The following is a 461,373-nucleotide window of genomic DNA, read 5'->3' as shown; positions in this document are numbered from 1 at the left end:
CCGCACGGGATGGTTTTTGACCCGGAACGGATTGCGTTTCATTTAGAAGAACGAAATGAAAAAGCGAGATATCGTCGCGGGGGAGGTCGTACGAAGGGGCCTGCTGCTCGCACGCGTGAAGACGATCAGCGATTTTCTGAGTCCTTGCGCTTTTTGATGGAAAGAGGAGATCAACAATGAATCAGACAACTAGAAAAAATGGATATGTACGCGGAGCCCTTACGTTTGCTGTTCTTGCTACGATCATGTTTACCCTCTATGTAGCGGGGAAAGTGGCAGGTATGGATCAAGCTGCCATCGCATTTGCGGAGTCGATTCGCTCGGATGCAGGGACTGCTTTTTTCCGTTTTGTAACCAATCTGGGTGGAGGCATGTTCCTTGTACCAGTAGCGGTGATTATGATCGTTGTCCTATACATAAAGAAATATCGTGTGGAGGCAATGTTTGTTCTCATTTCCCTTGGCGCCAGCGAAGTAGCGAATGAGCTATTAAAGAGGTTCTTTGCTCGACCTAGACCGAGTGGCGTCAATCTGATTGAGCTGCCGGAGTCTTTTTCGTTTCCGAGTGGTCATGCGATGATTGGACCAGCTTTCTATTGCATGGTCGCGTTTTGGATTGCCCAATGGTTTGCGGAGAAAAGATGGTCGTCGCTCGTGCAGCCTGCGGTTTTTATTTTCGTGGCATTGCTCGCGTTCAGCCGTGTGTACTTGGGGGTTCATTATTTGAGTGATGTGCTTACCGGCTTTTTCCTGTCGATGTGCTGGTACTTTCTCCTTCGTCTTGGCTATGAAGAATGGATGGGGAGACGAAGCACGGTCGTCGACCCCATACCGCATTCCAGGTAATCAGCAGCTAGGTGGAATACCCTAATTCACTCATTAAACTCAGCCATTTTTCTACGCTGGGTTTATTTTTTTTGTCCTTCGGCAAGACGATGTACGCCGAGCGTTTGGGAGGCTTATTGCCTGTTATGATCAGTTCCTTCAAGGTACCTGCCGCAAGCTCGGCTTTGACGGTAGAGCGCGTCAACAAGCTCACGCCGAGACCTTCTTTGATCAGATCGATGGCGAGCTCCGCTTTGTCTACTGTCAGCTTGGGTACGTAATTACGCGGCAGTGTCTGTCTAATCCACTCGTTAAAAGGAGGGCCCCAATTCATATACAGCAGCGGCAGATTGCGCAGCTCGCGCGAATCGACGTGTGTAGATGCGGCAATGGGGCTCTCTGGACAGCAAACCAAGACAATTTCATCATCCCACGTTGGAATAACGTCAAAGTTGGGCAAGGATGGGGGAACGTACACGATTCCGATTTGGATCACGTTGTCCAGCAAATACTGGATGACATCGGACGAATGCCCTGTTTTTGTGCTGATGGCAATTTGTGGATACCGATAGTGGTACTCTTTCAAGATCGGCTCGAGGGTGGATGTCCAGATCGCGTTTAGGCTGCCGATCGATAAATAGTCTTCATAAGGCTGGAGGGAAGCGACTTCATTTAGCGCTTCATGGGACAGTTTGAGGATTCTCTCTGCATACGGTAAAAGGGTTAAGCCCGCTTGGGTTATCTCAACACTTCTTTTATCACGAATGAAAAGAGGTTTGCCAACTTTTTCTTCCAGTTGCTTGATTCGCATTGTCACCGTAGACTGGACTAAGTGGAGCATTTCCGCAGCCTTGGTGAAATTTTTCGTTTGGGCCAATGTGTAGAAAGCGCGTAATTGTTCGAAGTCCATACAGTTGGAATCCCTCTTATCTAAATATTTGATTACCATATACAAAAATGTTCGTTTCCCAAATTATACCCTGTTCGCTAAGCTGGGGATATCCTTATTTCATATGGGCTATCGGGAGAGCGAGGGGTATTGGGATGAAGTGGGAATGGTGGCGAGAAACGCCCTTTTCAGTAAAGTTGCTGTTAAGCACATCTTTTATGATGAATATGGGTTTTTATGCATTAATCCCATATCTCACTTTGTATTTGACGGGCAGCATCGGCTGGACACTGGCGATGGCAGGGATCGTCCTGAGTGTCAGACAGTTCTCCCAGCAAGGTCTTGCCTTTTTAGGCGGCGTGATCGCGGATGCCTTCGGATACAAAGGGGCCATGTTCCTCGGATTGGGCGTACGTGCCGTTGGCTTTGCGATGTTCGCTTTTTGTACCGAGACGTGGCACTTTTTTGTTGCCGCGATTCTTTCCGGATTGGGTGGGGCGCTGTTTGAGCCTGCTTGTTCTGCTGCCTATGCGATTATTACACCGGAGGCTATCCGAAAAGAAGTATTCTCCCTTCGCAATGTGCTTGGTAATATTGCGGTTGTCGGTTCCCAAATCGTGGGGACAGCACTCTCGGCTATTGATTTTACGTACATTTCGTTGTTTGCAGGGGCCGTCTTCGGAGTGAATGCAATCGTGATCTTCTTTTTATTCCCACCGATTCGCGCCACGAATACACGGCATAGTATATGGGAAAGTATGTCCACGGTAGTAAAGGACAAGCTGTTTGTACGATATACCTTTATTTTGATGGGGTATTATTACTTGAATATGCAGGTGTTTTTAACGATTCCGCTGTTCGTTGAAAATGTTACACATAGCAAGGTGAATGTAGGGATCGTGCTTTCTGCGCTCTCGCTGTTTGTGATCTTATTCCAAATGAAAGTGACACAATTGCTGGAGGGTTATCAGCAAAGGCTTACCTTGATTGGCATCGGGACGTTGTTTATGAGTGTGGGACTATTTTTGTTCACGTTTGCCGATTCATTGTGGCTCATTCTCTTGGATGTGTTCCTTTTTGCACTGGGCACCATGATTGCTGTTCCGAATCTGGTGGATGTCGTTCCTCGTTTTGCTCCCAAGGACTTGGTAGGCGCCTATTACGGCTTCAACGGGTATTCGATTGCTATCGGGGGTTCATTCGGACAGGTAGCGGGAGGATGGGTGTACGATGTCGGGCTGCGCTTGCAAACGCCGTGGTTGCCGTGGACCATTTGCTTGGTCATCGGGTTTTGGGTGGCCTGGATACTGCATCGCATGGAACAACAAACCGGACAAATCGGGAATGATCTGAAGAAAATAGCTCGATCGTAAATATTTTTGGGCGAAATGAAACATTTTCCATCGTTCATACGTATATAACGATAAAGATGATTGGCGCAAGAAAGTGAGGGAATTTTATGGAAGATATGAAAAAGCTGAAGCGCATGTTGCTGGTAACGAGTTCCCTTGGATTTGCAGTCTTTGCCATGGTAGTCGTTACGGAAATTGTCCGAATCTCATTGTAGCATTGCCAAGCCTATCGCATCGCATATAAAACATGAAAAGCTTGCAGTCCCTTCTTGAAAGAGGGGGCTGCAAGCTTTTCTTTTTGAGCTTATTTTTCAAGTTTCTTTTTGAAATGGAATTGATACACGCATATCGCACCAATCATGAATGGAACTCCGCAGTACAAGGCGATGCGCTGTTCTGGATCGAATGCCAGACTCACGAGAACGAGCAAGTTCAAGATCAAGGAAATCAAAGGCAGGATGGGGTACAAAGGTGTACGGAACTTCAGATCCTCCAGCTTGCCGCCATTTTTCAGGTAATGGCGACGGAAAGCGAGCTGCGAAGCCGAGATGGAGATCCAACCCACCTGTGCGCCGAGACCAGCGATAGACAGCAATACCATGAACACTGTATCTTCTGCAAAAATACCGGACAGAAGAGACAAGAGAGCAATTGCAAACGTAATCAACAAAGCGTTCATCGGAATCCCTTTTCCATTTACAGCCCCAAGCTTTTTCGAAGCCATTCCTTCTTTGGATAGGGAGTAAAGCATACGAGTTGCTGCGTACAAACCGGAGTTGCCAACAGACAGAAGTGCAGTCAGGACAACGAAGTTCATAATGTCAGCCGCATAAGGAATTCCAATGCTGTCAAATACCATGACGAAAGGACTTTCAATCACACCCGCCTGTTGGTGTGGGATCATTGCTGCCACAATGGCAATTGCCAGAATGAAGAAAACGAGTGTGCGCCAAACTGTGTTTCGAATGGCTTTCGGGATAGTCTTCTCTGGATTCTCACTTTCTCCTGCGGCAATCCCGATCAGCTCGGTACCTTGAAAGGAGAAGTTCACGGTTATCATCGTCATCAACAAGCCTGTAATCCCCAAGGGGAGAAGCGGGCTTTCAGTAAAGTTGGAGAACATGGGAGCAGGTTGACCGTTTTTCAGATCGATCAAGCCAAACATCGCAACTCCACCCAAAATGATAAACAGAATGATAGCGCTTACCTTAATGCTAGAAAACCAGAACTCGGATTCACCAAACGCTCGAGCCGACAAGGCATTTAACAAAAAGAGCACTGCACCGAAGATCGCGCACCACATCCATACGGGTGAGTCAGGGAACCATCGTTGCATCAGCAATCCTGATGACAACAGCTCTAAAGCAACGGTCACGGCCCAACCAAGCCAATACAACCAGCCTACACCAAACCCAAGTGCGGGGCTAACAAAGCGGGTCATATATGTTTGGAACGAACCGGCCACTGGCATGGCAACTGTCAGCTCGCCCAGACATAGCATAGTCAGGTACATGATAAAGCCGCCGACTAAATAGGAAATAATGGCACCAACTGGTCCTGCCTGACTAATTGTATAACCTGATCCGAGAAATAACCCGGTTCCGATTACGCCGCCAAGAGAAATCATAAAGAGGTGTCTGCTGTTCATCGTTCGTTTCAATTGATTGTGCTGTTCCATGTTGCTTTGGGACATATAACCCTCTCCTTCACGCGAGTATGTTAAATGGATGTATGCGTTTTCAGGCGCGATAGCGATATATGCTCTGCAAGAATGATACCAAATGAAATAATTTATGAAAATAATATTTTTCAGGTATATACTGGAAAAAAGCGCAAAATGATTCGGCAGTAGATGCAAAATAATTAAAAAAACGCCAAATCTCTTGGCGTTTATTAAAATTGATAAGGTAATAACTGGACTAGCAATTTATAAAAGGTAACGATGAACCGTCAAAGCTGGCGAGAAGAAAAGCGCAGGGCTCGTAGACCTTGACAACGCCTACCCAGTCGGAATTTCAAAAAGGGGACCACGCTTGTCGAACACTTCTTCTCCACTATGTTGACTCAAACCAGAACGCTTTTAATTTGTATACCCTATCCTTTAATCCCCAGCTTACGCAAACGATATTGCAAGCTTTGACGACTGATTTGCAATTCCTTGGCTGCTCGTGAAATATTTCCGTTATAGCGTTCCACAACATGGTGAATATATGCTGTTTCAAATTCTTGCATGGTTTCCTTCAGCGGCTTTCCTTCGTCCACAAAAGGCAACGTGTGAGGGGAGGGTTGTTCGACTGTCACGGAACCAGCTGGCATACGACGCAAAAAGTGCAAGGGCAAGTGTTCATAGCGGATGGTTGATTCGTCAATCATCAGATTCATGGCCCCCTCAATCAAGTGCTGAAGTTCACGCACATTGCCAGGCCAGTCATGCTGGATAAAAAATTGCAGAACCTCGTCACTGATGCCTCTTACTTCCATTTGGAACAGGTCGTTGTACTTTTCGATAAAATGGCTGACCAGCATCGGAATATCTTCCTTCCGTTCCCGAAGCGGGGGAAGAAATAACGTGACGACTCCGAGACGATAGTACAGGTCTTTTCGCAAATGCGAATTGGCAATTGCCTCAACAGGATCTTCATTGATAGCCGCAATGATTCGTACATCGATCGACCGATCCTTTGTGTCACCAATACGTCTAATCGACTTCTCTTGCAGAGCACGCAACAATTTTGCCTGTAGTGGCATACTAAGCGAGTTGATTTCGTCGAGAAAAAGTGTTCCGCCTTCCGCTTGCTCAAACAATCCAGGTCGCTCTACTGCGCCGGTAAATGCTCCGCGAGCAGTTCCAAACAAAAGCCCTTCAATTAGGCTATCTGGAAGCGCAGCGCAGTTTTGTGAAATAAGGGGACCAGATGCACGCAGACTGGCATTATGAATGCTTTGCACGAACAGCTCTTTCCCGGCACCAGTTTCACCGACTACCAATACGGATGAGGAGGTGCGTGCTGCGCGTTTGGCATTCTCTATGACATCGAGAATAGGACCACTTCTTCCGATAATGTGCTCGAATGTGTAGCGTGACCCGTTTTTTTGCAGCAGGTTTTCTCTGATCAATCGTTCCATTTTGGTGACATCATTCGCGATTTCCATTGCACCGATGATCTTGCCATTTTCAATGATGGGGTACGTATTGTTGATGGTTGAAATTTCTTTTTGCTTGTCATTGAAATACGTTTGGCGTGTATTGCGAATGCTATTTCCGGTACGCAAGCATGTGAGCAAGGTACTTTCCTGTCCAGACGGGAACTGAAAAACCTCTGCCAAAGGTTTGTGCAAAACGTCTTGTCTGGTCATCGATTCCAGCTCGGTCATTTTGGAATTGTAGACAATCGTTGTCCCGTCTGAATCGATGACATGTACACCTTCATTCATTCTGTCCAAAATATGTTCATAAATGCGCAAGAAAGTGTCAGCTGAAGAATTATGCGTAGAAGACGACACGGTGGTCACCAGCCTTTCCTTATGAGGGTATCATAGCATAAAGGGAATGAGTGCAAAAACATTATGCACTGCAAAAGAATATGAATGCGAGATGCAAAATTATTTTGCTTATCTGATCGGATTGGATCGGCTTTGTGGGGTTTTCCTGTTTGGCATCGTTCTTGCTAGATAATTTTAGCAAGTGATCTTGAAGGAGGCTAACGACATGAGTAAAACAAACGTGGTTATTGAACAAACAGAAAAATTTGGTGCGCACAACTATCATCCGCTACCGATCGTTATTTCCAAAGCAGAAGGCGTATGGGTACACGATCCGGAAGGCAATAAATATCTGGATATGCTGAGTGCATATTCTGCGCTGAACCAAGGGCATCGTCATCCACGTATCATCCAAGCTCTGAAAGATCAAGCCGATAAAGTAACGCTCACTTCCCGAGCTTTTTACAATGACCAACTGGGTGAATTCTACGAAAAACTCTCTGCGGTGACAGGAAAAGAAATGATCCTGCCAATGAACACAGGTGCAGAAGCAGTTGAGACGGCACTCAAAGCGGTTCGTCGCTGGGCTTATGACGTGAAAAAAGTACCAGAGAACCAAGCAGAGATCATCGTATGTGAAGGCAACTTCCATGGTCGTACTGTCACTGTAACTTCCTTCTCTTCAGCAGAAGAGTACAGACGTGGCTTTGGACCATTCACACCTGGTTTCAAAATCATTCCTTATGGCGATATCGAAGCGCTTAAGCAAGCGATTACACCGAATACAGCAGCATTCATGCTGGAGCCGATCCAAGGCGAAGCAGGGATCATCATTCCGCAAGAGGGCTTCTTGAAGCAGGCACAAGAGGTATGTAAAGCAAACAATGTACTCTTGGTCAGCGATGAGATCCAAACGGGCTTCGGTCGCACAGGTAAAATGTTTGCCAGCGATTGGGAAGATGTAGTACCAGACATGTACATCATGGGGAAAGCTCTTGGTGGTGGCGTGTTCCCGATTTCCGCAGTAGCAGCGGATAAAGAAATCTTGAGTGTATTTGAGCCAGGCTCCCACGGTTCTACCTTTGGCGGAAATCCACTTGGATGTGCGGTTGCCATTGCAGCTATGGATGTATTGGCTGACGAAGGTCTTGTACAGCGCTCCCTGGAAATGGGCGCATACTTCATGGACAAATTGAAAGAAATCAACAACCCGATCATCAAGGAAATTCGCGGTCGCGGTCTGTTCATTGGCTTGGAGCTGACAACAGCGGCTCGTCCATATTGCGAAAAACTAAAAGAACTGGGACTCCTGTGCAAAGAGACACATGAGACGACCATTCGCTTTGCACCACCACTCGTCATCAGCAAAGAAGACCTGGATTGGGCAATTGATCGCATTAAGCAAGTTCTGCACGTGACAGAAGCTGCAAACGCATAAAAGCAACTAAGAAAGCCATCCTGTACAGGGTGGCTTTTTTTCATGAGGGGGTTATTATGACAGAATAGTCCTATCATTCGTTCGACAAATTTCGACTGACTGTGGATAAAAGGAAAAAAACATCCACAAAGGAAATGCTTGGATGCTTATAAGTTACACACAATTTGCCCACATGTTACCAACAAGATGTCCACATTGGTTGTGGATATCCGAACGATTGTTCGATACAAATGCTTCTGTTACAATGGGCTCATATTAGTGATGGAGGTGAGCAAAGGTGAAATACTTAAGTGACCAAATGTTGATAGAAGTATATCATCGAGCTGTCGACCTTCAACTAGATGCAGCTTTTATCGAATTGCTTCGCGAAGAACTACAGCATCGGAATATCCGTATCACGCAGTTCAGCGCCTAAGAGCAAAATCATCACACATACGTAACATATGGCAAAAGCCATCCTCTTTTTTCGAAGGAGGATGGCTCTTGTTATCTTACGCTTGCTCGGTAATAAACTCCAAAGCAGTAATTCCTTTGATCGGTGCTTCATTTGCCAGCAACACTTCCGGCAAATAAAAGTACACAGGACCATCCTCTTTAATAGGCTTGCCGTCTTTGGAGAATTGCAGGATGGCTCTTCTTGCCTCTGCAAGGGGAAGAACGATCGCTTCCTGATCCTCGCGGTGAAGACGAACATGAGTCACCTCTGGTAGGGGCTCAGCGTTTGTAATGAAGGGATCGAGACGGATTCCGTACTCGCCTTCGAGCACTTTACGTTCTTCGGCTAAGCTTTTTCGTTCCGAAGGAAGCGTAGCCCCCTCGCGCAATTCCTTATCCCACTGCGTCCCTGTGCCATGCAAATACTTTGCTTGCGTAGCTAGGGAGCTATCATCTTCACCCGAGTATGTTTTCAGATCGAATTTGCGTTCATCAAAAACCCAAACGGTTGGATCCAATGTAATAGGGAAAGCAATGGCCCCTTTGAACACGATAACATCAGACATACGTCATTCCTCCGTGGTCATTCATAATCAATCTCTATATTACTATAGACTCGCAAATGACAGCAATTATCCAAAAAGCGAAAATTTCATAAAATAGTCTAAAAATTATTGACATGCATTTTATAGATTATATAATCATATTAGAAAGTTATTATGTGAGAGTGAACTTTATCTGCGATATTTGAACTCCTACTAAAAGAGGGAGGGTCAGATAAAAGGCATTGTGTACAAGCCTTTCGATTTTTGGAAGGGCTTTCACGAAAAAGGGAAGCTCACTTCGTCTTTCTCCCGCTGAACCATCAACGGCGATGAGCGCTAGAGAAGGAAGACCAAATCATTCATCCCGAGGATGGTTGCAAAGCCGCAGGAACATTCAGGGAATTCAAACGACTTAGGGGGCGAAACTATGGCGAAAGGCACGAATGTGCAAGCAGATCTGATGAAGCAAAAAGGTATCTTAAAATGGATTGAAACGGTAGGGAATAAACTCCCGCATCCATTTGTACTGTTCATTATTTTGTGTGGCGTATTGATGGTAGTCTCTGCAATCCTCGCAGCCATGGATTTTTCGGTTATACATCCTGCAAAAGGCGAAGAGGTTGCCGTTAAGAGTTTGCTTAGCGTCGAAGGTATTCACTGGATTTTAACAAGTATGCTGAAAAACTTTATTGAATTTCCAGCGCTTGGTCTCGTTCTGGCGATGACGCTTGGAATTGGACTGGCAGAAAAAATCGGTCTTTTGACGACAGTTCTACGCAAAATGATGGCAGGCATTCCGGCATCGGTTGTCAGCTATGCGATTGTCTTTGTCGGTATTTTGGGAAATCTTGCTTCTGATGCAGCCATGGTTATTATTCCTCCGCTTGGAGGTCTCGTGTTCTTGGCAATGGGGCGTCACCCGATTGCAGGCTTTGCAGCTGGTATGGCTGGTGTATCCTCCGGTTTTACAGCGAACTTTTTTATTGCGGGTACAGATGCTCTCTTGGCAGGGATCAGTACCGAAGTAGCGAAAACGATTGATCCGAATGCAATGGTTACACCAGTAGATAACTGGTTCTTCATGTCCGCTTCCGTTGTGATCCTCGCCTTCTTTGGAGGATGGATTACCGATAAAATTATCGAACCACGTCTTGGCACGTATCACGGCGATCGAAACGTACAATTCGAAGAAGTAACTCCACAAGAAAACAAAGCACTGCGCAAAGCTGGTATCGCAGCGTTGATTTTCGTGGTCATTGTCGGATTGCTGGTCGTTCCAGAAGGTTCACTGTTGCGTGATCCAAAGACAGGTGACTTCTTGACATCACCGTTTTTGAAAGGGATCATTCCCATCATCCTGTTGTTCTTCGTGACCGTATCGTTTGTGTATGGTAGAGCAATGGGACTGATTAAAACATCCAGGGACATTCCGCACTACATGTCCGAAGCCATCAAGGATATGTCCGGCTTTATTGTGTTAGCGTTTACAGCAGCGCAGTTCATCGCGTTCTTTAACTGGAGCAACATTGGTATCTTAATGGCTGTCAATGGCGCAGAACTCATGACAAACATGGGCTTGACAGGCTTGCCGATCATTATTGCCTTTACACTCTTCACAGGTGTCTGTAGCTTGTTTATCACGAGTGGTTCAGCGCTGTGGGCGATCCTTGCACCTGTATTCATGCCAATGCTGATGCTGTTGGATTACAATCCGGCGTTTATCCAAGTCGCTTATCGGATTGCGGACTCTGCAACCAATACGATCTCACCTGTGAATCCGTACATCCCGCTCTTCCTGGCTTTCTATCAGAAGTATAATAAGAATGCAGGAATGGGAACGATTTTCTCTACCATGACTCCATTTGCAATCGTTTTCCTGGTCGTTTGGATCTTGCAATTGACAGCATGGTACTTCCTGGACCTCCCATTTGGTCCTGGCGTATACGCTCGTTAATCTATTCATAGTAAGAAGAGAGTCGCTCATCAGGGCGGCTCTTTTTTGTACACCAGAAGCTTGGACAATTGGAAAAAGACGGTTTATTCTGTATGTATGTGAAGGGATTAAGGGGAGGGAACGAACGTGTACGATTTTGATCAGCGCATCGAACGCAGAGGGACAGATAGTGTCAAATGGGAGATTCAGAATCCAAAAGTGAACGGAGAAGGGATGCTTCCGCTATGGGTGGCGGATATGGATTTTGCTTGTGCTCCTGAAATCACAGAGGCACTGATCAAACGGGCGAGCCATCCGATATACGGATACACGTTGAAGTCAAATGCCCTTTATCAGAGCTTGAAAGAGTGGATACACAAGCGATTTGGTGTAGAGGTAGAAGTGAGCTGGATGACAGGGATACCTGGGGTCGTTCCCGGCATTCACGTAGCGGTAGAGGCCTATACAGCACCAGGAGATGGTGTCTTGATCCAGACGCCTGTGTACCATCCTTTTTACCATGCAGTCGAAAATCGCGGACGTCATGTCGTCACCAGCCCACTCTTGGAGCGTGACGGCCGTTATGAAATGAATTGGGATGATCTCGCACAAAAGCTGAGCGACCCGCGGGTGAAGCTCATGCTGCTCTGCACGCCGCATAATCCGATCGGGCGAGTTTGGACCAGAGAAGAGCTGGAGCGCTTGGGAAGATTGTGTGTAGAAAATGGCGTGATTGTGGTTGCCGACGAGATTCATTCGGATTTGGTCTATGAGCCAAATGTTCATACGCCTTACTATTCGCTGGCACCGGAGCTGGCCAACCAGAGCGTCACCTTTCTATCAGCCGCCAAAACATTTAATTTGGCTGGTTTGTACACCTCTTATTTGATGACAGAAAATCAGCAGTTATTGCGAGAGTTCCAGGTCACAGCATCCAAAATGGGCTATGAGAATCTGAATCTGTTTGGGATGGAAGCAACAATTGCTGCCTACCAACATGGAGAAGCATGGCTGGAAGAACTGTTGATCTACTTGCGTAGGAATGCAGCCTATGTGCATGAGTTTTTATCGACTCGTATTCCTGGGGTATCCATGGCAATTCCGGAAGCGACATACTTGGGGTGGATGGATTTTAGACAGCTAGGACGTAGTCAGGCGGAGTTGAACAAGCTCATTCGCGAGGATGCAAAGCTCGGTTTGCACGACGGTACGACTTTTGGGAGAGAGGGTGCAGGGTTTATGCGAATCAATTTTGCCTGCCCCAGATCCATTCTAGTCGAAGCGATGGAACGATTGGAGCACGCCGTGCAGAAGTAGGGATAATTTGACATGGGGCAAGTAGAAATCTACAATCGAATCTATATACATCGACGTAATAGACTGAGGGGTTTTTCGATGGATTTGAAACAAGCGTCCGAACAATTGGAGCGAATACGCAACCAATCACTTGAGTATACACACAAGGGAAGTGTAGCGTCTTACATCCCTGAATTGGCAAAAGTCGATTCACATCAATTGGGAGTGGCTGTATGCTTGCCCGATGGGACGATCCTTTCTGCTGGGGATACAGATGTGCCTTTCTCGATGCAAAGTATCTCCAAGATTTTCTCTCTGATCGTCGCCTTATGCCAGAACGGGAAGGAATACGTGTTTCGGCATGTGGGGAAGGAACCAACGGGAGACCCGTTTAATTCGATTATTAAGCTGGAGACGACCGAATCCCATAAACCACTGAACCCGATGATCAATGCAGGCGCCATTGCAGTTGCGGGAATGATTCGCGGTGCCAACGTGGACGAACGGCTAGATGCTGTCCTGGCTCTAATGCGGAAAATGACGGGGAATCCTCATCTTTCTATCAATCAGGCTGTCTATTGTTCTGAAAAGAAAACGGCTGATCGCAATCGTGCCCTCGCTTGGTTTCTAAAGGACAGCGGCATTCTGGAAACGGATGTAGAAGAGACGCTTGATTTGTATTTTCGCCATTGCTCGATAGAAGTGACAGCAAAGGAAGTAGCTACACTAGGGATGGTGCTTGCAGCAGACGGAATTCTCGTGAATACGGGTGAGCGAGTGATTCCAGAAGAGGTAGCGCGAATCTGCAAGACCTTCATGGTGACTTGTGGGATGTATAATGCCTCTGGAGAGTTTGCGATTGACGTAGGAATCCCCGCGAAAAGTGGGGTTGCCGGCGGTATTATGGCAACAGTGCCACAGCGAATGGGCATTGGTGTGTTCGGTCCATCTTTGGATGATAAAGGAAATTCGGTAGCAGGTGTCAAGCTGTTGGAGCTGCTCTCAAAAGAGTGGAAGCTTGGTATCTTTTAGCTTCTTGCAGTTGATCTGTCTTCTCCCCTTTTCAAATGGCCCAGAATCGCGTACTATGTATGATAAGGATGGAGGCAAACGGAGGGATAGGTTTTGACAGAAATTAAGGTTCCCGATCTGGAACAAAAAGCGCTAGCGTTGCTTCAAGCAGACGCCGACAAAATTTACAAGCTGATCGACGTACAGATGGAAAACCTGACCATGCCGCAGTGCCCACTGTATGAAGAAGTGCTGGATACCCAAATGTTCGGGCTTTCTCGTGAAGTAGAGTACGCGGTCCGCTTGGGACTGATTAGTGAAGACATTGGTCGAGAAATTATGGGTTCATTGGAACGTAAATTAGCCCATCTTCATGAACTGTTTAATCAAAAGTAAGGCGAGGAGAGCGGCGATCATCCTCGCTTTTCATTTTGTTGAAAGAAAAAACACTTGCCTATTTCTTGTATTTATATTAAATTAAATTCTATAATTTTTTATTAATTTTGAAATGCGATGACGGAGACTAGTATGCGGAATCACCGCTTGTCAGGGAGAAGCTGCCTTAGACTGTAAGCAGCTTTGAAGCGCGCCCCGTAGAATTCCCTCCTGAGCAGCCCTCTTAATGGCTTTTTGCCTAGTAGGAGGAATCGGGTCATTCCCGTTATCAATGATGGAGAGAAGTGTGAAGGGGATTTTTGTATCCCGTGCACTTAATCAGGGTGGTACCGCGAATAACTCGTCCCTTTTTTGGACGGGTTTTTTTATTTTCGGGAGACGCTCAATAACCGAATCATAGAAACAAGCAAGGAAAGAGACTAGTAAACGGACCTGCTGCATGACAGGGAAGGCTGCCATAGATTGAGAGCAGCCTGATGTAAGCCCCGTTGAATTCACTCTTGAGCTGACCTCTGAACGCAGGCGCCGCCAGTAGGAGAGTCCGGGTCATACCCGTTATCAATGACGAAGCGAGGCATCGCCTGTAAGGGATGTCTAAGTAGGGTGGTACCGCGAGAAGTAAGTAACTCGTCCCTTTATGGGGCGGGTTTTTTTGTATCCATTTTTGAGCATGAAAAGAATAACTTTGGAGGGTGAAAACTATGAAACAAGCCGAACAATGGACGAGCAGGCTCGGCTTCATCTTGGCAGCAGCAGGCTCGGCGATCGGACTGGGGGCCATTTGGAAATTTCCTTATATGGTCGGAACGAGCGGTGGTGGAGCGTTCTTTCTGCTATTCATCATCTTTACGCTAGCAATTGGTCTTCCGTTGTTGCTGGGAGAATTCACAATCGGACGCAGTACACAAAAAGAGGCGATCAGTGCGTATCAAACAATTGCGCCCGGGTCACTCTGGCATTGGATTGGTCGCCTTGGGGTGATCACTTGCTTCTTGCTCTTGTCCTTTTACAGTGTGGTGGGAGGCTGGATTCTTAGTTATCTGCTTCGCGGCTTTACAGGTCAATTGCAAGGGCCAGCTTATGATAAAGTATTTGGTGACGTAATCGGTGATCCTGTTAGTGCAGTAGTTGCCCAGTTGGTTTTCATGCTCATTACCGCATGGGTAGTAGCGAGAGGCGTACAGAGTGGAATTGAGTCCGCTAACAAGTACATGATGCCTGGTTTGTTCCTTTTATTCATGGTATTGATGGTTCGTTCCTTGACGCTGGATGGGGCGATGGAGGGTGTTTCCTTCTTTCTGCGTCCTGATTTTTCCAAGCTGACTGCTGAATCGATCCTGTATGCGTTGGGCCAATCCTTTTTCGCGTTGAGCGTCGGGGTGTCCGTCATGGTTACGTACAGCTCGTACCTTGCCAAAAACGAAAGTCTGGTTCGTTCTGCCGGATCGATTGTCAGTTTGAATCTGCTCGTATCGCTGTTTGCCGGTTTGGCGATTTTCCCTGCAGTCTTCTCCCTTGGAGTAGAGCCAACAGCAGGGCCGGGATTACTGTTTATCGTACTGCCTTCTGTGTTTGAACAAATTGCCTTCGGTAGTATTTTTCTGTTAATCTTTTTGGCTCTATTCCTTTTCGCAACATTGACTTCGGCTTTTTCGATGATGGAAATTATCGTTGCATCTCTTGCAAAGGGGGACGAAACAAAGCGCAAGCGTCTCGCTTGGGTGATTGGTCTGTTGATTTTTATCGTCGGTGTTCCGTCGGCTTTGTCATTCGGCGTATGGAGCGAGGTTACGCTGTTCGGCAAGTCTATCTTTGATGCGATGGACTTTTTGGTCAGCAATATCTTGATGCCGCTTGGAGCGCTGCTCATTTCGATCTTCGTTCCTTTGAAAATGAAGCGTGAGACATTGATAAATGAACTGGGAGCACATACTTCTCTGGGCAAACGCCTGTTTATCATTTGGCTCCTCCTGATTAAATATGTAGCACCTATCGCGATTCTCGCAGTTTTCCTGCAAATGCTGGGTATATGGTAAGAAAAGAAAGGCTTCGCCACATAAAATGGCGGAGCCTTTCTTTTGTGAAAGAGACTTACGCGAAGAAAAAGACCGTACCCAAAATAATATACACCGTCAACAGAAGTACGCCTTCAAACCAGTTTGTAGCGCCATCCCGCGTGATGGAAATCGTAATAAAGGTAGCAACGCCGATCGCAGCCAATTCAAAGGTAGTGAACACGATGTTCATAGGGTTGCCCAGCAAGAGACTGATGATGACGAGAGTAGGGGCTACGAACAAGGCAATCTGCAAGCTAGAGCCGATCGCAATCTCGACTGCTGCACCGATGCGTCCTTTTAGTGCCAAAAGCAAGGCAGCGCTGTGCTCTGCGGCATTCCCGATGATCGCAATTACAAAAGCACCGACGAATAACTCCGACCACCCTAACGTTTCGGATACATGGTGTACTCCCTCTACCAGCCATTCCGAGACAACGGCCACGAAAAAGGTGGAGACAGCAAGCATCAGGAGAGAGACACCCTTCGACCATACCGCATCACTTTCTTGCGGCTCGATATCCGATAAAAAATCGCTGTGGGTAATCATCGAAAAGATGAGCCACAAAACGTAGGCAATGATGAGCAGGCTGGCGATGACGATGCTGATGATCTCCACCTTGATCATAGGCAGCTCAAACATAAAGACTGCCGGTATGAACAAAGCAACGATCGCGAGTGTCATCAGGGAAGCATTGTGACTTGCCAGCCTGCTATTGAAGGTTTGTTCCTTGTACTTGAGACCGCCTAGTAACGTGCTCAAGCCAAGAACCAACAGCATATTTCCGATGATCGCACCCGTAATAGAGGCTTTGACCATATCGAACAAGCCTTCTTTCACCAGAAAAAAAGCAATAATGAGTTCGGCGGCATTTCCGAAGGTAGCATTAAGAAAGCCGCCGATTCGGTCCCCAGCATAATGGGCGACACTCTCTGTCGATTTTCCGAGCCAAGCCGCCAAAAAAATGATGGCAAGTGAAGACGTGACGAATTGGAGCATTTCATTACCAGAAAAATAGTGGGCGTAAAGAGCTAATAGCATGCTCCCGCCTACTAATGAGAAAAAGAGTTTCAAGTTCATATCATCACCTCAGCAATTTTTACTCATCCCTAGTACCTCATAGGTATAGAGTTCCTGTTCTGGACAAAACTAACCATGAACAAGAAAAGTGAGGTGTTTTTTATGACCCAGCCTTTGTTGTGCCCGACATGTAAATCGAATCGGATGAGGTTCACTGTCATCGAGCAGACTCCTCGCTATATAAGACTGGACCCGCAGTCAGGCGAAGTCGTAGCAGAACTCAATCAAGAACAGCTCGATATGTTTCACCAGCCGTACAAAGGTGAGAGCTACATGATACAATGTGGCGTTTGCGGGACCACAGAACCGGAAGAGCGATTCGTCAAAATGGCCCAGCATATGCAATCACAACGTTCAAAATGAGACGAGAATAGGAAAACAGGCACGCAGTTCACTGTCGTGCCTGTTTTTTTATGGAAAGCTAGCGGCAAAAAATGTGTCTGCCGATCTTTTTGATTTGAGGGCGGCTCCAAATCCAACCGGATGTAGCAGTATCCGGGTTGAAATAATAAATGGCTCCGTCTGATGGGTCCCACCCTTTGAGCGCGTCATTCACTGCTTTTTTTGCCTGTTCGTTCGGTGTCAGCCAAATCTGACCATCCGCCACAGCTGTAAAGGCACGAGGTTCGAAGATAACGCCTGCTGGTGTATTGGGAAAGGCCGGGTTTTTCGTCCGGTTTAGAATAACAGCCGCTACTGCCACTTGGCCAATGTAAGGCTCTCCACGCGCCTCTCCGTAAACGGCATTCGCCATTAAGCGCAGGTCGTTCTCCGATACCCCGGCTGCGTGATAGGTAGGCTTAGAAGGCTTCGATGGTGCAGGTGCAGCGGTTTGTGGCACCCCGAGATCAGTAGCCGTGGGCTTATAATTTTTCGTTGCGTTGTACAGCTTTACTTTTGTCTGCGCCCCGAGGACACCGTCAACGGTTAAGCCAAACTCATACTGAAAGTTACGCAACGCCCAATAAGAACGCCATCCGAATACGCCGTCTACTTTTCCTGTATAAAATCCAAGGTGCTTCAAGCGATACTGCATTTCACGCACGTCTGAGCCTTCTGCCCCTACTTTGACGATCTGCTTACTGAATGCATCCGAGCGCAAGGGAGATACCATAACCGCAGTCGTAACCAGAAGTGCGAATACTACTACAGCTAGCAGCCATTTGACAGGCTGTTTCATTTCTTACCCTCCTTCGGGTATGGATTTGAATATCAGTTGATTATTGTTAGGTTCTCCAACTTCCGTCATTTTGGCCATAGTAAAATATTGGAGAATGCGTAGACTACGAGTAATGTATGTGCACTTTGTCCTGGAAGGGGAAGATTTGATGCAGGTCGCGCAATATTTGACGGAACAATTGATTAGATGGGGAGTAAAACGAATATACGGGGTGGCAGGTGACGGAATCTTTGCCTGGCTGGATCAGATCGCGAAGCAATCCGACATTCCATACATTGCCTGCAAGCATGAATCTGCTGCGGCCATGATGGCAAGTGCGGAAGCAAAACTGACGGGAAATCCGGCTGTTTGTACTGCAACGATGGGGCCGGGTTTCGTCAATCTGCTGAATGGACTGGCAGATGCGCATACGGATCGCGCACCTGTCATTGCGATTACAGGTCAAGTGGAGACATACAAGCTGGGTGGCGCGTACAAGCAATTTCTCTCACAAGAGGACATGATACGTCCCATCAGTTTTTATTCGACGACGATTACGCATCCAGATGCAATCCAAAGTGCTTTGCACAAAGCATTTGTCATGGCTATGCAGCAAAAAGGAGTGACACATCTCGCCATTTGCAAGGACGTCTTTACCCAAACGACTTCAGATGCTGTCCTTGCAGCACTCCCACGCATTCCACATGCCATTTATCCTGACCGGATGGAGATCGAGCTGGCTTGCGAGCAGGTTGCGAAGTCGCAAAAGCCTCTCATACTGCTTGGAATCGGTGCTCGCAAGTCGGCGGATTCGTGTGTAAAGCTAGCGGAACAGCTAGGGGCAGGTGTGTTGCTGTCGCTCGGAGCAAAAGGGGCGGTAGATGAATCCCATCCACTTGTGATCGGCGGATGGGGAGAGGGGGGCAGCGAAACAGCTTTGCATGCCTTAGCGGAAGCAGATTTGTTGCTGATTTTCGGAGCGAGCTGGTTCCCTCGCGCTTTTTTGCCAAAGAAGCTGTCCGTCATTCAAGTAGATCATCAGCCTGGATCGATACATGCACATCCCTACCTCCAGTCTGTCACAGCTGAATTGGACGATGTCCTGCCTATCTGGATGAGACGCTTGCAATCGCGCAAACCGGACGATGCGTGGCAGGAACAGATCAAGCGTTGGCATGGAGAGTTTGGCAAGGAGACAGAGCAAGCAGTCATTCAACAAGCGAGTGAACAAGTAAAGCCACAAACCTTGATGCATACGCTTGGGGGAGTAGTAAATGAAGATGCGATTATCGTCTTGGATACGGGTGAGCACACGATCTGGTTTAATCGTGCGTTCCGTGGGAAAAAACAGACCCCACTCTTTTCCGGGAAGTGGCGAACGATGGGATTCGGGTTGCCTGCGGCTGTGGCTGCAAAGCTAACCTATCCTGAAAAGCAGGTCGTCTGCGTCACTGGGGACGGGGGATTGCAAATGAATCTGGCAGAACTTCTGACAGCGGCCCAACTCCAGTTGCCAATTGTGATTCTCGTGGTGAACAATGGGACATTGGGATTAGAAGAGGTCAAAATGAGTCAGGCGGGCTTCATCCCTTTTGGAGTAAAGTTACGGAATCCAGATTTTCAACAATTGGCGCATGCTTGCGGAATCAGTGGCAAGGTCGTCAAAGAGGTACAAGCTCTGGAGCCGGTATTGCGGGAGGCGCTTGCCGCAAATCAGTTGACACTCGTTGACATTCATTGCACGTCTCCGACACTAACGGAGAGAAAAAAACAAATTTCCTTCCAAGCCCAAGCATGATTTGTTTATAATGAAAGAAAAGGTAAAGGAAACCAGTGGGAGAAGTACGAAACGGGCGAAGAGGAGGGCGTCCTGATGGCTGACAGGCTTGGCGAAATCAGAGTAGCAGATCAGGTGATCGCGATCATTGCTGGTGTTGCTGTAGAAGAAGTGTTGGAAGTCACAGTCCGTTCTGGCGGAATCTATCAAGATTTGGCGAAAAAACTGAATGGCGGCTCGAAAGGCATTACCGTATCCGTAATAGACGACAGAGTCACCATTGACATGCGTGTGTCCGTCCGTTATGGGGTTCAGATCCATCACGTCTGTCACGTCCTGCAGGAAAAAGTAAAAGAAGCGGTGGAAACAATGACAGGTCTTTATGTGGAAGCCGTGAATGTACGGGTGGAAACAATCGAACTCCTTCGAAATGAGTAAGAAAAAGGGATACTGGACGCATCCGGTATCCCTTATGTATGTTCTTACATGGCATATGGCTGTTTTTGCAATTGCTCTTCTACCTTCTGTCGACTGACTTCCCGCGAAATACTGAGCAAAAAGCCAGTGGCGAGCAGACATACGAGCAAGGAGGAGCCACCATAACTGATAAACGGCAATGGTACGCCTGTCAATGGAATCAGACCCGTTACTCCACCAATGTTTAAGAGGGCCTGTATGGCGAACATACTGACAACACCGATTCCGGCAAGACTGGCAAAGGTGTCTTTTACGCGCAAACAAATATGGATGCCGCGCAGCAAGAAAAGCAAGTAGATCAAAAGGAACAGAGAGGCGCCGATAAAACCAAGCTCTTCTGTCAGGATCGCGAAAATAAAATCAGTATGCATCTCTGGCAAATACAAATACTTTTGAATGCTTTTTCCAAAGCCTGTCCCAGTCAGACCGCCATGTGCAATTGCAATCCAGGATTGAATAATGTGGTAGCCAGTGCCATCTGTATCACTCCACGGGTTGAGAAAGGAGTAGATCCGGTTCAAGGCATGTGGCTTCGCTGTGATGTATGCCAATAATGCAACAGTCACAACAGGGGCACCAAGTCCGAAGAGGTGACGGATTTTGGCACCGCCACAGATCATGACGATCAAAGCGCAACCGAGCAAGATGGCGGCAGAACCGAGGTCGGGTTGGACGACGATCAGCATAAAAAATATTCCTGTTACCATCAGTGGTGGCATCAAACCAGATTTGAGCTTCAGTATTCCGTTTCCTTTTTTGGAGATGATGGCTGCCAAGTACAGGATGAGGCCAAGCTTGGCAAACTCTGCAGGCTGAATGGTAACTGAACCGAACTTAAACCAAGATTGAGCTCCGTTATTTTCATAGCCGATCCCCGGTATGAGCACCAGGAGCAAGGAAAAGAAGCTGACCAGCGCAATCAATAAGAAATTCCTTTTATAAAAGGAGAAGGGAATGTTCATGGCGACCAGCATTCCAAAGACACCCACCAGTAAGAAAATGGATTGTCGCTTTACGAAATAGAGCTCATCGCCGCCACAATATTTACAGCCCCCGCTTGTAAAGCTGGTCAAAGCGAAAATAGAGCTGGAGCTGAGCACCATGGTTATGCCAAACCCAACAAGTAGGGCGGTCAAAAACAGGAGCAAGAAGTCAGGAACGCCCCTCGTCTTCATAAAAATACCCCCCCTCTACGTGAAACAGAGAGGGGATTCCTCTCTGTACACCGTGCCATTTCATTTTTTAGTGTGAGGACAGCTTCTCGCCCAGCATTTGCAGCTTCAATTTCGCTGTTTTCACAACGGAGTCCGGCATTGGGTAATCGTAATCCAGACCGTGTGGGAAAAGATGTTTGCCCATGTAAGGATCTTCGAGCTTCAGGACAGCGTGCGTATCCTCAAGTTTGCCTTCTGTTACGTTCGCTTCGATACGCAGGTAGAAGACATTGCCTTTATCTTGGATTTTATAATCGTATGTAGCATGCTTGTAATCCCAAGCGCCGCGATCAAAGCCGAGTTCGCTCATGTAGTGCTCCAGATCGGCGAAAAAGACTTCTTTTGTGCCAATCCCCGTGTCCTTAATGACCATTCTTTTTCCTCCTAAAAATGGGTGAGATATTCACTTATTAATCATAGTCTGTTTTTGGAAGAAGCGCAATATATCATACTCTTTCTTGCGAATGAAACGATAGATGAGCGGACAAACTACAATCGTTGATTACCAAAAGGAGGAGAATGAAATGGCAAAGCTGGAAAATCGCACACTGCGCGAAATTATGACAAAAGATGTCGCTACTGTGACGCTTAAGGATAATGTGTATGAAGTGGCTTGCAAAATGCGCGATTGGAATGTAGGGGTCATTCCGGTTGTGGATGAAAAAAATGATGTAATCGGCGTGATTACGGATCGTGATATTGTGATTCGCGGTTTGGCTGAAAAGCATGAAGGATCGACTGCAACCGAGGTTGTTATGACCCGGGACATTATTCTCGGTCAGCCGGGAATGACGGTTGATGAAGCTGCAAAGGTTATGGCCCAGCATCAAATTCGTCGCCTGCCCGTTGTCGATAATGGCAAGCTGGTCGGTATTGTGGCATTGGGAGATATGGCTGTTCGTCAAGTTCACCACGATGAGGCGAGTGACGCTCTCCAACAAATTTCTGAACCTGCGACACATTAATAAGGTAGAAACGAGCTGTCGGAAAGAATCCGGCAGCTTTTTTCTTTCGTTCTGTACATTCACGCTGCGTCAAGGTTTATGATAAGGAAAGATTGATACAGGGAGAGAGTTCCATGCAAATCAAAGACATGGCCCATCGCTTGCAAATAACGCCGCGTGCGATTCGATATTATGAAGAAAAAGGGCTAATCAAACCTTCGAAAGCAGATGCGTCCGGGTATCGCCAGTTCACAGAGGAAGATGTCTGGAGACTGCAAACCATCATTACACTGCGCGAGGTCGGGATGGCGGTAGAAGACATTCGGGAGCTCCTGATTCAAATGAAGGATCAGGAAGGCAGTCTTCTCCATTATTTAGAGCTGCAGCGTTCGTTTATGTATACAAGGTGGGTAGAAATGAGCAAGGTCATCCAAACGACAGAAGCGATGATTGAGCGAATCAGGGACAGAGAAACGATTGATCCCGGAGAGCTGTTTACACTGGCAGAGGCGAACAAGCGATTGAAGCAGACACGTGATAACTGGGTGGATCGATGGAATTTTAATGAATGGGCGGATCGCTACGACGAATGGGTACATGGCGGGAATGGTCATGAATCGTACGAAAACGTACTGGAGGAGGTCGTCGAGACAGTTGCGGTCAAACCGGGAGAGTGCGGTCTGGATGCCGGAACAGGTACTGGAAACCTCGCAGGTCGTCTCGTGAAAAAAGGAGCCAGGATGAGCGGGTTCGACCAATCTCCGCAAATGCTGAAGCAATGCAGAGCGAAACACCCAGAGGTCGAGACGAAGCTGGGAACCTTTTTCGCATTTCCGTTTTTAGAAAATCGGTTTGACTTTGTGGCTACGAGCTACGCTTTGCATCATTTGACGGATGATCAGAAGCAGCTTGCCTTGGCGGAATGTCGCCGCGTACTGAAGCCAGGGGGGAGATTGGTCATTGCCGATTTGATGTTTGTGGACGAGAGGCATAGACAAGACCATCTCAATGCCTTGGAGGAGGCAGGTCAAACGAGAGTGATAGCAGATATACAGGATCGCTGTTATGCAGATCGCTCCCGATTACTGCAGGAGCTTGTTTATCTTGGTTTTACGAATGATGTAAGACAGCTAGGTACTTACACGCATTTGATCTTGTCTACTAGTAAATAGTACATTCTTGGAGAGGTTTTTCAAAAAATCGTCTTTTGAACACGCCTTTCACTTTTGGGCTCTTCCAACTACTGGCACGTGTCTAGCCTTTTGCATAGGCTGTAGCGAGAAGGAAAGGAGGACTCCACCATGGGTCTGTTCGACGGTTTTTTTGATCGCGAAAACGAGGAATTTATATGGATTATTATTGTCGTGGTCGTCCTGTTGTTCTTGTTTAGTGCCGATCGTGACTAAAGTCTGGACGTATAGACAAAACGACCTTGCGCGAAGGTCGTTTTTTTCGAAACCCAAAATGGACTACTTTATCCAAAACATACTCGCGCGGTGGCAGTTCCCGGGGAGCTGCGTAGGGGGTCAAGGAGAAGCCAACACTATCGAGTTGATCGGGGAGGGCATGGCTGACCATAAACTGCAGGGAGATTTCTCGGTCAGAGCCGCGCGCTCCGCTTTTGCGCACATGGTGCTCCTGTGAGCTTGCGATTTCGAGCATGAGATGCGGGCGTATCCTGCCCATGTTTTCGTCATCGGTCATTCCCGATTTTATCTCGACATGAACAATGCTCAAATTCTTGTGTTGCATGGCATGTGTCAATGTGTAGGTAAAACCATCAAGCACAGTTGTTTTCATAATAGGCAGCACACCGATCAATTCGCCGTACTCATCAGGGAATACAGGTCTTGTTTCAGAATTTAATGTGTGCAGAAACCAGCCAAGTTCAGCTTCATCCATACCGTATTTCTCAGCCCAATCCTGCCTGATTCCCTGGGGTGGGGTTAATCTTTTCCCGTTTACAAGCAAACGTTTGTACTTTTTTCTCTCCTATTGACCTGCGTTGACAAATCCACTACGCTGGAAAACAATGCAACGTAAAAGAGGAGAAGGAAGTCTATGAAACGATTAACCATGTATCTGCTCGCAGTGGTTCTTTTGCTATCGGCATGTGGATCGTCCGGCCAGCCAGAATCTAACGGCGAGATGGGTGCTGTGATCAAACGAGTGGTTGATGGCGATACATTCGAGCTGGACAGCGGGGAAAAAGTCCGTATGATTGGCGTAGACACCCCAGAGACAGTGAAACCCAACCATCCAGTCGAACCGTATGGGAAAGAAGCGAGCAATTACTCCAAGGAGCTTTTGACTGGCAAAAAGGTCAAGCTGAAGTTTGATGTCGAGCCTTATGACAAATACAAGCGTTTGCTTGCCTACGTATATTTGGAAGACGGTACCTTTGTCAATGAAAAGCTCGTTCGTGACGGCTACGCCCGGATCATGACGATCCCACCGAATGTAGCCCAAGCTGAACTGTTCCTGGCAGCGGAGCGGGAGGCGCGGGAGCAGAATCGCGGACTGTGGGCTTTAGAAGGGCAGCAGGAAGAGGCTCCTAAGGAAAAAGCCAAGCCAAAAAAACAGTCCAAGAACGATACCACCACAGACACCGCACCACCAGAAGGCAAGACCATCAAGGGCAATATCAACAGCAAAGGCGAGAAAATCTATCACGTTCCTGGCTCGGCTAGCTACGAGCAAACAAAAGCCGAGATGTGGTTTGCGACGGAGGAAGAAGCGCAGCAAGCAGGTTTTCGGGCGCCAAAACGATAAGACATGCAAGAAACTTGAGCCGCATAAATGGGAAAGGTAAGCCTCGTCCGCCTTGGCAGACGGGGCTTTTTCCTTGTCGAAAAGAATTTCAAAAATGTTACAGAACGATATTGTATGATAATAGAGGTCAAAAGACCTATGGAAAATGCCGTTACATAAGAGAAAGGGATTATAAAATACTTACATTTTTCACAGAAAGAAGAGATAATTCGTAGAATTACGATGGAGGAAACAACTATTATGAAGTTGACGGTGTACGCTTTCCGAAATGGCCGAAGAGCTGCAGCATTCCATCCATAAATTTCGAAGATAAGTGGTAGATCAGACGGGGGTGTCATGTGTTTAATCATATCAGAGATGTAAAGTATGCATTATCTGCATTGGAAGAGTCATCTGTTATTTCGATAACTGATGAAAAAGGAATCATCACCTACGTCAATCACAACTTCTGTCAAATATCCAAGTTTACTAGAGAGGAATTAATCGGAAAAAACCATAACATCGTCGATTCTGGCTTCCATCCGCGAACCTATTTTAAAGCGTTATGGGATACCATTAGCCAAGGAAAAGTATGGAAAGGCGAGATGAAAAATCGGGCAAAGGACGGTACGGAATATTGGCTTAGCATGACGTTAGTGCCGTTCATGAACGACAGTGGATTCCTGTATCAGTACGTGGCAATCGGGACGGACATCACGAAACGAAAGCAGATGGAAGAGTCGCTTTCAAAGACGATGAAGGACTTGCACGATATCAAAAATGCCCTTGATGAATCTTCGATTGTAGCGATTACAGACGACAAAGGCGTCATTACCTATGTAAATGACAAGTTTTGTGAAATCTCCAGATACGAAATGGATGAATTAGTTGGCAATACACATCGGGTCATTAACTCTCGCTATCATTCCAAGTCGTTTTTTAAATTGATGTGGGAAACGATCAAGCAAGGACGAGTCTGGAAGGGCGAAGTGAAGAATCGCGCCAAAAACGGCAATGAATATTGGATGAATACGACCATCGTGCCATTTCTAGACGACCGGGGAGTTCCGTATCAATATGTTTCGATCCGGACGGATATTACCGACCGCATTGAAGCAGAGGCAGCTTTGGCAGAAGCATTGCAGAATGATTTTCGCAGGACGGTCCAAAACTTGCAAAACTGCGTGTTCAAGATCGTGACAGATCCGAAAGGGAAAATCACCTATACCTTGTGTGAAGGGAAAATTGCCGAAGAGCTTGGGCTGACGTCTGAGAGAATGCTGAGAAAAACGTCGTATGAAATCTTTCCTTATGAGGTAGCGGAGCAATTGGAACGCTATTTTCGCAGAGCATTTGCTGGCGAGCCTGTTACCTTCGAACTGAAATTATCCGGAAATGATTATTATATTACGTTGTCACCTATCGAGGAAAACGGCGAGATCGTGGAAATGGTAGGCTCCATGATTGACATCACCGAGAGGAAAAAGGCGGAAGAAACGATTCGGTACATGGCCCATTACGATTCCTTAACCAACCTGCCAAATCGAACGCTTTTTCATGAAAAACTGACAAAGGCCATGTTCAAAGCAAAACAAAAAGGCGAGAAAATCGGCGTCATGTTCATCGATTTGGATCGATTTAAAAACATAAATGATACGCTTGGTCACTCCATCGGGGATGTCCTTTTACAAGCAGTAGCAAATCGTCTCATCGGTTGTTTGCGAAAAGGGGATTCTGTTTCTCGATTAGGCGGAGATGAGTTCGCCATCTTTCTCACGGGTGTCACACACAAGGAGGTTGGTGAAATTGCGCAGCGAATCATTACGAGCATGTCCGAATCGATTACGTTAGACCATATCGAAATCTTCATCACACCAAGTATCGGCATCAGCATGTATCCGGATGATGGAGACGATATTGAGGCGCTGTTAAAGCATGCGGACGCTGCCATGTATTTGGCCAAAGAGCAAGGGAAAAATAATTATCAATTTTTTTCGGAGGAGTTGCATCAGGTTTTAGCCAAAAAGCTGCAGCTTGAAAGAGAGCTGCGAAAAGCTTTGGATGAGAAACAATTTACGCTGCATTATCAACCGAAGATTCGTTTGCAGACGGGCCAGATTATCGGTATGGAGGCGTTGATTCGTTGGGAACATCCAGACCTTGGTCTCATCCCACCTATTCAATTTATCCCGATCGCAGAAGAAACAGGCTTAATCGTACCGCTTGGAGAATGGGTAATGCGAACGGCATGCCAACAGACAAAAGTGTGGCAGGAAGCAGGCTTTACACAGCTGGCTGTTGCGGTGAATATATCTTTGCGCCAATTTATGCAAAACAATCTCATTGAGATGATTACCTCGATCCTGGAAGAAACGGGCTTATCTCCGCAATACTTGGAGCTGGAGATCACGGAAAGCATGGCGCTCGATGTAGACTATACGATTCGGATTTTGAATCGCTTGAAAGGTCTCGGGATTAGCATCAGTATCGATGATTTCGGGACGGGCTACAGTTCTTTGAGCTATCTCAGTCAATTTCCGATTGATCGGCTCAAAATCGACCAATCCTTTGTCCGGAATTTGAATCCGCGGAATCAAGCGATTATTAAAACGATCATCCATATGGCACACAACATGAAAATTGCTGTTATTGCAGAGGGTGTAGAAACACAAGAACATGTTGATTTTCTAAAGGAACAAATGTGTAATGAAGTCCAAGGATACTACTACAGTAAACCGCTGCCCGGAAAAGAAATCGATTCCTTCTTGCAGGTAAATCGCTATAGTGAATCAGGTAGCATGGTTTAAGTGAGACCATCCAGATTAACAAAAGGAAAGCGGTGAAGGAGTTTGGATCACCAGATACATGGGACGTACGACAGTTTCCTAGTGATACTATCTTATTTAATCGCGGTTGCAGCTTCTTTTTCTGCTCTCAGCCTGGCAGCCAGAGTGAGTACAAGTAAGGGGAAGCATCAGCTACTCTGGTTGATTTTTGGTGCCACAACGATGGGGCTTGGAATATGGTCCATGCATTTTGTCGGAATGCTGGCACTAACCCTCCCCATTAAGGTTCTGTATGACATGGAGTATGTCATCCTATCCGTTATTCTTGCCATTTTTGTCTCAAGCATCGCTTTGTTTACCGTCACGAAAAGCAACCTACATGCAAGACAGTTAGGTATCGCGGGAATTTTGATGGCTGCTGGCATATCTGGGATGCACTACGTTGGAATGGCCGCGATGATTATCGAAATTACATATGATATGTGGATCGTCATTTTATCCATTATCATTGCAGCGACTGCTTCGGCAGCGGCACTTTGGCTTTTGTTTTACTTTCGCCGTGATCAGTCGAAATATGCGTATTTATACAAATTGGGCAGTTCACTCATTATGGGAGCTGCAATCGCAGGTATGCATTACACCGGGATGGTCGCAGCGCATTTCTACGTAACGGAACTGCCGACAACAGAGGTGGAAACGCAGATTGAGCCGGAGACCTTGGCCTATATCATTGTCTTGGCTACCTTTTTACTGATCGGCATTACATTGTTCGGCTTGTTTATTAACAAACGACTCTCGCAAAAAGATACGGTCATTCAGGAAAATGAAAGCTGGTATCGTTCCCTTTATAAAAATAATGAATACGGCATTATTTCCTTAGATACAGGTGGATGTATTATTAAAATGAACCCGGCTGTCACAAAGATTGGTGGACTGCGGGAGGAAGAATTCATTAATCAACATGTATCAAAAATTGGCTTGCATATTGTTGAGGAGAAAAGGGACATCACCAAGGATTCTTTTGACCAGTCTTTTCAGCCCATTCGCAATCATTTTGAGACCACCATACTACATCCGAACGGGAATCGCGTAGAACTGAGTGTACTCAATGTCCCGGTTGAGATTGAGGGAGAAGTTGTTGGGAATCACATCATTGTAAAGGATATTACCGAAGAGAATCGCGTGAAAGAAAAAATCAGGTATTTGGCTTATCACGATGAGCTGACCGACTTACCGAACCGAAGAAAGTTTAATCAAGTCCTTCATCAATCCATTGAAAAAAGCAGCGAAGATTCATCGAGCTTTGCTGTCATGGTTATCGACATTGATCGGTTCAAAATGATCAATGATTCCTTGGGACACTCTTACGGCGATATCTTTTTGCAGGGGGTCAGCGACAGAATCGTAAAGAGTGCGGAAGGGTACCAGGCAACAATTGCACGGATGGGTGGCGATGAATTTACGATCCTCTGCGAAACAGGAGCGGACCGCAGGGAAGCGGCGAGTTTAGCGGACAAGATCATTGAAGCGCTGAAACAGCCATTCTCGCTAAAAGACAGTGAATTTTACATATCAGCAAGTATTGGAACGGCGATATTCCCAGACCATGGAACAGATGCTGTTGCGCTGCTCAAAAAAGCGGATACGGCCATGTACGAGGTGAAAAAACAGGGGAAAAATGGTCATCTGTTCTACACGCCCGATTTTGACGTCCAATTGCTGGAAAATATTGAAATAGAACGTGATCTCAGAAAAGCTATTGAACGAAATGAGCTGGTAGTGTACTACCAACCTCAATTTCATTCGGAAAGCAATCGCATGATTGGAGTGGAGGCACTCGTCAGGTGGAATCATCCGACCAAAGGGATGCTTTCACCAGGAGTGTTTATCCCGATTGCTGAAGAGACAGGGTTGATCTATGAGATCGGTACATGGGTGCTTCGCGAAGCATGCAGGCAAATGAAGCAGTGGCATGATAAAGGGGGGCCGTTGATACCTGTCTCCGTCAACTTGTCCTCTCATCAATTCCATCAACGGAACCTCGTCCAGTACATCAAAAATATCCTTGAGGAAACCAAGCTTGCCCCGCACTTTTTGGAACTGGAAATCACAGAGAGCATGATGATGGACCCGGCAGTATCGATCAGTATCCTGCATGAGTTAAACAAAATCGGAACGAGAATCAGCTTGGATGATTTTGGAACCGGTTACAGCTCTTTGAGCTATTTGAAAAAGTTCCCGATCCACAAATTAAAGATTGACCGCTCCTTCATAACCGACCTGTCTCGAAATGATAACGATAAAGCCATTGTGGCCACTATTATTTCGATGGCAAAGCATCTGAAATTGGATGTAATTGCAGAAGGCATTGAAACGAAGGATCAGTTGGACATTTTGACAGAAAATCATTGCAAGGAAATTCAAGGGTACTATTATAGTCGCCCATTATCTGCGAATGAGGTGGAGCAAGTGTTTTTTGTTCCCACCAGAAATCATCTCAGTCAAGAAGAGTAAGGAAGACTCCCTGTCATTTACAGATGGGGAGCTTTTTTGTATGTACACAGCAGGAAAAGTAAAATTGGGTATTGCATACCCTACAGGGGTATCGTAAAATGTAATCAAGCAAAGCTTCCCAAACACAAAGGAGGATGTAAAATGAATGTCACTTTGAACGTACAAGGAATGTCCTGCAATCACTGCGTCATCTCTATCGAAGGTGCTCTTCAAAAACTAGACGGGGTTAGCAAAGCAACGGTCAGCCTTGCTGACAATCAAGTAAGCGTGACTTTTGATGAATCCGTTGTTTCGCTGGAAAATGTAAAAGAGACCATTGAAGATCAAGGGTACGATGTCGTTTAAGCAAAGGGAGCGGGAAAGGCTGTAATTGTAGAATGGCAGCCTTTCTTACGCTTTCGGTTGACCGAATATACAAATTCAAATCGTGCAGGAGGAATGCCTTTTGAAGCGTGTACAGTTTGCTGTGAGTCCAGAGATTCGTGTCGGCGGATCTGTGTTTACGCCAACAGATATGGTGGCGATCGGTCAGATCGTTGGCGAGGATGCACAAATTGAACTTTCGACCTTTCAGCAGCTTCTTGTCGAGATGAACGAAGAGAAGGCTGAGGATGCCAAAAAAGCGCTGCGTGAAAAAGGCTTATGTGTGTACGAAACGGGCTCTGTTGTGAAAAATTTGTCTGTCTGTTCTTTTTGCAAGGGAGCAGAGATTGAAGGGCTAGAGGCAGCGAGAAATTTGAATGATACGATTGCAGGAATGACCGTTCCTTTTACGATGCGAGTCGGTTATACGGGATGCCCAAATGCCTGTGGAGAGCCGTTGGTAAAAGATATCGGGATCGTCAAGCGAAAAGAAACCTTTGAAATCTACGTCGGAGGCCAATCGAAAACAATGGAGGCCAAAACAGCCGAGCTCCTGGTCGAGCAGGTGAAGGAAGAACAATTATCCTCCATCGTCCAAAGCATCATTACGTTGTATCAGACGCAAGGGAAAAAGAGAGAGAAGTTTTTCAAGTTTGTCGAGCGATATGGATTGGAAAATGTCCGAAAAGAATTGGGGCTGTCTTCCTGAGCGATATGTGAATATGGAACTTGCTACATTTTGAAAATTCGGATTATAATCGAAGCGTATGTTTGCTAGGGGAGGAATCTCATTGTCAAGTGCAGAATTGAACGTTGTTCAGTCTTGTCATACATCTGATCGAAACAGTCATCATTCAGAAAAGACCAAGCAAAACTTACAGGCGCGCCTCAATCGGATTGAGGGACAGATTCGCGGGATTAAAGGCATGGTGGAGAAGGATGTGTATTGTGATGATGTCTTGAATCAAATTGCTGCGGTACAATCTGCCCTAAATTCAGTGGGACGCATCCTTTTGGAAGGGCATATGAAATCCTGTGTGATTGAACGCATCCAAGAAGGGGACAGCGCAGTCATTGACGAGCTGTTAACCACGATGAATAAGCTGATGAAATAAAAAGCTTCAGAAATGAAGCTTTTTTATTATTGCGGAATATAGCTATGTTGCTATTAGTTGTGTGCGGCATGGAAGTGGTCGAGTGTGGTCGTGAGGGATTTGAATCAGCCCTCTCACCCTTACACACGCGCACACGTAGCCGTGGCCTGATTTTAGATGGGGAAGTGCAGAATGAAGGAATCCAACGAGGGTGTCCTTTTCTAGTTCGCTTTGTCCTATTTTGTTGGCGTAGGACATACCTTACAATGAGGGGAATATACTCGGGGGTGGTATCTTGGGCGCGGTGTATCAGGTCCTAATCTACGTCAGTTTCGCTTACGTTTGCTTTACATGGTTTATATGGCGGCGACGAAAGCAGGGAATCGATCATATGCAAGGCATGATGAGCACGATGTCTGTTAGTATGATGATTGGCTTGATCGGAGGATTGATCCTGGGCGATATTTACAGGGGTGACCTTTATGTATCTACTATGTGGGGAATGCTGGCAGGTGGTTTGTCTGGTTTTCTGATAGGCGTTCCTTTGTCGATCCTGAGTATTGTGGAAGGAATCTTATCGGGCGTCATGGGCGGGATGATGGGTGCCATGCTGGGTGAGATGGTTCCGGCGGAAAAAGTAGAGCCTCTCCTGTTTGTTTTCGTCATGCTCTATACCGTATGTATGCTGCTCGTAGCCAAGCTGATTGATTCCAATAAAAAAGAATCGAAGTGGTCCTCCTTTTTTCATCATCCTGCCACTCCAGCTGTGTTGCTGCTTGCCGTCTTCTTCTGGTTTCAATCACTACCGTTTCCATCCCCGGCTCTTTATGCAGGCGATCGCCCGACAGAAATCAACCTCACAGCCCTCGAGTTTTCGTATAAACCGAACCAATTTTCCGTGAAAAAAAATACGGAGATCAAGGTCGTCTTTCAAAATGACGGCAATGTAGAGCACGATATCGAGGTTGTGTCTCATGGAAAAATCGTTACGATTTCAGAATCAAGCACGGAACATCATCATGGAGCAATGGCTGAGGGTGTGGTTCATTTGCACGCCAAACCGGGAGAGTCTGTTGAAACAGTGTGGAAGGCATTGGAGGAAGGAACTTATGAATTTTATTGTACGATCCCTGGACACAAAGAAAGCGGCATGATAGGGCGCTTGCAAGTGACGGGATGAAGCAAAGGGAGAGGCGAATGCCTTTCTTTTTCTCTTTCTTCATAGTTTCCTCACAACCTTTCTGTAAAATAAATGAACAGGAAGACCCAGTCGGAGGAGAAGCATGGATTGGTATTCGTACTTATATCAATACGGAGCATGGATCAGCAAGCCTTTTTCTGATTTGTATTACGGAATGGGTGAACAAGCACCGTTGATTGGAGCGTTGTTGCTCGGGATCGTCGGGGCGTTTGCACCGTGTCAGTTATCAGGGAATGTGGCTGCTTTTACTGTACTAGGGAAGAATGTCGTCGTCAAAGGTGGCTTTCGAGGTCATGTGTGGATGTTCATCCTTGGCAAAGCAGTTGTGTATTCTGCTTTGGGAGCAATCGTATTTGCGTTCGGCGAACAACTCTCAACACAAGCGATTCCTTTGTTTCAGTGGGCGAGAAAATTATTGGCACCGATGTTTATTTTGATTGGATTGTTCTTAATCGGATGGATTCGACTGCCATTTCTACATACGCAATCCTTTGAGGAAAAAATCAAGCGTTTTTCGGAGCGATTTGAGGGAAAGACACAATCCTTTTGGCTTGGCGTTGCCTTTTCCCTCGGGTTTTGTCCGACCATGTTTTGGCTCTATTTTGGACTGACGATGCCTTTGATGTTCACGAGCTCGTTCGGGCCGATCATTCCGACAGTATTTGCACTTGGGACGGGGCTGCCGCTGCTCATCGTTTTACTGCTGCTTGCCGTTGCAAGTGATAGCCCTTCTCTCATGAAGAACACAAGGAAATGGGGGGCAGTAACGCAAAAATGGGCTGGAATTGTGTTTGTCCTACTCGGTATTTCGGACTTCATGGCATTTTGGTAAGGGAAATGGACTGGACAGGTGTAATCGTAGGTATTAGCCGCTTTCCTTATAGGAGGAGAGCGGTTTTTCTTTTTGGGGTAGCAATCACGCCTACTGGGTGGGCTGCATAGTGTAGTCATGAAGGAACAGACAATGCAAGTTGGAGGAGGATATTGGCATTGCATTCGCAAACACGCGACTACTTTCCGTACGTTGGTCCCTACGATCCTTGTCCGCCTATTCGGGTAAAGACGTACCAGGTGCCCCCTCAGCTGTTCATGACGTTTCAGCCGGAGAACTTGCCACAATATAGCCCGATGGAAGCGTTGAAATTAGGTACGCTATGGCCGGCACTTTTTAGCCCTTATGATCCCAGACAGAGTCATTTGGGGAGGGGGCACTCATGACAGCTGAAAATAAATTTGGCGATGAACAATATTACGCATTGCTTGAACAGCTGCAAGCGATTGACTTTGTGCTGGTAGAGCTAAATCTTTACTTAGATACGCATCCAACGGATCAGAATGCGCTCCAGCAGTTTAACGATTTAACGGAACAACGCTGGGTTTTGGCAAACGAGTATGAGAAGTTGTATGGGCCCTTGCAAAATCTTGGCCGCAGCTATTCAGGCTATCCGTGGCAGTGGAATGATGATCCATGGCCTTGGCAAGTTTAGAAGAGAGGGATAACGAAACCGATGTGGATCTATGAAAAAAAACTGCAGTATCCGGTTCGTGTCAGTAAGTGCGATGTAAGAATGGCGAAGTACTTGATTGAGCAATACGGAGGGGCGGATGGAGAGCTGGCAGCCGCTCTGCGCTATATGAACCAGCGGTATACGATCCCGAATAAAGTGGTTGGATTATTAACCGATATCGCTACCGAAGAGTTTGCGCATCTCGAAATGATTGCCACGATGGTGTATAAGCTGACGAAAGACGCGACTGTCGAAGAGTTGAAGGAAGCGGGACTGGGTGACCATTACGCCAATCATGATCGAGCGCTCTTTTACAACAATGCCAGTGGTGTACCGTGGACGGCTGCCTATATCGCTGCCAAGGGCGATCCAATCGCCGACCTTTACGAGGATATCGCAGCGGAAGAAAAAGCCCGCGCGACGTATCAATGGCTGATCGACATGACCGATGATGTTGATTTGCAGGACAGCTTGAAGTTTTTGCGGGAGCGGGAAGTCGTTCACTCTATGCGTTTTCGCGAGGCTGTAGAGATTTTGAAGGAAGAGCGGGATGCGAAGAAGATATTTTGAGGAAAAAAGAAAAATATTTCGGGAGTTAAAAATCCACGCTCTTTAAACGGAGCGTGGAAAAATATAACGAATTAATTTGAGGGCAACTTGTTAGTCATCTTGCCTAATATTTGATTGACATGAATCGGACCGATAATTCTACTATCTAGACTATTCAATCGATTATCACCTATAACGAATATTGTATCTTCGGGGATAGTTATAGGTCCAAAATCCTCAGTCAGATTGAGATTTTCTTTTTTGGCTACATTTTTTGCTGATGCTAAGTATGGTTCGTCGACAGCTTTGTTATTGATGTAGAGAATATCATCTTTATATTCAAGCGTTTCTCCCGGCAGCGCAATAACCCTTTTAACGTATTGTCGATCTTTCTCGGCTTGGAAAATAACGATATCCCCACGTTGAATTGGATGGGAGTCATAGTAGGTTTTATCAGCAAGAAAACGATCGTTGTTGTTCAAGGTAGGGGCCATACTATCACCTTCAGAAATAAAGACACTCGTGGATTGGTCAGGCTGGTCAGAAGAAAGACTTGCGAAAATTAAAGATAGCATAAGGAAGAGCGTTTTCATTCAGATCACCTTATAGTTTAGTTTTTTCTAATTTTATCCAGTCTACTTCGAAATGAAAAGCCTACAAATTATTAAATTTGGCCTGAATAGGAATGAGTAAAATACAGTATTACCGGATTAAAGCTTCTATTTTCTATAAGCTGCTTTCATGTTGCGTTTAGAAGTCTACGATGAATAAAGGACAGCCATATGGCTGTCCTTTATCGAAATGGTATTTATCCGGCTAAATCATCCTAATAGAAAAGCCTTCAGGAAAGAAGGCTTTTCCCTACTCATCTATAAGATTATACGGAATGACGATGATGGTTTTCTGTCCCCATTTATGTTCAATTTCTGATGTCATTATCTTCTTAAACTTCGAATCAATAAATTCCAGAGGTAATTCAAATGATGCTTTTACAAAATGTCCCGGCACTAATTTCAACGACGAATTGATAACAGAATGGCTAGTTTCGGGATAGAAGGGAAATGTAAAGAGCCTAACTATTTTACCATTTAAAATCACCACAAGATTGAATATATTATGCTAGAAAAGCCCTCCGGAAAGAAGGCTTTTCCCTCACACATCCATAATAATCGGCAGGATCATGGGTCTGCGCTTTGTTTTGGCATATACGAATTTCCCAATGGATTCCCGCATTCCTTGCTTCAGGCGGTTCCACTGGCTTACATTCGCTTCCTGCAGATTGTTGATCACCTCAGATGCAATGCGAGTCATTTCTTCCAACAGGCCCTCTGATTCCGGGGCATGAATGAATCCGCGAGAAATTAGGTCGGGACCCGACAAAATTTTGCCGTCGGTTTTACTGCGCGTCACAACGATCACGAGAATGCCATCTTCCGAAAGATGTTTGCGATCCCGTAATATTCCATTTCCTACATCACCGATGCCTAAACCATCGACCAAGGTATTTCCGGCAGGGATTTTTCTTTCCTGGACCGCCACACCATCCTGAATATCCACGACATCCCCGTTATTTACAATGAAAACGGACTCGAAATCAACGCCGACGGATTCAGCCAACAGACGATGCTGATGGAGCATCCGATACTCACCGTGAATGGGGATAAAGTATTTTGGCTTCATGAGAGTGAGCATGAGCTTCAACTCTTCTTGGAAGCCATGACCGGACACATGCATGCCTGTCCCAGAGCCGTAAATAACGTTGGCACCCATAATAAACAAGTTATCGACTATACGTGCTACATTCCGCTCGTTCCCTGGAATGGGGGAAGAAGAGAGGATGACAGTATCACCGCGTTCTACTTTAATGTGTCGATGCCCGGAGGTCGACAATCGAGATAAAGCGGCCATGGGTTCGCCTTGGCTTCCCGTGCATAGGACGGCGACACGGGCGGGATCGAGCTCGCTCACTTCCTCGACTTCCACCAGCATGTCTTCTGGTATACGTAAATAGCCTTGTTCCGATGCGATTTTGACCACATTGACCATACTTCGGCCCAGCAAAGCTAGCTTTCGATTCGTCGCTTCTACGGCATCAATGACTTGTTGAAGGCGGTATACATTGGATGCGAACGTCGAGACAAATATTTTCTGCTGTGCCTTACTAAATGCTTCTAACAGGCGATCTCCCACGTGTTTTTCTGATGGAGTAAAGCCAGGGCGCTCCGCATTGGTACTCTCCGACAACAAGGCCAATACACCTTTCTGCCCGATTTCAGCCATTCTGTGCAAATCAGGGGATTGCTTATGCACCGGGGTTAAATCAAATTTAAAATCGCCCGTATGCACAATAGAGCCTGCTTTAGTCTCAAACACGACACCCAAGCAATCAGGAATGCTATGGTTTGTTTGAAAAAAGCTGATCGTGAGCGAGCCTAATGAAATGGTTGAGTGACGATCGATAGAGATGAGGGTGGACTGATGAAGCAAGTTATGCTCCTTCAGCTTCAATTCAATAAGTCCTAACGTTAAACGGGTACCGTAAACAGGGACATTTAATTGTCTTAAAAAATAGGGAATGCCTCCGATGTGATCCTCATGCCCATGCGTGACAATCAAGGCGCGTACTTTTTCTTGATTTTCCAGCAGATAACTAATGTCCGGTATGATCAGATCAATTCCTAAATAACTCTCATCAGGGAACTTCGAACCACAATCGATGAGGACAATTTCATCCCCGCATTGAATCCCGTACATGTTTTTGCCGATTTCATATACTCCTCCTAAAGCAAAAATAGAAAGAGTTTCGTTCCATGCATTCATACGCAGTCATTGACCTCCTCAAAAGATCTTGTGGTTACTTTTGCCTATTGGAAAGCTGAGTATGTATGGATAGCAGGGAGATCATGATGTAAAAATGGATGAATGAACCAATCAGGAGTCGGGCACACTGGGGTAAGACTCATTTTGGAAGGGAGCAGCTCCGGTGAAAACCAAACGATTTCTTTTCCGTTTGTTTCTATTGATTGCCATTGCGGCTGGTGTGGAATGGTTTGTGTATGCGAACCAACAAGAGCAAACCGAAGTGGTAGCAGACGAGTCGCACGCTCATCATGCAGCGCCGACACTCGCTGTGACGCATACCCTTGAGAAAGATGATTTGCAGCTCAAATTGGCCGTTACGAACTTCTCTTTTTCCCTCGAAAACATGGGGAAAGAAAACAAGCACGGGGAAGGGCATGTTCATCTGTACCTCGACGGCAAAAAGATCGCCAAAGTATTTGAACCTAGCTATGTATTGAAGGATATCCCGGCTGGGAAGCATGAGGTCAAGGTAGAATTGGCCCATAATAACCACGAGTCGTATGGTGTTGCAGAGAGCTTTTCCATTGAGGTAAAGCCCTGATAAGCAAGGCTAACTGTTGGGAAAAGGAAAAAAGCCGACTTCGATACGCCTTGTGGCATTCGAACTGTCGGCTTTTTTCGTGGATAGATTAGCGCATATGCACACTGACTTTTGCTTGCTGGTCTGGAAGGGCAATCACCAAAGTCGGATAGCTGATGACCTGGGTTTTCATCGAACCTTTTGCTGGTGCTTGTACACGAACGTGTACGGCAAAGGCATGAGGGCCTGTCCGCTTGACTTGATCCGCTACTAAACGATATCCTCCTGTAGGGCGCTGTCCCGCACCCACGACAACATAGGATTTTCCATTGGCACGGACGATTGTGTGTCCGCCATTTTTTCGAACTTTTTTCAAAGCTTCCTGCACGGCAGGCGGATATGGAGCAGCAACGGCCTCGTAAGTCGCATCTGCTTGTACAGCCTCTTTCGCCACAGGCTCAGATACGGTAGGATGTTGAGGTGACAAGACTTGTGTACCCGTTACTGCCAAGGTTGCTGTTAAGAGCAAACTAGGAAATACATGCAACATCAAGATCCCTCCAATTGGTAAAAGTAATGAATCGAACATCATATAGACTGAGGTGACAGGCGTGCGTGTGAAGGATTCGCTGGAATACCTGTCCGAATCAACGCGACAAGCGATTCTACATGAACAAACCAAACGATATCAGATTGCCGAAGAGCAAGAGTTAACAGCGAGATTATTGGACCCCGTTTTTATTGGGCAAGTGTGGAAACAGGCAGATGAGTTGGAACGAACCGTTATCCGGCTTTTCGTAACCAAAGCGACGAGAGGTTTTTTTAGCAAACGAACTTGGGAACGCGAAACGTCAAAAGAGCACAGACATCTGTCAGTCGGCTTGACGAAATTACGACGGCTTGGACTGATCTTGACTGTACGGAAAATGTGGAGTGAGATTGGCTATTTGATGCCACAAGAGGTTCGAGAGCAGTTGACGAATCAAATGCTGCCGGAAGGCTCTCAGGCTTTTGTTTCGTTTTCAAAAACGCTCCCTTATTATATATCAGCAGGCAGAGGGATACAGCTGGATCTTTTTGGGCTTCTGTTGTTTATTCGAGACAATCAAATTCCTATTACGCAAAAAGGAAGCATTCATCGCAGGATGTCGCAAAAAATGCTGCCGCTGCTTTCACTGACAGACGAGCATGTAAAAGGAATCGTGATTCCGCCACTGGATCAGGAACAAAGAGAGGGCTTATCCTTGACCGTTGTCCTTGATATTGCCCTCAGATTGAGCTTGGTGCATAGGGAAGAGCGAGAACTCGTACTCGATCTTGATCGAACGAAGCAATGGCTGCATCAACGGCCCCTCGTACGTTGGGAAGAAATGTACCAACTCGTCATGGAACAATTTTTGCCGCATGGCGACTGGTGGGAATTTTTCATTCAATTGATGAGACAGGTTCCTGTCGAGCAGTGGTGTTCCCTCCATGAGCAATTGCGGATGCTAAAAGAAGCAGGATTCCCTTTGCCCGACAATGCAGAGGAGTTAATTGTGGAGCAATGGATGCATTTGTTGTTAGGCTTGGGCTGGATTCAGCTCGGGATGGACGAAGAACGAGGGGTTTTTTGGCGTTGGAGCAGTTTGCCGCGATTATCGTCGGAGGAAGGCTGGTTTGTGGACCCCGCAGGTGCCATAACAATCCCACCTCTTGTTCCGTTGTTGGATGTATGGGAAATCAGCCGATTTTGCCAGCTCCAATTTGATGGGCAATTGATTCGGGGTGAATTGCAAGCAAGGCTGTTGCAATCGTATTTGGCACAAGGAGGGACGGAGGAGCAAGTCATCGAAAAGCTCCGTGCCTCCTGTGTTCATCCGTTGCCCGAGAGCTTGATTGAGGTTGTGAGCCAATGGGCGAGAACAGCAAGGCAGATTCAAATGGAGCCGTACCTCCTCGTACGGACAGCACATGCTGGATTTCTGGAGGAATGGCGCGACATTCCTGACTTTCGCCCATTTCTTACCCAAGTGATATCGCCGACTTCGTTTTTGATTCCGTTCTCGCAGGAAAAAGAACTGATCCGATTACTGCGACACTTTGGCTATGAGCCGCAAGTGCTGTCGCATGTTTCCAGCGGAAGCAAAGAGTTCCAGTCACGACAAAACAGTCAAGCGGGGAATAAAGGTTTGCTTCTCATCGAACGGCCTTGGGACGGTTATGCTATTGAAAACACGTTCCCTGAGCAAAATGAGCAAATAGCCGCGCTACCCAAAATGTGGACGAAGCATTTTCAATCCTATCATCCACAATCCATGCGGGATTTGTTTAAGCGCGCAATAGAACTGAAGCTGGAAGTCGAGATCCAGCAAAGCGGAAAAGAAAAGCTGCGAGGGCTACCGACAGAAGTCCGCCTGGAAATGGGGTACTGGATGGTTACGATTGCCGGACAGGGCGGCAAGCAGAGTTACCGTCTTGAGAACATCGAGCGAGTGCGCATTGTAGTGCCCGAATATCTGTACTAAGGGTGTGCATCGTGATACAATCAGGAATGACGTAAAGTTTTCAAGCTTTACGGCGAAAGGAGGTCTCGCTTTATGAAAACATTGGAAGCTGTGGATATGACGCAGTTGATCATGGAGTCTCATGAGCTGTCCACGATGATTAACCAATCGCGCGAGGTCTCGGAGTATCTGGAGGCCAAACGCCAAATGGAAGCAGATGAGGAAGTGCAACGTCTGCTCGTCGTGTTCGAGGCTAAGAAGGAACAGTACGAAGATGTGCAACGGTTCGGGAAGTATCACCCGGATTACAATCATATATCCAAAGAAGTACGGGAACTGAAGCGCAACATTGAACTGAGGGATTCCGTACAGGCATTCAAGCGAGCAGAGGATGCTCTGGATGAGCTCTTGTATCAGGTGAGTAGAACCATTGCTCATTCCGTATCGGAAACGATCAAAGTACCGAGCAACAATCCATTTTTAGAGGCGCAGGGCAGTGGGTGCGGGACAGGCGGAAGCTGCGGCTGCAGTGTGAAAAAGCCATCGTAATTTACGCTGTTCCCGATTCGTTTTGGCGCAGCAGAAAACAGTCTTCACAAAGATTGCCGCAGCAAAATTGCTTTTCGTCAGGTACGCGAAAACGGAAGCGGTACACATGCTGTACGTTATCTGAACGCACGTAAATGCATTCTGGCTTTAATTTGGTATCAGTGGTCAGGCGCTCTCCTGTTTCCATGAGCTGCTTTGTTAAGAGAGGAGCAGGGAGCGTACTGCTTACATAGAAAAAGCGCTGGCCTGCATATGTTTGCCAACTGCTATGGGTCACGATTTTTTCGCGGTGAAGCGCTTCCTCGAATTGATAATAAAACGTAGCCAGCATAGACCACGATTCCTTTCTGTAATAAGCTTTCACCAGCAAGTATACCACGATTGGGAAGGAGACCGACGGCAAAACATGAGAGAGCGACGCCTTGGGGTCGCCGTGTGGGTGAAAAACACGCGTGCCGCCAAAAATTTACGCAAATTTGGCACCATTCATTACATCTCCAAGCGCTTAAATTACGTTTCGATGTATGTAGATGCCAATTTGTTGGACGAAACGATTCGCATAATGGAAAAGCTGCACTTTGTAACGAAAATTGAACGTTCCCATCGCCATGAGATCCCGGTAGAGTACAACAATGCCAGACCGGATAAGGCAAAGGAATACGATTATAAACAAGAAAAGAACCAGGTAATGGCACTAGCAGAGACCTTACAGACAGAAGAAAGCAGTCAAGCAACCGTTGGTTCGACATAGTTGTTCATAAGCTGCCATTTTTCGGCAGCTTTTTTGCTTTTGTTAAACTGGCGTACATGGTATGCTAAAGTGGAAGAAAACGAGAAGCCACGCGTATGAATGCGTTTTCAAGGGATAGATTAGCGAAAGAAAGGTGAGCATACATGATTCATCTGGATATTAACTGCGATATGGCAGAGGGCTTCAGCAGAGGCCGACAATCAGAGGATTTGGGGATTATGAAATGGATCACCTCCGTTAATATTGCTTGCGGATTGCATGCAGGGGATCCACATATTATTTGCAGAACAATCGAAGCTGCACTCAAGCATGATGTGAAAATCGGGGCACATCCCGGTTATGCAGATATTCAAGGCTTCGGACGTCGTTCGATGAACTTGTCTGTCAATGAAGTGTATGAGCTGGTGCTGTATCAAGTTGCAGCCTTGGCTGGGACTACAAAAGCACTCGGCGGGGAGCTTCACCATGTGAAATTGCATGGCGCGCTGTATAACGAAGCGGCTGAACGCCCTGAGCTAGCCGAAGCGGTTGTCCAAGCCATTGCGGATATTGATGAAGAACTGATTCTCTATGCGTTGTCTGGCAGCAAGCTTGTAGAGGCAGGCTTGGAACACGGTCTTCAGGTGGCAGAGGAAGTATTTGCAGAACGGGCTTATTTGCCGAATGGTCGATTGGCACCGCGCGAGTTGGAAGGAAGCGTGCTGATCAGCAAGGAAGAACGCATGGAGCAGACACGTCAGCTCGTTTTAAAACAAAGAGTACAGACAGTTAATGGCGAGCACATTGACTTGGCAGCCGATACCCTTTGTGTCCATCACGAGAGCCATGACGTACTGCAATTCCTTGGTGAGGTACATAAATGGGCGAAGCAAAACGATGTGAAAATTGAACCAATCACAGCTCGATAGGCAAAAAGCCATCCAGCAATGCCATCCCATTATCGGGAAATGGACGTTGCTGAATGGCTTTTTTCATTTTTCCGTTCTTTGATTGTGCCGTTATCGATCAGGAAAATGACATCCGCGAGCTTCTCGGCTTCTTCACGATCATGGGTGACCAGCAGAAACGGGATGTTCCACATAGCGTGAAGGCGAAGCAACTCATCCTGGCATTGTTTACGCGTATCCGCATCCAGCGCCGATAAAGGCTCATCAAGGAGCAGAATGTCTGGTTCAGTAGCAAGCGCGCGTACGAGTGCCACCCGTTGTTTTTGTCCCCCGGATAACTGATGAGGATATTTTTGCAGCAGATGATCGATTCCCACTGTGGACAGCAATGGAGCCAAATTCAGCTCATGCCCCTTTTTCAAACCGTATCGAACATTTTGCTCGACGGTCATGTGAGGGAACAGCGCATAATCTTGAAATAAATACCCGATGTTGCGTTTTTGTACGGGAAGCGGCTTCTGTCCTTCACGATAAAAGACGTTTTCATTTAGTTGGATCACGCCCGTATCAGGATGAACCAGACCTGCAATACTGTTCAATATCGTTGTTTTGCCAGAGCCGGATGGACCGAACAGCACGACAATTTCCTTTTGCACCGAAAAGGACACATCCAGAATAAAATCAGGCAAACGCTTCTGTATGTGGACAAAGAGCATGTACCATTCACCTGCCTTACTTTTGATTGGCGTACCTGCGCACATTGCGACGACTCCACCAATTCAGCCAGAGAGTCGTACCCATCCCCAAGGAAACAATAATGATGACCCAAAACAATGCCTTATCCATTTGACCAGCCTCAACAGCAAAATAAATGGCGACGGGAATCGTATCGGTTTTCCCAGGGATGTAGCCTGCGAGCATCAGCGTAGCGCCAAACTCCCCTAAACCACGGGCAAAAGAAAGAACAAACCCAGCCAACAGACCAGGCCAAGCCAAGGGAAAGGTAACGGTCCAGAATAATCGCCATTCCGAAGCGCCCATCGTGCGTGCCGCATTTTCCAAACGACGATCCACTCCTGTGAAGGCAGCGACTGCACTCTGATACATCAACGGAAAGGAAACGACAATCGAGGCAATAACGGCTCCTGTCAGCGTAAAGACGACGGTAATATTGAACCATTCATGCAATAGCTGGCCGAGAAAACCGTTTTTTCCGAAAAGCATCAACAAGCCAAAGCCGACAACAGTGGGAGGTAGAACAAGGGGAAGCAAAAAGAAGGACTCCAGGACATTCTTCCCCCAAAAATCCTTTTGTGTCATCCATCTTGCAAAAACCATCCCAAGGACAAATACAAAGGAGGTGGAGAGCGCAGCTACTTTAAGGGAGAGCATCAAAGGAGTGAGATTGGTTTCGATCACGCTTGCCACCTCCAATTCGATTCGATTGGTTTATTGAAACCCGTACTTCTGTAAGATCGCTTTTCCTTTGTCGCTTGTCAAGTAGGCAAGAAAAGCTTTTGCTGCATCCGGGTTCTTCGATGCGCTGACGACCGCACCTGGATAAACGATCGGCTTGTGCCATTCAGGCTTGGCAGTCGCTAGTACCTTTACATTTTTCGAAGCTGCTGCGTCACTGGAATAGACGATCCCGACTTCCGCGTTACCAGATTCTACGAAGGTCAAAACTTGGCGAACATCACTGCCAAATACCATTTGTGCGGATAGAGAATCCCACATTTTCAGCGTGTCCAATGTTTCTTTCGCATATCGTCCAGCAGGGACTGTCTCAGGCTCACCGACGGCAATATGCTTGATCGCTGCGTTGGTCAGCTCTTCAAAAGAAGAGATAGTCACAGCACTTGTGTTACCGGCAATGAGAACAAGCGAGTTTTTCGTGAAGTCTTGGCGTGTGTCTTTGATAATCAGTTGCTGTTCCTCTAGACCGTCCATGTCTTTTTTACTAGCGGACAAAAATACGTCTGATGGAGCGCCCTGTGTAATTTGTGTGGCGAGTTTGCCCGAGCCTCCGAAGTTAAAGGTGAGAGTCGTTCCCGGGTGTTCCGTTTCATATTGGGTTTTCAGCTCATTCAAGGCATCCGTCAAGCTAGCAGCAGCAGAAATCATCAGTTCGACCTTTACTGCATCGGTTTTGGCCGGCTCACTTGCTTGTGGTGCTGTTTGTGTTGTCGAGCAAGCTGTCAGCATCAAGCAAAATGCCGCGAAAATAGCAAACCAGTGCTTCTTCATAAAAAAGACCTCCATAATTATATTTAGTTATAATTAATTATAACTGGACATAACTAGATTATATGGATTCGTAATGAATAATCAATTGCGATTTTACGATACTTGTTTGAAAATAGAGCAAAGGAGATAACGGAGGCGGGTCATGAGTCAACAAAATTCTTATACCACCGAAGAAATAGCAAAAATTCTACGTATTTCAAAGCTGACGGTTTACGACCTGATTAAAAAAGGAGAGCTGCCTGCTTATCGTGTCGGTCGGCAAATGCGCGTAGACGAAAGCGATCTGGAAGCGTACAAGGCGAAGGCAAAGGGAGAGTACAGACAAGCCTCAGCTGTTAGCATCCGCGAGACAGGACAAGCTCAGCAATTGTCACGGCATGAGCAGGCTGGTACAGGCCGCAATATCATTATCAGCGGGCAGGATGTTAGCTTGGATCTACTGGCAGGGCATTTGGAGAAAAAGGATGAGGCATACCGACCGCTCCGCTCATACGTAGGCTCTCTGAACAGCCTCGTGGCGATGTATACAGGTAAGGCTGATATCGTCAGCACGCACTTGTACGATGGGGATACCAATGAATACAATGTCCCGTATATTCGTCGCATTTTGTGTGGGCATCGTTATGTTGTCATCAATATGTTGTCACGTTGGGCCGGATTCTACGTGCAGGCTGGCAATCCGAAACAGATCAAAGCATGGAGTGATTTTACGAAGCCGGGCATTCGCATGGTCAATCGGGAAAAAGGGTCCGGTGCACGCACGTTGATTGAAGAGCAGTTTCGACTTGCAAAAATAGCGGGGAATGACGTGAGTGGCTTTGAACGGGAAGAGTCGAATCATCTGGCAGTCGCAGGGGTAGTAGCGCGGCGCGAAGCAGACGTAGGGGTGGGAATTGAAAAGGCAGCTTCACTCGTCGGCGTGGAGTTTGTCCCAACCGTGCGTGAGCGCTATGACCTCGTTTTGTTGAAAAACAAGAACAACGAACCGCTCATTCAGGCCGTTCTTGATGTTCTCGGGTCGCGTCCGTTTCAAAAGGAATTGGAAGCAGTCGGGGGCTATGATCTTAGCCAGACCGGAAAAATTATGTACGAAACCTGGTAAAAGCTAAAGAAAGCTGCCAATCATTACGATACAATGAGTGGCGGCTTTTTTATTTTACCCAGGGGAGACCATCGTCAAATCAGGCGTTTTCTCTACAGAATCTCCTGAATTTCTACTCAGTTTGACATATATTTGCTACAATGAAACAAAAACATATAGCGCCTGCCGCCGGGCGGTTTATCATATGGGGGCTGTCATGAAATCACTACATAAAACGAGCTTGCTAGTATGTGTGACGATCCTCGTTTTTTTTGGCTCAGTTGGAGTCGTCGCGTATTGGCCAGCTATTTCTCAAATCATTGCCATGAATCAATCACCGGAGGAGGAGCAAACGTTCGTCGATCCATTTTCTTATGATCCGCCTCTGCCGTCTTATGTAAAGGATCTGAACCCTGTATATAAGATTCAAGCTGAATTACATACGTCCGAAGCAAAAATAACCGGAAACATGATCTTGGAATTCGACAACCCGAAAACGCCAGATGTACGGCTGTATATTTACGACTACCTTTGGAACAAAATGACGGTGAAGTCGATTCGCTACAAGGACAAGCCGCTTTCTTTTGAACGTGGTCAATCGCTGGTGAAGCTGGCAAATCCTCTTGGCAAGGAGCTTCGTGGCGCCTTGACCATTGAATTCGAGAACCCGGTTCCGCGCAGGGGCACACGTTTTGGGGTCAAAGACGATATATGGACGTTGACGACATGGTACCCGATGCTCGGTGCCCAAAATCAAAAAGGTGTTTGGTATAACCCACCGCAACGCGTTGATTTTGGTGATCCATTCGTTTACCACTATGGAGATTACGATGTGTCATTTACCTCGCCACAAGGCTACAAATGGGTCAGTTCTTGGGGCAGAGGACAAACGAAGTCCATCGGTGGCAGTAAGCAGCAAGTCCATTATCAAGCAAAAAATCTGTTGAACTTTGGACTGGTCGGAAGTCCGCTTTATCACATCGAAACCATTCAATTTGCTCCGAATTTAACGGTTGATATTGCTTCCGTTGATAAAGGTAACATCGAAAGAATCAAAACCATTGCCCAATCGGTATTTCCTACTTTTATCGATATGTACGGTCCGTTGCCGTATCCGCACGTGGCGATTGCGGAAACAAGTACAGGAACGACGTACGCCATGGAATACGCGAATCTCGCCGTATTCAAAAGAGACATGCATTACAACAATCTGATCGATCATTGGCTGCCGCATGAGGTAGGGCATCTTTGGTGGTACAACAGTGTGGCTACATTGGAGTCCTCGCATGGGTGGCTTGATGAGGGGCTGGTGGAGCTCGGCGTGTCTCATTACTTGCAGAAGCGTTATGGTGCCCAATCAGCTACGACGCTGCTGGATGAGTACAACCGTGATGTCAAACGTTTGCAAGAGCGTTATCCAAATGGAAAGCTGGACAAGCCATTGCAGAAGTTTGCCACTGAAGAGGAGTTTAAGCTGACCTGGTATTCGCGGGGCGCACTCCTGTTCGACAACCTGCGTCGCAAAATCGGTGACGACGCCTATAAGCGATTCTTGCAGCGCGTCCAGCAAAATTATCATGGCAGTGTCATTGGTGCAGAGCATCTCGATCAGGCGCTTGGGCAAACTTTGCAAGGGGAAGCGAAATATTTCACCCTGTATACCACTAGTGCAAATAAGAGTGGCTTTGGTGCAGTGCAATTGGAGCCCTATATCACCACGATCATCAATAACATGAGCTTTTATCCATCGATTCCGGCTCGGGTCACCCAAAATACGGTGTATATTCCGCTGCGTGAGCTCGGTGAGAAAATAGGATTGGCGATTAGCTGGGACGACAAGAAACAAATGATCCGCGTAAAAGGAAATGGACGTGAAGTATTTATAAAGGAACGGGAGCGCTTTGCTGATGTAGATGGGAAGCGAATAGATTTAGGCAGCCCGTTAATCGAGATCAAAGAACGTACGATGGTTCCACTGTCCTTTTTTGAAAAAGCATTGGGATATGAGACAGCGTACAATCAACAACAAAAAACGGTGAAGATCAATACGCACCGAACGATTGGAAAGGCGGCAGAAACAAAATGAAAAACCTGGTGTTGGTCGGATTTATGGGAACGGGAAAAACCACGGTTGGCGCCGCACTCGCTGCCTCTTTGGGAATGAAGCATACAGACTTGGATGATGCGATTGTGGAAAGCGAAGGTCGCAGCATTCCAGAAATCTTCACCGATCAAGGCGAAGCGTATTTCCGTGACGTTGAGACGAAACGTCTTGCGCAATTACTGGCAGCAGGATCTCAGGTAGTAACAACTGGGGGAGGAGCTGTATTGCGGAAGCAAAACGTAGAGATGATGATGGAGCAAGGCATCGTAATCGCGCTGCATGCCACGGAAGAGGAGCTTATCAAGCGTTTGGAAAAGGATACAGGCCGACCCTTGTTGGCAGGTGGTGTAGAGACAAGGGTAAAAACCTTAATGGCGGAGCGCGCAGGTGTATACGATTTCGCACCGATTCAGGTGGATACGACAGGAAAGAGTCTTTCCGATATTGTGATGGAAATTACGAGCCAAGTGGTTGAAAGAACGCAGGACGGGAAACAATAGAGGGGACAGCGCTTGCGCCGTGGTGTCCAATCCACGAGTAAGAAGGAGGTCGAGTGCGATGTCCTTTCAGGAATATTTAAAGTACCTGACGAAACTGTTTGTTCAGTACGTGGATACCCCAAAAGATGAACGCCGTTTGCGTAAGACTCCACGCGAGTCCTGGTCGTCACGCTGGTTTGGTGCTATTCCCATGTCCATTCGACTGTTGTGGCGCAAATAAAATTCGTAAACTTATCATGATCGAAGACGGAGGGTGCATATGGCGAGAGTAGCGGTAGAAAATTCCCTGTCTGAAGTGTGCAAGATGCTGCGTCAAAATGGTTACGATGTTGTTGATCTAGGCAACTGGCAGCAGGTTGTAGATGCGATTGTCATTACAGGCCAGGATATCAACGTGCTGGGTAATCAAAACAAAACGATTACAGGAGCTCCCGTCATTAATGCAGAGGGAATGACGGTCAATGAAATTTTTCATGCCGTTCATGAACGTCTCTCTCCTACAGAACATCGGTGAATCAAAAACGTAAAAAGCAAGCTCTCCAACCGGTTATTCGGCAGGAGAGCTTGTTTCGTTTACGAAAAATCGTCCGACGCGATGGGCATACGAATACGGGACAAAGCGCAGGCCCTCATCCCATACGCCCACATAAGCATTTTGGTCATTCCATAAATGCAGGGACCCCACGACAAAGGGTGCCAAAACCTGTGACTGATGAATCGGGACGGCTAATGTAACCGGAGAGGTATAATTTTGCTGCCACAATTGGTTCCAGGACACGTCTGTATCCGTTGTACTCATTTGGCTGACCCACCCGATATGATCAAAAGGATCAGCCTCGGCAGCACTTAAAATTCTCATTTGAGTCAGGCGTTGTCCATTTTGTATGAGCTGCTCGCCTGCAAAAGCATCGACAGCGGGCTCACTAATTTGAAAGGAAGTGGGATACATTTCTCCCGTTTTTGCATTGACCATTTGTGTATCTGACTTCTGGGTGATCAGCCAGTAGGAAGCGAACCCGTCATAAACTGGCTCTGCCGCGATTTCTTTCGGAGCAAAAGCGTCATCGAACAAGATGTACTCCCCAACACCGTACTCCAGCAGAACAAATTTCTCATGGGAAGTGGAATCAGGTGATTCGCCTATCACCAAATACCCTACTTGCTTGTCCGCTTTTTTTATACTTACCAGCCATTGATGCTGTCCTGCACCAAGTGTTTGCACGTCCGTCTTTGCGTCTTGCCATTGCTTGAATTGAGGGTCTCGGCTTGCGATTGCATCCATCCATTCTCGAATTTGTGCTTGGAATTGCTTGTCCCAGCTTGCTTCGTCTTGCGCAAAAGCTGGTAAAGAAAGCAGCATCAGAGACAAAAGAGCAGCGATAAAAGGAAGAAATCGTCTGGTCACAACTATGCACCACCTTTTGTAAAGGCTTAACCTATTCCTATTGTAACCAGCTATGACAAAAAGATTTGTTGCAACGTGTCTTTTCTGTTTCACATTTTCTCGTTGATCTTTTACATGATTCGCCCTGATGCGGGGAGATGTCGCATGCTTTTTGCTTTCGATGACCGCATGAGCGGAGGAACGGAAGATAAATAGAACAAGCCACCGTTGATGAACGACACCTCGATCCGCGGCTCGTATTGCCATGCCAGCTCGTCTTTTCGGCGTTGTCTTTCCTCATCTGGCGTGCTCTTTTTCCATTCTGCCTGATGAATCTCTTCGCGTGGAGTGGTTTGGATTCCATTTGCACGTAAAAAGTCGAGGATTCGTCCGCCAGAAGCCCGGTATTCGTCAAAAGCTAATGGCTGTTCGACAGAAGATGGCCCAGCTGGATCAGGTTCGGGATGCGGGGCTTCTTGTTCGAGTGACGACTCTGGTTGCTCTGCTTCTTCTTCGGTTTCGTCTGCGTTTCTCTGCTCATCTTGTGGTTCACGGCGTGCCAATTCTTCATAGTATGCTTCCAAGATGGCCATTTCTTCGCTCAAACGTGTACGCGCGTCCTCTGCCCATTGCTGATCTTCTTGTTCCAATGTATGTTCCACTTCTTGCTGTGCCATTTGGAGGGCTTCCTGTATGGTTACCTTTCGATCCAACGTGTAATAGTAGTCGGGGATCGCAGGGGTCAAGGAAAGTGAAAATAAAAACGAAGTGAAATCCTTCACCAGACGTGGCTGATGCAAATTGATCCCCAAATACAATAAAATGTCACGTCGCTTGTCACAAAGCAGGGAAACCTTCAAGTTTATCCCGAGCCAAGGCACGAGAGGGGTTGACCGACGCTTACCGGCATTGCCTAAAAGGCCGCCTTGTTGCTCGTACATACAGACAAAGCTGCCATGCTTTTTGGCTGAAGCGAAAATTTGTTGCATGCGGGCAGCCCCTAGATGCAGATGCTCGGATCGCAAACCCTCAGGCATGCAATCCGGATGAAAAGTAAAGGTGAGCACCAATGGCTGATAAGCCAAATTCATCTTATCCACCCAGCTCCAGTAAAAAGGGCGATTGCCGATATCTTTGTCCACCTCGACAGGGAGTTTGACTGTGAAATAATCCGGGTGAGATTCGACGATATGGGCAGAAAAAGTCGCCAAATACCGCTCGACAAATTGTCTGACCTGTTGTTGCTGCATCAGGAGACCTCATTTCTTTTTCGTATCCAACAAGAGTTATTGGTCAGCCGCCTCAGAAAGCGGGACGGCATCTTTTGTTACTTTGCTTGCCCGAATCGCGTGTCCAATGTTATCGAGCTTCAGCGCCATTTCTTTGGAGGAGCGGGAATCCATAATAATTTGAACCAAATTGTCTTCCAAGGAGTGACTTAAATTCAAGCGTTCCACGATATCATCGAGTTCGCCAATGACCATTTCAAACAGGTCGATTTTTTCATACAGCAGCTTGAGAATATGCTCCTCGATCGTTCCTGTTGTCGATAAATTGTAAATGTGCACATCTCTTTTTTGGCCCAGGCGATGGACGCGACCGATTCGTTGCTCCACTCGCATGGGATTCCAAGGCATGTCGTAATTGATCACTTGATTGCAGAACTGCAAATTGATGCCTTCCCCGCCTGCTTCCGTCGCGATCAGGACTTGTGCACGATTTTGGAAAAGATCAGTCATCCAGTCCTTTTTACTGCGTTTAAAGCCGCCGCGGAAAGGGACAGAAGTAATGCCGTGGTCGTGCAAATACTTTTGCAAATAGTTTTGTGTTGCCCGATACTCTGTAAAAATGATCACTTTGTCGTTGATTTGTTGAATGAGCTCAACCGTTTTGGCAGCTTTGGAATGCGTCTCTATTTGTTTGATCAACTCGACTAGCTCAAGAATTTGTGAGCGCAAGGGAGAGTCTTCGCCGGTACGCTGGTGCATGTTATACAGCGTCATGAACGCAGCTTCCTTACTTGAGCAGACCTCTCGCTGCAAGGTAATCAGAGCGAGAGAGTTGAAGCCGCCAACCCCAAATCCTGTTTGGTATTGCTCGCGGACAAAGCGGGTTACACCTTCGTACAAAGTCATTTCCTCAGGGGAAAGGTCAATCGGAATCGACTGAACGCGACGGCTGGTGAATTGGATACCGCCATCACTTCGTTTGTTGCGAATCATGACCTTTTCAATTTCTTCCCGCAATTTCTCGCTGTTTTTGGATTGGCGTTTGCCCTCTACGTAATTGGTAGAGAAGGTGGAAGTATGGCCAAGGTGGCCTGGCTTTAACAAATTGATGAGGTTGTACAGCTCGTCCATCTCATTTTGAATGGGAGTTGCGGTAAGGAGCAGGCAGTATTTTTTGCGGATCTCTTTGACGAACTGATAGTTGCGTGTCCGTTTATTTTTGAGTTTATGGGCCTCGTCGATAATGAGCATGTCGTAATCGATGTCGAGTACGTGACGCCTGTGAGGATCACGTTTTGCTGTATCAATCGATGCGACAACGACCTCATGCTGCCGCCACATATATTCTTTTTTTTGCGCGACTGCGGCAATGCCGAATTTTTGATGAAGCTCTTTTGTCCATTGAATCACGAGAGAGGCTGGAACCAGAACGAGAATTTTTTTAGCCAAGCCGCGAACCATGTACTCCTTCATGATCAAGCCTGCTTCAATCGTCTTCCCCAGACCGACCTCATCTGCGAGGATGGCACGACCGCGCATCTCTAACAGGACACGTTTCGCCGTCTCCAACTGATGAGGAAATGGCGATAAGAGTGGAAGGTATTTCAGACATTGCAACTGGTCAAATTCGCGAACAGCCATGGCTTCTTCCGCTTCCAATGTGAGCTTGAACAGCTCCCACTTATCCCAAGGGCCATCTTCTTGCATGCGTTCTGTAAGCGGATTGATCCAGCTCGTATCAAATGAAATAGGAACATTCGGCATATAAGATACTCCTTTACATAGCTCTGCCATAACTTTCATGGTTAATGCCAAAAAACTGAACATTTATCTATTGTCAATGTGTTTCGTTAAGTTTTTCTGAATCTGACTGTTAATTTGTATATTTTCAACTTCGGACTCTCATGGTAGGATAAAGAGGTAGTTCATCTATTAGTATGGAAATGATAGCAAAAACTTATGTATGACTATGAAACCACCGCGAATGAAGGTAGTAGGGAGAGACTGCGAGAAGCACAGCAGCGCCGAAGGAGCAAGCCGGTAACGGTGAATCTCTCAGGCAAAAGTACCTCTACTGGACGCAACTCTGGAGAGAGCTCACACGAGCCACCAAAGGGGAAACTTGCAAGTGAGGAATGTTTACACCTCACGTAATTGGCAAGGTAACTCTCAGGTACCAAGGACAGAGGGGGAGAAATGGGCACCATTATTTTGGTGTACCCGTTTTTCCGCCTCTGTTTTGTTTTGGATCTTATTGTTCACAGGAGGTGCCACATGTCCAATTTGAAACGTACGCCACTATTTGATTCTTATGCAAAGTATGGCGCGAAAACCATCGACTTCGGTGGTTGGGATCTGCCGGTGCAGTTTACAAGCATTGGTCAAGAGCATGAAGCTGTTCGGACAAAAGCTGGTCTATTTGATGTTTCCCATATGGGAGAAGTGGACGTAAAAGGGGAAAACGCTCTTTCTTACCTCCAGCGTGTGACAACCAATGACGTGTCCAAGCTGGCAATCGGGCAAGCGCAGTACAGCGTGCTTTGCTACCCGGATGGTGGTACAGTAGATGATCTGCTTGTGTACAAGTATGCAGATGATCATTACTTGCTCGTCATCAACGCGGGGAATATCGACAAAGACTATGCGTGGCTAGAAGAACATCTGATTCCAGGCGTAACGATTGAGAATATTTCGCCACAGACAGCACAAATCGCGATTCAAGGTCCTTTGGCAGAATCCATTCTGCAAAAGCTGACGACAACAGACTTGTCCGGGATCGGCTTTTTCCGTTTTGAGCGTGATGTGCAAGTGAGCGGTATTCCGGCATTGGTCTCCCGCACTGGCTATACTGGTGAAGATGGCTTCGAGATTTATCTGGATGCCGATCGTGCAGCAGAGCTGTGGGACATCTTGCTTGATGCCGGAAAAGAAGAAGGTCTTTTGCCGTGCGGTCTCGGTGCGCGCGATACGCTTCGTTTTGAAGCCAAGCTGCCACTGTACGGCCAAGAGCTCAGCAAAGACATCACTCCGATCGAAGCGGGAATTGGCTTTGCTGTCAAGGTAGACAAAGAAGTGCCGTTCATCGGTCAGGAAGTGCTGAAGGCACAAAAAGAAAACGGTGCCCCACGCAAGCTGGTAGGGATCGAAATGATCGACCGTGGGATTCCGCGCACGCATTACCCAGTCTATGTGGGGGATGAGCTCATTGGCGAAGTGACGACGGGAACACAGTCTCCAACCTTGAAGAAAAACGTCGGTCTCGCTCTCGTAAAAACCGAGCATGCTGCGTTAGGTACAGAAGTAGAAGTAGAGATTCGCGGAAAACGTCTGAAAGCAGAAGTCGTTGCCGCTCCATTTTATAAACGCCCAAAAAATTAAACGCTACACCACATACATCCTTTTAGAGGAGGACAACGTCCGTGAAATACCGCTACCTGCCCCAAACTGATCAGGACAAGCGCGAAATGCTGGAAACCCTCGGCATTTCGAGTGTAGAAGAATTGTTTGCTGACATTCCGGAAGAAGTGCGCTTTCAGGGTGCTTTGAATATTCCAGAAGCACTTTCCGAGCCGGATTTGGTGAAGTATTTTACACGCCTCGCAAATAAAAACGTGAACTTCAGCACGCATGTTAACTTTCTAGGTGCGGGTGTTTATCAGCATTACACGCCGAGCACAGTCAATCACATGCTGCTCCGCGGTGAATTTTTTACCGCTTATACGCCTTACCAGCCAGAGATCAGCCAAGGTGAGCTGCAAGCTATTTTTGAATTCCAGACCATGGTATGTGAACTGACTGGCATGGAGGTAGCCAACTCCTCGATGTATGACGGCGCGACTTCTTTGGCAGAGGCAGCGATGATGGCTGCGGGCCACACTGGCAAAAAGCGCATAATCGTTTCCCGCGCAGTACATCCGGAAGCGCGTGGAGTATTGAAAACATATGCATATGGACAAAACGTCGAGCTGGTTGAAGTAGGTATCAACAGCGATGGCGTTACGGATACAGCGGCTCTGGAAGCTCTCGTAGATGAAAATACAGCTGCGGTCATCGTGCAGTATCCGAACTTCTTCGGAAATGTAGAGGACTTGGGAGCGATTGAACCAATTGCGCACGGAAAAGGTGCACTGTTGATCACATCCTCCAACCCGCTTGCTCTCGGCGTACTGGAAGCACCGGGCAAATTGGGTGCAGATATCGTAGTAGGCGACATGCAGCCATTCGGTATCCCGGCATCCTTTGGCGGACCGCACTGCGGATACTTCGCGACGACAACCAAGCTGATGCGCAAAATGCCAGGTCGTATCGTCGGTCAAACGAAGGACGAGAATGGCAAACGCGGCTTCGTACTGACGCTGCAAGCGCGTGAACAGCATATTCGTCGTGAAAAAGCGACCTCCAATATTTGCTCAAACCAGGCACTGCTCGCTTTGGCTGCTTCGATCACCATGACAGCACTCGGCAAGCAAGGGGTACAAGAAATGGCGATGATGAACCTGCAAAAAGCGCATTACGCCAAGAATGCCCTGCAAGCAAAAGGCTTGGAAATCGTATTCACCTCGCCGTTCTTCAACGAGTTTGTCGTGAAGCTGAACAAACCAGTTGCAGAAGTGAACAAAGGCCTGCTGGCTGTTGGAATCATCGGGGGCTATGATCTCGGTCTCGACTATCCGGAGTTTGCGAATCATACCTTGCTTGCAGTAACCGAGCTGCGTACCAAAGAAGAAATCGACACATTGGCGGCTGAATTGGAGGCGATCGCACGTGCGTAACGACCAGGAAAAAGCACTGATCTTTGAAATGAGCAAACCAGGCCGTGTGGGCTACAATTTGCCGGCATTGGATGTTCCAGAAGTAGAAGTAGCAAGCCTTTTGCCGAAGCACCTCATTCGCGAAACACCGGCTGAACTGCCAGAGGTATCTGAGCTGCAATTGGTTCGTCACTATACAGAATTGTCTCGTCGCAACCACGGGGTAGACAATGGCTTCTATCCGCTCGGTTCTTGCACGATGAAATACAACCCGAAAATCAACGAAGACGTTGCCCGTTACGCAGGCTTCGCGCAGACGCATCCGTACCAACCGGAAGAAACCGTCCAGGGCGCATTGGAGCTGTTGTACAACCTGCAAGAAGAACTGGCTGAAATCACAGGGATGGACGCAGTTACGCTGCAACCAGCCGCTGGTGCTGCGGGTGAGTGGACAGGTTTGATGATGATTCGTGCCTACCACGAGAGCCGTGGAGAAGCCCATCGTACCAAAGTAATCGTGCCGAACTCCGCGCACGGTACGAACCCGGCATCTGCCGCTGTAGCTGGCTTGGATACCGTAACGATTGCTTCTGACGAGCGCGGACTGGTAGACATTCAAGCGCTGCGTGATGCAGTAGGTCCTGACACGGCTGCCTTGATGCTGACGAACCCGAATACACTCGGATTGTTTGAAGAAGATATCGTGGAAATGGCGAAAATCGTCCATGAAGCGGGCGGGCTGTTGTATTACGACGGTGCGAATGCGAATGCGATCCTGGGAATTGCTCGTCCGGGAGACATGGGCTTCGACGTTGTGCATTTGAACTTGCACAAAACGTTTACAGGACCACACGGCGGTGGTGGTCCAGGTGCAGGTCCGGTCGGCGTGAAAAAAATTCTCGAGCCATTCCTGCCTACACCAATCGTAGCGAAAAAGGAAGACGGCAGCTTCTACTGGGACAGCAATCGTCCGGCTTCCATCGGTCGCGTCAAAGGCTACAACGGAAACTTCGGCATTCTCGTTCGTGCGCACAGCTACATCCGTACGATGGGGCCAGAAGGCTTGCTGCAAGTTTCCCAAAATGCGGTGCTCTCTGCCAACTACATGATGCGTCGTCTGGCAACGGCTTATCATCTGCCATTTGATCGCGTCTGCAAGCATGAGTTCGTCCTGTCTGGTGTAATCCAGAAGAAGCTGGGCGTACGCACGCTCGATATTGCAAAACGCTTGCTCGACTTCGGCTATCACCCGCCAACGATCTACTTCCCGTTGATCGTGGACGAGTGCCTCATGATCGAACCGACCGAAACCGAGACAAAAGAAACGCTCGATGAGTTCATCGACGTTATGCTGCAAATTGCCCGCGAGTGCGAGGAAACGCCAGAAATCGTTCAGGAAGCTCCTCATACCACTGTGGTCAAACGTTTGGATGAAGCGACAGCGGCAAGAAAGCCAATTCTGCGTTATCAACCGCAAGCATAATTCTAGATTCCAGGAAAAGTCGCCTGTCGTTACGGGCGGCTTTTCTTTCCGCTCAAATTAGCCCATCAGAGGCTTGCCGTCCTTCATGCCAGAAGCGTACAATGAAGGCGTTGTGAATGAGGAGGTACATAAATGGAACAGTGGCGCTATATCGTGACGGAAGCAATGTCACCCCCGATGAATATGGCAGTAGATGAAGCAATTTTGCAATTACATAGTGAGGGCAAGGTTCCCCCGACCGTTCGTTTTTACACGTGGGACCCGGCGACACTGTCGATTGGTTATTTCCAGAAGGCCATCAAGGAAATCAACCTGGAGGAAGTTCAAAAGAGAGGACTGGGCTTTGTTCGCAGAGCGACGGGAGGGCGTGCTGTTCTCCACGATCAGGAGCTGACATACAGTGTCATCGTATCCGAAGACCATCCGAAAATGCCTTCGAGTGTGACGGAAGCCTACAAAATCATCAGCTTGGGACTTCTGCACGGCTTCCAAAACCTTGGACTCTCGGCGGAAATGGTCTCTTTGGCGAATGAAGAAGAGAAGGAAAAGTATACATCTCCAGGGTCATCCGCCTGCTTCGATTCGCCCTCTTGGTATGAGCTCGTAGTAGAGGGGAAAAAAGTAGCGGGAAGCGCTCAGACTCGCCAAAAGGGTGTTATTCTTCAGCACGGCTCTATTCTGCTTGATATGGACGTAGATTTGCTGTTCTCGCTCTTGCATTTCCCATCGGAGCGGGTAAAACAACGGATGATCGATAGCTTCCGTCAAAAAGCAGTGACGATCAACCAAGTAAGCCCTCGGCCAATCAGTCTCCAAGAATCCATCGAGGCGTTCTCGAAAGGCTTTGCATCCGGATTGGAAGTGGAGCTGATCCCTTCAACGCTTACAGATGAAGAACTCGCTTTGGCAGAAGAACTCGTGAGTACGCGCTATGCTACAGACGAATGGAATTTGCGTCGTTAAACAATAAAGAAAAGCTCTCTCGGATGTATACGCATACCGGGAGAGCTTCTTTTCATTACACGAGAACACTCGTGTTGATATGCTGTTCAAACAAGTCTTGTAGCGTAAGCACGACAGGTCCTGGCTGTCCGTTGCCGACAGCGACGCCATCTACCGAGATGAGCGGCATGATTTCCGCGGTCGTGCTGGTGAGGAATATTTCATCGGCTTGCTTCAAGAAAGCCATGTCGAATGCTTCTTCATGTACAGTGATGCCATTGTTCCGAGCCAAATCAATGACCACTTGGCGAGTAATTCCGTGCAGGATCAGATTGTCAGCCTGATGCGTATACAGCTCGCCATTTTTCACGACGAACAAATTGGAGGAGCTGCACTCTGTGATGATGCCGTTGCGGTGCAAAATCGATTCTTGGGCACCTGCATCCTTTGCGTATTGTTTGACAAGAACAGCCCCTAGCAGATTGAGCGTTTTGATATCACAACGCAGCCAGCGGATATCTTCGACGAGCTGAGCGGTCCAGCCTTTTTTCATATCGGCGACAGGACGATCCTTGCGACGGACAAAGCCCATGATCACAGGCTTGATCCCGGACGGAATATCGTGTACACGGGGAGAGGCGCCACGAGATACTTGCAGGTAAAGGCTGGCGTCATCATTCTCCGTGATATTGTTCTTGGCGATCAGCTGATTCGCTAAGTCTGTCAGCTCTTCTGCGCTCCATGGAAGCTCCATTTTTATTTCTTTGGCACTTCGGAACAAACGGGTAAGATGTCCATCCCATTGATACATACGGCCCTTATAAATACGTACTACCTCATATATGCCATCCCCAAAGTTGTAACCGCGGTCTTCTGGATGAACTGCGACTTGCCCGTCTTCTACCCATTTGCCATCTACATACAGCATGATACTTCCCCCTCAATGGATTCCAATCCGTTTCTTTCAAACGGTTTTTTGTTGATTCCACATTAGCAAAAGGGAAGGACATAGGTCAATTTGAAAGTCGCCTTTTCTTTATCAATAATTTTACGGTGAAAAGCACCTTTCTATTAAGAATTCATATGGAGGGAAGTCACTCGAAAAATCGACGTTTTGGGAGAAGGGAAACGAAAGTTGTCCAGAGATGGCGCAGGATGAGGTTATTTGACTAACTATTCTGACTAGACTCTTTTTGTCATAACCGCCCATAATAAATAGCAAACAGCGAAGGAAAGGGAGAGTGCCATGCGATCTGTCCGTCACTATGCGCTATGTGCCTTGCTTGTCTGTGGAACGATATTGCCGATACCTTTCCTTTCACATCGTGCTCATGCAGAGGAAACGCAAGACTGGATCGATCCTGAACGCTTGTACGGCCATGTCGAGCAATTGGCGAGAACAGCCCGTCCACCTGCTACTGAAACGGAATTTGCAGCAGCTGTCTATGTGGAAAATACACTGCGATCTTACGGGTACAAGACCAAGCTCGATCCTTTTTCTTATTATACGTACCGAAAGCCTACTTCTCTATCACTGACGATGGAAGAATGGCCTGGTCAAAAATGGACAGTAAGTAGTTTTGCTTTTGGGATCAATGGAACCGCGACAGCAGAAGTGGTGGATGCAGGCTTGGGAAGAGCGGTTGATTTTGCGAATGATGCATCTCGGGGGAAGATTGCCTTGGTCAAGCGAGGTGAGATTCCGTTCGGAGAAAAAGTACGCCAAGCAGCGGCTGCCGGAGCCGTTGCTCTTATCATCTGGAATGATCGGGAGGAAGGTTGGAATGCTTCACTGGGCGAACCTCTGGATATGGCGGTTCCTGTGATCGCTTTGTCCAAGGCGGATGGCACGAAGCTCCAAAAACGCATCATGGACAAGCGGCCTGTGAAGGGAACCGTAAAGGTAGAAGGAGCCGTAACCACTAAGCAAACCTCGTATAATATCGTGGCAAGCCGAAAGCCCAATCAAAACGATACCGGGCAGGTCGTCATGGTATCCGCTCACCATGATTCCGCTGGGTTATCTGTTGGGGCAAATCACAATGGCTCCGGTGTAGCGGCCTTACTTGAAATAGCGCGTGATATGGCTGACAAGTCGATTGATACGGAAGTGAGGTTCGTAAGCTTCGGTGCGGTTACTTCGGGAAGCAGAGGACCGATTGCTTATGTGAATGCCTTATCAGCTACAGAGCGACAAGCCATGATTGCAGCCTTCTATGTCGATGGGGTGGGGAGTCAAAAGGCAGAGCTTGTTGCAACCAATTCGCTGGGCAATGAAAATCTGCCAATCCAACTGCTGAGAGCAGCGGGGGTGTCTCCTTCCGACAAGGATAGGACGCGCGAACGAAACGGTGCAGCAGGTTATTTGGCCGCCGCAGGCATTCCTACGGCACTTGTGACGAGTGCAGGGACTGGACAAGCAACAGATGATTCCCTGTCCCAAATTGATCGGAAACAAATCGCAACGGCGACAAAGGCGGTTCTTTCAGCAATCCACAAAATTACGGAACAAACAACGCCAGCTTATCCGCTGGGTTCTCCAATTGGGGGACAGCTAAGAGCGGAAAGTGAGGCTTTGCAGTAAACGTCTCCTTCGGGGGACGTTTTTTATTTGTGGTAATGCAAAAAAAGTGGTCAAGATTCTGTCTTGACCACAGGAGCTACGAGTAGACAATCAGGTCAATTCTGATGTTTCCAAACGTACCAGCCAATTAAGAACATGCCGCAATAGGTCGCTGCACTGGCGATTACAGACATACTCCAAGGAACAACGAGTGTGAGGAGAGAGAATACAAAAACGGTAAGCAGCATGACGATGATCAATGGCAGCATTTGCAGGTGTTGACGTGTTGCAATTGGATGTGTCAACGAGTAGAGTAGGGCTGCCAGAATGACTCCGCCATGCAAGAGTGAAAGGATAGCGAGTAGCCAATCGCCACCCGTCATCAGTTGAACCAAAATTTGTTTGAAAGGCAGTACAGAGGAGTGGGCATCATGCCAGTGGGCAAGAAGAATAGCTTGACCTAACACCGTGAACAAAAGGAAGATTCCAGCTCCGATGATAGCCCCTATCTGAACTGTTCGCTCATGGGCCGCACGTACTGCCAAAGGTAGAGTCGTGGCCAAGCTAATAAGAAAATGCAAGGCAAGGAAAAATACGGCGTGAATCAGCCAGTTCACATTCATTTGATAACCCAAGCTCGGTAATGGCACATGGGATTGTGCGCTGAAAATCAATCCGAATAATAAGAAACCGATGGATAGAGATATGGCTGTTGCAGTGACAATCCACCTCCAACGATTTATGATAAAGAAGATGGCTGCAATGGTTAGAAGGATGAACCATAGAGGAGAGAGCTCCTCCAGTAGGAAATCTGCCTGTTGCCCAAGCATGACCCCTGTATAGCCCAACAGCAGAATGTGGGTGATAACAGATAGGCTAGAAGCGAACGCTTCGCCACACAATACGTAGTACAGCTCGTACAGGGAGCGAATTTGCTTCCGATGGCAAAAGGTCAACAGCTGGACGCCGAACCATCCGAGACCAAGAGCCGCAAGTGCAATGCCTATTGTCCCCCAGGAACCGAAATAAGTAAAAAAGCGTAACCACTCATATCCACCCAAGTAGAATCCACCTAACGCAGACCCTGCAAAAAGCACGGCGATATGCCAAGCGACTTTGTCCATAGGCATCATCCTCACTTGCAACTTGGTACAAGTGTATGAGACAAACACGTCAGTTCAGAACAGATGATATTAAATAAACATAAATGTTTACAAAATATACTTAATGGAATATAATGATGAACATACCAGTATTTAGATTATCGATGGGGTGAAACCATGAAAATTGTAGGAATAGCCGGAAGCATGAATGCCAACTCTACGACAAAACAAGCGATTCATATTGTACTTGAAGCCGCGAAGGCTGCAGGTGCCGATGTTGAAATGATTCATCTCGCGGACTGGAAGCTGCCGCTGTATGATGATCGTGATGATACCAGTACGTATCCTGAAATTGTCCATCGGTTTGTCAAAGCGATTTCTGAAGCAGATGGCCTTGTAATCGGTTCGCCTGAATACCATGGCACAATGACCGGTGCTTTGAAAAATGCCATTGACTTCTTAGAAGCGCGCATTTTGCGTGACAAGCAGGTTGCCATTATTGGCGTCGCTGGGGGAAGCATGGGTGCTACGAACACGGTCAACACGTTGCAGTTAATCATGCGCAACCTGCACGCATGGCCGTTGCCATCTAGCCCTTCCATCCCAAGTGCATACAATGCCTTTACACCTGAAGGCAAGCTGAAGGATGAGCGCTTGCATGCGCGCATGGAGCAATTGGGTCAACAACTCGTACAATATGTCCAAATGATGAACCCAACACCAGAAAAACAGCTACGATAGGTACTTTTCTCTTGCAAATGGTTCTCATTACACGGTATCATATTTCTACGTGCCTTTTTTGGCTAGATGAAATAACGGTTTGGAAATGAGGGGTTCACAATGCCGCCGACGCCGAGTATGGAAGACTATTTGGAACGCATTTACAACTTAATTGAAGAAAAGGGCTATGCTCGTGTCTCCGATATTGCTGAAGCGTTGGAAGTACATCCCTCTTCGGTCACGAAAATGGTTCAGAAGCTGGACAAAGACAAGTATCTCGTTTATGAAAAATACCGTGGACTTGTGTTGACGCCAAAAGGGAAGAAAATCGGAAAACGCTTAGTGGACCGTCACAGTCTTCTGGAAGAATTTATGCGGATCATTGGCTTGGATGAAGAGCATATTTATCAGGATGTGGAAGGAATCGAGCACCACCTGAGCTGGGAATCGATTACATGCCTGGAGTATCTGGTTCAGTACTTCGAGGCAGATCCAAAGCGTATAGAAGAGCTTCGTAACATTCGTTTGTTAGATGAGCAAAAAGAGGAATAGTCTATATCGTTATCGTATTATAGCGCAAGCCGACCAGGCTTGCGTTTTTCTTTGTGGTAACGGAAGAGCCGTCGTCTTATACATGGAGAATGGGGAGGAATTTTAGGGAGGGAAACAAGGTGAAAGCGGATGCAGTCTTTGAAGGTGGCGGCGTAAAAGGAATCGCTTTTATCGGTGCCTTGCGAGTCATGGAGGAGAATGGATACACATGGGAAAGACTCGCGGGTACCTCGGCTGGCTCCATTGTTGCAGCTTTGCTCGGCGCAGGCTATTCTAGCCATGAGTTGAAACCGATCTTTGAAGAGCTGGATTACCTTCACTTTCTCAAGCACTCGGGGTTGGGCAGGCTCCCTCTCATCGGGCCAATCTATGAACTAGTCGTGCGGGAAGGGATTTATCGAGCAGATCGAATCGAATTGTTCATAGAGGAGTTGTTACAGCGAAAAGGAGTGCGAACATTCGGAGATCTTCCTCCTGGTAAGCTGAAAGTTGTCGCATCTGATGTCACTGACGGAAAAATGCTTATACTTCCCGACGATTTGCCACGATATGGTGTAGAACCCGATCATTTTCCTGTGGCACGAGCGGTTCGCATGTCTTCGTCTATCCCGTTCTTTTTTCAGCCTGCAAAGCTGCAAAGTGCTGGACATGTCCACTATATTGTCGATGGCGCATTATTGAGTAACTATCCCGTGTGGTTATTTGATGTACCCGGGACTCCGCGGTGGCCGACGATTGGTTTTCGTCTGAGTGATGATCAGGACAAGAGAGAAGCGACTAGCATCAAAGGTCTTTTTTCCTTCTCTCGGGGATTGCTGGCGACCATGCTCGATGCTCATGACCGCCTGTATGTGGAAAAGGCAAAAGCCGTTCGGACGATTTTCATCCATACATTAGGGGTGAGAACCACCCAATTTCAGCTGTCTAAAGAAATGAGGCAACAATTGTTTGAGTCAGGGGAGGCAGCGGCTCACAAATTTTTGGCGCAATGGGATTTTGAAGATTACGTCAAAGTGTTTCGCAATAGCTCTCCGAAAATGCTGGTCTAATAAAAAAACAGGTCGCCGATTCAGGCAACCTGTTCTTGTTTTTAGTGGGAGATATTATTTTGCGATTTTTCGTCTTGTTTCTCTTTTTGCTTCCCTTTGCTGCCTTCGATCACACGAAATGGATGATCTTTTCTCGGGGTAGTCGACTGCTTCTTCACAGCTTGCCGAGCAATGGAGGGCTTTGGCTTCACCTTGACCTTTGGCTGTCTAGGTTTGCCAGAGCCTGCGCCTTGTGAAAAGAAGGAGCCGGTTTGTAAATAGTTGCGCACGACCAAGAAAAGTACAACGGATAATCCCAAGATGACAATCGTGCTGACAGGATCATTGATGAGTGTTATCAAAAATCCGTAAATCGCCAGTACGATCACTATCAGAATCACTGGTGGAATGCGGCGTAACATAGGGCTTCACCTCTATGGGAATAAAAATGCCTCACGTTATCCGGTCGTAACCATTCTTTCCTGCACGTGCTTCTGATCAAGCTCCCGCATCTTTTGGAATGAAGCGATGGCTACCTCGACTTGGCTGTCATCTGGTTCACGAGTCGTGATCTTTTGCAACCACAATCCTGGATAACCAAGGTAACGTAGGACTGGTACATCACGGAGCTTGTTTGTCCACTGCAAAACCTCGTAAGAGACGCCGATTACCAGTGGCAAAAGAACAATGCGTTGTACGACCCTCTCCGTCAGGGAGTCATAACTGAACAGTGAGTAAATCACTACACCGACGAACACTGAGAAAATGAGAAAACTACTGCCGCAACGATAATGCAGAGCGGAAAATTTTTGTACATTGGCTACTGTTAATTCTACCCCGGATTCGAATGCGTTAATCACTTTATGCTCGGCTCCATGGTATTGAAAAAGCCTTTTAATCAACGGAGCTTGTGCAATTGCTGTAATGTAGCCGAGGAGGAGCAAGATTTTAAATCCGCCTTCAGCCAACGTTTGAGGAACGCCATCCGGTACCCATTTTCCGAGTAAAAAGTCGGCCAGGAAAACGGGAACGAGTGTAAATACGAATTTGCCGAACAGGAAAGAAAGTACCCCGACGACAGCAACACCTAAAATCATGGTGAGCTTCGATGGGCTTTCAGAAACTTCTTCTCCAGACTCCATACTGTATTGTTCAGAGGCGAAGTTGAGATGTTTGGCCCCATTGGCGCTGGCTTCGACCAAACCAACAATCCCACGCACAAACGGAATCTTTTTCAGCGTAGTAATCCATTTATATTCCGATCGTGGGGATTCAAAATACTCAATTTCATGATTTTTTTTGCGAACAGCCGTAACAGTCATGGTTTTGCCACCGAACATAACTCCTTCGATGACGGCCTGACCGCCGTAGCTAGGTACGTTTTGTTGCGCCAATACAATCACCATCCTTACCACTATATTAACGGAAATGGCGACTTGAAGCTACAAGGAGTTCGCACTTTTCCAACAAATGTAAAGTAAAAGTGAAAAGCTTAGAGGAAGAGCATACTAGAGAACAGAGGTGATGGAAATGGAAAGAAGCAAAACAGGACGAAAGCACAAGCAAGAACGCGTATCCCATACGGAAGAAGGCAGGCAAGGGAGTAAAAGAATCTCCACTTCGAAGATTTTGGAGGTCGCATTCTGGGGAACGATCATTTGGGGGCTCGTTCGTTTGATGGCTCACTTTTTGAACATGACCCCGTACGGAGTCGGATCGTTTGCACGTCCTTTTATCAGCATCGAGGATGAAAATACGTTTACGAGCGTGTGCCTTGGTGCTATCGTGCTGTTCGTTGAAACAGCCGTTGCCTCATTTGTGTTCAGCTTGCTTTTTAGCCGGATCCGTGCGTGGTGGCTGGGACTCGTCTACGGGGCAGTCATGTTAGTGATAGCGGGCTTTTTCTTTCATATCGCAAATTGGGAGGTCGCCACTTTAAGTACGGAAGCCGCTTGGTATTTGACGTTTGGCTTGTTCATTGGAATGACAATCATACTCGAGCAGTCAGACGAGAATCATGCATGGAATGAGTCCACAAGGTAGGAGGATTTCTCCATTCCTTGTCAAAATGGATGTAACAATGTTCGTAATGTTGCATAGATGAATGCCTACTATGGAACCAGGGGCGCTTGTGGTAAAATGTTTCATTAGTAAGAAAACTACTATCGATGCCTCTTCAAAGCGGAGCGACCGCGTTTTTGCGGTTAGTTTCATGCGCTCCAGAATTCATAAGCATGTCGCTTATAAATTCTTACACGGAAAAAAACTTTTATAGGGAGAGGGATGGTCGATGACTTCCGTCTTGGTACTGAACGGGCCCAACCTGAATTTATTGGGGACAAGGGAGCCGGATGTTTACGGAAGGGAAACGCTGGAGGATGTGGTGACAATCCTGAAGGGTGTCATGGATGAGTTGGGTGGAAAGCTTGAGCATCTCCAATCGAATCACGAAGGTGTCCTCATCGACGCGATTCATCAGGCGAGAGGTGTCCATGACGGCATCTTGATCAATCCAGGGGCATTCACCCATTACAGCTATGCGATCCGAGACGCATTGGCCAGTGTAGCTCTGCCAACGATTGAAGTACATATCTCCAATATTCATGCACGGGAACCATTTCGCCATCACTCGGTCATCGCTCCTATCGCGATTGGACAAGTTGTCGGATTGGGAATCGATGGATATGAATGGGCACTAAGAGCGCTCGTCCGTAAAATCGGAAAAAAATAATAGCTTTCGAAAAGGGGAAAAGGCTGTCATGAAACAACGTCTGCATAAATTGCGCGAGGCACTGACACAAGTTGGAGCAGAGGCGTTTATTACCGAAAAAACAGAGAATCGCTTCTACCTGAGTGGTTTCACAGGTTCAACGGGATGGGTAATTGTCACCGAAACAGAGGCGTTTCTCGTCACAGACTTTCGCTATGTGGAACAAGGGCAAGAACAGGCACCAGATTTTACGGTGGTAAACAACGAGAGAAAAGCTGTCGAAGCGATTGCAAAGCTCCTGCAAGAAAAAGGGATCAAGCGCTTGGCATTTGAGAGCAGCGTGTCCTTTAGCACCTATCAGGATTGGAACAAAGGATTTGACGGAGTGGAGCTGGTACCAACAAGCGGTCTGCTTGAAAAAATCCGCATGTTTAAAGACGAATCTGAGATGGTCATTATTCGTGAAGCGGTTCGGATCGCAGAAGCGGCTTTTACGCATATTCAAGGTTACATCAAGCCAGGTGTGCGTGAATCCGATGTTGCTTTGGAATTGGAATACTTCATGCGCAAACAAGGAGCGACAGGCTCTGCTTTTGATATGATCGTAGCGTCAGGTGTGCGCGGCGCTCTGCCACACGGACGAGCTTCCGAGAAAGTGATTCAGGCAGGGGAAATGGTTACGCTCGACTTTGGTGCTGCTTATCAGGGCTACCATTCCGACATCACACGCACGTTGTCTGTGGGAGAGCCAGACCCGAAAATGCGTGAAATCTACGAAATCGTTCTGCGTGCGCAGTTGGCAGGTTTAGAAGCACTGAAGCCAGGTGTATCCGCAAAAGACGCTGACGCAGCAACGCGAGATATCATCACAGCAGCAGGCTATGGTGACGCATATGGACACAGTGCAGGTCATGGCCTCGGACTGGAAGTTCACGAGCTGCCGGGGCTGTCGACTGTCAGCACCTTCGTATTGGAGCCAGGTATGCTCGTGACAATGGAGCCAGGCATTTATGTAACAGGACTTGGTGGCGTTCGGATCGAAGACGATGTGTGGATTACAGCTGATGGTCATGAGAACCTGAACAGGTCCACGAAAGAGTTGCTCATTTTGCCTGTGTAATTTATACTTATTCTGTTATTGATTGATTTGGGAGGACTACCATGATCTCTGTAAACGATTTTCGTACCGGTTTGACAATCGAAGTGGATGGCAATATTTATACCGTGCTAGAATTCCAACACGTAAAACCAGGTAAAGGTGCGGCTTTCGTTCGCTCCAAACTGCGCAACCTGCGCAACGGCAACACGACGGAAATGACTTTCCGTGGCGGTGAAAAAGTTAACCCTGCCCGCATCGAATCCAGCACCATGCAATATCTGTATGCGAGCGGAGACGAGTACACTTTCATGAATACCGAGACATACGAGCAAATGACGTTCACTCGCAACCAAATCGAGCGTGAACTGCGTTTCCTCAAGGAAAACATGAACGTGCAAATCATGCAGTACAACGGAGAAACAATCGGTATTCAATTGCCGAATACGGTTGAACTCGTTGTAACCGAATGTGAGCCAGGTGTAAAAGGTGACACTGCTTCCAACGTAACAAAGAAAGCAACCTTGGAAACTGGTTTCGTAGTAAACGTTCCTCTCTTCGTAGAAGAAGGAGAGCGTCTGATCATTGATACTCGTACGGAAGCATACGTTTCCCGCGCGTAAAAGTACGGATTGCAAGAAAAAGCTGTGCCCATATGGGTGCAGCTTTTTTTATTTGCTTCTCCTTTATTGATGCAGTATTGTAAAAATTATGCAGTTCCACTAAAGTAAATGGAACGGAGAAATAGTAGGGTGGAGGGGTACTGCATTGAGAACGGAACAAGAAATGATGGGCATGCTGATCGATTTCGCCAGGAGGGATGATCGAATCCGCTTGGTAACCTTGGAAGGGTCACGCACGAACAAAAATATACTCGCTGATCCATTCCAAGATTATGATATTTCGTATTTTGTGACAGAAATGGATTCTTTCAAGGAAAATGATCAATGGCTCGATGTTTTTGGGAATCGAATCATGATGCAAAAACCGGAAGATATGGAGCTTTTTCCGTCCGAGTTAGGGAATTGGTTTTCCTATCTCATGCTATTTGAGGATGGAAATAAAGTAGATCTGACGTTGATTCCGATAGACGAGACAGAGCAGTATTTTGCCGATAGCGACGGCCTGGTTGAGGTTTTACTGGATAAGGACGAGCTTGTCAAACACGAGGTGATCGCTTCCGATCATCAATATTGGATCAAAAAGCCAACTGCTAGAGAGTTTGATGACTGCTGCAATGAATTTTGGATGGTTTCTACTTACGTTGTCAAAGGTCTGGCGAGAAAAGAAATCCTGTTTGCGATTGACCATCTCAACGAAATCGCCCGACCGAATCTATTGCGAATGATGGCTTGGCAAATCGGATGTGAGAAAGGGTTTACCTTTAGTGTCGGGAAAAATTACAAATTTATCGAACACCATCTTCCAAAAGAAGATTGGGAAGCGCTACTGTCCACTTATCGCGAAAGTGGCTACGCAGACATGTGGGAAGCGTTATTCACTTGCTATGAGCTATTTCGAAAGTACGCCAAAGCGGTGGCAGAAAGCCTCGGATATCCGTATCCAGATTACGATGAAGCCATTACCGGGTATGCGGAAAATATCTACCATTCATGGAAATGATGGACGCCATTCGACCGCCTTATCAAGGGCGGTTTTCTTATGCTGTCGATTACTCGACTAACAAAGCTGGCGAGAAGAAAAAGCACAGGGCTCGCAGGCCTTGACAACGCCTACCCAGTCGGAACTTCAAAAAGGGCCACGCTTGTCGAACACTTCTTCCTTGAGAAACTTCCGCCCGTAGGGTGGCTTTGGCTCGACGGTCCCCTTTTTTAAGTGGAGACGGACAGTGAATCCCCCTTGCGGGCGTGTCAGAGTCGAAGAGACCTGTGCTTTTTCTTCTCCTCCACTATGTTAACTCAAACTTTTTTAAAAAATGTAATCATTTTTGGAAAGAAAATACAAAACAATCCGTTAATCCATATGAACCTGCCAAAACGAACGCTGCGCAGCGAACTTTTTTGAAATGGGAGGATTTCCTTTGCAGGATGATTGGTTGCTCATACAACAGGTACAAACAGGGCATCGGGATGCCTACGCGCACCTGGTCGACAAGTACAAAGATCGATTATACAGCTATCTTTATCGAATGACGGGGCAGCAACAGGATGCCCAAGACCTGACACAAGAGGCATTCATTAAAGCGTACTGTCAATTGGATAAGTATAAGCCGACCGATGCTTTTTTGGCCTGGCTGTATCGGATTGCGTCCAACTTGTGTATAGACGCGTGGCGCAAGAATAAGCACTACGCCAAAACACCTTTGGAAGAGACAAGGCTGATAGAATCCGATACACCCGAAAAAGCTTATTTGGAAAAAGAAAAGCAAGATACCTTGCAGCAGCAAATCATGGCGTTGGGTGAAGAATACCGCGTTGTGTTTTTGCTGAAATACTTGGAACAGATGAGCTACAAAGAGATTAGCGAAATTTTGCATGTTCCGGTCACAACTGTACAAATGCGTATCCATCACGCCAAGAAAAAGCTCCGGGCTAGTATCGCGCAAGAAATGTCAGGAGGTGCTGCTATCTATGAATTGCTCCAAAACTGAAGAGTTGCGCAAGTATTTGGCTGATGAGCTATCAGCAGGTGAATCTAGACTGCTGGAACGACATGTCGAAGACTGCCTGCTCTGTCAGCGGCAGATGATGGAGGAAGAGGATAGCGGCGAGGAGTTTCCGAGCCTGCACGTTCCAAGCGCGTTGCCCACAGATTTTACTGCCCAGGTGATGACGGCATTAGAGCAAGTGAAATTGCCGAAGCCAAAACCAAACTGGAAAAAAAGGAGTGTAAACATTTTGAAGAAAACTGCATTAGCCGTAGCGAGTGTCACGGCAATCATTACGTTTGGGTCCATGGTATCTCCAACTTTTGCGAGCTACGTAAACAGTGTCATACAATCCATACAAGGCATCGACCAAGGAATGAAGCAGGCAGCAGAGAAGGGTTATGTCCAGGAAATCAATAAAAAGGTGACGGATCAAGGGATTACACTGGTTGTCAAAGAAGTGGTTGCAGACCCAGCGCGGATGGCGATTATCGCCAATATCGTGGATCAAAATGGCAAGCGTATCCCGTTTGATCCGGAAAAAGACGCATTTTCGCTTACTTACAAAACCAAGTCAGGTGAAGACCTAAATCCTGGGGGTGGGGGCTATTCCTACGGTCAAGAAGGAGAATATCTTGTCGTCAGCCATGATATTTTCCGATTCTTGAAAGATAGCAAGTCATTACCAGATGAGATGATCGTCGGTGTCGAAGCAAGCATGTTGAATGGGAAAGAAGGTAGCTGGAAGGTAGAGTTTCCGGTTGATATGAAAAAGGCAAGGGCAGTGGCGAACTATACAGAGATCGGACAAAAATACACGACAAATGGTATTGAGATCGTTCTGCAAAACATGATGACGGTACCGAGCACGAGTATGATGGAAATGGAAATTAACTGGACAAAAGAAAGAGAAGAACAAATCCAAAAATGGAAAGAGCAAAACGGCTGGATTGTAAAAGAGCCAAAAACAGGTGTATTCACAGAAGCGGAGAGAATGGAGAGGTATTTTATCGACATGGGAGTCGCGTTCCAAATATTCGATGAAAAAGGGAACGTGGTAGCAGGATGGGACGATGCGTTGCATGAAGAACTTAACCAAATTCGAAAGAACAACGTAAAGCACTCGTACCGCGGAAAAGTGCATGATGACGGTAAAGGAGTTACGAAATGGAATGGGATAACTCCACTAATAAAGGATCAATCGTACAAATTAAAAATGCACTCCCTGTACCTGTATGAGCCATCGAAATTTAAGGCAACCATCCCGGTGGATACCTTGTTAAAGGATAAAGTGACCGTGACGGACAGTGACAGCACCTATACCTTGACAGGCTTTACCTTAAAAACAACGGAGGAAGAAGAAATAATCGGGAATGAGACCTATTTTGGAAAGGGTGCACTGATCTCGTTCTCGGCCATTCTTCCAGAAGGGATTGTTGACACGAGCGAATGGTCAGCACAGGATGAGTCTAAACAAAAATACAATGTCTCCCGCAACGGAACTTATAAGCGAGGTAAGGATGGGCGCGTGCACGTAGAAGGAACATTCTTCATCCGCGACCTTGAAAAACAGCCGAAAGAATTAAAGCTGTCACACGCTATCCAACAGCGCCAATACCAAGACCTCAACTGGGAAGTTCCATTTGAGACGTCCAATAACGCCAAACGCTAAAACAGCAAAGACAAATCCCCCTCCTGCATGTAACAGAGGGGGATTTCGTTTTTTATTTGCTACCAAACCATTCCCACAGCTTCAACACAAACGCTGTAATGCCAGCAGCCATCAAAGGACCAACGGGAATCCCGCGAAAAAACACAATCCCAATAATCGAGCCAATGACGAGTCCGACAATCATATGTGGCTCAGAGCGCAGCAAATCGAGTCCTTTTCCATTCATCCAGGTGGCAATGGCGCCACCAGCCAGTGCGGTTAAGCCGACGACCGTAGTGAAAAGAGGCGTGACGTCTTTCCATGATATTTTCTCGCTGGCGAATGGAACCAGTACGGAAATGGTCAAAAAGAGCAGGCCGAGCTCCAAACCGCGACGTTCTACCGTTGGGAAAAAACGCTCCAGTGCCGTTAACTTTAACACCAACAATATGCTCGCGGCAGTGGCAATAATAGGCGAGCGCCCAATAAGACCGATAACGATCAGGATGACGAGCATCACTTCTCCAGACATCATTGGCATCATAACCCCTGTCCCTGTTCTCTTTTTACATTATGAGACAAGGTGTGGGAGTATGCGTTTCTCCTTGATATAAGGAACGATTTGATACTGATCCACTTGAGCGCAGTAACGTATATCGCTTGCGAGATGATGCTGGATCAGCCTTTTTCCTGTTGTTGTGTGGGGTAGCAGTTCGTTCAGCTTTCCTGCGTAGTAAAGGTAGCTCGCTTTTAGAACTTCACCCAGATCACAAATTTGGATGGTCGGTAACGATTGTTGTGCCTGCGCGATCATCAAGCCGGCAGCCAGACCGTCCTCCAGAGCGAATTCCGACCGGGTACCTGCACAGTACAGTGTAATATCGAGATGAAACGAAAGAGCGTGCCGCACGCATGCAGTGGCATTCAAGAAGCAGCCAATCAAGAGAGCAGAGGCACGTTCTGCTTTTTGGATCGCGCGAGTCCCGTTCGTCGTGGTGAGAATAAGCTGGCTCCCCGTTTTCCCCAGAGAAGCGATTTCGGTTGGCGAGTTGTTGCAGTCGAATTCGGGGATTTTCTTACAGTGGCGCTCACCCGCCAAAATACAGTCGTTGGCGCGCAGGGAGTTCGCTTGCCCAATGGTTTCGACCGGGATGACGCTACGAAAACCATTGCCTAATGCGGTGACAATCGTACTGGAGGCACGAAGCACATCAATGACGATGACAACATGATTGTTGATCTGTTCAAAACGAATTTCTTCCACGGTCGGCACCACTTCTATTCGCACGGAAAACACCTCCCACTATCTATGATCAGGGCTGTATCGCCGCGCAATCCTCGCCGTAGCGTCTCTACAGAGAATACATCCGTATAGGCTATATTTCCGAGATTAACGTCGCTGCCAATGGCTTTGATGAAGCAAACCTGTTGATCTTTTTGTGGGGCTTCCCAGATCAGTCGGGAGGCTTTTTCCTTGGCGGCATTGACGATGTCTCGGACAAAGGAATCGTCAATCTTGCCGTCACCGTCGCATACGCCGACAGTACCACTCTCTCTCGCTTCCACAATAACGTGACTGGCACCATTGTGCAGGTCAAAGCTAAGCGTCTCCAGCAATTCCTCTCGACATGCGCGATAGTCGGCCGCTTTTTTCCCGACCTCAGTGTAGACCACCAGATCATTGTCTAACGCGTAATTAATGGCTTCCTGACGCTGTGCGAAGGATAAAGGGAACGTTCCATCGGATATTTCTACCGCAGTAAAACCGAGCGAGCGAATCAGCTTCATATAATCTGCAATCGTATTGTGACGAATAGCGATTTCAAAAAAAGTTCCTCCTGGCATGATGTGTACGCCATGTTGTTTTGCGAGGGTCAGTTTTTGGTTGAGTATTTCGAGGGGATACAGAGCGATGGTGCCAAAACCGAGTTTGTATAGATCGATATAGGGAGCAGCCAACGCTAACAAGTCGGAATAAGCGGTAAGTCCAAGGCCTTTGTCAATGACCATGGTTAAGCCCTTCACACGGGGCTTCTCTCGTATTTGCCCGGACGGGTTTGCCCAGCTGTCAGGCAAAAACGATTGATCACACTCTATCATCGGCAAGTTCCTCATTTCTTCTAGGCGTATGGTTCAGTGTATGCCCAGTGGAGGAGAGGAGTGAGGGCAAAAGCCTATAGAGGTGATGGAAAAAGTGCTGAAATGATGTGGTACAGGCATAGAGTGAAAGGAGGGGAGGACGAGACGGTATGTTGGAAAAAGCAATTATGGGTATGGCGGCACTTAGGGTCTTCTCAGGCAGTATCGAGATCATTGCAGCTTTGCTCATTTTGAAAGTGAACCAGGTCGAAAAAGCTCTGCTCATTAATTCAGGTCTTGCAATCGTCGGGCCAATCATCTTGATCACCACTACGACAATCGGTTTATTAGGCATGTCGGATCGGGTTAGCTTTGCCAAAATTGCTTGGATTTTGGTGGGGATCTCCTGCATCTTGATTGGCGTCCGCAAATGATTATCCATTTCCTTCCATTTGTAAATGTCATCACGATGGGGAACGATATGTGGGAGAGATTGGATGGGAGGGAATGTGGATGCCAGAATCATTGGCGAATCGAATCGCATACTTGCAAGGGTTGGCAGATGGGTTGGAAGTGGGTGAGAAGAGCTCCGAAGGAAAAATGTTGGTAGAGATGATTGAGATTCTAAATGAGGTGCAGGGTCAGCTAAGAGAGCTTCATGCGCGAGTGGAAGAGGCAGAGGATTATGTAGAGGCCTTGGATGAAGACTTAGAGGACATTGAGCTCTACCTTTTTGAAGATGATGATGACTTGTACGAAACGGTTGTCGATTGTGAGGACGAGGACGATGAAGACGAGTACGCGACTTTCTACGATTTGGATGATGATGAAGACGCACAAATGTTTGAAGGACAAGTAGATCCCCATCTCGATACGACCTACGAGTTCGCATGCCCTAGCTGCCAAAAAGAAATCTATCTGTATGAGGGCAAAGATGAGGAAGGTTTTAGACACTATGTAATAGAGCCGGTGGATCACAAGAAAACGGATAATCGATGATCCCAACAGGAAAAGCTTGCACTCGCGTTCTAGCACGAGAGCAAGCTATTTTTTTTGCATAAATCTCGTCCATCTCTGCATAGGATGGAGGTAAGTCAAAGTGGACAAAGACAGAATGCTGCAAAAGGAGGGTACCTGATGAATGAGATCTTGGCGATTTTGCCAGCAACTTTACGCACGATTTTGACGGCCCTTCCTATCGCGGTAAGAGAGAATTTGGAAGAGATTCGGCTTCGGCAAAACCAGCCGCTAGAAGTCCGGTTTGGCCAACAATCTAGCTATGTGACACTGTCGGGGCAAATCACCTCGATACCCGCGCAAGGATGGCTGTTTTCAGCAGAAGAGGCTGCAAGGCTCTTAAATCAGGTTAGCCAGCATTCTCTCTATGCCTTGGAAGAAGAGTTGAAAAGGGGTTACATCACGGTGGTTGGCGGTCATCGCATTGGCATTGCTGGGAAAGTGGTGCTGGACAAAGGAGAAGTGAAGGGAATCAGAGATGTGACCAGCTTCAACATCCGGATTGCCCGCGAGAAAAAAGGCGCGGCCAGGAAGGTCATGCCGTATTTGTTTGAGGATGGCAAATTGCTGAACACGCTGCTCATCTCCCCACCCCAGTGCGGGAAGACAACCTTGCTACGTGATATGGCACGAACCATCAGCTACGGGAGCGAGTGGTCTTCAAGTCGCAAGGTAGGAATTGTGGACGAGCGTTCTGAGCTGGCGGGATGCTTGCAAGGAGTTCCTCAACGCGACGTCGGTCCACGAACGGATGTGCTTGATGCTTGCCCAAAAGCTGCAGGGATGATGATGCTGATTCGTTCCATGTCTCCTGATGTTCTGATTGTGGACGAGGTGGGGAGAGCGGAGGATGGCGACGCAGTCTGGGAAGCGATTCATGCAGGCGTAGCCGTCATTTGCTCGGCTCATGGAGCGAGCGTCAAGGAAGTAGCCGAACGCCCCATGCTGGGCAAGCTGATTCGCTATGGAGCCTTTTCCCGCTATATCGTACTCAGCCGTGCAAAAGGTGTCGGAACAATCCAGGCCATCTATGATCAAAGCATGAACCTGGTGGAAAGGGAGAAGGTTGCATGGTCAAGCTGATGGGAGCCGTACTCATCCTGTTTTCGGCGTCGATGGTTGGTTGGCAGATCGGCAAATATTACGCGAATCGTCCCGTTCAGCTTCGGGCTCTGCTCGTTGCTCTGCAAATGCTCGAAACGGAAATCGTGTTCGGGATGACCCCATTACAGCGGGCGTTTGTGAAGGTCGGTCATCGCGTCTCCGAAGAGGTAGGGAAAGTATTTCTTCTGGCCGCTGAATTCCTGCAGACAGAAAAGGCGCATTCGGCTGAGGAAGCCTTGCAACAAGCAATGAATAGACTCTGGACTCAAACCGCCTTGCGCAGACAAGAACGAGAGGTGCTTGAGAGTCTAGGTCAGGTACTCGGATCATCCGATCGGGAAGACCAGCAAAAGCATTTGCGCCTAGCTGTCACCCACCTGCGAGGGCTGGAAGAGGAGGCTCGGGCAGAACAGGAAAAGTACGAAAAAATGTACAAGAGTTTGGGCTTTTTAGGTGGACTCTTGGTCGTCATCCTGATGTTCTAAAGGCGAGGTGTTCACAGTGGATTTTGATTTGACACCTGTTTTCCAGATAGGAGCAGTAGGGTTCATTACAGCCATCCTGCATACGGTCCTGAAGCAGGCGGGCAAGGAAGATATAGCGCATTGGGCAACTCTGGTCGGATTCATCATTGTCCTGTACATGGTGTCCCATTACATCGGTGACTTGTTCTCCGAGGTAAAACGCGTCTTCCTGTTCAACTGAGGAGGGGCTCCAGATGGAGATTGTACAAATTGTCGGACTAGGACTGGTGGCTACGATTCTCGCGCTAGTCATTAAGGAACAGAAGCCGATGTTCGCCTTTTTGCTGGCGATCGCGAGCGGAGTCATCATCTTTTACTTTCTCGTCGGAAAAATAGCAGATGTCATTCGGATTTTGGAAAGATTGGCGGTTCAAGCAGATCTGAACCTTGTGTTTCTGGAAACGATTCTAAAAATCATCGGAATTGCCTACATCGCTGAATTCGGTGCACAGATGACCCGAGATGCTGGACAAGGTGCGATTGCTTCGAAAATCGAGCTCGCTGGAAAAGTCCTCATACTGGTTATGGCTGTACCGATCATCCAAATCATTATCGAAACAGTGATCGACTTGTTGCCGGCATAAGGGAGGTGGGATGTCCATGGCACACACTTGCAAGCTGATTCTGTTCTGGTTCCTGCTCCTTGTCTTGTTTCCGGTATCTGTGTCTGCTGCTGTGACACCCGCTGTTGCACCTGCAGCCGGACCGATCAATCAAATCGTGCAACAACAGGTCGATCACTTGCAGCTAGACCGAGTCGATCAGTATTGGCAACAGTTGCAGCGAGACTATAAAGGGTACTTGCCCGATTTGAAATCGGAAGGCTTTATCCAAATCCTCATGCAGGAAGGTGACTTCAGTATTTCAGGAGTCCTGCAAGGAATAGGAAAATTCATCTTTCATGAGATTTTGATGAATGGCAAGCTGCTCAGCTCCATCATTATCATTACGGTCTTTGCGATGATTCTCGAAACGATGCAGAACGCTTTTGAACGCAATGCGGTATCGACAGTGGCTTACTCGATTACTTATCTCGTCTTGATGGTACTTGCGATCAACAGCTTTCACGTCGCCATTACCTATGCCAAAGACGCAATCGCGAACATGTCTGATTTCATGCTGGCCATGATCCCGCTCGTTATCGCGCTGCTTGCTTCGGTAGGAAATCTGGCATCGGCCACAATGTTTCACCCGCTGATTATTTTCATGATCAACACCAGCGGCATGATAATCTCTTACGTCGTGTTCCCGCTTCTGTTTCTCTCAGCGATGCTCTCTATCGTCAGCCTGTTTTCAGAGAGGTACAAAGTCACTCAGTTAGCGACCTTGCTACGCAATATTGCAATGGGTGTCCTTGGGTCATTTCTGACGATCTTTCTCGCCATCATCTCCATACAAGGAGCGACTTCAGCCGTTGCGGACGGGGTCACTCTCCGAACAGCGAAATACATCACGGGCAATTTCATCCCGATAGTTGGTCGTGTGTTCTCCGATGCGGCAGATACCGTACTCAATGCCTCGCTACTGGTCAAAAATGCCGTTGGCTTGGCGGGAGTTTTGATCCTGATCATGCTATGCGCGTTTCCGGCTTTGAAGATACTGGTACTGGCACTCATCTATAATCTGTCATCTGCCGTACTCCAACCGCTTGGAAACAGCCCAATCATCAGTGCGTTAGGTACGATTGGGAAAAGTCTTATGTTCGTCTTCGCTGCCTTGGCGACGGTTGGCTTGATGTTCTTTCTGGCGATTACGATCATTATTGCAGCGGGCAACATCTCCATGATGGTTCGGTAGGTGATGAGATGACGTGGTTAACACTGTGGTTGAAAAAAATTATCCTGCTCGTCCTTTTGGCTGCCTTCCTCGATCTGATCCTGCCCAATACGACACTGCAACGCTACGTAAAAATGGTGATGGGCTTGATTCTTTTGCTGACGATTATTTCTCCTGTGTTTAGTCTGTTCAGCCTCTCGCAGGAAGATTTGGCCTTTCGTCTGGATCGCTACCAACAAGAGCTGAACAAGCCTGCTTCGGCAGAGTGGAAACGCATCACTGACAAGCTGCTCGGTCAACAAAACCAACAGATGACCGCTTACGTCCAGTCACAGGTAGCGTCCTCAGTAAAAGCCAGTGTCAAAGAGCAGTACGGCGTAACTGTCGAAGATGTCACGATTACCGTCAATCAGCAAAATCCGGAAAAGCCAACCCTTGAGCGAATCGAGATGGTAGTCGGTGACACGAACAAGGAAGAGCAAAAAGGGCAGAGCACGATTGAACCGATTAAACCTATCCAGCCTGTTGAGATTACGATTGGCGAACCAATTGAAATACAACCTGATCCCAAATCAGATATGGCAGCAACAGCTCATCATGACAATCCACTTTACGCGCAAATCACAAACGATGTCGCCAAAGAGTGGGGGCTTTCGAAGAGTCAGGTTGTCATCACGGACGAATCGAAAGAAAGAGAAAAACAGTAGCGGATACCGTTAGTGAAGTGAGGTGAAAACAATGAACCAATTATGGGAAAAGCTGAAAACGCTGTTCATGAAGCAACAAGGCGAGACGATGCAGGAAGAAAAGAAAATCGCAGTGGGGAGCAAGGGCAAAAACCAAAAACTAAAGCCGCTGCATTATTTCATCGTCATATTGGGAATTGGCGTAGCCATTATGATTTTGACGGATTTCCTCAGAGTGGAAAAAGATCAGCCACTCAGATTTGGAGATATAGGGAGTGAGGCGCCAGGTCCCCCTGGAGGCGATGCAACTTCCCAGGTGCTGGGGGGATCACCGACTACCGATGTCATTGCCGAATACGAAAACATTTACGAGACGCAGCTACGCGATATTCTCGCTTCTGTTGTCGGCGTAGGCGAAGTGGAGGTCATGGTCAATCTGGAATCAACACCAGAGCTCGTTGTGGAAAAAAACCGCAACATTCGTTCCTCAACCAATCAGGAAATGGACAAAGAAAAGGCAACCCGCAATCAAAATGACCAGTCACGAGATGAGCAGGTCGTCATCGTACAAGGTGGGAAGCAAGATGCACCCGTCATCGTGAAGACACTGAAGCCGCAAGTCCGCGGGGTCCTGGTAGTCGCTAAAGGGGCCGATAACATCCAGGTTAAAGCGTGGATCACTGAAGCCGTTCAAAAGGTTTTGGATGTTCCCGCTTATAAAATATCCATATTGCCCAAAAAAGGGTAGGAGGTAATGGCGAATGATTCTGCGAAAGCAAACGGTATGGTTGTTGACAATGCTTGCTGTCATGGTTGTGCTCTCCGGATATTACTTGGTGAAGGGGCCGCAAGAACAGGTCCCAACATCAGGACAAGAGCAAGCCGTCCAGAAACAAGAACAAATTTCCGGTGTGGTTGTTGAATCCAAGCAAGTAGATCACGCACCACAAGCAACTCCTGTCGATCAAGCTCCAAAGGAAACTCCGGTAGACGGTAAAAGTGGTACGCAGGAAGCCAAAACTCCTGCTGCGCCGGAAGCGAAACCAGCAGCAACGAACACGGTTGTCCCAGTTGCAGAAACGGCGAGTGAAATCTTCCAAGGATACAAAATGAAACGCGAAGCCATGCTGCAGCAACAAAAAGACGAACAGCTTGCGATCGTAAACAGCACGGATTCCTCTCCACAGGCAGTAGCAGAAGCGATGGCCAAGTTTGAAGAATTGTCCAATATGGAAAGTGCTACGATGACTGCAGAAGAAATGCTCAAGGCGAGTGGCTACCAGGATGCGGTAGTTACCGTCAAAAATGACAAGGCGACAGTCATTGTACAAAAAGATAAATTAAGCGCAAATGAAGTAGTAGAGATCATCGCAAGTGTGAAGCAACACTTGAATCTCCCAGCCACTAACATTATCGTTGAATACAAGTCTTCCTAAGAAACTAGGTTGTGCCCCCCGTTATAAGGGACAAGGGAAACGGGCATGATGGTAAGGATTTTCTCGCTTCTGTTGGAAAAGAAGCGGGGAAATCCTTTCTTGACGTGGTATAGGCAACAGGCTACCATGGATTTATGGTTTGCCAAAAGGATACATAATGGACTCCACGAACCTCTATTGAAAGAAAAGAAGGAGTGCTTGTTCGTAATGAAAATGCATGAAATCCGCGAAATCATTAAGTTAATTGATCAATCATCCATTCAAGAATTTAACTTGGAAACAGAAGGTGCCAAGGTGTCTCTGAAAAAATCCAATGGTACGGAAACGATTGTCGTCACGCAACCAGCGGTTCAAGCTCCTGTTGCAGCACCAGTAGCACATATCCCGGCTCAGCCAGTTGCCGCAGCAGCGCCAGTCGCAGCAGAAGCTCCGAAAGCAGCTGTACAAGCATCGGATGAAGCAAATCTCCACAAGATTGTATCTCCAATGGTAGGGACTTTCTATAGCGCACCAGAACCAGGCAAGCCGCCTTACGTACAAGCTGGTGACAAAGTAACTGCGAGCAAAGTCGTTTGCATCGTGGAAGCCATGAAACTCTTTAACGAAATCGAAGCAGAAGTAAGCGGCGAGATCGTGAAAGTGCTCGTAGAAGACGGCCAATTGGTTGAGTATGGCCAAGCATTGTTTTTGGTGAAGCCAGAATAAGGTGGGGGAGAGCGGAATGTTTCAAAAAGTATTGATTGCCAATCGCGGGGAGATTGCCGTGCGTATTATCCGGGCATGCCGCGAGTTGGGCATTCGTACGGTCGCCGTCTACTCCGAAGCGGATCGTGAAGCGCTTCATGTGAAGCTGGCCGACGAAGCCTACTGTATTGGTCCAAAGGCATCCAAGGAAAGCTATTTGAATATAGCAAACATCATGAGTGTAGCGACCAAGGTAGGGGCAGACGCCATCCATCCTGGTTATGGCTTCTTGGCGGAAAACGCCGACTTTGCCGAGATTTGTACCGCCTGCAACATTGCCTTTATCGGTCCAGACCCAGAAGCAATTGTGAAGATGGGGGACAAGTCCACAGCGAAGGATACGATGAAAACGGCAGGTGTACCTACTGTACCAGGTACGGAAGGCTTGATCGAAGATGTGGCTGACGCTGTAGTCACCGCAAACGAGATTGGCTATCCTGTCATGGTCAAAGCGACAGCGGGTGGCGGCGGACGCGGAATGCGCGTAGCCGTAGACGACGCAGATTTGGAAAAAGCAATCCGTCAGGCGCAAAACGAGGCAAAAACGGCTTTTGGCAATCCAGGGGTTTACTTGGAGAAGTTCGTGGAAGGCCCACGCCATGTGGAAATTCAAATCATGGCAGACAAGCATGGCAATGCCGTATACCTGGGTGAGCGCGACTGCTCCATCCAACGTCGTCACCAAAAGCTGATCGAGGAAGCGCCATCTCCAGCATTGAGTGAAGAGCTGCGCCGACAAATGGGTGAAGCTGCGGTTGCGGCGGCAAAGGCCGTTTCCTATCACGGTGCGGGCACTGTCGAGTTTTTGCTGGACAAACACGGACAATTCTACTTCATGGAAATGAATACACGTATTCAGGTAGAGCACCCTGTAACCGAGCTGGTGACTGGCTTTGACCTGATCAAGGAGCAGCTGACCGTAGCGGCAGGTCAACCATTGTCCTTTACGCAAGAGGATATCCAACTGGACGGCTGGGCTATTGAATGCCGCATTAATGCTGAGAATCCTGCGAAAAACTTTATGCCTTCGCCAGGTCGTATCACGGAATATTTGGCGCCAGGCGGCTTTGGTGTGCGCGTAGACAGTGCAGCGTATGCGGGATATTCCATTCCGCCCTACTACGACTCTATGATCGCCAAGCTGATTGTGTGGGGCAAGGATCGTAACGAAGCGATTGACCGTATGAAGCGTGCCTTGAGCGAATTCGTCATAGAGGGTATTACGACAACGATTCCATTCCATTTGAAGGTATTGGAGCACGAAGTATTTGTCAGCGGGAATTTCGATACGAAATTCTTGGAAACCTACGACTTGAACCTGGATGAAGAGTAAGTAGGGCTGATTTGTAAAAATACGGTGTGCTTGGTATAATGAATTACAAATTAAAGGGAGGTGCGAAGCATGGAAGAGTTTACTCCAGATTTAGATAGAACAGAGCTTGGTAAGGTCCAGATCGCTCCCGAAGTGTTGGAAGTGATCGCCGGCATGGCTGCGTCCGAAGTAGAAGGTGTGGCGCAAATGAGCGGCGGTTTCGTAGGAGAAATAGCTGAACGTTTAGGCCGTAAAAATATAGCACGTGGTGTGCGTGTAGAGGTTGGCTCCCGCGAAGCAGCGGTGGATGTTTCGATCATTGTTAAATACGGACATCGCATCCCGGAAGTCGCTCGAAATATTCAAGATAGTGTACGCAATGCGATTGAGAGCATGACAGGTCTTTCAGTAGTTGAAGTAAACGTACATATCGTTGATGTTGAGTTGAAAGCAGAAGAAAAAGCGCCGGCACCAGTACCGGTCGAAGAACACCAGCGCGTGCGCTAACAAGCAGCGGATGGATGCCCCCTACGAACAGGGGGCATTTTCCTCATTTGAAAACCTGATTTTGTTTAGGCTTTCCGCGTAAATTCATGGAGTTTTCTGGAGCGTGCCGTGTTTGTCTCCTTTTTCAAACATGGCTGAAAGGAGAGGTGCTTGTGAACTTGTTTGACCGCTTTATCTTGACGATTTACAGCTTTGCGCTCATTGTTTTGTCCTGCATCGCGATAGCAGCGACCAGCGGATTGATCCCGCAAGACTTTTTCCGTCCATACGTGGATCAGGTGCTGGCGGGTACGAACATCACCTATCTCATTGTCGCGATCATTTTCCTCGTAGTTAGCCTTCGCTTCTTTTTCAGTTCTTTCCGCTCTAACAAGCCTAAAGTAGAACGGGGAATCCGTCAGCGCAGTGATTTGGGTGAGGTCAACATTACGATTCAGACGATCCAGACCATTGCTGAGCGTGCAGCGCGCCGTGTTAAAGGAGTGCGCGATATGAAAACGACAGTCAAAGCACTCGAGAGCGGCAATATTATCACCCTGCGTGTTTCAGTAGATGGAGAGACGCCATTGCCTGAACTGACACAGAAGCTACAGGCTGACGTGAAGGAGCAAGTCGAAGGGATTGCTGGTGTTGTCATTTCTGAGGTAGCCATTGTCGTGACGGAAGTAGCTCAGCAGGAAAACTACGCGGCTCGTAAACGGGTGGAATAGAAGGTGAAGTAAATGGTGCGGGAGTTAATGTGGGAACACAAGGGGAAGCTAATGGGGGTTTTGGCCGGACTTTTTTTAGGCATCATCTACCTTCTCGTGGGATTTTGGGATACACTGGTTTTTGTTGTGTTTGTCGGGACCGGGTATTATATTGGTCGCAAGCTCGATCATAAAGAAGACTTGCGTGAAATTCTCGACAAGATTTTGCCAGGCAAGTTTCGGTGATAGAAGGAAAGTCCGAGCTCATTTTAATTAGTAGGTGAATGAATGGTATGAAACGAAGAACAGCACGAGAAAAAGTAGTCCAATGTCTTTTCCAAATCGATATGGCAGAGGTTCCGCTAACGGATGCGGTTGCCCTCGTCATGGAAGAATCCGAGGAAAATGCACAGTATTTGCGTTATCTCCTCGATGGTGTATTGAAGAACTTGACTGAGATTGATTCAGAAATCAAGAAGTATCTGCGTGGATGGCAATTGGAACGCATCGCCAATGTAGATCGAGCTATTCTTCGTCTGGCGTTTTACGAGATCATGTTCGAGCAAGACACTCCTGACAAAGTCGTGATGAACGAAGCGATTGAAATCGCGAAGCTCTTTAGCGACGAGCAGTCCCACCGATACATTAACGGTGTGTTGTCGAGCTTCTTGCAATCACGTGAAACCAAGCAGGCGTAACAGGTAGGAGATACAAGCATGAGTAAGGTAATGTTGGGAATCGACACGAGCAATTACCGGACATCACTGTGCTTGGCTGAGGAAGACGGCCGAATTGTCGCAGAAGCAAAACGCCTTCTGAAAGTAAAGGAGGGCAAGCGCGGACTGCAACAATCCGAAGCCGTCTTTCAGCATGTGATGAACCTGCCGGAATTAAGTGAAGAGATGAAGTGGAAGGATTACGAGATTGCAGCGATTTGCGTGAGCGAGAAGCCGCGTCCGCAAGACGGATCTTATATGCCTGTATTTAAGGTAGGCGAGGGCTTGGCGAAATCGTTGGCGACTTATTTGCGGGTTCCCCTGCACTTGACGACTCATCAAGAGGGACATATCGCGGCGGGGGAATATACCGCTGAGGTGCGTCCGACAGAGGATCGCTTTTTGGCTGTGCATTTGTCTGGCGGCACCAGCGAGTTGTTGTTGTGCGAGCGTCATACAGCCGGTTATGCCATTGAGAAAATCGGTGGGACGATCGATCTGCACGCAGGTCAACTGGTCGATCGGATTGGTGTGGCACTCGGACTGTCCTTTCCTGCCGGTCCCGCGTTGGAACAGTTAGCCAAGGACTCAACAGGCGGGTTTCGGATTTCTTCAGCGGTTGACGGGCTTTCCTTTAGTTTTTCTGGTCCAGAAGCATCGCTTTTGCGGGAAGTGGAGAAGGGTAGTACGAGCCCTGCTGAGATTGCGCGGGCGACAGAGCAATGCATTGCCAATACACTAGAGAAGTCATTGCGCCATGCAGTAGAGCAAGGCTACCCGAAGGACATCTTGATTGTTGGAGGAGTAGCTGCTAATTATTACATACGCGAGCGGCTGATCAAACGCCTGGAACACCCTGCTGTGAAGGCGAAGCTGTACTTCTGTGACCCCGTTTACTCCGGTGATAATGCCTATGGAGTCGCTATGTTGGGGTGGATGAAGCAAAAGACGAACATTAAATAAATGCGAACTTTTTATAATTCGGCTTTACAGCTGAGGGGGAAATCGGTACACTTAACGTATCGACGTTGATAAAGGAGGCATTTTCTCCATGGCTGCAACCATTCTTCAGGGAAAAGAAGTAGCACAGAGTATTCGGGCCGAATTGGCGAACGAAGTAGCTGAATTGAAAAAGCAAGGGATCGTACCGGGGTTGACTGTTGTCATTGTGGGGGACGACCCAGCTTCTCACTCCTATGTACGTGGGAAAGCAAAAGGCTGCGAGGAAGTCGGTATTTCATCCGAGATTATTAGGAAGGACGCTGACATCACAGAGGAAGAGTTGTTGGTTATCATTCAACAGTTGAACGAAAATCCGAACGTTAATGGGATTTTGGTTCAGCTTCCTCTTCCTGCTCATATTTCAGAGCATGCGGTAATTGAAGCCATAGCACCTGAAAAAGATGTGGACGGTTTCCATCCGATTAGTGTAGGAAACATGGTATTGGGAAATGATACGATGCTTCCTTGCACGCCGCACGGGGTTATTGAATTGATCAAGCGCACAGGCACCCCAATGGCAGGCAAACATGCCGTGGTGATCGGACGAAGCAACATCGTTGGTAAGCCGGTCTCATTGCTACTGCAACAGGAAAATGCTACGGTAACCATGTGTCATTCTCGCACGCAAAATCTCGAGGAATACACCCAAAAGGCAGACATCCTCGTCGTTGCAACCGGTAGGGCTCATATGATCGGCAAGGAGCATGTCAAACCGGGCGCTGTCGTCATTGACGTTGGTGTGAATCGCATCGAAACGGGTAAGCTGGTTGGAGATGTCAAGTTCGACGAAGTCAAAGAAGTGGCTAGCTTTTTAACACCTGTTCCAGGCGGTGTTGGCCCGATGACGATTACGATGCTGCTGAAAAATACCGTTGCGGCAGCAAAAAAGCAAGCAAAACAATAGAAGGAAAATCGGCAACTTATTATAGAATGGATAAGGCATAAGCTTTATCCATTCTTTTGCATAGTCCTTGTTACATGCACGGCTAAGCCAAGTTTTTGTAAAGGAGGGGCCGCATGGCATTACAAGATATCTTATCTGTCAGTGATCTCAATCGTTATATTAAGCTGGTGCTGGAAAAGGAACCCCACCTGCAAGATATATGGGTGAGAGGGGAAATCTCCAATTTTACCCACCATTCCAGCGGTCATATGTATTTCACGCTAAAGGACAAGCAGTCACGTATCAAAGTCGTCATGTTTGCGAGCCATAACCGCTTCCTGCGTTTCTTGCCAAAAGATGGGGCAAAAGCAATTGTACGCGGGTCTATTTCTGCATACGAACGGGATGGCGCATATCAGTTGTACGCAAAAGAAATGCAGCCAGATGGTCTCGGCTCGCTTTATTTAGCATTTGAGCAGCTGAAAGAAAAATTGGCTCAAGAAGGGTTGTTCGCAGCAGAGAGGAAGCGAATGCTCCCGCGTTTTCCCAAACGTGTCGGTGTCGTTACTTCTCCGACAGGAGCGGCCATTCGAGATATTTGCACGACGATTCGCAGGCGATATCCGCAGGCAGAGATTGTACTTTCACCAGCAGTTGTCCAAGGTGCGGATGCACCTGCATCGATTGTCTCCGCAATTCGGATCATGAACGATCAGCCTGACATTGATGTTCTCATCGTTGGGCGCGGTGGTGGTTCCATTGAGGAGCTGTGGGCGTTTAATGATGAAAACGTAGCGAGGGCAATTGCTGCATCACTCATCCCTGTCATCTCCGCTGTAGGACACGAGACGGATGTGACGATCGCCGATTTCGTAGCAGATGTCCGGGCAGCTACGCCGACAGCAGCTGCTGAATTGGCTGTACCGCATTATTTGGAATGGGTCGAGAGAGTGCGGCAGCTCGAAATACGGATGCATCGAGCAGTGCGTGGTACCATGACAGAGCAGAGAAACCGTTTGACACGCTTGAGCAATTCGTATGCGATGCGCCAGCCGGAGCGGAGGCTCGAGGAAGCCGCAGAACGATTGGATCGGGCACATTTGCGGATGCGACAATCGATGAAGCATTTGCTGGAAAGAAGACGCGAACGCTATGCGAGATTAGACGAACAGATCAAGCGCTATCGCCTCGCTGATCAAATCGGGGATAAAAGAAAAAATCTGTCTAAACTCCGCGCCACCTTGGACGAACGGATGCTGGGGCGTCTCAACCAAAAAAGAATGGCATTCGCAGCTCGTGTAGCTACGTTGGAAGCACTGAGTCCGCTGAAGGTCATGCAGCGTGGATTCTCACTCGTATACACCAATGACAGACTCGTGAAATCGGTGGAACAGTTTGCCCCTGGTGACGAGATCATGGTACGATTAAGTGATGGCAGTGCGACTGCGCGTGTGGAAAAAGTGAACCGGGAGGAGGAGAAGCAGAGTGGCTCGCAAGAAAACAGAACAAGAGACTGATATGCAGTTCGAGGACGCGATGAAGCGTCTGGAAGAAGTCGTCAATCGACTCGAGGAAGGAGATATTCCCCTCGAAGAAGCGATTACGCTTTATCAGGAAGGAGTAACTCTTTCCAGAATTTGTGGCCAAAAGCTGGATGCAATCGAAGCGAAGATTACCCAGTTGGTGGAAGAAGACGGACAGGTAAAGCAGAAGGCTTTTCGCGTGGAAGGAGAATCATGATCGGCGTGCATACATTCGAGAGTTATTTGGTGGAGAAGACCGCCTTTATAGAACAAAGACTCCTGCCTGCCCTTGAGCAGCAAGGAGTTCCGGAAAACTTGTACGAATCCATGAAGTATTCGCTCATGGCAGGCGGAAAAAGGTTGCGTCCCATGCTGGTGTTGGCGGTCCTCGAAGCACTGGACAAGCCGATTGAACGGGGTGTGGCATTTGCGGCTGCCTTGGAAATGATACATACGTACTCCTTGATTCACGATGACCTCCCTGCGATGGACGACGATGATCTTCGTCGCGGAAAACCGACCAACCACAAAGTATTCGGTGAAGCAACAGCCATTCTCGCAGGAGATGCCTTGCTGACGAGAGCGTTCGCATACATTGCAGAAGCTTACATGGATCGCGCGGATGTTTCAGCGGCTACTACCGTGAAACTGATTGCGGAGCTGGGAAAACGCGCAGGAGCAACTGGCATGGTTGGCGGACAGATGGCTGATATCGAAGGGGAGAGCAAGCGCCTAAACCTCGATCAGCTCGAATTTATTCATCGTCACAAAACGGGTGATCTCTTGATCGCAGCCTTGCGCGGGGGAGGCTACCTCGCTGAAGCATCCGAAGGTCAAATGGAAGCATTGACACGCTATGGTGTTTGCATTGGTCTTGCTTTTCAAATTCAGGATGACATCTTGAATGTGGAAGGGGATGCCCAAGAGCTGGGGAAAGCAGTTGGCAGCGATGCGGATCGGGAAAAAGCGACGTACCCATCGCTTCTTGGTCTAGCCGAATCGAAGGCGCGTCTTGATGAATTGATTGCGGAGGCAAAAGCAGCGCTTGCAGATGCGGGAATCGAGAATTCAGCACTCAGCCCTTTGGCCGACTACGTGCGTGATCGCAATAAATAAGGGAAAGCTGGCAACCCATACGGGAAATGCCAGCTTTTTTGTGTAACTACCTATTACAAGCTTTTGTCGTCAATGCTATTTAAAAATTGTTCAATCTCGCCAATCACCGATGGTATACAGTCGTCCTCAAATGGAGAATACAGCTTCGCCACTTGTACCAGCTCGAGAAACGATTTACTGCCTCCCTCTTGGCAAAGCGTCAAATAATCCTCCCAAGCTTGCTTCGGCTCAGATTGAGATCGTTTCCAAAATTGGAACGCGCAAATCTGTGCAAGTGTGTAGTCGATGTAATAGAAGGGACTTTGGAAAATATGCGTTTGCTGCTGCCAGAACCCGCCCTCCTCAAGATACTCATTCTGTGCATAATTGCGATGCGGGAGGTACTTGCGCTCAATTTCACGCCAAGCGTGTTTACGCTCTGCCGGGGTCATATCTGGGTTCTCGTAGACAACATGCTGGAACTCATCCACAGAGACGCCGTACGGAATGAACTGGAGACCGCTGCTCAGATGAGAGAATTTGTATTTGTCGGTATCTTCCTTGAAAAAATGCTCCATCCATGGCCATGTCAAAAATTCCATGCTCATCGAATGTATTTCACATGCCTCATAGGTTGGAAAATGATATTCAGGAACCTCAAAATCCCGGCTTACATACACTTGAAACGCATGCCCTGCCTCGTGCGTAAGTACGTCAATATCATCAGAGGTACCGTTAAAATTGGCGAAAATAAAGGGGAGTCTGTAGTGGCTGATGTATTCACAGTAGCCGCCTGTAGCCTTTCCTTTTTTGCTCAATAGATCTAAACAGTCATTGTCTAGCATGAAGTTATAAAATTCGTCGGTTTCAGGTGACAACTCGGCATACATCTTTTTCCCGTTTTCCACAATCCATTCCGGAGAGCCTTTCGGGCTTGGATTCCCTGTAGCGAAATCAAAGGAAAGATCGTAATACTCTAGTGTATCGACACCAATGCGTTGGCGCTGACGTTCAACGAGCTTTGACGCTACTGGAACGATGTGCTCAAGCACTTGCCGGCGGAAACTGGCTACCATTTCTGCGTTGTAATCGGTACGATTCATACGTGCGTAGGCTAGCTCCACGAAGCTATTGAAGCCGAGTTTTTTGGCGATGCGTGTGCGTACCTTGACGAGAGTATCGTAAATGCGATCAAATTCGTCCGTATGTTGCCGCATATAATCATACTTCGCTTCATTAGCGCGTTTTCGTATGTCTCTATCTTTTGCAATTGTAAAAGGAACCATCTCCGAAAGGTTTCGCTCTTCTCCTTCAAACATGATTTTGGCAGAAGCTTTCAGTGCGACATATTGACTGGCCAAACGGTTTTCTTCCTGCAAATCAGTGATAACTTCCGGAGAAAATGTACGGAGTGTGCTCTCTGCGATGCGAAACAGCTGTGCTCCCCATTTTTCTTCCAATTCAGCGCGGAAGGGTGAATCGACGATCGCCTGATAATAGCGGGAAACGATGCCAGTATACAAAGGAGTTGCATCATCCCAATAGTCCTGCTCCGCTTTGTAGAAGGGATCTTCTGTATTGATTGTGTGGCGAATTTGTGCGACATTCCGCGCAGATTCCACTTCTTGTCGCAGTTTGTTCAATTGAGCCATGATCGTATCTTGCTCGGAGAAGCTTGAAGCATGTTGAAACGCTTCCAATAATTGCGCGAATTGTCCTTCAACTTTGTCCATATCCATGCGCTCATACTGAATTTGTGAGAACTTCACGGACGTCCACCTCTTTTGTTCGGATTATGTATTCCAAACCATCTTACCAGAAAATGCAAGATATCGCCTTCATATTCGTATATGTTGATCAAAAGTGGTGTTTTTATTAAGAAACCGTTATAATGAATCAAGCTGAAAATAAGCGGAATCGGCTATAGCAATAAGAAAAGCCGGGTTTTCTAGTGGCTTGATTGATATGCAGCATGCACAATCGCCGGAGAACGAACAGTGGAAAGTGAGGAATACCAATGCTGCTTACTACTATAAATGATCCTCAAGACTTGAAAAAGTGCACGCAACCGCAGTTGCATACATTGGCATCCGAGATCCGTCAGTTTCTAATCGAAACGCTCTCGAAAACAGGCGGACATCTCGCGCCGAATCTGGGTGTCGTCGAGCTGACGCTAGCGCTGCACTATGTTTTTGACAGTCCCAAGGACAAGCTGATCTGGGATGTCGGACATCAAGCATATGTACATAAAATGCTGACAGGACGCCGGGAGATGTTTCCGACCTTGCGTCAGTACAAAGGGTTGTGCGGGTTTCCCAAAATGGTGGAAAGCCCGCATGACGTATGGGAAACCGGGCATAGCAGCACGTCGCTGTCTGCCGCAATGGGGATGGCAACTGCGCGGGATTTGAAAAAAGAAAAGAACCATGTCGTTGCTGTGATCGGAGACGGTGCGCTGACAGGCGGTATGGCTCTGGAGGCCTTGAACCACATCGGTCATGAGCGCAAGAATGTCATCGTTGTGTTAAATGATAACGAAATGTCCATCGCGCCAAACGTTGGTGCCTTGCACAACTACTTGGGGAAAATTCGCTCGACGGAGAACTATCAATGGGCGAAGGATGAAGTCGAAGGATTGTTGAAATCCATTCCTGCTGTAGGGGGCAAATTAGCTCACATGGCTGAACGCTTCAAGGACAGCATGAAGTACTTGCTCGTATCTGGCGTTCTCTTCGAAGAGCTAGGCTTTACGTATATTGGTCCAATTGACGGACATAACATGGAGCTTTTGCTCGATACACTGAAAACAGCCAAGCATACAAAAGGCCCTGTTTTAATCCATGCCATCACGAAAAAAGGACTAGGCTATGCGCCAGCTGAAGCTGACTCGGTCAAGTGGCATGGTATCGGTACGTATAAAATCGAGTCAGGGGATACACCAAAATCTGCACCAACGTATACGTCTGTTTTCGCGGATACGATGATGAAGCTCGCAGATGAAGACAAATCGATCGTGGCTGTTACCCCAGCGATGCCAGCGGGTTCAGGTTTGATCCCATTTGGACAGAAGTACCCTGATAGATTGTTTGACGTTGGGATTGCAGAGCAGCACGCATGTACATTTGCGGCAGGATTAGCGACACAAGGCTTGAAGCCGGTCTTTGCGATTTATTCGACTTTTTTGCAAAGAGCCTATGACCAGTTGATCCACGATGTCGCGCGCCAAAAGCTCCATGTGATTTTCGCCGTTGACCGTGCTGGACTCGTCGGAGCAGACGGGGAGACACACCAAGGGATGTACGATGTGGCATTCATGCGCATCATTCCGAACATGGTCATTATGGCACCGAAGGATGAAAATGAGCTGCGTCACATGATGAAGACAGCAGTGGAATATAAGGGCGGTCCGATCTCTTATCGTTATCCGCGATTGCCAATTCGTGGCGTCAAAATGGATGACGATCTGCAAGTGTTGCCAATTGGAAAAGCGGAGATTGTACGCGAAGGCAAACACGTGGCGATTCTCTCGTTTGGTCACGTATTCGAAATTGCTGAGGCGGCTGCCAATCAGCTTCAAGAAGAAGGAATCAAGCCGATGCTTGTCAATGCACGTTTTTGCAAGCCTTTGGACGAAGAGCTTTTGTTCCGTCTGGCAAAGGAAGGCTACGATATCATTACGGTTGAAGAAGGCTGTGAAATGGGCGGATTCGGCAGCGCTGTCATTGAATGCTACAATCGTGCAGGCTATCACGAAATGAATGTACAGGTTGTTGCGGTACCTGATTATTTTGTTGAGCATGGAAGTGTGAAAGAACAGCGGCAAGAGGTCGGTCTCACAGCTGATAATATCGCTGCTCGTGTCCGATCCTTGATGCCAATTTCGAAGGGCGTAGTGGAAGCATGAGTGTAAGGAAAGAACGGATCGATGTTCTCTTGGTCGAAAGAGGCCATTATGAGACCAGAGAAAAAGCAAAAGCAGCCGTAATGGCAGGCCTTGTGCAAGTAGCTGGCGAGCGCTGTGACAAGCCGGGAACCAAATTTGCCGAGGATGTTGCGATTACGGTGAAGGGAGAGGTACACCCGTATGTGAGTCGGGGGGGCCTCAAGCTGGAAAAGGCATTGCGGGTCTTTGCGATCGACATGAAGGATCGTGTTATGATGGACATCGGAGCTTCGACTGGCGGTTTTACAGACTGTGCACTGCAAAACGGTGCGCGACTTGTATACGCCATTGATGTCGGGTATGGACAGCTCGCATGGAGCTTGCGACAGGATGAGCGAGTGGTTGTCATGGAACGGACGAATTTCCGTCATATGGACCCGGAAGCTTTTGAGCATGAACGCCCAAACGCAGCATCGATTGACGTATCGTTTATTTCTCTGCGATTGATATTGCCTGTGTTGTATCGTTTTTTGCTCGATGGCGGTGACGTCCTTGCCCTGGTCAAGCCTCAATTTGAAGCAGGCAAGGATAGAGTCGGAAAGAATGGAATCGTCCGTGATCCAGAAGTACACGAGAGCGTTCTGACTGACATTGGCCAATTTGCCAGTGGATTGGGTTTCGCACTGAAAGGCTTGGATTACTCTCCGATTACAGGAGGGGAAGGAAACATTGAATTTGTTATGCATGTCCAGAAAAGTGAGGGCGGCATGGATTCGGAAGCTTGGTTGCAATGCGTGACAGAGGTAGTTGCGTCTGCGCATGCGAATTTGAAATAGGATGAAAAACCAAAGCCTCGGGAGTTTTGTCACAAACGAGGCTTTTTATTTATGCATGTGAAGTTGTATACTTGAATATGAGGTTGTTCAAGAAGGATTTCCAACCAACCAGTTTTGGGGTGGACCACGTGAAGAAAATTGGAATCATAGCGAACAAAGGAAAACCCGAAGCACGTATCGTTGCACGGGAACTGCTGTATTTACTTGAGGACAGAGGGGCGCACGTATTCCTGGATGAACATGTCGCACCAGATGTAGGGCATCCAGAACTGGGCGCATCTGTAGAAGAGATGGGGAAGCAGGCGGATTTGGTTTGTGTATTGGGAGGCGATGGCACGCTACTCAGAATTGCTCGCCAGCTTGCCGGTCACTCTATCCCGATCTTTGGAATTAATTTAGGTACGTTGGGCTTTTTGTCGGAAGCGGAACCGGAGCATCTGCCTCAGGCTGTAGACAATCTCCTTTCTGGAAAGTACGACATTGAAAAGAGAGCCATGCTGGAAGCCTGTTTGGTGCGAAAAGGAATCACACTGGGGACATACACGGCAATGAATGATATAGGGATTGCAAAAGGGTCATTTTGCCGGATCATTCAATGTGCGGTCTTTCTGGATGATGAGTACGTCGCGACGTTCAGCGGAGATGGTGTCATTGTCTCTACGGCGACAGGTTCAACGGCATACTCACTCTCTGCAGGCGGTCCAATAGTGGCGCCCAATGTGGACATGCTATTACTGACACCGGTGGCTCCTCATTCCTTGACGGCCCGACCAATGGTACTGTCAGGCAATCAAACGATCCGGGTCGAAGTGGATGCCATTCATCAAGAGATGGGACTGTCCATTGACGGGCAGTTTGGGTATCGACTCGAGGGCGGCGATCAGATTTACATTAAAAAGTCACCGTGTGTTACCCCGCTGATCAAGTGGAAAAAAGGTGGCTTTTTCGAAGCAATACGAACGAAATTACAAGGGGAATGGGAGTAATCCATATGAACAAAGGGCAACGACATATTCGTATTCGGGAGATCATCAGCAATCAAGAGGTGGAAACACAGGATGATCTGGTGGACCGCTTGCGGACTGCTGGCTTTAACGTGACGCAAGCGACTGTATCCCGAGACATCAAGGAACTACACTTGGTAAAAGTGCCACTCCCTGATGGACGATATAAGTATTCAATGCCTGCTGAACAAAAATTCAATCCACTGCAAAAGCTGAAACGCATGCTTGTGGATTCCTTTATTAGCATTGACCAAGCCGATCATTTTATTGTACTGAAGACACTTTCGGGACATGCGAATGCGGTAGCTGAACTGATTGACAACCTTCCATGGGAAGAAATCATGGGGACTATCAGTGGCGACAACACCATCCTGATTATTTGCCGTTCCAAAGAAAATACCAATGAAGTGACGAAACGCTTAATGGAAATGTTGTAGAAGGTGGTCGCTTGCGATGCTAGTTGAACTCTCGATCCGAAATTTTGCCATCATCAAATCAGTGACAGTCTCTTTCCAAAGAGGGTTAAACATCCTGACAGGGGAGACTGGTGCCGGTAAATCCATCATTATCGATGCGCTAGGACTGTTGTTGGGAGGCCGGGCTTCGGCTGATTTTGTCCGTTACGGTCAGCCTCGTGCAGAGGTGGAAGGGCTGTTTGAATTGCCGCCTGGTCACCCTGGACTTGCCGTTTGTAACAATGTCGGTGTCCAGATTGAGCAAGACGGTATGCTTGTGGTACGCCGAGATATATCGAATCAAGGGAAGAGTATCATTCGAATCAATGGACAGCTCGTGACCCTTGCTATGCTGCGTGAGTTGGGGCCATGGCTGGTTACGGTGCATGGACAACACGATACGCATATGTTGATGCAGTCAGACAAGCATATCAATTGGCTCGACGCATATGGGGAAAGTGCGTTGGGAGCTGCAAAGCAAGAGTACGGCACCCTGTATGCTGCTTACCGCAAAACAAAGCAAGATCTGGAGCGTATGGCGCGCAATGATCGGGAGCTGGTTCAGCGTATCGATCTATTGCAATATCAGCTCGATGAAATTGAGGCGGCAACCCTCACGCCTGGCGAAGACGAGAAGCTCATGCAGCAGCGGAAAAAGTGGATGAACATTGAAAAAGTTTATTCAACGATTCAAGATGCATACCGCGCATTGCATGGTGACCAAAAGGGCATGGATTGGTTAGGACATGCGATGGGCGAGCTTGAGCGTGGTGTGAACTACGAAGAACAGCTCGTTCCGATTTTGGAAATGGTCCAATCGGCATACTATCAGATAGAAGATGTGGTGCATAACCTTCGTCAATTGTCGTACCAAATGGATTTTGAACCGGAGCAATTGGCGGAAGTAGAACGCCGTCTTGATCAAATCCAGTCGTTAAAACGCAAGTATGGCAAAAGTGTAGACGATATTTTGGAGTATGCTGCCACGATTCAGGATGAATTGGATGACATGCATCACTACGAAGATCGCCTCCAGCAGGTGGAAAAGCAATTGCAGGAGCTTGCAGCCGATTTGGCAGTGGAGGCACTGGAATTGTCGGTTATTCGTTCCGAATGTGCAGGAAAACTCGCACAAGAGATCGAGCAGCAGCTAAAAGAACTGCACATGGAGCGTGCTCGTTTTGCCATCGACGTCAGACAGACGCCGGATGATGACGGGGTAGAAATCGACGGTATCAAGCGCTTCGTTGATGCGAACGGAATGGATCAGATCGAGTTTTTAATCTCACCTAACCCGGGTGAGCCATTGCGTCCTTTGGCGAAAATTGCTTCCGGCGGAGAGCTGTCTCGCGTCATGTTGGCCATTAAAACGATTTTGGCGGGCACTGATCAAGTGGAGACCCTTATTTTTGATGAAGTCGATACGGGTGTAAGCGGAAGAGCAGCTCAAGCGATAGCAGAAAAGCTCGCCCGGGTCGCTGGGCAGCGCCAGGTCTTGTGCATTACGCACTTGCCACAGGTTGCATCCATGGCAGACGCGCATTTTCTGATTAAAAAGGAAATGAGCGAGAATGAAACAGAGACGCTGGTGCATCGTTTGTCTGATGATGAACGGGTAACGGAGCTGGCTCGCATGCTAAGCGGGGCTGAGGTAACAGCAAAAACAGAAGAACATGCGCGCGAGATGATTCTTCTCGGCCGTGAACGAAAGACTGTCAGCTAATTTAGCTGGCAGTCTTTTTTTATTGTAGGTAGTACAACGACGGTCTCGCCAAGGGCTTGTGAAGCCTGGTTTTCTAATGTTTTGAGTGGGTTATTTTCCTGACATAATCCGCTTGGCTGGTGGCAACATTAAAGGTACACAAGGTGGAGGTGTCCCTCATGACCGCTTGCGGTCAATCAAAACGGACTTGACCGTTTTGTTTTGTAGGTGTAGGTAGGGAACGGTAGGAGTGATTACTGGTGATCCGACAAAACAAAAGAAAATGGATGGGAAGTCTCCTTCTCCTCATCACGGCGCTTGTCGTGAGTTCCACCCCGTTCCGCGATCTGTCCTCCTTTCCCCGTGAATTGCGTTTGATGGAAGGGTCCCTCGAGCAACTACGGGTCTCTGTGCCGGTAATGGGCACGCTAATCAATAGCAATCCTGATATTTTGCATGTTAACGGGACAGAGGCGCGTGAGGTATCCGTTGATTTGAGCAGGCCTATGTCCGTTGAACCGCGTAGGGCTGGGGAAGCCCAATTGCAGGTGAAGTGGCATAACATTCCGCTGACTGCTGTAAAAGTAAATGTATTGCCAGATCTGCGGTTGTACCCTGGTGGACAGTCAATCGGGGTGAAGCTGCAAACAGCGGGTGTTTTGGTTGTCGGTCATCATTTAGTTGACGATGGTAAAAACAAGTTTTCTCCAGGTGAACAGGCAGGTATACACGTCGGTGACATGATTATCAAAATGAACGACATGTACATCAATGACATGAACGACGTAAAGAAATTGATTAACGAAACGGGGAAAAAGAATCATTCCGTTCAATTGCTTGTCGTTCGTGGCAAGGAAAAGCTTTCGCTCACTTTGCACCCGGCAAAAGACAAAAAAGACAGTGAATACCGTATGGGTCTCTATATTCGGGATTCAGCGGCAGGAGTAGGGACACTGACCTTTTATGATCCAAATTCCAAAGCGTACGGGGCATTAGGGCACGTCATTTCCGACGTTGATACTGGTCAAGCCATTGTCGTAGGAGATGGCCAGATCGTGCAAGCAAGTGTCACATCGATTGAAAAAGGACAAAGTGGCAACCCAGGGGAGAAATTTGCGCGTTTCTACAATGAAAGTGAAGTCCTCGGAAATATAACCAAAAACACCCCTTTTGGCATTTTCGGCAAAATGAAGGACGAGCCCAAACGCAGCTATTATCAAGAGCCGTTACCAATCGCTCTTGCTGAACAGGTAGAGGAAGGGCCAGCCAAAATTCTTACTGTCGTGGAAGGTCAGAAGGTAGAAGAGTTCGATATTGAGATCGCAAACGTAGTCAAGCAGCATTTTCCTGCAACCAAAGGGATGATTATTAAAGTCACGGACAAACGCCTTTTGGAAAAGACAGGTGGCATTGTACAAGGGATGAGCGGCAGTCCCATCATTCAAAAAGGCAAGATCGTCGGTGCCGTCACGCATGTATTTGTCAATGATCCTACTTCGGGATACGGCTGCTACATTGAATGGATGCTTCAGGATGCTGGCGTGAATGTGCGAGATACTGCCGAATCCCGAACGAATACAACCAAAGCTGCCTGAATGAAGTGCCGTCACGCGAACGAAGCGAGGCGGCTTTTTCGGATTTTGCAGTCCTTTGACGAATCGATTGGAAATGAGTGGATTCTTTGTCGAAATATCAGTTAAATCATTCAATCTTTCGTCATTGGCAGGAATGGAATTTGCTTTGTCGAATAATTTTTGTAGAGAAAAAGATGGTATGGACTAATCATTTTAGATTTGTTAACCTCTAGAACGCCACCTTCTTTCCAAAAGACCGTCCATTGTTAGGAGGAACGACCTTGAGCAAGATTGAAGTGTTATTGGCAGATGATAACCGAGAATTTGTGAATCTGTTAGAAGAGTACATCAGTAGCCAGTATGACATGAATGTTGTGGGTGTTGCTTACAACGGCAATGAGGTAGTTCGACTGCTGCAGGAACGTGTACCCGATGTATTAATTTTGGATATCATCATGCCACATCTGGATGGCTTGGCTGTTTTGGAGCAAATTCAGGCCATGCGCTTAAGTCCTCAACCTAAAATTATTATGTTGACTGCTTTCGGGCAGGAAGAAATTACGAAGAAAGCAGTAGAGCTGGGAGCAGCTTACTACATTTTGAAACCGTTTGATATGGAGGTGCTGGCTCAGCGCATCCGTCAAATCATTACAACCAAACCTGCCTCTTCTTTTGTTTCTTCTGCGAAACCGCAAGCTACTCTGCAAATCCGCGGTCGGAATTTGGACGCGAGCATCACCAGCATCATTCATGAGATTGGAGTTCCTGCTCATATCAAAGGTTATTTGTATTTGCGGGAAGCGATTACAATGGTATACAACGATGTCGAGCTGCTCGGTTCGATTACCAAAGTCCTGTACCCGGACATTGCAAAGAAATTCAATACAACCGCAAGTCGCGTAGAACGTGCGATCCGTCATGCGATTGAAGTAGCGTGGTCCCGTGGTAATCTGGACTCCATCTCCAGCTTGTTTGGTTATACGATTTCCAACACCAAGGCAAAGCCGACCAACAGTGAGTTCATTGCCATGGTGGCGGACAAGCTGCGGATTGAGGCGAAGATTAGCTAGGATGTAGATACTCATGTAGATGATTTTTAACCAATACCAAAGGACATTAGCACTTGCTTGCTAGTGTCTTTTTGTTTTGGAAGGACTTTGTAAACAAATAACTTGTAATTCTCTATTTTTCCTTTTCTAAAAATTGTAAAATGCAAAGTGAAGGGAAAGATTGTGTATCATCAAATTTATTGGAGGTAGTTTTGAAAATCCAATTACTTCAAAAAGAAATTCGGTTACAGAACAGAAAGTATATTGTTCTAACTCCTACATTTCATACAAAGGATATATTTGCATGTGAATTTGATAAGGACATATTTATGATTTTTGGCGATCAACAATCGTTGCAGCATTTAGCTTGTGTTCTACTTATATGTGCCGATCACAGAGATAAACTCATTTATTTAACAAATATGGAAAAAGACATACCTATACACTTACATAGATTTTCACATATGAAAAAGAATAATGAACTTGTTTTTCTTCATCATTCATTACAGCTTAATACGCATCAGTGGAAAGATCTAAGACAGAAAGTTCATCAGCAAAAGGGAAGAGTTAGAAGTTTTGAAGTGAATCCAAGAAAATTTTCTGATTTAAGTTATGATGATTATACAAGATTCTATTATGAGAAAAATAATGACAAGATATTCGTTAAGCGGGACTATGACACTCTTTTTATAATCGGGAGCAAGATAGTATTTGAATACGCTTCTGGTTTATTTGAGCCCCTTTCAAGAACAGGAGCAGGTTCGTTTCTTAGGACTTATGGTCACGAACACTTTCATTTATATCCATTTACGCGAAACACGCAAGGTCTTTACGTTGATTACTATGACAAAGCATTGTGGAACAAACATGTAAAAGATAGTGAATAATATGGAGACTGAATCATGAAGATAACAATTGCCAACTCATGGTTAGGACATGATGTCACCTATTTCTTCCAGGATAATATTAAAGAAAATAATGATGGTATTTCGAATAGGGAACTTTTATGCCCGGATGGAGCATTTGCTGCTGTTTGTAGAAGGCAAGTCGTTGTAGCAATAGACAATGACCAAATAGTTGGAGCTTAACGATTTTATCCGAAAAGCTCTACACAAACTATTTTGCTTTATCAATTCGCAATTCGTTCAAGTTACCGAGGGCAGAATCTAATGGGTAAAATGCTTCAGATTTTCGAGGATTATCCTATTGAGGTGTCGTGTCCGATTCCTTCTACAATGAATGGGTATTATGAGAAAAGCGGTTTGGAGATTGAAAGAAAAAACGAAAGGCTTGTTTTTAAGCTCTATTTTGCCTAAACTACAAAAAATTATAAAACAAGATATTGAGATAGCTTACAACTGAATAAAAGGAGAAGTGAGGAGGAGGAAAATTAACCGATCACAAGAAAGCGAGGATCGCAATCCAGAGAGGACCTAGTCAGGGGAGGTTGCCACCGAGGAGCGATATAAGTAACGGAAAAAGTGCCATAATCTCTTGCTCGATTGAAACACAAATAGGTAAAATAGAAAAGCATACGATACAAATACATACTACTAAGAGCGAGGCAGGTGCTGTAAAAGTGCGCAATTTGGATAAAATTCTCGAATTTAACCGTGAATTTGTGGAGAATCATGAATATGAAAAGTACCAAACCACCAAGTTTCCTGATAAACGACTGGTCGTGCTCTCTTGCATGGATACGCGATTGGTTGAACTGTTGCCGAAAGCCATGAACATCCACAATGGGGATATCAAGCACGTAAAAAGCGCCGGGGCAATCGTGTCCCATCCTTTTGGAAGTATCATGCGAAGCATTCTCGTGGCGATCTACGAATTGAATGCAGAAGAAGTGATGGTTGTCGGTCATTATGACTGCGGGATGAGTGCAATCGACAGCAAGCGCACCATGGAGAAGATGCTGGAGCGAGGAGTCTCGGCTCAAACGTTCTCCACGCTTCAACATGCAGGGATTAACTTGCACAAATGGTTGCACGGATTCGATCGTGTAGAAGATAGTGTGAAAAATAGCGTGGATACGATTAAAAATCACCCGCTCCTCCCACCGAATGTGGACGTCCATGGTTTACTCATTGACCCGGTAACCGGAAGATTGGACGTTGTCGTCAATGGGTATGAGCGAACGAAAGACAGTGAATGATCCAAACCTTGCCCCCATTTCAAGGAAATCATTTCTCGACAAAGTCACGAAATGGGTAGGGGGTTTGATTGGTCTCGGTGTAGCGACTGGCGTGTACGGTCATGTATGGGAACGAAAAGCCCTTGATGTCGTGCGATTGTCCATCAAGATACCGGGATTGCCAGAAAGCTTCAAGGGGACAAAGCTCATTCATTTCAGTGATGTCCATCTTGGTCATTATTTTGAACCGAAAGAGCTAGAGTCGGTTATTGCCGTGATCCAGAGCGAAAAACCGGATTTGATCTGCTTCACAGGGGATATCGTTGATGAAGTGACGCGACCTCTATTCGCCGCGGTTCCCCTTTTCAATCAGCTCCTAGCCCCATTAGGCAAATTCGCTGTTTTGGGCAACCACGATTATCGAGCTGGTGAACAGCAGAAAGTTCGGGATGGATTAGCCGCGTCTGGATTCGAAGTGTTGGATAATCGGCATGTTGTCGTGCACAAAGATGGCCAGCAGCTATACATGGCGGGAGTGGATGACCTTTTCTATGGTGTACCTGATCTTTCAAAAGCGTTAGAAAATATCCCGCCAGAGGGCAGCGTTATCTTGTTGGCCCATGAGCCTGATTTTGCTGATAGGGCGTCAGAGCATCCCGTGCATCTCCAACTGTCCGGCCACAGCCATGGCGGACAAGTGCGCTTGCCCTTCATTGGTCATCTCTTGGTGCCGCAATACGGGCGTAAATATGTACAAGGATTGTATCAGGTAGGTGGCATGGCTGTGTACACCAACAGAGGGTTGGGTACGACGATCTTGCCTGTTCGTTTATTTTGCCGCCCGGAGCTTACGGTACTAACCCTACATTGAACTTTTGTTAATAATGATCCTTGATCCATTGGACGAATTGCTGGAAAGCATCGTCCTCTTTTTTTGGATGCAGGTAGGCGATGAGTGTGGGTCGCACCAATTCACCGTTTGCGATATCGTACGCGACCAATCTTCCGGTCGCTAGCTCTTGTTGTATGGTTCTTTCCGGAAGGATCGTGATCCCTAGCTGGCGTTCGACCATTTTTTTAACAGCATTGAAGCTGTCCAATTCCATAATAATATTCGGAAAAACTCCTTGCTGCGCCAGATAGCGGTCAATGCGTTGGCGATAAGGAGCGGTATGATTCCCGAACACTATCATTTCCTCGGTCCCCCATGCTTGATAACCTGGAAACCCGCTAGCCCAAGGATGGCTCGGGGCCATAACGAGCAGGAGTCGATCACTGGGAAGGAATTCTTGATGGATGTGCGGGTGATACATTTCACTCCCGAGAAAGGCAATATCGGCGGTTCCCGTTAGCAGAGCGCTGAGAGACTCCTCGTACAACGTAGAGCGGACGTAGCAAGTAAATCCCGGATGGGCGATACGATATTCTCCGATAAGCCGTGGCAGCTCATAGGCGACAAAGGCTTTTCCTGCGACGATGTTCATCGATTGGCGCTGTTCTTTCTCTTGGATAAAGGAGCGCATTTGCTCCACGATGTTTGTAGCAACTGGTAGCAACCGACGTCCTTCGGCTGTAAGACTGACGCCTGAGGCAGTGCGAACAAAAAGCGCACTCCCAACCTGGCGCTCAAGCTGCTTCAATCGGTGTGTCAATGTTGATTGCGCCAAAAATAATGCCTGTGCAGCACGGTTAATTGATCCATGACGAGCAATCGTCAAAAATACCTCAAGACTTTCTCGGTCCACTGTTAGTTGCCCCCTATTCAAATTCTCGATAACTAGTTATCTGTATTCTATAACAAGGATGACAAACATTGGAATATGATTAGGGCAGGAGGTGTTCCCGATGAATCATGAGGAGATCAAACAAGCCGTGCAAGCGCAATTTGGCAAAAATGCAGAGCAATACGTGCAAAGCAAAACACATGCAAAAGGCAGCGACCTGGACCTGATGGTGGAGTGGTTGCAGCCATCAGAGAAGTGGCGGGCACTGGATATTGCCACAGGAGGTGGGCACGTAGCAAGGACATTGGCTCCACATGTGAGCTTTGTCGTCGCTACGGATTTGACTCGCCCGATGCTCATGGCGGCGTCTACTGCCAATGATGCAGTGCTTGTCCGGAATGTGATGTATGTACAGGCAGATGCAGAATCACTCCCGTTTTTGGATGAATCCTTTGAGATCGTCACATGCAGAATCGCGGCTCATCATTTTCCGGATCCGGCGGCTTTTGTTCGTGAGGTGAGTCGCGTACTGTCCCCTGGTGGGTTGTTTCTCTTCATCGACAACGTTTCGCCTGAGGAGTCGTCACTCTCGGCATTCATAAATGAAGTAGAGAAAACACGCGATCCCAGTCATGTTCGCTGTCTTTCCATAAGTGAATGGGGCGCTTTGTTTGAAGCGAATGGCTTGACTCCGCAAAAGCAGCAGGCACGCAAAAAAAGATTTGAATTTTTACCATGGGTTCAGCGCACTTCCGAATCAGCTGAGCAGGAGGAGAGCGTGGAAAAACTGCTGCTGAACGCTACAGATGAGCAAAAAGAATATCTAGGACTTACCACAAAGGAAGGCAGAGTAATGACCCATCAGATTGATGAATGGATGGTTCTGTGCAAAAAAAGAGGAGGTAATGAAGACGATGACCACAAAGCATAAATGGATTGGGCTCGATCATATACAATTAGCAGCACCAGCAGGAACGGAGGACGTAGCACGCAAGTTTTTCGGTGAGCTGTTGGGAATGCCGGAGGTTCCAAAGCCAGCGAAGCTTCTCGTTCGAGGTGGTGTATGGTTTCAATGTGGCGCTCAAATGATTCATATTGGCGTAGAGGAAGGATTCATTCCCGCGAAAAAAGCACATCCGGCGTTCCTTGTGCAAAACATTGGTTCGCTGATGGAGCATCTGCAATCAAATGGGGTATCGTTTCGGATTGACGAAGAAATACCTCACCTTATCCGCTTTTTTACAGAGGACCCATTTGGAAACCGACTGGAGTTCATGGAGGCGAAACAGGAATGACAATTGATTTTCACGCTGAGAAAAACCAGTTGAGCTATACAGGGAGAACCGCTGATGATTCGTGGAGTCAAACGATCCTGTCACTCGTCAATCCCGTGGGAAAAAACGTCGTGGACATCGGTTGTGGCGGTGGAATTTACAGTAGGGCTTGGTCAGGGCTAGGGGCTGCTACTGTCACGGGAGTTGACTTTTCCCACGTGATGGTTGAGGCTGCAAGAGAGCAATGTGCTGACGATCCGAAGATTTCGTTTGCACAGGGGGATGCCCGCGCAACCGGCTTGCCGAGTCAGTGTGCGGATATTGTATTTGCTCGCGCATTGATCCACCATTTCCCGGAGCAAGACTTGCAGAAGTTTTTTAAAGAAGTCATCAGGTTATTGGCACCAGGGGGAATTTGCTTAATCCAAGACCGGACGATGGACGATGTCAATATGCCAGCCTCGCCGACTCATTTTCGCGGCTATTTTTTTACCCGATACCCGCGTTTGCTAACGATCGAACAAAAACGCAGGCCGGATGATACAACGGTGCAGAACACCATGAAGCTCGCAGGGCTTGAGCAGGTGAACAAGACAATGCTATGGGAGACAAGACGAGAATACGATAGTTGGTCTGATTTGGAAGCAGACTTGCTTTCAAGAAAAGGCCGCTCCATTCTGCATGAATTGACCGATGCCGAATTGAAAGACCTCGTTCACACCATCCATAATCACGTAGCCGGGCAAGAAAAATGGATAGAGCAAGATTGCTGGAGTATATGGATAGGCGGCGCAACATGTGGCACAATAAAAGGGAAATAATTGTGAAACTTTTTGTTCACAAATTTGGATATGCTTGTCTCATAATACATGAAGCTATATAATGGAATTGCCATTGTATTCCGGTTTGCGTCATCTTGGTGAAGGAGTTGTCGTTTATGAAAATCGTTTTATTTGACATCCTGATGTTTATCTTCACATTCTTTATTGCTTGGGGCTGTTTGAGCTCCATCAGAGCGAAAAACAAATTTGCAACAGCATTTGGCTTTGTATCTTTGATGGTTTTCCTGTTCGCAGATGGTTTGATCATTTACTACATGCTCAAGGGTGCGTAGATTAAACTGAAAACGCTTCGCTTAAAAGAGGTTGTGCATTTGATGCACAGCCTCTTTTTTGCATGTAAGGAGGAAATATTTAGCATACTAAGGGCGGAGGTGGAAAAGTGGGCAAACGAAAAGGTTCTGCAGCACATTCATACACGGCTGTCGTAGCAGCTGATCTGAAGACGAAGCAGTTATGCAAACGTCTCCACTCCCGTCATATCGCCATCATTGATCATCCGGATGTTGATGAGATAGCAGCACAGTCCTTACTGGAAAGAGGGGTAAAAGTCGTCCTCAACCTTTCGCCATTCATGACAGGGCAATACCCGGCTGAAGGGGCTCGCCAACTTTTAACAAACGGTGTCACACTCTATGAGGTGCTGGATGTAGATGTGTCGGATTCGTTCATGGAATGGACCGAGGGCAAGTATGCAACGATACGCGAAGAAAATCTGTACATCCTATTGGAAGAGAAGTGGGTCCATGTATGTAGGCTGCAGCAGGTGACGGTTCCATCTATTTTAAACCGATGGCATGAAGCTCATGATAAGTTGGATGACACACTCTCTTCGTTTATCGACAATACACTTTTGTACGCCAGTAAGGAAAAAGACCTTTTTTTAAAACCACTTTGCCATGTGCGATTACATACAAAAATGGAACAGCGACACGTCATTGTCGTCGTTCGCGGAAAACATTATAAAGAGGACTTGCTGACGCTGTCTTCCTACATTCGGGAATATCGTCCTGTTTTGATCGGTGTCGATGGCGGTGCAGATGCCCTCATGGAAGCAGGGTATCGTCCAGACCTGATTGTGGGAGATATGGACAGTGTCTCGGACAGAGCGCTCCAAAGCGGCGCGGAGATCGTCGTACATGCTTTTGTAAATGGGACAGCACCTGGAACGACTCGTGTAAAAGCGCTCGGTTTGCCTTATCATGTCTTGCCGGCGCCTGGTACAAGCGAGGATGTGGCGATGCTGTTAGCGTACGAAAAGGAGGCTCAACTGATCGTCACGATCGGTGCCCATACAAATATGATTGATTTTCTGGAAAAAGGCCGCAAAGGTATGGCGAGCACGTTATTGGTCCGCACGAAGATCGGGACAAAGCTGATTGATGCCAAAGGAGTCAGTCATCTCTATCGGCCGAGCGAGTCATGGAAGCTGTGGGCTTGGTGTATAGTCGCTATGCTTCTGCCTGTTTCAGCCGCACTCGTCATTAATCCGATCGCCCGTCATGCTGTACAGATGATTTGGACCCAGTGGCGGACGTGGACTTTATAGACCAAGCACTTTCATGGAGGTAGACATGATACCCTTCCGCTATCATTTGATTTCACTGGCTGCCATATTTGTCGCGCTTGGAGTAGGTATCTTGTTAGGAGGGACGGCAGGTCATACATGGATAACGCAAGGAACAAAAGGCATTCTTTCCAATATGGAAGCCAAGTACGACCGCGCTCTCAAAAGCAACCATGAATTAAGGCAGCAAATGAATCGATTGCTTAAGGAAGTTGAGGTCAGCAACCAAGAAGTTGTCCAACTTATGAGCATACGCTATGTGGATGAACTTGCAGGAAGCAAAGTGTATGTTTGGCAGGAGGATGGCAGCGTTGCTGAACAGATTAAGCAACTGATGCATTCAGTAGGTATGGAAGTGGTTTCTTACCGCGATGGAAACAGTTGGGAAGATGGGGTGCTTTTGGTGGTAGCTAGGCATGCCCCGCTTTGGCTACGGGAAAAACAGGCGAATTCTTGGATTCAGGTCGTAGAAGTGCCTGACTCTCCTACAAAGCAGTGGGCTCTTTTGGAGCAAGTGCAAAATAGATTGGTTGAGAGGAAGGGCTCGCGTGAAAAAAGTTAGCGTCGTCATTCCAGCGTTCAACGAACAGGCTTCTATCGGTGATACTCTCCGTGCCATCCGTGAACGCTTTTTTTGTGATGAACTGATCGTCGTTGATGATGGCAGTAAAGATGAGACGGCACACATCGCAAGCAAGTGGGCGGATAGGGTGATTCGAGCACCGCACAATCAAGGGAAAGGTGCAGCTGTTCAACTGGGCTGGAAGTGCGCCAGTGGAGAAGTGGTCATGCTTCTCGACGGCGATTTGCGAGACAGCGCAGCAGAAGCCGCACATTTGCTTACGCCAGTTCTGCAAGATGTCTGTGATATGGCGGTAGCTATTCTGCCACCTCCGCAAGTAAAAGCAGGTCTCGGATTGGCAAAAGGCTTGGCCCATCATGGTATCCGGATGTTGACAGGCTTTGAAGCAAGAGCCCCTTTATCGGGACAACGGGCAATACGTCGCGAGCTTCTTGACCGATTGGGGAGCCAGGATAAAGGATTTGGCTTAGAGGTAGGGCTCACTGTCGATGCATTGCGGGCAGGGTATCGTGTAGCAGAGGTCCCTGTCTTTTTTTCGCATCGTGAAACGAAAAATGATTGGGCAGGCTTCTGTCATCGCGGGAAAGAGTTTGTCGCGATTAGCCGAACGCTATGCTGGAAATGGTGGGAGGGGCAAGAGTGGAAACGAAAATCATGATGCTCTTGATGCTCGTCGCGGTCGTTTTTCCGCTGGTGCTTGACCGCCGGCTGCATAAAATCGGCACACAAAAGCTCAAAGCCCTGGGAATGAATCGATTCAATTACGATGGAGAGTCAGTACTGACAGCAGGGGGGCTCATCCTCGTATGTTCGAGCGCTATTACCGGGATAATTCTGATCGGAATCCTTATGCTTAGAGGGGTCAATAGCGAGCTTGTCCGGCACGGTTTTTTATTTGTAACAGGTATGATCACAATGGCCTTTTGGGGATGGCGAGATGATTGTACATCAGATCGAGAGGCAAAAGGCTTTCGTGGACATTTCGGCGTGCTATGGCGAGAGAGGCGAATGACCAGCGGCATGTGGAAGCTGATTGGCGGGACAAGCACGGCTTTTTGTCTTTCCCTCTCTCTTTCGAACTCGTTGTGGGCAGGCATTGTTTCCTTTGGTTTACTTGCACTCTCCCCCAATATCGTTAACTTGTTTGATTTGCGGCCTGGACGGGCGATCAAAGTGTTTTGGTGCCTAACAGTACTGGCAGGAGCTTTTGGCTTATGGACAAGTGGGGCCAGTGCGGCGATGGCAAACTGGATTTTTTGGCTCCCTGTTTTCGTTGCAAGCATGCTCATGTTTTCTCATGACGCTGGCGGCAAAATCATGCTGGGAGATACAGGGTCGAATGCCTTGGGTTTTGCAGCAGGCTTTTCCTTTGTCATCGGGACACCGATTTATGTACAGGCGAGTATGCTCGTGCTTTTCCTGTGTCTTCAGGTTGCGGCAGAATTTTGTTCGTTTTCCCGCGTCATCGAACAGGTCGGTTGGCTCCGACGACTCGATCAATGGGGGAGAGTTACAGAAGCTGAACATAAAAAAAACCAGACTGGCTCGTCCGGTTTGGTCTAGTCCTCGTCATCTGGTTCAGGAATCATGAAACGGGGCTGTACGCGATTTTTTTTACGCTCGTGATGGAGAATAAATCCGGCAATAAACCATACAGGGATGGCGAAAGCCAGTATACCTAAAATGAGTTTTCCCCATAAAAATCCAACTTCCGGAGAGGCAGAATAGAAGAATGCGTCTCGGATTAATTTGATTCCGTACATGGCGATTGCCGCCGGGATTACCATAATTAAGAGTGCAATGATTTTCTGAAAAACCAAGGGTGGTTCACCCCTTTCTCTAACGCTGAACTACCACAACAACTGCAGTTCGGTCTTTTCATCATATCGGATGCGAACAGCCTTGTCCACCGTACCTGTAGCACACGAACGAGCGCACGTTAGGGAAGAACGCCTGTCCATCAACGGTTTGTTGGAGTACAATGGTAACGAGTAAGATCGTAGTTGTTCAAAAAGTGAGGGGTCTCTCGCATGCACAAGCTGCTCATCGTTGGTGCGGGACGTGGTGGAACAGCACTCCTGCGGATGCTAAACCAGATGGACCGATTACAAGTCGTTGCTGTCGTCGATCAACGGCCGGACGCGCCAGGCATACTGCTGGCCCAATCATTGGGGATTCCCGTCGATCATGATTATCGGCCTTATTTGGATGAGGATCTGGATGTCATTTTAGAAGCTACAGGGGACCTGGGAGAGTATGAGCATCTCAGGCAATTAAAGAAAGATAAGACAGTGCTTATCCCGGGAACGTTTACGAGAATCGTCATGAAATTGATTCGGGAACGCGATAAGCTGATTGCAGTCTTAATGCAAAATCAGCGGGAGCGGGAAACGATGCTGAACTCCACGCATGACGCGATTATCGGGGTCAATCGCCAAGGAATTATTACGTTGTTCAACAAAGCCGCAGAGCGATTGATGGGCATCGAGGCGAGTGAAGTGCTGGATACAAAAGTTTCGGAGCGTATACCGAACACGCGGTTACATATTGTATTAAAGACAGGCTCTCCCGAATTGAATCAGGAGCAAGTCTTGCCGAATCAGACGCGGATTATTACAAACCGTGTACCCGTTCGGAATGATCGAGGAGAAGTTGTCGGAGCTGTTGCCATTTTCCGCGATATTACAGAAATCATGGCGTTGGCAGAAGAAGTGACGAACTTGAAAGATTTGCAGAGCATGCTGCAAGCGATTATTCAATCGTCGGACGAAGCGATATCAGTCGTTGACCAATACGGGAATGGACTTTTGATCAATCCGGCCTACACGAGGCTTACGGGTTTTTCGCAAGACGACATTATCGGGAAACCAGCGACGGTAGACATTTCCGAAGGCGATAGCATGCATATGCAGGTCTTGAAAACGAAGAAGGCAGTGAGAGGCGTCCCTATGAAATTGGGACCAAAGCGCAAGGACGTCGTTGTCAATGTTGCACCTGTTGTGGTCGATGGGGAACTGAAAGGCAGCGTTGGCGTTATTCACGATGTCTCCGAATTCAAGCGCCTGTCAGAAGAGCTGGAGAGAGCTCGTCGTATCATCCGCAATTTGGAGGCTAAATATAGCTTTGCAGATATCATCGGATATAGCGAGCCTATGCAGCAAGCGATCGAGCAAGCCAAAAAAGCGGCGTCAACACCAGCAACTGTCCTTCTTCGTGGGGAATCGGGAACGGGGAAAGAACTGTTTGCCCACGCCATACATAATGCAAGTGAACGAAAATACAACCAATTCATCCGGGTCAATTGTGCAGCGATCTCAGAGAGCCTGCTGGAGAGTGAGCTTTTCGGTTATGAGGAAGGCGCGTTTACAGGTGCGCGTCGAGGAGGAAAGCGGGGGCTGTTTGAGGAAGCGAGCGGTGGAACAATCTTTTTGGACGAGATCGGCGAGCTGTCCATGAGCATGCAGGTCATGCTTTTGCGCGTCCTCCAGGAGCGAGAGGTTGTGCGAGTCGGTGGAACGAAGCCGATTAACATCGATGTTCGTGTCATTGCAGCTACCCATGTGAATCTGGAGGCTGCGATCGGAGCGGGACGTTTCCGTGAAGACCTGTACTATCGTCTCCACGTCGTACCGATTCATATCCCTCCACTCAGACAGCGCTTGGAAGATATTCAGCCGATTGCAATGCACTTGCTGCGAAAAGCCAATCTGGAGTACGGAAGGAATGTAGAAGAGCTGCATGAAGAAACATTGCAGATGCTTCTGTCCTATCACTGGCCAGGCAACGTACGCGAGCTAGAGAATGTACTGGGCAGAGCGATGATTCATATGCGGATCAACGAGCGAATCATTATGCCGGAGCATTTACCCCCACTGGAAAGAAGAATCGTTTCAACCAAAAAGGAAGAGGCCCAGCATGAGGGTTCCACTGGTACCACGTTAAAAGAAGCTGTGGAAAAGGCAGAACGTCAGCACATATTGCGGGAACTGGCAGCAGCGAAAGGCAATCGCACCCTTGCAGCCAAACGCCTCGGAATCGCGATTCGCAGTTTGTACTACAAGATGGAAAAATTGGGCATCATGGATGTGCAGGAAGAGTAACGATGCGACTGTGCAAAATATTGCACGCAATTCTTTGCGCGTATATGCAAAAAAATGCAGACTTGACGTGAGGATGCTCATTCCACGTTCTTGTAAATAAAGCGCTTTCATAAGTTTGATTTTATTGGCATGACTTTTGCATATACCTCTTGACGGGAAATTCTCCAAATGGAGCCCACTGTTACGCCTGCTTACTTAAGCGGAAAACGAAAGATACTAGGGAGGTTTCTTCAGTGAACATCTTTGACTACATGCAAAAGTACGATTACGAGCAATTGGTATTTTGCCAAGACGAAAATTCCGGTTTGAAAGCAATCATTTGCATTCATGATACGACATTAGGACCAGCACTCGGCGGTACGCGCATGTGGCCGTATAAAACAGAAGAAGAGGCGATTGTGGACGTACTGCGTCTCGGTCGTGGGATGACTTACAAAAACGCAGCAGCAGGACTGAACATCGGTGGTGGTAAAGCAGTCATCATCGGTGATCCGCGCGAGCATAAGAGCGAAGAGCTGTTCCGTGCTTTCGGCCGCTATATCCAAGGGCTGAATGGCCGCTACATCACAGCTGAGGATGTAGGAACAACAGTAGCAGACATGGATATGATCCACTTGGAAACAGATTTCGTCACAGGTGTTTCTCCGGCATTCGGTTCCAGTGGTAACCCATCCCCTGTAACAGCTTACGGTGTTTACCGTGGAATGAAAGCTGCCGCTAAATTGGCGTTTGGTTCCGACTCTCTCTCCGGACGAGTAATTGCTGTACAAGGTGTAGGAAACGTAGCTTACAATCTGTGCCGCCATCTGCATGAAGAAGGCGCGCATTTGATCGTAACGGACATCAATCAAGAAAACGTAGATCGCGCAGTGAACGATTTCGGTGCGAAAGCCGTAGGCGTTAACGAGATCTTTGGCGTAGAGTGCGATATCTTCTCTCCTTGCGCATTGGGTGCGATCATCAACGATGACACCATTCCACTCTTCAAAGCAAAAGTGATTGCAGGGGCAGCTAACAACCAGCTAAAAGAAGAAAGACACGGCGACCAAATTCACGAAATGGGTCTGATCTACGCACCAGACTACGTGATCAATGCTGGTGGTGTAATCAATGTGGCAGATGAGCTGCAAGGCTATAACCGCGAGCGTGCACTGAAAAAAGTAGAAACGATCTATGACAGCATCCTGAAAATTTACGAAATCGCTGAACGTGATGGCATGGCTTCCTACAAAGCTGCTGACCGCATGGCGGAAGAGCGCATTGCAAGTGTGGCAAGATCACGTAATACTTTCCTGCAAAACGGCAAGACTGTTTACAAGCGCTAATCACGTTTCTTCTATAAAAGTCTTACTCCTGTCCGCTCTTCTATGGAGGGCGGCCAGGAATACATAAACGGTTTTCTTTGAATATTCATATTCTCGTAAATACGCAGGGTAGCTTTCCGAATGAAAGGAGAGATCGTGGTGTCTCAAGAGTTTGATTTAGTCGTCCTCGGGGGAGGTACCGGCGGTTATGTAGCGGCAATCCGCGCTTCCCAATTGGGAATGAAGGTAGCAATCGTGGAGAAAGAAAAGCTCGGTGGTACTTGCTTGCACCGTGGTTGCATCCCATCCAAAGCGCTATTGCGCAGTGCAGAAGTATTCTCCACCCTGAAGGAAGCTGACAAATACGGAGTCTCGGCCGGTACTGTAGGCTATGACTTCACGAAAATACAAGAACGAAAGCAAGGCATTATCGACCAACTTCACAAAGGGATTCAGTACTTGATGAAAAAAGGCAGCATTACTGTCTTTGAAGGCTTTGGAAGAGTCATGGGGCCTTCCATTTTTTCTCCGCAGGCAGGTGCTGTGCGCATTGAAAAGGAAAACGGGGACCAAGAAATGATCGTTCCACGATTCCTTTTGTTGGCAACAGGTTCTCGTCCGCGCACACTTCCCGGTTTGGTCATCGACGGATCTTATGTGGTCACAAGCGATGAAGCGTTGCAGTGGGAGCGATTGCCTGCTTCTGTTGTCATCGTTGGTGGCGGTGTCATCGGGATTGAGTGGGCTTCCATGCTCAATGATTTCGGTGTAGAAGTAACTGTTGTGGAGTACGCCGACCGTATTTTGCCGTTTGAGGATGAAGAAGTGAGCAAGGAATTGGCTCGTCTGTTGAAAAAGCGGAAAGTCAACATCGTGACGGGAGCAAAGGTGCTGCCTGAATCGTTGGAAAAAGGGGAAGGCAAAGTCTCTATTCAGGCGGAAGTCAAGGATGGAGTCCAAACCTTTGAAGCCGAAAAGGTACTCGTATCAGTAGGACGCCAAGCGAATGTAGAAAACATCGGTTTGGAAGCAACAGAAATCAAAGTCGAGCGTGGCGTAGTTGTGGTTAATGAATTTTTCCAGACTGCAGAGTCTCATATTTATGCGATTGGTGACGTTATTGGCGGTCTGCAATTGGCTCATGTCGCTTCGCATGAAGGAATACTCGCCGTAGAGCACATGGCTGGTCAAAACCCGCACCCGATGGATTACACCAAGGTTCCGAAATGTACGTATAGCCGACCTGAAGTCGCAAATGTCGGACTCACTGAAAAAGAAGCAAAAGAACAAGGCTACGATGTGAAAATCGGCAAGTTCAGCTTTAAGCCACTGGGCAAAGCCCTGATCCACGGTGAGAATGACGGCTTTGTGAAGTTGGTCGTTGATGCCAAGACCAATGATTTGTTAGGGGTTCACATGATCGGTACACATGTGACAGATATGATTTCCGAAGCGGGCTTGGCCCGTGTACTGGATGCGACTCCGTGGGAGATCGGTCAGACGATTCACCCGCATCCATCCTTATCCGAAGCAATCATGGAGGCAGCGCAGGCTGTCGACGGAAAAGCGATTCACAATTAGCGAGGAGGGAATGTAACGATGACAACCAAGCGACATGAGCAAGTGGGATTGACCGATGCGCAAGTCCTTGACATGTATTATTACATGCTGTTGGCCAGAAAAATTGACGAGCGCCAATGGCTGTTGAATCGTGCGGGCAAAGTACCGTTCGTGATTTCCTGCCAGGGTCAGGAAGCAGCTCAGGTGGGAGCAGCTTTTGCGATGGAAAAAGACAGAGATTTCTTGTGCCCGTACTATCGCGATCTTGGTTTGGTTCTGGTTTTTGGCCAAACAGCCCGTGATTGCATGCTGTCCGCTTTTGCGAAGGCGGAAGATCCGAATAGCGGTGGAAGACAGATGCCAGGTCACTTCGGTGGCAAAAAGTACAATATTTTGACGGGCTCAAGCCCAGTGACTACGCAAGTGCCACACGCAGTCGGTATGGCTTTGGCAGGAAGAATGAAGCAAAAAGATTTTGTTGTGTATGCATCGTTCGGGGAAGGCTCCAGCAACCAGGGTGACTTCCACGAAGGTGCGAACTTTGCGGGTGTCCACAAGCTCCCGGTTATCTTTTTCTGCGAAAACAACAAATATGCGATCTCTGTACCACTGAAAAAGCAGTTGGCTTGTGAAAGTGTAGCAGACCGTGCGATCGGTTACGGCTTCCCGGGAGTCAGTGTGGACGGAAACGATCCGATTGAAGTATACCGCGTCATGAAAGAAGCGGTTGAACGTGCTCGCAGTGGTCAAGGACCAACGCTGATCGAAGCTGTTATGTATCGCCTTGTTCCGCACTCCAGTGACGATGACGATCGTGTGTATCGTACGAGAGAAGAAGTAGAAGAAGCGAAGAAAAAGGACCCGTTGATTGTTTTCGCTGCCTATTTGAGAGAGATCGGACTCTTGGACGAACACAAGGAAGCGGATATGCTCGCCCGCGTGCAGCTGGAAGTGGATGAAGCCACTGAATATGCAGAAAACGCGCCATATCCAACACCAGAATCGACAATGACATTCGTATACGGGGAATAAGGGGGGATCTTTTATGGCAGTCATTTCTTTTATTGATGCAATTACAATGGCGATGCGTGAAGAAATGCGTCGCGATTCCAATGTGTTTATCCTCGGGGAAGACGTTGGCGTACGCGGTGGGGTTTTCCGGGCGACAAACGGATTGATTGAGGAGTTTGGCGAGGAGCGCGTGATCGATACCCCGCTGGCTGAATCCGCTATTGTCGGTGTAGGGATTGGTGCGGCAGCTTACGGGATGCGTCCAATCGCGGAGATCCAGTTTGCGGACTTCATCATGCCGGCTGTGAACCAAATTGTCAGTGAGGCGGCGAAAATGCGCTATCGATCGAACAACGACTGGCATTGTCCGATCACGATTCGTGCCCCATTTGGCGGCGGGGTTCACGGTGCACTGTACCACTCGCAATCTGTGGAAGCGATGTTCACGAACACCCCTGGTTTAAAAGTAGTGGCACCTTCGACACCTTATGATGCAAAAGGTCTTCTGAAAGCAGCCATTCGCGATGAAGATCCGGTGCTCTTTTTCGAGCACAAGCGCTGTTATCGTTTGATCAAGGGCGAAGTGCCTGAGGACGACTATGTGCTGCCGATTGGCAAAGCGGACGTCAAGCGAGAGGGTACAGACATCACGGTCATCTCCTACGGCTTGACTCTGCACTTCTGCCTGCAAGCAGCGGAAAAGCTGGCACAAGAAGGCATCAGTGCGCATGTTCTCGATTTGCGTACACTGTATCCGTTGGACAAAGAAGCGATCGCAGAAGCGGCTTCGAAGACAGGCAAAGTATTGATCGTACACGAGGACAACAAAGAAGGCGGCGTTGGCGGTGAGGTAGCTGCCATTGTAGCGGAGCATTGCCTGTTCGATTTGGATGCACCGATTAAACGTCTTTGTGGTCCAGATGTACCGGCTATGCCATACAGCCCGCCGATGGAAAAATACTTTATGCTGAACCCAGAAAAAGTATTGGAAGCAATGCGCGAGCTGGCCAACTTTTAAGGCGAGGAGGACCAAGGATCATGGCAACGAAAGTACTAATGCCCCAGCTCGGAGAGAGCGTGACCGAGGGCACTATTAGCAAATGGTTGGTCAATGTAGGCGACACGGTCAAGAAATACGACTCGCTGGCTGAAGTGACGACGGATAAAGTAAACGCAGAGGTTCCTTCTACTGTTTCAGGACGCGTTACTGAGATCGTCGTGCCAGAAGGTGAGACAGTCGCAGTCGGCACATTGATCCTATATATAGAAGAAAGTGGTGCGGAAGGTGGAGCTGCAGCGCCTGCTAGCACGCCGGAAACTACGGCTCCACAAGCGCCTGCGCCTGCAACCGAGCAGCCAAAGGCAGCTGCGCCGGCTGTATCCATTCAGCAAGCACCAGTCGTCGATGGACCAAAACAACGTTATTCACCTGCTGTTGTCATGCTTTCACAGCAGCATGGCATTGACTTGTCCCGCGTTGTAGGGACTGGAGCAGGCGGTCGTATTACCCGCAAAGATGTCCAAGCGATTATCGATGCGGGCGGCCAAAAGCCAGCTGAGACCGTGAAAGAAACGGTCGCACAGGCTCCCGTGGCAGCAGTCGAACAATCTACTGTGGTTTCAACACCTGCACCTGCAGCATCAGTTTCGGCTCCTGCTGTTTCCGTAGATATTCCGGTTGCAAGTGGTGATCAAGTTGTACCTGTAACGGCTATTCGTCGTACGATTGCAAACCGGATGGTACAGAGCAAGCATGAAGCTCCACATGCTTGGACGATGGTCGAAGTAGACGTGACCAATCTGGTTAACTTCCGCAATCAGGCAAAAGGCGAATTTGCGAAAAAAGAAGGGCTCAACCTCACGTTCCTGCCGTTCTTTATCAAAGCGGTTGTGGAAGCGCTGAAAGAGTACCCGATGATCAATTCCACGTGGGCACATGACAAAATCATTGTGAAAAAGGACATCAACATCTCCATCGCAGTAGCGACGGAAGATGCTCTCTATGTTCCTGTCATTAAGCATGCTGACCAAAAATCAATTCTTGGCATTGCGAAGGCAGTTGATGATCTGGCAGCACGCACCCGTGCAGGAAAATTGACGATGGATGACATGACAGGCGGGACCTTTACGGTTAACAACACAGGCTCCTTTGGCTCTGTTTTGTCCCAGCCGATTATCAATGCTCCGCAAGCTGCGATTCTTAGTGTCGAGTCCATTGTAAAACGCCCTGTTGTCATTAACGACATGATCGCAGTGCGGTCGATGGTCAATTTGTGCATGTCCTTGGATCACCGCGTGCTGGATGGTCTGATTTGTGGGCGATTCCTGCAAAGTGTGAAGCAAAAACTTGAGAATGTAGGACCGGATACCAAGCTGTACTAAGGTGTCAAGAAACCAGGTCAAGTAAAGACCTGGTTTTTTTGATCAAAGAATCGTAAAAAAATTTTCCAAATCGATCATTACGTATGTAACTTTTTTAGAGACATCCTCGTCTTAGCAAGTGGAGCCAGTGTGTCTCTTAAACTAGAAGAGATTCCCACCAGATAGCATTTGTGGTAGACTGGTAGCGTCCCGCTAGAGAATTTCCAGATTAAGGGTAAACATGGGAGGAAAAACATGGAGAAAAGTAAAAAAGCACTACCAATAGTGCTGGCATCAGCGCTGGCCGCTACACCATTTGTGTCAGTACCGCAGCAAGCACATGCTATTGAAAAATTGTCTGTAACGGCTGACAACGATGGTGCAGGTAAAGAAAGTGACTACACCATTGAATTCAAGCTAGAAGAAGACCTGGATAGTGGAGAAACCATTACTATTGAATTCGATTCTGATTTTGATATCGAAGATGACATTGATTCGGACGATATTGATGCTAGCTTCGATGTGAAGAAAGTAAGTGTTGATGGAGAAGAAATTACAATCAAGACAGATGAAGATTTAGAAAAAGGCGATAAAATTAAGATTAAAATTACGAGCGGTATCACGAATCCCGATGACAAAGGTTCATACAGCGTCAGTGTAGAAGCGGGCGACGAGGATTCGGAATCGGATGATGTAGATATCAAAAAAAGCAGCTCGAGCAGCAGTAGCAAGTCTAGCAATGATTATGCCGTATCGTTGAGCAGCAAAGCAGCAGGAGAAAAAGTCAGCCTCAAGCTTGGCAAAATTTCTCTCAAAGGTAGTGATGAGCTGGAGACAAGCTCCACGATAACTGTCACTTTCCCAGAGAAAAATATGCTGCCATCAAGCATTGATGAAGAGGATGTAAAAGTAAACGGATATACAGCGAAATCTGTCAGTGTTAGTGGCAGTACGGTTGATGTCAAAATTCCGAGTGGTGCAGACGCAGATGATTACATCACCTTGGAATTTGACAAGGATGCTGGAATCGAGAACCCTGATTCCGGAGGCAAGCATGTTTTCAAAGTGAAATATGATGGAACTACATACGAATCAGAAGATGTTGAAATTACGAAGAACGGTTCAAGCTCTAGCAGCGCTTCCGACAGCTTTACAGTGAACCTGTCCGATCCGGGCGCAGGAGCTCGCACCAGCTACACCTTTGATGCTGACTTCGGCAGCAAAGAATTGAAAGCAGATGGGGAATTGATTCTCGAATTCCCATCATCTGACATGGTGCCGGGCATTTTGACTGCATCAGACTTTTTACTCAATGGGAAACCAGCGAAAAAAGCAACTGCAGTTGGAAATAGAATCGCGTTAGTAGCGCCAACCGGCTTCAATGCCAATAGCAGAGTGAAGGTTGAAGTTACTTACGGAGCGTGGATTTCCAATCCGAGAACGGCTGGCAGCTATACGTTGAAGGCTACTGTTTCCGGAAGAACCTTGGAATCAAAATCCTTCAGCATCGGTGGCTCTTCTGTGAACCCGACGCCGACCAACCCAACCAACCCGACCAATCCAGTACCTGTACCAAACACAGGTACCAACAACAGCACGGCAACAATCGCATTGACACAAAATGCACTTGGCAAGCAGACGGGTGTAAACGTGGCAATCAAAGGATTGGGTGTTGGTCTGCAAAAGCAGCGCGATTTCATCGAGATCGTATTCCCGGTAGGCTACAAGGTACCGGCTTACATCGCGCCAGCTAACATCTCTGTGAATGGTGTAGGTGCGAATTTTGTTGCCGTTCGTGGACAAAACGTTCTGATTTATCCGTCTCAGGATATTCCTGCGGCAACAAATGCTAATGTCGTGATCAATCCAGCGGCGAACATCGTAAACCCTGCTGTGAAAAACACATATAGCATCAGCGTGTTTACTTCCGAAGAAAGAGGATTGCTGTTTGCGCGTGCTGTTGGTGTAGGGATGCCTTCCCCGGCTCAACCAAAGCCTGCAACGCCAACACCACAACAGCCGCAACAACCATCAACAGCTATTCCTGCAAACTCGGCTTCCTTTAAAGTAAATACAGCAAACTTCACCCTGCATGGCAAATCGTATCCTCTCTCTGTAGCTCCTTATATTGCAGATGGTAATACGACCATGGTTCCAGCCCAATTCTTTAAAGAAGCACTGGCACTGACTACGCAATGGAACAATACAAGTGTTGCTGTTATCAGTGGAACCAAAGTCGTGAAGTTTACAGTTGGGTCGAAAACAGCAAAAGTAGGTAAAACAGAAATTCAACTGCCAACACCTGTTGTTCTCAAAAACGGCATGCCAATGATTCCAATCCGTACCGTTACGGATAATCTTGGTTACAAAGTTGGCTGGGATGCGAAAACTTCCAGCGTATACGTATACAAATAAAAACGAGCTGGGACAAACGAAAAACCCCTTTCCGCTTTTCGGTCGGAAAGGGGTTTTTAATTGTTTATCAGCACTCGTTTATTGAAAGTAAAAAAACGTGGGAACGATGAGTGAGAGTATTAGAATGCCGATCAGGATTTTTGCAAAGAGCGATTGGTGTCTCATTCTAATCAAACCTCCTTTCAAGGTAGAGGAAATTATCAGGTGATTCTGTAAGTGGCTGTGCTAGAATGAAGAAAAGGATATCATTGGCTTTCTTTTTTTCGCCCATGCTGAAATTGTACCGAAATGTAGCCAATGAGACAACCACTTACAAAAGGATGATGATTCGTGAGCGCACCGAAAAAAATTGCCCATATCGGCATTGCGGTAAAAAGCTTGGAAAAGACGCTTCCCTTTTATACCGTGCAATTGGGATTGGAGTTGGTTGGAACCGAAATCGTGGAGAGCGAACAAGTACAAGTGGCATTTTTAAAGATCGGGGAAAGTCATATTGAATTACTAGAACCGCTGAGTGATGAGAGTCCGATAGCAAAATTTATGGAAAAACGCGGAGAAGGCATTCACCACATTGCTTTTGATGTAGATGACGTTGCGGGTCGTCTAGTCACATTAAAAGAGCAAGGTGTACCGCTCATTCACGAGGTCCCCAAAGCGGGTGCGCACGATGCGTTGATTGGATTTTTGCATCCAAAGGCAGCGAATGGCGTTTTGTATGAGCTGTGCCAATATCCGAAAGAATCATAGGCGTTTACGTAGTAGAAAAAATTTTTTTGCGGTATACTGGAACTTGTGAATATGTACCAAAATCGGGCAGTACGATCAGGAGGTAACGAGTGTGAGTACGATCAACCAAGAGCGTTTGTTAAATGAATTTTTGGAGCTCGTCCAAATTGACAGTGAAACGAAGAACGAAGCAGCGATCAACAAAGTTCTCAAAGAAAAACTGATTGCGATGGGTTTTACCGTACAAGAGGATGACGCAGCAGCGAAAACCGGACATGGTGCCAACAATCTGATCGCAACCTTGGAGGGAACTGGAAAAGGTCCAGCAATCCTGTTTAGCAGCCATATGGATACGGTTGTACCAGGAAACGGAATCAAGCCACAAATTCGCGATGGCTACATTTATTCCGATGGAACGACGATCCTCGGTGCGGATGATAAAGCAGGAATCGCGGCGATCTTTGAAGGCATCCGTAGCATGAAAGAGCAAAACTTGCCACATCCAACGATCCAAGTCGTATTGACTGTTGGAGAAGAGTCAGGACTTGTAGGCTCCCGCGCAATGGATTCCAGCCTGCTGAAAGCAGAAATGGGCTTCATCCTCGATTCGGAAGGCCCGGTTGGAAAAATTACAGTAGCTGGTGCTGGACAATACCGCATCGTAACCAAAATTCATGGCAAAGCAGCGCATGCAGGTGTGAATCCAGAGGATGGCATCAGTGCTATAACGGTTGCTAGTAAAGCAATTTCCCGCATGCCACTGGGCCGTATCGATGCGGACACAACTGCAAACATCGGTCGTTTTGAAGGCGGAAAAGCGTACAATATCGTAACGGATTATGTGGAAATTTGGTCCGAGGCTCGCAGCTTGGTTATGGACAAGCTGGAAGCTCAAGTAAAGAAAATGACGACAGCATTTGAAGAAGTGGCAGCCGAGATGGGTGCGACTTGCGAAAATGACGTTATTTTTATGTACCACGGCTACAAATTCAACGAAGAAACGCCTGTTGTACAAAAAGCGATTGCGGCGGTTAAACGTGTAAACCGCAATCCTGAGCTGGTTGCAAGCGGCGGCGGAAGCGATGGTAACGTATTTAACGGCTACAACGTGCCAAGCGTAAACTTTGCCATCGGCTATGAAGAAATCCATACAAAAAACGAGCGCATGCCAATCGCTGAACTGAACAAAGCGGCTGAGCTGGTGCTTGCTGTTATTGCAGAAGTACAAGAGTAACCAAAAGAAGGTCGGAATTTCCTTGCGAGGGGTTCCGGCCTTTTTGTTCGTTTGCTTACTCATTTGCATGATTGAGACAACCACTGTTCATCATAGACTGAATAGAAAGCTCGGGGACGAGGCAGGCACGAAAGGGGGAGGCTGAGTGCTCCGTTTGGCGGTGGGGACGGTTCAAAAAGTGGTGGAAAAGCAATCAGGCATGCAGATACTCGAAGTCCGGACAGAATCGGTTGCAGGATACAAAATGGAGAGAGTGCTGTCTTTTTTGCAGGAGGATTATCAACGTGGCGACGTACTTCTGATCAATACAACCGCTGTTCGCCTTGAATTGGGGACAGGCGGGTATCACTTTGTCGTCGGAAAAGTTACCCAACCAGAGGAATCAGATGTCCTTCCGAATGAGTGGGGGCATGTCATGAAAATGCGCTATTCACCTTGGCAACTCGCGGTTGATTCGGTAGAAGAACAGGCCAGTCCGTACCACCCTTTGTTTGTGCAAGAAGACTTGTCCTTGGAAGGTACCCCTGTTTTGATCGGAGAGCTGCACAGTCTGCTACCTGTTGCTGTCCTTGCTTTACATAAAAAAAATCCAGATGCCCGTATCGTATATGTCATGCCAGATGGCGCATCCTTGCCGATTGCCTTGAGCCAGCACGTCCATCAATTAAAAGCAATCGGGAGCTTGGCTGCGACAGTGACGACAGGTCATGCGTGGGGCGGAGATCGCGAGTCGTTGACGATTCATAGTGGCTTGTTGGCAGCACGCCATGTAGAGCATGCCGATATTATTGTTTGTATGCTGGGACCTGGGGTAGCAGGTACGGGGACACCTTATGGCTTCTCCGGAATTCAGCTGGCTGAGGTCATTCATGCCGTATCCACTCTCGGAGGAACACCTTTTTTTATTCCCAGAATCAGCTTTGGGGACCCACGTACGAGGCATTATGGTGTCAGTCACCACACAGTATCGCTATTGAACAGATTTGTTTTCTGTCCCACCCTTGTTGCAATCCCGATTTTCAGGGATGAAAGAGATGAAGTTCTTTCACGGCAATTGAAGGCGATAGAAATCGCGGGGAAGCATATTTTCATAAAGGGAAGAGTCCCAGACCTGTCAGAACTGGCATCACTGGAAAAGGGGTATAGCTTGTCCTTTTCTACAATGGGGCGAAATTGGCAAGAAGATCCCGCTCCTTTTCAGACGGCATGGTTGGCTGCCGAATTTGTAGGCAACACTCTGGACTACATCGCCCAAACGGTTAACGACGCCCTGCATTCGCCCGCTTCATCAAGTACGCTTGAAGCATTAGGTCTTTTTTTGACCAGGAACGAAGTGCAGCCTTGATCTCCCAAGCTTTCCCGACCATGCGCAATTGCTTTTCGCTAACATAGGTTTTCATTCATGATCTCCTCCGATACAATAAGGTGGACAAGCTCTATGCTCCCAACTTATGGAGGGAATTGACGATTTAGAACGACTTTATGGAAAAAGGATGATGACGACAGTGAGTAAATATGATCACTTATATGAAAAAACCATTTCCAGTCAACCGATTTATGATGGAAGAATCATTAAGGTCAAGGTGGATGAGGTGCTTCTGCCCAATGGCAACACAGCCAAGCGAGAAATCGTGAATCATCAAGGCGCGGTTGCCGTATTGCCAATCACAGATGATAACAAAATGGTTGTGGTGCGACAGTTCCGCAAGCCATTGGAGCGTACGATCGTGGAAATCCCGGCAGGAAAGCTGGAGCCAGGTGAAGAGCCGCTTGCATGTGCAATGCGCGAGCTGGAGGAAGAGACTGGCTACGTTGCGAGTCAGTATACACCGCTCAGCTCTTTTTACACATCGCCAGGCTTCGCGGATGAAATTTTACATGTTTTTGTGGCTACTGGTTTGAAAAAAGGAGAAAGCAAGCCGGACGAGGATGAGTTCGTTGATGTGCTGGAAGTGACACTGGAAGAAGCGCATGCCCTGCATCAAAGTGGAGAAATTCGAGATGCCAAGACAGTCGTGGCATTGTTTGCGTGGGAAAACAAAATGCTGTGCGAACGTGGCTAGAACCATGCCTTCTTCCTATTTTTGCGACATGCATATTCACATCGGTGGTACGTGGACGGGTAAACCTGTGAAAATAACCGCTTCTCGCCAAATGACACTCACCAAAATTTTGGAGGAAGCCTCAGAGAAAAAAGGGATGGATGTCATCGGGATCATCGATGCACATTCGCCCGAGGTTCAGGATGAGCTGGTAGATCTCTTGGAAAAGGGAGTAGCCGCTGAACAGGAGGATGGAGGTATTTCCTACAAAGATACTTTGCTAATCTTGGGGTGCGAAGTAGAAATCAAAGAGCCAGGACGTGGTGCAGCTCATTTTCTCGTTTATCTGCCCAAGCTGCAAGAAATGAAGCAATTTACCGCGTGGTTGTCTGAACGCTGCAAAAATGTGCATTTAAGTTCTCAGCGTATCTACGTATCGCTTATGGAATTACAAGCCTGTGTCCATCAATTGCAGGGCCTTTTGATCCCGGCACATATTTTCACGCCGCATAAAGGGTTGTATGGAAGCTGTACGGATTCGATGGCTGAAGTGCTTAATCCTACGCTTATCTATGCGGTTGAGCTGGGGTTGAGTGCGAATACCATTATGGCGGACCGCATATCCGAGCTACATGACAAAACCTTTCTCACAAACTCAGATGCTCATTCTCTGGCGAAGATAGGCAGGGAATATCAAGCGATGTATATGCAAGAGCGTTCCTTCGCAGAGTGGGTGAAAGCAATTAAGCGCATCGGTGGAAGAGGGGTTCATATGAACTACGGTCTGCATCCCGAGCTTGGCAAGTATCATCAGACGGCGTGCCAAGGGTGCCAGTCATTGCTCGCGGCGGATGCTTCAGGAAAATGTCCGGAATGCGGCTTCCAACGAATTGTGCGAGGGGTTGCGGCCCGCATTGATCAGTTGGCGGATGTAGAGGCTGGCCAGCATCCGGCATTCCGTCCTCCTTATATCGAGCAAATCCCGTTGGAATTCATTCCGGGAATTGGTCCGAAATTGTTGGACAAGCTGTATCGGTCGTTTGGTACACAGATGAACGTATTGCATCGGGTGAACGAAGAAGAGCTCACCCATGTTGTCGGAGAGAAAATCGCTTCGCTTATCGTACAAGCACGAGAGGGGAAGCTCTCTGTCCAAAAGGGCGGCGCCGGTACATACGGAAAGATCGTCCCGAAGTAGGTTGTCATAGGGAAGAACTCGTCCGCATAAGCTGTACAGTAATCAGCGAAGCGGGAGGCGACGAAACGTGCGTTCACGAGTCGGACAAACTATCCAATCCTATGCGAGAGAACATCAGTCACTCTACTGGTTCACGATCGTCCTGTTTACGATGGGCATTATTTTCGGAGCCGTCCTCGTCAATTCACTGCCATTATCACAGAAGCAGGAGCTGTACGGTTTTCTGCAATATTTTTTCAACAGTCTTGGTAGCGATGGAATCCCTGAGACCAGTGCCCATTTTCAGCAAGCGTTTGGTCATTATGCCAAGACCATTGCGATCATGTGGGTACTCGGGTTATCCATCATTGGGCTGCCCATGATATTGTTGATGCTCTTCTTAAAAGGAGTCGTGGTTGGTTTCACCGTCGGTTTTTTGGTGAGTCAACTCCAATGGCAAGGCGTAACATTCGCCATGGTGGGGGTTCTCCCGCAAAATTTATTAGTCGTCCCGGCCCTTTTTATTGTAGGTGTCAGCGGAATATCCTTTTCCCTTCGACTCATCCGGACGAGAGTGCTGAGCAAAAGAGATGTCATCATGCCGCATTTTATGGGCTATACCGTCCTTGTTCTTAGCATGCTCGTGGTATTGACGATTGCAGCCTTGTTTGAAACCTTCATTTCCCCTAGGCTGATGCAGTTCGTGCTTAATTAAGAATAATTCTCAGGTAATAACTTATGCATTTGACTTATTCGATGCCCCTCTACTATAATAGGAACAGGTTTCATGCGAGCGGGGAGGGGCATTAATGTTGGAAGAAAAATTAGAGAAAATTAAGCAGCAGTTGCATTCACAGAACTACAAGCTGACACCACAGCGTGAAGCCACTGTTCGCGTGTTGTTGGAGAATGAAGAAGATCACTTGAGCGCTGAAGATGTTTACTTGTTGGTGAAGGATAAAGCACCGGAAATCGGGCTTGCTACCGTATACAGGACATTAGAGCTGTTGAGCGAACTGAAGATCCTTCATAAAATGAATTTTGGCGATGGCGTAGCTCGTTACGATCTTCGTGATGATAATGCTGCCTATCACCATCATCACCTCATTTGCCTCAATTGTGGTACGGTGGATGAAATTTTTGAAGATCTTCTTGTCACAGCAGAAGAGAAAGTCAAGAATGTTTACAACTTTTATATTACCGACCACCGATTGACCTTCTACGGGATCTGCAATCGTTGTGTAGATAAAGTGAACGTGGAGGACTTCAAATAAAGTCGACTTCTCTGGTAACGGAGAAGTTTTTCTTTTTTCCTTGGGAGCTTTTGTAATGGCAGACCGAATCCTGTGGAATCCTAAGAGAGGATCAATTCGAATGGAGCAAGGGACAAGTGCATATAAATGAAAGAAAGTCTGTAAGGAGGCTTACGGATGAAGGTCTCTTATCGCCGCGTGATGGAGGGGCTTCGTTTCTTGCTTCTTTTCATTACCTGCACCTTGCTCTCCTACGGCATTATAACCTTGCTGGCGGACAAATTTCTCCCGGCAAACCCTTATCATGAACCGCATGGGAATGCGGTGAAGGTAGTAAAAGTCATCAATACCTCTCAGGCACAGGATTTTGACGGTTATGTCGCCCGACTGCAGCTCTTTTATTTAACGGGAGAGTAATGCAAGTTTGAGTTTTTTATCTGGAGAAGCAGGAGTTTCTTTTTCTTTGTGGAAAGCAATACAAGATACTTATCAGCTGAAGGGGACAGCTTCATGGACAGTCTGATTGATCAGTTTATTCATTTCCTGACTGTGGAGAAAGGGTTATCGAGAAATACCCTGGAATCCTATCAACGGGATATGGTGGCCTTTACCTCGTATTTACAGGAGCAAGGTGTCACTCGAATAGAGGATTCTACTCGTACACACATCATTGGTTACTTGCTAGTTTTACGGGAAAAAGGACGTGCTACAGCAACGCTTTCTCGCAATATGGCATCGATACGAGCGTTTTATCAGTTTCTCATTCGGGATAAATACATAGACAAAGATCCATCCATTCACCTAGAAACACCGAAGATCGAGAAACGCTTGCCGAAAGTGCTCTCTGTTGAGGAAGTGGAACGTCTTTTGGAAAGTCCTCCTGTCAATCATCCTGCCGGGCTGCGGGACAAGGCGATGCTGGAGCTTTTATATGCGACAGGCATACGTGTCTCGGAGTTAGTCAATCTGGATAGTGCTGATGTGAATCTGGATATGGGCTTTGTCAAATGCTTGGGAAAAGGATCAAAAGAGCGAATCATTCCGTTAGGCTCGGTTGCCATTCAAATGGTTCGCCACTATTTGCAGGCAGGGCGCCCCAAGCTGGTAAAAGGAACTGGCGATACAGCATTATTTCTGAATCACTTGGGCAAACAAATTACACGGCAAGGTTTTTGGAAAATTATTAAACGATATGCCCAAAAATCAAACATCCGTGCTGAGATTACACCCCATACGCTTCGCCACTCTTTTGCCACTCACTTACTGGAAAATGGAGCCGATTTGCGCTCTGTTCAAGAGATGCTTGGGCATGCTGATATTTCAACCACCCAGATTTACACACATGTGACCAGAACGCGGATTAAGGACATTTATGCCAAGACGCATCCGCGAGCATGAGTATGAAAAAACGATCGACTCCGCCTGATTGTCGGGCGGAGAAAAATTTTCTGAATCAGGTCAGACGTCTGACGACTTGATGATAGAAATGAATGACTGGTAAACAGGAGGCGTTAACATGCAGTATTCACGAGTTTTTTTGATCGTCATGGACAGCGTAGGGATTGGCGAACAACCTGATGCGCCTAAGTTCAATGATGCAGGAGCGAACACTTTAGGCCATATTGCGGAACGAGTTGCAGGATTTTCATTGCCCAACTTGCAAAAATTGGGACTGGGTAATATAGCACCACTCCAAAACGTTGCGCCAGTAGCAACTCCTATGGCCCATTATGGAAAAATGCAGGAAATCTCCATGGGGAAAGATACGACGACTGGCCATTGGGAAATCATGGGATTGCATGTGTCTACTCCGTTTAACACGTATCCAGATGGATTTCCACAAGAGCTGATCTCGGAATTTGAGCAACGTATTGGTCGCAAGGTGCTCGGGAACAAGGTTGCTTCGGGGACAGACATTCTCGAGGAGCTTGGCGAAGAGCATATGAATACGGGTGCAGTGATTGTCTACACATCTGCGGACAGTGTATTTCAGGTGGCAGCCCACGAAGAGATAGTTCCGCTTGAAGAGCTGTACCATATTTGCGAGGTTGCTCGTGAGTTGACGCTTCGTGATGAATTCGCTGTTACTCGTGTTATTGCTCGTCCATTTGTTGGACAGCCGGGCAATTTTAGCCGTACAGCAAATCGTCACGATTATTCCGTGAAGCCATTTGCTCCGACAGTCATGAATCGTTTGCAAGATGCTGGCCTTGCTTCTATTGCAATTGGCAAAATCGGCGACATCTACGCAGATGAGGGCGTTACTCAATCTATTCGTACCAAAGATAACATGGACGGTGTAGATCAAATTCTGGGCACGATGAAACAATCGTTTACGGGTCTTTCTTTTGTTAACCTTGTGGACTTCGATGCGAAGTTCGGTCATCGCCGTGATCCAGAAGGGTATGGTCAGGCTTTGATGGAGTTCGATGCTCGTATTCCAGAGCTTTTGGAAGCGCTACAAGAAAATGATTTGCTGGTAATCACAGCAGACCATGGGAACGATCCTGTACATCATGGCAGCGACCATACGAGAGAATATGTTCCGTTGCTTGTCTATCACAAGGGTATTCAAGCTGGACAACATTTGGGTATCCGTGAGACATTTGCGGACTTGGGTGCGACCATCGCAGACAATTTTGGGGTACCTGCTCCAGCGATTGGCAAGAGCTTCCTCAATCATTTATAAAGGTTAAGTAAAAATAAATATTTATATAATAGAAGAAACACAAAAAAGGAGAGAGTTGAATTGGCAAATTTCCATGACGCAGTAGCATATATCGAACCGAAATTGACAGAAAAACCTACCATTGGTCTCGTACTCGGATCAGGGCTGGGTGTTTTGGCAGATGAAATCGAAAATCCGGTGATCATACCTTATCATGAAATTCCTGGCTTCACTGTGTCCACCGTCGTCGGCCACAAAGGCCAACTCGTGATTGGCAAGCTGCAAGGCAAGCAAGTCGTTGCGATGCAAGGTCGTTTCCACTTTTATGAGGGACATGGTTTGGATGCCGTTGTTTTCCCAATCCGTGTCATGAAGCTCCTCGGCGTAGAAACCATTATTGTAACCAATGCGGCTGGCGGAATTAACGAAGGCTACAACCCAGGCGACCTCATGCTGATTTCTGATCACATCAACATGACGTTCCGCAATCCATTGATCGGTGCAAACGATGAACAATTGGGAGCACGTTTCCCGGATATGTCTGAGGCTTACTCCAAACAGCTCCGCAAGCTGGCCCATGAAGTTGCGTCCGAGCAAGGAATCCAGCTTCGTGAAGGTGTATACGCAGGTCTGTTAGGTCCTACCTACGAAACTCCTGCAGAAATCCGTATGCTTCGTCTGCTGGGTGGGGATGCTGTAGGGATGTCAACTGTACCAGAAGTAATCGTGGCACGACACATGGGTGTGAAGGTGCTTGGTATTTCGTGCATTAGCAACATGGCAGCAGGCATTTTGGAACAGCCTCTGTCCCATGATGAAGTTATGGAAACAACAGAAAAGGTAAAATCGCAATTCCTGGCTCTGGTTAACGGTATCGTAGCCAAAATGTAAGTAACGGATTCGGAGGGATTAACAATGCGTATGGTCGATATGATCGCCAAAAAACGTGATGGCGGAGAACTGACAACAGAAGAGATTCAATTTCTGGTGACAGGCTATACAGATGGAAGTATTCCTGACTACCAAATGTCCGCATGGGCAATGGCAGTCTTTTTCCGTGGCATGACTGCGAGAGAGACGGGAGATCTTACCTTGGCAATGGCAGGGTCAGGCGAACAGCTTGACCTGTCTTCCCTGCAAGGAATTAAGGTAGACAAGCACAGTACAGGCGGAGTAGGAGACAAGACTACTCTTGTTGTTGCGCCATTGGTAGCAGCAGCAGGTATTCCGGTGGCAAAAATGTCTGGGAGAGGCCTTGGATACTCAGGAGGCACTATTGACAAGCTGGAGTCCTTCGCAGGTTTTGAAGTAGAACGTACACGCGAGCAATTTTTGCAGCAGGTGCGTGATATTGGCGTGTCCGTAATCGGACAGTCTGGTAACCTGACACCTGCAGACAAGAAGCTGTATGCACTTCGTGACGTGACAGCTACTGTAGAGGCTGTCCCGTTGATTGCAAGCTCCATTATGTCCAAGAAGATTGCCGCTGGAGCGGATGCCATCCTGCTTGACGTAAAAGTAGGGAAGGGCGCTTTCATGAAAAGCATTGAAGAGGCCGAAACATTAGCAAATGCGATGGTTGCAATCGGTAGCCAAGTAGGACGTAAAACGGTGGCGGTCATCAGTGATATGAACCAGCCGCTTGGCTTTGCTGTGGGCAATGCACTGGAAGTGAAAGAAGCGGTAGAGACACTTGCAGGTAAAGGTCCTCGCGATTTGACCGAGCTGGTATTGGCTATTGGCTCCCGCATGCTTGTTATGGGTGGGCTTGTTACTGATGTGGAAGAAGGACGTAAGAAGCTCGAAGATCTGATGGCTTCCGGAAAAGCAGTGGATAAACTGGCGGAAATGGTAGAGGCTCAAGGCGGAAACAAGCAGGACGTCTATGATTTGTCTCGTCTGCCCCAAGCAAAGATCATTCATACCGTTACGGCCGAGCAGGACGGCTATGTAAGCGCGATTGATGCGGAAGCGATCGGTCATGCCTCTGTTGTCTTGGGTGCTGGCAGATTGACAAAAGAAATGCCAATTGACTTGGCAGTAGGTCTTGTTCTGCACAAAAAACGCGGGGATCAGGTGAAGGCTGGAGAAGTTTTGGTCACCATCCATGCCAACGAGGACCATCTTCTGCAAAATGCGTTGAAAGAAATGGAAGGCGCCTTCCAAATTTCGACGGCAATCGACGGAGATCAACCGTTGATTTATAAAATTATCGAAGCATAGAATGTCCGGATATTAGTTGATTAATCAAATAAAACAAGGCGTGCACAGCACATGAGCACGCCTTGTTTTATGAGTAAAAATACAGTTTTTCGAAAAAATATTGTTGATTAAATCTAGTTTTTCATATTCAATAGTAAGATAAAAGTCGTTTTTTATTATATAAAATATATTTTACTGTTCGGATTGACTTTATAAAGTTTTATAATTCTACTTGTCAAATTTCGTTGACACCGCTATCATTTCAGATTACTTTTATTGTATTAGACTGTTTGTAAAAGATTATTGCGAAATTCGTAAAAAAATGATGGAGGTTCCCAGAAAATCGTATTTATGAAAAAGCTGGACCATGTCGACAGACAGATTCTGCAAATCCTCCATGAAGATGGGCGTATCCCCTATACAGAAATCGCCCATCAACTAGGCGTGAGCGAAGGAACGATTCGATCGCGCATCACTCGGCTTTTACAAGATGGAGTTTTCCAATTCGTGATTCAACCCGATCCAGAGAAATTAGGATTACATGTGCAGGTTATCATCGGGTTAACCACAAAGCTAGGTTTGCAGAAAGAAGTGGCAGAAAAATTAAGCAAATTTTCTGCAGTACGCTTTGTAGGCGCTTATAGCGGTAAGCACGACTTGATTATCCAAGCGTGTTTCCATAGTAATGATGAGCTGATCACCTTTGTTAACGAACGACTCTCTCAAATTGAAGGAATTGCAGCTGCAGACGTTTCACTGGAACTGAAGCAGTACAAAGACACCTTCTCTTTCGTTCAAGACGACGAGGTGACCCTGCAATGAAAGGGGTTGATGCCTTCCAGCCGAAGTCAAGCAGCTTCGTGTAGTTTTCATTTTTTTTCGTCCTTTATTTTCAGAAAAAAGACAAAAAAGAAAAACGTACTGGGGGTTATTGCGTTGAAAAAGAATGTGTTTGCACTTGTGAGCTCGATTGCTGTATTAGGAACCGCCCTGGCAGGGTGTGGTGGAGGTCAACCAGCTGCCGCTCCACCGGCAGGAGGAACTGCAACTCCAGCACCTTCACAGCCTGCAACACCAGCTGCTGAGAAGAAGCCACAAGTTTTAAAGATGAACCTGCACTCAGAGCCGCCTACAACTGATCCAGGGCTCGCAGAGGACACGACTTCAGGCGCGATTATCTTGGCAACCTTTGATGGCTTGACGCGCATTGGTACCGACGATAAGCCGCATGAAGCTGCCGCTGAGAGCTACACTGTCTCTGATGATAAGCTCACTTACACATTTAAAATCAGAGAAGCGAAATGGAGCAATGGTGACCCTGTAACAGCACATGACTTTGAGTATGCTTGGAAGCGTGCTCTCGATCCCAAAACAGCTTCCAACTACGCATATCAACTGTACTATGTGAAGAATGGCGAAAAAGCAAATAAGGGCGAAGCAAAGCTTGATGAAGTAGGTGTGAAGGCACTTGACGATAAGACGCTGGAAGTTAAGTTGGAGAATCCGACTCCATACTTCCTGGAATTGCTCGCATTCCGTACCTACTTCCCAGTTAACAAAAAAGTAATTGATGCAAATCCGAAGTGGGCAGGCGAAGCAAGTTCGCACGTCGGTAACGGACCTTTCAAAATCGAATCTTGGGAGCACAAGAGCAAGATGGTGCTCGTGAAGAACGAAAATTACTGGGATAAAGACAATGTAAAGCTCGACAAAATCGAATTCTCCATGGTAGAAGACGAAAATACAGAGCTCTCCATGTTCGAAAATGGCGAAATCGACTGGGCTGGCGCACCTATGAGTGCTTTGCCAACAGATGCGATTCCAGCATTGAAAGAGCAAGGCAAGATTCAAACCAATCCAATCGCTGGTACGTACTGGTACAAGTTCAATACCGAAAAGCCGCCATTTAATAACATTAAAGTGAGAAAAGCATTTGCCTACTCGATCGATCGCCAAGGCTTGATCGACAACATTCTCCAAACGGGTCAAATCCCGGCAACAGGCGCTGTTCCTCCATCCATGGTGCTGAATCCAAATGGCTATTTCAAAGACAAGGATATAGAAAATGCGAAAAAGCTTTTGGAAGAGGGACTGAAAGAGATTGGCATGAGCAAGCTGCCACCGATTACCTTGTCCTACAATACATCTGAGGCTCACAAGAAGATTGCTGAGGCCATCCAAGACCAATGGAAGAAAAATCTCGGCGTAGATGTGAAACTCGAGAACAAAGAATGGAAAGTATACCTCGAAGATATGCATGAGGGTAACTTCCAGATTGGACGGATGGGCTGGCTGGGTGACTTCAATGACCCAATCAACTTCCTGGAGCTCTACAAGGATAAAATGGGTGGAAACAACGATACGCGTTGGGAAAATGCAAAATATAAAGAGTTGTTGAACCAATCCGCTCAGGAATCAGACCTCGAGAAACGTAAGAAAATTTTGGCAGATGCAGAACAAATCCTGATGGATGAAATGCCAATCATGCCAATTTACTTCTACACGCAATCTTGGGTACAGAAGCCAGAAGTGAAAGGCGTTCACCAAACTGGCCTGGGTGACGTGGATTGGAAAGGCGCATACATCGAGTAATTTCATAACGAAGGAAACGGGATTTGCGGCAGAGGGTATATGGTTGCGCATATACCCTCTGCTATGCAAGCCCTTCCCATAAATACCAGCTGGCATCATTTCCAGCAAAGAGAAAATAGAGAGAGAAGCTTTATTGCAAGAGATCTAAGGGTTATTTACACAGCCGATTTTTACACTGTGTCGGCAGCGTTCCGCAGTGTAAACATGGGACGTGAAAGCAATCAAAAATCTACCAAGGGGGTAAGTTAGTTGATCCGTTATCTCGGTAAGCGCATCATTTTTATGCTCATCTCGCTCTTCTTAATTGTAACGGCCACCTTCTTCATCATGAAAGCAGTACCAGGTGGTCCATTTACATCCGAGAAGCAGGTCCCGCCGGAAATTAAGGCAGCACTAGAGGCAAAGTACAAGCTGAACCTGCCGTTGCACGAACAATACTTTGAATATTTGAAAGGTGTAGTAACGTGGGAACTCGGTCCATCGTTCACGGAGAAATCTTCAACTGTTAACGACATGATTAATCGTGGTTTCCCAGTTTCTGCTCACTTGGGAGCACAAGCTTTATTGCTCGCTATCTTTGGTGGAATTACGTTAGGGGTTATCGCAGCACTAAACCATAATAAATGGCAAGACTATTCTGCAATGGTCATCGCCGTTTTGGGATTATCGGTACCAAGCTTTATTTTGGCGTCCTTTTACCAATACATTTTCGCTATTAATTTGGGCTGGTTTCCAATCGCGAAATGGGAAGGATTCGAATACACCATCCTTCCATCATTGGCACTCGCCGCATCACCGATGGCATTTATCGCGCGTTTGACGCGTTCCAATATGATTGAAGTTATGGGTCAAGATTACATCAAAACAGCAAAAGCAAAAGGGTTGCACACTTTTACCATTACTGTAAAACACGCTATCCGTAATGCGCTCTTGCCAGTTGTTACCTACCTGGGTCCACTGATTGCCGGTATTTTGACAGGTGCATTCGTTATTGAACGTATTTTCGGTGTTCCTGGTCTTGGTCGCGAATTCGTTTTGTCCATTACAAACCGCGACTATACGGTAATCATGGGTACGACCGTGTTCTACTCCATTATCCTGGTTGTGATGATTCTGATTGTTGACATCGCATACACCTTGGTAGACCCACGGATCAAACTTTCGGACGCAGGAAAGGAGTAATGACACGTGCAAAACTTGACTAAAGAACATTTCGAGCCAATTTCCGTTGACCTACGTCAAGCTGAAGCAATTAAGCGCCCAAGTCTCTCTTTTTGGTCTGACGTTTGGCGTCGTTTGAAAATGAATAAAATCGCAATGATTTCGATGATTTTCATTGCTGCCTTGATTGTATGTGCCATTGTGGTCCCATGGCTAACTCCACAAGATTATTTTACGACGGATCTGGCTGGCAAGAACAAAAAGCCGTCTGCTGAACACTGGTTTGGCACAGATGATCTAGGTCGTGACGTATTTGAGCGTATTTGGTACGGTGCACGTATCTCTCTGCAAGTAGGTCTTGCAGCAGCGTTCATTGACCTGATCATTGGTGTGATCTGGGGCGGTATCGCAGGTTTCTATGGCGGTAGAGTAGATGAAATGATGATGCGTTTCGCAGATATCTTGTTTGCGATTCCTTACCTGCTGGTTGTTATTTTGTTGATGGTTGTTTTAGAGCCTGGTGTTGGAACGATTATTCTTGCCTTGACGATAACGGGATGGATCGGTATGGCCCGGATTGTGCGTGGTCAGATTCTTCAATTGAAAAACCAAGAGTTTGTACTGGCAGCGCGCTCCCTTGGTGCTGACGCCAACCGTCTGATCTTCAAACACTTGATTCCTAATGCTTTGGGTCCAATCATCGTAACGTTGAGCTTGACTGTACCTTCCGCGATTTTCGCAGAATCTTTCTTGACCTTTATCGGGTTAGGGGTTTCGGCACCGATTGCATCGTGGGGAACGATGTCTAACGAGGGATTGCCGGCCATGAAGTACTATCCATGGCGTTTGACATTCCCGGCAATCTTTATTTCCGTGACCATCTTGGCATTTAACTTGTTCGGTGACGGTCTGCGCGATGCAGTAGACCCACGCCTGCGTAAATAGGAGGGATCGTCGTTATGGAACGCATTCTTGATGTAAAAGACCTGCATGTATCCTTCCATACGTATGCAGGTGAAGTAAAAGCAGTCCGCGGTGTGAATTTTCACGTCAACCGCGGAGAGGCTGTAGCGATTGTAGGGGAGTCCGGTTGCGGTAAATCCGTAACCGCTCAAACCCTCATGAAGCTGATTCCTATGCCTCCGGGTGAAATCAAGAAAGGGCAAATCCTCTTCAATGGCGAGGATATCGTCAAGAAGTCGAAAAAAGAGATGGAATCAATCCGCGGTAAAGATATCGGGATGATCTTCCAAGATCCAATGACTTCCTTGAACCCAACAATGACCATCGGTAGCCAAATTACCGAGGGCTTGATCAAACACCAAAACATGTCGAAAGCCGCAGCGCGTGATCGTGCTATTGAGCTGTTGACCATGGTTGGTATTCCGCAACCTGAGAAACGTGTGGAGCAATATCCACACGAGTTCTCTGGCGGTATGCGTCAACGTGCAATGATCGCCATCTCTCTCGCCTGTTCGCCGAAGCTGTTGATCGCGGATGAACCGACGACAGCTTTGGACGTAACGATTCAGGCGCAAATTTTGGACCTGATGAAAGAGTTGCAAAAGAAAACAGGCACTTCCATTATCTTGATCACGCATGACCTTGGTGTTGTTGCTGAGATGTGTGACCGCGTAATCGTTATGTACGCAGGAAAAGTGATCGAGACAGGAACGGTTGACGATATTTTCTACAATCCGCAACACCCTTACACCAAAGGCTTGCTTCGCTCGGTACCACGTCTTGACTTGAACCGTGACGAGCCACTGACACCGATTTTTGGTACACCGCCAGACCTTCTTCGTCCGCCAGTTGGCTGTGGATTCACTGCGCGTTGCGAATCTGCGATGCGTGTGTGCCAAGAGATCGATCCTGAGCTGAACGACATCAGCACGACTCAGCGAGCAGCTTGTTGGCTTCAGCATCCGCTTGCTCAGAACCGTGCGTAGAAGGAGGGATATCAGTGGATAAACGTGAAAATTTGATTGAAGTACGTAATCTGAAAAAGTTCTTTTCGATTGGCGATAATACTCTGAAAGCTGTGAATGATATCTCGTTTGAGATCAAACGCGGAGAAACATTGGGCGTAGTAGGAGAGTCAGGCTGTGGAAAGTCCACTGCCGGTCGTACCATCTTGAGACTGTATGATGCGACTGAAGGGGACGTCCTGTTTGAAGGAAAGAGCATTATGAATTTGAACCAACAGGAAATGAAGGCGATGCGCCGCAACATGCAAATGATTTTCCAAGACCCTTACGCATCCTTGAATCCGCGTATGACAGTCGGGGATATTATTGGCGAGGCGCTGGATATTCATGGCCTGGCTACTGGTCAAAAGCGCAAAGAGCGCATCCAGGAGCTTCTTTCCTTGGTGAGCTTGAATCCTGAGCATATGAACCGTTTCCCACACGAGTTTTCAGGCGGTCAGCGCCAACGTATCGGAATTGCCCGTGCATTGGCTGTAGAGCCAAAATTCATCGTGTGTGACGAGCCGATCTCTGCTTTGGACGTATCCGTACAAGCACAGGTTGTAAACTTGCTCGAACAGCTGCAAGAAAAAATGGGCTTGACCTACATGTTCATTGCCCATGACTTGTCCATGGTAAAATACATTTCCGACCGTGTAGCGGTTATGTACCTGGGTAAAATGGTTGAGCTGGCAGAAAGTGATGCTTTGTATGAAAAGCCGCTCCATCCGTATACGCAAGCGCTGTTGTCTGCGATTCCGATTCCAGACCCAGAAGTTGAGCGTAATCGTGAGCGCATTGTATTGCAAGGCGATGTACCTAGCCCAATGAACCCACCAAGCGGTTGCCATTTCCGTACCCGTTGCCCGAAAGCAATGCCGGAGTGCGCTGCATCCGTACCTGTATGGAAAGAAGTAGAGCCAGGACATTTCGCAGCTTGTCATTTGTATAACTAAATCAACTACAAATAACGAGTTCCGAGGCTACTCGTGCAGCCCGGAACTCGTTTCCCGTCATAAGGGAGGTTTTACCTCTGAAAAAAATGGGTATATGTACCCAGAGGCACATTTTTCAGGGGTATTTTTTCGGAGTTCTTGCACTGGAAAATTGTAGCAGTGATAAAGGGGGCAAGCAGCATGAGTAAATTTTTGTCGCCACGATGGAAAAAGAAGGAGGGAATTTCGAATCTGATAAAAAAAGTAAACCTGACTAGCCAAGTAGCAACGGAAAAGCTAAAAGGATCTCTTGCTACAAAAATGATTGTGTTTGGTCTAATTCTTGTACTTATTATTATCGGTTCTTTGCAATACATAGCCCTTTCCTTCTCGAAATCAACGCTGTTTAGCATTACCTCTAACCAGGCGAAAATGCTGGCTGACCAGCATGCGAATAGCATGGAAGATGACATAAAAGCGATTGTAAACTCCACCAAATCGGCGGCAACCAAGCGTGTGATGATGACAGAGCTGCAGCCGCTTATCATGGAGCAGTTTACTCTATTGCGCCAGGCGCATAAAGAAGTATCCAGAATCTATTTGATTGACACGGCTACCGGGAAATCGCTGTATTCCTTGACCGGGACAAATGAGATTGACTTCAAGCAAAAGCAATACTTCCAAAGAGCACTAACCACGAAATCCTTGGTCATTTCTGATGAAGAAATCGTTGAAGGCAGCAACAAGAGTTTTCTTTATATTGCGACACCCGTAGGCGAAAAAGCCGATGATACGAGCCGATTGTTCGTTGTTGGCTTTACGATTGACCAAATGATTCAAAAGATTCCTGAGATCTCTTTCATGGAGAATGGCTACGCATTTGTTGTTCGACAAGATGGTTTGGTTGTGGCCCATCAAAATCCGAATAACAACAACAAGCTCGTGCTGGCAGGTGACAAAGATTATGAAGAGATGCTATCCCTGATGCAGCATGAGACAAGTAACAGCTTACTGTACTCGGATCATGGAATTGATTCGTTTGCAGCGTTCGCACCGATCCCGATGTTGAAATGGAATGTGGTTTTGTCCACGGGAACCGACGAGGTGTATGGTGAAGTGGACGGAATGTGGCTGTATTTCGTGCTCTTCAGCTTGCCGATCATCGGACTCTCGGTTTGGGCGATCTGGTGGTTTGCGAAGCGGATTCGACTGTCCCTGTTCGCGATAGCCCGGGATATGGATCAAATCGGCGCCGGACATTTTAATATCAACGTAAAGGTAAACGGCAATGACGAGCTGGCTATGGTTGGCCGCAAAATGAATGAGATGGCTGCTGAACTCCGCAAGCTGATTGCCCTTGTACAGGGACAAGCTACACAGCTGAACGTAGCGACAGATGAGCTGACGCTGTTTGCGCAAGAGAACAAAGGAGCCATTAACGTCATTACGGATAATATCTCAACCATCGCCCAACGCGTTTCTACGCAGACGAATGAAGTGCAGGCGACGGCCAATACCGTCTCGGAAATATCGGAAGGCGTTGAACAGGTGGCTGTAGCTGCCGAATCTACATCGGTAGCCACAACTCGTACGTTTGAGAGAGCGCAAGGCGGAATGGAGTTAGTGGAGAACGTAATCAATACGGTAAGACGCGCGACTAATGAGGTAGAACGTACTGCTGGGCAAATGCACAGTCTTCGTGAGCGGGCTCGTGAAATTACAAGTATCGTCGAAATGATTACGAGTATTGCATCGCAAACGAATTTGTTGGCGTTGAATGCAGCCATTGAGGCAGCCCGTGCTGGAGATGCTGGACGAGGCTTCTCGGTTGTAGCCAGTGAGGTTCGCAAGCTCGCAGAGGAAAGCAGCTCCTTCTCTGAGCGTATCGCTGCCATTGCCCATTCGATCAATGATGAGGCAATGGATATGAGCAAGCATATGGACGAGATCGTTACAATGGTGAGTGGAGGCTTGCAATCTGTAGAGTCTGTAGGTTCTGCTTTCCAAAATATCGTGGCAGAGATTCAATCGGCTGCAGAGCAAAGCGAATCGATGACGGCGACCTCGGAAGAGATGGCGGCGGGTAATCAGGTTGTGACGAACTCCATGCAGCGACTTGCCACTATGTCGGATGAAATTAGTGAATCCATCTCAGGTGTGGTAGAGACAGTGGATGAACAATTGAATTCGATTGCACGCATTAATGAAAACGTGGAGCAATTGAAAAAAATGGCGGATGAGCTAACGCAAAATGTGAGCCGCTTCGTCATTTAAGAAAGTGTCCCTTCTGCTAGTAGCGGAAGGGATTTTTTCGTGATACCGGATGTGCTTTCGAGAAGATAATCTTGCTGTTTTGTGTGAATATTTTCCTTTCGTGATGGTGAGAATAAAACCATGAATGGAGGGAAGAGACTGCTATGAAACGGAATGGATACCTCGCTCTATGCTTCGTTATGTGCTTTACCATCTTTTCTCCGATGGCGATTGCCAAAGAAAAGGCTGGACAGCAAAAGGGTGACAATCATTTTGCCCCACAAGCGTCATCCGCAGTGATGATCGAAGCGGATACGGGATCAGTCTTGTATGAAAAGAACGCCAATGAAAAAATGCCACCCGCCAGTATCACCAAAGTAATGACCATGCTTTTGATCATGGAAGCGGTGGAGCGGGGAGAGCTTAAGCTTACCGATAAGGTTCGAACGAGTGAAAGAGCAGCATCGATGGGCGGGTCGCAAATTTTTTTACAGCCCGGTGAAGAGATGACGGTAGAGGACATGTTGAAAGGGATTGCGATTGCTTCTGGGAATGATGCCTCAGTAGCGATGGCTGAGCACTTGGCTGGGACAGAAGAGAGTTTTGTTGCGCGAATGAATGAACGCGCACAACAGCTCGGCATGAAAAATACGCATTTTGTCAACTCGAATGGACTTCCTGCCGAGAATCACTACTCTTCCGCAGCCGACATTGCGATCATGTCACGTGAGCTCTTAAAGCATGAAGGCATCACCAAGTTTACCGGTACGTATCAAGACTATTTGCGAAAAGATACAGAGAGCCCCTTCTGGCTTGTGAATACGAACAAGCTGGTGCGTTTTTATGAAGGGGTGGACGGTTTGAAGACAGGGTACACAGGGGAAGCGAAATACTGTTTAACAGCGACTGCCAAACGCAACAACATGCGTGTCATTGCAGTCGTCATGGGTGAGCCTGATGTAAAAACGCGCAATAATGAAGTATCGACTATGTTCAATTACGCATTTACACACTTTCAGGTGATGCCGATGTACAAAAAGGGAGAACCTGTACGCACACTCGTTGTGGATAAAGGTCAGAAACCGCAAATCAACGCGGTGACACCACATGCAGTTAGTTTGTTGATGAAAAAAGGAGAATCGGCCGATACCTTCCAGAAGGAAATTGTCATCAATGAGGCGGTTCAAGCACCTATAGCAAAGGACCAAATAATCGGCCACATTTTCATCCGCACGAAAGATGGCAAAGAAGTAAATCGAATCGATCTGTTCCCGGAAGATCAGGTAGATAAAGCCAACATGTGGGAGATTCTCAAGCGAACCACCAAGAGCGTTTTGATTAGCTACTGACAGACAGCATGAGCGCGAAAAGAATCGAGTTGCCCCGATTGGAATGGCGCGGCTGCTCGATTTTTTTGTTCTTTTGTCGGCTGGCAGGAATTGGTTTCGCCGAGGAAGAAAGAGAGTTTCTATCAAGGGAGAAGGAGTGTGTCAGCTATGAGTTTACGAGTTGCGATGGAGACACGGCAGGACGTGCTGGTGATCCGTTTGCAGGGGGAGCTGGATCATCATACGGCAGAGGAGTTGCGTAAGAAGGCGGATGACCTTCTGCGTAGCTCTACTATACGCCATATTGTGCTGAGTCTGGCTGATTTGACGTTTATGGACAGCTCTGGTATCGGGGTTATTTTGGGAAGATACAAGCAGATTTCTGCCCGATCTGGAGAAATGTACGTCTGCTCGATCAATCCTACGATCTATCGAATATTTGAGATGTCCGGGTTATTCAAGGTGATCAAGTTTCGCGAAAACGAAGCGGATGCTTTGCATGTTCTGGGGGTGGCGTAATGATGGTACAGCGTAACTTTATGTCAGTGTCGTTTGCAGCATTGAGCCAAAATGAGGCATTCGCACGTGTAGCAGTTGCAGCCTTCATTTCCCAACTCGATATTACGATGGACGAGCTGGAAGAAATTAAAACCGTTATTTCCGAGGCGGTTACGAATGCCATTATTCATGGTTATGACGAAAATCCAGAGGGTGTGGTACAGATCTCTGTGCGTATTGAAGAGGACAGCATTGATCTGATTGTAGAAGACAATGGACGAGGAATTGAGGATGTGGAGCAGGCTATGCAGCCACTCTATACGACGAAACCAGAGCTTGAGCGTTCTGGAATGGGCTTTACGATTATGGAGAATTTCATGGATTCTTTGGAAGTGGCAACAGTTGTGGGTAAAGGGACAACTGTGCGCCTCACCAAACGCCTGGCGTTTGCCAAAGCCTTGCAAAATTAGGGGTAGTGCCTATGGGTGCCGATATCAAAAACGCGAGTCAACCATTTCTGACCAATGACCAAGTAAAAGAGTTAATCGCCAAAAGTCAGGCTGGAGACACTGAGGCAAGAGAGCTTCTCGTCAACAGCAATATTCGGCTGGTCTGGTCCGTCGTCCAGCGCTTTATCAACCGTGGATATGAAGCGGATGATTTGTTTCAGATCGGTTGTATTGGTCTTTTGAAGGCCGTTGACAAGTTTGATCTCTCCTATGATGTTCGATTCTCAACCTATGCTGTGCCGATGATTATTGGAGAAATTCAACGCTTTTTACGCGATGACGGTACAGTCAAGGTAAGTCGATCACTCAAAGAAACAGCCAATAAGGTACGACGAACAAAGGATGAGCTGTACAAGCAATTCGGTCGCGCACCCACGATTGCTGAGGTAGCGGACGCGGTGGGGATTACACCAGAAGAAGTTGTGTTTGCGCAAGAAGCAAATCGGGCACCTTCTTCCATCCATGAAACGGTTTTTGAAAACGACGGAGACCCCATTACGTTGATCGATCAGATTGCGGATGAAGGGGTCAACAAATGGTTTGAAAAAATTGCACTCAAGGATGCGATCAGTCGATTGAGCGAGCGGGAACAACTTATTGTCTACTTGCGCTACTACAAGGATCAGACGCAGTCGGAAGTAGCGGAGAGACTGGGAATCTCGCAAGTGCAGGTATCGCGGCTCGAGAAGCGCATTTTGCAAACGATCAAAGACCAAATTGAGCATTAACAGATGCAAACACTCCGGTCACTACGTGGCTGGGGTGTTTTGTTTTGTGAAAAACGACTCGACGTTTTTCATTAAACAGAATGTGACCGCTTGCGGTCAGCAAATAAACGTTCATTTCCGTTTATTTGCATGGCTTTTGTGGCTCGGCACATACTAGCGAATAATCAGGTATGTGATGGAAGGGGAAGGTACCATGAAAGACGCGTTGTTTCTGCGCCTGAGAAAGCGATTGGCCGTACAGCCACAAGCCATGATTACGCTTGGGGACATTTGCCAGCTTTACTGGGATGGAGAGCGCGAGGAAGCGTTAAAGCGGATGCCCATTTACCAGACAAAGCCAACGGATGGCAATTTGATCATTATCGATATTATGCAGGTGATTAAAAGGCTGCGTTCTGTCTATCCTGATGTGGAACTGGACGTCCAGGGTTCTCCCCAAATCATTGTGGAAGTGCTCAATCCACGAAAGAAATCGAACCCGATTTTGGTGGCGATGGTATGGATTTTGCTGTTCATTGGCTCAGGATTGGCGATCATGAATTTCCATACCGATGTCAGTATGATGCAGGTTCACGAACGAATCTACTATTTGATTACCGGTGAAAAAAGCCATCAGCCTTTGTGGATGCAAATTCCTTACTCCATCGGAATCGGCTTGGGGATGATTCTGTTTTTCAATCATATCTTCCAGAAAAAAATCAACGAAGAGCCTAGTCCCCTAGAAGTGGAATTGTTTATGTATCAGCAAAGCCTTGATCAATACTACATACAAAATGAAAACAAGGAAAACCAACGGACGAAGAAATGAGCGTCATCAAGTACTTGTTGCTTATTTTGATCGGGCTGGGTGGAGGACTTGCAGTAGGGAGCGGGCTGGTCGCGTTTATTACCGTTCTGGACATCATTCCAAGGTTGACACAATTAACGAATGCTCATCGGTATATTCGCTTGCTGGAATGGGCTCTGGTGGCAGGAGCACTTTTTTTTACGTTTATTGATTTTTTTCACTGGGGTGCTCATTTGCCGGTAATCGTTTCTTCGATTTACGGGATGTTTGCAGGGATATTTGTGGGGACACTCGCCGCAGGCTTGACGGAGGTATTGAATGTCTTCCCGATATTAGCGAAGCGAATCCACATGGATGGCAGTCTTCTCTTTTTGCTGATGGCAGTGGTTTTGGGAAAAGTGACGGGTTCCTTACTGCAATGGCTGCTCCATCTGTGAAATGGTAAATACCACTATTCATAGGCATCTTTAGAAAAAGGAAGGATATAGGAAGAAAGCTTACAAAGGGAGTGAAAGGGCATGGCAACCAAAACAAAATCCAAAAATCCCCAATCGATGCAGATGACCAAACAACTGTATCAACAGCAGGCTTCCAAGTTCCAGCCCAAACGAAATGTTCTGCTTAACTCGTTTCGTGCTTTCTGGGTAGGAGGGACCATCTGTTTGTTGGGTCAGGCCATTCAAAATATGTATATTACCTTTTTCGGATTTACGGAGAAAACGGCAAGCAATCCAACGGTTGCGACGCTCATCTTTCTATCCGTTCTGCTGACAGGGTTAGGTGTGTATGACAATATCGGGCAGTATGCTGGAGCAGGATCAGCCGTGCCTGTTACAGGCTTTGCCAACTCGATAGCTTCTGCTGCCATCGAACATCGGAGCGAAGGGTTTGTGCTCGGCGTTGGGGGAAATATGTTTAAGCTCGCTGGTTCGGTCATTGTATTTGGGGTTGTAGCTGCTTTCATTGCGGGAATATTAAAGAGCCTGATCAACATGTTTTTCTAAGGGAGGGCTGTCGGTGTCAAACAATCAACCAGTGAAACGAGTCAATCGGCAAACCTGGCACTTCGATCAAAATGTTCGTCTGCAAAGCTCGGCAGTTGCTGTGGGACCAAAAGAAGGAGAAGGACCGCTGGCGCACTTGTTTGATAAGATCCACGACGATATGTATGCAGGCCAACAGACGTGGGAAGACGCCGAACGCCAGTTGATGGAGGATGCAGTCAACACCTTGCTGCAAAAGGCGGGTATCACGGGCAAGGATGTGGATATCATTCTGGCCGGTGACCTGTTGAATCAGAACATCACCACCAACTTTGCAGCAGAAAAGGTGGCAATTCCGCTTTTGGGCATGTACGGAGCTTGTTCTACCTCGATGCTGACACTGGCAAATGCGGCGGCTTTGGTAAACGCAGGCTATGCAAACAAGGCGATTGCCGCTTGCAGTAGCCACAATGCTACAGCGGAAAGGCAGTATCGTTATCCAACGGAATATGGTGGCCAAAAGCCCCCAAGTGCCCAGTGGACAGTGACAGGAGCCGGTGCAGGATTGGTCGGGATTGGGGGAAATGGCCCACGCATTACGTATGCGACGATGGGAAAAGTAGTGGACATGGGGATTAAAGACCCGTTTGACATGGGAACGGCCATGGCGCCAGCAGCTGTTTCGACGATCCAGACGCATTTTCAAGATACGGGGCGCTCTCCACAGTCCTATGATTTGATCGTGACTGGCGATCTGGCAGCCGTTGGGTATCCGATTGTAAAGGAGCTCATGTTGACAGAAGGATACGACATGGATCAAGTCTACAACGATTGTGGGCTGATGATTTACTCCCCCGATCAAGATGTATTTGCAGGCGGGAGCGGTTGTGCCAGCAGTGCTGTGGTCACGTATAGCTACATTCTGGATCAACTCAACCGTGGGTTGCTGAAAAACGTGTTGGTCTGCGCCACGGGAGCACTCTTAAGCCCGGTAAGCTATCAACAGGGCAATTCGATTCCGTGCATCGCCCATGCGGTTGCACTTGAAGGAGGAAAATGATGGAGTACCTAATTGCATTTGTCGTAGGGGGATTGGTTTGTGTAGTAGGTCAGCTCCTTCTGGATGTTGGCAAGCTAACGCCTGCTCATGTCATGAGTACGCTGGTCGTGGCAGGAGTATTTCTCGATTTTATCGGTGTGTATGACAAGTTTATTGATTTCGCAGGAGCAGGTGCGACTGTACCGATTACGAGCTTCGGTCATTCTTTGTACCATGGAGCCATCAGCGAGGTTGAGCAGCATGGGTTGATCGGTGTGGTAACGGGGATTTTTGAGGTCACGAGTGCGGGTATATCTGCTGCGATTGCATTCGGATTTTTTGCCTCTCTCGTCTTTAAACCGAAAGGGTAAGTTCAGGCAGTAAAAGGCTAAAAGGCGGTGACCCAGCATGGACACAGTACGCCGGAAAGTCATAGTGGTGACAGACGGAGATCATATTGCCCAAAAAGTTATCGAGAATGTCGCCAAGCAATTTGGTGGTCGATGTATATCGCTGTCTGCCGGGAATCCGACTCCATTACGAGGCAATCAGATGGTCGAACTGATTAAAATGACACCATATGATCCGGTTATCGTCATGTTCGATGACAATGGAGATTACGGCAAGGGGAGAGGGGAACGAGCACTCGAATACGTGGTGAAGCATCCTGATATCGAAGTAATCGGTGCGATTGCAGTCGCCTCGAATACACACTGGGTCAAGGGTGCGAAGGTCGCTTATTCCGTAAACAACCAAGGACAAATTGTAGACGAAGCGGTGGACAAGGACGGGTACGCAGACGAGCAGCTTCAGCATCATATTTATGGTGATACCGTAGACATCTTGAATTCCCTGCATGTACCGAATGTCATCGGCATTGGAGATATAGGCAAAATGGAAGGCAGGGATAGTTTGCAAAACGGTTGTCCCATTACAACGAGAGCGGTGCAATGGATAATGGAAAGGAGCGGCGCTCATGGCACAGGTCACGGAAAAACGGCATCCCATCTCGACTTATCTTGAAGAGAATCAGAGGTATTTGAACGACCGACTTGGTGTTGGTAAGAGCTTTGATATTGGGGTCCATGATTTTTATGTGGGTCATACACGAATGTTGCTGTATTACATAAACGGCTTCGCGGAAAGCTTGCTCATCTCGCAGATCATGCGTGAGTTGAATGATGTACGTGACCGGGAGCTGGGGGACGATGCTTTCGACCAGCTGTTCCACAAGTTCATCCCGTTCTTCCAGCTCAGCAAGGTGGAAACGACAGACGAATTCATGGACAAATTGCTTGTCGGTCAAGTAGGACTAATTATTGACCGATCTTGCCACGCGATCATTCTCGATGCAAAAATACTGCCAAATCGTTCACCACAGGAGCCAGATACGGAGCGAATCGTTCGGGGAGCGCATGATGGATTTACAGAAGTGCTTATAACCAATACAAGTCTAACCCGGCGAAGGATTCGTGACGAACGGCTCCGTTTTGAAATCATGCAAATTGGAGAACGTACCAAAACAGACGTAGCTGTGGCTTACTTGCAGGATGTAGCGAATGAAGAGTTGGTCAACACCTTGAAGGAACGTCTGCAAAACATCCAGATAGACGGGATACCGATGGCGGAAAAAACGGTCGAAGAATTTATCATTGGGCAGACGTTGAATCCATTCCCGCTCGTCCGCTATACGGAGCGTCCTGACGTGGCAGCGGTTCACCTGTTGGAAGGGCATGTATTGATTTATGTAGACACATCCCCGAGCGTCATGATCACACCCGCGACCTATTTTCATCACGTACAGCATGCGGAGGAGTATCGACAAACACCGGTAATCGGTGCTTATCTGCGCTGGGTTCGTTTTTTGGGGATCTTTGCTTCGGTTTTTGTTTTACCGATCTGGTTGCTTTTGGTCATGCACCCTTCCATGATACCGGAGCCACTTCATTTCTTAGGGATCAAAAAGATGGGCAGCATTCCTATTTTGGCACAATTCTTGATCGCTGAGGTCGGCCTGGACTTGATGCGGATGGCCGCCATTCATACGCCTGCGCCACTCTCGATTGCCGTAGGTTTATTGGCTGCGATTCTGGTCGGGGACGTGGCGATCAAGGTAGGACTCCTTGCACCCGAGGTTATCTTGTATTTGGCAGTGGCGGCAATCGGGATGTATGCGACTCCCAGTTATGAGTTGAGCTTGGCCAATCGACTTATTCGCTTGTTTCTGATTCTCATGGTGGGCTTTTTCTCTATACCGGGACTGATGATCGGACTTACGCTCATCCTGATTTTCTTGGCTTCCACCCGTTCGCTCAATACGCCTTACTTATGGCCGTTCATTCCTTTCAATTACAAAGGGATGAAGGATATTGTGGTACGACTGGCTGTGCCAAGCAAAAACAACAGGCCGAGTATCGTTCGCTCGCAAAATTCCTCTCGGCAATAATATTCTGAAAACGGATGACATGACCCATTGTCAAACGCACAACCTTGTAGTAAATTGTAGGGAAGCCTTACGAACAAAAGTTTCTGTATGGCAACTGACGCTCCTCGTCGGTTGCCTTTCTCTATAAAAAGTTGTCTTTATACATCATCGGTGCGAATGAATTGGGGAGGAAACGAAACATGTACTTACACGGGACAAGTCGAGTGAATGAACAAGGAAACCTGGTAATTGGAGGCTGTGATACGACACAGCTAGCTGCTACTTACGGAACACCTCTATATGTGTATGACGAACAACAAATTCGCACCAAATGTCGGGAATTTGTCAATGCGTTTCACAATACGGGTTTTTCCTTCCAGGTTGCTTACGCGAGCAAAGCGTTTTGCACGATGGCAATGTGTAAGCTGGTTGAGGAGGAAGGCTTGTCACTCGATGTAGTATCTGGCGGCGAATTGTATACGGCCCTACAAGCTGGATTCCCCGTAGAACGCATCCATTTTCATGGCAACAACAAATCTCATGATGAGTTAATCATGGCGCTTGATGCCAAAATTGGCTGTTTCGTTGTGGACAACTTTTATGAGTTGCATATCCTTGCGCAATTGGCCGAAGAGAGGAACGAAAAAGTCTCTGTTCTCTTGCGTGTCACACCGGGTGTAGAAGCTCATACGCATGAATACATTTCGACAGGGCAGATCGACTCCAAGTTTGGCTTTGACGTGCAAAACGGTCAGGCTCTTGAGGCGATTCAATTCTCTCACGAAAACAATTATCTCCATTTATTGGGGGTTCATAGCCATATTGGTTCGCAAATATTTGAAACAGAAGGCTTCCTCGTCGCTGTCAAACGATTGACAGAACTGTTGGGCGAAGCAAAAGGAAAGCTTGGATTCCTGCCAGAGGTATTGAATGTAGGTGGGGGCTTCGGTATTCGGTATGTAGAAGGAGATACACCGCAGCCAGCGGAAACGTATATCAAAGCCATTACAGATATCGTTCGCCAAGAGCTCACAGCGCTGGAGATTCCTCTACCTGAGATTTGGATCGAGCCAGGTCGGAGTATTGTAGGGGATGCAGGGACTACCTTGTACCGAATTGGATCGCAAAAGAACATTCCAAATGTCCGGAAATATATTGCGGTCGATGGTGGAATGACAGATAATCTGCGGCCAGCTTTGTACGATGCAGAATATGAAGCAGCGATTGCGAACAAAATGAATGCACCTGCCACAGAGGTTGTCTCCATTGCAGGAAAGTGCTGCGAGTCAGGTGATATGCTCATCTGGGATGTGAAGCTGCCTGAAGCGCAAGCGGGCGATATTCTCGCGGTTCCAAGTACAGGTGCATATGGTTATTCGATGGCAAACAACTACAACCGGATCGCTCGTCCGGCAGTTGTATTTGTAAAGGACGGAGAAGCAGAAGTAGTCGTAAGACGCGAAACGTACGCAGAAGTAGTCGGTCATGATGTTTTGCCAAAACGCGCACAGCTTATGCGCTAAATTTCATAAAAAATGCACAAGCCTTCCCGATTGTTTGGGAAGGTTTTGTATTTCCTTCATCTCTCATTCATGATTACTTAATGTTTTCTCGGCATAATGAAAGGGTGAGGGGGAGCGATTCATCATGTTGTCGTCTCTTATGAAGCGATTTCGACGAATACCCTATATTTCATTGGACAAACGCCAATGGATGAAGGCGATGATTCGGCAAGAAGTGGAGAGAGAGAAGAAAGTCGTCATGTTTTATATAGATATCGTCAAGCTGACAGAGGTAGAGAATCGCTATGGCGATACGAGTGCCAAGAGAGTTCTTCATATATTCGAAAGCATTTTGCCAGCTGTAGCTCGTCAAGCATTTGAAATCAAAGGGAGAATCATTGCGATTCAAAAGCTGTGGGGAGATGATTTTGCGATCTACACCTCCTTTTCGAAAATGATGAGTGAGGAAGACTGTCAAATGCTATCGATTCATTTTCAGGAGTTGGCTGAACGACAGTTAAATCGACAAGTGAGCTTCGTCAATCGCGAGGAGCTTCGTGTCCATATCGGCTATTCGGAAATCATCGGAGAAGATATCGTGAAAGAGCTGTATACCTCTGTCAAACATGCTGTACATATGGCCAAGTATGGGATTACCTCCGAAAAATATGCGAACATCAGACAATTTCACAAGCTGCTTGCAGAAGAAAACGTTCAGATGCACTTCATGCCGATCATTCATTTGCCAAATGGCGAAGCTTTGGGATGGGAGGCACTGGCGCGAGGACCGGTTAACAGTCTCTTTGCAACTCCCGCTGCCTTGTTCAATTATGCACAAGAGACGGATACTGTGTTTCGCTTGGAGCATATATGTCGCAAGCGGGCATTGGAGCATATACGCTACCTGAAGCCGCATGAAAAAATGTTCATCAATTTGGACCCACGGGCGATTGATGATCCGTTTCTGTTGCGTGGCAAAGTGCAGATGCTTTTGGCAGAGTATGAGCTGACGCCACAAAACATTGTTTTTGAAATTACAGAGCGCCACGCGATTACGAATTACGCTGCCTTCCGAAAAATCATCGAGGAATACCGCAAACAAGGCTATATGATTGCCGTAGATGATGCAGGAGCAGGGTACTCCAGCTTGGAATCGATTACAGAAATCTACCCTGACTTTATTAAGCTCGACATGTCATTGATCCGCAATATTGATGTCGATCCGATTAAGCAGGCGTTGCTGGAGACGTTTGTATCCTTTGCTGACAAAGTGAACTGCAAAATCATAGCAGAAGGGATCGAGACGGAGCGTGAGCTGGAAACGCTCATGGATGTCGGTGTCATCTATGGACAGGGCTACTATTTAGGCAAGCCGGACAAAGGGATGGCGCAGCTATGTGGAACGGCTATGAACTTTCTGCGCTTTACGATGGAAAGGCGGATTGAGCAAGAAGCAGAACCAATGCTGCCCACTCCAGCTATGACGGAAATCTTGGCGAAGACAATCAGCGTTGAAAAGCACGTGAAAGTAAGACGCATCCATGAGATTTTCGAACAAAATCAGCGGATTGAAAGCGTGGTTGTGCTGGAGAACGGCATGCCGGTTGGACTTGTCATGCGCTTTTCTCTGTATCAAATTCTCGGCGGTCAATACGGAATCGCGCTGTATTATGAAAGGCCCGTTTCTCAAATCATGAATACCAACCCGCTCAAAGCTACCAAAGACGACAAGCTGGATGAGGTAGCCAAGCGGGCGATGGCCAGAGATGCTTATCATTTATATGATGTGGTCATTATTATTGATGAGCATGGCGAGTACATCGGTATCGTTACCGTGCAGAAGCTGTTGGACAAAATGGCTTCCATCAAACTCGAGATGGCGAGCTCTGCCAATCCGCTGACAGGATTGCCTGGGAATGTGCAGATTGAAAGGGAATTGAATCAACGGCTGAAACAGAATGATCATCATGTAGTCATCTACTGTGATCTCGACCGTTTCAAATGGTTTAACGACCGCTACGGGTTTGAAGTGGGCGATCAGATTATTGTTCGAACCGCGAACTTGTTGCGGGAAGCCTCGAAATGGTACGGAAGCGGGTCTGACTTCATCGGTCATATTGGCGGAGATGATTTTATCCTGATTACGACAGCGCATTGTGCGAATGATGTTGTTTTGTTTATCATGGATGCTTTTACGCCGTACTTTTCGGACATTTATGAAAAGCGCAGAATGGGAGACGGTCAGGAGCTCTCAATGTCAATGGCAGGTGTCGTCCTTTACGCTGGGAAGTACACCAGTGCGGAACAAGTTGCAGAGAAGGCAGCGTATGTAAAAATGGTGGCAAAGGCAAGGGCAGGGACTGTTTTTATTACCGATTGTGAGTTGCCTGGAGAAGAGCAGATCCGCATCGAGGGATAATTGGACGTCAATCGTTCTCCATGGTAGAATGGGTACGTTAACTTTACAAGGTATGGAGGCTCAACATATGAAAAAAGCGCTCATCACCATGGAAAATGGTAACCAAATCGAGCTGGAGCTGTTCGATCAAGAAGCTCCGGGCACAGTAGCAAACTTTGAGAAATTGGCTAACGAAGGCTTCTACAACGGTCTGTCCTTCCACCGTGTTATCCCTGGCTTCGTAGCACAAGGCGGATGCCCTTACGGAACAGGTACAGGCGGTCCTGGTTACACCATCAAATGTGAAACAAAAGGAAACCCACACAAGCATCTGCGCGGTTACCTTTCCATGGCACACGCAGGAAAAGACACAGGCGGAAGCCAATTCTTCATCTTGTATGATGCTTTCCCTCACCTCGATGGCGTACATACAGTATTTGGTCGCGTCACTTCCGGTATGGAACACGTTGATGCAATCAAACAAGGCGATAAAATGGGTACAGTAAACGTAGGCGAATAGAAGTTTCATGAACACCGATGAGGGATACCTTGTCGGTGTTTTTTCGTCAGGATGCATGCTGGTTCCAGCTGGAATGGGGTTGTAAGCCTATCTATCTGCTGGTATGCTAGAAGATAGACGATTTTTATCAGGGGTTGTTCAAAAAGATGACTTTTTGAACGCGCATGATTGGAGGAAGCAATGGATCTTTTTCATTTTGATTGGAAAACGGTACCGTTTCGCTTGATTGCGTTCGTTATCGCTTTCACTTTGCATGAATGGGCGCATGCCTTTGTCGCCTGGAAGCTGGGTGACAATACGGCGAAATCGGAGGGCCGCTTAACATTAAATCCAATCCCGCATATTGATCCGTTTGGTTTGATTCTCATTCTGTTTGGTCCTTTTGGGTGGGCGAGACCAGTGCCGATCAACCCTCTGCATTTCCGTGGGAACAAGCGATTAGGGATTGTTTACGTTTCATTTGCAGGTCCATTAATTAACCTGATACTCGCGGTATTGTTTTACTTGGTGTATTTCGTAGTAATTAATTCCGGAGTACTAGTAGGAATGCATGAAAAATTGGCTTACGCAATTGATTGGACACTAAGATTTTCTGTTTTGATCAATACAGCTCTATTCATTTTCAACCTTTTGCCGATTCCGCCATTGGACGGTTACAAAATACTGCGATTTTTGTCTCCACGGAGTTGGGATGGGAAGTTTTACAATTATGAAGTCTACGGGCCGTGGATTCTCCTATTATTAATCTTTATCCCGGGGGTCAGCTCAATCGTTTTTGGTATTCCCCATGGGATCGCCCTAGAATTGGTTCAACAAATTGGAAATAGTATCTTAAGCGTGTTCATCTAACGGAAACGAGGGACGACTTTTGGCTTACAGCATCAAACTTGATTCCTTTGAGGGACCACTCGATCTGTTGCTCCATCTGATCGACAAGGCTGAGGTGGACATCTACGACATACCGGTAGCGGAAATTACGGAGCAATACCTCGCGACGATTGACAAGATGCAAGAGCTCCAACTGGATGTGGCCAGTGAGTTCGTAGTCATGGCGGCTACGCTCCTCTCTATTAAAAGCAAGATGCTGTTACCCAAAAAGGAGGAGCATGTCTTTCAGCAGTTCCTCGATATGGATGTAGACGAGATCGACCCGCGTGAAGAACTGGTTGCGCGTCTGTTGGAGTACAAACGCTATAAAATGCTTGCTGAGAACTTGCGAGAAATGGAGATCGGTCGTAATCAAGTCTTTACGCGTCCCGCAGAGAATTTGTCTCCTTATGTGCGTGAAGAGGATCATACCGTAACGAATGTGACCCTATACGATTTGATCAACGCGCTGGAAAAGCTGGTAAAGAAAACGAAAGAAAAAGAACCGATGACCAAGGTGTCGCGCGACGAAATCTCCATCAAGGATCGGATGACGGAGATACGCCAAGCGGTACGTGGCAGTGGGATGGTTCGGTTTTCGGAGTTGTTTACTAAAGGGGCGACGCGTACAGAGATTGTGACGACCTTTCTCGCTTTGCTTGAGCTCATGAAGGCTAAGCATATTACCTGTGTACAAAATCAATTGTTTCAAGACATCATCATATGTGAAAACGGAACGGAAGGAGCCCATACCGATGGACTATGACAAGCTGAAAGGCGTAATCGAGGGCTTGCTGTTCATCTCGGGTGATGAAGGAATCGATGCCAAAGAAATCAGTGAAATCACTGAGGTGTCGGAAGAAGAGGTCATCGACTTGATCGAAGACATGAAAGCTGACTTCCGCCGGGCAGGACGCGGTATTCAAATCGTGGAAGTGGCAAAAGCGTATCAACTGACCACTCTGCCCGAGCATGTGCCCTATTTCGAACGGCTAGCAACATCACCAGGCCAGTCAACGCTATCGCAAGCGGCATTGGAGACACTCGCTATTGTTGCGTACAAGCAGCCCCTGACCCGTTCGGAGATTGAAGAAATCCGTGGCGTTAAATGCGAAAAAGCACTGAACACCCTCTTATCCAAACAACTCATTCGCGAAGCGGGGAGAGCAGAGGGGATCGGACGCCCTATTTTGTACGCGACCACCAAAGAATTTTTGGAGCATTTTGGTTTACGGGAACTGGGGGATTTGCCAGAACCACCTGTCAATCTTGATATCGAAGAAGCGCGTCTGGAAGCATCAGCGCTATTCGGAAAAGCAGAAGAACCAACAAACGACTAGTTACAGCCCGGACAGTTTTTCGTACTATCATACGACTCGTCCCCATATACTATGGTACAAACCTGTGTATCGTGGTATAACGATGGCTTATCTCTCGCCTAATAGGCAAGGTTGAGCCCAAGTTTTCTAATGGGGAGGACGTTTATGAACATACGAAAATATCTGTCCGGCGTACTCGTCGTTTTTCTTTTTATACAGCTGGCTCTTGCGCCGGCAGCGATGGTCAAAGCTGCTGCAGCTCCACCCAGCTTGTCAGCCGAAGGTGCAGCGCTGATCGATGTAGAGAGTGGACGAATTCTTTATTCCAAAAACGGTACGAAAAAAATGAGGATTGCGAGTCTGACCAAAACGATGACAGCAATCGTAGCGATTGAGATGGGCAAACTGGATGCACAGGTAACAGTACCCCCACAAGCAGTAGGCGTAGAAGGCTCATCCATCTACTTGAAAAATGGAGAGAAGCTTACACTTGAAGAGCTGCTGTACGGTTTGATGCTGCGATCTGGCAATGACGCAGCCGTCACCATTGCAACGCACATCGGAGGATCAGTGCCTGGATTCACGTATTTAATGAATGAAAAGGCAGCGATGATTGGAATGGAACACACAAATTTTACCAATCCGCATGGTTTAGATGACAGTAACCAGCATTACTCCACCCCGGAAGATATGGCAAAGCTGTCCGCCTACGCCTTACATAATCCGGTATTTCGTCAAATCGTCTCAACGAAAGTCAAGGATATTTCATGGGAAGGCGAACAGTGGGACCGGCGGCTACTGAACAAAAACAAGATGCTTCACCTTTACAACGGTGCTGATGGTGTGAAAACGGGATACACCAAACTGGCGAAGCGCTGCCTGGCTTCCTCTGCCACACGGGATGGGAGGCAGCTGGCGACGATTACTCTGAATGCTTCTGATGACTGGAACGACTCCGCCAAGCTGATGGACTGGGGCTTTGCGAATTATCCGCTGCAAGAGCTGGTCAAGAAAGGGCAGGAGGTAAAGCCTGACACGCCAGTCACACTGGAAGCAGGGACTCATCTTGTCACAACAAACGCATTTCAGTATCCACTGCAAACGGCAGAGGCAGAGGGGATTCACAAGCGTGTCGTTATGGGAGAATCAACGGTAACATCGCAGATGAATGGTCAACTGGCAGGGTTTCTTCAACTCTATTTAAAAGAGAAGATGATTGGGCAGGTTCCGTTGCTAGTCAGTGTGGATGCGCCGACTTTAGCAGCTCCGCAAGGTCCACGATCCATGTGGCAGCAGTTTTGGGTAATAGTGTCAGGGGGGCTGTGGAGTGCTTAATGTCATCTGGCTCGGGCTTATAGTCATTAGCATTGTCGTTGCGGCCATGACGGGGCGGATGGAAGCGATCAACGCAGCAGCGTTTGAGGGAGCCAAGACGGGCGTAACCGTTAGTCTCGGACTCCTCAGTGTTCTCGCCTTTTGGATGGGAATGATGCGAATTGCAGAAAAGTCAGGACTCCTTGAACTATTGGCGCGGGTATTGTCACCGATCATTCAAGTCCTTTTTCCCGATGTACCAAAAGGGCACCCTGCAATGGGATATATCCTCTCAAATATGAGCGCAAACCTACTCGGGCTTGGTAATGCAGCAACGCCAATGGGGCTGAAAGCTATGGAAGAACTCCAAAAGTTGAATCCAGACAAGCAAAACGCATCGGCTGCCATGTGTACGCTACTGGCGATCAATACGGCGAGCATTACGATTATTCCTACGACGATGATCGCGATTCGCATGCAGTATGGCTCCGTAAATCCCGTAGAAATCGTAGGCACTACGCTGTTATCTTCCTTTGCTGCCACCATTGTCGCCCTGTTGATTGATCGCATGTATCGTTATCGGCATATACGAAGACACAGATAGGGGGAGTCCTTATGTACCAATGGGTATCCCTGCTCTCTCTTTGGGCCATTCCCGTTACGATTGCCTTTGTCTTGTTGTATGGGTGGCGGAAACAAGTCCCCGTCTACGAGACGTTTGTAGATGGAGCAAAAGGCGGCTTAACCACTACGATTCGCATACTCCCGCACCTGATCGCCATGATGGTCGCGGTAAGTATGTTTCGGGAGTCGGGAGCATTGGATCTATTGCTTCGCGCGCTCAAACCACTTCTTGACCTGCTGCATTTTCCGGAAGAACTGGTCCCGTTGGCGTTGCTTCGTCCGTTGACGGGAACAGGCTCACTAGCGATTGCAACAGATCTGATTGCACAGTACGGTCCTGATTCTTTTTTGGGCAGACTGGCAGCTACTATGCAAGGGAGTACCGATACGACACTGTATGTCCTAACCGTTTATTTTGGCGCAGTTGGCATTCGCAATTCTGCTTATGCGCTAAAGGTAGGTTTGTGGTCGGACCTGGCAGGTGTCATATTCTCGCTCCTCATTGTCTCCTACATTTTTGCTTAAAAGAGTTCAAATAGTGTGGGCACGTAAAACTTCCTCCTGGATTGGGGAAGTTTTTCCCTTTTTCTTGTCCACACTAGTAAGAATGGGTATGATGTTGTAGAGGTGAACCAACGATGGAACGTTTACAGAAAGTATTGGCGCATGCTGGAGTCGCCTCTCGTCGCCATTGTGAAGAATTGATTGCGCAAGGCAAGGTGCAGGTAAATGGCCAAGTAGTACGAGAGCAGGGAATAAAAGTCGATCCGCTCAAGGACAAAATTGTGGTGAATGGACAGCAGGTTAAGCTGGAGCAACATGTCTATCTCTTGCTGTACAAGCCTACTGGTGTCATTACGAGCGTCACAGACCCGCGCGGCAGACGGGTAGTGATCGATCTGTTGAAGGGGATAAAAGAACGGGTATATCCAGTAGGCCGCTTGGATTACGATACTTCCGGCTTGCTGCTCTTGACGAACGATGGGGAGCTTGCCAACAGGCTGGCACATCCAAGCTATGAAATTGATAAAGTGTATCGGGCATGGGTAAGGGGAATCCCCAGTCAGGAAAAAGTACGCAAGCTAGCAACCGGCATTCGTTTGGAAGACGGCATGACTTCTCCCGGTGAGTCCAAATTGTTGAAGACAGAGTCTAGCAGCCAGAGGGCACTAGTAGAACTGACCATTCATGAAGGACGAAATCGCCAAGTGCGCAGAATGTGTGAGGCGATTGGCCATCCAGTATTGACATTGGAGCGAATTCGTTTAGGATTTCTCACATTAGATGGGCTAAAGCCGGGCGAATTTCGCAAGCTCACTCATGAGGAAGTGGAGAGCTTGAAGCGGGGATTGGTGCAAAAGAAGCGCAGCCCGCGGTCGAGACATTGATTCGTTCAAAATCTGTTCATAAGTTGTGCGCTGTCGGAAAAACTAGGAACGCTATAATAGAATGGGAAAAGGGTGCAATTTATTAGCAGTAGATGGGAGTAAGGCGTCATGAACAAAAGCAATCGTACATATGTCAGGATCGCGGTATTGGGTGTTTTGCTTGTAGCGCTGGTCTTTGCACTTTATTCCAGCTTTGTGAAGGACCCCGGTGCTGTGAAAGTAGGAAGCGATGCTCCTAATTTTAGTTTGGAGCAATTGAATGGACCAGAGCTGACTCTGGAAAGTTTGAAAGGAAAGGGCGTTGTCCTCAATTTCTGGGGCACGTGGTGTGAACCCTGTAAGGAAGAAATGCCGGCATTGCAAGAGCAATACACGAAATTTAAAGACAAGGGATTGGTTGTAGTCGGCGTCAATATCGGAGAATCGCCAGTTGCCGTAGAACCATTCGTGAAGCAGTTCGGGATTGACTTCCCTATTTTGCTCGATCGCCAATCGCAAATTACAAAGCTGTACCGAATCGGTCCGATTCCGACGACCTTTTTCATCGACCCAGATGGAGAAGTGAAGGACATTTTTATCGGGCAGTTAGATGAAGCGATGATTGAGTCGAAAATAACAAAAATCTTGCCGTAAGTGAGGAGCAATGATGGATCAGCGAAAATGCGAATGCGGTCATACCAACCCGGTTGGGACGCTGCTCTGTGAGTCTTGCGGGAAGCCTTTGAATGTGGAAGTCCACGAGCAGACATCGTTTCCTGACATGCGTTATGAAGGAATGGCAAGACGTTCTCAAACAAATAAGACGAAAGTAATCGATCGAGTCTGGAACTTTTTTTCTTCGGTCAAAATTGCAATCGGTATCATTATTGTCATTTTAGTGGCGTCCGCAGTCGGAACCATCTTTCCGCAACAAATGTACATACCGGTACCCGTACCGACTGAAGCGGATGTTGCCCGTTTTTATACGGAAACGTATGGAACGCTGGGAACGATTTTCTACGGCCTTGGATTTCACAATATGTACTCGTCCTGGTGGTTTGTGACGCTTCTGGTTATGCTCGGTACTTCTTTGGTTATCTGTAGTTTGGACCGCGTAGTACCGTTGTATAAAGCGTTAAACAAGCCTAGATTGAACCAGCACAAGTCCTTTTTGAAAGGGCAAAAGCTGTTTGCAGAGGGTGAACTTGCTCCAGAAGCCAATCAGGAAGCGATACTGGACGCCTCCGCTCTGGCTTTGAAAGAAAAAGGATACCGCATTTTCCGCACGGAACGGGCGATTATGGCTGAAAAAGGCCGTTTTAGCCGTTGGGGTCCTTACATTAATCACATCGGACTGATCTTGTTTTTGGTCGGTACCCTGATGCGAAGCCTGCCCGGCTTTTACTTGGACGAGTACGTCTGGGTGCGTGAGGGACAAACAATGGCGATTCCGAATACCCCTTACTACATAAAAAATGAGAACTACACGACAGAGTATTGGTCGGAAGAAGAAATGCCGGAGCAACTGGAGCTAAAGGGCGGAGCCATCGTGAAGAGCTACCAGACAGAGGCCATTTTGTATGAAAATAAAAGCGCTGACGTTCCAGGGAAAAAGCCGGATTTGGTAGAAGTGCAGAGGGGGCCGATCGTCGTGAATCATCCGATGGAGCAGGACAGTCTCTACATTTATCAAAGCGGCGTGCAAGAGATGCAGCTTGGAGCGCTCAACTTTACAGTGGTCGATTTGAAAAACAATAAAAAAGAGATCGGCCTTATCAAAATTGATCTGTACAATCCACAGCCCGAGCAAACCATTGCGAATGGGTTTACGGTAAGGATTTTGGATTACTTCCCAGATTTTATAATGGGAAAAGACGGGAAGCCGGCCACGAAAACCAATTTGCCTAAAAATCCGATGGTGGCATTGGAACTCATTGGAGAAAATGGCACGTATAACGAAAAATTGGTGTATCTGGAAGGAACCATACTTACACAGAAAAATGATCCGCGTTACGCACTCGACATCAAAATGCCTGATTTAATCGATATTGCAGGGCTGAATGTACGGGTGGACAAAGCATTGCCACTAATTTATTTCGGTTCATTCATTTTCCTTGCGGGTGTTGCAATCGGTGTGTTCTGGCAGCATCGTCGGGTTTGGGTACAGACGCAAGAGGGAAGTATCTTGGTAGCAGCTCACACGAATAAAAACTGGTTCGGTCTGCGCAGAGAAGTAGATGGGCTGGTTAAACAAGCGGAGCTCCCTGTCACGATAGAAGATAAAACGAAGGCCAAGGCCTAAAGCTTCAAAGGGGGTACTAACAACGTGCAGCTCATTCAACTGAGTGACTGGTTACTGGATATCGCGTTCCTGCTCTACGTCATCTCGTCTATCGTCTTCGCTGTAGCCGTGACGGGTAAAAACTGGGCAGGGCGTGATCCCAAACAACATGAAGAGCGCTATGGACGGATTGCGTATTGGTTAGCCGTTATCGGTTTTGTGGCGCAAACAGGGTATGTGATTGCTCGCTGGATAGCCGGCGGCCATAGCCCGACGAGTAACATGTTTGAGTTTATGGCATTCTTGGATTACTGTATTATCTTGGCCTACTTAATTATTTACCGGATCTACAAGCTGACCTCGATTGGAGCGTTCGTCCTTCCGCTTGGGGTTATCATGCTCGCGTATTCGTACGTGTTCCCGAAGGAAATCACCCCATTAATTCCGTCTTTGCAGAGCTACTGGCTGCATATTCACGTGACGACTGCTGCACTGGGTGAAGGGATTTTGGCGGTTGGTTTTGCAGCGGGTCTGATGTATTTGATCCGTACCGTTCCACAGCATATTTCCACGAAAAGTACGAAATGGCTGGAGATCGTGCTGGCTGTGGTCCTGATGCTCGTTGGATTCATTTTGATGGATTCTACGTTTGCTCGTATGGATCAAAAGACGGTATTCGAGATGAAGAAAGAAGAAATGAATGCAGCAGGACAGATGGTAAAACCGAAAGTAGAGTATATCCTGCCTGCAATTGTTGCACCTGCTGATTCAACCATCATCAAGGAAGGGCCGATGTCACCACTCTTTGAGGCACCTACCTGGATGGAAGGAAAAGACGCTGCACGTAAATTGAACACGATGCTGTGGTCAGTTATTGCAGGTGTGGTTATTTACGGCGGTATGCGCTTGATTTTCCGCAAACGGTTAGGGGCTGCTATCAAGCCTTCCGTCGAGAGTGTCGATCCTGATCTACTGGATGAGATTAGCTATCGAGCGATCAGTATCGGATATCCGGTGTTTACCCTTGGGGCCCTTATCTTTGCGATGATTTGGGCAGAAGAGGCATGGGGACGATTCTGGGGCTGGGACCCGAAGGAAGTATGGGCGTTAATTGTTTGGCTCTTCTACAGTGCCTACTTGCACTTGCGTCTATCCAGAGGATGGATCGGTGCAAAATCAGCATGGATGTCCGTCATCGGGTTTGTCATTATTTTGATTACACTGGTCGTGGTCAACTTGGTCATTGCTGGTTTGCACTCTTACGCTGGGGTGTAGAATTTCCTCGAAAAGCTGGTTTTACCACCAGCTTTTTGGACTATCTTCTAACGGTTTTACGATATTATGAGAGCAAGAGGTGTTCCAGATGGAAAAAATGGCACGTATTCTCGTAGTGGACGATGAAGAGCGCATTCGCAGACTTCTGAAAATGTATTTGGAAAGAGAAAACTTCCTCATTGATGAAGCAGATAATGGAGAGCAAGCAGTCGAAATGGCTGTGGGAAGTGACTATGATATCATTTTGCTCGACTTGATGCTGCCAGGAATGGACGGGATTGAGGTATGCCAGCGTGTTCGTGAATTCAAGGCAACCCCTATTATTATGCTGACCGCAAAAGGGGAAGAAACAAACCGCGTTCACGGGTTTGAGGCAGGGGTGGACGATTATGTCGTGAAACCGTTCAGCCCACGTGAGGTCATGTACCGGGTAAAAGCGATTCTTCGTCGCTCTTCCGCAACAGCTTATTTGAAGACAGAGACATTCAACAGTCATTCTGTTCTTGTTTTCCCGGAATTGACCATTGACCACGATGCACACAAAGTCATTGCAAGCGGCCAGGAAGTGAGCCTGACTCCAAAAGAGTATGAGCTGTTGCACTATCTGGCATTGTCACCGGATAAAGTGTTTACGCGTGAAGAACTGTTAAAAGATGTGTGGCACTACGAGTTCTTTGGCGATTTGCGCACGGTGGACACACATATCAAGCGTCTTCGCGAAAAATTGAACCGTGTTTCTCCGCAAGCTGCCAATATGATCGCCACGGTTTGGGGCGTCGGATACAAGCTAGAGGTGCCTAAGTAAAGTGGACGTTATTTTTCGCAGTGTAGTCGGAAAGCTATGGATGACCATTATTGCCTTATTTGCTCTGGTCTTGACGATCTTTAGTTTGTTGCTCGTTCAATCCTTTGACAGCTTTTATAGCAATCGACAGTCCAAGAATTTGCACGATCTGGCAGACGGTATCGCAATCGGTTTGGCGCAGAGTCCGGATATGACAGCAGCTATGGAGATGGCTTCCAGGTTTGGCTTGGTCCATCATACGGGTATGGTCATTCTAGATGAAAAAGGCAAGCAAGTCGGTATGAGCGAGGGGGCTGGGCTCCCTCGTATTCCAGTAGCGCAATTGCTCCAAAATCCAGCATTGGGTTTGCCAGAGGCGCTGGCAGGTAAGCATCCTGCTCCCAAAACGATTTATATTGATGTGGAGAATTCCGCTGATCACACGAACAACAAGCATGAGCTGCTTGCGGTCACCGTGCCTTTAGAAATGGCAGCAGGGAAAACGGGAGCAGTGGTCATGTATCAGGCGATTGAAGATTTTGATGATACGGTTAGTGAAGTCAGATTTTTAATCTTTGTGGTTGGTGTCATCGGATTTGTCTCTACCACTGTATTTGCCTTTTTCCTCTCATCACGTCTTACGATTCCATTACGTCAGATGAAAGAAACGGCCCATCGCATTGCGGAAGGGGACTTTCATGCTGAAATCCCGATTAAGACCCAAGACGAGACTGGTGAGCTGGCGGCTTCTTTTAACACGATGGCAAGCAAGCTCAATCAGTTAGTTGATGCACTGTCCAAAGAGAAAGAGCAGCTGGCGAGCGTTCTTAGAAGCATGGTAGATGGTGTTGTGATGATAGATGCGAACGGCAAGCTGGCCGTAACGAATCCGCCAGCAGAACGATTTTTGCGAGATTGGAATTTCGAGCATTTGGATGAGCCTGTGCCGCTGTTCTCGTTCTATCAGCAGGTTTTGCAAACCGGACAGGAAGTGACAGAGGATATCCCTGTTCAAGGACGGATATGGTCCGTTGTCATGGTACCTTTGAATGATCGGGATCAAATCCGTGGAGCTGTCGCAGTTCTTCGGGACATCACGCAGGAGCGCAAGCTGGATAAGATGCGTAATGATTTCGTAGCTAACGTATCCCATGAGCTGCGAACACCTTTATCCATGTTGCAAGGGTACAGTGAAGCGATTGTGGACGATATCGTATCTACACCGGAAGAGCATAAAGAATTGGCACAGATCATCTATGACGAGTCAGCGCGTATGACCAAGCTGGTGAATGAATTACTCAGCTTGGCGCGGATGGAAGCGGGGCATGTTGAATTGTTCCAGGAGACGATGGAACTGCGTCCGTATTTGGAGCGCATTCAGCGTAAATTCACGAATTTGGCGAGAGAACGCGAAATCCATCTCTTCCTCGAAATATCCACGACGCACACGCATGTGCTCATTGATCCTGATCGGATGGAGCAAGTGCTAACGAACTTGATCGACAATGCGCTGCGACATACGCCAAGTGGGGGAAGCGTCACCATTCGGGCTCGCGGGGATAAAACGTTGCTGGTTGAGATAAGTGATACAGGAAGTGGCATTCCGCAAGAAGATTTGCCGTTTGTTTTTGAACGATTCTATAAAGCTGACAAGGCTCGTACACGTGGACGACTAGGTGGAACTGGTCTTGGACTAGCCATCGCGAAAAACCTTGTCGAGGCACACGGGGGCACCATCAGTGTGCAAAGTAAACTGGGTGAGGGAACGACTTTTACAATCGCCTTGATGCTACATAAAAACAAATAGGAGTGTAGAGAGAAATGATCAAAACGATCTTATTTGATGTTGACGGGGTTATGTTGAGTGAAGAGCGTTACTTTGATGCTTCTGCATTGACAGTGTGGGAATTTTTGTACAGCCCGCAGTATGTGGGTCTTGCAGGCGAGGAATTCACACCTGCTCCAGAAGAAGCGCAAATCAGACGAGTGCGCGAGCAAGTTTTCGCTCGTGATGAAGTGCTGAACTTCATCAAGTCACGTGGAATCAACTCTAACTGGGACATGGTTTTCCTCGCGTTTTCCTATCAGTTGATTCGGTTGATTGAAGCGGTTAAAACGCAAGTTCCAGAAGCAACTAGCCTTCTTGTCGAACAAATTGATCGACCGCAACTGGCAAAAGTGAAAGAGTGGGCTGCCACTTATGCTCCTGATTTCCAAGTAGACTACGCAGCGTTCACCGCTGATTTTGCCAAAGGTTCCGCACAAAAAGCAGAAATGCTGCTCTACTTGAATCAAATTGCAAAAGAGCGTTGCGGCATTTCAACAGAAATGTTCTCACGCAATAGTGATCTATGGCAGTTGATTCAAAAGACGTTTCAAGAATGGTATCTCGGTGATGAGCGCGTGGCGGCATCGATTGGCCGCGAAACCATGCAGCCGGGCAAGAAGGGCTTCTTGACTGACGAGATTCCGATTGTACCACCAGCAGAAATGGTCGAGTTGTTCCGTACGTTAAAAGAAAAAGGATATACATTGGGGATTGGAACAGGGCGCCCGACCATCGAAACGCATGTTCCCCTCAGTGAGATGAACATACTGGAATGGTTCGACCCAAACCGTGTCGTAACTGCCTCTCACGTACTCGATGCGGAAGAAGCATTTCCTAGCTTTGCGCCGATGTCCAAGCCACACCCTTATTCCTATGTAAAAGGGTTGCTTGGACTCGATGCCCCGATAAGCGATGCTGTCCATTTTTCGTTGCCAATCGAAAATGGAGAGGAAGTGCTGATTGTCGGCGATTCACTCGCAGACTTTCTAGCGGCTCGCTCGATCGGTTGCAAGTTTGCAGCGACATTGACTGGTCTGTCTGGTCAAGACGCGCGCAGCAAGTTTGAAGAGGAAAAAGCAGATTTTATTCTCGATGATGTTCGCGATATCCTTTCCATTCTGTAAATAAAGAAACTCCGCCGTATGTAGAAACGGCGGAGTTTTTTTATTCCCAACAAATCGATTTCAAGCATTTGAAGCGAAAGGCATGAATCAAAAAGGATTCAATCATGTTAGCCCTAACGATAACTTCGAAAGAACCATCCTCTCGTGAAAAAAACAGGACATCCGTGTAGTCTTTGTTCCCCTCAAAATAACGCCGTACCTCTTTGACACGTGCTCGCATGGACTCAGATTTAACGACAATGTGGTAGGTAGCATCTTGCTGCGAAATTTGTTCCTTGATCTCGATTTCCTCTTCATTAAAGGTGTAATGGAACAATAGGGATTCCTCCTCACCAAATAAAATAGCGCAGGTAAACGTAGACATGAGCAATCAAGATAGACATGATCATTAGCGGGAAGGCGACCTTCATAAAGCTGAAAAAGCCGATATGATGTCCTTCTTTTGCAGCCAAGCCAGCAACAATCACGTTGGCACTAGCCCCAATCAAGGTACCGTTCCCTCCTAAACACGCTCCAAGTGCAAGGCTCCACCAAAGAGGCTCCAGGTTGGTAATCCCGAGGGCTCCCATTTCCTTGATCATCGGAATCATGGTAGCAACAAACGGAATGTTGTCAACAAAGGCAGAGGCGATCGCACTCAACCAGAGGATCAACAGGGAGGTCTTCAGTGAATCTCCACCCGTTAGTTTCATCGCTTCATCGGCGAGTTTTGCGATCACACCTGTCTCAACTAAACCGGAGACGAGGACAAACAGACCGATGAAGAAAAAGATCGTATTCCATTCCACTTTGCTGATTGCATCTTCCAGATAGTGCTCTCCTGTGAGCAGAAGTAACAGAAATGCACCTGTCAGAGCGATCGTGGCTGATTCTAAATGAAGGGCTCCATGCAGCATGAAGCCGAGAATCGTCAGCGCCATGACGGTTAAGGATTTTTTCAGTAAACGGGTGTCAGTAATTTCATCGCGTTCATTTAACTGCATGATTTTTGCACTCAACTCAGGCGAAGTAACTAGCTGCTTCCGATAGATCAGGACCAAGCAAACAACGGTTACAGCCATAATCACGATGATAACGGGGCTCAAATTCACGAGAAACTTCATAAAGTCGAGCTCGGGAACAGAGCTGCCGATCATGATATTCGGCGGGTCACCGATCAACGTAGCGGTCCCGCCGGTGTTCGAGGCGATGATCTCACTAATCAAAAACGGTATCGGATTAAGCTCAAGCTGGCGTGCGATGCTAAACGTCACGGGAACGATGAGAAGAACGGTGGTGACGTTGTCCAGAAAGGCGGAAGCAACGGCCGTGATCAAGCTCAGGTAGACGAGAATGCGGATCGGTTTTCCTTTTGCCAGTTTTGCCGCGCGGATGGCCATATACTTGAATACGCCGGTTTGTGCTGTAATGGCAACCAAAATCATCATCCCGATGAGTAGGCCGAGCGTGTTAAAGTCGATATGGTGAATCGCTTGTTCCTGTGTAACGATCCCGAACAAGACCATGAGAATTCCGCCAGACATGGCGACGATGGTTCGATGTAACTTTTCGCTAATAATAAATGCATAGGTAACTAAAAAGATACCAATAGCGAATAATGCCTGGTTCGTCATAAGAAGCTCCTTCCTTGGTGTGTAGAATTATCTTGTCCCATTATAGCTCTAACCAAAATAAGGGTAAAGAAAAAGACCCGGCATTTAGCCAGGTCTGTTCTCTCGGTTTGGATAGAGGCCTACAGCTCGATTTGTGTAACGCTTTTTACTTCCGCCAGTTCACCCATCGTGTCGAGAAGCTCTGGCGTCAATGGTTTGTCAACAGACAGCATCATGATCGCGTCTCCACCAATATCACGGCGTCCTACCTGCATCGTTGCGATGTTCACGCTGTTTTCACCCAAGATAGAGCCGACACGACCAATCACACCTGGACGGTCATTATGGTGGATGTAGAGGAGGTAGCCCTCAGGCGCTACGTCAATCGCAAAGTCGTCAATTTTTACAATACGCGCACCGTAACCATTGAGTCGCGTTCCAGCCACTGTGCGTGTCTCTTGCGTCGTTTTTAAGCTAACGGTCAGTAAGTTCGTAAAGCCTTTGTTTTGGGCTGCCTTTTGCTCCGTTACGGTGATGTCACGCACTTTTGCCAGAATCGGGGCGTTCACATAGTTGACTTCCTCGCCTAGACGGAAGGACAGTACACCTTTGAGGACTGTGCGAGTCAGCGGGGACGTGTCTACATCCGTCAACTCACCGCTATATTTGATCGAAATCTCCGAAATAGAACCTACTGTCACTTGGGCAAGGAAATGGCCAAGCTTTTCACCCAACGTAAAGTACGGTTGGACTTTTTCCATAACGTGCGCAGGGATCGAAGGCAAATTCACGGCGTTTTTAAATGGCTGGTCACGAAGAACCTTCAGGATTTCTTCCGATACGTCTACGGCCACGTTTTCTTGTGCTTCAATCGTCGAAGCTCCTAGATGTGGAGTCGTTACCACTTGTGGCAGACCGACGAGAGGGTTGTCTACAGGTGGTTCTTCTTCGTAAACGTCCAGAGCTGCCCCCGCGACTTTTCCTGTGGTAATCGCTTCGTAGAGAGCCTTCTCGTCAATGATTCCCCCGCGAGCGCAGTTGATCAAGCGAACGCCATCTTTCATTTTCGCGAATTCACGCGTGCTGATGATATGGCGGGTTTCTTTTGTCAGCGGAGTATGGACGGTAATGAAATCTGCTTTGCGGCAAATTTCATCCACAGTTGCGTTGGTTACACCCATCTTTTGTGCACGTTCCTCGGTCATGAAAGGATCAAAGCCCATGACGGTCATGCCAAATGCTTTCGCACGCTTCGCAACCTCTGAACCGATACGGCCCATACCGATGACTCCCAGTACTTTGTTGTTCAACTCAACCCCTTGGAAGCTTTTGCGATCCCACGTACCGTCTACCAGCTTCTTGTGAGCTTGAGGGATGTTGCGAGCGACAGCCATCAGCATGGCAAACGAATGCTCTGCAGTAGAGATGGTGTTGCCGTCTGGAGCGTTGATGACTGGAATACCTGCTTGGGTGGCAGCGTTGATATCAATGTTATCGACCCCAACACCGGCACGACCGACTGCCTTCAGCTTTTTGCCGGCAGCGAGTACTTCAGCTGTTACTTGAGTTTGGCTGCGTACGAGGAGTGCATCGTAGTCGCCAATCACATCGATCAGTTCGGCAGGAGAGAGGTTTGTTTGACGAACAACTTCTACATCAGAAGCGTCCAAGAGCTGTTGAATTCCAAATTCGCTAAGTGGGTCTGTAATGAGTACTTTATACATGTGCAATGAGCACCTCCTGAGCAGCTTTTACACCAGCACCCAGCTCAACCGGGGCACCGATTTGGTGAAGCGACAATTCGATGGCAGAAATGACTTGCAGGACATCCAATGGCTCGCAATAACCCATGTGCCCGATGCGGAAGATCTTTCCTTTCAAGTGCTGCTGGCCGCCAGCAATCGTGATGTTGAATTGCTGAGTCAACATTTTGCGGAGAGCTTCTGCATGAAAGACACCCTCAGGATCGCAAGAAGTAACGGTCGTCGATGCGTACTGATCTTCCGCCATCAGTTTGATGTTTAATGCTTTCATCGCTGCGCGAGTCATGTCTCTCATCAGCTCATGGCGCTTTACGATAGCTGGCAGGCCTTCTTCCTCCATCATATCCAATACCTCGGCGAGACCGAAAATGAGGGATACAGCAGGTGTATACGGTGTTGTTTGCTCTGCCAAGCTCTTGCGGTATGCTTTCAGGTCCAGATAGAAGGCGAGCGATTTGTTTTGCTCAATTACTTGCCATGCGCGTTCACTCGCAGCGAGGAAGGCAAGACCTGTTGGCAGCATGAAAGCTTTTTGCGAGCCAGTTACCACAATATCGACACCCCAAGCGTCCATCTCGCATGGAACCGCACCGAGGTTGCTTACCGCATCCACAATGAAGAGGGCGTCCGAATGAGTGCGGATTGCCTTCGCCAAGTCAGCAATCGGATTTTCTACGCCAGTGGATGTTTCACAGTAGGTAGCGAATACGGCTTTTACTTGCGGCTTTTTTTGCAGGAATGTTTCAACCAATTCAGGTGTTACTGCTTTTCCCCAAGGTACTTCCAACCGATGGGCGATTACACCGTAACGCTCGCAAATTTTTGCAAAGCGCTCACCAAATGCACCGCTGACGAGGATGGCAGCTTCATCGCCTGGTTGGAGCGTGTTTACGACGCCCATCTCCAGAGCACTCGTTCCGCTACCGGCCAAGATGTATACGTCCTGCTTGGTGCCAAAGTAAGGCTTCAGTCTTTCAGCAGTACGAGCGAAAAGAGCGGAAAATTTACCGCTGCGGTGTCCAATCATCGGTTGGCTCATCGCCGTTTGGACACGTGGTGGAATGGGGGTAGGGCCAGGGATTCTCAAAATCATTTTGTCTGCAAACATGGTTCTCTCCTCCTAAATATGTGCATATCAAAAAAACCTCCCGTTCTCACACTGCTCCTATTACAGAACAGTGAGGGACGAGAGGCTTTGCTTCGCGGTGCCACCCTCATTCGCTCCTTTTTTCTCAAAAAAGAGCCTTGGTAGGTACATGACCTAAAAGAGATAACGGATCTACCGTTTGCGTCTACTGGGATGGTGAGTCCATTTTCAACGCAGCAGCTCAGAAGTGCTTAACCGTGGGAGAAACCGCCGATTCGCAGCAACCATCGGCTCTCTGGGGATTTCTCAATCACAGCGTTTCTTCGTCATCGCTGTTGTTTTATAAGGTGTTTCGTAAGATTTGTACTTACGATATCACGTCAAAATAACACCGTCAAGAAGAAAAACGAGAAAAAATGAACATTAATTATTTTATATCGGTTATCGTTCGTGAATAATACTCAATTTGATGCTTGAAACGACATGAAAATGACCAAAACACGAACATTAAGATATTGACATCACAAAAAATGGAAAAAACGCATTTTAATGTTCGGTTTTTGCTGTTGCTTTTATCTTACCGAAAAATCACAAAAGAAGGAACGGGAAGTTGTCGATCATTCGTTCAGTGGAGGAGAGGAGGGAAAAATGAAAAACCTCTTACATACCGAAGTACGTAAGAGGTCTCTTCCATTAGTAGATGGAATACTATTCCACTTTAATAGAGTCGGTCGGGCATCCTTCAGCAGCATCACGAACATCGTCATGCAGGATATCCGGGATTTCAACACTGTTAGAGTTGTCATCCAACTTGTTGAACGCAAGGCCCTCATCGTCGTAATCAAAGACGTCAGGAGCCGTGGCGCCACAAGCACCGCAAGCAATACAAGTATCTTTATCTACCCATGTAGTCATCGTGGTTTCACCTCCCATACCGAAGTGGTACGTCCACTATCATAGATCATTGTATGCTCTTGGTGACAAGATTTCAAGATTGAATCAGTCTAAAAATGTACGACTACTTATAAAGAGGGATTTCAGGCGCCTTCAGCACAGAGTAGAGCTGAGTATTCAAACGTTTAAAATCTCCCGCAGATACTGCATCCGTCGCGTTCAAAATCTTTACGGCAGCGGCTAAATCCTTGATTCCTAGCGCTTGAACTTCATTAGAAGCGATGAGCAGATCAAGTCTTGCAGTCAGGTCCTCAGGATTATAGCTGCTCCATTGATTGCTTGCTGACATGGCGACAGCTGCGAGATAGGTGCGGTAATGGAACGGATACTGCTTCCACTGCGCGGTGTTAACGGCTTCAGGTACTTGCTTCGGCATGGCTTGTTTCACCACATAAGCCGATTCCCAAGATGCGATGGAGTGATACACCATTTCCTGTGCGGTTAGCCAATTATTTTGGAAAAGCGTCAGGCTAGCTCCAATGGAAGCAGGCGTAGCATTATTTTGATCGGAACGAATCTGCTCCATACTATCCAAATACGCCCGTACACTGTTCGTAAAAGTGGTGTGAGCTTGTCTCAGCATGGGGGATGTCGGCAAGGGAACGTTCTTCTCCAGCTCTTTCCTTGTCTGGTCAGCTAATTTGCTGAGCTGTTTCAAGCCATCCGTCCGTTCAGTTTCGTTCATTTGATTCCATTTATCCATCGTATCAAAATGTGCTTGCTTCAGATCAAGCATCGGTGCATAAACGGCATAGTAAAATCGGATAAAGTCCTGTTCGTTGTAAAGCTTTTGCTCACGCAGCAGTTTTTCTTTTTCGGCTTCCTTTTTCTCAGCTTCGAGTACGGCGGCTTGTTCCGATTCCAATTGTGTCTTCATATAATGGGCCCCGAAAAAAAATCCACCAACTGTGCATGCAAGTGTTATGATGATCATGTACGCCATCATAAATTCAGTTCTTTTCAATCGTTTTGTCATACTATCCTCCAAATCCATGATGCAGTTTACTTCGCTTACCTTCGCTTTGAAAAATATAGAATGATGTAAGGAGTACCAATGAACAGTCGGAACAGTGCGGCAGAGGAGCAGGACCTTTTATGTGCGGTCGCCTTGAATGCCATGTTACCTCTGGCCAATGAACGAACGCTGCAATCAGCCTACTACATACTGCGTGGCAGAAAAGCCAATCAGACACTGCAAGATGTGCATTTGTATACCCTTTATCCGTATTATCGGATGTTTTCTCGTTTTCCAAGAGAGGATTGGGAGAAAATAGTTTCAACTTTATTTCAGTCGGGCTGGATTTTACCTGTTGATGCAATTGGAACGAACTCGAAGCCGACATTTACCTTTTCTGATACAGGATTGCAGCATGCCAAACATACGTACCAAAAATATCGGTTTGATGTATGGTTCGCACCTTTTACACAGTCCGATTTGGCGGAGCGAATCGAGCCATTTTGGAGCAGGCTTCATCTTATGGTGCAGACGATCTCACAAATGCATCATGGTGATCTGGGCTTCATTCCGGTCGTTACGGACAAGACGACACAGCGCTGGGTTAAAAACCAATTGGCTGATGGGGCAATGCGAAATGCTTGGAAACAGAAACTGTCTGACGAGCTCTATCGACTGTGGGAGCCCTTGGATGAGGGTGTGCAGGAGCTTTTGTTTTGTCAACTGTCAGGAGCAGGACAAGTGGGCAAGACCATGAGGCAAATAGCAGATATTCGCCAAACGAGTCGTAGCTATCTCATGCTGCAATTTCGTTACGGACTTGCCGCGTCGATTCAGACGCTGCTTGCAGAGAGCAATCATTTTCCTCTTTTATCAAAGCTTGTCACAGAATCGCACAAGCTTGATCCACGTTTGACTGAAAGTGCTGCTCGAACGTACGCACTGCTTCAGACTGGCTGTGACAAAAAAGACATAGCGAAGAAACGACAAATGAAAGAGAGTACAATAGAAGATCATTTGGTAGAGATTGCCCTGCGCTGTCCGGAATGGGATTTGACAACGTATTTGCCGAATGAGTTGGCAAAAGAGATCGTGGAGACGAGTGAGCGCCTCGATACAAGCAGACTCCGGCTCATCAAGGATCAATTGGAAGCGACAGTAACGTATTTGCAAATCCGATTGGCACTGGCACGAGCGACAAGGGGGGCAAAATGAATAAACAGCTCATGTACGACAGATTAAAGCTGCATTTTGGATACGACTCGTTCCGCCCCGGTCAGGAGTCCATTATTGAGCGTCTACTGCATGGAAGAAGCGTTCTCGGGTTATTAGCAACAGGTGGCGGGAAATCAGTGACGTATCAGCTGCCAGCAATGCTTTTGCCGGGTCTGACCGTCGTGGTTTCCCCGTTGATCTCCTTGATGGTCGATCAAGTTCAGCAGCTTCGCGCGCGAAAAAAAATTCCGGCTACCTATTTGAACAGCATGCAGGATCCGACAGAGTCCCGCGAAGTCTTAAAAGGGCTCTCAGAAGGCGCGTACAAGTTGTTGTATATTTCTCCAGAAAAACTTCAACAGTCCTATGTCCAACAAGTGTTAAAGCGGGCGAGGGTGTCTCTGATGGCCATTGATGAAGCGCATTGCATCTCGCAATGGGGGCATGACTTTCGTACAGATTACTTGCGATTGCCGGAAGTCGTGAAACAATTGGGAGCACCTCCTGTTCTGGCTGTAACGGCAACTGCGACAGCGACTGTTCGTGAGGAAATTTGCAGCTTGTTTTCCATTGAAAAGGAAGACGTCGTGTTGCAGTCCCTTAATCGGGCGAATATCGCCTATGATCTGGTTGAAGTTTCAGAGGAAAGAGACAGGCGTTCGTATGTATTTGATCAGATAGATCGATTGCAAGGCCCTGGGATCGTTTACTGCAGCACGCGACAAGCGGTAGATGTGTTGGCAGCCTCTTATCAACTCGATGGGAAAAAACGCGTTCACGGTTACCACGGGGGCATGAACAGCATGGAACGAATGCTGATCCAGTCCCAATTTCTCGCGGGAGAGCTGGATGTTATTATTGCAACCAATGCATTTGGTATGGGAATCGACAAGCCAGATATTCGCTACGTCATCCATTATCAAATGCCAGCCAGTTTGGAGGCATACGCACAAGAAATCGGGCGGATCGGCCGAGACGGCAAGCCAGGGTATGCGTTGCTTTTATTTTCGTGGGACGATTTGCAGATTCATCAGCACATGCTGGAGAAGGAGTACCCGACACAAGCGCAAGTTCAAAAATACGAGCAGTTATGCAACGCCGGAGTACCCTTGACGAATGAGGCCTTGGCGATGATGGATATATCCGAAGAAATGGGGGCGCTTCTTGCCTTTTATAAGGAAAGAGTACTGGCATCATACGAAGCCGCTGCTGCGGGAGAGACGTATCCGAAGGCTCAAATCATTTGGCAGGAAACGGAAAAAAGAAAAGGCTTTAAGCAAAAAAAGCTGGCAGAAATGGTGTCTTACGTAAGAGGAGAAAACTGTTTGCGTTCGAGCATCAATACGTATTTTAAAGAAAATGATCATCAATTTGATCTGTACTGCTGTAAGAAATGCGGTCTAACGAAGGATGCGTATTTCCAAACGAATGACAATGCAAGCGTAAAGAATGAACAAATCAAATGGAATTTGCGGCAGGCGTTAGACACTCTTTTGCCGAACAAATAAAGGAGAGAAACATCGAGTGAGGGAAGATCGGCTAGAGGTGGATGAAGCCACTCTTCGGCTGAATCTATGGTTGACACAAGGAATCGTGATGGGAGTGGCTGCTTCCGGTAGCTTATTGGTGCTGGGCTGGGATGCTACTCTGACCTTGTTTACTTTGCCAGGCTGGAATGCCGTGCTGTGGGCCGTGTTTGTAGCCGTAGGTATTATCATTGCGAGTATTTTCATGGATCGTTACTTGCCTAAGCGATGGCAAGATGATGGCAGTATCAATGAAAAAGTTTTTGGCGCCATGTTACCATCTACCACGATTCTCGTCTGTATGGTAGTAGGAGTGGGAGAGGAATGGCTATTCCGTGGGGTCATTCAATCGCTTACCGGGAATTTTTGGAGCAGTCTTATTTTTACACTGATCCACGTGCGTTATTTGAAAAAACCGCTCATGATCATAAGTGTATTTGGTACAAGCTGGATATTGGGACTCTTGTTTTCCCACTATCAGTCCCTTTGGCCCTCGATTGTGGCTCATATCCTTATTGACGTCATGTTAGCTTTTTATTTACAAAAAACGATCAAGAAAAAGGGGGAGGAAGAGTGAATCTCGAGCATAATCCATTACCACCCCGACGCTCCCGTCATACTCGCCCTAAAGCGTCGTTCTCGTTTAAAAAGTGGATTCAACCGGGATTGTACTTGTTTGGATTCGTCTTTTTCGGGTTGATTGGTCTCGAGTTGTACAGGGCCAATGTCCCACATGAGTCCGCGGCTTCTGGTAGTGTTGAAGTGAAAGATGTAAGCAAAGCGAGTGCCACTTCGCAAGGAAGCAAGGCAGGTGAAAAGGAGCCTGTATCCGTCATTCTTCCTGATACGGCTGATCCCAACGCAAGCGTGACCAATTCACCTGCCAAAGCGAAAACGCCCGAATCAAAACCAGTTGAGGCTGCAGTGAAGACGACCTCAAGCGTACAGACACCTGCTGCAAGCCCAGTCCCAGCCCAAACTTCGACTGCTACGCCAGTAAACAAGGCAAATCAGATCGCGAGTACTTCTACTAGCAAAGTAGCTACACCGGGAAAAAAAGCTTCAACACCGTCTACAACAAAGTCGAAGGTCGTCAAGCATGTGGTGAAGAAGGGTGAAACGTTGTTTATGCTGTCACGAAAGTACTATGGAAATAATTCGAATGTAGGACGAATCGCAAAATACAACGGGCTTCAATCAGAAGCAGGGCTCGTCGAAGGAAAAATTGTTTTGGTTCCCCTCGTTCAGTAATGAGATTATGCTCCACTGGCAATGCTATCGGGAAAAGGATAAGCAGGTGGATGCAAGTGGAGTATGATACGGTCATTGTCGGCGGCGGGATTGCAGGGCTTCAAACCGCAATTCAACTTGCAAGATGCCTTCGACGCGTTGCAGTCATTGACATGCCGGGTGGTCGATCAACAATCGCCAAAGCCTACCGAAACATTCTCGGATTTTCGGAGGGGGTTAGTGGCGATTTTTTGCGTCAAGTGGGGAGGGAGCAAGCACAAAAATACGGTGCAATCTTTATTACAGATGAGGTAACAAAGCTTGCTACTGACGCAAGCGGCTTATTTTCGATAGGTACGAAAAATGGCATACATACGCTTACTTCGCGAACGTTGGTTTTGGCAACTGGCATTCGTGATCCGTTTCCAACGATCCCCGGCTTCTCTGATTGTATAGGGATATCGATTTTCTTGTGTCCCGACTGTGACGGCTATGAAACAGTTGAGAAAGACACGGCCATCATAGGAGCAGGCCTACACGCTGTTTCGATGGCAGAGGAACTTATTTATTATACAAACAGGTTAACAGTCATTAACCATGCAAAAGTGCACGTGGATACGCAGGCTCTCTTTGGACTGAGCCATCGAGGGATTATGTATCGAGAGGAAAAAGTATGTGCTCTTCATCATACGGCGGGGCAATTGCAAGAAATCGTACTCACTTCAGGTGAACGCTTGTCTGTAGAGAGAGCATTTCTTGCCTTTCCTGGTGCTCATGCTTTGACAGAGCTTTTACGTGGTTTTTCCGTGCAAATTCATGAAAAGGGCCACATCCATACGAATCCACGAACCAAAGAAACCGATCATCCCAACATATGGGCTGTTGGAGATATCAATGAGCATTCTCAACAAGTATCGATTGCCATGGGCGATGGAACACAGGCGGCCATTTGGATTCAAAAACGGCTGCGTGAATATGAGACGTAGAAAAACGCCGATTCTGGGCGTTTTTTCATGTACAAACCTTTATGAATGAGAAGGAACCCGAACTAGCAGAGCCAAATATAAATACATAAGAAGAACATGAAGGGGAACTTTTCCTGGGAAAGCGCAGGAAATGACAGGTAACAACAAAGTTTCTTTTTCTGTGAGTAGATTCGACATCGATAGGCGAATGCAGTGTAGGTGTCATGGTAGCTTTGTTCCAGTAACTAAATGTGATATGATAGGACTACCCCGTATTTTCCAGTCCATCAAAAAATGGATGAATGCCAACAGGTATTCGCCGGAGAATGTGGAGAACTCTTACAGGCTTACCATCATATTTTGTAGTACGACTGGATGGCGAGGAGGGACAGTCATGCGTGTTGAACGCCTTGGTCAAGATAAAATACGAATCTTTTTAACTTTTGACGACCTCTCAGAGCGCGGGATAGAAAAAGAAGACATGTGGCGTGACATTCCTAAAGTTCATGAACTGTTCAACGACATGATGGAACAGGCTTATCACGAATTAGGGTTTGAGGTATCAGGGCCTGTTGCAGTTGAAGTGTTCGCCTTGCCAGCTCAGGGAATGGTCGTAATCGTAACGCGAGGCAAGACGGGCTCAAAGGACGGAAAAGAAGAAGAATTCGAAGACGAGGATGTATACGAGCTAGAGGTCACATTGGAAGAAAGCGATTTGATCATGTATGCCTTCCGGGACTTTGAGCATATGGTCGAAGCCGCCCATCGCATTAACGCCCTTTTGACCAATGGCGGAGCTGCCTACTTCTACCAGGGGAAATATCATCTGGTACTGGAGGAAGTCGACTTGGATCAAGAGCGTTATCACAAGCTAATTGCGATCCTCTCTGAGTACGGAGAAGCGACGCCGATAACGATTTATGTGTTGGAAGAATACGGGAAAGTGATCGTTGCCGACGATGCTGTAAAAGAAATATGCAGGCATTTCACGTAATCAAAAAAGAAATGTCTGGGAATATAAAACAGCACCTAGTCAACCAACTAGGTGCTGTTGCTGTCTGTACAGATTATGCTAGGCCGTCAAAAAAATCAGCCTCTTTACCTTGAATGGTATAGTTCGGAAGACTGTGCCAAGCCAAGATGTAATGATTGTTTGGCGGAACAGAATGGTGCTCGCCTTTTGTTACACCTGGGAAAACGCGTTCTACCGATAGGTGCTGTGTTCTGTGCGCCCGCAAGGCATCTGCTACTTTTGGCATATATTCAGGGGCGTAAATGATCGTCGTAATGCTCTCGATTGGATCCGTGAAGGGAGGCTTAATCGTACCAAATCCTTCCTCGGATGAGCGAGTCGCATAATAAAGCTTTCGCACACTCGTATCTGGGCCTAAAGAAATGACAGCCTGGGTAGTAGCATGACTAATCGCCAAATGGTCAGGATGTCCGGAGATGCCATGTGGTGCAAACGTGACGACGATTTCCGGTTGGATCTGGTGAATAGCCTGGTGGATACGAGTAACGAGCTCATCTACGGGCACTGTGTTTAGGAACTTATCCTGATATTCCCAGACGTCTACCTGATCGAACCCGAGTATGGCACAAGCGTCGCGAAGCTCTTGCTCACGAAAGCGGGGGAGTTCTTCCGGTGTGCATAACGGTGGTTCACCAGCTTTCCCTGCTTGCCCTTTTGTTGCACACAATAGATGAGTGCTGGCCATTTTGGTTTCACTATATTTGGAAATGGAAATCCCACAAGCAAACGTTTCGTCATCGGGATGGGCAAAAACAAACAAAATAGACTTTTTTTTCATAAAAACACCTCCGTGAATAAACTTCCACTATTACTTTTTCCATTATGGCATAAATCCACTAATCCTGTAATGAAAGAAACAAGTTTGGGGACAATACAAGCATGACTGACGTGAGTTTGAAGCTGTTTGTACAAAATGCAGTCTGTAAAAGCGATTTCAAAATGGATGGGAAATAATTGAATGATTATGCAAAACAAGGCACGAAAACGTTTTCGAAATGGAAAAAAAACATTTTTAAGCTTCTCATAAATGATACAAGCGTGTATACTAAAGGCGGCATTGACCGAAAACATTTTTGAGGTGGTAAGTAATGGGTAATCAAGACGTGGTAACCGAAAGCACCGAAGGGAAAGAAAAGCAAGAATCATTGAACTTGCTCCATTCAACTCAAACGGTGATCAAGGAAGCACTGGAGAAACTAGGTTACCAAGAATCGATGTTTGAACTCTTGAAGGAACCGCTACACGTTTTGACTGTACGTATTCCGGTTCGCATGGATAATGGCGAAGTAAAGGTGTTTACGGGCTATCGTGCACAGCACAACGATGCAGTAGGTCCGACCAAGGGGGGCATTCGTTTCCACCCGGAAGTTACTGAGGATGAAGTTAAAGCACTTTCTATCTGGATGAGCCTCAAAGCAGGTATCGTCGATCTGCCATATGGCGGTGGTAAAGGCGGTATCATTTGCGACCCGCGTGAAATGTCCTTCCGCGAACTGGAAAGACTGAGCCGCGGTTACGTTCGCGCAATCAGCCAGCTTGTGGGCCCTACTAAAGACATTCCAGCACCGGACGTCTTTACGAACTCACAGATCATGGCGTGGATGATGGACGAATATAGCCGTATCCGTGAATTTGACTCCCCTGGTTTCATTACGGGTAAACCAATTGCGCTGGGTGGTTCCCATGGCCGCGAAACAGCTACTGCGAAAGGTGTAACGATTTGCATCCGTGAAGCAGCGAAACGTCGCAACATTGACGTAAAAGGTGCTCGCGTAGTAGTACAAGGCTTTGGTAACGCTGGTAGCTACTTGGCTAAATTCATGCATGATGCAGGCGCTAAAGTCGTAGGTATCTCTGATGCATACGGTGCGCTGCATGATCCGAACGGTTTGGATATCGACTACTTGCTGGATCGTCGTGATTCCTTTGGTACAGTTACTAAACTGTTCAACAACACGATTACCAACAAAGAGCTTCTTGAACTGGAATGCGACATTTTGGTTCCGGCAGCGATCGAAAACCAAATCACAGCTGCAAACGCTCACAACATCAAGGCACAAATCGTAGTAGAAGCGGCAAACGGCCCAACTACACTGGAAGCGACCAAGATTTTGACTGAGCGTGGAATTCTTCTGGTTCCAGACGTACTGGCAAGTGCCGGTGGTGTGACTGTTTCCTACTTCGAGTGGGTACAAAACAACCAAGGCTACTACTGGTCTGAGGAAGAAGTAGAAGAGAAGTTGGAAAAAGTAATGGTTCGTTCGTTTGAAAGTGTATACAACATGTCTCAAACACGTCGCGTTGATATGCGTCTGTCTGCTTACATGGTTGGTGCCCGCAAGATGGCTGAGGCGTCTCGCTTCCGCGGTTGGGTATAATTTTTCAAACAACCCTCCATATATTGAGAAAACATGGCTTCGCCGTTATGGCGGGGCCTTTTTTATTGAGGGCGTGTGATGTGGCTGTAGTGGAGAGAAGAATATTTCCAGTCTAGGCTCCAGGCTCCGTCCTGCTGGGGGTTAAGACTGCCCGCTCCGAAGTGATTCGCGGGGAAACGCAAAAGTGGTAGCTGCTTCGTAGCGCGGGCACGTTGCGTTTCTTTTGCCCGCGAATCCCTTCTCCGCTTGGTAGGACTCCACAAGTCGCTACGCCTGGAAATATTCTTCTCTGGCGTAACTGATCACATTCTTCAATCTTTTTAAGGCAACTAAAAACCAGTGGAAAGCTCGTAGAGGAAACAGGAGAAAACAGCGAAGATCTTAGGGACACCGACCGAGACGGAATGCAAAAAGCGAAACACGCCCTTAAGCGGCCACCTCTGAAAACACATCCTGAGAGGACCACTTTGGCCGCGGTTTCGCTTTTTGCATGGAGGCGGGCAGTCTAACCCACAGGGGGTGGCCCTAGAAGCTGAGCGTTTTCTCCTGTTTCCTCCACGCCACAACAGCACCGTTCAAGTTATGTTTTAAAGGACAAAAAACCTCCTGAAGAGCCAGGAGGTCACTGTCATATACTTTACTGGTCGAACAACAGCTGCAGTTCTTTGAAAGTCCGTGTTTTTTGCAGCGTTACAATTAACTTGAGACGTGCCTTTTGCCCATTCAAACCATTGGAGAAGATGATCCCCATCTCTTTGAGTTTGCGGCCTCCGCCTTCATAGTCATAGATGTCCTGCACCTGGCCATTATAGCAACGCGAGACGAGCACAATTGGCACGCCTTTGTCCAGTAATTGCTGGAGGGTAGGAATGATGGCGGGAGGGAGATTCCCTAATCCGAACGCCTCTACAACAAGTCCGTCAATGGATTGCTCCAACAAAAATTGAAGCCAGGAAGGCTCCATGCCAGCAACTGCTTTGATCAGCGGCACATTCGCATCTGCATGGGTAATGGCATAATGCTCTCGATCCAGTGGAGCATGGTGGTATTGTACGCTTTTTTTCGCAATGGTTCCAATCGGTCCATATTGTGGCGACTGAAAGGTAGCGACATTGCTCGTGTGTGTTTTGGTTACGTGACGTGCTGCGTGAATTTCGTCATTAAAAACAACGATTACGCCTTTGTTCAAACTGTCAGAGTCTGCGGCTGCTCGAACGGAAGAAATGAGATTAACGGGACCGTCAGCACCGAGCTCATTACTGCTGCGCATGGCTCCAGTCACGACAATCGGGACGTTAACCGACAATGTCAGATCCAGGAAGTATGCGGTCTCTTCCAACGTATCAGTCCCATGGGTAATGACAATGCCATCATAGTGATCATGTTGAAAGGCTTCCTCAATATCGAGCCGCAGCTGATTCATGATGGCAGGAGTCATATGAGGGCTAGGAAGGTTGAGTACATTTTTCATGGTGACATCCGCGTGTTTTTCTAAAAAAGGAAGGATTTTGTTGACTGCTTGATCATCCAATGGCTTTACGCCTTCTGAGTCATCGACAGACATGGCAATCGTACCGCCTGTGTTCACTACCAAAATTTTTTTTGACATGATCTCTCTCCTGTAGCGGGTTTTCATCAACCAGTATTCATGGTACGATGAACAATAGTCTTGTGTAAAGGAGTAATAAAAGATGATTGCTTTGATCGGCGCGGCAGTTGCCCCCGGTATCGCCATCTTAAGTTACTTTTACCTGCGTGACAGTCTCGAACCGGAGCCGATTTCAATGGTGATCCGGTCGTTTATCTTTGGTATGCTGCTGGTTGTACCGATTATGGTGCTCCAGTACATCATGCAGAATGAATGGAACTGGCGGGATGGCATAGTCGCGGAAATTTTCCAATCCGCAGTCGTGGAAGAATTTTTTAAATGGATGGTCATCTATTTTACGGTTTATAAACATTTGGAATTTGATGAGCCATACGATGGAATTGTTTATGCGGTTGCGGTGTCACTTGGTTTTGCTACGTTGGAGAATTTGTTCTACCTCGTTATCAATGGAACGAACATCGCCATCTGGCGTGCCTTTCTGCCGGTATCCAGCCATGCGTTGTTTGCGGTGTGGATGGGCTATTATCTCGGACGGGCCAAGTTTTCCAAGGACGCCAAACATGAGCGGCTTTTTTTATGGATGTCGATTACCTTGCCGATCTGCTTGCATGCCCTGTACAACGTGATCTTTTTGGCAGTGCAAAATTGGTTGGTAGTGATTGTCCCATTCATGCTCGTTTTATGGTGGCAGGGCTTAAAAAAGGTACAAAGAGCACACGATTTCGGTTCTAAAAATCTCTCTTCACGTCCACAATAGACGGTAAGGAGGAGACGTGCGTGCTAAAAACCGAACGAGCAAAAGTGACAATTCAATGCAATGTATGTGGAGAAAAGTTTACACTGCGTGGTCATCGAGAACCTGGAGGGCAAATAGAAACAGGGTTCAAACAGTGCCTATGTGACAACGACAAGCATTTTCGGATTGACGAGTCCTGATCTTTTCCATTCCCAATTGAAAAAAGCGCGACAAAACTATGTGGGCCGATGCAAATAGCATCGGTCTTTTTCTATATCCAGATTTGCATGCATAATCCAATCTTCCTCCACCAACACTATGCAAAGATTTCAATACATGCCAAGGAGGATTCAGCCGTGCGTACAATCTGGATCGCAGGTGTGTTGGTGATGTTGGTAGCAGCGGGCTTGAGTGGATACAAGGTTGTCTGGAAGGAAAAGAATGTAGCTGCCGTACAAAAAGAGCAGATGGCTGCACCTGCTGCAAAGAAACAAACGGCCAAAACCAAAGCCAGCTTTCATCCTTCTCGGGTCTCTGACAATGATTTGAAAATCATGGCGAATGCTGTTTACGGGGAGTCAAGAGGAGAGCCGTTTGAAGGGCAAGTAGCTGTCGCAGCCGTTATTTTGAACCGCGTCAAGAGCCCTTCGTTTCCTGATACGCCCTCGGCTGTGATATTCGAACCCCGCGCTTTTACAGCAGTTGCTGATGGTCAAATATGGCTTACACCGAATGAAAGTGCGACAAAAGCAGTGAAGAATGCACTAAACGGCTGGGACCCGACGGGAGGCTGCACGTACTATTTTAACCCGGATACAGCAACATCCGGTTGGATATGGACCAGGCCGCAAGTCAAAAAGATCGGGAAACACATCTTCTGCAGATGATGGATGCGTAATCAAAGGAGGAGTGGCAAGGGATGGTATATGGAGCAACAGCACGCGTGTTATTTCCCGTTGCCCTGGTTGCCTTAATAGGCGCTGGTGTGTGGGGATATCAGGAGCACAATGAGAAGAACTCGGTCCTGATCAAAGCGGAGAACTCATACCAACGAGCTTTTCACGATCTCACTTATCATGTGGACAAGCTGCACGATGAGCTTGGCAAATCACTGGTGGTCAACTCTCGCAAACAAATGACCCCAATCTTGACGAATGTTTGGCGGCTTGCCTATGCAGCACAAGCGGATGTCGGACAACTCCCATTGACATTGATGGCGTTTAGTAAAACCGAAGAAATGCTATCAAGAGTCGCAGATTTTTCCTATCGTGTCGCTGTTCGTGATCTGGACAAGCAGCCATTGAGTCAAAGTGAATACAAGACATTGAAGAGCCTGCATACCCAAGCAAAGGATATCCAGGATGAGCTGCGCAAGGTGCAAACCCTCGCGATGGACAAACAATTGAGGTGGATGGATGTCGAGACGGCATTAGCGAATAATGATAACCATGAGGACAATACCATCATCGACGGATTCCAAACCATTGAGAAAAAAGTGCAGGAATATCCTGATTTAGACTGGGGCGTCGGGATACAGAGTCTCGATAAGAAAAAGCAGCAGCGAATCAAAGGGATCGATGGCAAGCCCGCCACCAAAGAGGAAGCAGAGAAGAACGCACTGGCGTTTCTCGGGTTGAAGCCAGGAGATGCGAAAGTAGAAATAAACGAGAACGGCAAGGGCCAGGAATACTCGGCGTATAGCGTACGTGTCACGCCAAACGGGCACAAGACATCCATTAACCTCGATGTCACCAAACGCGGTGGAAAAGTTGTGTGGATGATGAACGAGCGTGACGTCGGCGAGGAAAAGCTGGACATGAAGCAGGCGGAAGAAAAAGGTCGCGTGTTCTTGCACAACCATGGATTTGACAATATGCAGGTTTCTGAGATTGACAGCTACGATCGCAACGCACTCTTTACGTTTGTTCCTGTTCAGGATGGCGTCAGAATTTATCCGGACGGGGTGGTCGTCGAGATTGCGTTGGACAATGGAGAGGTTACTGCCTATAACTCGACGGAGTATCTGTTTAATCACAAAAAAAGAATTCTCTCACAGCCCCGTCTCTCCAAAGAAGAAGCAAGGAAAAAAGTCAATCCAAGCGTAAAAGTGACGGATCAGCGACTTGCCCTTATCGAAGGGAAAAACGATGGGAAAGAAGTATTGACGTGGGAGATGACAGGCAGCTTTGAAGGAAATTCGTACATGGTCTATATCAACGCAATGAATGGAGAAGAAGAAGAAGTTGTGAAAATGGAAACGGGATCAGGACAGAACGAAGGACAATAGTGTTTAAAAAAACATGGGGAAAGCTAGTTTTTTAGCGGCTTTCCCTATTTGCTGATTCGAAACAAAAGGGTATATAATGGAAAGGGTGATAGGGAAGGGGAGGAACATTTACTTTATGATGCTTCCACGAATTGGACAAACAATAAGACTAAACTTCACGAGTTCCTCAGAAGAAACGGAACTGCAAACTTTCAAAAGCCGTGTGGCTGATTTGAAGGATGATGTAGCTTCCATTGAGCTGCCAACCTGCGAAAACACTGGACGGACTGGGATATTTCAACCAGGGACGGAATGCTTGGTTTGGTATGTTGGCGAGGATGGTTCACGCTATGAATTCCGCACTGCGATTGTCGGCAGGCAAAGCAATCACATTCCTGTACTGCTTTTGCAACTGCCGGTCAAAGAGGAGATTGTGCGCACACAGCGACGAAACTACTTGAGAATTGACACCACGGTAGACATCGCAGTCAAACTGGATGATCCGATTCGACGCTATCATTTTCTGGCACGAACGCTGGATATCAGCGGTGGTGGTCTGTCTTTTAGCTGTGAGGAAAGCTATCATTTGAAGGAAAAAGACAACTTGCACGTTTGGATTTCCCTTCCAAGTAAAAGTGGACAGGTTCAACACGCTTTTGTTGTGATGGAAATCGTCAGACAAAAACCGGCAGAAGAAAAAGGTTTGCACCAATGGATTTCGGGTAAGTTCACCCAAATCAGTGAGCAAGATCGGGCAAAAGTGGTTAGAGCGTGTTACGAGAGACAGCTAGAGCTTCGCAAAAAAGGCGTTGTGGATTGACGCTTCATCAGAGGAAGTGACCCTATTGACCAGTCAGTACAACGATCGTTTTCGCAGCATTTCCAAACGCGTAGAAAAAGGCATCATGATTGGAATTGTCGTATGTGCGATTGTACTGACTATAGGCGAAGTCCTCATTCAGTACGTACCCGCAAGACTCGTATTAATCGAAACAGAGCGCTTGGAAGGCGTGTCCAGAGAGCCCTAAGGGTTTGCGCATGCTTCCATACTATGGTACTATTATAGATAACATAGAAAACGGTCTTGGATCGTTTTTTAGACCGCTAGTGGTCACAGCCAAATTCGAAAAACGCCATATCGTTTTTCATCACACAAAGAATGGGAAAGGGCTTCGACAGAAGCTTTTCTTGTTTTATTCCCATCCGAACTAACGTACATAGCAGGTGAGAAGTAATGAACATTGCCATTGATGGACCAGCGGGAGCAGGCAAAAGTACTGTCGCCCAAAAAGTAGCGGGACAACTGGAATACGTGTACATTGACACGGGTGCCATGTATCGTGCCCTCGCTTGGGCAGTCCACCATCATCAGCTCCCTATCAACGATGAGTCTGCAGTTTCCGAACTTTTGCAAAAAAACAAGATTCACCTGATTCGGGAAAACGGACAGCAACATGTATACTGGAATGAAATCGATGTCACAAGCTGGATACGTTCCACAGAAGTGAGCCAGTACGCCTCCATTGTTGCGAGCTACGGTTCCGTACGTGAACAAATGCTTGTGCTCCAGCGACGATTGGCTACTCAAGGCAATGTCGTCATGGACGGGAGAGATATCGGTACGCATGTTTTGCCAGATGCAGATGTGAAGATATTTCTGACGGCCTCCATCCAAGAGCGTGCAGAACGCCGCTGGAAGGAACTACTCGCAAAAGGTACCCAGACCGACTTGGCTGAGCTGGAAAAAGAAATCGAAGAGCGAGATCGACGGGACATGCAGAGAGAAGTAGCACCGTTGCGCCAGGCGGAAGATGCCGTTTTGGTAGACACAACAGGAATGACCATTGATCAGGTGGTCGATCGCATCTTGCAAATCTGCGAGCGAACGGGAGAGTCAACCCATTGAGTTACTATCGTTTATTCAGAGGTTTTTTCCGCATCATTTTTTCGCTTGTCTTTCGTTGGCAAGTGATCGGGCGTGAACATATACCTAAGGAAGGCCCAGTGATCCTTTGTGCCAACCATATTTCTTTGTGGGATCCACCCCTTCTCGGGAGTGGTATCGAGCGTCAGGTTCATTTCATGGCCAAAGAAGAGCTTTTCAAAATTCCGGTCTTATCCTTTTTGATTACCAAATTTGGTGCATTTCCGGTCAAACGGGGTGCAGGAGATCGTGCGGCCATTCGCACGACTCTCAAATTGCTGGAAGATGGAAAAATCTTTGGAATCTTTCCAGAGGGAACCCGTAGCAAAACAGGGGAACCAGGGGAAGCAATGCCGGGTGTGGCGATGTTTGCTCTCAAGTCAGAAGCCGCGGTCATTCCGGTAGCCATTATCGGGCCATATCGACCGTTTCGTTCCATTATGATCGTTTACGGTAAACCGATCGATCTGACTCAACTGCGCGAGGCCAAAGCAAGCGCTGATACGTTGAAGGAAGCGAGCGATCTGATTATGGAGCACATCAAGCAATTACGGAACCAGCATCTCTCTTAGCAAACGGTATAGAATTGCGAAAGGGACGAATACTAAATTTGCTGGAACTTACTGGCTTCATCAGTACTAACTGCCAGCCTTCAGGCGACAGTTAAAAATATACATGCTCCCGCTTCGTGTAGTAAGGTTGTACACAACCTGTACATAGACGTTTGGGACTGGATGGTATTAAGGAGGTCTTTTGAATGATGGAAGAAACGAACGTAAGCTTGACGGATGCAACAACCATTTCCGTAGGAGATGTCGTAAAAGCGACCGTAACAAAAGTTGAGGACAAACAAGCGCTTGTAGATCTAGGCTACAAGTACGATGGTCTGATTCCTATCAGCGAACTGTCTCCACTGCATGTTGAAAAGGTATCTGATGTAGTAGCGGTTGGTGATACTTTCGAAGTGAAAGTCATCAAGCTAAACGACGAGAAAGAAGAACTCGTTGTTTCCAAGAAAGCCGTAGCGATGGAATCCTCTTGGTCTGATCTTGAGCAAAAAATGCAAGCGGGTGAAATCATCGAAGCGACCGTGAAAGAAGTAGTGAAGGGCGGACTGGTTGTTGATGTAGGCGTTCGCGGCTTCATTCCGGCTTCCATGGTAGAGCGTCATTTCGTTGAAGATTTCTCCGATTACAAAGGCAAGACGTTGGCTTTGAAAGTAGTAGAAATGGATAAGGAAAAGAATAAAGTCATCCTTTCCCACAAAGCGGTTTTGGAAGACGAAGCAAAAGTGCAAAAGCAATCCATTATGGATAAGATCCAAGTGGGTCAAGTATTGGAAGGAACGGTTCAGCGCATGACCGATTTCGGCGTATTCGTGGATATCGGTGGTGTTGATGGATTGGTTCACGTATCTGAACTTGCTTGGAACCGTGTAGATAAGCCGTCCGATGTCGTGAAAGAAGGCGACAAAGTACAAGTGAAGGTCCTCAAAATTGACCGTGAAAACGAACGCATTGGCCTTAGCATCAAGGAAACGCAAGCAGGACCTTGGGCGAACGTTGCAGAAGATTTCAAAGCGGGCTCTATTTTGAATGGAACGGTAAAACGTTTGGTGTCCTTCGGTGCATTTATTGAGCTGGCTCCTGGAATCGAAGGCCTCGTACACATCTCCCAAATTGCAAACCGCCGGGTGAATACACCGAGTGAGGTGTTGAAAGAGGGCCAAGAAGTACAGGTGAAAGTTTTGGATGTTGTTCCGCAAGAACAGCGCATTAGCCTCAGCATCCGTGCAGTAGAAGAAGATCGTGTGGAGCAGGCAGAACGTGCGAGCAAGCGTGAACAGCAACAATTCACACAAGAAAACAACCAACCAATGGGCGTGACATTGGGCGAGTTGTTCGGTGATCTGAAAGACAAGTTCAAGTAAGAGAAAAGTAGGATTCATGGGGATACGCTCTGGCGTATCCCTTTTTTCTGGGAGTGAAAGTCTAGGAGGGGTACAATGGATCGTCGTTCGATTAGAAAACTGGACCATATTCGAAATGCCCTTGTCACTGGGGAAGACGGTGCGAATAGCTTTGATGATGTCAGCTTTGTTCCGAACAGCTTGCCGAATGCAGCGTTTGCTGAAACCTCACTGGACACCGAGATCGCATCCTTGCGACTCTCCTCACCGATCATGATTAATGCGATGACAGGTGGGGCTGGTGGGACTACGCAGATCAATCAAAAACTGGCGATCATTGCGAGGGAACGCAATCTGGCTATGGCTGTCGGCTCCCAAATGGCAGCTCTGCGTGATCCAGATGTTACGGATAGTTATCGGATTGTCAGAAGGGAACATCCACAGGGGATTTTATTTGCAAATGTGGGGGCGGAGGCGACAGTGGAGCAGGCAATAGCAGCAGTGGAGATGATAGAAGCGAACGGACTGCAAATCCATCTGAATGTCATGCAAGAGCTGTTGATGCCTGAGGGGGATCGGGATTTTCGCGGCTATCTCGACAGGATTCAAGCGATCAGGGAGAGCCTGGATGTGCCGGTTATTGTCAAAGAAGTCGGTTTTGGCATGGCGAAGGAATCAATCGAGAAGCTCATAGAAATCGGGATCAGAACAATCGATGTGGGTGGAAGAGGCGGAACAAATTTTGCTCAAGTCGAAAATATGCGAAGTGAACATCCTCACGTCATGTTCGAGGATTGGGGATTCACGACGGTGGAAAGCTTGCTGGAAGCGAATGCTGTCGGTCATCCGGGAATGTCGTATATAGCAACAGGCGGTGTTCGTCATGGACTAGATGTAGTCAAAGCCGCTTCTTTAGGCGCCTCCGCTGTCGGGATGGCAGGGGCAATGCTGCGTCTGGTTCAACGCGAATCTCTGGAAGAATGCTTGTCTACCGTCGACAGATGGCATCATCAGATACGTGTGGCGATGACGGTGCTAGGAATGAAAGGGTTGGATGACGCCGTTTGTACTCCTGTTATGATCACGGGAAAAACAGCAGAGAGAGCCAGGCTTCGTCACATGCAATTGGAGAGACTGGCGCAACGTTAGGTAGTGGACGAGCATTCGATTCATGAAATTTCCTTGGTTGAGGCATACTTTTGGGGGAGACAACCATCATTTTGAGGAGATGAACATGAACGAGGGAACCGTTGCGATCCTTATCCAGTGGTCTTTGCTTTGTCTTGTCTGGATGGGAAGCTTTGACTTGCAGCTGCGAAACATGAAGATGGAACGCAGACGAGTGCTCGCAGTGATCAGCGCATTTTTAATTTGTACGTTTGTTAGCTGGGAAATCTATTTTGCCCCGATTCAAGTTAGTCTAAGTGGAACGATATTGCCACTGATCGCAAGCATCATCCTTTACACTAAGCTCACGTCCAAAATACGCAGATTGTACTTGCTGAGTGCGCTGGCAACGGCCCTTTTGCTATTTTGGCTGCGCTGGCTGTTTTTTACCGATCCGATCTTGCTGTTTTGGGATGAGAGGATCATCGTACCCGCTGTTGGAGTCAGTACGATTTTTTTGATGAGCAGAACCTATCTGGGACAGCTGTTTCAGCTCACGCTCTCCATGCCGCTCGCAGATGCGATTCATTCGCTGTATTTTTGGAAAATGTCAGGTTCCTGTCACTGGGGATCGGAGTATGCACAAGATCTGCTGTGGAGTAGCCTATCACTATGGGCTCTCGTCAGCTTAGTCTGGTCTGCGATTCGTCGTATCCTTGGCAGAACAGAAACAGAGTCTTCCCATTCCGATACGGGCAGGTGACGCTAGGGTGTTGAAGGAATTGCTAGCTTATGAATATGTTTTTCCTTTAGTTCTGGGCTTCCTGTTCGGCATTATGTGCCGGATTCATCTTTTGCGAACAGATTATCGACAATATCCAACCTATCCTCACGGAAAAATTATTCACGTTTCACTTGGGGTTATCGCATCCGCGCTCGGAGCGTTAGCGATTCCTGCGCTGCTCAAGGAGAATTACACGGCAGTGACATTTTTGACGGTGGCGGCTCAACAATTTCGCGATGTCAGGAACATGGAACGCACTACGCTCACGGAGATTGATAAGCAAGAGCTGGTGCCCCGTGGTGGCCCTTATATCGAAGGAATCGCAATGGTGTTTGAGGGACGCAATTACATGGTCATGTTTACCTCTTTGGTGACAACGACGGCTACCATCCTTTTTCATTGGTGGGGGGGTGTCATTGCGGGTGTCATCGCCCTGATGATCTCTCGCAAGCTGCGCTCTGGAAAAACACTGTCGCTGATTGCAGAGATCGAGCCGGGCGAAGTGAGAGTGGATGGAAAAGACTTGTATGTCAACGATATTTACATCATGAACGTCGGGTTGGCAGATGCCCAAGAGATCATACGTGAGCAAGGTGTAGGCTTTATTTTGACGCCGAGGGATGCCAATGCCAAAGTCACAATTGCCCACCCAGGACAGCGGCAAGCGATTTTGCACGATGTCGCGACGCAGCTTGGCGTTTATACAGATACGGGAGAGCCATCACTAACACCGCTGGTAAAACGTGATATACAGTCAGGGAGACTGGGTGTATTTTTATTGCCGCAAGAAAAAAATTTGGAACGCGCAACGTCCGTCATTCGTGCAGTCCCGATTCTCGAAAGCGTCTTCCGAATGCCAACGAAGACTAGAATCGTGAAAAAGGAGCTGTAGGCCATGACAGGATCCATCTTGGCGGTGATTACGACGAACAAAGACAGGATTGCGGGTGGTGTCCCGATTTTTATCGAGTCTACTACGGAGAAGATGCAACAAACAGCTTTCACGCTGGAAAAGATACTGGACGCGATGGTGCATGAAGTGAGCGACGATACCCTTATCATTGTTCGGCATAAGTAGTGTATGGTATGATTAGCTAGTCAAAACGTAAATGAGAGAGAGTGTTGTTGATTATGGGATTACCAGTGGTAGCCATTGTGGGGAGACCCAACGTGGGGAAGTCCACGATTTTTAACAGATTGATTGGCGAACGAGTCGCGATCGTGGAGGATATGCCGGGAGTAACCCGTGACCGCCTGTACGGGAAAGGTGAATGGTTAACGCATACTTTCCATGTGATTGATACCGGTGGAATTGAGTTTGGCGAGACCGACGAGATTCTTACACAGATGCGTTACCAGGCAGAGCTCGCGATTGACGAAGCAGATGTCATCATTATGATTGCAGATAGCCGCACAGGTGTGACAGATGCGGACGTTGAACTGTCACGGATGCTGAATCGGACAGGAAAACCTGTCGTACTCGCGGTGAACAAAGCGGATAATCCGGAAATGCGTGCGGATATTTACGATTTTTATTCCTTGGGTCTGGGCGAGCCATTCCCTGTTTCTGGTAGCCATGGCCTTGGCCTGGGCGATATGCTGGAGGAAGTGGTTCAGCATTTCCCAGCAGAGGATGACGAAGAGAAAAGAGACGATGTTATTCGTGTATCCATCATCGGTCGTCCAAACGTCGGGAAGTCTTCCTTGACGAATGCGATTCTCGGTGAAGAGCGAGTCATTGTCAGTGATGTTGCCGGAACGACCCGTGATGCGATCGACACGCCATTTGAGCGTGATGGCCAAAGCTACGTTCTCGTAGATACGGCAGGTATGCGCAAGCGTGGAAAAGTGTATGAAACAACGGAAAAATACAGTGTGATGCGTGCGATGCGTTCCATTGAAGATTCCGATGTCGTTCTTGTTGTCATTAACGGGGAAGAGGGCATTATCGAGCAGGATAAGAAGATCGCGGGTTATGCACATGAGGCTGGCCGTGGGGTCATTATTATCGTGAACAAATGGGATGCTATTGAAAAAGACGACAAAACGATGCAACGCTTCACAGAATTGATCCGCGAAGAATTTAAATACCTGGATTACGCTCCGATCATGTATGTGTCTGCAAAATCGAAGCAACGTGTCCATACAATTCTACCGAAGGTCAATGAAGTAGCTCAAGCACATGCGATGCGCATTCCTACCGCGGTTCTCAATGATTTGGTAACAGATGCGACGATCCGTACACCTCCACCATCTGATCGCGGCAAACGCTTGAAGATCAACTACGCGACACAGGCAACAGTGAAACCACCGACGTTCATTCTGTTTGTGAACGATCCGGAACTTATGCACTTCTCCTATGAACGTTACATAGAGAACAAGATCCGTGAAGCCTTTGTATTTGAAGGCACACCAGTTAGAATCTGGACACGGAAAAAAACGTAGGGAGAGAAAAACGCCATGGTGTTATTATCCTGGGTGCTTAGCTATTTAATCGGTTCTATTAGCTTTAGCTATCTTATCGCCAAAAAAGTCGCAGGAATTGACATACGTTCTCATGGCAGCGGAAATGCCGGTGCAACCAATACCCTAAGGGTGTTAGGAAAAGGCCCCGGCATTGCCGTTCTCCTTCTTGATGCATTAAAAGGAATAGCTGCGATGGGACTGACTCACCTGATGACAGGGGACCCGGCAGCGTATGCAGTGGCAGGCTTGTTTGTTATCGCCGGTCACAATTGGCCGATCTTTTTTGGATTCCGGGGGGGAAAAGGCATTGCGACCACGCTGGGTGTCGTGTTAGGGTTTTCTCCCTTGGCATTTTTGATCGCTGCCGTGTTGGCTGTCATCGTCATTGCGATCACTCGATTTGTTTCATTAGGATCATTGGTTATCGTAACGGTTATTCCATTTACCCTTTACTTGTTGGACAAACCTGTTTCCTTTATTTGGGCGAGCTTGGCGATCGCAATCTTTGCTTACATTCGTCATTATAATAATATCCGCAATCTTCTTTCAGGAAACGAACGGAAACTAGGAGATAAGTCCAACCGGAAGCTGGGATAATGTACGAACGGACATGAGAAAAGTGGAGGGGGACGTATTGATTCAAAATGTTACGGTGATTGGGGCCGGAAGCTGGGGAACGGCACTTGCTACAGTTTTGGCGGACAACGGGCATCAGGTTACGCTTTGGGTTCGGGATACCAAGCTGGCAGAAGAAATAAACAGCAAGCATGTGAATGAAAAATACCTGCCGGGTGAAAAGCTTTCAGCTAACATTGTGGCGACGGCCAACATTCAAGAGGCTGTAGTAGGCAAGCGCATTGTTCTGCTGGTCGTTCCTTCCCATGCCATGCGCCAAATTTGTCAGCAACTGGCTCCATACCTAGAACCGGATGTCCTTTTGATTCATGCGACAAAAGGCTTTGAACTGGAAAGTCTGAAGCGAATGTCAGAAGTCATTGCAGAAGAGGTGCCAGGTGAGATTGCGTCCAGATTGGCTGTGTTGTCAGGACCAAGCCATGCCGAGGAAGTAGTCAAACGGCAACCAACGACAATTGTGATGGCGTCTGAATCGGAAGAAAGCATGCTGCGCTCGCAGGATTTGCTGATGAATACGAATTTTCGTGTGTATACCAACCCGGATTTGATTGGCGCTGAGATCGCCGGAGCGTTGAAGAACATCATTGCACTTGGTGCAGGCATGTCTGATGGCTTAGGGTATGGAGACAACGCCAAAGCAGCCTTGTTGACCCGTGGTTTGGCGGAAATTAGCCGTCTGGGCATCAAACTTGGTGCTAAGCCGCTTACGTTCTCAGGCTTGGCTGGTGTTGGCGATTTGATTGCCACATGTACGAGTAAACACAGCCGAAACTGGCGTGCAGGCTATATGCTCGGACAAGGAAAAAAACTCGATGACGTACTCGCACAGATGGGTATGGTCGTTGAAGGTGTTCGCACGACAAATGCAGCCTTTTCCTTATCGCAACGCGAGCAAGTTGAAATGCCAATCACTTCTGTCCTGTATGGTATGCTGTTTGAAGGAAAAGAAGCGCGTCAAGGCGTGGAAGAACTGATGGGGCGCGGAAAAACCTTTGAGATGGCGTACCTCAATCCCGATGCGGAATAAGTCATGAATGAAGTATCACCGATTTAGGCTTCTGCACATACGATAGGGTGAAAGCCCATGTGCAGGAGGAGATTTCATATGAATAATATGTCGAAACGACTTTTTGATCGCTTGCAAGGGAAAGCAACGGAAAATGTCGATGAAGAAAAGCTTCGCTCATTAGCCGGTCAGGTCAAGCGCAGTGATTTTGAAGACGAAACCAAGCTGCGTCAAATCATTCGCACGCTCGCTACCCTTAGTGGCAAGCAATTAACTCCTGAAAAGGAGGATAAGGTCATTGAAATGTTTCGCAATCAGGAAATCAATCTGGGTGACATGTCCTCTTTGACCAAGCTGCTCAAATAAGAGAAATGGGCGATTATGCCCGTTACCTGCAACCAAAACCGTCATACAGTAAGACTAGGAACAATCATGGCTCTACAGGGACATGGCTGACCTACAGATTGCAAGAAAAAAAGAGGGATCTTATCCCTCTTTTTTTCTTTCCTTGGAGTTGCTGCTTACCTGTGTAATTAGGTTCTGGACCAAAGGGGATTGCAGGAGACCTAGTAATTGCCCGATATCTATATTGGCTAAAAGGTTGCCTAAGCCTGATTCCTGCGGTGTTTCTGCTGCCTTTTGCGGCTCTGGAGCAGCTTTGCGTTTGCCTGCAGGCTTTTCGGCAACGACTTCAGGCTCAGGCGTGCGTTTTCCGAGGTTCTCAATCATCTCCATCGCCCCGTACAACGAATCCATCGTGTCTTCTACCTGCCGAATCGTGCTGCCGATCCCTTTGATGTTATGGCGCATTTTCGAAACAGAGGTGCGCAAATCAACCGCGGGCAGGATTCTTTTTGGTGTGATGGAAAGGGAGACATTTTCGACTTGGTCGCTTAATTTTTTGCTGGGTATAGGCGCGTATGGATTCCGCCATTTTCGATTATTTACTTTATTACTCAACGTTTCATCCCTCCAATGGGCGAATTCATCACGATAGTCTATGCGAATGTCTAGTATTAGGTTCGCAAGCGTCAGACGAAGAGGGGGATTTATGGTATAATAAAGCAAAAAATGCAAAGGATGCTGCAGTCCCGATGTATATTGATCCTATGACAAAGATGAACATTTCCTTAATCGCCATTGGGCTCATGTTCGTCTGCAATTTAGTTATGATCTTTGCCAGAAAAATAACCAATGGGTTTTTGCGGTTCCTTGTGAAGGCCTTCGCATTCTTACTATTACTCGTCGTGCTTGTCATGATATTGATTGTGATTTTTGTCTAGGGAGGATTATCGATGTCGACGATCACACTACTTACTCGTGCAGGCAGTCATGAAGTCTCGATCGAGTTGAATCAATCGATTGTTGCTCTTGCGAAAAAGAACAACGTCGTGTGGGGCCATGCTTGCCAAAGAGGGGTATGTGCACAATGCCGTACACTTGTTGTAGAAGGGGCAGAGTTCTTAAACGAAGTGACACCAGAAGAAAAATTGCGATTGCGCAAAGCAGAAAGAGCAGAAGGCTACAGATTAGGCTGCCAGACGAAGATTGTTTCATCAGGAACAGTCAAGGTAGCTCATCGGCCGTATTAGTAAAGGAAGTGACGGAATGGGGAAAGTAACCTTTCTCCCGAGCAAGAAGAGTGTGAAGGCGCGTACTGGGCAAACCTTGGTCGGTATCGCTTCGTCAGCTCGCGTCGTAATCCCGCAGAGATGCGGAGGGCACGCATCTTGTCTGATGTGTCGCGTGGTCGTTGAGAATGGCCTCTTGTGCCCGCCAACGGTGCTAGAAAAGCGCAAGCTGCCAGAAAAGGATCTCGCGAATGGGATTCGTTTGGCCTGTCAGGCTAAAACGACGGAAAAGGATTGTACGGTCAGGATTCCAGAAAGCAAGCTGAAATCAGTGGTAGCGGCTGCACTCGAGCGTCAACGTAAAGAAAATGAAGATGGAATGTAAGAGGTGTGTACATAAGATGTGGCAATCGTGGCGAAAATCGTTCAGGCTTGTGATCAGTTTGACGATTCTGTCTTCCCTTTTATCCGGATGCTTATATCCGGATGAGCGCAGAGCAGAGAACCAAATTCCCAGTACCTTTTTTGTAGAAGCAACACAAAAAGCGATTGAGCAATTCCAAAAAGACACAGCAGTGTTGCCAATCGTAACGAAATCCCTCGATACTCCTATTTTTGAAAAATACGAGATTGATTTCCGCAAGATGATCCCCAAATACATGCCGGATGTACCTGGAAACGCATTTGAAAAAGGCGGCGTATACAAGTACGTACTGATTGACGTGGATACAAAGCCGACAGTGAAGCTCATTCATTTGACCGCTGTCAGTACAGTAGCGGATGTACAGAGCGAAGTAGACCGTTACAAGGGACATTTCGAAAAGCTGCCTGTACTGGCTGACTTGGGGAATGGATACTATTCCATCGATCATGACCGGCTCGGGTTAAAAGCGTGGCAGGTGCCGTCTACGATGGGCACTTACTTATTGCCACTGGTCATGAACGCTGAAGGACAAGTCGGGATTGATTATGCTGCGGATATCGCGCAATTGCTTCGGGATACAAAAGTAACCGTGCCGGAAAAAACAGACCCGAGGTACGTGCTTGCACGCAATTCCATGTTCGTACCCGCGAAATCGTTTCCATATGAAATGGTCGATGGTGAACCAAAGCTTCTCAAACTAAATTAACTTCGCGAAAAACGACTCTGCTCAGGGTCGTTTTTTTTGTTCTAGTTAACGCAAAAATACATATATTTGTACTGTCCACAAAACTAGTACGAGATTCCCTACGAAAATACTGGCGGTCAGGGATAATTCGGAAAATCGGTCATAGTGTAAAAATAGACAAATAGAAGGAGGTCATCGATGGTGGAACGAGTCGACATCTTTAAAGACATTGCCGAACGGACGGGCGGAGACATCTACCTCGGAGTGGTAGGCCCTGTTCGTACGGGAAAGTCTACCTTTATCAAGCGGTTTATGGAGCAAGTTGTAATCCCGAATATCAACTCTGAAGCGGAGCGGATACGAGCGACAGACGAGTTGCCGCAGAGCGCTTCAGGACGAACAATCATGACAACCGAACCCAAATTTGTTCCGAATCAAGCCGTTAACGTACATGTGACAGAAGGACTCAGCATCAATGTCCGCCTCGTTGACTGCGTTGGTTATACGGTGCAAGGGGCAAAAGGCTTTGAAGACGACAATGGCCCACGAATGGTAAATACACCTTGGTATGAAGAGCCTGTACCATTTGAGGAAGCGGCCGAAGTCGGGACACGCAAGGTTATCCAGGAGCACTCAACCATCGGGATCGTTGTGACAACGGATGGCAGCATCGCGGAAATACCGCGTGTAGGATACATCGATGCAGAGGAGCGGGTTGTAAACGAACTGAAGGAAGTCGGAAAACCGTTCGTGATTGTTGTGAACTCGACGCGTCCGCGCTCCGACGAAGCACAAAACCTTCGCGTACAGCTCCAGGAAAAATACGATGTACCAGTCGTGGCCTTGTCGGTTGATCATATGACAGAGCAGGAAATCTTGCTTCTCATGAGAGAAGTCCTGTTTGAATTCCCAGTTCATGAAGTAAATGTCAATCTGCCGAGCTGGGTAATGGTGCTGGAGAACGGGCACTGGCTGCGTCAGAACTACGAGGAAGCTGTACGTGAGACCGTGCAGGACATCCGCCGGTTACGCGATGTGGACCGTGTCGTCGGCTTCTTCAATGATTATGACTTCGTAGAGAAAGCCTCCCTTGCTGGTATGCACATGGGGCAAGGGATCGCAGAGATTGACCTCTACGCGCCAGATGAGCTGTATGACCGCATCTTGATGGAAATTGTCGGTGTAGAGATAAATGGCAAGGATCACTTGCTGAAAATCATGCAGGAATTCGCACATGCCAAGCGCGAGTTTGATCAGGTAGCGGAAGCGTTGCACATGGTCCGAAGTACGGGCTACGGTATAGCAGCCCCGTCGTTGCATGAAATGACCTTGGACGAACCTGAATTGATCCGCCAGGGACCGCGCTTTGGAGTTAGACTCAAAGCAACAGCACCGTCTATTCACATGATTCGGGTGGATGTCGAGTCTGAATTCGCTCCGATTATCGGAACCGAGAAGCAGAGTGAGGAGCTTGTCCGCTATCTCATGCAGGATTTTGACAAAGATCCGCTATCCATCTGGAACTCCGATATTTTTGGACGCTCGCTCCATTCCATCGTAAGAGAAGGTATTCAGGCAAAAATTACCATGATGCCAGACAACGCCAGATACAAATTGCAGGAGACATTGGGTCGAATCATCAACGAGGGATCGGGTGGCCTGATTGCGATCATACTCTAATAAATAGTTCTAAAGTCCTATAAACAATAAATATAGGGAAGGCATCTGACATGACGAGATGCCTTTTTTTCTTGTATTTCGTTCAATTTCGACAGGAGGGGCTTGAATTTAAGAAATCGGTGTATTACTATAAGCTTGTCAGATCGGTAAAAACAACCATTCGTGTATAAAACGCTTCGTTTCGGTTAAGAAAAATAATAGCTAGGACTTGGTGTTCTTTGAGGGGAGGTGAATAAAATGAACAAAACAGAACTGATTGCAAAAGTGGCTGAAACCACAGAGCTCACCAAGAAAGATGCAACAAAAGCAGTTGATGCAGTTCTTGACGCAATTGCAGATGCATTGAAAACTGGTGATAAAGTCCAACTGATCGGCTTTGGTAACTTCGAAGTTCGTGAACGTGCGGCTCGTAAAGGCCGTAACCCACAAACTGGTGAAGAGATCGAAATCGCTTCCAGCAAAGTACCTGCGTTTAAACCAGGTAAACAACTCAAAGACTCCATCAAGTAGTTGTTTCTTTTGAGAACGAAGCACTTACATAAAAAATCCACATTGATAAAATGTGGGTTTTTTTCTGTATACATACAGTTTGCCTATGAAAATACTGGTATATCTTTTTGTCTTTTTTTAAACGATATGGTAAGATTGGCTTTGATCGCGAGCAGGCACTAAGTCTGACGCTGATATGGAGCAAACAGTCCTTAGTGATGAGAAACAAGGCGTATGCCGTTACATAGGAGGTACAATGATGAACGTCGACTTAGATAAAATACAGCAAGCTGTTCGCATGATCTTAGAAGCAGTGGGGGACGATCCTGATCGTGAAGGAGTGCTGGATACCCCTAAGCGAGTTGCGAAAATGTACGCCGAAGTATTTGAGGGCATGCATATAGACGAAGAGCAGTATTTCGAGACTGTCTTTAGCGAAGATCATGAGGAAATGGTTTTGGTGAAGGACATTCCCTTTTACTCCATGTGTGAGCATCACTTGGTTCCCTTCTTCGGAAAAGCGCATGTCGCTTACGTACCACGCGGGGGGCGTGTAGTAGGACTGAGCAAGCTGGCACGTGCGGTTGATACCGTGGCAAAACGTCCGCAGCTCCAGGAACGAATCACAGCAACAGTAGCTGATGCAATTATGCGCAAGCTCGATCCACATGGTGTGGTCGTGGTTGTAGAAGCAGAGCATATGTGCATGACGATGCGTGGTGTGAAAAAGCCAGGCTCGAAAACGATCACTTCTGCTGTTCGCGGGATGTTTGAGAAAGATGCGGCTGCCCGTGCAGAAGTATTTAGCTTGATTCGCTCATAAGAATGCAAAAATAAGGAAATTATATTGACTCTATAGGTAAAATATTGTATAGTACGGATGTACAGTCGGGATGTGGCGCAGCCCGGTAGCGCGCACCCTTGGGGTGGGTGAGGTCCAGGGTTCGAATCCCTGCATTCCGACCATCTGCATATAACGATCAGAAGCCTTGAGCAAAGGCTTCTTTTTTATGTAAAATGGCTACTCTCCCAAGTAGTGCCATTTTGCTATTGGCTTCCTGATCTTTCTTTTTTATAATGATAGGTAGACAAGCTAGGGAAGGGTTGTTCAATGCTATGAAGGTGCCTGTATCACTTCAACCATATTTGCAAACATTGCCGCAAACCTATGACGCCTCTTCGCTTTCGAATGGAGACGAGGGGCTCTTCTCGGACATCCTGCAGTCCCAGTTAGCAACAACCGGCCAGCGGGTTATTAGTTCGCAGGAGATTTTGGCCAAGTTAGATGGTTCTAGAAACTGGAAGATTCCTACCCATATTCAAAATGAACAGTCCCTGTCTTTTGCAAAAGGACCATCTGTTCCTACCCCGGAAATCTTGGACAAGATTGATCAGACAGCGAAATCGATCGGAGTGGACGCTGATCTGGTGAGAGAGGTCGTCAGGGCCGAATCCAATTTCAATCCGAACGTAGAATCTCACGCAGGGGCGAAGGGCTTGATGCAGCTGATGGACAATACGGCAAAAGCCATGCAAGTCCGCAATGTATACGACCCTGATGAAAACCTTGCAGGTGGAACAAAATATTTGAAGTCGCTGTTGGATCGGTATGATGGGGATGTGAAAGTAGCACTTGCTGCTTATAATGCTGGTCCAGGCCGGATGAGTCGTCTGGGAATCAGCACTGATGACGAGCTAGAAGCGAAGTTTGACCAATTGCCGCAAGAGACACAGCGCTATGTAGACAAGATCATGAGCCGACTGGAGTCAGAAGGGGCATCATACTAGACGTACGCGCATACCGTATTGGTCAGGAGGAAACATATTGGCACAACCATCGGGATTTAATCAGGATTATTTCGTAGTCAAAGCGAAGGAAAATGGCGTTCATGTGATCGGTTTAACAAGAGGCTCTGATACGCGTTTTCATCATACAGAGAAGCTCGATAAAGGCGAAGTCATGATTTTTCAATTTACGGAGCACACCTCTGCGATTAAGGTGCGAGGAAAAGCAGTGATTTACTCGCAGCATGGCGTCGTAGATACGACCGAATAAAAGAGCAAGTCGTTTTGCTAAGAAGCAGGCATAGCCTGCTTTTTTTGTTTGTACAATGGAGGAGAGGAGGGATGTCTATGCCGCGCCAATTGCTGATGGCGATTGCTGTTTCCACTTTCTTGGCTCTCATGCTGTCACTCGTTCCTACGAATCAGTGGCTGCAATCGGATATACCGACATTTCAGTCAGCACGTGCCATTCACTTAAGCGAGCAAAATGCCCTTGATTTATTTACAAGGATGTCGACACATTATAATATTAAGCGTATAAAATGGGAAAACCCATCGATCTATGTCGATTTTGTGGTGAAACCTGCCGAAAAAGTAGAGTTAAACACCGTCTATCAAGATTTTTACCGTTTGACATACGACTTGCGTACCTATGCAGACAATGTCGGGCCCGTGTACTATCGCTTGTTGGAGGAGACGGATCCACCAAAAGAATCGAGATTATTGATTGCCATACAATCGACAACTGGAAATCTCGCAGGACATGACAAACCTTTGACCGACCCTTCGGATATCCAGACCTTTGTAAGCAGTACATTTCCTATTCGAATCGAGTCGTATTTTTATGAGCGAATTAGTCCCTGATGGAAGAAGTATGGTATGATAGTAGAGACGGCCTTTTGACCGGACGGCAGAGGAAGACCGAAGAGTAAGGAACAGTACGGAACAGGCAGACATCTTTAGGTTGTGCAGCTTGTGGAGGAGGACGCATGAGCAAAGAACTTTCCCCGAATGTAGAAGAGGTTCGGTCCATTATCGAACAAATCTACAAGAGAATCACCCATTCCTATGTAGAACAATATGTTGACGTTCCTTCCATGGCGGAAAATCGTCTAGAGCTGTTGTACCTTTTTTTGCTGGAACAAGGTATGCCGAAGGAAAAGGCTTCGGTGCTATGTACAGCAACAGGGCTTGTCCAATTGGGACTGGACACGCATGAGCTCGTAAAAAATGAGTACGACTCCTCACAGAGCGCGGAGCGAAACCGACAGCTGACCGTACTTGCGGGTGATTATTACAGCAGTCGCTATTATCACCTTCTGGCTTCAGCAGGTGAAATCCAAGCGATTCAAGTGTTGTCGGCAGCCATTCAGCGAGTGAACGAAGCGAAAATGAGACTCTACATCGCTGGGCGAGATAGCAAGATTTTATCAGATGAAGAGTACTGGGAACTGCGAAATACGATTGATACGGGCTTATACGTGGCTGTTGTAGAGGAGTATGCCGATTCAGCTGATCGCCGTCGTTTCTGGAGCGATCTGATGAAGGAAACAGCCAAGGTAGAGAGTGTGATCGGAGAGTGGGAGCAGCTCAAATGGCAAGAACAAGTCCCTTTTGGTTTTGCCCGTTTTTTGCTGCAAAAACCCGGGGCTACACTCGCGCAAGTTTTGTCTGGCGTTGAGGGGAAAGCCATCGAATTAATCGGTTTGTGTGAGCAAATGGTGCGTACGCTGCATCCTGCAGAGACGCGGAACATTCTTGCATCCATTACGGCACGGTACTCCCATCGGATCAGTCGCTTGAAGAAGGTAATTGAGGAGATGTAGCCAAGTGAACCAGACACAGATGAATGAGAAAGCAGAGTACGTTCACTCCGTTTTCGAGAGCATTGCAAACGATTACGATAAAATGAATAATGTAATCAGCTTTGGCAGTCATATTGCTTGGCGTAATTACACGATGAAGCAGATGAATATCCAGCCAGGGCATACGGCGTTGGATGTTGCTTGTGGTACCGCAGACTGGACCATTGCATTGGCCAAGGCTGTTGGAAAAGAAGGCAGTGTTGTTGGCCTTGATTTCAGTCAGAATATGCTGGATGTAGGGGCATATAAAGTGGCGAACGCAGGTGTTGGCAACAACGTAAAGCTAGTGAACGCAGATGCAATGAATCTGCCCTACGAGGATCATACATTTGACTTCGTGACAATCGGGTTTGCCCTGCGGAATGTACCGGATGTTCAGCAGGTCTTGAATGAAATGGCGCGTGTTGTGAAGCCAGGCGGTAAAGTCGTTTCTCTGGAAGTGTCCAAGCCCCCATTCATTCCTTACCGAAAGCTATTTTACTTATATTTCTACAAAATCTTGCCATTTATTGCGAAGCTGACAGTCAACAAGTACGAAGAATATGCATGGCTGCCACAATCCCTGACCAATTTCCCGGACAGTCGCGAACTGGCAAGCATGTTTCAGAAAGCAGGCTTGGACCCGGTTCAGGTCAAATTGTTTATGGGCGGCGTATCAGCCTTGCATATTGGCACAAAGCCATAATATGGGGAGTAAACCGGTATTTCTTCACTAGATAGGAAGTGTCATAGATGGGTCTACGTAAATTGAAAATCATCTTGGAAATGATTAAATTCGAGCACTCCCTTTTTGCCTTGCCTTTTGCTTTTATGGGAGCTGTTTTGGGAAGCATTGTGGTAGAGAATGCATGGCCTACCTGGTCGGAAATTTTTTGGGTGACAGTAGCGATGGTGGGCGCTCGCAGTGCAGCGATGTCCTTAAACCGTGTCATCGACCGGGTGATTGATGCGAAAAATCCTCGGACGGTCACACGAGCGATTCCTGCTGGCCTTATTTCGATTGTGGAAGTCATTTTGTTTATCGTGGTGTCCTTTGCAGTGTTGTTCATTGCTGCATTCCAGTTAAATGATTTGGCTGTGAAATTGTTGCCGCTCGCTGTGTTTGTCCTTGTGCTTTATTCTTATACGAAACGCTTTACTTGGCTTTGCCACTTTGTACTCGGGGTTGCCATCGGGTTTGGTCCGTTGGGTGGCTGGGTAGCGACAACGGGTCAAGTAGATGGCATTGGCCTTCTATTGTTTGCATCCGTTATGTTCTGGACAGCAGGATTTGATATCATTTATGCGTGCCAGGACGCCGATTTTGACCGAAAAGAAGGACTTTATTCCATGCCGAGCCGCTTTGGAATTGCCAATGCGCTGCTGATTGCCCGCGTATGCCATGTTCTTACTTTCGTTGGTCTGATGTCGTTGTATGTAGTTGCGGACTTGTCTATCTGGTTCCTGGTAGGTGTGCTCATTTCTGGTGCGATTTTGATCTATGAACACACGCTGGTGAAGCCAACGGACCTGTCCAAGCTGGATATGGCATTTTTCAATATGAACGGCATCTTGAGTGTCGTGATGTTTACCTTTACGATGATTGATTTGGTGATTGCATGAACAAGCAAAAGTGGGCTGTCGGGATAACGGGTGCAAGTGGTGCTATCTATGGTGTTCGAGTCGTCCAGGAGCTTTTGCGTGCTGGACATATCGTTCACTTGATGATTACAGAAGCAGGCTGGCAAGTATTTCGTGATGAACTGGATTGGCACACAGATGACAGAGAAGCTCTGTTGCAGGAGAAGCTGCAACAAGACTTTTCGGGTGAGCTACATTATTGGGGACTGCGAGATTTTAATTGTCCCGCAGCCAGTGGTTCCTATCGCTGTGACGGTATGATCGTAGTACCTTGCTCGATGGGGACTGTTTCTGGCATCGCACATGGCGCGTCAGGTAATTTACTGGAGCGCGTTGCTGATGTCATGATCAAGGAAGGGCGGCGGTTGGTCATCGTTCCGAGAGAGACGCCACTCAATGCGATTCAGCTCGAGAATATGCTCAAATTAAGCCGTCTGGGTGTCAAGATTTTGCCTGCCATGCCAGGCTACTATCAGAAACCGCAAACCATGGATGATCTGATCAATTTTGTGGTAGGGAAAACTTTGGATGCAATTGATGTACCACATTCGCTGTTCCGGCGTTGGGGGGAATAAACGCATGCAAAAGTCTTTGCGTGTTGGACAAATTTTGTATACCAATGTATTGCCGGTTTACTTCTATTTTGATCAGGCAAAATTCGAAGACCGAATCGAATTCATCCGCCAAGTTCCTGCCCAGTTGAACACCGCAATGGCGAATGGTGAGATTGACATGGGACCGATTTCTTCGTTTAGCTATGCAGAGCATGCCTCCGAATACGTGGCATTGGCAGATCTGTCTGTCAGTGCCATGGGGAGAGTAGGCTCCCTTTTCTTGTTCAGCAAAAAGCCGATTGAACAATTAAACGGTGCCAAAATAGCCTTGACCAACACATCGGCTACCACAGTGAATCTATTAAAGATCATTCTCCATAAGTTTTACGATTATGAGATTTCCTACGTTACACAGGAACCCATTTTGCAAGAAATGCTGGAGGATGCTGATGCAGCGCTCTTGATCGGGGATGACGCCATTTCCGCTGAGCGTACGGCCAAAGACCTGCATGTCTATGACTTAGGAGAGCTGTGGCATCAATTTACGGGTTATTCCATGACCTTTGCCATTTGGGCTCTTCGTCGAGCGGTTATTGCCGATCATCATGAGTTGATCGCGGAAGTCCATGCCTCTTTTTTAGAGAGCAAAAGGAAGACAAGAGCGAATACTGCCCCATTGATTGACTACGTTCACACACATTTCGGTGGAGAGAAAGAGCAATGGATCCACTATTTCCAAGGATTACAGCACGATTTCGGTGACGTTCAGCGGATTGGACTGGAGTACTATTACCGATGCGCAGCGGAGCTGGGACTTCTATCGGCACCTGCAACCGTCGATCTGTGGCAGGCTGGCGGCCGACAGACCAATACTACGTTGACGAGATAGGTGGAACGGATGAATCTAGTCGATATTTACTTCAAGATGAAAAAAGATGTCCAATACATAGAAGATGAACTGGAAAAAGCAATTGATACGCCAGTTCGAGAGCTGTATCTATCTTCGACTCACTTGCTCAAGGCAGGAGGAAAGCGGATTCGTCCCGTTTTTGTTTTGCTTGGCGGGAAGTGGGGTAATTACGACGTCAAAAAACTGAAGCATGTAGCGGTTCCTCTCGAACTGATCCACATGGCTTCCCTGGTGCATGATGATGTGATTGATGATGCGGATAAGCGTCGCGGGAAAGATACAGTTCGGATGAAGTGGGATAACAAAGTGGCCATGTACGCCGGCGACTATATTTTTGCGCGTGCATTGGCCATCGCCTCTCAGCTCCCGATCCCGCAATTGCACCAAATTCTCTCGAATGCAATCGTCGAGGTTTGCAAGGGAGAGATTGAGCAAGTAAAGGATTTGAATAACTGGGACCAAAACTTCCGTACGTATTTGCGCAGAATCAAACGAAAGACTGCGCTTTTAATTGCGATTAGCTGTCAATTAGGAGCAGTGGCAAGCGGAGCGACAGATGACATGATTCGTAAAATGTACTGGTACGGCTACAATGTCGGGATGGCTTTTCAAATTACCGACGACATTTTGGACTTTACAGGGACTGAGAAGCAGTTAGGGAAGCCTGCTGGAAGCGACTTGGTGCATGGAAACATCACGTTGCCTGCGCTTTATTCGGCTCATCATGGAAAAGCACGTGCGCAATTCCAGGAATGGATCGCGCAAAATACGTTTTGGGATCATACGGATGAAGCGGTTCGTATGGTGCGAGAAGATGAGGGCATTGCCTTTTCGCAGCGCCTCGCTGAACGCTATATCGCCCGTGCGCATGCCATTCTTGCAGATTTGCCGAACAACCAAGCTAAGACATCCTTGACAGGTATCGCCAATTATATTATCGATCGCAAATTTTAATGATATTTTGACGGTCTGCCTGTTGCTTGACCACTCTAGTTTTGATAAAATTTTCGTTGGTGTCCTATACACCAATACATAGCTCTAATGGAGGCATACTTACAATGGAAAAAACATTCCTTATGGTAAAACCAGATGGCGTACAACGCAACCTGATCGGGGAAATCGTATCCCGTTTTGAGAAAAAAGGCTACCAACTCGTAGGTGCTAAGCTGATGACAGTAAGCCGCGAACTGGCTGAGGAACACTATGCAGAGCACAAAGAGCGTCCATTCTTCGGTGAACTGGTAGACTTCATCACTTCCGGACCAGTATTCGCTATGGTATGGCAAGGTAACAACGTAATCACAACTGCTCGCGCTATGATGGGCAAAACAAACCCGGTAGACGCTGCTTCCGGTACGATCCGTGGCGATTTCGCTACTTCCGTTGGCATGAACATCATCCACGGTTCTGACTCTCCTGAGAGCGCTGAGCGTGAAATCGGCCTGTGGTTCTCCGCTGAAGAAGTTCTCTCCTTCGAGAAAACCATCCAACGCTGGATCTAAGACTGATCGAGAAGACCCCATTTATTGGGGTTTTCTTTTTTTTGTCAAAATCTTTGTCAAAACAGATAGGATAATGACGAAATATAGCGAATGAAGTTAGGGAGTTTGCAAAGGGGGTACGATTCAGCATGGAAGATAAGGACTTTCTCCAATTTATTGCTAGTGTGAAGAAAATGACTGGAATTGATCTTGCCCTCTACAAGGAAGCACAGATGAAGCGCCGTCTAACCTCGTTGAGACAAAAGCGGGGGTACAACACATTTGCCCAGTATTTCGATGCCATCGCGAAAGACAAGGAGCTTTTCTATGAGTTCCTCGACAGGATGACCATCAACGTATCGGAATTTTTCCGCAATCCAGGCCGGTGGGAAGTTCTCGAGAATAAAATTTTGCCACGGTTGGCAAAGCAATCGCCGCGGGTGAAATGCTGGAGTGCGGCATGCTCGACAGGGGAGGAGCCGTACACACTCTCACTGATTTTGCTACGCAAGAAGATGGATGCAACTGTGCTCGCTTCCGATATTGACGAAGGAGCATTGGCAAAAGCGAAGCAAGGGGTATACACGGACCGCTCCCTGCAAGATTGTCCGAAAGACCTCGTGGCAAAGTATTTTGAAAAGGATACGCTCAGCTATCGCATCACGGACGAAGTGAAGAGAAAAGTGACGTTCAAAAAACATAATTTGCTGGCGGACTCATTCGATTCCCAATTTGATTTGATTATTTGCCGGAATGTCATGATTTACTTTACCGAGGAAGCAAAGCATGAGCTGTATCATAAGTTTAGTCGGGCACTGAAACCTGGCGGGGTACTCTTTGTAGGCAGCACTGAGCAAATTTTTCAGCCGCAACAATACCAACTGGAGACAGAGGATACGTTCTTCTATCGAAAAATGGGTTGATTCAAGTTGGCCTTGGTATATCTCTGCTGTTTTTTCCCAAGACTAGGAATACCTACTTTGCAAGAGGAGGCAGCAGATGGATAAACACAAGGTCATCGAAGCATACCGTCGAGGGCTGATCACGCTGCAGGAATGTGGTCAGATTTTAGGGGCGGAGAGGACACAACTAGATGATTTGATACGCGTGGATCACACTCGCAAACCGCTGAGCCCCAATCCTTTTTTTAATGTGTAGGTATGTCAATCCTGATTCATTCGCGTTAGCGTAAAGAGAGCGCTTCTCCTTATACGGAGGGGCGTTTTCCTGTAAGAAGAAAAGGTTTTTCGCAGATGTTTGCCACTTTTGTATTTCCACGGCGTACTAGGTATGATATTATAGCGCTTAAAAGTGATAAAGGACAGCACCCCGAAAAAAGTGCCTTTAGGGGATACAGGCTGCCTGGAGGATGGAGGAAGGATAGAGATGCGTTACTTGACAGCAGGGGAATCCCACGGGCCGCAATTAACAGCTATCATCGAGGGCGTACCGAGCAACTTGCCGATTTCCATTGAGGAAATTAATGAGCAGTTGGCACGTCGTCAGAAAGGCCATGGCCGCGGCAGAAGAATGCAGATTGAAAAGGATCAGGTGAAAATTCTTTCTGGTGTCCGTCATGGATATACAACCGGAGCTCCTATCACACTGGTCGTTGAAAATAAGGATTGGACGCATTGGCAAGGAATCATGAGTGCTGAGCCTGTAGAGGAAGGCGCTGAAGAAAAGCGTCGTGTTTCCCGTCCACGCCCTGGACATGCTGATTTAAACGGGGCGATTAAGTATCATCAACGCGATATGCGCAATATTCTGGAACGTTCCAGCGCCCGTGAGACTACTGTCCGCGTAGCTGTTGGTGCAGTAGCCCGCCAATTGCTGGCTCAATTTGGTATCCGTATTGGAGGACAGGTACTCCAGATCAATGAGATCGTGGCGAAGCGACAAGAAGTTAGTCTGGACGAGCTGATTGCTCGCACCGAAGAGTCGCCAGTACGCTGCTTGGATAAAGAAGCAGAGCCACTGATGATGGCAGCGATTGACAAAGCAAAAGAAGACGGGGATTCCCTCGGTGGTACGGTAGAAGTGATCGTAGAAGGCGTTCCGATTGGTTTGGGCAGTCATGTGCAATGGGACCGCAAGCTGGATGGACGTCTTGCACAAGCAATTATGAGTATTCAGGCTTTCAAAGGTGTCGAAATCGGTATCGGATTCGAGGCAGCCGGTCTGAAAGGCTCGCAAGTTCATGACGAGATTATTTGGAACGAAGAAACCGGCTACAGCCGTAAAACGAATCGTGCAGGTGGACTCGAAGGCGGAATGACGACAGGAATGCCTGTAGTTGTTCGTGGAGTCATGAAGCCGATCCCTACCTTGTACAAACCGTTGATGAGTGTGGATATTGACTCGAGAGAACCATTCTCAGCGAGCATTGAACGTTCCGACAGTTGTGCTGTTCCAGCGGCAAGTGTGGTTGCGGAGGCAGTGGTAGCATGGGAGATCGCGAGTGCCATGTGCGAAAAATTCCCGTCTGATTCTCTTGACGACATGGAAGAAAACGTACGTCAATACCGTGCGTACACGGAGAAATTCTAATGGGTGTAGAGAAGCTGACTGTTGAGCTGGGGGAGCGTTCCTACCAGATTGTGATAGGCGACGGTCTTTTGCACCAGGCAGCAGCGTTGCTAGTAGAGGCAGGAATTGCTTCTACTAGCAAGCTGATGATTGTTACAGATGAGAATGTAGCCGTTCATTACGTAGAGCCTTTGCTCGATGTTTTGCGGCAGCATGGGTACCAGGTCCACTCAGCTGTCATCGCTGCTGGAGAACAATCGAAGAGCCTGGCTGTCTACGAACGTTTGATGACAGAGGCAATTGATGCAGGGCTGGACAGGAAGTCCGCTGTATTGGCTCTCGGTGGTGGAGTCGTCGGAGACTTGGCTGGATTTGTGGCTGCTACGTACATGCGCGGCATTGATTTCGTTCAATTGCCGACTACCTTGCTCGCACATGATAGTTCGGTTGGTGGAAAAGTAGCGATCAATCATCCGCTCGGAAAAAATCTCATTGGTGCTTTCCATCAGCCCAAAGTTGTCATTTACGACACGAAAGCATTGCATAGCTTACCGAAGCGTGAAGTCGCAGCAGGTTTTGCAGAGGTTGTGAAGCACGGACTCATCGCCGATGCTGCCTTTGTAGATTGGCTGGAAGACAACGCTGATTTGCTATGGCAACTCGATTCAGAATTATTAGGGAAAGCCATTGAAAAAGGTTGTGCAGTCAAAGCGGCTATCGTTTCTCAAGACGAGACAGAGCAAGGGCAGCGTGCATTGCTTAATTTGGGTCATACGTTTGGTCATGCGTTTGAAGCGCTGTCTGCTTACTCCACCCTGAATCATGGGGAAGCCATCTCAATTGGGATGTGTTTGGCAGCCAAGGTAGCAGAACGGATTGGTTTTGCCGAGACAGGTGTATACAATCGCACGAAACGGATGCTGGAATTGTTCCATCTGCCAACGGCGTGGCCGGGCAATCTCTCGCCAGAAGCTGTGCTAGAAGCCATGAAACGAGACAAAAAGACGGTAGGCGGAAAGCTGGCCTTGGTGTTGCCTAGGGCAATCGGGCAGGTTGAAGTCGTCAAAAATATAGAAGAAGAACTCATACTGGGAGTCATGAGAGAAGAAGTGGAGGGATAAGGATGGGAATGAGAGGAATCAGAGGCGCTGTTACGGTGGAAGCCGATACGCGCGAAGAGATTGTCTCCTCTACAAAATGGTTGTTGGAGGAAATGGTAAGCCGCAATGAAGTAAACCCCGAAGACATTGGCAGCATTATTATCACGACGACAGAGGACCTCTGTGCGACCTTCCCTGCTCAAGCGGCCCGCCTGCTTGAAGGAGAAGCTTGGCAATATGTGCCACTCATGTGTGCAAGAGAAATCCCGGTGCCGGGTGGCTTGCCGCTGTGTATTCGTGTCATGATGCATGTGAATACAGACAAGACAGCAAAAGACATTCATCACGTCTTTTTGCGTGAAGCAGTCAAGCTGCGCCCGGATTTGACAAATCGCGGTTGACAATTAGGGCGCTCTCTTTTACCATAAGTGAAACGAGAGCGTCTCGTTTTTCCGGTAATAAGCAAAAGCCGGCTGAGAGCAGAGAATGAGTTGAGCAGAGTTGAGATGAGTTAGGCTGAGGAGAGAAGAGAAGGCTGGGTACATATTGACACCCTATCCAGGTCTCTTTGTCTGGATTTTTTTGTATACAAAAATTTCTCCCCCCTACCTCTCGCTCTAGGATGCGGGTGTAGAAAAGGTGAATGCTTATTCCCTTTTCTCTCCCACTAATTGAGGAGATGAGAGCCCATGTATTTCCCTTCCCTAGCCGAGGTTCAGACCCTCTCGGCGTCGTATTCCCTTATCCCTGTAAGCATGAAACTGTTAGCGGATCAGGAGACACCGATTCGCTTGTATCAGAAGATTCGCAAGAGTGATTCCTTTTTGCTGGAGAGCGTAGAAGGTGGTGCGCGTTGGGCACGTTTTTCGTTCATTGGCATGAATCCTTTTCAGATCGTGGAAGCAAAAGGTGAAGAAATCACCGTTTCCTATCGAACTGGTGAAAAGCTTGTCCAGACTGGTAATCCCGTGTCCTTTTTGCGTGAAGAAACCGATCGCTACAAAAGCCCGAAATTACCGGGGCTGCCTCGTCTCAGTGGTGGTGCGGTGGGCTTTTTCGGCTACAATACGCTGCGCTATTTCGAAAATTTGCCGGCACATCGCAAGGAAGCTGTACGAGTGCCAGATATGCGTTTTCTGTTTGTCGATGAGATGATCGCCTTTGATCATTTGAAGCAGGAAATTCAATTGATTGTGAATCTCCATGTCGAGCCGGGTGACACCGCAGACACTATTGGCGAAAAATACAAGCAAGTCTGCGAACGAATCGAGGAGCTGGCTAGCAAAGTTTCGACTCCGCTTGAAATGGATCAACGCATTCAGGTTGCGGCGGATACACCAGCGCCATTGACCGTACAGCCAAATATGACGCGTGAGCAATACGAGCAACTAGTCGTGCAGGCGAAAGAATACATCGCAGCCGGCGACATTTTTCAAGTCGTGTTGTCCCAACGTTTTTCTGTAAAGACAGATGTCGATCCTTTTGCGGTGTATCGATTGCTGCGAACGCTCAATCCTTCACCGTACATGTACTATCTCGAATACGAGGGCGAGACAGTCGTCGGGACTTCACCAGAGCTGCTCGTGCGTGTAGAAGATGAAAAGGTAGAGATGCGGCCGATTGCAGGAACGCGAAAAAGAGGGGCGACCCCACAAGAAGATGCTGCGTTGGCGGCTGATCTTTTGGCAGATAAAAAGGAGAGAGCCGAGCACTACATGCTGCTGGATCTAGGGCGCAACGATGTAGGAAAGGTCTCTGCTTACGGAAGCGTGGAAGTGGAAGAAGCATTGGTTATTGAAAACTACTCCCATGTGATGCATATGGTTTCGCATGTGACCGGCAAGCTTCGTGAGGGACTGCACGCATTCGATGCATTGCTGAGTGCTTTTCCGGCTGGGACAGTATCTGGTTCTCCCAAGCTGCGGGCGATGGAAATTATTGCAGAGCTCGAACCTGACGCACGCCATCTGTATGCGGGAGCAATTGGCTACATTTCGTTTGATGGTTCACTCGATAGCTGTATCACGATTCGAACGTTGTTCTTTCAGGATGGTTACGCACATGTACAGGCAGGTGCAGGCATCGTAGCCGACTCGGTGCCTGCGAGTGAATATCAAGAGACGGTGAACAAAGCAGCAGCGATGCTCTCTGCGTTAGAAAAAGCGGAACAGATGTTTGTCAGAAAGGTGGAGTTGTCATGCTAACATACGCGCTGGAACAAATTCTGCTTGGGAAGCACTTAACACGGACGGTTGCAGAAGAGGCCATGGGCGAGATTATGGACGGAAAGGCAACTCCAGCTCAAATTGGTGCATTTTTAGCGAGTCTTCGCTTGAAAGGCGAGCAAGTGGAAGAGATTATTGGTTTTGCTAAAGCCATGAGAGCACGGGCGATGAGTTTTCCGATCGATCTGCCAGGTCTGGTAGACACTTGCGGAACAGGCGGAGACGGAAGTCATACCTTTAACATTTCGACGGCGAGTGCAATTGTCGCAGCAGCTGACGGTGTACGCATCGCCAAGCATGGGAATCGTGCGGTTTCCAGCAAAAGCGGCAGTGCTGATGTGTTGGAAGCGTTGGGAGTGCCCGTCAATTTATCTCCAAAGGACGCCGCAGACTGCCTGCGTGCAACCAATCTCTGCTTCCTCTTCGCTCCCCTGTACCACCAAGCGATGAAGCATGCGGCTGGTCCGCGAAAAGAATTGGCGATTCGTACGGTGTTTAACTTGCTGGGACCATTGACGAATCCAGCAGGTGCCAGCCATCAGCTGATGGGCGTTTATGATGCCAAGCTGCTTCCAAATGTAGCCGCAGTCTTACACGAGCTCGATGTGAACAGAGCTCTAGTTGTTGCAGGCTCGGATGGTCTGGATGAATTGACCGTTACGGGAACGAGTCATATTGCCGAGTTGCGGGATGGGCGTATTTTGACTTATGAAATCGAGCCAGAGCAGTGCGGTCTGCGCAGACATGAAAAGGATGCTTTGCGCGGCGGTGATGCCAATGAGAATGCCAAGATCATTCACGACGTGTTTTCCGGTGCACGTGGGGCAGCCCGCGACATCGTATTGCTGAATGCGGGAGCGATCCTCTATCTCGCAGATCGAGTTAGCTCGATTGAAACAGGAGTGATACGTGCAGCGGAACTGATCGACGGCGGACTGGTCATGCGCAAGCTCGAGCACGTTCGTCACATCGCAGGAGGTATGATTCATGCTTCGTAAAATCGTAGAGAAGAAACGCGAAGAGATTGCACGTCTTTATACAGATACAACAGTTTCAGCATTGCTTTTTGCAGCGAAGGAAGTCCAACGTCCACGCGGATTTCGTCAAGCACTGGAGACGAGTGTACGGCCTGTAAGCGTAATTGCCGAAGTAAAAAAAGCATCCCCGTCCAAAGGATTGATCCGACCTGATTTCCAGGCAGTGAGCATCGCGAAGGCTTATCAGGCCGCTCGGGCAGAATGCTTGTCTGTTTTGACAGACGAGTCCTTTTTTCAAGGGAGCTTGAGCTATCTACGACAAATTCACGAGGCAATTGATCGCCCGTTACTCAGAAAAGACTTTCTACTGGATGAAATTCAAGTCGTGGAAGCAAGAGCAGCAGGCGCTGATTGTGTATTGCTTATTGCAGCCATTCTCGATCGGGATACGCTTCGCCACCTGAACCAAACGGCCGAGGAGCTGGGCATGGATGTACTGGTTGAGGTCCATGACAAACGCGAATGCGAGCTTGTTTTTCAAGCAATGGAACCGAAATTGCTCGGGATCAACAATCGAAACTTAAATACGTTTCAAACTGACCTGGCCGTTACGCACGAGTTGATTGCAGAACTGCCTGCGTCATTGACAATCGTGAGCGAGAGTGGAATTTCGACACCAGCGGATATAGAGAATGTAAGAAGTGCAGGTGCCCGGGCTGTGCTGGTCGGAGAGCATTTCATGCGCCAAGCAGACGTAGAGCGCTCAGTCATTGATCTTGTGGGAGAAGCAGCACCAGAGGTGAGTGTATGACTCATTTGAAAATATGTGGGATTAAACGAGCGGAAACACTTGCACAGTTAAAAGAGCTGGAGGTCGATTATGTAGGCCTTGTTTTTGCCCCAAGTAAGCGAAAAGTTGATGCTCAGACTGCTGGACATTTGCTTGCAGCCGTTCCGGGCCATCCTCCTGCTGTTGGTGTGTTCGTGAATCCTTCGATGGAGGAGTTGGAGGAAGTGCTAAGCAAGGCACCGTTAGCCGTGATCCAATTGCATGGACAGGAGACGCCACAATTTTGCCAACAAGTTCGGGAGCGGTTCGCCATTCCGGTATGGAAGGCGTTGGCAGTGGGCGGAGAAGCGGATGCTGCGCAAGCAATCCAATCCTATCGAGGTATTGTCAGTGCCTTTTTGTTTGATACGTATGACCCAAGTCAAGCAGGTGGCACAGGGAAAAAGTTTTCGTGGGAGCAAATCCCTACGTTGCAAGCAGCATGCGAGGAAGCAGACTGCATCATTGCTGGAGGGATTCATGCGGAGAATGTCGGAGAATTAATGGGACAGTATCAGGTAGGGATAGTCGATGTGTCCAGTGGAGTAGAGACGGATGGCGAAAAAGACGCCGAAAAAATAAAAACATTGGTGGAAAGGGTGAAGGCGCATGAACAACATTCAAACAACTACGCGAGTCGTGCCTGACGAAAACGGACGATTTGGTGCCTTCGGAGGCAAGTTTATTCCGGAAACCTTGATGAATGCAGTGACAGAGCTCGAGATTGCTTTTGAAGAAGCACGTCGTGACCCCGCATTTGTTCAAGAATTGAATGGACTGCTCAGCGAGTATGCTGGACGCCCTACCCCGCTCACCTATGCAGAGCGTTTGACGAAAGCGGTCGGCGGCGCCCAAATCTATTTGAAACGAGAAGATCTCAACCATACAGGTGCACATAAATTGAACAATGCATTGGGCCAAGCATTGCTTGCGAAGCGCATGGGCAAAAAATCAATTATTGCCGAAACGGGCGCTGGTCAGCACGGAGTGGCAAGTGCAACCGTTGCGGCAAAGCTCGGACTCTCCTGCAAGGTGTTCATGGGGGAAGAAGATATTCGTCGCCAGTCGTTGAATGTTTTTCGGATGAAGCTGCTTGGAGCCGAAGTTATCCCTGCGGTTTCCGGCTCACGTACACTTAAGGATGCGACAAACGAAGCGATCCGCCATTGGGTTTCCCATGTCGATGAAACGTTTTATGTCATCGGATCTGTCGTTGGTCCACATCCATACCCGTACATGGTTCGCGAATTCCAAAAAATTATCGGTGAAGAGACGCGCAGTCAAGTCCTGCAAATGCTCAGAAGGCTTCCAGACGAGGTCGTTGCTTGCGTTGGGGGAGGCAGCAATGCGATTGGCATGTTTTATCCGTTCATACAGGATGAGTCTGTTGCGCTCAGAGGGGTAGAAGCGGCAGGAAAAGGAATCGATACCGAAAAGCATGCGGCAACACTAACACTTGGACGCCCAGGAGTCATCCACGGTTCCTTGACCTACTTGTTGCAGGATGAATGCGGCCAAGTGCAAGAAGCGCATTCGATTTCGGCTGGCTTGGATTATCCGGGCGTAGGACCTGAGCACGCCTATCTCAAAGACACTGGAAGAGTGACCTATACATCGGTAACAGATGCGGAAGCACTCGAGGCAGTACAAGTACTTTGTCAAACGGAAGGCATCATTCCAGCGTTGGAGAGCGCACATGCGATAGCTGAAGCGATAAAACGTGCGAAAGAGATGTCTTCAGACAAAATATTAGTAATCTGTTTGTCCGGTCGAGGCGACAAGGACGTACTGACTATTCAAGAAGCCCTGACAGCAGAAGGGGGAGAGTAATCATGGCGACAGCTCTTAACAGAATCGATCAATTATTCGCGGATCGTGATCGCAAACGATTCATCCCGTTTCTAACGGTAGGCGATCCTTCCATAGAAGCAACCTTTCATCTTGTAAAAGCGATGGTCGAAGCAGGCGCTGATCTCATCGAGCTCGGTGTCCCTTACTCCGATCCTTTGGCAGACGGCCCAACGATACAACGGGCTTCAGAGCGTGCGCTGAAAAATGGCGTGACGATCGGGGATGCTTTGCATTTGGTCAAAAGGCTCCGCGAATCAGGTATGGAGGCTTCCATCGTCCTGTTCACCTACTTTAATCCAGTTTTACAATATGGCATCGAGCGCTTTTTTGCCGATCTCGCTGCCTATGGTGCGGACGGTGTTGTCATTCCTGATTTGCCGATTGAGGAAAACGGTCCAGCAGTAACCGCTGCAAAACAGCATGGCATTCATGTCATTTCGCTGGTGGCACCAACTTCCAGTTCCAGAATCAATACGATTGGCGCCCAAGCAACCGGATTTCTTTATTGTGTATCGTCGCTTGGTGTGACGGGTGCCCGTACCGACCTGCGAGAGGATTTGGCAGATTTTCTGGAACGAGTAAAGGCCAGTACATCGGTTCCTACTGCTGTAGGCTTCGGAATATCCACGCCGGATCAGGTACGAGCAGTAGCACCCCATACGAATGGTGTGATTGTGGGAAGTGCCATTGTACAGCAAATCGAGGAGCATGCTGAGCAGCTGAAAGACCCGAAACAGATGCCGCAAGCTGTAGAAAAAATAAAAACCTTTGTACATCAGTTAGCCAGTGCGCTACAATAGTGGGAAAAATGTGACTGGAGTGAACGTGGATGCAACCGAAACAACGCATACTCAATGCCCCGGTATATCAACCTGGCAAGCCCATTGATGACGTGAAACGTGAATTTGGTTTGACCGAAGTCATCAAGCTGGCGTCCAACGAAAATCCTTTTGGTTCCTCACCGAAGGCGAAAGCTGCCATTGCGGAACAGTTGGACAATTTGGCTCTTTATCCAGACGGTGCAAGCCTTAATCTGCGCTGGGATCTTGCTGACTTCCTCGGAGTCAAACCAGGCCAATTGTTTTTCGGAAACGGGTCTGATGAAATTCTGTTGATGATCTCTCGTGCTTTTTTGGGCGAAGGAACAAACGCAGTCATGGCGACGCAAACGTTCTCGCAATATCGCTCAAATGGGATTATTGAAGGAGCAGACTTGATTGAGGTGCCGTTGAAAGATGGCGTTCACGATCTCGAAGCGATGGCGGCTGCCGTCAACGAACAAACGAAGGTCGTATGGATATGTAACCCGAACAATCCGTCTGGCACGATTGTAACAACATCCGAGTTGGAAGCTTTTCTGAAAAAGGTTCCCAAAAACGTGCTGGTCGTTTTGGATGAGGCTTACTACGAGTATGTGGTTGATCCAGAATATCCACAAACAGTACCGATGCTCGCTGAGTATCCAAACCTGATTATTTTGCGTACGTTCTCCAAAATCTACGGTCTGGCTGCTCTTCGTATCGGTTACGGTATCGCGTCAGAAGAGCTTATTTCCTCTCTGGAACATGTGCGTGAGCCGTTCAATACAGGCACACTTGGCCAAGTAGCAGCACGTGCGGCGTTGCAAGACCAGGAATTTGTGAAAGCATGCCGCGATCGTAACCGTGAAGGCATGAAGCAGTTTACCGATTCCTTTGACGAGTGGGGACTCTCCTACTATCCATCTCAGACCAACTTTATCTTGGTTGATTTGAAAAGGGATTCTGATGAAGTATTCAAGAAGCTGCTCTCTCAAGGCATCATCGTTCGCTCTGGTAATGCGCTAGGCTTCCCAGGTTTTCAACGTATTACCATCGGGACCAAAGAGCAAAATGATAAGATTCTTTCTGTCTTACAAGAAATCGTGACTGGAGCATTGAAATAGAGGACGAAGATGCCGGGCATGCCTCGGCATCTTTGTCTAAGAGAGATGAAGGAAGGATAGAGAGTGGAGATGAAAAAAACCACCATTACTGTAATCGGCGTCGGGTTGATCGGCGGCTCAATCGCGCTGTCTATGCGACGTGATCCGAATATTCGGGTAGTCGGCTACGATTTACGTCAGGATTGTTTGGATAAAGCACTGACTCTTGGTGTCATTCATGCTGGCACAACTGATTTGCAGACCGCAGTTCGAGAAGCAAATGTCATTTTCCTCGCATCACCAGTAGAGCAAATTGTTGCAACCATTCGCTCGTTAGTGGAAATGGAGCTGCAGCCGGGTGTGATCATTACGGATGTGGGCAGTACAAAAGCAGGTATTGTCAGACAAGCGGTGGATGTTATTCCCAATCATGTTACATTTATTGGTGGACATCCGATGGCTGGCTCGCATAAATCCGGCGTGGAAGCTGCTTCTGACCGTCTGATGGAAAACGCCTACTATGTTTTGACACCAGCGCCGGGAACATCTGAAGAAAAAGTAAAGCAATTGTCTGAACTACTTACACTGACTCGCGCAAAAGTCGTGCAAATGGACGCGGCTTCGCATGATCAGGTCGTGGGTGCAGTCAGCCATTTCCCGCACATTCTCGCTTCTGCTCTGGTCAATCTGGTGGCAGGGTACGACGAGGAAAATGCTTGGCATGCAACGCTTGCTGCTGGCGGCTTTCGTGACATTACGCGCATTGCATCGAGCAACCCGCAGATGTGGCGTGACATCTTGCTGCAAAACCGTGATCCGATCCTGAAAATCGCAAAGGATTGGGCAAACGCATTGGAAGAGGTCGTTCAACTTGTAGAACAGGGAGATCCAGAAGGAATCGAGCATTTTTTCAAAACGGCACGAGAATTTCGAGACAGCTTGCCTGAGCGCAAAACGGGTGCATTGCCTCCTTTGAACGATTTGTATATCGATATCCCAGACAACCCAGGCGAAATCGGACGAATTACGACACTATTGGGAGCAAGAGATATCAACATCACGAATCTTCAAATCAGAGAGACACGAGAAGACATTTATGGGGTGCTACGCATTACGTTCCATTCGCAACAAGAGTTGGAAAAGGGAGAGGAAGTTCTTCGCTTTTTCGATTACAATGTATACAAGCGCACATAAGTTTTTTATGCAAACACACTTTACAACGAAGACGCTTCACAGTGCGACTGATGATCTGGGAGAGCGTGAGAGAGAAAAGGAGTGGAAGAAATGCTTCGCGTACAACAAGCCAAACAAATCAAAGGTACCGTTCGCGTGCCAGGAGATAAGTCCATTTCCCATCGTGCCGTCATGTTTGGAGCTCTAGCAGAAGGAACCACAACCATTGAAGGATTTTTGCCGGGTGCCGATTGCTTGAGCACGATTAGCTGCTTTCGTCGGATGGGGATCGAGATTGAACAACAAGGAGATGCCGTGACTGTACAAGGAAAAGGCTGGTACGGCTTGCAGGAACCGTCTCAACATTTGGATGTAGGGAACTCCGGTACGACCATTCGCTTAATGGCAGGGATCATGGCGACACAGCCTTTCCACGTGGTGATGGAAGGCGATGAGTCTATCGCCAAAAGACCCATGCGCCGTGTGATCGGACCACTCCGTCAAATGGGAGCCAAAATCGATGGAAGAAAAGACGGCGAATACACACCGCTATCCATTCGAGGCGGGGAGCTTCAAGGGATTGCGTATCACTCTCCGGTTGCGAGTGCACAAGTGAAATCGGCGATTATGCTGGCAGGGTTGCAGGCAAAAGGCGTGACGAGTGTAACAGAGCCTCATTTATCCCGCGATCATACAGAGCGTATGCTGCAAGCATTTGGTGTACAAGTTGTGCGTGATGGCTTGACCGTTTCAGTAGAAGGCGGACAAAAGCTGAAGGGCCGTGCCATTTCTGTTCCTGGTGACATTTCTTCCGCTGCCTTTTTGATTGCAGCCGTAATGGTCGTACCAGGCAGCTCTCTTCTGATTGAAAATGTCGGAATCAACCCAAGCCGCACCGGTATCATTGATGTTGTCAAGGCGATGGGGGGAAGCCTGGAGCTTTTGAATGAGCGAGTCGTAAATGAAGAGCCGGTTGCAGACCTCCTCGTGACTCATTTAGAGCTGCACGGTATTGAAATTGCCGGAGATATCATTCCACGGCTGATTGACGAAATTCCGGTGATTGCGGTCATGGCAACACAGGCCAAGGGACAAACCGTAATCCGTGATGCCGAAGAGCTGAAAGTAAAGGAGACGGACCGTATTGCTACGGTGGTTAGTCAACTGTCCAAATTCGGTGCTAGGGTGACACCTACAGATGACGGAATGATCATCGAAGGAAAGACAGGATTGACAGGGGCTGTCATCGATAGCATGGGGGATCACCGAATTGGCATGGCGATGGCGATCGCAGGTCTCGTTGCCGAGGGTGAAACGACGATCGGAAATGATGATGCGATTGATGTTTCTTTCCCTGGCTTTCATGACTTGCTTGTGAAAATCAGCCAAGCATAAAGAATGAAAGAGAAGCTTGTGCCCTTAGGGGAGCAGGCTTCTTTTATTGGTGCGAAGACAAAGCGTTCCGAATTTTAGCAAAAATGATTTGACAAGCGCTTACATTCCGTTTATTATAAAAGTACAGTATGGTTTCTCTCCACTCCTATCCAATATAAGAAAGCACGTGTGTGCTACCGTCGTTTGAATGCGCTTACATCAACGGCGGTCTTTTTTTGTTTAAAAATCGGTTTGGCTCGAATTAGTACTTTTTCCCCTTTCTGTGCATATGCTCGTACAAGGGTAGTGTGTGCATGAGAAGCGGGAGGGGGACGAGCTATGCTGGAGCAAGGGATGGTCATACGCGGGGGAACGATTGTCACAGCACGAGGAATGAAAGAAGCAGATATTTGGATCCGTCATGGGAAAATTGTCCGAATTGCTAAAGATACCTTAACGAAAAACCCCTTCAACGATTTATATGAAGAAATAGATGCTACCGATATGTATCTTTTGCCTGGTTTCGTCGCACTCCCGACACATTCGTTGTATAAAATCAAAGAGGTAGATGTTTATATAGAAGCTATGCGAAATCTCATTAGCTCGGGTTGTACAAGCCTGGTGGACGTCTTCCGGCCAGAGCGTTGGATGAGCAGACCGCAAATCCACTATCAACAAACCCAGCATTTCAACAGTTTGCTGGATTATGTTTGGCACGTGGAAATCGATGTCGCCGATCTTCACGGTGACCGCTTAGCGGAGTGGATGAACCATGGCTATTCTTCGTTTCATGTCACGATTCGAAATCCAGAAGAAATTTCCACAATAAAATGGGAAACGCTTTTGCAACTTCATACGTCTAAACATACGATCCTGCACATGCAGGTGCAAAATGATCCGTTCTTCAAAAAAGAACAGCGGGAATACATTCGACAGATTTGGCTGGAGGCTACCCGTTATTGGCGGTTGCGAACAGTCATCACTGATTCTCAAGCGGCCTTTCATTTTGATGAAAATGACCCGTACCTGCATATCTTTCGTTTGCCTGCTGAAGTGACGGATCAAGGTCTTCGTCAATTGCATCGACAATGGTTTGGAAGCTGGCAAGTAGCGTCTCCAATTCACGATGTGCGGATTGATACACGAAAGAGCTGGTGTACGCCTGAAGAATTGCTTTGCTTGCTGGTCAGGCTCACTTCGACAAATGTTGCAAAAGCAATTGGACTGTATCCGCGAAAAGGAAGCTTGACAACTGGCGCAGACGCTGATATCGTTTTCCTGAAAAAGGAAAACTGGTTGACAAAGTATGATCTTTCCACTATTCTCAATTTTAGTGAAATGCATCTTCCAACATCTGTTATGTCGAACGGTAAATGGATATATCGAAATATGCGATTTATCCCTTTGATTGGTATGGGTAAGTGTTTATTCGACACGAAGCCCTACGCTTATGTCATATAACCCCGGTTTGGGGGTTTTTTCGTGAATGGTTTCCAGCAGACAGACGAGAAAAAGAATCGTAAGGTCGCGCAACTTTTTACATCCCCAGCAGTCTAATTATGCAAAAGGCCGCTGAGGGATCGGAATCGCAAGGAGGTAATCTCTGATCATGACCGATTCCCAGCTTATCCGAGAGATTAAAGAAGGTAATCTGGAATGCTATGCTGAACTGATTCGTCGATATGAAAAAAAGATCCTCTCATTTGTCACTCATCTTTTGCGTCAGGCACATTTAGAGCATATAGCGGAGGATATATGTCAGGAGACGTTTTACAAGGCGTATAAGAGCATTCATTCTTTCCGAGATGTAGAAGCTACATTCTCCACCTGGCTCTATACGATTGCACGCAACTCCGTACTCAGTGAATTGCGAAAGAGCCGCAATTCTGACGTGTATCTGGATGATACGTTGCAAGTGCCTATGGCATCTCCCAAGACACTGCCTGAGCAAGTTTTGCTCCGGAATGAACGGGAGAGCATGGTAAGACTGGCAATTAACAGCTTGCCAGAGAAGCAACGCTCAGCATTGATATTACGCGAGTACGAACAAATGGATTACACAGAAATCGCTACGATTCTGGATTTAACAGTGAGCTCTGTGAAATCTTTACTGTTTCGAGCGCGGCAAAGTATTCGTGGACAGTTGGAAAACTACATCCTGGACCCTCATTTGGATGAAGCTGAAGGGATGAATCGATGATGAGATGTGAAGAAGTTCAGGAAATACTGCCTGAATACGCCGAAAATCTGTTGCCTGAGGTGACCCAACGCCGGGTTGATCACCATATGGCGGCATGCTATGCCTGTCGTTCCGACTATGAGATTTGGTCGGACAGTGGTGAGTGGATGGAGATGGATAAAGAAGAATACCATTCTGTAACTCCATCACGTTCCATTGTAGATGCGGTGATGGCCCGTATTTTATCGGAAGAGCAGTGGGCGATCCCAATAGGCAGAAAAATTTTCAGTGTGACAGCGAGAATGCGACGCATGGCTGCAAGTGTAGCTGTTTTGTTGCTCATGGTCTTTTCGTTCACTTTATATGTGAATACAAGTACCACGGAGCATGCGAATTCTCTCGTTATTAACGGTGAAGTCATGGAGATTAATACGCCAAAAGCGCAAGTCATTTCTTCTTCCATGCAAACAGACGATGGTACATACGTGGTAGAAGCACAGCCATATACGTCGCAAGGAGATTCACTGGAACATGCCACTGCTTCGATCGTACCGCTCGATGGGAAGCCAACTTCTACTGATTTAGCCAAGCCGAATTACAGTATCGTGCTTAGTATTTTTGGAATCCTTATTACTGTTCTTACAATGAGCTGGCTAACGCGAGCATAATGGTATATGATCAAGAGTAAAAGAAAAGACCGTCTTCGGACGGTCTTTTGTGGCTATTTTATTAGAGTAGTTGTTCAACAAACGCGTAGAGCAACAAGGCCACGCAAAATACATATGAGGTGAAAGAAATGCCGAAAAAGTGGCTGTATGTCATAGACGAAGCGATCAAGCGGATCGAAAACGATGAAGTAGAGTTGGGGTTGACCGCTCTGCAAAAGGTTCAGGAGCATGGAAAAGATTTGCCGGATGTCATGATGTATTTGGCAGAGGTCTGGTATCGACTCGGTCATTTGGAAGAGGCGAGTCAATTGCTGACAGATGTCATGGCCAAAAATCCGCAAATGGATTCCTCTTTGCGCAGAGAATGCCAGCTGCTGTTAGCGGAGATTGCTTTGGATTCCAGTGATTTTGAGACGGCGCAACATCTTCTCTATGAATGCAAAGAATCTGGCTTCGAAAGCATTCAGCTTGACTTGTTGCTAGCGGATCTGTATTCACTCCAAGATTTAGATGAAGTAGCGGTCAAGTATTTGGAGCAAGCGAGACTGAAGGAGCCAGATAACCAGGATATTATGGCAGCGCTAGGTAACTTGTATTTCCGCATTGGAGAAGACGAGAAAGCAATGAAGCTCCTGGAACAAGCCGGGGATGAAAGTCTGTCCATGCTTTTGACGAAGGGGCGCTCGTACGCACAAAGCGGTCAATTCGAACAGGCTTACCAAGTATTCCGTCAGGCGCTGGTCATGGATCGTTCCCCAGAAGTCCTCTACGGATGTGCACTGATGGCATTCCACGTTGGACGACTGGATGAAGCGGCAGAATTGGTCAGCAGTTTGCAAGCGGTTGACGATGAGTATGTGGCTGCTTACCCATTAGCTGCAGATGTGAATCTTTCGATGGGGAAAACAGAAGCGGCTATTGAGGCTCTAAAGCAATATGTATCGTTGTCAGGTTTCGATTTGGATCAGATCCGCAGGCTGATTGCCCTTTTGACTCAAGCAGGGCGCTATGAGGAAGCGAAAGAATACCAACAGCTTCACGACCTGTGGGACCATGAATCTGAAGAGGAATAATAAAAAATCGCCAAACAGGAAGTCACTTCGGTGGCTTCCTGTTTATTTTTCCGCATTTTGGCAAGAATGAGAGACAAGTAAGCCATCGTAAAGAAGGGATGCACAGATGAACTTGGCTGAGATCTTGGTGTACACCGATATCCGGCAGCTCCATCAGATTGCCAACCATTACGGATGCGAATGCAACCCTCATTCCAAAAACGAATTGATTACGTCACTGTTGTCTAGCTTGAGGCACAGGTTGACAATCTCTCAAGAAGTTGAGCAGCTGAGCAGTGCGGAAACCCATTTTTTGCTCCAATTGTTCCTGGACAAGCGTACGGTTATGTCGCTTGAGGATTTGTTGGCGAAGGCCGGGGTGGCACTGGCGTGTGAAAAGGAAAAAAAGCAGGAGGAAGGACGAAAGTTTGTCGCAGCTGCAATGAAGCGAGGATGGATTTTTCCGGCGAAAAGTAAAACCGTAGGGCAGTATCAAATTCCGCTGGACATCCGTGAGCCGTACTTGCAAGCGTGGTTGACAACGTGGCGTGAGTCAAACGCATTCCTTCATCCGGGGCCGCAAGCTTACAGGGATGAAGGAACAGCACTTTGCGATGATATCATGCAATTTTTACAATTTCTCCAGCAGGAGCCAGTACCGCTAACCGCAGAAGGTGGCATGTACAAGCGTCATCAGCAGCAGCTTTTTCAATTTTTGCACGTAAAAGAAGAGCCGCTATTGCCGCAAAAATGGCGTTTTGGGTACGGTTTGCACTTTGATTTATACCCTGACCGTTTTTCCTTGCTCTACGATTTCTGCTACTATCACCGATGGATTGTAGAAGTGGACGGCAAGGTAGCAGTAACGGAAGCGGGGAGGGAGCGACTGGAGCAAACGTATACCGATCAATTGTACCATGATGTCATTCGCTTCTGGATGAGGCTGTACAAGCGGGCTGTCCCAAACTTGCCGATGCTGGTTCAGCTCATTCCGTTGATCGCATCGGGTGGATGGGTAAGTCAGCAATCGCTGATGGACACGCTGCTCCATTGGATGAAAGAGTTTTACTACGATTCACCTACAGATATCTTGGTGAATCGGGTATGCAAGATGATGGTGCACCTTGGATTGTTGCGCGTCGGTCAAGACGAACAGGAACAGTGGTTATACACCGCAACGTATGCGAGCCAGACTTGGCTTCGAAAATACAATGGTTTTACCGAAACGACTATTTTATTGAAGTGAGGGATGGGTATGGAGTGGCCGAATTTCTATTCCAACGCGTACGGAACGAACAATCAAATGGTTTCCGGTTTGCTATCTGAAATGGTGATCGACGAGCAGATGCGTCAATATCGCAAGCGTACGCTAATTCAGGAGATTGATGAGGCACTTGCATCGAAAAACAAAGAGCTGTTTTTGCGCTTAACAGACGAATTAAAAGAAATCATGGCTTACGAGAAAGCCTAAATACATAATCGTATGCGTTATTGCGAGTCTCCAACCATTCATGGTACGCTTGTTTCCAGAAATGAACAAGGAAATGAGGAGACGGCTCTATGCAGTGGAACTTGAACGATTTTGAAAACTGGGAGGAGTTGCGGTCCTTTGTGGATACCGCACTGCTCCCTCTTTATTTGTACAGCTCGGAGAGAAAAGTAGAAGAGCATGTTGTACGCATGAACTACTTATTAAATGTAGCGGCCGGGATTGAGCAGCGACTGAAGGGACGCGTACTGCTATTTCCGTTAAGCTATCAAATAGGAGAAGAACAGCTGGAACAAAGAACTCCGGCGGAATTCCCCTATAAAGTAGTGCTGCATTTTCGCGGAGAACAGATTGAATTACAGGAACGAGCGGAAGAAGGCGTGGTGACTTTATTGGTAGGGGATGAAGATCTGGAATCTTCTTTGCGTTTTGAAGTGACCGTGGATGTGCTGTACAAAGAGGTCATCAAGTTGTGGCAAAACGGGCGGGGATAAACGCTCTGACGTATAAAAGAGACGCAATAGAGAAAGCGGTTTCCGGCAATACTACAGAAAAATGGGTGGGGCAAGGTCTTAAATTTGACAATCTGGCAACAATATCCTGTCACACATCGTTTGGGTAAAGACATGTCCACTGGACATTCTTGACATCTTTATAGGCGTTAGCTATGATTGGGATTGACCTAGTGTATATGTATGAAAATGCCATCGTAGCGCTATTTTACAGGATAAGGAGGGAAAAAAGATATGGGAGACAAACGCGAAATTTCCAGGCGTACATTTTTGAACTACGCCCTGATGGGAACTGGCGGATTCCTTGCTGCGGGAATGATCACCCCAATGATTCGCTTTGCGGTAGACCCCCTTCTGCAAGGACATGCAGGTGGAGATAAAGTAGCTGTCGGCAGTCCGGATGAGTTTAGTGCCGTGCCAAAACGCGTTGAATTCAAGGTCCATACCAAGGACGGTTGGTATGAATCAGAATCTACACTTACTGCATGGGTTACCAAGAACGACAAGGGTGAGATTCTTGCTCTGTCCCCGATCTGTAAGCACTTAGGGTGTACGGTTGACTGGGGAACTGGCCCTGGACAACCAAATGAGTACTTCTGTCCTTGCCACATGGGTCGTTATACGATCAATGGCGAGCACATTTTGGGAACGCCACCGACGGCCTCTCTTGATGAGTATGAGACAGAAGTCAAAGACGGAAAATTGTATTTAGGTAAAGTAAAAGCAAATCCTCGTCCGGGGGTGAACGGCTAAAATGATGCAAAAAATGTATGATTGGGTCGACGAACGCTTAAACATCACTCCGATGTGGCGTGACTTGGCTGACCACGAAGTACCTGAGCACGTGAACCCGGCACATCATTTTTCCGCTTTTGTTTACTGCTTTGGTGGACTTACGTTCTTTATTACCGTTATTCAAATCTTGTCTGGTATGTTCTTGACGATGTACTATGTACCAGACGTTATCAATGCTTACGAATCCGTTAAGTACCTCCAGAACGAAGTAGCGTTCGGGGTAATCGTGCGCGGTATGCATCACTGGGGTGCCAGCTTGGTAATCGTGATGATGTTCCTACATACTCTGCGTGTATTCTTTACAGGTTCATACAAAAAGCCGCGTGAATTGAACTGGGTAGTCGGCGTACTGATTTTCTTCGTTATGCTGGGCCTCGGTTTCACAGGTTATCTCTTGCCTTGGGATAACACCGCATACTTTGCGACCAAAGTAGGTGTGCAGATCGCTGACTCTGTACCTTTCATCGGTCCATATGTAAAAACATTGCTCACAGGCGGAGACATTCTAGGGGCGCAAACGCTTACTCGTTTCTTCGCGATTCACGTGTTCTTCCTGCCAGGCGCACTGCTTGGTCTGTTGGGAGCTCACTTTGTTATGATCCGTTCGCAAGGTATTTCGGGTCCACTATAATCGGTCTTCGAAAAAAGGAGGAAATAGCATGGCAAAACAAGATAAAGATGCTACCTTCGTCGGAGATTCCCGAGTATCGGCGAAGCGTATCCCAAACATTTCTCCATCCTACTCCGACTTTCCAGGGAAAAACGAGCCGTTTTGGCCAAACTTCCTGTTGAAAGAGTGGATGGTGGCAGCCGTTTGCTTGGTTGGTTTCCTTGTGTTAACGGTTTCACATCCGTCGCCGTTAACTGACAAAGCAAACCCGAATGATACGTCATTCATTCCGTTGCCAGACTGGTACTTCTTGTTCCTGTATCAAATGCTGAAATATCCTTGGGCAGCAGGGGATTGGGTCGTACTCGGTACCGTTGTCGTTCCAGGTATCGCATTTGGTGCACTGATGTTGGCGCCTTGGTTGGATACCAGCAAAGAGCGTCGTCCTAGCAAGCGTCCAGTTGCTACAGGCTTGATGCTGACTGCACTCGTTGGCATTTTCTACCTGACTTGGGCGGCAAACCATGAATATCATCTGGCTCACCCAGATAAAGGTAAAGGAACTGGTGGCAAAGAGGGATCTAGTGCAACTGCACCTGCTCCTGCTGATACCAGCTTTACAGCGGATGCGCTTTGGAAAGCGCAAACAAGCTGTATGGGATGCCATGGTAAAAACATGGAGGGTGGCATGGGTCCTAACCTCCAAAAAATCGGTGCAACTTTGGATGCAGCCAAGATTACTGATGTCATCAAGAACGGTAAAGGCGCAATGCCAGCCGGTTTGATCAAAGATGATGCAGAAATCGCAAAGCTAGCTGAATACATGGCTGGCTTGAAATAAGCTAATAGGGGAAAAGCTGGCTGGTAATGCGGTCAGCTTTTTCGTTAGCGGCGTACACAGCGGGAGACGATTATACATGATCTGGATATGGGAGTGGTTTCGGCAATCTTTGGGCAAAAGGTGGTTTCTTTGGACGCTGTTCGTCGTCAACTTTTTGGGAACCATATATGGATTCATCTGGTATGGTAACCAATTGGCTGAGACACCAGCATACTTGATACCTTTTGTCCCTGACAGCCCGACAGGTAGCGGACTTTTTTCGCTTGTACTCCTTACCTATTTGTTGGGTCGCCACATTCCTGTACTGGAAGCTTTGGCTGGCATCACCAATTTTAAGTACGGTGTCTGGGCCGTCTGCATTATCGTGGCTGGTTGGATGATGGGCAATGAAGTGCGTTGGACAGACGTGATGCTGATCATTTCCCACACCGGCATGGCTGTGGAATCTGTTTTGTATGCGCGTTTTTACAAGCTAAGTCTTCTGCCGGTGGGAATCGCTGCGCTGTGGACACTGAATAATGATTTTCTCGATTACGTCATGGACATCCATCCGTGGCTGCCGAGTGTGCTGGATCCGTATGAGGGCTTCGTCGGTTTGTTTACGGTTCTTCTCAGTCTGATCTCGATCTCGGTGATCTGGTGGGTGAATATGAAGTATACGACAAATAAGGTCTAATCTTGTCCTCCTTTCCATAGGCTGTACTAGGGAAGGAGGTTATTTGCGTTGAAGAAAAACATCCGGTTTTTATTATTCTTTCTCATGATCGGGTTGTTCTTGTCGTGGCCCATTCATAATTTGTACTCGAAGCTGAATCAACCGATAGAACAAAAGCAGTTGGCAGCATTAGATCAAATTGCGCATGAGTTACTCACGTATGCAAAAAAGGGAGATCTTGAAGGGGCAGAGCAGCGCATCGTACAGCTAGCAGAACGATTCCCAAACCAGCATTTGCCCAATCCGATACGAATTGAGAGTCTGAATGCAGTGACCCAGTCCATACTGGCAGCCAAGCAAAGCTTTGCTTCCGCAAATGCAAGTGAACAGCAATTGCTGTGGCATGCCACGCGTGTCCGAATTGCCATAGACGCATTGACGCATGATCACCAGCCGATGTGGCGCAGCTACTATTCTTCTCTCGTAACACAGGTCCAAAATTTGCAGCTATCGGCTGTTGAGCGGAATTTCAGCCAGTTTCGCGAACAGTTCGATGAGAACTACCGATTATTTTTGGCCATTAAGCCGGGGATGAGCATTCAGCTTCCAGAGGAGCAAATGTCCTCGATTACAGTTGCGTACGATATCATATCCAAAGAGATGCGAAACACCCAAGTAGATTGGCAGCTGGTTCGAGAGGCATTGCGAGAATTGAACAGCTCTTTTCAAGTGGCTTTTGTGGGCGAAGAGAAGAGTACGTTTGCTCGTTTAATGATGCGGCCAGATTCACCTATTGTTATTCTCGCCTCGATCTCGATAGCTTTGATTATGGCCTTGTCTTATGTGGCGTGGAAGAAATATGACGGAGAAATCCGTTCGACCTAATAGATGCAAAAACCCTTGCCTGTCAAAAAGGCAAGGGTTTTTCTGTGCTGCTTCGTGCTAGTCGTGAAGCGGTTTCTTATTTTCATCAAGGGTGAACCCTTCTCCGAGAACTTCATGTACATCATTAACGATGACAAAAGCATGCGGATCAATTTCTTGCACAATGGTTTTAAAACGCATGACTTCGTTTCGGCTGACAACGACATAGATGACTTTCTTTTCCTCGCCAGAGTACGCACCTTTACCGGCTAAGAGTGTCACACCACGACCTACATCGAGAATTTGCTTGGCGATGCTATCTGCTTCGTTGGAGATGATCGTCAAAGCTTTTCCTGCATAGGCGCCATCCTGGAAAAAGTCGATGACTCGTGCTGCGATAAAGACGACAACAAGGGTATACATAGCGCTTTCCAGATTCAAATAGACAAGGGACGCCCCAATGACCAAAATGTCTCCGAAAAACAACGTCCGCCCCATACTGATACCCATGTATTTCTGAAGGAGTCTGGCAATGATGTCCACACCGCCGGTCGTCCCGCCGTAACGGAAAATAATCCCTAAACCGACACCAACAGCTACCCCGGCATAGAGGGAAGCAAGCAAGCGATCTTTCATTGGCAACGGAAGAACACCATCAAATACGGATAAAAAGACGGAGAGAGAAACCGTTCCCAAAATCGTGTAGAAAAAAGAAGTTCGTCCAAGAATTTTCCAGCCCAAGAAAAATAACGGTACGTTCAGGACAAAGAAGACGATTCCCTGATCCACAACAGGAACTAACAGCTTGATCAAAATACTGATACCAGTGATACCGCCCTCAGCTAGATGATTGGGAATGTTGAACGCGTTAATACCGAATCCCATAATGGCAGAACCGATGATAATGGCAATGATACTGTCAAGACGAATTTTCATATTTCCTCCTGTTCGCCGGACCAGGAAAAGGCTTCCCCCCGGACATGATGTGCAGGTAATACTTGGGTTACCTGAGGGCTATCCGAAAGCCATTATAAATGAACGCTCGTTTGATTGTCCATATGCTGGAAAGACGAAGTATTGTGATTTGGCAAACGAAGCCTTTTTTAGTACGATAGGTGAAAGAGAGAAGACTGTGAAAAAAGGAGTGGGCGGATGGAACGGCAAAAGACTATGCAAGAGATGCAGCAAGAAGTTGATCAATACATATCGCAATTTAAAGAGGGCTATTTTTCTCCGCTTTCGATGCTGGCTAGAATGACAGAAGAAGTAGGTGAATTAGCCAGAGAGATTAACCATTTTTATGGAGAAAAACCGAAGAAAAAGGACGAAGGCGAAAAAACAGTAGAGGAAGAGCTGGGTGACGTCCTCTTCATCGTGATTTGTTTCGCAAACTCACTCGGAATCGATTTGCAGGAAGCATTTGATCGTATTATGCACAAGTTTAACACTCGCGATAAAGATCGCTGGACAAGAATAGAGGAGAACGAGCAGCATGACTAAACAAATTCGTGTAGCAGTTGCAGGCGCAAATGGTCGAATGGGGCAAGAAGTAGTGAAAATGCTGGGGCAGGATACCGCGCTCGTCTTTACAGGCAATTTGGACACGCGGGTGAGCGAAGAGGAAATCAATCAACAATTGGACGAAATGAAACCGGATGTTCTGGTAGACTTTACGACACCGCATACGGTGTATCGTCATATGGAGCTCTGTCTGGCTCGTGGTGTGAGACCGGTCGTCGGAACAACGGGACTGACAACAGAGCAGCTGCAAGAAATGACTGAGCGCTATAAAGAAGCGGGACTGGGTGCCATTATTGCCCCGAATTTTGCGATCGGCGCGATTCTATGTATGAAGTTTTCCGCAATGGCAGCAAAATATATGCCACATGTGGAAATTATCGAGTTGCATCATGACCGCAAGCTGGATGCGCCAAGCGGAACTGCTTTGAAGACCGCGGAGATGATCGCGGCTGTTCGGGAAGAGCTCAAGCAAGGGCATCCTGAAGAAGTAGAAACAATTCCAGGCGCTCGCGGAGCAGATTATGAAGGCTTCCGGATTCACAGTGTCCGTCTGCCAGGCATGGTTGCTCATCAAGAGGTTTTGTTTGGGGCAACAGGCCAAACGCTGTCCATTCGCCATGATTCGATTAACCGGGAATCATTCATGCCAGGGGTAAATATGGCCATTAAAGCCGTAATGAATATGAACGGATTGATTTACGGATTGGAACATCTGATTGATTAAACGATTGATTAACATACACACGATACCCAGCCATAAAGGGAGAGGTTTTCTTGAAAATTGCATTGATTGCCCATGATCGAATGAAAGAACAGATTGTGCAACTAGCGATGGCCTATGAATCCATTTTGGCAAAACATGACCTGTATGCCACAGGAACAACTGGGTCCCGAATCATGGAAGCTACGTCGCTGTCCCTAACCCGGTTTCTGTCAGGGCCATTAGGAGGCGATCAACAAATCGGTGCGATGATCGCCCGCAATGAGATGGACTTGATTATCTTTTTGCGTGATCCGCTTACCTCTCAACCACATGAGCCTGATATTATCGCACTGCTTCGACTGTGTGATGTGCACAAGATACCGTTTGCCACCAATCTCGGTTCGGCAGAAATCATGCTGAAGGCTTTGGAGCTGGGACAACTGGATTGGCGCGAAGTGGTGCATAAGGAGAATGAAGCATGAGTTCACTCGATATTTTGGCGATCGGCGCTCATCCTGACGATGTCGAGATCGGCGCGGCAGGCAGTCTAATCTTGGCAGCCAAAGAGGGAAAGCGCGTTGGGATTCTCGACTTGACCTACGCCGAATTGTCTTCGAATGGAACAGTGGAAAGAAGGCAGCAAGAAGCGGCTGCAGCTGACCAAGTGATGGGAGTGGCTGCTCGCTATAATTTCGGTTTGCCTGATCGCGGCTTGGAAGCAGTCAGAGAAAGTGCGATTGAACGTGTTGTAAAGCTCATCCGCGAAACTCGTCCAGCCATTGTGCTTGCGCCTTATTACGCGGATCGTCATCCAGATCACGAGAGCGTAAGTCGGATCGTTCGAGAGGCGGTGTTTAATGCAGGCATCCGCAAGTATTTGCCGGAGCCTTCTTTGCCTGCCTATCGACCTTCGCAATTCCTTTACTATTTTATCAATTCCACTGTCACGCCTCAGGTTGTCGTGGATATCACCGCTGTCTATCCGCAAAAAATGGAGGCGCTGCGCTGCTACCGCAGTCAGTTTGAGCTGGAAGAAGGCAGCGTTCAAACACCGCTTACCAACGGGTATCTGGAGTCTGTCGAGTATCGAGAGCGACTGTTTGGCCAGCAGGCTGGTGTAGCCTACGCAGAAGGATTTGTCAGTGCAGCTCCGTATGTATTAAAGAGCTTGTGAAAAGGAGTGACACTGTTATGAAGATCGGGATTACTTGCTATCCGTCATTGGGCGGATCGGGGGTTGTAGCCACAGAGCTGGGCAAGCTATTGGCCGAGCGAGGACATCAAGTCCATTTCATCACAGGTGGAATGCCATTTCGCTTAGGTGCGTTTCACCCGAACATTTTTTATCATGAAGTAGAAGTGAACAACTATGATGTTTTTAAATATCCACCCTATGATTTGACCTTGGCGAACCGAATGGCGCAAGTGGCAAAAAATGAAAACTTGGACTTATTACATGTGCATTATGCTGTGCCACATGCGTTGTGTGCGTTCCTCGCCAAGCAAATGGTAGGCGATCATTTGAAAATTGTAACCACCTTGCACGGGACGGATATTACGGTTTTGGGTTACGACTCGAATTTGAGTGATATGATCCGCTTTGGCATTGAGCGAAGCGATTTGGTCACAGCGGTATCCAATGATTTGATCAGACAGACGAAAGAGCTGCTGCATACTGAAAAAGAAATTGTCCCTGTGTACAACTTCGTAGACAAGCGGCGTTACTACCCGAAAGAGGTTACGAAGCTGAAAAAGGTATTTGCACCGAATGGTGAAAAAATTCTTATGCACATATCTAATTTCCGTCCTGTCAAACGAGTGCCGGATGTGATTGAAATATTTTCGCGCGTACGTGAAGAAATGCCTTCCAGACTAATCCTCATTGGTGAAGGTCCCGAAATGGGCCTGGTCCGCAAGATGATCGCTGAGCTCGGTCTGAACGACGATGTTTGCTTCCTCGGCAAGCAGGAGGACGTCGCGGAGGTATTGTCGATGGCAGACATCATGCTGCTTCCATCAGAAAAGGAAAGCTTCGGACTCGTCGCATTGGAAGCAATGGCTTGCGGTGTGCCTGTCGTCGCTACAGTGGCAGGAGGCTTGCCCGAAGTCGTCCTGGATGGTGTGAACGGCTTCTTGCGTCCAATTGGGGATGTGGAAGGCATGGCGAAAGAAACGATACGTCTCTTGCAAAACGAAGAGCTATACCGCGAATTCTCCGCGAATAGCATTGAGCGATCCTGCAAGACGTTTTGTCACGAAACGATTGCCTCTCAGTATGAAGCACTTTACGCCAACCTATTGGCAAGCAAACCCGAAGAAAAACTAAGCTTTTGAACGTAAGATCGAGCTTTTGGCTAGCTGATGTACCTTGGATATAAAAATGAACAATCCATACAAAACTCTCATAAAAAACGCCTCCTTGTGTAGATCAGGCGGAGCAAACCAGAAAGGGGGGAATTGGATTGGCGATAGAATTGGCAAAGCGTGTTCTCGACAGATTGGTGGAACACGGCTTCGAAGCTTACTACGTGGGTGGTTGCGTCCGCGACTGGCTTTTACAACGACCTGTTCATGATATAGATATATGTACGAATGCCCATCCCGGCGACGTCATCCGATTGTTTCCCGATCATGTCCCGACTGGTCTGAAACACGGTACTGTGTCTGTAAAAGTCGAGGGGCAGATGTTCGAAGTAACCACGTTTCGGACGGAAGGAAAATATGAAGATTACCGTCGACCCGCTGAAGTTCAGTTCGTTTCAGAACTTCGGCTCGATCTGGAGCGACGAGATTTTACGATGAATGCAATGGCGATGGATCGTCATCAAGTATTGCACGACCCGTTCGGTGGACGAGAGGATATGGAGCATCGGTTGGTTCGGGCTGTAGGCATTCCGCTAGAGAGATTTCAGGAGGATGCTCTTCGGCTTTTACGAGGAGTGCGATTTGCTTCCCAATTAGGTTTTGCTATTGAAGACCAAACCATGCTTGCCATGAAACAGACTGCGCCTTTGTTAGCTCATATTGCTGTGGAGCGCATTAGGGAAGAGCTGAATAAAACGCTCGAGAGCAAAGCCCCAGAGGTAGGTTGTCAGTTGTTGAATGAAACGAGGCTCATGGCTTATGCGCCTGATGTAGAAAAGCTGTTCGTCCTCTCAAATGAGCATGTTTGGCGGCTGCATCATTTGCAAAGTATGACTCAAAAGTGGGCGTTGCTGCTGTTTGCGGCGAATTATTCACCTGTGCAATCGCGTGAAGTATGCCAATTCCTCAAAATGTCCAAACGCGAAACAGAAGCAATTTTTTGCTTGGTTGAACTCCTGACGCGATTGCAGCCGCAATGGGATATCCCTCAATCGATCGAGTGGGGGCCACTGCTGCTTGAAGTCGGCTGGGACACGTGCAACGAGTTCTTCCTTTTATTGCAAGCGTGTTGGTGGAACGAGAGGCAATCGTTTTCGATGCAAGTACTCCTCGATCAATACGAAAACATGCCTGTCAGAACCATCAAGGATTTGGCGATCACGGGGCTTGACCTGCAAGTAGCCCTACAGAAAAAGCCAGGCGAGTGGATTGTCCGCGTCTTGGAATCGTTGCTTAGACAAACGGCTCTGCACGGTTTACCAAATACACCAGATGCACTCGTCGAAGTTGCAAAGAAAGAGGTTGCACAAGATGAACATTAAGCAAGTCATCCTTCAAGCATTCCGTGACCAGCCGGGCAGTTTCATCTCTGGTGAAGAATTAAGCCAAACATGCGGTTGCTCAAGGACGGCAGTCTGGAAACATATCGAAGAGCTGCGCCGAGATGGCTACGAGGTAGAGGCGGTACGCAAATCGGGGTATCGCCTGCTGGTTGCCCCTGATCGCTTGTCAGCAGCAGAAATCATGGCTGGACTGGAAACGGATCGGATCGGACAAAATGTCATCGCTTACGATGAGGTGGTATCTACACAGCCACTCGCACACGAGGCTGCGGCAAAAGGGGCAGTAGAAGGTACGATTGTGCTGGCAGAGCTGCAAACAGGCGGGAAAGGCAGACTCGGCCGACCATGGCATTCTCCGAAAGGAACGGGGATTTGGATGAGTTTGATCATCCGTCCTGCGATTCCGTTACCGAAGACACCTCAGATGACGTTGTTAACGGCAGTTGCAGTAGCGAAAACGATCCGGGAAGAGACTGGGTTGCCTGTCAAAATCAAATGGCCGAACGATATTTTTATCGGAGACAAAAAAGTATGCGGGATTTTGACAGAACTCAATGCTGAATCTGATCGGGTCAATTATTTAGTCATCGGAATAGGGCTCAATGCCAACAGTATCGAGTCTGATTTCCCGTCAGACCTGGCACAGATTGCAACTTCACTTCGTATTGAATCTGGCGAGCCACTCAAGCGCGTTTCGTTTATCCAACGCCTCTGCCGAATTTTTGAAGAAGAGTACGACCACTATTTGCAGGCTGGCTTTGATCGTGTGAAACAAGAGTGGGAGGATCATTCGTACACCATTGGCAAATGGGTGAGCCTCCAGACGATTTCACAACAGCTGGAAGGTCGTGCCGTTGGCTTGGATGAGGAAGGCGTACTCAAGGTCGAGGATCAGACTGGACAGATTCACAAAGTTTATTCGGCTGATGTCAATTATCGTGCAAATGATTAAATCATTTGCTATACTCCAATTTGGAGGCTGTATCACTACGTGAACGGTACTCCCGGAGTATTTTTGTATAGATCGTGTAATCTAAAAGCAATACGTGTAAGGACAAAAATCTGCTCAGAGCCTGTGTGGACCGAGACAGAAGGAATCCGCTAAACGCAAAATGTCTTTTTGACATGGACAACCTTCTCCCGATTGACGCGAGAAGGTTTTTTTATTCCTCACACGATCCACGGGCTTGAAGCGAAAGAGGAGAAATGAAAAATGGCAACAAACGACAGACCTATTACGACTTCGAGTATCCGCAAGAAAAAAGAAACGCGAACCCCGATTACCATGGTGACCGCCTATGACTATCCGTCAGCCAAATTAGTGGATGAAGCAGGTGCTGATATGATTCTGGTCGGTGATTCCTTGGGAATGGTCGTACTCGGTTATGACTCCACCATCCCTGTTACGATGGAGGACATGCTGCACCATACGAAAGCAGTAACGAGAGGAGCCAAGCGTGCATTTGTCGTGGCGGACCTGCCTTTTCTCAGCTATCACGGAACAGTTGAAGAAGCGGTGAAAAACGCGGGCAGACTAATGCAAGAAGGGCTGGCCAAGGCGGTCAAAATGGAAGGGGGCCGTGAACTCGCCCCAATCATTACACGCTGTGTACAAGCAGGCATCCCTGTCGTTGGACATATCGGACTTACCCCGCAATCGGTACATCAATTAGGCGGTTACAAAGTACAAGGAAGAGATCTGGAGGCAGCTAAAAAATTGCTGGACGAAGCTCTTGCTATTCAAGAAGCGGGTGCATTCGCGATTGTTCTGGAATGTGTTCCCGAAGAGGTCGCTGGCATGATTGCAGACAAGCTGGACATCGCTGTGATTGGAATCGGAGCGGGTGCGACTTGTGATGGGCAAGTGCTGGTGTTCCATGATATGGTCGGCTACGCATCGGATATCACACCGAAATTCGTGAAGCGCTACGCAAACATCGGTGAAACAATCCGTGAAGCAGTTGAGACCTATAACAAAGAAGTCGAAGCAAGAAGCTTCCCAGGGCCAGAGCATGTCTTCCATGCTTCGGAAGAAACCATCAAGGAATTGTACGGGGAAGGAGTGAAGCAGTCATGATGCAAACAATGATGCAGCAAGTCTCCACCATTGCAGAGATGCGCGTTCATATAAAAGAAGCACATCGACAAGGCAAAACGATCGGGATGGTACCGACCATGGGCTTTCTGCATGAAGGACATCTCAGCTTGGTGAAAGCTGCCCGTGAAGTATGCGATTTGGTTGTGATGAGCATTTTCGTAAACCCGCTACAATTCGGACCGAATGAGGACTTTGAACGCTATCCGCGTGATATCGAACGGGATAGCAAAATGGCGGAAGAAGCGGGAGTGGACCTCCTGTTTACTCCGGAAGTCAGCGAGATGTATCCGACACCGATGCTGACCAATATTTCAGTGGCAAATGTGACGACTCCATTGTGCGGAGCTTCGCGTCCGGGTCATTTTGATGGCGTATCGACCGTCGTCAATAAATTGTTTCAAATTGTCCAGCCCGATTACGCTTTTTTTGGACAAAAGGATGCCCAGCAGGTAGCTGTTGTGACGCAAATGGTTCATGACTTGTCGATGCCGGTGCAAATCGTTCCATGCCCGATCGTACGCGAAGCGGATGGACTGGCGATGAGCTCTCGGAATGTCTACTTGTCAGCGGATGAGCGAGCACAAGCACTCGTGCTATCACAGAGCCTGAAGCAAGCAGATGAATGGCTGGGTGAGGGCATGGCTCTTTCTGAAATCAAGGATCGTATCACGCAAATAATTTCCGAGAAGCCGCTGGCTGATATTGATTATGTGGAAATTTTGAGCTATCCGGCGCTTACACCAATTGAGCAGGAAACCGCTGGTCAGACGATCATCATCGCGTTAGCTGTTCGTTTTGGCAAAACACGCCTGATCGACAATACGATTACATCAATCAAGTAGAGAAAAGGGAGGAATTCTTAGTGTTCCGTACCATGATGAAAGCAAAAATCCATCGCGCAACGGTAACTGAAGCAAACTTGAACTATGTTGGCAGTATTACCATCGATAAAAATTTGTTGGATGCACTGGATATTTTGCCAAATGAAAAAGTACAAATCGTCAATAACAACAACGGAGCGCGTCTGGAAACATATGTAATCGAAGGTGCTCCAGGCAGTGGCGTCATTTGCTTGAACGGAGCAGCTGCACGTCTCGTACAAGAGGGCGATATCGTCATTATTATTGCCTATGCGATGATGACGGATGAAGAGGCAAGAACTTATAAGCCACGTGTCGCCATCATGGATGAAAAAAATCAGATCAAAGAATTGATCGCAGAAGAAGTACACGCGACGATTCTGTAAGCGATCTGTCTGTTGCTGCATAGAGCCACCTGCCTTGTGAGACAATGAAAGTACTCATGCCTCATAGGGGGTGGCTTTTCTTGTGAAAATCGAGGACTGGTTTCATACGCTTCGGAACAAAGCACAGACGATTGAAGAGAAGTGGCAGGGGGCTTCTGAACAAGAACGTCTTCAGCTCGCGGAACAATTGTTTCAATTGCGCCAAGTAAGTGATACAGTCGTAGACCTGTGGCTGCAATTCGAAGAAAAATTATCGAATGCGATTCGTAGCATCAAGGAAATGGAAGGACAGCTTCCAGCGGAAGAGAAAAAGCCGGATCAGTCAAAGGTGAACTCAGAATCACCAAAGGCCGTTGAAACGAAAAAAACAACAGACGGAAAAAAGAAAGATCATTCACCGGAAACGAATCCATACGAGCCGATATTTCGTCGTGGGGAAGGCTTTTATCATTTGCGCATGTTCCAAGACGCGAAAAAATGTTTTGGAGAATTAGTCCAAAAATCGCCAGACTGGGAAAGTGGACGCCTGTACTACGCCTACAGTCTCCTTTTGTGTGAGGAGAAAGAATTAGCCTTTCGGGAGTTCCGTCTTCTCGGCAGGACAGCAAGCTCACCCACCATTGTGTCTATCAGCTTTAATGCCATCGGGTGCATACTTGCGGAAGAGGAACAATGGCTAGAGGCGGCGCAAGCTTTTAAGACGTCTCTCGAGATCAAGCCAGAACAGGAAGAAGCCAAATACAACCTCGCGCTCTGCTATTTAAGAGATGGCGATGCACAGGAAGCTTTGGACGAATTGGAACCGTATCTAGAAAAAAACGAGCACGATTGGGAAGCGCAGATGCTATGGCTGCGTGCTGCCAAATTACTGCATACGATGGACCAGACAGTGGAATGGAGCCCGCCGAAAGGCTTGCAGCTGCCGACACGCGATTTGGACAGCGATACTCTTCAGGAAATGGCCTCTTTATACGAAACAGTGGGCAATTACCACCGGGCACAAATTTGCTATCACTTTTTGACGGAGCGTTCCCCAAAAGATGGGTGGACATGGCATGGCTTAGCCTGGAATACTTGGCTCATTGCGGGTACGAAACGCGCATTGACGCTCGTCAAAAAAGCGATCAGTCTTGCACCCGAAAATGACGACTTTCTTTTTAGTTATGGATGGATGCTGTTGTTTGACGGAAGGGTAGAGGAAGCGATCAAAGCGTTTCGGATCATGCTGGAGAAAAACAGAGACAATCGCCTCGGACAATCCGGGATGATTTCTGCATACGAAAAGCTGGGGGATACACAAGAAGCAAAACGATTGGCAAAGTATTTCCTGGAAGACGCTGAGCCTTATGTACGTTCGTTAGGGTATTTTCATCTGGGAAGAATCGCGGTTGTGGAAGAAAATTGGCGCCTAGCTGAACAATATTTTCAACGGGCATTGCCATTCGCAGAACAGTTATGGGAAATCCCCATCTATATGCAATTGTGTGCAAGCAAGCTCGGTCAATCAGAAATGCAGACTGAGCTCGTACAGCCTTAAATGTACGGGAGAGCAGGAATATTTCCCATCGTTGCCGAATGTGAATGGGTGCGGATTGAATGTTCCGCCCAGGTTACGAGGTGACAACGTTTGAATCGATTACTAGTTGTAGATTTTGAGACGACGGGAAGCCATCCGCGCCAAGGTGACAGCATCATTCAGATTGGTGCCGTCGCAATCGATGACGGGCAGATTACCGAGAGTTTTTCCACCCTGATTCATCCGGGCCAGGATATTCCCCCATTTATTACCCAATTAACAGGGATTACCAATGAGATGGTTGCAGATGCTCCTTCCTTGGAAGAAGTGTTTCCAGATTTCTTGCGTTTATTGGACGGACGAGCTTTTGTTGCACATAATGCAAGCTTTGATCTCCAATTTTTACAAGAAGCCCTGCTGAGCCAGGGCTATTATGCGTTTGACGGCTACGTGCTTGATACGGTGGAGCTATCCCGCGTTCTTTTGCCGATGCAAAATAGCTACAGACTCGGAGAACTGGCGTCTGAGCTAGAAATCGAGCACGATAATCCCCATCAAGCAGACAGCGATGCACTTGCAACGGCGCAGCTGTTTCTCCACTTGCTGGATATTTTAAAGAGACTGCCGCTCGTGACGATCCAGCGCCTGCAGATGCTCGTCTCTTCGTTTCGCTCTGATATCGAAGTTCTTTTACGTCAGATCGAGATGGAAAAGCTTATAGAGCTGCCAGAGCTGGATGGAACGCCAACCGAAACGGATTCCTCAGACATGTGGGATATTTACCGCCAGCTGGCCCTACGGAAGCGCGAAGAAAAAGTAACAGCGTCTCTGAAGCGTCCTCATATCGATGCTACAGTGACCAAAGCGTTTGCTGATCAGCTCGAGGATGTTTTGGGCGAAAACGGGCACATGCAGGCGAAAATGTCGGGGTATCAACGTCGGGATGCTCAGGAAGCGATGATGCATGCCGTCTATGAGGCAATGGAGGATGGTGCCCATTTATTGGTAGAGGCAGGGACAGGTACGGGAAAATCATTAGCCTATCTCTTGCCGGGGATCATTTGGGCTCATCACAATCAGCAGCAGCTGATGGTCAGTACCAATACCATTCAATTGCAGGAACAGCTATTCCATAAGGAAATCGCTACCTTGCAGGAGTCGTTGCCGTTTTCTTTTACTGCTTCGACGCTGAAAGGCAGAGGAAACTACTTATGCTTGCGTAAATTTGAACAAGCCGTGGACGAGCCTGTAGAAGGAAGCAGCCAAGAAATGCGCTTGGTCAAAGGACAGATGCTGACATGGCTCACGCAAACCGTTACCGGTGACGTGGAAGAGCTGAGCATGCCTCCGAGTGGCCAACTGCTGTGGCAACAGGTAAAAAGTGATACGAGCTCTTGTTTGAATCGGGCTTGTCCCTGGTTTAGTCGCTGCTACTATTTTCAGGCGAAGGAACGGGCTCGCGATGTCGATGTACTCATCGTCAATCACGCCCTTTTTATCAGCGACTTGCAAGCGGAAAACAGAATCCTCCCGTCGTATGAAGTTGCCATCGTCGATGAGGCCCATCATTTGGAGGATGCGGCGACACAGCATTTAGGCAAGCAGTTTTCAACCACGCAGCTTCTTTTCTTGTTAGATCGTGCATCGGTGGAAGAGAGTGGGGCAATTGCCCGCTTCGCAGAAGAGCTGCAAAGCTGGATGCCTGCAGTACAAGAAGATGTAGCCTCAAAGCTTCTGGAGCTAAGAAAACAGTCCGCTGCCTTGCGTGAGAAAGCGCAGCAATGGACACAGCTCTTGTATGCATGGGCATCAGATCGTGCGGAGGAGACGACGGACGCCGGACGTGAGACGGTACGTTATCGGATCGAATCCTTTGTAGGCAAACACGAGAAGATACGCAAAGTAACCAAAAAGGTGATTGAAGGGATGACCGCATACGCAGCAGGCATCGAGCAGCTTTTGCGAACCACTCCGCAAGAGGAAAAGCCTCCTTTTGCCGTACGCAGTCTACTGACAGATTTATTCGGTCTCATCAAAGACTGGCAAAACGCCGTGGAGCTGCTTCACTTCTTTTTACTTGAGCAGGATGCTGAGTATGTATATTGGATGGAGGTAGAGTCCCGTACAGCTCGCAAGCAGGTTCATTTGTCAGCAGCACTTTTGAAGGTTGCCGACTCACTGGCAGAACCGCTTTTCGTGCAGAAGCGGAGTCTGATCTTGACATCAGCCACTCTGACGGTCAAAAACAGCTTCTCCTACATCAAAAGCCAGTTTGGTCTCGACCAACTGCCCGAGGAACGAGTGCGTACCTTGTCACTGCCATCGCCGTTTCATTACGAAGAGCAGGGGTTACTGTTGATTCCATCTGATTTCCCCGCACCAGGCAAAGAAAGTGACCACACGTATTTGGAGGCGGTCATTCAAGGGTGCGTTGATGTCGTACTGGCTTCGAAAGGAAGGACGCTGATCCTGTTTACCTCCCATTCGATGCTTCGACTTGTTTACCAAGCGATGAAGGAACGGCTTACGGAGGCCCCAGAATCGTATACGTTATTCGGTCACGGGATTGATAGCAACAATCGGAGCAAGCTGGTACGTCTGTTCCGAAGCATGGAGAGAAGTGTTCTGCTTGGGACGAGCAGCTTCTGGGAAGGTGTCGATATTCAGGGGGAATGGCTGAGCAGTTTAGTCATTGTTCGCCTCCCGTTTGCGCCTCCGAATCATCCTGTCTATCAAGGAAGGGCAGAGCTTTTAAAGGCAGAAGGAAAAAACGCCTTTATGTCTTTGTCTCTTCCACAAGCCGTTTTGCAATTTAAGCAAGGGGTGGGTCGATTAATTCGCCATCACTTGGATCGAGGGGTCGTGATCGTTCTCGACACGCGTGTAGTTGAGTCGAGATATGGACGCTCATTCCTTCAATCTTTGCCGCCATTTCAAATCCAAAGCGGTCCATGGCCAACACTTCGAGAGCGCATAGAGCCATTCCTTAGTATGCAATCCCTGTCAGATTCATAAAATGAAGCAATAGTCTCATAGGGATTAAGGTGATAAAATAAATGTTATGGAAAAAAGCGTGGCGTTGGTGGATTGTAGTTCTTAGTGCGATTTTCCTTTGCGCATGCTCGATTGATAGCCATTTGTATTTGCAAGAAGCAGCAGTGAAGATAGATGACCCGTTTGAAACGGAGACAGAACAGGAATTTTCGGGTCTCATTGTCACCTACTTGGCACTTCCGCATGGCGAGAGTACGCTTTTGCGAATGCCAGGCGGCAAAACGATGCTGATTGATACGGGTACGGCAGAAGATTGGCCCGTTCTTTCGGCACGCTTGGCAGAGCTCAAGATCACACGGCTCGATTATGTGGTGTTGACGAACGACCAGCCAGAGCATATGGGGGGCTACGCTTTATTGAGCCAGCAAGTGCTTGTAGATGCCGTCATTTTGCCCAAGCTGATCGCACCATCCATTCGCCATGTCGTGCTGCTTCGCGCCAACCACAAGCAGATGGAAGCAGAGCAAGGACAAGTACTCACTCTTGACCAAGAAATCTCCATGGAGGTTTTGCTCCCGGAAGAACCGTTATTTTTATCGCCCCAGAACAATTCTCTCGTTTTTCGATTAACACACGGCCAATTGCGATTTTTATTTATGAGTGCCGTGAATGAAAAAGCAGAAGAGCGACTGTTGGAACGGCAAAATGACAGACTGAAGGCGGAAGTGCTAAAGGTAGCCGGTCAGGGGAGCAATCAAGGCTCTTCGCAACCGTTTCTGACGCAGGTCGATCCTCAGGTCGCCATTATTCAGACAGGCCGATCGCGGGATCAAATGAAAGACGGTCAGACGGAAGTCATGGAGCGCCTGGGTGAGTCATGGGCCGAGACATACGTGACCAGCCACGACGGTTCCATTACCATTTTATCGAATGGAAAAGAATATCGGATTTTGAAGCAAAAGAATTAGGGGGGAAAGACCGAACGTGGCAAAACACGAAAAGATTTCAGAAGCGGTCGTCCGTCGTTTGCCGATTTATCTGCGTTACCTCAGTTATTTGCAGCAAGTTGAGGTGACCACCGTTTCCTCCCAACAGATGGGCAAGAATCTTGATGTGAATCCTGCCCAAATCAGAAAAGATCTTGCAGCTTTTGGTGATTTTGGAAAAAAGGGAATCGGCTATGATGTCGATTATCTGGTGGAAAAAATACGTGAAATCCTGAAGCTAACGGATGAAATCCGTGTTGCTTTGGTCGGAGCTGGGCATTTGGGCCATGCCATTAGTAACTAAAACGCTTATTTGAAAGATAACATGCGGATTGCGGCCATCTTTGACAATAATCCAGAGAAGCAGGGCAAAAAAGTCGCAGGTATACCGATTCAGCCTTTATCAGAGCTGGAAGAAACGATCGTAAGCAAGCAAATCAAGCTGGCGATTATTACGGTACCGGCACCTGCAGCGCAATCCGTATGTGATCAGTTGACTCAAGCGGGTATCAGGGGGATCTTGAATTTTGCCCCTACGACGATTCGCGCAGGAAAAGATGTTCGCATTCACTATGCGGATGTGACGTCCAACCTGCAAAGCTTGGCCTACTACTTGACGTAAGAATGGAGTGTATACTATGAAAAAGACGATCCTCATTCACGCAACAGTTATTACCGTTAACGAGACGAATGAAGTCATTTACGATGGTGCCGTAGCATTCGAAGGCAACAAGATTACATATGTGGGCCCAACTCCTGAGGACCTGTCGGAAGCGGGATACGATGAAGTTATCGATCAAAAAGGAGACTACATACTGCCTGGATTAATCAACACGCATGGACATGCTGGTATGTCTCTCCTACGCGGTTATGCAGATGATTTGCCGCTGCAACAATGGCTGGAAGACAAAATGTGGCCATTGGAGGCACAATTTACGGGAGACACAGTAAAATGGGGGACCCAACTGTCGCTTATTGAGATGATTCGTACCGGAACCACCACGTTTGTGGATATGTATGATCATATGGATGTTGTGGCGAAGGAAGTCGATGCAGCTGGAATGCGTGCCCGCCTTTGCAGAGGGATGATCGGTCTGTGCTCCGAAGAAGAACGTCAAACAAAGCTGAAAGACGCGACTCTTTTTGCAAAAGAATGGCATAATCAGGCAGACGGGCGTATTACCGTCATGATGGCACCGCATGCGCCGTACACCTGCTCACCAGAATTTATTACCCAAATTATCGAAAAAGCAGATGAGCTGTCCTTGCCGCTTCATATCCATATGTCTGAAACTGCTTGGGAAGTCGGTCAAAACGAGAAGGACTACGGGCTGCGTCCAGTTGCTCATTTGGAAAAGCTGGGAATGTTCAATCGCCCAACACTTGTCGCACACGCTGTTCACTTAACGGATGAAGAAATCGACATTTTGGCAAAATACAACGTGAGAGTTTCTCATAATGTAGTGAGCAACCTGAAGCTGGCAAGCGGAGTTGCGCCTGTTCCGAAAATGTTGGCAAAAGGTGTCAGTGTATCGCTGGGTACCGACAGCTCGGCAAGCAACAACAATTTGAATTTGTTTGAGGAATTGAAACTCGCTGCGATCCTGCACAAAGGTGTGAACAACGATCCAGTAGCTGTACCAGCAGAGGAAGCCCTTCGCATGGCTACTCGTTATGGCGCAGAAGGAGTATTCCAAGAGGAAACGCTCGGAAGCATTGAAGTAGGCAAGCAAGCTGACTTGATCGTGCTGGATAGTCACCAAGCTCATTTCCACCCGGCACACCAACCGATTTCACACGTGGTGTACGCAGCAAATGGACGTGACGTGAAAGATACGATTGTAGCGGGTAAATTCTTGATGCGTAATCACAAGCTGTTGACCATTGATGAGGAGCGCGCGATTTACGAAGCGAACCGCGTATTCCAAACGTTAAAACGGTAAAAGGCTCCTGTCAGGTGGGGGACAGGAGTAAGGCAGTGCAGTTGTAGGTAGGGGAATTGGATACTACGACGTTCCGTTGTTCATTTTTGCCACCGCTTTTGTCAGGAGATGATGGCGAAAATGAAGAGTGGGTGTTTGCGACCATTGACGCAAGGGAGACGACAATCCTGCCCAGGAGACGCGGTATTCCTGTAACAGAAACCCAAGTATGTCAGGAGATGTGGTTTGTTGCGAAGATGTCACGCGCTCACCTCCTCGGGGTGTATATGTAGTATGACCGCCCGACCTTAAGCTATGATTAGCAACTTTTCCGTGTCGTTCTAAAACCTTCCCGTATAGCATAGGCTAAAGACAAAAATGGGACAGGGGGGACGACATGTACATCCGGCCCAAAATGCTGTGGTGGCTCATTCCTATCCTACTCGGTCTATTTCTCCTCGGGATTGTATTGGGGATAGTAAGTCGATCAACCAATACAGGCAGCACAGATACTGCGTCTGGGGTCAGACAAACAGCAGGTACGGAGCAGACAACGACGACGGTAGCGGAGCTTTTGGAGCAGATCACAAAGGATGAGGAACGCTCATTTCTGGTATACATGCAGGATCAGACCTTGCATGGGCGATATCAAAATGAGCAATTTCAGCTCGCAGGAGAAATCGGTGGCCACCAGCTTGAAATAGCCAGAAAAGATGGGCAGCCCGTATCGGTGCGAATTGATGGCCAGATACAGGATCATGCTGCACTGCCGTATGCGATGTTCACCCCATATGAGCACGCAGTATTGCTCAAGGGAGTTATGCCATCGGTTAGTCCTGAACGCCTTGAAGATACTGCAGGGCAAGGATGGAGTGGATATCGGATAGCGGTACCATCTGAGGAAGTCACTTCGCTATTATCGATGTGGCTAGGTCCATCCTTCCCTATTCACGGTTTGACTGCGAACGTAACGAACGGAATGAAAGTCAATTATCAACTATGGTACGAGTCAACTACGGGGCAGCTTCGACAACTGGAGCTGGATTTGCAAATACAAACGGCAGTTGGAGTGAAGAGAGACCAGCTTCGATTCCGATTGTAATGTCAGCCACGTAAAGGAGTTACTTTGCTGTGTTAGTACGAATTATCCTATCAATTGTAGCCGTCATTTTACTTACGGGGGCTGGGTTCGCCTATCACCTGACGGCTTCTGTAGCAGGAGAGCGCAATCAATTTGAGGAGACCGTTCGTCAGTGGGTCCACGATCGCACGACGATCACGGAGATTGAATCCATTGATGAATATCGAGGCAAAGAAAGCTACGCGGTCGTCATTGGGAAAAATAAGGCGGGAACACCGGTTGTAGCTTGGATGACCGATCAGAAAGTTAGCTTCGATCGAATGGATCTTGCTGTTCCAAAAAAGAATGTAGAAGAGGCGGTTTACAAATCATTCCCGCAATCGGAGATCACGCATTTGGTTCCTGGTCTCGAAAACGATAAGAAATTTTGGGAAGTCACTGTCAAAGATAAAGACGGTCGTTTTCACTACATTCACTATGATCTATTCACTGGCGCTCTGTTAACCTCATACGTGCTCGCGCCAACCTAATACGCTTGCATAACGACAGGCCTTTTCCTTATGGGAGAAGGCCTGTTTGGCATTCCATCCAACATCTGTATAAGAAATTGATATACTCATATGATATACTGGGGACGTTGCATAGAGAGAAAACGAGAACGATATTTATGGGGGGAGTAGCCGTGCAGTTGAAAAAGAGCGCAATTGGATTATCTTTGCTGGCAACATTGGCACTCCTGTTCGCCGGATGGTTCTTGTATCAAAAGATAGAGATTGAGGAGCCAATCCGTGCAGAAATAGGACAGATGCAGTCCGCAACATTGGGCAATTTGGAGATCAGCAAAGATAAAATTCAAATAGATGTAACTGTTACAAAACCAGACGCTTTTCCAGCAGAATATCGTAATCTGCTAACGGAAACACAAAAGATCGCAGGGGAAAAAGAAGTGGTCATTGACATCGCCAACCAGTCGACGACGATGAACGATATCTGGCAGAGCGGTCAATTTGTGTTTACAGAAGCGGTGGAGTTGCATGAATATAGCCGCATTCCGGCCCTCGTGGAACAATGGAAAAAAGGGAATCAGCTCGACGAAGCATCTGCATTGATGGATGACGAGAACATTTATGTTTACTTGAAAAAAGGAACGGAGGATTTTTACACCATCATACCCCGTTCGATTGAAAAAGAGGTGACGGCACGTGCGTAAGGAAGTACTGATCGGCGTCGTACCTGCACTGTTGATTTTTCTTGTTTTTCTAGGTGTAAACATTACGCCATTCTTGGTGTTCGGAGCCGTACTGGGGGCGATTTACTTTCTGGTCATCCGCCAGCAAAATGGACAAGGCGGGAATGTCGCCCTCGGTGGGAAAAGAAAAGTAAACAAGCATGAGCTGCCGAAATCGGACGTGCAGTTTGCCGATATCGGTGGACAGGAACGCGCCAAAAAAGAACTGAAGGAATCGCTTGATTTTCTCGTGTACAAGGACAAAATTGAGCAGTACGGGATTCGCCCCATCAAAGGTGTTCTTTTGACAGGTCCTCCTGGTACGGGTAAGACACTGATGGCGAAAGCAGCGGCGAACTATACAAATTCTGCCTTTGTGGCGGCATCAGGTTCGCAGTTTGTAGAGATGTATGTGGGTGTCGGTGCACAACGCGTTCGTGAATTGTTTCAAGAAGCGAAGGCATTAGCAGAGAAAAATGGGCAAGACAGCGCGATTATTTTTATCGATGAGATCGATGTCGTCGGTGGGAAAAGGGACGGTCAACAGCAGCGTGAATACGATCAAACCTTGAATCAACTGTTGACGGAGATGGATGGTGTAGCTACGACCGACAAGCCGCGGATTTTAGTCATGGCAGCTACGAACCGGAAAGACATGCTCGACGCAGCGCTGTTGCGTCCTGGTCGTTTTGACCGTCATATCAGCGTTGATCTTCCAGACAAGCCAGCACGCGAGCAGATTTTGACCATTCATACGGCCAATAAACCGCTAGGCGAGGACGTCACACTGGAAAAAGTGGCACAGGAGACATTCGGTTTTTCTGGCGCCCAATTGGAAAGTGTAGCTAATGAGGCGGCCATTTACGCCATGCGTGACCGCCAGGAAAAGATCACTGCGAAGCATTTTGCCTATGCTGTGGACAAGGTCATGCTCGGTGAAAAGGTAGACCGACAAGCATCAGAGGAAGAGAAGAAGCGTGTGGCTCTCCATGAATTGGGCCATGCCATTGTCAGTGAGGTCGTGCGTCCAGGCTCTGTCTCGCAGGTCACGCTGAGTCCACGTGGAAAAGCGCTCGGATACGTCCGACAAAATCCAATGGAAGACCGCTATCTGTATACCAAGGAAGCGATGGAAAAGCAAATCATGGTTAGCCTTGGGGGAGCCGTAGCGGAGGAAATCTACTACGGTGGGCGCAGTACTGGATCGAAGAATGACTTCGAGCAAGCGCTGGGAATGGCACAGGAAATTGTTCAAAGCGGTATGTCCGACCTGGGGATTGTACATTTGCAATATGTGGATAAGAGACGTATTCATGACGAGGTTGAGCGTCTGCTGGAAGGATTGCTCGTAGAAACTCGCAATCTTTTGAGACAGTATGACTCCGTATTCCAAACGGGCTTGTACACATTGATGGAAGCGGAAGTTCTGCAAGGCGATGAATTCAGGACGCTTTTGTCACAAACGAAAGAAGAAGTTGCTGTATAAATGAAGAGAAAGAACCTGTTAGCCAATGAGAGTGTTGGCGAAGCAGGTTTTTTGCGTTTGCTGGAAACTTAGGCCAATAAGGATGAAACAATTTTGTAGACACGGTGCCAAATACGGAAATGGATGAATATCCTACAAGAGTGATACGGGAATGAAATCAGGAGGCAAGGAGACCCTATGGCCAATGTGAACCGGCGAAAAACAAACAAAAGCCTGAGCAAAACCTTTAGGCAGACCATGCACGAGTTACCGCTCTCTTATACATCATCACCCGATCGGGAGTGGATGGAAGACCTCGAATTAAATCTGCTTGAAAGTAATTTGGAGAGCACTCAGAAAATACCACCCATCTCTGCTGCCACACCGAAAGAGCAACAAAAACCGATTCCCAAAGTACCCAAGCAGGACCTATCCTCCAAACAGAACTCGTCTTTCAGACAGGATTCATCATCCAGACAGGATTCACCATCCAGACAGGATTCACTATCCAGGCAAGATTCACTATCCAGGCAGGATTCACCATCCAGACAGGATTCACCGTCCAAACAGGATTCATCATCCAAACAAAACGTATCCTCCAAACAAAGCTCAACTGCCAATCAGAACTTTTATTCGAAGGTCATCAAAGACCGAAATGATGATCGTGTCCAATCATTTGTCTATACAGACGACTTGACAGATCAATCGGTGACAACAGAAAAAATTGCGAACCGTGCCATTGACGCGTCCAAGATTAAGCAAGGCGCCGTGGATAATTCGATTTTGAAGGATTATGCTGTAGACAGCAGTAAACTTGCGGACAAGAGCGTAACTTCCACCAAACTCGCACCGCATGCGGTACAGAGGGATCATCTGGGGCAGGGAATCGTAAGCGGAGAGCATTTGCAGGATTATTCGATTTCCGCGCAAAAATTGATCAACCATAGCATTACGTCCGAGAAGTTAGCTGATAAAACCATCGACTCCATGAAATTTGCCGACCACTCGATCCAGAGCAAGCATATTCAGGAGCAAGCGATCACGAATGAGTTGATCCAGGATCAATCGATTACTTCGGAAAAAATAAAGATGGGGACCATTCAAACAAGTAATCTCGCCAATTATGTGATCAACACCGTGAAGATTGAGGATGGAGCTGTCACAGGCGATAAATTACGCGATGGAGCAGTGACTTCGACGAAGATAGACGAAGATTCAATTGAGTCTCAGCATATTCGTGAAGGCTCCATTTACCATCATCATCTTACGGAAGAGCTAATAGATGGCAGCAACATTAGAGTTGGCAGCATCACGGATCAGCACATTGCCTTTCAGGCTATTTATAGCCAGCATTTACATCCAGAAGCAGTGACCAGTGATAAAGTAGGGCCATATGCAATATTGACTGAGCATTTGGACAACAACAGTGTCACGGCAGAAAAGCTCGCCAAAGAATCAATCGGCAGCACACATTTACAAGCTGGCAGTGTCCTATCGAGCCACTTGCAAGACGGGATGCTGACGGCTAAAAAAATTGGAGATCAGCAGATAACCTCAGCCAAGATAGCTGACAAGGCTGTCACTACAGACAAATTGGCGAACAGGAGTGTAGGAGAGCAACACTTACTCGATGAGAGCGTGAGTTCACGACATCTGATTGACGGGTCCATTCGCTCAGAAAAGCTGGCAAGGAGATCGATTGAAGAACAGCATTTGACTGACAGACTCATTGGGGGCAATCATCTACGCGAGTACATCATCCAGACGCAGCATCTTCATGACCACTTGGTGACCACCTCAAAATTGGCGCCGGAATCTGTTTCCACAGACAAAATTTCAGACCTAAGCATTACGACTAGCAAACTGGGAGATGCCATCATCACAGCTCCCAAAATAGCCAAAGATGCGATCAAGACACGCCATCTGGGCAGATCATCCGTCACGGGGGAAAAAATTGCGGAAAAAGCCATATCGTCTACACATCTCAACAGTCACATCATTCATGCGGACCATCTCCAGGGAAACTCCATTTCCAAGGAAAAAATACAGGACGGCAGTGTCACCCGAGATAAAATAGCCGACCAGAGCATTGATGCGAGCAAGCTGGATAGCCATTCCGTTCATGGTGCTCATGTCATAAAGGGCAGCTTGGATGGAACTCACATTAAGGAAGGGACGCTCAGAGGAAATCATCTTGTTAGCAGGAGCATAACAGAACAGCATCTGCAAAACCGGATCATTACGCAGGAAAAACTGGCAGAGGACTCCGTGACCGGTTCTAAAATTGCGTCCAGAGCTGTCACTACGCATCACATTGCGAATGAGTCAATTAGTCCTGAGAAGTTATCCTTTCCGGTAATTGAGACGCATAATCACATAGGAGTAACCTTGCAACAATACGGTTTCGTCCCATTCAGACTTTCTGCCACAAGCAGGTCTACAGATGTGACCGTTCGATTGCCACAGCCTTATGCGGATACCCATTATTGTATGGTGGCAATGACAAATCAACCGGGGATATATACATCGCTCAAATACACGAAAAGGACTTCAGCGATCATCACCGTATTTCGCAATCAAGAAGGGCAGGAAGCGACTGGTGTGATTCACTGGATCGGAATTGGAGTAAAAGGAGTAGATGTCCCACACGAAATCTTGGAATGGTCAACAGAGAAGGGGTATCTGGAGGGAGAAGAGGTCGAAGAAGATCAAAGTGACGATGATCACGACTTTGAAGAGGAAGACATGGATGATGAAGATACGGAAGATGAGGACATGGAAGATGAAGACGCGGAAGACGAAGATACGGATGATGAAGACATGGAAGACGAAGATACGGATGATGAAGACGTGGAAGATGAGGACATGGAAGACGAAGATACGGATGATGAAGACATGGAAGACGAAGACATGGAAGATGAGTACACAGACGAGGATGACACGGAGGATCACGACATGGATGAAGAAGACACGGATGAAAGTGATCTCGAGCAAGATTATGAAAGTAGTGAAGAATACGATAGCGATATCGAGAACGATAAATAATTCGGTAGGAAACAACAATGGGGCGAGTGGATGATTCAGAAGCAGGGAGGCCGATGTTGAGATCAGGTCTCCCAAATGCACATTAGTTTACATAATTGATTTATGGTTAACATTATGCAGGGAGACTTTCATTGAATTTACAGACCCCCAATAGTATAATTGTTAGGTATACTTAGTCTGTATTTGCGTGGCATGGTAAATGGAGGGAATCATTCAATGTTGACGACGATTGCCCGAATCGGGCAGCATGTTGGACAAGAAGTACGCCTGGGATGCTGGTTATACAACAAACGCAGCAGCGGCAAGATTCAATTTTTGCAGCTCCGCGATGGATCCGGCTTCATCCAAGGTGTAGTAGTAAAAGCGGAAGTAGCGGAAGAAGTGTGGGAGAATGCATCGCAGCTCACACAAGAAAGCTCACTTTACATAACCGGTGTAGTTCGTGCGGATGACCGCGCACCAAGCGGTTACGAACTGACAGTAACAGGTGTGGAAATTATTCAGGTCGCCCAGGAATATCCGATTTCCTTGAAGGAACACGGTGTTGACTTCCTCATGGACCATCGCCACCTGTGGTTGCGTTCTCCACGTCAGCGTGCAGTCATGGCTGTGCGTTCCGAGGTGATTCGCGCCATGTATGAGTTCTTCCACGAGAACGGGTTCGTAAAAGTAGATCCACCGATTCTGACACCGACCTCTGCGGAAGGTACCACCAATCTGTTCCATACCAAATATTTTGAGGAGGATGCGTATCTCTCGCAGTCCGGCCAGCTTTATATGGAAGCAGCCGCTATGGCGTTAGGTCGCGTTTACTCTTTCGGTCCAACTTTCCGCGCCGAGAAATCCAAGACACGTCGTCACTTGATCGAGTTCTGGATGATCGAGCCGGAGATGGCTTTCGTGGATCACGAAGAAAATCTGCGTATTCAGGAAGCGTTTGTTTCTCATGTGGTACAATCCGTATTGAAAAACTGTGAGCGCGAACTGAAAACGTTGGAGCGCGATACAACAAAACTGCAAAATGTAACGGGGGCGTTCCCACGCATCTCTTATGATGATGCGATCAAACTGTTGCAGGAAAAAGGTAGCGAGATCAAATGGGGAGACGACTTCGGAGCACCGGATGAGACGATGATTGCGGACCACTTCGACAAGCCAGTTTTCATTACCCATTATCCTACCGAAATCAAGGCTTTCTACATGAAGCCACACCCTGAACGTCCGGAAGTGGTACTGTGTGCGGATATGATCGCACCGGAAGGCTACGGTGAAATCATCGGGGGTAGCCAGCGGATTGATGATCCAGAACTTTTGGAGAAACGTTTTGCTGAGCATGAGCTTTCGGAAGAGGCTTATCGCTGGTATTTGGATCTGCGCAAATATGGTACAGTTCCTCACTCAGGCTTCGGTTTGGGTCTGGAGCGCACCATTGCATGGATTTGCGGTCTGGATCATGTGCGTGAAACCATTCCATTCCCACGCATGCTGAATCGTCTCTATCCGTAGAGTTCCTTTATCGGTGAACGAACGATCTACACCCTGTTGCGAGAGGGCAGCAGGGTGTTCCTATTGTTTGACAGCGCGTTTTACGCACTCCCTTGTTATTCCAACCCAGAGGTGAATATGCGTTATGGACTCCCATATATTGCAATTGTTGCAAGAAGGAGCAACATCCGTCTCCAACCTTCTTTTGAAAATGTATAAGCGTATGTCATTGACTGATGACGAGATGATGCTACTGATTCATTTGCTATCCTTTCAGCAGGAAGGGAATCGATTCCCGACCTTAACAGAGCTGGAGGAACGCATGTCCATGACCAGCAGGAGATTGATTCAATCTCTTCAAAAGCTATTAAAAGAAGATTGGATTACGATAGATGAGTTTATTGACCCACAAACTGGCATGCGTCATGAGCAATACAATTTGACCCCGTTGTACAAAAAGCTGTACCAGACCTGGCGGGAGCAGCAAGCAGACCCGAGAAGCATGGACCCTTATATGGAAGTGGCCGTTTCACTGGATGCGGAACCTGTTGCCATTTACGCTCGTTTTGAGCAGGCATTTGGCCGCCCGCTAGCGCCGTTTGAGTTGGAGAATATCCATATGTGGACCGAACAGGATGGCTATCAGGAAGAATTGATTTTGACCGCTTTGCGTGAGGCTGCAACCGTCGGCAAGCTCCACATCCGCTATATCGACAGGATCTTGCTCGAATGGCAAAAGCAACAGATAACAACCGTAGAACAAGCGCGTCTTTACAGCTTGAATTTCCGCAGACAAGCAAATATGAGAGACCACGGGCAACCGCTTTGATTTCATCTAAATCAAGCGGTTTTTTCTATGTCACCGTACACGTACCCATTTTCCTTGTCGGTCATAACATATTACGTAGATGCAAGCTTCAGGAGGCGATGACTTGTGGAAAAACGGAAAAAATGGGATCTGTCTCATTGGGTGACACCAGGTGTATTTTCAGGAAATTATGTCGTAGATGAGGCCGTTCAACGTATTTCAATCGTAAATGCCAATAAAAAACAGGAAGAGGAAGAAACGGAAAACGTCCAGGAGTTGGTCGTAAATACAACAGCAGAGCAGCCAAAGGAACTGGTCTTGGAGCCTACCTTTGAAATTATTATGAGAGAGACCGACGAGGCAGTCGTGGAACAGGTTCACAAGCTTGAGCAAGAAGTGATGGAACTGAGAGAGGCGCTTGCTTCGTGGGAAGAAAGATGGGAGAAGCTTGAAGAGCACCATACAAAACAATTGCAGTACTTGTATCAAGTAGTTCTTTCACTGAAAAAGGAGTGGGAGATCGAGCGAAATGAACATCGCAATTATTAGTCCGGGTCCCTTTTCTGTGCCACCGGTCAAAGGAAGCTCGGTCGAACACGATATCGACGAGGTCACAAAGATGATCGAGCCCATGCATAACGTGACGATCTACACTCGTCAATGTGCGACCTATCCAACCTCATCCGTGGAAGAAAACCGGCAGTTCATTCGCGTCCCGTATCAAGGGCCAAAGCCATATTTGCGCCGGATTATTAACCATATCAAGAAGAACAAGCCAGATGTCATTCTTGTGGAAAACAGACCGATCTATGTTCTCACATTAAAACGCCATTTTCCCAAGATCCCAGTCTTTGTGAATATGCACTCTCACGTGTACGGTTCACAGCCGATTATCAGCAAGGAAAATATGCGGCGTGCCGTTCGACTGGCAGCGGGTTTTATTACCAACAGTGAATTTTTACGTCAACATTTTATTCGGACGTGCAAGATTCCTGCAAATAAAATTCATGCGGTTCACCTCGGAGTCGATGTCACGCCTTATCAGGTTGCAAAGATCGCGATTAAAAAAATGCGTCAAGAACTAGGATTGAAGCCAGATGATCGCATCTTGTTTTATGCCGGTAGACTCATGCGCGGAAAAGGGGTCCATGTGCTGATCAAAGCCTTTCGCCAGGTCAGCAAACAAGACCCGAAAGCCAGACTCGTCATTGTGGGCGGTACGGGATACGGTAGCAATCGCCTGAATCCGTATGTTCGCGAGCTCAAGCGCCTTGCGAAGCCTTTGGGTGAAAAGGTGCGTTTCGTCAATTTCGTACCATCCGCAAAAATGCCGCTTTACTACCAAATTGGGGATGTCGTAGCGACACCATCCGTTTGGAAAGAAGCGTTTTGCCGTGTCAATTTAGAGGCAATGGCTTCCGGAAAGCCCGTCATTTCCACTCCACGTGGCGGCATTCGTGAAGTCGTTGCTCACGAGAAAAGTGGCTTTATCATCCCGCCAAAAGATTGGGAAAAAGGATTGCCTGCTGTCTGGGAACTGTTGTGGAGTTCACCTGCCGTCCGGAATGAAATGGGCAAACAGGCTCTGCAACGAGCAAAGTTTTTTTCTTGGTATGCAACTGCGCAAGGCTATCTGAACGTATTTGAAACCGTAGTTCCAACGCGAAGAGAAGAGAAGCAACAGCTTTTAAAAACAGGTTAATTCGATGTTAATGATGTAGGTGGTTGCCTTTTCTTTCGCCGATGTGGACGTCTGCCCTGTCCAGCTATCCAGATACGCATACCTTATAAGTATCGCAGAGCACAACTGGGGAGTGATACTTGTGAAAGGGTTAATCTTGTGTGCTGGACGTGGGTCGCGATTGCACCCCTTTTCCTATTCGCAACCGAAAACCCTCCTCCCTGTGGCCAATCACCCGGTCTTACACTATTGCATTCGCAAACTGCGTGAAGTGGGCATTCAGGACATTGGCATCGTGATACATCCTTCACAATCACAGATTCCTCCCATGGTGGGCGATGGTAGTCAATTCGGGGCTACCATTACGTTTATCAGGCAGGAGGTAAGACTGGGAATTGCCCATGCTGTCCAGCTAGCGCAACCGTTTTTGCAAGACGAACCGTTTATCTTGCTACTAGGTGATAATTTATTGATGGATTCACTTCACGGGCTTACCAAAGCGTTTACGAAGGGGAAATCTGACGGTGTCGTGATGCTGAGTCAAGTGGAGAGACCACAGGATTATGGGATTGCAGAAGTACAAAAAGGACGATTAATCTCTGTAGAGGAAAAGCCACGTCAGCCAAAGAGCAACCTGGCAGTGATTGGCGCATACCTGTTTACGCCACCTATTTTTGAGTCGATTGCTACCCTGCAGCCATCTCCCAGAGGCGAACTAGAAATAACGGATGCGATTCAATCGATGATTAATCGCGGATTCAAATTGGCCCATTCCGTCACCAACGGAAAGTATTCGGATGTGGGAACCATCGATCGCTGGCTGGAGGCCAACCAGTGGATGCTTACGAGGGAGCTAGGCAATCAACATCAAATTGGCAAAGGAACCATTGTGAAAAATTCGAAGATTACGGGTCCCGTACTAATTGGTGATGATTGTGTGATTGAAAATTGCCAAATCGGACCGTACGTCTCGATCCAAAATGGCGTAAGCTTGAAAAATTGCTCGTATCTCGAAAATAGTATCTTGCTGGAAAACTGCTCGTTGCATGACATTGCATGGAAAATAACAAACAGCGTTTTTGGCCGCTCATCGATGATGACGGGTCAATCTTCTAACAGTACGGGCGTTTTCATTGTAAGCGACAAATCGTCCATTTGCATTCCGGCTGTTAAGAGGGAGGACGTATGAATCCGACCTTTACTGTAGTCATTCCGACCTACAATCGCGCCAAGTTTATTCGCAAAGCCATCAAAAGCGTCTTGAATCAAACCTCAAAAGATTGGAAGCTGTTGATCATTGACGATGCGTCCACCGATCGAACCAGAAGTAAAATTGAAAAATATATGTACCACCCAAACATTATGTATCATCGAATGGAACAAAATTCTGGAATCGGCAAAGTCATGAATCAGGCATTGTCAATGGTAGATACCCCTTATCTTGTACAACTCGACTCCGATGACTGGTTACCGAAACGAACGCTGGCGGTGCTCAAAAAGTACATTCACAAAAGCAAGAAAAGCACAGCTCTCTTCTATGGCAACATGAACATCTGGAAAGTTAGGCGCGGAAAGTATACCAAGTCGTTCAAGGTGACGCACAAGACATTTCATAACAAGTACCAGTTTCTGAAGTACAATCGCTGGATGGTTTCTCCACGTTGTTATCGCGTAGATGCACTGCATCAAGTGGGTGGTTGGGATACCTCGGATCGGTACGAGGGAAGGATTATGGAGGACCGGCGAATCATTTTGCGATTAATTGAAAAGTATCGGGTCAGATACATCAACAAAATCCTTTACAACCGAACGAAGCATAAAGGTCAGCTCACGGATAGCAAGATGAAGTTCCGCCGAAATTATTTGCGAAAAAAAACATTCAAATTTTATCTGAAAAGGTGGGGCAAGAAGTACAAGGCCATCTATGGTTACAAAAACGGTTATTTAGTCATTAGAAGGCTGAAGAAAGTGAGGCGTCGGAGACGATGAAGAAAGCTCTTGTCACCGGCTGTGCAGGTTTTATTGGGTCTCATTTGACGCAGCGCTTGTTGAACGATGGCGTGACAGTCATCGGGATAGACGGGTTCATCGATAACTACGATGTTGCTGCGAAACTACGTAATCTGGCCGAAATAGGAAAACATCCTGCCTTCACCTTCCATTCTACAACGCTTCAGACTGGGCGTTGGGACATTTGGCTCGAGAACGTCGATGTTGTTTTCCACCTCGCTGCCTTGCCGGGAGTGAGAAACAGCTGGGGAAAGTCCTTTGCCGATTATGTTAGCCATAATATTTTGGCTACACAAGAATTGCTGGAGGCTTGCTTGCAAAGACCGAAGCCGCCTGTCATCGTAGTCTCGTCCTCCTCTTCGGTATACGGGACGATGCAAGGGACCGTAACCAATGAAAATGCGCCTCTTCGCCCAGTTTCCCCCTATGGAGTGACCAAGGAAGCGATGGAGCAAATCTGCTCGGTATATGTGAAAGCTTATGGACTCCCGGTGACCATGCTTCGCTACTTTACGGTATACGGTCCCAGACAGCGTCCCGATATGGCTTTTCATCGCTTTTTTCGTCAAATGATGAAAGGCGAGCAGGTCATCATCTATGGAGATGGCCAGCAATCACGAGACTTTACGTATGTAACAGACGCGGTAGAGGCGAATCTGCTCGCTGCACAGCATGCCGTTCCTGGTGACATTTTTAATGTGGGTGGAGATCGGGAAATCAAGCTCATCGATGTGCTATCCATCATGGGCACGTTAATGAATCTAACCCCTCGCATTGCGTATCAAAATGGGCCAGCAGGTGATTCCTTGCGAACCTGTGCGGATATCCAATTTGCCCAACAACGCTTGGGATACAAACCAAAAGTAACGCTAGAAGAGGGCCTTCGCCATCAATTAGCAGAGATTCGTTCGCAATCGAAGGGGTAACTCCCGTCATAAAGGAGGCCAGTTGCATGCATCGGGTCCTCGTTTATCGCAGAAAGTTTCTTCCCAAGAGTGAAACATTTATTTATGAGCAATTGCTTGGACATCAAGTGGTCAAACCCGTGGTGTTGACCCGACAGCGAGCCTTTAACCGAAAACAATTTCCTTATTCGCCGGTCTATGTGCGCAAGCATATGGCCGGCCTCTCCACTTGGCTGCGACGAAAAAAAATTAAATGCCTGCATGCCCGTTTTGGTCCTGCTGGATTAGAATTGCTTCCTTATGCACAAAAAAGCAAGCTTCCCCTGATCACTTCCTTTCACGGCTTTGATGCGACCAAGCGCGTAAAAGAAAATCCCGTGTACAGACGGTCCCTTACGCGTCTCTTTCGAAAGGGCCAGGCGTTTACAGTCGTCAGCAATCACATGAGAAAGCGATTGATTCGTCTGGGCTGTCCCCCGTCTAAAATTACCCTTATTCGTTCAGGAATTGATTTGCGCAAATTTCCGATGCTGCCGCAACAGCCTGTGGAAAATGGGGAGTACCGATTGCTAAGTGTAGGGAGACTGACTGAAAAAAAGGGGATGGATACGTTAATCAAGGCGTTTACCCAGGTGCATAAAAAACATCCCAAGGCGAAGCTAATCATCGTCGGCGATGGAGAAGAAAAAAAGAAGCTCAAACGACTGATCAAGAAAAACAGGTTAGGCACACAAGTCGTGCTCAAAGGTGCACTGCCACATCGTGAAGTCCAGCGTGAACTGGCCAAGTGCCATTTGTTTATCCTCGCATGCAAGACAGCGAGAAATGGCAATCAAGAGGGAATTCCCAATGTCATTATGGAAGCGATGGCTAGCGGACGCCCTGTCATTTCCACCTATCACGCGGGGATTCCTGAGCTGGTCGAAAACAAAAGGACCGGATATCTTGTCCCGGAGAAATCGCCGACTGCACTCGGGAAAATGATCAACCGTGTTCTAACAGAAAGTCATGAATGGGCACAGATCACGACGGAGGCTCGACTGAAAGTAGAAAAAAACCATGATATCCATAAGCAGCGGATGAGGCTAGAAGAGCTCTATTTGCGTGTCTCGAAAAAATGATGAGGTGAAGGAATGAAAGTTGCCGTTATTGGGACCGGTTACGTAGGTTTGACGACTGCTGTCTCCCTTGCCATGAACGGTCATCAGGTAACTGGTATTGACCTCGTTGCATCCAAAGTAGAAAAATTGCGCCAAGGGATCTCGCCGATTTACGAGCCGGGCTTAGATGAGGCATTGAAAAAAGTACTGGATGATGGCGCGCTTGCTTTTTATACGGATCTGACAGAGGCAAAGGACGCAGAGATCTTTTATATTTGTGTAGGGACACCTGAAGCAGCAGACGGCACAGCCGATTTAACGTATTTACTCGGGGCTGTTTCAGACATTGAAAAGGTCCATTCGCTCGCACCGCAAGAACGCATCGTGGTAATCAAGAGTACCGTACCAGTCGGAACTGGCGAAAAAGTCGCGGGGATGCTGGCTGGCTGCCAAGGAGTATCTGTTGCGTCCAACCCGGAGTTTTTACGGGAAGGGAGTGCATTATTGGACGCATTGGAGCCTTCGCGAATCGTCATTGGCGTAGATAATCCTCAGGCAGCGGCGCGCATGGAGGAGCTGTACAATGGCGTGATGGCACCGCGAGTAATCACCACCAGAGCAAACGCAGAGCTGATCAAATACGCTTCGAATGCATTTTTGGCCACCCGAATTTCCTTCATGAATGAGCTAGCACGGTTAAGTACCGCGCTCGGGACGGATATCGTGACGATCTCGCGGGGAATGGGACTGGACAGCCGAATCGGTCCGCAATTTTTACGGGCAGGAGTAGGATATGGCGGCTCCTGTTTTCCGAAGGATACGATTGCGTTATTGCAGCTCGCAGCTGAGCACAATATTCACTTAAGCATTTTGGATAAAGTGCGAGAGGTGAATGCTACGCAGCCTGCCTGGTTTTTGGAGCAGTTGTGCTTGCAACTCCCTGATCTAAAAGGCAAAGAAATTGCCGTTTTGGGGTTGACGTTTAAACCGGATACGGATGACATCCGCGAAGCGCCATCGCTCAAATTGATAGAAGCACTCCTGCAAAGAGGTGCTTCCGTGAAGGCGTTCGATCCGATTGGAGTACCTAGTGTCAGCAAGCAGTTTCCGCAGGTCACATACACGCAATCCGCGGCAGAAGCATGCGAGGGAGCACACGCCGCATTATTGGTCACAGAATGGGAACAGTGTGTCCAACTGGATTGGAAACAGGTTCATCAAAGCATGACGCAGCCGCTCTTGGTAGACGGACGAAATGCCTGGCCGAACCAGGAGGTGAAGGAAGCAGGCTTTCACTATATCGGAGTAGGGAGAAGCTGACTTTTCCATTTCGGGAAAGCTCGGCTTTTTTTCTGTGGAAAATCGTGAAAGTGCCTGACTGATTTGAACCTGTAGGCATAATACGATAGGATACACATATGGATGATTTGACCATTTCATCTTACATGAATAACGAGGGAGTGATCACGGTGAATAAAAGCAAAACACTGCCGAAACGCAGTGACGTCCCCGCAGAATACAAATGGCGTCTCGAGGACATGTATCCCACTGATAATGATTGGGAAGCGGACGTACAAAAAGTAAAACAGCTCACAGAAAAAATCGCAGCAATGAAAGGCTCTCTAGCTACTTCCGGTAAACAGTTGCTGGCCGTGTTGACTCTGCAAGATGAATTGTTGAAGACGCTTGATCAAGTGTACGTCTATGCACGTATGCGTCGAGATGAAGACAATGCGAACAGCAAGTATCAAGGTCTGACTGACAGGGCGACCAGCCTGAGCACGCAAGTATACGGTTCCATTTCGTACATACAGCCAGAGATTTTGGCCATTCCCACGGAAGACTTGCAATCGTGGATAAAAGAAGTAGAAGGTCTTGAACACTACCGCATTTTGTTGGAAGAGATTACCCGCTTTAAGCCACATACGCTATCTTCCGAGGAAGAAGCATTGCTGGCAAACATGAGCGAGCTTGCGTCTTCTCCTTCCAAAATTTTTGGAATGCTCAACAACGCGGACATGAAATTTCCGATGATCACGGATGAAAACGGTGAGGAAGTCGAGCTGACCAAGGGACGCTATACGCAGTTCATGGAAAGCAAAGACCGACGCGTGCGAAAAGAAGCATTCGAAGCGCTGTACAGTACGTATGGCAAGTTCCGCAATACGATTGCTGCCTCGTTGACATCTGCGATTAAAGGGGATGTTTTCTACGCACGGACGAGAAAATATCCGTCTGCCCTGTACGCAGCTTTGTTTGCCGATAATGTGGAGCTTCCTGTTTACGATAACCTGATTGCAACGATCCATGAGCATCTTCCGCTCATGCACCGATACATTGCCTTGCGCAAAAAATTATTGGGTGTTGATGAATTGCACATGTACGATTTGTATGTGCCGATCGTACCTGAGACGGACATGAAAATCCCGTATGATCAGGCTGTCTCAACGATTAAAGAAGCACTACATCCACTGGGCGAAGAGTACGGTCGCATTTTGGATGAGGGCTTTTCCAACGGTTGGATCGATGTGCATGAAAATGAAGGGAAGACAAGCGGAGCCTATTCATGGGGCGCTTATACGTCACACCCGTTTGTGCTCATGAACTATCAGGACAATGTCAACAACATGTTTACACTGGCGCATGAGATGGGGCATGCTTTGCATAGCTACTATTCCAACCACGCACAGCCTTACACCTATGCTGATTACAAGATTTTCGTAGCAGAAGTGGCCTCCACACTGAACGAAGCACTTCTGATGAATCATTTGCTCGAGACGACGACAGACAAGAAACAGCGCATGTACTTGATTAATCATTATCTGGAGCAGTTCCGTGGTACGGTATTCCGTCAAACCATGTTTGCCGAGTTTGAGAAAATTGTGCATGCAAAAGAAGAGCAGGGAGAGCCGCTGACTGCCGAATCTCTCAGTACGATTTACCGTGAGCTCAATGTTGCCTATCACGGTCCAGATATGGTAGTAGACAGCGAAGTTGATTTGGAATGGGCGCGGATTCCTCATTTCTATCGCGGCTTCTATGTGTATAAGTACGCGACTGGCTTCTCGGCCGCGACGTCTCTTTCCAAGCAGATTTTGGAGGAAGGTCAGCCAGCTGTGGATCGCTATTTGCAGTTCCTCAAGGGTGGCAGCTCAGATTATCCGCTCAATCTGCTCAAGGGAGCAGGCGTAGACATGACGTCGCCAACACCGATTGCGGAAGCATTGAGTGTTTTTAAGGAATTGCTCGAAGAACTGGAACAGCTGGTCACACAAAACTAAGAAACGATATCCGAAAGGCAGTTCAAGTCCAAGACTTGGCTGCCTTTTTTGCACTTCTGTGGAAAACGTCTCCTCTCATGGCCCTTTTGTAAAATTTTTCTTTAAGTCGTCCAAAATACGGTAACTTTCCCATTTTCTTTGCGTATCTATTTATGCGCTAGGAGGTGTTGGTCTCCGTCTCGGGGCGGAGATGAATTTCCACCCGCTGACTGTTTTGCAGCAGAGGTAAAAACTGGCACAATTACGCCATGAGGAATGATTGTGAAAATTTGGAGGAATTCTTGTGAAAAAACGGGCATCGATTATTCTGGCTTCGGTAATGTTGGTCGCAGCAGGTTGCTCAGCGCCAGCACCAGAGGCACCGCAGCAGACAGAGGCAAAGGCGAAGGTAGTAGAGGTAGTGAAGGTTCAAAAAGCAACAAAGCCAGTGATGCTCGCAGTTACAGGGATGGTAGAAGCCAAGCGGGACGCGGTGTTGTCGTTTGGTACGGGGGGAACGATCTCAGCGATCTCCGCGACCAAAGGTGCAAAAATCGCGCAAGGTCAACTATTGGCCACATTGGATACCCGTTACCACCAAAAAGAAATTGCAGCGGCACAGGGGCAGGTCGAGGAAGCAGCAGCGCGGAAAATCAAGGCGTTAAAGGGAGCGACAGCAGAAGCAATTGAGCAGAAGCGTTTGCAGGTAAAAAGCGCGCAAGACAGTCTGGATAAAGCAAAGCAGGACCTCGTAACAAATGAGAAGCTGTTTGCTGGCGGAGCCATTTCGCAAAACGAAATAAATGCGAGTAAACGGGCCGTGACGCAAGCAGAGATTACCCTGCGCGATGCTCAGCTGTCTTTGAATGAACTTCAAAAAGGAGCGGAACCAGAAGATGTCATGGTCGCCAACGCATCGATTAAAGCTGCTGCCGGCGGTGTAGACCGTGCGAAAAAGAGCTTGGATGATGCGAAAATTCAGGCACCATTCACAGGAACAGTGGTGGATGTGAACTTGCAAATTGGTGAGCAGGTGTCTCCAGGTCAGGAAATCATTCGACTCGTTGACCTGTCCGAAATGAAGGTAACCCTGGATGTTTCCAATGATTTGATCGGTCAATTCCGTGAGAAAACCAAGGTGCAGGCTTTGTCGGACGATGGTAAGAAAAGTGAAGGAACCATTGCATTTATATCTCCAGTTGTAAACAAGGATACAGGGAAGTACCGCGTTGAGATCACGATACCGAATGCAGATGGTTACTGGCGTGGAGGAATGGCCGCGACGATTGAGGTGCCGCGCCAAGTGAATGGCTTCCTCGTGCCGCTGGAAAGTGTCGGCGTGAGTCAAACAGACCATTATGTGATGGCAGTAGAGAATGGACTGACTGTGAGAAAACCAGTGAAGACCGGTCAAATGGTCGGAGACTCCATCGAAATCGTTTCCGGAGTGAAAGAAGGCGACCAGCTCCTGCGAAGTGGGATTACATTCTATGTCGAAGGGCAAAAAGTAGAGGCGAAGGGAGAATAGCTGCATGAACAAGATGATTCTCTTTTTGCTTAAGAGACAACTGATTGTCTATTTGTTTACTTTTTTGCTCGTCATTGCCGGACTGGGGTCCTTGTTCAGCTTTAATATTGAATTGGTACCGAAGACGAACTTCCCGGACATTTTTGTTCGAATTTCGGGTGGGTCACTTCCTCCTGAAGAAATGGAAGAGAAAATAACGAAAAAAGTAGAACAAGAGCTAAAATCGATTAATGATATTAAAAATTATTATTCTTCAACGAGTGCTGGCTACGTTAGTATCAATATTTCTGCGAATGAAGGAAAAGGCGAGCAAGTCAAGCAAGATGTACAAAATGCCGTCAACCGCCTTCGCAACGGTTTCCCGAAAGCCATTGATTCCGTAGAAGTCAACCAGAGCAGCTTTGGTGGCGAACAAATGATTGACTACGCCCTCGTAGGCGCTGATCCGAAGACGATGCTGAGTCTGGCCAAAACATCGATCAAGGACCGCATTGAGGAAATCGAAGGTGTCAAGGAAGTATCTGTTTCTGACCGAAGCTTCGAAAATAAAATAGCCGTTTCCCTGTTGCCTGAGCGATTGAATGCGTATCAAACCAATCCTTCGGCAGTTATCTCGCAACTGCAGGATACGAACTGGAAACAAGGGATTGGGACGCTGGAGAACACAGGTTTTGACACGGTAGTCATGATCGACAACTCGTACCAAAATGCGGAGGAAATGAGAGCACTGTCGATCGATACGCCGAAGGGAGCGGTTTCCCTAGATCAGCTCGCAGACATTGAAGACTTGCGTGGAAAAGTGAAAGATTCAGTAGCCCTTACGAACAGCTCCGTTTTTGTTCATTTGAGCGTCACACGAGCTGATGGCTATGATTTGATCACCACGCAAGCGAAGGTAGAAGAAGTTGTTCGCGAATTAATCGCAGAAGCGAATGGCAAGTATACCATCAAAGTGATGTTTGAAGGAGCTTCCTTCATTAAGCATGCGGTTTCCAACCTCAGTCGTGATGTGATGATCGGTGGTGCGCTCGCGATTATCATCCTGTTCGTTTTCCTTCGTAACTGGAGGGTTACTCTCGTCATTGCAACGACACTGCCACTCTCTGCTTTTATGACATTTATCGCAATGAAAATCGGCGGGTACAACATTGACATGATCAGCTTGTTGTCCTTGAGCTTATCAGTCGGATTGATTGTTGACGCCGCGATTGTGGTGCTGGAGAGTATTTATCACTATCGAGAAAAAGGCGAGGAGCTCAAACAGGCGATTGTAAAAGGAACGAGAGAAGTATTGACGCCTGTGTTTACTTCACAGCTTACGATTATTATCGTTTTCTTGCCGCTCGTCCTTGCAGATTTTGAAGACTGGCTCAAACCGATTTTGGGAACGATCGCGTTTACCGTATCTGCTGCCATTATCGCTTCAACCATCGCCGCATTCTTTTTTGTTCCCGTATTCTCCAATCGCTTCTTGCAAAAGGATAAGCATGTTTCGCTAGAAGGAGAAGGGAAAGAACACTTTATCATCCGTGCGTTCAGCGGTCTCTTACAGATTGCGATTAGACATCGCGTCAAAACGATTCTACTGGCGATTGCGATGCTAGTTGGATCTGTATTCCTTACGCCTATGATGAAAACAGGCCAAGGGATCAATCCTAATGAAAATATCATTTTTGCCAACATTGACATGCCGATTGGGGCTACAATTGAAAAGACACAAAAAGCAGCAGTCGCCGGGGAAGAAGCTCTGCGGAAAATCCCCGAAATTAACGATGTATTCTTCTTCGCTTCCAAGGAAGGCGCAGAGTTATTCATTTCCTTGATTCCGAAAACAGAAAGAACACGGGATAAGGAAGCTTTGAATGAAGATATCAACAATATTTTGAATGGATTGCCAGGAATTGAATCGGTCTCTATGTCTTACGGACAGCAGGGTGGCAGTGCGCCGATCCAATTGGAAATCTTCGGGGACGACATGGAGCAGTTGAGCAAGATCGCTACCGATTTGGAAGGAATGCTTTCTACTATCTCCGGTGTTGGCAACATTCGCAACGACTTTAAAGAAGGCAAGGAAAAGGTCACGTTATTGCCAAAAGAAGAAGCTCTCGCAAGGCTGAATGTAGATCATCGTTCGTTGTTACAACAGTTGAGTGTGCTGATTGGCAGCCAACAAATTACATCTATCACGCAGGACGGAATCGAAGTGGACGTTGTGGCTAAAATGCCTGATAACTGGCTGAAGCACCCGGATCAACTCAAAAACGTCATGGTGAGCGCGAAAAATGGTGCAGCAGTACCTTTGGTTGACTTGGTAGAGATGACCTATAGCAAATCTCCTGTTACGATTCAGCACAAAAAAGGCGAGCGGATTATCACCGTTTCTGCTGAGCTTCAAGGTGGCGATTTGGCTGGAGTTGGTCGTGAGATCGGAGAGAAGCTTCCAGGTGTAGTGATTCCAGCGGGCTACAAAGTAGAGATCGCCGGAAAATTGAAAGAGCAAAGCACGAACATGACACAAGCGATCTTCGTCTTCGTCGGTGTACTCGCATTGATCTATGTCGTCATGGTTGCTCAGTTCGGACGTCTTTCCCAGCCGTTTATCATCATGCTGACCATTCCAATGGCTCTGGTCGGTGTCGTGTTAGGATTCGTCCTTACACAGCGGACATTCGGTGAAATGGCGATGATTGGGATCATTATGCTGGTCGGTATCGTCGTTTCCAATGCGATTCTCCTGATCGACCGGATCAACTTGCTCCGCAAGCGTGGAATGGAGACAGCCGAAGCCATTATCCAAGGAACCAAAGAACGGATTCGTCCTGTTATCATGACGAAGCTGACGGCGATTCTCGGGATGCTTCCGATGGGACTTGCGATGGCGGAAGGCTCTGATTTGGAAGCGCCGCTCGCAACTGCCGTAATCGCTGGCTTGATCTTCCATACTATCGTCACGCTGGTGCTCGTTCCAGTACTGTACTCCCTGTTTGAGGGGGCGAAGGCAAGAAGACTGGCGCGCAAAGCGGCTCGCCAAGCGAAGCGCGAAGCAAAACGAGAGGCGAAACAAAACAAAGATAAGAACGTACCTCCGACAGAGGTATAATGATTCGCAAGAGAAGGGGAGTATGTGCTGTCCCCCTTCTCTTTTGCTTTTCCTTCGTCTGAAAGTTCTGTAGAATAAAGAGATCAAGATACATACATGAGTGAACCATGAAAGGAGCATGCACATGGATCTATTTTTGCAAGGAAAAACGGCTCTGGTACTCGCCTCTTCAAAAGGATTGGGGAAAGCAACAGCGCAGTGCCTCGCCCAAGAAGGAGCGAATGTCACGATATGCGGTAGAGATGAAGCTGCTCTGGAAATCGTACGTGCAGAGATCGAACAGGCTACTGGAAAATCCCCTCTTGCTGTAACCGTGGATGTGACAAAGGAAGATGATATTAAACGAGTTGTCGAAGAAACGGTCAAGCATTTTGGCAGCGTCGATATTTTAATCAACAATTCAGGTGGGCCTGCAGCAGGCAGATTCGATCAGCTCACCGACGAACAGTGGATGCAAGCCTTCCAGCTAAATTTGCTCAGCTATGTACGTGCCATTCGTGCTGTTTTGCCTCATATGCGAGCGAACCAATTTGGAAGAATCATCAATTTCGCTTCTTCGTCCTTTAAACAGCCAATTGAGAATTTGCTTCTGTCCAATACGTTTCGAACAGGGGTATTGGGCCTTTCCAAGACGCTTTCTTCAGAACTAGGACCAGATGGGATTCTGATTAACACCATTGGGCCTGGCAGAATTGCGACGGATCGGGTGGCACAACTGGATGGGCTTGCCGCAGAGGCGAAGAGCATCAGTACTGATGAAGTTAGGGAAAATTGGGAGAAGCAAATCCCATTGGGCAGATACGGTCAGCCTGATGAGTTTGCTCGCATGGTGACGTTCTTGGCTTCGCCAGCAAACAGCTACGTGACAGGTCAATCCTTCCTCGTCGACGGTGGCTTGATCCGTGCGATCTAATAAAAGAGAGGGGAATTCCTTTGAGTAAAGAGAGCTCATTTGATATCGTGTCCAAAGTAGAGTTGTCCGAAGTGAACAATGCGATTCAGACCGCATTAAAAGAAATAGAAAATCGCTTTGACTTCAAAGGGAGCAAGAGCAGCATTTCCTTGGAAAAGGAAGAGCTCGTCCTCGTCTCCGATGACGACTTCAAGCTCAGTCAGGTAAAAGACATTTTGCTTGGGAAGCTCGTCAAACGGGATGTCCCGATTAAAAACCTCGACTACGGCAAAATGGAACCGGCAGCGGGCGGTACTGTCCGTCAACGTGTCAAGCTGGTGCAGGGGATCGACAAAGACAATGCGAAAAAGATCAACAGCATCATCAAAGATACAGGACTCAAAGTGAAAACACAGATTCAAGACGATCAAATTCGCGTGACGGGAAAAAGCAAGGACGAATTGCAGCAAATCATCAACGCGATCCGCAAGGCTGATCTTCCATTGGAAGTGCAATTTATTAACTACCGTTGATTACTAGAGGTTGCTCAAAAAGTCGTCTTTTGATCACGAAGTAGTCGTGCAAGCGAAATCGACATCGAATATGGCGTTTACCTCCGAAGTCCGGTGCTCATGTAGTTAGCCTACACTCCGCTCCTCCTTCGTACAGTTCTCGCCATCTTCTCGGTGCTGAAAAGCCAACTTTTTGAGCAGTGACTACTAGAAAAGTTTTTGCTTCTAACTCTCTTCACTCTCGCATATGCATGTACAAATAAGTGACAAGCACTTGCGAAAGGGAGAGTAGAGACATGAAGGTCTTTATTATCAGTATGCGCAATCTCATTTTGGGCGGAATTGTTTTTCTTGTAGTACTCGTGGCGGGAATCGTACTTTTGGTCAAAGACCCTCTGAGCGTCTCGGACTCTTATCGACCGTCAGATCCGACTACTTCTGTTACAGCGACGGCACCCATGAACCAGCCAGCAGGGGCAGAAAAGCCCGCGCTGAACATGGACGTCAAGGTGGATGGGACGACGGCAGAAGTTTCCTTGCTAACAGAGAACTTCACATTTGTTCAGGAAAATGGCGAATTGGCCGAAGCCCCAGTCTTTGGAGAGGGACACGCACATTTATACCTGAATGGCGAACCAAAAGGGATGATTTATCAACCAGAGTTTTTGCTGAAAAAATTGCCCAAGGGAGAGCATGAAATTCGGGTAGAGCTCAACTACAGCAATCATCTGCCGTACAAGGTAGAGACTACGAAAAAAATCGTCGTGAAGTAAAGCAGATGGCGTTCCACAAAAGGGACGCTTTTCTTTTTGTGGGGAAGGGAAAGGAAAGGAACGTTCTTGATATGTCAAACCGTAGAACGAATGGATATAGGACGATAACGGAAAAAGAAGGGATTGTGGCGAAAAGGAAGAATCCTACAGAATAGTCTGAATGTTTTGGGGGTGCTTGTATGATTCATATGACCACAATCGGCAACATGTTAGACGACACAGCCAGTAAGTATCTGGAAAAGGAAGCGCTGGTTTATCACGAACGAGGGCTCCGCTATACGTTTGGGGAATTTCAAGAGATATGCAATCAGGCAGCGCGGGGATTTATGTCTCTTGGGATTCAAAAAGGGGAACATATCGCGATTTGGGCAACCAACGTGCCAGAATGGGTGATTTCGCAATTTGCCACAGCGAAAATGGGTGGTGTTCTGGTAACGGTCAATACAAGCTATCGGGTACATGAACTGGAATATTTGCTGCGTCAATCAGAGTCGACAACACTTCTCTTAATGGATTCCTATCGCGATGCGAATTATCTTGCCATGATTCAAGAAATTTGCCCGGAGTTACTGACATGTGAACCTGGAGCGCTTCAATCCGAAAGGCTTCCGCATTTAAAAAATGTGATCTATCTAGGGAATGAGCGCCAACCTGGAATGTTTTTGTGGAGTGATTTGCTCGAACGGGCTGCATTGGTGACGGAAGAAGAGAGGATCGCACGTCAGGCGACACTCTCACCTGATGATGTTATCAATATGCAGTACACATCCGGTACGACTGGTTTTCCAAAGGGAGTTATGCTGTCGCATGTCAATATCGTCAACAATGCCATCAAGGTAGCGGAATGTCAGCGGCTCGGGTTAGAGGATAAGGTGTGTATTCCGGTACCGTTTTTCCACTGCTTTGGTTGTGTGATGGGGACCTTGGCATGTGTGGCGACAGGTGCGACGATGGTTCCAGTCATCGCCTTTGATCCCGGCGTGGTACTTGCGGTTGTGGAGGCCGAACGCTGCACAGCACTGTACGGTGTACCCACGATGTTTATTGCCGAATTGAACCATCCGACTTTTGCCGAGCGTGACCTGAGCTCGCTTAGAACAGGCATCATGGCTGGTTCTTTATGCCCGATTGAGGTCATGAAGAAGGTCGTCGATCAAATGGGAATTCGTGACATCACGATAGCGTACGGACAAACCGAAGCGTCTCCCGTCATCACACAGACCGTGCCGGAGGATTCCCTCGAGCGGAAAGTATCCACTGTCGGTCGTCTGCATGCAGAGGTAGAAGCAAAAATCATTGATCCGGCAACTGGTGACATTTTGCCGCCAGGTTTGCAAGGCGAGCTGTGTACCCGAGGATATTTGGTCATGAAGGGCTATTACAATATGCCAGAGGAGACAGTGAAAGCGATCGATCACGAAGGCTGGCTACATACCGGAGACTTGGCAACCGTAGATGAAGAAGGCTACTATCGGATAACTGGCAGGCTCAAAGACATGATCATTCGCGGAGGGGAAAATATTTATCCACGTGAAGTGGAAGAATTCCTCTATACGCATCCAAAAGTGTTGGACGTCCAGATAGTCGGTGTACCTGATGCCAAATACGGAGAGCAGGTATTGGCGTGTATTCGGGTAAAGCCGCACGAGACGTTGTCGGAGGAAGAGGTACGGAACTATTGCGAAGGGAAGATTGCTCATTACAAAATTCCTCGCTACATACAGTTTGTTGACGAATATCCGATGACCGCTTCCGGTAAAATTCAAAAGTTCAAGCTGCGGGAGCAAGCGTTGCAGCTGTTTGGACAAAGCAATCCAAACCAGACGGGAACTGCATAGGCAGGGTTCAAGCGCTAGGGAGATGCTCCTGGCGCTTTTTTAGATAGTTCTTTACATTCGAGCAACTCTTAATTAAGATAAGTGGAAATCAAAAATAGGAGAGGTGCAGCCTAGCATGGAAGTTAGATTTTTGGGACCAGACGATGCAGAAGAATTGGTAAAGATTAGACTGGAAGGGCTGCAAACAGACCCAGACGCTTTTGGCTCTACCTATGAAGAGGCCATGCAGGTATCGATGGAAGAGTGGCGGCAAAGACTTTCTCAAGGGGATTCAGGTGATAGCGGCTATTTTGGTGCATTTGTGGAAGGACACCTGGCCGGCATCATCGGTTTTTTCCGTCACAGAGGGGTGAAAGCAAGACACAAAGCTTCTATCGTCTCCATGTACGTGCGTGAAGCGTATCGCGGGACAGGTGTCGCACAAGCGCTCATGCAGGCAGAGCTAGCCTACTTAAAGGAGCGGGGAGATATCGATACAGTACAGCTCGCTGTCGTCACGACTAATCCGGCTGCCATTCGTCTCTATGAGAAAATGGGCTTTATTCCATATGGTTTAGAAAAGCGTGCACTGAAAAATGGCGATCAATACTTTGATGAGAGTCACATGTATATTCTTCTATAGGAAAACATGAAAAAAGCGAAGGCACACAATAGCGGCTGCCTTCGCTTTTTCTATGCACAACGTTATAGATGAAAAATTAACGACTTGCCTCGTATGCAGCGATCTTATCTTCATACTGCAACGTAATTCCAATATCGTCGAGACCATTCAGGAGGCAGTAACGACGATAGGAGTCTACCTCGAACGGGTAGGAGAGACCTTCATTGTCACGAACGACTTGTTCCTGCAGATCGATGGTCAGCTGGTAGTTCGGCTTGTTTTGAGCACGATTGAACAGCTCATCGACTTCCTCTTCACTCAACGTGATCGGCAGGATGCCGTTTTTGAAGCAATTGTTGTAAAAAATGTCCGCAAAGGATGGAGCAATTACACAGCGGAAGCCATAGTCAAGGAGAGCCCATGGCGCATGCTCGCGAGAGGAGCCGCAGCCAAAATTGTTGCGGGCAAGAAGGACAGTAGACTCCTTGTACGCAGGCGTATTCAGAATGAACGAATCGATTGGCGCACCATCGACAGTAAAGCGCCATTCGTAGAACAGGAATTGACCAAAACCGCTGCGCTCAATACGCTTCAAGAACTGCTTAGGAATAATTGCGTCCGTATCTACGTTTACACGATCGAGTGGGGCTACCACTCCGGTGTGGATGACAAATGGATTCATTGGAATACCTCCTTGCTAGCGTTCTCGCTTTTCCATTCACGTACATCGACGAAGTGACCTGCGATAGCTGCTGCTGCTGCCATTTCCGGGCTGACCAGATGCGTCCGTCCGCCGCGTCCCTGACGTCCTTCGAAGTTCCGGTTGGAGGTAGAAGCACAACGCTCACCTTCAGACAGGATATCTGGATTCATCGCCAGACACATGGAGCAACCAGATTCGCGCCAGTCAAAGCCAGCCTCTTGGAAAATGAGGTGCAAGCCTTCTTGCTCAGCGAGCTGCTTAACAGCTTGTGAGCCAGGAACGACCATCGCGTGTACGGAAGGGGAGACCTTGCGTCCTTTTGCCACTTCTGCTGCTTTGCGCAGGTCCTCGATCCGACCGTTTGTACAGGAGCCGATAAACACACGATCGATTTTGATTTCACTCATAGGGGTGCCAGGTGCAAGGTCCATGTACGCCAGAGCATCTTGTGCCGCTTTGCGCTGTGCGGCTGTCTCGAATGACTCAGGGTTTGGAACGGTGCTCGTAATGTTCGTACCCATACCAGGGCTCGTTCCCCACGTCACTTGCGGTGCGATCTCGGCTGCCTCGATTTCTACACAGGCATCAAATGCAGCGCCTTCGTCTGTGCAGAGCTCTTTCCAAGCCTCGACAGCTGCAAGGAAATCTTCCCCTTGCGGAACATAGCGCTTGCCTTTCAAGTAGTCAAAAGTAGTCTGATCAGGAGCGATTAAGCCGGCGCGAGCACCACCTTCAATTGTCATGTTGCACACAGTCATGCGTTCTTCCATGGTCAGGTTGCGGATCGCAGCGCCTGTGTATTCTACGACGTAGCCAGTGGCAAAGTCAGTTCCGTATTTTGCGATAATCGCCAAAATTAAATCTTTTGCACTGACACCGAATGGCAGGTCGCCGTTTACGCGTACTTCCATCGTTTTTGGTTTGGATTGCTGCAAGCATTGCGTTGCGAGTACATGCTCCACTTCACTGGTACCAATACCGAAAGCGAGGGCACCGAATGCGCCGTGAGTGGAGGTGTGGCTGTCACCGCAGACGATTGTTTTGCCTGGATGTGTGAGTCCGAGCTCAGGACCAATGACGTGGACGATCCCTTGATCCGGGCTGTTCAAATCCGCCAGTGTAATCCCGAATTCCTCACAGTTCGCCGTCAAGGTTTCCATTTGTTGACGAGAAATCGGGTCTTTGACATTAAAACGGTCAGCAGTCGGTACGTTGTGGTCCATGGTTGCGAAGGTAAGCTCTGGACGGCGTACTTTGCGGCCAGCCAAGCGTAGTCCTTCGAAAGCTTGTGGCGAAGTCACCTCGTGAACCAGGTGCAGGTCGATATACAAAAGGCTCGGCTTGCCTGCCTCTTCGTGAATAACGTGATTGTCCCAAATCTTTTCAAACATCGTACGGGCTGTCATCATGTTTTCCTCCTTCGTTCAAAAACTCTTAACAAGGTTGTAACATGGCAAAGAGAATAGTTCAAAGATATAATAATTATAAGAAGGATAGTTTTTGCCTATCGGGAGGTCTATATGGAGTTACGACAAATTCGTTATGTACTCGCTGTTGCGGAAGAACGCAGTTTCTCCCGGGCAGCCAATCGATTACATTTGGCCCAACCGTCGTTGAGCCAACAAATTGCGAAGCTGGAGAAAATACTTGGTGTCAGCTTGTTCCATCGCTTGCCACAGCACGTTGAACTGACTGATGCGGGCCAGCGCTTCATACAAGTGGCGCAAACGCTCGTCGACATGTCAGAGGGGCTGGAGAGGGAAATGCGAGCTTATGCCGTAGGAGAAAGCGGCAAATTGCTAGTCGGAAGTCTACCGATTACAGGGGCGTACGTTCTGCCGAGGGTGTTGCCTACGTTTACGCAGCAATTTCCCGGTGTCGAGCTGCAATTGATGGAGGAAACGTCGAGTCATTTGGAGCAGCTGCTCGTGCGGGGGAAAATTGATGTAAGCCTGCTTACCATGCCCATCAGTGATCCGTCTTTGGAAATCATCCCCGCGATCAACGAAGAAATCTTTTTGGCGGTACCAGCCAATCATCCGCTCGCGAAACGTAAAGAAGTCGATCTCGCAGAGGTAGCCGATCAGCCTTTTATTCTATTAAAAGAAGGACAAGGCTTCCGCACGATTTCGCTTCGGCTCTGTGAGCAGGCGGGATTCCGACCGCGAATCGTGTTTGAGAGCTCGAACATCCAGACGGCTCAGTCACTTGTTGCAGCAGGCATGGGGTTGTCGTTTGCGCCGAAAATGATTACGCTCGCACCCGGAACGATCGAGCCGCCAACTTATGTGCGGATCAAAACAAAACCTTCTCGCACACTCGTCGTGGCGTATCGAAAGGATAAGCCATTGTCGCGCCCGGCTGAAGCGTTTGTGCAATGTCTCATCGAGCAGGGTGGAAAAATATAGAGTGATTTCCCACGCCTGTGGTACACTATTTCCAAATCATTCTGGGGAGGAACATAACATGAGAGAAATTAAGACAGAAGCAGAGTTCGAGCAAGTAATCGCAGCAACCAAGCCAGTCATCGTCAAATTCTTCACGGATTGGTGCCCAGATTGCCATCGCATTGATCCTTTCATGCCTGCCGTGGAGGAAAAATACAAAGAACAGCTGGATATGATCGAAGTCAACCGTGATACTCTCCCGGACCTGTCCGAAAAGTACGATGTCTTCGGAATCCCGAGCTTTATTGCGTTCCAAAATGGTAAAGAACTGGTTCGCTTCGTCAGCAAGCTCGGAAAAAGTCGTGAGGAGATCGAGCATTTCTTAGACCGTGCCATTCAAGTGGGTAAAGGACTCGAGCAAGCGTAATGGCATGAACATAGAACAGGGAGATAGACAGAAATGTTAAACATGAAAAAAGAAGGGGAATGGCTTGTTGCTCACTTACGAGACAAAGATGATGCCATTCCGATTGGGAACCTGCTGCGCGAAGAGTGGAAGCTGCCTCGCAAGCAGGTCCATCTTTTATTCCAACACAAAGAAGTATTGCTGGACGGTGCACCTGTTGCTCAGCATGTTGTGGGAAAAGCAGGGCAGGAAATTCGGCTGCGAATGTGCAAGCCTGAGCCTTTGGGGCTTGATCCGGCTAGTGAAGTTCCCGAGATTTTGTACGAGGATGATCATTTGCTCATCGTAAATAAGCCGGTTGGACTTCTGTTGCATCCAACCGAACGCTATCATCATGTGACGTTGGATCATCTCGTGTCGGGGCACTTTTTTCGTACGGGTTTGGAAGCAAAAGTCCGCCATGTCCATCGGCTGGATCAGGATACGTCAGGCGTCGTTCTGTACGCGAAGCATGCGTGGGCTTCTGCACTTTTAGATGAAATGCTGCGTGAGCGCACAATCAAGCGTACTTATGTCGCGTATGTTTCGGGACAAATGCCCAAAGAGCGCGGGAAAATCAATGAACCCATCGGAAAAGATCGGAATCATGGGACGCGCAGAAGGGTCACACCTAACGGAGATCCAGCGATTACGCATTACCAGGTGAAAGAACGCTTTCAAACAGCTACGAAAGTAGAATGTCAATTGGAGACGGGGCGAACCCATCAAATTCGCGTTCATTTCAGTCATATTGGGCATCCGCTTTTGGGGGATGAACTGTATGGTGGCAAGCGCGAACTCATTAAGCGACAAGCGCTGCACGCCGCCGTACTCAAATTTGAGCATCCATTCGGTGGAGAAGTTATCGAAGTCACGGCTCCGTTGCCACTCGATCTGTTTCACTTGGAAAAGAAGCTGAGATAATCGCCATTTGACTACAGACTGAATAAACTGCCAAGGAGGAAACGAGAGAGGGTGGTCTTTTGAAACGACCCATAATCGGCATCTTGACTTGGCGGGAAGGCACACGTTTTGCAGAGCCAACCTATTTTCGGCGACTGCTCAAGGCTGGACAAGAACTGGGCTGTACCGTTTTCTTGTTTTCACCTAACGACGTGTTGGGATCAGGCAAGCAGGTGAGAGGGTATGTCCCGGGGAAGAGTGGCGGCTGGCAAGCAAGGATATTTGATCGTCCAGACGCTGTATTCGACCGGTACCGTTATACACCGACACAGGCGTTTAAGAACTACGTGGCCTTTCGGCGGACGAGTAATTTTTTGTACGCAAACAATCGATTGGCTAACAAATGGCGAGTACATGAGGTGCTGCATCGGGACTCCAGAATGCATCGCTGGCTTCCGGAGACCTACCTCTATAACCGTCAAAGCCTCGTAAACATGTTAGGCAAGCATCCATTGCTCTACGTAAAGCCACTCAATGGAACAGGGGGTCGAAACATCTTGTCCATTGAAAAGCGTGGCGACGAACTGAGACTGCTCGGACGTAATAAGCAAAGGGCGAAAGTGTCCACAGTAGTAAGAGACAAAGCCGCTGCCCAGAGATGGGTAGATCGTTGGACGAGACAGGAGAAATACATCGTTCAGCAAGGGCTTCGTTTGCAGCTGGTTCCTTCGCGTGCAGTAGACATGCGCCTCTTGATTCAAAAGAATGGGCAGGGTGAATGGAGTATTACAGGTCATGGGATTCGCGTGGGTCCAGAACGCAGTGCCACCTCTAATCTGCATGGCGGTGGAAAAGCTATCCCTGTTTCGGTATTTCTCCGACCGAGATTTGGGGAGGAGCGCACTGCGCAGATCGTACGTGATTGCGAACAGCTCGCTTTTCAAACAGCAGAAACACTCGAGGATCATTTTGGACGGATGGTTGAATTTGGACTGGATATTGGCATCGATGTAGAGGGTCGTGCGTGGCTGATCGAAGTGAATCCCAAACCAGCTCGGGAAATTTTCCGGGAGATGGGGGCAATGGAGCAGTACAAGAATGCCATTACTCGCCCGCTTGAATATGCCATCTACCTTGCGAAAACACAAGGACGCGAAGGTCGCGAGCCACTTTTGAAGAGAAAGGTCGCTAGAGGATAGCGTGAAAGCAGAACAGCGGTAGTCAAGGACAACGTCTGAAGTCCTCGTCTGCCGCTGTATTTGCTAGGTGGAGATAGAAAGAGGTAATTGCAATTTACTCGGGATGTCAGGGGCGAAATCGGGTGTATGGATAACAGAAAAAGAGTATCCTTCCCGGACGAACGTAAGCTCATGGGCATCCGAATGGAATAGGACATTACTTTTTTCAAAGCGCCTCCGTACTTTTTGCAGGAACGTTTGGTCAGGTGTTCCAAAAGTGACGTGCATTTTTGGTGGTAACGCTTTCATCGCAATGGGAATCCAAGGCCTGTTTTTCCATGTGGCTACGATATGTGCCGTGCCCCCGATGACGAAGTTAAAAATTTCACCATCCTCGTATGTTTTCAGGCTTATATTCGATTTTAGCCATTGGGTAAAGACAGGCACGCTTTCCACAGGACAGCCCACTTCCCGTAAATATATAATGTGCAGGGGAGTGGACGGCTTGACGACCTCTTCTGACACATACTCGTGGGCGATAATTTCAAGAAGATTCCCGTCTCCATCGCGGAAATACAAGTTCATCCGTTGTTTTTCCTGATCAATGTCATGCCCATCCTCCCATCGAACAATCAAAAGACCAGATTCTTTGATCTTTTTCGCTGATTCATGAAAGAGAGAATAAGGCACTTGAAACGCAATATGGGCGGGGGAAATCGGCTCATACACTTCTTGAAAGGTTAAACGAAAATCAGGAGTGACTTGAAACGTAATCTGTTTGTCTGATTGAGATGAAATCGGAAAGCCGAGACGGTCTGCGTAAACCTGATGTACCCCTTGGATGGACACAGTTTGTAAGGTTAATTTAGAAAAATGCGTGATCACTGGCATCACCTTTTCCTATAAAAAGATAACGTACATTAAGATAACATAATATAAATTATGTATACTCATTCGGTTCACACTGTTTCTAGACAATCTTCTCAAATATCTTGAGAGAGGCGAATCATATCTACCACCTGAATCCCGTTTTCGTAAATCTCTTCCTCATAATGCCGCAAGAAGAAGTCCCGATCGATCCAATTCATCCGAAATCCGCACTTTTGATAAAGGGCAAGCTGACCCACACTAGAATTCCCTGTGCCGACCTCGATCGTCTTATAACCGAGAGATTTTGCTGCTTCAATGGAATGAAGAACGAGATTTTTGCCAATACCCTTGCCTTGGTGGGCCTCATCGACGGCAACATTCACGAGTTCAATCGTGTCCGGTCTGGTTGGAATCAAGACGTAGACGCCTACGATGCTCTCCTCCAGAAGAGCGACATAGCACTGACCTCGTTGTAAATAATCTTTTACCAATCTGCTTGAAGGGTCAGCCAATAAGAGTAAATCCATTGGTGGTTGTTCCTGTGCTGCAAGCTTGCGAATTTCCATCCGTGTTTCTCCTCCGATTCAGGTTGTTACCGGCTTTGGCAATGGAGCTGTTTCGTAGTTGACAATTAGGTTATTTTCGTACGTAAAGAAATGTTGACAAGGTTCAGCCTCTTCCAACATGTATGGTAAAAACATGGGAAGGTTTTCTGGGACGCCAGCATTGTCCGGGTCCAAAATCCACGCTAGCTCTTTCCAGTCAAGTATGCCTTCTTCTACGAGCTGTGGGGTTTGGGTGCGCTCGTAGTCTTCCGGAAGATGAGCGAGAAATGCATACATACCGCCCGTTTCCATTCCATCGACTAGCCAAGAGACAATTCCTTTGTAGCAAGCGGTTTCTAGCAAAATGCCCGTCTCTTCCCGAACCTCGCGAAGGACACTGTCCAGTGGAGTCTCTCCGTGCTCTAGCTTACCGCCTACGCCATTCCATAGCCCCATCAACGGTGATTTGTTGCGATTTAGCATGAGTATCCCATTTCTATGTTTGAGAAAGCATATGGTATAGCGATACATGTTATCACTTTCCTTTTTGGTACAGTCGACTTCTTTATCACGACCATTGTATCAAATGAGTGGATTCATCAGTAATTTTTATTTGGTTTTCCAAAAGAAGTTTTGTAATATTTCGTTATAATAACAAAGAAGATGGAAAGAATAGGGGGCTCGTTCAAGATGGGAAACAACGAAAAGGTGGAAGGGCTGACAATAGAGGAGTGGAAAACGAAATATCCGCTTCTCCATAACATGATGGCGACGGAGGAAGTGTTCTGGACGAACCCTAGCTATGACGAGATCGCAAAAGCAGCTCTCTCCGTTCGGCCAGAGGAAGTCCATGATGCAGAAGAACGCTTGCGGCGTTTTAGCTCGTTCATTCAAGTGGCTTTTCCTGAGACAAGAGAAGCTGGTGGACTGATCGAGTCCCCACTCGTTCCGATAAAAGAGATGAAAAAGCACCTGGAGTCTCGCTTTGCGACGAATATACAAGGGAATCTCTGGTTAAAATGCGACAGCCATTTGCCTATTGCAGGTTCGATCAAAGCACGGGGCGGCATCTACGAGGTGCTGGCACATGCAGAAGAATTGGCCCAAAAGCATCAGATGCTGCAACCGGACAAGGATTATGCTATTTTGGCCTCGGATGCGTTCCGGGAACTGTTTTCCCGTTATTCCATTGCGGTAGGCTCGACAGGGAATCTCGGTTTGAGCATCGGGATCATCAGCGCGAAGCTCGGTTTTCAAGTCACTGTACACATGTCAGCGGACGCTAAAGCATGGAAAAAGGAATTGCTGCGGGCAAAAGGGGTCCAGGTTGTGGAGTACGCATCGGATTACGGAAAAGCCGTGGAAGAGGGCAGGAAGCAGGCTGAAGCCGATCCGAACTGCTACTTCATCGATGATGAGAACTCCAAGCGATTATTCCTCGGCTATGCAGTAGCAGCCGAACGATTGAAAAGGCAGCTAGAGGAACAACAAATAAAAGTAGATCGTGATCACCCGCTGTTCGTCTACCTTCCGTGTGGAGTTGGTGGTGGTCCTGGTGGTGTAGCATACGGGTTAAAGCTTAATTATGGTGACCATGTTCATTGCTTTTTTGCGGAACCGACTCATTCTCCTTGCATGCTGCTAGGTTTAATGACAGGGCTCCATGACAAAGTTTCCGTTCAAGATTTCGGGATAGACAACAAGACAGAGGCAGATGGTCTGGCAGTTGGTCGACCTTCCCGATTGGTAGGAAAAATGATGGAGGACCTGCTGAGTGGCGTGTTTACCGTGGACGACGAGGAGCTATATGCCTTGTTGCGAGCCTTGCGCGATCATGAGTCCATTCGATTGGAGCCGTCTGCATTGGCTGGCATGCCAGGACCTGTTAGATTGTTTCAGCAGGAGACAGGGCGGATGTATTTGGAGAAGCAAGGTCTAACGGAGAAAATGAAAAAGGCGACCCACATCGTATGGGTGACTGGTGGGAGTATGGTGCCGGAGTATATTCAGGAAGAGTATTATGCCAAAGCTCTGGATGGGAATGGAAAAAAATAAGAAAAGTATGATATTAAAGATACATAATAGTTATTATGTAAACAATTTTCGTGAAGCCCGGATGCATTCTTCCGGGCTTTTAACCATTCATTTCAAAAAGTCTTCTGCGTCTTGAATATAATAAACGTCGGTCTTCTTACTTCTGAAATCTGATGCGGCTGCAAAAGGAGTCCTTCTGGTGTGCAGGTTGGCTCGATGATCTCTTGCAGGGTAAGCCCCGCTTGGATTAACGTATTGACGGCAGTGGACATGGAGCGGTGGTAAAAAAGGGCCTTTCTGCCGTTCATCATGTGCATTTCACGCTCTCCATCTTCCAAGTAGTTATCCAAGGGCCAGAAATGCTTCTGCCCTTCTTCGTCGCGTACCCAACCCTCGACCTTTTTGCGAGCAGTAATATGCGGATGGAGTGTAGAGTAAACGAAATGGCCTCCGTTGCGCAAGGCGCGGCTTACTTTGTTGATCACGTGCTCATAGTCACGAACATAGTCCATGACAAGAGAGCTCGTAATGAGATCGTAGTCATGATCGGCAAGCGCAATGTCCTCCAGGGAGCCATGTAGATAGTGAATGTTCTCATGACTGTTGTTCGTTCGGGCATACTCCAGCATGTTGTGAGAGAGATCAACACCGATCACTTCACTTGCTCCTTGCTCCACACAGTACTTGGCGAACTGTCCGCCACCACATCCGAGGTCGAGTACACGCAATCCTTTCAGGGAGGGGAGACAACCGCGAAAAGCAGGCTGTTCGATTATATCATTCTCCGATTCACCGGACAGACGGAGCTTTTGATAGTCCTGATAAAAATCCAGTTGATCATACAGATTTTGTTTCATCCTATATCACCTGTTTCTATTTTATTAAAGATGAATATAATGGCAAAATTCGTTTAAAACGATTGAAAATGAGAGCAGGAGTTTGCATTTTTTACGAGAATTAGTGAGAGACAACCCATTTTCGCGATTCCGTCCGCTTTGCTGAGACGGTTTTTTTCTGTAAGAAGATTTGGTTTCGATATTTTTTGGCGAGACTGAAATCGAAGGAGGGATAGACGTGGACCAAATACTTCAGCTGATCAAAGATTACTGGCCGATTGCGCTAGCTATCATACTCATCATCATGGCTGCCCAATGGGTGGTGCGAAGTATCATTCGAATTATTTCGCTCGCTGCTATTATTGGTGTTGTGCTCGTGTTGTTTTTCCAATTCAGTCCTGAAGAAGTGATTCAAATGGGACGTCAAGCAGCCGTAGCTACACAGGAAGTCGTCGATAAGACGATTACACCAGTCTTGGACAAAGAGCTTAAGGATGCCGATATTTCCTTCAAGGAAGATGGCACCTATGAAGTGAAGACAACGAGTATTCGCATCGTAGGCAAAAAGGGCGAAAACAAAGCGACTGTCTATTACAAGGATGAGGAATGGGAAGTAAATATCGGTCAATTGAGCAAGCTGTTCCAGGACCGACTCGGTAAAGCGGAGCAAGAAAGCAAGACAATGTAGAATGGGAAAAACGCATGGGGCCAAAAGGGTCTCATGCGTTTTTTGCTGGATAGGCGAGTACTTCCTTTACCCATGTATCTAGCAGATATTGATATTCTTCGCTCGTTTTGATTCCAGGGGCTGAGGCAAATTGTTTTTCGAGTGGGAGCGTGCGCAGTTTTTTAGCGAATTTCCCTTCGATATCATCTTCATCTTCGAATAGCAGATAGACGACATCTTCCAAGGAGCGATAGCTCGTAACACTATACTCGATTTCATTCATTATCGTTTGAAAATGACCGTGACGATACTGGCAAAGGATGAAAGTGAAATCTAGGTTGTTTACGATTTCTAAAAATCTGTTCAAATACGCAGGTTCCACCATGATACACGCTAGCCAATGGTGTGGATTATGAGAGTGACTGATGTGGAATTCTGGAATTATTTCGATAAAGTGCTGCTGTCGTTCTGGGCTGGCTTTGCCATAGTAATCATAGTTGAATTTGCGAATGATTTTCTTCAGATGCTTGAAAGGGATTGCTGTGCCAATAAAAAGTCCGTAATATCGGTTCATTCTGTGGTTCATTCTGTGCTTCCTTTACACGGTAGTCATACTCGGAGCTATACGCAGTCGAGTTGCTTGCTCATAAGCGTAGGCCAGGCGAAGCAGGGTAGGTTCCTGGAATGCCAATCCAGTTAGCATGATGCCGAATGGCTTGCCCGCGGAAGTATAGCCAGCTGGAACCGTAATCGAAGGGTAACCGGCTTTGGCCGGGATAGCATAACCCGTACTGCCGGGGTACAAGAGGGCATCGAGTTCGTGCTCCTTCATGACAGCATCAAGGCCTTGCTTCTGTGTCATTTCCAAATCGAACAGGCGATTCGCCAGATACTCCGGCTCTGTCAACGTACCACTTGTTTGCTCGGATTCTTCCAGCAGCTCTTGCCCGTAAAGCAGGGCTTGTTCCTCATGTGCCCGATTAAAGGCAATGACATCCCGCAAGGAGCGGATCGGGTAGGGGGCTGGTAAGGTTTTTAAGTACGCATTGACGCCTACCTTGAATTCATGCACCAGAACTTGTCTATCCCACTTGGCATTTTCTGTCGGAATGGTGACCGCATCTATGACAGTTGCACCAGCCTCTTTGAGCTTTTCAATAGCTGCTTCATACAAGGCGATTTCTTCGTCATCACACTCAGCCAAAAACCTGGAGCGTACAACGCCGATGCGCGCACCCCGCAAACCGTCTGCATCGAGGAAGGGGAGGTAATCGGTATGTGCTAGACCCTCGCTTTTTCCAGTCACCGGATCATTTTCATCTATCCCAGTAAGCGCGCCAAGCAAAATTGCTGCATCTGTCACAGTTCTCGCCATCGGTCCGGCTGTGTCTTGGCTATGGGAAATCGGAATGATACCCGAACGGCTGATTAAGCCAACCGTAGGCTTGATTCCCACGAGCGAATTGTGCTCCGCTGGGTGGAGAATGGACCCAGAAGTCTCCGTACCGATTGCCACTACGGCAAATCCTGCGGCAATCGCAGCAGCTGAACCCGAGCTAGACCCGCCGACTTCGAGTACACCAGGACCGTATGGGTTCAATACTTGTCCACCGCGCGAGCTATAGCCATCTGGCATGTCATTGGAGATATAGTTAGCCCATTCCGTAAGATTTGTTTTCCCTAAAAGGACGGCGCCCGCCTCTCGGAGCCTTGACACAACAAATGCATCCGCAGAGGCAAACGAATCTGCTAAAGCTAGAGCTCCAGCCGTCGTGTGCATTTTGTCAGATGTCGCAATGTTATCCTTGATGAGTACAGGGATTCCGTGAAGCGGCCCGCGACTGCCTGACACTGCTCGTTCCCGATCCAGTGACTCTGCAATCGCCAGTGCATCTGGGTTTAGCTCACAAATAGCATTGATTCGGATGCCTTGTTTGTTGTATGTGGCAATCCGCTCTAAAAAGGCGAGGGTCAGTTCCCGGGAAGTCGTGGTTCCGGCTGTCATTGCAGCTTGCCATTCGAGAATGCTTGTTTCATGAATCAATGACATAATGTATCCCCTTTTGCGAATGATTTAATTATTTATTATAGTACCAAATTCAGGTAAAGGGAAAGAGAGGGGAGTGTGAACCTTTTGTCTATAAAAAACAAGCTGACTCTACGAGAGAATCAGCTTGCATGTGTTCCTATCAAATTATGCGTTTGATCCAGCAGCTTGCAGCTTCGCTTTTTCTTCCGCTTCTACATAACGGTTGCGAGGGTGCTCGCGGCATTCATCGGAGCAAGAGCGCTTGAATTTTGTCTCGCATTCTGTGCAGCAGAAGTGCTGCTTGTTGCAGAATGGGTTCGCGCAGTTTACATAGCGGTCTTCCACCGTACCGCAGTAATGGCAACGGCCAATGACAACGTCTTCTTCGGTATGGTTGATCGGCACAGAGATGCGTTCGTCAAACACGTAGCATTTTCCATCCCACAGACGTCCTTGGACTTCTGGATCTTTTCCATACGTGACAATTCCGCCCTCAAGATGGTAAACATTTTCAAAGCCTTGTTGCAGCAATATACCTGTCAGCTTTTCGCAACGAATACCGCCTGTGCAGTAGGTGAGGACTTTTTTATCCTTGAACTGGCTCATGTTTTCACGAATCCATTCAGGGAATTCACGGGAGGAATCCACTTCAGGGCGAATCGCACCACGGAAATGTCCCAAATCGTATTCGTAGTAGTTGCGACCGTCGAGGATCACGACATCCTCTTCCTGCATCATTTCGTACCATTCTTTTGGTTTCAGATAGGTGCCGACTAGTTTATTCGGATCAACATCCTCCTCCAAACGCCAGGTTACCAACTCTTTTTTCGGACGCACAAACATTTTTTTGAACGCATGTTCTTCCGACTCATCTATTTTAAACCACATATCACTAAAACGTGGATCTTTTCGCACATATTCCATGTAGGCGTCGGTTTGTTCAATCGTACCGGATACGGTTCCATTAATGCCCTCCGGAGCTACGATAATCCGCCCTTTCAGACCGTTATCCTTGCAAAATTGCAAGTGCTCGGCTGCGTACTCCTCATAATTTTCAATAGGAGTATACTTGTAATACAACAAAATGCGATATGGTTTTTGTACTTGCAAGGTACAATTCCACCTTTCTTTTCAATTGTGATTTTAGATGCAACGGTGATTATACCACATTCCATTGTTAAAAGCGCTGAAAAAGAAAGGGATTTGTGAGGTTTTTATGAAATTCCGTGCTTCTTGCTGGAAGTGGACGCATCCTGTACACTATGAATGGTATTCAGCTGACAGGCTACAGAGGAGAGACGATTACATGAACATGACAAATGAGCGCCTGGTTACGCAGGTGAAAATTAAAAAGCTCCACCAAGACGCCGTGATCCCAGCGTACGCGAGAGCAATGGACGCGGGCTTTGATCTGGTCGCGGTAGAGGATACATTGATTGCCCCTGGCCAATCTGCAAAAGTTCCAACTGGCTTGGCGTTCGCGCTTCCGGAAGGATTTGAATTGCAAGTGCGCCCTCGCTCCGGGATCAGTGCTAAAACAAAGCTGCGCTTGTCCAATGCACCGGGGACTGTTGATGCAGGCTATCGCGGTGAAGTATGCGTGCTGATCGATAACATTCGGATCGCATCCGGAAAAAGTGGCAAGGTATGTCTGGGCGCTGGCGAAAACGAAGTAACTGTTGAACAAGAAGTCGATGCACATAGCTACTTAATCAAAAAAGGGGACCGGATTGCACAGGGTGTCATTGCAATCGTTCCAGTCGCGCAGTTCGAAGTAGTCGATGAGCTGGATGAGACAGAAAGAGGAGCGGGCGGCTTCGGCAGCAGCGGTCTCAAGAGCTAGTTCAATCGAGTAAAAATACAAGACCCCTGATTATCAGCCGTGTAAATGGGCGTGAGCTGATACGTCAGGGGTCTTTGCTTTGATCAAATCCTCATCCTTTGGCGGATAAAAACTGGTCAATTCTCGAAAGATCGTCAGCTGTCAACGAACGTCCATCTGCTTTGACGAATACGCAAGGTCCATAGACCCAGTCTAAAAATCCGTCTGATGTGATGGGGAAATTGTTCGCTTGTACCCCGCGAGCATCTTCATTCACAATGAGGGTGATACCCTCCAGATGGTCATCATCTACTACCTCATAATCACCACCCACCAGCTCCTGTAGTTCATCCGTCCCATCGATTTCTCGAACAACTGCATGTTCATGCGGAAGCTTTACGTATACCGTAGTCAAGCGCAATCACTCCTTCTGACACCCATCATAACGTATAACCAATGAATTTTGCGATAGGAGAGCGGATGCCTGTTGGCGTGTTGGTTATCCTATGGTTGAGAATTGAAGTAACGTCCGTATTGATACTTTCAGCCTGAGGGGACATGCTGATGATACTCGTGACCGGAAAACTGTATTGGCCAGAAACATTGCCAGCGCCACCCCTATATCCTGCTCTGACCGAGGACGTGAAGTGTGATGTCCTGATCATTGGTGGCGGTGAGGCAGGAGCACTCGTTTCCTATTATCTGAAGCAGCATGATGTGGATGTCATCCTCGTGGATAAACGGCGGGTAAGTGGGGGCAGCAGCAGCGCTAACACCGGTTTGCTGCAAATATGCAACGACAAAACGTTGACAGCCTGTATCCATTCTTTCGGTGAGCAAAAAGGAGTTCGTTTTTACGAGCTGACGCGGCAGGCGGTTGATGAATTAGAAAAAATTTCTGGGCAGCTAGACCAATCTCCAGATTACATAAGGCGTGACAGCCTGTACTATGCCAGCGAACCAGCCGATGCGGAGAGCTTGCGTACAGAGTACCAGTTATTGAAGAAGTATGGCTTCCCAGTCACGTATTTTGACCGACCAGATATAGAGAAGCGATTCTCCTTTTCAAAGGCAGGGGCTATTTATTCCAAGGGAGATGCGGAGCTCAATCCGTACAAATTTACCAACGGTGTGATCGCCCACTCTGTAAAAAAAGGGACGCGCGTATACGAAAACACGGAAGTCGTGCATCAAAAAGTACAGGACGGAGGGCTTTTGGTCTATACCAAAAGTGGGCACACAATCAAGTGCAGGCGTGCTGTGTTTGCAACTGGCTACGAGGCACAATCCATGAAGCGTAATGCCAATGCTGTCATTTCCAGCTCGTTTTCCATCGTGACTAATCAAGTCGAAGCGCTTACGGGTTGGCCGCATGCATGTTTAATCTGGGAAACAGCCCGTCCCTATTTGTATATCCGCACTTGTCCAGATGGGAGAATCATTGTCGGAGGACTTGATGAGCCATTGAACGACTTGCAAAAGAGGGATGCTTCTAGCCTTAAGAAGCGTGATCAATTGCTCGCAAAGATTCAAGAGTTATTTCCGCAGATTCCCATGCGAGCCGAATATTATTGGGGAGCTACTTTTGTCGGAACGCATGACGGACTCCCGCTGTTTGGGGAGCAGGAGGGGTATCCCCATTGCTTGTTCACGCTAGGGTATGGGGGGAATGGAACCGTTTATTCGACTATCGGCGCGCAAATCATCAGTGATCTGATTACAAAAGGAAGTCATTCGGACGCCGATCTTTTTGCTTTTGACCGGATGAAATATGCCAGTGCCAAAGTCTGATCGGAAAAGCTTTCCCATTCAACGGGAAGGCTTATTTTTTTGAAAATGACAGAACGGGCGGGCCCAAATTTGCTGGATAGGCAAGTAACATTTGAACGTGGCCTACCTGCCTAGCATAGGGTAGATGGAAATATCGTTGACAGGAATAAAAAGGCAGGTATAATCTTCAATAACAGAGTATTCCGAGTAAAATACTATATATTAAAAGAGGAGTGAAGGTACGCTGTATGAAAACCACGAAAGGCAAGGTCCAGACGATCCTGCAACGCGTAGGAATCGTTGCTTTGGCGGCTGCTATGGCAGGCTGCTCAGCTGCTGCACCAGCAGAAACAGGGAATGGAGCGGGGGGCAGCAACTCTACGGTAGAGCTGCTCAATGTTTCCTATGATCCGACACGCGAGTTTTACCAAGACATCAACAAGGAGTTTGCCTCAGAGTGGCAACAAAAGACAGGTCAAACAGTGACGATCAAGCAATCACATGGCGGTTCAGGCAAGCAATCCCGCTCCGTCATCGATGGTTTGGAAGCAGATGTAATCACCCTTGCCCTCGCTTATGATATTGACGCGATTGCTGAACGCGGTCTGATTCCTGCCGATTGGCAAAAGAAGCTCTCGGACAACAGCTCGCCTTACACCTCCACGATTGTGTTTCTCGTGCGCAAAGGCAATCCGAAGCAAATCAAAGATTGGGATGATTTGATCAAGCCTGGTATCTCCGTGATCACCCCGAACCCGAAAACGTCTGGGGGAGCCAGATGGAATTACTTGGCTGCCTGGGGATATGCCCTGAAGACAAATGGGGGAGATGAAGCGAAGGCACAAGAATTCGTGTCACAATTGTTTAAGAATGTACCCGTCCTCGATTCTGGGGCACGTGGTTCGACCACTACTTTTGTCGAGCGTGGCATTGGGGATGTGCTGATTGCTTGGGAAAACGAAGCGTATCTCGCTGTCAATGAACTAGGGAAAGACAAGTTTGAGATTGTGAATCCGTCCTTGAGCATCTTGGCTGAACCGCCTGTCACCATCGTTGACAAATACGCTGACAAGCACAAGACAAAAGAAGTAGCAGAAGCATACCTCCAGTTCCTGTATACCAAAAAAGGCCAAGAGATCGCAGCCAAGCATTTCTACCGCCCTCGTTCGCAGGAAGTGCTCCAAGCACATACACCCGGATTCCCCGAAATCAAATTGTTTACCATCGATGAGTTGTTTGGTGGCTGGACGAAAGCACAAAAGACTCATTTTGCAGATCAAGGCGTCTTCGATCAACTTTATAAACCATAGACCTACACTTTCCTCAGAGGAGTTACCTTCATGAGAAAATCACTGCGCAACAGAGGTTTTTTGCCAGGCTTTGGCATGACCATGGGCTATACAATCGTCTACCTGAGTCTTCTGGTGCTGATCCCTCTGTCTGTCTTGTTTTTAAAAGCTTCGACGATAAGCTGGGAGCAATTCATAGGGACGATCATGGATACGCGCGTCCTTGCCTCTATTCGTGTGAGTATTATGACTTCCTTCTTCGCGGCTTGTCTCAATGCAGTGTTCGGTGTCTTAGTGGCATGGGTATTGGTTCGCTATCAGTTTGCGGGGAAGCGGATCATCGACGGCATGGTTGATCTGCCATTTGCTTTACCTACCGCTGTAGGCGGGATTGCCCTGACTTCTATCTACGCTGAAAATGGCTGGATCGGGCAGTATCTGGCGGAATGGGGGATTAAGGTAGCGTACACCCCCATCGGTATATGGGTTGCACTAACATTCATCGGTCTTCCTTTTGTCGTCAGAACCGTCCAGCCTGTTTTGCAGGATTGGGATTTGCAAATGGAGGAAGCGGCGGCTACGTTGGGCGCTACGCGATGGAATACATTTTGGCGGGTGGTTTTGCCGCATCTGTTACCGGCGATCATTACGGGTTTTGCGCTCGCCTTTGCCAGAGCATTGGGGGAGTACGGCTCCGTCGTTTTCATCTCCGGGAACATGCCGTTGAAAACAGAGATTGTGCCCCTCTTGATTATGACCAAGCTGGAACAGTTTGACTATGCAGGCGCCACGGCAATTGCAACAGTCATGCTAGTGATTTCCTTTATCATGCTTTTGATCATCAACTACTTGCAATGGAGAATCAATAAATTCGATGCGGCCCGTTAGGAGGTATCACGTATGAAGCATTTGACGGAGCCGGCCTATATCCGATGGACATTGATTATCGTGGCCTTGCTCTTCCTCGGCTTGTTTTTGATTCTTCCGCTTGTTGCTGTTTTTACAGAAGCGTTTCGGCAAGGGGCGGAGGTGTTCGTTGCGTCCATTACAGATGAGGAAACGTTATCCGCTGTCAAGCTCACCTTGCTTGTGGCTGCCATTAGCGTTCCGCTGAATGTGACGTTCGGGATCGCTGCTGCATGGGCAATCGCCAAGTTTTCGTTCCCGGGTAAAAATGTGTTGCTTACGTTGATAGATTTGCCTTTTGCCGTGTCTCCAGTCATTGCGGGTCTGATCTTTGTCCTCTTGTTTGGGAGTCAAGGTGTGGCTGCGCCCTTGCTTGAGGCGTGGGATTTCAAAATCATATTTGCGGTTCCAGGTATCGTGCTCGCGACGACCTTTGTTACCTTTCCGTTCGTCGCTCGTGAACTGATTCCGGTCATGGAAGCACAGGGAAGAGACGAGGAGGAAGCAGCAGTCTCGCTCGGAGCAAGCGGCTGGCAAACATTTTTACGCGTCACGCTGCCAAACGTAAAATGGGGACTCCTGTACGGGGTCATACTGTGCAATGCCCGCGCCATGGGTGAATTCGGGGCAGTATCCGTCGTTTCCGGTCATATTCGCGGCATGACCAATACGCTCCCGTTGCATGTGGAGATTCTCTACAACGAATATCAATTCGCTGCTGCCTTTGCGGTAGCCACCTTGCTTGCTGCCTTAGCCTTGGTGACGCTTATTCTGAAAAGCTTGATCGAGTGGAAAACCGAGCGGCAGGCAAAGCTGGATGAGGAACAACACTACGACGTGACAGGAGAGAGAGCCGGATGAGTATCGAGGTAGTGAACATTACGAAGTCATATAAAAGCTTTACGGCGCTGAAAAATGTAAATCTGCATATCCCGGAAGGCGAACTCGTAGCGCTTCTCGGGCCTTCCGGATCGGGAAAGACGACGCTTTTGCGTCTCATCGCTGGACTGGAGCAACCACAGGAGGGGAGCATCCTCTTTAACGGAGAGGATAATACGAACCGTGACGTACGCGAGCGGCAGGTTGGATTTGTTTTTCAGCATTACGCCTTGTTTCGGCATATGAACATCTTTGACAACATTGCGTTTGGATTGTCAGTTCGCTCCCGCAAAACCCGACCGAGCAAGGAAGAAATCAGTGAAAAGGTTCATTCTCTGTTAAAGCTCGTGCAGCTAGATGGTCTCGCACATCGCTATCCCTCACAGCTATCCGGTGGTCAGCGCCAGCGTGTTGCATTGGCGAGGGCGTTGGCAGTGGAACCAAAATTTTTGCTGCTGGATGAACCGTTTGGCGCTTTGGATACGAAAGTGAGACAGGAGCTGCGTCGCTGGCTCCGTCATCTGCACGGGAAGCTCGGGCTGACGATTCTGTTCGTCACACACGATCAGGAGGAAGCGATGGAATTGGCGGATCAGGTAGTTGTGATGAATGAAGGGCGAGTAGAGCAGGTAGGATCGCCCGAAGAAATTTATCATCATCCGGCGAATCCGTTCGTGTACAGCTTTCTCGGGCGGGTCAATCTGTTTCACGGACGAATCCAAAATGGCAAAATCAAGCTCGGCGAAGCAGAGTTCGAGACAGATTGGAAAGATAAAGCGGTGGAGGCTCCCGCTGTCGGATACATGCGCCCACATGATGTAGAGATTTCGTTGCGTCCGCCAGAGGGGAAGTCTGCCAGATCTGTTCAGGCCGAGATTAACCATATTTCCCTCTTGGGTCCGATCGTTCGTCTTGACTTGAAGCGTTTGGACACGGATGAGGTGTTTGAAGCCGAAATGAGCAGGCAGCGCTTTATGGAGTTGAACGTAGAAGAGGAGAGCATTGTGTACGTTACGTTGCACAATGTATCGATCTACGTGGATTCACAGCCTTTGCAGACACATCGCCCTGCTCTCGTTCCGTTGCAGGCCAGTGTTTGATCCGATTGATTGCAAATAAACCGGTCTGCATATGCCGCAGGCCGGTTTTTGATGGAGGCACTCGCTACTCGCCACGTTGCTTGGAGCGAGTCTGTTCTTTGCTAATTGTGTTCGATGTACGGGTTTGCGAAGGGTTTTCTTTCTTTCCCATCTCATTTTTGACACCATTGTGCTTGGACATTTCTTTGCCTCCTTCCCACTGGATTGCCATGGTAGTTTTCCCTGCCACAGGCAATTTCATGAGTCAGGTATTTTTTGCTGTGCTCGAAATCGTTTATCTTTTGCAAAATGAGGTCATCTCTGGTAAGATAAGTGTTTGAACGATTCAAAAAAGGCAGGTATTGCGACGATGATAAGCACTCAGAACGTGACGCTGCGCTACGGCAAGCGCGCACTGTTTGAAGATGTATCCATTAAGTTTACCCCAGGTAACTGTTACGGCCTCATCGGTGCGAACGGTGCAGGGAAGTCTACCTTCGTGAAGATCCTCTCCGGAGAGATCGAGCCGACGAGCGGTCACGTTTCGGTGACACCGGGCGAGCGTATCGCTGTATTAAAGCAGAACCACTTTGAATTCGACGAGTACGAAGTGTTAAAAACGGTTATTATGGGCCACAAGCGCCTGTTCGAGATCATGGAAGAGAAGACCGCTCTTTACATGAAAGAAGATTTCTCCGAGGAAGACGGCAATCGCGCGTCCCAATTGGAGGGAGAATTCGAAGAGCTGAACGGCTGGATGGCCGAAGCAGATGCAGCTAGCTTGCTGATCGGCCTCGGTATCCCGACAGACCTGCACGACAAGCAAATGAAGGACCTCTCTGGTACGGAGAAGGTACGCGTTCTGTTGGCACAAGCACTGTTTGGTAATCCACACATCCTGCTCTTGGATGAGCCGACGAACCACTTGGACATCGAGTCGATTCGTTGGTTGGAAAACTTCCTGGCGGATTATGAAAACACCGTCATCGTTGTATCCCATGACCGTCACTTCCTGAACAAGGTGTGTACGCACATTGCGGATATTGACTTTGGCAAAATCCAAATGTACGTGGGTAACTACGACTTCTGGTACGAATCCAGCCAATTGGCGCTGAAAATGGTTCGTGATCAGAATAAGAAGAAAGAAGAAAAAATGAAGGAACTGCAAGAGTTTATTGCGCGTTTCTCTGCGAATGCTTCCAAGTCCAAGCAGGCGACTTCGCGTAAAAAGCTGTTGGAGAAAATTACGTTGGAAGACATTCGTCCTTCCAGCCGTAAGTATCCGTTCATTAACTTCAAGCCAGAGCGTGAAGCAGGTAAAAACCTCGTAGCCATCGAAGGCTTGAGCAAGACGATTGAAGGCGAAAAGCTGTTTGAAAACCTTCACCTCACCATTAACAAAGGGGATAAAGTTGCGTTTGTCGGACCAAATGAGCTGGCGAAAACAACCTTCTTCCAAATTTTGATGGGTGAAGTTCAGCCTGATAGCGGTTCTTTCGAATGGGGCGTTACGACTTCCCAAGCGTACTTCCCAAAAGACAATGCGGAGTACTTTAACTCCGATTTAAGCCTGGTTGACTGGCTGCGCCAATACTCCAAAGATCAAGACGAGACATTCATTCGTGGATTCCTCGGTCGCATGCTGTTCTCTGGAGATGAAGCGCTGAAAAAGGCGAACGTATTGTCCGGGGGAGAAAAAGTTCGTTGCATGCTGTCCAAGATGATGCTGGCGAGTGCCAACGTACTGATCATGGACGAACCGACGAACCACTTGGATTTGGAATCCATTACTGCATTGAACAACGGCTTGATTGAGTTCGACGGTACACTTCTGTTCGTATCTCATGACCACCAGTTCGTCCAAACGATTGCGAACCGGATCATTGAGTTCACGCCGAAGGGTGTCATTGATAAAATGATGACGTACGACGAGTACCTCGAGAGCGATGAAATCAAACGCCTGCGTGACGAGCATTACGCGTAAGCTGCCTACGCACATATAAAAAGCCCTTGGCTTCGCACAAATCGTGCCGAAGTCAGGGGCTTTTTCTCATGTTGCGGGGTCTTCCACGAACTCGATTTTGTTAAGGAACGCTTCCTTGCTCGAGAAAATAACGCGCTCTTTTCGCGGGGAAGTAAAGAACACCACGATATACTGGTCATCGATGTATTCTACCGTGCCTCGTTTCTTTGGTCTCTGTATCGTCTTCACGGGTTTATTCAACCATTCGTTCATCTGATGCTCCTCCTACCTGACTTTCCCATTCATTATACCAAGATTAAAGGCGATGCCCAATGACATGTGCAGTCATGGCAATGCGCAGCAGCATTTGATCGTGTCCGTTTTCCGCATTCAATCCGGTCCACTCCCGGATGAGCTGGATGCGGTATTTGATTGTATTTTTATGGACATACAAACGACGCGCGGCTTCTGCGTAATTGCCATCCGTTTGCAAAAACACTTGCAAAGTTTGCAAGAGCTGTCCGTTCTTTTCACGATCATAGCTTTGAATTTTGCCCAGACATTCTTCTGCAAACGCTTGTGCTTCTGTCGCAGGATCGTCTGCGTACATGATTCGCTCGAGTCCTAAGTCGTGGTAGCTTTTGACGCTAAGAGAAGAGACGTTGGCTGGGTTTGCAGAATGTAGAGCGGTTCGCAAGCTGATCAACGCTTCCCTGTAACTACGAACGATGCCTTCCCGTTCAGGATGATATCGTCCAATTCCTGCAAAAACGGGTTGATCCAGTTGCTTGGTGACCGTCTTCAAGCACTGTTCCTGCAACCATTGCGAAAGCGATTCCATAGCGACATGAATAGACAACGGTACGAGCAAGAGGACACGATTTTCCTGATCCAATCCATACAGAATCGCTTCATTTGAGGAAAAAAAGCTGTGCAACGCATTCAGAAGATGATGGTTTTCTTGCCAAAGTTCCATGCCGGTCTTGTCGTGGGGGGAGGAGCTTAGGATCATCGCAATATAGTGATCGGACAACTCCCAGCCGACTTCATCGGCTTTTCGCATGAGCATTTCGTGTGAGACGATCTGGCCACTGACGAGTTGTTGCAAGAAATCATTGCGAAAACGCTGGAATGTTTCCTGGATGGCTCGTTGGCGCTGCATTTCAAGTGACAAGAGGGCAGCACTTTGCTCGATGGCGACTTTTTCCCACGCGTATAGATCACGTTCCCGCTGTCCAATGATGATGGTTCCCTGCACGATTTGGTCGTGGAGAAGCCACCGGACATGGATTCCCTCTTTTTGTCTGCTAAGAGGCTCTTGCGTGAGTCGAATCGGAGCGCGCTGACCGTAAAGCTTGTCCAAAGAATGATCGAGTGGGAGCGGAGCAAGAGAAGAATCCCATTTCCATTTATGCTGGGGGACATGGATGGAGACAGGAGCATCAAGGATATCGGACAGTAAATCTGTCAAAGTAGAAACCGGAGCTCCACCCGTTAAATAGTGATGAAATCGTTCATAAATAGCATGGGTTCTATCCAGCTCGATGCGCTGTTTGTCATTGATGCATTGAACAACTGGCACGATGACATCCGACCAAGCTTTATCCATCGGAAAGGACAGAATGGGAAAAGCCTTTTTCGTAGCGTGGGAGAGAACGGCTTCAGGAAGGTCCTCCATGTATCGACCTAATTTGATGGCAAGCCCGGGGGTGCCGATGGCGACTAGCTCATCGATGAGCGTGATCAGCCGTTTCGTACATGTTTTTTGCTGAGAGAGAAATGGAAAGCCTGTCGTCAGAACGAATTCACCAGCCCGCAGCCACCTATGGCCATCGGGAGAATCAAACGAAGTGACACCTAGCAGTTCATTTTCTAAAGAGTCCGCGCCTGCAAGCACTGACGATTCATCAAAGCCACCAACTTGTATGAGCTCACGGACAGTAATCATTACGCTCACCATGCCTTCATCATCTTTTAGCTACTTGCACAAAACCCTGTTCCGTTTTCTAGCCATGTGAACAAAGGAGATATTTGAATTTTTCGATAATACTAATGTACATGTCCAGGATGTGTACAGGCAATGGGACAAATCGAGCAAACTGGGGGGAGTTGCATGAAAGCGAGAGATTGGCTAGGGGTACTGCCGTTCATTGGGATGCTGGGAGGAATTCCGTTTGTGAATCGGGTTGAGCCTTATGTTTTAGGCATGCCGTTTGTCCTATTTTGGATCGTTCTCTGGGTTGTCTTAACTTCCGTCATCATGGCATTCCTCAACAAAATCGACCCTGCTACGAAGGAGGACGGCCAATGAATATTGCCTTGATCATTATTTTTTCCTTTTTATTGCTGTCCTTCTACTCCGGTATTCGTGCGCAAAAAGGGAAAGACATGAATATGGAACAATGGACCGTTGGCGGTAGAGGTTTTGGTTCGATCTTTATTTTCTTGCTGGTAGCAGGCGAGATTTATACGACATTCACCTTTTTGGGGGGCAGCGGTTGGGCGTACTCCAAAGGGGCACCATCTTATTACGTTCTCTCTTACATTTCCCTCGCCTATGTCATTTCCTATTGGCTCTTGCCGCCAATTTGGCGGTATGCCAAAGAGCACAAGCTCGTCTCCCAATCCGATTTTTTTGTGAGCAAATACAATAGCCCGATACTTGGCATTTTGGTCGCCGCAGTCGGAGTTATTGCGATTATCCCGTATCTCGTCCTCCAATTCAAAGGCCTTGGGATCATTGTATCGGAAGCTTCCTATGGCTCGATTTCGCCTGCTGCTGCGATATGGATCGGGGTCATCGCTGTTACCATTTACGTCATGATCTCGGGAATTCACGGTTCGGCTTGGACGGCTGCGATCAAAGACATCATGATTTTCTTTGTCGTCGTTTTCCTTGGGCTTTACCTTCCGTTTCATTACTACGGGGGCATCCAGCCAATGTTTGAAGCCGTACAAGCCTCCAATCCTGGTTTCTTGACTTTCCCCGAAGAGGGATTAAGCATTTCCTGGTACATTTCTACGGTGCTGGTCACAGTGTTTGGCTTTTACATGTGGCCGCATACGTTCGGCTCTGTGTTTTCAGCGAAAAATGAAAATGTGTTCCGCAAAAATACGATCATGCTGCCGCTCTATACCTTGATGCTGCTGTTTGTGTTCTTTGTCGGCTTTACCGCGATTCTGCAAGTACCTGGTTTAAAAGGGGCGGACGGCGATTTGTCCTTGCTCCGTCTGTCGTTGCAAACATTCGATCCGTGGGTAGTCGGGATTATTGGAGCGGCAGGCTTGCTAACGGCACTCGTACCAGGCTCGATGCTATTGATGACCGGGGCGACACTCTTGGCGAAAAATGTGTACAAAGTCATGGCTCCGCACACGTCTGATGCACAAATCGCCCGGATTGCCAAATGGTTGGTGCCTGTCATCTCGTTGGTCTCGCTTTATTTTGCACTGAGTGGGGGAGATACGCTCGTTACGCTGTTATTAATGGGCTACAGCTTGGTCACACAGTTATTCCCGGCATTGCTTTTCAGTCTCCCTGCCAAGCCATGGGTGAATAAATACGGTGCGTTTGCCGGGATTATATGCGGCGTGTCTACCGTTGCGTATGTGACCATTTTCCAAGTGACGATTGCAACCATGTTTCCAAATTGGCCAGCCGTTGTCAAAGACTTGAACATTGGTGTCGTGGCATTGCTAGTCAATCTCGTCGTGATGTTTGCTGTGACATTTGTGACGAAGCATCTTTTTGCACTCAATCGTCATGCAGCAAACACAGAAGGCACATCAACTCTTTAATACTTATTCCTAAAGGAGGCAGTCATATGGCAGATACTGTTTTTCTCAATGGACAGGTGATCACGGTAGATCAAGAAAATCGGGTGGCAGAGGCAGTGGCAGTCAGAGGGAATCGCATCCTTGCTGTCGGGTCTAGTGAAGATGTGAAACAGTTGATTCAATCACATACAAACGTCATTGATTTGCAAGGGAAGAGTCTGTTGCCCGGCTTTATCGATGCCCACCTGCATATTACGATTTACGGTACGAACAAGCTGGGGGTCGATTGCAAAGCGAGAAAGATCCGGTCGATTGCTGACCTGCTCACTGCACTGAGAGAACAAGCGGAAAAAACACCCAGAGGGGAATGGGTAAGGGCATGTGGTTTCGATGAAAATCTCATGGTCGAGCAGCGTTATCCGACGCTTGCCGAGCTGGATGAAGTGACGACAGCGCATCCTGTTTTTGTCATGAGGACGTGCGCTCATCATTCTGTCGTAAACAGCAGAGCGCTTGCCATTGCGGGTTATGACCGAAACACAGCCGATCCCCAAGGTGGACGTATTGATCGTGATGCAGATGGTGAGCTAACCGGATTCCTCATCGAAACGGCACATATGAACATGTTTGAAAAAGCTGCCTTTACAGAAACCGAGTATATTCAAGGCCTACAATTGGCTTCGGAAGACTTTGTTGCTGCGGGTATTACTAGTGTCCACGATGCGGGAGGATACGGTCCGGAGAACTATCGGGCGATGCAAAAAGCGGTACAGGAAGGTGATGTGAAAGTTCGCATCTATGCAATGGTTTGTGCGCTGAATCAATCCGATGATTTTGTCCGAAAGATGATCGATGCCGGAATGGTAACGGGTACAGGGAATGCTCGCTTCCGTATCGGACCCGCGAAAGTTTTTACAGATGGGGCAAGCATTGCGCCCACGATGGCCATGCGTGAACCGTTCACCAGCCGACCAGATGATTACGGAATTCTCTACTATGAACAGGACGAGTTGAATACCATTTTGGGAGAGGCACATGCAAGAGGTTTTCAAATTACCGCTCATGCCCAGGGAGATCGAGCGATTGACATGCTGCTGACATGCTTTGAAACGGCACTAGAAGCACATCCGCGCGAGAACCACCGACATCGAATTGAACATGCGGGTGTATCTGCGCCAGATCTGTTGGCGAGAATGGCTCGGCTAGGTGTCGTACCCATCCCGAATCCTGCTTTTATCTACGATTACGGAGATTCGTATGTGAACAACATCGGAGAGCGTGTCGAGCATATGTTTCCGGCTAGGGATCAGTTCGACGCGGGGATCATTGCAGCAGGAGCGTCGGATAGTCCCGTGACTGATTTCAATCCGCTGATCGGGATTCATGCTGCCGTTAATCGGTTGAGTAAAACAGGTCAGGATGTGGGGATCAATCAAAGGGTCAGCATTATGGAGGCAATCCGTATGTTTACCTGGAACGGAGCGTACGCCAGTTTTGAGGAGGGGATCAAAGGGAGTATTGAAGTCGGGAAGCTGGCTGATCTCGTGGTGCTGGACGGCGATATTTTGGCAACCTCTACAGATCGCATCAAAGAGCTGCGCGTAGACAAAACGATGATAGATGGGGAGTTCGTCTATCAACGCCAAGATGAGGAGGTTCTGCAAGCATGAACGTAAAAGCGAGAAAGCTTGCGATCAATGAAGAACGGTTGCAAAAACGAATCGAGCAATTGGCGCAAATCGGGAAAATAGGCGAAACGGGTGTATGTCGACTCGCTTTGTCCGCTGAAGATCGGGCAGGCGTAGAGCTGGTGCGTAGCTGGATGGAAGAAGCCGGCCTTCAGACGCGGATCGATGACTTTGGCAATTTGATTGGTCGGATGGCGGGGAAGGATGAGCAAGCTCCGCTCTTGATGATTGGCTCGCATATCGATTCGCAGCCATACGGCGGTCAGTACGATGGGGTGATCGGGGTATTGGGGGGGCTAGAGGTCGTCCAGACGTTGAATGAACAAGGGATCATGCCTGCCCAGCCTATTGAGGTCGTTGCGTTTTGTGACGAAGAAGGATGCCGGTTTCAAAAAGGACTGTTTGGTTCCAAAGGCATTCTCGGGATGCTGGACCCGACGGACTTGGAGAGGACGGACAAAAACGGGATCACACGCAGGCAGGCATTGATTGATTTTGGCTGCGACCCTGATCGCCTGGAAGCGTCTATTTATCCCAAAGGCAGCATCGGTGCTTATCTGGAGCTGCATATTGAGCAGGGGCCGATTCTCGATGATGCGAAAGAAGCGATTGGAATCGTGTCTGCGATATCAGGGCCTTTGTGGTGGACGGTCGAGCTGACTGGCTTTGCCGGGCACGCTGGTTCCGTACCGATGCCGATGAGAAAGGATGCACTAGTCGGAGCGGCAAAAGTAATACTGGCAGTGAATGAGCTGGCAAAGCTCGATCCACAAGCACCAACAGTCGGTACAGTCGGTCACTTGGAGGTGTTCCCGGATTCGCGCAACATCATTCCCGAGCGGGTGCGTTTTTCGATTGATTTGCGGGACATCGATTTGAAGCGTCGCGATGAGCGCGAACAAGCGTTGCGCGAGGCGATTGAGCTAGCCGCTGTAGAAGGTGGATTGCAATATAGCATTACGGAAGATACGAATAGTGACCCGCGTTACTGTGCCGACTGGATAAAGGCAATCATGCATGAGGAGAGCAGCAAGCTCGGTGCCTCTGTGCGCGAGCTGATGAGTGGTCCTTTCCATGACGCTTTGGCGCTCTCGTACGTTTGTGATTACGGGATGATTTTTGTCCGCTGTAAGGATGGTATCAGTCATAATCCGCAAGAATACGCAGCCTATGAAGACATTGCACTGGGCACAGAGCTGCTCTACAAAACCGTTTTGCGGATGAGCACCACCCAATAATAGAGAGAGTCGCCCGTCTAAGCGGATAGGCGACTTTTTTCATACAGCCAATGACGAGACTTTACAGACTGTTTTTGATATATTTTATTCTTAGAGGTTCTTATCACGTCTGAGGAAGGAAGAATGGCATGAAAATGCGTGTTTCCGCTGTGCAGTACCATCTGCATACCATACATAGCTTTGAAGACTTCGCCAATCAAGTTGAGCACTACGTGAAAAACGCGCAAGAGTACGACACAGAATTTCTCCTTTTTCCGGAGCTGTTCACGACTCAACTCATGTCGATCGGAGACGAGCAGGGCAATGCGCTGCCGATTACAGCATTGCCGTCCTTCACAGATCGATATGTCGAGCTGTTTCGTTCCCTTGCTGCCCAATATGAGATGTATCTGATTGGTGGAACGCACATCATCGAGGAAAACGGCAAGCTTTACAATACGGCATTTCTATTTTACCCGGATGGACGTGTAGGACAGCAGAAAAAAATCCATATCACGCCATGGGAAGTAAAAGGCTGGAACATGGGGGCTGGCGACTCGTTGCAAATCTTTGAGACCGACAAAGGGAAGGTCGCGATGATTATTTGCTACGACATCGAGTTCCCTGAGTGGGTGCGCATCGCCAAAGCACGGGGCGCAGACGTCATTTTCTGCCCATCCTGCACGGATGATCGCCATGCCTTCCACCGCGTACGTTATACCAGTCATGCCCGGACGATTGAAAACCAGGTGTATGTCGTGCTGACTGGAACAGTAGGCTCACTGCCGACAGTTGATTTCATGCGTGCGAACTTCGGACAAGCGGCGATCTTGACGCCAAACGATGTTCCGTTCCCTCCGCGAGGCGTTCTTGCTGAAGGGGAAATCAACCACGACATGATGGTAACCGCTGACCTGGATATTCAACTACTATACGATGTGAGGGAAAAAGGCTCCGTAACAACGTGGCGCGACCGCCGCACTGATTTGTATACAGACTGGAAGTAAGCATTCCATCGTGATCTGGACAGCAGGAGGATGAATATGTACAGAAAAGAGCTGTATGTATTTGAAGGGAACAAGCCACGCAAAGCCGTTATACGCAACTACAATCGCGCAGACTTCTTCGAGCTGATCCAAATACAGGCGGAGAGCTTTCCCCCGCCGTTCCCGTCCGAGCTATGGTGGAACCAGGAGCAGCTGACGAACCATATTACGCTGTTCCCCGAAGGAGCCATTTGTGTAGAAGTGGACGGCGTTTTGGCAGGTTCGATGACAGGACTGCTCGTGAAGTTTGATCCGGCTCATCCTGAGCATAAGTGGGAGGATGTCACGGATAGCGGTTATATCCGCAATCATGATCCCAAAGGGGACACGCTGTACATCGTAGACATTTGCATTCGTCCGAGCTTCCGCAAGCTGGGATTGGGTCAACAGATGATGCAAGCGATGTATGAGCTGGTGGTACAAAAAGGACTGCGCAGATTGCTTGGGGGAGGTCGCATGCCAGGATATGGACGTTATGCAGACCAATGGACACCTGAGCAGTATTTGGAGCGTGTTCTGACAGGGGAAGCAAGAGACCCGGTGATTACATTTCTCATGCGCTGCGGTCGCACGCCTGTTCAGGTCGTGGCGGATTATTTGGAAGATGAGGAATCCCGCAACTACGCGACACTCATGGAATGGAAAAATCCATTTCAGCAGCATTTGTAGGGTATTTCTCTGACATAATCGATCGAGAGGGGATTTGACTGATGGAGTTCGTACGCATTCAACATATTGACAATCCGCTATTTGCGAAGATGCACCGTTTGATGCAAGAGGTTTTCCCGCCTGAGGAAGTTTTGGAGTACGATTTGTGGAAAGAACCGCTGGAAGATCCGGGCATTCGTGTATTTGTAGCTGTACACGAAGGAGAAGTTGTGGGCGCTACCGAATACCGTTACTACACAGACATGAACGTAGCCATGACAGACTTCACGATCATCGGTCGAGAAGGACTCGGAGTGGGCCGATTCCTCGCCAGAGAGCGTCAAAAGGACCTGCTCTCTCTGGCTGCTGAAAACGGCAAGGAGCTGTACGGGATGTTTGCAGAAATCTACGACCCGTACCGTGTGGAAGAACACAACTTTGGCGGGATCAAGCCAATGGACCCATTTGTACGCCGTGAAGTACTCTCTCATCTGGGCTACAAACGTACGAACTTTACGTATGTGCATCCATCTTGGCAAAATGACGGCGAAGCGGTATCCGGACTCGATCTGGGCTTTATGCCGACAAACGAAGAGCAAACGACGCTCGAAGCGGATCTGATCGTCACGTTCTTGAAGCGTTATTACGCCGTGCTTCCACAGAAGCCACAGGCATGGCTCGACATGGTAAAAGACTTGGAGAGCAAAGAAACAGTGGAGCTGCTCCCTATCTAATCGAAAGACAACAAGACCAACTCTCCTGTGGAGCTATGTTCACGGCTCCATGGGAGTTTTTCGTAGCGGGCAAGTCAGATTATTGCGAAAAATATATAAGCCGTATGAAGAGGGATTCAAAATGAAAGTTATCACACTATGCGGGTCAACAAAATTCAAAAAGGAATTTGAGCAGGCCAATACGTATTGGACGCTCCAAGGAAACATTGTGATGAGTGTAGCCTTTTTCGAACAAAGCGAGGGCTTTGAGATATCACAGGAGCAAGCGGAACTTCTTGCAAACATTCACTTTCGAAAAATCGATTTGTCCGACGAGATTTTCGTCATCGATGTAGAGGGCTATATCGGAAGCAGTACAAGCAAGGAAATTGCGTATGCAAAAGAACAAGGAAAGCCGGTTCATTATTACTCCAAGAGTGGGATCAACGATAAAGTGATTGCCGCAGTCTTTCCCTAACGAGAAAAAACAGAGGTGAAACAGGTGAAAGCTCAAAATCTAGCATCGATCTTCCTTTACATAGCCGTCATCTTTCACTTGCTGGGCATGAGTGGCTGGACTTCTGCAAAGCTGGCACAACCGATCGAGCTCGCCATCCTTGCGCTTATGCTCCTGTCCATTTTCATTTTACGGAAAAAGAAACGAAAAAAGCGTCGGGCAAGAAGGCCAGCACCGGAAGTAGCAGTCATGCTTGAGCATGCCGAGGAAGGAGAGCCAGGCAAATGATCCATGACATCCACATGCAGGCGATTCTGGACGCTTCTCACGACGGGATCATCGCGGTCGATCGGGATTCCATTATTATCGGGGTCAATAAAAACGCGATGGAAATACTCGGTTTGCCAGGCAATATCGTTGGACAAAAAATCACCCGTTATATTCCCAATTCAGATATGTTGAGAATTTTGGCAACAGGAAAAAAAGAGATAGGAGACATCGCAACGATCCTGAATCGACAAATTATCATCAACCGTTTGCCGATTGTCATAGAGGGTGAAATCGTTGGGGCCGTGTCCACTTTTAAAGAAATCACCGACATTCAAAAAATGGAGATGCGCATTCGCAAGCAGAGCATGGAGAGCGGCTTGGAAGCCAAATTCCGTCTGGAGGATATCGTTGGAGAATCTTTTGCCATCCGGGAAGCGAAGGAATGGGCGGAAACTTTTGCACGGACAGATGCGACGGTTCTCATACAGGGGGAGACTGGAACTGGCAAGGAGTTGTTTGCCCAAGGGATTCATTTGAGCAGCCAGCGTGCAACAGGGCCGTTCATCCCGGTTAACTGTGCGGCTCTCCCCGGCAATTTATTGGAGAGCGAGTTGTTCGGATACGAGGAGGGCGCTTTTACTGGCGCGCGAAAAGGCGGAAAGCCCGGGCTGTTTGAATTGGCACACGGAGGTACGCTATTTCTCGATGAAATCGGAGAGATGTCGATCCCGATCCAAGCGCTGCTCTTGCGTATTTTGCAGGAGAAAAAAGTCCGCAGAATCAGCGGGGAGCGCATTGTCCCTGTCGATGTGAGAATCATCGCGGCGACGAATCGGGATTTGGAACGACTGGTAGAGGAAAAGCAGTTTCGCTCAGACCTGTACTTCCGATTGAATGTGTTGACGCTAGAGTTGCCTGCTTTGCGAGAGCGAATTGATGATATTCCACTTTTGGTGGCATCGATCATTGGAGAAATCAAGGAACGGGAAAATAAAAGGCATCTGAAAGTAGAAGAAGCCGTTTTCCACGTTCTCAAACAATACGACTGGCCAGGCAATGTAAGAGAGCTGCGCAATGTGGTGGAAAGAATGGTCTTGCTTTGCAAGAAGGACGCTCTTGGCAAGGAGGACACGGCTTTTTTTGCCAAGAAGCTGTATCAGCGACAATCTTTCCGAGATCAAGAAGAGAGAGAAGCAGAAGTCATCCGAAAGGTTTTGGCGGAAACGAAGGGAAACAAGGGAGAGGCGGCGAAAATTTTGGGAATGGATCGGTCCACGCTGTGGAGAAAAATGAAGCGCTACGAAAGGTTGTAGAAATTGATGCAATTGCAACATCAGCGATGCATATTTGCAACAGAGTGGCTCCGTTAATTGTTTAATTTACAGAAAATTAAAAACATATTCATTTGGCATGGTAGTTGCTTAATTATGGAGGACACAACACATCCGACTTTTACGAAGAGGCGAGGGGAGAGCATGACACCACAACCGATTATTCGTGTAGAAAATGTCTCGTTTGCCTATCAGGTTAACCAAGAGCAACAAATTCCTGTCTTGCAAAATGTCTCCCTGGAAGTGTTTCCTGGAGAGTATGTCGCCATCATTGGTCATAATGGGTCCGGAAAGTCAACGCTGTCCAAGCATCTCAATGGAATTTTGACTCCAAAGGAAGGCGATGTCATCGTGAACGGAATCAACACGCGTGAAAAACAGCGCATTCATGAAGTGAGGAGCCGTGTCGGGATGGTTTTTCAGCATCCGGACAATCAGATTGTCGCCACGATTGTAGAGGACGATGTGGCTTTCGGATTGGAGAACATCGGGACATCTGCAGAAGAGATGAAAATACGAGTGGACTTTGCCCTAGAGGCAGTAGGAATGAGTGCCTTTCGCCATCGACCGCCTCATCATTTGTCTGGTGGACAAAAGCAGCGGATCGCCATTGCGGGGATATTGGCGATGAAGCCGCAAGTCCTTGTCATGGACGAAGCGACGAGCATGCTGGACAGCTATGGCAGACAGGATATTTTGGCAGTCGTTCGCAAGCTGCATCGCGAAGGAATGACGATCGTCACGGTGACCCATCACATGTCAGAAGTAGCAGAAGCAGATCGCGTCATCGTGATGGAGGGCGGCAAGATCGTATTGGAGGGCACTCCGCGAGAAGTATTTTCCCATCAGGAAAGACTTCGCGAGCTTCATCTGGATGTTCCAGACGCGAGCCGAATTGCTCATCTCGTCCACTCCGAATATAGCGAGTTTACACCTGATCTCATCCACAATGAGGAAGTTGTCGCGGAGGTTAATCGTCTACACGTCAGACAAGCGGAGGCGAGTGGTTCATGACGCAACCGATCGTAAACGTACAAAATCTTTCTCATGTCTACATGCAGGGAACACCCCTCGAACATCGGGCTCTCGACCAGGTAAGCATCCAGGTGGCAGAAGGAGAATGCTTGGCGATTATCGGTCATACCGGATCGGGAAAATCGACGTTAATCCAGCATTTTAACGGCCTGATTCGCCCGCAGTCCGGTACGGTCATCATTAATGGAATGGATGTATCTTCACCCAAGATCGATATTCGTACGTTGCGCAGACAAGTAGGGCTGGTTTTTCAAAACCCGGAGGATCAACTGTTCGAAAAACTGGTCGGTGATGATGTAGCCTACGGCCCTTTTCGGATGGGGCTGCCTTTAGAGGAAGTAAGGCGACGCGTTCAGTGGGCGATGGACTTGGTCGGCCTCTCGTTTCAGGAGATGAAAGACCGTCCGACTTTTGCCTTAAGTGGCGGACAGAAGCGCAAGGTGGCATTGGCGGGTGTCCTTTCCTTGCAACCCAAGGTTCTCGTGCTTGACGAGCCGACAGCTGGGCTGGACCCGCGCTCTCGTCTTGAGCTATTGGATCGCATACGCCGTCTCAATCGTGAAGAAAAGCTAACGGTTATTTTCGTCTCACACAATATGGAAGAGGTCGCCAGGCTTGCTGATCGTGTCTACGTCATGGCAAACGGCAAATCAGTCTGCGAAGGGACGCCACGACAAATTTTTGGCAATCAGGAATTGCTGCGGCAGCATCACATCGGCACACCCGAATCGGTTGATATTTTATACAGACTCCGTGAGCAGGGCTACAGCATCGATCCTAGCGCTTTTTTACCCGAAGAGACAGCGATGGAAATTTTGAAACTGATGAACCGCTAAGGAGGGGGTCCACATGTCAGCAGAATTTGAATTGACGCGCAATATTACCATCGGTCAATATTTACCCACTGCTTCGGTCGTTCATCGTCTCGATCCTCGTTTCAAGCTTGGTGCTTTCGTCATCCTCATCTTAGCCATCGCCATCTGCGATACATACGTGGGCAACCTGTTTGCTTTAGCCATTTGTATCTGGATGTTTCAAATCTCGAAAATCCCCCTGCATTACGGCATATCCGGGATTAAGCCCGCTATCCCCTTTATCATTATATTGGCGATCATGCAGTTGCTTTTTTACGGCGAAGTTGTCAATGGCGGTACCGTTTATTTGAAATACGGCTTCATCACGATCACGAGTGAGAGCGTACGTCTCGTCATCGTGTCTGCCATGCGCTTTGTAGAAGTGATCTTCTTATCGAGTGTCCTCACGCTCAGCACTTCTACTACGGAACTCACGCACGGAATGGAGCGACTGCTGGGGCCGTTGGAAAAAGTAAAGTTTCCGGTTCATGCCTTTGCGTTGATCATCACGATAGCCGTGCGCTTTGTACCTACTTTCGCGATGGAAATGGAGAAAATGATGAAAGCTCAAGCATCCCGTGGTGCAGATTTCGGTACAGGAGAATGGTGGCGGATCATCCAGCGAACAAAAGACATGTTTCCCATCATCATCCCGCTGTTTAATGTGGCGCTCTCCAGAGCAGAAGATTTGATTTTGGCAATGGAAGCCAGATGCTACACACCAGGTGCTGCACGGACCAGATACACCCAATACAAGGCAGTAGGCAAAGATTATGTCGCGCTGATCGCAAGCATTGTCATTTCTGCCGTCATGCTCGCCATACCTTGGTAAGGGAGACTAGCGGGAACTCGCCTGAGTAGGGCATTCCACATAAAACTCGTAAAAGGAGGAGTATGCATGGAAAAAGGCTTGACCGTTCGCAAGATTGTCATTGCAGGCGTTCTTGGCGCGATAGCGATTTTGCTCGGGGTGACACGTCTTGGCTACATTCCGGTTCCGACAGCAGCGGGCAATGCCACTATTATGCACATCCCGGCTGTCATCGGGGGCATAATGGAGGGCTGGGGCGTTGGTATGATCATTGGCCTTATATTTGGAGTCTCTTCTTTCTTAAATGCCACCGTTCCGCTTTTTAAAGACCCTCTTGTAGCCATCCTGCCACGTTTGTTCATCGGTGTGACTGCTTACTTGACCTATGTCGGTTTGAAAAACGTCAATCAGTACTTGGCGATTGGTGCCGCTGGCTTTATTGGGGCGATGACAAACACGATTCTGGTACTGGGCATGGCTGTTATTCGAGGATACATGACGCTCGGTGTGGCGACCACAGTCGCAATCACGAGCGGCTTGCCAGAAGCAATTGTTTCTGTCATTGTTACATTGGCTGTCGTTGCAGCTTGGAAGAAATTGGGCTCAGCAGGCAGGCAAAAATCAAAAATTTCAGGAGACTTATAATGACCGGAACGATTGTTGACGTACCCGGCGTACTTGTCGGGCATGCACAAAACGAAGAAACATTAACGGGATGCAGTGTGATTGTGCTGGAAAAGCCGTCTGTCTGCGGCGTAGATGTCCGGGGTTCTGCCCCGGGCACCCGCGAGACAGATCTCTTGGACCCTGTCAATCTGGTGAGTGTCGTCCATGCGATTTGCCTTTCGGGTGGCAGTGCATACGGTTTGGATGCTGCTACAGGTGTCATGCAGTATTTGGAGGAAAGAGGCATCGGACTGGATGTTGGCTATGGCGTCGTTCCTATCGTTCCTGCAGCAGTTTTGTTCGACCTGGCTGTAGGCGACTATCGGGTTCGCCCGGATCGTCAAATGGGCTATGAGGCAGCACAGGCAGCAAGCCGTGAGACAATGGCGCAAGGAAATGCCGGTGCTGGTACAGGTGCGTCAGTAGGCAAGCTGAATGGATTTGGGAACGCGATGAAGAGCGGGTTGGGCACAGCTTCCATGACTTTGCCTAATGGACTCGTCGTAGGCGCCCTCGTCGCTGTAAATGCGGTCGGTCATGTCGTAGATCCACAGTCAGGGACGATCCTCGCCGGGCCGAGAGATGAGCAGGGAGCCATTCGGGATAGCGTGGAGATGATGCGCCAGCAAGCTTTTGCCCCGATTCCTCCAGGCACGAACACGACGATTGCCGTAGTCGCGAGCAATGCCCGCTTGTCCAAAGCAGAAGCAAACAAAGTAGCGCAAATGGCCCACGACGGGCTTGCCCGTACGATCCGTCCCATTCACACCATGTACGATGGCGATACGATTTTTGCTGTAGCAACAGGCGAAGTAGAGGCGAGTGTAGACTTGGTGGGCGCGTTGTCCGCAGATGTGCTGGCAGAAGCCGTCATACAAGCAGTTAAGCACGCAGAGGAAGCAGGGGGACTGCCATCTTATCGCAGTTACTTCCAGGAATAGGTGTAACATAATTGGATGCAGAGGAGAGGATTGTCGGATGAATCAGGTGATATCCTTTGTTGACGAGCAGGAAGTTGTGCGCCTTACGCAGGAGCTAGTTAGAATTCCGAGTGTGTTTCGTCCCGATCAGGCAGGAGCGAATGAAGAGCGGGTCGCGCTATTTGTCGCCGATTATCTTCGCAATATGGGTTTGCAGGTCTTCTATGAGGAGGTTGTTCCAGGCAGACCGAATGTCATCGCTTTTTACGATTCGGGCAGGCCTGGCAAAACGCTTTTGTTCGAAGCCCATACAGATGTCGTAACAGAAGGGGATCGGGATGCTTGGAGCTACGACCCTTTTGGCGGGACAATATCTGGTGGGCGTATCTACGGGCGTGGCTCCTGTGACACAAAAGGAAATCTGGCTGCCGCGATATGTGCCGTCAAAGCTATCCAACGATCCAAACAGTCTTTTACAGGCAAAATCCTCCTGTGCATCCCTTGCGATGAGGAGAGCATGATGATCGGGATCAAAGATTTCATCCGTCGCGGTTGGGCTAACAACGTCGATGCGGCGATTATCTGCGAACCGGAAGAAAATCAGCTCTGCATTACGCAAAAAGGAGCCATGCGAGCCATTCTTCGTACGTTTGGCAAGATGGCGCATGGTGCCATGCCACTGACGGGAATCAATCCGAACACAAGGATGGCACGCGCCATAGTGGCGTTAGAGGAGCTGGAGCGCAAGGAAATGGCTCGTCTGGGAGAGCACCCGATGTTGGGGTGGCCGAGTATCACTCCGACGATTTTGCAGGCCCCTGTCAAAGGAGACGCCCAAATCAATGTCGTTCCTGATCAATGCATGACGACTCTTGATATTCGCACGGTACCGGGGCAGGACCACCAAGAGCTGTACAAAGAAATCAGTGCCATATTAGAAGGATTAAGCAAAGAAGATGACAATTTCAAAGCCACCTTGGAAGTAATCGAAGAGCGTCCTTGGACGTTGACTGGCATGAAGGAAGAAGTCGTGACTGCCGTTGCGAGCGCCTATCGGGAAATCACGAAAAAAGAACCCGTATATAATGGCGTCCCAGGTGCGACAGATGGAACCTTCCTGCACAAGGCCGGCATTCCGATTTTGACGACAGGCGCAGGTGATCGCCACATCCCTCACCATGCAGATGAGTACGTAGCTATTGACCAATTGGTGGAATCCACCCAGCTTTTTGCCTTGTCTGCATTAACGTTTTTGACGCAGCCAGTACGAGCTTGATCGCCTGCAAAAGAAGTTTTCTTAGTAAAAACTTGCAGAATCCATCTAAATTTTTTTACAATAGGCTTGTTACATAAGCGAAAAGGAGGCGCGTGCCCATGAATATGCGCTGGAAATTGGACGTCTTGTATTCCTCGTTTGATGCACCAGAATGGAAACAAGATTGGGAGAAGTTAGTTCGTGAAACAGAAGAGATCAAAAGCTGGGCAGCGCAAAACTTGCAATCTTCAGAAGATGCAGTAGCGAAGATGGAGACATACATCACGATGATGACTTCTGTCCTGCAAACGCAATTCCGCTTGTATGCCTACGGAGAGCTGACTGCCAGCGTCGATGCCAAGAATGAAACAGCACTGCTCGCGATTGAAAAAGTACAGAATCAGGCTGTTGAATTGGTTGAACCAGGCGTGCAATTCCAAAAGTGGCTAGGAACGTTGAACAACCTGGACGAATTGATTAGCCAATCGGAGCTGTTAGAAACACATCGCTTTATGTTGACAGAAATGTCAGACAAGAGCAAATACATGCTGAGCGAAAAAGAAGAAATCATCCTGGCAAAAATGAAAAATACAGGGTCAAATGCATGGACAAAGCTCCATGAAATGCTGACTTCGACGTTGCTTGTAGACATTACAGTCGATGGGGAGCATAAACAGCTTCCATTGCCAGTGGTGCGGAACATGGCGAACGAAAAAGATCCGCAGCTTCGCAAAACGGCCTACGAGGCGGAGCTTGCCGCTTACAAAAAAATCGTGGAAGCTGCTGCTGCCAGCTTGAATGGAATTAAGGGCGAGGTTATTACCGTAGCGAAGCTCAGAGGCTATGAATCGCCGCTTGATAAGACGTTGCAAGACTCCCGCATGGACCGCGAGACGCTCGAAGCAATGCTTCAGGCAATGCGTGAGAGCTTGCCATCCTTCCATAAATACTTCCGTACAAAGGCGAAGCTCCTCGGCCATGAGAGCGCTCAGTTGCCGTTTTATGATTTGTTTGCGCCAGTAGGCGAGGCAGACATGCGGTTCTCTTATGAGGAATCCCGCGACTTCATCGTGAAGCACTTTGGTAGCTTTAGCGAAAAGCTCGCCAACTATGCAGCACGAGCTTATGATAATCAGTGGATTGATGCTGAGATTCGCGAAGGCAAACGAGGAGGGGCATTCTGCTACAACCTGCATATCGTAGGGGAGAGCAGAATTATGTCCAATTACACAGGCAGCTACAGCGATGTAAGTACAATGGCACATGAATTGGGACATGGCTATCACGGAGAATGTCTCGTAGACGAAGCATTCTTGAACAGCGAATACCCGATGCCAATCGCCGAAACCGCATCCATTTTGTGCGAAACCATCATTGCCAATGCAGCACTTGAACAAGCGACCTCCGAGGAGGCATTTGCGATTTTGGAAAATGATATCAGCGGAGCAAGTCAGGTGATCGTCGATATTTATAGCCGTTACTTGTTCGAGACTGCTGTATTTGAGCGCAGAACAGAAGGTGCCTTGTCTGTTTCCACTCTGAATGAACTGATGCTGCAAGCACAAAAGGATGCTTACGGAGATGGTTTGGATCCGGCAGCTCTACACCCTTACATGTGGGTATGCAAACCGCACTATTATAGCGCGGATTACAATTTCTACAACTTCCCGTATGCTTTTGGACTTCTGTTCGCGAAAGGCTTGTACGCAGAGTATCTTAAGCGCGGGGAAGCTTTTGTTGACCAGTACGACAAGCTCTTATCTGTAACGGGCAAAATGAGCGTTGCAGATGTAGCAGCCATCATGGATGTTGATGTACGCTCAGTCGATTTCTGGCGGAATTCACTCTCGTTGGTTGCAAAAGATATCGACAAATTCGTTGAGCTCGCGTCTGCTCGCCTGAACTAAATAGGAAGAACGTCCGCTATGTCATTAGCGGACGTTTTTTATTCATGATGCAAAGCGTTTTTGTGCGCATAGGGAACAGAGGGGAAGGAGAAAGTAAGAAAAAACAGATGAGGTGATTACGTGGTAAACGGATTGCAGTTACTCGACCTATTACGGGAAACGGAGAACAAGATGCTGCATTTACATAGAGCCATCGACAGAGTAAGCAGCGAGCCAGATTTCAAGGAGTCTGTCAGTGTTCTTACCGTTGTCGTTCGTGATTATCAGCTTCAGCTCGACAAAATGAAGCAAGCATTGGGCAAAATCGAAATCGGAGGGCAACAACAACAAAATCAGGCCCATAATACCGAAATGCACTAAGTGAAGGAACGACAAACAGCCCTCGAACTGCTGCAAAAAGCAGATAGGGCTGTTTGTTTGCTTTTCTGTGTAGGAAAGCTTACTGGAAATTAGCGTAACGCTTCACGCCGTAAAACGGGTAGAGTTTGTGCATGTACTCGACTTTGCCATAGCGAACATCTTCGCCATTCGCATGCACGATCGTTCCATTACCCAAATAGATCGCTACGTGGGACACGCGTCCTTTTCCAAGCGAATCGTAGAACAAGAGGTCACCAGGCTGTGCTTGATCCAGTGATACTTCTTGACCGCCACGGAATTGATCTTCAGAAGTGCGTGGAAGTGTAACCCCAAGCTGTTCAAAAACGTATGAAGTAAAGCCACTACAATCAAAGCCATTCGGAGTAGTTCCGCCTAAGACGTATGGTGTATTGAGCAATGGCTCAAAAATGTCCTTCATTCGACCCAGATCTTCTGCATTTACTTCGGCAGGCAGCGAAACGGTAGAAGTGAGATTTGGACTTAGGAACTCTGTAGCAACGTATGCTTCACGATCTTCGAATTCGATTTTCGTCCATTCACTACCCGTTTCTACGACTTCTACAATGGAACCGAATCTTAGCTTGCCTAAAACTTTTGCGTCAGTCGATGGTTTTTTACGCACATTCAGCACGTCGCCAGAGACGCGGGCTTTTTCTCCAGCCGTTAGTTCTTTAGGCTCAGTGGTAGCGTTATCATTCTGATCGACAGCTACATCGGAAGGAATGTCAGGCGCAACAGAGTCAGAAGTGTTTGCCCCATGAATAGACAAAGTCTGTCCAATCGACAATCTGTCATCATTCAATTCGTTCCATTGAATGATTTGATCCACTGTTACCTGATGCTCGCGTGCGATCTTGCTCAACGTATCACCTGCTGATACCACATATGCCGATGAGGAAGCATGGGCAGCAGTAGGCAGCAGAGTGAAGAGGGCGAGGAAGGTGAGTAGCCTCGAAGTCTTTTTCATGTCATCGTCTCCACCAATCTACTAAAATCTGCATATCTAGCTAAAATTCTATCGGATTTTGGTTGGTAAATCTATGAAAAAAATAATCTTTCACTATTTTTTTAAAAACTATTGCATCAGGAGATAGGATCGTGCTATATTACAGAAGTCGCCACGAGCTGGAGACAAAAACCACATGGAGCTGTGGTGAAGTTGGAGTTCACGCCGGTCTGTCACACCGGAGGTCGCGGGTTCGAGTCCCGTCAGCTCCGCCATTCTATCTCTAGAATGTGCGAATTACATAGTTTCACGAAATGTGCCGGTATAGCTCAATTGGTAGAGCACCTGACTTGTAATCAGGGGGTTGTGGGTTCAAGTCCTATTGCCGGCACCATTTTTATGCGGTCGTGGCGGAATTGGCAGACGCGCTAGATTCAGGTTCTAGTGGTGGCAACACCGTGGAGGTTCAAGTCCTCTCGACCGCACCATATGGCAAACAACAGGTTCGTAAATTGGCTGAAGAAGCTATTTACGAACCTTTTTATTTTTTCTTGAATGTTGAATCCTCCTCCATTTTCCATTACAATCACATTGTGATAATGAATCTCATTTTCAATAATATGATTGATGATTCATAAACAAACATGAAAGACAGTGGAGGGGTAGTTGTGGGAGAACAGTTGGAGCTGTTTGATGTAACCATTATTGGCGGTGGTCCTGCAGGGATGTACGCTGCCTTTTATAGCGGAATGCGTGATATGAAGACGAAACTCATTGAAGCGAAAGAAGAGCTCGGTGGACGAATGTTGATCTATCCAGAAAAAATGATCTGGGATGTAGGCGGTGTGCCACCACAGCTATGCGAAAAGCTGATTGCCAATCTGGTGGCGCAAGCGAAGACATTTGATCCCACCATCGTCCTGGGCGAGGCGATCATTGGACTAGAGCCACAAGAAGATGGAACGTACATACTCGTTGCAAAATCGGGGAGACGGCATTGGACCCGCACGATCATACTGGCTTTGGGTCGAGGTATTTTGAAAATGGCAAAGCTGGAGATCGAAGGAGCCGAGCGCTACGAGGTGACAAATCTTCATTATACAGTGCAGGAACTGGAGCCATTCCGTGGTAAGCGCGTTCTCATCTCAGGGGGCGGCGACTCCGCGGTCGATTGGGCAAATGAACTGGTGCAAATCGCAGCGTCCGTAACCGTTGTGCATCGCCGTGATGTATTTGGTGGACATGAGCGGAATGTGAAGCGCATGAAAGAGTCCTCTGCGATCGTTCGCACCCCGTATGCGGTCACGCAATTGCAAAGCTCAGACAAAGAAACCATTGATAAAGTGACGATACGTCATCTGGAGACAGACGAGACGGAACAAATCGATGTAGACGCCATCATCGTCAATCACGGATTGAAGGCCGACTTCACCGGGATTAAAGAGTGGGGCTTGGACATGGATGAGTGGAACGTGTTTGTTAGTCCTCGTCTGGCAACGAATCTGCCAGGGATTTTTGCGGCGGGAGATTTTGCGAGCTTTGACAGCAAGATTACGCTGATTGCCGGAGCATTCACAGATGCGGCTGTGGCCGTAAATAGTGCGAAATTGCATATAGACCCGGTAGCAGATCGGATGGCGTACGTTTCGTCCCATAACCAGCGCTTTAAAGAAAAGAATAAAGCCCTCGGGGTTATCGATGAGGATGACGAGTAGAACCTAATGTAGGACAAAAAGCCCAACATTTGCAGGTTGATAGGCGCTTTTCCCATACGGTACATTGTTAGAGTCAAGGTGTAGCGTCAGTAAATCGATCAACAAATGTGGGAGAGGAAGCAGAAATGAAAAAAGTTCGGCATTGGCCGATCAGTATGGCAACAGTGGCTCTCGTGTTCTCGCTCGGTATGAACTACGCGCCTGAGCGTGCAATGGCATTACAAGTGGATCCGTTATCTCCTGCTATCGAGTTGCAGGAAAAGCTACAGGAAAAGTATGTGGACAAGATGGACCTCAAGGAAGAGGAGGTTCTCGGCTTTTATTACTCATCGATGAAAGATAGCACAGATGCGCGTAAGCATAATATCAAGCAAGCATTGAGCAAGATTCATAATGAAAAAATCAAGCCGCAAGAGGTTTTCTCATTCAATGAGGTAGTGGGCAATTCGAACTTGCCAGAGGATGGTTGGCAAAAGGCCGGGGTTATTCAGAACGGCCAGCTCGTCGATGACTATGGAGGCGGGATTTGTCAGGTTTCCAGTACGCTTTACAATGCAGCTGCGGAAGCGGGCATGACCATGGTGGAGCGACATAACCACAGCAAATCTGTGGGATACGTGCCAGTGGGGCAAGATGCCACAGTAGCGTATGGCTATATGGATTTTAAATTTACCAACCTGAATGATTTCCCTGTGAAAATCAAAGCAAAATCATATGATGACGAACATGTTGTAATTGCGATTATACGTGCGTAGCTTAGAAGGAATAAAGGGGGCATCCTATGGATGAACCCTGTTTTTTTCGGTATTTCGTCAGGAAAAAAATGGATGGTCTTTTGGTTTTGAGTCATGCATTCCTGACCATACTGTTCTAGAGGGAGGTGCCGTGATGTTCGTTCAGGTGACAGGGGATTCACACAATCAAGAGGTTCTCGTCATGGGAGAACGGTTAGATCGCCAGCAGGATGGTTGTTATCTATTGCCTGGGAGACTTGTCCACGCATTGAAGCCAAATGATTTGCCGGTAGGAATCCCATTTAAGCTCTCGGGTGCGCTGCCCTCTGGCTACGGGTTTTATCGGGAGGACTCTGTTATTTTTCGGCGAACGAATGATACTCCCTCCCTGTGGATTGATGTCACTTCTACATATATGGTTGCTGAATGGGATGGTTTGTTCTCGGTACAGGCAACGGTTGAAGCCAGAAAGCATGTCGTGGAACAACAGCAGCAGTTTGCCTTTGTCCTCTCTGAAGCGACAGAGCAGCAAGTGATTTTTCATTACGAATTTTCCTGGAGCTCTGAGCAAGAGATGGATCTGGAGAGTGCGCTGGAATCCATATGTGATACCGTGATTGAAGTAGAAGCGCGAGGGAATGCCCGCCTTTGGCCTGGCTATGGAAACTGCATGGAAGAGGATGAACAAGACAAGCTGTAATACGCCGTGCAGCCATGATATAGTGAAAAAAGAGACAGCCACCAAAGGAGAGGACAAAATGGAGTCAGTCAAAAATATTTACTGTATCGGTCGCAACTATCGATTGCATGCCGCGGAGTTGGGGAACGATGTGCCAACCAAGCCAATGATTTTTGATAAGCCAACACATGCGCTTGCATTGGCAAATGGAGAGGCCATTGAGCTTCCGGCATCTCGTGGAGAGCTCCATTATGAGGCGGAGCTTGTGATTCACATCGCGAGACCGTATGAGGCTGGAGCTACACTTGATGAGATGATTGATAAAATAGCACTCGGGATCGACTTTACTTTACGGGATGTTCAGAGCGAGCTGAAGAAAGCTGGGCATCCATGGTTGTTGGCAAAAGGGTTTAAAAATTCAGCTATTTTGACGTCTTTTCATCCTTTCCCTGGTATTCATGAGCTCTACCAAACTGATTTCTCCTTGTTGAAAAATGGAGAGCAAGTACAACGCGGCAATTTGCGTGATGTGATATTTGATTTGGAAACGATGATTGCCTATATTTCCGAGCATCTCGGACTAGATCAAGGGGATATCATTTACACAGGTACGCCAGCGGGGGTTGGACCTGTTACGGATGGAGATGTCCTCACTCTCAAGTGGGGAGAAGAGACTTGGGGGCAGTTTACGGCTAAAATGAAATAAGTACGAATCAAGGACCATCTTCTGACAGAAACAAGCAGAAGATGGTTTTTGTTTGGGGCCAGGGCATGCATTCAACGAGTAACAATTATGCGGGAAGCCGTGTGAAATGCCGTTTTTCCGCGAAGAAAACTATCTTTGAAACCGTTTTGTAACCTTTATGGTTCCATGGAACTAAGAAGTAGCAACCGTCTACTTTGCACCCCGTTTTCTGACTAGTCCCATGCTACCAATTCCACTATTGGAAAATTTTACGGTCTTATCCTCCCGTTTCCTCCTGCGCTATTCTGTCCATGTACCCAAGACGGGTGCCACAACATGACAAGGAGGAAAAGAAAGTGACGAAACGAGATTGGGTAATGAAGTCAACAGTAGCAGTCATGCTGAGTACGTCCCTGTTAATGGGTGGTCAAGTTGGAGAAGTGGCCGCTAAGACACAAGATTCAAAACAGTCAGAGATTGCAAATGTTGCTACTTCTTTGATTGGGAAGGATTACCAGTACAAAGCAAAGGGACCGAAGCAATTCGGATCTGCGGAGCTGGCTACGTATGCGTACAAACAAGTAGGGATTTCCATTGGGAGCACAATCTCTAGCCTGTACAAGACTGGGAAGAAAGTATCCGAAAAAAGCGTGGAGCCAGGGGATTTGGTGTTCTTTGCCTCCAGCGGAAGCGGCAGCCCAACTTTTATGGGAATATACATAGGCGGTGACCAATTCGTCTATTCTTCGCAAGGGGAAGACGAGGTAGTTTTAAAAACATATTCGGAGTACAGTAACAAATTTGTAGGGGCTCGTCGTATTATTGAGGAAACAGACTCTTCCGAGACTTCTCCTAGCAAGCCAGAACCGCCAGTAAGCAATATTGCCGACCAAGTGATCAAAAATGGCGAAAAGTATTTGGGCACAAAGTACAAATACGGTTCCAGCAGCAGCACAACCAAAACGTTCGACTGCTCTTCCTTTACACAACGTGTGTTTAAAGAAGCGGGCATTACACTGCCGCGCGATTCCCGCCAGCAATCTACTGTAGGGAAAACCGTTTCCAAAAATGATCTGCAAAAAGGCGATCTGGTTTTCATGAAGGCATCTGTCAACAGCTCTTCTGACCGAATCACACACGTTGCGATTTACGTGGGTAACGGGAAAATTTTGCACACGTATGGCAGTCCGGGCGTGACTTACTCCAAGTATGATGGGACAAACTGGGAAAAGCGTGTGGTAAAAGCCAAGCGCGTTCTTTAATCAGACAAGCTCTATATGGTTTATTTAGCTCTCGTGCGTTCGCATGGGAGCTTTTTTGTATGTAGCTTCTGTATGAATAGAGACGCTTGTTCGTTCAAATCGTTTCGCGTCAATTATTGGCAATAATCCTCTCGCAGAAAAATAGGGAGTAAAATATGTTGTAATATTTAGAATTATACATATAATAAAACTGAGAGGTGATTCAGGTGTCAGAAAATAGTCTGCCTACCCCTGTTTTGACCAAAAAAGGACAGGAAACCCGCAAAAAAATACTGGATGCCGCAGAGCATGTGTTTGGCGAGCTGGGTTATTATGATGCATCTATCGTCTTGATCACGCAGCATGCACAGGTGTCCCAAGGAACGTTTTACAATTATTTCGAGTCCAAGAAAGCGATTTATGATGAATTGATCAGGCAGCTGAGTAGAGAGCTACGTTCGACGATCAAAGAAGCGATCATGGGAGCACCCACGCAAGAAGAGAATTTGCGACTGGGATTTCTGGCCTTTTTTCGTTGGATCAAGCATCATCGCAACATGTACAGCATTATTCAACAGGCTGCACTCGTCGATCAGGAGCTGTATCGCTGGTATTACGCCAAACTGGCAGCGGGGTACGTACGAAGTCTGAAGAAAGCCATGAACGAAGGGGCGTTTCGAGAGATGGATCATGAGACGCTGGCTTACTGTCTCATGTCGATCGGACAATTCATCGGGATGCGGTGGGTGTACTGGGAAAATGAAGACGTTCCTGATGAGGTGTTAGAAACAGCCATGTCGATGATTATGAAAGGGATTGCTGCCAAGCCGTAACCGATCCATTTTATAGGCAAAGGAGTAGAGTTCATGCACGGAATTGCTTATTGGATTGAAAAGCGAGCCCGAATCACTCCGACGCGGATCGCAGTGATTGCCAACGATCAATCACTTACTTATCAGCAAATGAATGAACAGCTCCAACGTCTTGCCAACTATTTACGACATGAGCTGCAGGTCAAAAAGGGGGACCGGATCGGCATTTTGTCCCAAAACAGTTTGGAGTATGTGCTCTTGCTGTTTGCCATCGCCAAACTCGGTGCGATTGCCGTCCCCTTTAATATTCGGTTGACCCCTGCAGAATTAGACTATCAGTTTGAGGATAGTGGTATCCGCGTGTTATGTGCCCAGCCCGAGTTCGCTGCCACCATTGAGCTAATCAAAGGGAAGGCCAGTGTTGAGCATATAATATGGCTGGAACCGGGCGAACTCCCTTGGAGCCAGTATGGTCCGAACGAGTCATCCCAGCACAGTAGGAACGGAGCAGATGATGGCAGTGGAGAAGATCCATACATCATTTGCTATACATCAGGAACGACAGGAAAGCCTAAGGGAGCAGTGCTCACTCAAGAAAATATGTTCTGGAACTCCGTACACAATGTAGCCGCGCTTGATCTCACCTCAGAAGACTGCTCGATTGTCTTGTTGCCACTCTTTCATATCGGGGGAATCGGACTGTTTGCCTTCCCTACATGGCTTGCTGGCGGGCGTGTCGTTGTCGCCGGGAAGTTCGAACCTGATAAAGCGATTCAACTAATCGAAGCACACCAAGTCACCATTGTGATGGGTGTGCCCGCCATCCATGAAGCCATTCGTCAAAGTCCCTTGTTTGCTACCACATCATTCAATTCCGTCCGTTGGTTTTACAACGGCGGCGCTCCATGCCCCATGGAACTCATCCAGCATTTTCAGGAGCGGGGCCTCCCTTTTGGACAAGGATACGGCCTGACAGAAACATCCCCCACCGTGTTTATGATTGCGAAGGAAGATGCAAAAAGAAAAGCAGGCTCAATCGGCAAGCCCGTCATGTTTTGTGAAGTCCGCCTGATCTCGGATGACGGAAAAGATGTGGGTCAAGGCGAAATCGGAGAACTGCTCGTCAAAGGTCCCAATGTGATGAAGGAATACTGGAACAGACCAGAAGAAACAGCCAAGACCATCCGGGAAGGGTGGTTGTACACAGGGGATTTGGCTCGTTTTGATGAAGAAGGGTTCGCCTATATCGTAGGAAGGCGCAAAGACATGATTATCTCAGGCGGAGAGAACATTTATCCGCTGGAGCTGGAACAGGTCATCGGCGAGCTGGATGGCGTTCAGGAAGCCGCAGTCGTCGGTGTACCCGATGAAAAATGGGGAGAAGTCGCGAAGGCTTTTATCGTGCCCAAAGCAGGAGCAGTCCTCACGGAGGCATACATCAAAGCCCACTGTGAGCAAAGATTGGCGAAGTATAAAATCCCGAAGTCATTCGTATTTCTGACCGAGCTGCCACGCAATGCAACAGGCAAAATCGTCAAGCAAGCATTGACCAGATTGAAGACCGATTCCATTACACAATGAGGTGATTCGCATGGGCAGATTTGCAATTGGGGAGCAAGCATCATTTAGCAGAACCATTACCGAAACAGATATCGTCCTGTTTGCGGGAATGAGTGGGGATTACAATCCCGTGCACATCGACCAGCAGTACGCAAAAGACACGCGGTTCGGCCAACGTATCTCACATGGACTGTTGACGGCGAGCATGTTATCCAGATTGCTCGGGATGCAGCTGCCTGGCATCGGTTCCATTTACAAAGACCAGACCATTCAGTTTACGGCTCCGGTACTGATCGGAGACACGATCACTGCAACCGCCACCGTACTGGAATATCAGGAAGAGCGGGGCATCATCCGCTTGCTTACGGAATGCACGAATCAGCATGGAAAAGTAGTTCTGACTGGAACAGCGACGATGCTCGTACCGAAGGAAGGAGCGAAAGTATGAATCATCTTGAAGCGAATACGATCCACGAACAGACCATCGGAGTGGAAGCGACATCCGTTTTTTTTCCAGAGGGAATAGAAACAGCTGAACGATTGGCTGAAAAGACTGGAATCCCCACGCGAGTTATTATCGAAAAATTCGGTCTATATCAAAAGCATGTCGCAGATGACACCCTTCATGCATCAGACCTCGCTGTGCTCGCTGCCCAACAGCTGACCAGCTCAGTGATCGATCCATCTGAGATTGACGTCATTATTTACTTCGGCAGTCCGCACAAAGATTACTATGTATGGTCCAGCGCACCGAAGATTACATACGAACTAAAAGCGACAAACGCATACGGATTCGAGATGATGAATGTCAGCTCGTGCTTTCCAATCGCCTTGAAGGTCGCAAAAGATATGCTGACGGCAGATGCATCCATTGAAAACATCCTGCTGGTTGCTGGCTGTAAAGAATCACAAATCGTCGATTACGATAATCCTCGCTCGCGCTTCATGTTTAATTTTGCAGATGGGGGGACAGCAGCTCTCGTAAAGCGTGGTGCTACAAAGAGCAGAATTCTCCACAGCTGTGTCATTACCGATGGTTCTTTTCACGATGATATAAGGGTACCCGCAGGCGGCTCGAAGCACAAACCTAGTCATGAAACAGTGGAAAACAGACTCCACTTCATCGATGTACCGAATCCGAGCGACATGAAAGAACGACTGGATCCCATCTCGATACCGAACTTTGTCCATGTGGTAGAGCAGGCATTGGCAAAAAGCAATCGTTCCTTGGGGGATTTGAAACTGCTGCTTCCTTTGCACACAAAGCGTTCGATGTTCATGGAGCTGCTGGAACGTTTGCAGCTGAGCGAGGAGCAGGCCGTCTATCTCGATCATTACGGGCATTTGTCTGCACTCGATCCGTGTATTGGACTGCATGTCGCACAGCAAGAGGGACGTCTTGCCCCAGGGGATATTGTCGTAGCTGTCAGTGCTGGAACTGGGTATACGTGGGCTGCAACCGTACTGGAATGGTTAGCCGAATCGCAATGAACATTTTGACTTTCGAGGAGGGACTGGCGTGAAAAAAAGAGGATGGAAAATGTTGCTCCCGCTAGTGATGTCTGTCGTGCTTGCTGTTGGTTGCAGCCAAAATGAAAGCGCTTCATCTGGTGGGGGCAATACGATCAAGGTAGGCGTACTCGCTTCGCTCACGGGACCATTGGAGAGCTACGGCAAGCAGACGGCAAGAGGTTTTGAGCTCGGACTCGATTATGCAACAGAGGGCAAGAGAGAGATTGCTGGCAAAAAGATCGAGTTTGTCGTGGAGGATACGGAGACGAAACCAGATGTCGCCGTCCAAAAAGCGACGAAGCTCATGGAGACAGACAAGGTAGATTTTCTCGTAGGCTCCTCGAGTTCAGGCGATACGCTAGCTGTCCTTCCCCTGGCAGAAGAGTACAAAAAAATCATGGTCGTAGAACCGGCTGTAGCCGATAGTATCACCGGGAAAAACTGGAACAAATACATTTTCCGCACGGGGCGAAATTCCTCGCAGGACGCAGTTGCTGGTGCTGCGGCGATTGCTTCCAAAGGAACGAAGATCGCGACGATGGCTCAAGACAGCGCCTACGGTCGAGAAGGGATTGAAGCCTTTAAGACCGCTGCTGAAAAATTAGGGGCTGTCATTATCGAAGAACAATACGTGGACACAAACACGACTGATTTTACAGCCAACATCCAAAAAATCATCAGCGCCAAACCCGAATACGTGTTCATCACGTGGGCAGGCTCGAACTCCCCGTGGAAACAGCTTCAAGATATGCAGGTCCAGCAAAAAGGCATCAAGGTGTCTACGGGAGCGCCTGATATCGCTGCATTGAAAACGATGGAGGCAATGATCGGGATGGAAGGCTTCTCGGTGTATTACCATTCGCTCCCGAAAACGAAAATGAACGACTGGCTCATCGATGAGCACAAAAAGCGTTTTAACGGCGAGATTCCAGATTTGTTTACGGCAGGCGGGATGACGGCAGCCGTAGCGATTGTGGAAGCACTGAAAAAGACGAACGCCGATACGGATTCGGAGAAGCTGATTGCTGCGATGGAAGGCATGACCTTTGATACGCCGAAGGGCCAGATGCAGTTCCGGGCGGAGGATCATCAGGCACTGCAAACGTTGTACGCGATCAAGCTGGAGAAAAAAGACGGAGTCGATCACCCTGTGCCTGTACTCGTCCGGGAGATGACGATGGAAGAAACAGCACCACCTGTCAGGAACCAGAAGTAGAGGAGGTGTGTGATGAGTTACTTGTTGGAAACGGTTGACCTCAGCGTAGCATTCGGGGAGCAAACAGTCATAAACAAGGTATCGCTAAGCATACCAAAGCAGCGATTTACTTCGATCATCGGACCGAATGGAGCCGGAAAGACGACGTTGTTTAACTTGTTAAGCGGGCAGCTTATTCCTTCGCAAGGAAAAATCAAATACAAGGGTCAGGACATTACACACTTGCCCCCAGCAGCACGAACGAGATTGGGGATTGGCCGATCGTTTCAATTGACGAACCTGTTTCCCAAGCTCACGGTGCGGGAAAATATTCGCTTGGCTGTTCAAGCGGCACAGGGCATTCGGTTTCGCTTATGGATTTCCCAGGCAGATCAGATGCGACAGGCAGAGGAAGTGGAGCGATTGCTGCATCAGGTTTTGCTGGAGAAAAAGGCGAATGTGCTGGCAAGCCTATTGGCGCACGGGGAGAAACGAAAGCTGGAGCTAGCCATGCTCCTCGGACTGCGTCCAGATGTTCTCTTGCTCGACGAACCGACGGCGGGGATTTCGTTGGAGGAAGTCCCAGCTGTATTGAAAGTGATCGAATCGATTAAGGAAAGCAATACCTGCACGATCATCCTAATCGAACACAAGATGGACATGGTCAAATCACTCTCCGATCACATGGTCGTTCTGTTTCATGGAGAGCTATTGGCTGAGGGGACACCGACTGACATGATGCGAAATGAACAGGTGCAGTCTGCCTACTTGGGAGGGTTGTATAAGCATGATGCTGCAACTTGATCACATCGAAACGTACCTCGACCAGTTTCACATCTTGCAGGGTGTCTCGCTGTCTGTGCAAGTAGGCAGTATTACCGTTTTGTTTGGACGAAACGGCGCGGGCAAAACAACGACGCTACGTTCCATCATGGGGCTTGCCCCGATCCGTCATGGCCAAATTCGCTATCGAGGAGAAGAAATCGGACATCTGCCGACCTATTCCATCGCGCGTAAGGGAATTGGCTATGTACCGGAGAATCAAGGGATTTTTCATGATTTTACGGTAGAAGAGACGTTCCGGCTCGCCATGCAAAAAAATGACGACGAACAAAAAGAAAAGCTCGCTTGGATGCTGGATTTATTCCCTGACCTGCGTCACTACTGGAAAAAGAAAAGTGGGCACTTAAGCGGAGGTCAAAAGCAAATGCTGGCGATTGCACGAGCTTATGTGAACAGTAGCGGACTTTTGTTAATTGACGAGCCGAGCAAGGGGCTGGCGCCCATCATGGTTGAAAAGCTCATGTTTCACATCGAATCGATGAAGCAGAAAACGACCGTGCTTTTAGTCGAGCAAAACTTTATGATGGCCAGCATGATCGGCGAGCAGTACTACTTGATGGATGAAGGGAAAATTGTCCGCGGTGGCGCGATGCAGGAGTTGAAGGATGATGCAGATACGCGACAAAAATATTTGGGCATTGCCTGAGGGTATAACAGGGAGGGGGAGGATGAAATGGATGTCGCGATTAATTTGCTTGTAAATGGACTGGCGACAGGCATACTCATTTTCTTGCTCGCTTCCGGGCTCACGCTGATCTTTGGCTTAATGAGTGTGTTGAACTTTGCCCACGGTGGATTGTTTGCTTGGGGAGCCTTTGCTGGTGTATGGCTTTTCGGATTGACGGATAGTTTTCTTCTGGCCATCGCCGGTGCTGTCGTCATCGGGATGCTGCTCGGTTTCGTGTTAGAGCGCGTACTGATCCGTCCCGTGTACGGTGATCACATTCAGCAACTGCTCGTGACATTGGGCGGGATGCTCGTGATCAGTGAATTGCTCAAGGTGTTTTGGAGCCCCAATCCCATTCGGGCCGTATTGCCAGATTATTTGCAAGGAAGCATCGAGTTTGGCGACATCATATTGATCACTTATCGCTTGTTTGTCATCGCAGTGGGAGTAGTTGTGTACGTCGGGTTGCATCTGTTGTTGACGAGAACGAGACTAGGCTTGATCGTCCGAGCGGGCGTCATCGATAAGGAAATGGTGCAGGCACTCGGCATCAATATTAAACAAGTGTTTACTTTCGTCTTTTTGCTGGGGGCAGGCATGGCTGCGCTAGGAGGAAGTCTGCTGGCACCGTATTCTGGGGTTATTTTTGCGGAAATGGGTATGCAGTATGCGATTCTGGCATTCATCGTCGTCATTGTCGGTGGGATGGGAAGTGTTCAAGGCTCTATTGTTGCGGCGCTTTTAGTAGGGGTGCTTGGCTCGTTTATGGCTTACTTCGTTCCAGAGCTTTCACTGGCAGTGAACATGCTGCTGATGCTGGCAGTGCTGCTTATCAAACCATCCGGCCTGTTTGGAGCGAAGGGGTGATCATGCGTTGACTACATCCGGATTGTTGAACCATCGATTTATTCTGTTTGTGTTTTTGTCCTTGGCGGTTTTGCCGTTTCTTTCAGATTCGCGAAGCATGTACATCTTGTTCACCCAAATCTTTATCTTTGCGATTTTTGCCATGAGCTTTGACTTGTTGCTCGGCTATACGGGGATCGTCTCGTTCGGGCACTGTATGTTTTTCGGAATTGGGGCGTACTCCGTTTCGTTATTCCTGAAAAACTTTGATGCGACGATCGGTTATTTCTTGCTCGGGGTACTCGTTGCGATCGTTCTCTCCGGCATTCTCAGCTACGTGATTGGGATGCTGTCCTTGCGTTTGAAAAGTCATTTTTATGCGATGCTGACCTTGGCGATTTCCCAGCTGCTATTCGTATTGGCAGAAAAGTGGCGCTCGCTGACGATGGGTGGGGATGGCTTCACCTTCCCTGTGCCGGAGCTGTTTCGTGATCGTTTGTCCTTTTACTATGTATGCCTGATCCTAATGGTCATGCTGTTTGTCATCTTGCGGGCGTTTACGCGCTCTCCACTGGGTAAGGTACTCAAAGCCATCGGACAAAATGAACAACGTGCGGAAGCGTTAGGCTATCAAATTCTTCATTATAAGGTAATCGTCAGCATCGTTGCTGGAGTGGTAGCTGCGATTAGTGGAGGCTTGTACGCGGTTATGCTGCGATTCGTAAACACCCAAGTGTTTTCAATTGAAACGACGCTGGATGCGCTCTTAATGAGCATGATCGGTGGACTGGGAACGCTATTTGGCTCCATTTTGGGGTCGGGGATCGTAGAGCTGGCGCATCACGGGCTGACTGAGTTGGCGAAGCTTCACCCGATATTCGAGAGATGGGTCATCTTCCTTGGCTTGCTCTATATATTGGTCGTTCTCTGCTTTCCGAGCGGTATTGTCGGCAGCTTTCAAGAATGGAGGGAAAAAAGAAAACAGCGTTCCGTACAGGCTGCAACGATCACAGAGCAAGTAGAGGGATCGAAATGAAAGAGAGGAGGTCAACCCATGCAAAAGGTTGGCCTTTTTTTGTCCCATTTTTCTCGAAAGAAAAAGGTGAGAATTATAGTTATGTCGAATTATTATTCATCAATCTTTGAAAAGGTGGAGATGTACTTATGGAATTGAACTTTCCAGAAAATTATAACTTCGCTGCCCAAGTAGACGAATGGGCGAGAAAACATCCGGAGAGACGAGCGGTTTGGGAGCTAGATGAACAAGGTCAAGAACATATCCTTACGTACGAAGATTTGCGCCAATATTCAAACAAAATAGCGAATGGTCTAGAGTCCATTGGAATCGAGCATGGGGATCGGGTACTTGTCCTGGTTTCCCGAGGGACGTTGGCCTATGGTCTCTATTTGGCACTGCTAAAGCTGGGGGCAGTGATTTTGCCAGGGTCTGAGATGCTGCGTTATAAAGATATCGAGTACCGGATCAATCATGCAAAAGTCAAGGCTGTGATCAGCTTCGCGGGAGCCATGAGTGAGGTTGATCTGACGAGAGGCAACTGTTCTACTCTGCAACACTACATCACGACGGGCGAAGAGAAAGAAGGTTGGATTTCGCTTAATGGGTTGTTCGAGGGGCAGGACACAGAATTTGAGGTAGTAAACACGAAGTCGGATGAGCTGGCTTTCCTGTCTTATACGTCAGGAACGACTGGGGGACCAAAAGGGGTTATGCACGTTCATGGTTGGCCGTTTGCGCATTTGGCTGTGGCGGCTACACAGTAGCTGGACGTTCGCGAAGGTGACGTGGTTTGGGCAACGGCTGGGCCTGGTTGGGCCAAGTGGATCTGGAGCCCGTTTGTCTCTACGTTGGGGCTGGGAGCGACCGCGTTTGTCTATAAAGGAAAGTTTTCCGCGGAGAATTATTTGACGATTCTGCAAAAATATCCGGTTTCTGTCTTGTGTGCGACGCCAACCGAGTACAGAATCATGGCAAAAGTAACGGATCTGGATCAATACAAGCTGTCCGCCTTGCGCTCCGCATGTTCGGCTGGTGAGCCACTCAATCGGGAAGTGATCGACACATTCCGCCGCGTCTTCCAGTTGACCGTGCGAGATGGATACGGACAGACAGAGAACACGTTGCTGGTAGGTACCTTTGTCGGCATGGAGCCAAGGCCAGGTTCAATGGGCAAGCCCTCACCTGTTGTGAGGATCGCCATTATTGACGAAGAAGGAGCGGAACTGCCAGTAGGCAAGGTAGGCGATATTGCTATTGATCGCCATATGGTAGCGCTGTTCAAAGGCTATCTGGATGATCCCGAGCGCACTGCCAGAGCGTTTCGCGGCGACTGGTACGTGACGGGTGATCAAGGCCGCATGGACGAAGATGGCTACATCTGGTTCGAGGGACGTTCGGACGACATTATCATCTCAGGCGGATATACGATTGGTCCGTTTGAGGTCGAGGATGCCTTGGTGAAGCACGCGGCAGTAGCGGAATGTGCGGCGGTTGCCAGTCCAGATCCAGAGCGTGGGCATGTGGTAAAAGCCTTTGTGATCTTGAAAAAAGGGAATGAGCCGTCCGAAGAGTTGATCGTCGAATTGCAAAACCATGTCAAGCAATTAACCGCGCCGTATAAATACCCGCGCAAAATCGAATTTGTACTGGAGCTGCCGAAGACGACCTCCGGTAAAATCAGACGGATCGAGCTGCGGCAGCTGGAGGTACAGCAAAATCAGCATTCGTAGGCAATCGTTTGTCTTACGAAATTGTAAGATTGCTGTAAGTGGATTCGATGGGACGAAATGCGCGCATCCCCTACAATGTGAGTAGAAGCAAGGCAAGGGGGAATGCAGCATGAACCACCTTCCAATCCCATTAGGAAGAAACACCGACTTGTATGAAGCGGCGAGCATGCCCAAGAGCATGAAGAAACTCGGTGTTCGTTGGAAAAAACGACTGCGTATCAGTTTTCTCGTGATCATGATGGCAGCCATCCTGGCGCCGATTGTGCTTGCGTGGACAGGGAATATATGGATAGATGAAAAAAAGCTGGCTGCTATACAGCAATCCAGCAGCTATGCAAAGCTGGACGAAATGCCTGATCATGTGTGGAAGGCGTTCGTTGCGATAGAGGATCATCGGTTTATGCAGCATCCAGGGGTTGACCCAATTGGATTGAGCCGAGCGATCTGGGTCGATATTAAGGAAGGTGCCTACGTGCAGGGCGGAAGTACAATCACCATGCAGTTGGCGCGGAACCTGTTTCTCACGAACGACAAAACGATGACCAGAAAAGTGAAGGAAATCGCGATCGCTTTGCAATTGGAGCAGAGATACAGCAAAAAGGAACTGCTCGAAATGTACCTCAACGTCATTTATTTCGGGCACGGAAAATACGGGATTGGCGAGGCTGTTCCCTTTTACTTCGGAAAAAAAGCAACAGAACCAGGCGATCGAGCGGTAACACTGGGAGAAGCGGCAATGCTGGCTTCCTTACCGAAAGGACCAGAGCGTTATTCACCGGTAAAGAACTGGGAGCGGGCTAAACAACGGCAAGCGGTTGTGCTGAACCGGATGAATGAATTGGAAGTGATCGATCAAAGCGAGAGTACATTGGCAAAGAACGAGCAGATATACGTTGTTCCTACTGCCAAACGAGCAGCGAAATAATCGAATGTGATGGAATCCCCTGTCTAAATGGCAGGGGATATTTGCTATGGAACAGATCAAGCAGGCATTTGGCGCGGCCCGTTGCCTGATCGGGGAACAGCGGAGGTCATCAAGGCGTCCCGGATGGCGGCCTTATTCCGGACTTAGACGAACTTTCAGAAGAATTTGCGTCAGGTGTATCACCGGAAGACTTTATGAAAATCAATCTCGGAACACTTGCAAAGGTCAGCGGGGATGTAGAGTGAAGGAGAAAAATCATGATCGAAAAAAAGTGACCAGTCGGCAGTGGCACACGTGTGCTTGCAGATTTGGTCACTTGTTTTTGTTGTCGTATCGCTTAAGTAGTTCGATTCACCGCCTTGCCGAGCGCATCCTCGAGTACATGGGCATACTGCATGGTCGTTTCGATTTTGGAGTGCCCCAGTTGTGCTTGGAGTTGATGGGGGTCAGGGTTCAAGCGAAGAAACTGTGTAGCAAAGCTGTGACGAAGCTTATGGACGGACAAATCGGGGATGCCGAATGCTTTGGCGTACTTTTTGACCAGCTTTTGGACAGACCGCACTTCAATCCGATGCCCATTCGGATTGGTCGGGGAAACAGCGAGAAAAACAGCGTCTTCTTGCGGTTCGGGATTGTATTTGTCACGAAGCTGCAAGTATTTGGCTAAGTATTCCTTGCCCCAGTCACTGAAAAAAGGAGCGTCCTCTTTCTTTCCTTTGCGGATCAATTTCAACTGGTTTTTTTCCATAATAATGTCGGATAGATCGAGACTGACGATCTCTGACACACGGAAGCCGCCGGATAGAATCATCGCGATCAAGGCGGTATCCCGGTCACGGTTTTGCATGTGATACTGCTTCTTTTTTTCCGTATCACAATGGGCCAAATATCCGTTGTAGACAAAATCGACGAACTGGTAGATTTCGTCGTCAATCAGGATTTTTGCCCGAATGGCGTGGGCGCGTGCGAGGGGAGTCAGCTCCGTGATCTCCAGCTCGATTTTGGCGAGTACATTCCGCGTCAAATACGATTCCCCATTCTCATCCTCAGCGAGGGCAGACAAGTAATGAAAAAGTGATTTCAGGCTTGATATTTTTCTGCTGATGGTGCGGTCGCTGTACTCTTTCTTCGCGCTTTTGGTAGGGTTCGAGAGCAAAGCGGATCGCTCATATAGATGCGACTCCTGCAAGTATAATATGTAGCTTTCTACCGTTTCTTTCTTCAAGTCATTCAAATCGCTTAACGGAATGTCCTTCATATCCGCCGCGGTACTCAATCCTTCTGTCATCATCCAGCGAAAGAAAAAAGAGAAATCGCGAAGGTATCCAAGCAAGGTGGAGGGGGAATTCTTTTTTGATTTTTTATGCTCAATAAACTTTTCGACATACCAGGGGTAGGAGCCCACTATTTGCAAAAGCTGCAAGGCATCGCGCTGTTTGGTAACGGACATGCTTTCACCACCAAAATCTATTTGTAAATCGTATACGAACATATATTCTATCAAAAACCAAACGTTCTGGGAATTGCAAATTGAACAAGAAACCGTCATGATGGGGAGTGTGGATGGATGTTGGACAAGAACGGAGAGGATTTGTAGTGGCAACATGGGACTTATCTCAGACCAAACATCATGTACTGATCTGTAATGGTGGAAGCTGTATGCGCAAAGGTGGCGAAGAGGTTACGGTAGCGATACGCGAAGCGATTACCGACGCAGGTTTGGATGACTATGTACATACAACCCGCACGCGTTGCAACGGACGATGTGAGGACGCATGCGTGATGATCGTGTACCCCGAGGGAATCTGGTATGAAAACGTGACGCCAGAAGATGCCCAGATGTTGGTGGAAGAGCATTTTCAAAACGGCAGACCAGTAGAGGCCTTGATGACACATCGCTTCGAAACGAACGGTTTTGTGCGCACGATAGACACCAAGCCTGGTATCTTAAAATCACAAAAGGCAAAAAAATGAGGAAAAGGCCACGATCTGCTCACAAGTAGCAGGATAGTGGTTTTTTCATTTCTAGGAGTCTACCAATTACGACAAAAGGAAAAAGTAGGAAAGATGACAATAGCAAAAGGAAAATGATTGAAAGCGTTAACAATGTGTCTTTGTGATGTGGACGTTTTAAGTAAATGGTGGTAAAATGTCTGTAGATTAAGTTGATTTTATGCGAATTTTATCACAATGATATGTCCATACAGCGTGAACAATTGTTTTTGTGGAACTTACTAATCGATGGATGATTAATGGAGGGATTCTCGTTGGCGAGCAAAACACTTGAACATTTTTTACATGAAAATCTGGCAGATTTGAAGAGCAAGGGACTGTACAACGTCATTGACCCATTGCAAAGCGCGAACGGTCCGGTCATTACGATTGCAGGGAAAGAATTAATCAACCTCTCCTCCAATAACTATCTGGGCTTGGCTACTGATCAACGCCTTGTGGACGCTGCGATTGCAGCAGCGAGCAAATACGGCGTAGGGGCAGGGGCTGTACGTACAATTAATGGTACCTTGGACTTGCATGTGAAGCTGGAAGAAAAGCTCGCTGCCTTCAAGCACACGGAAGCCGCTATTGCTTACCAATCTGGTTTTAACTGCAACATGGCTGCGATCTCTGCTGTCATGGACAAGGACGATGCGATTCTTTCTGACGAGTTGAACCACGCTTCCATTATTGATGGATGCCGCCTGTCTCGTGCACAAATTATCCGTGTGAATCACTCCGATATCGATGATTTGCGTGCGAAAGCGAAGGAAGCGAAAGAATCCGGCAAATATAAAAAGCTGATGGTCATTACTGACGGCGTATTTTCGATGGATGGCGATGTTGCCAAGCTGCCGGAAATCGTAGAGGTAGCCGAACAATTTGACTTGATTACGTATGTAGACGATGCCCACGGCTCTGGTGTTCTCGGCAAAGGGGCAGGAACGGTTAAGCATTTTGGGCTGTCTAATAAGATCGACTTCCAAATCGGCACACTTTCCAAAGCAATTGGGGTAGTCGGCGGTTATGTAGCGGGACGCCAAGAGCTGATCGACTGGCTCAAAGTACGCAGCAGACCGTTCCTGTTCTCAACTTCGCTGACCCCTGCGGATGTGGCTGCTTCCATTGCTGCTATCGATATTTTGATGAACAGCACCGAGCTGCACGACAAGTTGTGGGATAACGGACACTACCTCAAAAAAGGCTTGAAAGAACTCGGCTTCAATATTGGGGAGAGCGAAACGCCTATCACTCCTTGCATTATCGGAGACGAACAGCAGACCCAAGAGTTCAGCAAGCGACTGTATGAAGAGGGCGTGTACGCGAAAGCGATCGTGTTCCCTACTGTACCAAAAGGAACCGGCCGTGTACGGAATATGCCAACAGCGGCACATAGCAAGGAAATGTTGGATCGTGCCCTTAGCATCTACGAAAAAGTTGGGAAAGAAATGGGGATCCTGAAATGAAAAAAATTCTGGTAACCGGGGCGTTAGGACAAATTGGTTCCGAGCTCATCATGAAATTACGCGATATTTACGGAGCGGATCAAGTCATCGCCACAGATATCCGGAAAAACGAAGACGATCCTGTCGTGCAATCGGGTCCATTCGAAGTTCTTGATGTCACCGACGGGAACCGGATGTTTGAGCTGGCGAAGAAACATGGCGTGGATACGATCATGCATTTGGCTGCCTTGTTGTCTGCAACAGCAGAAGCGAAGCCTCTCTTGGCATGGAACCTGAACATGGGCGGGCTGGTAAACGCTCTGGAAGCAGCACGTGAGTTGAACTGCCAGTTCTTTACGCCGAGCTCGATTGGTGCATTTGGTCCGACTACACCGAAGGACAACACGCCGCAGGACACAATTCAACGCCCTACGACCATGTATGGTGTAAATAAGGTATCCGGTGAGTTGCTCTGCGATTACTATTATCAAAAATTTGGGGTAGATACGCGCGGTGTGCGCTTCCCAGGTCTGATCTCGTATGTAGCACCTCCGGGTGGTGGTACGACGGACTATGCAGTAGACATTTACTACAAGGCGATCCAGCATGGATCGTATACGTCCTACATCGGCAAAGGTACGTACATGGATATGATGTATATGCCTGATGCGCTGAATGCCATTGTTTCCCTGATGGAAGCAGATGCCTCCAAGCTCATTCACCGCAATGCATTCAACGTGACTGCGATGAGCATTGAGCCAGAAGATGTAGCAGCAGCGATCCGTAAGCACATTCCTGAGTTTACGCTCTCTTATGAGGTTGACCCTGTGCGTCAGGCGATTGCTGACAGCTGGCCGAACTCCATTGATGCGACGGCTGCCATGCAAGAGTGGGGCTTCAAAGCAGAGTACGACTTGGACAAAATGACTGAGGACATGCTCGCAAAACTGCGGGGAAAGTTGCTCCAGCAAGTCGGATAAACGAATAGGGAAAAGAAAAACTGCCACTTCTACTTGTGCGTGATGCGAGAGAGGTGGCAGTTTTTTGTCTAATTACATGCTAAACAAGACTTTTGAATGCCTTTGCCGTTGTACGGGCACATTAACAAAGCATGCTTGAAGGAAAGGATGAACGAGAGCGATGAGCAAAAAGGATTACATCCTTACGATTATTGGAAAATTCGAGAAACACAACGATATGATGCCAGAACGGTTGCAGGCTGTGTTAAAAGAGGTGAAGCAGGATATTGAAAGTGTCCCGGCAGAAACCTTCTATTTGCAATCGAATGGGGTAGTGACACAATCTGCAACAAGTGGTGTTTCTGAGCGTAACGACCCTCTCTTTCGATTATCAGAAGTGTATTTCGATCTGAAAAAGCTGGCTGAGGCAAACCGAGACTCCCATCCAGATTTGATTTCAGCCATTACCCAGTATGAGGGCTTGCTGAATGAATCTGAGGGGTATTCTCCAGAGTAGCGAGCAAAAGCAAACGAAAAGAGAGGGGAAGAGCCATGGACTTGCCAAAAAAATTGCAGGGCAACCATTCGAGGCAAGACGAAGAAGGACAAGACATCCAAAATTTACAAGCTACTAAAGACAGTGGTAATGAGGAACAACCAATAGAAAGCTGGGGCTGGTCAACTAATACCGAGACTGTTCGAGATCGCTGACACATTGTAACAAACAAAACCTTCCAGAAGCGGGAAGGTTTTTCTTATTCCACGATGCCATGCCTAGCATAAAATGAAAACCGTCCAAACAAGGACGGTTTTTTGGCTTACATGAACATTTGTTGTTGAGGCTGGTAGGCGTTAATCATCGTGTTCATCGTGTGATCGGCAAGCTGCGGAGCTTGGTAGTAGCCCTTGGCATTCATGTATTGCCAGGTTTCATAAGCCATTTGCTGGCAAGCATTTGCGCCATTTACATGATATTGACGGATACCTGGATCTACGCACTCAGCCGCCCAGAGCATGCCGATTGCCGAACCCGCTTTATGCCAGTTCAGCATCAGGGTAGCAATCGTCATATCTGACAAGCGGGTAGGATGTGGGTTGGGAGCAGCCATCTGCGGGTTATTAAGACCAACTGCCGTAGGTTGTGCTACACGCAATTGAATAGGAGCTGGTGCGATGTTGATGCCTTTTCCCTGCAAGAGGCTAATTCCTTGCTGGTATGCGTTCATGATCATTTGTTGATGTCTGTTAATGATACCTGTTAATTGAGGGTCTTGTGCCATCTCGGCAAGTACTCCGTGCATTTCAATCGCGGCGTGCTTGGAGCGGAGTGCTTCTTGTGTTTCCAAAAACTCATGAGCGGCAAATCGTTGCATAATGGCCTCCTGTAATCGAATTGGGTTACTGTCAACCTTTGATAGTGTTTGTATAGAATCGATGGATATTCAGGGGAAAAATGGAGAAATGATTAGCATGGGATATCAACTTGGCTTCAAAACATGTTTTCGTAGCCGGTTCGAGGTATCTCGATATTTTTCTGTCCAGCATTTTCATCGATTTTTCCGTCGTTTGTACCTTCCATGTAATTGTCGCTGACTTGCTCGTGTGTAATGGCGAGCCCTTGCTCCGTCAACGATTCACTTTTATAAAAGGATGGGTCGTACATTTTGTCGGCGACCTCCTCGGCTGCCTGAAGCAAATCTTCATCGTTGTTTTTCATCGTGTTCCCTCCTGAAGTTGCAAGATTATCCAACAGACATTTTGCAAAGTGGTGCTAACTCACGTATTCAGCTGAGTACGAATTGAAGCCTGCATGTACCGAGAGCAACGTATTTGCATAGCCGACCAAACGATTGATGGTCTCATCTACCACTGCGTAGACCAGCGGATGCAGAGCAGGGTCATACAGTTTGGGGTCATCGAAAATCACGGTGGTGTTGATGAACACATCCCGATTTCCAATCAAGTCGTAATGAATGATTACTTTCCCGCAAGCCCCTTCTGTCTGCGGATCTTGGTATCCCGGCAAAAACAGATACCATTCCTCGGCTGTTGCAGAACGGAAATTTTTCGTAAATGTGAGACCTTGGATAGCTTCCTCTGTTTTTCTTTTTAATTCAGGGCTCATCAAAATATCCGGCAAGAACCTTTCCTCCTTTTACTCCCTTTCAGTATGAATAAAGGAGGGTAATCCCATGCAGAACACCAAGATATTCATGCTGAGCTTTTACGTATAGAATCCATGGCGAATATCAGAAACGTTTTTTCGAGGAGACAAATGCATTTTTTGTGAACCCGGAGGAAAAGGGAGACGCTGACGGAATCGTACTGCATTCATTTCAAAGCGCCGACGTATACAATGGCAGTATGTAGCCAAAAAAGCCAACTGTGAGGGTGGTCTTACCCCTGTCAAGTAGACACAATAAAAAAAGCCTAAGCAGCCAGTGTGTTTCGGTATTCAACCGGGGCACACTGGTTTAATTTTTTCTGGAACCGTTCATGGTTATAAAACCAAATGTATTTTTCAATGGCTTGAAAGAGATCTTCTTCTGTCTTACACTCAGTAAAGTACAATGTCTCAGTTTTGAGGTGCGAGAAAAAGGATTCGATGCAGGCGTTATCAAGGCAGTTTCCTTTGCGAGAGTGGCTGCCACTTATGCCAAGTTCCTTTATTCGCTTATTGTACTGTCGAGACGTGTATTGGAAGCCCTGATCTGAATGTAGGGTTGCTTTCAGCACGTCTCTTTCTTCGTTTAGCTGCCCCACAGTGTCTAACACAAGTTGTAAATCATTTCGCTTGGAAACTTTCCAGGCAACAACTTCGTTGTTAAAAAGGTCCTGAATGACCGAAAGGTAATAGTAACGGTTATGAAGTGCAACATACGTAATATCTGTTACAAATACCTCATTGGGCTTGTCCGCTCTAAACTTACGGTTAAGTAAGTTGGGATATACAATCGAAGGTGCTTTACCAAAATAGCGGCGCTTCCTCCTGATGATGGATTGGAGGTTTAATTCTTTCATCAGGCGGTATATTCGCTTATGATTCGCATTCAATCCCTTCTTCTTTAATGCTACCTGCATTCGTGGATAACCATAGTATGGATGCTCCAAATGAATCGCCATCATATGCTTTTTCAGAATCTGATCTAACTCATTTCTTGCTGACGGCTTTCCTTTGGTGCTAAGCCATTTGTAAAAACCCGACCGTGACACTTGCGCAATTTCTACCAACCACGTTAGTGGATATTTTTTACGCAGCTCGTCTATGATCGTAAAGCGAGTTATTTTCCATACCTTCCCCCCAGATGCAGATTGGGATTGCGCTTTTTTAGGTATTCTACCTGCGCCTTTAGATAGTCCCTTTCTTCTTCCACAGTAGCAAACTTGGTTCTTGGACGACCAACAAATGGGGTGTCACTAGAACCATTCTTTCCTCTTTGATCCACAAAACCTTCGCCTTTATTCTTCTTTCGGACCCATTGTAGAACTTGTGTTTTACTAGGTATCCCTAATTCCTTAGCTATTGCTTTAGAACCCATCTCTCCCTGTTGATACATGTTTACTGCCCTCAGCTTAAACTCCTCGGAATAACGCTTGAATGTTTGACCTTTTTTAGCCATGAGAAAATCCCCTCCAAGTAGAGTGTACCACCCACCGTTAGGTGAGCGGGCTTTTTACACTGTCTACTCAAAGGGGATAATATCAAGGGTTGGCCTTTTTGCAGTTTATGACAAGAAGTTGCTGTCTATTTAACAAGGAAACAAGCGTGCTATCTCAAGAAAAGCTTCTTTTTCAAACAGGACTTTTCCGTACTCATTCACGACCGCAGATGTCGTATCAACCTGTCTTGTCGCATATTCAGCAACAATAGAGGCTGCGAGCTGATGATCATCCTCGGTGGAAAAATCGGATTTCGGAAGATGGAGCACATAGGAAGCGTTGTATACATACAGCTTTCCACTTTTACGCAAACGCTCGGGCATTTTCGCTGCACATAGCGTCAGATCTTCAAAGTCAGGGAAGACAAAAAATGAGGCCTCCTGCTCCAGAATTACAGTCTGTTTCCCATCTGTTTTTTCTTCTTGGCTTTCTAGTAAGGTAATAGTGATATACATCCCTTGAGAAGGAATGAAAGCTACCTCCGTACGTGACGGCATATCCATTGCCGGAAAATCTTGCGTAGATTCCGCAAACAAAAGCGCTTCGTCGATCAAATGGTTAAGGAGCGAAAGAGCGGCTTCGTGATTATTTTGATCGTAACCGCGCTCTGCCAGTTCACTCTCCGGCACAAAGATTGAAATGATGCGGTTATCTGAAATTTCCATCTTCACAGCTGATTCCTCCTTCATTCATCGAAGTATATAAAATGAAATTCAGATATTGTCTTGGGCAGTAAATTGGGGGGTAGCATTTCAATATACCGAACTTTTCATGTTGCAACAATAGGAGATTATTGGGTAGAACGTATCGTCCCATAATCGTCTAATAATCGCATAAACGAGACAAACTACTGGTAACTTGCATCCTGGAGGGATCACAATTGTCTGAACAAAACAATCAGGAAGTGGAAAATAAAGAATTGAAAGTACTGGGGACGCACGCAGCAGGAAGCACGGATTTATTTGAAACCCGAAAAGCGTCGAAGGATGAAGTCGTCGAGGCACCTAAACATCCTGGTGGAGCAGGCTCATCTGGGACGTATTGAGTATTGCCTAGCCTAACAAAAAGAAGCACCTCTGCCACGGCTGTAGCCGGACGGAGGGTGCTTCTTTTCATATTCTTACAGTTTTTCACGTGCATGCTTAAGGGTAATCGAATTGGCAATGGCTGTCCACATATCAGTTGATTCAGAACCTACGTACCAGTACGCCAGTCCACCAATATTCCATTGCAGGCTGGCCTGGACCTTGAGTCCCATGGAGCGACTTTCTTCCAGCCAGATAGTATGTGAGACGCCTTGTTTTTGATACGTCGAGCGGTATTGCCCAATTTTATCGTCCCAAACCGTCTTGGCTCTATATTGAGAGAGCAGTTGGTAGGACTGAGGGATGCTGAGGTCCGTTGATTTCAGCGCTCCCTTTGATTGGTGCCAATCTCGTGTGTACAGAGGCATGCCCACAATCAGCTTTTGGGTTGGAACGTCGTCGAGCAAGTTGGTGATGACTTTTTTCAACCATGGCAAGGATGACACGGAGCCTGCTTTTGGCCCGCCTGCCCAATGCTCATCATAGGCCATTACTACTAAATAATCCGCATGTTTTGCTAATTTGGCAAAATCAAATGGAGCACTCCAGTCTGCTAGACCATCGGGCGGAATATCTACAGACAGCACCGCTCCTTTTGCGTGAAGGGCAGTCGCGAGCTCCTGAATGAACAAGGTGAAGTTGTTACGATCTGCAGGGGAGAACCCTTCAAAATCGACATTGATTCCATCCAGCTGGTACTTGTCAATGAAGGAAGCCAGCTTTTGAACCGCCGCTTTTCGTTTTTTGGCATCAGACAGCATGGCGTGGGTGGCAGCGGTATCGAATTTATTCCCGAACAGCGGCCACACCTGCTTGCCATTTGCATGTGCCCAATGGACGAGTGAAGCATCCGTAAAGTCGCTAATGGTTCCGTCTTTTTGCAGGAAATACCAGCGAGGTGACAGTGTGTTGACTCCGCTTTTCTTGACATGTGCAATGAACTCCTCTGTCGTGGACTGGTATTGCCATCCGAGAGAGACAAGCGGCTTTGCTGTAACGTTTTGCTTCTTTAGATTCTCCAGAATTCGATGCAGAACAACGGCCGTTTCTTCGCGAGACAGCGCTTGTGTTGGACGGAAGTAGCCGTTATAGCCAACCAACCACTTTTTCTGCATGGCGTGGCTGACTGAGGCGCGCGCCCAGCTCGAAATCGCATTGGCATCCTTCACGGAAAGCTGGTAAGAAGGCGAAATGCTCTGTTCCAGTGCGCGCACGAGAAACGCAGCGGCCTCTTCGCGAGAAATCGTCCGCTTCGGAGCAAAAGTAGTAGGACCGATGCCATTTGCGATGTTAAGTCCAGCTGCAGCTTGGACGTACCCGTATGCCCAAGAGTTTTTCGGGACATCCGAGTAGGCTGCGACGTTGCTGACTACCGGCTTAATGCCGAGCGTTCGTGTGAGCATCGCGACAAACTCAGCACGCGTAACCGGGCGAGTCGGGTGAAAATACCCGTTTTCATCCCCGGCGATGACACCTGCTGCATGTAGCGAGCGGATTTGCTCTATCGCATAGCTGTTTGCGATATCTTTTAAATTTTTCGTCGATGCTGTGGATGCAGGAACTCCCATTGCAAAAGAGAGACCATACACCAGAAAAGCCAAGGAAACGAACCAGATATGTATGTTTTGTTTTTTCATCATACATCCAGTATAAGGAGAGAGAACCAATCTTTCATTGGTCAGATTTTGGTAGAAACCTTGCAGTGTGCCCGAACTCTTTTGTTGGAATCTCGATATGATATGATGGAGGAATAAGAATAGAGAGAATGAAGCGAGGCGGAGAGAAATGGAAGACGTACTGATTGTAGGCGGTGGGCCTTGTGGACTGGCAGCGGCAATTGCCTGCAAGCGAGCTGGACTTGATCCCATCATTATTGAAAAAGGGTCGCTCGTCCATTCGATTTATCGCTACCCGACCTATATGATTTTTCATAGCACACCTGATTTACTGGAGATTGGGGGCTTACCATTTGCAACGGCGAACGACAAGCCGACCAGACAGGAGGCACTCAATTACTACCGACTGGTAGCAGCGAGAGAAAAATTGCGCGTGAACGTATATGAAACGGTAACGGAAGCGAAGAAGACGCCAGCTGGCTTTCAAGTCACGACAACGGACCGATTTGCCAAAACACATACGTATGAAGCGAAAAACTTGGTGATCGCCACAGGGTACTTTGACAATCCGAATCGGCTGCAGGTACCGGGCGAGGAGTTGCCGAAGGTTTCGTCCTTCTACAAGGAAGCACATCCGTATACTGGGCTTGCAGTAGCGGTAGTAGGAGGAAACAACTCTGCCGTAGACGCGGCGATGGAGCTGGAGCGCGCAGGAGCAAAAGTAACGGTGATTTGCCGCCGAACGGAGCTTTCCGACAAGGTCAAGGCATGGACAAGACCTGTTTTTGAGAGTCTGGTCAAAAAGGGACGCATCCAACTGCTGTTCGGTGCAACTGTCGAGAACATCGAGGAGCGTTCCATCAGGGTGAAAACAGGGGAGGAAGTCATTACACTTGCCAATGACCATGTGTTTTCTTTGATTGGATACCGTCCGGATCGTACCTTCCTTCATTCGTTAGGGGTTATGATTGACGAGGAAACGGGAATCCCGGCGCATCATCCAGAGACGATGGAGACGAACATCCCAGGTCTCTATATTGCGGGAGTCATTGCGGCGGGCCATCACGCAAACGCCATTTTTATTGAAAATGGAAGGTTTCACGGTGAAGGTATCGCCCGCCACATTGCCTCTCATAGGGAGCAGTAGTTGCTAAGGATTAGAACTGCCACTCCAATTGTCTGCCTCCGATGAGGTGGTAGTGCAGATGGAAGACGGTTTGCTGGCCGTGTTTGCCAATGTTGGTTACGATACGGAAGCCATCCTCGTTTACACCCATTGTTTCTGCTACTTTTTGCAGCGATAAATGGAGATGGCCGATTAGCTCCTTGTCCTCAGGCTCGATAGCCAAAACGGATTGAATATGCTTTTTTGGAATCATCAGGACGTGTACAGGGGCAACAGGATTAATGTCGTGAAAAGCCAATACATGCTCATCCTCATACACTTTTTTGGACGGAATGTCTCCGTTTACAATTTTGCAAAATAGGCAGTCCATAGGGTTCTACATCCTTTCTAAAATGATAGATGGTAATGCCTACTTCGTCATGCGAGTAGGCTTTCCCTGTTTTTACTCTGGAAAAGTCCGTTCCAAAAACTGAAGAACCTCACGCCAAGAGTGTTCGGATGCGTAGGCGTTGTTTTTGGGCGTACCCCCATTGAGCTGTGTACGGGTAGTCGGGATGTAAGGAAAGCGGATCCCATGTCCTGTATCTGCGTACCGCAAATGCACTACCGGATGAGCAAACTGATGATCCTTTAACCGCTCGACCATTTGCTCGCAATGCTCTGTCGCAGGCCACCAGTGATCATCATCCGAGGAGAGGAAGAGGATCGGGCCATTGATTTTTTCCACCGGGATTGCGGCATCTTCTACCCACTCACAAGCAGCCCAGGCTTCGGCATGGATGTGATCGATACGTTGACCTGCGTCGAGTCGCTCCTGTGAGACTTTTGTCTGTTCCTCTGTCCATGGCACGAAAGGGAGAGGCTCTCCTTGAAACGACCAAGAGGATTGCGGAGAGAACGTGTCTGATCCAGCGAATGCCTTATCCGTCCCGATAGTAACAGTAGAGCTGGGACTTGAAGCAATAACAGCATGTACGTGTTGATCGATCGATGCTGTGACTAATGCCAATTCTGCTCCTTTTGAACGTCCAAATAACGTAATTTTATCAGGATGTACAGAAGTCTGCTGCTGTAGCCAATGAATGGCGCGTTGAACATATTCGATCGGGATTTGACGAATATCGTCAGGAAGATCATTGCATTGGAAGTAAGCGAGTGCTAGCGCCGGATAGCCGTGAGAGGCGAACAAAGCAGCGAATTGTGAGCAGGAACCAATTCCGCCTTCGCTTCCACCTAGTACGACAATGGCGGGTCTTTGCTCTGTGTGGGGTTTTGAAAAATACAGGCCGATCAGACCATGGTCGAACACTTTCTGTATCGATACGTCGCGGGAGACAAAAATACGTTTCACGACTGCTTTTGCTACAGGTTTATCGTGAACTTCTGCTGTCAATTCTATTTCGGTGGAGCGTGGAGTGAACTGAAAGTCGTCCAGCGAATAGGCATGATAGAAACGCATGGTTTGAACATTCATAGACCAGAAAAGCCCCATCGGATCAATCCCCTCATAGGTACCAAACAGGGGGGCTTGGGAAACCAAATCGACTGAACCATTCTCGTCCGCTTGAAAGATGGCATGTGATGATGCAGTCAAATCTCCTCCAGGCAACCCATTTTTCAGGGTGGCATGAAGGGTGATTAACTGATTGGGGACAAACCCGCTCAGCGTGATATGGACAGGAACATCTATTAAGGCTGTTGCAGGCGTAACTTCAATTTGTGGAAGTATCATTTTTGTCAACACTCCTTCCAGATTACGGGAACACTTGACACAGTCATTATAGTAGAATGAATAAAAGTTCGACGTGACGAAATGTGACGGTATGGTTAACTTGACTTCTCGTCTGTGGTGTAACTATAATCATTACAACGAAAGGGTGACAACGTATGAAAATCAGCAGCCGGTTCTCTATTGCGGTTCACATCTTATCACTGCTTTCCATTGATTCTAATTCGCATTGCACTTCCGAATGGATCGCAGGTAGTGTGAATACGAATCCGGTCGTGATCCGACGTGTGCTGGGGCTGTTGAAGAAGGCTGGGCTCGTGAACGTACGTGCCGGAGCTGGCGGCGCTTCTCTCGCCAAGGAACTGGATCAAATCACGCTTCTTGAGATTTACCGTGCAGTCGATGTTGTGGAAGAAGGGCAACTTTTTCACATCCATGAGCAACCGAATCCCGATTGTCCAGTGGGAGCGAATATACAGTTTGTGCTGGAGTTGATTTTGACTCGTGCGCAGCATGCTATGGAGGAGATTTTGGGAGGAGTGAAAATGTCCGAGCTCGTAGATAACCTACGTCAAAAAATAACCGAAAAAGCGCAGTAAGAACAAAAATGCCCTTGCGTATGCGAGGGCATTTTTGCGAGGAAGGAGTGCCAGTAATAATGCTTGCACATCTCATCCGGACTGGCGGGCTATTTTTTTCTCCTTCCAGCTGTCTTTCTTCCATTGTGGCCTCATGAGAAAAAATCCTAACACGATTGCGATAGCGAAGAAGATGGCGAAGAATCGGAAACCGTTGTTCGTTGCATAGATCAAGTCACTCTTCGATTGTGCGATCTCTCCAGCTCCCGTTTCGGAAAATAGCGGCAAGACGGATGAAGACTTGACGCTTAGCTGAACGACTACCAATGAAAGAGCTTGACTTATTGCCCGACACATTTCGTAGACGGTCCAGAACATGCCAGAAGCAGAGCCAGCGCGCTCTTGCGGAGCAGCAGATAGGACTGCTTTCGCGAGCGACGGCCAGGACAGACCAGTGGCGGCGGATATGATAAGAAGCGGGATAATCACAGCCATGCTCGATAACTGAGAACCAAGTTGTCCAAGTAGCAGTAGGGCTGAGCCTATTAGAAATGATCCTAACAGAATCATGCGACCGGGGCCAAAACGGTCGGCAAGTTTACCGCCAAAGGGGGCCGTGAAGAGTTGGGGAATAGATAATGGGATCAATAACAATCCCGCTTCCAACGGGCTTAAGCGATGTGCCCCTTGCAGATATAGCATCAGGAGAATGGTGACGGCGAAATAACCAATGCAATAACTCATCGTGATTCCAAGACCAATCGAATAGTTTCGATAGGTGAAAAGGCTTAGAGGAAAAAGTGGATGCCTGACACGTAGCTCGATGAGTACGAATGCTATCCAAAAAAGTAGAGCGGTTGCAAAGAGGCTAAGTGTGTGTACCGATGTCCAACCCCAAGAATGCCCCTCAGATAGTGCGACAAGCAGAGCGACTAACCCTGATCCAAAGGTCAAAATTCCCGGCCAGTCAGTCTTGCCCTTTTCGATTGGTGGCGTGTTTTTGAGAACCAGGAGGCCAGCGATCAAGCCAATGACTCCAACGGGGACAGCTACAAAAAAGATGGATCGCCAGCCGAAACCACCGATAAGCGCGCCTCCGATCACCGGACCGATGAGTGATCCAGTCACCCATGATATGTTGTTTATTCCGAGAGCGATTCCGAGCTGATTGGGTGGGAATGTCCGTATGAGGATTGGTGTTGCTGATGCCATTGCCATTGCAGCACCAGTCCCCTGAAGGAGTCGTGCACCGATCAATGTTGCGCCTGAGATCGCAAGACCGCAAAGCGCAGTGGAAATCGTGAACAAGGCGAGTCCCCATATAAAAATGCGCTTGGTTCCGAGCATATCCGACCAACGCCCAGCTGGAAGCAAAAATAATGTGCTCATGATGTAGAACGCGGTAATCGTCCACATACCAATGTTGATCGGAATACGCAAATCTTCCATGATAGAAGGAAGACCGATAACCACAATCGTCGCGTCTAAGTTGGTAATGAACGAAACAAGCGTGACCACAGATAAAACAGCCCATTTATTCGATTGTACGGGTGTCAATTTGTACACTCCTTTGCTTATTCATCCATGATCCACTTGCTGGATTTTTCTCGAATCCGAGTCAAATGGGGCGGGTGTTTCCTTTTCATGATGAAGCAGCCAGCGTTTGCGTGAAAGTCCTCCTCCGTAACCACCCAAATCACCATTGGAGTTGATGACACGGTGACAAGGAATGACAATTGCTAACTGATTCGCACCATTTGCTTGAGCGACGGCACGAAAGGCGCTTGGTTTCCCAATTGCTGCTGCAACATCGGAATAGGATGAAGTTTGACCGGGGGGATCATTTGTAAATGCTCCCAGACCATTCTTTGAAAAGGCGATCCGCACAAAAACAATGGCGTTGCAAATTCTGTTAACTTTCCGTCAAAATACTCCTCTAACTCACGTTCAATCGAACGGATTGGTGCTGTAGAACCAGGGATAATCGCTGACTTCGTTCTTAGTCTAAGACGTTCAACTTCTCGTTCCAAGCCGCGGCGATCAATGAATTCAAGTAGATATAGCGCTTCTTCATCTGCTATAGCTATCATGGGACCGAGTCGCGTATCCAGCCACGATGCCTTTAAGACATGATGATCTCCAAGACGAGTAGGAGCTGCCCCCATAATTCGTGAAAATGCGTCTCGAAAACCACTGCTGGACTCGTACCCTGTGGTTAGTTGAGCATCGATGATTGCTTTTCCTTCTCTGATTTCTTTCAGCGCAATCCCCATACGTCGCGCCCTTGCATATTCAACGAACGTCATGCCAAAACGCTTTTTGAATTGGCGGCGCGCTGTTGCAGCGTCCACGGATAATCTTTGAAAGTCTTTTTCCGTCCAACGTTGCTCGGGGTTTTCTTCTACAGCGTTTACTAGCAGACGCACAAGCTCTGAAACATGATTGGGATGTGAAAGCGGACGGCAGCGCTGGCAGGGCCGGAATGAGGCCAGAAGTGCTTGTTTGGCATGATCAAAAAACTCACAATTAATAAACTTAGGTTTTCTTGCTGGACATGTCGGGCGACAGAATACGCCAGTTGTCTTGACTCCAACGAAAAAGACACCTTCATATTCTGAATTTTTATCCAGTAACGCCTGATAATACTCAGACTTCATCTCGGCCGTTATCATTCGTTTTCCCCCTCTATTTTTCTATTTTCATTTTATCGCTCACCTAAAATGGATGCAGCCGAAAATCGTACATTGATTTTTTCTCGTTCCTTCAATCGTAAGTAACGAGGATAATGGACTGGATTTAAGCTGGAATTAGCCTGAAAATATAGATATAATAAACGTATTCAGAAATATGCGATAAACCGACAACGGCGTCGGTTGCGTATGGAAATGATGAGCAGTTGGCACATCCGTTCACTGGTGATCGGGAGGTGGAGTATTGCGTCAGCATTATCGAGTCATCATCATAGACGACGACCCCATAACACGCATGGACCTGGTCGAGATGTTGCAAGAGCAGGGATATAACGTCGTAGCTGAAGGAAAAAACGGCAAAGAGGCCGTTCGATTGACGCAAATGTGGAATCCTCATCTCATTATTATGGATGTCAAAATGCCAATTATGGACGGTTTGACAGCGACTGGGATTATCCGAGAGCATTCGGATGCGGCTATCCTTCTTTTGACTGCTTACAGTCAAAAGGACATGGTCATGCAAGCCAAAGCAAAAGGGATATGTGCCTATCTGGTCAAACCCGTCATGGAGGAAGAACTGCTACCGGCAGTGGAGTTCGTGCTTACGAGCAAACAATGAACGCAAAAAAGTGAATCGTACGAAGAGCAACGGCGCTTGGATCAAGGCGAGCATTTCGTCTTATGTTTCGAAGCGCTTTTTTTCGTTCCATGAGATAGAGGTCAGGAAAGTTGAAAAGAAAGTGAGTGAGGCTAGAGATGAAATTGGCTTGCGTTGTACGTAAACAGCATTACCAGTTTACTTCGGTTCGTGATGTATTGGCAAAAGCGAGTGAAGAAAAGTCTGGCGATCACATGAGTAAACTAGCAGCCAATTCCGCACTGGAGCGGATGGCGGCCAAAGTCGTATTAAGCGAAATGCAACTTCGTGATATATATGAAAATCCAGTCATTCCGTACGAAAAAGACGAAGTGACACGGATCATTTATGATGATATCAATCTCTCCATTTACAATGAGATTAAAAATTGGACAGTAGGGGAGCTACGGGAGTACATCTTGTCGTTTTCCACAGGAATGCCTGAGCTGACAAGAATTAGCCGTGGACTCACAAGCGAGATGATTTCCGCTACTGCCAAGCTGATGTCCAGCATCGACCTAGTCATGGCTTCGCAAAAAATGAAGCATCAAGCCTATTGCAACACATTGATTGGCGAGCCGGGAAGACTGGCGTTCCGCTGTCAGCCGAATCACCCAATCGATGATCCCGATGGCATTTTGGCTTCGATGAAGGAAGGCTTGTCATATGGATCAGGCGACGCTGTCATTGGAATTAACCCCAATAATGACTCTGTTGAAAGCGTTACCAAGCTCTTGAAAATGACACATGATTTCATGCAAAAGTGGGAAATCCCGACGCAAAACTGCGTACTGGCTCATATCACGACACAGATGCAGGCTCTTCGCGGCGGAGCGCCCATTTCCCTGATGTTCCAAAGTCTGGCAGGTTCACAACGCGCGAATGATGCGTTTGGTGTAAACAAAGAGATTTTGGATGAGGCAATGGATTTGATGCTCCGAAAAGGCACAGCGTCTGGACCAAACGTCATGTATTTTGAGACAGGCCAAGGCTCTGAAGTATCGCTGGACTCCCATGAAGGCGTCGATATGCAGACGCTGGAAGCGCGTACGTACGGTTTTTGCCGTCACTGGAAGCCGTTCATGGTCAATAATGTCTCAGGCTTTATCGGACCAGAAACACTCTATGATGGCAGACAGATGATTCGTGCCGATCTGGAGGACTTGTTCATGGGCAAGCTGCATGGTTTGCCGATGGGAATTGCTCCGACTTATACGAATCACATGTATGCGGATCAGAATGACCAAGAGATTGCAGGGATGCTGACGACCTTGGCAGGGGCGAATTTTTATATGGGTGTTCCGGGTGGGGACGATGTCATGCTCAGTTACCAGGACACGAGCTACCACGATGACGCCAGCTACCGCGAGCTCTTGGGACTGCGACCTCTCCGAGAATTCGAGAAATGGTTGGAAAAAATGGGCATTATGGAAAATGGTCGTTTGACAGAGCGTGCAGGCGATTTAACCATTTTTGACTAACGAGTGGGGAGGGAAGCAATATGAAACAGATCAATATGGACGACTTGGTTCAGCGCGTAATCGATGAGCTGTCCAAAAAAGGTCAAGGAGTTATTCATTTTCCTGAGCAAAAGCAATGCGGAGTCAAGAACCCCAACAATCCAGAAGCATTGGAGCTAGCGATGAAACGAACGCCAGCTCGAATCGGAATCGGGCGGGCGGGTACCCGAATGAAGACGGGAAGCTACCTCCAATTTCGTATTGATCAGGCAGCAGCACGAGATGCGGTCATGAAAACGATCAGCCCGCAGCTGATCGAGAGCCTGCAGCTCCCTGTCCTCCATTCAAGAGCGACGAGCATGGAGGAGTATTTAATGAACCTGGACTCGGGACGGATGCTATCGGATGAGTCCGCTCGCTGGCTGGAGCAGAATGGGGATAAAAACAAAGACGTGCAAATCGTCATCTCGGACGGGCTGAGCACCTCCGCATGTGAGGCGACCATTCCAGACCTCTTGCCTGCATTGATGCAGGGTCTGTCCATGCGTAACATCAGTGTCGGGAAACCAGTGTTTATTCACAAAGGTCGCGTCTGGATTCAGGACCAGGTCGCGTCCATCGTCAATTGCAAGGTCGTCATTTCCTTGATCGGGGAGCGACCAGGGCTTGCGACGGCAGAAAGTCTCAGTGCTTACATGATTTACAAACCGGATGCGAATACGGTAGAATCGGATCGTACGGTTATTTCTAATATTCATAAGGGTGGCACGCTACCGATCGAGGCAGGTGCTTACCTTGCAGAGCTTTTGGAGGAAATTTTGAAGTACCAGGCGAGTGGTGTAAAATTATCACAGCTTCGGGCGATTAACGGGTAGATTCCCACTGGCGCTTCCTCCTGTCTTGCACTAGAATACATAGAAGATAACCAATTTCTATGAGGAGTTGCTACGCATGACGGAGCCAAACCAAAACGAAAAAGAAACCACTGAGCAAAAGCCTGGGAAGATCAGCCTGCAAGAGGCGATGAAGCGCAAATTGGCGGAGAAAAAACAAGCGCAAGCACAGGCTAATAACCCACTGAATCAAAAGGCAAAAAACCAAACGATGAAAAGCCAGCTCACCAAAAAACCAAACAATCAACGCAGACGTATGGGCGTATAGCTTCGATTGAAGCAAGGCAAAAAGGGAATGTGCAGCCAGTTTAGGCTGCAGGTTCTCTTTTTTGCATTACCTGAAAGTATAACAATCACGTTAAAGGATTGTACTTTTTGGAGATCACCTTCCGTTTTTACGGATGATCTCTTTTAGTTTTTAAATGTATCGATGAACCAACAAAGCTGGTGAGAAGAAAAAGCACAGGGCTCGTAGACCTTGACAACGCCCACCCAGTCGGAACTTCCAAAAGGGGACCCGGTTGTCGAACACTTCATCCTTGAGAAACTTCCGCCCGTAGGGTGGCTTTGGATCGACGGTCCCCTTTTGGGAGTGGAGACGGACAGTCAATCACCCCTGTTGGCGTGTCAGAGTCGAAGAGAACTGTGCTTTTTTTTCTCCTCCACCATGTTGACTCAAACCAGAAGGACCTCTTAGGTCTTTCTAACTTCCATCAGAAAGGTGGAGAGATCATGAAGGTAGAACGGCTACTCGCTATTGTCATCATGCTTTTGAATAAGCGCCGTGTGAGCGCTCGTGAACTTTCCGACCACTTCGAAGTCTCCCTGCGTACAGTCTATCGGGATTTGGAAACCATTAACGCAGCCGGAATTCCGATCGTAGCGTACCCTGGGGCAAGCGGCGGATACGAGATCATGGAGAATTTTACGATCGATCGGCAATACTTATCCTTGGACGAGCTGGTCGCGGTTATTGCTGCGCTAAAAGGGGTTCATTCCTCCACAGACGATAAGCAAATCGGACAGCTTCTGGAAAAAATAAAAGCGTTGCTCACCACTGCACCATCCTCTTTGCAAGGAAGTGCACATCCTGTTGTTTATGACTTCAATCCATGGGGCAGTACACCGGCAATCGCCGAAAAGGTAAATAAGCTGCGAGAAGCCATCGAGAAAAGACTTCGTGTACGGATCACCTACACGAAAATACAAGGCGAAGCGACAGAACGCACCATTGAGCCCATAACACTGATTATCAAGGGGTATGTGTGGTACGTGTATGGCTATTGTTTACAGCGCCAGGAGGATCGTCTGTTTCGCTTGTCACGGATTGCAGACATGTCTGTGCTGACAGAAGAGTTTTCGCCTCGCCCATATCATGTTGATAAACTGGAATGGCTCGAAGAATGGGATACAGCAGAGCGCATTTCTCTTGTCCTCGAATTTGCGCCGCGTGTACATGTAAGGGTGCGGGATATGTTTGGGCCAGAAGCGATAGAGACCATGCAGGATGGCTCGTTGCTGGTACGAACGAAAATGACAGACGATGAGTGGTTAAATGGTATGCTGCTTAGCTTTGGCGATGCCCTGTGTGTACATGAGCCTGCGCATGTGAGGCAGAGAATGGGGGATACGGTAAAAAGAATGGCGAAACTTTATGAATAAATGCGTAAACGTTGACAGATAGTTGTCAGGGTATGGTCGTTATACTAAGTCATGTAAACAAACTCTTACAGGAGCGTGGTTAATGATGAACCCAACGATTATCAAACTGGATGAAATGCGTGTAGCTGGCTTGCAAATTCGGACAACGAATGAGGCGGAATGCGGACCGAATGGGAAAATTGGGGGACTGTGGCAGCGCTATTATCAAGAAGAGCATCCTTTCAAAACTCCCCATCAAAAAGAGCCGGGTGTTGTTCTGGGGGTGTACTCCGATTACGAAAGTGATGAGACCGGTGAGTACTCCATGTTAGTAGGAACCGTCGTCGAAAATACCGGGGAGCTGCCTGTTGAGCTCACGGTCAAGACTCTGCCCGCTTCTACCTATGCCGTATTTACGACTCGCGTAGGCCCGATGGTAGAGGTTGTGATGGAAGCGTGGGCGAAGGTGTGGGAGTGGTCCTATCAACCGGGGAACAAGCGGACATTTACCGGAGATTTCGAACGATATGACGGAGTGCGCTGCGCTGATCCCAACAACGCGCAAGTCGATTTGTACATCGCGATCGCTGAAGAATAATGGTGCAGCAAATCATACAAGCAGTCGTAGTCGATCAGGCTACGACTGTTTTGCTTTTTTCCATGATTTCTTCACAAGTTTCGTTTACTCTAGAAAGAGAGTGGCAGAGGGGAGTCATACAGACGGATGGATTGGATAACGAATATAGAAGCCCTGGCGGAATGGATTCGCTCTTTGGGGATGCTGGGGATTATCGGCAGTATATTATTGAACATCGTGATCAGTGTGGCAGGTGTATTGCCGTCCATTTTTTTATCGGGTGCGAATGCAGTAGTGTTTGGCTTGTACGGAGGGTTCTTGATTTCCTTAACGGGAGAGGTGGCGGGTGCTTGCATCGCCTTTTTCCTTTATCGCTACACGATCAAAAAAGCAGATCGGCGCGAAAAACTGAAATCATTCAAATGGGTACATGCGATCAACGGAACGACGAGTTTTCGCAAATGTCTTGCCATCGTTTTGCTCCGGTTGAATCCGATGATGCCTTCCGGTGTAGTCAATTTGGGCGCGGCTTTGACGAATATCACCTTCGTGCAATTTTTAGTAGCGACCCTGCTTGGAAAAGTGCCGTCGATGGTATTTGAAACATTCGTCGGTCATGATCTGATTACTTTCAGTGAAAACAAGTTTCGCTTGCTCTTTGCCTTGTTGGCAGGCGCTCTCGTCTTTTTGCTTTTCTGGAAAAAAGGAAAGGATCAAACATAAGAGGAGTAGGGAGGATTCACATGTCTACCATTTTGCTAGTCGATGATGAGCCGCAAATCTTAGAAATATTGTCCTCCTATCTGCAAAAGGAAGGCTATCATGTTCTGACAGCCCAAACAGGCAAGGAAGCAGTGGAAATGGCCACGACGATTTCATTGACCTGTATCATTTTGGATCTGATGCTTCCCGATTTGAGCGGGGAAGAAGTCTGCGTCCAAATTCGCAAAGAGTCGCGTGTCCCGATCTTGATGTTAACGGCGAAAAGTGGAGAGGCGGATCGGATTCGCGGGCTTACGATTGGCGCGGATGACTATTTGATCAAGCCTTTTAGCCCGAGAGAACTCGTAGCACGTGTTCGAGCCGTCATGCGTCGTGCAGGCGATTATTCAACACTCTCCGATTTTATCGAAGTGGGAGACTTGACCATATCGATGAATGAGAAGAGAGTCACGAAAAATGGAGTGGTTTTGGAGGTTACGCCAAATGAATACCGCTTGCTTACAACACTTGTCCGTTATCCGGGGAGAACGTGGGGCAGGGAGGAGCTCGTGCGTGAGGTCATGGGCTTTGATTTCGAAGGATACGACCGAACCATTGATACGCATATCAAAAATCTTCGCCAAAAGATAGAGGCAGACCCGAAGCACCCGGAATATATCAAGACAGTGTATGGATTGGGCTATCGCTTTGACGATCCCATGAAGAAGTGAGGCCAAGATGAAGCATATATGGGTAAAGCTCGCCTTTGTGATCATGACAGTCGGCGCTTGCGCTGTTCTTTTTTCCTCGTTGTTGTCCGTAAAGGAAATGGATGTTCATTTTTCCATGTATGCCAATGAAGTGAGAAATCAGCATAACCAAGAAATATCGCGTGTTGCACTTCAGGCGTATCAGGACCATCAAGGCTGGGGAGCGGAAGCCTATCATAAGATTGAAGCGGTTTCCGAGGTCTTGGGATTGCATATCACACTCCTCGATCAACAGCGACAAGTGAAAAAAGAGTGGGGCAAGCGGTCAATCCATACGAGCAATTACAGTATCGACAAGATTCCCCTTGTCAGTAAGGGTGTCATGATCGGGCAACTGGTGATTCGTCACGATGACCGGAGTGCATATATGACTTTGGAAAGCCATTTTCAATGGGCGCATAAAAACACGACGTTGTGGACGATGGCTGTGCTGCTCATTCTGGTCATGATCATCAGCATTCCGCTTGCCCGAACCATGGTGCGCCCAGTCGTCCAAGTGAGTACAGCAGCGCAACGAGTCGCGCGGGGCAATCTGTCCATACGCGTACCGGAGCCTCGTGGAAAGGATGAAGTTACTTCATTGGTCGCTGCTTTTAATAACTTGGTCCAAAGTCTTGAGCACCAAGAGGAGCTGCGCAAGCGACTGACCTCCGATATTGCCCATGAATTGCGAACACCACTGAACACCTTGCTGGCGCAGGTAGAGGGAATGATCGACGGCATATGGGAAGCAACTCCCAAAAATCTCGAAAACACAAGGTCTGAGGTACTGCGTTTGAGCCGTCTCGTCCGCGATTTAGATCAGGTGATCCAGGTGGAGTCGGGCTCCTTGCAAATGCGCAGTGAAGAGGTGGAACTGCGTGAGGTTGTCAAAGAAGTCACCGAGTCGATGAGCGCTACGTTTGCCCGTGCGCAGGTGAATTTTCATTTCAAAGGAGATCACGCTGTCTGGATCAAAGGGGACAGGCAGAGACTGGCGCAAATCGTGGCCAATTTGTTGACGAATGCCTGCAAGCATACGCCAGCGGGAGGAGAAGTCGTAGTCACGGTAGACAAACCGAGTACAATGGTCCGTTTGCAGGTGAAGGACAGCGGCACAGGCATCGATCAAAAGGACCTCCCGTACGTCTTTGAGCGTTTTTATCGGGGAGATCGCTCGCGAGCAAGGGAACGCGGTGGAGCAGGATTGGGGTTGACGATTGTGAAAGGGATCGTGGAGGCACACAAGGGAATCATCTCGTTGGATAGCAGAGTGGGGGAGGGAACGACCATCACAATTTTGTTTCCGCCACAAGCTCATGAAGGCGAAAAGTAAGCCTATACCGTATCGTTCTGGCTGTACATCGTTTATGATAAGAAGAGAATTTGAATATTCGATACAAAGAGGGAGAGCACATGTTTGATTGGACTACCATGGGGGCATTTTTGGCTGTTGTGATCGGCCTCTTTTTAATTCCGGGACCCGCTGTCCTGTTAACCGCGACGCGTACCGTACAGGGGGGGCGTAAAGCAGGGATCATGGCAGGGCTCGGTATTGCCACCGGCGACTTCATTCATACGATTTTTGCTGCGGTCGGTTTATCCGCGATATTGATGACATCTGCATGGGCGTTCAATCTCGTAAAATATGCAGGAGCGGCTTACTTGGTCTATTTAGGGGTTCGGGCCATGCTTGAAAAACCGGTTGACCCAGAGGTGCCAAAAGTAACACCGTTGCCACCGTTGCAATCGTATGGGCAAGCCATCCTAGCAGAAGTACTGAATCCGAAGACGGCGTTGTTCTTTCTGGCGTTTCTGCCGCAATTCGTGCATCCGGAGCGTGGAGGAGCCATTTTTCAATTCCTTGTCCTGGGACTGATTTTCGCCATATTGGGGTTCTTTTACACCGCGATGATTGCGATCAGCATCAGACCATTGGGGCATCTGTTGAAGCGAATTTCCTGGCTGGGCCGCTGGAGTGGCAAGATCGTAGGTTCTGTTTATATCTTATTGGGATTAAAAATAGCACTGCAAGAGAGATAAATTATGAGTCGGGAAGACAGTCTTCCCGGCTTTTTTGTTGCTTGATTATGGCTATAAGGTACTTTTTAGTGCCTATGATACTTGAAAGTACGTACTTCCTATCAAGTTAGGCATGAGACATAATAGCATTCAGATCCAACATATTCGCCAATCATGATAAGTAAGGGCCCTGCTTTGTGAATGGCAAGAAAAATTAAGGGAGGATACACCTCAGATGAGCACGATTACATCCAACGTGAAGCAGCAAGCAACTGGTACGAAAAACTCCACTCTTGCTTTACTTGCTCTCGCAATCAGCGCATTTGGTATCGGGACTACTGAATTTGTTATCGTCGGTTTGTTGTCGACAGTCGCACAGGATTTGAAAGTAACCATAACCTTAGCAGGACTTCTTATTTCTGGATATGCATTAGGGGTAGCTATTGGAGCACCGATTATAACAGCACTCACAAGTCGAATTCCACGGAAAATGCTGCTCATGCTTTTGATGATTGTCTTTGTTGTCGGAAACAGTGCGGCAGCCCTGTCGAGCAGTTTTACGCTTTTAATCATTGCCCGTTTCTTTACCGCGTTTTCTCATGGGGTATTTTTCTCCATCGGTTCTACGATTGCAGCCGATCTGGTGCCAGAAAACAAGCGTGCCAGCGCGATTGCAACGATGTTTACAGGTCTGACTGTTGCAACCGTTACAGGCGTACCTTTGGGAACGTTTATTGGACAAATGTTTGGATGGAGAGCGACTTTTTGGGGAGTTGCCATTCTTGGAGTGATTGCACTTATTTCGACAGCGATTCTGGTGCCAAGTCATTTGAAAAAATCCAAGCCTGCTTCCATTAAAGACCAAGTGAAAATAATTACAAACTTACCACTGTTGCTTGTCTTTGGGATTACGGCACTGGGCTACGGCGGTACCTTCGTAACCTTTACGTTCTTGGGTCCGATTCTCGAAGAAATCACAGGTTATCAGGCAAGTGCCGTCAGTCTGATTCTTCTCGTCTATGGGATTGCGGTAGCCATTGGAAATACGGTAGGAGGAAAAGCAGCTGACAAGAATCCGATAAAAGCACTGCGCTGGATGTTCATCATTCAGGCGATCATCCTGATCATTTTAACATTTACCGCTCCGTTCAAATGGGTGGGAACCCTCACGATTATCCTGATGGGCCTCTTGGCTTTTATGAACGTACCGGGCTTACAGGTATATGTCGTTCAGCTGGCTGAAAAATACGTGCCAAGTGCTGTTGATGTAGCATCTGCCATTAACATTGCGGCATTCAATCTCGGCATTGCGATTGGAGCCTTCGTGGGAGGAATCATCGTCGATACCATCGGACTGATTCATACACCATGGGTCGGCGGAGTGATGGTGCTAGGTGCAGCATTACTCACGGCAATCAGCAGCAAGCTGGAAAAAACTCGTCGTTAATCGTACGAAGACGGCGGATACGGATCAAAGCATGTGTCCGCCGTTGATTTCGATATACGTCACGTGAGGAGAGAACATCTATGAGCAAATTTGACGGTCATTACGGTTTTCAGCGAATGTTCCAAGAAGATAAGATGACGTTAGGATTTCACATTCCGCTAGAGGCATACGAATGGGATGCACCGACAATGGAGCGCCAGGTTGAACTCGTCCAAGCGGCAGAAGACTATGGCTTTACCGGAATCTGGCTGCGCGATGTGATTTTGCAGGACCCCGCATTTGGTGACCCTGCAACCGGGCAAATTTATGACATGATGATTTATTTAACCTATTTGGCTGCGCAAACGAAAAAAATCGCTTTTGGTACCTCGAGTATCGTACTTCCACTGCGGCATCCGCTACGAGTGGCAAAAGAGACAGCGACCATCGAAAATTTGTTTCCCCAGCGTTTGATGATGGGTATTTCTTCCGGCGACAGACGGGCTGATTTTCTTGGATTGAATGTGCCACATGAAGAGCGTGCGGAGTTGTTTCGGGATGGCTACGAATACTTGCAGAAGGTCATGGCAGAGCATTTCCCGAAAATCAACTCGCCATACGGCATGATTGATGGAGCGAATCTGGTGCCAAAATCGACTGCTCCCATTCCTACCTTTATCACGGGGTACAGCCAACAAACGATGGACTGGTTTGCGCAAAACGGAGATGGCTGGATTTATTACCCGCGTGATCCATTCAACCAAGCACATGCCATCCAAGAATGGAGAGAGCTTGTCCAGAAATACCAGCCAGGTGTATTCAAGCCGTTTATTCAGCCCCTTCACTTGGACCTAGCGGAAAATCCGGATGAGTCGGTCACGCCGATTCGATTAGGGTACCGAGTCGGAAGAAAAATGCTTTTAGAACTGCTGGCCATGTATCAAGAGGTCGGCGTCAATCATTTATTCTTCGCCCTATTCCCTAGCCAGCGTCCCATTGACGAGGTCATCGATGAGCTAGGACAAGAAGTATTGCCTTATTTCCCGGCCCATATCGATATGCCGGAGCAGTTTTGAATACACCTTCATATGAGGAGGGGAGGACATGGAAAAATACAATATCCCTGTAGAGGCAACATTGGAAGTCATTGGAGGGAAATGGAAAGTAGTGATCCTCTGCTTGTTGGCAAAAGGGACGAAGCGGACAAGCGAATTGAAACGCGCAATGCCTGCCATTACGCAAAAAATGTTAACGCAGCAACTGCGAGAATTGGAAGCGGACAATATTATCACCCGCCATGTTTATCAGCAGGTTCCCCCACGAGTCGAGTATGATTTAACTGAGTACGGCAAGACCCTGTCGAAGGTCCTCGATGTCATGTGTGAATGGGGAGAAAGGCACATCGAAAACGAATTACGAAAAATAGTCGAATGAAAAGGGGAAGTTCGATGAGAGGAATTGGCATCAAGCAATACGGCGGCATTCAACAGTTAACAGAAATTGAATGGCCAACAAAGCCGATCGGGCCGGACGATTTGCTCATTTCGATCAAAGCGAGTGGGGTAAATCCCGTGGATTGGAAGGTGCGGGAAGGACTGTTGCAAGCAGATTTTCCTTTTGAACTGCCACTTATTTTAGGGTGGGATGCGGCGGGCACGGTAACAGCTGTCGGTACGAATGTGCAGGATTTTCAAATCGGTGATGATGTCTTCTTTCGTCCGGAACTGGAAAGGGAAGGGACATACGCAGATGAAATTGTCGTTCCGGCGAATATCGTAGCCCCGATGCCACGTGGTTTATCATACGCCGAAGCGGCTTCACTTCCGTTGGTCGGATTAACGGTTTGGCAGGCATTGGTGGAGGTAGGGAAGGTGCAAGCGGGAGAAAAAGTCCTGGTGTTGGGGGGAAGCGGCGGGATCGGTTCCATGGCGATCCAGCTAGCAAAAGCGCTAGGTGCCTACGTGGCGACGACAACCAGCTCCAAAAACAGCGATTATGTCCGTGAGCTGGGAGCAGATGAAGTCATCGTGTATGATCGGGGACCACTTCAAACCTCTACAGAATTTGCATTCATGCTGGACACGCTGGGTGGAGAAGCATACGGTGAAGCTTTACCATTTATGAAGCGACAAGGAAGAGTGGCAACCATTATCAGCGAGCGCGATGCCAAGAAACCTTCGTTCGCTGAAGCGGCTGAGAAGGAACGAGAGCTGGATGTTACTTTTGTGTTTACGCGTCCAGATGGGGCAAACATGAATCATATCCGTGAGCTAGTGGAAGCCAAACACGTAAAGCCTTTCTTGACAGAGATATATCCATTGACCATTGAAGGTGTTCGAGATGCGCATCTCTCCAGCCAAACGGGTAGAGTGCGTGGTAAGATTGTGCTCGCCCATTCATGAGGGGAGACAGAGCACGAGCAAGTTGCGAGAATGTATCAGCGGCGGGCTAGGACTTGAATTTTCAACCGAACCCGCTGCTGTTTTCATGAAAAAGCCAGCGTGACGGTGTAAATCGCCTTCGCTGGTACACCCCGCTTCACCTCTTTCGAATCACGGCCCCCTGCAGAACAAAGGTAATCCCTAAGATTCCTACGATGGCAAGCAGTCGAATGAAACCGTTGGAGACAAACAGATTGACACAGATCAGCCCAATAATGATCAGAATAAGCAAAATCACTGTTTTCCCCGACATGAACGTGCTCCCCCTTCCCTAAACAACATGAGTGGTCTCGTCAAATCGGACAAAGCGGGTCGTTCCATGGCGTATGTAATTTGACTTTGTGGTTGTCAGAATCTTCTGTTCACCCTCTTAGTACCTACTATTGTAGCGAATACGATCGTGGAAGAAAAGGCGGGATAACGTGAAAAAACTCCCTTCTGTCATCGCCAGGTTATCACCTGTACGCTGGAGAGGGAGTTTTCGTTTGTGATCGTGCTACTCTCGTTACTTCGTCGCTAGCTGACGCTCGGTTGTCTGCTGCTTCAACGGCTGTCCGGCCAATTGTGATTGTTTGGATCGAATCAAGATGGCCGTAATCAACAGCGCGATTCCATTGATGATAAATACGAAGCGAATCGGGATGAGTCCTCCGAGAACGCCGCCAATGATCGGCCCCATCATGGTCGCGAGCTGCGTCGAGGATTGGTTCAAGCTAAATGCTCTGCCACGAAATTCTGGTTCTGTGACTTTTACAATCATGGCGTTAATCGACGGATAGACAGCGGCAAAAAACAGTCCGTACGCGAATCGCAAAATGCCAAATCCATACAGATTGGTGAAGAAAAATTGCAGTAAATTTCCGATCGCTCCACCCATTAAGCCGATGAACAGGATTTTGGAATAGCCGACCTTTGACCCGAGTTTTCCCCATTGTGGCGCAGCAATGACCGTCGCGATTCCTACTGCCGCAAAAATGATGCCGGAGCTGAGGGAAGCATCTTGCTGCGAAGCGCCCAATTGCATGACATACACGGTTAATAAAGGTTCAAGAAGCATAACGGAAATCGTGACCATCAGGCTCATACCCAGTATGGACATCAACGGGCGGTTTGCCAGCGCAGCGCGCAAATCTTCCCGTACACTCGAGCGGCTGCCGGAGCGGTTCAAGTTCGTTTCCTTCACGAAGAAAGTAGCGATCATCGCGGCTACGAGCACGACAAATCCTGAAAAAATGAAAGCTTCCGCGTTTCCCCATACATGACTGACGACACCGCCAACCAACGGACCAATGATTCCTCCTGTTGCACCCGAAGTCGCCATTATCCCGAGTGCGTACCCGACGTTTTTTTCTGGTGTATTCGTCGCTACCAGCGCAATGGCGGCAGGTACGTAGCCGGCAAGCAAGCCCTGGAAGATCCGTAACACAAGAAACAAATAAGGGTCCGTAATCAAATAAGTCAAAAAGTACAGCAAAGCGAGGCTAAATCCAGAGCGAATCAACATAGGCTTTCGTCCATATTTGTCCGCAAGAGAACCCCAATATGGCGAGATGAGTGCACTTGCTAAAAACGTGATGCCAAACGAAATGCCGGACCAGGCTTCCAGATGCTCATTGACCCCCAGTGAAGTATGGAGGAAGATGGGCAGAAAAGGGATGGAGATGGAGTAGGCGGTGCTACAGAAAAATACCCCAATCCATAACACAATCAAATTACGTTTCCATGAAAATTCCATCTTTCTGTCACAACCTTTGCAGTTAAAAAGCAGGAATATTGTTATTGATCATTCTAGCACTCCAATTTACTGCTGACCAATTCGGAAATATGATCGGACTATTGCAAAAATGAAATAAGAGGAAACCTTGACTTCATTCGGACAAAAGAAAATCCCCTCACGACAAGAGAGGAAGCTCTTGTATCCGTTCGGGGATTTCCATGTAAACAGCAGGTTAATGTCCGGCAGGCGTGCTAATGCCCACACGATCAATCAATCGCTTGCTTTCATCATTAAGTCCAGTGATGACAACGAATTTGTCCAACTGCCTGTATTTCTCTACGACTTTCGAGATAGCCGTTACAGCCGACAGATCCCAAACGTGGGAACGAGAAAAGTCAATGATAATCTGCTCGGGATCATCCTGGAAGGAAAACTGGTCGACGAAGTGTGTCATAGTACCAAAGAACAGCTGACCCGAGACGGCGTACACTTTTTCGCCCGTATCGCTCTCGTAGGAGGTGGCATGCAAGCGGGCCATCCTCCAGCCAAAAATGACGGCACTCAGAATCACACCAGAAATGACCCCTTTTGCCAAATCATGCGTAGCGACGACGACGATCACCGTTGTAATCATGACAATGGCATCCCCAAAAGGAATTTTCCGCAAATCCCGTATGGACTGCCAGTTAAACGTCCCGATCGATACCATGACCATGACACCGACGAGGGCAGCCATCGGGATTTGTTTGACGACGTCTCCAAGGACAAGGATCAAGAACAAGAGAAAAATCCCTGCAACCAAGGTGGACAGACGGCCACGCCCACCTGATTTTACATTGATAACGGACTGTCCGATCATGGCACAACCAGCCATTCCGCCAAAGAATCCGGTGATGATATTGGCGATCCCTTGGCCTTTTACTTCCGTGTTTTTGTTACTTCGTGTATCTGTCATCTCATCAAGAATGGCAGCAGTCATCAATGATTCCAGAATCCCGACCAATGCAAGTGGAAAGGAGTAAGGCAGTATGATCATGAGTGTTTCCCAGTTCAACGGGACACTAGGAATGTGGAACATTGGCAATTGACGTGTGATTTCTCCCATGTCTCCAACGGTCCGCAAATCAAGACCTGCCAAAATGGAAATGACAGTCATGACGATGATGGCTACGAGAGCAGAAGGAACTGCTTTGGTGAGACGCGGCAACAAATAAATGATGGCGAGCGTTCCAGCCAGCATGACGTACATAACCCAGGATGCCCCAATGAAATGGGGAAGCTGAGCCATAAAGATGAGAATAGCCAACGCATTGACGAAGCCAAGCACGACGGTATGCGGGACAAAGGTCATCAGCCTGCCGATTTTACAGGCACCCAGTACTATTTGCAAAATACCGGTCAGAACAGTCGCCGCGAATAAATACTCGATACCATGCTCCCTGACCAGGGTAATCATTAATAACGCCATAGCTCCCGTAGCTGCGGAAATCATACCCGGTCTTCCTCCGACAAACGCAATGGTGACTGCTATGCAAAAGGAAGCGTACAAGCCAACCATTGGATCGACACCGGCAATAATAGAAAAAGCGATGGCTTCCGGAATCAGGGCTAGAGCAACCGTAATCCCTGCCAACATGTCAGCACGTACGTTAGAAAACCATTCCATTTTTAGTTGTTGAAGGTTCAAAGATGTTCCTCATTTCTGTTTTCAGTATAGTGACTTTCCCCTTTCAGAAAAGTCGGGGCCGTTTTTCACAGTTTTTCATTATAGTAAAAATGAGTCCTCTTCGCCATCTTTTTTTTAGGAAACGGTAAAATGCAAAAATATAGACTTTCCGACCAAAAGTGCAGAGGGGAATTGAGCGGGTCAGTGAAACAAGTTATGAGGATAATAAGTCTGTAATTTTTTATGGAAGGGTGGATACGACGAAGAAATGCTCGTGAAACCGTCCGTAACCAGACGAAAATTCCTCCAAAAAACAGCATTGCTAGAATTGGCTGCAGCCGTACCTGCTTCTCTCCTGACGCCTGGAACTGCTATTGGAATGGAGACAACTGGAGAAGAAGGAAGCTCGTCAAAGAACGGCTCTCCCCGAAATACAATACTATTACAGAGGTTCAGAGAATAAGGGATTAATTAGGGCAATTTTCATGCTCAGTAGGATATTCAGTATAAGGAGGAATTCCTTCTTTGTATTCGAGTAAATTAGCCAAAAATAATTAATGTGATCAGTATAGTAAAACGTTAATAGGGTATAGACGTTTAAAATGCATAAAATGAATTCAGGATTTTATTGTAAATACAAACAATGTATCTCCCGACACTTTTCTATAATATACAACAGCGTACTAGCAAATATTGACGAATATTCTGAATATTATATAATATAGTAAAAAAAGGGAGTGCTGGTAATGGTTAAAAGATTTTCTTGGTTGCTTTTTGTAGTTTCTCTACTATTTTTTTCATCTGGGGCAAATGCTAATGAAGATGATACATACGTTTCAGAAAAAGTTGCAGATGAGATAGTCAAAGATTACATCAAGAAATTCAAATTTGATGTTAGTCTTGAGGACAAGCAAGATGTTGTTGAACTTTATAACACCAACGATGAGCATATCGGATATTATTATAAATTAGAAAATGCAGAAAGTTATTTCTTTATTGTTTCAGCAAACACTGATTACTCTCCAGTGTTTGCTGCTGGAAAAGGAAAGATTAAACTGCAAGAATTAGAAGATGATGAAAAGTATTACTTTTTGGGAAACACTTCAATCCTAAAATCTAATGATGGCAGTAGGTTGGTTAAAAAAATCAACAAAGGACTACAGAAGAAGGAAAAAGACATTGAATTTACGATCCAGAAGAACAGAGAGGCAAAGTCTATTTGGGAAAGTTACACGACAGAAGAAGCTAGTGATGTAAGCACCTTAAGAGTAGACGAAGAATATCTTAACGTAACAAGGTTCACTCAATGGGAAGATGGAGTAAATAACCCAGCAAGCTCATGTGGGCCTGCAACAATTGCTGCAATAGCTGAGTACTGGCGTAGCAAAAAAGGATTTGACACAATAGATGGTTTAGACTATTTCACCAGAACTGAGATGATAAATGCTATTTACAAGTATCATGGCGGAAAGTCATATGGCATGTCAGTTTCAAATGTGCGTAGTGGGTTAAAAAGTTACATAAACCGAGGTCACACTCATACTGTGTCAACAGACTCGTTTAATAGTTTTTCTACTTACAAGTATGAAATTGGTAGAAGTCGCCCACTTGCAGTAAAATTTGATCAGTACTTCACATTTTTCGAACCAGATGCTGAGTACGCCTACGATTACCATTGGACTGTTGGTGTTGGGTATCTAGAAGATGGAACCGATAAATATCTCTATATTCAAGACAATGGAATTGGATATACGGATGGGACTTGGGATTGGTCGAAAGAATTGTACATTGACTACACAACAAACAAGCCAATTATTACTATGGTATCTTTAGAAGTTTCATGAGTCATTTAAATAAGGAGCAGGCGTTTCTGCTCCTTATCATTCCATATAGATGGAGGGTAGTTACCATTAAAAAAAAGATGATTTGGGGTGTAGTTAGTGTACTAAGTATTATTTTAGTTTGGAACCTTTACACTATATTTTATGGAACATCTGGAGACAAGGCATTGGCTATTAACTATGCAACAGAGTATGTAAGTGAGAAGTATAATTTACCAATTGAGAGCTTAAGGACAGATGAGCCTACTTACAATTTCTCACATGGGACATATATGACAAAAGTGAGAAACACAAAAGCCCAAGAATCATATCTAATCAATGTTAAAATAACTTCCAATGGTGACATGCAGAGAATTGAAGAATATTCAAAGAATCCGGTTAGGGAGTGATGCAAAAAAATAAATAAAAAAATATCATAAAACCATTTGAAACAAAGCGATCTGTTGTAATCTATGAATACATCTTTCGAAAGTACTGAGAACAATGTAACCAAAATGTACATGCGTTAATGAGCACAAGATGTACCTAGTATAAGCAACTGTAAAGAATGGGTTCAAAATTTGATGAATTGTGTAAAAGATGTTGATCTATTTACAGCACACAATCTCAGCATCAAAGATTTAGGGGGGCTTGGAACAGCCTCTCGCCGTCTGCCAAATGGTCTCGTCGTAGGTGCAATCGTAGCGGTGAACGCTGTCGGAGAAGTGCGGTTACCCTCCACCGGAGAAATTTTGGCAGGAGCGAGGGGAGAGGATGGCAATATCCGCGATAGCCTGTCCTGGATGATTGATGCGGCAACTCCCCCGGTACCGGCAGGGACGAACACTACCATCGCAGTGGTTGCGAGCAACGCCAATTTGAATAAAGTACAAGCGAATAAAGTTGCGCAAATGGCGCATAATGGACTCGCCAAAACCATTCATCCGGTTCATACGATGAGTGATGGAGATACGATTTTTGCCATCGCCACAGGGGGCGTGGATGCTTCGGTCAATCTCGTCGGGACGCTGAGTGTAGAAGTGCTGGCGGAAGCGGTCGTCAATGCGATCCTCTCTGCCAAAGGAGCGGGTGGGGTACCTGCTTATCAAGATGTACGCTGAGTGAAATTCCGATTTGAGCCTCCCATTCCTTGATGGATCAAGAGGTTCGAATCGTTTTTTTTATGCCAATGTGCTCCGCGAAGAAAAAAATTCCAATAAAACATCGATATCAAAGTCAAATCCATATATAATGAAAATGATTTTCAAAATCAAAGAGTTGATTTATGTTGTTCTTGAGAGAGAGGAGTTGCTGCTTCCATGCTTCGCAGATTTTTTTCTTACTATCGGCCTTATCGTGGATTATTTATCCTCGACTTCACGTGTGCAGTATTCGTTGCCTTGTTGGAGTTGGGATTTCCGCTTGCAGTGAACATGGTTGTCGATCAATTACTTCCAAGCAAGGATTGGAACATGATCGTGTGGGCGTGCATTGGACTTTTGGCTCTGTATGGTCTTAACGCCGGAATGAACTATGTCGTCACGTACTGGGGACATATGCTCGGGATTAATATCGAGACGGATATGCGCAAGAAGCTGTACGACCATATTCAAAAGCTCTCTTCCGCTTTTTCGATAATACCAAGACGGGGCATCTGCTATCTCGCCTAACGAATGACTTGATGGAGATCGGGGAGGTCGCTCACCACGGTCCGGAAGATTTGTTTATCGCCGTGATGACGCTGATCGGTGCGTTTCTTTTGATGTTCAATATTAATGAAGAAATGGCGCTGCTTACGTTTTTGGTGATTCCGCTCTTGATATTCTTTGTTGTTTACTTCAACCGTAAAATGACGGGAGCGTTCCACCGTCTGTACGGCGACATGGCCGATTTCAACGCACGTGTTGAGGACAACGTAGGTGGAATGCGTGTCGTACAAGCTTTTGCCAACGAGCAATTTGAAAACAAAAGATTCGCAGAGAACAACCAGCGTTTCCGGATCACGAAGCTATTGTCCTACAAAATCATGGCTCAAAATATTTCCGTCAGTTACGTGCTGATGCGTTTAGTCAATTTATTTGTCCTGATTTGCGGCAGCTGGTTTGTTATTCAAGGTGCATTGACCTACGGTGAATTTGTCGCTTTCTTGCTGTTAACGAATGTATTTTTCCGTCCGTTGGAGAAAATTAATGCGATTATTGAGAGCTATCCAAAAGGGATCGCCGGCTTCAAGCGCTACATCGAAATCATGGACACAGCACCGGATATTGCGGATGCTCCAGATGCTATCCAGGTAGAGGCGTTGAAGGGCGATATCTCGTACAAGAATGTTTCGTTTAGCTACGACCAAGAGTCTTCTGTTTTGCAAAACATTGATTTGAACATCCGGGCGGGCGAGACCATTGCGTTTGTAGGCCCATCTGGAGCAGGAAAAACCACATTGTGCAGTCTCTTGCCGAGATTTTATGAAATCGACGGGGGCAGCATCTCCATTGATGGAATGGATATCCGCCAAATCACGCTATGGTCATTGCGCAGCCAAATCGGGATCGTTCAGCAAGATGTGTTCCTCTTTTCAGGGACGATTCGCGAAAATATCGCGTATGGAAAACTAAACGCTTCAGAGGAAGAGATCTGGGAGGCAGCGCGTCTGGCTAAACTAGAAGAGTTTATCCGTTCTCAGCTTGCTGGTCTGGAGACGATCATCGGTGAACGCGGAGTCAAATTGTCCGGTGGTCAAAAACAAAGACTGGCGATTGCGCGCATGTTCTTGAAAAACCCGCCGATCCTGATTTTGGATGAAGCTACCTCTGCACTCGATACCGAAACGGAGGCGGCGATCCAGCAGTCCTTGCAGGAATTGTCCAAAGGTCGTACGACATTGGTGATCGCCCACAGATTGGCTACTATTAAAAATGCAGATCGAATCATCGTTGTGACGGAACAAGGCATCACGGAGCAGGGAAGTCATGATCAACTCTTGGCTCGTGAAGGCATCTATAGCAGACTGTATCAAGCACAGTTCGGCACGTACCTCGACCAGTCGAACAGCGTTTTTTCTTGATAAGGAATAGAGAGGGAGATCGTGATGCAAGAATGGAATGACGATTTTATCGCACAACGGTTTGATATTTCTTCAAAACCGAGACCCAATGCCTTATTTTCCATGAAGGCAAGAGATTTGGTAGACCCGACACATATGAATGAGATCGTACAAATCTATGCTCCGCTAATCAAGGCACATGAGCTGATTGCTGCTGGTACTTACATCAGCAGTTGGCTCACGAGCCCTTCTCTCGGTCTTCAGTACATGATCTCTGTCTGGAACCGAGCACTTACCATGACGCTGGATAATATGACGATTGAACTGTTTTACGAGGATGATTATCCGCAATTCGTCTTTGTGATCCCGGCGTATGAGATCGTAGAAGCACCTACCAGCGAAGCAGAGCGTGCAATCTGGCTGAAGGAATGCTATCGTGCGTATTTTCAAGACTTCCTGCACCCGTTGCTCACGACTCTTGCAAAGGTAACGGGAAATCCAGAAGCGATGCTCTGGGGACAGTTCCCGACCAAGTTCAATTACCATACGGATGCTTTTGTGGCGTTGGTAGAACAGGATCGTATCAAGCAACAAGTGAAGGCTGATTACGATGTTCTCTGTAATCAGCTGGAAGGCGAGAGCTTTGGATTGCAAAAAAATCCATTTCGCGTGAATGTGCGCTGGATCGAGGATATGCGTGATCCCCAAGCGAAAGTGCGCATCAAGAATCAATGCTGTTTGTACTATAAGACGGGGGAGCAAAAGTATTGCTATACCTGTCCGCGGATAAAAGAAGAAGAGCGCGCTCTGATGAGAATTCGCGCGTAGCTGACCCTCCCTTTGTGGAGGGTTTTTTCTATCACCGTAGACGTATGGACATGTGCTAGCTTCTTCCTTTAAAGTAGAGTCAGGGGTAAAGTTGGAAAAATCAGAATGATTTCCAGGAAGGCGTGGTTCGTATACAGACAATGAACCAAAAGGAACTGGATCGCTACGTTCGAGATTTTCATCATGCGGTTGTCAATCAGCAGCTTAGCCTTTATTATCAACCTCTCTACGACTTGAGGACAGGCAAAATAATCGGAGCAGAAGCTCTGGTAAGATGGAACCATCATCAAAGAGGGCTACTGACCCCGGATTGGGTATTTTGGTTAGCAGAAAAGAGTGGGTTGATTCTTTTGGTAGAAGAATGGGTGATCAGAACGGCTTGCAAGCAGAACAAAGCTTGGCAGGACGCTGGACTGCCACCTCTTGTGACATGCGTGAATCTGTCATCTTATACCTTGGAATCGGACCAGTTGGGTAGCAGGATTCAAGCGATCTTAGATGAAACAAAACTGCAGCCTCACTACTTGGAGCTGGAATTTACCGAGGATTCTACCAGAGATGGGGAGCGTACCATCGAGATTTTAGCAGAATTAAAAAGAATCGGGGTAAAAATCAGCCTGGATGATTTTGGGAAGGGCTATAGCTGCATTCAACATCTATCCCGTTTTGCCATGAACAAGCTAAAAATCGATCAAACCTGTGTAAGGGAATGCATGAGCGATGTCACACAGGCGACCGTTATCAAAACCGTTATGGCGATGGCACGAAGTCTGGGCGTGCAAGTAACGGCAGAAGGTGTAGAGACGCAAGAACAACTGGAGTTTCTTTGGCAGCTTGGTTGTGATTCTGCTCAAGGATTTTGGTTTAGTGAGCCCATGCCTGCTGAAGACTTGGCTCGTGTGTTGAAGCGTGAGGAAAGGTTTAGGAACAGTGCATTTCTACTACTCAATGACGGACAGCACCGAGCTTTTGATACATACGAAGTGGAACATAGCGAGCGAGGAGACGTTCTTCGCAAGCAGCAACATGTGAATGAATCGACATATCGAATGATCGCAGAAAACTTGTCTGATATTATCGTGATCATCAATAGTCAGGGGATCATTACGTATATTTCTCCATCCGTTCAATCCGTTCTGGAAATTGCTCCTGATGAAGTAGTGAATCGCCACCTGTTAGCTGTACTGCCACTGGAAACGGGCAGGCTTGTTATGCAAACGATTCGTCAAATCACGGTGGAGAAGCAGCCTCGTCTCATTACATTTACTTGCCCGGACCGGAATGGCAAAAAGATCACGCTGGAGGCAAAAGGCACCCCGGTGATACATGAAGAACATGAGACGAATCAAGTCATATTTATCATTCGAAATCACACGAAGCATGTGCAAACAGAAGAGTTTTTACAAAAGATGGACAAGCTATCCGTCATTGGGCAAATGGCTGCCGGGGTTGCGCACGAAATACGAAACCCGGTAACTTCCATCAAAGGCTTCGTACAATTGCTCCGTCGAGACCAATGGAAGAGGGAATATTTTGATATTATGCAGGCTGAATTTCACCAATTAGAGAGTGTCTTGCGAGAATACGTCTTTTTATCAAGAGAGTGCACAGAACCGTACGAACCAAAAAATCTAGCGGATTTGCTGCGACAGGTTACACGATTGGTGCAAATAAAGCTAGAACGTCACCATCTAGTGCTGGATGTCAAGGAAGTGGAGGGGAGCATGATATGGTGCGATCAGAATCAAATTCAGCAGCTTTTTATGAATCTCCTGTCAAACTCCGTTGAATCGATGCATGATGGTGGGACGATTCAGATCATGGCAATGTGTAAAGAAAGCGAGCATGTGATGATTAGAATTGTTGATCAAGGTTGCGGTATGGCGGAAGAACGTCTGAAACGATTAGGGGAGCCTTTTTATAGCACGAAAGAGAAGGGGACCGGGCTAGGACTTATGATTTGTTATAAAATCATTCAGGCACACGACGGGTATATCCATTTTTCGAGTACCCCGAATAAAGGGACGACAGTGGAGGTTTCCTTTCCACTAGGAAAATCAAACCCAAGGCTCGATCCATAACGTGATCAGGCCTTGGGTTTTTTACTTACTTTTTCTTTGTTTGGTTATCGGAAAAATGTTCTTGAACAGCTTCCAAAAAACGCAGCCATGCCTCGGGCAGCTTGGGCTCTTCTGTAGGACGGCGCATAGTGGAGTTGCTGTCGTTTTGTTTCACTGGCTCCATTCTCCATCTATCCTTTCGTGTCTAGCCAATCATGGCGAAGGGTGAACAAGTCCCGCAGCTCTTCCGTTGATAGCTCCGTGATCCAGCTTTCGCCTGTCCCGACAATTTGCTGGCTCAACGATAGCTTTCTCTCCATCATCTCATCAATGCGTTCCTCAATCGTCCCGAGCGAGATGAATTTGTAGACGTGAACATTGCGCTGCTGCCCTATGCGATGAGCTCGGTCAGTGGCCTGATTTTCTACCGCAGGATTCCACCAGCGATCTACGTGAATGACATGGTTGGCTTCCGTTAAGTTCAAGCCGGTTCCACCCGCGCGCAAGGAAAGAATAAAGATGGCCCCGCGTTCATGGTCCGGAAGTGTCGGGTCTTGAAAACGAGCGATCATCTCATCGCGTTTTTCTTTCTTCGTGGCCCCATTTAGGAAGTAGACAGGTCCATAGCCTTCTCGTGTCAGCACCCGTTGGAGCAAATTGCCCATTTCAATGTATTGGGTAAAAATCAGGCAACGCTCTTTCTTTTGGCGAATATCCTCCACCAATTCCAGCAGCCTTTCCAATTTGTGTGAGCGACTGGCTTCATCTGTTGTTGAGATTTCATTCAAAATCAGGGCGGGATGGTCACACAATTGTTTGAGACGTGTCAGTGTCGTCAGAATCAGACCGCGCCGCTCCATAGGGGAGGCTTTTTCCATACGATCAAACATATCTTGAATCGCTGTCTCATAAAGTGCGCCTTGCTCGGTAGTCAGCGGTACATATTCCTTGCTCTCATTCTTGTCTGGCAAGTCGAGCTGAATGTTCGGATCGGTTTTCACACGCCGGAGCAGGAAAGGCTGAATGAGTCGTTGCACTTGATTGATGAGCTGCTGGTCTTGGTCGCGCTCGATGGGGTGAACAAAGCGCTGGGTAAATTCTCCGAGACTTCCCAAGTAGCCAGGATTCAAGAAATCAAAAATGGACCAGAGCTCACTCAGACGATTTTCGATCGGAGTGCCTGTGAGAGCGATCCGGTGCCATGCTTTCAAATCGCGCACAGCGGACGCTTGCTTTGTATAGGCGTTTTTAATATTTTGCGCCTCGTCGAGACATATCGTATCCCATGTAACCATTCCTAGCTCCTGCTCATCTAAATGGGACAGGGCGTAGGAGGTAATGACCAGATCCGCTCCCTTGATCGCTGGCAAAAACGCCTCCTTTTTTTGACGATCATTGCCATAGTGAATCATCACGTGAAGAGAGGGGGCAAAGCGCTTCAGCTCTTTTTGCCAGTTGCCTATGACGGAGGTCGGGCAGATTAGAAGAGATGGAGTACTGGCTGGGCCATGTTGTTTGACATGAAGCAAATAGGTAATAAATTGAACCGTTTTTCCCAATCCCATGTCATCAGCCAGACAAGCTCCCAGCCCAAAACGGCGTAAAAAGAACAGCCACGAACTGCCTTCCAGCTGATAATTTCGCAACGTCCCGTGAAAAGTAGATGGCTGCTCCATGATCGGGATGCGCTTTGTTTCCTGCAATTGATTCAACAGCTCTCGCAAATGCTGGTTTAGCTGAACTTCAACCGTTAGGGAAGTGTCGAACTCGAACTCATCATCGGGTAGCTCCTCAACCTCCACTGTAGGGGCAAGGTGCATTCGCATGACATCACGTAGGGACATGCCGTTTTTCGCTTGGTTTTTCTTGAGCGCTTCCTGTAGCTGCAAGAAAAGATCGGGAGTCAATTGTACCCAATGCCCGCGAATTTTCAGCAGGCGCTGTTTTTGTTTAATGAGTTCCTCAAATTCCTCTTCGCTGAGCTCCACAGGTCCCAAGGCGAGCTTCCATTCAAAATCCATGAGCTGGGAGACACCCAGGAAGGATTGTCTGCTAGCCCCGACAGAGGTTGTAATCTTGGCTTTTAGCTTTGGTTTTACCCGCCGTACTTGTTCCCACCATGCTGGCAGAAAGACGTGAATACCGGCTTGCACCAACTGCAAACTACTCGACGTCAAAAAGATCCATGCTTGCTCATTCGTCAGTCGGGTGAGAAAACGGCTTTGATTCTCCTGGTTGTCTTTTTGCCAGGGGAGAATCTCTTTGCATTTGGCCAGGTCCGTAAGAAAACGACTCCAGTGTTCACGCCAGTCAGCAGGGATACGTGCGGTGACTACTCCCTCAGCCGTCAACTGGTGTGGCTCAATGAGAAATAACTGATCTGGCTCTTCACGATTCTGCAAATACACGTGGAGTTGCCAGTCATTGGGGTGCTCCTCGGCCTCGACGATTTGCAAGCATGTGCGAAACGGTGTCGTATCTGGCAGCCAGCCTATCGATTGCAACCATTCCTGTTCCTGAAGGTGTGGAGAAAGCTCGGCGCCTATGACATACAGGGCCGGGTATTGCGTCAATAGCTGCTCCCACTTTCGTCCAATCTCGCCATTGCCGTGCAAGGATTCCTCCAGGACGAGCGAAAGCCACTTGTGACCATACTCCGGAAAATCGCCGGGAGTATGCAGGGCTCTCCAGCCGATTTGGCCTTTTTTCCAGGAAGAAAAATCAGGGGCAATAGAGCCTTCTGCGAGCCTGTCACGGATCATTACCGCTACATGCGTAAATTGTTCAAATGGCATGCTGGATGAATAGGTCCGATGCAAAAGCCACTGGGGGGAGACGAAAAAGGAGAGGGCCTTGGCAGGACTGAGCAGTACGCCATGCTCGCTTTTGTCCAGGAAGGTTCCGTAATAGGAGGACTCATCCCACGCAAACAGTGTTCCTGCCAATTCTTCTGGATCGACCACTGCTCCTTGCGTGTCTTTGCCAGTAATCAAGAATTGTCCGTCTGCCAAAAGCTCTCCGTCTAGAACCAATGTAGTGACGGTATTCATAAGTTGAAATTTCCTCTCCTTAGCTCTTCTTGAAAAGCACGTAACCGATTATGTTTGGCAGATAATTGTTCCACGTATCGTTCCCAGCGCGCATCTTGGTTTGCTCTGTTGTAAATCGTTCTTACCTTTTTTATGAGCTTGATCGCTTCTTTGTAGGCCGTTCGATTACGTTCCGCAATCAGTCTGTTCACCTCACGCAAATAAAAAGGGAAGAGGAGAGTCGGCTCAGCTTCCTCGATTTCTTTCACCTGCACGATCGAAATATCTGCCATAGGCACTTGAAACGACATTTGCAAATCAATCCATTGCTGAAACTGGCGTCCTTCATATAAATAGGCGGCATATTCGTGATAACTACTCGGTAAGAACTGCTTCAGCTTGGCGCCGCACTCGGCTGATCGTCCCACTTGCTCCATCGCTTCCTGCCAAATGGCGATAACGAGTCGGTATTGCTGTGTCTCGGCTTGACCGATTAAGGACGTCAACGAAGCAGTCCAATCGAGAAATCGCTGCCATTCTCCATTGCGAGCGAAAGCTTTCATATAGGACAAGTAGAAGGATAGGTTCAAACGGCTCATTCTTTTCCAGATTTGTAGAGCAGATTCGTCTTCCTTTTCCATCACATGAAAGTGGGCACGGAGCAGCAGCCCTTTTTCCTTTTCGGCGGCAGAACTGTTTTCATTGTTGATAAGCTGATCCAGCACATGGATCTCCTCTTGCATCCACTCTGGTTTCTTCAATAGCATCCACCATAACATTTGATAGGCGAAAATCCAGTAGAGGGAAGTGGCTTCGTTTTCTTTTAATTCCTTTGTCAGTTGAAGTGTATCTACGATGGCATCCTGGTGGTCAGACAGAAGAGCAGGGATGTCTGCGAAGTACAACGTCCCTTCTAATTGATCCAATAGCCGCTCGGCTGTCTGAACCAAATCTAGGAACCAGTAGGATTGGCGGTACGTTTTGACGTATTGTGTAAGCTTCATGAGATGAAACAGATTGGCATGGATGACAAAGAGTTGTGCCCGATCCTTCGGCCACGAGGCAGCAACACTCAGTACATTTTGATAGCTCGATAATAACTCAGAGGAAGCTCGATACGATTCCATGGCCGCAAACAGGTTGCGTGTCCAGCTCTCAAAAAATGCCCACCATTCTTTGACGGAGCTGTTCGCGGTAAGCGGAGAGGAAACAGACGCTGTATCCTGCTGAGCAGGAGCGGTATGGCTGTATTTATAAGCAGGAATCAGCAGATGAGGAGAAAACGTAGCTCGTCTTGGTTGTTGGGAGCGGGTCAAAAATGTCCGAGGATTCTCGAACACACTATACATCTGAAAAAAAGTAGCAGCAATATGCTTGCAAATGCGCGAATAAGGGCAGGTACAAGTACTGTTTTGAACCGTTTCCATATCAAGGCGAACATGATACACCTCGGACCCTTGAACATCACTCGTCAAATATTGGCCTTGTTCTACGCGTGTATTGAAGACGACGCCATCAGAAAAGTACGTATAGCCCCGTTCAATGATGTGTCCTTCGACGGCAATTAGGATTTGCTCGCCTACCTGTATCGCTTGTTCCCGAGTCAACTCTCTTTGCAACATGTAGTCAGATCCTCCGAACGAAGTGTCATCCCTCCATTATAACCCAAAATGCGGAGAATGGAAAAAGATGCGTGTGTTCGCAACATCAATAAAATGGTTTGGGCCATAAGCAGAAACAATGTTTAATTTTTGCGGGGACTGGGTGTATACTGTACACGTCGAATGAAAAACAACTAAACGCAATGTGTTTTTGTTGTCTTTGGTTGTATTTGTACAACATGAGAGAGAAGGGGCACACATGCTATCGATTTCGATTCTGCTCGTACTATCGTCAGGCCTTGCGCACGCAGTTTGGAACCTGTTCACGAAAAAAAGTGAAAACAAAATGGCGTTTCTATGGTTGATCACATTGCCAACAACCATAATCCTCTTGCCTGTTCTTATTTGGGAATTGATGCACGTACAACTGACATGGTCTTTGGTTCTTTTTCTGTTTATGTCCTTTTTCTTTCAAGGATGTTATACCTTGTTGATTTCAAAGGCGTATACATACGGGGATATCTCACAGGTATACCCCATCATGAGGGGGACAGGGACGCTTCTCATTCCGTTTTTTAGCGCGATTTTCTTTCAAGAGTATTTATCTGTACCGGGATGGCTGGGGGTCATTTGCATCGTGATTGGAGTCTTCGCCATTAGCGGGATGATTGGCACAGATCGTCAGGCTCAACCTGTGAATCCGCTCGCTCTGCGATACGCATTTGCTGTTGGACTATGCATTACAGGGTACACGTTAACCGACAAACAAATCGTACAACAATTATCTCCATTCGCTTTATTGGAAATCACGAACTTTGCCTGTCTGATTGTCGCCGGGGGCTTCGTTTGGAACAAGGGACTCATCCGCCGTGAGTGGCAAAAAAACTGGCGAACGATTGTACTCGGTGCGGTTCTTTCACCAGGTTCGTATTTGTTGTTTTTGTTTGCCATGACATTGGCACCACTGGCAGCCATTGCACCCATTCGTGAGGTAAGTACGGTCTTTGGTACGCTTCTCGGGGTCTTCTTGTTAAAGGAACGACAACGTTTATGGCGCTTGTCCATGTCTTTGATGATCACGATTGGCATTATTTCCATTGCGGTTTGGGGCTAAAGCATGATGAAGAGTCGGCTGGGAGAAATCCTGGCTGGCTATTTTTTTTGCTACCAGGGAAAGATGAAGTGGTAAGAAAAAAACGGCTAAGGATGATCAAAATGGATGCAAAAGCAGTTGCACCGATCACTCATAAGCGGGCGAAAAAAAGCAGGATCGCACTGAGAGCTCTCGGAATCATCATTGGAGCTTTGTTGGTGGCAGTCGGACTGGAAATATTTCTAGTTCCAAACAACATCATCGACGGTGGTGTAACCGGCGTTTCCATTATGGTCTCAAAGCTGACGGGAAGCCCCCTCGGATTATTTTTATTCCTACTGAACCTGCCCTTTTTACTTATTGGCTACAAGCAAATTGGCAAGACATTTGCCATCTCTACGCTGTTTGGTGTCGTCGTGATGTCGTTGGGGACGAACTACCTCCATCATGTCCCTAGCTTGACGGACGATTTGCTCCTCTCCGCTGTTTTTGGGGGGATCATCATCGGAATCGGTGTGGGACTTGTCATTCGCGCGGGAGGCTCCTTGGATGGAACGGAAATTGTTGCGATCCTGATGACGAGGAAAAGTCCGTTTTCGGTCGGCGAAATGGTCATGTTTTTTAATATATTTATTTTAGGCAGTGCGGGCTTCATTTTTGGGTGGGACCGGGCCATGTACTCGTTAATTGCTTACTACATCGCTTATAAAATGATCGATATTACCATGGTCGGACTCGAGCAATCAAGATCAGTATGGATTATCAGTGATTATCCAGCCGAAATTGGCGATGCGTTAACGGCGAGATTGGGGCGGGGAATTACCTATTTGAATGGAGAAGGTGGCTACTCCGGAGACGTCAAAAAAGTCATCTTCTGTGTGATCACCCGTTTGGAAGAAGCAAAGCTGAAATCCATCGTGGAGGAAATCGATTCCTCAGCATTTTTGGCAATCGGCCATATTCACGACGTATCTGGTGGGCGGTTTAAGAAAAAGAATATTCACTAAAACCTTACATACAAATTACCCCTGAGTCAGTAGGTAGAACGACCTGATTACTAAGGGGTAAAAATGTATTGACGGAAATAACTGAATTCATTTAATATTGTGTCATGCCAAAATACAAAATAACGTTCCGTATTTTGGGACAAACGAATGGTGATGAAAATGGACAAAACAGAAAAAACGGCAAACCGAAGTGTGTTAAAAACGCTAGAGTTTCTAGAATATTTTATCCAAAACAGTGAATTAAGCCTGGCTGAGCTTGTCGAGTTGTCAGATATGCCGAAGAGTACGGTGTTTCGAATTCTTCAGACGCTCGAAATGCGCGGCTTTGTCTCCAAAACGACCACTCATAATCCGCCTAAATACCAATTGGGATTGAAGTTGCTGGAGTTTGGGAACATTGTCGCCCAACGGCTGGAGATCAGGAAAATCGCGCTTCCGTATATGCAGCAGCTACGAGATACGGTGGATGAGGCAGTCAACTTGATTATTCGTGATCAAGACGAAGGGGTGTACATCGAAAAAGTCGATACCCGCCAGTATGTTCGTGTATATACGCAGGTAGGTAGAAAATCACCGTTGTACGCAGGTGCATGCCCGCGCATTTTACTCTCATTTATGCCGGATCATGCGATCGAAGAATTATTGAACCGGGTAGACATGAAGAAAATCTCACCAGACACAAATATAGACAAAGATCTGCTATGGCAATGGATTCACGATGCACGTGAAAAAGGCTATACAGTCAGCTACGGTGAATTGGAGCCGGATTCCGCAGCAATTGCTGTACCTATTCGAGATTTTACGGGACAAGTAATAGCAGGGTTGAGCTTGGCTGGAGCTACATCACGCTTTCAGATCGATCGATTGGGGTATTTGGTACAGGAGACAAAAGCAGCAGCGAATAAAATCATGAGCAAGCTGGGCTATTCAGATGCAAAGGCGGGACTTTGATGCTGGAAATCAAAAATCTTCAGACGAGATTCCGAACCGATAATGGAGAAATTACCGTTTTGGATGGAGTTAGTTTTCAAATCAACAAAGGTGAAACGATTGGAGTAGTAGGGGAGTCGGGCTGTGGGAAAAGTGTCACCTCTCTATCCATCATGGGGCTTCTGCCGAGAACCGCGCGAATCACTGGAGGAGAGATCCTGTACAACGGTGAAAATCTGGTTGCCTTTTCCAAGGATCAGATGAGGAAGGTGCGAGGAAAAGAGATCGCGATGATTTTTCAAGAACCGATGACCTCACTCAATCCGGTTTATACAATCGGGGCGCAGATCATGGAGCTCGTCTTGAATCATACAAGTATGAACAAAAAACAAGCCAAAGAGCATGCGATCCAAATGTTGAAGCTGGTCGGGATTCCGAGAGCGGAAGAAATCGTTGATGAGTATCCCCATCAGCTATCTGGCGGGATGAGACAGCGTGTGATGATTGCGATGGCGATGTCCTGTAGTCCATCTCTATTGGTTGCAGATGAGCCTACGACCGCACTAGACGTGACCATTCAGGCGCAGATTCTTGACCTGATGAGAGAGTTACAGCAGAAGAGCGAGATGACCATCATGCTGATCACGCACGATCTTGGTGTGGTAGCAGAGATGTGTGATCGGGTGGTCGTCATGTATGCAGGGCAAGTCGTCGAGGAAGCCGAGGTAGAAAAGCTATTTGCTACTCCAAAGCATCCGTACACGGTTGGTTTGTTGGGTTCGATCCCAGATATGGACACAGAGCAGGAGTACTTGTTTACGATTGGCGGGACCGTTCCGAGTCCAGGTCAGATGCCCCCAGGATGCCGTTTTGCTGAACGATGCCAGAAGGCTACGGACAAATGCTACGAGCAAGCTCCACCGTTATTCGATCTGAACGATGGTACAAAAAGCAGATGCTGGCTGTATGAGTAAGCGGAAAGGACGTGAATTGTTTGGAAAAATCAGAATGCAAACCCTTGCTTGAGGTGAGAGGGTTAAAAAAATACTTTCCGATTCGCAGTGGATTCATGAAGAAGGTAACGAATCACGTCAAAGCTGTTGACGATCTCTCTTTTACCGTTGCAACAGGGGAGACGCTCGGAATTGTAGGTGAATCCGGTTGCGGGAAGTCAACCACAGGCAGAGCCATTCTACGATTGCTCGAGCCTACGGGTGGCGAAGTGATTTTTCAAGGAGAGAATTTAGCGGCACTTTCCCCAAATGAGATGAGGATGAAGCGAAAGGATTTGCAAATCATTTTCCAAGACCCGTTCGCATCCCTCAATCCGCGAATGACAGTTGGGGAGATCATTGAAGAGCCGATGATCATATTCGAACTGTATGAAACATCAAAACAACGCAAGGAAAAAGTAGCGGAATTGATGCGGGTTGTCGGTCTGAAACCGGAGAATTCGGAACGCTTTCCTCATGAGTTTAGCGGTGGTCAGCGACAGCGGATCGGCATTGCACGTGCGCTAGCGCTTAATCCCAAGCTGATTGTGGCAGATGAGCCAGTATCTGCGCTCGATGTATCGATTCAATCCCAGGTATTGAACCTGATGAGAGATTTGCAAAAGCAATACGGACTCACTTACATATTCATCTCTCACAACTTGAGCGTCGTGAAGCATTTTTGCGACAGGATCGGCGTGATGTATCTGGGACGGATGGTTGAGCTGGCACCCAAAAATGCGCTATATGAAGAGCCGCTGCATCCTTATACGCGCTCATTACTGTCCGCAGTTCCGATTGCCAAGCCAAAAACGAAGCGTGAGCGCATCCTCTTGACTGGAGATGTACCGAGTCCTGCGAATCCTCCGAGTGGCTGCACGTTCCATACGCGTTGTCCTGATTGTATGGAAATTTGCAAAACGGACAAGCCCGAATTTCAATCGATGGGCGATGGTCGATATGTTGCCTGTCATTTGTATAACCAATAGGAACAAATGACAGCTATCATATTTTTTCAACATGAATGCCAGAACGGAAAAGAAAAGGGGGACTTGTTTTGAAAAAGAAGGTAGGTATCACCGCTTGCTCCGCATTACTCGTGCTGGCTGCTGCTTTAGGCGGATGTTCGAGTAAGCCGGCTGACACGAGCACACAGCCAAATCCGCAATCTAAGACAGAAGCGCAAGCTCCGGCAAAAAATGAACTTACACTTGGTGTGAATGGAGATCCGCACTCTTGGGATCCGATTGATACGTTTTTGCTTGATTGGAGTACTGTAGCAACATCTGTATTTGAAGGCTTAGTCGAACGTACCACTGACTTGAAAATCCAGCCAGGACTCGCTGAATCGTGGGAGTTCAAGGATGACAAGACACTTCAATTTAAACTTCGTCAAGGAGTTACCTTCCACAACGGCGAGCCATTCAACGCGGAAGCAGTGAAATTTACATTTGATCGCCTGCTTGGTGAAGAAGGGAAAAAAGGACCACAGCAAGCGAACTATGCTTCGATTGACCGTGTAGAAGTGGTGAACGAGTTTACAGTCAACATGATTCTCAAGGAAAAAGATCCTGTACTCCTTACAAAGCTAGCAGGTTATGGCGGTGTGATCGTTCCGCCTAAATATTACAAGGAAAAAGGGGACGAGTACTTTAACACGCATCCGGTAGGAACGGGTCCTTTCAAAATGGATAGCTATGAAAAAGATAACAAGGTTGTACTGGTGAAAAATGAAAACTATTGGAAGCAAGGTCAACCGAAGCTGGAAAAAGTAACGTTCCGTTTTATTCCAGAAGCGACTACACGTCTAGCTGAAATGCAAACAGGTGCCATCGACATTATGAAAAAAGTCGAGATTAGCCAAACAGAATCCATCAAGGGCATGTCTGAACTTGAACTGATGCAAGTCGGGTCGCCAACCGTTTATTCGATTCGTTTCAATACATCGATGAAGCCAGTCGACAATGTAAAAGTCCGTGAAGCGATTGCTTACGCGATTGATGCAGACTTGATTATCGAAACGCTGCTCGGCGGATATGGTAAGCGCGTCAATTCATTCCAAAGCGATATGTCTTTCGGCTATGATCCTAACCTGCCATTACGTAAGTATGATCCAGAAAAAGCAAAACAACTGCTCGCAGAAGCAGGTGTGAAGGAAGGAACTGAGCTTGATCTCTTCCTCCCTGGTACAGATGCTACGTTTAAAGAGGTAGCACAAGCGATCGAAATGCAATTAGGTCAAGTCGGTCTCAAGGTGAAGCTGAATCTGGTGGACGCCTCCACATTTACTTCTGACCTCATTCCGAACGGAAAAGCAGGACATATGTACCGGAATGGCTGGGGTGGATGGACGCTCGACTTTGATAATACTGCCTATCTGATGTATCACAAAGGCGAGTTCTGGAACCCTGATTTCTATGACGAAAAAGTAGAGGAGCTCTTGAAAGCAGAACGCTCCACGTTTGACCAAGAAAAGCGTCTGGCAGCATTTAAAGAGCTGAATCAACGTCTGTATGAGCTAGTACCAGATGTACCGCTCTATCAATCGATCAACCTGTGGGCTGTAAACAAACGAGTAAAAGGCTTCCAACCTCCGACAGATGAACGTATCGATTTGCGCGAAGCATCGGTTGAATAAGGAATGTTTTGAACAGGGGAGTAGAAGATGTCTCTTCTATTCCCTTCACTTTTCATAAAGGAGGAGCGGGATGGCAGCCTTTTTAATTAGACGTCTACTACATAGTGTTTTTGTCGTTCTTGCTATTACTCTTGTCATTTTTGTCCTAGTGCGAATGACTGGTGACCCAGTATCGATCATGTTTCAAGCAGGTGAGCCTACCAAAGAGGCAATTACTGAGCTTCGGCAAAATCTGGGTCTGGACGAGCCCGTTCATGTACAGTTCGGGCTTTATTTAAAAGATATGTTTACCGGTAATTTTGGCACCTCTTTCCGAACGGGTGAGAGCGTGATCGACATGATGAAGGAGAAAATGGGAGCAACTTTGCTGCTTGCCTTCGGGGGAATGTTTGTCGCCCTGTTGATTGCGATTCCAGTGGGTATCATTTCCGCTGTTTACAGAGGCAGCGTAGCTGACTTTTTCGGACGCATTTTTTCATTGCTAGGAATCTCTTTTCCTAACTTTTGGTTAGGGATCATGTTAATCATCATATTTGCCGTTAAGCTAGGCTGGTTTCCTGCTTCTGGTTACGAAGGTCTGGAGTATTTGGTTCTGCCTTCCGTTGCACTCGGACTCATCTTGTCAGGGATTTTGGCTCGATTAGTTCGCTCTTCCATGCTGGAGGTAATGAATCAGCAATATATCAATACGGCCCGTTCCAAAGGGATCAAGGAATGGCTTGTCATCATCAAGCATGGCTTGCGAAACGCATTAATCCCAACGGTAACCTTTATTGGACTACAATTTGGAACGTTGTTGGGCGGTACCGTGATTATTGAGCAAGTTTTTTCATGGCCAGGTATCGGGCGTATGCTGATTGACGCGATATCGCAACGCGACTTTCCAGTGATTCAAGGCTCTGTGATTATCTTGTCATTTTTGATGATCTTCGTGAACCTGTTGGTTGATATCAGTTATGGCTTTATTGATCCACGTATTAGGCAGGGAGGAGGAAAAAGCGAATGACGACAGCGACAGTTACAAACAATCAGACCAATCCACCAATCAAAAAACGTGGAAAATGGAGCAAGATGGGCAGAAGATTCGTTCGAAATCCGTGGGCAATGACGGGGATGTTCTTGCTTATGCTTGCCGTCGTATCCGCACTTTTCGCTCCGGTAATTGCGCCATCCACTCCTGATAAAGCTGATTTGCGTGCACGGCTAGTTGCTCCCTCGTGGATGGACGATACTGGGAAATCCGAGTATTTGCTAGGTACCGATCAGGTAGGACGTGACTTACTCAGCCGAATCATTTACGGAGCACGAATATCGTTATTGGTTGGTGTCGTATCCGTACTGATTTCCTTAGTTATCGGGGTAATTCTGGGCCTCATCGCAGGCTTTTACGGACGCTGGGTAGATGATCTGTTAATGCGCTTGGCAGATGTACAGCTGGCATTCCCTTTCATTTTGTTTGCGATTATTGTCATGACGGTCTTTGGGGCAGGTCTATGGAAGCTCATACTTGTTCTGGGGATCAGTAACTGGGTAGGCTTTGCGCGACTGGTTCGAGGACAGGTCATGAGTGTAAAAGAAATGGAATACGTCCAGGCTGCCAAAGCAATCGGGGCTACGAATTTGCGGATCATCAGAAAACATGTTCTGCCAAACGTTTCTTCTTCGATCATCGTATTGGCAACGTTAAATGTAGCCACCAACATTTTATTGGAAGCATCGCTGACGTTTATTGGGTTGGGTGTAGACCCTTCGATTCCTACATGGGGAGGCATGCTGGCAGACGGTCGAAACTATCTGGAGACGGCATGGTGGGTTGCTACTTTCCCTGGCATCGCCATTATGATTACGGTGTTTGGAATTAACCTGCTGGGCGATTGGCTGCGTGATGAGCTAGATCCAAATCTGCGCGTGTAAGGGGGCTAACCAATGAGAGGGCTAGGTGAAATTTTTACATCGAAAGGGTTAGTTGCCGACCGAAACAATGACGGTGTAGCTGATTCATTGTCTGTTTCCTTCTGTTTTCAAACGGGAATCGTCGTAGAAGGATTCATTGATTTTTGCGCCCGATTAGGCCTTGAAACAAGTGAGCTGGATCTGCCTTCCATTCGTATGGAAGATTCACCGATGGCTGCTAGCAGCACGAAAAGCGGTGAGTGGCTTTGCACAGTATGTATTGAGCCATCCTGCGACGTGGATGATGCGTCATGCACTCTCGATCGAGGGAACAATCGAATTGCTTTCGTTGGTGGAAGCGAGGAGAGTCTTAGCCGATTACTGCGCTGGATGGCGGCGTATTGGACAGATGCAGCACCTGCAACCACTTCACTCGGTGACATTGAAAGGATTCGTTGTTCTTTACATGAAGTTCAACTATATGTTTGTGCGGATGCTTCACCTGTCTATCAAATTGCGATACCCCAGTATGGGCTGATGAGTTCGCATGAGGGAAGTCCTATCGTAGAGAGACCAACTCCGCTTGATAGTTTGGCAGAGCTTTGGACAACGGCAGGGTTCTATCAAGCAGGGCGTACGGATTTAACGAGTCGGACAGATGTGTTTTTTACAGGGCTCCATACTGCAGAGGCGGTTATGTCTGCCGCCCGCTTTGCAGCTCGGATTGGTCTAGCTTCGACCGGGATACTTTTCCCGCTCACAGGAGAAGCAAATCGGATTGCGGAGCTCACCTTTTCTTTACACATGAATTGTGAAGCACCTCTAGCAAGTGGAGTGGTCGAAGTAATCTCAGACCCTAAAGAAAAGACAACAAGAGTCATCCAGCTTTCAGGGGGAGGACAAGCGATTGTTGCGGCGCTTGATTATCTCGGGACTGCCACTTCGCACCGGCTCGGGGGGACTTTTGGTGCATGGGAGGAATTAGAAGAGCCAAAAGTGAAGGAATTCCCCTTATTTATAGAGAAAACATGGAAAGACCAGGGCGAGCGAAATGAGATAGAACAGTTGTTTCATGAGCGGTTGATCGCGATTGTTAGTCAAAAGGAAACGGCTGGGTGCTTATCTTCTCCGCTTGCGGTCACCGCGTTTTTGTCAGAACCAAAAGAGATTAGACGTGCGTTGGAGCGATGCTGGAAGAGCGCAATCACGGAGCTGCTTCCGGATAGCGATAGTACGGTACATATTCACTCTGCTTTTAAGCCAGGTTTGTGCTGGATAAAAGAAACGATTTTGCCGTCTCTTGTACGTACAGGGGAACGAGTAGAGCGAATTTTGATCTCTTTCCAACGAGAAGAAAGAGAAGGCGGGATGGAGCTTTCTCATCGATGGCTTCAAGAATTATACCCGGTTGATCAGTTGTTGGAAAAAGAATTGGGCTTGTCCTTGTCGCAAGTATCATTTGTGATGGATGAGAACCTACCTTATACTTACCAAGTCGAGGCTTGGGGAGTCGGATTGGAGCACTTAGGTACATGGAATTTGGATGTACCTGTATCCACAGTGCCGTATGCCGACGAGCAAAGTCGAGCTTATCCAACTACGTCAGGACTCTTCTTCTCCTATGGAACAACAAAAGAACAATTCTTGGTTCCTACGGATCGAGAGAGGTTTTGGCAATTCTATACGCAGCAATTTTTACCTGAGTTGACGGAAGGATTGTTATGTAAACAAAATGAACCGTATCAAGGAAACTTTCCGCTCTTTCATTCGATAGAGGTAACCGTCACTATGAGTGAACAGGAAGAACGGCTAAACATAGACGAAGAAACAATATCGTCGTTAGAAGCGTTGCATGAAGATATTTATTTTTATACGCTGGACTACTATGCGTATTTGGGTGAAAGAAAAACGGGAGTGGCGTGGAATTCTCCTGGGGCGGTGCGACCATTTGTAATGGTCAAACCAGCAAGCTCTCCAGTGGCAACCATTCGCGTAAAAGAATATAAAGAGGAACCAGCTTTCTCTATCAAAACGACTCATTTATACTTCGAGGCAGAGCAATCTGCTCCTGTAAAAGCACGCATCCTGAGAACGAACGAAAAGAGTACCAGCATCGAAGAACGGAAGCTTCCTTATCTACACCGAAGCCATCATCCAAATATGGGCGAATGGGCAGAGCTGGCTACTCATCCCTCTGTGCATATCTGGGAAGTAGAGAAATCGTTTGAAGGAAGGCCGATTTTTGCAGTGGAAGTAACAGCACCCCAGATTTCCACATACGTATCAACTCACAAGCTATCTCTGTATAAACCAACCATTTTGCTCGAAACCGGACATCATCCAAACGAGGTTTCCAGTATGCCTGCTGCACGTGAGCTAGTAGCAGAGCTCATAACCGAAAAAATGGATTGGCTTACTCGTTTCAATCTGGTCGTGATTCCATTTGCGAATCCGGATGGGGTCGCACTGCATCAAGAGCTCGTCAAAGATAATCCATTTTGGAAGCATCATGCTGCCCGTTATAATGCCGTTGGATTAGAATATACCAATCACCGTTTTCAGCCGAGTGTCTTTGGCGAATCGCGGGTAGTTCCCCAACTGTTTTATCGCTGGTTGCCGGATGTGATCATTGATGATCACGGAATCCCTTCGCATGAATGGACACAACCATTCGCAGGGTACAATAGCCCGCCAAGATTCCCTGTATCTTATTGGATGCCGATCTCACTCTTTTACGGAATTGGCCGCGAGATGGAGCGATCTGACTATCCTCATCATGCTGTCGCTCTTGATACGATTCAAAAGGCAGCCGAGGAAGGGCTGAGACATCATCCGCGTCTGTGGAACAAAAATAAACGCTTTATCGAGCGCTACATTCGGTATGGACATAATTGGGAGCCCGCCATTTTCCCATTGCCTACTGATCAAGATTTCTTGTTTTATCGTTGGCCTACAAAGCCGAACAGAACCTCTCCTTCCTTACTCTCTCGTTTTCCTGAATGGGTGACGCTTGATTTAATAACCGAAGCGGCTGATGAGACGGTCGCGGGAGGAGCATTGCGAGATTGCATAGAAACACATAAGGTTTTCAATCGTGCTGTCATGCAGTGTGTGGCATCCAGCCCACGGCGTGTTTCGCGACAGTATAGACAAGACCATATTCGACTTACACGAATGAGACCGATGCGGATCGGAGGAGGCAATCATGAAGACCATTTTAGTAACAGGGTTTGATCCTTTTGGTGGAGAAATGGTTAACCCTGCTTGGGAATCAGTAAAAGAGCTGGGAAAAATCAAGTCTGATTTGTATAAAGTAGAGCTGCGCCAAATTCCTACGGTTTTTGAAAAATCTATCGAACATCTGTACACAGCGATAGATGAAACGAATCCGGACATCGTGTTATGTATCGGACAAGCAGGTGGACGAGGAGATATTGCGGTTGAGCGTGTAGCGATTAACGTCAATGATGCTCGAATCCCGGATAACGAAGGAAATCAGCCGATTGATACACCGATCAGGGAAAATGGTCCTACTGGCTACTGGTCTACATTGCCAATCAAAGCGATTGTACACGAGTTAAAACAACAAGGAATTCCGGCTTCCATATCGCAGACGGCGGGTACATATGTGTGCAACCATCTTTTTTATGGATTGATGCATTACCTTGCTGAGAAAAAAGCTTCCATACGTGGAGGGTTCATCCATATCCCTTATTTGCCTGAACAGGCAGCAAAGCAAGCAGGGCAGCCAAGCATGGCGTTAGAAACAATTGTAAAAGGCTTGCGATTGGCAATCGAGACGACCATATCTAATGATCGGGATATTGTCATGGAAGGCGGACAAATTAGCTGAGCAGGAGGAGAAAACCTCCTCCCTTCCATTCCATTCATGTGGCAGTGCCGATATTCGAAAATGGAGGGAAAACCGTTGCCTAGATATGAATTCTCTCCTCTTGGGGACTCGGGTGTCATGGTCAAACTAGGAGAGGTTATCGATCAACAGACCCATGAGAAGGTCATCCAATTCTCTGAATACCTACAGGAGCATCCTTTCCCCGGGATGATCGAATCTGTACCTGGCTTTACGACTGTTACAGTCTATTACGATCCGATTACTCTTTTCGATCCACTTGATGATATTTTGCCATACGATCGTGCTGTTGCTATTCTTGAGCAAATGTCGCAGCAAATCTCCAACACTCACTCTAAAGAGTACAGACTGGTAGAAATCCCGGTTTGTTACGGTGGGAGCTTTGGGCCGGATCTGGAGGTTGTTGCCAAACAAAATGGTCTTAGTATAGAGGAAGTGATTTCGATCCATTCGACAACAGAGTACCTGGTGTACATGATCGGATTTGCTCCCGGCTTTCCGTATCTCGGAGGAATGGATGAACGACTGGCCACGCCGCGACGTTCCTCGCCACGACTATCTATTCCGAAGGGTAGTGTAGGAATCGGAGGATTGCAAACAGGTATTTATTCGATAGAGAGCCCAGGTGGGTGGCAAATTATCGGAAGAACACCATTGAGCTTATTTCAGGCAGGTGAAAGTTCTCCAAGTCTCTTGTGCGCTGGTGATAAAGTTCGCTTCCGTCCCATCTCCGAGCGGGAATACGATAACGGGGAGAAGGTGTACTAAGTGAGTGTAGAGGTGATTACGCCAGGACTTTGCACGACCGTTCAAGATACAGGTAGATTTGGCTTTCAGCAGTATGGGGTCAGTGTCAGTGGGGTGATGGACAAGCAAGCTGTACAGATTGCGAACATGTTAGTTGGCAATCAACAAACGGATGCGGTTCTGGAGCTGACGATGAGAGGTCCAAGCTTGTTGTTTCATAAGGACATGCTAATAGCCATTTGTGGTGGTGACTTCAAAGTCACGATCAATGATAGATCCGTCCTGCCCAATCGAGCAGTCTGGATCAGGAGTGGAAGCATCTTGAAGGTTGGCCTGGCCAATGAAGGTTGTCGCGCCTATCTCGCAGTCGCAGGCGGATGGGATGTGCCACTTGTGATGGGAAGTCGTAGTACGAATCTCCGTGGAAGCTTCGGAGGCTTTGCAGGTAGAATGCTTGCGGCAGGAGATAAGCTAGTTCAAAGCTCTCCAGGTTCATTCAGCCAATTTCTCGCTAACCAATTGGAAAAAAAGGCAGGAGCGGCTCCCTTCTACCAGGCGAATTGGTTTATTCCTTCAAGTACGTTTGTAAAAAATGGAGAAGCGGTTGTACGGGTGATACTAGGCGAGCAATTCGCAGATTTTTCGGAAGAGAGTCGTCAAAGCTTTTTCGAACAAACCTTTCAAGTGTCTACTCAATCAGACAGGATGGGGTATCGCTTAACAGGACCGGCGCTCGAACTTACGCAGTCAATGGAACTGATCTCGGCTGCGGTCACCATTGGTACGATACAGGTACCGCCAAACGGTCAACCTATTATCCTGATGGCAGACAGACAAACGATTGGAGGTTATCCGAAGATAGGCTATGTGCCCACTATAGATTTGCCGATCGTCGCCCAGTTGCGGCCAGGCGAAAAGATTCACTTTCAAGAAATTTCTCTGCGTGATGCTCAAAAGGCGCTTATCGAGAGGGATGCATTGATGAAGGCGATCAAGCTTGGTATAGAAGTAACCGTGGGATGGAGGTAAAAAGATGAAAACAGTAGATCTAAACTGTGATATGGGAGAGAGCTTTGGCGCCTATCAGTTGGGCAACGATCAAGAAATTTTGTCCTATATCACCTCTGCAAATGTGGCATGTGGTTTCCATGCTGGCGATCCTGCGACGATGAGAAAAACAGTGCAAATGGCTCTGGAGGCAGGTGTGGCAATCGGTGCCCATCCCGGATTAGCCGATCTGGTCGGCTTCGGTCGTCGCAACATGGAGATTTCTCCTGAAGAGGCGTACGATCTAGTCGTGTACCAAATCGGCGCTCTGCAAGCGTTTGTACGAGCAGAAGGGGGCGTTATGCATCATGTGAAGCCACATGGGGCCCTGTACAATATGGCAGCCACAAGACCCGCTCTGGCCGAGTCGATCGCGTTGGCCATCTACAAAGTAAATCCGGAACTGGTGTTGTATGGCTTGGCGGGGAGCGAATTGACACGTGCTGGCGAAAAAATCGGACTAGCTACTGCGCACGAAGTGTTTGCCGACCGTACGTATCAGCAGGATGGCACGCTGACACCACGCAGTCACCCGAATGCGCTGATTACGGACCAACAGCAATCCCTTCAACAAGTCATTCGTATGATAAGCGAGGGACGCGTCTTGACCCAGCAAGGCGTGGATATCCCGATTCAGGCCGATTCCATTTGTATTCACGGCGACGGTGCCCATGCGTTGGAATTCGCGCAGAATATCCGAGAAGCTTTGTTAGGAGCTGGCATTACAATCTCAACACGTTTTGCTCGATAGGCATCTATCGGGCTTTTTCTGTTTCTGCACCGGGAGTCTGGTATCGTGCAGTACCTCGCTTTTTCCCCCAGAGAAGGAAGAGCAAGAACAGCAGCGGGATATAGCCATAAATGAAAAGGATGCTCACTTTCCCATAAAAATCGAGTGCCATGAGCAAAGGAGTCGTACCTTCGAGCAGATAGGAACCCATTGCCAAAAATATGAGGAGAAGCAAAAGGGCGCGGATTTGACTGATGCCCAATAGTTGTTTCATTCCGCGGGTAACCCCCCATAGATTGAGACAGATGTTTGGCAAAATCACGAACAGCCATATAGAGATCACAATGAACTCCAATCGCTGCAAAATCGGAATTTCGACGATTTTGAGCATGGTCAAGGTCGGCCAAATAATCTTATCCAGTTCACCGTGGCTAAACATGAGAAATGTTACGATGGCGACGGCTACATAAAGGAGCGTGCTGAAAAGGACGCCAGCATGGGCCCATTTTTGCGAGTGAGCTGCTCGCTTGATAAACGGGTAGTAGAAGAGCACTAATTCAAAGCCCATATAATTGATAACAGCGTCTTTGGCAGATGCGATCAAAGCGGTGAGGTTATGCGAAAACATCGGGAACAGGTTATTTGGGTGAGCGTACTCGAAAGGGAATAGAAATAAAGGAAGCATTAAAATCGCCGGGATCACCACACCTAAAAAACAGACGCCCGTAACCGTGCGAAAACCGCCAGCAACAATGTACAGAATGAGGAGCAAGATTATCAGCGTTGTACTCCACGTATGCATGAGAGGGAAAATAAACTGCTTCACAATACTGACGTAAGAACGCAAGATGAGAAAAGCAGCCATCCAAACGTAGATCAATACGACAAAGCTCATCAACTTGCCTAGCCATTTTCCAAAGCATAGCTCGTGAAGGGAGTACAGATCTTGGCTGCCCGCATTCAACATAGAATAGAGCATCCAAATAATGAGATGGATGCTTGCCCCGGCAAGTAGAAGGGAGATCCATGCATCGTATCCGGCATGGGCTACGATTGTCCGTTGAAAGCCCAGTATTCCGACCCCCACGATATTGGCGTGCACGAGAAAGAATACAAAAAAAGGTGAAACCATCGCGCTTTCCCGAATGGAAGTACTCACCTGATCCCTCCTGGTTATTCATTACTCACCCGTTTGCTCCAGCTTAATCGAGGCCGTCACGGCGATTTTTATCTGTGGGTAAATCTTTTTGAAGTGCAAGTAGTCCCATGACGTGCTTCGACTACGAACCAAATCACCAAATCCAACCGGATCAACTTCAAGCTTCTGCAAATGCTTTACAAAAATCGTCGCCTCCTTTTGCAGGTAGGAGGAAAGTTCTTTTTCCATTTGGCGCAATACCTGTGGATTGGATAATTGAAGCCACTCCGAATAATCGCTGATTTGCCCATTTACCATGAGCTTTACCCTGATGCTGGGAACGGATTCTGTCATCTTGACATCGAAGGCGGCATGGGAATGCAGATTTTTCAACATCCCTGTTTCTTTTCGATTCTTGATCGTCACTTCAAATGGAATTTGACCACTCTTGGCTTTTTCAACCATGATTTTTAACAAAAAGCTTTCTTTCGAATTGATGCGATGCACGAATTTGTCATCTCGAAAAAGCGCGAGACCATCCAGCTTCACTCTGTCATTATGCATCACGAAATAGGGAAGGTAAGGATCACGGCCCTCGCCGTATAAATTGAACAAGAAAATATGCAGGTTGGTCTTGGGCAAATTCAGCGTTTTGATATTTTGAGCGACACTATCAGAGATGAAAAAAGGGACTTGCGTATGACGGATGCCCTTCAAAATCGTCAATGCCTCTGGTTCCGCCACAACGAGTTGAAGGCGAAAACCAATAGAGGGATCGCGGCAAAGTGTATGTACCAGCGCTTCCACTCCGTTTTCAGCATATTTTCTCCCAACAATGACGGAACGCAATTGCCCTAGCTCCACTTGAGAAGGAGTGATGGTATTAAAGTCAGGGAGGATCGTAAATAAATTCGAGCTTTTTGTTTCCAGCAGCTCTATCTGTGTCTTTTCCTTTCCGTACACGTGAGTGATAGCTGCCCCTTTTATTTCTTGGTCTTCGAGATCGAGCCCGAGTGAATGAATCAGTTGTACTTCGCTGACGATTCGAGTCGAAGAGCAGCCAGTCATGATCCATATCAATAACACCAGAATCCATTTCCTCTTTGCAACCATGGTTTCTTCGATGGCTCCTTCATCTATTCATCAATGTCTCTTTTCTGAGTGGCCTTGTCCGGATCGTATCTCCACTGCGAGATGACGCGCATAACAGCAGACCTTCTGGCCGTTCTACTATAGGAAGAGCGAATGAAGCTGTCCGCGAAGCTGCGTCTGCGAAAAGGGTAAAGCGGGGCAAGGTAAGGTGTTCCTAACGATTTAAGCTGAAGTAGATGAGTCAGCATGAACATGAGACCGATGGCAATCCCAAGCCCGCCCCATATTCCAGACAAAATAATGAGCGGAAAGCGCAAGAAACGGATCGTATTTGACATTTTGTAGATGGGGGTAGTGAAAGAGGCAAGCGCCGACAAAGCAACGATGATCAGCAATATATTACTGGTTAAGGCTGCTTCTACAGATGCTTGACCAATGACGATTCCACCTACGATTCCAAGAGTCTGCCCGACCTTTGTCGGAAGCCGGGCACCTGCTTCTCGCAAGAACTCGATCGTCAGCTCCAAGAAAAGCACTTCCAAGACGGGAGGAAAAGGGACGTACTTCCTCGATAAAATGATGGGAGCCAGCATGTCTTGCGGAATCATTTCCAAATGAAAAGTGAGGACCGCCGTATAGGCAGGGGTCATCAAGATAGAAAAAAGCACACCAAAAATACGAATCAACCGAAACAAGGACGATAAGATCCACGGTAAATAATAATCCTCGGGAGAAATGAAGAAATCAAAGATCGTGGTTGGACCGGTAATGACATACGGAGATGCATCGGAAATAATCACGATCTGCCCAAGAGTTAACGCATAAATGACCCGGTCAATCCTTTCTGTAGACAGAAACAGTGGGAAAGGGGTATTCGAATTATCACTCATGATTTGATCGAGCTGTGATGAATCAAAAATAATATCGAAGTCGATCGTCTGTAGTCTTTGCTCAACGGTTTCAATATGCTGAGGATTCGTAATACCAGACAAATAGACAACGGCGATGCGCGTATGAGAGAGTGTGCCTAAGGTTAACTCTCGAATGATTAATTTGGGTGTGCTGATTTGTTGACGGATGAGATGCAGGTTGATATCGATGTTTTCAACAAAGCCTACCTTAGGCCCAACGACACTAAACTCGTTTTCCGTGTCGTTGTCGGTTCGCAGTCCTTCAGTCCGATTGGACAGGTTGATGAGGGCGAAGATCTGCAGATTGTCTTTCGGTTGGATGGCAGCATAGCCCGTCATCATTTTGGAGACGACTGTCTGTATGTCGTCTGTATAAATAATATCCTCTACATGGATAAAGCGGGAAAAGTGGCGCAGGTCCGTGATCGATTCATTTGCTTCCATGCGCTCTTGATAGGGTCGTAAAAGGTTTTTTTGCAGCAGCTCTGTTTTTATCAAGGTTTGATAGTACGAAATGACAAAAGGACTTTCCTCGTCCAGAAGGGAGTAATGTTTAAAATCATATGAGTCTCGTGCGATGGAAAGAAACTCATTCCATTTCGTTATCATGTCATTTTCGCTCCATAAGCTGTTGATCATTTGTGTTTTACTATGTCCGGTTTGTAGTGGAATTATCATCTAGGAAATAGAATGATTTCCTATGGGGAGGGGAACAATCAAACAAAGAACGAGGCGTGAAGAGAAATGGAGATTGAGGGGTTCATATGCTGGAAGTTAACTGTGATACATCATCGCTGAAGGCGGAATTGCTGCAAGAGCTGCGGGGAATATCCGTGACGTTAGATGAGAGCATACATGCTTTGAAAAATGAAAACGACTGCCTGCTCGGGACATTTGATCAAATACGCACCAAGTTTAGCCGACTCGAAACAGTAGCAGCCTCGTTTTATTTGCAATGCTATCTCTCTCCCTATACGGAAAAATATCTGGATTTGTCCAAGGCTGTGCAGCATTTGGCCAAAAGGCGTCAAGGAGCATTGATTGTCGTTGAACGCGAGGACCCGCTTGATCTGCTGCTGCAAGCTGGCATACCGATTGGGGCCACGATGAGCCATTCCTTGCTGGAGTCGATCTTTTATCCGGGCAGCCCTTTGCATGATGGGGCCGTCCTGATTCGGGAAAATCATATCATTTCCGCGGCCAATGTGCTGCCGTTATCACAGGTTGTGGTAGGGGAAAAAAAGTTGGGAACCAGACATCGTGCTGCTCTGGGATTGAGTGAAAAAAGCGATGCATTGATCGTTGTTGTTTCCGAGGAAACGGGGAAAGCGTCCTTTGCCATGCAGGGGCACTTGTATCCGATTATTTCACCCTCATGAAAACGCTCCGCGAAAAGCCGTTGCATCAGGGAACTAAACGAGGCTGGATTTGTCAGGGTAATGACAGAAATCCAGCCTCTTGCTATGTCTTCTTAGGTTAGATTCAAGCCCAATTTCCGTTGCGGAACAGTGGTTCACGCTTGCCGTCAGCTGTTTCTCCATCAATGTTCATCTCGGCGGAGCCGATCATGAAATCGACGTGGGTGAGACTGACATTGATACCGCGGCTAGCCAGTTCCTCATTGGTCATGTCAGCGCCACCTTCAATATTCACACTATAAGCGTTTCCGATCGCCAAGTGGTTGGAAGCATTCTCATCAAAGAGTGTGTTATAGAAAATGATATTCGATTGGGAAATCGGGGACAGATGAGGAACCAAGGCCACTTCCCCCAAATAATGCGAACCTTCATCTGTTTCAATTAATTGCTTCAAGGATTCTTCTCCCTTTTCAGCAGTTGCCGAGACAATTCTTCCTTTTTCAAAAGTCAACGTAAAGTTCTCAATCAAATTCCCATGATAGCTCAAAGGCTTAGTGCTGCGAACGGTTCCGTTGACGCCTTCTTTTAATGGCGCGGTGAATACTTCTTCTGTCGGCATGTTGGCCATAAAGGAGACACCGTCTTTATTTAGGCTTCCGCCGCCAATCCAAATGTGGTTGGCAGGCAGCTCGATCGTCAAATTGGTACCGGGAGCTTCGTAATGAAGGTAGCGGTATTGTTTGGCATTGAGCTGATCCACCTTGCTGTTCAGTGTCGCATGATGGTCATGCCAAGCTTGGACAGGGTCATCCATATCTGCCCGTGTGGCCCGGAAGATCGCATCCCACAGGGCAGGCTCCTGTTCCTCTTGTGGCAAATGCGGGAAGACCATGGCGGCCCATGCAGGTGATGGAACGGCAAGCACGCACCAGCTCACTTTATCGGACATGGTATAGCTGCGGAATTTATGGAGAGCTTGACCAGCTGTTTTGTTGGCAGTAGAAATGCGGTCAAGACTCACGCCCTTCAGCAAATCGGGATTCGCTGCAGAAACGTAGAGAAACGCCGCGCCATTTTCCGCCATTTCCTCTAATCCCTGTACCTTCCATTGCGGGTATTCACGAAACGCTTCATCAGGCGCCAAATCATATTTCATCCGTGTGAGTTCATCGTCGGTCCACTCAATATGTACGTGCTTGGCACCCGCTTCGTACGCTTTTTTGGCTACCTTTCTCACAAAAGGAGCAGTAGATAGCGGAGCTGTTACGACTAACGTTTGCATAGGCTGTACGTTCACGCCGACTTTCACAGCGAGATCAGCGTAACGGTCAAACAAGGTTTCAAAAGACATGGTTCATTTCCTCCTTTTAAGAACAAAAGGCTTACTTGCACTCTATCTATTTTACCTTCCCCTCCGAAATCACCTGCTTATGATTTGAAAGAATTTCCTAGGAAAGCGCAGAAAAAGACAGATTACGGCCTATTTCGAGCAAGTTATCCACTTGTTTATTTTGGTTAATTGTAGGAAAATTCAAATGAAAAGGCAATTTTATTACATAAAAATATTTTATTGGCAGAATTAAAGGAGGCAGTCAGAGTGAAGACAAGACAGACACGTGATCAAGTCGCTGTCGAGTATACGTGGAACCTGAACGATCTGTTTGAGAGCCAGGAAGCGTGGGAGCAAGAATTAGCAGAAATTGTACAGCATCTGCCTGTCGTCACTGCATTCAAAGGTCAGCTGCATACGAGTGGAGAGACGTTGTTGGCATGCTTGGAGGCAAACGAGGCGATCAATGTTCGTGCGAATATTGCAGCAACGTATGCGAGACTGCGGTCGTCTGAAGACGGAACGAATCCACAAAACCAAGCGAACGCTGCACGGGTAGGGGATGTCGTGTCCCAGCTGAACGCTGCGCTTTCTTTTATCCCTTCTGAGATTTTGGCGTTGCCTGAAGGAAAAATCGAGAGCTTCTTGAAGGAAGAACCAGGACTCGAAATATTCCGCAAAAGCCTGAATGATTTACTGGAAACTAAGCCGTACCGACTGTCGGCCGAGACGGAGGAAGCGTTTGCGGCGATGGGCGAGGTTTTCTCTGCGCCATACAACATTTACGCGCGCGGAAAGTTGTCGGACATGACATTTGCACCCGTCCATGATGGCGAGGGAAATGAACGTCCAGTATCCTTCGCGCTGTTTGAGACCGATTATGAAATGTCGTCCGATACGGCGCTGCGCCGTGCTTCGTATGAATCTTTCTCAAAGACACTCGCTTCTTACCAAAACTCTTTCGCTGCGGTATACGCGACAGAGGTGAAAAGACAAACCGTCATGTCTCGTCTGCGTGGCTATGAGACCGTAACGGACATGCTGCTTAAGCCACAGCAGGTTACACTGGATATGTACCACAACATCCTGGATATTATCGGGAATGAACTCGCTCCGCACATGCGACGCTATGCGAAGCTGAAAGCAAGAGAGCTCGGCCTCGAAAAACTTGCCTTTTGCGATTTGAAGGCTCCGCTTGACCCAGAATTCAGCCCGCCGATTACGATTGAAGAAGCTGGGCAAAAGATATTGGCATCCTTGCAAGTGATGGGACCAGAGTACACGGCGATTATGGAAAAAGCGCTGAATGAACGCTGGATCGACTATGTAGACAACGTGGGCAAATCGACAGGTGCTTTCTGCTCAACGACATACAGCAAGCACTCTTACATTCTCATTACGTGGTCGGGAAATATGCGCAGTGCCTTCACATTGGCTCATGAGCTGGGGCATTGCGGACACTTTATGCTGGCGACAAGAGAGCAAAGCTTTACGAACTCTCGTCCATCGCTGTATTTTATCGAAGCGCCGTCCACACTCAATGAGCTCTTGCTCGCGCAGCATATCGTGGAGCAATCCGACGATCCTCGTCTGAAGCGCTGGGTCATTTTGCAATTGATGAATACGTATTACCACAACTTTGTCACACATCTGCTAGAAGCGAGAATGCAACGAAAAGTGTACGAAGCCGCGCAAAAAGACGTACCATTGACTGCCAAACAGCTCTCTGAATGGAAAGGGCAAGTGCTCGCAGACTTCTGGGGTGATGCAGTTGATCTGGACGATGCAGCGAGTCTTACATGGATGCGCCAACCGCACTATTACATGGGGCTGTATCCGTACACATACGCAGCTGGTTTGACCGCTTCTACAGCAATGGCAGCGAGCATCAAGCAAGAGGGACAGCCTGCCGTTGATCGTTGGATCGAGGTACTCAAAGCCGGTGGAACACTAACGCCGCTGGAACTGATGAGAAAAGCCGGTGTGGATATGTCAGATCCACAGCCAATCCGCGAGGCTGTCGCATACGTCGGCAGTCTGGTTGACGAGCTGGAAAGACTGTTTTAACCTGATAAAAGAACAAAAGGCTTGTGATCGCGAGGAGTCACAAGCCTTTTGATTTGATCAAGCAAGAAGGAGTAGTCATCATGACCGAATTTACGCAGCGCGCATTAAAAATCATTGCCAGGATCCCGGCGGGCCATGTCATGACGTACGGGCAAATTGCTGCGTTGGCCGGGAGTCCGAGAGCTGCCAGACAAATTGTTCGCATTCTTCATTCCATGTCCAAAAAGCACAAGCTTCCTTGGCATCGGGTCATCAACGCCCAAGGAAAGATCGGATTGCAAGATTTGGATTCGTTTACGCTGCAAAAAATGGCCTTGGAAAGCGAAGGGGTAGTAGTATCAGCAGCAGGAGAAATAGAGTTGGAGCGTTATCAGTTTCACCCGCATGCAGCTGATGAGCCGGTATTCTAGTACCCTACCTCTACGGAAGCAATGACGATATAAGCAAGGTCGTTCTTGTCTTCTTTTTCAGCGATCACGACTCCACTGCTCGTCAGCATGCCGCCATCGACGATTTCGAAGGAGACTTCCCCGTAAGGCAGTGCCTTACGAACCGTTTCCAAGTCGAGCTTGTCCTTGTCAGCAGGGACGGCCAGTCTCACATTTACTTTCATGTTATGGATATCGTTTCCAGGCAGGACAGAGCGCAGTCCAGGCATCGAATTATGATGGATGGCATTTTGAACAGCGCGGACTGCGGCTTTGGTGACGTTTTGTCCATGCATGTCGATGCCCATTCCTATTTCAATAAACATTACTTTTTCCATCGGCTTGTTCACTCCTGTTTCATTCTACTTTTCTACCATCCTTATCTTACCACGAAATTCGTTTGTTTTTCGCTCATCTGTCTTGTGTTTATCGTCAAGACATGTCATCATTACATGTTGGCAATTCTATGCTTGACGATTCTTTTCATTATTGGAGGCAGGTCACAATTGGAACGTTATCCTTTTGCCTACGATCCGTCCCAGCCGTTCATCCCTCAGGTGAGCGATTGGGTAGCGGACGTTTTTTATGAAGTATTGCCTGAAGCTGGATTCGAGGTGCGTGATGAGCAAATCTACATGGCTTTTCAGCTTGAACGGGCTTTTATAGAAAAGCAAACGATTTTTGCAGAGGCGGGAGTAGGCACGGGAAAAACATTGGCTTACTTGCTGTACGCCATCTGCTATGCACGATATACCAGAAAGCCCGCGATCATTGCCTGTGCGAATGAGTCGTTGATTGAGCAGCTCGTAAAACCGGAGGGCGATATTGCCAAACTGGCTCGCCATCTCAACCTGACGATTGACACGAGACTCGGAAAATCTCCGGATCAATATGTCTGTTTGCGCAAGCTGGATGAGGCGAGATTCCAGCCTGAGACAGGAGAAGCATTCCAGCATATTTATCAAGAACTGCCATCATTTGTCCATACACATGAGGCGTTGCAATCGTTTTACCCGTACGGGGATCGCAGCACATATCCTCATCTGGGTGATCAAGAATGGGCGCAGATGAATTGGGATACCTTTCAGGATTGCTTTGTGTGCGACAGACAGCACCGCTGTGGGCAGACCCTTTCCAGAAATCATTACCGCCAGTCAGCCGATTTGATCATCTGCTCCCATGACTTTTATATGGAGCATGTGTGGACCTATGAGATCCGCAAGCGTGGAGGTCAGCTACCGTTGCTGCCACCGCATAGCTCGGTTATCTTTGACGAGGGTCATCTGTTGGAGCCTGCTGCCCAAAAAGCATTGACATACAAGCTGAATCACTCCGTGTTCGAAGAAACGATTACGCGTGTCTTGAAGGGTGAGATCAGGGAAGAGCTCGCTATTGCTATTGAAGAAGCTATTGCCCAGAGCGAAGAAATGTTCTCCCGACTGAACGAAGAGAGCAAGGCTGTGAAGGGCTCCAACCGTAAAGAAATCCATTTTCATCCGGAACTCATTGCAACCATCCACCGCTTTACGAGCCTTGTCGGTTGGATTGAAGAAGAGCTGGCGTTAGAGGGTGGCCTGTATACGTTGGACGAGTTCCAGCTGCGAATTGTCGAAGAGCATCTGGAAATGATGCAGCTGGCCCTGGGGCTTTTCCAAGACCCGGATCACGTCATTTCCTGGATGAGTGAAGAAATTACAGGGCCGACCTTGGTCGTCATGCCAAAAAAGGTGCAGGAAGTACTGGAAGAGCGCGTATTCTCTCAAAAGATGCCGATTGTCTTCTCGTCGGCGACTTTATCTGTTGATGGATCGTTCAAGTATGTGGCGGACAGCTTGGGCATTGAGCAATACCTGTCTTTCTCGGTGGCTTCTCCATACGAGTACGACAAGCAAATGGAGGTATACGTACCGACACTTTCTTCGACAGACTCATTCGCGGAAAAAATGAGCCAGGCTACCCAATTGCTGCAAAAATCAGCGGGTAGTGCGCTTCTGTTGTTTGCCTCCATGGAGGAATTACAGCAATTCAAGGTCGCCATCAAAAACGAGCCTGCCTGTACAGATCTGCGATTCTTGTTTGAAGGAGATGCGGAAATCAGCCATCTGATCTCTCAGTTCCAAAACGACGAGAAAAGCAGTCTCTGTGCGGTGAGCCTGTGGGAGGGGCTGGATGTTCCGGGGCCTTCACTGTCCAACGTGATCATTTGGTCACTGCCATTCCCGCCGAATGATCCTGTGTTCACAGCAAAACGAAAAAGTGCAGCGAATCCTTTCGAAGAGGTCGATTTGCCTTACATGCTGCTGAGACTGCGTCAAGGTATCGGGCGCTTGATCCGTTCTCGAGAGGATAGCGGTCTGGTATCGATCTTGAGTCCTCAATTGAGCCAAAATGAAAAGCTGAGACAGCAAGTAAAGGATGTTTTTCCGACTGGCGTAGAGTGGAAAACGTCTTTGGAAGATGTATTGGCGTAAGGAAAAAGCAGGAAGCCATGAAGGCTCCTGCTTTTTTCTATGGCTATTCCGGCATGTTGCCTACTGTAGGGTCGACGACGAAATCTGGCTTGAAGCCTTCATATTTTACTTCGGATACCATTCCTTGCGCAGCATGGCCCAAATCGTGGCAGTGGAACATCCAGTCTCCTGGATTGTCAGCTTCAAAGGCGACTACGTAGGATTCACCCGGTAAAATGTTCAGCGTATCCTTGACCAGAGGGGAGCCTGTGATAGGCTGTCCGTTTTTGCTCAATACTTGGAAGAAATGTCCGTGCAAATGCATCGGGTGGATATCTTTTGGTGATTTGTTCACCATTGTGACTTTGACCAGATTGCCTTTTTTGACGTTGAGCGGAGGGACATCCGGGAACGTTTTTCCATTGATGGTAAAGGCCATTTTTCCATCAGCCGTTTCCGTGTTCAGATCCATTTGATACGTAATGTCATACTTCTGCTCCAGCGTAAAGCTGCTTTTTGCCGCCTCACCGTATTTGGTAATGTCTATCGTTGGCATGTCGCCAGCTTCAGATTTGGCTGTTTTTGTTTCCGAGCCTTCGTAGACGATGGGCACGACCAGTGACTTGGCGCCTGGATTTGTGCTGCGCTCCTCTAATAACCATTTGCCAGGATTGTTTGCGACGAATTCGAGATCATATCGTTCGCCTGGTCCAATATTGAGGAGCTGGCCTCCCACGAGGGGCGGATTGTTGATGGGCTGCCCGTCTGTTGCCACGATTTTAAATTCATGACCTTGCAGGTTCAGCTTGTGGTTCAAGTATCCGGCATTGATCAGGCGGATTCTGACTTTCTCTCCTTCTTTAACAGATAGCGGCTGGATTGCAGGGCCTGTTTTTCCGTTTACTGAAAAGATTGTATACATTAAAGGCATCATCTCAGCGTCACTCATGGGCATCTCCATACCGGACATGTTGTGACCACCAGAGGATGAGCTATCGGAAGTAGGGGGCATCGTGCCGTGGCTCATGCCACTTCCGTGCATTTCTGCCATGCTATCGTCCTGCATCCATTCATCGAGAACGAGGGTAAAGTCCTTATTGGCTTGCTCTGGAGTAGCCGGTTCTACCACGAGGGAACCATACAAGCCTTTATCTACCTGCTTGGCGCTGTTTTGATGCGAGTGGTACCAGTATGTCCCGGCAACGTCCACCTTGAATTTGTAGGTGAAGCTTTCGTTTGGTCTTACGGCATTTTGGGTCACGCCAGGGATTCCGTCCATGTTATTCGGGACGGGTAAGCCATGCCAGTGAATGGTGACCGGCTCGGGCAATTCGTTTTTCAACGTCACGCTGATGGTTTCCCCTTGTTTGACACGAAGCTGTGGACCTGGAACGGTTCCGTTGTACGTCCATGCGTTTTTCATGGTCTTGTCATCGAGGTGGAGCATATTTTCTTTTGCCGTGAGGGTAAACGTATTTCCTGTAAGTACCTCCATCGACGAGTCGCTGGAAGCAGACATCTGCTGCGGTTGCGTTTCTGCTGCTGTTTGGGGTGAAGCATTCATGTTGTGTCCATTATGATCCATCGTGGTATTGTCAGTGGAGCAAGCGGATAACAGCAAAACGCCACCTAGAACGATAGGATAAGCCCATGGGCGTATTTTCCGTTTGTTCATGTGCACTTTTTCCTCCTTTGAGCTGTTGGAGAAAGCGTACCAAACGATTGTGTAGAAAACATGAAGACAAAGATGTATGACACTTCTGTTACGCATTGTGCAAAAATGGGAAAGTAAGCGTGAACAAATGCTATAATGGAGTATCGTACATACAAGTAATCAGTAGAATCGGACAGGGATGGTGTTCACGTTTGGGTAACGTAGATTTTGCGAGCTTGCCTTGGAATATTTTTTGGGTTGGAGTCGCTTATTTTTTGGTCACAGGAGTCTTTTTCTGTCTTGGATTTATGCGATTGCTTTCCGAACGGGTGAAAAGTGGCATCGTATGCATGGTGATTGCGGTTGTCAGTGGTGGTTTTTTCTTGAATTATTTGTTTACTCATCACATTTAAATCTTGATAATCAAGCGGAAATCCTCGTCGGTGCTGGTAATCGATGGGGATTTTATTTTTATCTTGTGTTTCCCGTTTCGATTGGCGAAAATGGAAGTGACAGGGGAATAACCGGGTTGATGTCGCTTTCCTTCGGGGGATACCGATTCCAAAGCAACCATTCCTCACAAATTGGAACAGACTATACATACAAGCTTTTGGATTTGGCATTACATCAAGCAAAAACTTATTGGCTCAAAGGTTTATCAACAAATGACAATCAAGAATGTCAATACAACTCGCAAAAATTTGGGAACGGATGCAGGCTGTTGATCCGTAAATCTTTTGTGACAAGTAAACACGTTGCATTTTGCATCTGACAGTGGTGGTCTGCGATGATCTACAATCGTGAAGCTGATGGGGGAAAGTATACCAGCAGCTTCTTTTTTTGTTCCGCGTTTTTACCGGGAAAAAACATGGTCAGAATGTAAACAGTTTGTAACGAGTTATCCCCCGAAACCGTCATATAATCAGGTTACAAACAACGATTCAGCAAGCGTACAACGTAAGACAAGTACCGGGTAATTTCCTTGTGAGACCATCCAATATAAGGAAGGTGTGATGCATATATAAGGGAGTAATCGAACAGAAAACAACAAGATAGTGAGTAGTTCATCACATCCTGAATACGGGCAACGATGATGGGAAGAATTCATTTTCCATAAAGATAATGAACGAGACCAACCCCCGTTTTCGCACGATTCCAAAAAACAGGGGTTTTTGCATTCATAGAGCACGCAATTCCCGATGTGTAATGACTGCCCCCAACAACAAATGATGAAAACAGAACGGAAGTAAAAGGGGAGAATGCAATGTTTTGCATGGCGAGCACGAAGAATCACCATAAAAAAATAAAAAGGACGATGGGTACGAAAAGAATCAATAATCAGAACGAATTAATCACTCGCCAACATGCAACGATAGGAGGCCACCAGCATGCCTGAACCGATCAAAGGCTCCAGCAGTCGATACATGGCTGGGATCGACGGGCTTCGTGCGCTGGCGGTACTCGCAGTCATTATTTATCACTTGAATTACGATTGGGCACCCGGTGGATTGTTGGGTGTCGGTATTTTCTTCGTTTTATCGGGATATCTGATTACCGACTTATTAATTGCAGAATGGAATCGGAATGGCAGACTCGATATGAAAGACTTTTGGTTGCGCCGTGCCAGAAGACTGCTCCCAGCGCTTTTCCTCATGCTGTTTGTGGTGATGGCAGGGGTAGCCATCTTTTCGCCAGCTCAGTTGGACACCATCCGCGGAGATGTAGGAGCAGCCGTTCTGTACGTGAGCAATTGGTGGCTTGTCTTTCATGACGTATCTTATTTTGAAAAATTCGGTCCGCCTTCACCATTAGGCCATCTGTGGTCATTGGCAGTAGAAGAACAGTTTTATGTCATTTGGCCACTCGTACTCGCTTTGGGACTCCGCTTCCTGAAGCGCAGGGGGCCAATCATGATCATTACTTTGGCGCTGGCTGCACTATCCGCCATCTCCATGGCTGTTTTGTATGAGCCAGGTCTTGATCCGAGTCGTGTTTATTACGGAACGGACACACGGGTATTCGGGTTGCTGATCGGTGCCGCCCTCGCCATGATGTGGCCGAGTCGCATGCTTACGACGAACATTTCACAAAAAGCGCGAATGACGCTTGATCTAAGCGGTCTCTTGAGCTTAGGGATTCTTTTGTACAGCATTTGGAACACGAATCAATATGATGATGATTTGTACGAGGGCGGGCTCGTCCTTTTGTCTGTCGTCAGTGCCGTGTTGGTCGCCGTACTCGCACATCCGGCAAGCAGCTTGGCGAAATGGATGGGCTGCAAGCCTTTGCGCTGGATCGGCGTTCGATCTTACGGTATTTATTTGTGGCATTACCCTGTTATCGTGTGGACGAATCCGATTTTAGCGGAATGGGAGTGGATGACGGTACCTGGAGCGGTTTTGCAGCTCCTCGCAAGCATTTTGCTGGCATCGTTGTCATGGAAATATCTCGAAGAGCCAATTCGCTATGGTGCATTAGGCAGAATCTGGTATCGTTCCAATAAGGCAGGGCAGAAAACAAAACGATTAAACCGTGTATTGGCAACTGGTTGCGCGATTGCTCTTTGTGTCACGTATTATGGGATCGCTTCGCTCACGTCAGATGCGACCGCCGGAAATGTGACGCAGACACAGCCAACGCAGACTGTCACCGAGACAAAGATCCCCGACAAGCCCCTTGGTCCTGAGGTGCCCATCATAGAGAAGAAGCCGGAAACGGTTCAAAAACCAGCTACTCCACCAGCAAAACCGAAAAACGAGCAGAAACCAAATAACAACACACAAAAACAGAAGCCTGTGGAGAAGCAGAAAGATTCGAATGCTTCCAAACAGCCTGACCCAAAACAAGAATCGATAAAAGCAATTGGCTCCGGTAAAGGAATCACTGTAGTTGGTGACTCTGTGATGATTGACGTGGCTCCTTATCTGGAGAAGCTATTGCCAGGGATCGTCGTTGATGCCAAAATCGGAAGGCAAATGTCCCAAGCTCCTGAGGTGATTGCCCAGCTCAAGGCAAAAGGGCAATTGGGAAATCGTGTTGTGATTGAATTAGGCTCGAACGGCGCATTTAGTAAAGGGCAGCTCGATAAGCTGCTGCAATCACTGGATGGCGTCGAGCAAATCATTCTGGTCAACTCTCGCGTACCTAAACCGTGGGAAAGCGTCGTGAATAAGATGCTGGCGGAAACTGCTGCTGCCTACCCGCATGTCGTTCTTGTGGATTGGTATGCGGCAAGTGAAGGGCAGAGCTCTTACTTTTACAAAGACGGTGTTCACCCGAATAAGGAAGGCTCGCAAAAATACGCGGCACTCGTGGCGAGTGCAATCGCGCCGACAGAGCCGGAGAAAAAGAAGCCGGAAGTGAAAGAGGAAGAGAAAGCGGCAGATACGGCAGTAGAAGAGGAAGGGCAGATGGAAGGGGCACTGGAGGCAACGGAGGAAACCCCCGTGGAAGAAATGGTGCAATGAAATTAGGAAGACCAGTGAATGCAAAGGTTCACTGGTCTTTTTCCGTAGCTCGGTTGTACAGCTAAACATAATTTTCATCAAACAATAGCAGATCAGCTCATGGACTTTTTTCGCACTCTCCTGTACGATAGCTAACGGAAGAATAATGCATCGGGTGAAAGAAGGAACAATCATGATTCGTTCGTACTTGCTGTTGCTTTTTTGTGTGACGCTGTGGGGCAGTAATTTTGTGTTCGGGAGCATGCTGGTCAAAGAGTTTCCTCCGCTGTTTTTGGCAGATGTACGCTTGCTTTTCACGTCTGTGTTTCTGATCATTTACGCGTGGCTAACCAAAAAATTCGTAAAAATCACCGCTCGTGAGCTAGGGCTTCTTGTTTTGCTCGGATTGATCGGGACGTTGGCAAATCAAACAGCGTATTTCAACGGGCTCTTGACGACTGACGCGACAACGGCATCGTTGATTCTTTCCTTGTCGCCAATCGTTACCGCAGTGCTGGCCTCTTTGTTTTTGAAGGAGCAGTTTACCTTGCGGATGAAGATTGGGTCTGGGTTGGCGCTCCTGGGAACATTCTTCGTAGTCGGTATTGGGGCAGGACTCTCCATTTCCAAAGGAGTCTTTCTCATTGTGATTGCCATGGTCACATTCTCGTCTTCCATGATCATCATTCGCAAACTGACGCAAACGATACAGCCGTTTATTGCCACCGTGTACTCGACGACGGTTGGCACTTTGTTTTTGACTCCTGCGGCCCTGTTGACGATCGAGCCCGGGGCGCAGATCAGCCACGAACTGTGGGCATGGGCGATGCTCATTTTGACCGCGATCCTTATGCAAGGAATATGTGGCATCGTCTGGAATCAACAATTAAAAGTGGTAGGGACGGGCAAAGCAGCTATTTTTCTTAACTTGCAGCCCTTTGTAGCGATGCTGGTCGGGTTTTTGCTGCTTGGTTCGCAGGTGACGTCGATTCAAGTGGGAGGTTCCTTGTTGATCGTCGTGGGTGTGATTGTTGCCAGTGTTCAAAAGAAACAATCTGTTCAGCCATCTAAATCGGTATAGAGCTTACTTGCTCATAAGAAAAGGACCTGATGCGAAGGTCCTTTTTTGCATGGAAGGAATACGAATGGACACTATACGAATTTGTACATCAGGACATCATCTACGTATTCATTCTCAGCCAACTTGAATTCTTTCACTTTTCGTCCTTCTTCCACAAATCCAAGGCTTTTGTATAAAGCAATCGCTCTCAGATTGTTGGAGAACACCCCTAAGCTCACTTTTTCAATGAGCGGATGTTGCTCAGCCCAAGCTAACAACTCCTTCAATAAAACCTTGCCGATGCCCTTATTTCTGTGAGCTTTCTGGATCATCATCGTGATCGAACCTGTATGAGACAAACGTTTGCGAGCCGGAGAAGCGAACACGACCATGCCAGCCAATTCACCGTTTATTTCCGCTACGAGTATGGTTTCCCTGTCATTGTCGATGATGCTTTGTATCCACGCAAGCTGCTGCTCCATGGTTTTGTTGAACTCTTCGGGAACAGCAATAAAAAATTCGTCTTCGCAAACCACATCACGCTGCAAAGATAAAATGGCTGCCGCATCCTCGATACGAACGAAGCGAATGGTCACTTTGTCTTCTGTATGTCTAGTCAATGATTTCACCCCAGTTCGCGGGCTTCCGCTTTGTTTATTCAATACGGCCTATATTTTGAAAGCTTTTCGCAATTGTGCCGACATCTCATCTAACGATTCTTGCGCTTGCTTGATAGTAGTATGGAATCCGATGAAGGAATGGATCAAGCCTTGTTCATTTCGGTAGACGACATCGACACCGCTATCGCGTAGCTTGTCTGCATACGCTTTTCCGCCATCTCGCAAAGGGTCGTATTCGGCTGTAATCACCATGGCAGGAGGCAGACCAGTGAGATCGGCTCCGCTGATTGGATCAAGATATGGATTTTGGAGATCGGCAGGTGGTAGATAATGAGAGAGGAACCAATTCAGCAATTCCACATCCATCAAATAGCCACTCGCATTTTCCTGCATGGATCGATAGGGAGTGGTGTCCACAATTCCTACGGCAGGATAGATTAACAATTGATAAACGATAGATGGGCCCTGTCGCTCTTTAGCCATGAGACTCACGACTGTGGCAAAATTACCTCCGGCGCTATCTCCGCCTACGGCTATCCGCGATGGGTCAATGCCAAACTGATCAGCATGGCTTGAAATATAGAGAAGAGAATCATAGGCATCTTCCAAACCAGCAGGAAAAGGATGTTCGGGAGCGAGCCGATAATCGATAGAAATGACCACACATTTTGCGTTATTTGTGAAGTTGCGACATACCGAGTCTACCGTTTCGAGATTGCCGATCACGAATCCGCCTCCATGATAGTACACGAGTGCAGGGAAGGATGCATCTCCTTCTGGTGTGTATATGCGAATCGAAATAGAACGGCCTTCTAAGGGAAGCGATAGATTCTCGACCTTTTTTACCTGTTCACGTTCCACGCCTGAATCTCGATTTTGATCAGTCGCCATTCTCATAATCTGTGGTGTCAATTGGTTGAAATCAACATCATGGCGCGAGCGGTTGAAGACGTCTAATATTTGTTGAATCTGGGGATGAACGGGCATGTGTATGACCCCCTAATCGTATGATTTTTGGATAACTTAACATGCATGACCAGAATGGAAAGAGGAGAGAGCTGAACAATCTGAAAGAAACAGCACGAGAAAAAGCGCAAACAATGATCCACAAAAGAATTTTTCTGGAAATCACAAGCTTACGCCTTTCTCATGGAGAAACAATTATGTGGTTTGTGGGGAGGGGAGGATACGATAAATCTTCCGTGGGCGCCCTCGGTTTGTAGGCGTTTCTTCCCCAATGAGTTCGATGATGTTGTGCTCTGCTAAATCACTTAGTATTCTTCGCGCATTGCGAGGGGTCATGCCCATCCATTCCGCGATCATCGAAGCGCTGATATATTTTTGCCCCAGTGCTTTTTGAACGGAAATGATTTTGTTAAACGTCGTAATACTGACCCCGGCTTTTTTCAGATTTTCGCTCATTTCTTTGTCCTGTGTCCAATATTCGTAGCTGATGCTGTTCGTTTGACGCAGCGGTCCTTCAATCGAACCGTCATGGTCGACGAGAATGGCGGCATCTCTATGGTTTTTGGCATGGCCGAGAGCGAGCTGTGCATTGCGCTCAGCAGACAATGCTGTGACACCGAAGCCGATTCCCATACTGGCGTTTGAATTGGTAAGCAGCTTGATTTTTTCCAAAAGGATCGTGGGATGAAATTCTGGATTGTCTTCGAATGAACCCCGGGTGGAAAAAATGATGAACTTCGAATTGCCAACGGCGACGAAGCTGCCTGATATCGACTCCGTATAATCCAGCACTAGCTCTTGTAGCTTCAGGTCAAGGCGGCGCAGCTCGTAGGCGTTTGCAGGTTCGTTCACAAGCTTTTCTATGTCGGTTACTTCAATCAATTGAACAGCAATTTGGGAGCGCTTGAAATGAAGTGTCTCGCCCTCCTGCAAAATCTGCTTGAAAATCTCGCGGAAGGTTAGGCGAGTGAAGCCCATGCGGTATACCTTGATTCCTCTTCGCTTCAATTCTTCGGTGACGGATAGCATACCCGTAACACAAGCGTCTACCTTGCCCTCTTGGATGAGGCGGGTGTGATAGTCGACCAAGTGAGCGGTCAGTCTGAATTCTTGATACGGATTCAGATAAGGATTCTCACACTGCATGCCCAATTCCTCCAAGGTTTCACGAAAATGTGCCTCCGATACCGTATCGAAGCTCACACGATCTAATGTAAAACCATCCCGGTATACCATTTCGAGCAAGACTTTCGTAAGCACACTCGCATTGATTTGCGGAAAAAATGCTTTTTGTTTCCGAATATGCTCTTTAGCGATGGAATAGGGACCGACCCCGGAGAAGAACCAGATGTCTATTTCCATTTCATTTTCAGTTACAATGGTCGCTACTTCTTCTACTCGTTGATAAATATGGGGGATGAGCGTCATGCGATCGGAAAACTCACGTCCCACAGCTACCATTAATTCTACGGAATCTTTTGGACCCACTATGCCAACTTTACTAATCATCATGTCCTCCAACTAAGGGTTAAACTACCGGATAAACAATTCGTCACGCAGGAGTTCCATCCTCTTTTCGGCATCCTTGTATGTAAGTCTTTCTTATTTAAGGACGATATATCTCCTTGAAATGGGCGAGATAGCTGTAAAAGACCAGCAAAATTTTTAATAGGGATGTTTTAGGGAAAATTTCCGTATTAATCGTTGTATATTTGACAACTTTCAGCAAATTCCTTTATGAATCGATGTAAAAAATAAAAAAATCAGAATTGACATTAAATAATGACAGCACTATATTGTTGAATTAAGGAATGTTTTAGGTCATTTTCCGTTAAAGAGGTTGTTCAAAAAGGAGGGTAAATTTTCTTAATCTTTTTGCAAGTCTGGACTAGGGGGCTCGTATAGATGTCGCGTTATTTACTTAAAAGAATTCTGATGATGGTACTCACCTTGTGGATTATTGTAACGTTGACCTTTAGCCTGATGCATATGATCCCTGGTGATCCATTCGCGTCAGAGTCAGATCAGTTGCCCGAGCAAATTTTGTTGAATCTGCGTGCCAAATACAATCTGGATGAACCGCTGCCGATGCAGTATATCCTTTATCTAAAAAGTTTGGTCATGTTGGATTTAGGACCTTCTATTAAGTCGGAGACACGCGGTGTCAATGATATGATCAAAGATGGCTTCGGAGCATCTGCACTGATCGGTTTGCAGGCGATAGCGGTTGCCCTTTTTTTCGGACTTTTATTCGGAACAATTGCGGCATTAAACCGAAATACCTGGATTGATTATGCGGCAATGGTCATGGCCGTATTAGGAATTGCTGTACCCAGCTTCATCATGGCGCCATTGCTCATTAATTACTTGGCAATCAAATGGCCGTTATTCCCAGTAGCGACGCTTACCAGCTGGAAACACTCGGTTCTGCCTTCGCTCGCACTTGCTTTTGGACCGTTAGCCATCATTACACGCTATATGCGGACGAGCATGATCGACGTGATGAACCAGAATTACATACGGACAGCTGAGGCAAAAGGAATTCCGACTTTTCTGATAGTAGTCAAGCATGGAATCCGCAACGCGATTTTGCCGATCGTCACGTTTATGGGACCGCTTATCGCCGGGTTGTTAACCGGAACGTTCGTCGTCGAAAAGATTTTTGCGGTACCGGGGATCGGCAAGTACTTCGTCGATGGCATTTTCAATCGAGATTATCCCGTTATTCTGGGAACGACAGTATTCTACAGCGCCATCCTGGTGCTCATTATCTTCTTGATTGATCTGGCCTACATGTTCATCGATCCACGAATCAAACTATCGAGCAGGGGGAGGTAGCCAATGGCGGTAGATCAATCAGTAAATGAGTTGTTTCGACCTAGAGCTCAAAAAGCAGATGGACAGATCGCCCAGATGCGACCGAGCCTGACTCATTTTCAACAAGTAACGAGAAAGCTCGTCAGAAATAAGCTGGCGATGGTGGGCTTGACCCTGATTATTATGCTGATCGCTATGGCGATTATTGGACCACATCTCGTTCCGTACAGCTATTCCGATCAGAGTCTCTTGAATGCGAATCAGGAAATTTCGAGCGAGCATTGGTTCGGAACAGATGAGCTGGGACGCGACATGTTTTCACGGACATGGTACGGAGCGCGGATTTCACTCATTATCGGAATCTCGGCAGCGTTAATTGACTTGATCATTGGTGTGACCGTCGGCGGTATTGCCGGATACATGGCTGGTCGAGGCAAAAAGGGAGACCGAATCGATACGATCATCATGCGATTGATTGAGGTATTGTACGGACTGCCGTACCTGCTCGTGGTAATCATGCTGATGGTTGTCATGGAGCCTGGAATTGTTACCATCATCATCGCGTTGTCCGCAACCGGTTGGGTTGGGATGGCTCGTCTCGTTCGGGGACAAATCCTGCAATTGAAAAACCAGGAGTTCATCATGGCTGCACAAGTGCTGGGTGCCAAATTCCCTCGCATTCTGTTACGCCACCTGATTCCGAACACCATCGGAGTCATCATCGTGAACTTGACGTTTACCATTCCGTCGGCGATATTTGCAGAATCTTTCCTCAGTTTTTTGGGGTTGGGTGTGCAAGCGCCAATCGCTAGCTGGGGAACGATGACGAACGATGCACTCGGCGTCATTTTGACAGGGGATTGGTGGAGACTTTTCTTCCCGGCTTTGATGATATCTTTGACGATGTTTGCCTTCAACGTCTTCGGTGATGGCTTGCAGGACGCATTGGACCCAAGAATTCGCGAGTAACCTCGCCACGAAGATAGGAGGATCAGACATGGCGGATCATTTGCTACAAGTAGAAAACCTCCGCGTACATTTCAAAACGTACGGTGGAGAGGTACAGGCTGTACGGGGAGTTACCTTTCATGTTGATCGTGGCGAGACGCTTGCAGTAGTGGGAGAGAGCGGCTGTGGGAAGAGTGTAACCGCCCAAGCGATCATGGGCTTAATCCCGAACCCGCCAGGAAGAATCGTGGATGGTCAGATTCGTTTTGACGGAAAAGTCATCACGGGGATGAGCAAGAAGGAATTGCTTTCGGTTCGTGGGGCCGAGATCGGGATGGTCTTCCAGGACCCGATGACGGCACTCAACCCGACGATGAAGGTTGGGGCCCAAATCGTCGAGGGATTTGTTCGTACCCATCAGGTCAGCAAAGAAGAGGCGCGTAAAAAAGCGATGGAGATGCTTCGTCTGGTCGGTATCCCCGATCCGGAAAAACGAGTCGATCAATACCCGCATGAGTTTTCCGGGGGAATGCGGCAACGTGTCGTCATCGCGATTGCACTCGCCAATAATCCAAAGCTCGTCATTGCAGATGAACCGACGACAGCATTGGATGTAACGATTCAAGCACAAATCCTGGACTTGCTCCGAGAATTGCAGGAAAAGCAGCAGCTCTCCATCGTGATGATTACACATGACTTGGGTGTCGTAGCCGAAATCGCGCACCGAGCCGTGGTTATGTATGCAGGAATTGTGGTGGAAACAGGCAAGGTAGAAGATATTTTCGCAAATCCGAAGCATCCGTACACATGGGGCTTGATGCGTTCGCTGCCGCGGATCGATGGTGTGGAAAAGGAACGCCTGGTACCCATTGAGGGAACGCCGCCAGATTTATTCCACCCGCCAAAAGGTTGTCCTTTCGCTCCGCGTTGTCAGTTTGCGATGGAAATATGCGAGCAGCAAATGCCGGACGCTTCCACATTCACCGAGGGTCACCAAGCTGCATGCTGGCTACATGATCCACGGGCACCGAAGCTGGAAGAATTGGTGGCAGCAGGGAGGCAGGCGTAGATGAGCCAAGCGTTGGTTGAAGTCAAAAATCTAAAAAAGCATTTTGAGATCGGTAATGGAGTTACGCTAAAGGCGGTCGACGGCGTTACCTTCACGATTAATCGCGGCGAGACGCTTGGGCTTGTCGGGGAGAGCGGCTGCGGAAAGTCGACATTAGGCAGAACGATGATTCGCCTCTATGAAAATACAGATGGAGAAGTTTTGTTCAAAGGCAAAAATGCACACCGTCTAAAAGGGAAAGACGCAGAGCAGTTCCACCGCGACGTCCAAATGATTTTTCAAGACCCGCAAGCAAGTCTGAATCCGCGCATGACCGTCATGGACATTATTGCGGAGGGCTTGGATATTCATGGCTTGTCCCGTGGTGCAAGAGCGGATCGGGTCAAAGAATTGCTGGAGCTGGTTGGCTTGTCTAAGGAACATGCGAGCCGATTCCCTCATGAATTCAGCGGAGGCCAAAGGCAGCGGATCGGGATTGCCCGAGCACTTGCGGTCGAACCGGAATTTATCATCGCGGATGAACCGATTTCGGCGCTTGATGTGTCGATTCAAGCCCAGGTCGTGAATCTTTTGGAAGACTTGCAGCAGGACAGGGGGCTGACTTACTTGTTTATCGCCCACGATCTGTCCATGGTGAAGCATATTTCCACTCGAATCGGAGTGATGTACCTCGGCAAAATGGTAGAAATGGCAAACAGCTTCGAGTTGTACGCAAAGCCACTTCATCCATATACACAAGCGTTGTTGTCCTCGATTCCGATTCCTGATCCGACGATCAAACGTGAGCGCATCATTTTGCAGGGCGATTTGCCGAGTCCTGCCAACGCTCCAAGCGGTTGTGTTTTCCGAACAAGATGCCCGAAGGCCATGGAGCAATGCGCGGCACAGGTTCCTGAATGGCAGGAAGCCGCACCGAACCATTGGGTCGCTTGTCATCTCTATCAGTAGTTCGATTTTCTATCTTAATATATAGGGGGAAACAACGTGAAGAAATTAGCTGCCTTTGCCCTGTCGCTCTCGCTCGTCATTCCGGCTCTGGCTGGTTGCGGCGGTAGTGGCGAGTCAGCATCGACTGGAGGTACCACTACCCCAGGCGCTGCTGCCAAACAAGAAGTAGTGTTCAATGCCAAGTCTGAGCCGCCAGACTTGAACCCGCTCACCTCGACGGATACCACGTCCTTCTGGATCATGGATCATTTGGGAGAGGGCTTGTACACCAAGGATAAGGACGGCAATCCGATCTTGGGACAAGCCAAGGAAGTGAAGCTGTCGGATGACAAGCTGAAGTACACGTTCATTTTGCGCGACGATGTGAAATGGACCAACGGCGAGCCGGTGACAGCTGAGGATTTTGCCTACACATATATGAAGCATCTTGATCCAGCAACTGCTTCGACTACGGCTTACCTGCTCTATTACATTAAAGGAGCAGAAGCATACAACAAGGGCACAGGAAAAGCAGAAGATGTAGGTATTAAGGCTGTAGATGCAAAAACGCTCGAAATCGAGCTGGTTGCACCGACTTCATACTTTGACAAAATGCTGGCTACTCGTTACTGGCACCCAATCAACAAGAAGCAGGCGGAAGCCAATCCAAAATGGGCAGCAAATGCGGACACCTACATCTCCAATGGTGCTTACAAGCTCGTATCCTGGAAGCATGACTCCGAGCTCGTGATTGAAAAGAACGAGCATTATTGGAACAAAGCGGACGTAAAAATGGAAAAGATCACCTGGAAAATGGTGAATGACGCCACGACAGCTTATCAGATGTACAAGAGCGGTGAGCTCGACTTCAACAAAGAGATGCCATCTGACATCCTCGCCCAAGAAAAATCGAGTCCAGACTTTAAATCCGTTCCTTACTACGGTACGTACATGTACATGTTTAACGTAACGAAAGAGCCATTTACGAATAAAAAGGTTCGCAAAGCATTCGCGATGTCGCTTGACCGTAAAGCATTGTCAGAAATGGTAAGCCAAGGCGGAGAGACACCAGCTTACTCCATGGTTCCGCGTGGAGCGATGCAACCAAATGGAAAAGACTTCCGCGAAGAGGGCGGAGACTACTTCAAGGAAGATTACGAAGCAGCGAAGAAGTTGCTGGCTGAAGGTATGCAAGAAGAAGGCTGGTCCACACTGCCAGAAGTTACACTCATGTACAACACCGATGAAAGCCACAAGAAAATAGCGCAAGCGATCCAGGAAATGCTCAAGAAAAACTTGGGCGTAGAAGTGAAAATGACAAACCAAGAGTGGAAAGTGTATCTGGATACAACGAAACAAAAGAACTATCAAATGGGCCGTATGGGCTGGGTAGGTCAAATCAACGACCCTGCGTTTAACCTCGATTACTATTTGGGTGAAAGCCCGAACAACCGTACTGGTTGGGTGAACAAAGAGTATGATCAGTTGAATATGGCGGCAAAAGTTGAGCAAGACCCGAACAAGCGTATGGAACTGCTTCATCAGGCAGAAGCCATTTTGATGGATGAAATGCCATTCATTCCAGTTTACCACTACCAGCAAAACTATTTGGTGAAACCGAACTTGGAAGGGCTCACCTATCCAGTCAACGCGTTCCCAAGTGCTCGCTGGGCAACAAAAAAATAGAAAAAAAGAGGAGCTTCTCCTCTTTTTTCTCTTTACATACTCCAACGTACATCTAGCAAAAGAGGAAAGGATGATTTCTCGTGATTTTGGACTATCTGCAAGTGAAATCCGCCTATCAATTGAAGGTGGTACCGCAGCGTAGAGAGATTACCTTTTTAACGAAGCTGACAGGTATCGCACAGTTGTGGCGCTGGAATGAAGAGTCCAACCAATCGGAGCAAGTGACCTTTTTGCCTGATCGTGTGGTAGAAATTGACCATTCTCCGTGTGGAACGAAAACGATTGTTGGTATGGACAACAAGGGAGACGAGCGGCAGCAATTCTTTTTGTTAACAGAAAATGGTGCAGTCGTGAAGCCGCTGACAGACGCTCCCGCTTATTTTCACTATTTGGGAGGCTGGTCTTTGTGTGGGCAAAAGATCGCGTGGTCCAGTAATCGTCGCAATCCGCGGAGCTTTGATATTTTTGTACAGGATGTCGAGAGTGGTGCGTATGAGGAAGTCTTCCGCTATGACGGGCGGACAGATCCAATTGGCTGGCTGCCAGACGGGACAGGACTCATTTTCAGCGTGCAGGAGACCAACATTGACAATTGCCTGTATTTGTTGAATCTGCAAACGAAGGAAGCACAAAAGCTCGCCATTTGCAGCAAACATGCGCGCTACCATTCCTTGGCACTGTCTAAAGACGGTCAGGTGGGATATCTTGTAACCGACCGCGATGAAAATACGAAAGCGTTGTGCCGCTTTTCACTGTATACAGGAGAGCTGGACCAATTGGTGCATGACCCGAAATGGGACATCGAGGAGACCAAATTATCCCCTGATGAGACGATGCTTGCCTTCACAATCAATGAAGGAGGCTACTCCGTTCTTGCTCTCTATTCCTTGACAGAGCAACGCTGGGAGCGGGTGGAGAAAGCACCGAGTGGAGTGATCTCTTCCTTGGCGTGGGTGAGTGATGATCAGCTCGCCTATACACTGAAAAGTCCTACACTTCCAGGCGACATATGGACGTACTCAATCTCAGAGCAAACCAGCCGACGTGTGACGAACATTGGTCAATCCGATGTTTTGGAGGATAAACTCATCGAGCCGGAATTGTGTAGCTTTCACTCTTTTGATGGCTTGGAGGTGCCGTACTTTCTGTATGCGAAAGATACAGCTGAAAAAGCAGAGAAAAAACCAGTCGTCGTCTACGTCCATGGCGGGCCAGAGAGCCAAATTCGACCGGAGTATCATCCCGTTTTTCAATTTTTGGCGAACGAAGGCTTTACGGTAGTAGCGCCGAATGTTCGCGGCAGTATGGGCTACGGTCGGGAATATGTCCAGCTCGATGATCGTCGCAAACGGATGGATTCTGTAGCAGATTTGGCTTGGCTGGTCAAAGATTTAGGCAACCGCCCAAGCGTTGACCCGAATGCGATCGGCATCATGGGCCGCAGCTACGGAGGCTTCATGACACTGGCTGCGCTTACGCATTACCCTGATCTGTGGGCCGCAGGTGTTGATATTGTGGGGATTTCCCACTTCAAAACCTTTCTGGAGAACACCGGGGCATGGAGACGGAGATTGCGTGAGGTGGAATACGGGTTCCTCGGCGAAGACGATGACTTTTTTGAAGAAATTGCTCCTTTGAATCATTCCCATAAGATCACGGCTCCCCTGCTTGTATTCCACGGGCGCAATGATACGCGTGTTCCTGTCAGCGAAGCAGAACAGCTCGTAGCAGATATGAGAGGCAGGGGACAAGAAGTCGATTTGCACATATTTGAGGATGAAGGTCACTTTACCGAAAAGCTAGACAATCACATCACGTTGAATCAAAAGATTTCCCAGTTCTTTTTGGAGCAACTTGCATCCACCAATAAAATCGAGGAGTGATTAGTATGACGCAAGTCAAAAGAGGCATTACGGCAGAAGATTTGTATCAAATGCGGTATGCGAGCGATCCGCAGCTATCACCAGACGGAAAAACACTTGCCTATGTGGAAAATCAAATCGACGAGTCCCACGCATACCAAAATCACTTGTTTTTACGAAGATTAGATACGGATGATCCACAGCCCCTGACGTCTGGCTCCCGCGACACCTTCCCGCGCTGGTCTCCGGATGGTTCAAAGATTAGCTTTGTCTCGAATCGCTCTGGAAAACCACAGATTTGGCTGATTGATGCAAACGGAGGAGAAGCAAGGCAGCTCACACATTGCAAAAACGGCGTCAGCAACCCGACTTGGTCGCCTGACGGCCAATACATTGTCTTCTCGTCGATCCTGGATGCAGGTGAAACATTCGCAGACCTGGAGGGAACCGAGGAAAAAGTAAATGCCAAAGCCATTCAAGTCGGAAGAATGAAGTACAAATCCGATGATCTCGGGTTCATTTATGAGAAAAACAAGCAGCTGGCCATTGTCCATGTAGAAACAGGCGAGGTTACACCACTCAGCGATGGACCTTACAATCATACGATTGGCTCCTGGTCCCCGGATGGAAAGTGGCTCGCCGTTACGGCGAACCGAGCAGAAGATCCTGATTTTCAGCATAGCATCGACGTTTTTCTCATCCCTTCGGAAGGGGGAGAATGGAAAAAGCTGACGAACAGCAAGGGGACTTTTGCCTATCCAACCTGGTCACATGACGGCAAAAAGCTAGCGTATATCGGAAGTGAATTGGACACGCATTTGCACGCGGCGCAAAAGCGCATCTGGGTGTATGATTTTGAAAAGGACGACTATTCATGCATCACGGCTGATTGGGACGTACAGGTTGGCGATTCCACCATCGGAGACATGCGCTCGCCAGGTCACCCGAATCCTGGCGCTGTATGGACAGCAGACGGAAGAGGCATGTATTTCATCGCAAGTGAGCGAGGAAATTCTGGCATTTATCACGTAACGCTGGACGGACAAGTCACGAATGTTGTAGCGGGCAACCGGAATATTTACGGCTTTTCGCTGCATGAAAATGAACAAACAGTGGTTGCTGCCATCAGTGATCCGTTTACTCCGGGTGATTTGTATCAAGTAAGTCTGAAGGACGGAGAAGAAAAACGTCTAACAGCGCTGAATGAAGAGCTATTTGCGGGCATTGAGCTCCCTGTTCCGGAAGAAATTGAATTTGTTGCAAAGGATGGCTGGAAGCTTCACGGTTGGATGCTTAAGCCTGTCGGTTTTGAAGAAGGAAAAAAATATCCGATGGTTCTGCAAATTCATGGCGGGCCACATTCCATGTACGGAAATACGTTCTTCCACGAGTTCCAGCTACTCGCTGCAAAAGGCTACGCCGTACTGTATACGAATCCGAGAGGGAGCTTTGGCTACGGAGAGCGTTTTGTTCAGGCGTGCTGCGGTGACTATGGAGGGAACGACTACCGCGATTTGATGACGGCCGTGCAATATGCATGCGATCATTTTGATTTTGTCGATGAAGATCGCTTGGGTGTCGCAGGCGGCAGCTACGGTGGCTTCATGACAAACTGGATCGTCGGCAAAACAAATCGATTCAAAGCGGGTGTAACCGATCGGAGTATTTGCAACTGGGTAAGCTTCTACGGTGTCAGTGATATCGGTTATTACTTTACTGCCGAGGAGATTCAGGCAAACCCATTCACAAATCCGGAAAAAATGTGGCAGCATTCACCGATTCGCTTAGTGGAGAACATGGAGACGCCTCTGCTGATCATGCATGGAGAACATGACTACCGCTGCCCAATCGAACAGGCCGAGCAGCTTTATGTAACCTTGAAGCATCAAGGCAAGGCTCCGGTGTCGTTTATCCGCTTCCCGGGTGCCAGTCATGAGCTTTCCCGCAGTGGTGATCCTGAGCAACGCGTGTTGAGACTGCAATATACCACAGATTGGTTTGACAGTTATTTGGTTGCACACCAAAAAGAGAAAGTCGAATAAGCAGGTAAATGCCAGTAGGAGGTGCCCGATCGTGAACAAAGAACAAGTTTTAGGTATCGTGCAAGAAAATTTGCCGCATGCAATCGAGAAGCTGAAGCAATATTTGCGTTTTCCTACGGTATCCGCACAGCATAAGGCCATCCCAGAGACGGTTGAATACGTGGTCAAGATGATTCATGAAGTTGGCGGTGAGACAAAGGTACTCGACAATCTTGGCGGCAATCCCGTTGTGTATGCGTTTTTTGCAGCAGGCAGTGAAGGAGACGCCAGCAAAACGATCCTGTTTTACGATCATTACGATGTTCAACCACCTGAGCCGTTTCATGAGTGGACCACGGAGCCGTTTGACCCTACGATAATCGATGGAAAGCTGTATGCGCGTGGTGCTGCCGACAATAAAGGTGATCTCGTCGCACGTCTGACGGCGATTCACATTTTGCAGCAGCAAGCGGGCGGTTTGCCTTGCAACATCAAGTTCCTGATCGAAGGAGAAGAGGAGATCGGCAGTCCGAATCTGGAGCCATACCTTCGAGCGTACAAGGATCTTTTCCAGGCGGATGCCTGCATTTGGGAATTCGGTGGAAAGGACGAAAATGAGCGCATCAGCATGGTTGCCGGGATCAAAGGAATGGCGTACCTAGAGCTGACCTGCGTTGGAGCAGATATCGACATGCACTCCTCTGTCGGTGCGTATGTAGACAATGCCGCATGGCGCTTGGTACAGGCATTGGCGACGATGAAAAATCAGCAAAACGAGATTTTGGTCGAAGGCTTCTTCGATGGGATCGAGGAGCCGACAGCGGATGAAAAGAAAGTCGTTTCCGAATTGCCGTTCAGTGAAGAGGCGACAGCAGCGCTATACGGTTTGAAACGCCCATTGATTACCGCGGCAAACAACGTGGACCCACGAGAAGCCATGGTTTTTCACCCGACCATGACCATTTGCGGTCTGGATAGCGGCTATACAGGAGAGGGCGCGAAGACGGTACTGCCGAAAAGCGCGAAGGCCAAGGTGGATTGCCGCCTTGTCCCAGGGCAAGATCCACAGCACATCATGAATTGCATCGAGAATCATTTGGAGAAGCATGGTTTTACGGATATTACCGTCACCATGATCAACGGACAAAAAGCGTACCGCTCCGATTTTCACCATCCATTTGTTGCTCACGTACTGGATTCGGCTCGCTTCATTTACGATCATGAACCAGTGCTTTCTCCAAACGCGGCAGGCACGGGCCCGATGTATATTTTCGGTGAGCAGCTGAAGCTTCCTGTTGTCAGTACAGGGGTAGGCTGGGTTGGCTGCAAAGTACATGCGCCGAACGAATCCATCCGTTTGAAAGACTTCGAGGAAGGAATTGCGCATATGGTTGTCATGCTCTCTGGATTTGCCAAAGCGCTGCAAGAGTAGCAACATACGAGTGAAGGAGCATGCAATCCGATAGCGAAAAGGGGACCTTTCGTGTAAAAAGGTCTCCTTTTCTATTTGAACCCCCCTCGCAGCACTTCCAGAGTGGACTTTGCTTTTGCAAACCATGTACAATCGTAAATGAAAGTGTACATACATTTACAGGAGGCGAAATGCGTGAACAGCGATACACATCCATTCGAAATCGCAACCTTTGCAGGCGGATGCTTCTGGTGCATGGTCAGTCCGTTTGACAAGATGCCAGGCATTCAAAAAGTCGTCTCCGGCTATACAGGCGGTCATGTCGAAAACCCAACCTATGAACAGGTATGCTCTGATACGACGGGACACTATGAAGCGGTCCAAATCACATATGATCCGTCCCTCATCTCCTACGACGAATTGCTGCAAATGTTTTGGAGACAAATCGACCCGACAGACGCTGGTGGTCAATTTGGTGATCGAGGTCAATCGTATGCGCCAGTGATCTTCTATCATAATGAAGAACAAGAAAGGCTTGCGCAAAAATCCAAGCAAGAGCTGGATGCGAGCGGTCGTTTCCAAAAGCCCATTGCAACGCTGATTTTACCAGCCAAGCCGTTCTATCCGGCGGAGGAGTATCATCAGGACTACTATAAGAAAAATCCGGTCCGCTACCAATACTACCGCGCGGCATCAGGCAGAGCGAAATTCACCAAGGAAGCATGGCGCGACCGTACGAAGCAAGAAGAATTGAAAAAAATCTTGACCCCGCTCCAGTACGAGGTGACGCAAAATAACGGGACAGAACGTCCATTTACGAACGAATTCTGGGATCACAAGGAAGAGGGCATCTACGTAGACATTGTCTCCAACGAGCCTTTGTTCAGTTCCTTGGACAAGTTCGATTCCGGCTGCGGGTGGCCATCCTTTACAAAGCCACTGCAAGAGGAAAACGTAACCGAGCATGTGGATTTGACACATAATATGATTCGTACAGAGGTTCGCAGCAAAGAAGCAGATTCTCATCTCGGCCACGTTTTCGAGGACGGTCCTGGAGAAAATGGATTGCGCTACTGCATCAATTCAGCCGCATTGCGCTTCATTCCGAAGGATCGTTTGGAAGAAGAAGGCTTCGGGGAATATAAGCGATTGTTTGAAAAAGAATAGAGTGTGGACCGCTACTCTCCGGGAAACATGGGAGAAGGGCGGTCTTTTTGCTAAACATACAACGAGGGAAACATAAGAGCATGCAGGGAGGGTCCAATGTACACGCAGACATCCTTTCACAGATTAATTGGACTGTTACTCGCAGCAATCATGACCATAGCAGGCTGTTCTTTCGGTCAGGAGCCGTCTCACAACAACCAAATCGTACCGACACCCCAAAACGCTGCCAAGGGTGGAACGTTAATCATTGCACGTATGTCGGATGCCGCAAATCTCGATCCCCACTTCATTTTGACGATCAATGAGGCGAGTGTCATCCAAGGAAAAGTGTATGAAGGGCTCGTCAAACGAGATCGGAACATGAACATTCAGCCACAGCTGGCAACGGCATGGGAACAAATCGACGATCTTACTTGGGAGTTTACTCTCCGACAAGGTGTTGTTTTTCACGATGGAGCCCCCTTTGATGCACAGGCAGTCAAGAAAACATTTGATCGCGTATTAGATCCAGCGGTGGCTTCTCCTCGGGCAGCCATGTTCGAAAAAGTAAAGCAGGTAAGGGTCATCGATCCGTACAGGGTGCAATTCATTCTTCATAAGCCATTTGCGCCTTTGCTTTCGATTTTGGCCAGTCACGAGGGGAGCATCATCAGCCCCACTGCGATCGATAAATACGGACGGGAATTATCGCATCACCCGGTTGGTACCGGCCCTTATCAGTTCCAATCATGGGAGCCTGGCAATCATATCACGTTGAGCAAAAACCAGTCCTATTGGGGCGAGGCTGCTACGCTTGATCAAGTCGTCTTCAAGGTTGTTCCGGATGATACGGCTCGTATTGCGATGGTTGAGAATGGTGAAGCACATGTCGCGGAATCTATCCCTGTCATGGAGCTGGATCGGATTCAAGCATCCAACCAGATGCGTGTGTACCGCAGTGATGCGCTCGGCACGGAGTTTATCGGGTTTAATGTATCACGTCCACCTCTGAATGATATCCGTGTGAGGAAAGCCATCAGTATGGCAATCGAGACGGGAGCGATTATTAAAGGGGTCTATAACAATGTGGGAACGAAGGCGAACTCACCGATGGGACCACATGTGTTCGGCTACAGTCCGACTGTAAAAAGCTACCTGTACGACATCAACCAAGCACGTCGGTTGCTCGCAGAGGCGGGCTATCCAGATGGTTTTCCGATTCACATGATTACCTACAACAGACAGGATCGCATCTTGGTTGCCCAAGTGATACGATCGCAACTAAAAGGGATCGGCATCGACGCGGAGCTAAAAGTCGTCAGCTACGATGAGTTTGTCCGAACGATTGAGCAAACGAAGGATCATGAGATTTTTGTCAGTGGGTGGGCAAATGCAACCGGGGATGCCGACTACAATCAGTACAATTTGTTTCATACATCGGGTGGCGGGGCTGGCAACAGCTTTCAATACAGCAATCCCGAGCTGGATCTTCTCATCGAAGCTGGTCGTATCGAAACAGATCCGGCCAAAAGACTTGCCATCTACGCAAAAGCACAACAAGTGGAGCTGCAAGATGCCTTGGTTGTTCCGATTCGCAATCTAGAGAACTTGGCTGTGATTAGCAACCATATTCAGGGCTTCTCCATCAGTCCGGCGGGTTACCTGAATATCGATCAGGTCGTAATTTCTCAGTAAATCATGTAACGAAACGCTGGTCAATTATGTCATAATAAATACGTACTTTTATTACTTACATAATTGGATCAGCTCCAAAACGAAAGGAACGTTACAATGAGAAGTTTTCGACAACGAATTTTGCATCCACTTGTACTCGTAACGGCAATAACATTTGTGTTGTCTGGATGTAACAGTACGGCTGCTCCACAAGAACCACAGACACCATCATCCATGGAGACGCCAACTCCTCCGAAGAAGGAAGAAGCGAAGCCAAAAGAGGAGACCACCCCTCCACCGACTGAAACACCAAAGCAAGAACAACCAGAGCAACCCCAGAAAGCGAAGCCAACGGAAACGAAGCCGGCAGAAAAGCCGCCAGCGGATCAGCCACCTGAGCTGTCGTTCCCGGACATCGAGGTCGTAGGTGAGCCTGAGAGTATTGCTGTATTGGTGAACAAACAACGCAAGCTTCCGGAGAATTATCAGCCGAACGATTTAGTGTTTCCAAACGTTCCTTACTTGCTCCCGGAAAAGAGCGAGAAACGCAAAATGCGCAAAGAAGCAGCTGGTGCCCTTGAACAATTATTTGCTGCGGCCCAGGCTGACGGTGTTCAGCTGGCTGGTGTTTCTGCCTATCGCTCCCACGCCTACCAAAAGGCACTGTTTAATCGCTATGTAAAAAAAGACGGAGTAGAAAAGGCACGGACGTACAGCGCGGTTCCGGGGACGAGTGAGCATGAGACGGGACTCGCGATTGACGTCTCTGGTAAGGATGGCAAATGCGCAGCAACAAGCTGCTTTGCCGGAACCAAGGAAGCGAAGTGGCTGGATGAAAACGTCGAGAAGTTTGGATTTATCATTCGTTACCCAGATGGAAAAGACGCGATTACTGGCTATATTTATGAGCCGTGGCATTTGCGTTATGTAGGGGTCGAGATCGCGCAAGAAATCGGAGAAAAAGGAATTACGCTCGAAGAATATTCAGGTGCCGTGCCTGTTTCCACACCAACGAATTAAAAGAAGCAACGCCGATCTCTTACCGAAGAGAATCGGCGTTTTTGCTAGGCAGTTATGCTATAATGTTCACGGGTGAAGATAATGGTCGAAAAATCAATCAGAGAACGTATTATTGAAACATCCATGCGCTTGTTTGAAGCAAATGGCTACCACAAAGTGACTGTGGATCAAATTGTGAAAGAAAGCGGAACGTCAAAGGGAGGATTTTATCACAACTTCAAATCAAAGGATGAACTCCTCTACATCATTCATGATCAATTCATTACGTATGTGTTGGAGAAAGCAGAGGAAGCTTACGAGAAGTGGGATACCCCGACGGAGCGACTCCAAGCCATCGTAAAATCCTTCGTCATGATGATTGATCTGTACCGCTCGCAGGTTACGATCTTTTATCAGGAAAGCTTGTTTTTAGCTCCGGAGTACTATACGGATATTGAAACGAAGCGGGATCGCTATAAAAAAATCATGTTTACCGTCATTTCGGACGGGATCGAATCGGGTGAGTTCCGCCCGGAGCTGCCTGTGCCGATTGTGTCCATGGCTATTTTTGGCATGGTGAACTGGATTTACAAATGGTATCAAAAGTCAGGAACGTACTCGATCGAGCAAATCGCGGATATTTATGCAGATATGGTTCTTCATTCCGTTTTGAAATCAGAATCGATGGAAAACCCGGCATTTCAACGTTTTTTCCTGCAATCACAAGAAAATCTCTTCAAACCATTGTAGGGGTGCTAACAAGGATCATGCGGCTACACTCAAGCTTTTCGATAGGAGACAGGGGCATAGTCGCTTGATGGTCCCTTATCAAATACCTCAATCAGACCAACTAGTTGGTCTGTACTAGTATTCTGACATTTGTTATAATATCGAAAAGACCAACTGGTCGGTCTCGCACAATCCTCACAGACCAACTAGTCGGTTCGTGCGATTGTGCCAGTCAGATTCGGGAAATAGGGGAGGAATAGTCGTGCTTACCATTTACGAATTGCGAGAACTTGTGAAGCTATTGGAGCAGACGGACATAGAATCTTTTGAGGTAAACGATGAAGATTCGTCATTGCGTATCAAACGAAGAAACGGGGATCAAGTCACAGCCGTACATCAGACCCCTGTACAAACCAAAAGCGCGCCAATCGTAACGGCGGCACCCGTTGTCCCTTTGGCTAAAAAAGAAACGATTGAGCGTCCGGTCGCAACGGTGCCTGTGGAAGCGCCTAAGAAATCGCCGGAAGTGACAGAAAACTTGTACAAAATCACTTCTCCCATGGTCGGTACCTTCTATGCAGCACCTGCCGTTGACGCAGCACCGTACGTATCCGTAAATGATCGGGTAGAGCCAACTACCATTGTCTGTATTGTCGAAGCGATGAAGCTGTTTAACGAGATTGAAGCAGAAGTAAAAGGGGAGATTGTCCAAGTATTGGTGGAGAACGGTCAGTTGGTCGAGCATGGACAGCCGTTGTTCCTGGTGAAGCAAGCGTAATGGAGCAGCTTTTAAGGGGAGGACTGGAAGAGTGAGCAAACATACATGGTTCAAGGAATTCTCCGTTCCCACGTACGAGCAATGGCGGGAAGCGGCAGAAAAATCGCTGAAGGGTGCATCTTTTGATGCCAAGCTACTGACGCATTCGTACGAGGGAATTGTTCGCCAGCCTATCTATCGGTACGAAGATGTCAAAACATTGCCGCATCTGGAAGCGCTACCAGGAGAGGCGCCTTTTCATAGAGGGAATCAGCAGCTTGGCGAGCAAAAGGAACACAAATGGCATGTCTGTCAGGAAATCATCGCAAGGAGTGCCAAGGCATACAATCAGGCAGCCGTAGACGATTTAGCGCGCGGGCAAACGATGCTGCATCTGCTGTTGGATCAAGCGACATTGGCTGGACTTGACCCTGACGAAGCATTGCCAGATACGATTGGTCACAAAGGCGTATCCGTTTTTTGCCGGGAGGATGTAGAGCAGGCATTTCAAGGGGTAAGGGTTTCAGAGGTCCCTCTTTACGTGAACACGGGAGCGCTTGGCTTGCCCATACTTTCGCTCATCCTCGCACATGTTGAAGCGACAGGCCAACAAGTCTCCGAGCTGCGCGGATGCATCGGGCAAGACCCTGTAGCGGTTCTGCTCACAGAGGGCAAGCTCCCTTGTTCCTTGCAGACAGCCTATAACGCCATGGCAAGCGTGACGAAATGGGCAACAGAACATGCGCCTGCGCTGAAAACCATCTTGGTTCAGGGCAATCCTTATCAGGACGGCGGCGGAAATGCAGTAACCGAACTGGCTTTTTCACTGGCCACAGGGGTCGACTATTTGCAAGTGATGCTTGAGCGGGGGCTGTCCATAGAGGATATCGCATCACGGATGCAGTTCTCGTATTCGATCGGTTCAGACGTCTTCATGGAAATCGCGAAGCTGCGTGCTGCAAGAATGCTCTGGTCTAACATCGTCGCGGCCTACGGCGGATCAACGGAAGCCCAAAAGATGACGATTCACGCCAGAACTTCGGCCTGGACGAAGACGATGTACGATCCGTATGTCAATATTCTGCGTTCCACGACAGAAGCGTTCTCAGCCGTTATTGGCGGAGCAGACAGTCTGCATGTTTCCGCATTTGACGAAGCAATCCGCCCTGCTAATGAGTTTTCAAGAAGAATCGCCAGAAATACGCAAATCATTTTGCAAGAAGAAGCGCATTTGGCAAAAGTGATCGACCCTGCGGGAGGTTCTTGGTACGTAGAATGGCTCACAGATGCATTGGCGAAAAAAGCTTGGGAGCTATTCCAGCAGGTAGATGCACACGGAGGCATGCTGCGCGCATTAGCGGCAGGCTTCCCACAAGGCTTGATCGCCCAGATCGCGGATCAAAAAGCAGCGAGTATCGATACACGTAAAAAGCGTTTGGTTGGAACCAACATGTATGCCAATACGGCTGAGCAGCCACTGCAGGCCGAAAGTCTTCCGAGCATTCACGAAGAGCGAGCAGAGGAAGCACGATCCCATCGGATGAAACAGAGCGCGACTCTCCTCTCCACAGAGCTCGATGAGCTGGCGAAACATACCGATGAGCTCGTGGCACGTGCAATAAAAGCAGTGCTTCATGGGGCGACTGCGGGCGATATTGCCAAAGCCATGAGACGTGAAGATCAGGTAGGGAAGATCATTCAGCCACTTCGTATTCACCGGGCTTCCGAACGCTTTGAAGCCTTGCGGATGCAGGCAGATGATTACTTGAAAACAACAGGAAAAAGACCAACCGTATTCTTGGCGACGATGGGACCCGTGGCAAAGCATAAGGCCCGCACGGATTTTGCGTCAGAGTTTTTTGCGGTGGGAGGCTTTGAAGCAGTTCGCCAGCAAACATTCTCTACACCTGAAGAGGCGGCAGAAGCTGCAATTGCTTCCGGAGCGATGATCACGGTCATTTGTTCGGACGATGCGAGCTACCCTGAGCTGGTACCACCGTTGGCTCAAGCAATCAAGCAACATGTACCTCAGATGACAATTCTGTTGGCTGGCTTGCCAGACGCGGAACATTTGGCTACTTATAAGACGGCAGGTGTAGATGATTGCATCCACATGCGTTCCAATTGCTACGAGATGCTGCGAGAACTTCAGGAGCGGATAGGAGTGAGCTCATAATGAAGCGACCTGATTTTTCAAAAATGGCTTATCAGTCCAAAAGAGATGTGTCTGACTTGTTTCCTCAGCTGGGAGCAAACCCTGAAGGAAAGGAGCAAATGTGGCAGACGCTGGAGCAGATCCCCGTAAAACCTCTTTACACAATGGAAGATGTAGAGGGAATGGATCACCTCGGCTACATGCCTGGTTTGCCGCCTTATACGCGTGGACCGTATCCGACGATGTACGTGACCCAGCCATGGACGGTTCGCCAATATGCCGGATTTTCTACGGCGGAGGAGAGCAACGCTTTTTACCGACGGAATTTGGCTGCAGGCCAAAAAGGGCTGTCGATTGCCTTCGACCTCGCGACGCATCGCGGCTATGACTCCGATCATCCGCGGGTTGTCGGTGATGTCGGAAAAGCAGGCGTGGCAGTTGATTCCATTCTCGATATGAAAATCTTGTTCGATGGCATCCCCCTCGATAAAATGTCCGTCTCCATGACGATGAACGGAGCGGTTTTGCCGATTATGGCTTTCTATATCGTGGCAGCAGAAGAGCAAGGGGTATCACAAGCGGAGCTAACTGGAACGATCCAAAATGATATTTTGAAGGAATACATGGTTCGGAATACTTACATTTATCCGCCAGAAGCGTCGATGAAGATCATTTCCGATATTTTTGCCTACACCTCCAAGCATATGCCCAAATTCAACAGCATCAGTATTTCAGGCTACCACCTGCAGGAAGCGGGTGCGACCGCGGATATTGAATTGGCCTACACATTGGCAGATGGTTTGGAATACGTTCGCACGGGCCTTGCAGCAGGCATCGACATCGATGCATTCGCGCCACGGCTGTCATTTTTCTGGGCGATTGGCATGAACTACTTCATGGAAGTGGCGAAAATGCGTGCAGGACGCTTGATTTGGGCCAATCTGATCAAGCAGTTTAACCCGAAAAACGAAAAGTCGATGGCACTGCGGACGCACTCGCAAACGTCTGGATGGAGTTTGACGGAGCAGGACCCGTATAACAACGTGGTGCGGACGTGCATCGAAGCCATGGCCGCGGCTCTGGGGCATACCCAATCTCTGCATACGAACGCACTGGATGAAGCGATTGCGCTGCCGACAGACTTTTCGGCTCGGATCGCGCGAAATACGCAGTTGTTTTTGCAGGACGAAACCGAGATAACCAAGGTCGTCGATCCGTGGGCAGGCTCCTATTACGTCGAGTCCTTGACGGCGCAGCTCGTGGAAAAAGCGTGGGCGCACATCGAAGAGATCGAAGCACTTGGCGGTATGGCAAAAGCAATTGAGACGGGATTGCCGAAAATGAAGATCGAGGAAGCGGCAGCACGCCGTCAGGCACATATCGATTCGGCGAAGGAAGCCATAATTGGCGTGAACAAATACCGTCTGGACAAGGAAGATCCACTGGAAATTCTCGAAGTTGATAACACAGCGGTCCGGGAAGCGCAAATCAGGCGTTTGCAGGAGCTGCGCAATAACCGGGATGAGGCGAGAGTGCAAGCAACACTTCAGGCCATTACGGAATGCGCGAAAACGGGCGAAGGCAATCTGTTGGAGCTGGCCATTGAAGCGGCGCGAGCAAGAGCTTCTTTGGGGGAAATATCGGATGCCTATGAAAAAGTCGTGGGGAGACACAAGGCGGTCATTCGCTCCATCAGCGGCGTCTACAGTTCCGAATACGCAGATGCCGATGAGGTAGCGGCAGTGCGCAAGATGGCAGACGAATTCGAGCAGTGGGAAGGCAGACGTCCCCGTATTATGATCGCGAAAATGGGTCAAGACGGACATGACAGGGGCGCGAAAGTGATTGCTACCGCTTTTGCCGATTTGGGCTTTGATGTCGACATCGGTCCGTTGTTCCAGACACCTGAAGAAACAGCAAAACAAGCAATAGAAAATGACGTGCACGTGATCGGCTTCAGCTCGCTAGCGGCCGGACATAAAACATTGCTGCCGCAACTGGTGGAAGAGCTCAAGAAGCTGGGGCGCGAGGATATTGTCGTCGTCGTAGGTGGTGTTATACCGGCGCAGGATTACGCCTTTTTGCGAGAGCATGGTGCCGCAGCTATCTTTGGGCCAGGAACAGTCATTCCTGTAGCAGCCCAGCACGTTCTGCAAGAGATCGTGTATCGCCTGGAGGCTGCTGGACAATGACCGGGGGCAAGGCTGACAAGAATTTCTTGAATGTTACCTCCAAGGCACGCCTCCCACGCTTATCGGTGGATCAATACGTCACAGGCGTACGAGAGAATAACCGAACGGTTTTGGCGCAGGCAATCACGCTGGTCGAGAGCAACGCTCCCGCTCATATGGATATGGCTCAAGAGGTGATCAAACAGCTGCTTCCTCATACTGGTCAATCCATACGCATAGGGATATCCGGTGTGCCAGGTGCGGGCAAGAGCACGTTCATTGAAGCATTTGGCAGTATGCTTTGCGAAAAAGGCCATCGTGTCGCTGTTTTGGCCGTTGATCCGAGCAGTACGGTTACACGTGGGAGCATTCTCGGTGACAAGACGCGGATGGAGCTCTTGTCACGCAATCCACATGCCTTTATCCGACCTTCTGCAACGGGTGGCACGCTGGGCGGTGTCAATCGGAAGACGCGGGAAACGATGCTGATCTGCGAGGCAGCAGGCTATGACGTGATTTTGGTCGAGACGGTCGGGGTCGGACAGAGCGAGACGACGGTCAGGTCCATGGTCGATTTCTTTTTACTGCTGATGCTGACAGGGGCGGGCGATGAACTGCAAGGAATCAAAAAAGGCATCATGGAAATTGCGGATGCGCTTCTGATCAACAAAGCCGATGGGGAAAACCGCACGCGTGCCTTGATCGCCAAAGGTGAATACAATCGCGTTCTGCATTACTTGCAGCCGGCAACCACTGGCTGGGAGACGAAGGCATACATGTGTTCTTCGCTAACAGGGGAAGGCATTGAAGATATTTGGGAGGTCATCGGTCAATTTCGTGAAAGCACCATCCAATCAGGCAGCTTCGAGGCAAGACGCAAAGCGCAGCTGCTCGATTGGATGCACAGTATGGCTCAGGACTACTTGCGCGCGACTTTTTTTGGCAACCAGCAAGTAGCCGAGCTGCTTCCTTCGATTGAAGGAGCCGTTGCGAGTGGCGAGATTTCACCGACGAGCGCCGTACAGCAATTAGTGGCGATCTATGAGAATGCGATCATGAAAAAGGAATAGAGAGATGGTGGCCCTTATGAGCAGCAATATGTACGAAAAAATTGATGAATTGATGGAACACAAATATAAAATCCAGCTTGGCGGCGGTGATGCACGCATCGATGCGCAGCATAACCGCGGCAAGTTGACTGCACGCGAGCGGATCGAGCTTCTGCTTGACCCTGACACCTTTATGGAGCTGAACCCGTTTGTTGAGCATCGTGCCACGCATTTTGGTCTCGATCAGATGGAGGCACCGGGCGAAGGCGTCGTGACAGGCTACGGAAAAATCAACGGTCGCTCTGTTTATTTGTTCGCCCAGGATTTCACGGTATTTGGCGGTGCTCTGGGTGAGATGCACGCAATGAAAATCGCCAAGGTGATGGACTTGGCAGCGAAAAACGGCGCTCCCTTTATCGGTCTAAACGACTCTGGCGGCGCACGCATTCAAGAAGGGGTAAGCTCGCTGGATGGCTACGGCACGATTTTTTACCGCAATGCCATTTATTCCGGAGTGATTCCACAAATCTCTGTCATCCTCGGTCCGTGTGCGGGAGGAGCGGTATACTCTCCAGCGATTACGGATTTTGTGTTCATGGTAGAGAAGACGAGCCAGATGTTCATCACAGGTCCAAAAGTGATCGAAACCGTTACAGGTGAAAAAATATCTGCGGAGGATCTAGGCGGAGCGAAGGTTCATTCGACGGTGAGCGGCAATGCCCATTTTACGGCAGAAACCGAACAGGAAGTATTGGAAGGAGTGCGCAGGCTGCTCAGCTTCCTGCCACAAAACAATCGCGATCGCGCTCCAGTGATGAAAGCAGAAGAGAACAATGGTTGGCAAGAAGATCTCCTGGAGCTCGTACCTGCTGAGAGCACGAAAGTATATGATGTGCGCAAGGTCATCGGAAAAATCGTGGATCACGGTGATTTCATGGAAGTACAGCCGAACTTTGCCCGCAATATCGTTATTGGTTTGGCGCGTATCGATGGACACAGCGTCGGTATTATCGCCAACCAGCCGAAGGTCATGGCAGGCGGACTGGACATTCATTCTTCGGATAAGCTGGCACGGTTCATCCGTTTTTGCGACTGCTTCAACATTCCGCTCTTGACCTTTGAAGATGTCTCTGGCTTTTTCCCGGGAATCAATCAGGAGCACGGCGGGATTATCCGTCACGGGGCGAAAATCTTGTATGCATACTCAGAAGCAACGGTTCCCAAAATTACCGTGATTCTGCGTAAAGCTTACGGAGGCGCTTATGTGGCGCTCAACTCCAAGTCCATTGGAGCTGATATCGTGTATGCCTGGCCGAATGCAGAAATCGCCGTCATGGGTCCCGAGGGTGCTGCCAACATCATTTTTGCAAAGGAAATCGAACAAAGTGAGGACCCGGCTGCGACTCGTGCAGAGAAAATTGCCCTCTACCGAGAAAAGTTCGCCAATCCATATGTCGCGGCAAGTCTCGGCATGGTAGATGACGTCATCGACCCGCGCGAAACCCGCCAAAAGGTGGCGCAAGCCTTGGAAATGCTCAGAAACAAACAGGAAGATCGTCCGTACAAAAAGCACGGGAATATCCCACTTTAGAAAGGAGCTCTGATCGTGCCATGAAGCTGCATGAACTGCGTGAATTCATCAAGCTGGTGAATCAGTCTTCCATTGAGGAGCTGGAATGGGAGAAGGGCAAGACCCGAATCGTGATCAAGAAAAGCGCACCAGCCCAAGTCGTGGCTATGAATGCGCCTGTACAGGTGGGCGAAGTGGAGCATGGCTATCAGGAGGCAGCGGCCACTGCTGAGCCCGTCGATGTCGTTGCTGAGGTACCTGAGGAAGTAACACAGCAAGTCATGTCTCCGGGAGTAGGACTGTTCTATGCGGAAGTGACAGTTGGGCAGACTGTTCAAGCAGGCGAAAAAGTTGGACGCTGCACGGCTGATGCTCTTCAGCTATCTGCCGACATAACGACCCCCGTTAGCGGCATTATCACGGAAATTCTCGTCGGGGATGGTCAGTTTGTCGATTACGGAAAAGCATTGCTCGTTGTCAAAACTCAGTAGGAAGGAGTACGCCTATGTTTACGAAAGTATTGATTGCCAATCGGGGCGAAATCGCTGTCCGCATTATTCGCGCTTGTCAGGAATTAGGGATACGTACAGTCGCTGTCTTTTCTGAGGCGGATCGGGAAGCATTGCACGTCGAATTGGCGGATGAAGCGTATTGCATCGGTCCTACGGCGTCCAAGGACAGCTATTTGAACATGGCACGGATTATGACGGTCGCTCTTCATACGAAGGCCGACGCAATCCATCCGGGCTATGGCTTCTTGGCGGAAAACGCTTCGTTTGCCCAGCTTTGCCAAGATTGTTCGATTACCTTTATTGGTCCTGATCCAGAAGCGATCACAAAAATGGGTGACAAAGCCGTAGCAAAAGCAACGATGAGTCAAGCGAATGTTCCATTAGTTCCGGGCACCGACGGCTTGATTGAAGACATCGATGAGGCATTGCAGGTGGCGGAGAAAATCGGCTATCCTGTCATCGTAAAAGCAACGGCTGGAGGCGGCGGCAGAGGCATGCGTGTCGCTTTTGACGCCGATGAGTTGTCCAAGGCCATTCGGCAAGCCCAGAAAGAAGCGGAGACGGCATTCGGCAACGCCGGCGTGTACTTGGAAAAATACGTGGAAGAGCCGCGGCATGTGGAGATTCAAATCATGGGCGACAAGCATGGCAACGCTGTGTACTTGGGAGAGCGGGATTGCTCCATCCAGCGTCGTCATCAAAAGCTGGTAGAGGAAGCGCCATCTCCGGCGCTGGACCAAGCGCTGCGCGAGCAAATGGGGCAGGCTGCGGTGGCGGCAGCCAAAGCGGTTTCGTACCACGGAGCAGGTACCGTTGAATTTTTGCTAGACAAGCACGGCCAATTTTACTTCATGGAAATGAACACGCGGATTCAGGTAGAGCATCCCGTGACAGAGATGATTACAGGTATCGACTTGATTAAGGAACAAATATCTGTCGCAGCAGGTAATCCGTTATCCTTTTCACAAGAAGACGTGAAAATCAACGGATGGGCAATCGAGTGCCGAATCAATGCGGAGAATCCTGCGAAAAACTTTATGCCATCACCAGGCAAGGTCATCAATTACTTGCCGCCTGGCGGGTACGGTGTTAGAGTGGACAGTGCGGTTTATCCCGGCTATGAAATCTCTCCCTTCTATGACTCGATGGTCGCCAAGCTGATCGTTTGGGGAACAGATCGCAACGAAGCATTGGCTCGTATGAAGCGGGCGCTAGGTGAGTTTGTCATCGAGGGCGTGCATACGACGGTTCCCTTCCATGAGAAGCTGCTGGAGCATCCGGACTTTGTTGCGGGGAATTTCGCTACGAATTTTCTGGAAAAAAATACGCTGGATTTGTAACAGAATTTTCCAATATCAATGAGCATGAAAGAACTGTAACAGAAACCTCTCTCTGTTATAGTTCTTTTTCAATTTACCCGATGGAGGGAAAGGTGTTTTTACCCTTGGAAATAGGCTGCAAACAAGTCTTCTGCGACCAGCGCTGGTTCCTCCCACTCCAAAAAGTGTCCGCCACATTCAACTGGTATACGAAAAGAGTCGCTGGTGCGTCTCTTTTTGCCATAAATGCGGCAACATGACGAATCGGTATATGCTATACTGCGGCTACTATTGGAAATGAGTGACAGGAGTAAGGAGGTGAGTTTCATGAAGAAAAAGATGGCAGATTTCAGCGCCAGTGATTACCAGCCTTTATTGTCCAGCGATTATCTGGGGTGTTCGGGTATGAAGGTATCACAGTGGGATCGGATTCCGCCCGCACGAATGTACGATGCCTCGCAGCTATCGAAGCATGTGATTGTCATCCATGGGACAGCAGAACCGTTGCTGCTGCAATTTTTTGACGGCAGGTACCCACGCGAGAAGAAAGTAACGACTGGGGATGTACAGATTTTTCCTGCTGGCGAAAAATGGTCGTGTCAATGGACGCGTCCACTCTCCTTTGTCAAACTGGAGCTCGATCCTCTTTTTTTGGATCAGGTGGCGGAGGAATCCGGTTTTGGGCATGCTGACAAAAAGAAACTGGATCTGCGCTTCCTCATTCGCGACGATAAACTCGTCGTACTCATCCAGTGGATGCTGGAAGAAGTTCAAAATGGCGGGCAAAGCGGAAAACTTTACAACCATTCACTCGCTAATATGGCAGCCGTTCATTTACTTCGCCACTATACCGGATACACGCACAGCCGTGTGGACACCTTTGCCACGAACAAACATGTCACAACCATGATTGCCTACATGCAGGCGAATTTGGAGGCGGGTATTTCCCTCGCCGACCTTTCGATGGTGAGCAATATCAGCTTGTCTCAATTGGTTCGCTTGTTTAAAAAGCATACAGGAGTGACGCCGCATCAATATTTAATTCAACTGCGGATTGAACGTGCTAAGCAGTTGATTCGCTGCGGAAATTTGAGTGGAAAGGAAATTGCCGTGCAAGCAGGATTCTCCGATCAGGCTCACTTTACGAAGCTGTTTAAAAGAATGACGGGCATGTCGCCGTTGAAATATGCGTCCCACAGTAGAAAGGATGGGACCATGCTTGACCCGAAACACCAATAGCCGAGTACAAGGCTACTGGTGTTTTTTGGTGAGCATTTTTGACCAAAACATGCGTATTTTGTTCAATATTTTCACGTGGAATCGGTTTTATACTGAGAATGCCAAATCACAAAAGATACAAGAAGGAGTGAAGCAGTCTTGAAAGGACAAGAGGTTGTTCAGCTTTTTTTTGAAAGAGAAGCAAGGCAGGATGTTCGGGGAATGGGAATGCTCATGGCAAACCATATCGTCTATGAAATGCCGTATAGTCTTCAAGCAGATCGGGTGGAGGGGAAAGAAAAACTCATTCAATTACTAGACCAGTTTATTGGAAAGGAAAATGGTCTGTACTCGTTCTGGGAAATCTCCAACATTCGAATCTATGAGGTAAATGAAAGCAGTCACGAGCTGTATTTCGTTGAAATGGACGGGAAGGCAACCGTAAAAGAGAGTGGATTGGAATATTCCCAATCCTATGTGAGTATGTTACGAGTTTTCAAGGGGGAGATAGTCTTGTGGAGGGAATATTTCAATCCGATTGAGTTGCAGAAGGTGCTGGATTCATAGGACTGTTGACTTTCTCACGGGACAATAGCAGTATTCATATATACTACTAAACAAAAAGGAGGTAACAACTTGATTGATGAGCTCCGAAAAATCGGATTGTCAGACCTAGAAGCCAGATGTTATTTGGTGCTTCACGAGGAACCCAAAATATCTGGATATGAAGTGGCCAAGAAAGTTTCCGTCTCTCGGACAAACGTATATGCTGCACTTCGAGCATTAACGGAAAAGGGCATGTGCCGCACAATCGAATCGGAGCCTGTTCTTTATGATGCAGTACCGATCGAGCAGCTGATTCGTTTGTTACAATCGGAATTTGATCAAACAACCCGTGTCCTTCAAGAGCAGTTGAAATCCACTCCCCGAACGTCTCCTTCCTTTTATAATTGGCAAGGTGACAAAGCGATTGAAACAGCCATCAAACGTATCATCTCAAATGCAAACAAAAGCATAGTTGTCGATATTTGGTCTGAAGATGTTCATTGGGTAGAGGAGCCACTGATAGAAGCGGAAAAACAAGGGGTTGCTGTCACGCTAATATCCATTGGCGAATGCCATGCAAAGCTAAAAAATGTTGTCGTACATAAAAGAAGCGCGGAATGGAATCAAGTGCAATCCAGGAAGTTCTCTATACTTTGCGATGCACATTCAGCGTTGCTGGGCAGCTTTGGGCGTGGGATCAAGCCAACTGTACTGGAGACGGACCACCCATCTCTCATTGAATTGCTGCAAAATGCGTTCTACCATGACATAATCATGGGTCAGATCGAGAAGGATTTCAGCCCCATGCTGGAAGAGAAATATGGGAGTGACTATGTACGCATTATCACACCTTACAGGGAATACTTATAACGAGTATTTCCTCTTTTTTCAACAAAACAGTGGCTTCAAGTACGAAGACGACTCTCGTAATCAACCAAAAGAGAATTGAACACGTAAAGCTAATAATATTCATTTACAGCCAATCCTTAGAGGGTTGGCTGTTTGTTATGGAGGAGCCTTAAAAAGGGAGGTAGAGACTTTCCGATGTCTCTTCCCCCCTTTTATGCGTGCATCGTCTATTATTTCAACTCGTCGAGAAAGCTTCTTACAGCCCGATAGTATCCGTCAGGGTCCGTAGAATGGATATCATGCCCGCACTCAGCAAAACTTGCAAGCTTTGTGTTTGGCCTATGCGTCACCATGCGATCGGCTTGATTTTCATCCAATACAAAGCTTTTTTGGCCATGAATCAGCAAGATCGGGCAAGAAGACGCTAGCCAATCGCTCCACCATTCCCCGTCAATGTGTCGTTGAGAAATAGGCATGCCTTTTAAATCAGAACGGAATCCCCAGCCTTGTTCATCCTCAAACACGCTTTCCGAAAAATAATCGACCGCCCGAACGCCGACTTCTTCGAGTGATTTTCTTAGATCGTGTAAAGAAGGGGAGCGATGTGGGAGTTTTTCTGCAAAGGATAAGTCGGCCTTAATTTCTACTCCGATATCTTCCACAATGACCGCGTTCACAAGCTCCGGATAATGAGCAGCAAATTGATAAGCGTTGACGCCTCCTAAAGAATGCCCAACGATCGTAACAGGAGCTCCGTCCAAAACGGTCTGAACAAAGGCGAGAATGTCGTTGAGGTAGCCTTCACGTGAATAATCCGTATCTGGGGCATGCTCACTCCAGCCGTGACCGCGTTGATCCAATCCAATCACGCGCCAATCTGTGAATCTGGAAGCAAACTCTGAAAATGTTCGTGCATCATTCATATGACCATGCAGCAGGAGCAAAACTCTTTGACTGTCCCCGCCAAAATCGAGGTAAGATAGTTTTACGTTACCTGATTGGAAATATTTTCTCGTTACCATACCGTTTTCTTGTGGCTGAAGCATACACAATTCCTCCTTATTTATCATCAGCATCATGTCCAACTCGACTTCTCCTTCACCATAACAGATAATAGTGACAGGAATTGTCATAATAAAAACATGTGGAGAGTTATGTCATGCCGAAATCAAAACGACTGCTGGAAATGATGATGACTGTCAACCGGAAGCGCAAGTTTACTGTGAGTGAGCTTGCTGCCGAATTTGGCGTATCAGGGCGAACGATTCTAAGGGACTTACAAGAGCTGAGTGAGTTAGGGGTACCTTTGTACTCGGAGGTGGGACCGCATGGTGGATATCATGTTTTGAAGGAAAGGATTTTGCCGCCGATTGCATTCTCAGAGGAGGAGGCGGTCGCAATCTTTTTCGCGATCCATGCTCTTCGACACCATACCTCTCTGCCGTTTGAGACAGAATCCTCTTCGGCCCTGAACAAATTTTATCAATTTATGCCGCCGGACATTCGTGATCGCATTGATCAAATGAAACGCCGCGTTGATTTCGTGACACCGAAGCGGCAAGCCAGCTCTCCGCATTTATCCACTCTGCTGGATGCCGCCATCCAACAAAAAGTGCTCAGCATCACTTATGAATCGCGCGGACAACAATCCACACGGGACATACAGCCGATTGGAATTTATACAAAAAACGGTCTATGGTACAGCCCGGCTTATTGTTTTCCGCAGAAACATATTCGCGTGTTTCGTTGTGACCGTATCCTCTCTGCCGAACAATCGGTATCGGCATCGAAGCCGTTGGATCTTCGAGACATTCACTTGGAAAATAGACAGGTCAAAACCGTCGAGGATCAGGACACCGTCCACTTATTTGCAGAGCTGACCACTGAGGGTGTGCAGGCTTGTGAGGCTGAACTTTGGCTTGCATCCATGCTGAATGTTCGGCAGGATGGAAGTGGTTGGTTGGAAGGAAATGTAGCGAGAAGTGACATCTTGTTTTTTTCAAAGTTTTTGATTGGGTTGGGGAAAGAAGTGACGGTCCAGCATTCACCCGAAATTTTGAATGGCATAAAAACGTATTTGGCAGAACTGATAAACATTTACTCTCAATGAGGAGGCAGCTATGGCATTACCCAAAAAAGGCATACGGGGTATAACGGTAGGAGAGCAGCGATATCGGTGGGTCATTAGCCCAGCAGCGAAGGGTCTGCTTGCTTTGACGATTCAGCACAATGAAGGAATGGGGCAACTGATTCGCGTGTATGTCAAATCAGATGTGAATGATTTTTGGGCGGAGTTTCCACTTGTGCAGCATTTGGATATGAGAGTGATAAAGCCAGCTGACGTCGCGGCTATCATTGAAGAGGCGCTCAAGCTGGGGTGGCAGCCTGACAAAAAGGGGGCGCCTTTGAGCTTTGACTTCATCGGTAGTACGCTTGTCAAAAAAGGGGATACATAGCAATACCGGAACGGGAGTTGTCTAGATAGAAGAACAGGAGAGGAAGCCGGATGGATTGGGCAACCGTCAGCAAGACAAAGGATCTTGAGCTCGTGCGAGCAGCAGTGGATCAATTGGATATCAACGAACGAGATCAACGCGGACGAACACCGCTGATGCTTTTTATCACAAACCGAATGCCGGTGGAAGCGATTCAGATGCTATTGGATAAAGGCACAGAGCTGGAGGCGGAAGACAAACTTGGTGATACAGCATTGAAAAAAGCCGTCAAATTCAAGCAAGTCGAAGCCGTAAAACGATTGCTGCAACAGGGAGCTGAGCTTGATTCTAAGCATGGCATTTTGGCGACTGCTTGGAATGCGGCCAGGATGGATAAAGCTATAGCAGACCTGCTGCTCGAAACGAAAGGCGCCGTACGTCTAACACTGTCTACTGAGGAAGAGGAAACGGTGGACGACATTTTATATGAGGAATCTGAGGGCAAGCGGTGCAAGAAAATCAGTCAGCTTGATTCATCTGTTCTCCTTCATGCTGTGGTGAATGGCTACAACTGGGATGACGGACCTGAGGCGATGATTGCGGCTTTTGAGAATCCTGCCTGTGCAACGATCACTCTTTTGGATATGTATGAGTTGATGGATGCCGACTATTGGTTGGAGATGGACGAGGAAGAAACTACGGAATCGGAGGAGCGAAAACGTTGGAGAATGCTCGCCATCCAATTGAAAGAGAAGCTAGCAGATGAATGGGATAGGGGTTGATCATCATGTGTCGATATGGGATGTATGGTCCGTACAAACAAATATACGCCTGTTTCCCTTGCCGAAAAGTTTTCAAGCAAACCTCCAAGTATGAGCTGACGGAGGAAGAGTGGAACAAGATCGAGCATAGCTGTCCGCAATGTGGTGAGGGAATGAAGGATATGGGGCATGATTTCAAGGCTCCGAAGCAAACGGATGTGAAACAGTGGAAAAAGGTTGAAATCCTCTATCAGCATGGGTTTACCTATCATTCCTGTGGCTGTGGTGGTCCAGGCTACCGACCAGCCCAATTAAATGAAGGGAACGAATTTTTCGAAAAGAACAAGCGGTTCAAAACAGAGGGAGAGAAATTGCTGAATAGACTCACAGTAAGAATGTAAAAACGAGCAGGGGGCGGGGATCGTGGCAACATTCTTTTTGATCATGATTTACTTGTCGTTTATCAGCTTGGGCCTTCCTGATTCGTTACTGGGGGCAGCTTGGCCGGTCATGCAAGCAGAATATGGTGCGGCATTCGGTGTAGCGGGTGTGATCACCATTGTGATTTCATCTGGTACGATCGTGTCAAGCTTGGCAAGCGGAGCTTTATTAAAACGGCTCGGTACTGGACAGATTACGCTGATTAGTTGCTTGATGACAGCGGCAGCCTTGCTCGGCTTTTATTTTTCCCCTTCCATTATATGGTTGATGGTATTGGCATTGCCGCTTGGACTCGGTGCTGGCTCTGTTGATGCTGCACTGAATCATTATGTCGCCACGCATTACCAAGCACATCATATGAGCTGGCTGCATTGCTTCTGGGGTGTGGGTGCTACGCTTGGCCCCATTATTATGTCTGGTTTTATTCGTGATCATGGTTTATGGCGGAATGGATACTTGACCGTTTCGCTTATACAATTTGGGTTAGTCATTCTGCTAGCGTTTACACTTCCTTTGTGGAAACGGATGGAGAACATGCAGAGCCATGCTGTCAAAGAGTCACAGGGTCAGCCGTTTGGTGGGCAGAGCGAACAACCGTTACGGACAAAAGGCGTCAAGCTGACTTTGCTGAGCTTTCTCTTCTATTGTGGGGCTGAAGCATCGGTGGGATTATGGGGGAGCAGCTTTTTGGTAAATGTGAAAGAGCTACCCGTGGCTGTGGCGGCGGTGTGGGTAGCCATGTATTATGGTGGCATTACTGTTGGGCGATTTATCACGGGCTTTGTTACCTTCAAAGTGAGCAACCGCGTCCTGATTCGCAGTGGACTTCTTGTATCATTCGCTGGGGCAGCGCTGTTGATGTTGCCATTACCAACCTTCTGTTCGCTAATCGGTTTACTGTTGCTCGGGCTAGGCTTCGCTCCGATTTATCCCTGTATGCTGCATGATACCCCCGAACGCTTTGGGAAAGAGCAAACGCAAAAGCTGATGGGCTATCAGATGGCGGTTGCGTACACGGGTGCCACACTTCTGCCTCCGTTGCTAGGGTGGCTTGCTGCACAGACGACCGTTTCAATTTTACCGTTTTTTACAGCCTTCTACATTGCGTTCATACTCTATGGTTCTGAGAGAGTCAATCGGATCATGAAGCAACGGGCTGCTCAGTCAGAAACGATCTAGCATAGGGCACTCGCTATTTTGACGATAGCATGTTTTGCAAAGCTTTTCCGTATAAAGACAAGGGGACCTGGTCGCCGCTCATGTAATAAAAGATGGTCATGCCATTCTCAAGAGCCAGAATCGTCCATGCCATTTCATCCGCGGATAGAGTAGAGTCACTTTCTTTTGGCATCAATGTCTGTATGGCCTTGGAAAGATGCTGTACCGACTCTATGATCATGTTCGACCATCGCTTGCGAACAGATTCTTCGCGCATGGCATAAAGCAAAAATTCCAGGTTCAGCATGTTCCACGTGCGATTTTGTTGCTGAACGGACATAAAATAGGCGTCCATGGCCTCTATAAAATGCGATAATGATGGCTGGTGATCAATTACGTGATGGATATTGGACACATGTAATTGCATTTGACCTTCCAAAATAGCGAGAAAGAGATCTTCTTTGGACTGGAAATGAGCATAAACAGCTCCTTTGGTAAAACCAGCATGGTCTGCGATTTTATCAACGGAAGCCCCGTGGAAGCCTAACTGAGCAAAGGTCTCAATTGCTGCGTCTATGAGCAATTGCCTTGTTTCCTGTTTACGCTCTGCTTGGGTTAATCTGCGTCTGTTCATTCGTCCGCCTCCTTCTCTTGACAATCATACCATATAGAATTAACATTCCATATAGTATTTAAATCCTTATTGGTATGTAAGATACAAATGGCAGTTTTGTAGGATTTAACCGTCTACTATGTCATGCTATTTTGGAGTACGATAGATATAGATCATCTAGTAAGAGGGGACAGTGTACGAATGCAGAGGGAAGAAAGCGTTGCAACGCGGAATCGGCCTATGTCCAATATTTTGGCGCAAACGGTTAAGACGGGGATTATCAAATCGAATCTGATTCCGATGTTTGCCGGATTAACATTGGCTTTATATACGTATCACTTCAGTCTAATAGATAAGCTGCCAGAAATCTTATTTGCTACAATTGGCTCTATTTTAATCATGGGCGCAGCGGGTGCATTTAATAACGTGTATGATCGCGATATCGATTCTGTCATGGAGCGGACGAAAAAAAGACCTACGGTGACAGGGGAAATATCAACGAAGACAGTTTTATGGCTCGCCTCCTTGATGACGATTTTGGGCTTGGTGGCTCTTGTGTTGGCAACACCGTTGGCTGCTATTATGGGTTTTCTCGGACTGTTTTTTTATGTCGTGCCTTATACGATGTGGACCAAAAGAAGAACGATTTACAATACGGAGGTAGGGAGTATTTCTGGCGCAATGCCGCCGCTCATCGGTTGGGCAGCCATTCACCCAGATATCACACATCCTGCTATCCTCGGTCTCTTTATCATCATGGTCATTTGGCAGATGCCTCACTTCTATGCGATCGCGATTCGCAAGCATGATGAGTACAAAGCGGCTGGGGTTCCTATGTTGCCTGTGGTCAAAGGTGCAAGACGTACCTACATTCAAACAAATGTCTATTTGGTTATTTTAATTGCCAGCAGTTTTCTATTCTGGTCATTGAGCGCTGGTCTTACGTTTATGGCCCTGCTCCTGAATATTCTATGGCTGGTTCTGAGTGTTTTTGGATACCGGAAAATGGATTCTCAGAAATGGTCGAAAACGATGTTTATTTATTCGCTGATCCATATGACGGTGCTGTTCTCAACGGTGATTATTTACTCGCTCATGGGGATTATCTTCAAACTGTAAATCAGTGATCATCCAAGCTGCCTTCACTTTGAGGGCGGCTTCTTTTTTGTCTGGGAATCTTGCAGCATAGCTGGTTTCTTCTCATGTTCAACCAAAAATGGGCGCCAATCATGGAACAAATACCCAATGTCGCTTCATAAATTTAGAGTAGCTCCATGAAGTGGCGGAGGTGAAGATGAATGGATGATTTCAAAAAAGAGCTAAAAAAACTAAAGGCTTCCGAAATAAAAGCGGATAAAGTGCAGCCCTGGGATAAACAAAAGATGAATGAAGCGACGCTTGTTCGCGGGCGATGTGGATGTGGTAGATGTGGATGTGGTAGATGTGGATGCGGCCGTTGCGGGCGTTGTAGTTGCAGTTGTTCCTGTTTCTGCTCCTGTAGCTGTTCCTGCTTCTGTACGTGCAGCTGCACTTGCTTCTTCCCATGCTTTATCGTCTAAATGGCGATATTTTCTAACCACGATCCGAATAAAGCCCCCTGCCAGAATGACGGATTGGCAGGGGCTTTGTTTTTCTTGCTGGCATGTGAGACAAAGTATTCTACATAAAATGACTGTGACACATCATGTAGCAAAAGGGCTGATCTCGCACAAAAAGGGGGAGGAGAATGGTTAAGCTGAATCCTTCGATGCGCATAAAAGTGAAGCGGGATACGGTTTATCTGCCTGATTCGGATGGGAGTGTATACTTTCGGAATAACATCGGAACATTTCGAATGAAGGGGGACATGATTGAACGATGGGTTGACCAGCTCATGCCGATGTTTAATGGTGAGTACACCCTGGCACAATTGACCGACGATTTGCCGGAAGAATACCAACAACAAATATACCAGGTAGCGGGTACGCTTTTACAAAATGGATTTCTTCAAGACATCAGTCGAGAGAAGCCACATGAACTATCGCCAGAAATCATATCGGCCTATGCGGAACAGATTGAATTTTTGGACCAGTTTGGCGGATCGGGTGGATATTTATTTCAAAAATATCGTACGGAAAAAGTATTAATAGTTGGGGCAGGTTCCTTTCTCCTTTCTATTGCCCACGCCTTGCTAGAATCAGGCTGCGTTCAATTCCATTATGTCATTACGAATGAAGCTCCTACGAAGCGGGAGCGATTAGACGCAATCATAGAGCATGCTCGCAGGAAAGACCCGCACGTCAAGCTGGAGGAGCTCAAACCAGCGTCGTGGGGGATTGCGGAGTGGTCGGAGGCCATTGAGCCTTTCTCTGCTGTTTTGTACACATCAGCGCAAGTGAACAAGGATGAAATAAGCGTCATTCATTCCGCGTGCAGAGAGAGGAAGAAAGTATTTGTTCTTGCCGTTTGTCTGATGCAAAAAGGAATAGCCGGACCGTTGATTCATCCCGAATCAGAAGCTTGCTTAGAATCGGCTTGGCGTCGTTTGCACCGACAGACCTTGTGTGCGGACCCCGATCAACATCCATTCTCGATGACGGCAGCAGCGATGCTAGCGAACGTCGCTGTGTTCGAATGGTTCAAACATGTTACTGGCGTCAATGACAATGAGGATGAAAACAAGGTGTATGTACTGAATCTGGAGACATTGGAAGGAAGCTGGCGATCATTCCTGCCCCATCCGATGGTGAAGGAAGGAATGAGGCTGGAGGTATTGGATAGAAAGGAGCTTGAATCACGGCTATCCAATGAGACGGAGCCAAAGGAAGGACTACAGTCTCTGTTTCAGTCGTGGACCTCATCGGATACCGGAATTTTTCACAGTTGGGATGAGGGCGAGCTCACGCAATTACCGCTCACACAGTGTAATGTTACAGCAGTCGATCCTGTCTCAGAAGGCCCGGCGGAGCTTATGCCGCAAATCGTCTGCCCAGGTTATACCCATGAGGAGGCACGAAGAGAAGCGGGACTGCTTGGGGCAGAAATGTACGTTGGAAGAATGGTGAACCACCTCGCAGCCATAGATTCAGCTTTTCGAAATGTAGGAAATGGCAATATCGGAGTCGGAGCAGGGGAAACGGCAGCAGAAGGACTTAATCGTGCACTGCGGCATTGCTTGACGCTTACGTATGCAGCAGACATGAAAGGGAGACAGCCAACAGCGAGACCTGTCCACACTGACACAATTGCTGATGAAAGATGCCAATTTTATATCCGGTCATTTACTACGTTGGGTGAAAAACCAACGATTGCAAAGGGGCATGAGGTGTGCGGATTTCCGGTGTATTGGGTGGAAACGAGCACGGGATGGTACGGGACTATTGGCTTGCAGGAGAGAGACGCACTGCGCTCAGCGCTGATGTATGCCTTGCAACAGATTCAGACCCCAACCAATCAAATGTCCAAGTATGTACTGACAGCGCAATCTGTTGGGTTGACGGGTGAAGCCATCGAAGTTGCACGCAACAGCGTTCAGAAAGAATCGGAAAAAGAGGTCTGGAAACAAGCTGTCGAGGTGCTGGCCCTTCATCACCTTTCTCCTCGGGTCATGAATGCCGCGATGGAGCCTTTCCTGGAAGAAGACCTTGGTGGCGTATTCGCCTTGCTGCTCTCGAGGGAGGTGCCTCGATGAGCGCTGACATTCTTGTCATCGGAGACGGTGTTTTGGCAGAGCTGGTTTCAGAACGTTTGAGGAAGGACTATCGCGTGTGGCACAGTGAAAACATGGAGTCTGCGACAAGCGGAGCAGATTTGGCTCTCCTGTTACAAGATACGTACCATCCCGCTTTGCATTTGCAGGCAGAAAAACATTTTCGTCAAACAAATATCCCGTGGCTTCGCGGCTTTGTTTCATTTGGGGAGGCAATCGTAGGTCCGTTGGTTCTTCCAGGTCAAACAGGGTGCTCCCAGTGTGCAGATATACGGCGACTGATGGCGGGACGCGATCGCAAAGAAATGTGGAAGGTACAACACATGTTCAGCGAAAAAGGCGGCATACCGCGTGACCCGTGGTCATCCCGCTCTGGGTTGTTACAGGTGGCATTTCATGTGAGTGCGGAGGTTGAACGCATAGTTGAGGGCAGGCAAGCCCAGTTGTCAGAGCATATCCAATTCATTGATTTACAAACATTGACAAGCACACGCCACTTCTTTTTGCCGAATCCGTTATGTCCGGTATGCAGTCGGCTGCCTGAGGATTCTGAAGAGCAGGCTAGAATACGCTTGAAGCCTATTGTAAAGCAAAGTCCGGACAGCTACCGGACAAAACCCATAGCCGATTTGAAACAAGCTCTCTCCACCGAATTTTTGGATTCCCGTACTGGATTTTTGAATGGGAAAGTACGTGATCTTGTCTCTGTGTTCGCAGATGTAAGTGTCAATCTTCCGTTATTTTCACACGACGAGGGCACGGCCGGAAGGTCTGTTTCGTACGCGGATAGTGAGATAACAGCGATTTTAGAAGGAATGGAAAGATATTGTGGGCTGATGCCGCGTGGCAAGAGGACGATGGTGCGCGACTGCTATGCAAACCTTGCGCCGCATGCACTTGATCCGACGACAGCGGGAACCCATTCAGAAGAGCAGTATGCCCTGCCTGATTTTCCGTTTCAGCCGTTTGATCCCAAGCAAGATATGAACTGGGTATGGGGTTATTCCTTTAAAGAAGAGCGACCCATTCTAGTACCTGAGCTCATGGCCTACTACAGTATGGGATTCGGGGAGGGAGTTGTATTTGAGACCTCCAATGGCTGTGCGTTAGGTGGGAGTTTGGAGGAGGCGATCTTTTACGGCATCCTCGAAGTGGTGGAGCGAGATGCTTTCTTGATGACCTGGTATGCCAAACTGCCATTGCCGCGCCTCGATCCGGCTTCGGTCAACGATCGGGAATTGCTTCTGTTGATCGATCGGATGCAGACCGTTACCAATTACGATTTGTACTTGTTCGATGCGACAATGGAAAATGGAATTCCTGCTGTATGGACGATTGCGAAAAACCGCGGAGAGGCAGGCTTGCACCTCGTTTGTGCAGCAGGAGCCCATCCAGACCCCATCCGCGCTGTAAAAAGCTCCATTTTCGAAACGGCTGCCATGCTCATGCCTTTGACAGACAAGTACGAAGCGAATCGAGACAAATATTTGCGTATGCTCCATGATTCATCCTTGGTGAAAAAGATGGACGATCATGCGATGCTTTACAGCCTGCCGGAAGCAGCGGAGCGCTTATCCTTTCTTATGGATGATTCCCGCCCGATGGTCTCATTCGCTGAACAATTTCCTAAAAGAAACCAGCATCGTGATCTAACAGACGATTTGCGGGAGTTGCTCGGTGTGTTCCAAAAATTGGATCTCAATGTCATTGTGGTGGATCAAACGACACCAGAAGTCGAGCGCCACGGCTTATCTTGCGTGCGTGTATTGATTCCTGGCATGCTCCCGATGACTTTTGGCCATCATCTCACGCGAGTAACGGGATTGAAAAGAGTATTGGAGGTTCCTGTAAAGCTGGGTTACGCGAAACAGCCACTGCGGGTAGAAGAGTTGAATCCTTTTCCGCATCCGTTTCCATAACATGCATCTGGGAGTGAGCCGGATGAGTCTCGAAAATTTTTTGTACCGCCTTCATTTTGATACAGAAAACGCCCGACCAAGTGATCTCGAAGTGGATTGGGAGGATGCGCCACTGACATACAAGCTGTACAGGGGACTACCTGTCATTCCACTGCCAGAGGACGTGCCTCTATCGCTCGTAGATCAAACGGTTTCACAAGAGATGTCTCTTCCTCAATTGGGTGCTTGGTTATGGTATAGCTACGGACTCATCCAAATCAGCCAATCGTTGTTATCCACGACTCCAGCAGACGCAGGATTTGAGTCGTTTTTGCCGCTTGTTACGAATCGCAGACCGGTTCCGTCTGGGGGAGCGCTCTATCCGAGTGAGCTGTACGTGTATTTGAAGCTGTCAAGTATTCCTCCAGGTCTATACCACTACGATGTGGCCCACCACAGACTCGTACAACTGCGCGAAGGGAATTTTGATCACTTCCTTAGCCGGGCGCTTGGTGGCCATTGTCCGGTACATGCATGCTTTGGAGTTGCGTTCGTATCCATCTATTTTTGGAAGAACTTTTTCAAGTATGATGAGTTTTCCTATCGATTGCAGGGCCTTGATGCTGGTGTACTGCTCGGGCAATTGCAGGAAATGGCAAACCAGCTCGGTGTGACGAATGCGGTACACTACCAGTTCCTAGATAGAGCGATGAATGCATTGCTGGGATTGTCTGTTGATCAAGAGAGTGTATACGCGGTAGTCCCCTTATCGCTTCAAACAGAAGGAGAGAGGCATTCGCACTCACCCGCACATTGGGCAGAGCGAGGAGAGGAGACGGCAAGCGAGCTAATCCGAGAACTCCCTGAGCAAAAGCATGTGCATGTAATGCGTTCAAAAAGAATGAGACAATATCCTGCGCTCTTGCGGATGAATGAAGCTGCCATGCAGGAATCTACCCATGCGTTTACGCGTTATTCGGATCACTTGGAAAACAAGTGGACTCGTCGTTTCGAAGAGCGAATCCTTCTCCCGCGGTTGGAGAAACCAAGCTATGATCTGGCGCAATTTTCACGGGAACGTTTTTCACCGGAAATGGACTTTATCAGGAGGAAAACAGGCCAAGATCAGGTAGCGCGTATCATGGAAATGGCGATGAGTGTTCTATCGTATGGCAATAATTTGGGAAAAAATCAGGAAGTAGCGTGGAGAAGGCTTTCTCTCTTTGTAAGCATTCATCAGGTAGAAGGGATACAAGATGGGGCATACGCTTACGAACCACTGGAGCACGCTCTTTATCCGATTGTCTATGGAGATTTACGCGCACGCCTTCAAGACGGAATGACCCTGGACAATGTGAATTTGTATCAAGTGCCGCTCTGCTTTCATGTGGCGGGTAAACGCGATCATCTGATCAATCAGCTTGGGTTTAGAGGGTATCGCATCCAGCAGATGGAGGCGGGAATCGTCGTGCATCGCTTGCTTTTGGCAGCGTTCACGTGTGGAATGGGCGGTCATCCGCTACTCGGATTTGACGTAAAAAATTGCGATGATCTTTACAACCTAGAGACAGAAGAGAAAACCTGCTTGATTCAAATTCCGGTCGGGCATTATCGCCCCCGCGCCAGGTTTCAGGGCGGGCTTCATGGATAAATACGGGGAAGACCCGAGTCAACGCTGACCCGGGTCTTGTATTATGTCCTTATGATGGCTTTGATACCTTGAATGAAGCGGTCAATTTCCTCGTGGGTATTGTACGGTGCCAGCCCCGCTCGTATCCAGCCGCCACTTTCATTGATTCCTAAACAATTGGCGAGTGTTGTCGCATAGAAGTCCCCGTCCGCAACGAATATGCTATGCTCCTCGCACAATCGCTCACATATTTCTCGGGGACTAAACCCTTCGATCCGAAAAGCGATCGTCGGTGTTTTCGGTACATCTTCACCCGCTTGATAGAGTGTGACGCCCTTCATTGCGCTTAGTTCTTTTCTCAGCTTTTCTGCCAGATGATTTTCATAGGCTTCGATCATCTCGTAACCAGAGCGGATTTTTTCAGCAAAGCTATCACCGAAACCGAGCGAAGCAACAAATTCGATAGCGGGTCTGATTCCTGCGATTCCTTCATGATTTTGTGTTCCGGTCTCCAGTTTATCTGGATAAGAAGAGGGGGCAGGAACCAATTTGTAAACATCGAGTGCTTCAAAAATTTCTTTGCGGATGACAGCGATTCCCACATGAGGACCAAAAAACTTGTAGGCTGAACAGAGCAGGATATCGGCTCCAATCTCGTCACGATGGATGGAGAAGTGAGGGACCGCATGCACGGCGTCGACGGCGAAAATGACTCCTTTGGCACGTGCTTTTTGGGAAATGGCAGCGAGATCATGGATCGTTCCGACAGCATTGGATGCAAGCCCGACTGCCACAAGTCTGGTTCTGGAAGTAAGGAGGGTATCGAGCTCATCTAGCTGTAACGTAAGTGTCTCTTTATTCACCTTTAACCACCGAACGGTCATTCCGCGATCAGCGGCAACAGTCAGCCACGGGTCTACATTGGCGCGGTGATCCATCTCGGAGACGATGATCTCATCCCCTTCTTTCCAATGCCGACCTAGTGCACGCGCAATCGCAAAGGTCAGCGTGGTCATATTTGCACCGAAGGCTACCTCCTGCGGCCTCACGTGGAAGAGGTCTGCTACGGCTTGCTTGGCATCTGCAAGGATGGCTTCTGTCTCCTTGCTCGTTGGAAAGGAGCCGTGTAAATTCGCTCCACCGTTCGCCATATAACGATAGATCGCGTCCATAGAGGATTTTACGACTTGCGAGCCGCCTGGGCCATCCAGATAAACAACTGGTTTGCCTTCGTAGGTTCGTTGTAGTGCGGGGAATTGCTCACGGACTTTTTCAATGGGGTAATGTTCCGATGCAACTTCTAATCGCCAATCATTGGAACGCATAAAACTTCCGGGAGGGTATTCAAAGACGCATTCAGACTGCAGAGTGAAACCGAGCTTACGGCAAATGGCATTGGAGGCAGGGTTGTCTACAGAGGGATAGGCATGAATAAACTTGTGTCTTCGTTCTTGGTTGATGCGTGTGATGAGTGAGGCTAAAGCCGCAGAGGCGATTCCTTTCCCTTGAAAGGGTGGCAGGACGCTCCAGCCTACTTCGTATACGTGTTCTCCTTGCCAGATGCGGTCCCAATAGCCGATGCTTCCGACAGGGATGTGATCTGGCAGCAGTACGATGCTGAACATCTTGCTGGATTGCTGACCGTCCTTATTGACGTATCGCTCGTGCCGGGCGAGGAGTTGCTCCTCTGTCTCTGGACCTCCAACATGCTCCATCATGGCAGGCGCATTCAAAAGACGCAGCAAGGGAAGATCGTGATCTGCCCAGGGCTGAATACGAACAAGCTCAGTGTTAAGCGTTGTGGACATTTTCTCACTCCTTATCAACTGGATATTCGTGGTGTCCAACATCATTCGGTATTTCTCATTATTCGGAAAAGATTCCAATTAATCAATCTTTCATTCGTTGGAGAAAGAGGGATGGAAAATCATGCTATAATGTTAGATGCCCGAGAGATTCACTGAGAGGAAGGGGTACCTGCCCATGAATGAAAAAAGCATCCATACACAACGGCTTATATTGATTCCATTTACACATAGAATAGCGACGAATATTTTGCAAGAAAATTACGAAGAGTTATTGGATATGGGGCTTACATTAGGCAAAGGCTGGCCTGATGAGGATGCGATGGAAACGATACCCAAAATCATCAAAGCACTCGAACTCGCAGGGGAACCAACAGGATTTGAATCGTGGATGATCATTACAAAAGATGGTAGGAAGATCATCGGGGATGCAGGGTTCAAGGGAGCCCCGAATACAGAGGGAGAAGTAGACATCGGCTATGGAATTATTGAAGCCGAACGAAAAAAAGGCTACGCGTACGAGGCGGCAGAAGGCTTGGCGAATTGGGCGTTGTTGCAGCCAGATGTGAAAAAGATTACGGCGAAGTGCTTGCTAGATAATATAGATTCCGCAAAATTATTAGTCAAAATGGGCTTCACAGAAATAAAGAGGGACGACACCATGATTTACTGGTCTAGTCAGAAGGGATAATAGTCTACATGAAAATTTTCAATGGAAGGGTAACCCAAGACCTCCTTGTTTCGTATTGAAATAAGGAAAAGATTATCGCTTTTCATTGAACTATGCAACGCGTGTCTCTATACTGAAGAGATAAGCATTGGTAAATAATTGTGAGGGATAGCATGCAGAACTGGATGACCCAAATTATTGAACAATATAGTTACTTCGGTATCTTACTCATGATGGCACTGGAAAACATCTTTCCACCCATACCTTCTGAGGTGATCTTGACCTTCGGTGGATTTATGACGACGCAATCATCCTTAACGGTTTTTGGCGTAATCTTGTCAGCTACAATCGGTTCGGTGATCGGGGCAATCATGCTCTATGGAATCGGTTTCTACCTAGACGTCCAAAAAATAGAGAAGATCGTAGAGAGATGGGGGCATCTTCTGCGCATTAAAACGGCAGATATCCATAAAGCGAATGAATGGTTCGACCGTTACGGATACTGGACGATCTTTTTTTGTCGCATGATCCCATTAATCAGAAGCCTGATTTCCATTCCTGCTGGTATGACCAAAATGAATTTCCCGCTGTTTTTGCTGTTTACAACACTCGGTACGTTTATTTGGAACATCGTCCTAGTGATGGCTGGTCACTTATTGGGAGAATCGTGGGAAGACATTCTGTACTATTTCGATCTCTATTCCAATGTCGTTTATGTTGTACTCGCTTTTACGGGGGTAGCCTTTCTCATTTTTTTCCTCCGCAAACGAAAAGCGGATGCCTAAAACCTTCCAACCATCTTTCCTTCAAGGGAAGGTGGTTTTTCCATTTGGAACCAACAGGTAAACATATTATAAAAAGTTGTAATTTTCATGCAAATACAAGGTATCAAAACTGCGGTAAGGTGTAGGGAGGGGAGTAGGTGACATGGGCACCGCCCTTATTCTAGAAGCTGGGGGAGATGCAACTTGATCGATTTGTTACTCGTGAACGGCGTAGTCATTACCATGGACAAAGACCGTCGGGTATTACAAGACGGGGCAGTCGCCATAGATAAAGGAAGAATTTTGGAGGTAGGCGACACTCCACTTCTTAAAGACAAGTATCCTGCACAAAAGGTAGTCGACTGCGCGCATCATTGTATACTGCCAGGCTTCGTTGACGCACATGGTCATGGCGGACATTCGCTGTTCAAAACGATTGCGACAGACAATATCAACGACTGGATGCCAATCATGACCAACACTTACAAGCACTACGTGACAGACGATTTCTGGTACTACGAGGGAAAGCTGTCAGCACTGGAGCGGCTTAAAGCTGGAATTACGACAGGTGTTAGCGTACTAGGCTCGATGCCGCGCTCAGATGATCCGATCTTTGCCTTGAATCACGCAAAAGCGTATAACGAGGTTGGCGTTCGTGAAATCGTAGCGACAGGTCCTTGCAATCCGCCGTGGCCGCATCCTTTTAGCCGATGGGTCGATGGACAAAAAGTAACGAAGGAAGTCACGTATGAGCAGGTGCTTGCCGGAGCAGAAGCAGTGATTGAAGCCCTGAATCACGCAAATAACGATAAAACCAGAGCATACATAACGCCATTTGTCATCGTCACCTCTGTCAATCCGTCCTATCCGACACCAGCTGACCAATTGTTTGGCTTAACCGATTTTGACCGTTACCAAGCGCGGAAAATCAGGGAGATTGCAAAAAAGTACAACACGCGCATCCATTCCGATGCTTTTGGAGGCATGATTCACCTCGCGATTCAAGACAAAGAGTACGCGCTGCTCGGTCCAGACGTGCACTTGCAGCATTGTCGGGGAATTTCTTTTGACGAGGCGAAAATTTTGGCCGAAACAGGAACGAATGTGAGTGCTTCTCCTGGTTTTGGTCAAATCAATGCACGCACCCCCATCACAGAATTGCTGGAGATGGGAGCAACTGTTGCGATCACGACGGACGGCACCTCGCCGATGACTCCTTTTGACATGTTCCAGGCCATGCGCAGAATGCAGCTGCTGCAACAAGCAGCGTTGCGTGATTACTACTACCTCCCGCCGGGCAAGCTGCTGGAAATGGTCACGATTGATGCGGCACGCTGTGTCGGTTGGGATGACGAACTGGGGTCACTGGAAGCTGGTAAAAAAGCGGATGTCATTACCGTAAATATGCATCAGGCCCACTTGAATCCGGAGAACATGCATGTCCATCGTGTCGTCTATCAGGCAGTCGGTGGAGATGTGAACCATGTCATTGTCGATGGTGAGCTGATTATGGACGAGCGCCGTGTTTTGACTGTGGATGAAAAGCAAATCCTCAAAGAAGCGAATGAAGAGGCGAACCGCACAATCGAGCGGGCAGGCTTGGAAATCTACATGCAGCCAAGCAAGTATTTCTGGGGGCATGCGCGAGCTTATTTGGATGAGAGAAGATTTGATCCGACGAAGTTGTAGGGGAAAAAGAGTGGATAAACAAAGACCCATGTAATGCTGCACAAAAAACTAGGTTACCGCATTGAATAGGAGAAGGTGCCCGCCGCCTTCCCTTTTTTATTGGATTATAGTTGACAAAAACGATAGGATTAATCATTATTTATTCATAATCCCCATCGACAAAGTTGGAATAAAAAGAGGTGCAGTCATGTATCTGACTATTGATAATGTTACGAAACATTTTGTGAATGAGCAGAAACAAAAAGTAAAGGTGCTGGATGATATTAATCTTGAAGTGGAAAAGGGCAGCTTCGTTTCCATTGTCGGCCCCTCTGGCTGTGGTAAATCGACGCTGCTCTACTTAATAGCCGGATTGGATCAACCGGACAGCGGTAATATACACGTTGCTGGCAACAAAGTGAATAAGCCCGGTCCCGACAGAGTCGTCGTTTTTCAA

The 461,373-nt window shown here is 47.7% G+C and carries 456 protein-coding genes, 4 tRNA genes, 5 pseudogenes, 2 riboswitches and 3 other annotated features (2 of these 470 running past the window's edge); of the genes and pseudogenes, 383 read left to right on the top strand and 82 right to left on the bottom strand.

Going from position 1 to position 461,373, the window contains the following annotated elements:
- A protein-coding gene (locus EL268_RS18215) for a YaiI/YqxD family protein (protein ID WP_106652850.1) crosses the window boundary here: on the top strand, window positions 1–180 show its end. The gene continues 273 nt to the left of window position 1, outside the view; the window shows 180 of its 453 coding nt (coding positions 274–453); its start codon lies off the left edge, out of view; its stop codon occupies window positions 178–180.
- Window positions 177–845 (top strand): phosphatase PAP2 family protein, encoded by a 669-nt coding sequence (locus EL268_RS18210; RefSeq protein WP_106652851.1) that lies wholly within the window; start codon window positions 177–179, stop codon window positions 843–845. The genes EL268_RS18215 and EL268_RS18210 overlap by 4 nt, the downstream gene beginning before the upstream one ends.
- Before the next feature lie 7 nt (window positions 846–852).
- Here the strand turns inward: EL268_RS18210 and EL268_RS18205 are convergent, their stop codons facing one another.
- Window positions 853–1,734 carry a LysR family transcriptional regulator gene (locus EL268_RS18205; protein WP_017247917.1) on the bottom strand — a complete coding sequence of 294 codons (882 nt, stop codon included), beginning with the start codon at window positions 1,732–1,734 and terminating at the stop codon, window positions 853–855.
- A 134-nt stretch (window positions 1,735–1,868) separates the two neighbouring features.
- Between EL268_RS18205 and EL268_RS18200 the strand changes: the two genes are divergently transcribed.
- Window positions 1,869–3,086: an MDR family MFS transporter gene (locus EL268_RS18200; protein ID WP_174769415.1), complete on the top strand. Its 1,218-nt coding sequence runs from the start codon at window positions 1,869–1,871 to the stop codon at window positions 3,084–3,086.
- A 283-nt stretch (window positions 3,087–3,369) separates the two neighbouring features.
- Here EL268_RS18200 and EL268_RS18195 read toward each other — a convergent pair whose 3' ends face one another.
- Entirely contained in the window at window positions 3,370–4,758 is a 1,389-nt protein-coding gene (locus EL268_RS18195; protein ID WP_106652852.1) for an amino acid permease, read from the bottom strand.
- A gap of 401 nt (window positions 4,759–5,159) precedes the next feature.
- A complete protein-coding gene (locus EL268_RS18190) occupies window positions 5,160–6,578 on the bottom strand; it encodes a sigma-54 interaction domain-containing protein (protein WP_106652853.1) in 1,419 nt (472 codons plus the stop codon).
- A gap of 196 nt (window positions 6,579–6,774) precedes the next feature.
- Here EL268_RS18190 and EL268_RS18185 point away from each other — a divergent pair, with 196 nt between their 5' ends.
- Window positions 6,775–7,986 (top strand): ornithine--oxo-acid transaminase, encoded by a 1,212-nt coding sequence (locus EL268_RS18185; protein ID WP_106652854.1) that lies wholly within the window; start codon window positions 6,775–6,777, stop codon window positions 7,984–7,986.
- A 277-nt stretch (window positions 7,987–8,263) separates the two neighbouring features.
- Window positions 8,264–8,401, top strand: a complete 138-nt coding sequence (gene sda, locus EL268_RS18180; protein ID WP_007725857.1) for a sporulation histidine kinase inhibitor Sda — start codon at window positions 8,264–8,266, stop codon at window positions 8,399–8,401.
- A gap of 76 nt (window positions 8,402–8,477) precedes the next feature.
- On the opposite strand, the gene EL268_RS18175 is transcribed toward sda, so the two are convergent.
- Complete coding sequence (locus tag EL268_RS18175; RefSeq protein WP_106652855.1) at window positions 8,478–8,987, bottom strand: molybdopterin-binding protein; 510 nt, start codon at window positions 8,985–8,987, stop codon at window positions 8,478–8,480.
- Between the two features lie 406 nt (window positions 8,988–9,393).
- Between EL268_RS18175 and EL268_RS18170 the strand changes: the two genes are divergently transcribed.
- The 5 genes from EL268_RS18170 (at window position 9,394) to EL268_RS18150 (ending at window position 15,638) form a co-directional block, all read left to right on the top strand.
- Window positions 9,394–10,920 (top strand): AbgT family transporter, encoded by a 1,527-nt coding sequence (locus EL268_RS18170; RefSeq protein WP_106652856.1) that lies wholly within the window; start codon window positions 9,394–9,396, stop codon window positions 10,918–10,920.
- A gap of 126 nt (window positions 10,921–11,046) precedes the next feature.
- On the top strand, window positions 11,047–12,216 hold the full coding sequence (locus EL268_RS18165; RefSeq protein WP_106652857.1) for a MalY/PatB family protein: 1,170 nt from the start codon (window positions 11,047–11,049) through the stop codon (window positions 12,214–12,216).
- A gap of 78 nt (window positions 12,217–12,294) precedes the next feature.
- Window positions 12,295–13,227 carry a glutaminase A gene (glsA, locus tag EL268_RS18160; RefSeq protein WP_106652858.1) on the top strand — a complete coding sequence of 311 codons (933 nt, stop codon included), beginning with the start codon at window positions 12,295–12,297 and terminating at the stop codon, window positions 13,225–13,227.
- 93 nt (window positions 13,228–13,320) lie between these two features.
- A complete protein-coding gene (locus tag EL268_RS18155; protein WP_007725848.1) occupies window positions 13,321–13,602 on the top strand; it encodes an Fpa/YlaN family protein in 282 nt (93 codons plus the stop codon).
- Window positions 13,603–13,710: 108 nt separating this feature from the next.
- Window positions 13,711–13,953 (top strand) — a binding site (T-box leader).
- A 49-nt stretch (window positions 13,954–14,002) separates the two neighbouring features.
- Window positions 14,003–14,240, top strand: a binding site (T-box leader).
- A 63-nt stretch (window positions 14,241–14,303) separates the two neighbouring features.
- Window positions 14,304–15,638: a sodium-dependent transporter gene (locus EL268_RS18150; RefSeq protein ID WP_106652859.1), complete on the top strand. Its 1,335-nt coding sequence runs from the start codon at window positions 14,304–14,306 to the stop codon at window positions 15,636–15,638.
- Window positions 15,639–15,693: 55 nt separating this feature from the next.
- On the opposite strand, the gene cax is transcribed toward EL268_RS18150, so the two are convergent.
- On the bottom strand, window positions 15,694–16,737 hold the full coding sequence (gene cax / locus EL268_RS18145; RefSeq protein ID WP_106652860.1) for a calcium/proton exchanger: 1,044 nt from the start codon (window positions 16,735–16,737) through the stop codon (window positions 15,694–15,696).
- 102 nt (window positions 16,738–16,839) lie between these two features.
- Between cax and EL268_RS18140 the strand changes: the two genes are divergently transcribed.
- Window positions 16,840–17,100 (top strand): hypothetical protein, encoded by a 261-nt coding sequence (locus tag EL268_RS18140; protein ID WP_106652861.1) that lies wholly within the window; start codon window positions 16,840–16,842, stop codon window positions 17,098–17,100.
- A gap of 58 nt (window positions 17,101–17,158) precedes the next feature.
- Here EL268_RS18140 and sleB read toward each other — a convergent pair whose 3' ends face one another.
- The gene (sleB, locus tag EL268_RS18135) at window positions 17,159–17,917 is read right to left on the bottom strand and encodes a spore cortex-lytic enzyme (RefSeq protein WP_106652862.1); all 759 of its coding nucleotides are present in this window, start codon (window positions 17,915–17,917) and stop codon (window positions 17,159–17,161) included.
- Between the two features lie 148 nt (window positions 17,918–18,065).
- Here sleB and EL268_RS18130 point away from each other — a divergent pair, with 148 nt between their 5' ends.
- Window positions 18,066–19,694, top strand: coding sequence for a thiamine pyrophosphate-binding protein (locus tag EL268_RS18130; RefSeq protein WP_106653148.1), 1,629 nt, complete (start codon window positions 18,066–18,068; stop codon window positions 19,692–19,694).
- Between the two features lie 75 nt (window positions 19,695–19,769).
- Entirely contained in the window at window positions 19,770–20,111 is a 342-nt protein-coding gene (locus EL268_RS18125; protein WP_106652863.1) for an Asp23/Gls24 family envelope stress response protein, read from the top strand.
- A gap of 44 nt (window positions 20,112–20,155) precedes the next feature.
- Here the strand turns inward: EL268_RS18125 and ftsW are convergent, their stop codons facing one another.
- Together ftsW and EL268_RS18115 are read right to left on the bottom strand one after the other, a co-directional pair.
- Window positions 20,156–21,325, bottom strand: coding sequence for a putative lipid II flippase FtsW (gene ftsW / locus EL268_RS18120; protein WP_106652864.1), 1,170 nt, complete (start codon window positions 21,323–21,325; stop codon window positions 20,156–20,158).
- Between the two features lie 67 nt (window positions 21,326–21,392).
- Entirely contained in the window at window positions 21,393–21,737 is a 345-nt protein-coding gene (locus EL268_RS18115; protein ID WP_047068784.1) for a YugN family protein, read from the bottom strand.
- Window positions 21,738–21,888: 151 nt separating this feature from the next.
- On the opposite strand from EL268_RS18115, the gene EL268_RS18110 reads away from it, so the two are divergent.
- On the top strand, window positions 21,889–22,329 hold the full coding sequence (locus EL268_RS18110) for a CBS domain-containing protein (protein WP_106652865.1): 441 nt from the start codon (window positions 21,889–21,891) through the stop codon (window positions 22,327–22,329).
- Window positions 22,330–22,442: 113 nt separating this feature from the next.
- Window positions 22,443–23,480, top strand: coding sequence for a MerR family transcriptional regulator (locus EL268_RS18105; RefSeq protein WP_106652866.1), 1,038 nt, complete (start codon window positions 22,443–22,445; stop codon window positions 23,478–23,480).
- A 214-nt stretch (window positions 23,481–23,694) separates the two neighbouring features.
- On the opposite strand, the gene EL268_RS18100 is transcribed toward EL268_RS18105, so the two are convergent.
- Complete coding sequence (locus EL268_RS18100) at window positions 23,695–24,210, bottom strand: hypothetical protein (protein ID WP_106652867.1); 516 nt, start codon at window positions 24,208–24,210, stop codon at window positions 23,695–23,697.
- 159 nt (window positions 24,211–24,369) lie between these two features.
- Here EL268_RS18100 and EL268_RS18095 point away from each other — a divergent pair, with 159 nt between their 5' ends.
- From EL268_RS18095 to EL268_RS18040, 11 genes are all read left to right on the top strand, one after another.
- On the top strand, window positions 24,370–25,080 hold the full coding sequence (locus EL268_RS18095; protein ID WP_106652868.1) for a thermonuclease family protein: 711 nt from the start codon (window positions 24,370–24,372) through the stop codon (window positions 25,078–25,080).
- A gap of 338 nt (window positions 25,081–25,418) precedes the next feature.
- Window positions 25,419–27,866 carry a bifunctional diguanylate cyclase/phosphodiesterase gene (locus EL268_RS18090; protein WP_106652869.1) on the top strand — a complete coding sequence of 816 codons (2,448 nt, stop codon included), beginning with the start codon at window positions 25,419–25,421 and terminating at the stop codon, window positions 27,864–27,866.
- Between the two features lie 42 nt (window positions 27,867–27,908).
- Entirely contained in the window at window positions 27,909–30,359 is a 2,451-nt protein-coding gene (locus EL268_RS18085) for a bifunctional diguanylate cyclase/phosphodiesterase (RefSeq protein WP_106652870.1), read from the top strand.
- A 141-nt stretch (window positions 30,360–30,500) separates the two neighbouring features.
- Complete coding sequence (gene copZ / locus EL268_RS18080) at window positions 30,501–30,704, top strand: copper chaperone CopZ (protein WP_088907078.1); 204 nt, start codon at window positions 30,501–30,503, stop codon at window positions 30,702–30,704.
- A gap of 100 nt (window positions 30,705–30,804) precedes the next feature.
- Entirely contained in the window at window positions 30,805–31,431 is a 627-nt protein-coding gene (locus EL268_RS18075; RefSeq protein WP_106652871.1) for an NAD(P)/FAD-dependent oxidoreductase, read from the top strand.
- 82 nt (window positions 31,432–31,513) lie between these two features.
- Entirely contained in the window at window positions 31,514–31,837 is a 324-nt protein-coding gene (locus EL268_RS18070) for a metal-sensitive transcriptional regulator (protein WP_106652872.1), read from the top strand.
- A 370-nt stretch (window positions 31,838–32,207) separates the two neighbouring features.
- Window positions 32,208–32,996, top strand: coding sequence for a cupredoxin domain-containing protein (locus EL268_RS18060; RefSeq protein WP_232029928.1), 789 nt, complete (start codon window positions 32,208–32,210; stop codon window positions 32,994–32,996).
- 103 nt (window positions 32,997–33,099) lie between these two features.
- Entirely contained in the window at window positions 33,100–33,849 is a 750-nt protein-coding gene (locus tag EL268_RS18055; RefSeq protein WP_106652875.1) for a cytochrome c biogenesis CcdA family protein, read from the top strand.
- A gap of 158 nt (window positions 33,850–34,007) precedes the next feature.
- Window positions 34,008–34,235: a spore coat associated protein CotJA gene (locus EL268_RS18050; protein ID WP_106652876.1), complete on the top strand. Its 228-nt coding sequence runs from the start codon at window positions 34,008–34,010 to the stop codon at window positions 34,233–34,235.
- Complete coding sequence (locus tag EL268_RS18045) at window positions 34,232–34,504, top strand: spore coat protein CotJB (protein WP_106652877.1); 273 nt, start codon at window positions 34,232–34,234, stop codon at window positions 34,502–34,504. The genes EL268_RS18050 and EL268_RS18045 overlap by 4 nt, the downstream gene beginning before the upstream one ends.
- Before the next feature lie 21 nt (window positions 34,505–34,525).
- Window positions 34,526–35,095, top strand: a complete 570-nt coding sequence (locus EL268_RS18040; protein ID WP_007725798.1) for a manganese catalase family protein — start codon at window positions 34,526–34,528, stop codon at window positions 35,093–35,095.
- Between the two features lie 71 nt (window positions 35,096–35,166).
- On the opposite strand, the gene lepB is transcribed toward EL268_RS18040, so the two are convergent.
- Together lepB and EL268_RS18025 are read right to left on the bottom strand one after the other, a co-directional pair.
- The gene (gene lepB, locus EL268_RS18035) at window positions 35,167–35,667 is read right to left on the bottom strand and encodes a signal peptidase I (RefSeq protein WP_106652878.1); all 501 of its coding nucleotides are present in this window, start codon (window positions 35,665–35,667) and stop codon (window positions 35,167–35,169) included.
- Between the two features lie 559 nt (window positions 35,668–36,226).
- Window positions 36,227–37,894 carry a ribonuclease J gene (locus tag EL268_RS18025; protein WP_106652879.1) on the bottom strand — a complete coding sequence of 556 codons (1,668 nt, stop codon included), beginning with the start codon at window positions 37,892–37,894 and terminating at the stop codon, window positions 36,227–36,229.
- A gap of 163 nt (window positions 37,895–38,057) precedes the next feature.
- Here EL268_RS18025 and EL268_RS18020 point away from each other — a divergent pair, with 163 nt between their 5' ends.
- On the top strand, window positions 38,058–38,477 hold the full coding sequence (locus tag EL268_RS18020) for a thioredoxin domain-containing protein (protein ID WP_106652880.1): 420 nt from the start codon (window positions 38,058–38,060) through the stop codon (window positions 38,475–38,477).
- Window positions 38,478–38,565: 88 nt separating this feature from the next.
- On the opposite strand, the gene EL268_RS18015 is transcribed toward EL268_RS18020, so the two are convergent.
- Window positions 38,566–39,006, bottom strand: a complete 441-nt coding sequence (locus EL268_RS18015) for a protease complex subunit PrcB family protein (RefSeq protein ID WP_106652881.1) — start codon at window positions 39,004–39,006, stop codon at window positions 38,566–38,568.
- A gap of 61 nt (window positions 39,007–39,067) precedes the next feature.
- On the opposite strand from EL268_RS18015, the gene EL268_RS18010 reads away from it, so the two are divergent.
- Entirely contained in the window at window positions 39,068–40,963 is a 1,896-nt protein-coding gene (locus EL268_RS18010) for a hypothetical protein (protein WP_106652882.1), read from the top strand.
- A gap of 72 nt (window positions 40,964–41,035) precedes the next feature.
- On the top strand, window positions 41,036–41,491 hold the full coding sequence (locus EL268_RS18005; RefSeq protein WP_106652883.1) for a YlbF/YmcA family competence regulator: 456 nt from the start codon (window positions 41,036–41,038) through the stop codon (window positions 41,489–41,491).
- Window position 41,492: 1 nt separating this feature from the next.
- Here EL268_RS18005 and EL268_RS18000 read toward each other — a convergent pair whose 3' ends face one another.
- Window positions 41,493–41,822, bottom strand: coding sequence for a hypothetical protein (locus tag EL268_RS18000; protein ID WP_106652884.1), 330 nt, complete (start codon window positions 41,820–41,822; stop codon window positions 41,493–41,495).
- Between the two features lie 75 nt (window positions 41,823–41,897).
- Between EL268_RS18000 and EL268_RS17995 the strand changes: the two genes are divergently transcribed.
- Window positions 41,898–42,242: a YlbG family protein gene (locus EL268_RS17995; RefSeq protein WP_007725782.1), complete on the top strand. Its 345-nt coding sequence runs from the start codon at window positions 41,898–41,900 to the stop codon at window positions 42,240–42,242.
- A 143-nt stretch (window positions 42,243–42,385) separates the two neighbouring features.
- Complete coding sequence (locus EL268_RS17990) at window positions 42,386–43,150, top strand: LamB/YcsF family protein (protein WP_106652885.1); 765 nt, start codon at window positions 42,386–42,388, stop codon at window positions 43,148–43,150.
- A 29-nt stretch (window positions 43,151–43,179) separates the two neighbouring features.
- On the opposite strand, the gene EL268_RS17985 is transcribed toward EL268_RS17990, so the two are convergent.
- Genes EL268_RS17985 through modA form a run of 3 tightly spaced genes read right to left on the bottom strand, consistent with a single transcriptional unit; the run spans window position 43,180 to window position 45,376 of the window.
- Entirely contained in the window at window positions 43,180–43,845 is a 666-nt protein-coding gene (locus EL268_RS17985) for an ABC transporter ATP-binding protein (protein WP_106653149.1), read from the bottom strand.
- A 16-nt stretch (window positions 43,846–43,861) separates the two neighbouring features.
- Window positions 43,862–44,548, bottom strand: coding sequence for a molybdate ABC transporter permease subunit (gene modB, locus EL268_RS17980; RefSeq protein WP_106652886.1), 687 nt, complete (start codon window positions 44,546–44,548; stop codon window positions 43,862–43,864).
- Window positions 44,549–44,578: 30 nt separating this feature from the next.
- The gene (modA, locus tag EL268_RS17975; protein WP_106652887.1) at window positions 44,579–45,376 is read right to left on the bottom strand and encodes a molybdate ABC transporter substrate-binding protein; all 798 of its coding nucleotides are present in this window, start codon (window positions 45,374–45,376) and stop codon (window positions 44,579–44,581) included.
- A 142-nt stretch (window positions 45,377–45,518) separates the two neighbouring features.
- On the opposite strand from modA, the gene EL268_RS17970 reads away from it, so the two are divergent.
- The 5 genes from EL268_RS17970 to EL268_RS17950 all read left to right on the top strand — a co-directional run bounded on the left by EL268_RS17970 (window position 45,519) and on the right by EL268_RS17950 (window position 49,575).
- Window positions 45,519–46,478, top strand: coding sequence for a helix-turn-helix transcriptional regulator (locus EL268_RS17970; RefSeq protein WP_106652888.1), 960 nt, complete (start codon window positions 45,519–45,521; stop codon window positions 46,476–46,478).
- A 196-nt stretch (window positions 46,479–46,674) separates the two neighbouring features.
- Window positions 46,675–48,543: a stalk domain-containing protein gene (locus EL268_RS17965; protein ID WP_106652889.1), complete on the top strand. Its 1,869-nt coding sequence runs from the start codon at window positions 46,675–46,677 to the stop codon at window positions 48,541–48,543.
- Window positions 48,540–49,061 (top strand): shikimate kinase, encoded by a 522-nt coding sequence (locus EL268_RS17960; protein WP_106652890.1) that lies wholly within the window; start codon window positions 48,540–48,542, stop codon window positions 49,059–49,061. Before EL268_RS17965 ends, EL268_RS17960 begins: the two co-directional genes overlap by 4 nt.
- Before the next feature lie 58 nt (window positions 49,062–49,119).
- On the top strand, window positions 49,120–49,281 hold the full coding sequence (locus EL268_RS17955) for a YqzE family protein (RefSeq protein ID WP_106652891.1): 162 nt from the start codon (window positions 49,120–49,122) through the stop codon (window positions 49,279–49,281).
- Window positions 49,282–49,320: 39 nt separating this feature from the next.
- The gene (locus EL268_RS17950; RefSeq protein WP_106652892.1) at window positions 49,321–49,575 is read left to right on the top strand and encodes a YkuS family protein; all 255 of its coding nucleotides are present in this window, start codon (window positions 49,321–49,323) and stop codon (window positions 49,573–49,575) included.
- A gap of 33 nt (window positions 49,576–49,608) precedes the next feature.
- On the opposite strand, the gene EL268_RS17945 is transcribed toward EL268_RS17950, so the two are convergent.
- The 3 genes from EL268_RS17945 to EL268_RS17935 all read right to left on the bottom strand — a co-directional run bounded on the left by EL268_RS17945 (window position 49,609) and on the right by EL268_RS17935 (window position 53,438).
- Entirely contained in the window at window positions 49,609–50,466 is an 858-nt protein-coding gene (locus tag EL268_RS17945) for a hypothetical protein (RefSeq protein ID WP_106652893.1), read from the bottom strand.
- A gap of 110 nt (window positions 50,467–50,576) precedes the next feature.
- Window positions 50,577–51,695 carry a YqhG family protein gene (locus tag EL268_RS17940; RefSeq protein WP_106652894.1) on the bottom strand — a complete coding sequence of 373 codons (1,119 nt, stop codon included), beginning with the start codon at window positions 51,693–51,695 and terminating at the stop codon, window positions 50,577–50,579.
- Between the two features lie 36 nt (window positions 51,696–51,731).
- A complete protein-coding gene (locus tag EL268_RS17935; RefSeq protein WP_106652895.1) occupies window positions 51,732–53,438 on the bottom strand; it encodes a DEAD/DEAH box helicase in 1,707 nt (568 codons plus the stop codon).
- 221 nt (window positions 53,439–53,659) lie between these two features.
- A riboswitch (glycine riboswitch) is annotated at window positions 53,660–53,754 on the top strand.
- Window position 53,755: 1 nt separating this feature from the next.
- Window positions 53,756–53,870: riboswitch (glycine riboswitch) on the top strand.
- A 78-nt stretch (window positions 53,871–53,948) separates the two neighbouring features.
- On the opposite strand from EL268_RS17935, the gene gcvT reads away from it, so the two are divergent.
- The 4 genes from gcvT to EL268_RS17915 all read left to right on the top strand — a co-directional run bounded on the left by gcvT (window position 53,949) and on the right by EL268_RS17915 (window position 58,871).
- The gene (gene gcvT / locus EL268_RS17930; protein WP_106652896.1) at window positions 53,949–55,052 is read left to right on the top strand and encodes a glycine cleavage system aminomethyltransferase GcvT; all 1,104 of its coding nucleotides are present in this window, start codon (window positions 53,949–53,951) and stop codon (window positions 55,050–55,052) included.
- A gap of 41 nt (window positions 55,053–55,093) precedes the next feature.
- Window positions 55,094–56,446, top strand: coding sequence for an aminomethyl-transferring glycine dehydrogenase subunit GcvPA (gene gcvPA, locus EL268_RS17925; RefSeq protein ID WP_106652897.1), 1,353 nt, complete (start codon window positions 55,094–55,096; stop codon window positions 56,444–56,446).
- Complete coding sequence (gene gcvPB / locus EL268_RS17920; RefSeq protein ID WP_106652898.1) at window positions 56,439–57,908, top strand: aminomethyl-transferring glycine dehydrogenase subunit GcvPB; 1,470 nt, start codon at window positions 56,439–56,441, stop codon at window positions 57,906–57,908. The genes gcvPA and gcvPB overlap by 8 nt, the downstream gene beginning before the upstream one ends.
- 132 nt (window positions 57,909–58,040) lie before the next feature.
- Window positions 58,041–58,871, top strand: a complete 831-nt coding sequence (locus EL268_RS17915; protein ID WP_106652899.1) for a lipoate--protein ligase family protein — start codon at window positions 58,041–58,043, stop codon at window positions 58,869–58,871.
- A 55-nt stretch (window positions 58,872–58,926) separates the two neighbouring features.
- Here EL268_RS17915 and dat read toward each other — a convergent pair whose 3' ends face one another.
- A complete protein-coding gene (dat, locus tag EL268_RS17910; protein ID WP_106652900.1) occupies window positions 58,927–59,778 on the bottom strand; it encodes a D-amino-acid transaminase in 852 nt (283 codons plus the stop codon).
- A 318-nt stretch (window positions 59,779–60,096) separates the two neighbouring features.
- On the opposite strand from dat, the gene EL268_RS17905 reads away from it, so the two are divergent.
- Complete coding sequence (locus tag EL268_RS17905; RefSeq protein ID WP_106652901.1) at window positions 60,097–61,434, top strand: M28 family peptidase; 1,338 nt, start codon at window positions 60,097–60,099, stop codon at window positions 61,432–61,434.
- 95 nt (window positions 61,435–61,529) lie between these two features.
- Here EL268_RS17905 and EL268_RS17900 read toward each other — a convergent pair whose 3' ends face one another.
- A complete protein-coding gene (locus EL268_RS17900; protein WP_106652902.1) occupies window positions 61,530–62,537 on the bottom strand; it encodes a hypothetical protein in 1,008 nt (335 codons plus the stop codon).
- Between the two features lie 156 nt (window positions 62,538–62,693).
- Between EL268_RS17900 and EL268_RS17895 the strand changes: the two genes are divergently transcribed.
- The 3 genes from EL268_RS17895 (at window position 62,694) to EL268_RS17885 (ending at window position 64,837) form a co-directional block, all read left to right on the top strand.
- A complete protein-coding gene (locus EL268_RS17895) occupies window positions 62,694–63,257 on the top strand; it encodes an NADPH-dependent FMN reductase (RefSeq protein ID WP_106652903.1) in 564 nt (187 codons plus the stop codon).
- A gap of 99 nt (window positions 63,258–63,356) precedes the next feature.
- Complete coding sequence (mntR, locus tag EL268_RS17890) at window positions 63,357–63,788, top strand: transcriptional regulator MntR (protein ID WP_017247979.1); 432 nt, start codon at window positions 63,357–63,359, stop codon at window positions 63,786–63,788.
- A 119-nt stretch (window positions 63,789–63,907) separates the two neighbouring features.
- Entirely contained in the window at window positions 63,908–64,837 is a 930-nt protein-coding gene (locus EL268_RS17885; RefSeq protein ID WP_106652904.1) for a patatin-like phospholipase family protein, read from the top strand.
- A 41-nt stretch (window positions 64,838–64,878) separates the two neighbouring features.
- Here the strand turns inward: EL268_RS17885 and EL268_RS17880 are convergent, their stop codons facing one another.
- Both EL268_RS17880 and EL268_RS17875 read right to left on the bottom strand, forming a co-directional pair.
- Window positions 64,879–65,238 (bottom strand): ABC transporter C family protein, encoded by a 360-nt coding sequence (locus tag EL268_RS17880; RefSeq protein WP_106652905.1) that lies wholly within the window; start codon window positions 65,236–65,238, stop codon window positions 64,879–64,881.
- A 36-nt stretch (window positions 65,239–65,274) separates the two neighbouring features.
- Window positions 65,275–66,222 carry a DUF1385 domain-containing protein gene (locus EL268_RS17875; RefSeq protein WP_017247982.1) on the bottom strand — a complete coding sequence of 316 codons (948 nt, stop codon included), beginning with the start codon at window positions 66,220–66,222 and terminating at the stop codon, window positions 65,275–65,277.
- Window positions 66,223–66,346: 124 nt separating this feature from the next.
- Between EL268_RS17875 and EL268_RS17870 the strand changes: the two genes are divergently transcribed.
- From EL268_RS17870 to EL268_RS17840, 7 genes are all read left to right on the top strand, one after another.
- Window positions 66,347–66,859, top strand: a complete 513-nt coding sequence (locus EL268_RS17870) for a YqhR family membrane protein (RefSeq protein ID WP_106653150.1) — start codon at window positions 66,347–66,349, stop codon at window positions 66,857–66,859.
- Window positions 66,860–67,106: 247 nt separating this feature from the next.
- The gene (aroQ, locus tag EL268_RS17865; protein ID WP_106652906.1) at window positions 67,107–67,547 is read left to right on the top strand and encodes a type II 3-dehydroquinate dehydratase; all 441 of its coding nucleotides are present in this window, start codon (window positions 67,107–67,109) and stop codon (window positions 67,545–67,547) included.
- 28 nt (window positions 67,548–67,575) lie between these two features.
- Window positions 67,576–68,646 (top strand): M24 family metallopeptidase, encoded by a 1,071-nt coding sequence (locus tag EL268_RS17860; protein WP_106652907.1) that lies wholly within the window; start codon window positions 67,576–67,578, stop codon window positions 68,644–68,646.
- 41 nt (window positions 68,647–68,687) lie between these two features.
- Complete coding sequence (gene efp, locus EL268_RS17855) at window positions 68,688–69,245, top strand: elongation factor P (protein ID WP_047068830.1); 558 nt, start codon at window positions 68,688–68,690, stop codon at window positions 69,243–69,245.
- Between the two features lie 145 nt (window positions 69,246–69,390).
- The gene (gene ant(6), locus EL268_RS17850) at window positions 69,391–70,245 is read left to right on the top strand and encodes an aminoglycoside 6-adenylyltransferase (RefSeq protein ID WP_106652908.1); all 855 of its coding nucleotides are present in this window, start codon (window positions 69,391–69,393) and stop codon (window positions 70,243–70,245) included.
- A gap of 418 nt (window positions 70,246–70,663) precedes the next feature.
- Complete coding sequence (locus tag EL268_RS17845; RefSeq protein ID WP_106652909.1) at window positions 70,664–71,233, top strand: RNA polymerase sigma factor; 570 nt, start codon at window positions 70,664–70,666, stop codon at window positions 71,231–71,233.
- On the top strand, window positions 71,214–72,902 hold the full coding sequence (locus EL268_RS17840) for a DUF4179 domain-containing protein (protein ID WP_106652910.1): 1,689 nt from the start codon (window positions 71,214–71,216) through the stop codon (window positions 72,900–72,902). Before EL268_RS17845 ends, EL268_RS17840 begins: the two co-directional genes overlap by 20 nt.
- Before the next feature lie 52 nt (window positions 72,903–72,954).
- On the opposite strand, the gene EL268_RS17835 is transcribed toward EL268_RS17840, so the two are convergent.
- The 3 genes from EL268_RS17835 to comA are packed head-to-tail and all read right to left on the bottom strand — an operon-like array spanning window position 72,955 to window position 74,981.
- The gene (locus tag EL268_RS17835) at window positions 72,955–73,416 is read right to left on the bottom strand and encodes a DUF441 domain-containing protein (RefSeq protein WP_047068835.1); all 462 of its coding nucleotides are present in this window, start codon (window positions 73,414–73,416) and stop codon (window positions 72,955–72,957) included.
- A gap of 36 nt (window positions 73,417–73,452) precedes the next feature.
- Window positions 73,453–74,169, bottom strand: a complete 717-nt coding sequence (locus EL268_RS17830) for a 2-phosphosulfolactate phosphatase (protein WP_106652911.1) — start codon at window positions 74,167–74,169, stop codon at window positions 73,453–73,455.
- Window positions 74,160–74,981, bottom strand: coding sequence for a phosphosulfolactate synthase (comA, locus tag EL268_RS17825; RefSeq protein WP_106652912.1), 822 nt, complete (start codon window positions 74,979–74,981; stop codon window positions 74,160–74,162). Before comA ends, EL268_RS17830 begins: the two co-directional genes overlap by 10 nt.
- Window positions 74,982–75,130: 149 nt before the next feature.
- Between comA and EL268_RS17820 the strand changes: the two genes are divergently transcribed.
- The 21 genes from EL268_RS17820 (at window position 75,131) to EL268_RS17720 (ending at window position 89,995) form a co-directional block, all read left to right on the top strand.
- Entirely contained in the window at window positions 75,131–75,394 is a 264-nt protein-coding gene (locus EL268_RS17820) for a YqhV family protein (RefSeq protein ID WP_007725730.1), read from the top strand.
- Between the two features lie 79 nt (window positions 75,395–75,473).
- Complete coding sequence (locus EL268_RS17815) at window positions 75,474–75,959, top strand: CD1247 N-terminal domain-containing protein (RefSeq protein ID WP_106652913.1); 486 nt, start codon at window positions 75,474–75,476, stop codon at window positions 75,957–75,959.
- Between the two features lie 138 nt (window positions 75,960–76,097).
- Window positions 76,098–77,060, top strand: a complete 963-nt coding sequence (gene spoIIIAA, locus EL268_RS17810) for a stage III sporulation protein AA (RefSeq protein WP_106652914.1) — start codon at window positions 76,098–76,100, stop codon at window positions 77,058–77,060.
- On the top strand, window positions 77,048–77,566 hold the full coding sequence (gene spoIIIAB / locus EL268_RS17805) for a stage III sporulation protein SpoIIIAB (protein ID WP_012686020.1): 519 nt from the start codon (window positions 77,048–77,050) through the stop codon (window positions 77,564–77,566). The genes spoIIIAA and spoIIIAB overlap by 13 nt, the downstream gene beginning before the upstream one ends.
- Before the next feature lie 16 nt (window positions 77,567–77,582).
- The gene (gene spoIIIAC, locus EL268_RS17800; protein ID WP_007725726.1) at window positions 77,583–77,786 is read left to right on the top strand and encodes a stage III sporulation protein AC; all 204 of its coding nucleotides are present in this window, start codon (window positions 77,583–77,585) and stop codon (window positions 77,784–77,786) included.
- Between the two features lie 13 nt (window positions 77,787–77,799).
- Window positions 77,800–78,189 carry a stage III sporulation protein AD gene (gene spoIIIAD, locus EL268_RS17795; RefSeq protein WP_016739903.1) on the top strand — a complete coding sequence of 130 codons (390 nt, stop codon included), beginning with the start codon at window positions 77,800–77,802 and terminating at the stop codon, window positions 78,187–78,189.
- Between the two features lie 16 nt (window positions 78,190–78,205).
- On the top strand, window positions 78,206–79,402 hold the full coding sequence (gene spoIIIAE / locus EL268_RS17790) for a stage III sporulation protein AE (RefSeq protein ID WP_106652915.1): 1,197 nt from the start codon (window positions 78,206–78,208) through the stop codon (window positions 79,400–79,402).
- Window positions 79,403–79,410: 8 nt separating this feature from the next.
- Window positions 79,411–80,088 (top strand): stage III sporulation protein AF, encoded by a 678-nt coding sequence (spoIIIAF, locus tag EL268_RS17785; protein ID WP_106652916.1) that lies wholly within the window; start codon window positions 79,411–79,413, stop codon window positions 80,086–80,088.
- A 31-nt stretch (window positions 80,089–80,119) separates the two neighbouring features.
- On the top strand, window positions 80,120–80,815 hold the full coding sequence (spoIIIAG, locus tag EL268_RS17780) for a stage III sporulation protein AG (RefSeq protein ID WP_106652917.1): 696 nt from the start codon (window positions 80,120–80,122) through the stop codon (window positions 80,813–80,815).
- A 13-nt stretch (window positions 80,816–80,828) separates the two neighbouring features.
- Window positions 80,829–81,503, top strand: coding sequence for a SpoIIIAH-like family protein (locus EL268_RS17775; protein ID WP_106652918.1), 675 nt, complete (start codon window positions 80,829–80,831; stop codon window positions 81,501–81,503).
- Between the two features lie 207 nt (window positions 81,504–81,710).
- On the top strand, window positions 81,711–82,208 hold the full coding sequence (accB, locus tag EL268_RS17770) for an acetyl-CoA carboxylase biotin carboxyl carrier protein (protein ID WP_106653151.1): 498 nt from the start codon (window positions 81,711–81,713) through the stop codon (window positions 82,206–82,208).
- Window positions 82,209–82,224: 16 nt separating this feature from the next.
- Window positions 82,225–83,580 (top strand): acetyl-CoA carboxylase biotin carboxylase subunit, encoded by a 1,356-nt coding sequence (accC, locus tag EL268_RS17765; protein ID WP_106652919.1) that lies wholly within the window; start codon window positions 82,225–82,227, stop codon window positions 83,578–83,580.
- A gap of 69 nt (window positions 83,581–83,649) precedes the next feature.
- A complete protein-coding gene (locus EL268_RS17760; RefSeq protein WP_106652920.1) occupies window positions 83,650–84,066 on the top strand; it encodes an Asp23/Gls24 family envelope stress response protein in 417 nt (138 codons plus the stop codon).
- Window positions 84,067–84,218: 152 nt separating this feature from the next.
- Window positions 84,219–84,776: an alkaline shock response membrane anchor protein AmaP gene (gene amaP, locus EL268_RS17755; protein ID WP_106652921.1), complete on the top strand. Its 558-nt coding sequence runs from the start codon at window positions 84,219–84,221 to the stop codon at window positions 84,774–84,776.
- Between the two features lie 12 nt (window positions 84,777–84,788).
- Window positions 84,789–85,001, top strand: coding sequence for a DUF2273 domain-containing protein (locus EL268_RS17750; protein WP_106652922.1), 213 nt, complete (start codon window positions 84,789–84,791; stop codon window positions 84,999–85,001).
- Between the two features lie 47 nt (window positions 85,002–85,048).
- Complete coding sequence (nusB, locus tag EL268_RS17745) at window positions 85,049–85,453, top strand: transcription antitermination factor NusB (protein WP_088907127.1); 405 nt, start codon at window positions 85,049–85,051, stop codon at window positions 85,451–85,453.
- 18 nt (window positions 85,454–85,471) lie between these two features.
- Window positions 85,472–86,434: a tRNA (adenosine(37)-N6)-threonylcarbamoyltransferase complex transferase subunit TsaD gene (locus tag EL268_RS17740; protein ID WP_106652924.1), complete on the top strand. Its 963-nt coding sequence runs from the start codon at window positions 85,472–85,474 to the stop codon at window positions 86,432–86,434.
- An 88-nt stretch (window positions 86,435–86,522) separates the two neighbouring features.
- Window positions 86,523–87,377, top strand: coding sequence for a bifunctional methylenetetrahydrofolate dehydrogenase/methenyltetrahydrofolate cyclohydrolase FolD (gene folD, locus EL268_RS17735; protein ID WP_106652925.1), 855 nt, complete (start codon window positions 86,523–86,525; stop codon window positions 87,375–87,377).
- Between the two features lie 113 nt (window positions 87,378–87,490).
- Window positions 87,491–88,873 carry an exodeoxyribonuclease VII large subunit gene (xseA, locus tag EL268_RS17730; protein WP_106652926.1) on the top strand — a complete coding sequence of 461 codons (1,383 nt, stop codon included), beginning with the start codon at window positions 87,491–87,493 and terminating at the stop codon, window positions 88,871–88,873.
- A complete protein-coding gene (gene xseB / locus EL268_RS17725) occupies window positions 88,842–89,096 on the top strand; it encodes an exodeoxyribonuclease VII small subunit (RefSeq protein WP_048032540.1) in 255 nt (84 codons plus the stop codon). The genes xseA and xseB overlap by 32 nt, the downstream gene beginning before the upstream one ends.
- Window positions 89,093–89,995 carry a polyprenyl synthetase family protein gene (locus EL268_RS17720; protein ID WP_106652927.1) on the top strand — a complete coding sequence of 301 codons (903 nt, stop codon included), beginning with the start codon at window positions 89,093–89,095 and terminating at the stop codon, window positions 89,993–89,995. The genes xseB and EL268_RS17720 overlap by 4 nt, the downstream gene beginning before the upstream one ends.
- A gap of 53 nt (window positions 89,996–90,048) precedes the next feature.
- Here EL268_RS17720 and EL268_RS17715 read toward each other — a convergent pair whose 3' ends face one another.
- Entirely contained in the window at window positions 90,049–91,743 is a 1,695-nt protein-coding gene (locus EL268_RS17715) for a M3 family oligoendopeptidase (RefSeq protein WP_106652928.1), read from the bottom strand.
- Window positions 91,744–91,991: 248 nt separating this feature from the next.
- Between EL268_RS17715 and dxs the strand changes: the two genes are divergently transcribed.
- The 11 genes from dxs to EL268_RS17660 all read left to right on the top strand — a co-directional run bounded on the left by dxs (window position 91,992) and on the right by EL268_RS17660 (window position 103,485).
- Complete coding sequence (gene dxs / locus EL268_RS17710; protein ID WP_106652929.1) at window positions 91,992–93,878, top strand: 1-deoxy-D-xylulose-5-phosphate synthase; 1,887 nt, start codon at window positions 91,992–91,994, stop codon at window positions 93,876–93,878.
- Window positions 93,875–94,693 (top strand): TlyA family RNA methyltransferase, encoded by an 819-nt coding sequence (locus EL268_RS17705; protein ID WP_106652930.1) that lies wholly within the window; start codon window positions 93,875–93,877, stop codon window positions 94,691–94,693. Before dxs ends, EL268_RS17705 begins: the two co-directional genes overlap by 4 nt.
- Before the next feature lie 128 nt (window positions 94,694–94,821).
- Entirely contained in the window at window positions 94,822–95,679 is an 858-nt protein-coding gene (locus tag EL268_RS17700; protein WP_106652931.1) for an NAD(+)/NADH kinase, read from the top strand.
- 5 nt (window positions 95,680–95,684) lie between these two features.
- Window positions 95,685–96,134, top strand: a complete 450-nt coding sequence (ahrC, locus tag EL268_RS17695) for a transcriptional regulator AhrC/ArgR (RefSeq protein WP_047068862.1) — start codon at window positions 95,685–95,687, stop codon at window positions 96,132–96,134.
- A 16-nt stretch (window positions 96,135–96,150) separates the two neighbouring features.
- Entirely contained in the window at window positions 96,151–97,875 is a 1,725-nt protein-coding gene (recN, locus tag EL268_RS17690) for a DNA repair protein RecN (protein ID WP_106652932.1), read from the top strand.
- A gap of 239 nt (window positions 97,876–98,114) precedes the next feature.
- Window positions 98,115–99,449: a SpoIVB peptidase gene (spoIVB, locus tag EL268_RS17685; RefSeq protein WP_106652933.1), complete on the top strand. Its 1,335-nt coding sequence runs from the start codon at window positions 98,115–98,117 to the stop codon at window positions 99,447–99,449.
- Between the two features lie 260 nt (window positions 99,450–99,709).
- Window positions 99,710–100,498 carry a sporulation transcription factor Spo0A gene (gene spo0A / locus EL268_RS17680; RefSeq protein WP_016739922.1) on the top strand — a complete coding sequence of 263 codons (789 nt, stop codon included), beginning with the start codon at window positions 99,710–99,712 and terminating at the stop codon, window positions 100,496–100,498.
- 191 nt (window positions 100,499–100,689) lie between these two features.
- Window positions 100,690–101,364, top strand: a complete 675-nt coding sequence (locus EL268_RS17675; RefSeq protein WP_106652934.1) for a hypothetical protein — start codon at window positions 100,690–100,692, stop codon at window positions 101,362–101,364.
- Window positions 101,365–101,379: 15 nt separating this feature from the next.
- Window positions 101,380–101,565, top strand: coding sequence for a hypothetical protein (locus EL268_RS17670; RefSeq protein WP_106652935.1), 186 nt, complete (start codon window positions 101,380–101,382; stop codon window positions 101,563–101,565).
- Between the two features lie 491 nt (window positions 101,566–102,056).
- The gene (locus EL268_RS17665) at window positions 102,057–102,635 is read left to right on the top strand and encodes a beta-class carbonic anhydrase (RefSeq protein ID WP_106652936.1); all 579 of its coding nucleotides are present in this window, start codon (window positions 102,057–102,059) and stop codon (window positions 102,633–102,635) included.
- Window positions 102,604–103,485: a metallophosphoesterase gene (locus EL268_RS17660; RefSeq protein ID WP_106652937.1), complete on the top strand. Its 882-nt coding sequence runs from the start codon at window positions 102,604–102,606 to the stop codon at window positions 103,483–103,485. The genes EL268_RS17665 and EL268_RS17660 overlap by 32 nt, the downstream gene beginning before the upstream one ends.
- A 7-nt stretch (window positions 103,486–103,492) precedes the next feature.
- On the opposite strand, the gene EL268_RS17655 is transcribed toward EL268_RS17660, so the two are convergent.
- Complete coding sequence (locus EL268_RS17655; RefSeq protein ID WP_106652938.1) at window positions 103,493–104,359, bottom strand: LysR family transcriptional regulator; 867 nt, start codon at window positions 104,357–104,359, stop codon at window positions 103,493–103,495.
- Window positions 104,360–104,459: 100 nt separating this feature from the next.
- On the opposite strand from EL268_RS17655, the gene EL268_RS17650 reads away from it, so the two are divergent.
- From EL268_RS17650 to EL268_RS17615, 8 genes are all read left to right on the top strand, one after another.
- A complete protein-coding gene (locus EL268_RS17650) occupies window positions 104,460–105,269 on the top strand; it encodes a class I SAM-dependent methyltransferase (protein WP_106652939.1) in 810 nt (269 codons plus the stop codon).
- On the top strand, window positions 105,253–105,633 hold the full coding sequence (locus EL268_RS17645) for a VOC family protein (RefSeq protein ID WP_106652940.1): 381 nt from the start codon (window positions 105,253–105,255) through the stop codon (window positions 105,631–105,633). Before EL268_RS17650 ends, EL268_RS17645 begins: the two co-directional genes overlap by 17 nt.
- Complete coding sequence (locus EL268_RS17640) at window positions 105,630–106,433, top strand: class I SAM-dependent methyltransferase (protein ID WP_106652941.1); 804 nt, start codon at window positions 105,630–105,632, stop codon at window positions 106,431–106,433. Before EL268_RS17645 ends, EL268_RS17640 begins: the two co-directional genes overlap by 4 nt.
- A gap of 116 nt (window positions 106,434–106,549) precedes the next feature.
- Complete coding sequence (locus tag EL268_RS17635) at window positions 106,550–106,726, top strand: DUF2759 domain-containing protein (protein ID WP_106652942.1); 177 nt, start codon at window positions 106,550–106,552, stop codon at window positions 106,724–106,726.
- Window positions 106,727–106,833: 107 nt separating this feature from the next.
- The gene (steA, locus tag EL268_RS17630; RefSeq protein ID WP_106652943.1) at window positions 106,834–108,000 is read left to right on the top strand and encodes a putative cytokinetic ring protein SteA; all 1,167 of its coding nucleotides are present in this window, start codon (window positions 106,834–106,836) and stop codon (window positions 107,998–108,000) included.
- Between the two features lie 25 nt (window positions 108,001–108,025).
- Window positions 108,026–108,580 (top strand): copper transporter, encoded by a 555-nt coding sequence (locus EL268_RS17625; protein ID WP_106652944.1) that lies wholly within the window; start codon window positions 108,026–108,028, stop codon window positions 108,578–108,580.
- Window positions 108,567–109,259: a glycosyltransferase family 2 protein gene (locus tag EL268_RS17620; RefSeq protein ID WP_106652945.1), complete on the top strand. Its 693-nt coding sequence runs from the start codon at window positions 108,567–108,569 to the stop codon at window positions 109,257–109,259. Before EL268_RS17625 ends, EL268_RS17620 begins: the two co-directional genes overlap by 14 nt.
- A complete protein-coding gene (locus tag EL268_RS17615) occupies window positions 109,241–110,164 on the top strand; it encodes a UDP-N-acetylmuramyl pentapeptide phosphotransferase (RefSeq protein WP_232029927.1) in 924 nt (307 codons plus the stop codon). The genes EL268_RS17620 and EL268_RS17615 overlap by 19 nt, the downstream gene beginning before the upstream one ends.
- Here the strand turns inward: EL268_RS17615 and EL268_RS17610 are convergent.
- A complete protein-coding gene (locus EL268_RS17610; protein ID WP_106652947.1) occupies window positions 110,161–110,421 on the bottom strand; it encodes a DUF2627 domain-containing protein in 261 nt (86 codons plus the stop codon). The two genes, EL268_RS17615 and EL268_RS17610, sit on opposite strands and share 4 nt — an antisense overlap.
- A 210-nt stretch (window positions 110,422–110,631) precedes the next feature.
- Between EL268_RS17610 and EL268_RS17605 the strand changes: the two genes are divergently transcribed.
- The 53 genes from EL268_RS17605 to EL268_RS17340 all read left to right on the top strand — a co-directional run bounded on the left by EL268_RS17605 (window position 110,632) and on the right by EL268_RS17340 (window position 167,062).
- On the top strand, window positions 110,632–112,701 hold the full coding sequence (locus tag EL268_RS17605) for a sigma 54-interacting transcriptional regulator (RefSeq protein ID WP_106652948.1): 2,070 nt from the start codon (window positions 110,632–110,634) through the stop codon (window positions 112,699–112,701).
- Window positions 112,702–112,934: 233 nt separating this feature from the next.
- A complete protein-coding gene (locus EL268_RS17600) occupies window positions 112,935–114,026 on the top strand; it encodes a Glu/Leu/Phe/Val dehydrogenase dimerization domain-containing protein (RefSeq protein ID WP_047068882.1) in 1,092 nt (363 codons plus the stop codon).
- 138 nt (window positions 114,027–114,164) lie between these two features.
- Window positions 114,165–115,586, top strand: coding sequence for a dihydrolipoyl dehydrogenase (gene lpdA / locus EL268_RS17595; RefSeq protein WP_106652949.1), 1,422 nt, complete (start codon window positions 114,165–114,167; stop codon window positions 115,584–115,586).
- A gap of 18 nt (window positions 115,587–115,604) precedes the next feature.
- Window positions 115,605–116,597, top strand: a complete 993-nt coding sequence (locus EL268_RS17590; RefSeq protein WP_106652950.1) for a thiamine pyrophosphate-dependent dehydrogenase E1 component subunit alpha — start codon at window positions 115,605–115,607, stop codon at window positions 116,595–116,597.
- A 13-nt stretch (window positions 116,598–116,610) separates the two neighbouring features.
- Window positions 116,611–117,594, top strand: coding sequence for an alpha-ketoacid dehydrogenase subunit beta (locus EL268_RS17585; protein ID WP_106652951.1), 984 nt, complete (start codon window positions 116,611–116,613; stop codon window positions 117,592–117,594).
- Window positions 117,595–117,614: 20 nt separating this feature from the next.
- Window positions 117,615–118,958 (top strand): dihydrolipoamide acetyltransferase family protein, encoded by a 1,344-nt coding sequence (locus tag EL268_RS17580; RefSeq protein ID WP_106652952.1) that lies wholly within the window; start codon window positions 117,615–117,617, stop codon window positions 118,956–118,958.
- Window positions 118,959–119,192: 234 nt separating this feature from the next.
- Window positions 119,193–121,352 (top strand): copper amine oxidase N-terminal domain-containing protein, encoded by a 2,160-nt coding sequence (locus EL268_RS17575; RefSeq protein ID WP_106652953.1) that lies wholly within the window; start codon window positions 119,193–119,195, stop codon window positions 121,350–121,352.
- A gap of 330 nt (window positions 121,353–121,682) precedes the next feature.
- Complete coding sequence (mce, locus tag EL268_RS17570) at window positions 121,683–122,099, top strand: methylmalonyl-CoA epimerase (protein ID WP_106652954.1); 417 nt, start codon at window positions 121,683–121,685, stop codon at window positions 122,097–122,099.
- A gap of 91 nt (window positions 122,100–122,190) precedes the next feature.
- On the top strand, window positions 122,191–123,312 hold the full coding sequence (locus tag EL268_RS17565; protein ID WP_106652955.1) for a M20/M25/M40 family metallo-hydrolase: 1,122 nt from the start codon (window positions 122,191–122,193) through the stop codon (window positions 123,310–123,312).
- A gap of 145 nt (window positions 123,313–123,457) precedes the next feature.
- Window positions 123,458–124,657 (top strand): DUF3866 family protein, encoded by a 1,200-nt coding sequence (locus EL268_RS17560; protein ID WP_106652956.1) that lies wholly within the window; start codon window positions 123,458–123,460, stop codon window positions 124,655–124,657.
- A gap of 160 nt (window positions 124,658–124,817) precedes the next feature.
- Window positions 124,818–125,375, top strand: coding sequence for an NUDIX domain-containing protein (locus EL268_RS17550; RefSeq protein ID WP_106653152.1), 558 nt, complete (start codon window positions 124,818–124,820; stop codon window positions 125,373–125,375).
- 4 nt (window positions 125,376–125,379) lie between these two features.
- Window positions 125,380–126,552, top strand: a complete 1,173-nt coding sequence (locus EL268_RS17545) for an endonuclease Q family protein (RefSeq protein ID WP_106652958.1) — start codon at window positions 125,380–125,382, stop codon at window positions 126,550–126,552.
- 67 nt (window positions 126,553–126,619) lie between these two features.
- The gene (gene spoIIM, locus EL268_RS17540) at window positions 126,620–127,246 is read left to right on the top strand and encodes a stage II sporulation protein M (RefSeq protein WP_106652959.1); all 627 of its coding nucleotides are present in this window, start codon (window positions 126,620–126,622) and stop codon (window positions 127,244–127,246) included.
- Between the two features lie 94 nt (window positions 127,247–127,340).
- On the top strand, window positions 127,341–127,805 hold the full coding sequence (gene fur, locus EL268_RS17535) for a ferric iron uptake transcriptional regulator (protein ID WP_007720739.1): 465 nt from the start codon (window positions 127,341–127,343) through the stop codon (window positions 127,803–127,805).
- A gap of 156 nt (window positions 127,806–127,961) precedes the next feature.
- Window positions 127,962–128,201: a YqzK family protein gene (locus EL268_RS17530; RefSeq protein ID WP_106652960.1), complete on the top strand. Its 240-nt coding sequence runs from the start codon at window positions 127,962–127,964 to the stop codon at window positions 128,199–128,201.
- 93 nt (window positions 128,202–128,294) lie between these two features.
- Window positions 128,295–129,182: a site-specific tyrosine recombinase XerD gene (gene xerD, locus EL268_RS17525; protein WP_106652961.1), complete on the top strand. Its 888-nt coding sequence runs from the start codon at window positions 128,295–128,297 to the stop codon at window positions 129,180–129,182.
- Between the two features lie 118 nt (window positions 129,183–129,300).
- Entirely contained in the window at window positions 129,301–130,473 is a 1,173-nt protein-coding gene (gene deoB, locus EL268_RS17520) for a phosphopentomutase (RefSeq protein WP_106652962.1), read from the top strand.
- A gap of 60 nt (window positions 130,474–130,533) precedes the next feature.
- Window positions 130,534–131,343: a purine-nucleoside phosphorylase gene (locus tag EL268_RS17515; protein ID WP_056492641.1), complete on the top strand. Its 810-nt coding sequence runs from the start codon at window positions 130,534–130,536 to the stop codon at window positions 131,341–131,343.
- 24 nt (window positions 131,344–131,367) lie between these two features.
- A complete protein-coding gene (locus EL268_RS17510) occupies window positions 131,368–132,675 on the top strand; it encodes a pyrimidine-nucleoside phosphorylase (protein ID WP_106652963.1) in 1,308 nt (435 codons plus the stop codon).
- Between the two features lie 330 nt (window positions 132,676–133,005).
- The gene (locus EL268_RS17505; protein ID WP_007720718.1) at window positions 133,006–133,476 is read left to right on the top strand and encodes an Lrp/AsnC family transcriptional regulator; all 471 of its coding nucleotides are present in this window, start codon (window positions 133,006–133,008) and stop codon (window positions 133,474–133,476) included.
- 114 nt (window positions 133,477–133,590) lie between these two features.
- A complete protein-coding gene (locus tag EL268_RS17500) occupies window positions 133,591–135,246 on the top strand; it encodes a peptide ABC transporter substrate-binding protein (protein WP_106653153.1) in 1,656 nt (551 codons plus the stop codon).
- 249 nt (window positions 135,247–135,495) lie between these two features.
- Window positions 135,496–136,428, top strand: coding sequence for an ABC transporter permease (locus EL268_RS17495; RefSeq protein ID WP_115984424.1), 933 nt, complete (start codon window positions 135,496–135,498; stop codon window positions 136,426–136,428).
- Window positions 136,429–136,434: 6 nt separating this feature from the next.
- Window positions 136,435–137,352 carry an ABC transporter permease gene (locus EL268_RS17490; RefSeq protein ID WP_106652964.1) on the top strand — a complete coding sequence of 306 codons (918 nt, stop codon included), beginning with the start codon at window positions 136,435–136,437 and terminating at the stop codon, window positions 137,350–137,352.
- Window positions 137,353–137,366: 14 nt separating this feature from the next.
- A complete protein-coding gene (locus EL268_RS17485) occupies window positions 137,367–138,356 on the top strand; it encodes an ABC transporter ATP-binding protein (protein WP_106652965.1) in 990 nt (329 codons plus the stop codon).
- Window positions 138,357–138,370: 14 nt separating this feature from the next.
- Complete coding sequence (locus EL268_RS17480; RefSeq protein ID WP_106652966.1) at window positions 138,371–139,330, top strand: ABC transporter ATP-binding protein; 960 nt, start codon at window positions 138,371–138,373, stop codon at window positions 139,328–139,330.
- A gap of 180 nt (window positions 139,331–139,510) precedes the next feature.
- A complete protein-coding gene (locus tag EL268_RS17475) occupies window positions 139,511–141,583 on the top strand; it encodes a methyl-accepting chemotaxis protein (protein ID WP_106652967.1) in 2,073 nt (690 codons plus the stop codon).
- Window positions 141,584–141,726: 143 nt separating this feature from the next.
- A complete protein-coding gene (locus EL268_RS17470) occupies window positions 141,727–142,911 on the top strand; it encodes a D-alanyl-D-alanine carboxypeptidase family protein (protein WP_106652968.1) in 1,185 nt (394 codons plus the stop codon).
- A gap of 147 nt (window positions 142,912–143,058) precedes the next feature.
- The gene (gene spoIIAA / locus EL268_RS17465; RefSeq protein WP_106652969.1) at window positions 143,059–143,409 is read left to right on the top strand and encodes an anti-sigma F factor antagonist; all 351 of its coding nucleotides are present in this window, start codon (window positions 143,059–143,061) and stop codon (window positions 143,407–143,409) included.
- The gene (spoIIAB, locus tag EL268_RS17460) at window positions 143,409–143,858 is read left to right on the top strand and encodes an anti-sigma F factor (protein ID WP_106652970.1); all 450 of its coding nucleotides are present in this window, start codon (window positions 143,409–143,411) and stop codon (window positions 143,856–143,858) included. Before spoIIAA ends, spoIIAB begins: the two co-directional genes overlap by 1 nt.
- Before the next feature lie 11 nt (window positions 143,859–143,869).
- On the top strand, window positions 143,870–144,625 hold the full coding sequence (gene sigF, locus EL268_RS17455; protein WP_005827375.1) for an RNA polymerase sporulation sigma factor SigF: 756 nt from the start codon (window positions 143,870–143,872) through the stop codon (window positions 144,623–144,625).
- 193 nt (window positions 144,626–144,818) lie between these two features.
- A complete protein-coding gene (locus tag EL268_RS17450; protein ID WP_106652971.1) occupies window positions 144,819–145,433 on the top strand; it encodes a stage V sporulation protein AA in 615 nt (204 codons plus the stop codon).
- Entirely contained in the window at window positions 145,430–145,849 is a 420-nt protein-coding gene (locus EL268_RS17445; RefSeq protein WP_106652972.1) for a stage V sporulation protein AB, read from the top strand. The genes EL268_RS17450 and EL268_RS17445 overlap by 4 nt, the downstream gene beginning before the upstream one ends.
- Before the next feature lie 81 nt (window positions 145,850–145,930).
- A complete protein-coding gene (gene spoVAC, locus EL268_RS17440; protein ID WP_106652973.1) occupies window positions 145,931–146,416 on the top strand; it encodes a stage V sporulation protein AC in 486 nt (161 codons plus the stop codon).
- Between the two features lie 13 nt (window positions 146,417–146,429).
- Window positions 146,430–147,455, top strand: a complete 1,026-nt coding sequence (gene spoVAD, locus EL268_RS17435) for a stage V sporulation protein AD (RefSeq protein ID WP_106652974.1) — start codon at window positions 146,430–146,432, stop codon at window positions 147,453–147,455.
- A complete protein-coding gene (gene spoVAE / locus EL268_RS17430; RefSeq protein ID WP_106652975.1) occupies window positions 147,455–147,805 on the top strand; it encodes a stage V sporulation protein AE in 351 nt (116 codons plus the stop codon). Before spoVAD ends, spoVAE begins: the two co-directional genes overlap by 1 nt.
- Window positions 147,806–147,842: 37 nt before the next feature.
- On the top strand, window positions 147,843–148,457 hold the full coding sequence (locus tag EL268_RS17425; protein ID WP_106652976.1) for a stage V sporulation protein SpoVABEA: 615 nt from the start codon (window positions 147,843–147,845) through the stop codon (window positions 148,455–148,457).
- Window positions 148,411–149,880 (top strand): spore germination protein, encoded by a 1,470-nt coding sequence (locus tag EL268_RS17420; RefSeq protein ID WP_106652977.1) that lies wholly within the window; start codon window positions 148,411–148,413, stop codon window positions 149,878–149,880. Before EL268_RS17425 ends, EL268_RS17420 begins: the two co-directional genes overlap by 47 nt.
- Window positions 149,881–150,059: 179 nt before the next feature.
- Window positions 150,060–151,382: a diaminopimelate decarboxylase gene (lysA, locus tag EL268_RS17415; RefSeq protein WP_106652978.1), complete on the top strand. Its 1,323-nt coding sequence runs from the start codon at window positions 150,060–150,062 to the stop codon at window positions 151,380–151,382.
- A gap of 124 nt (window positions 151,383–151,506) precedes the next feature.
- Window positions 151,507–153,780 carry a GGDEF domain-containing protein gene (locus EL268_RS17410; protein WP_106652979.1) on the top strand — a complete coding sequence of 758 codons (2,274 nt, stop codon included), beginning with the start codon at window positions 151,507–151,509 and terminating at the stop codon, window positions 153,778–153,780.
- Window positions 153,781–153,847: 67 nt separating this feature from the next.
- Window positions 153,848–154,279 carry a peptidylprolyl isomerase gene (locus EL268_RS17405; protein WP_106652980.1) on the top strand — a complete coding sequence of 144 codons (432 nt, stop codon included), beginning with the start codon at window positions 153,848–153,850 and terminating at the stop codon, window positions 154,277–154,279.
- A gap of 180 nt (window positions 154,280–154,459) precedes the next feature.
- Window positions 154,460–155,128 carry a site-2 protease family protein gene (locus tag EL268_RS17400; protein ID WP_106652981.1) on the top strand — a complete coding sequence of 223 codons (669 nt, stop codon included), beginning with the start codon at window positions 154,460–154,462 and terminating at the stop codon, window positions 155,126–155,128.
- A 19-nt stretch (window positions 155,129–155,147) separates the two neighbouring features.
- Window positions 155,148–155,912 (top strand): segregation/condensation protein A, encoded by a 765-nt coding sequence (locus tag EL268_RS17395; RefSeq protein WP_106652982.1) that lies wholly within the window; start codon window positions 155,148–155,150, stop codon window positions 155,910–155,912.
- Window positions 155,902–156,486 carry an SMC-Scp complex subunit ScpB gene (gene scpB, locus EL268_RS17390; RefSeq protein WP_106652983.1) on the top strand — a complete coding sequence of 195 codons (585 nt, stop codon included), beginning with the start codon at window positions 155,902–155,904 and terminating at the stop codon, window positions 156,484–156,486. The genes EL268_RS17395 and scpB overlap by 11 nt, the downstream gene beginning before the upstream one ends.
- Before the next feature lie 144 nt (window positions 156,487–156,630).
- Window positions 156,631–157,800, top strand: a complete 1,170-nt coding sequence (locus EL268_RS17385; RefSeq protein ID WP_106652984.1) for a D-alanyl-D-alanine carboxypeptidase family protein — start codon at window positions 156,631–156,633, stop codon at window positions 157,798–157,800.
- On the top strand, window positions 157,793–158,383 hold the full coding sequence (locus EL268_RS17380; RefSeq protein ID WP_106652985.1) for a nucleoside recognition domain-containing protein: 591 nt from the start codon (window positions 157,793–157,795) through the stop codon (window positions 158,381–158,383). Before EL268_RS17385 ends, EL268_RS17380 begins: the two co-directional genes overlap by 8 nt.
- A gap of 11 nt (window positions 158,384–158,394) precedes the next feature.
- On the top strand, window positions 158,395–158,928 hold the full coding sequence (locus tag EL268_RS17375) for a spore maturation protein (RefSeq protein WP_007724050.1): 534 nt from the start codon (window positions 158,395–158,397) through the stop codon (window positions 158,926–158,928).
- Window positions 158,929–159,041: 113 nt separating this feature from the next.
- Window positions 159,042–159,791, top strand: a complete 750-nt coding sequence (locus EL268_RS17370; protein ID WP_106652986.1) for a pseudouridine synthase — start codon at window positions 159,042–159,044, stop codon at window positions 159,789–159,791.
- 108 nt (window positions 159,792–159,899) lie between these two features.
- Window positions 159,900–160,424, top strand: a complete 525-nt coding sequence (gene resA / locus EL268_RS17365; RefSeq protein ID WP_106652987.1) for a thiol-disulfide oxidoreductase ResA — start codon at window positions 159,900–159,902, stop codon at window positions 160,422–160,424.
- Window positions 160,425–160,437: 13 nt separating this feature from the next.
- Window positions 160,438–162,072, top strand: coding sequence for a cytochrome c biogenesis protein ResB (resB, locus tag EL268_RS17360; protein WP_106652988.1), 1,635 nt, complete (start codon window positions 160,438–160,440; stop codon window positions 162,070–162,072).
- 24 nt (window positions 162,073–162,096) lie between these two features.
- The gene (gene ccsB / locus EL268_RS17355; RefSeq protein WP_106652989.1) at window positions 162,097–163,326 is read left to right on the top strand and encodes a c-type cytochrome biogenesis protein CcsB; all 1,230 of its coding nucleotides are present in this window, start codon (window positions 162,097–162,099) and stop codon (window positions 163,324–163,326) included.
- A gap of 88 nt (window positions 163,327–163,414) precedes the next feature.
- The gene (locus EL268_RS17350; RefSeq protein WP_012686105.1) at window positions 163,415–164,131 is read left to right on the top strand and encodes a response regulator transcription factor; all 717 of its coding nucleotides are present in this window, start codon (window positions 163,415–163,417) and stop codon (window positions 164,129–164,131) included.
- Window position 164,132: 1 nt separating this feature from the next.
- Window positions 164,133–165,917 (top strand): ATP-binding protein, encoded by a 1,785-nt coding sequence (locus EL268_RS17345; RefSeq protein ID WP_106652990.1) that lies wholly within the window; start codon window positions 164,133–164,135, stop codon window positions 165,915–165,917.
- Between the two features lie 14 nt (window positions 165,918–165,931).
- On the top strand, window positions 165,932–167,062 hold the full coding sequence (locus EL268_RS17340) for an HAD family hydrolase (RefSeq protein ID WP_106652991.1): 1,131 nt from the start codon (window positions 165,932–165,934) through the stop codon (window positions 167,060–167,062).
- 40 nt (window positions 167,063–167,102) lie between these two features.
- On the opposite strand, the gene EL268_RS17335 is transcribed toward EL268_RS17340, so the two are convergent.
- The 6 genes from EL268_RS17335 to EL268_RS17310 form a co-directional block, all read right to left on the bottom strand.
- Window positions 167,103–167,378: a hypothetical protein gene (locus EL268_RS17335; protein ID WP_232029926.1), complete on the bottom strand. Its 276-nt coding sequence runs from the start codon at window positions 167,376–167,378 to the stop codon at window positions 167,103–167,105.
- 13 nt (window positions 167,379–167,391) lie between these two features.
- Window positions 167,392–168,675: an ArsB/NhaD family transporter gene (locus EL268_RS17330; RefSeq protein ID WP_106652992.1), complete on the bottom strand. Its 1,284-nt coding sequence runs from the start codon at window positions 168,673–168,675 to the stop codon at window positions 167,392–167,394.
- Window positions 168,676–168,794: 119 nt separating this feature from the next.
- Window positions 168,795–170,378: a phosphoglycerate dehydrogenase gene (gene serA / locus EL268_RS17325; RefSeq protein ID WP_106652993.1), complete on the bottom strand. Its 1,584-nt coding sequence runs from the start codon at window positions 170,376–170,378 to the stop codon at window positions 168,795–168,797.
- The gene (locus tag EL268_RS17320) at window positions 170,371–171,525 is read right to left on the bottom strand and encodes a pyridoxal-phosphate-dependent aminotransferase family protein (protein ID WP_106652994.1); all 1,155 of its coding nucleotides are present in this window, start codon (window positions 171,523–171,525) and stop codon (window positions 170,371–170,373) included. Before EL268_RS17320 ends, serA begins: the two co-directional genes overlap by 8 nt.
- Before the next feature lie 70 nt (window positions 171,526–171,595).
- Window positions 171,596–171,843 (bottom strand) — a binding site (T-box leader).
- A 369-nt stretch (window positions 171,844–172,212) separates the two neighbouring features.
- A complete protein-coding gene (locus EL268_RS17315; RefSeq protein ID WP_047068940.1) occupies window positions 172,213–172,419 on the bottom strand; it encodes a ferredoxin in 207 nt (68 codons plus the stop codon).
- Window positions 172,420–172,522: 103 nt separating this feature from the next.
- Window positions 172,523–173,434: a hypothetical protein gene (locus EL268_RS17310; RefSeq protein WP_106652995.1), complete on the bottom strand. Its 912-nt coding sequence runs from the start codon at window positions 173,432–173,434 to the stop codon at window positions 172,523–172,525.
- Between the two features lie 78 nt (window positions 173,435–173,512).
- Between EL268_RS17310 and EL268_RS17305 the strand changes: the two genes are divergently transcribed.
- The 6 genes from EL268_RS17305 (at window position 173,513) to EL268_RS17280 (ending at window position 179,343) form a co-directional block, all read left to right on the top strand.
- Entirely contained in the window at window positions 173,513–174,628 is a 1,116-nt protein-coding gene (locus EL268_RS17305; protein ID WP_106652996.1) for a YpbB family protein, read from the top strand.
- Entirely contained in the window at window positions 174,625–176,136 is a 1,512-nt protein-coding gene (locus EL268_RS17300; protein ID WP_106652997.1) for a RecQ family ATP-dependent DNA helicase, read from the top strand. Before EL268_RS17305 ends, EL268_RS17300 begins: the two co-directional genes overlap by 4 nt.
- A 16-nt stretch (window positions 176,137–176,152) precedes the next feature.
- Entirely contained in the window at window positions 176,153–176,731 is a 579-nt protein-coding gene (locus EL268_RS17295) for a CPBP family intramembrane glutamic endopeptidase (RefSeq protein ID WP_106652998.1), read from the top strand.
- Window positions 176,728–177,405: a LysM peptidoglycan-binding domain-containing protein gene (locus tag EL268_RS17290; RefSeq protein ID WP_106652999.1), complete on the top strand. Its 678-nt coding sequence runs from the start codon at window positions 176,728–176,730 to the stop codon at window positions 177,403–177,405. The genes EL268_RS17295 and EL268_RS17290 overlap by 4 nt, the downstream gene beginning before the upstream one ends.
- A 50-nt stretch (window positions 177,406–177,455) precedes the next feature.
- Window positions 177,456–178,370, top strand: coding sequence for an NAD(P)/FAD-dependent oxidoreductase (locus EL268_RS17285; RefSeq protein WP_106653000.1), 915 nt, complete (start codon window positions 177,456–177,458; stop codon window positions 178,368–178,370).
- A 373-nt stretch (window positions 178,371–178,743) separates the two neighbouring features.
- Window positions 178,744–179,343 carry a genetic competence negative regulator gene (locus EL268_RS17280; RefSeq protein ID WP_007723994.1) on the top strand — a complete coding sequence of 200 codons (600 nt, stop codon included), beginning with the start codon at window positions 178,744–178,746 and terminating at the stop codon, window positions 179,341–179,343.
- Window positions 179,344–179,416: 73 nt separating this feature from the next.
- Here EL268_RS17280 and EL268_RS17275 read toward each other — a convergent pair whose 3' ends face one another.
- Entirely contained in the window at window positions 179,417–180,160 is a 744-nt protein-coding gene (locus EL268_RS17275; protein WP_106653001.1) for a PIG-L deacetylase family protein, read from the bottom strand.
- Window positions 180,161–180,470: 310 nt separating this feature from the next.
- Between EL268_RS17275 and EL268_RS17270 the strand changes: the two genes are divergently transcribed.
- Window positions 180,471–181,760: a Glu/Leu/Phe/Val family dehydrogenase gene (locus EL268_RS17270; RefSeq protein ID WP_106653002.1), complete on the top strand. Its 1,290-nt coding sequence runs from the start codon at window positions 180,471–180,473 to the stop codon at window positions 181,758–181,760.
- A gap of 637 nt (window positions 181,761–182,397) precedes the next feature.
- Here EL268_RS17270 and EL268_RS17260 read toward each other — a convergent pair.
- Window positions 182,398–183,369 (bottom strand): asparaginase, encoded by a 972-nt coding sequence (locus EL268_RS17260; protein ID WP_106653003.1) that lies wholly within the window; start codon window positions 183,367–183,369, stop codon window positions 182,398–182,400.
- Between the two features lie 82 nt (window positions 183,370–183,451).
- Between EL268_RS17260 and prsW the strand changes: the two genes are divergently transcribed.
- The 17 genes from prsW (at window position 183,452) to EL268_RS17180 (ending at window position 196,569) form a co-directional block, all read left to right on the top strand.
- A complete protein-coding gene (gene prsW / locus EL268_RS17255) occupies window positions 183,452–184,126 on the top strand; it encodes a glutamic-type intramembrane protease PrsW (RefSeq protein ID WP_106653004.1) in 675 nt (224 codons plus the stop codon).
- Window positions 184,127–184,146: 20 nt separating this feature from the next.
- Complete coding sequence (locus tag EL268_RS32850; protein ID WP_007716480.1) at window positions 184,147–184,305, top strand: hypothetical protein; 159 nt, start codon at window positions 184,147–184,149, stop codon at window positions 184,303–184,305.
- A 48-nt stretch (window positions 184,306–184,353) separates the two neighbouring features.
- Complete coding sequence (locus EL268_RS17250) at window positions 184,354–184,992, top strand: cell wall hydrolase (RefSeq protein ID WP_106653005.1); 639 nt, start codon at window positions 184,354–184,356, stop codon at window positions 184,990–184,992.
- 32 nt (window positions 184,993–185,024) lie between these two features.
- Window positions 185,025–186,392, top strand: a complete 1,368-nt coding sequence (gene ypeB, locus EL268_RS17245; protein ID WP_106653006.1) for a germination protein YpeB — start codon at window positions 185,025–185,027, stop codon at window positions 186,390–186,392.
- Between the two features lie 115 nt (window positions 186,393–186,507).
- Window positions 186,508–187,191: a flagellar brake protein gene (locus tag EL268_RS17240; RefSeq protein WP_106653007.1), complete on the top strand. Its 684-nt coding sequence runs from the start codon at window positions 186,508–186,510 to the stop codon at window positions 187,189–187,191.
- A gap of 25 nt (window positions 187,192–187,216) precedes the next feature.
- Window positions 187,217–187,399 carry a hypothetical protein gene (locus tag EL268_RS17235; RefSeq protein WP_106653008.1) on the top strand — a complete coding sequence of 61 codons (183 nt, stop codon included), beginning with the start codon at window positions 187,217–187,219 and terminating at the stop codon, window positions 187,397–187,399.
- A 206-nt stretch (window positions 187,400–187,605) separates the two neighbouring features.
- The gene (gene cmk / locus EL268_RS17230) at window positions 187,606–188,277 is read left to right on the top strand and encodes a (d)CMP kinase (protein ID WP_106653009.1); all 672 of its coding nucleotides are present in this window, start codon (window positions 187,606–187,608) and stop codon (window positions 188,275–188,277) included.
- Window positions 188,274–188,867 (top strand): lysophospholipid acyltransferase family protein, encoded by a 594-nt coding sequence (locus EL268_RS17225; RefSeq protein ID WP_106653010.1) that lies wholly within the window; start codon window positions 188,274–188,276, stop codon window positions 188,865–188,867. The genes cmk and EL268_RS17225 overlap by 4 nt, the downstream gene beginning before the upstream one ends.
- 185 nt (window positions 188,868–189,052) lie before the next feature.
- Window positions 189,053–190,225 carry a 30S ribosomal protein S1 gene (gene rpsA, locus EL268_RS17220; RefSeq protein WP_088907210.1) on the top strand — a complete coding sequence of 391 codons (1,173 nt, stop codon included), beginning with the start codon at window positions 189,053–189,055 and terminating at the stop codon, window positions 190,223–190,225.
- 75 nt (window positions 190,226–190,300) lie between these two features.
- Complete coding sequence (fni, locus tag EL268_RS17215; RefSeq protein WP_106653011.1) at window positions 190,301–191,353, top strand: type 2 isopentenyl-diphosphate Delta-isomerase; 1,053 nt, start codon at window positions 190,301–190,303, stop codon at window positions 191,351–191,353.
- Window positions 191,354–191,438: 85 nt separating this feature from the next.
- Window positions 191,439–192,074 carry a YphA family membrane protein gene (locus EL268_RS17210; protein WP_106653012.1) on the top strand — a complete coding sequence of 212 codons (636 nt, stop codon included), beginning with the start codon at window positions 191,439–191,441 and terminating at the stop codon, window positions 192,072–192,074.
- A gap of 7 nt (window positions 192,075–192,081) precedes the next feature.
- Window positions 192,082–192,987: a YIEGIA family protein gene (locus tag EL268_RS17205; protein WP_106653013.1), complete on the top strand. Its 906-nt coding sequence runs from the start codon at window positions 192,082–192,084 to the stop codon at window positions 192,985–192,987.
- Between the two features lie 3 nt (window positions 192,988–192,990).
- Complete coding sequence (locus EL268_RS17200) at window positions 192,991–193,173, top strand: capping complex subunit for YIEGIA (RefSeq protein WP_106653014.1); 183 nt, start codon at window positions 192,991–192,993, stop codon at window positions 193,171–193,173.
- Between the two features lie 53 nt (window positions 193,174–193,226).
- On the top strand, window positions 193,227–194,540 hold the full coding sequence (gene der / locus EL268_RS17195; protein WP_047069483.1) for a ribosome biogenesis GTPase Der: 1,314 nt from the start codon (window positions 193,227–193,229) through the stop codon (window positions 194,538–194,540).
- A gap of 15 nt (window positions 194,541–194,555) precedes the next feature.
- Window positions 194,556–195,158, top strand: a complete 603-nt coding sequence (plsY, locus tag EL268_RS17190) for a glycerol-3-phosphate 1-O-acyltransferase PlsY (RefSeq protein ID WP_106653015.1) — start codon at window positions 194,556–194,558, stop codon at window positions 195,156–195,158.
- Window positions 195,159–195,171: 13 nt separating this feature from the next.
- Window positions 195,172–196,224: an NAD(P)H-dependent glycerol-3-phosphate dehydrogenase gene (locus EL268_RS17185; protein WP_106653016.1), complete on the top strand. Its 1,053-nt coding sequence runs from the start codon at window positions 195,172–195,174 to the stop codon at window positions 196,222–196,224.
- Window positions 196,225–196,302: 78 nt separating this feature from the next.
- Window positions 196,303–196,569, top strand: a complete 267-nt coding sequence (locus EL268_RS17180; RefSeq protein WP_106653017.1) for a stage VI sporulation protein F — start codon at window positions 196,303–196,305, stop codon at window positions 196,567–196,569.
- A gap of 120 nt (window positions 196,570–196,689) precedes the next feature.
- On the opposite strand, the gene EL268_RS17175 is transcribed toward EL268_RS17180, so the two are convergent.
- Entirely contained in the window at window positions 196,690–197,163 is a 474-nt protein-coding gene (locus EL268_RS17175) for a hypothetical protein (RefSeq protein WP_106653018.1), read from the bottom strand.
- Between EL268_RS17175 and EL268_RS33960 the strand changes: the two genes are divergently transcribed.
- The 44 genes from EL268_RS33960 to EL268_RS16960 all read left to right on the top strand — a co-directional run bounded on the left by EL268_RS33960 (window position 197,124) and on the right by EL268_RS16960 (window position 232,914).
- On the top strand, window positions 197,124–197,486 hold the full coding sequence (locus EL268_RS33960) for a DUF2768 domain-containing protein (protein WP_377849661.1): 363 nt from the start codon (window positions 197,124–197,126) through the stop codon (window positions 197,484–197,486). The genes EL268_RS17175 and EL268_RS33960 overlap by 40 nt on opposite strands.
- 12 nt (window positions 197,487–197,498) lie before the next feature.
- Window positions 197,499–197,795, top strand: coding sequence for a 2Fe-2S iron-sulfur cluster-binding protein (locus EL268_RS17165; protein ID WP_106653020.1), 297 nt, complete (start codon window positions 197,499–197,501; stop codon window positions 197,793–197,795).
- A 16-nt stretch (window positions 197,796–197,811) separates the two neighbouring features.
- Entirely contained in the window at window positions 197,812–198,159 is a 348-nt protein-coding gene (locus EL268_RS17160; protein WP_106653021.1) for a 2Fe-2S iron-sulfur cluster-binding protein, read from the top strand.
- Window positions 198,160–198,175: 16 nt separating this feature from the next.
- Window positions 198,176–198,904 (top strand): hypothetical protein, encoded by a 729-nt coding sequence (locus tag EL268_RS17155; protein ID WP_106653022.1) that lies wholly within the window; start codon window positions 198,176–198,178, stop codon window positions 198,902–198,904.
- Window positions 198,905–199,084: 180 nt separating this feature from the next.
- Window positions 199,085–200,563: a stage IV sporulation protein A gene (gene spoIVA / locus EL268_RS17150; RefSeq protein WP_039960052.1), complete on the top strand. Its 1,479-nt coding sequence runs from the start codon at window positions 199,085–199,087 to the stop codon at window positions 200,561–200,563.
- A gap of 237 nt (window positions 200,564–200,800) precedes the next feature.
- On the top strand, window positions 200,801–201,073 hold the full coding sequence (locus EL268_RS17145; protein WP_005831316.1) for an HU family DNA-binding protein: 273 nt from the start codon (window positions 200,801–200,803) through the stop codon (window positions 201,071–201,073).
- 235 nt (window positions 201,074–201,308) lie between these two features.
- Window positions 201,309–201,875, top strand: coding sequence for a GTP cyclohydrolase I FolE (gene folE, locus EL268_RS17140; protein ID WP_174769427.1), 567 nt, complete (start codon window positions 201,309–201,311; stop codon window positions 201,873–201,875).
- Between the two features lie 66 nt (window positions 201,876–201,941).
- A tRNA-Pro gene (locus EL268_RS17135) sits at window positions 201,942–202,018 on the top strand.
- Between the two features lie 111 nt (window positions 202,019–202,129).
- Window positions 202,130–202,840: a lytic transglycosylase domain-containing protein gene (locus tag EL268_RS17130; protein WP_106653024.1), complete on the top strand. Its 711-nt coding sequence runs from the start codon at window positions 202,130–202,132 to the stop codon at window positions 202,838–202,840.
- 37 nt (window positions 202,841–202,877) lie between these two features.
- Window positions 202,878–203,108 carry a trp RNA-binding attenuation protein MtrB gene (gene mtrB, locus EL268_RS17125; protein WP_047068979.1) on the top strand — a complete coding sequence of 77 codons (231 nt, stop codon included), beginning with the start codon at window positions 202,878–202,880 and terminating at the stop codon, window positions 203,106–203,108.
- A gap of 77 nt (window positions 203,109–203,185) precedes the next feature.
- A complete protein-coding gene (locus tag EL268_RS17120) occupies window positions 203,186–203,701 on the top strand; it encodes a hypothetical protein (protein ID WP_106653025.1) in 516 nt (171 codons plus the stop codon).
- Between the two features lie 125 nt (window positions 203,702–203,826).
- Complete coding sequence (locus EL268_RS17115; RefSeq protein WP_106653026.1) at window positions 203,827–204,663, top strand: heptaprenyl diphosphate synthase component 1; 837 nt, start codon at window positions 203,827–203,829, stop codon at window positions 204,661–204,663.
- 4 nt (window positions 204,664–204,667) lie between these two features.
- The gene (locus EL268_RS17110) at window positions 204,668–205,387 is read left to right on the top strand and encodes a demethylmenaquinone methyltransferase (RefSeq protein ID WP_017248113.1); all 720 of its coding nucleotides are present in this window, start codon (window positions 204,668–204,670) and stop codon (window positions 205,385–205,387) included.
- A gap of 47 nt (window positions 205,388–205,434) precedes the next feature.
- On the top strand, window positions 205,435–206,304 hold the full coding sequence (locus EL268_RS17105) for a UbiA-like polyprenyltransferase (RefSeq protein ID WP_106653027.1): 870 nt from the start codon (window positions 205,435–205,437) through the stop codon (window positions 206,302–206,304).
- Window positions 206,301–206,897: a UbiX family flavin prenyltransferase gene (locus EL268_RS17100; RefSeq protein ID WP_017248115.1), complete on the top strand. Its 597-nt coding sequence runs from the start codon at window positions 206,301–206,303 to the stop codon at window positions 206,895–206,897. The genes EL268_RS17105 and EL268_RS17100 overlap by 4 nt, the downstream gene beginning before the upstream one ends.
- Window positions 206,898–206,901: 4 nt before the next feature.
- Window positions 206,902–207,765, top strand: a complete 864-nt coding sequence (locus EL268_RS17095; protein ID WP_106653028.1) for a menaquinone biosynthesis protein — start codon at window positions 206,902–206,904, stop codon at window positions 207,763–207,765.
- Between the two features lie 9 nt (window positions 207,766–207,774).
- Complete coding sequence (locus EL268_RS17090; RefSeq protein WP_106653029.1) at window positions 207,775–208,740, top strand: polyprenyl synthetase family protein; 966 nt, start codon at window positions 207,775–207,777, stop codon at window positions 208,738–208,740.
- Window positions 208,741–208,844: 104 nt separating this feature from the next.
- Entirely contained in the window at window positions 208,845–209,288 is a 444-nt protein-coding gene (gene ndk / locus EL268_RS17085) for a nucleoside-diphosphate kinase (protein WP_007716560.1), read from the top strand.
- Between the two features lie 128 nt (window positions 209,289–209,416).
- The gene (locus EL268_RS17080; protein WP_048032639.1) at window positions 209,417–210,190 is read left to right on the top strand and encodes a CheR family methyltransferase; all 774 of its coding nucleotides are present in this window, start codon (window positions 209,417–209,419) and stop codon (window positions 210,188–210,190) included.
- A 76-nt stretch (window positions 210,191–210,266) separates the two neighbouring features.
- Complete coding sequence (locus EL268_RS32845; RefSeq protein ID WP_007716564.1) at window positions 210,267–210,425, top strand: hypothetical protein; 159 nt, start codon at window positions 210,267–210,269, stop codon at window positions 210,423–210,425.
- A 228-nt stretch (window positions 210,426–210,653) separates the two neighbouring features.
- Window positions 210,654–211,817: a chorismate synthase gene (gene aroC / locus EL268_RS17075; RefSeq protein WP_047068988.1), complete on the top strand. Its 1,164-nt coding sequence runs from the start codon at window positions 210,654–210,656 to the stop codon at window positions 211,815–211,817.
- Window positions 211,817–212,917 (top strand): 3-dehydroquinate synthase, encoded by a 1,101-nt coding sequence (gene aroB / locus EL268_RS17070; protein ID WP_106653030.1) that lies wholly within the window; start codon window positions 211,817–211,819, stop codon window positions 212,915–212,917. The genes aroC and aroB overlap by 1 nt, the downstream gene beginning before the upstream one ends.
- 2 nt (window positions 212,918–212,919) lie before the next feature.
- Window positions 212,920–213,297, top strand: a complete 378-nt coding sequence (aroH, locus tag EL268_RS17065; RefSeq protein WP_047068990.1) for a chorismate mutase — start codon at window positions 212,920–212,922, stop codon at window positions 213,295–213,297.
- 288 nt (window positions 213,298–213,585) lie between these two features.
- A complete protein-coding gene (gene trpE, locus EL268_RS17060) occupies window positions 213,586–215,100 on the top strand; it encodes an anthranilate synthase component I (protein ID WP_106653031.1) in 1,515 nt (504 codons plus the stop codon).
- Window positions 215,094–216,119: an anthranilate phosphoribosyltransferase gene (gene trpD, locus EL268_RS17055; RefSeq protein ID WP_106653032.1), complete on the top strand. Its 1,026-nt coding sequence runs from the start codon at window positions 215,094–215,096 to the stop codon at window positions 216,117–216,119. Before trpE ends, trpD begins: the two co-directional genes overlap by 7 nt.
- A complete protein-coding gene (gene trpC, locus EL268_RS17050; protein WP_106653033.1) occupies window positions 216,109–216,909 on the top strand; it encodes an indole-3-glycerol phosphate synthase TrpC in 801 nt (266 codons plus the stop codon). Before trpD ends, trpC begins: the two co-directional genes overlap by 11 nt.
- Entirely contained in the window at window positions 216,906–217,574 is a 669-nt protein-coding gene (locus EL268_RS17045) for a phosphoribosylanthranilate isomerase (RefSeq protein ID WP_106653034.1), read from the top strand. The genes trpC and EL268_RS17045 overlap by 4 nt, the downstream gene beginning before the upstream one ends.
- On the top strand, window positions 217,537–218,757 hold the full coding sequence (gene trpB, locus EL268_RS17040) for a tryptophan synthase subunit beta (RefSeq protein ID WP_106653035.1): 1,221 nt from the start codon (window positions 217,537–217,539) through the stop codon (window positions 218,755–218,757). The genes EL268_RS17045 and trpB overlap by 38 nt, the downstream gene beginning before the upstream one ends.
- Before the next feature lie 2 nt (window positions 218,758–218,759).
- Window positions 218,760–219,578 (top strand): tryptophan synthase subunit alpha, encoded by an 819-nt coding sequence (gene trpA / locus EL268_RS17035; protein ID WP_106653036.1) that lies wholly within the window; start codon window positions 218,760–218,762, stop codon window positions 219,576–219,578.
- 29 nt (window positions 219,579–219,607) lie between these two features.
- The gene (gene hisC / locus EL268_RS17030; protein ID WP_106653037.1) at window positions 219,608–220,702 is read left to right on the top strand and encodes a histidinol-phosphate transaminase; all 1,095 of its coding nucleotides are present in this window, start codon (window positions 219,608–219,610) and stop codon (window positions 220,700–220,702) included.
- 69 nt (window positions 220,703–220,771) lie between these two features.
- Complete coding sequence (locus EL268_RS17025) at window positions 220,772–221,875, top strand: prephenate dehydrogenase (RefSeq protein WP_106653155.1); 1,104 nt, start codon at window positions 220,772–220,774, stop codon at window positions 221,873–221,875.
- 90 nt (window positions 221,876–221,965) lie between these two features.
- Window positions 221,966–223,249 carry a 3-phosphoshikimate 1-carboxyvinyltransferase gene (aroA, locus tag EL268_RS17020; RefSeq protein WP_106653038.1) on the top strand — a complete coding sequence of 428 codons (1,284 nt, stop codon included), beginning with the start codon at window positions 221,966–221,968 and terminating at the stop codon, window positions 223,247–223,249.
- Between the two features lie 318 nt (window positions 223,250–223,567).
- Window positions 223,568–224,689 (top strand): amidohydrolase family protein, encoded by a 1,122-nt coding sequence (locus EL268_RS17015; RefSeq protein ID WP_106653039.1) that lies wholly within the window; start codon window positions 223,568–223,570, stop codon window positions 224,687–224,689.
- Window positions 224,690–224,837: 148 nt separating this feature from the next.
- Complete coding sequence (locus tag EL268_RS17010) at window positions 224,838–225,428, top strand: RNA polymerase sigma factor (protein ID WP_007716581.1); 591 nt, start codon at window positions 224,838–224,840, stop codon at window positions 225,426–225,428.
- A complete protein-coding gene (locus tag EL268_RS17005) occupies window positions 225,425–226,075 on the top strand; it encodes a zf-HC2 domain-containing protein (protein WP_088907242.1) in 651 nt (216 codons plus the stop codon). The genes EL268_RS17010 and EL268_RS17005 overlap by 4 nt, the downstream gene beginning before the upstream one ends.
- A 128-nt stretch (window positions 226,076–226,203) precedes the next feature.
- Window positions 226,204–227,148 (top strand): tetratricopeptide repeat protein, encoded by a 945-nt coding sequence (locus EL268_RS17000; protein WP_106653040.1) that lies wholly within the window; start codon window positions 226,204–226,206, stop codon window positions 227,146–227,148.
- Between the two features lie 106 nt (window positions 227,149–227,254).
- Complete coding sequence (locus EL268_RS16995) at window positions 227,255–228,373, top strand: hypothetical protein (protein ID WP_106653041.1); 1,119 nt, start codon at window positions 227,255–227,257, stop codon at window positions 228,371–228,373.
- 9 nt (window positions 228,374–228,382) lie between these two features.
- A complete protein-coding gene (locus tag EL268_RS16990; protein WP_106653042.1) occupies window positions 228,383–228,598 on the top strand; it encodes an IDEAL domain-containing protein in 216 nt (71 codons plus the stop codon).
- 89 nt (window positions 228,599–228,687) lie between these two features.
- Window positions 228,688–229,110: a DUF2487 family protein gene (locus tag EL268_RS16985; RefSeq protein WP_106653043.1), complete on the top strand. Its 423-nt coding sequence runs from the start codon at window positions 228,688–228,690 to the stop codon at window positions 229,108–229,110.
- A 252-nt stretch (window positions 229,111–229,362) separates the two neighbouring features.
- A complete protein-coding gene (locus EL268_RS16980) occupies window positions 229,363–229,881 on the top strand; it encodes a Rieske (2Fe-2S) protein (protein ID WP_106653044.1) in 519 nt (172 codons plus the stop codon).
- Window position 229,882: 1 nt separating this feature from the next.
- Window positions 229,883–230,554 carry a menaquinol-cytochrome c reductase cytochrome b subunit gene (gene qcrB, locus EL268_RS16975; RefSeq protein WP_106653045.1) on the top strand — a complete coding sequence of 224 codons (672 nt, stop codon included), beginning with the start codon at window positions 229,883–229,885 and terminating at the stop codon, window positions 230,552–230,554.
- Between the two features lie 28 nt (window positions 230,555–230,582).
- Window positions 230,583–231,374, top strand: coding sequence for a menaquinol-cytochrome c reductase cytochrome b/c subunit (locus EL268_RS16970; RefSeq protein ID WP_106653046.1), 792 nt, complete (start codon window positions 230,583–230,585; stop codon window positions 231,372–231,374).
- Window positions 231,375–231,450: 76 nt separating this feature from the next.
- Window positions 231,451–232,050 carry a DUF1405 domain-containing protein gene (locus EL268_RS16965; protein ID WP_017248137.1) on the top strand — a complete coding sequence of 200 codons (600 nt, stop codon included), beginning with the start codon at window positions 231,451–231,453 and terminating at the stop codon, window positions 232,048–232,050.
- A gap of 48 nt (window positions 232,051–232,098) precedes the next feature.
- Complete coding sequence (locus tag EL268_RS16960; protein ID WP_106653047.1) at window positions 232,099–232,914, top strand: sporulation protein YpjB; 816 nt, start codon at window positions 232,099–232,101, stop codon at window positions 232,912–232,914.
- A gap of 57 nt (window positions 232,915–232,971) precedes the next feature.
- Here EL268_RS16960 and EL268_RS16955 read toward each other — a convergent pair whose 3' ends face one another.
- Window positions 232,972–233,829, bottom strand: a complete 858-nt coding sequence (locus EL268_RS16955; protein ID WP_106653048.1) for a YitT family protein — start codon at window positions 233,827–233,829, stop codon at window positions 232,972–232,974.
- A gap of 216 nt (window positions 233,830–234,045) precedes the next feature.
- Here EL268_RS16955 and EL268_RS16950 point away from each other — a divergent pair, with 216 nt between their 5' ends.
- The 15 genes and pseudogenes from EL268_RS16950 to EL268_RS16880 all read left to right on the top strand — a co-directional run bounded on the left by EL268_RS16950 (window position 234,046) and on the right by EL268_RS16880 (window position 249,607).
- The gene (locus EL268_RS16950) at window positions 234,046–234,393 is read left to right on the top strand and encodes a nucleotide pyrophosphohydrolase (protein ID WP_016740047.1); all 348 of its coding nucleotides are present in this window, start codon (window positions 234,046–234,048) and stop codon (window positions 234,391–234,393) included.
- Window positions 234,386–235,138, top strand: a complete 753-nt coding sequence (gene dapB, locus EL268_RS16945) for a 4-hydroxy-tetrahydrodipicolinate reductase (RefSeq protein ID WP_106653049.1) — start codon at window positions 234,386–234,388, stop codon at window positions 235,136–235,138. Before EL268_RS16950 ends, dapB begins: the two co-directional genes overlap by 8 nt.
- A 50-nt stretch (window positions 235,139–235,188) precedes the next feature.
- Window positions 235,189–235,599, top strand: a complete 411-nt coding sequence (locus tag EL268_RS16940) for a methylglyoxal synthase (protein ID WP_047069014.1) — start codon at window positions 235,189–235,191, stop codon at window positions 235,597–235,599.
- Entirely contained in the window at window positions 235,596–236,291 is a 696-nt protein-coding gene (gene bshB1, locus EL268_RS16935) for a bacillithiol biosynthesis deacetylase BshB1 (protein WP_106653050.1), read from the top strand. Before EL268_RS16940 ends, bshB1 begins: the two co-directional genes overlap by 4 nt.
- A gap of 17 nt (window positions 236,292–236,308) precedes the next feature.
- Entirely contained in the window at window positions 236,309–237,451 is a 1,143-nt protein-coding gene (gene bshA, locus EL268_RS16930) for an N-acetyl-alpha-D-glucosaminyl L-malate synthase BshA (protein WP_106653051.1), read from the top strand.
- Window positions 237,452–237,579: 128 nt separating this feature from the next.
- Entirely contained in the window at window positions 237,580–238,803 is a 1,224-nt protein-coding gene (locus EL268_RS16925) for a CCA tRNA nucleotidyltransferase (RefSeq protein ID WP_106653052.1), read from the top strand.
- Window positions 238,793–239,776 (top strand): biotin--[acetyl-CoA-carboxylase] ligase, encoded by a 984-nt coding sequence (locus EL268_RS16920; protein ID WP_106653053.1) that lies wholly within the window; start codon window positions 238,793–238,795, stop codon window positions 239,774–239,776. Before EL268_RS16925 ends, EL268_RS16920 begins: the two co-directional genes overlap by 11 nt.
- Window positions 239,777–240,037: 261 nt before the next feature.
- Complete coding sequence (gene panB / locus EL268_RS16915; RefSeq protein WP_106653054.1) at window positions 240,038–240,901, top strand: 3-methyl-2-oxobutanoate hydroxymethyltransferase; 864 nt, start codon at window positions 240,038–240,040, stop codon at window positions 240,899–240,901.
- The gene (panC, locus tag EL268_RS16910) at window positions 240,898–241,764 is read left to right on the top strand and encodes a pantoate--beta-alanine ligase (protein WP_106653055.1); all 867 of its coding nucleotides are present in this window, start codon (window positions 240,898–240,900) and stop codon (window positions 241,762–241,764) included. Before panB ends, panC begins: the two co-directional genes overlap by 4 nt.
- Before the next feature lie 20 nt (window positions 241,765–241,784).
- Complete coding sequence (gene panD, locus EL268_RS16905; RefSeq protein ID WP_007723146.1) at window positions 241,785–242,168, top strand: aspartate 1-decarboxylase; 384 nt, start codon at window positions 241,785–241,787, stop codon at window positions 242,166–242,168.
- Window positions 242,169–242,250: 82 nt separating this feature from the next.
- Window positions 242,251–243,705 (top strand): tetratricopeptide repeat protein, encoded by a 1,455-nt coding sequence (locus EL268_RS16900; RefSeq protein WP_106653056.1) that lies wholly within the window; start codon window positions 242,251–242,253, stop codon window positions 243,703–243,705.
- A 90-nt stretch (window positions 243,706–243,795) separates the two neighbouring features.
- Window positions 243,796–246,699, top strand: a complete 2,904-nt coding sequence (gene dinG / locus EL268_RS16895; protein WP_106653057.1) for an ATP-dependent DNA helicase DinG — start codon at window positions 243,796–243,798, stop codon at window positions 246,697–246,699.
- 41 nt (window positions 246,700–246,740) lie between these two features.
- Window positions 246,741–247,646, top strand: a complete 906-nt coding sequence (locus EL268_RS16890) for a ComEC/Rec2 family competence protein (RefSeq protein ID WP_106653058.1) — start codon at window positions 246,741–246,743, stop codon at window positions 247,644–247,646.
- Window positions 247,647–247,662: 16 nt separating this feature from the next.
- Window positions 247,663–248,286: pseudogene (locus EL268_RS16885) on the top strand (redox-sensing transcriptional repressor Rex).
- A 16-nt stretch (window positions 248,287–248,302) separates the two neighbouring features.
- Entirely contained in the window at window positions 248,303–249,607 is a 1,305-nt protein-coding gene (locus EL268_RS16880; RefSeq protein ID WP_106653059.1) for an amidohydrolase, read from the top strand.
- 63 nt (window positions 249,608–249,670) lie between these two features.
- On the opposite strand, the gene EL268_RS16875 is transcribed toward EL268_RS16880, so the two are convergent.
- Complete coding sequence (locus EL268_RS16875; RefSeq protein ID WP_126435445.1) at window positions 249,671–249,850, bottom strand: hypothetical protein; 180 nt, start codon at window positions 249,848–249,850, stop codon at window positions 249,671–249,673.
- A 133-nt stretch (window positions 249,851–249,983) separates the two neighbouring features.
- Here EL268_RS16875 and EL268_RS16870 point away from each other — a divergent pair, with 133 nt between their 5' ends.
- The 22 genes from EL268_RS16870 to EL268_RS16765 all read left to right on the top strand — a co-directional run bounded on the left by EL268_RS16870 (window position 249,984) and on the right by EL268_RS16765 (window position 276,919).
- The gene (locus tag EL268_RS16870; protein WP_106653060.1) at window positions 249,984–250,688 is read left to right on the top strand and encodes a hypothetical protein; all 705 of its coding nucleotides are present in this window, start codon (window positions 249,984–249,986) and stop codon (window positions 250,686–250,688) included.
- 29 nt (window positions 250,689–250,717) lie between these two features.
- Window positions 250,718–251,197, top strand: coding sequence for a cell wall elongation regulator TseB-like domain-containing protein (locus EL268_RS16865; protein WP_106653061.1), 480 nt, complete (start codon window positions 250,718–250,720; stop codon window positions 251,195–251,197).
- A 152-nt stretch (window positions 251,198–251,349) separates the two neighbouring features.
- A complete protein-coding gene (locus tag EL268_RS16860; protein ID WP_106653156.1) occupies window positions 251,350–251,877 on the top strand; it encodes a hypothetical protein in 528 nt (175 codons plus the stop codon).
- On the top strand, window positions 251,870–253,381 hold the full coding sequence (locus tag EL268_RS16855) for an AAA family ATPase (protein ID WP_106653062.1): 1,512 nt from the start codon (window positions 251,870–251,872) through the stop codon (window positions 253,379–253,381). Before EL268_RS16860 ends, EL268_RS16855 begins: the two co-directional genes overlap by 8 nt.
- 177 nt (window positions 253,382–253,558) lie before the next feature.
- Window positions 253,559–256,405 carry a WIAG-tail domain gene (locus tag EL268_RS16850; protein WP_106653063.1) on the top strand — a complete coding sequence of 949 codons (2,847 nt, stop codon included), beginning with the start codon at window positions 253,559–253,561 and terminating at the stop codon, window positions 256,403–256,405.
- A gap of 216 nt (window positions 256,406–256,621) precedes the next feature.
- Complete coding sequence (gene asnS, locus EL268_RS16845; protein WP_106653064.1) at window positions 256,622–257,911, top strand: asparagine--tRNA ligase; 1,290 nt, start codon at window positions 256,622–256,624, stop codon at window positions 257,909–257,911.
- 124 nt (window positions 257,912–258,035) lie between these two features.
- Window positions 258,036–258,719: a DnaD domain-containing protein gene (locus tag EL268_RS16840; RefSeq protein ID WP_106653065.1), complete on the top strand. Its 684-nt coding sequence runs from the start codon at window positions 258,036–258,038 to the stop codon at window positions 258,717–258,719.
- Between the two features lie 105 nt (window positions 258,720–258,824).
- Complete coding sequence (locus tag EL268_RS16835; RefSeq protein ID WP_106653066.1) at window positions 258,825–259,247, top strand: hypothetical protein; 423 nt, start codon at window positions 258,825–258,827, stop codon at window positions 259,245–259,247.
- Window positions 259,228–260,400 carry a glycosyltransferase family 4 protein gene (locus tag EL268_RS16830; protein WP_106653067.1) on the top strand — a complete coding sequence of 391 codons (1,173 nt, stop codon included), beginning with the start codon at window positions 259,228–259,230 and terminating at the stop codon, window positions 260,398–260,400. The genes EL268_RS16835 and EL268_RS16830 overlap by 20 nt, the downstream gene beginning before the upstream one ends.
- A gap of 121 nt (window positions 260,401–260,521) precedes the next feature.
- Window positions 260,522–261,568, top strand: a complete 1,047-nt coding sequence (locus tag EL268_RS16825) for a glucose-1-phosphate thymidylyltransferase (protein WP_047069035.1) — start codon at window positions 260,522–260,524, stop codon at window positions 261,566–261,568.
- Window positions 261,565–262,368 (top strand): glycosyltransferase family 2 protein, encoded by an 804-nt coding sequence (locus tag EL268_RS16820; RefSeq protein WP_106653068.1) that lies wholly within the window; start codon window positions 261,565–261,567, stop codon window positions 262,366–262,368. Before EL268_RS16825 ends, EL268_RS16820 begins: the two co-directional genes overlap by 4 nt.
- Window positions 262,365–263,315 (top strand): NAD-dependent epimerase/dehydratase family protein, encoded by a 951-nt coding sequence (locus tag EL268_RS16815; protein WP_106653069.1) that lies wholly within the window; start codon window positions 262,365–262,367, stop codon window positions 263,313–263,315. Before EL268_RS16820 ends, EL268_RS16815 begins: the two co-directional genes overlap by 4 nt.
- 26 nt (window positions 263,316–263,341) lie before the next feature.
- A complete protein-coding gene (locus EL268_RS16810) occupies window positions 263,342–264,415 on the top strand; it encodes a glycosyltransferase (protein WP_106653070.1) in 1,074 nt (357 codons plus the stop codon).
- A gap of 12 nt (window positions 264,416–264,427) precedes the next feature.
- The gene (locus EL268_RS16805; protein WP_106653071.1) at window positions 264,428–265,714 is read left to right on the top strand and encodes a UDP-glucose dehydrogenase family protein; all 1,287 of its coding nucleotides are present in this window, start codon (window positions 264,428–264,430) and stop codon (window positions 265,712–265,714) included.
- A 98-nt stretch (window positions 265,715–265,812) separates the two neighbouring features.
- Window positions 265,813–267,675 (top strand): oligoendopeptidase F, encoded by a 1,863-nt coding sequence (gene pepF, locus EL268_RS16800; RefSeq protein WP_106653072.1) that lies wholly within the window; start codon window positions 265,813–265,815, stop codon window positions 267,673–267,675.
- A gap of 283 nt (window positions 267,676–267,958) precedes the next feature.
- On the top strand, window positions 267,959–269,182 hold the full coding sequence (locus EL268_RS16795; protein ID WP_106653073.1) for an efflux RND transporter periplasmic adaptor subunit: 1,224 nt from the start codon (window positions 267,959–267,961) through the stop codon (window positions 269,180–269,182).
- Window positions 269,183–269,186: 4 nt separating this feature from the next.
- Window positions 269,187–272,282: an efflux RND transporter permease subunit gene (locus tag EL268_RS16790; protein WP_106653074.1), complete on the top strand. Its 3,096-nt coding sequence runs from the start codon at window positions 269,187–269,189 to the stop codon at window positions 272,280–272,282.
- Window positions 272,283–272,406: 124 nt separating this feature from the next.
- Window positions 272,407–273,195 (top strand): SDR family oxidoreductase, encoded by a 789-nt coding sequence (locus tag EL268_RS16785; RefSeq protein WP_106653075.1) that lies wholly within the window; start codon window positions 272,407–272,409, stop codon window positions 273,193–273,195.
- A 20-nt stretch (window positions 273,196–273,215) separates the two neighbouring features.
- A complete protein-coding gene (locus EL268_RS16780) occupies window positions 273,216–273,707 on the top strand; it encodes a YajQ family cyclic di-GMP-binding protein (protein ID WP_106653076.1) in 492 nt (163 codons plus the stop codon).
- Between the two features lie 275 nt (window positions 273,708–273,982).
- On the top strand, window positions 273,983–274,459 hold the full coding sequence (locus EL268_RS16775; RefSeq protein ID WP_106653077.1) for a hypothetical protein: 477 nt from the start codon (window positions 273,983–273,985) through the stop codon (window positions 274,457–274,459).
- A gap of 179 nt (window positions 274,460–274,638) precedes the next feature.
- Window positions 274,639–276,297, top strand: coding sequence for an AMP-binding protein (locus EL268_RS16770; protein WP_106653078.1), 1,659 nt, complete (start codon window positions 274,639–274,641; stop codon window positions 276,295–276,297).
- A 115-nt stretch (window positions 276,298–276,412) separates the two neighbouring features.
- Entirely contained in the window at window positions 276,413–276,919 is a 507-nt protein-coding gene (locus EL268_RS16765; RefSeq protein ID WP_106653079.1) for a GNAT family N-acetyltransferase, read from the top strand.
- A 76-nt stretch (window positions 276,920–276,995) separates the two neighbouring features.
- Here the strand turns inward: EL268_RS16765 and leuD are convergent, their stop codons facing one another.
- Complete coding sequence (gene leuD, locus EL268_RS16760) at window positions 276,996–277,580, bottom strand: 3-isopropylmalate dehydratase small subunit (RefSeq protein WP_106653080.1); 585 nt, start codon at window positions 277,578–277,580, stop codon at window positions 276,996–276,998.
- Window positions 277,577–279,007 carry a 3-isopropylmalate dehydratase large subunit gene (gene leuC / locus EL268_RS16755; RefSeq protein WP_106653081.1) on the bottom strand — a complete coding sequence of 477 codons (1,431 nt, stop codon included), beginning with the start codon at window positions 279,005–279,007 and terminating at the stop codon, window positions 277,577–277,579. Before leuC ends, leuD begins: the two co-directional genes overlap by 4 nt.
- Window positions 279,008–279,121: 114 nt before the next feature.
- Here leuC and EL268_RS16750 point away from each other — a divergent pair, with 114 nt between their 5' ends.
- Genes EL268_RS16750 through EL268_RS16735 form a run of 4 tightly spaced genes read left to right on the top strand, consistent with a single transcriptional unit; the run spans window position 279,122 to window position 282,535 of the window.
- Window positions 279,122–280,009: a LysR family transcriptional regulator gene (locus tag EL268_RS16750; protein WP_047069050.1), complete on the top strand. Its 888-nt coding sequence runs from the start codon at window positions 279,122–279,124 to the stop codon at window positions 280,007–280,009.
- Between the two features lie 58 nt (window positions 280,010–280,067).
- On the top strand, window positions 280,068–280,415 hold the full coding sequence (locus EL268_RS16745) for a thioredoxin family protein (RefSeq protein ID WP_088907287.1): 348 nt from the start codon (window positions 280,068–280,070) through the stop codon (window positions 280,413–280,415).
- Between the two features lie 33 nt (window positions 280,416–280,448).
- Window positions 280,449–281,357: an RluA family pseudouridine synthase gene (locus EL268_RS16740; protein ID WP_106653082.1), complete on the top strand. Its 909-nt coding sequence runs from the start codon at window positions 280,449–280,451 to the stop codon at window positions 281,355–281,357.
- Window positions 281,358–281,416: 59 nt separating this feature from the next.
- Window positions 281,417–282,535, top strand: a complete 1,119-nt coding sequence (locus tag EL268_RS16735; RefSeq protein WP_106653083.1) for a YheC/YheD family endospore coat-associated protein — start codon at window positions 281,417–281,419, stop codon at window positions 282,533–282,535.
- A 63-nt stretch (window positions 282,536–282,598) separates the two neighbouring features.
- Here the strand turns inward: EL268_RS16735 and EL268_RS16730 are convergent, their stop codons facing one another.
- The 3 genes from EL268_RS16730 to EL268_RS16720 form a co-directional block, all read right to left on the bottom strand.
- A complete protein-coding gene (locus tag EL268_RS16730) occupies window positions 282,599–283,399 on the bottom strand; it encodes a VOC family protein (protein ID WP_106653157.1) in 801 nt (266 codons plus the stop codon).
- Between the two features lie 98 nt (window positions 283,400–283,497).
- Window positions 283,498–283,950 (bottom strand): GNAT family N-acetyltransferase, encoded by a 453-nt coding sequence (locus EL268_RS16725; RefSeq protein ID WP_106653084.1) that lies wholly within the window; start codon window positions 283,948–283,950, stop codon window positions 283,498–283,500.
- A gap of 18 nt (window positions 283,951–283,968) precedes the next feature.
- The gene (locus EL268_RS16720) at window positions 283,969–284,460 is read right to left on the bottom strand and encodes an NUDIX hydrolase (RefSeq protein WP_106653085.1); all 492 of its coding nucleotides are present in this window, start codon (window positions 284,458–284,460) and stop codon (window positions 283,969–283,971) included.
- Between the two features lie 159 nt (window positions 284,461–284,619).
- Here EL268_RS16720 and EL268_RS16715 point away from each other — a divergent pair, with 159 nt between their 5' ends.
- Complete coding sequence (locus EL268_RS16715; RefSeq protein ID WP_106653086.1) at window positions 284,620–285,984, top strand: D-serine ammonia-lyase; 1,365 nt, start codon at window positions 284,620–284,622, stop codon at window positions 285,982–285,984.
- 92 nt (window positions 285,985–286,076) lie between these two features.
- On the opposite strand, the gene EL268_RS16710 is transcribed toward EL268_RS16715, so the two are convergent.
- Window positions 286,077–286,820 carry a class I SAM-dependent methyltransferase gene (locus EL268_RS16710; RefSeq protein WP_106653087.1) on the bottom strand — a complete coding sequence of 248 codons (744 nt, stop codon included), beginning with the start codon at window positions 286,818–286,820 and terminating at the stop codon, window positions 286,077–286,079.
- 217 nt (window positions 286,821–287,037) lie between these two features.
- Between EL268_RS16710 and EL268_RS16705 the strand changes: the two genes are divergently transcribed.
- Window positions 287,038–287,487, top strand: a complete 450-nt coding sequence (locus EL268_RS16705; RefSeq protein ID WP_106653088.1) for a hypothetical protein — start codon at window positions 287,038–287,040, stop codon at window positions 287,485–287,487.
- Window positions 287,488–287,518: 31 nt separating this feature from the next.
- Here EL268_RS16705 and EL268_RS16700 read toward each other — a convergent pair whose 3' ends face one another.
- The 3 genes from EL268_RS16700 to trhO all read right to left on the bottom strand — a co-directional run bounded on the left by EL268_RS16700 (window position 287,519) and on the right by trhO (window position 290,605).
- Complete coding sequence (locus tag EL268_RS16700) at window positions 287,519–288,052, bottom strand: hypothetical protein (protein ID WP_232029925.1); 534 nt, start codon at window positions 288,050–288,052, stop codon at window positions 287,519–287,521.
- Window positions 288,053–288,064: 12 nt separating this feature from the next.
- Window positions 288,065–289,516, bottom strand: coding sequence for an amidase family protein (locus EL268_RS16695; protein WP_106653089.1), 1,452 nt, complete (start codon window positions 289,514–289,516; stop codon window positions 288,065–288,067).
- A gap of 144 nt (window positions 289,517–289,660) precedes the next feature.
- Complete coding sequence (gene trhO / locus EL268_RS16690) at window positions 289,661–290,605, bottom strand: oxygen-dependent tRNA uridine(34) hydroxylase TrhO (protein WP_106653090.1); 945 nt, start codon at window positions 290,603–290,605, stop codon at window positions 289,661–289,663.
- Between the two features lie 196 nt (window positions 290,606–290,801).
- Between trhO and dut the strand changes: the two genes are divergently transcribed.
- Complete coding sequence (gene dut, locus EL268_RS16685; RefSeq protein WP_106653091.1) at window positions 290,802–291,338, top strand: dUTP diphosphatase; 537 nt, start codon at window positions 290,802–290,804, stop codon at window positions 291,336–291,338.
- Window positions 291,339–291,429: 91 nt separating this feature from the next.
- On the opposite strand, the gene EL268_RS16680 is transcribed toward dut, so the two are convergent.
- Window positions 291,430–291,732, bottom strand: a complete 303-nt coding sequence (locus EL268_RS16680; RefSeq protein WP_106653092.1) for a DUF3846 domain-containing protein — start codon at window positions 291,730–291,732, stop codon at window positions 291,430–291,432.
- A 149-nt stretch (window positions 291,733–291,881) separates the two neighbouring features.
- On the opposite strand from EL268_RS16680, the gene EL268_RS16675 reads away from it, so the two are divergent.
- The 6 genes from EL268_RS16675 (at window position 291,882) to EL268_RS16655 (ending at window position 299,224) form a co-directional block, all read left to right on the top strand.
- The gene (locus EL268_RS16675; protein WP_106653093.1) at window positions 291,882–293,108 is read left to right on the top strand and encodes an NAD(P)/FAD-dependent oxidoreductase; all 1,227 of its coding nucleotides are present in this window, start codon (window positions 291,882–291,884) and stop codon (window positions 293,106–293,108) included.
- Between the two features lie 296 nt (window positions 293,109–293,404).
- A complete protein-coding gene (locus EL268_RS16670) occupies window positions 293,405–294,397 on the top strand; it encodes a sulfate ABC transporter substrate-binding protein (protein WP_373863417.1) in 993 nt (330 codons plus the stop codon).
- Window positions 294,398–294,427: 30 nt separating this feature from the next.
- Window positions 294,428–295,264: a sulfate ABC transporter permease subunit CysT gene (gene cysT, locus EL268_RS33140; protein ID WP_106653095.1), complete on the top strand. Its 837-nt coding sequence runs from the start codon at window positions 294,428–294,430 to the stop codon at window positions 295,262–295,264.
- Between the two features lie 12 nt (window positions 295,265–295,276).
- Window positions 295,277–296,143 (top strand): sulfate ABC transporter permease subunit CysW, encoded by an 867-nt coding sequence (gene cysW, locus EL268_RS33135; RefSeq protein ID WP_106653096.1) that lies wholly within the window; start codon window positions 295,277–295,279, stop codon window positions 296,141–296,143.
- The gene (locus EL268_RS16660) at window positions 296,140–297,261 is read left to right on the top strand and encodes a sulfate/molybdate ABC transporter ATP-binding protein (RefSeq protein ID WP_106653097.1); all 1,122 of its coding nucleotides are present in this window, start codon (window positions 296,140–296,142) and stop codon (window positions 297,259–297,261) included. The genes cysW and EL268_RS16660 overlap by 4 nt, the downstream gene beginning before the upstream one ends.
- A 349-nt stretch (window positions 297,262–297,610) precedes the next feature.
- Entirely contained in the window at window positions 297,611–299,224 is a 1,614-nt protein-coding gene (locus tag EL268_RS16655; RefSeq protein WP_047069488.1) for an ABC-F family ATP-binding cassette domain-containing protein, read from the top strand.
- 66 nt (window positions 299,225–299,290) lie between these two features.
- On the opposite strand, the gene EL268_RS16650 is transcribed toward EL268_RS16655, so the two are convergent.
- Together EL268_RS16650 and EL268_RS16645 are read right to left on the bottom strand one after the other, a co-directional pair.
- Entirely contained in the window at window positions 299,291–299,476 is a 186-nt protein-coding gene (locus tag EL268_RS16650) for a hypothetical protein (RefSeq protein ID WP_047069069.1), read from the bottom strand.
- 43 nt (window positions 299,477–299,519) lie between these two features.
- Window positions 299,520–301,163 carry a PucR family transcriptional regulator gene (locus tag EL268_RS16645; protein WP_106653098.1) on the bottom strand — a complete coding sequence of 548 codons (1,644 nt, stop codon included), beginning with the start codon at window positions 301,161–301,163 and terminating at the stop codon, window positions 299,520–299,522.
- A 153-nt stretch (window positions 301,164–301,316) separates the two neighbouring features.
- On the opposite strand from EL268_RS16645, the gene EL268_RS16640 reads away from it, so the two are divergent.
- From EL268_RS16640 to EL268_RS16555, 18 genes are all read left to right on the top strand, one after another.
- Window positions 301,317–301,514, top strand: coding sequence for a DUF3311 domain-containing protein (locus tag EL268_RS16640; RefSeq protein WP_026043050.1), 198 nt, complete (start codon window positions 301,317–301,319; stop codon window positions 301,512–301,514).
- On the top strand, window positions 301,511–303,001 hold the full coding sequence (locus tag EL268_RS16635; RefSeq protein WP_106653099.1) for a sodium:solute symporter family protein: 1,491 nt from the start codon (window positions 301,511–301,513) through the stop codon (window positions 302,999–303,001). The genes EL268_RS16640 and EL268_RS16635 overlap by 4 nt, the downstream gene beginning before the upstream one ends.
- Window positions 303,002–303,027: 26 nt before the next feature.
- On the top strand, window positions 303,028–304,650 hold the full coding sequence (locus EL268_RS16630) for an amidohydrolase (protein ID WP_106653100.1): 1,623 nt from the start codon (window positions 303,028–303,030) through the stop codon (window positions 304,648–304,650).
- Entirely contained in the window at window positions 304,647–305,906 is a 1,260-nt protein-coding gene (locus EL268_RS16625; protein ID WP_106653101.1) for a M20 family metallo-hydrolase, read from the top strand. Before EL268_RS16630 ends, EL268_RS16625 begins: the two co-directional genes overlap by 4 nt.
- Before the next feature lie 128 nt (window positions 305,907–306,034).
- On the top strand, window positions 306,035–306,892 hold the full coding sequence (locus tag EL268_RS16620) for a carbon-nitrogen hydrolase family protein (protein WP_106653102.1): 858 nt from the start codon (window positions 306,035–306,037) through the stop codon (window positions 306,890–306,892).
- 36 nt (window positions 306,893–306,928) lie between these two features.
- The gene (locus tag EL268_RS16615; protein ID WP_106653103.1) at window positions 306,929–307,600 is read left to right on the top strand and encodes a GNAT family N-acetyltransferase; all 672 of its coding nucleotides are present in this window, start codon (window positions 306,929–306,931) and stop codon (window positions 307,598–307,600) included.
- 41 nt (window positions 307,601–307,641) lie between these two features.
- Window positions 307,642–308,313, top strand: a complete 672-nt coding sequence (locus EL268_RS16610; protein ID WP_106653104.1) for a GNAT family acetyltransferase — start codon at window positions 307,642–307,644, stop codon at window positions 308,311–308,313.
- A 121-nt stretch (window positions 308,314–308,434) separates the two neighbouring features.
- A complete protein-coding gene (locus EL268_RS16605) occupies window positions 308,435–308,770 on the top strand; it encodes a TIR domain-containing protein (RefSeq protein WP_106653105.1) in 336 nt (111 codons plus the stop codon).
- 24 nt (window positions 308,771–308,794) lie between these two features.
- Window positions 308,795–309,037 carry a hypothetical protein gene (locus EL268_RS16600; RefSeq protein ID WP_106653159.1) on the top strand — a complete coding sequence of 81 codons (243 nt, stop codon included), beginning with the start codon at window positions 308,795–308,797 and terminating at the stop codon, window positions 309,035–309,037.
- Window positions 309,034–310,332 carry a sigma-54 interaction domain-containing protein gene (locus tag EL268_RS16595; protein WP_106653106.1) on the top strand — a complete coding sequence of 433 codons (1,299 nt, stop codon included), beginning with the start codon at window positions 309,034–309,036 and terminating at the stop codon, window positions 310,330–310,332. Before EL268_RS16600 ends, EL268_RS16595 begins: the two co-directional genes overlap by 4 nt.
- 162 nt (window positions 310,333–310,494) lie before the next feature.
- Window positions 310,495–311,364, top strand: a complete 870-nt coding sequence (locus EL268_RS16590; protein ID WP_106653107.1) for an energy-coupling factor transporter ATPase — start codon at window positions 310,495–310,497, stop codon at window positions 311,362–311,364.
- Window positions 311,361–312,221, top strand: coding sequence for an energy-coupling factor transporter ATPase (locus EL268_RS16585; protein WP_106653108.1), 861 nt, complete (start codon window positions 311,361–311,363; stop codon window positions 312,219–312,221). The genes EL268_RS16590 and EL268_RS16585 overlap by 4 nt, the downstream gene beginning before the upstream one ends.
- A 13-nt stretch (window positions 312,222–312,234) precedes the next feature.
- Window positions 312,235–313,071, top strand: coding sequence for an energy-coupling factor transporter transmembrane component T family protein (locus EL268_RS16580; protein ID WP_048032728.1), 837 nt, complete (start codon window positions 312,235–312,237; stop codon window positions 313,069–313,071).
- 66 nt (window positions 313,072–313,137) lie between these two features.
- Window positions 313,138–313,695, top strand: coding sequence for an ECF transporter S component (locus EL268_RS16575; RefSeq protein WP_056493023.1), 558 nt, complete (start codon window positions 313,138–313,140; stop codon window positions 313,693–313,695).
- On the top strand, window positions 313,695–314,657 hold the full coding sequence (locus EL268_RS16570) for a P1 family peptidase (RefSeq protein ID WP_106653109.1): 963 nt from the start codon (window positions 313,695–313,697) through the stop codon (window positions 314,655–314,657). Before EL268_RS16575 ends, EL268_RS16570 begins: the two co-directional genes overlap by 1 nt.
- 37 nt (window positions 314,658–314,694) lie before the next feature.
- Window positions 314,695–315,912 (top strand): M20 family metallopeptidase, encoded by a 1,218-nt coding sequence (locus EL268_RS16565; RefSeq protein ID WP_106653110.1) that lies wholly within the window; start codon window positions 314,695–314,697, stop codon window positions 315,910–315,912.
- Window positions 315,913–316,010: 98 nt separating this feature from the next.
- Window positions 316,011–317,798 (top strand): M3 family oligoendopeptidase, encoded by a 1,788-nt coding sequence (locus EL268_RS16560; protein ID WP_106653111.1) that lies wholly within the window; start codon window positions 316,011–316,013, stop codon window positions 317,796–317,798.
- Between the two features lie 120 nt (window positions 317,799–317,918).
- Entirely contained in the window at window positions 317,919–318,158 is a 240-nt protein-coding gene (locus EL268_RS16555) for a hypothetical protein (RefSeq protein WP_106653112.1), read from the top strand.
- Between the two features lie 79 nt (window positions 318,159–318,237).
- Here the strand turns inward: EL268_RS16555 and EL268_RS16550 are convergent, their stop codons facing one another.
- On the bottom strand, window positions 318,238–319,146 hold the full coding sequence (locus EL268_RS16550; RefSeq protein ID WP_106653113.1) for a C40 family peptidase: 909 nt from the start codon (window positions 319,144–319,146) through the stop codon (window positions 318,238–318,240).
- A 177-nt stretch (window positions 319,147–319,323) separates the two neighbouring features.
- Here EL268_RS16550 and EL268_RS16545 point away from each other — a divergent pair.
- The 19 genes and pseudogenes from EL268_RS16545 to EL268_RS16455 all read left to right on the top strand — a co-directional run bounded on the left by EL268_RS16545 (window position 319,324) and on the right by EL268_RS16455 (window position 335,287).
- Window positions 319,324–319,400, top strand: a tRNA-Asp gene (locus tag EL268_RS16545).
- 43 nt (window positions 319,401–319,443) lie between these two features.
- Window positions 319,444–319,519 (top strand) — tRNA-Thr (locus EL268_RS16540).
- A gap of 7 nt (window positions 319,520–319,526) precedes the next feature.
- Window positions 319,527–319,613 (top strand) — tRNA-Leu (locus EL268_RS16535).
- A gap of 180 nt (window positions 319,614–319,793) precedes the next feature.
- Window positions 319,794–320,840 (top strand): NAD(P)/FAD-dependent oxidoreductase, encoded by a 1,047-nt coding sequence (locus EL268_RS16530; RefSeq protein ID WP_106653115.1) that lies wholly within the window; start codon window positions 319,794–319,796, stop codon window positions 320,838–320,840.
- A gap of 125 nt (window positions 320,841–320,965) precedes the next feature.
- Window positions 320,966–321,595 (top strand): VanW family protein, encoded by a 630-nt coding sequence (locus EL268_RS16525; protein WP_106653116.1) that lies wholly within the window; start codon window positions 320,966–320,968, stop codon window positions 321,593–321,595.
- Window positions 321,596–321,728: 133 nt separating this feature from the next.
- Window positions 321,729–322,274 (top strand): hypothetical protein, encoded by a 546-nt coding sequence (locus tag EL268_RS16520; protein ID WP_106653117.1) that lies wholly within the window; start codon window positions 321,729–321,731, stop codon window positions 322,272–322,274.
- Between the two features lie 58 nt (window positions 322,275–322,332).
- Window positions 322,333–322,959 (top strand): fumarylacetoacetate hydrolase family protein, encoded by a 627-nt coding sequence (locus EL268_RS16515; RefSeq protein ID WP_106653118.1) that lies wholly within the window; start codon window positions 322,333–322,335, stop codon window positions 322,957–322,959.
- 335 nt (window positions 322,960–323,294) lie between these two features.
- Window positions 323,295–324,200 carry a C40 family peptidase gene (locus EL268_RS16510; RefSeq protein WP_106653119.1) on the top strand — a complete coding sequence of 302 codons (906 nt, stop codon included), beginning with the start codon at window positions 323,295–323,297 and terminating at the stop codon, window positions 324,198–324,200.
- Window positions 324,201–324,406: 206 nt separating this feature from the next.
- Complete coding sequence (locus EL268_RS16505) at window positions 324,407–325,012, top strand: TetR/AcrR family transcriptional regulator (protein WP_106653120.1); 606 nt, start codon at window positions 324,407–324,409, stop codon at window positions 325,010–325,012.
- Between the two features lie 33 nt (window positions 325,013–325,045).
- Window positions 325,046–326,572, top strand: a complete 1,527-nt coding sequence (locus EL268_RS16500) for an o-succinylbenzoate--CoA ligase (RefSeq protein ID WP_106653121.1) — start codon at window positions 325,046–325,048, stop codon at window positions 326,570–326,572.
- A 10-nt stretch (window positions 326,573–326,582) separates the two neighbouring features.
- Window positions 326,583–326,999, top strand: coding sequence for a MaoC family dehydratase (locus tag EL268_RS16495; protein ID WP_106653122.1), 417 nt, complete (start codon window positions 326,583–326,585; stop codon window positions 326,997–326,999).
- Window positions 326,996–328,042, top strand: a complete 1,047-nt coding sequence (locus EL268_RS16490; RefSeq protein WP_106653123.1) for a 3-oxoacyl-ACP synthase — start codon at window positions 326,996–326,998, stop codon at window positions 328,040–328,042. Before EL268_RS16495 ends, EL268_RS16490 begins: the two co-directional genes overlap by 4 nt.
- Window positions 328,043–328,109: 67 nt before the next feature.
- Entirely contained in the window at window positions 328,110–329,279 is a 1,170-nt protein-coding gene (locus EL268_RS16485; protein WP_373863433.1) for a substrate-binding domain-containing protein, read from the top strand.
- A gap of 12 nt (window positions 329,280–329,291) precedes the next feature.
- Entirely contained in the window at window positions 329,292–330,062 is a 771-nt protein-coding gene (locus EL268_RS16480; protein ID WP_106653125.1) for an ABC transporter ATP-binding protein, read from the top strand.
- Window positions 330,046–330,747: an ABC transporter ATP-binding protein gene (locus EL268_RS16475; RefSeq protein ID WP_106653126.1), complete on the top strand. Its 702-nt coding sequence runs from the start codon at window positions 330,046–330,048 to the stop codon at window positions 330,745–330,747. Before EL268_RS16480 ends, EL268_RS16475 begins: the two co-directional genes overlap by 17 nt.
- A gap of 27 nt (window positions 330,748–330,774) precedes the next feature.
- The gene (locus EL268_RS16470) at window positions 330,775–331,635 is read left to right on the top strand and encodes a branched-chain amino acid ABC transporter permease (protein ID WP_106653127.1); all 861 of its coding nucleotides are present in this window, start codon (window positions 330,775–330,777) and stop codon (window positions 331,633–331,635) included.
- 7 nt (window positions 331,636–331,642) lie between these two features.
- On the top strand, window positions 331,643–332,650 hold the full coding sequence (locus EL268_RS16465) for a branched-chain amino acid ABC transporter permease (RefSeq protein WP_106653128.1): 1,008 nt from the start codon (window positions 331,643–331,645) through the stop codon (window positions 332,648–332,650).
- Window positions 332,651–332,778: 128 nt separating this feature from the next.
- Window positions 332,779–334,362 (top strand): annotated as a pseudogene (locus EL268_RS16460) (acyl-CoA synthetase).
- Window positions 334,363–334,471: 109 nt separating this feature from the next.
- Window positions 334,472–335,287 (top strand): transglycosylase domain-containing protein, encoded by an 816-nt coding sequence (locus EL268_RS16455; protein WP_106653129.1) that lies wholly within the window; start codon window positions 334,472–334,474, stop codon window positions 335,285–335,287.
- Between the two features lie 337 nt (window positions 335,288–335,624).
- Here the strand turns inward: EL268_RS16455 and xerS are convergent, their stop codons facing one another.
- Window positions 335,625–336,737, bottom strand: coding sequence for a tyrosine recombinase XerS (xerS, locus tag EL268_RS16445; RefSeq protein ID WP_106653130.1), 1,113 nt, complete (start codon window positions 336,735–336,737; stop codon window positions 335,625–335,627).
- A gap of 146 nt (window positions 336,738–336,883) precedes the next feature.
- Here xerS and EL268_RS16440 point away from each other — a divergent pair, with 146 nt between their 5' ends.
- The 5 genes from EL268_RS16440 to EL268_RS32840 all read left to right on the top strand — a co-directional run bounded on the left by EL268_RS16440 (window position 336,884) and on the right by EL268_RS32840 (window position 340,397).
- The gene (locus tag EL268_RS16440; RefSeq protein WP_106653160.1) at window positions 336,884–337,261 is read left to right on the top strand and encodes a (2Fe-2S) ferredoxin domain-containing protein; all 378 of its coding nucleotides are present in this window, start codon (window positions 336,884–336,886) and stop codon (window positions 337,259–337,261) included.
- A 293-nt stretch (window positions 337,262–337,554) separates the two neighbouring features.
- The gene (locus EL268_RS16435) at window positions 337,555–338,748 is read left to right on the top strand and encodes a glycine C-acetyltransferase (RefSeq protein ID WP_106653131.1); all 1,194 of its coding nucleotides are present in this window, start codon (window positions 337,555–337,557) and stop codon (window positions 338,746–338,748) included.
- The gene (locus tag EL268_RS16430) at window positions 338,745–339,707 is read left to right on the top strand and encodes an L-threonine 3-dehydrogenase (RefSeq protein ID WP_106653132.1); all 963 of its coding nucleotides are present in this window, start codon (window positions 338,745–338,747) and stop codon (window positions 339,705–339,707) included. The genes EL268_RS16435 and EL268_RS16430 overlap by 4 nt, the downstream gene beginning before the upstream one ends.
- Window positions 339,708–339,867: 160 nt before the next feature.
- Window positions 339,868–340,203: a hypothetical protein gene (locus EL268_RS16425; protein WP_106653133.1), complete on the top strand. Its 336-nt coding sequence runs from the start codon at window positions 339,868–339,870 to the stop codon at window positions 340,201–340,203.
- Window positions 340,204–340,238: 35 nt separating this feature from the next.
- A complete protein-coding gene (locus tag EL268_RS32840) occupies window positions 340,239–340,397 on the top strand; it encodes a hypothetical protein (protein WP_164724488.1) in 159 nt (52 codons plus the stop codon).
- Between the two features lie 107 nt (window positions 340,398–340,504).
- Here EL268_RS32840 and EL268_RS16420 read toward each other — a convergent pair whose 3' ends face one another.
- From EL268_RS16420 to EL268_RS16400, 5 genes are all read right to left on the bottom strand, one after another.
- Complete coding sequence (locus EL268_RS16420) at window positions 340,505–341,059, bottom strand: spore coat protein (RefSeq protein ID WP_106653134.1); 555 nt, start codon at window positions 341,057–341,059, stop codon at window positions 340,505–340,507.
- A 116-nt stretch (window positions 341,060–341,175) separates the two neighbouring features.
- On the bottom strand, window positions 341,176–341,403 hold the full coding sequence (locus EL268_RS16415; RefSeq protein ID WP_106653135.1) for a YozQ family protein: 228 nt from the start codon (window positions 341,401–341,403) through the stop codon (window positions 341,176–341,178).
- Window positions 341,404–341,457: 54 nt separating this feature from the next.
- The gene (locus EL268_RS16410) at window positions 341,458–341,826 is read right to left on the bottom strand and encodes a hypothetical protein (RefSeq protein ID WP_106653136.1); all 369 of its coding nucleotides are present in this window, start codon (window positions 341,824–341,826) and stop codon (window positions 341,458–341,460) included.
- Window positions 341,827–342,116: 290 nt separating this feature from the next.
- Window positions 342,117–343,306 (bottom strand): IS3 family transposase gene (locus tag EL268_RS16405; RefSeq protein WP_126435372.1). Its coding sequence is split into 2 segments (ribosomal slippage): window positions 342,117–343,018 and window positions 343,018–343,306, totalling 1,191 coding nucleotides; the frame shifts between segments, so codons are not numbered across the junction.
- A 129-nt stretch (window positions 343,307–343,435) separates the two neighbouring features.
- On the bottom strand, window positions 343,436–344,011 hold the full coding sequence (locus EL268_RS16400) for an adaptor protein MecA (protein WP_232030566.1): 576 nt from the start codon (window positions 344,009–344,011) through the stop codon (window positions 343,436–343,438).
- A 215-nt stretch (window positions 344,012–344,226) separates the two neighbouring features.
- Between EL268_RS16400 and EL268_RS32835 the strand changes: the two genes are divergently transcribed.
- Window positions 344,227–344,391 (top strand): hypothetical protein, encoded by a 165-nt coding sequence (locus EL268_RS32835; protein ID WP_164724486.1) that lies wholly within the window; start codon window positions 344,227–344,229, stop codon window positions 344,389–344,391.
- Between the two features lie 75 nt (window positions 344,392–344,466).
- Here the strand turns inward: EL268_RS32835 and EL268_RS16395 are convergent, their stop codons facing one another.
- A complete protein-coding gene (locus tag EL268_RS16395) occupies window positions 344,467–346,071 on the bottom strand; it encodes a glycosyl hydrolase family 18 protein (protein ID WP_232029924.1) in 1,605 nt (534 codons plus the stop codon).
- A gap of 145 nt (window positions 346,072–346,216) precedes the next feature.
- Here EL268_RS16395 and EL268_RS16390 point away from each other — a divergent pair, with 145 nt between their 5' ends.
- Entirely contained in the window at window positions 346,217–347,194 is a 978-nt protein-coding gene (locus tag EL268_RS16390) for a YpdA family putative bacillithiol disulfide reductase (protein ID WP_106655005.1), read from the top strand.
- Between the two features lie 10 nt (window positions 347,195–347,204).
- Here the strand turns inward: EL268_RS16390 and EL268_RS16385 are convergent, their stop codons facing one another.
- Both EL268_RS16385 and EL268_RS16380 read right to left on the bottom strand, forming a co-directional pair.
- On the bottom strand, window positions 347,205–347,543 hold the full coding sequence (locus EL268_RS16385; protein WP_007727375.1) for a histidine triad nucleotide-binding protein: 339 nt from the start codon (window positions 347,541–347,543) through the stop codon (window positions 347,205–347,207).
- 72 nt (window positions 347,544–347,615) lie between these two features.
- A complete protein-coding gene (locus EL268_RS16380; RefSeq protein ID WP_106655007.1) occupies window positions 347,616–348,905 on the bottom strand; it encodes an acyl-CoA thioesterase/bile acid-CoA:amino acid N-acyltransferase family protein in 1,290 nt (429 codons plus the stop codon).
- Window positions 348,906–349,060: 155 nt separating this feature from the next.
- Between EL268_RS16380 and EL268_RS16375 the strand changes: the two genes are divergently transcribed.
- The gene (locus EL268_RS16375) at window positions 349,061–349,501 is read left to right on the top strand and encodes an Rrf2 family transcriptional regulator (protein ID WP_012686286.1); all 441 of its coding nucleotides are present in this window, start codon (window positions 349,061–349,063) and stop codon (window positions 349,499–349,501) included.
- A gap of 72 nt (window positions 349,502–349,573) precedes the next feature.
- Here EL268_RS16375 and EL268_RS16370 read toward each other — a convergent pair whose 3' ends face one another.
- Window positions 349,574–351,046, bottom strand: a complete 1,473-nt coding sequence (locus EL268_RS16370) for an MFS transporter (protein ID WP_232029923.1) — start codon at window positions 351,044–351,046, stop codon at window positions 349,574–349,576.
- Window positions 351,047–351,058: 12 nt separating this feature from the next.
- Window positions 351,059–352,152: pseudogene (locus EL268_RS16365) on the bottom strand (bifunctional transcriptional activator/DNA repair enzyme AdaA).
- Between the two features lie 262 nt (window positions 352,153–352,414).
- Here EL268_RS16365 and EL268_RS16360 point away from each other — a divergent pair.
- From EL268_RS16360 to EL268_RS16290, 14 genes are all read left to right on the top strand, one after another.
- A complete protein-coding gene (locus EL268_RS16360; RefSeq protein WP_012686288.1) occupies window positions 352,415–352,789 on the top strand; it encodes a response regulator in 375 nt (124 codons plus the stop codon).
- 137 nt (window positions 352,790–352,926) lie between these two features.
- On the top strand, window positions 352,927–354,288 hold the full coding sequence (locus EL268_RS16355; RefSeq protein WP_017248249.1) for an ethanolamine ammonia-lyase subunit EutB: 1,362 nt from the start codon (window positions 352,927–352,929) through the stop codon (window positions 354,286–354,288).
- 20 nt (window positions 354,289–354,308) lie between these two features.
- Window positions 354,309–355,142: an ethanolamine ammonia-lyase subunit EutC gene (gene eutC / locus EL268_RS16350; protein ID WP_106655011.1), complete on the top strand. Its 834-nt coding sequence runs from the start codon at window positions 354,309–354,311 to the stop codon at window positions 355,140–355,142.
- A gap of 76 nt (window positions 355,143–355,218) precedes the next feature.
- Entirely contained in the window at window positions 355,219–355,428 is a 210-nt protein-coding gene (locus tag EL268_RS16345) for a hypothetical protein (RefSeq protein WP_047069123.1), read from the top strand.
- Window positions 355,429–355,892: 464 nt separating this feature from the next.
- The gene (locus EL268_RS16335; RefSeq protein WP_106655012.1) at window positions 355,893–356,822 is read left to right on the top strand and encodes a helix-turn-helix transcriptional regulator; all 930 of its coding nucleotides are present in this window, start codon (window positions 355,893–355,895) and stop codon (window positions 356,820–356,822) included.
- 82 nt (window positions 356,823–356,904) lie between these two features.
- Window positions 356,905–357,399, top strand: coding sequence for a GyrI-like domain-containing protein (locus EL268_RS16330; protein WP_106655014.1), 495 nt, complete (start codon window positions 356,905–356,907; stop codon window positions 357,397–357,399).
- Window positions 357,400–357,525: 126 nt separating this feature from the next.
- Window positions 357,526–358,101: a TVP38/TMEM64 family protein gene (locus EL268_RS16325; protein ID WP_106655015.1), complete on the top strand. Its 576-nt coding sequence runs from the start codon at window positions 357,526–357,528 to the stop codon at window positions 358,099–358,101.
- 20 nt (window positions 358,102–358,121) lie between these two features.
- Window positions 358,122–358,811 carry a response regulator transcription factor gene (locus tag EL268_RS16320; protein WP_106655017.1) on the top strand — a complete coding sequence of 230 codons (690 nt, stop codon included), beginning with the start codon at window positions 358,122–358,124 and terminating at the stop codon, window positions 358,809–358,811.
- 7 nt (window positions 358,812–358,818) lie between these two features.
- The gene (locus EL268_RS16315; protein WP_106655018.1) at window positions 358,819–360,165 is read left to right on the top strand and encodes a sensor histidine kinase; all 1,347 of its coding nucleotides are present in this window, start codon (window positions 358,819–358,821) and stop codon (window positions 360,163–360,165) included.
- An 80-nt stretch (window positions 360,166–360,245) separates the two neighbouring features.
- A complete protein-coding gene (locus tag EL268_RS16310; RefSeq protein WP_106655020.1) occupies window positions 360,246–360,872 on the top strand; it encodes a LysE family translocator in 627 nt (208 codons plus the stop codon).
- A 214-nt stretch (window positions 360,873–361,086) separates the two neighbouring features.
- Window positions 361,087–362,298 carry an MFS transporter gene (locus EL268_RS16305; RefSeq protein ID WP_106655022.1) on the top strand — a complete coding sequence of 404 codons (1,212 nt, stop codon included), beginning with the start codon at window positions 361,087–361,089 and terminating at the stop codon, window positions 362,296–362,298.
- A gap of 80 nt (window positions 362,299–362,378) precedes the next feature.
- Entirely contained in the window at window positions 362,379–363,353 is a 975-nt protein-coding gene (locus EL268_RS16300) for an LLM class oxidoreductase (protein ID WP_106655024.1), read from the top strand.
- A gap of 28 nt (window positions 363,354–363,381) precedes the next feature.
- Window positions 363,382–363,711: a winged helix-turn-helix transcriptional regulator gene (locus EL268_RS16295; protein WP_106655025.1), complete on the top strand. Its 330-nt coding sequence runs from the start codon at window positions 363,382–363,384 to the stop codon at window positions 363,709–363,711.
- A 14-nt stretch (window positions 363,712–363,725) separates the two neighbouring features.
- On the top strand, window positions 363,726–364,679 hold the full coding sequence (locus tag EL268_RS16290; protein ID WP_106655027.1) for an NADP-dependent oxidoreductase: 954 nt from the start codon (window positions 363,726–363,728) through the stop codon (window positions 364,677–364,679).
- Between the two features lie 136 nt (window positions 364,680–364,815).
- Here EL268_RS16290 and EL268_RS32830 read toward each other — a convergent pair whose 3' ends face one another.
- The 3 genes from EL268_RS32830 to EL268_RS16280 all read right to left on the bottom strand — a co-directional run bounded on the left by EL268_RS32830 (window position 364,816) and on the right by EL268_RS16280 (window position 368,122).
- Window positions 364,816–364,971, bottom strand: coding sequence for a hypothetical protein (locus EL268_RS32830; RefSeq protein WP_017248261.1), 156 nt, complete (start codon window positions 364,969–364,971; stop codon window positions 364,816–364,818).
- Between the two features lie 252 nt (window positions 364,972–365,223).
- Window positions 365,224–366,453, bottom strand: a complete 1,230-nt coding sequence (locus tag EL268_RS16285) for an MFS transporter (RefSeq protein WP_106655028.1) — start codon at window positions 366,451–366,453, stop codon at window positions 365,224–365,226.
- Window positions 366,454–366,667: 214 nt separating this feature from the next.
- Window positions 366,668–368,122, bottom strand: a complete 1,455-nt coding sequence (locus EL268_RS16280; RefSeq protein WP_232029922.1) for a SulP family inorganic anion transporter — start codon at window positions 368,120–368,122, stop codon at window positions 366,668–366,670.
- Between the two features lie 725 nt (window positions 368,123–368,847).
- Between EL268_RS16280 and EL268_RS16270 the strand changes: the two genes are divergently transcribed.
- From EL268_RS16270 to EL268_RS16245, 6 genes and pseudogenes are all read left to right on the top strand, one after another.
- Window positions 368,848–369,945 carry a C39 family peptidase gene (locus tag EL268_RS16270; protein ID WP_106655030.1) on the top strand — a complete coding sequence of 366 codons (1,098 nt, stop codon included), beginning with the start codon at window positions 368,848–368,850 and terminating at the stop codon, window positions 369,943–369,945.
- On the top strand, window positions 369,942–370,331 hold the full coding sequence (locus tag EL268_RS16265) for a YfjL-like protein (RefSeq protein ID WP_106655032.1): 390 nt from the start codon (window positions 369,942–369,944) through the stop codon (window positions 370,329–370,331). The genes EL268_RS16270 and EL268_RS16265 overlap by 4 nt, the downstream gene beginning before the upstream one ends.
- A 234-nt stretch (window positions 370,332–370,565) precedes the next feature.
- Window positions 370,566–371,042, top strand: a pseudogene (locus tag EL268_RS16260) (P1 family peptidase); the annotation flags it as partial.
- Between the two features lie 198 nt (window positions 371,043–371,240).
- Window positions 371,241–372,985, top strand: a pseudogene (locus EL268_RS16255) (ABC transporter ATP-binding protein).
- 24 nt (window positions 372,986–373,009) lie between these two features.
- Window positions 373,010–373,792, top strand: coding sequence for a Fe-S oxidoreductase (locus EL268_RS16250; protein WP_106655034.1), 783 nt, complete (start codon window positions 373,010–373,012; stop codon window positions 373,790–373,792).
- Window positions 373,793–373,914: 122 nt separating this feature from the next.
- Entirely contained in the window at window positions 373,915–375,873 is a 1,959-nt protein-coding gene (locus EL268_RS16245) for an EAL domain-containing protein (protein ID WP_232029921.1), read from the top strand.
- 25 nt (window positions 375,874–375,898) lie between these two features.
- On the opposite strand, the gene EL268_RS32825 is transcribed toward EL268_RS16245, so the two are convergent.
- The 3 genes from EL268_RS32825 to EL268_RS16235 are packed head-to-tail and all read right to left on the bottom strand — an operon-like array spanning window position 375,899 to window position 380,503.
- On the bottom strand, window positions 375,899–376,036 hold the full coding sequence (locus EL268_RS32825; RefSeq protein ID WP_164724485.1) for a hypothetical protein: 138 nt from the start codon (window positions 376,034–376,036) through the stop codon (window positions 375,899–375,901).
- Window positions 376,037–376,043: 7 nt separating this feature from the next.
- Window positions 376,044–378,902, bottom strand: a complete 2,859-nt coding sequence (locus EL268_RS16240) for a DEAD/DEAH box helicase (protein WP_106655037.1) — start codon at window positions 378,900–378,902, stop codon at window positions 376,044–376,046.
- The gene (locus EL268_RS16235) at window positions 378,899–380,503 is read right to left on the bottom strand and encodes an SWIM zinc finger family protein (RefSeq protein WP_106655039.1); all 1,605 of its coding nucleotides are present in this window, start codon (window positions 380,501–380,503) and stop codon (window positions 378,899–378,901) included. Before EL268_RS16235 ends, EL268_RS16240 begins: the two co-directional genes overlap by 4 nt.
- 238 nt (window positions 380,504–380,741) lie before the next feature.
- Here EL268_RS16235 and EL268_RS16230 point away from each other — a divergent pair, with 238 nt between their 5' ends.
- From EL268_RS16230 to EL268_RS16170, 13 genes are all read left to right on the top strand, one after another.
- Window positions 380,742–381,596 (top strand): DMT family transporter, encoded by an 855-nt coding sequence (locus EL268_RS16230; protein WP_106655041.1) that lies wholly within the window; start codon window positions 380,742–380,744, stop codon window positions 381,594–381,596.
- Between the two features lie 101 nt (window positions 381,597–381,697).
- A complete protein-coding gene (locus EL268_RS16225) occupies window positions 381,698–382,582 on the top strand; it encodes a YitT family protein (RefSeq protein WP_106655042.1) in 885 nt (294 codons plus the stop codon).
- Window positions 382,583–382,741: 159 nt separating this feature from the next.
- On the top strand, window positions 382,742–383,533 hold the full coding sequence (locus tag EL268_RS16220; RefSeq protein ID WP_232029920.1) for an IclR family transcriptional regulator: 792 nt from the start codon (window positions 382,742–382,744) through the stop codon (window positions 383,531–383,533).
- Entirely contained in the window at window positions 383,533–384,486 is a 954-nt protein-coding gene (locus EL268_RS16215) for an ABC transporter ATP-binding protein (RefSeq protein ID WP_106655045.1), read from the top strand. Before EL268_RS16220 ends, EL268_RS16215 begins: the two co-directional genes overlap by 1 nt.
- 20 nt (window positions 384,487–384,506) lie before the next feature.
- Entirely contained in the window at window positions 384,507–385,493 is a 987-nt protein-coding gene (locus tag EL268_RS16210) for an ABC transporter ATP-binding protein (protein ID WP_164724484.1), read from the top strand.
- Window positions 385,494–385,561: 68 nt separating this feature from the next.
- On the top strand, window positions 385,562–387,142 hold the full coding sequence (locus tag EL268_RS16205) for an ABC transporter substrate-binding protein (protein WP_106655048.1): 1,581 nt from the start codon (window positions 385,562–385,564) through the stop codon (window positions 387,140–387,142).
- 70 nt (window positions 387,143–387,212) lie between these two features.
- The gene (gene nikB, locus EL268_RS16200) at window positions 387,213–388,148 is read left to right on the top strand and encodes a nickel ABC transporter permease (protein WP_106655050.1); all 936 of its coding nucleotides are present in this window, start codon (window positions 387,213–387,215) and stop codon (window positions 388,146–388,148) included.
- Complete coding sequence (locus EL268_RS16195) at window positions 388,145–389,056, top strand: ABC transporter permease (protein ID WP_047069150.1); 912 nt, start codon at window positions 388,145–388,147, stop codon at window positions 389,054–389,056. The genes nikB and EL268_RS16195 overlap by 4 nt, the downstream gene beginning before the upstream one ends.
- Before the next feature lie 12 nt (window positions 389,057–389,068).
- A complete protein-coding gene (locus tag EL268_RS16190; RefSeq protein ID WP_106655051.1) occupies window positions 389,069–392,269 on the top strand; it encodes a M14 family metallopeptidase in 3,201 nt (1,066 codons plus the stop codon).
- Window positions 392,241–392,888, top strand: a complete 648-nt coding sequence (gene pcp, locus EL268_RS16185; RefSeq protein ID WP_106655053.1) for a pyroglutamyl-peptidase I — start codon at window positions 392,241–392,243, stop codon at window positions 392,886–392,888. The genes EL268_RS16190 and pcp overlap by 29 nt, the downstream gene beginning before the upstream one ends.
- A 36-nt stretch (window positions 392,889–392,924) precedes the next feature.
- Window positions 392,925–393,674 carry a 5-oxoprolinase subunit PxpB gene (gene pxpB, locus EL268_RS16180; RefSeq protein WP_106655055.1) on the top strand — a complete coding sequence of 250 codons (750 nt, stop codon included), beginning with the start codon at window positions 392,925–392,927 and terminating at the stop codon, window positions 393,672–393,674.
- Window positions 393,675–394,682: a 5-oxoprolinase subunit C family protein gene (locus EL268_RS16175; protein WP_106655057.1), complete on the top strand. Its 1,008-nt coding sequence runs from the start codon at window positions 393,675–393,677 to the stop codon at window positions 394,680–394,682.
- Window positions 394,683–394,686: 4 nt separating this feature from the next.
- On the top strand, window positions 394,687–395,451 hold the full coding sequence (locus EL268_RS16170) for a LamB/YcsF family protein (RefSeq protein ID WP_106655059.1): 765 nt from the start codon (window positions 394,687–394,689) through the stop codon (window positions 395,449–395,451).
- 4 nt (window positions 395,452–395,455) lie between these two features.
- Here the strand turns inward: EL268_RS16170 and EL268_RS16165 are convergent, their stop codons facing one another.
- Genes EL268_RS16165 through EL268_RS16155 form a run of 3 tightly spaced genes read right to left on the bottom strand, consistent with a single transcriptional unit; the run spans window position 395,456 to window position 399,180 of the window.
- Window positions 395,456–396,589, bottom strand: a complete 1,134-nt coding sequence (locus EL268_RS16165) for a GerAB/ArcD/ProY family transporter (protein WP_106655060.1) — start codon at window positions 396,587–396,589, stop codon at window positions 395,456–395,458.
- A gap of 21 nt (window positions 396,590–396,610) precedes the next feature.
- On the bottom strand, window positions 396,611–397,654 hold the full coding sequence (locus tag EL268_RS16160) for a Ger(x)C family spore germination protein (protein ID WP_232029919.1): 1,044 nt from the start codon (window positions 397,652–397,654) through the stop codon (window positions 396,611–396,613).
- Window positions 397,655–397,704: 50 nt separating this feature from the next.
- The gene (locus EL268_RS16155; RefSeq protein ID WP_106655062.1) at window positions 397,705–399,180 is read right to left on the bottom strand and encodes a spore germination protein; all 1,476 of its coding nucleotides are present in this window, start codon (window positions 399,178–399,180) and stop codon (window positions 397,705–397,707) included.
- A 155-nt stretch (window positions 399,181–399,335) separates the two neighbouring features.
- Between EL268_RS16155 and cdaS the strand changes: the two genes are divergently transcribed.
- Window positions 399,336–399,950: a sporulation-specific diadenylate cyclase CdaS gene (gene cdaS, locus EL268_RS16150; RefSeq protein ID WP_106655064.1), complete on the top strand. Its 615-nt coding sequence runs from the start codon at window positions 399,336–399,338 to the stop codon at window positions 399,948–399,950.
- A 103-nt stretch (window positions 399,951–400,053) separates the two neighbouring features.
- On the opposite strand, the gene EL268_RS16145 is transcribed toward cdaS, so the two are convergent.
- Entirely contained in the window at window positions 400,054–401,280 is a 1,227-nt protein-coding gene (locus EL268_RS16145; protein ID WP_106655066.1) for an aminopeptidase, read from the bottom strand.
- Window positions 401,281–401,526: 246 nt separating this feature from the next.
- On the opposite strand from EL268_RS16145, the gene pepF (EL268_RS16140) reads away from it, so the two are divergent.
- Entirely contained in the window at window positions 401,527–403,326 is a 1,800-nt protein-coding gene (pepF, locus tag EL268_RS16140) for an oligoendopeptidase F (RefSeq protein WP_106655068.1), read from the top strand.
- Window positions 403,327–403,406: 80 nt separating this feature from the next.
- Window positions 403,407–403,736: an MGMT family protein gene (locus EL268_RS16135; RefSeq protein ID WP_106655069.1), complete on the top strand. Its 330-nt coding sequence runs from the start codon at window positions 403,407–403,409 to the stop codon at window positions 403,734–403,736.
- Here EL268_RS16135 and EL268_RS16130 read toward each other — a convergent pair.
- Window positions 403,733–404,092 carry a Lin0512 family protein gene (locus EL268_RS16130; protein WP_048032795.1) on the bottom strand — a complete coding sequence of 120 codons (360 nt, stop codon included), beginning with the start codon at window positions 404,090–404,092 and terminating at the stop codon, window positions 403,733–403,735. The genes EL268_RS16135 and EL268_RS16130 overlap by 4 nt on opposite strands.
- Before the next feature lie 168 nt (window positions 404,093–404,260).
- On the opposite strand from EL268_RS16130, the gene EL268_RS16125 reads away from it, so the two are divergent.
- A complete protein-coding gene (locus EL268_RS16125; RefSeq protein ID WP_106655071.1) occupies window positions 404,261–406,225 on the top strand; it encodes an ATP-dependent DNA helicase in 1,965 nt (654 codons plus the stop codon).
- Window positions 406,226–406,268: 43 nt separating this feature from the next.
- Here EL268_RS16125 and EL268_RS16120 read toward each other — a convergent pair whose 3' ends face one another.
- Window positions 406,269–407,879: a multicopper oxidase family protein gene (locus tag EL268_RS16120; RefSeq protein ID WP_106655073.1), complete on the bottom strand. Its 1,611-nt coding sequence runs from the start codon at window positions 407,877–407,879 to the stop codon at window positions 406,269–406,271.
- A 220-nt stretch (window positions 407,880–408,099) separates the two neighbouring features.
- Between EL268_RS16120 and EL268_RS33130 the strand changes: the two genes are divergently transcribed.
- The 3 genes from EL268_RS33130 (at window position 408,100) to EL268_RS16105 (ending at window position 412,385) form a co-directional block, all read left to right on the top strand.
- Window positions 408,100–408,630, top strand: a complete 531-nt coding sequence (locus tag EL268_RS33130) for a hypothetical protein (RefSeq protein ID WP_174769405.1) — start codon at window positions 408,100–408,102, stop codon at window positions 408,628–408,630.
- A gap of 616 nt (window positions 408,631–409,246) precedes the next feature.
- Window positions 409,247–411,325, top strand: a complete 2,079-nt coding sequence (locus EL268_RS16110) for an acyltransferase family protein (protein ID WP_106655076.1) — start codon at window positions 409,247–409,249, stop codon at window positions 411,323–411,325.
- A 172-nt stretch (window positions 411,326–411,497) separates the two neighbouring features.
- Window positions 411,498–412,385 carry a DMT family transporter gene (locus EL268_RS16105; RefSeq protein ID WP_106655078.1) on the top strand — a complete coding sequence of 296 codons (888 nt, stop codon included), beginning with the start codon at window positions 411,498–411,500 and terminating at the stop codon, window positions 412,383–412,385.
- 71 nt (window positions 412,386–412,456) lie between these two features.
- On the opposite strand, the gene EL268_RS16100 is transcribed toward EL268_RS16105, so the two are convergent.
- From EL268_RS16100 to EL268_RS16090, 3 genes are all read right to left on the bottom strand, one after another.
- Complete coding sequence (locus EL268_RS16100) at window positions 412,457–412,984, bottom strand: GNAT family N-acetyltransferase (RefSeq protein ID WP_106655080.1); 528 nt, start codon at window positions 412,982–412,984, stop codon at window positions 412,457–412,459.
- Window positions 412,985–413,032: 48 nt separating this feature from the next.
- A complete protein-coding gene (locus EL268_RS16095; protein WP_106655081.1) occupies window positions 413,033–413,971 on the bottom strand; it encodes an alpha/beta hydrolase in 939 nt (312 codons plus the stop codon).
- A 174-nt stretch (window positions 413,972–414,145) separates the two neighbouring features.
- Window positions 414,146–415,456 (bottom strand): helix-turn-helix domain-containing protein, encoded by a 1,311-nt coding sequence (locus EL268_RS16090; RefSeq protein WP_106655469.1) that lies wholly within the window; start codon window positions 415,454–415,456, stop codon window positions 414,146–414,148.
- Between the two features lie 399 nt (window positions 415,457–415,855).
- Here EL268_RS16090 and EL268_RS16085 point away from each other — a divergent pair, with 399 nt between their 5' ends.
- From EL268_RS16085 to EL268_RS15980, 22 genes are all read left to right on the top strand, one after another.
- Window positions 415,856–416,788, top strand: coding sequence for an ABC transporter permease (locus EL268_RS16085; protein ID WP_106655083.1), 933 nt, complete (start codon window positions 415,856–415,858; stop codon window positions 416,786–416,788).
- 3 nt (window positions 416,789–416,791) lie between these two features.
- Window positions 416,792–417,736 carry an ABC transporter permease gene (locus tag EL268_RS16080; RefSeq protein ID WP_106655085.1) on the top strand — a complete coding sequence of 315 codons (945 nt, stop codon included), beginning with the start codon at window positions 416,792–416,794 and terminating at the stop codon, window positions 417,734–417,736.
- A gap of 28 nt (window positions 417,737–417,764) precedes the next feature.
- On the top strand, window positions 417,765–418,784 hold the full coding sequence (locus EL268_RS16075) for an ABC transporter ATP-binding protein (RefSeq protein ID WP_106655087.1): 1,020 nt from the start codon (window positions 417,765–417,767) through the stop codon (window positions 418,782–418,784).
- Window positions 418,785–419,732: an ABC transporter ATP-binding protein gene (locus EL268_RS16070; protein ID WP_106655089.1), complete on the top strand. Its 948-nt coding sequence runs from the start codon at window positions 418,785–418,787 to the stop codon at window positions 419,730–419,732. It abuts the gene before it with no gap.
- Window positions 419,733–419,768: 36 nt separating this feature from the next.
- On the top strand, window positions 419,769–421,397 hold the full coding sequence (locus EL268_RS16065; RefSeq protein ID WP_106655091.1) for a peptide ABC transporter substrate-binding protein: 1,629 nt from the start codon (window positions 419,769–419,771) through the stop codon (window positions 421,395–421,397).
- Window positions 421,398–421,477: 80 nt separating this feature from the next.
- Window positions 421,478–423,280 (top strand): S9 family peptidase, encoded by a 1,803-nt coding sequence (locus tag EL268_RS16060; RefSeq protein WP_106655092.1) that lies wholly within the window; start codon window positions 421,478–421,480, stop codon window positions 423,278–423,280.
- 5 nt (window positions 423,281–423,285) lie between these two features.
- Window positions 423,286–425,301 (top strand): S9 family peptidase, encoded by a 2,016-nt coding sequence (locus tag EL268_RS16055; RefSeq protein ID WP_106655094.1) that lies wholly within the window; start codon window positions 423,286–423,288, stop codon window positions 425,299–425,301.
- 31 nt (window positions 425,302–425,332) lie between these two features.
- Window positions 425,333–426,712: a M20/M25/M40 family metallo-hydrolase gene (locus EL268_RS16050; protein ID WP_106655096.1), complete on the top strand. Its 1,380-nt coding sequence runs from the start codon at window positions 425,333–425,335 to the stop codon at window positions 426,710–426,712.
- Between the two features lie 174 nt (window positions 426,713–426,886).
- On the top strand, window positions 426,887–427,858 hold the full coding sequence (gene msrA / locus EL268_RS16045; RefSeq protein ID WP_106655098.1) for a peptide-methionine (S)-S-oxide reductase MsrA: 972 nt from the start codon (window positions 426,887–426,889) through the stop codon (window positions 427,856–427,858).
- Window positions 427,859–427,954: 96 nt separating this feature from the next.
- On the top strand, window positions 427,955–429,532 hold the full coding sequence (locus tag EL268_RS16040) for a glutathione ABC transporter substrate-binding protein (protein ID WP_106655100.1): 1,578 nt from the start codon (window positions 427,955–427,957) through the stop codon (window positions 429,530–429,532).
- A gap of 96 nt (window positions 429,533–429,628) precedes the next feature.
- Window positions 429,629–430,531, top strand: a complete 903-nt coding sequence (locus tag EL268_RS16035) for a M15 family metallopeptidase (RefSeq protein WP_106655102.1) — start codon at window positions 429,629–429,631, stop codon at window positions 430,529–430,531.
- Between the two features lie 81 nt (window positions 430,532–430,612).
- Window positions 430,613–431,260, top strand: a complete 648-nt coding sequence (locus EL268_RS16030; RefSeq protein WP_164724483.1) for a TetR/AcrR family transcriptional regulator — start codon at window positions 430,613–430,615, stop codon at window positions 431,258–431,260.
- A gap of 241 nt (window positions 431,261–431,501) precedes the next feature.
- Window positions 431,502–432,017, top strand: a complete 516-nt coding sequence (accB, locus tag EL268_RS16025; protein WP_106655106.1) for an acetyl-CoA carboxylase biotin carboxyl carrier protein — start codon at window positions 431,502–431,504, stop codon at window positions 432,015–432,017.
- Between the two features lie 31 nt (window positions 432,018–432,048).
- On the top strand, window positions 432,049–434,172 hold the full coding sequence (locus tag EL268_RS16020; RefSeq protein ID WP_106655108.1) for a methylmalonyl-CoA mutase family protein: 2,124 nt from the start codon (window positions 432,049–432,051) through the stop codon (window positions 434,170–434,172).
- Complete coding sequence (gene scpA, locus EL268_RS16015; protein ID WP_106655110.1) at window positions 434,172–436,343, top strand: methylmalonyl-CoA mutase; 2,172 nt, start codon at window positions 434,172–434,174, stop codon at window positions 436,341–436,343. The genes EL268_RS16020 and scpA overlap by 1 nt, the downstream gene beginning before the upstream one ends.
- Window positions 436,340–437,392, top strand: coding sequence for a methylmalonyl Co-A mutase-associated GTPase MeaB (gene meaB / locus EL268_RS16010; protein ID WP_106655112.1), 1,053 nt, complete (start codon window positions 436,340–436,342; stop codon window positions 437,390–437,392). Before scpA ends, meaB begins: the two co-directional genes overlap by 4 nt.
- 4 nt (window positions 437,393–437,396) lie before the next feature.
- Window positions 437,397–438,962 carry an acyl-CoA carboxylase subunit beta gene (locus EL268_RS16005; RefSeq protein ID WP_106655114.1) on the top strand — a complete coding sequence of 522 codons (1,566 nt, stop codon included), beginning with the start codon at window positions 437,397–437,399 and terminating at the stop codon, window positions 438,960–438,962.
- Between the two features lie 20 nt (window positions 438,963–438,982).
- On the top strand, window positions 438,983–439,432 hold the full coding sequence (locus EL268_RS16000; protein ID WP_106655116.1) for an acetyl-CoA carboxylase biotin carboxyl carrier protein: 450 nt from the start codon (window positions 438,983–438,985) through the stop codon (window positions 439,430–439,432).
- Between the two features lie 14 nt (window positions 439,433–439,446).
- Window positions 439,447–440,793 carry an acetyl-CoA carboxylase biotin carboxylase subunit gene (gene accC, locus EL268_RS15995; RefSeq protein WP_088907409.1) on the top strand — a complete coding sequence of 449 codons (1,347 nt, stop codon included), beginning with the start codon at window positions 439,447–439,449 and terminating at the stop codon, window positions 440,791–440,793.
- 306 nt (window positions 440,794–441,099) lie between these two features.
- Entirely contained in the window at window positions 441,100–442,011 is a 912-nt protein-coding gene (locus EL268_RS15990) for a helix-turn-helix domain-containing protein (protein WP_164724482.1), read from the top strand.
- Window positions 442,012–442,149: 138 nt separating this feature from the next.
- Window positions 442,150–442,557 (top strand): nuclear transport factor 2 family protein, encoded by a 408-nt coding sequence (locus EL268_RS15985; RefSeq protein ID WP_106655120.1) that lies wholly within the window; start codon window positions 442,150–442,152, stop codon window positions 442,555–442,557.
- A gap of 69 nt (window positions 442,558–442,626) precedes the next feature.
- On the top strand, window positions 442,627–443,406 hold the full coding sequence (locus tag EL268_RS15980; protein WP_106655122.1) for a TrmB family transcriptional regulator: 780 nt from the start codon (window positions 442,627–442,629) through the stop codon (window positions 443,404–443,406).
- A gap of 209 nt (window positions 443,407–443,615) precedes the next feature.
- Here the strand turns inward: EL268_RS15980 and EL268_RS15975 are convergent, their stop codons facing one another.
- Entirely contained in the window at window positions 443,616–444,431 is an 816-nt protein-coding gene (locus EL268_RS15975; protein WP_106655123.1) for an alpha/beta fold hydrolase, read from the bottom strand.
- 113 nt (window positions 444,432–444,544) lie between these two features.
- Between EL268_RS15975 and EL268_RS15970 the strand changes: the two genes are divergently transcribed.
- From EL268_RS15970 to EL268_RS15950, 5 genes are read left to right on the top strand one after another with little or no spacing between them, the layout of a single operon-like run.
- Window positions 444,545–445,495, top strand: a complete 951-nt coding sequence (locus EL268_RS15970; protein WP_106655124.1) for a helix-turn-helix transcriptional regulator — start codon at window positions 444,545–444,547, stop codon at window positions 445,493–445,495.
- A 10-nt stretch (window positions 445,496–445,505) separates the two neighbouring features.
- On the top strand, window positions 445,506–445,841 hold the full coding sequence (locus EL268_RS15965; protein ID WP_106655125.1) for a hypothetical protein: 336 nt from the start codon (window positions 445,506–445,508) through the stop codon (window positions 445,839–445,841).
- A gap of 50 nt (window positions 445,842–445,891) precedes the next feature.
- The gene (locus tag EL268_RS15960; protein WP_106655126.1) at window positions 445,892–446,602 is read left to right on the top strand and encodes a DUF4274 domain-containing protein; all 711 of its coding nucleotides are present in this window, start codon (window positions 445,892–445,894) and stop codon (window positions 446,600–446,602) included.
- A 5-nt stretch (window positions 446,603–446,607) separates the two neighbouring features.
- Complete coding sequence (locus tag EL268_RS15955) at window positions 446,608–446,982, top strand: hypothetical protein (protein ID WP_106655127.1); 375 nt, start codon at window positions 446,608–446,610, stop codon at window positions 446,980–446,982.
- Between the two features lie 22 nt (window positions 446,983–447,004).
- Window positions 447,005–448,201: an MFS transporter gene (locus EL268_RS15950; RefSeq protein WP_106655128.1), complete on the top strand. Its 1,197-nt coding sequence runs from the start codon at window positions 447,005–447,007 to the stop codon at window positions 448,199–448,201.
- A 13-nt stretch (window positions 448,202–448,214) separates the two neighbouring features.
- On the opposite strand, the gene EL268_RS15945 is transcribed toward EL268_RS15950, so the two are convergent.
- Window positions 448,215–448,814 (bottom strand): TetR/AcrR family transcriptional regulator, encoded by a 600-nt coding sequence (locus EL268_RS15945; protein ID WP_106655129.1) that lies wholly within the window; start codon window positions 448,812–448,814, stop codon window positions 448,215–448,217.
- A gap of 180 nt (window positions 448,815–448,994) precedes the next feature.
- On the opposite strand from EL268_RS15945, the gene cyoE reads away from it, so the two are divergent.
- The 5 genes from cyoE (at window position 448,995) to EL268_RS15920 (ending at window position 456,030) form a co-directional block, all read left to right on the top strand.
- Window positions 448,995–449,912, top strand: a complete 918-nt coding sequence (gene cyoE / locus EL268_RS15940; protein WP_106655130.1) for a heme o synthase — start codon at window positions 448,995–448,997, stop codon at window positions 449,910–449,912.
- 179 nt (window positions 449,913–450,091) lie between these two features.
- Window positions 450,092–450,352, top strand: a complete 261-nt coding sequence (locus EL268_RS33955; RefSeq protein WP_106655131.1) for a heterocycloanthracin/sonorensin family bacteriocin — start codon at window positions 450,092–450,094, stop codon at window positions 450,350–450,352.
- 167 nt (window positions 450,353–450,519) lie between these two features.
- Complete coding sequence (locus EL268_RS15930) at window positions 450,520–452,463, top strand: putative thiazole-containing bacteriocin maturation protein (RefSeq protein WP_106655132.1); 1,944 nt, start codon at window positions 450,520–450,522, stop codon at window positions 452,461–452,463.
- Window positions 452,460–454,400: a TOMM precursor leader peptide-binding protein gene (locus EL268_RS15925; protein WP_106655133.1), complete on the top strand. Its 1,941-nt coding sequence runs from the start codon at window positions 452,460–452,462 to the stop codon at window positions 454,398–454,400. The genes EL268_RS15930 and EL268_RS15925 overlap by 4 nt, the downstream gene beginning before the upstream one ends.
- A gap of 22 nt (window positions 454,401–454,422) precedes the next feature.
- The gene (locus EL268_RS15920; RefSeq protein ID WP_106655134.1) at window positions 454,423–456,030 is read left to right on the top strand and encodes a SagB family peptide dehydrogenase; all 1,608 of its coding nucleotides are present in this window, start codon (window positions 454,423–454,425) and stop codon (window positions 456,028–456,030) included.
- Window positions 456,031–456,071: 41 nt separating this feature from the next.
- Here EL268_RS15920 and EL268_RS15915 read toward each other — a convergent pair whose 3' ends face one another.
- A complete protein-coding gene (locus EL268_RS15915) occupies window positions 456,072–457,817 on the bottom strand; it encodes a cysteine desulfurase-like protein (RefSeq protein WP_106655135.1) in 1,746 nt (581 codons plus the stop codon).
- Between the two features lie 175 nt (window positions 457,818–457,992).
- Between EL268_RS15915 and EL268_RS15910 the strand changes: the two genes are divergently transcribed.
- The 4 genes from EL268_RS15910 to EL268_RS15895 form a co-directional block, all read left to right on the top strand.
- Window positions 457,993–458,505 carry a GNAT family N-acetyltransferase gene (locus EL268_RS15910; RefSeq protein ID WP_106655136.1) on the top strand — a complete coding sequence of 171 codons (513 nt, stop codon included), beginning with the start codon at window positions 457,993–457,995 and terminating at the stop codon, window positions 458,503–458,505.
- Between the two features lie 152 nt (window positions 458,506–458,657).
- Window positions 458,658–459,269 carry a DedA family protein gene (locus tag EL268_RS15905; protein ID WP_106655137.1) on the top strand — a complete coding sequence of 204 codons (612 nt, stop codon included), beginning with the start codon at window positions 458,658–458,660 and terminating at the stop codon, window positions 459,267–459,269.
- Between the two features lie 183 nt (window positions 459,270–459,452).
- Entirely contained in the window at window positions 459,453–460,937 is a 1,485-nt protein-coding gene (locus EL268_RS15900) for an amidohydrolase family protein (protein WP_174769404.1), read from the top strand.
- Between the two features lie 187 nt (window positions 460,938–461,124).
- Window positions 461,125–461,373 carry the 5' end (the start) of an ABC transporter ATP-binding protein gene (locus EL268_RS15895; RefSeq protein WP_106655138.1) on the top strand. The gene runs 594 nt beyond the window's last position, so the window shows 249 of its 843 coding nt (coding positions 1–249); it begins with the start codon at window positions 461,125–461,127; the stop codon falls past the right edge of the window.

The sequence above is a fragment of the Brevibacillus brevis genome (assembly GCF_900637055.1).
GTDB classification, from domain to species: domain Bacteria; phylum Bacillota; class Bacilli; order Brevibacillales; family Brevibacillaceae; genus Brevibacillus; species Brevibacillus brevis.
Note: the sequence above shows the minus strand (reverse complement) of the source record. Positions and strands in the feature narration are given on the sequence as shown.

Bases quoted from the DNA above. Each gene is read 5' to 3' on its own strand.
- EL268_RS17575 (WP_106652953.1), top strand. From the start codon at position 119,193: ATGGAGAAAAGTAAAAAAGCACTACCAATAGTGCTGGCATCAGCGCTG.
- EL268_RS16820 (WP_106653068.1), top strand. From the start codon at position 261,565: ATGAATCCGACCTTTACTGTAGTCATTCCGACCTACAATCGCGCCAAG.
- ahrC (WP_047068862.1), top strand. From the start codon at position 95,685: ATGAACAAAGGGCAACGACATATTCGTATTCGGGAGATCATCAGCAAT.
- EL268_RS16585 (WP_106653108.1), top strand. From the start codon at position 311,361: ATGACGCAACCGATCGTAAACGTACAAAATCTTTCTCATGTCTACATG.
- bshB1 (WP_106653050.1), top strand. From the start codon at position 235,596: ATGAGTTCACTCGATATTTTGGCGATCGGCGCTCATCCTGACGATGTC.
- aroH (WP_047068990.1), top strand. From the start codon at position 212,920: ATGGGAATGAGAGGAATCAGAGGCGCTGTTACGGTGGAAGCCGATACG.
- EL268_RS17960 (WP_106652890.1), top strand. From the start codon at position 48,540: ATGAAAAACCTGGTGTTGGTCGGATTTATGGGAACGGGAAAAACCACG.
- aroC (WP_047068988.1), top strand. From the start codon at position 210,654: ATGCGTTACTTGACAGCAGGGGAATCCCACGGGCCGCAATTAACAGCT.
- EL268_RS16235 (WP_106655039.1), bottom strand. From the start codon at position 380,503: ATGTTGCAAAGAGAGTTGACTCGGGAACAAGCGATACAGGTAGGCGAG.
- EL268_RS16770 (WP_106653078.1), top strand. From the start codon at position 274,639: ATGATTCATATGACCACAATCGGCAACATGTTAGACGACACAGCCAGT.
- EL268_RS16950 (WP_016740047.1), top strand. From the start codon at position 234,046: ATGGAACGGCAAAAGACTATGCAAGAGATGCAGCAAGAAGTTGATCAA.
- EL268_RS15970 (WP_106655124.1), top strand. From the start codon at position 444,545: ATGCCGAAATCAAAACGACTGCTGGAAATGATGATGACTGTCAACCGG.
- spoIIIAD (WP_016739903.1), top strand. From the start codon at position 77,800: ATGGAGATTGTACAAATTGTCGGACTAGGACTGGTGGCTACGATTCTC.
- panB (WP_106653054.1), top strand. From the start codon at position 240,038: ATGGCAACAAACGACAGACCTATTACGACTTCGAGTATCCGCAAGAAA.
- eutC (WP_106655011.1), top strand. From the start codon at position 354,309: ATGAAACAGATCAATATGGACGACTTGGTTCAGCGCGTAATCGATGAG.
- EL268_RS32830 (WP_017248261.1), bottom strand. From the start codon at position 364,971: ATGTCGGGGAAAACAGTGATTTTGCTTATTCTGATCATTATTGGGCTG.
- EL268_RS16130 (WP_048032795.1), bottom strand. From the start codon at position 404,092: ATGGAAAAAGTAATGTTTATTGAAATAGGAATGGGCATCGACATGCAT.
- EL268_RS16395 (WP_232029924.1), bottom strand. From the start codon at position 346,071: ATGATGAAAAAACAAAACATACATATCTGGTTCGTTTCCTTGGCTTTT.
- EL268_RS17985 (WP_106653149.1), bottom strand. From the start codon at position 43,845: ATGCTCTTTGTCCACATACAGAAGCGTTTGCCTGATTTTATTCTGGAT.
- der (WP_047069483.1), top strand. From the start codon at position 193,227: ATGGGATTACCAGTGGTAGCCATTGTGGGGAGACCCAACGTGGGGAAG.
- cax (WP_106652860.1), bottom strand. From the start codon at position 16,737: ATGAACTTGAAACTCTTTTTCTCATTAGTAGGCGGGAGCATGCTATTA.
- EL268_RS17100 (WP_017248115.1), top strand. From the start codon at position 206,301: ATGAACAAGCAAAAGTGGGCTGTCGGGATAACGGGTGCAAGTGGTGCT.
- EL268_RS17815 (WP_106652913.1), top strand. From the start codon at position 75,474: ATGCCAGAATCATTGGCGAATCGAATCGCATACTTGCAAGGGTTGGCA.
- EL268_RS33960 (WP_377849661.1), top strand. From the start codon at position 197,124: ATGGATTCCGCCATTTTCGATTATTTACTTTATTACTCAACGTTTCAT.
- EL268_RS15975 (WP_106655123.1), bottom strand. From the start codon at position 444,431: ATGCTTCAGCCACAAGAAAACGGTATGGTAACGAGAAAATATTTCCAA.
- EL268_RS17775 (WP_106652918.1), top strand. From the start codon at position 80,829: ATGATTCTGCGAAAGCAAACGGTATGGTTGTTGACAATGCTTGCTGTC.
- EL268_RS16355 (WP_017248249.1), top strand. From the start codon at position 352,927: ATGAAATTGGCTTGCGTTGTACGTAAACAGCATTACCAGTTTACTTCG.
- EL268_RS18130 (WP_106653148.1), top strand. From the start codon at position 18,066: ATGCAGGTCGCGCAATATTTGACGGAACAATTGATTAGATGGGGAGTA.
- accC (WP_106652919.1), top strand. From the start codon at position 82,225: ATGTTTCAAAAAGTATTGATTGCCAATCGCGGGGAGATTGCCGTGCGT.
- EL268_RS16305 (WP_106655022.1), top strand. From the start codon at position 361,087: ATGAGCACGATTACATCCAACGTGAAGCAGCAAGCAACTGGTACGAAA.
- EL268_RS16455 (WP_106653129.1), top strand. From the start codon at position 334,472: ATGAACCACCTTCCAATCCCATTAGGAAGAAACACCGACTTGTATGAA.
- EL268_RS16085 (WP_106655083.1), top strand. From the start codon at position 415,856: ATGTCGCGTTATTTACTTAAAAGAATTCTGATGATGGTACTCACCTTG.
- EL268_RS18115 (WP_047068784.1), bottom strand. From the start codon at position 21,737: ATGGTCATTAAGGACACGGGGATTGGCACAAAAGAAGTCTTTTTCGCC.
- EL268_RS15960 (WP_106655126.1), top strand. From the start codon at position 445,892: ATGGATTGGGCAACCGTCAGCAAGACAAAGGATCTTGAGCTCGTGCGA.
- EL268_RS16670 (WP_373863417.1), top strand. From the start codon at position 293,405: ATGGCAGGCTGCTCAGCTGCTGCACCAGCAGAAACAGGGAATGGAGCG.
- EL268_RS16385 (WP_007727375.1), bottom strand. From the start codon at position 347,543: ATGGACTGCCTATTTTGCAAAATTGTAAACGGAGACATTCCGTCCAAA.
- EL268_RS17670 (WP_106652935.1), top strand. From the start codon at position 101,380: ATGAAGATAACAATTGCCAACTCATGGTTAGGACATGATGTCACCTAT.
- EL268_RS17315 (WP_047068940.1), bottom strand. From the start codon at position 172,419: ATGACTACATGGGTAGATAAAGATACTTGTATTGCTTGCGGTGCTTGT.
- EL268_RS18210 (WP_106652851.1), top strand. From the start codon at position 177: ATGAATCAGACAACTAGAAAAAATGGATATGTACGCGGAGCCCTTACG.
- lysA (WP_106652978.1), top strand. From the start codon at position 150,060: ATGTACTTACACGGGACAAGTCGAGTGAATGAACAAGGAAACCTGGTA.
- EL268_RS17375 (WP_007724050.1), top strand. From the start codon at position 158,395: ATGTACCAATGGGTATCCCTGCTCTCTCTTTGGGCCATTCCCGTTACG.
- EL268_RS16635 (WP_106653099.1), top strand. From the start codon at position 301,511: ATGAATATTGCCTTGATCATTATTTTTTCCTTTTTATTGCTGTCCTTC.
- ftsW (WP_106652864.1), bottom strand. From the start codon at position 21,325: ATGAAGACGAGGGGCGTTCCTGACTTCTTGCTCCTGTTTTTGACCGCC.
- EL268_RS16710 (WP_106653087.1), bottom strand. From the start codon at position 286,820: ATGAAACAAAATCTGTATGATCAACTGGATTTTTATCAGGACTATCAA.
- EL268_RS16765 (WP_106653079.1), top strand. From the start codon at position 276,413: ATGGAAGTTAGATTTTTGGGACCAGACGATGCAGAAGAATTGGTAAAG.
- qcrB (WP_106653045.1), top strand. From the start codon at position 229,883: ATGATGCAAAAAATGTATGATTGGGTCGACGAACGCTTAAACATCACT.
- EL268_RS16295 (WP_106655025.1), top strand. From the start codon at position 363,382: ATGGAAAAATACAATATCCCTGTAGAGGCAACATTGGAAGTCATTGGA.
- EL268_RS16030 (WP_164724483.1), top strand. From the start codon at position 430,613: ATGGTCGAAAAATCAATCAGAGAACGTATTATTGAAACATCCATGCGC.
- EL268_RS16620 (WP_106653102.1), top strand. From the start codon at position 306,035: ATGAAAATGCGTGTTTCCGCTGTGCAGTACCATCTGCATACCATACAT.
- EL268_RS17155 (WP_106653022.1), top strand. From the start codon at position 198,176: ATGTGGCAATCGTGGCGAAAATCGTTCAGGCTTGTGATCAGTTTGACG.
- EL268_RS17410 (WP_106652979.1), top strand. From the start codon at position 151,507: ATGTTGTCGTCTCTTATGAAGCGATTTCGACGAATACCCTATATTTCA.
- cmk (WP_106653009.1), top strand. From the start codon at position 187,606: ATGAACATTGCCATTGATGGACCAGCGGGAGCAGGCAAAAGTACTGTC.
- nikB (WP_106655050.1), top strand. From the start codon at position 387,213: ATGGCAGCCTTTTTAATTAGACGTCTACTACATAGTGTTTTTGTCGTT.
- EL268_RS18000 (WP_106652884.1), bottom strand. From the start codon at position 41,822: ATGCTGGCTACGTTTTATTATCAATTCGAGGAAGCGCTTCACCGCGAA.
- EL268_RS32840 (WP_164724488.1), top strand. From the start codon at position 340,239: ATGGACTTGCCAAAAAAATTGCAGGGCAACCATTCGAGGCAAGACGAA.
- EL268_RS15920 (WP_106655134.1), top strand. From the start codon at position 454,423: ATGAGTCTCGAAAATTTTTTGTACCGCCTTCATTTTGATACAGAAAAC.
- EL268_RS17120 (WP_106653025.1), top strand. From the start codon at position 203,186: ATGCCGCGCCAATTGCTGATGGCGATTGCTGTTTCCACTTTCTTGGCT.
- EL268_RS15945 (WP_106655129.1), bottom strand. From the start codon at position 448,814: ATGAACAGACGCAGATTAACCCAAGCAGAGCGTAAACAGGAAACAAGG.
- meaB (WP_106655112.1), top strand. From the start codon at position 436,340: ATGACCGGGGGCAAGGCTGACAAGAATTTCTTGAATGTTACCTCCAAG.
- trpE (WP_106653031.1), top strand. From the start codon at position 213,586: ATGTATTTCCCTTCCCTAGCCGAGGTTCAGACCCTCTCGGCGTCGTAT.
- EL268_RS16570 (WP_106653109.1), top strand. From the start codon at position 313,695: ATGACCGGAACGATTGTTGACGTACCCGGCGTACTTGTCGGGCATGCA.
- EL268_RS17605 (WP_106652948.1), top strand. From the start codon at position 110,632: ATGCACAAGCTGCTCATCGTTGGTGCGGGACGTGGTGGAACAGCACTC.
- EL268_RS17650 (WP_106652939.1), top strand. From the start codon at position 104,460: ATGAATCATGAGGAGATCAAACAAGCCGTGCAAGCGCAATTTGGCAAA.
- aroA (WP_106653038.1), top strand. From the start codon at position 221,966: ATGCTTCGCGTACAACAAGCCAAACAAATCAAAGGTACCGTTCGCGTG.
- EL268_RS18055 (WP_106652875.1), top strand. From the start codon at position 33,100: ATGGATTGGTATTCGTACTTATATCAATACGGAGCATGGATCAGCAAG.
- trpD (WP_106653032.1), top strand. From the start codon at position 215,094: ATGCTAACATACGCGCTGGAACAAATTCTGCTTGGGAAGCACTTAACA.
- EL268_RS16590 (WP_106653107.1), top strand. From the start codon at position 310,495: ATGACACCACAACCGATTATTCGTGTAGAAAATGTCTCGTTTGCCTAT.
- EL268_RS18025 (WP_106652879.1), bottom strand. From the start codon at position 37,894: ATGAATGCATGGAACGAAACTCTTTCTATTTTTGCTTTAGGAGGAGTA.
- EL268_RS18140 (WP_106652861.1), top strand. From the start codon at position 16,840: ATGACCCAGCCTTTGTTGTGCCCGACATGTAAATCGAATCGGATGAGG.
- EL268_RS16740 (WP_106653082.1), top strand. From the start codon at position 280,449: ATGTTAAACATGAAAAAAGAAGGGGAATGGCTTGTTGCTCACTTACGA.
- folE (WP_174769427.1), top strand. From the start codon at position 201,309: ATGATGAACGTCGACTTAGATAAAATACAGCAAGCTGTTCGCATGATC.
- EL268_RS16985 (WP_106653043.1), top strand. From the start codon at position 228,688: ATGCAGTGGAACTTGAACGATTTTGAAAACTGGGAGGAGTTGCGGTCC.
- EL268_RS16575 (WP_056493023.1), top strand. From the start codon at position 313,138: ATGGAAAAAGGCTTGACCGTTCGCAAGATTGTCATTGCAGGCGTTCTT.
- EL268_RS16785 (WP_106653075.1), top strand. From the start codon at position 272,407: ATGGATCTATTTTTGCAAGGAAAAACGGCTCTGGTACTCGCCTCTTCA.
- EL268_RS17750 (WP_106652922.1), top strand. From the start codon at position 84,789: ATGGTGCGGGAGTTAATGTGGGAACACAAGGGGAAGCTAATGGGGGTT.
- EL268_RS16965 (WP_017248137.1), top strand. From the start codon at position 231,451: ATGATCTGGATATGGGAGTGGTTTCGGCAATCTTTGGGCAAAAGGTGG.
- pepF (WP_106653072.1), top strand. From the start codon at position 265,813: ATGGATGATTTGACCATTTCATCTTACATGAATAACGAGGGAGTGATC.
- EL268_RS16880 (WP_106653059.1), top strand. From the start codon at position 248,303: ATGAAAAAGACGATCCTCATTCACGCAACAGTTATTACCGTTAACGAG.
- EL268_RS16870 (WP_106653060.1), top strand. From the start codon at position 249,984: ATGTACATCCGGCCCAAAATGCTGTGGTGGCTCATTCCTATCCTACTC.
- EL268_RS16380 (WP_106655007.1), bottom strand. From the start codon at position 348,905: ATGATACTTCCACAAATTGAAGTTACGCCTGCAACAGCCTTAATAGAT.
- EL268_RS15965 (WP_106655125.1), top strand. From the start codon at position 445,506: ATGGCATTACCCAAAAAAGGCATACGGGGTATAACGGTAGGAGAGCAG.
- EL268_RS17145 (WP_005831316.1), top strand. From the start codon at position 200,801: ATGAACAAAACAGAACTGATTGCAAAAGTGGCTGAAACCACAGAGCTC.
- EL268_RS17970 (WP_106652888.1), top strand. From the start codon at position 45,519: ATGAGTCAACAAAATTCTTATACCACCGAAGAAATAGCAAAAATTCTA.
- cysW (WP_106653096.1), top strand. From the start codon at position 295,277: ATGAAGCATTTGACGGAGCCGGCCTATATCCGATGGACATTGATTATC.
- EL268_RS16110 (WP_106655076.1), top strand. From the start codon at position 409,247: ATGCCTGAACCGATCAAAGGCTCCAGCAGTCGATACATGGCTGGGATC.
- EL268_RS18175 (WP_106652855.1), bottom strand. From the start codon at position 8,987: ATGTCTGATGTTATCGTGTTCAAAGGGGCCATTGCTTTCCCTATTACA.
- EL268_RS17250 (WP_106653005.1), top strand. From the start codon at position 184,354: ATGCAAATAGCATCGGTCTTTTTCTATATCCAGATTTGCATGCATAAT.
- EL268_RS16775 (WP_106653077.1), top strand. From the start codon at position 273,983: ATGAAGGTCTTTATTATCAGTATGCGCAATCTCATTTTGGGCGGAATT.
- EL268_RS18045 (WP_106652877.1), top strand. From the start codon at position 34,232: ATGACAGCTGAAAATAAATTTGGCGATGAACAATATTACGCATTGCTT.
- spoIIAB (WP_106652970.1), top strand. From the start codon at position 143,409: ATGATGGTACAGCGTAACTTTATGTCAGTGTCGTTTGCAGCATTGAGC.
- EL268_RS17045 (WP_106653034.1), top strand. From the start codon at position 216,906: ATGACTCATTTGAAAATATGTGGGATTAAACGAGCGGAAACACTTGCA.
- EL268_RS17635 (WP_106652942.1), top strand. From the start codon at position 106,550: ATGAAAATCGTTTTATTTGACATCCTGATGTTTATCTTCACATTCTTT.
- EL268_RS16240 (WP_106655037.1), bottom strand. From the start codon at position 378,902: ATGAATACCGTCACTACATTGGTTCTAGACGGAGAGCTTTTGGCAGAC.
- EL268_RS18105 (WP_106652866.1), top strand. From the start codon at position 22,443: ATGCAAATCAAAGACATGGCCCATCGCTTGCAAATAACGCCGCGTGCG.
- ndk (WP_007716560.1), top strand. From the start codon at position 208,845: ATGGAAAAAACATTCCTTATGGTAAAACCAGATGGCGTACAACGCAAC.
- EL268_RS17840 (WP_106652910.1), top strand. From the start codon at position 71,214: ATGAATTGCTCCAAAACTGAAGAGTTGCGCAAGTATTTGGCTGATGAG.
- EL268_RS16605 (WP_106653105.1), top strand. From the start codon at position 308,435: ATGAAAGTTATCACACTATGCGGGTCAACAAAATTCAAAAAGGAATTT.
- spoIIAA (WP_106652969.1), top strand. From the start codon at position 143,059: ATGAGTTTACGAGTTGCGATGGAGACACGGCAGGACGTGCTGGTGATC.
- EL268_RS17585 (WP_106652951.1), top strand. From the start codon at position 116,611: ATGGCAGTCATTTCTTTTATTGATGCAATTACAATGGCGATGCGTGAA.
- EL268_RS17210 (WP_106653012.1), top strand. From the start codon at position 191,439: ATGAACGAGGGAACCGTTGCGATCCTTATCCAGTGGTCTTTGCTTTGT.
- EL268_RS16400 (WP_232030566.1), bottom strand. From the start codon at position 344,011: ATGGAAATTTCAGATAACCGCATCATTTCAATCTTTGTGCCGGAGAGT.
- EL268_RS17875 (WP_017247982.1), bottom strand. From the start codon at position 66,222: ATGGTGATTGTATTGGCGCAACAAAACGTACCTAGCTACGGCGGTCAG.
- EL268_RS17760 (WP_106652920.1), top strand. From the start codon at position 83,650: ATGGAAGAGTTTACTCCAGATTTAGATAGAACAGAGCTTGGTAAGGTC.
- EL268_RS17185 (WP_106653016.1), top strand. From the start codon at position 195,172: ATGAGAAAAGTGGAGGGGGACGTATTGATTCAAAATGTTACGGTGATT.
- EL268_RS16145 (WP_106655066.1), bottom strand. From the start codon at position 401,280: ATGTCTTTTGAAACCTTGTTTGACCGTTACGCTGATCTCGCTGTGAAA.
- EL268_RS17860 (WP_106652907.1), top strand. From the start codon at position 67,576: ATGAAACAACGTCTGCATAAATTGCGCGAGGCACTGACACAAGTTGGA.
- EL268_RS33955 (WP_106655131.1), top strand. From the start codon at position 450,092: ATGGATGATTTCAAAAAAGAGCTAAAAAAACTAAAGGCTTCCGAAATA.
- bshA (WP_106653051.1), top strand. From the start codon at position 236,309: ATGAAGATCGGGATTACTTGCTATCCGTCATTGGGCGGATCGGGGGTT.
- EL268_RS16615 (WP_106653103.1), top strand. From the start codon at position 306,929: ATGTACAGAAAAGAGCTGTATGTATTTGAAGGGAACAAGCCACGCAAA.
- EL268_RS17915 (WP_106652899.1), top strand. From the start codon at position 58,041: ATGGAACAGTGGCGCTATATCGTGACGGAAGCAATGTCACCCCCGATG.
- pxpB (WP_106655055.1), top strand. From the start codon at position 392,925: ATGTGGCAGTGCCGATATTCGAAAATGGAGGGAAAACCGTTGCCTAGA.
- EL268_RS16995 (WP_106653041.1), top strand. From the start codon at position 227,255: ATGAACTTGGCTGAGATCTTGGTGTACACCGATATCCGGCAGCTCCAT.
- spoIIIAB (WP_012686020.1), top strand. From the start codon at position 77,048: ATGGTCAAGCTGATGGGAGCCGTACTCATCCTGTTTTCGGCGTCGATG.
- EL268_RS16810 (WP_106653070.1), top strand. From the start codon at position 263,342: ATGCATCGGGTCCTCGTTTATCGCAGAAAGTTTCTTCCCAAGAGTGAA.
- EL268_RS18040 (WP_007725798.1), top strand. From the start codon at position 34,526: ATGTGGATCTATGAAAAAAAACTGCAGTATCCGGTTCGTGTCAGTAAG.
- EL268_RS18110 (WP_106652865.1), top strand. From the start codon at position 21,889: ATGGCAAAGCTGGAAAATCGCACACTGCGCGAAATTATGACAAAAGAT.
- EL268_RS17880 (WP_106652905.1), bottom strand. From the start codon at position 65,238: ATGTTACGCCGCATTCCACCAGTGATTCTGATAGTGATCGTACTGGCG.
- EL268_RS17425 (WP_106652976.1), top strand. From the start codon at position 147,843: ATGGACACAGTACGCCGGAAAGTCATAGTGGTGACAGACGGAGATCAT.
- EL268_RS16955 (WP_106653048.1), bottom strand. From the start codon at position 233,829: ATGAAAATTCGTCTTGACAGTATCATTGCCATTATCATCGGTTCTGCC.
- EL268_RS16560 (WP_106653111.1), top strand. From the start codon at position 316,011: ATGAATATGCGCTGGAAATTGGACGTCTTGTATTCCTCGTTTGATGCA.
- EL268_RS18150 (WP_106652859.1), top strand. From the start codon at position 14,304: ATGAAACAAGCCGAACAATGGACGAGCAGGCTCGGCTTCATCTTGGCA.
- EL268_RS16270 (WP_106655030.1), top strand. From the start codon at position 368,848: ATGGTTAAAAGATTTTCTTGGTTGCTTTTTGTAGTTTCTCTACTATTT.
- mntR (WP_017247979.1), top strand. From the start codon at position 63,357: ATGCCGCCGACGCCGAGTATGGAAGACTATTTGGAACGCATTTACAAC.
- EL268_RS16650 (WP_047069069.1), bottom strand. From the start codon at position 299,476: ATGAACGAATGGTTGAATAAACCCGTGAAGACGATACAGAGACCAAAG.
- EL268_RS17740 (WP_106652924.1), top strand. From the start codon at position 85,472: ATGAGTAAGGTAATGTTGGGAATCGACACGAGCAATTACCGGACATCA.
- EL268_RS16980 (WP_106653044.1), top strand. From the start codon at position 229,363: ATGGGAGACAAACGCGAAATTTCCAGGCGTACATTTTTGAACTACGCC.
- EL268_RS17275 (WP_106653001.1), bottom strand. From the start codon at position 180,160: ATGAAAAAAAAGTCTATTTTGTTTGTTTTTGCCCATCCCGATGACGAA.
- EL268_RS16415 (WP_106653135.1), bottom strand. From the start codon at position 341,403: ATGAAAAACAACGATGAAGATTTGCTTCAGGCAGCCGAGGAGGTCGCC.
- EL268_RS16790 (WP_106653074.1), top strand. From the start codon at position 269,187: ATGAACAAGATGATTCTCTTTTTGCTTAAGAGACAACTGATTGTCTAT.
- EL268_RS17370 (WP_106652986.1), top strand. From the start codon at position 159,042: ATGGAACGTTTACAGAAAGTATTGGCGCATGCTGGAGTCGCCTCTCGT.
- EL268_RS17320 (WP_106652994.1), bottom strand. From the start codon at position 171,525: ATGTTTGCAGACAAAATGATTTTGAGAATCCCTGGCCCTACCCCCATT.
- EL268_RS17160 (WP_106653021.1), top strand. From the start codon at position 197,812: ATGGGGAAAGTAACCTTTCTCCCGAGCAAGAAGAGTGTGAAGGCGCGT.
- EL268_RS16830 (WP_106653067.1), top strand. From the start codon at position 259,228: ATGAACATCGCAATTATTAGTCCGGGTCCCTTTTCTGTGCCACCGGTC.
- EL268_RS16485 (WP_373863433.1), top strand. From the start codon at position 328,110: ATGTCTGTCGTGCTTGCTGTTGGTTGCAGCCAAAATGAAAGCGCTTCA.
- asnS (WP_106653064.1), top strand. From the start codon at position 256,622: ATGTTGACGACGATTGCCCGAATCGGGCAGCATGTTGGACAAGAAGTA.
- EL268_RS16490 (WP_106653123.1), top strand. From the start codon at position 326,996: ATGAATCATCTTGAAGCGAATACGATCCACGAACAGACCATCGGAGTG.
- EL268_RS17590 (WP_106652950.1), top strand. From the start codon at position 115,605: ATGACAACCAAGCGACATGAGCAAGTGGGATTGACCGATGCGCAAGTC.
- EL268_RS17485 (WP_106652965.1), top strand. From the start codon at position 137,367: ATGGAACGCATTCTTGATGTAAAAGACCTGCATGTATCCTTCCATACG.
- EL268_RS16430 (WP_106653132.1), top strand. From the start codon at position 338,745: ATGAAAAAAATTCTGGTAACCGGGGCGTTAGGACAAATTGGTTCCGAG.
- EL268_RS16660 (WP_106653097.1), top strand. From the start codon at position 296,140: ATGAGTATCGAGGTAGTGAACATTACGAAGTCATATAAAAGCTTTACG.
- EL268_RS16330 (WP_106655014.1), top strand. From the start codon at position 356,905: ATGATGAACCCAACGATTATCAAACTGGATGAAATGCGTGTAGCTGGC.
- EL268_RS17025 (WP_106653155.1), top strand. From the start codon at position 220,772: ATGAAAAAAACCACCATTACTGTAATCGGCGTCGGGTTGATCGGCGGC.
- EL268_RS16520 (WP_106653117.1), top strand. From the start codon at position 321,729: ATGTTCGTTCAGGTGACAGGGGATTCACACAATCAAGAGGTTCTCGTC.
- ypeB (WP_106653006.1), top strand. From the start codon at position 185,025: ATGGTATATGGAGCAACAGCACGCGTGTTATTTCCCGTTGCCCTGGTT.
- EL268_RS17015 (WP_106653039.1), top strand. From the start codon at position 223,568: ATGCTGGAGCAAGGGATGGTCATACGCGGGGGAACGATTGTCACAGCA.
- EL268_RS17720 (WP_106652927.1), top strand. From the start codon at position 89,093: ATGATCGGCGTGCATACATTCGAGAGTTATTTGGTGGAGAAGACCGCC.
- EL268_RS16075 (WP_106655087.1), top strand. From the start codon at position 417,765: ATGGCGGATCATTTGCTACAAGTAGAAAACCTCCGCGTACATTTCAAA.
- dxs (WP_106652929.1), top strand. From the start codon at position 91,992: ATGCTGCTTACTACTATAAATGATCCTCAAGACTTGAAAAAGTGCACG.
- EL268_RS16290 (WP_106655027.1), top strand. From the start codon at position 363,726: ATGAGAGGAATTGGCATCAAGCAATACGGCGGCATTCAACAGTTAACA.
- glsA (WP_106652858.1), top strand. From the start codon at position 12,295: ATGGATTTGAAACAAGCGTCCGAACAATTGGAGCGAATACGCAACCAA.
- accC (WP_088907409.1), top strand. From the start codon at position 439,447: ATGTTTACGAAAGTATTGATTGCCAATCGGGGCGAAATCGCTGTCCGC.
- EL268_RS16425 (WP_106653133.1), top strand. From the start codon at position 339,868: ATGAGCAAAAAGGATTACATCCTTACGATTATTGGAAAATTCGAGAAA.
- EL268_RS16750 (WP_047069050.1), top strand. From the start codon at position 279,122: ATGGAGTTACGACAAATTCGTTATGTACTCGCTGTTGCGGAAGAACGC.
- fur (WP_007720739.1), top strand. From the start codon at position 127,341: ATGTTGGAAGAAAAATTAGAGAAAATTAAGCAGCAGTTGCATTCACAG.
- EL268_RS18185 (WP_106652854.1), top strand. From the start codon at position 6,775: ATGAGTAAAACAAACGTGGTTATTGAACAAACAGAAAAATTTGGTGCG.
- spoIIIAA (WP_106652914.1), top strand. From the start codon at position 76,098: ATGAATGAGATCTTGGCGATTTTGCCAGCAACTTTACGCACGATTTTG.
- EL268_RS16080 (WP_106655085.1), top strand. From the start codon at position 416,792: ATGGCGGTAGATCAATCAGTAAATGAGTTGTTTCGACCTAGAGCTCAA.
- EL268_RS16155 (WP_106655062.1), bottom strand. From the start codon at position 399,180: ATGATAACGAAATGGAATGAGTTTCTTTCCATCGCACGAGACTCATAT.
- EL268_RS16630 (WP_106653100.1), top strand. From the start codon at position 303,028: ATGGCAGATACTGTTTTTCTCAATGGACAGGTGATCACGGTAGATCAA.
- plsY (WP_106653015.1), top strand. From the start codon at position 194,556: ATGGTGTTATTATCCTGGGTGCTTAGCTATTTAATCGGTTCTATTAGC.
- EL268_RS16005 (WP_106655114.1), top strand. From the start codon at position 437,397: ATGGTGGCCCTTATGAGCAGCAATATGTACGAAAAAATTGATGAATTG.
- modA (WP_106652887.1), bottom strand. From the start codon at position 45,376: ATGAAGAAGCACTGGTTTGCTATTTTCGCGGCATTTTGCTTGATGCTG.
- EL268_RS16215 (WP_106655045.1), top strand. From the start codon at position 383,533: ATGCTGGAAATCAAAAATCTTCAGACGAGATTCCGAACCGATAATGGA.
- leuC (WP_106653081.1), bottom strand. From the start codon at position 279,007: ATGACAGCCCGTACGATGTTTGAAAAGATTTGGGACAATCACGTTATT.
- EL268_RS16170 (WP_106655059.1), top strand. From the start codon at position 394,687: ATGAAAACAGTAGATCTAAACTGTGATATGGGAGAGAGCTTTGGCGCC.
- EL268_RS16850 (WP_106653063.1), top strand. From the start codon at position 253,559: ATGGCCAATGTGAACCGGCGAAAAACAAACAAAAGCCTGAGCAAAACC.
- spoIIIAE (WP_106652915.1), top strand. From the start codon at position 78,206: ATGGCACACACTTGCAAGCTGATTCTGTTCTGGTTCCTGCTCCTTGTC.
- EL268_RS17165 (WP_106653020.1), top strand. From the start codon at position 197,499: ATGTCGACGATCACACTACTTACTCGTGCAGGCAGTCATGAAGTCTCG.
- EL268_RS16470 (WP_106653127.1), top strand. From the start codon at position 330,775: ATGGATGTCGCGATTAATTTGCTTGTAAATGGACTGGCGACAGGCATA.
- EL268_RS16250 (WP_106655034.1), top strand. From the start codon at position 373,010: ATGCAAGAATGGAATGACGATTTTATCGCACAACGGTTTGATATTTCT.
- EL268_RS16095 (WP_106655081.1), bottom strand. From the start codon at position 413,971: ATGCCCGTTCATCCCCAGATTCAACAAATATTAGACGTCTTCAACCGC.
- EL268_RS17905 (WP_106652901.1), top strand. From the start codon at position 60,097: ATGCGATCTGTCCGTCACTATGCGCTATGTGCCTTGCTTGTCTGTGGA.
- trpB (WP_106653035.1), top strand. From the start codon at position 217,537: ATGAACAACATTCAAACAACTACGCGAGTCGTGCCTGACGAAAACGGA.
- EL268_RS15990 (WP_164724482.1), top strand. From the start codon at position 441,100: ATGAAGAAAAAGATGGCAGATTTCAGCGCCAGTGATTACCAGCCTTTA.
- EL268_RS16625 (WP_106653101.1), top strand. From the start codon at position 304,647: ATGAACGTAAAAGCGAGAAAGCTTGCGATCAATGAAGAACGGTTGCAA.
- comA (WP_106652912.1), bottom strand. From the start codon at position 74,981: ATGATAGAGTGTGATCAATCGTTTTTGCCTGACAGCTGGGCAAACCCG.
- trpC (WP_106653033.1), top strand. From the start codon at position 216,109: ATGCTTCGTAAAATCGTAGAGAAGAAACGCGAAGAGATTGCACGTCTT.
- EL268_RS17010 (WP_007716581.1), top strand. From the start codon at position 224,838: ATGACCGATTCCCAGCTTATCCGAGAGATTAAAGAAGGTAATCTGGAA.
- gcvT (WP_106652896.1), top strand. From the start codon at position 53,949: ATGTCCAATTTGAAACGTACGCCACTATTTGATTCTTATGCAAAGTAT.
- EL268_RS15930 (WP_106655132.1), top strand. From the start codon at position 450,520: ATGGTTAAGCTGAATCCTTCGATGCGCATAAAAGTGAAGCGGGATACG.
- EL268_RS17995 (WP_007725782.1), top strand. From the start codon at position 41,898: ATGAGAGAGCGACGCCTTGGGGTCGCCGTGTGGGTGAAAAACACGCGT.
- EL268_RS16500 (WP_106653121.1), top strand. From the start codon at position 325,046: ATGCACGGAATTGCTTATTGGATTGAAAAGCGAGCCCGAATCACTCCG.
- EL268_RS17990 (WP_106652885.1), top strand. From the start codon at position 42,386: ATGATTCATCTGGATATTAACTGCGATATGGCAGAGGGCTTCAGCAGA.
- spoIIIAG (WP_106652917.1), top strand. From the start codon at position 80,120: ATGAACCAATTATGGGAAAAGCTGAAAACGCTGTTCATGAAGCAACAA.
- EL268_RS17240 (WP_106653007.1), top strand. From the start codon at position 186,508: ATGATGCTTCCACGAATTGGACAAACAATAAGACTAAACTTCACGAGT.
- EL268_RS17580 (WP_106652952.1), top strand. From the start codon at position 117,615: ATGGCAACGAAAGTACTAATGCCCCAGCTCGGAGAGAGCGTGACCGAG.
- EL268_RS16055 (WP_106655094.1), top strand. From the start codon at position 423,286: ATGACGCAAGTCAAAAGAGGCATTACGGCAGAAGATTTGTATCAAATG.
- EL268_RS15915 (WP_106655135.1), bottom strand. From the start codon at position 457,817: ATGTCCACAACGCTTAACACTGAGCTTGTTCGTATTCAGCCCTGGGCA.
- EL268_RS17340 (WP_106652991.1), top strand. From the start codon at position 165,932: ATGATCAAAACGATCTTATTTGATGTTGACGGGGTTATGTTGAGTGAA.
- lepB (WP_106652878.1), bottom strand. From the start codon at position 35,667: ATGAAAACGCTCTTCCTTATGCTATCTTTAATTTTCGCAAGTCTTTCT.
- EL268_RS16595 (WP_106653106.1), top strand. From the start codon at position 309,034: ATGATCCATGACATCCACATGCAGGCGATTCTGGACGCTTCTCACGAC.
- nusB (WP_088907127.1), top strand. From the start codon at position 85,049: ATGAAACGAAGAACAGCACGAGAAAAAGTAGTCCAATGTCTTTTCCAA.
- folD (WP_106652925.1), top strand. From the start codon at position 86,523: ATGGCTGCAACCATTCTTCAGGGAAAAGAAGTAGCACAGAGTATTCGG.
- EL268_RS17310 (WP_106652995.1), bottom strand. From the start codon at position 173,434: ATGACAAAACGATTGAAAAGAACTGAATTTATGATGGCGTACATGATC.
- EL268_RS17400 (WP_106652981.1), top strand. From the start codon at position 154,460: ATGGATCTTTTTCATTTTGATTGGAAAACGGTACCGTTTCGCTTGATT.
- accB (WP_106653151.1), top strand. From the start codon at position 81,711: ATGAAAATGCATGAAATCCGCGAAATCATTAAGTTAATTGATCAATCA.
- EL268_RS18200 (WP_174769415.1), top strand. From the start codon at position 1,869: ATGAAGTGGGAATGGTGGCGAGAAACGCCCTTTTCAGTAAAGTTGCTG.
- EL268_RS17645 (WP_106652940.1), top strand. From the start codon at position 105,253: ATGACCACAAAGCATAAATGGATTGGGCTCGATCATATACAATTAGCA.
- EL268_RS18015 (WP_106652881.1), bottom strand. From the start codon at position 39,006: ATGTTGCATGTATTTCCTAGTTTGCTCTTAACAGCAACCTTGGCAGTA.
- EL268_RS18205 (WP_017247917.1), bottom strand. From the start codon at position 1,734: ATGGACTTCGAACAATTACGCGCTTTCTACACATTGGCCCAAACGAAA.
- spoIIIAF (WP_106652916.1), top strand. From the start codon at position 79,411: ATGACGTGGTTAACACTGTGGTTGAAAAAAATTATCCTGCTCGTCCTT.
- serA (WP_106652993.1), bottom strand. From the start codon at position 170,378: ATGTATAAAGTACTCATTACAGACCCACTTAGCGAATTTGGAATTCAA.
- EL268_RS18100 (WP_106652867.1), bottom strand. From the start codon at position 24,210: ATGGATGAAGCTGAACTTGGCTGGTTTCTGCACACATTAAATTCTGAA.
- EL268_RS16725 (WP_106653084.1), bottom strand. From the start codon at position 283,950: ATGGAAATTCGCAAGCTTGCAGCACAGGAACAACCACCAATGGATTTA.
- EL268_RS17180 (WP_106653017.1), top strand. From the start codon at position 196,303: ATGAATAATATGTCGAAACGACTTTTTGATCGCTTGCAAGGGAAAGCA.
- EL268_RS17835 (WP_047068835.1), bottom strand. From the start codon at position 73,416: ATGATGTCTGGAGAAGTGATGCTCGTCATCCTGATCGTTATCGGTCTT.
- EL268_RS17270 (WP_106653002.1), top strand. From the start codon at position 180,471: ATGGGTAATCAAGACGTGGTAACCGAAAGCACCGAAGGGAAAGAAAAG.
- fni (WP_106653011.1), top strand. From the start codon at position 190,301: ATGGATCGTCGTTCGATTAGAAAACTGGACCATATTCGAAATGCCCTT.
- EL268_RS17105 (WP_106653027.1), top strand. From the start codon at position 205,435: ATGGGTCTACGTAAATTGAAAATCATCTTGGAAATGATTAAATTCGAG.
- EL268_RS18195 (WP_106652852.1), bottom strand. From the start codon at position 4,758: ATGTCCCAAAGCAACATGGAACAGCACAATCAATTGAAACGAACGATG.
- EL268_RS16610 (WP_106653104.1), top strand. From the start codon at position 307,642: ATGGAGTTCGTACGCATTCAACATATTGACAATCCGCTATTTGCGAAG.
- EL268_RS16525 (WP_106653116.1), top strand. From the start codon at position 320,966: ATGAAAAAAGTTCGGCATTGGCCGATCAGTATGGCAACAGTGGCTCTC.
- EL268_RS17115 (WP_106653026.1), top strand. From the start codon at position 203,827: ATGAGCAAAGAACTTTCCCCGAATGTAGAAGAGGTTCGGTCCATTATC.
- scpA (WP_106655110.1), top strand. From the start codon at position 434,172: ATGAAGCGACCTGATTTTTCAAAAATGGCTTATCAGTCCAAAAGAGAT.
- resA (WP_106652987.1), top strand. From the start codon at position 159,900: ATGAACAAAAGCAATCGTACATATGTCAGGATCGCGGTATTGGGTGTT.
- EL268_RS16715 (WP_106653086.1), top strand. From the start codon at position 284,620: ATGGGAAACAACGAAAAGGTGGAAGGGCTGACAATAGAGGAGTGGAAA.
- EL268_RS17895 (WP_106652903.1), top strand. From the start codon at position 62,694: ATGAAAATTGTAGGAATAGCCGGAAGCATGAATGCCAACTCTACGACA.
- EL268_RS16475 (WP_106653126.1), top strand. From the start codon at position 330,046: ATGATGCTGCAACTTGATCACATCGAAACGTACCTCGACCAGTTTCAC.
- EL268_RS16195 (WP_047069150.1), top strand. From the start codon at position 388,145: ATGACGACAGCGACAGTTACAAACAATCAGACCAATCCACCAATCAAA.
- EL268_RS17505 (WP_007720718.1), top strand. From the start codon at position 133,006: ATGAAAAAGCTGGACCATGTCGACAGACAGATTCTGCAAATCCTCCAT.
- sigF (WP_005827375.1), top strand. From the start codon at position 143,870: ATGGGTGCCGATATCAAAAACGCGAGTCAACCATTTCTGACCAATGAC.
- prsW (WP_106653004.1), top strand. From the start codon at position 183,452: ATGATTGCTTTGATCGGCGCGGCAGTTGCCCCCGGTATCGCCATCTTA.
- EL268_RS16325 (WP_106655015.1), top strand. From the start codon at position 357,526: ATGGATTGGATAACGAATATAGAAGCCCTGGCGGAATGGATTCGCTCT.
- EL268_RS17090 (WP_106653029.1), top strand. From the start codon at position 207,775: ATGAATCTAGTCGATATTTACTTCAAGATGAAAAAAGATGTCCAATAC.
- EL268_RS16300 (WP_106655024.1), top strand. From the start codon at position 362,379: ATGAGCAAATTTGACGGTCATTACGGTTTTCAGCGAATGTTCCAAGAA.
- EL268_RS15910 (WP_106655136.1), top strand. From the start codon at position 457,993: ATGAATGAAAAAAGCATCCATACACAACGGCTTATATTGATTCCATTT.
- EL268_RS17545 (WP_106652958.1), top strand. From the start codon at position 125,380: ATGCCTTCTTCCTATTTTTGCGACATGCATATTCACATCGGTGGTACG.
- EL268_RS16420 (WP_106653134.1), bottom strand. From the start codon at position 341,059: ATGCAACGATTTGCCGCTCATGAGTTTTTGGAAACACAAGAAGCACTC.
- EL268_RS16815 (WP_106653069.1), top strand. From the start codon at position 262,365: ATGAAGAAAGCTCTTGTCACCGGCTGTGCAGGTTTTATTGGGTCTCAT.
- EL268_RS16040 (WP_106655100.1), top strand. From the start codon at position 427,955: ATGTACACGCAGACATCCTTTCACAGATTAATTGGACTGTTACTCGCA.
- EL268_RS18095 (WP_106652868.1), top strand. From the start codon at position 24,370: ATGAAACGATTAACCATGTATCTGCTCGCAGTGGTTCTTTTGCTATCG.
- rpsA (WP_088907210.1), top strand. From the start codon at position 189,053: ATGATGGAAGAAACGAACGTAAGCTTGACGGATGCAACAACCATTTCC.
- EL268_RS16745 (WP_088907287.1), top strand. From the start codon at position 280,068: ATGAGAGAAATTAAGACAGAAGCAGAGTTCGAGCAAGTAATCGCAGCA.
- EL268_RS16335 (WP_106655012.1), top strand. From the start codon at position 355,893: ATGAAGGTAGAACGGCTACTCGCTATTGTCATCATGCTTTTGAATAAG.
- EL268_RS17950 (WP_106652892.1), top strand. From the start codon at position 49,321: ATGGCGAGAGTAGCGGTAGAAAATTCCCTGTCTGAAGTGTGCAAGATG.
- EL268_RS16105 (WP_106655078.1), top strand. From the start codon at position 411,498: ATGATTCGTTCGTACTTGCTGTTGCTTTTTTGTGTGACGCTGTGGGGC.
- EL268_RS17870 (WP_106653150.1), top strand. From the start codon at position 66,347: ATGGAAAGAAGCAAAACAGGACGAAAGCACAAGCAAGAACGCGTATCC.
- dut (WP_106653091.1), top strand. From the start codon at position 290,802: ATGAACATGACAAATGAGCGCCTGGTTACGCAGGTGAAAATTAAAAAG.
- EL268_RS15925 (WP_106655133.1), top strand. From the start codon at position 452,460: ATGAGCGCTGACATTCTTGTCATCGGAGACGGTGTTTTGGCAGAGCTG.
- EL268_RS17625 (WP_106652944.1), top strand. From the start codon at position 108,026: ATGATACCCTTCCGCTATCATTTGATTTCACTGGCTGCCATATTTGTC.
- EL268_RS17900 (WP_106652902.1), bottom strand. From the start codon at position 62,537: ATGGACAAAGTCGCTTGGCATATCGCCGTGCTTTTTGCAGGGTCTGCG.
- EL268_RS16550 (WP_106653113.1), bottom strand. From the start codon at position 319,146: ATGAAAAAGACTTCGAGGCTACTCACCTTCCTCGCCCTCTTCACTCTG.
- EL268_RS16070 (WP_106655089.1), top strand. From the start codon at position 418,785: ATGAGCCAAGCGTTGGTTGAAGTCAAAAATCTAAAAAAGCATTTTGAG.
- scpB (WP_106652983.1), top strand. From the start codon at position 155,902: ATGGACTATGACAAGCTGAAAGGCGTAATCGAGGGCTTGCTGTTCATC.
- EL268_RS17470 (WP_106652968.1), top strand. From the start codon at position 141,727: ATGAAACGGAATGGATACCTCGCTCTATGCTTCGTTATGTGCTTTACC.
- EL268_RS17095 (WP_106653028.1), top strand. From the start codon at position 206,902: ATGCAAAAGTCTTTGCGTGTTGGACAAATTTTGTATACCAATGTATTG.
- EL268_RS16990 (WP_106653042.1), top strand. From the start codon at position 228,383: ATGGAGTGGCCGAATTTCTATTCCAACGCGTACGGAACGAACAATCAA.
- EL268_RS16640 (WP_026043050.1), top strand. From the start codon at position 301,317: ATGAAAGCGAGAGATTGGCTAGGGGTACTGCCGTTCATTGGGATGCTG.
- xseA (WP_106652926.1), top strand. From the start codon at position 87,491: ATGGCATTACAAGATATCTTATCTGTCAGTGATCTCAATCGTTATATT.
- EL268_RS17450 (WP_106652971.1), top strand. From the start codon at position 144,819: ATGAAAGACGCGTTGTTTCTGCGCCTGAGAAAGCGATTGGCCGTACAG.
- EL268_RS32845 (WP_007716564.1), top strand. From the start codon at position 210,267: ATGGATAAACACAAGGTCATCGAAGCATACCGTCGAGGGCTGATCACG.
- EL268_RS16230 (WP_106655041.1), top strand. From the start codon at position 380,742: ATGCTATCGATTTCGATTCTGCTCGTACTATCGTCAGGCCTTGCGCAC.
- leuD (WP_106653080.1), bottom strand. From the start codon at position 277,580: ATGAATCCATTTGTCATCCACACCGGAGTGGTAGCCCCACTCGATCGT.
- EL268_RS16000 (WP_106655116.1), top strand. From the start codon at position 438,983: ATGAAGCTGCATGAACTGCGTGAATTCATCAAGCTGGTGAATCAGTCT.
- spoVAE (WP_106652975.1), top strand. From the start codon at position 147,455: ATGGAGTACCTAATTGCATTTGTCGTAGGGGGATTGGTTTGTGTAGTA.
- EL268_RS17530 (WP_106652960.1), top strand. From the start codon at position 127,962: ATGAAGGTCTCTTATCGCCGCGTGATGGAGGGGCTTCGTTTCTTGCTT.
- EL268_RS16285 (WP_106655028.1), bottom strand. From the start codon at position 366,453: ATGGAATTTTCATGGAAACGTAATTTGATTGTGTTATGGATTGGGGTA.
- EL268_RS17475 (WP_106652967.1), top strand. From the start codon at position 139,511: ATGAGTAAATTTTTGTCGCCACGATGGAAAAAGAAGGAGGGAATTTCG.
- EL268_RS17445 (WP_106652972.1), top strand. From the start codon at position 145,430: ATGAGCGTCATCAAGTACTTGTTGCTTATTTTGATCGGGCTGGGTGGA.
- EL268_RS16700 (WP_232029925.1), bottom strand. From the start codon at position 288,052: ATGAACCACAGAATGAACCGATATTACGGACTTTTTATTGGCACAGCA.
- EL268_RS16720 (WP_106653085.1), bottom strand. From the start codon at position 284,460: ATGTATCGCTATACCATATGCTTTCTCAAACATAGAAATGGGATACTC.
- EL268_RS17200 (WP_106653014.1), top strand. From the start codon at position 192,991: ATGACAGGATCCATCTTGGCGGTGATTACGACGAACAAAGACAGGATT.
- recN (WP_106652932.1), top strand. From the start codon at position 96,151: ATGCTAGTTGAACTCTCGATCCGAAATTTTGCCATCATCAAATCAGTG.
- EL268_RS15955 (WP_106655127.1), top strand. From the start codon at position 446,608: ATGTGTCGATATGGGATGTATGGTCCGTACAAACAAATATACGCCTGT.
- EL268_RS17510 (WP_106652963.1), top strand. From the start codon at position 131,368: ATGCGTATGGTCGATATGATCGCCAAAAAACGTGATGGCGGAGAACTG.
- copZ (WP_088907078.1), top strand. From the start codon at position 30,501: ATGAATGTCACTTTGAACGTACAAGGAATGTCCTGCAATCACTGCGTC.
- EL268_RS16220 (WP_232029920.1), top strand. From the start codon at position 382,742: ATGGACAAAACAGAAAAAACGGCAAACCGAAGTGTGTTAAAAACGCTA.
- EL268_RS16190 (WP_106655051.1), top strand. From the start codon at position 389,069: ATGAGAGGGCTAGGTGAAATTTTTACATCGAAAGGGTTAGTTGCCGAC.
- EL268_RS16480 (WP_106653125.1), top strand. From the start codon at position 329,292: ATGAGTTACTTGTTGGAAACGGTTGACCTCAGCGTAGCATTCGGGGAG.
- spoVAC (WP_106652973.1), top strand. From the start codon at position 145,931: ATGGCAACCAAAACAAAATCCAAAAATCCCCAATCGATGCAGATGACC.
- resB (WP_106652988.1), top strand. From the start codon at position 160,438: ATGGATCAGCGAAAATGCGAATGCGGTCATACCAACCCGGTTGGGACG.
- EL268_RS17305 (WP_106652996.1), top strand. From the start codon at position 173,513: ATGAACAGTCGGAACAGTGCGGCAGAGGAGCAGGACCTTTTATGTGCG.
- EL268_RS17005 (WP_088907242.1), top strand. From the start codon at position 225,425: ATGATGAGATGTGAAGAAGTTCAGGAAATACTGCCTGAATACGCCGAA.
- EL268_RS16675 (WP_106653093.1), top strand. From the start codon at position 291,882: ATGATACTCGTGACCGGAAAACTGTATTGGCCAGAAACATTGCCAGCG.
- deoB (WP_106652962.1), top strand. From the start codon at position 129,301: ATGCAGTATTCACGAGTTTTTTTGATCGTCATGGACAGCGTAGGGATT.
- pcp (WP_106655053.1), top strand. From the start codon at position 392,241: ATGAAGACCATTTTAGTAACAGGGTTTGATCCTTTTGGTGGAGAAATG.
- aroB (WP_106653030.1), top strand. From the start codon at position 211,817: ATGGGTGTAGAGAAGCTGACTGTTGAGCTGGGGGAGCGTTCCTACCAG.
- cdaS (WP_106655064.1), top strand. From the start codon at position 399,336: ATGCTGGAAGTTAACTGTGATACATCATCGCTGAAGGCGGAATTGCTG.
- EL268_RS16655 (WP_047069488.1), top strand. From the start codon at position 297,611: ATGATAAGCACTCAGAACGTGACGCTGCGCTACGGCAAGCGCGCACTG.
- EL268_RS16565 (WP_106653110.1), top strand. From the start codon at position 314,695: ATGAATCAGGTGATATCCTTTGTTGACGAGCAGGAAGTTGTGCGCCTT.
- EL268_RS18005 (WP_106652883.1), top strand. From the start codon at position 41,036: ATGAAAACATTGGAAGCTGTGGATATGACGCAGTTGATCATGGAGTCT.
- EL268_RS16580 (WP_048032728.1), top strand. From the start codon at position 312,235: ATGTCAGCAGAATTTGAATTGACGCGCAATATTACCATCGGTCAATAT.
- EL268_RS16225 (WP_106655042.1), top strand. From the start codon at position 381,698: ATGGATGCAAAAGCAGTTGCACCGATCACTCATAAGCGGGCGAAAAAA.
- aroQ (WP_106652906.1), top strand. From the start codon at position 67,107: ATGACTTCCGTCTTGGTACTGAACGGGCCCAACCTGAATTTATTGGGG.
- EL268_RS16390 (WP_106655005.1), top strand. From the start codon at position 346,217: ATGGAAGACGTACTGATTGTAGGCGGTGGGCCTTGTGGACTGGCAGCG.
- EL268_RS18125 (WP_106652863.1), top strand. From the start codon at position 19,770: ATGGCTGACAGGCTTGGCGAAATCAGAGTAGCAGATCAGGTGATCGCG.
- EL268_RS16035 (WP_106655102.1), top strand. From the start codon at position 429,629: ATGAGAAGTTTTCGACAACGAATTTTGCATCCACTTGTACTCGTAACG.
- EL268_RS17660 (WP_106652937.1), top strand. From the start codon at position 102,604: ATGGGTATGAGCGAACGAAAGACAGTGAATGATCCAAACCTTGCCCCC.
- EL268_RS16645 (WP_106653098.1), bottom strand. From the start codon at position 301,163: ATGGTGAGCGTAATGATTACTGTCCGTGAGCTCATACAAGTTGGTGGC.
- EL268_RS16320 (WP_106655017.1), top strand. From the start codon at position 358,122: ATGTCTACCATTTTGCTAGTCGATGATGAGCCGCAAATCTTAGAAATA.
- EL268_RS16315 (WP_106655018.1), top strand. From the start codon at position 358,819: ATGAAGCATATATGGGTAAAGCTCGCCTTTGTGATCATGACAGTCGGC.
- EL268_RS16920 (WP_106653053.1), top strand. From the start codon at position 238,793: ATGAACATTAAGCAAGTCATCCTTCAAGCATTCCGTGACCAGCCGGGC.
- EL268_RS17260 (WP_106653003.1), bottom strand. From the start codon at position 183,369: ATGTCAAAAAAAATTTTGGTAGTGAACACAGGCGGTACGATTGCCATG.
- xerS (WP_106653130.1), bottom strand. From the start codon at position 336,737: ATGTCCGTTACCAAACAGCGCGATGCCTTGCAGCTTTTGCAAATAGTG.
- EL268_RS17130 (WP_106653024.1), top strand. From the start codon at position 202,130: ATGATAGGTAGACAAGCTAGGGAAGGGTTGTTCAATGCTATGAAGGTG.
- EL268_RS17640 (WP_106652941.1), top strand. From the start codon at position 105,630: ATGACAATTGATTTTCACGCTGAGAAAAACCAGTTGAGCTATACAGGG.
- EL268_RS16840 (WP_106653065.1), top strand. From the start codon at position 258,036: ATGGACTCCCATATATTGCAATTGTTGCAAGAAGGAGCAACATCCGTC.
- EL268_RS17420 (WP_106652977.1), top strand. From the start codon at position 148,411: ATGGCACAGGTCACGGAAAAACGGCATCCCATCTCGACTTATCTTGAA.
- sleB (WP_106652862.1), bottom strand. From the start codon at position 17,917: ATGAAACAGCCTGTCAAATGGCTGCTAGCTGTAGTAGTATTCGCACTT.
- EL268_RS16375 (WP_012686286.1), top strand. From the start codon at position 349,061: ATGAAAATCAGCAGCCGGTTCTCTATTGCGGTTCACATCTTATCACTG.
- EL268_RS17820 (WP_007725730.1), top strand. From the start codon at position 75,131: ATGTTGGAAAAAGCAATTATGGGTATGGCGGCACTTAGGGTCTTCTCA.
- EL268_RS17285 (WP_106653000.1), top strand. From the start codon at position 177,456: ATGCAAGTGGAGTATGATACGGTCATTGTCGGCGGCGGGATTGCAGGG.
- EL268_RS16515 (WP_106653118.1), top strand. From the start codon at position 322,333: ATGGAGTCAGTCAAAAATATTTACTGTATCGGTCGCAACTATCGATTG.
- cyoE (WP_106655130.1), top strand. From the start codon at position 448,995: ATGCAGAGGGAAGAAAGCGTTGCAACGCGGAATCGGCCTATGTCCAAT.
- hisC (WP_106653037.1), top strand. From the start codon at position 219,608: ATGCAACCGAAACAACGCATACTCAATGCCCCGGTATATCAACCTGGC.
- EL268_RS17405 (WP_106652980.1), top strand. From the start codon at position 153,848: ATGAAAAAAGCGCTCATCACCATGGAAAATGGTAACCAAATCGAGCTG.
- panC (WP_106653055.1), top strand. From the start codon at position 240,898: ATGATGCAAACAATGATGCAGCAAGTCTCCACCATTGCAGAGATGCGC.
- EL268_RS16120 (WP_106655073.1), bottom strand. From the start codon at position 407,879: ATGAACAAACGGAAAATACGCCCATGGGCTTATCCTATCGTTCTAGGT.
- EL268_RS16135 (WP_106655069.1), top strand. From the start codon at position 403,407: ATGACCGAATTTACGCAGCGCGCATTAAAAATCATTGCCAGGATCCCG.
- EL268_RS17940 (WP_106652894.1), bottom strand. From the start codon at position 51,695: ATGCAGCAACAACAGGTCAGACAATTTGTCGAGCGGTATTTGGCGACT.
- EL268_RS17280 (WP_007723994.1), top strand. From the start codon at position 178,744: ATGCGTGTTGAACGCCTTGGTCAAGATAAAATACGAATCTTTTTAACT.
- EL268_RS17955 (WP_106652891.1), top strand. From the start codon at position 49,120: ATGTCCTTTCAGGAATATTTAAAGTACCTGACGAAACTGTTTGTTCAG.
- EL268_RS16890 (WP_106653058.1), top strand. From the start codon at position 246,741: ATGTTATGGAAAAAAGCGTGGCGTTGGTGGATTGTAGTTCTTAGTGCG.
- EL268_RS17385 (WP_106652984.1), top strand. From the start codon at position 156,631: ATGAACATACGAAAATATCTGTCCGGCGTACTCGTCGTTTTTCTTTTT.
- dat (WP_106652900.1), bottom strand. From the start codon at position 59,778: ATGCTGTATGTAGATGGCAAATGGGTAGAAGACGGGCAAGTCGCAGTT.
- EL268_RS17330 (WP_106652992.1), bottom strand. From the start codon at position 168,675: ATGACGAACCAGGCATTATTCGCTATTGGTATCTTTTTAGTTACCTAT.
- EL268_RS17935 (WP_106652895.1), bottom strand. From the start codon at position 53,438: ATGCCGAATGTTCCTATTTCATTTGATACGAGCTGGATCAATCCGCTT.
- xerD (WP_106652961.1), top strand. From the start codon at position 128,295: ATGGACAGTCTGATTGATCAGTTTATTCATTTCCTGACTGTGGAGAAA.
- EL268_RS16310 (WP_106655020.1), top strand. From the start codon at position 360,246: ATGTTTGATTGGACTACCATGGGGGCATTTTTGGCTGTTGTGATCGGC.
- trpA (WP_106653036.1), top strand. From the start codon at position 218,760: ATGGCGACAGCTCTTAACAGAATCGATCAATTATTCGCGGATCGTGAT.
- EL268_RS17000 (WP_106653040.1), top strand. From the start codon at position 226,204: ATGCCGAAAAAGTGGCTGTATGTCATAGACGAAGCGATCAAGCGGATC.
- EL268_RS16805 (WP_106653071.1), top strand. From the start codon at position 264,428: ATGAAAGTTGCCGTTATTGGGACCGGTTACGTAGGTTTGACGACTGCT.
- EL268_RS16970 (WP_106653046.1), top strand. From the start codon at position 230,583: ATGGCAAAACAAGATAAAGATGCTACCTTCGTCGGAGATTCCCGAGTA.
- efp (WP_047068830.1), top strand. From the start codon at position 68,688: ATGATCTCTGTAAACGATTTTCGTACCGGTTTGACAATCGAAGTGGAT.
- EL268_RS17705 (WP_106652930.1), top strand. From the start codon at position 93,875: ATGAGTGTAAGGAAAGAACGGATCGATGTTCTCTTGGTCGAAAGAGGC.
- cysT (WP_106653095.1), top strand. From the start codon at position 294,428: ATGAGAAAATCACTGCGCAACAGAGGTTTTTTGCCAGGCTTTGGCATG.
- EL268_RS17300 (WP_106652997.1), top strand. From the start codon at position 174,625: ATGAATAAACAGCTCATGTACGACAGATTAAAGCTGCATTTTGGATAC.
- EL268_RS16695 (WP_106653089.1), bottom strand. From the start codon at position 289,516: ATGTCATTGATTCATGAAACAAGCATTCTCGAATGGCAAGCTGCAATG.
- dapB (WP_106653049.1), top strand. From the start codon at position 234,386: ATGACTAAACAAATTCGTGTAGCAGTTGCAGGCGCAAATGGTCGAATG.
- EL268_RS17080 (WP_048032639.1), top strand. From the start codon at position 209,417: ATGGAAGATAAGGACTTTCTCCAATTTATTGCTAGTGTGAAGAAAATG.
- EL268_RS16265 (WP_106655032.1), top strand. From the start codon at position 369,942: ATGAGTCATTTAAATAAGGAGCAGGCGTTTCTGCTCCTTATCATTCCA.
- EL268_RS18060 (WP_232029928.1), top strand. From the start codon at position 32,208: ATGCAAGGCATGATGAGCACGATGTCTGTTAGTATGATGATTGGCTTG.
- EL268_RS16495 (WP_106653122.1), top strand. From the start codon at position 326,583: ATGGGCAGATTTGCAATTGGGGAGCAAGCATCATTTAGCAGAACCATT.
- EL268_RS32825 (WP_164724485.1), bottom strand. From the start codon at position 376,036: ATGGAGCCAGTGAAACAAAACGACAGCAACTCCACTATGCGCCGTCCT.
- EL268_RS15905 (WP_106655137.1), top strand. From the start codon at position 458,658: ATGCAGAACTGGATGACCCAAATTATTGAACAATATAGTTACTTCGGT.
- EL268_RS17965 (WP_106652889.1), top strand. From the start codon at position 46,675: ATGAAATCACTACATAAAACGAGCTTGCTAGTATGTGTGACGATCCTC.
- EL268_RS18170 (WP_106652856.1), top strand. From the start codon at position 9,394: ATGGCGAAAGGCACGAATGTGCAAGCAGATCTGATGAAGCAAAAAGGT.
- EL268_RS16345 (WP_047069123.1), top strand. From the start codon at position 355,219: ATGACGGAGCCAAACCAAAACGAAAAAGAAACCACTGAGCAAAAGCCT.
- EL268_RS17350 (WP_012686105.1), top strand. From the start codon at position 163,415: ATGGAAAAAATGGCACGTATTCTCGTAGTGGACGATGAAGAGCGCATT.